This is a genomic window from Streptomyces sp. NPDC107654, from assembly GCF_055639035.1.
In genome coordinates this window covers 1-398480 of record NZ_JBVKBI010000006.1, presented here as the reverse complement: position 1 = coordinate 398480, position 398480 = coordinate 1, and the positions used below count along the sequence as shown (strand labels likewise).

The 398480-nt window shown below is 72.3% G+C and carries 331 protein-coding genes, 1 tRNA gene, 17 pseudogenes and 7 riboswitches; of the genes and pseudogenes, 204 read left to right on the top strand and 145 right to left on the bottom strand.

Annotated elements, in window-relative coordinates:
• Window positions 1-161: 161 nt before the first annotated feature.
• The 21 genes from ACZ7N4_RS14375 to ACZ7N4_RS14275 all read right to left on the bottom strand — a co-directional run bounded on the left by ACZ7N4_RS14375 (window position 162) and on the right by ACZ7N4_RS14275 (window position 24189).
• Complete coding sequence (locus ACZ7N4_RS14375; RefSeq protein WP_471357946.1) at window positions 162-1142, bottom strand: GNAT family N-acetyltransferase; 981 nt, start codon at window positions 1140-1142, stop codon at window positions 162-164.
• A 14-nt stretch (window positions 1143-1156) separates the two neighbouring features.
• A complete protein-coding gene (locus ACZ7N4_RS14370) occupies window positions 1157-2416 on the bottom strand; it encodes an MFS transporter (RefSeq protein WP_471357943.1) in 1260 nt (419 codons plus the stop codon).
• A complete protein-coding gene (locus tag ACZ7N4_RS14365; RefSeq protein WP_471357940.1) occupies window positions 2413-3654 on the bottom strand; it encodes an ATP-grasp domain-containing protein in 1242 nt (413 codons plus the stop codon). Before ACZ7N4_RS14365 ends, ACZ7N4_RS14370 begins: the two co-directional genes overlap by 4 nt.
• Window positions 3651-5006, bottom strand: coding sequence for a SidA/IucD/PvdA family monooxygenase (locus ACZ7N4_RS14360; RefSeq protein ID WP_471357937.1), 1356 nt, complete (start codon window positions 5004-5006; stop codon window positions 3651-3653). The genes ACZ7N4_RS14365 and ACZ7N4_RS14360 overlap by 4 nt, the downstream gene beginning before the upstream one ends.
• Window positions 5003-5449 (bottom strand): GNAT family N-acetyltransferase, encoded by a 447-nt coding sequence (locus tag ACZ7N4_RS14355; RefSeq protein WP_471357935.1) that lies wholly within the window; start codon window positions 5447-5449, stop codon window positions 5003-5005. The genes ACZ7N4_RS14360 and ACZ7N4_RS14355 overlap by 4 nt, the downstream gene beginning before the upstream one ends.
• Window positions 5450-5494: 45 nt before the next feature.
• Complete coding sequence (locus tag ACZ7N4_RS14350) at window positions 5495-6232, bottom strand: class I SAM-dependent methyltransferase (protein WP_471357933.1); 738 nt, start codon at window positions 6230-6232, stop codon at window positions 5495-5497.
• Window positions 6229-7344: an NAD(P)/FAD-dependent oxidoreductase gene (locus ACZ7N4_RS14345; protein WP_471357930.1), complete on the bottom strand. Its 1116-nt coding sequence runs from the start codon at window positions 7342-7344 to the stop codon at window positions 6229-6231. Before ACZ7N4_RS14345 ends, ACZ7N4_RS14350 begins: the two co-directional genes overlap by 4 nt.
• Window positions 7341-7625 (bottom strand): cupin domain-containing protein, encoded by a 285-nt coding sequence (locus ACZ7N4_RS14340; protein ID WP_471357927.1) that lies wholly within the window; start codon window positions 7623-7625, stop codon window positions 7341-7343. The genes ACZ7N4_RS14345 and ACZ7N4_RS14340 overlap by 4 nt, the downstream gene beginning before the upstream one ends.
• Before the next feature lie 14 nt (window positions 7626-7639).
• On the bottom strand, window positions 7640-9295 hold the full coding sequence (locus ACZ7N4_RS14335; RefSeq protein WP_471357924.1) for a class I tRNA ligase family protein: 1656 nt from the start codon (window positions 9293-9295) through the stop codon (window positions 7640-7642).
• A 31-nt stretch (window positions 9296-9326) separates the two neighbouring features.
• The gene (locus ACZ7N4_RS14330; RefSeq protein ID WP_471357921.1) at window positions 9327-10004 is read right to left on the bottom strand and encodes a VOC family protein; all 678 of its coding nucleotides are present in this window, start codon (window positions 10002-10004) and stop codon (window positions 9327-9329) included.
• A 59-nt stretch (window positions 10005-10063) separates the two neighbouring features.
• Window positions 10064-11386 carry a cation:proton antiporter gene (locus tag ACZ7N4_RS14325; protein WP_471357918.1) on the bottom strand — a complete coding sequence of 441 codons (1323 nt, stop codon included), beginning with the start codon at window positions 11384-11386 and terminating at the stop codon, window positions 10064-10066.
• Between the two features lie 23 nt (window positions 11387-11409).
• On the bottom strand, window positions 11410-12645 hold the full coding sequence (locus ACZ7N4_RS14320) for a hypothetical protein (protein ID WP_471357915.1): 1236 nt from the start codon (window positions 12643-12645) through the stop codon (window positions 11410-11412).
• A 25-nt stretch (window positions 12646-12670) separates the two neighbouring features.
• Window positions 12671-14098: a hypothetical protein gene (locus ACZ7N4_RS14315; RefSeq protein WP_471357912.1), complete on the bottom strand. Its 1428-nt coding sequence runs from the start codon at window positions 14096-14098 to the stop codon at window positions 12671-12673.
• A gap of 105 nt (window positions 14099-14203) precedes the next feature.
• Complete coding sequence (locus ACZ7N4_RS14310; protein ID WP_471357910.1) at window positions 14204-15469, bottom strand: MFS transporter; 1266 nt, start codon at window positions 15467-15469, stop codon at window positions 14204-14206.
• A gap of 91 nt (window positions 15470-15560) precedes the next feature.
• Complete coding sequence (gene argE / locus ACZ7N4_RS14305; protein WP_471357907.1) at window positions 15561-16757, bottom strand: acetylornithine deacetylase; 1197 nt, start codon at window positions 16755-16757, stop codon at window positions 15561-15563.
• Between the two features lie 127 nt (window positions 16758-16884).
• Window positions 16885-17811: a TauD/TfdA dioxygenase family protein gene (locus ACZ7N4_RS14300; protein ID WP_471357904.1), complete on the bottom strand. Its 927-nt coding sequence runs from the start codon at window positions 17809-17811 to the stop codon at window positions 16885-16887.
• Between the two features lie 59 nt (window positions 17812-17870).
• Window positions 17871-18344: a GNAT family N-acetyltransferase gene (locus ACZ7N4_RS14295; protein WP_471357901.1), complete on the bottom strand. Its 474-nt coding sequence runs from the start codon at window positions 18342-18344 to the stop codon at window positions 17871-17873.
• A gap of 47 nt (window positions 18345-18391) precedes the next feature.
• Window positions 18392-19324, bottom strand: coding sequence for a phytanoyl-CoA dioxygenase family protein (locus ACZ7N4_RS14290; protein WP_471357898.1), 933 nt, complete (start codon window positions 19322-19324; stop codon window positions 18392-18394).
• A gap of 92 nt (window positions 19325-19416) precedes the next feature.
• A complete protein-coding gene (locus ACZ7N4_RS14285; RefSeq protein WP_471357895.1) occupies window positions 19417-20502 on the bottom strand; it encodes a ParB/RepB/Spo0J family partition protein in 1086 nt (361 codons plus the stop codon).
• Window positions 20503-21286: 784 nt separating this feature from the next.
• Window positions 21287-22891 (bottom strand): MDR family MFS transporter, encoded by a 1605-nt coding sequence (locus ACZ7N4_RS14280; protein ID WP_471357893.1) that lies wholly within the window; start codon window positions 22889-22891, stop codon window positions 21287-21289.
• A 104-nt stretch (window positions 22892-22995) separates the two neighbouring features.
• Window positions 22996-24189, bottom strand: a complete 1194-nt coding sequence (locus tag ACZ7N4_RS14275) for an acyltransferase family protein (protein ID WP_471357890.1) — start codon at window positions 24187-24189, stop codon at window positions 22996-22998.
• Between the two features lie 193 nt (window positions 24190-24382).
• Here ACZ7N4_RS14275 and ACZ7N4_RS14270 point away from each other — a divergent pair, with 193 nt between their 5' ends.
• The 3 genes from ACZ7N4_RS14270 (at window position 24383) to ACZ7N4_RS14260 (ending at window position 27512) form a co-directional block, all read left to right on the top strand.
• Window positions 24383-26032: an FAD-dependent oxidoreductase gene (locus ACZ7N4_RS14270; RefSeq protein ID WP_471357887.1), complete on the top strand. Its 1650-nt coding sequence runs from the start codon at window positions 24383-24385 to the stop codon at window positions 26030-26032.
• A 77-nt stretch (window positions 26033-26109) separates the two neighbouring features.
• The gene (locus ACZ7N4_RS14265; protein WP_471357884.1) at window positions 26110-26538 is read left to right on the top strand and encodes an SCP2 sterol-binding domain-containing protein; all 429 of its coding nucleotides are present in this window, start codon (window positions 26110-26112) and stop codon (window positions 26536-26538) included.
• Between the two features lie 14 nt (window positions 26539-26552).
• Window positions 26553-27512 carry an LLM class F420-dependent oxidoreductase gene (locus ACZ7N4_RS14260; protein WP_471357882.1) on the top strand — a complete coding sequence of 320 codons (960 nt, stop codon included), beginning with the start codon at window positions 26553-26555 and terminating at the stop codon, window positions 27510-27512.
• 147 nt (window positions 27513-27659) lie between these two features.
• Here ACZ7N4_RS14260 and ACZ7N4_RS14255 read toward each other — a convergent pair whose 3' ends face one another.
• Together ACZ7N4_RS14255 and ACZ7N4_RS14250 are read right to left on the bottom strand one after the other, a co-directional pair.
• Window positions 27660-27869, bottom strand: coding sequence for an acyl-CoA carboxylase subunit epsilon (locus tag ACZ7N4_RS14255; protein ID WP_471357879.1), 210 nt, complete (start codon window positions 27867-27869; stop codon window positions 27660-27662).
• Entirely contained in the window at window positions 27866-29422 is a 1557-nt protein-coding gene (locus tag ACZ7N4_RS14250) for an acyl-CoA carboxylase subunit beta (protein WP_471358036.1), read from the bottom strand. The genes ACZ7N4_RS14255 and ACZ7N4_RS14250 overlap by 4 nt, the downstream gene beginning before the upstream one ends.
• A 142-nt stretch (window positions 29423-29564) precedes the next feature.
• On the opposite strand from ACZ7N4_RS14250, the gene ACZ7N4_RS14245 reads away from it, so the two are divergent.
• The 11 genes from ACZ7N4_RS14245 (at window position 29565) to ACZ7N4_RS14195 (ending at window position 37880) form a co-directional block, all read left to right on the top strand.
• Window positions 29565-30650, top strand: coding sequence for an acyltransferase domain-containing protein (locus tag ACZ7N4_RS14245; RefSeq protein WP_471357875.1), 1086 nt, complete (start codon window positions 29565-29567; stop codon window positions 30648-30650).
• A 61-nt stretch (window positions 30651-30711) separates the two neighbouring features.
• Entirely contained in the window at window positions 30712-31452 is a 741-nt protein-coding gene (gene fabG / locus ACZ7N4_RS14240; RefSeq protein ID WP_471357873.1) for a 3-oxoacyl-ACP reductase FabG, read from the top strand.
• 10 nt (window positions 31453-31462) lie between these two features.
• Entirely contained in the window at window positions 31463-32974 is a 1512-nt protein-coding gene (locus ACZ7N4_RS14235) for a peptide MFS transporter (RefSeq protein WP_471357870.1), read from the top strand.
• A gap of 85 nt (window positions 32975-33059) precedes the next feature.
• Window positions 33060-33380 (top strand): TcmI family type II polyketide cyclase, encoded by a 321-nt coding sequence (locus ACZ7N4_RS14230; RefSeq protein WP_471357868.1) that lies wholly within the window; start codon window positions 33060-33062, stop codon window positions 33378-33380.
• Window positions 33381-33438: 58 nt separating this feature from the next.
• Window positions 33439-33864 carry a cupin domain-containing protein gene (locus tag ACZ7N4_RS14225; protein WP_471357866.1) on the top strand — a complete coding sequence of 142 codons (426 nt, stop codon included), beginning with the start codon at window positions 33439-33441 and terminating at the stop codon, window positions 33862-33864.
• Complete coding sequence (locus tag ACZ7N4_RS14220) at window positions 33861-35126, top strand: beta-ketoacyl-[acyl-carrier-protein] synthase family protein (RefSeq protein WP_471357863.1); 1266 nt, start codon at window positions 33861-33863, stop codon at window positions 35124-35126. The genes ACZ7N4_RS14225 and ACZ7N4_RS14220 overlap by 4 nt, the downstream gene beginning before the upstream one ends.
• Window positions 35123-36334, top strand: a complete 1212-nt coding sequence (locus ACZ7N4_RS14215; RefSeq protein WP_471357861.1) for a ketosynthase chain-length factor — start codon at window positions 35123-35125, stop codon at window positions 36332-36334. Before ACZ7N4_RS14220 ends, ACZ7N4_RS14215 begins: the two co-directional genes overlap by 4 nt.
• Window positions 36335-36386: 52 nt before the next feature.
• Window positions 36387-36641 carry an acyl carrier protein gene (locus ACZ7N4_RS14210; protein ID WP_471357859.1) on the top strand — a complete coding sequence of 85 codons (255 nt, stop codon included), beginning with the start codon at window positions 36387-36389 and terminating at the stop codon, window positions 36639-36641.
• A complete protein-coding gene (locus ACZ7N4_RS14205; protein WP_471358033.1) occupies window positions 36638-37108 on the top strand; it encodes an SRPBCC family protein in 471 nt (156 codons plus the stop codon). The genes ACZ7N4_RS14210 and ACZ7N4_RS14205 overlap by 4 nt, the downstream gene beginning before the upstream one ends.
• Window positions 37105-37449, top strand: coding sequence for an antibiotic biosynthesis monooxygenase family protein (locus ACZ7N4_RS14200; RefSeq protein WP_471357857.1), 345 nt, complete (start codon window positions 37105-37107; stop codon window positions 37447-37449). The genes ACZ7N4_RS14205 and ACZ7N4_RS14200 overlap by 4 nt, the downstream gene beginning before the upstream one ends.
• Window positions 37446-37880: an SCP2 sterol-binding domain-containing protein gene (locus ACZ7N4_RS14195; protein ID WP_471357854.1), complete on the top strand. Its 435-nt coding sequence runs from the start codon at window positions 37446-37448 to the stop codon at window positions 37878-37880. The genes ACZ7N4_RS14200 and ACZ7N4_RS14195 overlap by 4 nt, the downstream gene beginning before the upstream one ends.
• Window positions 37881-37979: 99 nt before the next feature.
• Here the strand turns inward: ACZ7N4_RS14195 and ACZ7N4_RS14190 are convergent, their stop codons facing one another.
• Window positions 37980-38720 (bottom strand): SchA/CurD-like domain-containing protein, encoded by a 741-nt coding sequence (locus ACZ7N4_RS14190; RefSeq protein WP_471357851.1) that lies wholly within the window; start codon window positions 38718-38720, stop codon window positions 37980-37982.
• Between the two features lie 16 nt (window positions 38721-38736).
• Complete coding sequence (locus tag ACZ7N4_RS14185) at window positions 38737-39186, bottom strand: anthrone oxygenase family protein (RefSeq protein WP_471357848.1); 450 nt, start codon at window positions 39184-39186, stop codon at window positions 38737-38739.
• Between the two features lie 233 nt (window positions 39187-39419).
• Between ACZ7N4_RS14185 and ACZ7N4_RS14180 the strand changes: the two genes are divergently transcribed.
• From ACZ7N4_RS14180 to ACZ7N4_RS14160, 5 genes are all read left to right on the top strand, one after another.
• A complete protein-coding gene (locus ACZ7N4_RS14180; protein ID WP_471357847.1) occupies window positions 39420-39866 on the top strand; it encodes an anthrone oxygenase family protein in 447 nt (148 codons plus the stop codon).
• Window positions 39867-39941: 75 nt separating this feature from the next.
• A complete protein-coding gene (locus ACZ7N4_RS14175; protein ID WP_471358030.1) occupies window positions 39942-40991 on the top strand; it encodes a methyltransferase in 1050 nt (349 codons plus the stop codon).
• An 83-nt stretch (window positions 40992-41074) separates the two neighbouring features.
• Complete coding sequence (locus ACZ7N4_RS14170) at window positions 41075-41824, top strand: SDR family NAD(P)-dependent oxidoreductase (RefSeq protein ID WP_471357844.1); 750 nt, start codon at window positions 41075-41077, stop codon at window positions 41822-41824.
• A 1-nt stretch (window position 41825) separates the two neighbouring features.
• Window positions 41826-42137 carry an antibiotic biosynthesis monooxygenase family protein gene (locus ACZ7N4_RS14165; protein ID WP_471357841.1) on the top strand — a complete coding sequence of 104 codons (312 nt, stop codon included), beginning with the start codon at window positions 41826-41828 and terminating at the stop codon, window positions 42135-42137.
• Window positions 42134-42454 (top strand): antibiotic biosynthesis monooxygenase family protein, encoded by a 321-nt coding sequence (locus ACZ7N4_RS14160; protein WP_471357839.1) that lies wholly within the window; start codon window positions 42134-42136, stop codon window positions 42452-42454. The genes ACZ7N4_RS14165 and ACZ7N4_RS14160 overlap by 4 nt, the downstream gene beginning before the upstream one ends.
• 109 nt (window positions 42455-42563) lie before the next feature.
• On the opposite strand, the gene ACZ7N4_RS14155 is transcribed toward ACZ7N4_RS14160, so the two are convergent.
• Together ACZ7N4_RS14155 and ACZ7N4_RS14150 are read right to left on the bottom strand one after the other, a co-directional pair.
• Entirely contained in the window at window positions 42564-43565 is a 1002-nt protein-coding gene (locus ACZ7N4_RS14155; protein ID WP_471357836.1) for a beta-ketoacyl-ACP synthase 3, read from the bottom strand.
• Between the two features lie 103 nt (window positions 43566-43668).
• Window positions 43669-44172: a MarR family winged helix-turn-helix transcriptional regulator gene (locus ACZ7N4_RS14150; protein ID WP_471357834.1), complete on the bottom strand. Its 504-nt coding sequence runs from the start codon at window positions 44170-44172 to the stop codon at window positions 43669-43671.
• Between the two features lie 125 nt (window positions 44173-44297).
• Between ACZ7N4_RS14150 and ACZ7N4_RS14145 the strand changes: the two genes are divergently transcribed.
• Window positions 44298-44720, top strand: a complete 423-nt coding sequence (locus ACZ7N4_RS14145; RefSeq protein WP_471357831.1) for a DUF6069 family protein — start codon at window positions 44298-44300, stop codon at window positions 44718-44720.
• 95 nt (window positions 44721-44815) lie between these two features.
• Entirely contained in the window at window positions 44816-46696 is a 1881-nt protein-coding gene (asnB, locus tag ACZ7N4_RS14140; protein ID WP_471357829.1) for an asparagine synthase (glutamine-hydrolyzing), read from the top strand.
• 83 nt (window positions 46697-46779) lie between these two features.
• Here the strand turns inward: asnB and ACZ7N4_RS14135 are convergent, their stop codons facing one another.
• The gene (locus ACZ7N4_RS14135) at window positions 46780-48561 is read right to left on the bottom strand and encodes an AfsR/SARP family transcriptional regulator (RefSeq protein WP_471357827.1); all 1782 of its coding nucleotides are present in this window, start codon (window positions 48559-48561) and stop codon (window positions 46780-46782) included.
• Between the two features lie 491 nt (window positions 48562-49052).
• Here ACZ7N4_RS14135 and ACZ7N4_RS14130 point away from each other — a divergent pair, with 491 nt between their 5' ends.
• Together ACZ7N4_RS14130 and ACZ7N4_RS14125 are read left to right on the top strand one after the other, a co-directional pair.
• The gene (locus tag ACZ7N4_RS14130; protein WP_471358027.1) at window positions 49053-49418 is read left to right on the top strand and encodes a holo-ACP synthase; all 366 of its coding nucleotides are present in this window, start codon (window positions 49053-49055) and stop codon (window positions 49416-49418) included.
• A gap of 100 nt (window positions 49419-49518) precedes the next feature.
• Window positions 49519-49767, top strand: coding sequence for a hypothetical protein (locus ACZ7N4_RS14125; RefSeq protein WP_471357825.1), 249 nt, complete (start codon window positions 49519-49521; stop codon window positions 49765-49767).
• Between the two features lie 312 nt (window positions 49768-50079).
• Here the strand turns inward: ACZ7N4_RS14125 and ACZ7N4_RS14120 are convergent, their stop codons facing one another.
• On the bottom strand, window positions 50080-50445 hold the full coding sequence (locus ACZ7N4_RS14120; protein ID WP_471357823.1) for an STAS domain-containing protein: 366 nt from the start codon (window positions 50443-50445) through the stop codon (window positions 50080-50082).
• Between the two features lie 575 nt (window positions 50446-51020).
• Here ACZ7N4_RS14120 and ACZ7N4_RS14115 point away from each other — a divergent pair.
• The 8 genes from ACZ7N4_RS14115 to ACZ7N4_RS14080 all read left to right on the top strand — a co-directional run bounded on the left by ACZ7N4_RS14115 (window position 51021) and on the right by ACZ7N4_RS14080 (window position 61635).
• Window positions 51021-55001 carry a SpoIIE family protein phosphatase gene (locus ACZ7N4_RS14115; RefSeq protein ID WP_471358023.1) on the top strand — a complete coding sequence of 1327 codons (3981 nt, stop codon included), beginning with the start codon at window positions 51021-51023 and terminating at the stop codon, window positions 54999-55001.
• Window positions 55001-55300: an STAS domain-containing protein gene (locus ACZ7N4_RS14110; protein ID WP_471357822.1), complete on the top strand. Its 300-nt coding sequence runs from the start codon at window positions 55001-55003 to the stop codon at window positions 55298-55300. The genes ACZ7N4_RS14115 and ACZ7N4_RS14110 overlap by 1 nt, the downstream gene beginning before the upstream one ends.
• Window positions 55301-55373: 73 nt before the next feature.
• Window positions 55374-55781: an STAS domain-containing protein gene (locus ACZ7N4_RS14105; protein WP_471357819.1), complete on the top strand. Its 408-nt coding sequence runs from the start codon at window positions 55374-55376 to the stop codon at window positions 55779-55781.
• Between the two features lie 129 nt (window positions 55782-55910).
• Window positions 55911-56783 (top strand): MEDS domain-containing protein, encoded by an 873-nt coding sequence (locus tag ACZ7N4_RS14100; protein WP_471357816.1) that lies wholly within the window; start codon window positions 55911-55913, stop codon window positions 56781-56783.
• Entirely contained in the window at window positions 56780-57733 is a 954-nt protein-coding gene (locus ACZ7N4_RS14095) for an anti-sigma factor RsbA family regulatory protein (RefSeq protein WP_471357813.1), read from the top strand. The genes ACZ7N4_RS14100 and ACZ7N4_RS14095 overlap by 4 nt, the downstream gene beginning before the upstream one ends.
• 102 nt (window positions 57734-57835) lie before the next feature.
• Window positions 57836-60133, top strand: coding sequence for a SpoIIE family protein phosphatase (locus tag ACZ7N4_RS14090; RefSeq protein ID WP_471357812.1), 2298 nt, complete (start codon window positions 57836-57838; stop codon window positions 60131-60133).
• A 67-nt stretch (window positions 60134-60200) separates the two neighbouring features.
• Window positions 60201-61043, top strand: a complete 843-nt coding sequence (locus tag ACZ7N4_RS14085; RefSeq protein WP_471358021.1) for an RNA polymerase sigma factor SigF — start codon at window positions 60201-60203, stop codon at window positions 61041-61043.
• Window positions 61044-61146: 103 nt separating this feature from the next.
• A complete protein-coding gene (locus ACZ7N4_RS14080; RefSeq protein ID WP_471357808.1) occupies window positions 61147-61635 on the top strand; it encodes a GNAT family N-acetyltransferase in 489 nt (162 codons plus the stop codon).
• Between the two features lie 383 nt (window positions 61636-62018).
• Here the strand turns inward: ACZ7N4_RS14080 and ACZ7N4_RS14075 are convergent, their stop codons facing one another.
• On the bottom strand, window positions 62019-62510 hold the full coding sequence (locus ACZ7N4_RS14075) for an STAS domain-containing protein (protein WP_471357805.1): 492 nt from the start codon (window positions 62508-62510) through the stop codon (window positions 62019-62021).
• Window positions 62510-63991, bottom strand: a complete 1482-nt coding sequence (locus ACZ7N4_RS14070; protein WP_471357801.1) for a PP2C family protein-serine/threonine phosphatase — start codon at window positions 63989-63991, stop codon at window positions 62510-62512. Before ACZ7N4_RS14070 ends, ACZ7N4_RS14075 begins: the two co-directional genes overlap by 1 nt.
• 200 nt (window positions 63992-64191) lie before the next feature.
• On the opposite strand from ACZ7N4_RS14070, the gene ACZ7N4_RS14065 reads away from it, so the two are divergent.
• From ACZ7N4_RS14065 to ACZ7N4_RS14035, 7 genes and pseudogenes are all read left to right on the top strand, one after another.
• Window positions 64192-64818, top strand: coding sequence for an MMPL family transporter (locus tag ACZ7N4_RS14065; RefSeq protein ID WP_471357799.1), 627 nt, complete (start codon window positions 64192-64194; stop codon window positions 64816-64818).
• Window positions 64791-65172: pseudogene (locus ACZ7N4_RS14060) on the top strand (amino acid permease); the annotation flags it as partial. The gene ACZ7N4_RS14065 and the pseudogene ACZ7N4_RS14060, both read left to right, overlap by 28 nt.
• A gap of 247 nt (window positions 65173-65419) precedes the next feature.
• Window positions 65420-65509 carry a K(+)-transporting ATPase subunit F gene (gene kdpF, locus ACZ7N4_RS14055; RefSeq protein ID WP_033530374.1) on the top strand — a complete coding sequence of 30 codons (90 nt, stop codon included), beginning with the start codon at window positions 65420-65422 and terminating at the stop codon, window positions 65507-65509.
• Window positions 65510-65517: 8 nt separating this feature from the next.
• Window positions 65518-67179 carry a potassium-transporting ATPase subunit KdpA gene (gene kdpA, locus ACZ7N4_RS14050; RefSeq protein WP_471357797.1) on the top strand — a complete coding sequence of 554 codons (1662 nt, stop codon included), beginning with the start codon at window positions 65518-65520 and terminating at the stop codon, window positions 67177-67179.
• Complete coding sequence (gene kdpB / locus ACZ7N4_RS14045) at window positions 67179-69335, top strand: potassium-transporting ATPase subunit KdpB (protein WP_471357795.1); 2157 nt, start codon at window positions 67179-67181, stop codon at window positions 69333-69335. Before kdpA ends, kdpB begins: the two co-directional genes overlap by 1 nt.
• 5 nt (window positions 69336-69340) lie before the next feature.
• Window positions 69341-70009: a potassium-transporting ATPase subunit C gene (locus tag ACZ7N4_RS14040; protein ID WP_471357792.1), complete on the top strand. Its 669-nt coding sequence runs from the start codon at window positions 69341-69343 to the stop codon at window positions 70007-70009.
• A 134-nt stretch (window positions 70010-70143) separates the two neighbouring features.
• Window positions 70144-70767, top strand: a pseudogene (locus tag ACZ7N4_RS14035) (response regulator transcription factor).
• A gap of 328 nt (window positions 70768-71095) precedes the next feature.
• On the opposite strand, the gene ACZ7N4_RS14030 reads toward ACZ7N4_RS14035, so the two are convergent.
• Window positions 71096-71506, bottom strand: coding sequence for a hypothetical protein (locus ACZ7N4_RS14030; protein WP_471357790.1), 411 nt, complete (start codon window positions 71504-71506; stop codon window positions 71096-71098).
• Between the two features lie 186 nt (window positions 71507-71692).
• Window positions 71693-72532: a hypothetical protein gene (locus ACZ7N4_RS14025; RefSeq protein ID WP_471357787.1), complete on the bottom strand. Its 840-nt coding sequence runs from the start codon at window positions 72530-72532 to the stop codon at window positions 71693-71695.
• Between the two features lie 336 nt (window positions 72533-72868).
• Here ACZ7N4_RS14025 and ACZ7N4_RS14020 point away from each other — a divergent pair, with 336 nt between their 5' ends.
• On the top strand, window positions 72869-73420 hold the full coding sequence (locus tag ACZ7N4_RS14020; RefSeq protein ID WP_471357784.1) for a hypothetical protein: 552 nt from the start codon (window positions 72869-72871) through the stop codon (window positions 73418-73420).
• Between the two features lie 121 nt (window positions 73421-73541).
• Here ACZ7N4_RS14020 and ACZ7N4_RS14015 read toward each other — a convergent pair whose 3' ends face one another.
• From ACZ7N4_RS14015 to tsaD, 4 genes are all read right to left on the bottom strand, one after another.
• Window positions 73542-73874 (bottom strand): antibiotic biosynthesis monooxygenase family protein, encoded by a 333-nt coding sequence (locus ACZ7N4_RS14015; protein WP_471357781.1) that lies wholly within the window; start codon window positions 73872-73874, stop codon window positions 73542-73544.
• Window positions 73875-73954: 80 nt separating this feature from the next.
• On the bottom strand, window positions 73955-76606 hold the full coding sequence (gene alaS, locus ACZ7N4_RS14010) for an alanine--tRNA ligase (RefSeq protein ID WP_471357780.1): 2652 nt from the start codon (window positions 76604-76606) through the stop codon (window positions 73955-73957).
• Between the two features lie 16 nt (window positions 76607-76622).
• Entirely contained in the window at window positions 76623-77189 is a 567-nt protein-coding gene (locus ACZ7N4_RS14005) for a GNAT family N-acetyltransferase (RefSeq protein WP_471358019.1), read from the bottom strand.
• Window positions 77189-78238, bottom strand: a complete 1050-nt coding sequence (gene tsaD, locus ACZ7N4_RS14000) for a tRNA (adenosine(37)-N6)-threonylcarbamoyltransferase complex transferase subunit TsaD (RefSeq protein WP_471357778.1) — start codon at window positions 78236-78238, stop codon at window positions 77189-77191. The genes ACZ7N4_RS14005 and tsaD overlap by 1 nt, the downstream gene beginning before the upstream one ends.
• A 142-nt stretch (window positions 78239-78380) precedes the next feature.
• On the opposite strand from tsaD, the pseudogene ACZ7N4_RS13995 reads away from it, so the two are divergent.
• The 3 genes and pseudogenes from ACZ7N4_RS13995 to nicT all read left to right on the top strand — a co-directional run.
• Window positions 78381-78839 (top strand): annotated as a pseudogene (locus ACZ7N4_RS13995) (SAM-dependent methyltransferase); the annotation flags it as partial.
• A pseudogene (locus ACZ7N4_RS13990) lies at window positions 78838-79137 on the top strand (precorrin-6A/cobalt-precorrin-6A reductase); the annotation flags it as partial. The pseudogenes ACZ7N4_RS13995 and ACZ7N4_RS13990, both read left to right, overlap by 2 nt.
• A 108-nt stretch (window positions 79138-79245) precedes the next feature.
• Window positions 79246-80415, top strand: a complete 1170-nt coding sequence (gene nicT / locus ACZ7N4_RS13985; protein ID WP_471357775.1) for a Nickel transporter NicT — start codon at window positions 79246-79248, stop codon at window positions 80413-80415.
• A 60-nt stretch (window positions 80416-80475) separates the two neighbouring features.
• Here the strand turns inward: nicT and ACZ7N4_RS13980 are convergent.
• Window positions 80476-80646: pseudogene (locus tag ACZ7N4_RS13980) on the bottom strand (precorrin-3B C(17)-methyltransferase); the annotation flags it as partial.
• A 164-nt stretch (window positions 80647-80810) separates the two neighbouring features.
• Complete coding sequence (locus ACZ7N4_RS13975) at window positions 80811-81266, bottom strand: Fur family transcriptional regulator (protein WP_471357772.1); 456 nt, start codon at window positions 81264-81266, stop codon at window positions 80811-80813.
• Window positions 81267-81435: 169 nt separating this feature from the next.
• Between ACZ7N4_RS13975 and ACZ7N4_RS13970 the strand changes: the two genes are divergently transcribed.
• The 3 genes and pseudogenes from ACZ7N4_RS13970 (at window position 81436) to ACZ7N4_RS13960 (ending at window position 83750) form a co-directional block, all read left to right on the top strand.
• On the top strand, window positions 81436-82083 hold the full coding sequence (locus tag ACZ7N4_RS13970; RefSeq protein ID WP_471357770.1) for a superoxide dismutase: 648 nt from the start codon (window positions 81436-81438) through the stop codon (window positions 82081-82083).
• Between the two features lie 131 nt (window positions 82084-82214).
• A riboswitch (cobalamin riboswitch) is annotated at window positions 82215-82402 on the top strand.
• A gap of 40 nt (window positions 82403-82442) precedes the next feature.
• A pseudogene (locus ACZ7N4_RS13965) lies at window positions 82443-82835 on the top strand ((2Fe-2S) ferredoxin domain-containing protein); the annotation flags it as partial.
• A 172-nt stretch (window positions 82836-83007) separates the two neighbouring features.
• A riboswitch (cobalamin riboswitch) is annotated at window positions 83008-83078 on the top strand.
• A gap of 183 nt (window positions 83079-83261) precedes the next feature.
• Window positions 83262-83750 (top strand): DUF4430 domain-containing protein, encoded by a 489-nt coding sequence (locus ACZ7N4_RS13960; RefSeq protein WP_471357769.1) that lies wholly within the window; start codon window positions 83262-83264, stop codon window positions 83748-83750.
• 13 nt (window positions 83751-83763) lie between these two features.
• Here ACZ7N4_RS13960 and ACZ7N4_RS13955 read toward each other — a convergent pair whose 3' ends face one another.
• Together ACZ7N4_RS13955 and ACZ7N4_RS13950 are read right to left on the bottom strand one after the other, a co-directional pair.
• Entirely contained in the window at window positions 83764-84684 is a 921-nt protein-coding gene (locus tag ACZ7N4_RS13955) for a cobalamin-binding protein (protein ID WP_471357765.1), read from the bottom strand.
• Window positions 84685-84724: 40 nt separating this feature from the next.
• Entirely contained in the window at window positions 84725-86137 is a 1413-nt protein-coding gene (locus ACZ7N4_RS13950) for a prenyltransferase/squalene oxidase repeat-containing protein (RefSeq protein WP_471357763.1), read from the bottom strand.
• A 124-nt stretch (window positions 86138-86261) separates the two neighbouring features.
• Window positions 86262-86337: riboswitch (cobalamin riboswitch) on the bottom strand.
• 83 nt (window positions 86338-86420) lie between these two features.
• Window positions 86421-86554, top strand: a riboswitch (cobalamin riboswitch).
• A 121-nt stretch (window positions 86555-86675) separates the two neighbouring features.
• On the opposite strand from ACZ7N4_RS13950, the gene ACZ7N4_RS13945 reads away from it, so the two are divergent.
• The 8 genes from ACZ7N4_RS13945 (at window position 86676) to ACZ7N4_RS13910 (ending at window position 95909) form a co-directional block, all read left to right on the top strand.
• Complete coding sequence (locus ACZ7N4_RS13945; RefSeq protein ID WP_471357762.1) at window positions 86676-89438, top strand: prenyltransferase/squalene oxidase repeat-containing protein; 2763 nt, start codon at window positions 86676-86678, stop codon at window positions 89436-89438.
• On the top strand, window positions 89435-90346 hold the full coding sequence (locus ACZ7N4_RS13940) for a hypothetical protein (protein WP_471357760.1): 912 nt from the start codon (window positions 89435-89437) through the stop codon (window positions 90344-90346). Before ACZ7N4_RS13945 ends, ACZ7N4_RS13940 begins: the two co-directional genes overlap by 4 nt.
• Before the next feature lie 20 nt (window positions 90347-90366).
• A complete protein-coding gene (locus ACZ7N4_RS13935) occupies window positions 90367-91503 on the top strand; it encodes an energy-coupling factor transporter transmembrane component T (protein ID WP_471358016.1) in 1137 nt (378 codons plus the stop codon).
• Entirely contained in the window at window positions 91500-93146 is a 1647-nt protein-coding gene (locus tag ACZ7N4_RS13930; RefSeq protein ID WP_471357758.1) for an ABC transporter ATP-binding protein, read from the top strand. The genes ACZ7N4_RS13935 and ACZ7N4_RS13930 overlap by 4 nt, the downstream gene beginning before the upstream one ends.
• A complete protein-coding gene (locus tag ACZ7N4_RS13925) occupies window positions 93143-93967 on the top strand; it encodes an ECF transporter S component (protein ID WP_471357755.1) in 825 nt (274 codons plus the stop codon). Before ACZ7N4_RS13930 ends, ACZ7N4_RS13925 begins: the two co-directional genes overlap by 4 nt.
• Before the next feature lie 300 nt (window positions 93968-94267).
• Window positions 94268-94391, top strand: a riboswitch (cobalamin riboswitch).
• Window positions 94392-94427: 36 nt separating this feature from the next.
• Window positions 94428-94649 carry a CbtB domain-containing protein gene (locus tag ACZ7N4_RS13920; protein ID WP_471357752.1) on the top strand — a complete coding sequence of 74 codons (222 nt, stop codon included), beginning with the start codon at window positions 94428-94430 and terminating at the stop codon, window positions 94647-94649.
• A gap of 21 nt (window positions 94650-94670) precedes the next feature.
• Window positions 94671-95423 carry a CbtA family protein gene (locus ACZ7N4_RS13915; RefSeq protein ID WP_471357749.1) on the top strand — a complete coding sequence of 251 codons (753 nt, stop codon included), beginning with the start codon at window positions 94671-94673 and terminating at the stop codon, window positions 95421-95423.
• Window positions 95424-95570: 147 nt separating this feature from the next.
• A complete protein-coding gene (locus tag ACZ7N4_RS13910) occupies window positions 95571-95909 on the top strand; it encodes a hypothetical protein (protein WP_471357746.1) in 339 nt (112 codons plus the stop codon).
• On the opposite strand, the gene ACZ7N4_RS13905 is transcribed toward ACZ7N4_RS13910, so the two are convergent.
• Window positions 95888-96508, bottom strand: a complete 621-nt coding sequence (locus ACZ7N4_RS13905) for a histidine phosphatase family protein (RefSeq protein ID WP_471357744.1) — start codon at window positions 96506-96508, stop codon at window positions 95888-95890. The genes ACZ7N4_RS13910 and ACZ7N4_RS13905 overlap by 22 nt on opposite strands.
• 118 nt (window positions 96509-96626) lie before the next feature.
• On the opposite strand from ACZ7N4_RS13905, the pseudogene ACZ7N4_RS13900 reads away from it, so the two are divergent.
• Window positions 96627-96809, top strand: a pseudogene (locus ACZ7N4_RS13900) (citrate/2-methylcitrate synthase); the annotation flags it as partial.
• An 88-nt stretch (window positions 96810-96897) separates the two neighbouring features.
• Here ACZ7N4_RS13900 and metE read toward each other — a convergent pair.
• From metE to aceA, 4 genes are all read right to left on the bottom strand, one after another.
• Entirely contained in the window at window positions 96898-99216 is a 2319-nt protein-coding gene (gene metE, locus ACZ7N4_RS13895) for a 5-methyltetrahydropteroyltriglutamate--homocysteine S-methyltransferase (protein WP_471357742.1), read from the bottom strand.
• A gap of 168 nt (window positions 99217-99384) precedes the next feature.
• Window positions 99385-99613: riboswitch (cobalamin riboswitch) on the bottom strand.
• Between the two features lie 193 nt (window positions 99614-99806).
• On the bottom strand, window positions 99807-100676 hold the full coding sequence (locus ACZ7N4_RS13890; protein WP_471357739.1) for a 3-hydroxybutyryl-CoA dehydrogenase: 870 nt from the start codon (window positions 100674-100676) through the stop codon (window positions 99807-99809).
• Complete coding sequence (gene aceB / locus ACZ7N4_RS13885; RefSeq protein ID WP_471357736.1) at window positions 100673-102265, bottom strand: malate synthase A; 1593 nt, start codon at window positions 102263-102265, stop codon at window positions 100673-100675. Before aceB ends, ACZ7N4_RS13890 begins: the two co-directional genes overlap by 4 nt.
• Before the next feature lie 115 nt (window positions 102266-102380).
• On the bottom strand, window positions 102381-103664 hold the full coding sequence (aceA, locus tag ACZ7N4_RS13880) for an isocitrate lyase (protein WP_471357734.1): 1284 nt from the start codon (window positions 103662-103664) through the stop codon (window positions 102381-102383).
• Window positions 103665-104045: 381 nt separating this feature from the next.
• On the opposite strand from aceA, the gene ACZ7N4_RS13875 reads away from it, so the two are divergent.
• Complete coding sequence (locus tag ACZ7N4_RS13875) at window positions 104046-105479, top strand: short-chain fatty acyl-CoA regulator family protein (RefSeq protein ID WP_471357732.1); 1434 nt, start codon at window positions 104046-104048, stop codon at window positions 105477-105479.
• A gap of 291 nt (window positions 105480-105770) precedes the next feature.
• On the opposite strand, the pseudogene ACZ7N4_RS13870 reads toward ACZ7N4_RS13875, so the two are convergent.
• A pseudogene (locus ACZ7N4_RS13870) lies at window positions 105771-106100 on the bottom strand (acyl-CoA thioesterase); the annotation flags it as partial.
• A 122-nt stretch (window positions 106101-106222) separates the two neighbouring features.
• Window positions 106223-106446: riboswitch (cobalamin riboswitch) on the bottom strand.
• A 489-nt stretch (window positions 106447-106935) separates the two neighbouring features.
• Between ACZ7N4_RS13870 and ACZ7N4_RS13865 the strand changes: the two are divergent.
• The gene (locus tag ACZ7N4_RS13865) at window positions 106936-108036 is read left to right on the top strand and encodes an IS110 family RNA-guided transposase (RefSeq protein ID WP_471357728.1); all 1101 of its coding nucleotides are present in this window, start codon (window positions 106936-106938) and stop codon (window positions 108034-108036) included.
• A gap of 920 nt (window positions 108037-108956) precedes the next feature.
• On the opposite strand, the pseudogene ACZ7N4_RS13860 reads toward ACZ7N4_RS13865, so the two are convergent.
• From ACZ7N4_RS13860 to ACZ7N4_RS13850, 3 genes and pseudogenes are all read right to left on the bottom strand, one after another.
• Window positions 108957-109062: pseudogene (locus tag ACZ7N4_RS13860) on the bottom strand (hydrophobic protein); the annotation flags it as partial.
• A 101-nt stretch (window positions 109063-109163) separates the two neighbouring features.
• Complete coding sequence (locus ACZ7N4_RS13855; RefSeq protein WP_471357725.1) at window positions 109164-110477, bottom strand: class I SAM-dependent methyltransferase; 1314 nt, start codon at window positions 110475-110477, stop codon at window positions 109164-109166.
• 544 nt (window positions 110478-111021) lie between these two features.
• A complete protein-coding gene (locus ACZ7N4_RS13850; RefSeq protein ID WP_471357722.1) occupies window positions 111022-118563 on the bottom strand; it encodes an SDR family NAD(P)-dependent oxidoreductase in 7542 nt (2513 codons plus the stop codon).
• Between the two features lie 513 nt (window positions 118564-119076).
• Between ACZ7N4_RS13850 and ACZ7N4_RS13845 the strand changes: the two genes are divergently transcribed.
• The 5 genes from ACZ7N4_RS13845 (at window position 119077) to ACZ7N4_RS13825 (ending at window position 126476) form a co-directional block, all read left to right on the top strand.
• Window positions 119077-120477 (top strand): hypothetical protein, encoded by a 1401-nt coding sequence (locus tag ACZ7N4_RS13845; protein ID WP_471357719.1) that lies wholly within the window; start codon window positions 119077-119079, stop codon window positions 120475-120477.
• Between the two features lie 37 nt (window positions 120478-120514).
• On the top strand, window positions 120515-121333 hold the full coding sequence (locus ACZ7N4_RS13840) for an SDR family NAD(P)-dependent oxidoreductase (protein WP_471357716.1): 819 nt from the start codon (window positions 120515-120517) through the stop codon (window positions 121331-121333).
• Between the two features lie 80 nt (window positions 121334-121413).
• Window positions 121414-123144, top strand: a complete 1731-nt coding sequence (locus ACZ7N4_RS13835; RefSeq protein WP_471357714.1) for an ABC transporter ATP-binding protein — start codon at window positions 121414-121416, stop codon at window positions 123142-123144.
• Window positions 123145-123602: 458 nt separating this feature from the next.
• Window positions 123603-125918, top strand: a complete 2316-nt coding sequence (locus ACZ7N4_RS13830; protein ID WP_471357711.1) for an MMPL family transporter — start codon at window positions 123603-123605, stop codon at window positions 125916-125918.
• Between the two features lie 138 nt (window positions 125919-126056).
• On the top strand, window positions 126057-126476 hold the full coding sequence (locus ACZ7N4_RS13825; RefSeq protein WP_471357709.1) for an ABC transporter transmembrane domain-containing protein: 420 nt from the start codon (window positions 126057-126059) through the stop codon (window positions 126474-126476).
• Window positions 126477-126761: 285 nt separating this feature from the next.
• Here ACZ7N4_RS13825 and ACZ7N4_RS13820 read toward each other — a convergent pair whose 3' ends face one another.
• Together ACZ7N4_RS13820 and ACZ7N4_RS13815 are read right to left on the bottom strand one after the other, a co-directional pair.
• A complete protein-coding gene (locus tag ACZ7N4_RS13820) occupies window positions 126762-134171 on the bottom strand; it encodes an SDR family NAD(P)-dependent oxidoreductase (RefSeq protein ID WP_471357707.1) in 7410 nt (2469 codons plus the stop codon).
• An 86-nt stretch (window positions 134172-134257) separates the two neighbouring features.
• Window positions 134258-135448, bottom strand: coding sequence for an SDR family oxidoreductase (locus ACZ7N4_RS13815; RefSeq protein ID WP_471357704.1), 1191 nt, complete (start codon window positions 135446-135448; stop codon window positions 134258-134260).
• Window positions 135449-135583: 135 nt separating this feature from the next.
• On the opposite strand from ACZ7N4_RS13815, the gene ACZ7N4_RS13810 reads away from it, so the two are divergent.
• The 9 genes and pseudogenes from ACZ7N4_RS13810 to ACZ7N4_RS13770 form a co-directional block, all read left to right on the top strand.
• Complete coding sequence (locus ACZ7N4_RS13810) at window positions 135584-135787, top strand: cold-shock protein (RefSeq protein ID WP_471357701.1); 204 nt, start codon at window positions 135584-135586, stop codon at window positions 135785-135787.
• A gap of 230 nt (window positions 135788-136017) precedes the next feature.
• Window positions 136018-137007 (top strand): terpene synthase family protein, encoded by a 990-nt coding sequence (locus tag ACZ7N4_RS13805; protein WP_471357700.1) that lies wholly within the window; start codon window positions 136018-136020, stop codon window positions 137005-137007.
• Between the two features lie 128 nt (window positions 137008-137135).
• Entirely contained in the window at window positions 137136-138677 is a 1542-nt protein-coding gene (locus tag ACZ7N4_RS13800) for a prenyltransferase/squalene oxidase repeat-containing protein (RefSeq protein ID WP_471357697.1), read from the top strand.
• Between the two features lie 602 nt (window positions 138678-139279).
• Window positions 139280-140386, top strand: a complete 1107-nt coding sequence (locus tag ACZ7N4_RS13795) for an IS110 family RNA-guided transposase (protein WP_471357694.1) — start codon at window positions 139280-139282, stop codon at window positions 140384-140386.
• A 32-nt stretch (window positions 140387-140418) separates the two neighbouring features.
• Entirely contained in the window at window positions 140419-141714 is a 1296-nt protein-coding gene (gene pcaDC / locus ACZ7N4_RS13790; protein ID WP_471357691.1) for a bifunctional 3-oxoadipate enol-lactonase/4-carboxymuconolactone decarboxylase PcaDC, read from the top strand.
• Window positions 141715-141752: 38 nt separating this feature from the next.
• Window positions 141753-142388, top strand: coding sequence for an MBL fold metallo-hydrolase (locus tag ACZ7N4_RS13785; RefSeq protein ID WP_471357689.1), 636 nt, complete (start codon window positions 141753-141755; stop codon window positions 142386-142388).
• A gap of 35 nt (window positions 142389-142423) precedes the next feature.
• On the top strand, window positions 142424-143203 hold the full coding sequence (locus ACZ7N4_RS13780; RefSeq protein WP_471357686.1) for an exodeoxyribonuclease III: 780 nt from the start codon (window positions 142424-142426) through the stop codon (window positions 143201-143203).
• A gap of 15 nt (window positions 143204-143218) precedes the next feature.
• On the top strand, window positions 143219-143659 hold the full coding sequence (locus ACZ7N4_RS13775) for a DUF6278 family protein (protein ID WP_471357685.1): 441 nt from the start codon (window positions 143219-143221) through the stop codon (window positions 143657-143659).
• Window positions 143660-143909: 250 nt separating this feature from the next.
• Window positions 143910-144371: pseudogene (locus ACZ7N4_RS13770) on the top strand (amino acid ABC transporter permease); the annotation flags it as partial.
• Window positions 144372-144446: 75 nt separating this feature from the next.
• On the opposite strand, the gene ACZ7N4_RS13765 reads toward ACZ7N4_RS13770, so the two are convergent.
• A complete protein-coding gene (locus ACZ7N4_RS13765) occupies window positions 144447-146012 on the bottom strand; it encodes an alpha/beta fold hydrolase (protein WP_471357681.1) in 1566 nt (521 codons plus the stop codon).
• A 123-nt stretch (window positions 146013-146135) separates the two neighbouring features.
• Window positions 146136-146879, bottom strand: coding sequence for a hypothetical protein (locus ACZ7N4_RS13760; protein ID WP_471357678.1), 744 nt, complete (start codon window positions 146877-146879; stop codon window positions 146136-146138).
• A 108-nt stretch (window positions 146880-146987) separates the two neighbouring features.
• Here ACZ7N4_RS13760 and ggt point away from each other — a divergent pair, with 108 nt between their 5' ends.
• On the top strand, window positions 146988-148790 hold the full coding sequence (gene ggt, locus ACZ7N4_RS13755) for a gamma-glutamyltransferase (RefSeq protein ID WP_471357675.1): 1803 nt from the start codon (window positions 146988-146990) through the stop codon (window positions 148788-148790).
• 42 nt (window positions 148791-148832) lie between these two features.
• Here ggt and ACZ7N4_RS13750 read toward each other — a convergent pair whose 3' ends face one another.
• Complete coding sequence (locus tag ACZ7N4_RS13750) at window positions 148833-151373, bottom strand: ATP-dependent Clp protease ATP-binding subunit (protein WP_471358013.1); 2541 nt, start codon at window positions 151371-151373, stop codon at window positions 148833-148835.
• 115 nt (window positions 151374-151488) lie between these two features.
• On the bottom strand, window positions 151489-152265 hold the full coding sequence (gene map, locus ACZ7N4_RS13745) for a type I methionyl aminopeptidase (protein WP_471357674.1): 777 nt from the start codon (window positions 152263-152265) through the stop codon (window positions 151489-151491).
• 73 nt (window positions 152266-152338) lie between these two features.
• Here map and ACZ7N4_RS13740 point away from each other — a divergent pair, with 73 nt between their 5' ends.
• The 9 genes from ACZ7N4_RS13740 to ACZ7N4_RS13700 all read left to right on the top strand — a co-directional run bounded on the left by ACZ7N4_RS13740 (window position 152339) and on the right by ACZ7N4_RS13700 (window position 163243).
• Window positions 152339-152590 carry a helix-turn-helix domain-containing protein gene (locus tag ACZ7N4_RS13740; protein ID WP_471357672.1) on the top strand — a complete coding sequence of 84 codons (252 nt, stop codon included), beginning with the start codon at window positions 152339-152341 and terminating at the stop codon, window positions 152588-152590.
• A 177-nt stretch (window positions 152591-152767) separates the two neighbouring features.
• Window positions 152768-154213, top strand: coding sequence for a hypothetical protein (locus ACZ7N4_RS13735; protein WP_471357669.1), 1446 nt, complete (start codon window positions 152768-152770; stop codon window positions 154211-154213).
• Window positions 154214-154418: 205 nt separating this feature from the next.
• Window positions 154419-155261, top strand: coding sequence for a nitrilase-related carbon-nitrogen hydrolase (locus ACZ7N4_RS13730; RefSeq protein WP_471357667.1), 843 nt, complete (start codon window positions 154419-154421; stop codon window positions 155259-155261).
• Between the two features lie 29 nt (window positions 155262-155290).
• A complete protein-coding gene (locus ACZ7N4_RS13725) occupies window positions 155291-156541 on the top strand; it encodes an aspartate aminotransferase family protein (RefSeq protein WP_471358011.1) in 1251 nt (416 codons plus the stop codon).
• 42 nt (window positions 156542-156583) lie between these two features.
• Window positions 156584-158149, top strand: a complete 1566-nt coding sequence (locus ACZ7N4_RS13720; protein ID WP_471357664.1) for a PucR family transcriptional regulator — start codon at window positions 156584-156586, stop codon at window positions 158147-158149.
• A gap of 155 nt (window positions 158150-158304) precedes the next feature.
• Window positions 158305-159147: a nitrilase-related carbon-nitrogen hydrolase gene (locus tag ACZ7N4_RS13715; protein ID WP_471357662.1), complete on the top strand. Its 843-nt coding sequence runs from the start codon at window positions 158305-158307 to the stop codon at window positions 159145-159147.
• A gap of 25 nt (window positions 159148-159172) precedes the next feature.
• Window positions 159173-160573 carry a dihydropyrimidinase gene (gene hydA, locus ACZ7N4_RS13710; RefSeq protein WP_471357660.1) on the top strand — a complete coding sequence of 467 codons (1401 nt, stop codon included), beginning with the start codon at window positions 159173-159175 and terminating at the stop codon, window positions 160571-160573.
• Window positions 160574-160579: 6 nt separating this feature from the next.
• Window positions 160580-161599 (top strand): TIGR03842 family LLM class F420-dependent oxidoreductase, encoded by a 1020-nt coding sequence (locus tag ACZ7N4_RS13705; protein WP_471357658.1) that lies wholly within the window; start codon window positions 160580-160582, stop codon window positions 161597-161599.
• A gap of 117 nt (window positions 161600-161716) precedes the next feature.
• Complete coding sequence (locus ACZ7N4_RS13700; protein ID WP_471357655.1) at window positions 161717-163243, top strand: NCS1 family nucleobase:cation symporter-1; 1527 nt, start codon at window positions 161717-161719, stop codon at window positions 163241-163243.
• A 35-nt stretch (window positions 163244-163278) separates the two neighbouring features.
• Here ACZ7N4_RS13700 and ACZ7N4_RS13695 read toward each other — a convergent pair whose 3' ends face one another.
• From ACZ7N4_RS13695 to ACZ7N4_RS13685, 3 genes are all read right to left on the bottom strand, one after another.
• On the bottom strand, window positions 163279-163950 hold the full coding sequence (locus tag ACZ7N4_RS13695; protein ID WP_471357652.1) for a hypothetical protein: 672 nt from the start codon (window positions 163948-163950) through the stop codon (window positions 163279-163281).
• A gap of 183 nt (window positions 163951-164133) precedes the next feature.
• Entirely contained in the window at window positions 164134-165198 is a 1065-nt protein-coding gene (locus tag ACZ7N4_RS13690) for a lipoate--protein ligase family protein (RefSeq protein WP_471357649.1), read from the bottom strand.
• 358 nt (window positions 165199-165556) lie between these two features.
• Entirely contained in the window at window positions 165557-165751 is a 195-nt protein-coding gene (locus tag ACZ7N4_RS13685; protein ID WP_471357647.1) for a hypothetical protein, read from the bottom strand.
• 117 nt (window positions 165752-165868) lie between these two features.
• On the opposite strand from ACZ7N4_RS13685, the gene ACZ7N4_RS13680 reads away from it, so the two are divergent.
• The 5 genes from ACZ7N4_RS13680 to ACZ7N4_RS13660 all read left to right on the top strand — a co-directional run bounded on the left by ACZ7N4_RS13680 (window position 165869) and on the right by ACZ7N4_RS13660 (window position 171390).
• On the top strand, window positions 165869-167662 hold the full coding sequence (locus ACZ7N4_RS13680) for a gamma-glutamyltransferase family protein (RefSeq protein WP_471357644.1): 1794 nt from the start codon (window positions 165869-165871) through the stop codon (window positions 167660-167662).
• A gap of 262 nt (window positions 167663-167924) precedes the next feature.
• Window positions 167925-168770 carry an inositol monophosphatase family protein gene (locus ACZ7N4_RS13675; RefSeq protein ID WP_471357642.1) on the top strand — a complete coding sequence of 282 codons (846 nt, stop codon included), beginning with the start codon at window positions 167925-167927 and terminating at the stop codon, window positions 168768-168770.
• A gap of 89 nt (window positions 168771-168859) precedes the next feature.
• Entirely contained in the window at window positions 168860-170278 is a 1419-nt protein-coding gene (locus ACZ7N4_RS13670; RefSeq protein ID WP_471357640.1) for a phytoene desaturase family protein, read from the top strand.
• The gene (locus ACZ7N4_RS13665; RefSeq protein WP_471357638.1) at window positions 170275-170784 is read left to right on the top strand and encodes an O-acetyl-ADP-ribose deacetylase; all 510 of its coding nucleotides are present in this window, start codon (window positions 170275-170277) and stop codon (window positions 170782-170784) included. Before ACZ7N4_RS13670 ends, ACZ7N4_RS13665 begins: the two co-directional genes overlap by 4 nt.
• A gap of 153 nt (window positions 170785-170937) precedes the next feature.
• Window positions 170938-171390 carry a DUF7144 family membrane protein gene (locus ACZ7N4_RS13660; RefSeq protein WP_471357635.1) on the top strand — a complete coding sequence of 151 codons (453 nt, stop codon included), beginning with the start codon at window positions 170938-170940 and terminating at the stop codon, window positions 171388-171390.
• Window positions 171391-171674: 284 nt separating this feature from the next.
• Here the strand turns inward: ACZ7N4_RS13660 and ACZ7N4_RS13655 are convergent, their stop codons facing one another.
• On the bottom strand, window positions 171675-171818 hold the full coding sequence (locus ACZ7N4_RS13655) for a hypothetical protein (protein ID WP_471357633.1): 144 nt from the start codon (window positions 171816-171818) through the stop codon (window positions 171675-171677).
• A 643-nt stretch (window positions 171819-172461) separates the two neighbouring features.
• Here ACZ7N4_RS13655 and ACZ7N4_RS13650 point away from each other — a divergent pair.
• From ACZ7N4_RS13650 to ACZ7N4_RS13640, 3 genes are all read left to right on the top strand, one after another.
• A complete protein-coding gene (locus ACZ7N4_RS13650; RefSeq protein ID WP_471357630.1) occupies window positions 172462-173316 on the top strand; it encodes a methylenetetrahydrofolate reductase in 855 nt (284 codons plus the stop codon).
• A gap of 77 nt (window positions 173317-173393) precedes the next feature.
• Complete coding sequence (locus tag ACZ7N4_RS13645) at window positions 173394-174872, top strand: AlkA N-terminal domain-containing protein (protein WP_471357627.1); 1479 nt, start codon at window positions 173394-173396, stop codon at window positions 174870-174872.
• A 21-nt stretch (window positions 174873-174893) separates the two neighbouring features.
• Window positions 174894-175376 (top strand): methylated-DNA--[protein]-cysteine S-methyltransferase, encoded by a 483-nt coding sequence (locus ACZ7N4_RS13640; protein WP_471357625.1) that lies wholly within the window; start codon window positions 174894-174896, stop codon window positions 175374-175376.
• A gap of 54 nt (window positions 175377-175430) precedes the next feature.
• On the opposite strand, the gene ACZ7N4_RS13635 is transcribed toward ACZ7N4_RS13640, so the two are convergent.
• Window positions 175431-176168 carry an SIR2 family NAD-dependent protein deacylase gene (locus ACZ7N4_RS13635; RefSeq protein ID WP_471357620.1) on the bottom strand — a complete coding sequence of 246 codons (738 nt, stop codon included), beginning with the start codon at window positions 176166-176168 and terminating at the stop codon, window positions 175431-175433.
• An 86-nt stretch (window positions 176169-176254) separates the two neighbouring features.
• Between ACZ7N4_RS13635 and ACZ7N4_RS13630 the strand changes: the two genes are divergently transcribed.
• On the top strand, window positions 176255-176455 hold the full coding sequence (locus ACZ7N4_RS13630; protein ID WP_471357617.1) for a DUF2191 domain-containing protein: 201 nt from the start codon (window positions 176255-176257) through the stop codon (window positions 176453-176455).
• Window positions 176456-176459: 4 nt separating this feature from the next.
• Here the strand turns inward: ACZ7N4_RS13630 and ACZ7N4_RS13625 are convergent, their stop codons facing one another.
• Together ACZ7N4_RS13625 and ACZ7N4_RS13620 are read right to left on the bottom strand one after the other, a co-directional pair.
• Complete coding sequence (locus ACZ7N4_RS13625; RefSeq protein ID WP_471357614.1) at window positions 176460-176954, bottom strand: NUDIX domain-containing protein; 495 nt, start codon at window positions 176952-176954, stop codon at window positions 176460-176462.
• A gap of 28 nt (window positions 176955-176982) precedes the next feature.
• Window positions 176983-178056: an ADP-ribosylglycohydrolase family protein gene (locus ACZ7N4_RS13620; protein WP_471357611.1), complete on the bottom strand. Its 1074-nt coding sequence runs from the start codon at window positions 178054-178056 to the stop codon at window positions 176983-176985.
• 150 nt (window positions 178057-178206) lie between these two features.
• Here ACZ7N4_RS13620 and ACZ7N4_RS13615 point away from each other — a divergent pair, with 150 nt between their 5' ends.
• Complete coding sequence (locus ACZ7N4_RS13615; RefSeq protein ID WP_471357609.1) at window positions 178207-179358, top strand: glycerate kinase; 1152 nt, start codon at window positions 178207-178209, stop codon at window positions 179356-179358.
• A gap of 109 nt (window positions 179359-179467) precedes the next feature.
• On the opposite strand, the gene pssA is transcribed toward ACZ7N4_RS13615, so the two are convergent.
• The 9 genes from pssA to ACZ7N4_RS13570 form a co-directional block, all read right to left on the bottom strand.
• Complete coding sequence (gene pssA, locus ACZ7N4_RS13610) at window positions 179468-180286, bottom strand: CDP-diacylglycerol--serine O-phosphatidyltransferase (RefSeq protein ID WP_359045413.1); 819 nt, start codon at window positions 180284-180286, stop codon at window positions 179468-179470.
• Window positions 180287-180308: 22 nt separating this feature from the next.
• Window positions 180309-180965, bottom strand: coding sequence for a phosphatidylserine decarboxylase (locus ACZ7N4_RS13605; RefSeq protein ID WP_467923078.1), 657 nt, complete (start codon window positions 180963-180965; stop codon window positions 180309-180311).
• Window positions 180966-181136: 171 nt separating this feature from the next.
• Window positions 181137-182342, bottom strand: a complete 1206-nt coding sequence (locus ACZ7N4_RS13600) for an acyl-CoA dehydrogenase family protein (RefSeq protein WP_358927757.1) — start codon at window positions 182340-182342, stop codon at window positions 181137-181139.
• A gap of 3 nt (window positions 182343-182345) precedes the next feature.
• A complete protein-coding gene (locus tag ACZ7N4_RS13595) occupies window positions 182346-182873 on the bottom strand; it encodes a MaoC family dehydratase (RefSeq protein ID WP_471357606.1) in 528 nt (175 codons plus the stop codon).
• A gap of 5 nt (window positions 182874-182878) precedes the next feature.
• On the bottom strand, window positions 182879-183841 hold the full coding sequence (locus ACZ7N4_RS13590; RefSeq protein ID WP_471357605.1) for an HpcH/HpaI aldolase/citrate lyase family protein: 963 nt from the start codon (window positions 183839-183841) through the stop codon (window positions 182879-182881).
• Window positions 183838-185865, bottom strand: coding sequence for a protein meaA (locus ACZ7N4_RS13585; RefSeq protein ID WP_471357603.1), 2028 nt, complete (start codon window positions 185863-185865; stop codon window positions 183838-183840). The genes ACZ7N4_RS13590 and ACZ7N4_RS13585 overlap by 4 nt, the downstream gene beginning before the upstream one ends.
• Before the next feature lie 17 nt (window positions 185866-185882).
• Window positions 185883-187220, bottom strand: a complete 1338-nt coding sequence (gene ccrA / locus ACZ7N4_RS13580) for a crotonyl-CoA carboxylase/reductase (protein ID WP_471358008.1) — start codon at window positions 187218-187220, stop codon at window positions 185883-185885.
• 407 nt (window positions 187221-187627) lie between these two features.
• Window positions 187628-188440 carry a TetR family transcriptional regulator gene (locus tag ACZ7N4_RS13575; RefSeq protein WP_471357600.1) on the bottom strand — a complete coding sequence of 271 codons (813 nt, stop codon included), beginning with the start codon at window positions 188438-188440 and terminating at the stop codon, window positions 187628-187630.
• 160 nt (window positions 188441-188600) lie between these two features.
• Window positions 188601-190415 (bottom strand): 3-hydroxyacyl-CoA dehydrogenase family protein, encoded by a 1815-nt coding sequence (locus ACZ7N4_RS13570; protein WP_471357597.1) that lies wholly within the window; start codon window positions 190413-190415, stop codon window positions 188601-188603.
• Between the two features lie 389 nt (window positions 190416-190804).
• Between ACZ7N4_RS13570 and ACZ7N4_RS13565 the strand changes: the two genes are divergently transcribed.
• A complete protein-coding gene (locus tag ACZ7N4_RS13565) occupies window positions 190805-191386 on the top strand; it encodes an adenylosuccinate lyase (protein ID WP_471357594.1) in 582 nt (193 codons plus the stop codon).
• A gap of 7 nt (window positions 191387-191393) precedes the next feature.
• On the opposite strand, the gene ACZ7N4_RS13560 is transcribed toward ACZ7N4_RS13565, so the two are convergent.
• The 3 genes from ACZ7N4_RS13560 to ACZ7N4_RS13550 all read right to left on the bottom strand — a co-directional run bounded on the left by ACZ7N4_RS13560 (window position 191394) and on the right by ACZ7N4_RS13550 (window position 194768).
• Complete coding sequence (locus ACZ7N4_RS13560; RefSeq protein WP_471357592.1) at window positions 191394-191939, bottom strand: GNAT family N-acetyltransferase; 546 nt, start codon at window positions 191937-191939, stop codon at window positions 191394-191396.
• Between the two features lie 54 nt (window positions 191940-191993).
• Window positions 191994-193577 carry an alpha/beta hydrolase gene (locus tag ACZ7N4_RS13555; RefSeq protein WP_471357589.1) on the bottom strand — a complete coding sequence of 528 codons (1584 nt, stop codon included), beginning with the start codon at window positions 193575-193577 and terminating at the stop codon, window positions 191994-191996.
• Window positions 193578-193724: 147 nt separating this feature from the next.
• Window positions 193725-194768 carry an Rv2578c family radical SAM protein gene (locus ACZ7N4_RS13550; protein WP_471357586.1) on the bottom strand — a complete coding sequence of 348 codons (1044 nt, stop codon included), beginning with the start codon at window positions 194766-194768 and terminating at the stop codon, window positions 193725-193727.
• Between the two features lie 137 nt (window positions 194769-194905).
• On the opposite strand from ACZ7N4_RS13550, the gene ACZ7N4_RS13545 reads away from it, so the two are divergent.
• From ACZ7N4_RS13545 to ACZ7N4_RS13505, 9 genes are all read left to right on the top strand, one after another.
• Window positions 194906-195349, top strand: a complete 444-nt coding sequence (locus tag ACZ7N4_RS13545; protein WP_471357584.1) for an SRPBCC family protein — start codon at window positions 194906-194908, stop codon at window positions 195347-195349.
• A gap of 160 nt (window positions 195350-195509) precedes the next feature.
• Window positions 195510-197894 (top strand): MFS transporter, encoded by a 2385-nt coding sequence (locus tag ACZ7N4_RS13540; RefSeq protein ID WP_471357581.1) that lies wholly within the window; start codon window positions 195510-195512, stop codon window positions 197892-197894.
• A 143-nt stretch (window positions 197895-198037) separates the two neighbouring features.
• Entirely contained in the window at window positions 198038-200548 is a 2511-nt protein-coding gene (locus tag ACZ7N4_RS13535; RefSeq protein ID WP_471357579.1) for a SpoIIE family protein phosphatase, read from the top strand.
• 77 nt (window positions 200549-200625) lie between these two features.
• Window positions 200626-201345, top strand: coding sequence for a methyltransferase domain-containing protein (locus ACZ7N4_RS13530; RefSeq protein ID WP_471357576.1), 720 nt, complete (start codon window positions 200626-200628; stop codon window positions 201343-201345).
• 70 nt (window positions 201346-201415) lie between these two features.
• A complete protein-coding gene (locus tag ACZ7N4_RS13525; RefSeq protein ID WP_471357574.1) occupies window positions 201416-202249 on the top strand; it encodes a M55 family metallopeptidase in 834 nt (277 codons plus the stop codon).
• A complete protein-coding gene (locus ACZ7N4_RS13520) occupies window positions 202242-203558 on the top strand; it encodes a M20/M25/M40 family metallo-hydrolase (protein WP_471357571.1) in 1317 nt (438 codons plus the stop codon). Before ACZ7N4_RS13525 ends, ACZ7N4_RS13520 begins: the two co-directional genes overlap by 8 nt.
• A gap of 3 nt (window positions 203559-203561) precedes the next feature.
• Entirely contained in the window at window positions 203562-205526 is a 1965-nt protein-coding gene (locus tag ACZ7N4_RS13515; protein ID WP_471357568.1) for a S9 family peptidase, read from the top strand.
• The gene (locus tag ACZ7N4_RS13510; RefSeq protein WP_471357566.1) at window positions 205523-206446 is read left to right on the top strand and encodes a S66 peptidase family protein; all 924 of its coding nucleotides are present in this window, start codon (window positions 205523-205525) and stop codon (window positions 206444-206446) included. The genes ACZ7N4_RS13515 and ACZ7N4_RS13510 overlap by 4 nt, the downstream gene beginning before the upstream one ends.
• A gap of 17 nt (window positions 206447-206463) precedes the next feature.
• Entirely contained in the window at window positions 206464-207027 is a 564-nt protein-coding gene (locus ACZ7N4_RS13505) for a GNAT family N-acetyltransferase (RefSeq protein ID WP_471357564.1), read from the top strand.
• Here ACZ7N4_RS13505 and ACZ7N4_RS13500 read toward each other — a convergent pair.
• Window positions 207015-207362, bottom strand: a complete 348-nt coding sequence (locus ACZ7N4_RS13500; protein WP_471357562.1) for a VOC family protein — start codon at window positions 207360-207362, stop codon at window positions 207015-207017. The two genes, ACZ7N4_RS13505 and ACZ7N4_RS13500, sit on opposite strands and share 13 nt — an antisense overlap.
• Window positions 207363-207442: 80 nt before the next feature.
• Here ACZ7N4_RS13500 and ACZ7N4_RS13495 point away from each other — a divergent pair, with 80 nt between their 5' ends.
• Entirely contained in the window at window positions 207443-207868 is a 426-nt protein-coding gene (locus tag ACZ7N4_RS13495; RefSeq protein WP_471357559.1) for a phage holin family protein, read from the top strand.
• 62 nt (window positions 207869-207930) lie between these two features.
• Here the strand turns inward: ACZ7N4_RS13495 and ACZ7N4_RS13490 are convergent, their stop codons facing one another.
• Complete coding sequence (locus ACZ7N4_RS13490; RefSeq protein WP_471357556.1) at window positions 207931-208887, bottom strand: LLM class F420-dependent oxidoreductase; 957 nt, start codon at window positions 208885-208887, stop codon at window positions 207931-207933.
• 234 nt (window positions 208888-209121) lie between these two features.
• Here ACZ7N4_RS13490 and ACZ7N4_RS13485 point away from each other — a divergent pair, with 234 nt between their 5' ends.
• The 13 genes from ACZ7N4_RS13485 (at window position 209122) to ACZ7N4_RS13425 (ending at window position 219021) form a co-directional block, all read left to right on the top strand.
• The gene (locus ACZ7N4_RS13485) at window positions 209122-210690 is read left to right on the top strand and encodes an NAD(P)/FAD-dependent oxidoreductase (protein ID WP_471358004.1); all 1569 of its coding nucleotides are present in this window, start codon (window positions 209122-209124) and stop codon (window positions 210688-210690) included.
• Window positions 210691-210724: 34 nt separating this feature from the next.
• The gene (locus ACZ7N4_RS13480) at window positions 210725-212572 is read left to right on the top strand and encodes a transketolase (RefSeq protein WP_471357554.1); all 1848 of its coding nucleotides are present in this window, start codon (window positions 210725-210727) and stop codon (window positions 212570-212572) included.
• Window positions 212569-213504: a non-homologous end-joining DNA ligase gene (gene ligD, locus ACZ7N4_RS13475; RefSeq protein ID WP_471357551.1), complete on the top strand. Its 936-nt coding sequence runs from the start codon at window positions 212569-212571 to the stop codon at window positions 213502-213504. The genes ACZ7N4_RS13480 and ligD (ACZ7N4_RS13475) overlap by 4 nt, the downstream gene beginning before the upstream one ends.
• A gap of 45 nt (window positions 213505-213549) precedes the next feature.
• On the top strand, window positions 213550-213942 hold the full coding sequence (locus tag ACZ7N4_RS13470; protein WP_471357548.1) for a gas vesicle protein GvpO: 393 nt from the start codon (window positions 213550-213552) through the stop codon (window positions 213940-213942).
• 66 nt (window positions 213943-214008) lie between these two features.
• Window positions 214009-214428, top strand: a complete 420-nt coding sequence (locus ACZ7N4_RS13465) for a gas vesicle structural protein GvpA (RefSeq protein WP_471357545.1) — start codon at window positions 214009-214011, stop codon at window positions 214426-214428.
• Complete coding sequence (locus tag ACZ7N4_RS13460) at window positions 214425-215195, top strand: GvpL/GvpF family gas vesicle protein (protein ID WP_471357542.1); 771 nt, start codon at window positions 214425-214427, stop codon at window positions 215193-215195. Before ACZ7N4_RS13465 ends, ACZ7N4_RS13460 begins: the two co-directional genes overlap by 4 nt.
• Before the next feature lie 32 nt (window positions 215196-215227).
• Entirely contained in the window at window positions 215228-215485 is a 258-nt protein-coding gene (locus tag ACZ7N4_RS13455; protein WP_471357540.1) for a gas vesicle protein GvpG, read from the top strand.
• Window position 215486: 1 nt separating this feature from the next.
• Window positions 215487-216128, top strand: a complete 642-nt coding sequence (locus ACZ7N4_RS13450) for a DNA primase (protein WP_471357537.1) — start codon at window positions 215487-215489, stop codon at window positions 216126-216128.
• Window positions 216125-217366, top strand: a complete 1242-nt coding sequence (locus ACZ7N4_RS13445) for an SRPBCC family protein (RefSeq protein WP_471357534.1) — start codon at window positions 216125-216127, stop codon at window positions 217364-217366. The genes ACZ7N4_RS13450 and ACZ7N4_RS13445 overlap by 4 nt, the downstream gene beginning before the upstream one ends.
• On the top strand, window positions 217363-217710 hold the full coding sequence (locus ACZ7N4_RS13440) for a gas vesicle protein (RefSeq protein ID WP_471357532.1): 348 nt from the start codon (window positions 217363-217365) through the stop codon (window positions 217708-217710). The genes ACZ7N4_RS13445 and ACZ7N4_RS13440 overlap by 4 nt, the downstream gene beginning before the upstream one ends.
• Window positions 217707-218543, top strand: coding sequence for a GvpL/GvpF family gas vesicle protein (locus tag ACZ7N4_RS13435; RefSeq protein WP_471357529.1), 837 nt, complete (start codon window positions 217707-217709; stop codon window positions 218541-218543). The genes ACZ7N4_RS13440 and ACZ7N4_RS13435 overlap by 4 nt, the downstream gene beginning before the upstream one ends.
• Window positions 218540-218728, top strand: coding sequence for a gas vesicle protein (locus ACZ7N4_RS13430; RefSeq protein WP_467923032.1), 189 nt, complete (start codon window positions 218540-218542; stop codon window positions 218726-218728). Before ACZ7N4_RS13435 ends, ACZ7N4_RS13430 begins: the two co-directional genes overlap by 4 nt.
• Window positions 218725-219021 carry a gas vesicle protein K gene (locus tag ACZ7N4_RS13425; protein ID WP_471357525.1) on the top strand — a complete coding sequence of 99 codons (297 nt, stop codon included), beginning with the start codon at window positions 218725-218727 and terminating at the stop codon, window positions 219019-219021. The genes ACZ7N4_RS13430 and ACZ7N4_RS13425 overlap by 4 nt, the downstream gene beginning before the upstream one ends.
• Window positions 219022-219046: 25 nt before the next feature.
• On the opposite strand, the gene ACZ7N4_RS13420 is transcribed toward ACZ7N4_RS13425, so the two are convergent.
• The 3 genes from ACZ7N4_RS13420 to ACZ7N4_RS13410 form a co-directional block, all read right to left on the bottom strand.
• A complete protein-coding gene (locus tag ACZ7N4_RS13420) occupies window positions 219047-219217 on the bottom strand; it encodes a hydrophobic protein (protein ID WP_467923028.1) in 171 nt (56 codons plus the stop codon).
• Between the two features lie 56 nt (window positions 219218-219273).
• On the bottom strand, window positions 219274-220095 hold the full coding sequence (locus tag ACZ7N4_RS13415; RefSeq protein WP_471357522.1) for a methyltransferase domain-containing protein: 822 nt from the start codon (window positions 220093-220095) through the stop codon (window positions 219274-219276).
• 155 nt (window positions 220096-220250) lie between these two features.
• Entirely contained in the window at window positions 220251-221741 is a 1491-nt protein-coding gene (locus ACZ7N4_RS13410; protein WP_471357519.1) for a phosphatase PAP2 family protein, read from the bottom strand.
• 74 nt (window positions 221742-221815) lie between these two features.
• On the opposite strand from ACZ7N4_RS13410, the pseudogene ACZ7N4_RS13405 reads away from it, so the two are divergent.
• The 3 genes and pseudogenes from ACZ7N4_RS13405 to ACZ7N4_RS13395 all read left to right on the top strand — a co-directional run bounded on the left by ACZ7N4_RS13405 (window position 221816) and on the right by ACZ7N4_RS13395 (window position 224571).
• Window positions 221816-222499: pseudogene (locus ACZ7N4_RS13405) on the top strand (histidine phosphatase family protein).
• 42 nt (window positions 222500-222541) lie between these two features.
• Window positions 222542-224161, top strand: coding sequence for an ABC-F family ATP-binding cassette domain-containing protein (locus ACZ7N4_RS13400; protein ID WP_471357517.1), 1620 nt, complete (start codon window positions 222542-222544; stop codon window positions 224159-224161).
• 122 nt (window positions 224162-224283) lie between these two features.
• On the top strand, window positions 224284-224571 hold the full coding sequence (locus tag ACZ7N4_RS13395; protein ID WP_471357514.1) for a DUF6158 family protein: 288 nt from the start codon (window positions 224284-224286) through the stop codon (window positions 224569-224571).
• 97 nt (window positions 224572-224668) lie between these two features.
• Here the strand turns inward: ACZ7N4_RS13395 and ACZ7N4_RS13390 are convergent, their stop codons facing one another.
• From ACZ7N4_RS13390 to ACZ7N4_RS13375, 4 genes are all read right to left on the bottom strand, one after another.
• Window positions 224669-225211 carry a type 1 glutamine amidotransferase domain-containing protein gene (locus tag ACZ7N4_RS13390; protein ID WP_356157702.1) on the bottom strand — a complete coding sequence of 181 codons (543 nt, stop codon included), beginning with the start codon at window positions 225209-225211 and terminating at the stop codon, window positions 224669-224671.
• A 5-nt stretch (window positions 225212-225216) separates the two neighbouring features.
• The gene (locus tag ACZ7N4_RS13385; protein ID WP_471357511.1) at window positions 225217-225870 is read right to left on the bottom strand and encodes a diguanylate cyclase; all 654 of its coding nucleotides are present in this window, start codon (window positions 225868-225870) and stop codon (window positions 225217-225219) included.
• Window positions 225867-226244 (bottom strand): DUF2795 domain-containing protein, encoded by a 378-nt coding sequence (locus ACZ7N4_RS13380; RefSeq protein ID WP_471357509.1) that lies wholly within the window; start codon window positions 226242-226244, stop codon window positions 225867-225869. Before ACZ7N4_RS13380 ends, ACZ7N4_RS13385 begins: the two co-directional genes overlap by 4 nt.
• 76 nt (window positions 226245-226320) lie before the next feature.
• Complete coding sequence (locus ACZ7N4_RS13375; protein WP_471357505.1) at window positions 226321-228117, bottom strand: thiamine pyrophosphate-requiring protein; 1797 nt, start codon at window positions 228115-228117, stop codon at window positions 226321-226323.
• A 294-nt stretch (window positions 228118-228411) separates the two neighbouring features.
• On the opposite strand from ACZ7N4_RS13375, the gene ACZ7N4_RS13370 reads away from it, so the two are divergent.
• From ACZ7N4_RS13370 to ACZ7N4_RS13360, 3 genes are all read left to right on the top strand, one after another.
• Window positions 228412-229239, top strand: coding sequence for a hypothetical protein (locus ACZ7N4_RS13370; RefSeq protein WP_471357502.1), 828 nt, complete (start codon window positions 228412-228414; stop codon window positions 229237-229239).
• A 109-nt stretch (window positions 229240-229348) separates the two neighbouring features.
• Complete coding sequence (locus ACZ7N4_RS13365) at window positions 229349-230605, top strand: aminotransferase class I/II-fold pyridoxal phosphate-dependent enzyme (RefSeq protein WP_471357499.1); 1257 nt, start codon at window positions 229349-229351, stop codon at window positions 230603-230605.
• Window positions 230602-231759 carry an MBL fold metallo-hydrolase gene (locus ACZ7N4_RS13360; RefSeq protein WP_471357496.1) on the top strand — a complete coding sequence of 386 codons (1158 nt, stop codon included), beginning with the start codon at window positions 230602-230604 and terminating at the stop codon, window positions 231757-231759. The genes ACZ7N4_RS13365 and ACZ7N4_RS13360 overlap by 4 nt, the downstream gene beginning before the upstream one ends.
• Here ACZ7N4_RS13360 and ACZ7N4_RS13355 read toward each other — a convergent pair.
• Both ACZ7N4_RS13355 and ACZ7N4_RS13350 read right to left on the bottom strand, forming a co-directional pair.
• On the bottom strand, window positions 231742-232377 hold the full coding sequence (locus tag ACZ7N4_RS13355) for a DedA family protein (protein ID WP_471357493.1): 636 nt from the start codon (window positions 232375-232377) through the stop codon (window positions 231742-231744). The two genes, ACZ7N4_RS13360 and ACZ7N4_RS13355, sit on opposite strands and share 18 nt — an antisense overlap.
• On the bottom strand, window positions 232374-233147 hold the full coding sequence (locus ACZ7N4_RS13350; RefSeq protein WP_471358001.1) for an MBL fold metallo-hydrolase: 774 nt from the start codon (window positions 233145-233147) through the stop codon (window positions 232374-232376). Before ACZ7N4_RS13350 ends, ACZ7N4_RS13355 begins: the two co-directional genes overlap by 4 nt.
• Window positions 233148-233232: 85 nt before the next feature.
• On the opposite strand from ACZ7N4_RS13350, the gene ACZ7N4_RS13345 reads away from it, so the two are divergent.
• The 4 genes and pseudogenes from ACZ7N4_RS13345 (at window position 233233) to ACZ7N4_RS13330 (ending at window position 236800) form a co-directional block, all read left to right on the top strand.
• Window positions 233233-233664: a hypothetical protein gene (locus ACZ7N4_RS13345; RefSeq protein ID WP_471357490.1), complete on the top strand. Its 432-nt coding sequence runs from the start codon at window positions 233233-233235 to the stop codon at window positions 233662-233664.
• Window positions 233665-233807: 143 nt separating this feature from the next.
• The gene (locus ACZ7N4_RS13340; RefSeq protein WP_471357487.1) at window positions 233808-235907 is read left to right on the top strand and encodes a phage holin family protein; all 2100 of its coding nucleotides are present in this window, start codon (window positions 233808-233810) and stop codon (window positions 235905-235907) included.
• A 115-nt stretch (window positions 235908-236022) separates the two neighbouring features.
• Window positions 236023-236307: pseudogene (locus ACZ7N4_RS13335) on the top strand (DUF2201 family putative metallopeptidase); the annotation flags it as partial.
• A 67-nt stretch (window positions 236308-236374) separates the two neighbouring features.
• Window positions 236375-236800 carry an OsmC family protein gene (locus ACZ7N4_RS13330; protein ID WP_471357484.1) on the top strand — a complete coding sequence of 142 codons (426 nt, stop codon included), beginning with the start codon at window positions 236375-236377 and terminating at the stop codon, window positions 236798-236800.
• A gap of 65 nt (window positions 236801-236865) precedes the next feature.
• On the opposite strand, the gene narJ is transcribed toward ACZ7N4_RS13330, so the two are convergent.
• The 3 genes from narJ to ACZ7N4_RS13315 form a co-directional block, all read right to left on the bottom strand.
• Window positions 236866-237333, bottom strand: coding sequence for a nitrate reductase molybdenum cofactor assembly chaperone (gene narJ, locus ACZ7N4_RS13325; RefSeq protein WP_471357480.1), 468 nt, complete (start codon window positions 237331-237333; stop codon window positions 236866-236868).
• Window positions 237334-237449: 116 nt separating this feature from the next.
• Window positions 237450-238313: a helix-turn-helix domain-containing protein gene (locus ACZ7N4_RS13320; RefSeq protein WP_471357477.1), complete on the bottom strand. Its 864-nt coding sequence runs from the start codon at window positions 238311-238313 to the stop codon at window positions 237450-237452.
• A gap of 97 nt (window positions 238314-238410) precedes the next feature.
• Entirely contained in the window at window positions 238411-239232 is an 822-nt protein-coding gene (locus ACZ7N4_RS13315; protein ID WP_471357474.1) for a helix-turn-helix domain-containing protein, read from the bottom strand.
• An 86-nt stretch (window positions 239233-239318) separates the two neighbouring features.
• Here ACZ7N4_RS13315 and ACZ7N4_RS13310 point away from each other — a divergent pair, with 86 nt between their 5' ends.
• Both ACZ7N4_RS13310 and ACZ7N4_RS13305 read left to right on the top strand, forming a co-directional pair.
• The gene (locus ACZ7N4_RS13310; protein WP_471357471.1) at window positions 239319-239624 is read left to right on the top strand and encodes a 4a-hydroxytetrahydrobiopterin dehydratase; all 306 of its coding nucleotides are present in this window, start codon (window positions 239319-239321) and stop codon (window positions 239622-239624) included.
• A gap of 5 nt (window positions 239625-239629) precedes the next feature.
• On the top strand, window positions 239630-240379 hold the full coding sequence (locus ACZ7N4_RS13305; protein WP_471357468.1) for a class I SAM-dependent methyltransferase: 750 nt from the start codon (window positions 239630-239632) through the stop codon (window positions 240377-240379).
• Between the two features lie 230 nt (window positions 240380-240609).
• On the opposite strand, the gene ACZ7N4_RS13300 is transcribed toward ACZ7N4_RS13305, so the two are convergent.
• Complete coding sequence (locus tag ACZ7N4_RS13300) at window positions 240610-243276, bottom strand: cellulose binding domain-containing protein (RefSeq protein WP_471357466.1); 2667 nt, start codon at window positions 243274-243276, stop codon at window positions 240610-240612.
• Between the two features lie 96 nt (window positions 243277-243372).
• On the bottom strand, window positions 243373-246285 hold the full coding sequence (locus ACZ7N4_RS13295; RefSeq protein ID WP_471357463.1) for a glycoside hydrolase family 48 protein: 2913 nt from the start codon (window positions 246283-246285) through the stop codon (window positions 243373-243375).
• 264 nt (window positions 246286-246549) lie between these two features.
• On the opposite strand from ACZ7N4_RS13295, the gene ACZ7N4_RS13290 reads away from it, so the two are divergent.
• The 4 genes from ACZ7N4_RS13290 to ACZ7N4_RS13275 all read left to right on the top strand — a co-directional run bounded on the left by ACZ7N4_RS13290 (window position 246550) and on the right by ACZ7N4_RS13275 (window position 251711).
• Window positions 246550-248025 carry a cellulose binding domain-containing protein gene (locus tag ACZ7N4_RS13290; RefSeq protein ID WP_471357460.1) on the top strand — a complete coding sequence of 492 codons (1476 nt, stop codon included), beginning with the start codon at window positions 246550-246552 and terminating at the stop codon, window positions 248023-248025.
• Window positions 248026-248057: 32 nt separating this feature from the next.
• Window positions 248058-249878 (top strand): glycoside hydrolase family 6 protein, encoded by a 1821-nt coding sequence (locus ACZ7N4_RS13285; protein ID WP_471357457.1) that lies wholly within the window; start codon window positions 248058-248060, stop codon window positions 249876-249878.
• A gap of 147 nt (window positions 249879-250025) precedes the next feature.
• Entirely contained in the window at window positions 250026-250925 is a 900-nt protein-coding gene (locus ACZ7N4_RS13280; protein ID WP_471357454.1) for a class I SAM-dependent methyltransferase, read from the top strand.
• A 78-nt stretch (window positions 250926-251003) separates the two neighbouring features.
• Window positions 251004-251711 carry an SDR family oxidoreductase gene (locus ACZ7N4_RS13275; protein WP_471357451.1) on the top strand — a complete coding sequence of 236 codons (708 nt, stop codon included), beginning with the start codon at window positions 251004-251006 and terminating at the stop codon, window positions 251709-251711.
• Window positions 251712-251724: 13 nt separating this feature from the next.
• On the opposite strand, the gene ACZ7N4_RS13270 is transcribed toward ACZ7N4_RS13275, so the two are convergent.
• A complete protein-coding gene (locus ACZ7N4_RS13270; protein WP_471357447.1) occupies window positions 251725-252429 on the bottom strand; it encodes a glycoside hydrolase family 75 protein in 705 nt (234 codons plus the stop codon).
• Window positions 252430-252638: 209 nt separating this feature from the next.
• Between ACZ7N4_RS13270 and ACZ7N4_RS13265 the strand changes: the two genes are divergently transcribed.
• Entirely contained in the window at window positions 252639-253250 is a 612-nt protein-coding gene (locus ACZ7N4_RS13265) for a hypothetical protein (RefSeq protein ID WP_471357444.1), read from the top strand.
• Between the two features lie 236 nt (window positions 253251-253486).
• Here ACZ7N4_RS13265 and ACZ7N4_RS13260 read toward each other — a convergent pair whose 3' ends face one another.
• From ACZ7N4_RS13260 to ACZ7N4_RS13250, 3 genes are all read right to left on the bottom strand, one after another.
• Window positions 253487-254323, bottom strand: a complete 837-nt coding sequence (locus ACZ7N4_RS13260) for an aldo/keto reductase (RefSeq protein ID WP_471357441.1) — start codon at window positions 254321-254323, stop codon at window positions 253487-253489.
• A gap of 259 nt (window positions 254324-254582) precedes the next feature.
• A complete protein-coding gene (locus ACZ7N4_RS13255) occupies window positions 254583-256409 on the bottom strand; it encodes an AMP-dependent synthetase/ligase (protein WP_471357438.1) in 1827 nt (608 codons plus the stop codon).
• Between the two features lie 833 nt (window positions 256410-257242).
• A complete protein-coding gene (locus ACZ7N4_RS13250) occupies window positions 257243-258112 on the bottom strand; it encodes a LysR substrate-binding domain-containing protein (protein WP_471357435.1) in 870 nt (289 codons plus the stop codon).
• Between the two features lie 170 nt (window positions 258113-258282).
• Between ACZ7N4_RS13250 and ACZ7N4_RS13245 the strand changes: the two genes are divergently transcribed.
• Window positions 258283-259419, top strand: a complete 1137-nt coding sequence (locus ACZ7N4_RS13245; protein ID WP_471357998.1) for a bile acid:sodium symporter family protein — start codon at window positions 258283-258285, stop codon at window positions 259417-259419.
• Here the strand turns inward: ACZ7N4_RS13245 and ACZ7N4_RS13240 are convergent.
• Together ACZ7N4_RS13240 and ACZ7N4_RS13235 are read right to left on the bottom strand one after the other, a co-directional pair.
• Window positions 259369-261246 (bottom strand): exo-alpha-sialidase, encoded by a 1878-nt coding sequence (locus tag ACZ7N4_RS13240; RefSeq protein WP_471357432.1) that lies wholly within the window; start codon window positions 261244-261246, stop codon window positions 259369-259371. The genes ACZ7N4_RS13245 and ACZ7N4_RS13240 overlap by 51 nt on opposite strands.
• A gap of 127 nt (window positions 261247-261373) precedes the next feature.
• Window positions 261374-262291 (bottom strand): quinone oxidoreductase family protein, encoded by a 918-nt coding sequence (locus tag ACZ7N4_RS13235; RefSeq protein ID WP_471357429.1) that lies wholly within the window; start codon window positions 262289-262291, stop codon window positions 261374-261376.
• A 133-nt stretch (window positions 262292-262424) separates the two neighbouring features.
• Between ACZ7N4_RS13235 and ACZ7N4_RS13230 the strand changes: the two genes are divergently transcribed.
• Window positions 262425-262862, top strand: coding sequence for a MarR family winged helix-turn-helix transcriptional regulator (locus ACZ7N4_RS13230; protein WP_471357427.1), 438 nt, complete (start codon window positions 262425-262427; stop codon window positions 262860-262862).
• Window positions 262863-262992: 130 nt separating this feature from the next.
• On the opposite strand, the gene fdhD is transcribed toward ACZ7N4_RS13230, so the two are convergent.
• Together fdhD and ACZ7N4_RS13220 are read right to left on the bottom strand one after the other, a co-directional pair.
• Window positions 262993-263841, bottom strand: coding sequence for a formate dehydrogenase accessory sulfurtransferase FdhD (gene fdhD, locus ACZ7N4_RS13225; protein WP_471357425.1), 849 nt, complete (start codon window positions 263839-263841; stop codon window positions 262993-262995).
• 336 nt (window positions 263842-264177) lie between these two features.
• Window positions 264178-264765: pseudogene (locus tag ACZ7N4_RS13220) on the bottom strand (transposase family protein); the annotation flags it as partial.
• Window positions 264766-264957: 192 nt separating this feature from the next.
• Here ACZ7N4_RS13220 and ACZ7N4_RS13215 point away from each other — a divergent pair.
• The 10 genes from ACZ7N4_RS13215 to ACZ7N4_RS13170 all read left to right on the top strand — a co-directional run bounded on the left by ACZ7N4_RS13215 (window position 264958) and on the right by ACZ7N4_RS13170 (window position 275762).
• The gene (locus tag ACZ7N4_RS13215; protein WP_471357995.1) at window positions 264958-265632 is read left to right on the top strand and encodes a hypothetical protein; all 675 of its coding nucleotides are present in this window, start codon (window positions 264958-264960) and stop codon (window positions 265630-265632) included.
• A 296-nt stretch (window positions 265633-265928) separates the two neighbouring features.
• Window positions 265929-266876 (top strand): beta-ketoacyl-ACP synthase III, encoded by a 948-nt coding sequence (locus ACZ7N4_RS13210; RefSeq protein WP_471357423.1) that lies wholly within the window; start codon window positions 265929-265931, stop codon window positions 266874-266876.
• Window positions 266877-267027: 151 nt separating this feature from the next.
• Window positions 267028-267705: a GntR family transcriptional regulator gene (locus ACZ7N4_RS13205; protein WP_471357421.1), complete on the top strand. Its 678-nt coding sequence runs from the start codon at window positions 267028-267030 to the stop codon at window positions 267703-267705.
• A gap of 331 nt (window positions 267706-268036) precedes the next feature.
• Window positions 268037-268124: transfer RNA gene (locus ACZ7N4_RS13200), tRNA-Leu, on the top strand.
• Between the two features lie 132 nt (window positions 268125-268256).
• Window positions 268257-269111, top strand: coding sequence for a GTP-binding protein (locus tag ACZ7N4_RS13195; RefSeq protein ID WP_471357418.1), 855 nt, complete (start codon window positions 268257-268259; stop codon window positions 269109-269111).
• Window positions 269112-269444: 333 nt separating this feature from the next.
• Window positions 269445-270761: an ABC transporter substrate-binding protein gene (locus ACZ7N4_RS13190; protein WP_471357415.1), complete on the top strand. Its 1317-nt coding sequence runs from the start codon at window positions 269445-269447 to the stop codon at window positions 270759-270761.
• A 5-nt stretch (window positions 270762-270766) separates the two neighbouring features.
• Window positions 270767-271753, top strand: coding sequence for a carbohydrate ABC transporter permease (locus ACZ7N4_RS13185; protein ID WP_471357992.1), 987 nt, complete (start codon window positions 270767-270769; stop codon window positions 271751-271753).
• Window positions 271754-271784: 31 nt separating this feature from the next.
• Entirely contained in the window at window positions 271785-272624 is an 840-nt protein-coding gene (locus tag ACZ7N4_RS13180; RefSeq protein ID WP_471357989.1) for a carbohydrate ABC transporter permease, read from the top strand.
• 29 nt (window positions 272625-272653) lie between these two features.
• On the top strand, window positions 272654-274018 hold the full coding sequence (locus tag ACZ7N4_RS13175; RefSeq protein WP_471357412.1) for a GH1 family beta-glucosidase: 1365 nt from the start codon (window positions 272654-272656) through the stop codon (window positions 274016-274018).
• An 88-nt stretch (window positions 274019-274106) separates the two neighbouring features.
• Window positions 274107-275762, top strand: a complete 1656-nt coding sequence (locus tag ACZ7N4_RS13170) for an N-6 DNA methylase (RefSeq protein ID WP_471357409.1) — start codon at window positions 274107-274109, stop codon at window positions 275760-275762.
• A 188-nt stretch (window positions 275763-275950) separates the two neighbouring features.
• On the opposite strand, the gene ACZ7N4_RS13165 is transcribed toward ACZ7N4_RS13170, so the two are convergent.
• Both ACZ7N4_RS13165 and ACZ7N4_RS13160 read right to left on the bottom strand, forming a co-directional pair.
• Window positions 275951-277399 (bottom strand): hypothetical protein, encoded by a 1449-nt coding sequence (locus ACZ7N4_RS13165; protein WP_471357407.1) that lies wholly within the window; start codon window positions 277397-277399, stop codon window positions 275951-275953.
• Between the two features lie 10 nt (window positions 277400-277409).
• Complete coding sequence (locus tag ACZ7N4_RS13160; protein WP_471357406.1) at window positions 277410-281519, bottom strand: Eco57I restriction-modification methylase domain-containing protein; 4110 nt, start codon at window positions 281517-281519, stop codon at window positions 277410-277412.
• A 218-nt stretch (window positions 281520-281737) separates the two neighbouring features.
• On the opposite strand from ACZ7N4_RS13160, the gene ACZ7N4_RS13155 reads away from it, so the two are divergent.
• Complete coding sequence (locus ACZ7N4_RS13155; RefSeq protein WP_471357986.1) at window positions 281738-282196, top strand: GNAT family N-acetyltransferase; 459 nt, start codon at window positions 281738-281740, stop codon at window positions 282194-282196.
• 151 nt (window positions 282197-282347) lie between these two features.
• On the opposite strand, the gene ACZ7N4_RS13150 is transcribed toward ACZ7N4_RS13155, so the two are convergent.
• Complete coding sequence (locus ACZ7N4_RS13150; RefSeq protein WP_471357404.1) at window positions 282348-283112, bottom strand: CDP-alcohol phosphatidyltransferase family protein; 765 nt, start codon at window positions 283110-283112, stop codon at window positions 282348-282350.
• Window positions 283113-283218: 106 nt separating this feature from the next.
• Between ACZ7N4_RS13150 and ACZ7N4_RS13145 the strand changes: the two genes are divergently transcribed.
• From ACZ7N4_RS13145 to ACZ7N4_RS13125, 5 genes and pseudogenes are all read left to right on the top strand, one after another.
• Complete coding sequence (locus ACZ7N4_RS13145) at window positions 283219-284202, top strand: zinc-dependent alcohol dehydrogenase (protein WP_471357401.1); 984 nt, start codon at window positions 283219-283221, stop codon at window positions 284200-284202.
• Between the two features lie 115 nt (window positions 284203-284317).
• Entirely contained in the window at window positions 284318-284716 is a 399-nt protein-coding gene (locus ACZ7N4_RS13140) for a 6-pyruvoyl trahydropterin synthase family protein (RefSeq protein ID WP_471357399.1), read from the top strand.
• Window positions 284713-285894 carry a glycosyltransferase family 4 protein gene (locus ACZ7N4_RS13135; protein ID WP_471357396.1) on the top strand — a complete coding sequence of 394 codons (1182 nt, stop codon included), beginning with the start codon at window positions 284713-284715 and terminating at the stop codon, window positions 285892-285894. The genes ACZ7N4_RS13140 and ACZ7N4_RS13135 overlap by 4 nt, the downstream gene beginning before the upstream one ends.
• Window positions 285891-286964 carry a class I SAM-dependent methyltransferase gene (locus ACZ7N4_RS13130; RefSeq protein ID WP_471357394.1) on the top strand — a complete coding sequence of 358 codons (1074 nt, stop codon included), beginning with the start codon at window positions 285891-285893 and terminating at the stop codon, window positions 286962-286964. The genes ACZ7N4_RS13135 and ACZ7N4_RS13130 overlap by 4 nt, the downstream gene beginning before the upstream one ends.
• Window positions 286961-287935, top strand: a pseudogene (locus ACZ7N4_RS13125) (lysylphosphatidylglycerol synthase transmembrane domain-containing protein); the annotation flags it as partial. The gene ACZ7N4_RS13130 and the pseudogene ACZ7N4_RS13125, both read left to right, overlap by 4 nt.
• 170 nt (window positions 287936-288105) lie before the next feature.
• On the opposite strand, the gene ACZ7N4_RS13120 reads toward ACZ7N4_RS13125, so the two are convergent.
• Window positions 288106-288879, bottom strand: a complete 774-nt coding sequence (locus ACZ7N4_RS13120) for a creatininase family protein (protein ID WP_471357392.1) — start codon at window positions 288877-288879, stop codon at window positions 288106-288108.
• A 38-nt stretch (window positions 288880-288917) separates the two neighbouring features.
• On the opposite strand from ACZ7N4_RS13120, the gene ribA reads away from it, so the two are divergent.
• The 4 genes from ribA (at window position 288918) to ACZ7N4_RS13100 (ending at window position 293020) form a co-directional block, all read left to right on the top strand.
• Window positions 288918-289589, top strand: a complete 672-nt coding sequence (gene ribA / locus ACZ7N4_RS13115) for a GTP cyclohydrolase II (protein WP_467922926.1) — start codon at window positions 288918-288920, stop codon at window positions 289587-289589.
• Between the two features lie 79 nt (window positions 289590-289668).
• Entirely contained in the window at window positions 289669-290814 is a 1146-nt protein-coding gene (locus ACZ7N4_RS13110) for an NAD(P)/FAD-dependent oxidoreductase (RefSeq protein ID WP_471357388.1), read from the top strand.
• A complete protein-coding gene (locus tag ACZ7N4_RS13105; RefSeq protein WP_471357386.1) occupies window positions 290811-291869 on the top strand; it encodes a saccharopine dehydrogenase in 1059 nt (352 codons plus the stop codon). The genes ACZ7N4_RS13110 and ACZ7N4_RS13105 overlap by 4 nt, the downstream gene beginning before the upstream one ends.
• Window positions 291866-293020, top strand: coding sequence for a saccharopine dehydrogenase C-terminal domain-containing protein (locus ACZ7N4_RS13100; RefSeq protein ID WP_471357383.1), 1155 nt, complete (start codon window positions 291866-291868; stop codon window positions 293018-293020). The genes ACZ7N4_RS13105 and ACZ7N4_RS13100 overlap by 4 nt, the downstream gene beginning before the upstream one ends.
• Here ACZ7N4_RS13100 and ACZ7N4_RS13095 read toward each other — a convergent pair.
• From ACZ7N4_RS13095 to ACZ7N4_RS13085, 3 genes are all read right to left on the bottom strand, one after another.
• Window positions 292998-294257: a serine hydrolase domain-containing protein gene (locus ACZ7N4_RS13095; protein WP_471357380.1), complete on the bottom strand. Its 1260-nt coding sequence runs from the start codon at window positions 294255-294257 to the stop codon at window positions 292998-293000. The genes ACZ7N4_RS13100 and ACZ7N4_RS13095 overlap by 23 nt on opposite strands.
• A 193-nt stretch (window positions 294258-294450) precedes the next feature.
• A complete protein-coding gene (locus tag ACZ7N4_RS13090) occupies window positions 294451-295803 on the bottom strand; it encodes an MFS transporter (RefSeq protein WP_471357378.1) in 1353 nt (450 codons plus the stop codon).
• Window positions 295800-296384 carry a TetR/AcrR family transcriptional regulator gene (locus ACZ7N4_RS13085; RefSeq protein ID WP_471357376.1) on the bottom strand — a complete coding sequence of 195 codons (585 nt, stop codon included), beginning with the start codon at window positions 296382-296384 and terminating at the stop codon, window positions 295800-295802. The genes ACZ7N4_RS13090 and ACZ7N4_RS13085 overlap by 4 nt, the downstream gene beginning before the upstream one ends.
• Before the next feature lie 86 nt (window positions 296385-296470).
• Between ACZ7N4_RS13085 and ACZ7N4_RS13080 the strand changes: the two genes are divergently transcribed.
• Window positions 296471-296914, top strand: coding sequence for a PPOX class F420-dependent oxidoreductase (locus tag ACZ7N4_RS13080; protein ID WP_471357373.1), 444 nt, complete (start codon window positions 296471-296473; stop codon window positions 296912-296914).
• Window positions 296915-296975: 61 nt separating this feature from the next.
• Here ACZ7N4_RS13080 and ACZ7N4_RS13075 read toward each other — a convergent pair whose 3' ends face one another.
• Entirely contained in the window at window positions 296976-297854 is an 879-nt protein-coding gene (locus ACZ7N4_RS13075) for an NAD(P)-dependent oxidoreductase (RefSeq protein WP_471357369.1), read from the bottom strand.
• 102 nt (window positions 297855-297956) lie between these two features.
• Between ACZ7N4_RS13075 and ACZ7N4_RS13070 the strand changes: the two genes are divergently transcribed.
• Window positions 297957-298544 carry a TetR/AcrR family transcriptional regulator gene (locus tag ACZ7N4_RS13070; RefSeq protein ID WP_471357367.1) on the top strand — a complete coding sequence of 196 codons (588 nt, stop codon included), beginning with the start codon at window positions 297957-297959 and terminating at the stop codon, window positions 298542-298544.
• A 30-nt stretch (window positions 298545-298574) separates the two neighbouring features.
• On the opposite strand, the gene ACZ7N4_RS13065 is transcribed toward ACZ7N4_RS13070, so the two are convergent.
• The 9 genes from ACZ7N4_RS13065 to tkt form a co-directional block, all read right to left on the bottom strand.
• On the bottom strand, window positions 298575-299240 hold the full coding sequence (locus ACZ7N4_RS13065) for a TetR/AcrR family transcriptional regulator (RefSeq protein WP_471357364.1): 666 nt from the start codon (window positions 299238-299240) through the stop codon (window positions 298575-298577).
• Between the two features lie 91 nt (window positions 299241-299331).
• Window positions 299332-300795 carry a membrane-associated oxidoreductase gene (locus ACZ7N4_RS13060; protein ID WP_471357363.1) on the bottom strand — a complete coding sequence of 488 codons (1464 nt, stop codon included), beginning with the start codon at window positions 300793-300795 and terminating at the stop codon, window positions 299332-299334.
• 137 nt (window positions 300796-300932) lie between these two features.
• Window positions 300933-301526 (bottom strand): histidine phosphatase family protein, encoded by a 594-nt coding sequence (locus ACZ7N4_RS13055; protein WP_471357360.1) that lies wholly within the window; start codon window positions 301524-301526, stop codon window positions 300933-300935.
• A 6-nt stretch (window positions 301527-301532) separates the two neighbouring features.
• Complete coding sequence (gene gnd / locus ACZ7N4_RS13050) at window positions 301533-302411, bottom strand: phosphogluconate dehydrogenase (NAD(+)-dependent, decarboxylating) (protein ID WP_471357357.1); 879 nt, start codon at window positions 302409-302411, stop codon at window positions 301533-301535.
• A 2-nt stretch (window positions 302412-302413) separates the two neighbouring features.
• On the bottom strand, window positions 302414-304066 hold the full coding sequence (pgi, locus tag ACZ7N4_RS13045) for a glucose-6-phosphate isomerase (protein WP_471357355.1): 1653 nt from the start codon (window positions 304064-304066) through the stop codon (window positions 302414-302416).
• 1 nt (window position 304067) lies between these two features.
• Complete coding sequence (gene opcA, locus ACZ7N4_RS13040; protein ID WP_471357351.1) at window positions 304068-304994, bottom strand: glucose-6-phosphate dehydrogenase assembly protein OpcA; 927 nt, start codon at window positions 304992-304994, stop codon at window positions 304068-304070.
• Window positions 304991-306673 (bottom strand): glucose-6-phosphate dehydrogenase, encoded by a 1683-nt coding sequence (zwf, locus tag ACZ7N4_RS13035; RefSeq protein WP_471357349.1) that lies wholly within the window; start codon window positions 306671-306673, stop codon window positions 304991-304993. The genes opcA and zwf overlap by 4 nt, the downstream gene beginning before the upstream one ends.
• On the bottom strand, window positions 306670-307815 hold the full coding sequence (gene tal / locus ACZ7N4_RS13030) for a transaldolase (RefSeq protein WP_471357346.1): 1146 nt from the start codon (window positions 307813-307815) through the stop codon (window positions 306670-306672). The genes zwf and tal overlap by 4 nt, the downstream gene beginning before the upstream one ends.
• A gap of 17 nt (window positions 307816-307832) precedes the next feature.
• Entirely contained in the window at window positions 307833-309908 is a 2076-nt protein-coding gene (tkt, locus tag ACZ7N4_RS13025; protein ID WP_471357342.1) for a transketolase, read from the bottom strand.
• A gap of 146 nt (window positions 309909-310054) precedes the next feature.
• On the opposite strand from tkt, the gene ACZ7N4_RS13020 reads away from it, so the two are divergent.
• Window positions 310055-311077, top strand: a complete 1023-nt coding sequence (locus tag ACZ7N4_RS13020) for a helix-turn-helix domain-containing protein (protein WP_471357339.1) — start codon at window positions 310055-310057, stop codon at window positions 311075-311077.
• A 91-nt stretch (window positions 311078-311168) separates the two neighbouring features.
• Here the strand turns inward: ACZ7N4_RS13020 and ACZ7N4_RS13015 are convergent, their stop codons facing one another.
• From ACZ7N4_RS13015 to ACZ7N4_RS13005, 3 genes are all read right to left on the bottom strand, one after another.
• Window positions 311169-311543, bottom strand: coding sequence for a MerR family transcriptional regulator (locus tag ACZ7N4_RS13015; protein WP_471357336.1), 375 nt, complete (start codon window positions 311541-311543; stop codon window positions 311169-311171).
• Window positions 311530-312576, bottom strand: coding sequence for a zinc-binding dehydrogenase (locus ACZ7N4_RS13010; protein WP_471357333.1), 1047 nt, complete (start codon window positions 312574-312576; stop codon window positions 311530-311532). Before ACZ7N4_RS13010 ends, ACZ7N4_RS13015 begins: the two co-directional genes overlap by 14 nt.
• 68 nt (window positions 312577-312644) lie before the next feature.
• Window positions 312645-314051, bottom strand: a complete 1407-nt coding sequence (locus tag ACZ7N4_RS13005; RefSeq protein ID WP_471357330.1) for a glycoside hydrolase family 16 protein — start codon at window positions 314049-314051, stop codon at window positions 312645-312647.
• Between the two features lie 302 nt (window positions 314052-314353).
• Here ACZ7N4_RS13005 and ACZ7N4_RS13000 point away from each other — a divergent pair, with 302 nt between their 5' ends.
• Window positions 314354-315691, top strand: coding sequence for a 6-phospho-beta-glucosidase (locus ACZ7N4_RS13000; protein WP_471357327.1), 1338 nt, complete (start codon window positions 314354-314356; stop codon window positions 315689-315691).
• A gap of 384 nt (window positions 315692-316075) precedes the next feature.
• On the opposite strand, the gene ACZ7N4_RS12995 is transcribed toward ACZ7N4_RS13000, so the two are convergent.
• Complete coding sequence (locus tag ACZ7N4_RS12995; RefSeq protein WP_471357325.1) at window positions 316076-317188, bottom strand: ATP-grasp domain-containing protein; 1113 nt, start codon at window positions 317186-317188, stop codon at window positions 316076-316078.
• A gap of 455 nt (window positions 317189-317643) precedes the next feature.
• Here ACZ7N4_RS12995 and ACZ7N4_RS12990 point away from each other — a divergent pair, with 455 nt between their 5' ends.
• Both ACZ7N4_RS12990 and ACZ7N4_RS12985 read left to right on the top strand, forming a co-directional pair.
• The gene (locus ACZ7N4_RS12990; RefSeq protein WP_471357323.1) at window positions 317644-318549 is read left to right on the top strand and encodes a metallophosphoesterase family protein; all 906 of its coding nucleotides are present in this window, start codon (window positions 317644-317646) and stop codon (window positions 318547-318549) included.
• On the top strand, window positions 318497-319177 hold the full coding sequence (locus tag ACZ7N4_RS12985) for a 4'-phosphopantetheinyl transferase family protein (protein WP_471357320.1): 681 nt from the start codon (window positions 318497-318499) through the stop codon (window positions 319175-319177). The genes ACZ7N4_RS12990 and ACZ7N4_RS12985 overlap by 53 nt, the downstream gene beginning before the upstream one ends.
• A gap of 776 nt (window positions 319178-319953) precedes the next feature.
• Here the strand turns inward: ACZ7N4_RS12985 and ACZ7N4_RS12980 are convergent.
• A complete protein-coding gene (locus ACZ7N4_RS12980; protein ID WP_471357317.1) occupies window positions 319954-320184 on the bottom strand; it encodes a hypothetical protein in 231 nt (76 codons plus the stop codon).
• A gap of 178 nt (window positions 320185-320362) precedes the next feature.
• Complete coding sequence (locus ACZ7N4_RS12975) at window positions 320363-321019, bottom strand: helix-turn-helix domain-containing protein (RefSeq protein WP_471357315.1); 657 nt, start codon at window positions 321017-321019, stop codon at window positions 320363-320365.
• A 241-nt stretch (window positions 321020-321260) separates the two neighbouring features.
• On the opposite strand from ACZ7N4_RS12975, the gene ACZ7N4_RS12970 reads away from it, so the two are divergent.
• From ACZ7N4_RS12970 to ACZ7N4_RS12930, 9 genes are all read left to right on the top strand, one after another.
• Complete coding sequence (locus ACZ7N4_RS12970; protein ID WP_471357312.1) at window positions 321261-321932, top strand: MmyB family transcriptional regulator; 672 nt, start codon at window positions 321261-321263, stop codon at window positions 321930-321932.
• A gap of 169 nt (window positions 321933-322101) precedes the next feature.
• The gene (locus tag ACZ7N4_RS12965) at window positions 322102-323100 is read left to right on the top strand and encodes a LacI family DNA-binding transcriptional regulator (protein ID WP_471357309.1); all 999 of its coding nucleotides are present in this window, start codon (window positions 322102-322104) and stop codon (window positions 323098-323100) included.
• A 129-nt stretch (window positions 323101-323229) separates the two neighbouring features.
• Entirely contained in the window at window positions 323230-324582 is a 1353-nt protein-coding gene (locus tag ACZ7N4_RS12960; RefSeq protein WP_471357307.1) for an ABC transporter substrate-binding protein, read from the top strand.
• Window positions 324583-324587: 5 nt separating this feature from the next.
• Window positions 324588-325541 (top strand): carbohydrate ABC transporter permease, encoded by a 954-nt coding sequence (locus tag ACZ7N4_RS12955; RefSeq protein WP_471357305.1) that lies wholly within the window; start codon window positions 324588-324590, stop codon window positions 325539-325541.
• The gene (locus ACZ7N4_RS12950) at window positions 325538-326413 is read left to right on the top strand and encodes a carbohydrate ABC transporter permease (RefSeq protein WP_471357304.1); all 876 of its coding nucleotides are present in this window, start codon (window positions 325538-325540) and stop codon (window positions 326411-326413) included. The genes ACZ7N4_RS12955 and ACZ7N4_RS12950 overlap by 4 nt, the downstream gene beginning before the upstream one ends.
• 50 nt (window positions 326414-326463) lie before the next feature.
• Complete coding sequence (locus ACZ7N4_RS12945; protein ID WP_471357302.1) at window positions 326464-328071, top strand: glycoside hydrolase family 13 protein; 1608 nt, start codon at window positions 326464-326466, stop codon at window positions 328069-328071.
• A 67-nt stretch (window positions 328072-328138) separates the two neighbouring features.
• The gene (locus ACZ7N4_RS12940) at window positions 328139-330316 is read left to right on the top strand and encodes a galactose-binding domain-containing protein (RefSeq protein ID WP_471357298.1); all 2178 of its coding nucleotides are present in this window, start codon (window positions 328139-328141) and stop codon (window positions 330314-330316) included.
• 184 nt (window positions 330317-330500) lie between these two features.
• Complete coding sequence (locus ACZ7N4_RS12935) at window positions 330501-332549, top strand: phosphocholine-specific phospholipase C (RefSeq protein ID WP_471357296.1); 2049 nt, start codon at window positions 330501-330503, stop codon at window positions 332547-332549.
• A 66-nt stretch (window positions 332550-332615) separates the two neighbouring features.
• Complete coding sequence (locus ACZ7N4_RS12930) at window positions 332616-333461, top strand: LURP-one-related family protein (RefSeq protein WP_471357293.1); 846 nt, start codon at window positions 332616-332618, stop codon at window positions 333459-333461.
• 90 nt (window positions 333462-333551) lie between these two features.
• Here ACZ7N4_RS12930 and ACZ7N4_RS12925 read toward each other — a convergent pair whose 3' ends face one another.
• Together ACZ7N4_RS12925 and ACZ7N4_RS12920 are read right to left on the bottom strand one after the other, a co-directional pair.
• Window positions 333552-334505, bottom strand: coding sequence for a hypothetical protein (locus ACZ7N4_RS12925; protein ID WP_471357290.1), 954 nt, complete (start codon window positions 334503-334505; stop codon window positions 333552-333554).
• The gene (locus tag ACZ7N4_RS12920; protein ID WP_471357288.1) at window positions 334502-335302 is read right to left on the bottom strand and encodes a phosphatase PAP2 family protein; all 801 of its coding nucleotides are present in this window, start codon (window positions 335300-335302) and stop codon (window positions 334502-334504) included. Before ACZ7N4_RS12920 ends, ACZ7N4_RS12925 begins: the two co-directional genes overlap by 4 nt.
• A gap of 199 nt (window positions 335303-335501) precedes the next feature.
• On the opposite strand from ACZ7N4_RS12920, the gene ACZ7N4_RS12915 reads away from it, so the two are divergent.
• On the top strand, window positions 335502-336116 hold the full coding sequence (locus tag ACZ7N4_RS12915; RefSeq protein ID WP_471357285.1) for a TetR/AcrR family transcriptional regulator: 615 nt from the start codon (window positions 335502-335504) through the stop codon (window positions 336114-336116).
• A gap of 147 nt (window positions 336117-336263) precedes the next feature.
• Here ACZ7N4_RS12915 and ACZ7N4_RS12910 read toward each other — a convergent pair whose 3' ends face one another.
• Entirely contained in the window at window positions 336264-337346 is a 1083-nt protein-coding gene (locus ACZ7N4_RS12910; RefSeq protein ID WP_471357282.1) for a DUF2510 domain-containing protein, read from the bottom strand.
• 208 nt (window positions 337347-337554) lie between these two features.
• Between ACZ7N4_RS12910 and ACZ7N4_RS12905 the strand changes: the two genes are divergently transcribed.
• Window positions 337555-340236, top strand: a complete 2682-nt coding sequence (locus ACZ7N4_RS12905) for an ATP-binding protein (protein ID WP_471357280.1) — start codon at window positions 337555-337557, stop codon at window positions 340234-340236.
• A 98-nt stretch (window positions 340237-340334) separates the two neighbouring features.
• Here the strand turns inward: ACZ7N4_RS12905 and ACZ7N4_RS12900 are convergent.
• A pseudogene (locus ACZ7N4_RS12900) lies at window positions 340335-340559 on the bottom strand (carboxymuconolactone decarboxylase family protein); the annotation flags it as partial.
• A 389-nt stretch (window positions 340560-340948) separates the two neighbouring features.
• On the opposite strand from ACZ7N4_RS12900, the gene ACZ7N4_RS12895 reads away from it, so the two are divergent.
• Window positions 340949-342139: a zinc-dependent alcohol dehydrogenase gene (locus tag ACZ7N4_RS12895; protein WP_471357277.1), complete on the top strand. Its 1191-nt coding sequence runs from the start codon at window positions 340949-340951 to the stop codon at window positions 342137-342139.
• 138 nt (window positions 342140-342277) lie between these two features.
• Here ACZ7N4_RS12895 and ACZ7N4_RS12890 read toward each other — a convergent pair whose 3' ends face one another.
• Window positions 342278-343354 carry an ATP-dependent DNA ligase gene (locus tag ACZ7N4_RS12890; protein ID WP_471357274.1) on the bottom strand — a complete coding sequence of 359 codons (1077 nt, stop codon included), beginning with the start codon at window positions 343352-343354 and terminating at the stop codon, window positions 342278-342280.
• 94 nt (window positions 343355-343448) lie between these two features.
• Here ACZ7N4_RS12890 and ligD (ACZ7N4_RS12885) point away from each other — a divergent pair, with 94 nt between their 5' ends.
• Together ligD (ACZ7N4_RS12885) and ACZ7N4_RS12880 are read left to right on the top strand one after the other, a co-directional pair.
• A complete protein-coding gene (gene ligD, locus ACZ7N4_RS12885; protein WP_471357272.1) occupies window positions 343449-344468 on the top strand; it encodes a non-homologous end-joining DNA ligase in 1020 nt (339 codons plus the stop codon).
• Between the two features lie 407 nt (window positions 344469-344875).
• Window positions 344876-345979: a LacI family DNA-binding transcriptional regulator gene (locus tag ACZ7N4_RS12880; RefSeq protein ID WP_471357270.1), complete on the top strand. Its 1104-nt coding sequence runs from the start codon at window positions 344876-344878 to the stop codon at window positions 345977-345979.
• Window positions 345980-346240: 261 nt separating this feature from the next.
• Here ACZ7N4_RS12880 and ACZ7N4_RS12875 read toward each other — a convergent pair whose 3' ends face one another.
• On the bottom strand, window positions 346241-347032 hold the full coding sequence (locus ACZ7N4_RS12875; RefSeq protein ID WP_471357268.1) for a VOC family protein: 792 nt from the start codon (window positions 347030-347032) through the stop codon (window positions 346241-346243).
• Between the two features lie 330 nt (window positions 347033-347362).
• On the opposite strand from ACZ7N4_RS12875, the gene ACZ7N4_RS12870 reads away from it, so the two are divergent.
• Window positions 347363-347608, top strand: a complete 246-nt coding sequence (locus ACZ7N4_RS12870; RefSeq protein ID WP_471357265.1) for a WhiB family transcriptional regulator — start codon at window positions 347363-347365, stop codon at window positions 347606-347608.
• A 64-nt stretch (window positions 347609-347672) separates the two neighbouring features.
• Here ACZ7N4_RS12870 and ACZ7N4_RS12865 read toward each other — a convergent pair whose 3' ends face one another.
• The 4 genes from ACZ7N4_RS12865 to ssgD form a co-directional block, all read right to left on the bottom strand.
• Window positions 347673-348647: an acyl-ACP desaturase gene (locus ACZ7N4_RS12865; RefSeq protein ID WP_471357263.1), complete on the bottom strand. Its 975-nt coding sequence runs from the start codon at window positions 348645-348647 to the stop codon at window positions 347673-347675.
• A 227-nt stretch (window positions 348648-348874) separates the two neighbouring features.
• On the bottom strand, window positions 348875-349651 hold the full coding sequence (gene ddaH, locus ACZ7N4_RS12860) for a dimethylargininase (RefSeq protein ID WP_471357261.1): 777 nt from the start codon (window positions 349649-349651) through the stop codon (window positions 348875-348877).
• Window positions 349652-350123: 472 nt separating this feature from the next.
• The gene (locus tag ACZ7N4_RS12855; RefSeq protein WP_471357260.1) at window positions 350124-351749 is read right to left on the bottom strand and encodes an ABC-F family ATP-binding cassette domain-containing protein; all 1626 of its coding nucleotides are present in this window, start codon (window positions 351747-351749) and stop codon (window positions 350124-350126) included.
• Between the two features lie 307 nt (window positions 351750-352056).
• A complete protein-coding gene (ssgD, locus tag ACZ7N4_RS12850) occupies window positions 352057-352473 on the bottom strand; it encodes a spore wall synthesis regulator SsgD (RefSeq protein WP_471357258.1) in 417 nt (138 codons plus the stop codon).
• Between the two features lie 223 nt (window positions 352474-352696).
• Here ssgD and ACZ7N4_RS12845 point away from each other — a divergent pair, with 223 nt between their 5' ends.
• On the top strand, window positions 352697-353833 hold the full coding sequence (locus ACZ7N4_RS12845; protein WP_471357256.1) for a WD40/YVTN/BNR-like repeat-containing protein: 1137 nt from the start codon (window positions 352697-352699) through the stop codon (window positions 353831-353833).
• A 55-nt stretch (window positions 353834-353888) separates the two neighbouring features.
• Window positions 353889-354227, top strand: a complete 339-nt coding sequence (locus tag ACZ7N4_RS12840; RefSeq protein ID WP_471357254.1) for a plasmid stabilization protein — start codon at window positions 353889-353891, stop codon at window positions 354225-354227.
• A gap of 40 nt (window positions 354228-354267) precedes the next feature.
• Here the strand turns inward: ACZ7N4_RS12840 and ACZ7N4_RS12835 are convergent, their stop codons facing one another.
• Entirely contained in the window at window positions 354268-354564 is a 297-nt protein-coding gene (locus tag ACZ7N4_RS12835; RefSeq protein ID WP_471357252.1) for a YciI family protein, read from the bottom strand.
• Between the two features lie 60 nt (window positions 354565-354624).
• On the opposite strand from ACZ7N4_RS12835, the gene ACZ7N4_RS12830 reads away from it, so the two are divergent.
• Window positions 354625-355368 carry an endonuclease V gene (locus ACZ7N4_RS12830; protein WP_471357249.1) on the top strand — a complete coding sequence of 248 codons (744 nt, stop codon included), beginning with the start codon at window positions 354625-354627 and terminating at the stop codon, window positions 355366-355368.
• Here ACZ7N4_RS12830 and ACZ7N4_RS12825 read toward each other — a convergent pair.
• Both ACZ7N4_RS12825 and ACZ7N4_RS12820 read right to left on the bottom strand, forming a co-directional pair.
• Window positions 355332-355520 carry a hypothetical protein gene (locus ACZ7N4_RS12825; RefSeq protein ID WP_471357246.1) on the bottom strand — a complete coding sequence of 63 codons (189 nt, stop codon included), beginning with the start codon at window positions 355518-355520 and terminating at the stop codon, window positions 355332-355334. The genes ACZ7N4_RS12830 and ACZ7N4_RS12825 overlap by 37 nt on opposite strands.
• Before the next feature lie 98 nt (window positions 355521-355618).
• Window positions 355619-356797, bottom strand: a complete 1179-nt coding sequence (locus ACZ7N4_RS12820; protein WP_471357244.1) for a saccharopine dehydrogenase family protein — start codon at window positions 356795-356797, stop codon at window positions 355619-355621.
• Between the two features lie 333 nt (window positions 356798-357130).
• Here ACZ7N4_RS12820 and ACZ7N4_RS12815 point away from each other — a divergent pair, with 333 nt between their 5' ends.
• Genes ACZ7N4_RS12815 through ACZ7N4_RS12805 form a run of 3 tightly spaced genes read left to right on the top strand, consistent with a single transcriptional unit; the run spans window position 357131 to window position 361824 of the window.
• Window positions 357131-358318: a CaiB/BaiF CoA transferase family protein gene (locus ACZ7N4_RS12815; RefSeq protein WP_471357241.1), complete on the top strand. Its 1188-nt coding sequence runs from the start codon at window positions 357131-357133 to the stop codon at window positions 358316-358318.
• A gap of 42 nt (window positions 358319-358360) precedes the next feature.
• Window positions 358361-359575, top strand: coding sequence for an acetyl-CoA C-acetyltransferase (locus ACZ7N4_RS12810; RefSeq protein WP_471357239.1), 1215 nt, complete (start codon window positions 358361-358363; stop codon window positions 359573-359575).
• A 47-nt stretch (window positions 359576-359622) separates the two neighbouring features.
• On the top strand, window positions 359623-361824 hold the full coding sequence (locus ACZ7N4_RS12805; protein ID WP_471357236.1) for a 3-hydroxyacyl-CoA dehydrogenase NAD-binding domain-containing protein: 2202 nt from the start codon (window positions 359623-359625) through the stop codon (window positions 361822-361824).
• Here ACZ7N4_RS12805 and ACZ7N4_RS12800 read toward each other — a convergent pair.
• Complete coding sequence (locus ACZ7N4_RS12800) at window positions 361810-362517, bottom strand: MerR family transcriptional regulator (RefSeq protein WP_471357233.1); 708 nt, start codon at window positions 362515-362517, stop codon at window positions 361810-361812. The two genes, ACZ7N4_RS12805 and ACZ7N4_RS12800, sit on opposite strands and share 15 nt — an antisense overlap.
• Before the next feature lie 220 nt (window positions 362518-362737).
• On the opposite strand from ACZ7N4_RS12800, the gene ACZ7N4_RS12795 reads away from it, so the two are divergent.
• The 3 genes and pseudogenes from ACZ7N4_RS12795 (at window position 362738) to ACZ7N4_RS12785 (ending at window position 365627) form a co-directional block, all read left to right on the top strand.
• Complete coding sequence (locus ACZ7N4_RS12795; RefSeq protein WP_471357231.1) at window positions 362738-364201, top strand: amino acid permease; 1464 nt, start codon at window positions 362738-362740, stop codon at window positions 364199-364201.
• Window positions 364202-364243: 42 nt separating this feature from the next.
• Window positions 364244-364713 (top strand): annotated as a pseudogene (locus ACZ7N4_RS12790) (macro domain-containing protein).
• The gene (locus tag ACZ7N4_RS12785; RefSeq protein ID WP_471357229.1) at window positions 364710-365627 is read left to right on the top strand and encodes a PfkB family carbohydrate kinase; all 918 of its coding nucleotides are present in this window, start codon (window positions 364710-364712) and stop codon (window positions 365625-365627) included. Before ACZ7N4_RS12790 ends, ACZ7N4_RS12785 begins: the two are co-directional and overlap by 4 nt.
• 123 nt (window positions 365628-365750) lie before the next feature.
• Here ACZ7N4_RS12785 and ACZ7N4_RS12780 read toward each other — a convergent pair whose 3' ends face one another.
• Window positions 365751-367238 carry a M1 family metallopeptidase gene (locus ACZ7N4_RS12780; RefSeq protein WP_471357227.1) on the bottom strand — a complete coding sequence of 496 codons (1488 nt, stop codon included), beginning with the start codon at window positions 367236-367238 and terminating at the stop codon, window positions 365751-365753.
• Between the two features lie 177 nt (window positions 367239-367415).
• Between ACZ7N4_RS12780 and ACZ7N4_RS12775 the strand changes: the two genes are divergently transcribed.
• Window positions 367416-369383: a Xaa-Pro dipeptidyl-peptidase gene (locus ACZ7N4_RS12775; protein ID WP_471357225.1), complete on the top strand. Its 1968-nt coding sequence runs from the start codon at window positions 367416-367418 to the stop codon at window positions 369381-369383.
• A gap of 252 nt (window positions 369384-369635) precedes the next feature.
• Here the strand turns inward: ACZ7N4_RS12775 and ACZ7N4_RS12770 are convergent, their stop codons facing one another.
• Window positions 369636-370550 (bottom strand): FAD-dependent oxidoreductase, encoded by a 915-nt coding sequence (locus ACZ7N4_RS12770; RefSeq protein WP_471357983.1) that lies wholly within the window; start codon window positions 370548-370550, stop codon window positions 369636-369638.
• A gap of 89 nt (window positions 370551-370639) precedes the next feature.
• Between ACZ7N4_RS12770 and ACZ7N4_RS12765 the strand changes: the two genes are divergently transcribed.
• Window positions 370640-372280 (top strand): ABC-F family ATP-binding cassette domain-containing protein, encoded by a 1641-nt coding sequence (locus tag ACZ7N4_RS12765; RefSeq protein WP_471357223.1) that lies wholly within the window; start codon window positions 370640-370642, stop codon window positions 372278-372280.
• On the opposite strand, the pseudogene ACZ7N4_RS12760 reads toward ACZ7N4_RS12765, so the two are convergent.
• The 3 genes and pseudogenes from ACZ7N4_RS12760 to ACZ7N4_RS12750 form a co-directional block, all read right to left on the bottom strand.
• Window positions 372277-372848 (bottom strand): annotated as a pseudogene (locus tag ACZ7N4_RS12760) (DinB family protein). The gene ACZ7N4_RS12765 and the pseudogene ACZ7N4_RS12760 sit on opposite strands and share 4 nt — an antisense overlap.
• Window positions 372849-372949: 101 nt before the next feature.
• Window positions 372950-375412 carry a Tex family protein gene (locus ACZ7N4_RS12755; RefSeq protein WP_471357221.1) on the bottom strand — a complete coding sequence of 821 codons (2463 nt, stop codon included), beginning with the start codon at window positions 375410-375412 and terminating at the stop codon, window positions 372950-372952.
• Between the two features lie 102 nt (window positions 375413-375514).
• Window positions 375515-375646, bottom strand: a complete 132-nt coding sequence (locus ACZ7N4_RS12750; RefSeq protein ID WP_471357219.1) for an LPFR motif small protein — start codon at window positions 375644-375646, stop codon at window positions 375515-375517.
• 127 nt (window positions 375647-375773) lie between these two features.
• On the opposite strand from ACZ7N4_RS12750, the gene ACZ7N4_RS12745 reads away from it, so the two are divergent.
• A complete protein-coding gene (locus ACZ7N4_RS12745) occupies window positions 375774-376733 on the top strand; it encodes a GlxA family transcriptional regulator (protein ID WP_471357216.1) in 960 nt (319 codons plus the stop codon).
• A 68-nt stretch (window positions 376734-376801) separates the two neighbouring features.
• Window positions 376802-377431, top strand: a complete 630-nt coding sequence (locus ACZ7N4_RS12740) for a DJ-1/PfpI family protein (protein ID WP_471357213.1) — start codon at window positions 376802-376804, stop codon at window positions 377429-377431.
• Here ACZ7N4_RS12740 and ACZ7N4_RS12735 read toward each other — a convergent pair.
• Window positions 377418-378173, bottom strand: a complete 756-nt coding sequence (locus ACZ7N4_RS12735; RefSeq protein WP_471357210.1) for an enoyl-CoA hydratase/isomerase family protein — start codon at window positions 378171-378173, stop codon at window positions 377418-377420. The genes ACZ7N4_RS12740 and ACZ7N4_RS12735 overlap by 14 nt on opposite strands.
• 236 nt (window positions 378174-378409) lie before the next feature.
• On the opposite strand from ACZ7N4_RS12735, the gene ACZ7N4_RS12730 reads away from it, so the two are divergent.
• A complete protein-coding gene (locus ACZ7N4_RS12730; protein ID WP_471357980.1) occupies window positions 378410-378907 on the top strand; it encodes an ATP-binding protein in 498 nt (165 codons plus the stop codon).
• A 17-nt stretch (window positions 378908-378924) separates the two neighbouring features.
• Here ACZ7N4_RS12730 and idi read toward each other — a convergent pair whose 3' ends face one another.
• The 3 genes from idi to galE form a co-directional block, all read right to left on the bottom strand.
• Window positions 378925-379518, bottom strand: coding sequence for an isopentenyl-diphosphate Delta-isomerase (gene idi, locus ACZ7N4_RS12725; protein ID WP_471357208.1), 594 nt, complete (start codon window positions 379516-379518; stop codon window positions 378925-378927).
• Window positions 379519-379693: 175 nt separating this feature from the next.
• Window positions 379694-380635 carry a cation diffusion facilitator family transporter gene (locus ACZ7N4_RS12720; protein WP_471357207.1) on the bottom strand — a complete coding sequence of 314 codons (942 nt, stop codon included), beginning with the start codon at window positions 380633-380635 and terminating at the stop codon, window positions 379694-379696.
• Window positions 380636-381126: 491 nt separating this feature from the next.
• Window positions 381127-382098 carry a UDP-glucose 4-epimerase GalE gene (galE, locus tag ACZ7N4_RS12715; RefSeq protein WP_471357204.1) on the bottom strand — a complete coding sequence of 324 codons (972 nt, stop codon included), beginning with the start codon at window positions 382096-382098 and terminating at the stop codon, window positions 381127-381129.
• A gap of 266 nt (window positions 382099-382364) precedes the next feature.
• Between galE and ACZ7N4_RS12710 the strand changes: the two genes are divergently transcribed.
• The 16 genes from ACZ7N4_RS12710 to ACZ7N4_RS12635 form a co-directional block, all read left to right on the top strand.
• Window positions 382365-384185 (top strand): DUF5941 domain-containing protein, encoded by a 1821-nt coding sequence (locus tag ACZ7N4_RS12710; protein ID WP_471357201.1) that lies wholly within the window; start codon window positions 382365-382367, stop codon window positions 384183-384185.
• Window positions 384182-384934, top strand: coding sequence for a phosphocholine cytidylyltransferase family protein (locus ACZ7N4_RS12705; protein WP_471357199.1), 753 nt, complete (start codon window positions 384182-384184; stop codon window positions 384932-384934). Before ACZ7N4_RS12710 ends, ACZ7N4_RS12705 begins: the two co-directional genes overlap by 4 nt.
• Window positions 384922-385983 carry an iron-containing alcohol dehydrogenase family protein gene (locus ACZ7N4_RS12700; protein WP_471357196.1) on the top strand — a complete coding sequence of 354 codons (1062 nt, stop codon included), beginning with the start codon at window positions 384922-384924 and terminating at the stop codon, window positions 385981-385983. The genes ACZ7N4_RS12705 and ACZ7N4_RS12700 overlap by 13 nt, the downstream gene beginning before the upstream one ends.
• The gene (locus ACZ7N4_RS12695; protein ID WP_467922829.1) at window positions 385961-386740 is read left to right on the top strand and encodes a CDP-alcohol phosphatidyltransferase family protein; all 780 of its coding nucleotides are present in this window, start codon (window positions 385961-385963) and stop codon (window positions 386738-386740) included. Before ACZ7N4_RS12700 ends, ACZ7N4_RS12695 begins: the two co-directional genes overlap by 23 nt.
• 8 nt (window positions 386741-386748) lie before the next feature.
• The gene (locus tag ACZ7N4_RS12690; protein ID WP_471357977.1) at window positions 386749-387621 is read left to right on the top strand and encodes a glycosyltransferase family 2 protein; all 873 of its coding nucleotides are present in this window, start codon (window positions 386749-386751) and stop codon (window positions 387619-387621) included.
• 89 nt (window positions 387622-387710) lie between these two features.
• Window positions 387711-388640, top strand: a complete 930-nt coding sequence (locus tag ACZ7N4_RS12685; protein WP_471357192.1) for an ABC transporter permease — start codon at window positions 387711-387713, stop codon at window positions 388638-388640.
• Window positions 388633-389421, top strand: coding sequence for an ABC transporter ATP-binding protein (locus ACZ7N4_RS12680; protein WP_471357189.1), 789 nt, complete (start codon window positions 388633-388635; stop codon window positions 389419-389421). Before ACZ7N4_RS12685 ends, ACZ7N4_RS12680 begins: the two co-directional genes overlap by 8 nt.
• 330 nt (window positions 389422-389751) lie before the next feature.
• Entirely contained in the window at window positions 389752-390678 is a 927-nt protein-coding gene (gene hpnC / locus ACZ7N4_RS12675; RefSeq protein WP_471357186.1) for a squalene synthase HpnC, read from the top strand.
• Complete coding sequence (gene hpnD, locus ACZ7N4_RS12670) at window positions 390675-391637, top strand: presqualene diphosphate synthase HpnD (RefSeq protein ID WP_471357183.1); 963 nt, start codon at window positions 390675-390677, stop codon at window positions 391635-391637. The genes hpnC and hpnD overlap by 4 nt, the downstream gene beginning before the upstream one ends.
• Window positions 391637-391894 carry a DUF6380 family protein gene (locus ACZ7N4_RS12665; protein ID WP_471357181.1) on the top strand — a complete coding sequence of 86 codons (258 nt, stop codon included), beginning with the start codon at window positions 391637-391639 and terminating at the stop codon, window positions 391892-391894. The genes hpnD and ACZ7N4_RS12665 overlap by 1 nt, the downstream gene beginning before the upstream one ends.
• Complete coding sequence (gene hpnE / locus ACZ7N4_RS12660; RefSeq protein WP_471357179.1) at window positions 391891-393315, top strand: hydroxysqualene dehydroxylase HpnE; 1425 nt, start codon at window positions 391891-391893, stop codon at window positions 393313-393315. The genes ACZ7N4_RS12665 and hpnE overlap by 4 nt, the downstream gene beginning before the upstream one ends.
• Window positions 393316-393383: 68 nt before the next feature.
• Complete coding sequence (locus ACZ7N4_RS12655; protein WP_471357973.1) at window positions 393384-394448, top strand: polyprenyl synthetase family protein; 1065 nt, start codon at window positions 393384-393386, stop codon at window positions 394446-394448.
• A gap of 116 nt (window positions 394449-394564) precedes the next feature.
• Window positions 394565-396595 (top strand): squalene--hopene cyclase, encoded by a 2031-nt coding sequence (gene shc / locus ACZ7N4_RS12650; RefSeq protein ID WP_471357177.1) that lies wholly within the window; start codon window positions 394565-394567, stop codon window positions 396593-396595.
• Window positions 396592-397233: a phosphorylase family protein gene (locus ACZ7N4_RS12645; RefSeq protein ID WP_471357174.1), complete on the top strand. Its 642-nt coding sequence runs from the start codon at window positions 396592-396594 to the stop codon at window positions 397231-397233. The genes shc and ACZ7N4_RS12645 overlap by 4 nt, the downstream gene beginning before the upstream one ends.
• Before the next feature lie 5 nt (window positions 397234-397238).
• A complete protein-coding gene (hpnH, locus tag ACZ7N4_RS12640; protein ID WP_356160829.1) occupies window positions 397239-398261 on the top strand; it encodes an adenosyl-hopene transferase HpnH in 1023 nt (340 codons plus the stop codon).
• Between the two features lie 4 nt (window positions 398262-398265).
• Window positions 398266-398480, top strand: a 215-nt coding sequence (locus ACZ7N4_RS12635) for a flavodoxin-dependent (E)-4-hydroxy-3-methylbut-2-enyl-diphosphate synthase (protein WP_471357170.1), incomplete at its 3' end; no start/stop codon positions are given.

Here is a 398480-nt window from a genome sequence, read left to right as displayed (position 1 = left end):
GGGTGGCGTTGGCGTGCGCGCAGGGGTGCCCGAGGTTTCGTCGGCGTGTGTGGTGGGCCGTCGGAGGTGGCGTCCGCGTGCGCGGTGGGTTGCCCTGAGGTCCCGCCTGCGCTGTGCGGAGGCCGCGGGGCTCGCGCTGTGCGGGCCCCGCGCGACTCGCGTTACGCGGAGGCCGGGGAGGCCGCCGGAGCGGGCTCGTCCCGGTCCGCGGCCGGCCGCAGGAGGTGCACCCGGACCTCACCGCCGTACGATCCGGTGTACCGGCTCGCGTCCGGGCCGTCCGTCGCGGTGAACAGTTCCATCCGGAGCGGGTCCGCCGGGCCGTCCTCGTCGGCCGACTCCGGGTACGACAGCAGGAGCGCGGGATCGGCCAGGAGGGGCCCGCCGAGGACCAGGTCGGCCTGGTCGTCGCCCCGGTACGGATGGACCGTCTGGGACGGCACCGGCCGGAACCCGAGCCGGGTCTTGAAGGCGAACAGCCCGGCCTCCACCACGTGCCCGTACAGGTTGGGGTCGTTGCCGAGACTGACCTGTCCGAAGCCCAGCTCGCGGGCGTGCCCGATCGCCGCCATGTACAGCACCCGGGCGAGGCTGTGCGACCGGGACCGCTCGTCCACCGCGGAGAACCGCAGCCGTACCAGGTCCGCCTCGGGCAGCCGCTGGCTCAGACAGGCACCGACCAGCGTGCCCGCCTGCCGGGCGCAGACGGCGTACAGGTCGGCGAAGGCCTCCCTCAGCTGGTCGCGCTGCTGCACCGCGACGGGCATCGCCTGACGCATGCGGGCCAGCTGCCGCTCGTACAGGCCGAGGAACTCCTCCAGCAGCGCCTCCGTCAGGGGCAGCACCTCCACCCGCAGGTCCGACGCGGCGGCGTGCCGGCGGGCCGCCTGGACGCTCTGCCGTTCCTTGCGGTGCAGGCCGCGCAGGAACTCCTCCTCGGTGGCCCGGATGTCGGCGACCCAGGTCAGCCAGCTGGGCTTGGGCAGGAACCCGGCCTGGCGCAGAGCCGGCCGGTCCGCCGCGGGCGGGTTGCCGACGCGGACGACCGCGACCCGCCCCCGCCAGGTCTCCCAGTCGGTCACCAGCGCCTCCTCGACGCTGACGACGGCCACGGGGAGACCGTGGGTGTCTTCGATCTGCATGGTGGGCCTCCGGATCAGTCGGCGGTGTCGCCGGGCGCCGCCGCCAGGGTGCGGTGGCCGAGCAGGCGCCTGCGCGAGAGGACGAGGAGCGCGGTCAGGTAGAGGGCCTCCACCCCCGCGCAGAAGGCCAGGGCCGTCCCCACCCCGTCCTTCAGCAGGTAGGAGGCGCCGGCCAGGGTGGGCGCGGCGAGCCCGGAGGCCACGAAGAGCCGCAACGAGGCGACCCGGCCCAGGACGTGGGCGGGCGAGCGGAGTTGCAGCGCCGTCATGAGCAGGGTCTGCGACGAACCGGCCGCGAACCCCACCGCCACCACGCAGCCCACGGTCCCGGCCACGCCCACGTCCCGGGTCAGCACCAGGAACGCGGCCAGGAGCACGGCCATGGACAGCACCACCAGGCGCAGCGTCCGCTCCGGGGACTGCGAGCGCCAGGGCAGCAGACCGGAGAGCATCACCCCGGCCGGCAGCGCGGAGTTCACCACGGCGAGGGTCAGCGTGCTGCCGCCGAAGCGGTCGTCGACCAGCGGGACGATGATCAGGGTGAACAGGTACACGGCGACGTAGTCACCGGAGCACAGCAGAATGTGCGTGATCAGCCCGCGCTGCGCCCGCAGTTCGCGCAGCACCCCCGTCCGGCCCCGGGCCGCCGCGCCACCGCCCCCGGTGCCCCGCGCCGACAGGTCGGGCAGCGTGCCCAGGATGAGCGCCGCCGCGCCGAAGGACACCGCGAGCACACAGAAACCCCAGACCGGCTCCAGGTACAGCAGCAGGGTGCCGGCCGGGGTGCCGAGCAGCGTGCCCGCCTGGAACGCCGCGTTGATCTTGGCGTTCAGCGCGGCGAGCCGCTCCTTCCCGGCCAGTTGCGGCGCCAGGGTGAACATGGCCGCCCGGTAGAAGGCCTGGACGACGCTGACCAGCGCCGCCCCGCAGATCAGCGGGACCACGGGGGAGTCCAGCCGGGACACCACCGCCTCCAGGCCGATGGCGGCGCAGGCCGCGGCCTCGCTGAGCACGGCGAGCCTGCGCGCGCCGAGCCGGTCCACCACGTACCCCGCCACCAGCTGTACGACGGCGGCGATGGCGAAGTTGGAGACGAGGATGAGGGCGAAGTTCGACGCGCTGCCCGTGAGCCGGTACAGCACCGCGGCGACCAGGGCGTTGTTGCCGGCCAGGGCGATGTTGACGAAGAGCACCGCCGTCGGCACCTTCACCATGACGGTGCGCGGTCCCGGCAGCGCGCGGTCCGCGCCGGCCCGGACGCTGGTGCCGCTCATCCGGTCACCTCCACGACGACGTCACGGGCGGCGGCGAGAGCCGCGTTGAGCGCGAGGTTCGCGGACCCGGCCCGGGTGCGTATCTGGCCGACGGCCCCGCGGTAGTCCCCGGCGGCGCGGACCTCGTCGCCCGGGGCCGCGCTGTGCACCACCTGGACGACGTACGGGCCGTCGCCGGCCTCGGTGAGCCCGTGGACCCGGCTCAGCCGGCCGGCCCGGGGGGCGTAGACGGTGACCGTGCTGGAGTGGCTCCCGTTGTGCTCCGGGTCGGCGACGGGCCGTCCGAGGGCGGCCGAGCACAGCAGCTCCGGGACCGGCACGGTCAGACAGTCGTTCATCATCAGGGAGAGCAGCCCCCCGCCCGTGCGGGCGTTGACCTCCACGACGACGGCCTCGTCGTCGTCGGTGAGGATGAACTCGGTGTGCAGCATGCCCTGGTCGATCCCGGTGGCGGCCACCAGGGTCTCGACCGCCGCCCGCATCCGGGCCTCCGCCCGCCCGGGGACGCGCACCGGGAAGGTGTACGACACCTCGCAGAACGCCGGACGCGGGCCCAACTGCCGGTCGGTGATGCCCAGATGACGGCAGTGCCCGTCCGTGACCAGCGTCTCCAGGCTGTACAGCGGCCCGTCGACGTACTCCTCGGCCATCAGCTCGCCGTCGAGGTAGAGGTCCCCGGCCGTCAGGGTGCCGTACGCCGCCACGGCCTCCTCGGGGGTCCGGCACAGCAGCACGTCGAGGCTGCCGGTGCCGCGGGCGTTCTTGAGGACGACCGGACGGCCGGTGTCCTCGGCGAACGCCCGGAGTTCGTCCGCCGTGCGCGCCTCGGCCCAGCGCGGTGAGGGGATGCCCAGCTTGTCGTACAGCTCGCGGGCGCGCCGCTTGTCCCGGAAGGTGCGGACGGCCTCGACCGGGGCGAAGGGCGCGCCGATCACCTCGGCCAGCGCGGCGGCGAAGAGCAGGTGGCGGTCGGTCGCGCAGACCACGCCGGGCCGGCCGGACCCGGTGTGTTCCCGTGCCGCGTCGAGCAGTTCGGCGGGAACCGCCTCGCCCTCGGTCGTCTCCACGACGTACAGCCGGCCGCGCCCGGCGAGCCCGGGCAGCACGTCCGCGCCCACCGCCCCCCGGTACTTGGCCGGGTCGGTGGTGACCAGGGCGGCGTCGATGCCCTGGGCCACCGCCCAGGCGAGGGCGCTCAGCCCGCTGCCGGTGAGCGGTGCTTCCACAAAGAAGATCATTCGGGGGTTCCTCGGCCTGACGCGGTGACGGTCCCGGTGGACCGTGCGGGAAGGAGGGGCGGCGCCGGGTGCTCGTAGGCGCCCAGCACCCGGTCGCTCAGCAGCCCCAGCGAGCTGAGGTTGGCGAAGCCCGGGCCCTGGGCGAGGCCCGCGAGACCCGGGATGTGCAGCCGGGGCCGCAGCCCGCGCAGGGCCAGCGAGGCGTCCACCTCGCGGGCCAGGGCCGCCTCGTCCCGGAGGGAGACACCGAGGCCGGCCTCCACCTCGCCGGCCGAGGCCTCGTCCAGCAGGGCGGTCAGCCGGTGCAGGGGGGAGCCGCCGGTGCAGTTGACCACGAGGTCGTAGTCGCTGCGCAGCACCTCGCCCGGCTGGTCGACCGTCACCCGGATCCGGCCCGACGCCCCCGGGCCCACGTACCGGATCCGGCCCAGCACGAAGGAGACCCCCCGGGCCCGGGACAGCGCGTCCAGCGCCCGCGGGGAGATCACCCCGCGGTCCGTGCGGGAGATGAAGTCCCGCCGGTCGCGCTCCGGGAGCTGCGGCCAGGCGGCCGTCTGCGGATCGGAGTAGACCCGGTCCTCCACGAACGACTCGGCCCGGGAGCGCGGCAGGTACGGGGAGACGATGGACACCGAGACGTCCTCGCCGAAGGTGTCGGCGACGTACAGCGCGTACGACGCCGCGCTCTCCCCGGCGCCGACCACGCAGATCCGGCTGCCGGGGCGCAGCGAGAAGGAGCGGAGGAGGTCGCGCGGGCCGGCCGGGGTCAGCAGCCGGTCCGTCACCTGCGGGTGGTGGGGCAGGGTGCCGGGTACGGCGTGACCGGTGAGGACGAGCCCGTCGAACGGCGCCTCCCGCCGGGGCCCGCCCTGGGCGCGGTGTTCCAGCACCCAGCCGTCCGGCCGGTACCCGAGGCCGGTGACCTCGGCGCGCCGGATGCGCACCCCGGTCACCGCCCTGGTCAGCACCCACTTGAGGTAGTCGGCGAACTGCCGGTGGGTGGGGGACGGCAGACCGGCGTCGATCCACTGCTGGTAGGACCCGGTGTCGATCAGGTGGCTCTGCCAGGAGAACGCCTGCATCCGGGCGTCGACCTCCTTGCCCTGCGCACCGAACCGGACCGTACTGCGGTACGGGAAGCCGACGTCCTTCTCGGCGCGCGTGCCCAGCCGTTCGGTGCCGCTGGTCCAGCCGGCCCGTCCGGTCCAGTGGGCGGCGATCTCGTCGCGTTCGTAGATGCACAACTCCAGCGAGGCCAGACCGAGTTCGTTGAGGACATGGGCCTTCGCGGCGAGGGCCGCGGCCTTGGGGCCGGCCCCGACGACCGCGACGCGGGCGCGGGGCGCGCTCACGCCGGGCCCTCCGTGCCGAGCGACAGGGCGAGGTGGTGGCAGTCGAAGTGGAAGCCGTTGCGCAGGTACGCCCGGTGCGCGGCGTGCCGCTGGTGCCCGGTGTCGAGGTGGAACTCCTCGCAGCCCTCCTCGCGCGCGATGTCCTTCAGGGCGCCGAGCAGGTGGCTGCCGACGCCGGTGCCCCGGGCCCCCTCGTCCACGATCAGGTCGTCCAGGTAGAGGATCCGGCCCCACGCCATCGTGTGCAGCACACGGAACCCGGCGGCGCCGAGCACCGTGCCCCCGTGCTCCGCATAAACGATCCGGTAGCCCTCCGGGCGCTGCCGCGCCCACCGCGCGAGGAACTCCTCCTCATCGGTGAGGTGCGGACGCAACTGGACGAAGAGGGGCCAGCAGCGGCGGACGGACTCCTCGTCGCTCGCGAAGCGGACATCGGCGGGCATGAACACACTCCTGATCGGCGGAAGAAGGGGCAGCGGGCGAAACGGTCAGTTCAGGCAGACCGTCAGGCAGAGGCCGATGCTGTTCATGGCCTCCCCGAGCACGGTGATGCCGCACTCGGCGCACAGGTCGGCCAGCGCCTGCCGGGTGAAGGACTGGGACTGGAAGGCGTCCCCCGAGCGGAAGACGACGCCCCCGTAGGGGCCGGGGTGTTCCTCCAAGGGGCTGATGCCGCACGCGGTGTAGTAGTCCCGGCGCAGGTCCGTGGCCGCGTCGAAGGCGTGGAACACGGACAGCACCGCGATCCCGCCGGCCTGCCGCAGACCCCCGAGCAGCGCCTCGGGGGACGGGAAGTTGCCCAGGAGGTTGAACGGGAGCAGCAGCAGGGGGCGGCCGCCGTCCAGCTCGCCGACCCAGTCGGCGCACCGCATGGCGTCCCCCACCACGGCCCGGGCCCGGTCGTTCAGCCCCTCGTCCGCGATCCGGCGGCGGACCCGTTCCACGGCGGCCGCGTTGACGTCGATGCCCAGGTAGTCGACGCCCGCGGCCCGGGCCACCTCCAGGGACCGGCCGTCGTAGCAGCCGAGTTCGACCAGGGTCGCGCACCCGTACCGGGAGGCCGCCTGGTGCACCGCGAGGCTCTCCATCTGGAGGAACGCCAGGAGTCCGTCGGGGAAGTGCGCTGCCCGCATGATGGCGGAGGCCCCGTGCTGCTGGTAGAACACCACGTTGCCCGGACCGGTTCCGGTTTCGTCGCCGGGTGCCTTGAGGCTCGCAGAGGTCACGCCGTGCCTCCCTGTCGGCACGCGAGGACCGCCTGGGCCGCGTGCGTGGCCGTTCCCGCCGCGAGGCGTACGCCGGACCCGTGCAGCCCGGTCACCGCGAACACGCCGTGGTCGGGGGAGAGCCGGAGCAGACGCGGGGTGGCGTCGGGGGTGTAGGTGTCGGCGAAGACCCGGCCGCGGGTCACCTCCCAGGCACCCGGTCCGACGACCGCGTCGAGGAAGGCGGCGGCCCGGGCGAGGACGTCCGCGGGCAGCGGCTGCTCCTCGGGCGGCACGTCCCACACGTCGTGCTTCACACTCATCGCGTACTCGCCACCGGACACCGGGAAGAGGAAGATGCCGTCCTCGGCCGAGCCGACGCCGTACCGGACGGCGGCCGGCCCCGAGAGGACGACCCGCAGCCCGTACACCCGCTTGGTACGGACCCCGGCGTCCGGCGAGGCCGCTTCGGCCGCGGACCCGGGCACGGCTTCGGATGCCGGCGTGGACCCGAGCGCGGACAGCAGCGGGGATCCCGGCAGCCAGGGCCCGAGGGCCAGCACGCACTGCCCGGCGCGCCACTCCCCGCCGTCGGCGGTGACCGCCCGTACGCCGCCGTCCGCGGCGGACGCCAGGTCCGTCACGCGCCGGCCCTCGGCCAGGCGTACGGACGGCCTTGCGGCCAGCCGTTCCACCAGCGCGGCGGTCAGCAGCCCCGGGTCGATGACATGGGCCTCCCCGGCGAGCGCGGTCGCGCCGGCCGGCAGCCGCCACGCCCCGCCGGCCGGCCCGCCCACCGGGCTGGCCGGCGTGACCAGCGTCTCCTCCAGATGGGCGGCGGCCTCGCGGCTGCGCACCAGCCAGGCGAAGGGCAGCGGGGTGCGGGGGCCGGGGGCCGGCGTACCGGCCTGGAACTCCTTCCACCACTGCCGGCCGGCCTCGACCAGCTCCCGGTGGAACGGCGTGTGGGCGTACGGGATGTCGACGGCGCCCGCGTACCCGGTCGCACCGCTTCCCCAGCCGTGCTGTTCCAGCACGGTGACGCGCAGCGCCGGGTCGTGCCGGGTCAGCACCTCCGCCAGGGTCAGGCCGACCACGCCCCCGCCGACCACCAGGACGTCCTGGTCGTTCACAGCTTCTTCCACCACATGCTGAGCACCACGAGGTCCTCGGAACCGTCGTTGGTGATGGTGTGCTCCGAGTGCGGCGGCGCGATCACACGGGAGCCGGGGATCAGCCCGATGCGCTCGCCGTCGACCAGGCAGTACCCGGCGCCGGACTGGACCGCCCAGGTCTCCTCGCTGGCGTGCCGGTGCGGCTCGGTGGTGGTCCCGGGCGCCACCTTGAACACCATGGCCCCGTAGGCCAGTCCGTCCTGTTCGGTCTCGATCTCGCCGGATATCACGACGTCCACGGGTTGCAGTCCTTTCACTTGTGCAGGGAGGCCGGCAGACACGCGTTCAGCTGGCTGCGCGTGAGGGTGCGCAGCCGGGGCATGTCGCCCCGCGGCGTCACGTGCGGCGGACCGTCCGTCAGCGCCGCCACGTTCGGGCCGCCGGGCTGCCCCGCCGCTTCCCACACCCGCTGCGCCGTCGCGGGCATCACCGGTGCCGCGAGCAGGGCGAAGCCGAGCAGCCAGGCCGCCGCGGCCTCGGGGGTCGCGGTGAGGGCCGGAGCGCAGTCGAGCCACTGCTCCACGCAGGACCAGGCGGCCGCCAGGTGGAAGGTGTCCGGGTCGAGCATCCCGGTCTGGTGACCGAGGGTGCGGGTCAGCGCCGCCACGACCTCCGGGGAGGGCGCGGTGGCGCCGTCCGCCGGGAGGCGTTCGGCCGCCGCCGCGAGCGCGTCGCCCACCCGGGCCCCGACCTCGTTGTGGAAGGACAGGAACTCGTCGGCCTGGAACGCGGACCGGGTGAACTCGGGGTTGCGGAAGCACAGGTAGGCGCGGGTGAGGTCGGACTCCGCCTGCCCCAGGGAGACGATGTCACCGCCCCAGATGACATGGCCGCGGCTGGTGGAGAACTTGCTGCCCTCCAAGTCGTAGAAGTAGTTCACCAGCAGCGAGTCCACCGGCTTGTACGTCTTCTGGCCCAGGCCGCAGCCGACGGCGCCGACCATGAACGGGATCGCGTTGTCGATGCCGAAGGAGATGACCGTACGCACCCCGGAGTCCCGCTGGAACGGGTTCCGTCCGGAGCCGGTGATCTCCTTGTAGCGCTCGCCGGCCACCAGGTGGCAGCCGATCAGCAGCGCCGAGTAGGAGAAGATCACCTGCCCGGGTGAGACGCCGTCCTCCTCCCACGGGATGCCCCACCGGCTGGGCACGGTGAGCCGGATGGAGGCGCCGTTCACCGCCATGTACCGGTCGGCGATCGCCAGGAAGTCGGGGCGCTTGCAGACTTCTGCGAGCGCCTCCCGCAGCCGCTCGGGGCCGCCGGGCAGGTCGAGGTAGAGGGAGGCGATGTCGTCGAGGCGCAGCTCACCCTCGAAGTGCGCGGTCGCCGGGTCGATCATCTGCGACGGCGAGAAGTGGCCGCCGCAGGACTCGCAGAAGAAACCGACCAGCGGCTGCGCGCAGTGCGGGCACCGGCCCTTCAGCCAGCCGCTCACCACGGCCTCGTCCACCCGGGGCCGCAGCGAGGTGCTGTGCGCGCCGGCCGCCTCGGAGTCGAGCACCGGCATGGGCTCGGTGCGCACCGCCGTGCTGCCCGACTCCACGATCTCGGTCAGGAAGTCCCGGTTCACCTCGGTGTACCGCTGCGCCCAGGCCTCGTCCAGCGGGTTGAGCAGGTCGTCGTAGGCGATGTCGAGGGCCGCCAGGTCGTTGCGGATGAGGTGGTGGTTGCGGTTCGCGACCTCCTCCGGGGTGACGCCGTCCTGGTGCGCGCGGACCAGGACGTGCGACTCGTGCGCGTCGCTGACGGAGATCATGGTCGCCCGGCCGCCGCCGCGCAGGACGTGCCGGCGCAGCACGTCCATTTTCAGCAGCGGCCCCGCGATGTGCCCGAGGTGCGCCCGCCCGTTGGGCACGAGGCACACCGGTGTCAGGAAGAATTCTTGGCCTTCGAGAGAGAGGGGACCCATAGTCGGCTGCCTCGATGTCGTGTCGGAGGTTTCAGAGGATGGACGTCGTACAGAGGGACCGCTCGGACCCGGCGCGGTCCCGGGACGGCCTGGCCCGCAGCACGAGGGCCGCCCGGCCCGACGCGCCGTACAGGACCGGGCCGTCGCCCGCCCGGTCCGCGGGGGCGACGCCCTCGGGAGCCCGGCGGGTGAAGCCGAACACGCCCTCGCAGAAGGCGGCGTAGGGGCCGAGGAGGTTTGCCGGCATGCCGAGCACGACCCGGTGGAGCTCCTCCGGGTGCGCGGCGGCGGGCGCCGGCTCCGGGTACGGGATCCAGGTACGGCCGGCGGGCAGGGCGCGGGCCCCGGGCGCGGGCTCGGGCAGCAGCGTGTGGACGACGTCGCCGGGCCCGGAGACGACGGGCGCCCCCTGCGGACCGTGCGTGACCGTCGCGCCGTACGCCCGCGCGGCCTCCACGGTCGCGTCGACGTCGGCGCAGGTGACGGCGACGTCGGCGACACCCTCGCCGTTGCGGGCCAGGAACCCGCGCGTCGCCCAGCCGGAGGTGATCACCAACTGGGCCGCGCCGCGGCGCAGCAGCGCCGAACTCCGGTCGACCTCCACGCAGTCCGCGACCTGGACGAAGCCACGCGTGGCGACGTAGTGGCGGACCGCGGAGATCTTGTCCCGGGTGTACAGCTCGACGTGCGCCATGTCTCGCACCGTCATGGGGTGTCGACTCCTTGTGGGGATGAAGCGGGGAGTGGGGGCCGCGCGGTGGCCGCCGGTTACGACGCGACGGGCTGGGCGGCGTACTCCCGTTCGCGTTGCAGTTCGCCGGAGGTCTGGGTCATGCGGCCCACGGTCCGGCGCAGGATCGGCGGTGCCATGACCGAGGTGACCACGGCCACCAGCACCACGATGGTGTAGGAGGCGGAGTTGAGGACCTTGATGTTCAGGCCGACCGACGCGAGGACGATCTCCACCACGCCACGCGCGTTGAGCCCGGCCCCGATGGCCAGGGCCTCGTCGTGGGCGAGCCGGCCCATCCGGGCGCCCAGGTAGCCGCCGGCCAGCTTCGCCCCGACGGCGACCAGCAGCGTGATCAGCGCCGCGCCGAGGACCGCCGGGCGCCCGAGCGCGGTCAGGTCGACCTGGAGCCCCGCGGTCGCCAGGAACAGCGGTGCCAGGACGCCCATCACGAAGGGCCGCGCCAGCTCCAGGAAGCGCCGGCTCCCGGCGCCGAGGGACCCGACGATGGTGCCGCACAGGAAGGCACCGAGCATCGGCTCCATCCTCAGGGCGTGGGTCCCGGCCGCGGCCAGTACGAGCAGCACCACGACCACCGGGACACCGAGGTCGGAGCCGCTCGCCGACCGCTCGACCGCACGCATCACCCGGGCGACCAGCGGCCGGGCCAGGAACACGGTCGCGGCCAGCACGAGCAGCAGGCAGCCCACCGACTCGGCCACCACCCCGGCCCGGAAGCCCACCGTCGCCGTGGCCGACACGACCGACAGCAGCAGCCAGCCCAGGATGTCGCTGACGGCCGCCGCGCCGATGATGACCTGGCCGACGTTGCGGTGCATCAGCTTCATGTCCAGCAGCGTCTTCGCGATCACGGGGAGCGCGCTGACCGCGACGGCCACACCGATGAAGAGCGCGAACACCGGACGGTGCCCGTTCTCGCCCATCACCGAGGCGGGCAGCAGGAAGCCCAGGGCGATGCCGAGCACCAGGGGCAGCAGCACGCTGCCCACGCTCACCCAGCCGATGGCCACGCGCCGGCGGCGCAGCAGGGCGAGGTCGATGTGCGCCCCGGTGATGCCCACCAGCAGCAGCACACCCAGCTGGGCGACCGCGCCGAGCAGGTGCATCTGCTCGGCGTCGTGGGGGAGCAGCCGCTCCGACACCGCGGGGGCGACCGCTCCGAGCACGGAGGGGCCCACGAGGATGCCGGCGGCGAGTTCGCCGACCACCGCAGGCAGGTTCAGCCGCGCCGCCAGCCGCCCCAGGGCGGTGGCGACGATCAGCAGGACACCGATCTGCATGAGGAAGACGAGCATCGCGTCGTGGCTTATCCCGGGGACGGGACCGACGGCGAAAGCCATCTCGGTTCCTTTCGGTCCAGCGGTCAGCTGGTGTAGAGGCCTTCTTCTTCCATGGCGCGCAGAGCCCGGTAGTCCCGCTCGATGTCCCGCGGGTCCTCCGCGGCCAGGTAGACGTAGCCCGGCGAGCTGATCAGGTCGGCCGTCTCCCCGAGGTGCTCGCCCGCGGTGACGCCGTGCGCGAGGAAGACCAGGGTCGGCAGCGCCTCCAGACGGGCCGCCCAGTCCAGCGAACGGACCGTTCCGGCGAAGGAGTTGACCAGCGCCACATTGCGTACGGCACCGCGCCAGGCGACCGCCGTGTCCTCGAAGTCCCGCAGCCGGCCGGGGGCCACCAGCAGGTCGGCCAGGAGGCTGGTCTGCGACACGCCCGAGTACCGTTCGACCACGTGCGGTGCCGTCCCTCCGCCGAGCCGGGCGCCCGACTCGATCAGCACCGGGCCGCGCTCGGTCAGCATCACCTCGGTGTGCGCCGCGCCCCACCGCACGCCCAGCGCGTCCAGGGCCGCGCCGACGAACCGGCACAGCGGGCCGGCCTCCGCCGAGCCGACGGGCACCGGTTCCTCGAAGTCGTAGACCGGGTAGCCGGAGCTGCCGGTCCGCTTGGTGTACCGCCACAGCTCGGCCACCCGGTGCTCCCCGTCGCAGGAGACGGTGTTGGCGTAGTACTCGACTCCGCGCAGCCGCTCCTGCACGAGCACGACCTGGTTGGGTTCGCCGAAGAAGTTGTCCACGGCGAGCACCGTCTTGCAGGCGCTGTGCACCTCGTCGGCGGTCCGGCAGAAGCGCACGTTGTCAGTGCCGGCGCTGCTCGGCGGCTTGACCACGGCCTCCTTCAGGCCGGCGGAGACGAACCAGTCCACGGCCTCGTCCGCGTCGGCGAACGCCCCGCCGTGCGGCACGGCCACGCCGGCCGCGGCGGCGGTCTCGCCCATGAGCTGCTTGTCGCGCCGCGCCGCGAGCGTCTCGTACCGGTTGCCCGGCAGCCCCATGAGGTGGGCGAGGGTGTCGGAGAGGATCACGCCCGACTCGGTGCCGGGCACGACCCGGTCCACGTCCAGGGCGGCGAGCTGCTCGGCCAGGCGCGCCGGCTCGGCCGTCCCGTCGAGCAGCGCCTCGAAGTCCTCGGGGCGGAAGCTGCGGGTGTAGTAGGGGTGCGGGGTGGGGGAGCTCTGCACGTGGACCAGGGCGGCGCCGCGGTCGCGGAGGGCGGAGACGAGGGCGCGTCCGGTCGAGTAGCCGTCGACCACTGCGATCTTCATGATGTGTCTTCCGGGCTCTCGTGGGTCAGGCCGGCGCGTCGGTCGCGTCGTCGTGGGCCGTGTCGTCGGTCTCGTGGAAGGAGCAGGCGACCCGGGCCCCGCCCGACATGCTCACCACGCCGACCTCCGGGTCGGTGCTGCCGCGGACCAGGCAGCCGTTGTAGCCGTCGCCGCCGGTGACCTGCGGGTCGGTGAGGAACACCCCCCAGTTCAGGAAGAGTTCCTGGGTGCCCTGGCCCTCGTCCGCCGGGAACACCTCCGGCACCGGCCGGATGCGCTCCTGCACCACGTACGGCCCGTCGAGCGCCTCCGCGAGCCGCTCGCGCCACTCCTCCGGGCCGACCGTCCAGCCGGGCACGATGCCGCTGCCGCCGTGCAGCAGGGTGGGCTTGAGGATCAGGTCCTCCTGGTGGGCCCGGGCGTAGGCGAGGAGGTCGATCCGCTCGCCCGCGGCGTCCGTCGCCGTCCGGCGGACATGCCGGGTCCACGGCAGGAACCGGTCGATGCAGGCCAGTTCGGCCGCCGAGAACGCCGAGCGGTTGCGGTCGTCGGAGAGCATGGCGAGCGCGCCCTTGTTGCCGTACAGCTCGGCGTCCAGGCGGCTGAACATGCCCACCCGGCCCTCCTCGAAGGCGCGCAGCAGCGGCTCGACCAGCGCGAGGTCGGCGGGGGTGGCGATCTCCTCCACGAGGAAGAAGCGGTACACCACGTCGATGGCCCGCCCGTGCGCCTCCAGCCGGCCGTCGCGCTCGGTGACCTGGCCCACGTGGCAGGGCACGGCGTCGATGCCGACGGCGTCGAAGAGCGCCGCCATGACCTTCAGCCGGGGTTCGTACGTCTTGAAGCTCTCCGGCCAGTCCACCAGGGCCACCACCGGGCGGCGCCCCCGGTCCATGTGCGCGGCGCACTCGGCGTACAGCGTGTCGACGATGCCCTGGAAGGTGTCGACGTGGCCGAGGCCGTGCTCGGCCACGAAGGAGGCCAGCACCGGGTGCCGGAGCATGGCCCGGTTGATGCCGGTGTTCTCGAAGCCGCCGAGGGCGCTGGTGATGTTCAGCTCCAGCAGCTTGAAGCCGTCGGCGCCCCGGTAGAGGTCGGAACGGGCGAGCGCCATCAGGGGCGGGCCCGCCTTCGCGGCCCGCTGCACCACGTCGGCCTGGGTGTCGGTCATGCCGACCTCCCGGGCCAGGGCGCCGGTGTCGCCGCCGAAGAGCCGGTCCGGGAGCTGGGTGAGCAGCTGGTGGGTCTGGTACAGGTCGGCGGCGACGGAGCGGCGCTCGGCGGCGGACAGGAAGACCGGCGAGGCGAGGAAGCGGCCCTGGTAGGCGACCGTGACGAGTTCGTCGGCCACCACCGGGCGGGTCAGCTCGACGGGGTCGACGCCCTGCCGGGCCAGCAGCTCCAGGTACTGCGTGCCGAGACCCGACCGGGGGGCGTGCGGGAGCTGGGTCATGGGTGGTTCTCTTTCGGTCGGTGCGGATGTGTTCGGGGCCGGTCCGGTACGGCGCTGCCGCCGGGAGCGGCTGGAGTGCCCTGCGAAGGGCGGAGGGGGCCGGGCCTAGACGGCTTCGAGCTGCTTGCGGACGCCGAAGGCGAGGAGGAGCGCGACGATCGCCATGACGCCGACGCCGAGGGCGTACACCGCGGGCGTCCCCTGACTCTTGGAGACCACGCCGGCGAGCGCCGCCCCGATGGGCAGGGCGCCCCAGGCGAAGAGCCGGTAGATGCTGTTGACCCGGCCCTGCAGGTCCTTCGGGACCAGTGTCTGGCGCAGGACCACGGTCACGACGTTCCAGGTGACGCTGGCGCAGGCGCCCAGGGCGAGCGCCAGCCCGACGGCCCACGGCGAGGGCACCAGCCAGATGACCAGGTTGCTGCAGCCGATCGCGGAGACCACGCAGACCAGCGCCCAGCCCTTGCCGATCCGCCCCACCAGCGGGGGCGACAGCCGGGCGGCGGTGACCGCGCCGACGGCCTGGCAGGCCACCAGCACGCCGTACCCGACGTCGGAGAGCCCGAGCGTGCGGTGGGCGTGGACGACGAGGACCGCCAGCGCGCCGGTGTACACGACGTTGATGGCGCCGGCGGTCAGGGACAGACTGCGCAGCAGCCGGTGCCGGAACAGCCAGCGCAGCCCGGTCGCCATGTCGGTGAGCAGCCGCGGGCGTTCCTTCGCCGCGGGGGCGTCGTCCGCCTCGCTCGGGAGCGTCCTCAGCCGGCTCAGCAGGGTCGCGGAGGTGAAGAAGGTGGCCGCGTTCACCGCGAACGGCACCGCGGGGCCGATCACGAACAGCGAGGACCCGATGAGCGGCCCCACGAACTGGCTGCCCACCGTCTCCGAACTCATGATGCGCCCGTTCGCCACGACGAGGTGCTCCTCCGGGACGACGGACGGCACCAGGATCTGGGCGGCGTTGCGGAAGAAGGTCTCGCAGGTGCCGATCAGGAAGAAGCACAGGTACAGCGCCCACAGGTTGCCGAGGCCCAGGGCGACCGACAGCACGAACAGGGTGACCAGGGAGCCCCGGAACAGGTCGATGTACGTCATCGTCCGGCGCCGGTCGGCCCGGTCGACCAGGACCCCCGCCGGGATCCCGAAGAGGGCGTACGGCAGGGTCAGGGCCACGCTCACGCCCGCGATGAGCCGGGGGTCGTCCGTCAGGGTGCTCGCCAGCAGGGGCGCGGCGGCCAGGGACACCCCCTCACCGATGGCCGAGGCGGCCGAGGCGCCCCACATCCTGGCGAACTGCCGGCCGAGCCCGGGGCGCCGGGGAGCGGCGGTGACCATCCCTGGCTCCGTGCTCAGCGATGCGTCGCTCGTCACGTGCTCTCCTTCTGAACCGGGGCTGCCCCGCGTTCGGTCGTGCTGGTCTTGCGATGCCGGGCGCCCGCGACCGCGCCCGGCGTCCGTGCCCTCAGGCGAGCGGCATCGACTTCAGGCGGTCCAGGCACGCGCGCAGCTGGTCCAGGGCGACGAACTCGTCCGCCGTGTGCGCCTCGGTGATGAAGCCGGGACCGCAGACGACGGTGGGGATGCCCGCGTGCTCCCAGATGAGGCCCGCCTCCGTGCCGAACGGGACGTACCGGGGCTCCTCGGCCGTGCCGAAGGCCTTGCGGACGAAGGTGACGAACTCGTGGTCGGGCTCGATCGCGAAGGACGGGGTGTCGGACAGCTGCTCGACGGTGACCTCCGCGACGTCCGACAGGGCCCGCATGCCGTCGCGCAGGGCGCCGGTGGCGTGGCCGTGCAGGTCCGCGGCGATGCCGTCGCAGGCGTGCTCGGGGATGTTGCGGATCTCCAGCTCGACCACGCAGCTCTCGGGCACGATGTTGGGCTTCACGCCGCCGTCGATCCGGCCGATGTTGATCCACGAGTGACCGATGTCGAACCGCTCGTCGTGGGGGCCCTCGGTGCGGAACTCCTCGTTGCGGGCCTGGGCGTGACCGGCCAGCGCGGCGGCGGCCACGATCGGGTTCGGCAGCTGCGGGGCGAGCGCCGCGTGCTTGGGCTCGCCGGTGAAGGTGATGCGGTGGTTCTGCTTGCCCTTGTGGCCCACCACGACGTCCAGCCCGGTCGGTTCGCCGACGATGCAGCCGGTCACGTGTCCGCGCCAGGTGCGCATCTCCTCGACCAGACGACGGGCGCCGACACAGCCGATCTCCTCCTCGTACGTGAGCATGAGGCTGACCGGAGTGGTGAGGCGCGCGTGGTCCGCCTGGGAGAGGACGGCGAGGCAGCAGGCGATGAAGCCCTTCATGTCCGCGGTGCCGCGGCCGATCGCCGCGTCCTCGGTCAGCCGCAGGGTGAAGGGGTCGGCCGACCACGACTGGCCGTCCACCGGGACCACGTCCGTGTGCCCCGACCAGACGACACCGCGCTCGCCGCCCCCGCCGGGACCCGCGGTCGCCACCAGGTTGGCCTTGGTCCGCGCCTCGTTCCAGTGCAGTTCGCTGTCGATGCCGTTGCCGGCCAGCAACTGACGGACGTAGTCGATCAGTTCGAGGTTCGACTTGTGGCTGGTGGTGTCGAAGCCCACCAGGCGCTCGAGGATGTCGAGCATGTGGGCGTACAGCTCGCTGTCGGAGCAGCGGACGGGGATACCAGAGGACATGATGGCTCGCTGACGGTTCGGGGTGGGCGGTCGGCCGAGGGAGCGCGAGCGCCCGGCCCGGGGTGGTTTCCGGGCGCTCACGCGTGAGGGGCCCGGCCGCTTCCGTTTCCGGCGGCCGGGCGGGGGCTCAGGGAGCCGAGGTGGCGGACAGCCGGCTGTGCCCGACCTCCGGGAGCGACGGCGTCACCGGCTGACCGGCCGTGGTCAGGCGGAGGAGCCGGCGCACGTGCCGCTCGTCCAGGTCCTTCGTCGTCGCGGAGTGCAGGACGCAGCGGTTGTCCCAGACCACGACGTCGAGCGGGCTCCACTTGTGGCGGTAGACGAAGCGGTCGCCGGTGATGTGCGCGATCAGCTCCTCGATCAGCGCGGTGCTCTCGTCCTCGGGCATGCCGTCGATGCCGACGACGCTGCCGATGACGCGCGGCTGGATGAACAGCGTCTCCCGGCCGGTGTCGGGGTGCCGGCGCACGAGCGGGTGGGTGATCTCCGGGGTCTGCTTGCGCTCCTCCGGGCCGATGTACTTCCAGCGGGCCCACGGGTCCTCGCGGTCCGGCGACCAGCGGTACTGGTGGCGCACGCGCAGGGTCCGCAGGTAGGCCTTGCGCTCCTCGGGCAGCGCGGCGAAGGCGGCCTCCGCGTCGGCGAACAGGGTGTCGCCGCCGGACTCCGGGATCTCCAGGCCGTGCAGCATCGTCGCGCTGCCGGGGACGAGCTTGTAGGAGTAGTCGGAGTGCCAGCCCTGGCCGGAGGTCTTCATCTCCTTGTTGCGGCCCGGCTCGTTCTGGTTCGACAGGTACGTCAGGGTCGGCTCGTCGGGGTGCCGCAGCTTGAGGACGTGGTGCTCCTCGGGGCGGCCGAAGATGGTGCCGAATTTGGCGAACGTACCCGCCGATATGTCCTGGGACCGGAAGACCAGAACCTTGTGGTCCAGGTACGTCTCGAAGATCGCGCGACCCAGCTCGTCAATCACCTCAGGGGTGAGTGTGAGGTCTTTCACCTCGGCGGCGAAGGTCTCTGCGAGGCGGTCCGCGACGACCGCAGAATCAGCAGCCACTCTATTTCCTTTTCAGTCCAGCATTCATCGATCGGAGGCTGTGTGTGCCTGCTACGCGCTCAGCGGAAATCCCGGCTGAAGAAGACGCGGTGCGATCGCTCGTTCTTCTCGGAGTGGGTCAGTTCGTACTGGAGAGCCTGGTAGAAGGCGATGTTGTCGGTCATTTCGGCCCGGGTCCACAGCCGTACGCCCTTCATACCGGCCGACCGCGCCATCGACTCCACCAGGGCGACCAGCTGCTTGCCTATGCCCTGCCCCTGGCAGGAAGGCCTGACCGCCAGATTGCGCAGGATCAGCCAGGGGTCGTCCGGTTCCACCGTCACCATGCCGAGGATCCGGCCGTCGGCGACGGCGACGTGGGTGCGACCCGAGGCGGCCACCTGGTCGTAGTCGAGCAGCAGGGGAGCGGGCGGTTCGTCCACCAGGCCGAGGTACCTGCCGTAGGCCTCGCGGGCGATCTCCGCCAGTTCCGAGCTGTCGGCCGCCACGGCCGGGCGCGTCCGCGGCCGGGTGTCCTTCGCGTTACTCGCCATGTGTGTCCCGTTTCTGGTTCCCCGCAGGGAGCCGGCCGGCCTTCGCGTCAGGCGTCCTGCGCGGCGCGGCCGAGGCCCAGCGTCCGGGCTTCGCGGCTGCCCTCGAAGTACGAGCTGGCGTAGACCTGCTCGCCGTCCTCGGACGCGACCTTCTCGTTGAAGTCGCTGCCGACGTTGTAGTCGAACGTGACCCGGGGGAACGACAGGGCCTCGACGCGCCCCTTGTCGTACTGGGCGTCGACGGAGGAGAAGCGCAGCGCGTAGGCGAGCCGGGACGGGATCGGGCCCTCGCCGAGCTGGACGCTGCGGTGCAGGACGTACTTGTCGAAGATGAGCGCGTCGCCCGGCTCGAACGAGTCCTCCACGGCGAAGTGGTCCAGCAGGCCCTTCATCTCCGGCGAGTTCAGCAGGCTGTTCTTCAGGACGCTGAAGTCGTCGTACGTCAGGTCCTCGCCGTCGGAGATCCGGGCCTGCATGTAGCCCGGCAGCAGGTTGATGTGCTGGTACACGAACTCGCCGGAGAGCAGCTTCTTGGAGACGTACTTCATGCCGCCGCGCTGGCCGTCGGCGTCGACGGGGGTCAGCGGCGTCCAGATGGTGTAGCCCGAGTCCTCGCGGCGCTGGAAGCCGAAGCTCTGGGTGCCGACGTGCCAGGGGAAGCCGGTGCTCTTGTTCTTCTCCAGCTCGAACCCGAGGCCCTGGGTGAAGAACAGCTGCTCCCCGGTGAGCTTCGCCATGGCCGCACCGAACCCGGGGTCGCCCATGGCCGAGAGGATCGTCGCGTCGTCGTTGCCGATGTCGTACTTCAGCTTGCTGAAGCCCGAGCCGTAGTTGTCGGCGGGCGGAGCGATCTGCGAGCCGCTGAGCTTCTTCATGTGCTCGACGAGATCGTCGGAGAAGATTTTGTTGAGCTTCAGGAAGCCGTGCTCCCGGAAGTCCGCTACGTCCTCGTCGGTGAGAGAGAATTCAGGGTTGATCATTGCTTCTTCCAGGATCCGATCTGCACGCCGAAAATTCGCCATGACGGTAGCAATGATCCCGCCGTCGGGGAAGCGTTCACCGGTGTGGGGCATCAACCGGTCTGACGTGGCGTGGAGGTGGCGTCGCGCGTTTCCAAATCCTGGGCGAATTCAAGCCATTGCGCTGCATACTGCCGTGCGAGCCGGCCCACCAGCGGTTCACAATGCCGGGGCACCACGGCACTCAGCTCCGACCATTCGGCCAGCGCGTTGTATTGCAGAAGGCGCAGCAGACCGCGCCCCTCCTCGCGCAGCCGCAGGGCGGGGTCCTTGCTCAGCTTCCCCAGCAGCGACTCCGGGCGGGTGTGCTCCGCGAAGTCCCGGACGGGGCCGGGCTGTCCCGGCGTCGTCTCCGGGGCGCGTGGCGGGATCTCCACGGGCGCCAGCCGGGCCGGCTCCGGAGCGACGGCGCGGGGCGCGGCCGTCTGTGCCGGCGGGGCCACGGGCGGTTCACCGGCCAGGATGCGTTTTCGTACGTCGCTGGCCGTGGCCGGGGAGATGCCCGCGAGGCGCGCGATCTCGCGCAGGGACGCGTTCGGGTTCTCGGCCATCACCTGGGCCGCCCGCCAGCGGCCCTCCATCACGTTCACAGGCCGCGCCCGGCCGTCCTGGCCGACGCGCTTGTTCAACTGCGGCTCGGCATCGGTTGAACAGCGCCGGACGGCCGCGACGGCCTTCGCGCTCAGCCCCGAGGCGCGGGCGATCGCCCGGGTGGACAGATGCGGGTGCGAGGCGATGATGCGGGCGGCGGCGGCACGCCGGTCGGCGAGCGACAGGGGCCGGCCGTGCGTCACGTTGACCTCGACCGCGCGGAGGAAGGCGTCGGCGTCGGAGCCCTCGAAGAACTCGACCTCGATGCTCTCGTCGCCGCGCAGCAGCGCGGCCAGGAGGCGGTGCCGGCCGTCGATGACGGTCATGTCGGAGCGCCGGACCAGGATCGGGGGCAGCGGGGTCTCCAGCGCGGCCAGCCGGGCGGCGTACTCCTCGTCCACCCCGTCGAGCCGCGGGGACTCACCGGGCAGCAGCGTGCGGACCGGAACCGACGCTCTGTCCGCTCCGACAGCCGTGCGTGTGTCTGCCTCCGCGCCGGCGGAGGCGGCAGACGTGCTCCCGGGCCTCTTGGCGTCCGCTTGCTGCATGATTCCCCATTTTTCCCATACTCGTCCGGCCGTGGGAGCGACGGCTTTCCTGTTCGATGGGTGCCGTTCCGAGCCATCACTCCGTGCGGGACTTCATGGGCCCCCCACGCCGCTGAATCCCCCCGGCTGCAGCCGAGATGACGTCATGATCAAGGTTCGATAGCGATCCTGTCGAGGGAACCGGTGATGAACACCAGGGATACGTGTCAGCTGTGTCATGGCCGTGACCTGGACAAATGTGGCCGGGTACGGAACTCGGTGTAGCCGACAGGGACTCGATGATGGAAACTGAGAGTGAAGTTGCCTGTACAGCGGGGGAGTTGGTCGGTGTTATCGGGAACGGAGAGTGACGAGGACAACCGGCCCCGCGTCGGCGCCGTCCAGGCCGGAAAGTGAGCGAGGCAACACCGGAACGCCGTGCGCCACCGCGACCTCAGGAGCCGAGTGGCTCCGGGATCCCGTCCGCCTGCCCGGCCGGTGCCGATCACCACGGTGGTGGTCGGGCTCGGCCCGATGCGGCGTCGACGGGCCTCCGGCCGACCCGAACCCGGCCTGACCGTCCGCTCCGAGGCCTGAGGGCCAACTTCCACCCGCGGCCGAGCGGTTCCTGCCCCTCCGCGACCGGGCGACGCGCGAGAGTCCACCATCCGCGCGCCGACGCGTACGGTCCGGCGCACCGGGCCGTCACCCGGTTGCGCCGGACCGTTCCTCCCGCCGGGCCCGTACGGGGGACGACCGGGCGCGGCGGTGGCTTCCGTGGCCCTGGCGGGCCGGGCGGCAGGGGTCAGCCCCGCCCCTTCTCGGCGGCCATGGCCGGGGGCCGGCCGCCGCCCCGGGCTCCGTGGCCGAAACCGCCCCGCTTCTGCAGCGGGAGGTTCTTCATGAGCAGCGAGACGGCGAACCCGACCACCATGACGGGCACGGAGTAGAGGAAGACGGTGGTCAGGGAGGCCGAGTAGGCCTCGGCCAGCCCGTTGAACACGGAGTGGGGCAGCTTGTCGAGGTCGTCCGGCGAGAGGTTGGCGATGTCGGCGCCGCTGAGGCTCAGCCCGCCGTCCGGAAGGTGCTTCGGCAGCTCGACCGTCAGACGCGCGGCGAGGATCGCCCCGAAGATCGCGTTGCCGAACAGCGCGCCGACGTTCCGCGACAGCGACACCGTCGAGGTGACCACGCCGAAGTCCCGCGGGGGAGCGGTGTTCTGGGCCGCCACCGTGACCGTCTGCTGGGAGAGGCCGGCGGCGACGCCGAGCAGCACCAGGTAGGCGCCGATCACCCACACGTTGAGGTCCGCCGTGAGGGTGGACAGCAGCAGCAGCGCGACCGTGCCGCAGCCCATGCTCGCCACGGGGAACCACTTGTAGCGTCCGGTCTTGAAGATGACCTGGCCGGCGACCAGCGACGCCACCATCATGCCGAGCAGGGCCGGGATCATGAGGATCGCCGAGTAGGCGACCGTCACGCCGCTGACCAGTTGCAGGAAGAGCGGCAGGAAGTTGATCGCGCCGAACAGCGCCAGGCTGCTGAGCAGTGCCACCACGTTGGAGATGGTGAAGGTCGAGTCGCCGAACAGCCGCAGCGGGATGATCGGTTCGCCGACCCTGGCCTCGACCAGCAGCCAGGCCACCACGCTCGCCAGCGCGCCCGCCCCGAGTCCGAGGGTCTGCGGGGAGGTCCAGTCGTAGCGGGTGCCGCCCCATGTCGTGAGGAGCACCAGGCAGGTCAGCGCCGCGCCCAGCAGCAGGATGCCCGGCACGTCGATCGTGGGGCGGGCGCCCTCGCGCGGGGGCAGGTGGAGCCGGGTGAAGACCATGACCAGGGCGACGACGCCGATGGGCAGGTTGATGAAGAACACCCATCGCCAGCCCAGCGCCTCGGTCACCAGGCCGCCGACGACGGGTCCCGCCACCGAGGCCACGGTGAAGACGCCGGTGAACAGTCCCTGGTAGCGGGCCCGTTGGCGTGGCTCCAGCAGTTCGCCGATGATCGCCATGGCGAGCACCGCCAGACCGCCGCCGCCGACGCCCTGGACGACCCGGAAGACGATCAGCTGTCCCATCGACTGGGCCAGGCCACAGGCCGCCGAGCCCAGGAGGAACGTCACGATGGAGAAGGTGAACACGGGCTTGCGCCCGAAGAGGTCGCCCATCTTGCCGTAGACCGGCATGACGATGCTGAAGGACAGCATGTAGGCGACGAACACCCAGGCGTAGACGTCCAGTCCGCCGAGGTTGCCGGCGATGGTGGGCCCCGCGGTGGCCACGATGGCCTGGTCCATCATCGCCATGAACGTGGTGATCAGCAGACCGTAGAAGACCACCTTGACGGGGCGGCTGACCGGCGCGATCTCCTCATCGGCCGGCTGTGGCGGCCCTGGTCGGTTCGCGGACATGCGTGTCTCCTGTGAGGTGGGGACGGGAGGGGATGGCAGCCCCTCGGTCATTTATATGCGCTCGGCATGTATTTGTCCAGAGCATTAGACTGCTTAGGTCATCATCACGCGGAGGTGCGCCCGGCGCTCCCCTGAGTGCCCTGCTCGCGGAACCAGCGGGCCCGCAGCCGGCGCTCGATGGGCTGCTGGACCTTGACCGTCAGCAGCCAGGCGCAGACCAGCGAGACGGCGATGGCCAGGACGGCGAAGGGGAGGTGGATCCAGCGCGCGTCGGGCCACTCGAACCCGGTCTTGCCGGTGACGGGCATGGAGATCGAGAGGATCACCATGAAGTGGATCATGTACAGCGCGTACGACCAGTCGCCCAGCCTGACCACCGGCCGCCGGGCGAACCACGAGCGGCCCCCGTCCCGCTCCTCGACCGCCAGACCGGCGATGAGGACCGCGAACACCGGTGTGACCACCGGGCCGAGGAGCGACTTCAGCCCCCACACCGTGTTCACCGCGCAGACCAGTGCCACCAGCGCCAGACAGACCCGGGGCGGGACCCGGGGCCGCCATCCGTTGCGTACCGCCGCACCGACGACCAGGCCGAGGAAGAACTGGTGGAAGGTGGCCGGCGGGGACATGGTGACCAGGACGCCCAGATCGGAGTCGATACGGTCCAGGCCGACCGCGTCCGGGTGCTGCCAGCGCATCCAGCCGGCGACGGCCAGACCGAACGCGACGGCGAGTACGGCGAGCACCGCGAGCTGCCGCTGGGTGCGGCGGCGCAGCGGCCCGGCCAGGAACGGCAGGACCGCGTAGAAGGCGATCTCGCAGGAGAGGGTCCAGCTCTGCGGGTTCGGCGAGTTGCGGATCGCCGTCGGAACCCAGGCGTTGACCATCAGCAGCGTCAGCGCGCTCATCACCAGCAGACCGCCCGGTTCGGTGTCCGGCGCCCCGAACATGAAGAGCGTCGCCAGAAGGGTGATGACCACGCTGAGCGGAACGACCCGGGTGAAGCGCCGCCAGTAGAAGCGGCCGGGAGTGCGTTCCCGCTCGAACGCGAAGGTCAGCACGAAGCCGGAGAGCACGAAGAAGAGGGGGACCCCCGCGTCGCCGAAGCCGAACAGGTCGAACGTACCGGGAATCGGCAGGAACGGATTGAGGTGCACGAAGACGACCCCCAGCGCCGCGACGCCGCGCAGCCCGGTGAGCCCGTCCAGACGCGTGGTGAGAGGGCGCCCCGGCCCCTGGTCGGCGCGCGGAGCCGGTGCGAGGCGCGGTGGTGCCGGTTCGGTCGCGTCAGTGTCCATCAGCAGCTCCTCGAGGCGTGTGGTTCCCGACGGTCGGGGCCGCCGCTCGAAGGGCGCTCCAGGGCAGATCCAGCCACGGTCGTGGAGCCGCGCTTGAGCGAGTTTCGAGACCGCGTCGCCAGTGTCTGAGCCGACGACGTCCGAGCTGGCACCGCGCCGCACGTCCGCGGCCTCACCCGAAGGGACAGCCCTGATGAGTGACGAGCAGAAACGGGTACTGGTGGTCGGAGGCGGGCTGACCGGGCTGACGGCCGCCGTGTTCCTGGCCTGGCACGGGGTGTCGACGCTCGTCGTCGAGCGGCACGCCGACACCCTGCTGCACCCGAGGGCGCGCGGCATCAACCCACGCTCCGTGGAGATCCTGCGCCAGGTGGGCCTGGAGGAGGACTTGCACGCCAACCTCTCGATGGGCGTGGTGGCCACCGAGTCCGCCGACCAGATGGTGCGGGCCGAGACCCTGGCCGCCGAGGAGTACGTACTGGACAGCCTCGCCCCGGGGAACGTCGACGGGGTCAGCCCCTGCTCCTGGTGCGCCATCGACCAGGACCGGCTGGAGGTGCTCCTGCGCAAGCGCGCGACCGAACTGGGCGCGGACATCCGCTTCGGCACCGAGCTCGTCGGCTTCGACCAGGGGCCGGACGGGGTCACCGCCGTCCTGCGCGATCTGGCGAGCGGCAACGAGACCGTCGTCACCGGCGCCTACCTGGTCGCCGCGGACGGCTGGCGCAGCGGTGTGCGCGAAGGGCTCGGCGTGCGGTTCACCGGGCCCGGAGTGCTCATGGAGACCCTCAGCGTCGTCTTCGAGGCCGACCTCCGGCCCGTGCTGCGCGGCCGTCGCCCGGGGCTGGCCTTCGTCAGCCGTCCCGTCGAGAAGACGATCGTCTTCCCGCACGACGGCGACCGCGCCTGGGTGTTCGGCATGCCGTACTACGCGGCCGACGGCACCCCCGTCGACGCCGTGACCGAGGAACAGGTGCTGGACTGGGTCCGCGAGGCCGTCGGCGTACCCGACCTCGACGTCACGCTCAAGGTGCAGATCCCGCAGACCGGCGCGAAGATCCTCTCCTTCCCGATCGGCGGCTACACCGCGGAACGCTTCCGCAGCGGCCGGGTCCTCCTGGCCGGCGACGCCGCGCGGATGGTGCCGCCGAGCGGGGCCTTCGGCGGCAGCAGCGGTATCGCCGACGCGCACAACCTGGCCTGGAAACTCGCCGCGGTGCTCCGCGGCGAGGCGGGCGAGGGACTGCTCGACACCTACGACGAGGAGCGCCGGCGGGTGTCGCTGTTCACGCTGGAACAGGCCATGGCACGGATGGTCGGCCGCGGCGACAGCGAGCACCCGGGCGAGTCGGAGACCGCGGTGGAGGTCGACGGCACGGTCATCCACCCGTACTGGAGCGTGATCTTCGGCTACCGCTACCGCTCCGCCGCCGTGCTCGGCACCGACCCGCACGACCAGGAGCCCGTCCACGCCCCCCGGGACCTGCGCGCCCAGCCCGGCAGCCGGGCCCCGCACCTGCCGCTGGTCCGGGACGGACGGGAGATCTCGGCCCTGGACCTGTTCGGCGAGGGCTGGGTACTGCTCGCCGGCGAGAAGGGGGCCGCCTGGGTGGCGGCCGCCGAGGACGCCGCCGCGCGGCGCGGGCTGCGGCTGACCGCCCACCGTGTCGGCGGCGACGTCCAGGACCCGTCGGGCAGGTGGGCCGCCCGCCACGGCGTGCAGGACGCCGGAGCCGTGCTGGTCCGGCCCGACGGGTTCGTGGCCTGGCGCTCGGTCGACCTCCCGGTCGCCCCCCGGGCCGCACTGGAGCGCGCGCTCGACTCCCTCCTGCAGCTCCTCTGAGCCCGCAGCCACCGCGGGCCGGCACGCCGCCGGGACCCGCCGACACCACCCGACCACGCCGAACCAAGGAGATCGCGATGACCGATGTGGACACCGGATACACCCGGCTGGCCACCCTGATCAGAGCCACCCCGGACTCCGGTCTGCACGCCGCTCTCGCCGCCGAGCCCGGTGGCCTCGACACGGCACTCGACACCGTCTTCGCCCACATGGCCTCGCTGGTCGACCCGGACCGGGTGAAGGGCGAGAAGGGCGTCTTCCAGTACGAGATCACCACCGACGAGGGCGTCACGTCCCGCTACCTCCACGTCGAGGACGGCACCTGCGTGGCGGGCCGCGGCACCCACGACGGCGCCGACATCACCATTGGCATCCGCCTCACCGACCTGGCCCGCCTCGCCACCGGTCAGCTCAGCGGCCAGCGCGCGTTCGTCACCGGGAGGATGAAGCTCAAGGGCAACGCCATGTTCGGGCTGAAGCTCGGCCAGTGGTTCCGCCGGGACTGAGGAAGGGGCAGCCGATGAAACTGGGTCTGATGGTCAGCGCGTTCGACTGGCCGGGCGGAAGCCGGGAGTACGGCAGCACACTGGGCCGGATCGGCCGGGACGCCGAGCAGGCGGGGTTCAGCAGTTTCTGGGTGATGGACCACTTCTTCCAGACACCGCTGAACGGGCCGCCCGAGGGGGACTGCCTGGAGGCGTACACGACGCTGGCGTTCGTCGCCGGACAGACCTCGACGCTGCGCCTGGGCACCATGGTCTCCGGGGTGACGCACCGTCACCCGGCCCTGCTCGTCAAGACGGTCACGACGCTGGACGTGCTGTCGGGCGGGCGGGCCGCGCTCGGGATCGGGGCGTCCTGGTACGAGGAGGAGCAGCGGGCCTACGGCATCCCGGTCCGCCCGCTGCGCGAACGCTTCGAACGGCTCGAGGAGGCGCTGCGGATCGCCCACCGGATGTGGGCTGGGGACGAGAGCCCGTTCCAGGGCCGGCACTACCGGCTGGACCGGCCCCTGAACGCGCCGGCCGCCCTGAGCAGGCCGCATCCGCCGATCCTGGTCGGCGGACAGGGGGAGAAGCGGACGTTCCGGCTGATCGCGCAGTACGCGGACGCCTGCAACTTCTACGAGCCCCCCACCCCGGAGATGCTCGCCGAGAAGATGAAGACCCTGCCGCCCGACCATCCGATGCGCCGGGGCGGCGGCCGGGACCCGTTCGGCATGCTCCGCCGCAAGCTCGCCGTGCTGCGCGAGCGCTGCGAGGAGTACGGGCGCCCCTGGAAGGAGCTGGAGAAGACCACCCTGGGCGGCGTCACCCTCTCGCCCGCCGGCGGCAGCGGCACCATGACGCCCGCGCAGGCCGTGGACCGCTACGGCGCACTCGCGGAACTCGGCATCGACCACGCGGTGGTCGAACCGTCCGACCTGCACCGCCCCGGCGCCCTGGAACGGTGGGCGGAGGTCATCGCCCAGGTGCGCTGAACCCTCCCGCACCGCCTGCTCCGCCACACCGTTCCGCCCCGCCCTCGTGTCCCGCCCGCTGTCCTCCGGCGGGCGGGACGACGTTGTGCCCCGGTGCCGTGGGCGTGCCCTGCCTGGAGGCCGGTGCCGGGCAGGGCACGTCGTGAGTCAAGGAGTGCGCCAGGTGGTTGTGCCCGTGGGGGCGGGGAAGGAGCGGTGGGCCCAGGGAGCCGGTTCGGGGATGCCGGGCGGGGAGCCGGGCGGGGCCGTGGCGGCCAGCGCGGCCATGAGGACGGTCAGTACGGCGGCGAGTTCCTCGGGGGCCGGCCGGCCGCGCAGGACGCGTACCGCGCCGGCGCCCGGTGCCGTGCCGCTCACTGCGGCGGGTTGCCGTGCTTGCGGCTGGGCAGCGCGGCGTGTTTGACCCTGAGCATCGCCAGGGCGGCGATGACCCGGGCGCGGGTCTCGGCCGGATCGATCACACTGTCCACCAGACCGCGCTCCGCCGCGTAGTACGGGTGCATCAGCTCGGCCCGGTACTCCTTGACGAGCCGGGCGCGGGCGGCGTCGGGATCCTCCGCGGCCGCGATCTCCCGGCGGAACACCACGTTGGCCGCGCCCTCGGCACCCATGACCGCGATCTCGTTCCCGGGCCACGCCAGGGAGACGTCCGTGCCGATGGAGCGCGAGTCCATCACGATGTACGCACCCCCGTACGCCTTCCGCAGGATCACCTGCACCCGGGGCACCGTGGCGTTGCAGTAGGCGTACAGCAGCTTGGCGCCGTGCCGGATGACGCCGCCGTGCTCCTGGTCCACGCCGGGCAGGAATCCGGGCACGTCGACCAGGGTGACCAGCGGGATGTTGAACGCGTCGCAGGTCTGCACGAAGCGGGAGGCCTTCTCGGAGGCCTGGATGTCCAGCACCCCCGCGAACGACGCGGGCTGGTTGGCCACGATCCCCACCGTGCGGCCGTCCAGCCGGGCCAGCGCGCACACGATGTTGGTCGCCCAAGTCTCCTGGATCTCGAAGAACTCCCCGTCGTCCACGATCTCGGCGACGACCGCGCGCATGTCGTACGAGCGGTTGGGGTCGACCGGGACGAGGTCGAGCAGCGCCTCCGTCCTGCGGTCGGCGGGGTCGTCGCACGGCTCGGCGGGCGGCAGCTCACGGTTGTGCGAGGGCAGCAGGGACAGCAGGTGCCGTACGTCCTCCAGGCACGTCTCCTCGTCGTCGTACACGCCGTGCGCCACCCCGGAGAGCGACGCGTGGGTGTCCGCGCCGCCCAGGACCTCGTGCGTGACGACCTCGCCCGTGACCGCCTGCACCACGTCCGGGCCGGTCAGGAACATCTGCCCGGTGCCGCGCACCATGAAGACGAAGTCGGTCAGCGCCGGGGCATAGGCGGCGCCACCCGCGCACGGACCGAGGATCACGCTGATCTGCGGGATCACCCCCGAGTTGCGGACGATCCGGGTGAAGATGCCGCCGTAGCCGGCGAGCGCCGTGACACCCTCCTGGATGCGCGCCCCCGCCCCGTCGCAGAGACCGACGACCGGCGCGCCGGCCCCCTCCGCCAGGTCGATCAGCTTGTGGATCTTCGTGGCGTGGGCCTCGCCGAGCGCGCCGCCGAAGATCCGGAAGTCGTGCGCGTACACGAACACCGTCCGCCCGTGCACCCGGCCCCAGCCGGTGACGACACCGTCGGTGTGCGGACGGCGCTCCTCCAGCCCGAAGCCGGTGGCACGGTGCCGCCGCAGCTCCTCGATCTCGGTGAAGCTGCCCGGGTCGAGCAGGAGGCCGATCCGCTCCCGCACGGTCAGTTTGCCCTTCGCGTGCTGGGCCCGGGTCGCCCGCTCACCCGGTCCGTTGCGCACGTTCTGAAGCAGTTCGGTGAGTTCGGCGACACGGTCGCGCAGATGGCCGTCCATGGGCGCCGCCGGCAGGGAATCCAGGGAATCTCCGACGTGGGTCATGCGGCACAGGGTCGGCAGAACCGCTCAAGCCGGGCTCGACCGGGCGTTGACGTACGGATCGAGTCCGCCCCGAACGGGCCGGTCCAGCCTTCCGCCCATGACACCGTCGCAGTGCCGCTCCGTGGTCCTGATGCTGCCGGGGACCGGAGCGCAGCACCCCCGTATGGCCCTCGGCCTCTGGCGCCACCAGCCGGTCTTCACCGAAGCCGTCGAAGCGGTGCTGTCCCGGCTCGGCCCCGAGGGCGAGGCGATCCGCGCGGACTGGCTCGCCGACGAACCCCGCGTCCCCCTGGACGCCGACAGCCGTGCGGCGCCGCTGCTGTTCGCCGTGGACTACGCCATGGGGCGGCTGGTGCGGAGCTGGGGCGTGCGGCCGGCGGCGTACCTGGGCCACAGCATGGGGGAGCTCGCCGCCGCGGTGCTCACCGGCGTCTTCGGCCTGGACGCCGCGGTACGGCTGCTGTGGGAGCGGGTCCGGATGCAGCGCTCCACGCCGGTGGGCGGGATGCTCGCGGTGGCGGCCGGGCCGCGGGAGCTGTCCGGTTACCTGGGCGGCGACCTGGTGGTGGGCGCGGTGAACGGGCCGCGCCACACCGTGCTGTCCGGCCCGGAGCACCTGCTGCGCGCGGCCGAGCACGCGCTGCGGGCGGACGGCAGGACCTTCCGGAGACTGGGCACGCACACGCCGTACCACAGTCCCGCCCTGGCCCCGCTGGTGGCGGACACCGTCGACCTCGTCGCCCGGCTGCGCCCGGCCGTCCCCCGCGCCCCGCTGTACTCCGCCTACACCGCGGGCCCCCTCCGCGCACACGAGGCCGTCGACCCGCACTTCTGGGCCGCGCAGCCGACCCGGCCCGTGATGTTCTGGCGCACGCTCGACCGGGTGCTGGGGGACGGTGACCGCCTCCTGGTGGAGACGGGCCCGGCGCAGACCCTGACGGTGCTGGCCCGGGCGCATCCGGCGGTGCGCGCGGGCCGCAGCGCCGTGGTGCCGACGCTGCCGCCCCGGGCGGCCGGGCCCGACGCGGACCGGCGCTGCGTCGAGGCGGCGCGGGCGGCGCTGGCGGACGGAGGGCACCTGGCGGACGGAGGGCATCTGCCGGCGCGCCGGCCCTTCGAGGCCGCCCCCGGCCCGCCCCGCGATGCGCGCACCCCCCACGGCGCAGACCGTGAGCTCCACTGAACTCCCGCGTTTCATAGAGCACTTGACACACCTGACGATCCCATACGGTGAGGGGCACGAGATGGACACAGGGCGCACTGCGCTGGTGACCGGTGGATCGCGCGGCATCGGCCGGGCGGTCGCCGTCCGGCTGGCCCGCGCGGGCCATGCCGTCGGTTTCTGCTCGCGGTCGGCGGACGAGGCCGCGCTGGAGACGGTCCGGCTGGTCGGGGAGACCGGCGCGGCGGTCCACCACGTCGTCTGCGACGTGACCGACCTGGAGGCGGTACGGCGGTTCGTCGACGAGTCGGAGGAGAAGCTCGGCCCGACGCACGCCGTGGTGAACTGCGCCGGCGTGCTCCGGGACCGCCCCATGGCGCTGATGGCGCCGCAGGACTGGCGGCAGGTCGTCGGCACCAGCCTGGACGGGACCTACCACGTGTGCCGCTCGGTGCTGCGCGGCATGCTCGCCCGCCGCTCGGGCGCGATCGTGAACGTCTCCTCGGTCATCGGCGTCTACGGCCACGCGGGGCAGACCAACTACGCGGCGGCCAAGGCCGGGATGAACGGCCTGACCCGGGCGCTCGCCAAGGAGGTCGCGCCCTACGGCGTCCGGGTCAACGCGGTGGCACCGGGATTCATCGACACCGACATGCTGGACGGGATGACGGACAAGGCCCGCACGGCCGCACTGGCCACCGTCGCGATGGGCCGGTTCGGCACCGCCGGGTCCGTGGCGGAACTGGTCGCCTTCCTGCTCTCCGACGCCGCCGACTACATCACCGGCCAGGTGATCCAGATCGACGGCGGGATAGCCCTGTGAGGGCGGCCACATGACCTCCTCCGAACCGCTCGTGCTCCCGGAACCCACGCCGGACCCGCCCGTGTGGACCCTCCTGCGCGAACGCTGGTTCAGCACCCTGTTCCTGACGGACATGTGGGAACGCTTCAGCTACTACGGCATGCAGGCGCTGCTCTTCCTCTACGCCACGACCCCCACTGCCGAGGGCGGTCTCGGACTGTCCGCGGGCACCGCCGGTGCGCTGTTCGGCCTGTACGTGTCCCTGTCGTTCCTGGCGGCCATGCCCGGCGGCTGGCTCGGCGACCGGGTCCTCGGCACGCACCGCGCGATGCTCTGCGGGGCCCTGGCCATCGCCGCCGGGCACGCCTGCATGGCCGTACCCGTACCGGGCCTCTTCTACCTGGGGCTGTTCCTCGTGGCGAGCGGCACCGGCCTGTTCAAGCCCAACCTGCCCGTGGTGTTCGACCAGATGACGCCGGGCGGCGACAGCGGCCGGCGGCAGGCCGCGTTCTCGCTCTTCTACATGAGCGTCCAGGTGAGCGCGCTGACCGGGCCGCTGGTCACCGGCGCGCTCGGCGAACGGGTCGACTGGCACCTGGGGTTCGGTGCGGCCGCCGTCGGCATGCTCGCCGGCGTCGCGCAGTACCTGCGCGGAGCGCCCGCCCTGCGCGGCCGTACGGGCCCGGCCCGTCCGCTGCCGCCCGCCGCGATGCGCCGGCTGGTCCGCGCGTCATGGGCGGCCCTGGGAGCCGCCGTTTCGCTGGGCGCCGCCGTGGCGGCCGCCGGCGGGGTGCCGATCCGGCCCGTGCTGGGCCTGTGCGGGCTCGCCTCGCTGGTCCTGCCGGTGTGGTACTTCCGGCGGCTGCTGCGCGGCCGGGACCTGGACGAACCGGCCCGGGCCCGCATCCGCGGCTACCGCCGCGTCTTCGTACCGGCCGTTCTGTTCTGGGCCATGTACGGGCAACTGGGCTCCGTGTTCAGCCTGTTCGCCGACTCCTACACGGACCGGGACATGGCCGGGTTCGAGGTGCCGGCCAGCTGGTTCCAGTCCGCCCACCCGCTGTTCGTCCTGCTGCTGGCCCCCCTGACCGCCTGGCTGTGGCTGCGGCTGAGGCCGCGCGGCGCCACGGGCACCGTACGGCAGTTCTCGGCCGGACTGCTGGCGGCGGCCGGCGGGTTCGCCGTCCTGGCCTGGGGGGCCCGCACGGCCGAGACCGGCGACACACGGGTGTCCGCCGGCTGGCTGCTGGCCGCCTTCCTCGGCGTCGGCTGCGCCGAACTGGTCTTCGGACCGGTCGGGTTGAGCATCACCGCCGAGTCGGCGCCCGACGGACACGGCAGCCGCATGATGGGCCTGTTCTACCTCGGGGCGGCGCTGGGCGCCGGGGTGGGCGGCCAGCTCTCCCGGCTGGTCGGCGTCGTACCGCTCTGGGCCTATCTGGCCGGGTTCTCCGCCGTCGCCGTACTGACCGCGCTGACGCTGGTCACGACGGTCCCCGGACGCGCGAGCTCCGCTGGACGAGCCCTCAAGGCCGCCGAGTGAGGATCGTTTCCGGACAGCTGAGCCACCGCCCCCGGGGCGGTGGCCGGCCCGCTCGTTCCGTGCCCCGCTCCGAAGGGAGTTCCCCATGGCCCATCGCACCCTCATCGTCGCGCGGATGAACCACGACGACGCCGACAAGGTGGCCGCACTGTTCGCCGAGTCGGACGCCGGCGAGCTGCCGCACATGATCGGCGTGCAGCGCCGCACGCTGTTCCGGTTCCACGGCCTGTACTTCCACCTCGTGGAGGCGGACCAGCCGATCAACGAACGGCTCTACCAGGCCCGCAGCCACCCGCTCTACGCCGACATCAACACCCGCCTCGCCGAGTTCATGACGCCCTACGACCCGAACTGGCGCGAGCCGAAGGACTCCATGGCCGAGCCCTTCTACACCTGGACGCCGTGACGGCGTCCCCGCCGCCCGACCGCATTCCGCCGCTGCCCGGTCCCCACATGGAGCACCTATGCAGACCTTCGACCCCATCAAGATCGCCGTGAACGACGTGCCGGCCAACCGCAGGCGCGGAGGCGACCTGCGTGTCCTGCTCAGCCCCAAGACCTGCGGAGCCACCTCCGGTTTCATGGGCGTCGGCACGCTGGAGCCCGGCGAGTACGTCTCCGAGCACTACCACCCCTACTCCGAGGAGTTCTTCCACGTCGTCCGGGGCCGGCTGCTGCTCCGGGTCGACGGCAGGGAACTGGAACTCGGCGCCGGCGAGTCCTTCATGGTGCCCATCGGTGTCCGGCACCGCATCGAGAACCACGGCACCGAGCAGGCCTTCGTCACCTTCTTCCTCGGGCCGCTCGCGCCCAGCCCGGAAATGGGCCACGTCGACTGCGAGCCGCTGCCCGGCGAGGGCTCGCTCCCCGAAGTGGGAGACGTGCGATGAGCGGCCGTGCGGTCATCACCGGGATCGGGGTCGTCGCCCCGGGCCCGACCGGACGGGAACCGTTCTGGGAGATGATCGTCAAGGGGCGGACGGCGACCCGGGGCATCACCCTCTTCGACCCCTCGCCGTTCCGCAGCCGGATCGGCGCCGAGTGCGACTTCGACCCCGAGCGGGAGGGACTGTCCTACCAGGAGATCCGGCGCACCGACCGGGCCGGCCAGTTCGCCCTGGTCGCCGCCCGCGAGGCCCTGGCGGACAGCGGGTTCGCACCGGACGGCCACAACGCCCACCGGATCGGGGTGAGCATCGGCAACGGCGTCGGCAACGCCATCTCCATGGAGCAGGAGTACCGGACGGTCAGCGACAACGGCCGCGAGTGGCTGGTCGACCCGTCGTACATGAAGCCGCACCTCTACTCCTACGTCATGTCCAGCTCGCTCGCGAAGGAGGTGGCCTGGGCCGTCTGTGCCGAGGGCCCGGCGACCGTCGTCAGTTCCGGGTGCTGCGCGGGCATCGACGCGGTCGGCTACGCCGTCGACCTGATCCGCGAGGGCGCGGCGGACGTGATGGTCGCCGGTGCCACCGACGCCCCGATCTACCCGATCACCGTGTCGTGCTTCGACACCCTGCGTGCCTCCTCCACCAGCAACGACGACCCGGAGCACGCCTGCAAGCCGTTCGACCGGCGACGCAACGGCCTGGTCCTCGGCGAGGGTTCGGCGGTCTTCGTCATCGAGGAACTGGAGCACGCCCGCCGGCGCGGGGCCCGGATCTACTGCGAGGTCGCCGGGTACGCCGCGCGCGCCAACGGCTACCACATGACCGGACTGCGGCCGGACGGACGGGAGATGGGCGAGGCCATCACCGCCGCGCTCGACGAGGCCCGGATCAACCCGGAGGAGATCGACTACTGCAACGCCCACGGCTCGGGCACCCGGCAGAACGACCGGCACGAGACCGCCGCCTACAAGCGCAGCCTCGGCGAGCACGCCTACCGCATCCCGGTCAGCTCCATCAAGTCCATGGTGGGGCACTCGCTGGGTTCCATCGGCTCGATCGAGATCGCCGCGAGCGCCCTCGCCATCGACCGCGGCACGGTGCCGCCCACCGCCAACTACGAGGAACGCGACCCCGAGTGTGACCTCGACTACGTGCCGCAGACGGCGCGCGAGGCCGAGCTGGACGTCGTGCTGAGCGTCGGCAGCGGGTTCGGCGGATTCCAGAGCGCGGTGGTGCTCACGTCCCCGAGGAGGATCGGATGACCGCGTCCGTCATCACCGGTGTCGGCGTCGTCGCCCCCAACGGGCTGGACCGCGAGTCGTGGTGGCAGGCGACCCTGGACGGCAAGTCCGGCCTCGACACCATCAGCCGGTTCGACGCGAGCCGCTACCCGACCCGGGTCGCCGGCGAGGTCACCGGCTTCGACCCGGCCGATCACGCGCCCGCCCGGCTCATCAGCGAGACGGACGCCATGACCCAGTACGCCTTCGCGGCCACCAACGAGGCGCTGGCCGACGCCTCGCTGGACACCGGCGCGTTCGCCGACCTGGACCTGGCGGTGATCACCGCCAACTCCTCCGGCGGCGTCGAGTTCGGCCAGCGCGAGCTGCAGAAGCTCTACAGCGAAGGCCCGCAGGCCGTGGGCGCGTACATGTCCATCGCCTGGTTCTACGCGGCCACCACCGGCCAGCTGTCCATCCGGCACGGCATGCGCGGTCCCTGCGGCGTGCTCTGCTCCGAGCAGGCCGGCGGTCTGGACGTGCTCGCGCAGGCCCGGCGCGTCCTCGCCCGGGGCACGCGGGTGGTGCTGTCCGGCGGCACCGACGCCTCCCTGTCGCCGTACGGACTGACCTGCCAGCTCTCCAACGGCCGGCTCAGCGAACAGCACCGCCCGGACCGCGCGTTCGTGCCCTTCGACCGCGAGGCGAGCGGCTACGTACCCGGCGAGGGCGGGGCGATCCTGGTGGTGGAGAGCCTCGACCAGGCCCGCGCCCGGTCCGCCCCCCAGGTCTACGCGCTTGTCGCCGGGTACGCCGCGACCTTCGACCCGCGCCCCGGCTCCGGCCGCCCGCCCGGCCTGCGCAGGGCGATCGAACTGGCCCTCGCCGACGCCGGGCTGCGGCCCGCCGACGTGGACGTCGTCCTCGCCGACGGCCACGGGGTGCCGGAGCTCGACCGCCAGGAGGCCGAGGCCGTCAACACCGTGTTCGGACCCGGCACCGTCCCCGTGAGCGTCCCCAAGACCATGACGGGCCGCCTGTACGCCGGCGGCGCACCGCTCGACGTGGCCGCCGCGGTGCTGGCGCTGCGGGACCAGATCATCCCGCCGGCCGTCAACACGGTCGCCGACCCCGCGCACCGCCTCGACGTGGTGACGGACCGGCCCCGGCGCGCCCGCCTGCGCACCGCGCTCGTCCTGGCGCGCGGCTACGGCGGGTTCAACGCCGCCGTCGTCCTGCGCTCCGCGTGACCACCACCCGTACGCCCTGCACAGCACCCCATGTCCAGGAGGTAGCGAACCCATGAGCAGCATGACCTTCGACGACCTGAAGCAGATCATGACCAGCGCGGTCGGTGAGGGGGAGGCCGAGGAACTGGAGGAGAGCCGGCTCGGCGTGGCCTTCACGGAGATCGGATACGACTCGCTCGCGGTGCTGGAGATCGCCAGCCAGATCCAGCGGCAGTACGGACTGAAGATCCCCGACGAGGCCATCGAGGAGATGGACTCGCCGCAGGCCGTGCTGGACTACGTCAACGCACGTCTGGCGGCGGTCTGATGGCCACCACCGACAACTCCGTCGTCATCGACGCTCCCCTGGACCTGGTGTGGGAGATGACCAACGACGTCGAGTCCTGGCCGGACCTCTTCTCGGAGTACGCGGCGGCCGAGATCCTGGAACGGGAGGGCGACACCGTCCGCTTCCGGCTCACGCTGCGCCCCGACGACAACGGCGACGTGTGGAGCTGGGTCTCCGAGCGCACCCCCGACCCGGTCACCCGCACGGTCCGGGCCCGCCGGATCGAGACCGGCCCCTTCACCCACATGAACCTGTTCTGGCAGTACCGGCAGACCGGGGACGGCGTCGAGATGCGCTGGCAGCAGGAGTTCACCGTGCGGCCGGGGCTGCCGTTCGGGGACGCGGAGATGACCGAGCGGCTCAACCGCAACACCCGCAGGGAGATGGCCCGGATCAAGGAGCTCGTCGAGAAGGCCGCCGCCGACCGGGGACGGGAGGAGCGGTGACGGCCGGACTGCGGGTCGCCCTGCGCATCGAGATCAGCGCCGGCCGCGAGGCCGAGTTCGAGGAGCTGTGGCGCAGCCACGCCCAGACCGTGCGCCGGTTCCCGCACAACCACGGCCAGCAGCTCCTGCGCCAGGTCGACCGGCCGGGCGTGTACACCGTGCTGACGGACTGGACGGACGAGCCGGCGTTCCGGGCGTTCGAGCGGAGCCCGGAGCAGCAGGCGTACCTGAAGCGGCTGTGGCCGATGCGGACCGCCGGCGAGATGCGTCTGCTGGAGCCCCTGCACCACCTGTCACCCGCCGCGACGGCCGCGGCCGAGCAACCAGGGAGAACGGCATGACCACACAGCAGCAGGACGTGACCGACCTGATCGACCTGGTGGAGTCGACACCGGCCAGGGAACTGGAAGCGGCCGTGGCCCAGCGCCCCGGCGGGGTGGACGCCACCCTGCGGCTCCTGTTCGACCTGCTGGTCTCGGAGTTCAACCCCGGGAAGGCCGGCGGCGAGAAGGGCACCTTCCAGTTCGACGTCGCCACCTCCACCGGCCGGAAGCCGTACTGGGTGCACGTCGAGGACGGCACCTGCGACTGCGGCGCGGGACAGCACGAGGCGCCCGACATCACCATCGGCATCAAGCTGCCCGACATGATCGCCATGGGGGTCGGCAAGCTGCCCGGCGCGAAGGCGTTCCTGACCGGGAAGCTCAAGCTGAGCGGCAGCCCCCTGATGGGCACCAAGCTGGGGGAGTGGTTCGACCACCCCGAGATCTGACCGACCGCCACAGCGGAAGCCGCCGCCGGGTCCCGGATCCGGCGGCGGCTTCGTCATCGTGCGTGCGGTGAGGCCGCGTCGTCGAGAGCGGCCCCGGTCTCACTCCACGCCGAGGACCGACATGTGCGCGATGGACGTCATCGCCTGCTCGTGCGTGCGGACCAGGTAGGCGTCCGGGTCCACGGGCCGGCTCGGATCGAGCAGGTAGTCCGCCAGCCAGGCCTCGGCCCTCTCACCATGGCACCGGTCCGACAGGTAGCCGACGACGTCGTACGGATGGCCGTCGTACTGGACCACCCGCACCAGCGTGTCCTGCTGCAGGAACAGGGCCGTGCGCACGATCGTCGGGTGGTCGGGGGACACCCGCAGCGGTGTGCCGCGGCCCGAGACGTCCCGGGCATCGGCGAGTTCGGCGCCTGCCCCGGGACGCAGTGGATAGCGCAACGCCACCGTGCCGGCCGCAGGCCGCTCGTCGGGACTGTCCTGCTCCAGCACGAGCATCAGGCTGCGGTGGAAGTGGTCCCGGAAGCCCTGTTCGGTCTCGGTGTCGCGCGGCTCGGTCAGCCAGGGCTGGATCGCCCGCTCGGCCTCGCGCACGCCCCCCTGCACCGACATGTGGCGGGCGATCTGCGCCGCGGGAACACCGTCGTGGTGGATCACTCTGACCAGGATCTCGCCCTGCACGAACAGTCCCGTGCCGAGCAGCATCCCGACCGTCCGGCCGGTGGCGTCCTTGATGACGGGCGAGTCGACCCGGGTGAAGTTACGGGGTGAGAACACCTCGATGAGCCGGTCCTCGTGACCGGCCTTGACGCGGTAGGTGATCGCGTCCAGTGGCATGCGGCTTCCTTCCTCTTCAGCGGGTGGCGAGCACCGCGACGGTGTCGGTGAGCAGTGCGAGGAGCGCGAGGGCGGTGCGCAGCCGGTGCCAGGCGCGCCACAGCGGCCGCGGATCCTGCCAGGGCCCGTCGGCGGCGAACGCGCCCAGTGACCGGTTGATCGGGACGTTGCCGAGGTGCGAAACCGCCTGCACCCCGATGAGCAGCACCGACGCCAGGGGGAACAACCACCGGGCCGGCGGCTCGGCGAGCCACGCCAGGGCGAATCCGCCGAGGGTGACGACGTTGACCAGGATCGGCATCAGCGGGTGGTAGCCCTTGCCCAGCAGCGCATGGGCGCGCAGGTAGTCGGCGCGTTCCATGGCCGCCATCGCCGGGGCGACGCTCACCGCCACCGCCACGAAGATCCCGGTGACGGTGCCCGTCCCGACGAGCACCGTCCCGGCGAGCACTTGTTCAGCAATCACGCGGCATCACGACTCCGAACGGCAGTGGGTAGGTCGACCGTCACCCTGGCCCGCCCGGCTCGATGCGCCGTGGAGCGGCACTCAACGAATCCCCGCCGGGGTCCGGCACCGCCGCGCGTCGAGCCGCGGTCGAGTCCTCTTCGACCGGCGGCTCCGACAGTCGTGGCACCAGTTCGCCGCGCCGGGCGGCGGCCACGTCGGAGGTGACCACGTTGCAGCCCACGCACGTTCTGATGCCCCTGGCCTTGTTCGCCGGTGGTCTCGCGGCGGGCGGCCTGTCGATCTCGGTGCTCGCCGCCCCGCTCTTCACGACCCTGCCCACCAGCATGTACGTGCCGGTCCACCAGGGCCTCGTGACCCGCTTCGACCCGTTCATGCCGGTGTCGCTGCTCAGTTGCCTGCTGTGCGACGTGGCCCTGGCGGCCCTGCCCGGCGGTGACGCGGCCGTCCGCGTGCTCGCGGCGCTGGCGGCGGTGCTCCTCGTGAGCGCCATGACGGTGTCGCTCACCAAGAACGTCCCCATCAACCGCTGGCTGTCGACCCTCGACGCCCGGCGACTGCCGGCCGACTTCGCCGCGCGCGACCCGCGCGAGCGCTGGATCCGCTGGAACCGCGTGCGCGGTGCGCTGGCCGTGTCGGCGCTGGTCGTCAACGTCGTCGCGGCCGCCACTCTGATGTGATCCCCCGCCAGTCCCGCCTGACGGCCCCTCACCCATCCCAGTCCCCGGAAGAACCAGGAGAACCCTGTGGACGCAATGACCGGCGTGGTCGGCCCGCCGATGGCAGGGGCGCTGCCGCCCCATGTGCGGCTGCTGCTGCTCACCGACGGCACGCGGATCTCCCGCGTACTGCACGTGGTCGCCGAGCTCGGCGTCGCCGACGAACTGGCGGACGGCCCGCTCGACGTCCCCACGCTCGCCGCGCGCACCGGCACCCACGCCGACAGCCTCGGCCGGGTGCTTCGCGTGGCCGCGGCCTTCGGCCTGTTCGAGGAGGCACCCGACGGGCGGTACGGGTTGACGGAGCTCAGCCAGGCGCTGCGCTCCGACGTCCCCGGCAGCCAACGGGACATGGTGCTCTACAACGGCGACGACGTGATGTGGCGCTCGTACGGCCGGCTCATCCACACCGTGCGCACCGGCGAGCCCGCCTTCGAGGACGTCTTCGGGCACAGCTTCTTCGCGCACCTGGAGCAGAACCCGCGGACGGGCGCCCTGTTCGACCGGGCCATGACCGGCATGAGCCGGGCCACGACCGCGATGCTGCTGGACGGCTTCGACTTCGGGCGCTTCCCCCGCATCACCGACGTGGGCGGCGGCCACGGCTACTTCCTGGCCGAGGTCCTCAAACGCCACCCCGGCAGCACCGGCACGCTCGTCGACCGGCCCGCCGTGGTGGAGGAGGCCGGCAAGCTGCTCGAGGCGGCGGGCGTCGCCGACCGCGCGGAGGTGGTGGCCGGGGACTTCTTCGAGGCGCTGCCGCCCGGGGCGGACGCCTACGTCCTCAAGGCCGTCCTGCACGACTGGGACGACGAACACGCCGTCCGCATCCTCGGCCGGATCCGCGAGGCGCTGGCGGGCCGGCCCGACGGACGGCTGCTGGTCTGCGAGTTCCTGGTGGGGCCGGCCGGCCGGTGGGACCGCGGCAAGCTGCTCGACCTGGACATGATGCTGCGCTTCGGCGGCCGCGAGCGCGACGAGGAGCAGTGGCGCGCACTGCTGGCGGCGGCCGGGCTGGAGCTCGTGAACGACCCCGTACCCGGCCGCTGGGCGGTGCTGGAGTGCCGCCCGGCCGGCACCGGCTGAACCGGCCGGCGCACGACAACCACGACGAGTGACGCACATCCCCGACGAGTGACGGACATCCCCGACGAGTGACGGAGGAAGACGTGGATCTGCAACTGGCGGGAAAGAAGGCGCTGGTCACCGGCGGCACCAGGGGCATCGGGCGGGCCATCGTGCTCTCGCTGGCCCGGGCCGGCGCCCAGGTGGTGACCTGCTACCGGCAGGACGGCGAGGCGGTGGAACGCCTCACCCGCGAACTGAAGGAGATCGGCGGCGACCACGCGGTGGTGAAGGCCGACGTGGGGCAGCGGGAGGGGGTCGAGCAGCTCCTGCGGGAGGTGCGCGACCGCTTCGACAGCCTCGACGTGCTGGTCAACAACGCGGGTGTGATCAGCCACATCCCCTTCGCCGAACTGCCCGTCGAGGAGTGGGAGCGGGTCATCGCGACCAACCTGACCGGCCCGTTCATGGTGATCGGCAAGGCGCTGCCGCTGCTGCGCTCCGGATCGTCGGTGATCAACGTGGGCTCCCGCGGCGCGATGGCCGGCATCCCGCTGCGCAGCCACTACACGGCGTCGAAGGCGGGCCTCGTCGGCCTGACCCGCAGCCTGTGCAAGGAACTCGGCGGCAAGGGGATCCGGTTCAACGTGGTCGCCCCCGGCGTCATCGACACCTCCGAGCCCGACGAACTGTCGGAGGAGCAGCGGGCCCAGTACAACGAGCGCTACCTGCGCATGATGGCGCTGGGCAGGTTCGGCCGGCCCGAGGAGATCGCCGGTGCGGTGCTCTTCCTGGCGAGCGGCCTGTCGTCGTACGTCAACGGCGAGACCCTGCACGTCGACGGGGGTGTCTGAGATGGCGTCCGCACAGGCGGGCACCTTCCGGGTGCTGCTCACCGTGCAGGTGAAACCGGGCACCGAGGCGGAGTTCGAGAAGGTTTGGGAGGAGGGCAGCAAGGAGGTCACCGCGCAGAGCGGCAACCTCGGCCACACGCTGGCCCGCGGCGCCCAGGAGGAGCCGGTCTACTTCGTGGTCAGCGACTGGACGGACCGGGACTCCTTCCTCGCCTTCGAGCGGAGCCCGGAGCACATCGCGCACCGCGAGAAGCTCCACCCGTTCCGGGCCGGCGGCTCGCTGGCGATGATGCACCTGGTGAGGGGCTCGTGACGGCCGGACGCGCGGGCCGGGTGCGCGTCATGCTGTACCTGCGGGGCGGGGAGACGGACGCGCCGGAGATCGAGGACGCCTATCACCGCATCAGCGAGGACCTGTCGGCGACCCCGGGTCTGCTGGGCAACGAGCTGCTGCGCAGTCTGACCGAGCCCGGCGGGTGGGCCGTGCTGAGCGAGTGGGAGAGCCTGGACGCCTTCCGCCGGTGGGAGTCGGGCTCCGCGCACCGGGGCACGACCTCCCCGCTGCGTCCCTACCAGGACCGGGAGCGGTCACTGCCCTTCGCTCTGCTGGAGGTCGCCGCACGGCACTGACGGGCGCGGGACGGGACGGCGGTGCCCGGGAGGACGCGAGGGTCTTCCCGGGCACCGCCGTGTGTGGGAACGTCGAGGGGCCGCCGACTGCCGTGTGCGCAGGAGGCGTTCAGGGCAGGCGCACGACCTGGCCCGCGTAGACCAGTCCCGCCCCGAAGCCGACGAGCAGGGCCAGGCCCCCGCTCGGCGCCTTGCCGCTGGACAGCAGTTCGTCCATGGCCAGCGGGATGGAGGCCGCGGAGCTGTTGCCGCTGTGGACGATGTCCCGGGCGACGGCGGTGTGTTCCGGCAGTCCGAGCTGTTCGACGACGTGGTCGGTGATCAGCATGTTGGCCTGGTGCGGGATGAACGCGTCGAGCTGGTCCACGGTGACGCCGGCCAGGTCGAGCATGCGCCGGGTGGCGGGGACGAGTTCCGTCGTGGCCCAGCGGTACACCTTCCAGCCCGACATGGTGATGACGGGCCGCTCCCCGGGCCGTTCACCGGTTCCGTCGTGCCAGGGGGCGCTCATCTTCAGGGCCGCGTTGCGCGAGCCGTCCGCGTTCCAGACCACGGGGCCGATGCCGGGTTCCCGGGAGGGGCCGATCACGACCGCGCCGGCGCCGTCGGCGAAGAGGAAGGCGGTGTCGCGGTCGGAGTGGTCGAGGATGTCCGTCATCCGCTCGGCGCCGATGACGAGGGCGCGCTCGGCCCTGCCCAGGCGGACGAGGTCACTGGCGAGTGCCACGGCGTGGCAGAACCCGGCGCAGGCGGCGGAGACGTCGAACGCGGCGGCCCGCGTGGCGCCGAGGCGGTGGGCGACCTCGACGGCGGCCGCGGGCATCTGCTCCATGGAGGTGATGGTGGCGACGATGACCAGGTCGAGCTCGTCCGGGGCGACGCCCGCCGCGGCGAGCGCCTTGTCGGCCGCGGACACGGCCATCATGGGCAGTGTCTCGGCGGCGGAGGCGTAGCGGCGCGACCGGATGCCGGACCGGCGCTCGATCCAGCCGGGGTCGAGACCGGTCCGCTCGGCGACGACCTCGTTCGGCACGGACTGTTCCGGGCGGTAGGCGCCGACTCCGAGGAGTCGGCTGTGGCGCAGCACCCCTGTGTCACGGATCGCTGTCATGGCTGTCCTCTCACTGCGTACGAGTGGGCCCCGGGCGGAAAAACGGTCGCCGGGCGGGCTCGAAGCAGGCTCGAAGGGCGGTGGACAGCGGTGGGGGCGACGCTCAGGAACGCCGGGCCCTGTCGAGGGAGTCCACGAACTTGCCGAGCAGCCGGGCGAGTTCGGCCTGTTCCTCGGGGTCCCAGTCGCCCAGCACCTCGGCGTAGAAGCGCTGCCGGGTGCGGTGGGCGGCCTCGACCGCCTCGCGGCCGGCCTCGGTCAGCTCCAGGCAGCTGCGCCGGCCGTCCTCCTGGGAGGCGACGCGCCGTACGTAACCGGACTTCACCGCGTCGGCGACGATCCGGCTGGCCCGCGAGGGGTCGATGGCGAGGCGGTCGGCGACGACTCCCACGGTGACGTCCCCGCCGTGCTCGCCGCCGCCCGCGTCGACGGCGTCGATGACGGAGAGCGTCGGCAGTTCCACCGGCTGGGTCATGCCCTGGACGGTGGGGCGGGCCAGGCTGCCGCGGGACTGCCGGCGTCGGATGCGCACCATCGCCCGCTCGACGGTGTCGAGTACGGCCGGATCGATGTGCGCGCCGGTGAGAAGGGTGTCGTTTTTCGTCACGGTTGAAGGCTAACCGCACATAAGTCCACGAGGCATCCCCTGGCGTGGGTCAATTGAATGCTGATAGCATATGTTTGTCAGCAACATGTTATTCGTGCCCTCTCTCGTGAACGGGGAGTGTTGTCATGTCCACATCTTCCGAGGTCGGCCGGGGTGCGGCCGGTGCGCGCGCCCTGGCGACGCTCGCCGCGATCGTCGTCGCCGTCCTCGTCTGGCTCCTCGCCGACTCCGTCTTCGGCGTCGAGCTGCGCACCCCGGAGGGCCCGGGCTCCAGCGGGACCAGGGAACTCACCCTGCCCACCGCGGCCGTCACCGCCGGCGTGGTGGCCCTGCTCGGCTGGTGCCTGCTCGCCCTGCTCGAACGGCGCTCCGCCCGGGCGCGCACCGTCTGGACCCGGGTGGCCGTGGGCGTGCTGGTCCTGTCGCTCTTCGCGCCGCTGTTCGCCGAGGGGCTGTCGGCGGGCAACCGGGTCTCCCTGGTCCTGCTGCACCTGGGCGTGGGCGCCGTGGTGATCCCCGCCTTCCGCCGCGACGCCCGTACGGCCTGACGGCCCGGCCCTGTCCACCGCCGCTCCAACCGGATTCGAGTGCCGGGCGGGAGCTTGGGAGCAGTGATCTCATACGCCACGGAGGGAGAACTCCCATGTGCGGCATCGCGGGCTGGACCGTCGCGGACGGCCGGCCGGGCAGGGTGCCCGGACTCGCCGAGACCCTGGCGGGAACGATGGCCTGCCGGGGACCCGACGACCAGGGGGTGTGGTCGGACGCGCACACCACCTTCGTCCAGACCCGGCTGGCCATCATCGACCTGACCGGCGGCCGTCAGCCGATGACCGGCGGGCACGGTGACGGTACGGAGCCCGGCGGGGGCGAGCGGCACACGGTCGCGCTCGCCTACTCCGGCGAGGTGTACAACTTCCGGGAACTGCGCACGGAGCTGGCCGGCCGCGGCCACCGCTTCCGCACCCGCAGCGACACGGAAGTGGTGCTGCGCGGCTACCTGGAGTGGGGCGAGCGCTGCGTCGAGCGCCTGCACGGCATGTTCGCGTTCGCGGTCTGGGACACCCGGAGCCGGACGCTGCTGCTCGCCCGCGACCGCTTCGGCATCAAGCCGCTGTGCTACGCCCGCACCGCCGGCGGGCTCGTCTTCGGCTCCGAGCCGAAGACGGTCCTGGCCCACCCGGACGTGCGCGGCACCGTCGACCTCGACGGGCTGCGGGTGCTGTTCTCGATGGCCCGGGCGCCCGGCGAGAACGTCTACCGCGACCTCGTGGACCTGCCGCCCGCCCACACCCTCACCTACGGGCCCGCCGGGATCTCGCTGCGCCGCTACTGGAGCCTGGAGGCCCGCCCGCACGAGGACGACCTGGACACCACCGTCGGCCGGGTGCGCGAACTCCTGGAGGACAGCGTCGCACGCGAACTGGTCTCGGACGTCCCGCTGAGCGTGATGCTCTCCGGCGGACTGGACTCCAGCGCCGTCGCGGCGCTCGCCGCCCGCGCCCTGGCGGGCAGCGGCTCACCGGTGCGCACCACCACCGTGACCTACGGCGGCTACAGCGACAACTTCCAGCCCGACCTGGTCCGCAGCGCACCGGACGCGCCGTACGCCCGGGCGGTCGCCGAGCACATCGGCGCCGACCACGTGGAGATCGAGCTCACCACGGCGGACCTCGTCGACCCCACCGCCCGCCGCGCCGTCCTGCGGGCACAGGACGTGCCCGCCCCGTTCGGCGACATGGACACCTCGACCTTCCAGGCCTTCGCCGCGGCCCGGCGGCGGTCCACGGTGGCCCTCACCGGAGAGAGCGCCGACGAGATATTCGGCGGCTACAACTGGGTGCACATCCCCTCACTGGCCGACGAGGAGAAGTTCCCGTGGGTCGCCTTCGAGCAGTGGCACCCGGGCACCCGGCGGGGCCTTGGCCAGGGCCTGCTGTCCCCGGCGTTCAAGGCCCGGCTGGACATGGACGGCTACTACGCGGAGCGCTACGCGCAGGCCATGGCGGAGATCCCCCGGCTGCCGGGGGAGAGCGAGGAGAGCCGTCGCGCCCGTGAGGTGTGCCACCTGCACCTCACGCACTGGCTGCCCCGGCTGCTGGACCGCAACGACCGGCTCAGCATGATCTCCGGTCTGGAAGTGCGGGTCCCGTTCTGCGACCACCGGCTCGTGCAGTACGCGTACAACATCCCCTGGGAGATGAAGACCTTCGACGGACGGGAGAAGAGCCTGCTGCGCGCGGCGGTCCGCGACCTGCTGCCGGAGAAGGTCCTGGAGCGCCCGAAGGCACCCTTCCCGGTCAGTCAGGACGTGACCTACACCAAGGCCCTGCACCAGGAGTTCGCCGAGGTGCTCGCCGACCGCGAGGCACCGGTCCGGGCCCTGCTGGACCTGGAGGCGGCCCACCGGGTCGTACGGGAGGGCGAAGCCGCCGGCCAGGACTGGCTGCACCGCATGAACGTGGAGATGGTGCTGCAGGTCGACACCTGGCTGCGGGGACTCGGCGACGGCGTCGACCTGTGACCGCGTGACGGCCGCGTCGCACGGTTCAGAGGCCCCTCTGAACCGTGCGGCACCGCTCGGAGCCGCACTCCGCGGCAGCAAGCTCAGGCAACCAGGGTGCGCACCAGCCCGGGGCGCAGCGCGGCCCGCACCAGCGGGGGCAGGCGGTACTGGAAGGGCCGCGTGGAGGAGGCGTCGGTGGTCACCTCGACCTCCAGGAGGAAGAACTCCGTGAGTTCCTCCAGGAGTTCCTCGGTGTCGTCCGCGTTCCTGTCGAGCACCACGGCCGCGTGCTCGACGGTCAGGCTCTCCGCGGGCTCCCCCGCGATGACGGCCAGCGCGTCCCGGAGCTCGGGCACCAGCTGCGCGCAGCGCCGGCTGACCGGGTGGAAGGGGTAGGCGTGCGGCCACGGCATGACCGGGCCCCGGTCCCGGCACAGCCAGTCGGCCAGCTGTTTGGCGGACCAGTGCGGTCGGCGCATCAGCAGGCCCGCCGCGTCGGTCAGGGGGCCGGGCAGGTCGCCGAGCAGGTCCAGCAGGACGTCGAACTCGGCCTCGTCACCGAGCGGGTGCTCGGCACGGGCGGCCCGCAGGAGTTCGAGGGAGTGCCGGCGGTCGATCGGGCGCAGGTTTACGTGCCCTGTCAACTGGTTGCCGTGCAGCCGCCGGTGGCCCACCACGACCAGGGCGGAACCGCTGTCGGCGGGCAGTAGCGGGGTGATCTGCTCGGCGGCCGCCACGTTGTCCACGACGACGAGCACCTTGCGGCCGGCGGTCCACTCCTTGAACACGCGGGCCTGGTCGTCGACGCGGAACGGCAGCTTGGCGCGCTCCAGTCCGGCGGCCTCCAGCAGGTCGGCGAGTGCCGAGTGGACGCCGGAGACGTCGTCCGGACCGTTCAGCGACGTGTACAGCCTGCCGTCGGGGAACGCGTCGGCGAGGCGGTGGGCGAGGTGGACGGCGAAGGCCGTCGCTCCCACGCCGGGAGGCCCGGCCACGGCGACGCAGCCCGGTGTGTTCCCCGCCCGCCTCCCTTGACCCAACAGCCGTTCGGCGCACCGGAGTTCGGTGTCCCTGCCGATCAGCCGCGGAGCCGGGGGCATGGTGACGGGAGGCGTGCTGGGGGAGCCGCCGGACACCAGGATCTGCCCTCCGGGAAGGTCGAGGGCGGCGTCGCCGGCCAGCACGCGCTGGTGCAGCCGCTGCAGTGCGGAGCACGGTTCCAGCCCCAGCTCCCGGACGAGGGTCTCCCTGATCCGCTGGAAGACGTCCAGCGCGTCCGAACGGCGACCCGCGCGGTAGAGGCAGAGCATCAGCTTGGTGTGCAGGCTCTCCCGGGTCGGGTTGTCCGCCGTGAGCGCGGTCAGCTCGCTGATGAGGTGATGGTGCCGGCCCATCTGCAGATCGGCGTCGATCCGGCCCTCCAGCGCCTCGTACCGCTGTTCCTGCAGTCGCAGCACGTCGATACCGATGACGGGGCCGGGGGACAGGTCATCCAGAGCGGGCCCCCGCCAGACGGCGAGGGCCCGCTTGAGGAGGTCGGCGGATTCGGCGACCTCCCCTCTCTCCATGGCCTGCCGTCCGAGGGTGGCGAGTGCGCAGAAGCGCTGTGCGTCCAGCGACTCGGACGGCAGCAGCAGGCGATAGCCGCCGGGTGTGGTCAGCAGAGCGCCGGTGCCGGCCGTGTCGTCCTGTCTCTGCGCGCACAGACCGGGCAGCTTGCGCAGCTGGTAGATGTACGTCTGCAGCGTCGTCGCCGCGCTGGTCGGGGGGTGCTCCTCCCAGAGCTCTTCCATGAGCAGGTGCGGGGGCACGGTGGTGTTGGCTCGAAGTGCCAGCAGGGCGAGGACCTGGCGGACCTTCGGAGCGCTGGGGGTGACGTTCACATCGCCGTTTCTGACCTGCAGAGTTCCAAGCAGCTCTATCTGAAGCACTAGCCCTCCCCGTGTAGTACTTGCAGGCTGGATGCAATGCGTTCGTGAGGGTGCTGTGCCTGGCTCGACGCACGCTTGAGCTGAGCTCGACCTAGGCATATGTCTGCGGCCAGCACACATCTGTTTCCCCGGCCGGTGGTCTGCGCGGTGGCTCCGTTGCACTTCAAGGGCGTACGTATCGGTAAAGCAAGTGTGTGATTCTAGCATATACATGCCAAATACGGGAGAAACTTTGCAGGACGGGCGCTCTCCTGGCAACCCGGTCTCTCAAGCGAGGGTCGAGTCGGCGCAGGCATGCTCCCCCCATGCGAACTGATCCTGTCAGCGGCGCGGTGGGTAAAGGTTTGGTTGGTGAGTTCTTGCCCTTCGTCGGGCGGTGCCTGTCCCGGCTGGTCCCGGGGCCGGATCGGGTGGTTCCCGTTCCGCCCCGCCGCCCGCCGAGGATCGTCGGGATCGGCATCGACATCGCCGTGGTCAGCCGGTTCACCCGTGCCCTGGAACGCCATCCGGACCTCGGTGAGCGGCTGTTCACCCCCACGGAACGCCTCCTCCCGAGCGGCGCCCCGCGTTCTCCGGCGTCCCTGGTGGCACGCTTCGCGGCCAAGGAGGCCATCGCCAAGGCCCTCGGCAGTCCCGGCGGACTGCGCTGGCACGACGCCGAGATCCGCACCGGCCCGGCCGGCGAGCCGGTCGTGCACGTCCGCGGCACCGTCCTGCGGGCCGCGCGCGACCGGGGTGTGGGGGCGTGGCACGTCTCGCTCACCCACGACGGCGACATCGCCTCCGCGATGGTCGTGGCCGCGGCGTAGGCCGCCGGTCGCGGCCCCCGGCCACCCGGCGCGACGACGCCTCGCCGTACCCGTCCGACCTGTTCCCCCGTCCACCGCCCCTGCCCCCGGAGGCCCCACCATGCACCGGGTCCGCCGCCTGCTGCGCAGCGTCTGGAGCACCGCCGTCGAGGGCCTGTTCGCCCTCGGCGCCTACCACGGCGCGATGCCGCCCACCGACCTCGCGGCGCTGCTGGGCGCCGGACGACACCCGTGCGAGCCGGAACCGGACTTCCCCACCCCCGGCCGGGGAACGGCGTACGCGCACACCGACGCACTCCTCACCCCCGCCGAACGCCATGCCTGGAACCAGCTCATCGAGCGCTTCTGAGACCCTCCACGACCGAAACCCGCAGGCGGACGAACGCGCTGTCGCCCCGGTGTGCCCCGAGGGCTGGGCGCGGCCGGATCCGGCAGGCCTGTCCGCGCGGCCGGATCCGGCAGGCCGAGGGGACCCTCCTCCGCGTACTACCGGTGCGCCGTACCACCGGTGGCGCCGCGCGGACGCGGAGCCGTGCGATCGGGTGCGCCGCGCCGCGAACCCACCGCCCGGACCAGGTGACGGTGCGTGTCGCGGGAGCGGCCTGGGGTCACCGGCGACGCCCCGGCCGCACCGGTGGCGCGGTCCGTCGTGAAGCGCGGCTCACGGCCGGCCCGACGCGTCGACGGCCTCCCGCACGCTGGAGTGCAGCACGAGGACCTGGTCGAGCCCCGCCACGCGGAAGAGCTGAGCCATGGCCGGGCTGAGCGCCGCAACCGCGAAGGAAGACCCCGCGGCCCGGGCCAGACGGTAGGCCGTGATGATCGAGGTCATCCCCGTGGAGTCGCAGTACTCCAGTTCCGACAGATCGGCGACGATGCCCGCGCAGGGGTCGCGGAGCACGTCCTCGACGGCCTGCCGGAAGCCGGGGCCCGTGTAGTGGTCCAGGTCCCCGGCCAGGCGCAGGACGACGAGTCCCGCCGACGAGGAGTGCGTGCTGATCGCGAGAGTGCCCTCTGTGTCCTTCACCAGGTCTCCTCAACGGCAAGTCGGCCACGACGGGCCGGTGGATCCGGCGGGCGGACGTGCCCGCGAGGAGCGTGCCACCGTCGCTGCATCCGTCGCCCCACGCTACCCCCCCGGCCTCGCCCGCCCGCCTGGATTATCCTGTGAGGCCGCGCCTGCCGTCCCGGGAATACGCGGGTCCTGCCGTATGGATCATCTGTTCCCGAGGTCTGGGACAATGCGGACCGGAGCGTGGCAGGCCGTCACCCGTGTGAGTGCGGAGGAGGCGTTCGTCGGCGTCGGGAGGCGGTCCAGGGGCAGAGACAGTCATGGGCGCGCGGGCCGGGCCGCCGGCGGGCGTGCGGGATGCGGGTGAGGGTCACAGGGGTGGGCCGGTATGAGGGGAAGGGTGTCGCGTGGCATGTTCCGACGAGGGTGAACGCAGGCCGGGGACGGCCGCCGACGTGTTCACCGCCGACCGCGAGGTCGGCAGGGACCTCGCCGAGGTGGACTGGACGGCCACACCCCTCGGAAAGCCGGGGGACTGGCCGCAGAGCCTGCAGACCGCGGTCAGCATCCTGCTGTCCTCCCGGTTCCCGATGTGGATGGCCTGGGGCGAGCAGCTGACCTTCTTCTGCAATGCCGCCTACCGGCGCGACACGCTCGGCCGCAAGTACCCGTGGGCGCTGGGGCGTCCCGCGAACGAGGTGTGGGCGGAGATCTGGGACGACATCGGCCCGCGCATCGACACCGTGCTCCGTACGGGTGAGGCGACCTGGGACGAGGGACTGCTGCTCTTCTTGGAGCGGTCCGGTTACAGCGAGGAGACGTACCACACGTTCTCCTACAGTCCGCTGCGGGACGACGCCGGTGACGTCGTGGGCATGCTGTGCGTGGTCAGCGAGGACACCGACAGGGTGATCGGCGAGCGGCGCATGGCCACGCTGCGGGACCTGGGCTCCGACCCGAGCGTGATCCGCACCGAACAGGAGGTCCTGGCCTTCGCGGACCGGCAGCTGGCCCGCAACCGGCAGGACCTGCCCTTCACGCTGACCTACCTGTTCGACGGCGACGCCGCCCGGCTGGCCGGCGCCACCGGTGTCCCCGCCGGACATCCCGCCGCACCGGCCACCCTCCCGGCCGACGACAACGACGGTGTGTGGCCGACCGCGGATCTGGCCGGGGGCGAGTCGGCCCTCGTAGCGCTCACCGGCGACACCTTCGCCGGGCTGCCCGCCGGCGACTGGCCCGAACCGCCCGTCCAGGCGCTCGTGGTCCCCTTGCTGCAGCAGGGCAGTGCGCCGTTCGGCTTCCTCGTCGCGGGCCTCAACCGGTACCGGGCCCTGGACCAGGGGTACCGCGGTTTCGTCGAACTGACCGCGGGCCACATCGCCTCGGGCATCGGCAGCGCCCGCAGCTACGAGGCGCAGCAGCGACGTGCGGAGGAACTCGCCGAACTGGACCGGGCCAAGACCGCCTTCTTCTCCAACATCAGCCACGAGTTCCGCACGCCGCTGAGCCTGATCATGGGACCCGTCGAGGAACTGCGCACCCGGCTCGGCGACAGCGACGGGCAGGCGCGGCAGGAGCTCGACGTCATCCACCGCAACGGCCTGCGTCTGGGCAAGCTGGTCAACACGCTGCTGGACTTCTCCCGGATCGAGGCCGGGCGGATGCAGGCCCGCTACGAGCCGGTCGACCTGGCCGGAGTGACCAGCGAACTGGCCAGCGTCTTCCGCTCGGCCGTCGAGAGGGCCGGGCTCGTCTTCGACGTGGACTGCCCGCCCCTGGACGAGCCCGTGTGCGTCGACCGCGGCATGTGGGAGAAGGTGATCCTCAATCTCCTCAGCAACGCGCTGAAGTTCACCTTCGACGGCGTCATCCGGGTGCGCGTGCGGCGGGCGGACACCCACGCCGTGATCACCGTCGCCGACAGCGGTATCGGTGTGCCCGAGGCGGAGATGCCCCGGCTGTTCGAACGCTTCCACCGCATTGAGAACGCCCGCTCCCGGTCGAACGAGGGCAGCGGCATCGGCCTGGCCCTCGTGCAGGAACTCGTGCACCTGCACGGCGGAGAGATCACCGCCGACAGCACCGAGGGCGAAGGCACCACCTTCACCATCCGGATCCCGTTCGGCACCGCCCACCTGCCCCCCGGTTCCGTGGTGGCCGAAGCGGGCAGCACCGTCGCCTCGGTCACCGCGGACCCCTACGTCCAGGAGGCCCTGCGCTGGCTGCCGTACAGCGACGGCGGCGCGGTGGCCGGGGACGGGGTGGTGGCGGCCGAGGCCGACGCGGCCCCGCCCGGCTCCGGGCTCACGGTCAGCGCCCGGGTGCTGGTCGCCGACGACAACGCGGACATGCGCGAGTACCTCACGCGCATCCTCGCCGCGGCGGGATACGACGTGACCGCCGTCACCGACGGCGTCGAGGCCCTCCACCACATCCGCCGCGACACACCCGACCTGGTCGTCAGCGACGTGATGATGCCACGGCTCGACGGGCTGGAACTGGTGGCGAGACTGCGCGGTGACACGCGGACGGCCGCGGTGCCCGTGCTGCTGCTGTCGGCCCGGGCCGGTCAGGAGGCGTCGATCGAGGGACTGCGGGCGGGAGCCGACGACTATCTGGTCAAGCCGTTCGCCGCCGCCGAGTTCCTGGCCCGGGTGCGCGCCAACGTCGAGCTGGCCCGGCTGCGCAGCCATCACCTGCGGTGGCGGACAGCGCTCATCGACTCCCTCCAGGAGGCGTTCTTCGTCTGCGACGAGTCCGGGGCCGTCGTGGAGATCAACGCCGCCTTCACCGACATCCTCGGCTACGGTCCCGAGGACCTCCCCTATGCCCCGATCCACCCGTGGTGGCCGGACGCCGCCGCCGATCCGGAGGCACACCGGCAGGTCGGCGACGCCTTCGCCGAACTGCTCGGACGCGATCAGGGCAACCACACGGTGCCCGTCACCCACCGGGACGGGCACCGGCTGTGGATTGCCGCCACCTGGAACAAGGCCGAAGATCCGGACACCGGACGCCGGGTCACCGTCGGAACCTTCCGCGACGTCACCGCCGAGCACTACGCCGTCCAACGCGAGACCGCGCTGGCGGCGCTGAGCACGTCGCTGTCCCGGGCGGCCAGCCTGACCGAGGCGCTGACCGGTGCCCTGGACGAACTCAGGGACCTGTGGCGCGCGCGGAGCGTGCTGGCCGCCGTGTTCGGGCGCGGTGACGTACCGGCCTTCACGGCCACGGAGGCCGGCCTGCGCTGGGAGGACCTGCCCGCGGAACGCCGGGAGGCGCTCGCCGGACTCCGCCGCCGGTCACCGCTGACCCCGGTGGCCGACGACACGGGCGCCGGCATCCTGCTGGAACACCCCGACGGCCCCCTGGTCCTGTGGGTCGACCTGGGAGAACACCGGCCCTTCACCTCCGAGGACCAGCTGCTGCTGTCGTTGCTGGCCGGGCACCTCGCCCAGGGCCTGGTGCGGGCGCACCAGATCGACCAGCAGCGGGAGACCGCGATCGCGCTGCAGCGCGCCATCCTGGGCCCGGCCCGGCTTCCCGACGGCTTCGCCGTGCGGTACGAGCCCGCCACCCGCCCGCTCGAGGTGGGTGGTGACTGGTACGACACCGTGGCCCTGCCGGACGGACGGACCGGCATCGTCGTCGGCGACTGCGTCGGCCGTGGTCTGGAAGCGGCCAGCGTCATGGGGCAGCTGCGCAGCGCCTGCCGCGCGCTGCTGCTGCAGGACTCCAGCCCGTCCCAGACGCTGATGGCCCTCGACCAGTTCGCCGCGAGCGTACCCGGCGCCCTGTGCACCACCGTCTTCTGCGGCGTTCTCGACTCCCGCACCGGCGAACTCACCTACTCCAGTGCCGGACACCCGCCCGGCATCGTCGCGGACCCCGACGGCACCACCCGGCTGCTGGACGAAGGGCGCTCCCTCCCGCTGGCCGTACGGCCGGGCAGGCAGCGCCCGGAGGCCGCGTGCACCCTGCCCGCGCGCGCCACGCTGCTGCTGTACACCGACGGGCTCGTGGAACGCCGCCGCCGTCCGCTCAGCGTCGGGATCGACCAGGCGAGCGAAGCCGTCCAGGAGGGCCGGGACGACCCGATCGACGACCTCGCGAGCCAGGTGATGGCCCGGCTCGCGCCGGCCGGCGGCTACGACGACGACGTGGCGCTGCTGCTGTACCGCCATCCGGCGCCCCTGGAGGTGTCGTTCCCGGCCGAGTCGTCGCAGCTCGCGCCGGTCCGCAAGGCACTGCGCAGCTGGCTCGACCAGTGCGACCTGCCGCCCAACACGGTCCAGAACATCCTCGTGGCCGCAGGGGAGGCGTGCGCCAACGCCATCGAGCACGGTCACCGGCACACCCCGGGAGAAGTCGTGCGGCTGCGCGCCGAAGCCTTCGTCGACAACCTGCGCCTGACCGTCGCCGACAGCGGCCGGTGGAAGACCCCGCAGCCGGAGCTCAACGCCCACCGCGGCCGGGGCGTGGCCCTCATGCGCGCCATGATGCAGCAGGTCACCATCACTCCCGGCCCCTCCGGCACCACCGTCGACATGCAGATGAGGATCGCCTGATGACCACCCCCCTCACCCTCACCCCCGAGCGGGGGCCGGACGGCACTCACCGGCTCGCGGTGCGCGGGGAGATCGACATGAGCAACGCCGACTCGCTGGCCGAGGCCCTCGCCGCGCGTCCCGGACCCGTCGTCGTGGACCTGACCGAGGTGGAGTACCTCGACAGCGCGGGCCTGAGCGTGTTCTTCGCCCATGCCGAACGGCTGGAACTCATCGTCACGCCCCTGCTGGAGCCCGTCCTCACCGTGTCGGGCCTCGTCGGACTCGCCTCCGTCCGCTGCCTGGGCGGTGAGCGGTGACACGACGAGTCCTGCGGCCCCCGTCCGGCTCGCGTACGACTCCCGCAGCAACCGCGTCTTCCGGCCAGGAGCGATGACCGACGTGACCGACATCCTCGACGTATCCGTTCAGTACACCAGCGACCGCGGCGCCGTCCTCGCCGTCACCGGGGACGTGGACCTGCACACGGCGTCCACCCTGCGCGACCGCGCCCTGGCCGTCCTGGACGAGGGCGTCCCGCACCTCGTCCTCGACCTGGCACAGGTCGGGTTCGTGGACTCCACGGGCCTCAGCGCCCTGATCCACCTTCTGCAGGCGGCTCGGCAGGCAGGCGGCTCCCTCCGCCTCGCCGACGTGCCCGACCGTCTCGGCCGCATGGTCACCATGACGGGTATCTCCCAACTGATGCCCGTCCACGCCACGGTCGCCGACGCACTCGCCGGCCAGGCCGCGGACGGCCGCGCCGACCGCGCCGGGGAGGACACCGGCACCTCGGACTGACTTCCGCACGCGCGTCCGCGGCCGGCGTCCGGCCGGTGGGCGAGCGGGATGCCGGCGGCCCGGCTCCCGCAGCCCCCGGTAGACTGGCCGACGGTCACACGTACGGTCGCACTGTCAGGGGAGGGATCCATGCACGGCACACCCGCTTCTGCCGACGGCGACACCGCGGCGGACCGGCACGTCGCCGTGGCGTATTCCAGCGACGACGAGTGGGCCGGCCACCTCCTGGCCTTCGTCCGGGCCGGGCTCGCCGCCGGTGAGCAGGTGCAGTACTTCGCGGACGCCACCGACCCCGGCCTGGTGACGCGTACGCTCGCCCACGGGGGAGTGGACGCCGCCTCCGCGGTGCGGCGTGGACAGCTCGTGGTGGTCACCGCCGACGACACGTACCTGGCCGGATCCCGGTTCGACCCGGACGCGATGATCGGGTTGTGGCGTGACGCCCTGGACGGGGCCGTGGCACAGGGGTTCCGGGGCCTGCGCGCGATCGGAGAGATGTCCTGGGAAGGCCGGGACATGGCGGGTGTCGAACGCCTGCTGGAGTACGAACTGCGGATCCACCACGAGGTCTTCGAGCAACTGCCGTTGCGGGCCTGGTGCTTCTACGACCGGCGCCTGCTGCCACCCGATCGGCTCGCGGTGCTGGCGGACGCACACCTGACGCGGTCGGGCACCGCCACCCGCGCCGGCGGCCCCGACCTGTCGGCCGCTCCGCTGGCCGGGACGCCCGGGTTCCGGCTGTCCGGATCGGCCGGGTACGAGAGCCGCCGCGTCACCGCCTCGGTGGCGGCCGCGCTCGCCGCCTGCCCGGCGGAGCACCTCACCCTCGACCTGTCGGACCTCGACCACCTGGACGTCGCCGCGTTGGCCGACATAGCCGACGCGGTGCGCCGGCGGCCGTCCGACACTCCCGTACGGCTCCCGGGAGCCCCGCCCACGCTCCACCGCCTGCTCGAACTCTTCCCCGAGCTGGGTGATGGTCTGGAGGTCACGGACCGGTGACGACGTACACCCCACAGCCGTCCGAGCCGGTCCGCTACGAGACGACCTTCCACCACCCGGCCCTCTTCTGCGCCACGGAGGACGAGTACCTGGACGGCGTCGGCGATTTCGTCCGCACGGAAGCGGCCCGCGGGCGGCCTCTGCTGGTCGCCGTCCCGGGCGAACGCCTGACCCGGCTGCAGGACGTGGTCGGCGGCCACGAGGACATCACCTGGGTCGACATGCGGCAGGCCGGACGCAACCCGGGGCGCATCCTCTCGATGCTGCTGGACTTCGCCGACCGGCACGCGGACCGGCACCCGGCCATCGTCGGCGAGCCGATCTGGGTGGGACGCACCTCCGCGGAGGCACGCGAGGCCACCCGCCACGAAGCCCTGATCAACCTGGCTTTCGCCGACCGGGCCGCCACCATCCTGTGCCCCTACGACACGGCCCTGCCCGAGCGGGTACTGGCACAGGCCCGCCGGACCCATCCCGTCGTCGGCGACACCGGCGGCTACCGGCGCAGTCCGGACTACGCGTGCCCGGAGCAGGTGTGCCGCGAATGCGACGCGCCCCTGCCGGAACCAGTGGCCCCGGTCGTCCTGGACTTCGACGAGCGGGTGCTGGCGGACGTCCGTGCCGCCGCCGGGAACTGGGCCGACGCCGCGGGCCTGTCGCCGCGCCGTCACACGGACTGGCTGCTGGCCGTCAACGAGGCCACCGGCAACTCGGTCCGGCACGGCGGAGGACACGGCACCCTGCGACTGTGGCGCAGTGCCGGCACCCTCGTCGCCGAGGTCCGGGACCGGGGGCGGCTCACCGATCCGCTCATCGGCCGGCAGCGCCCCGACCCGCTCTCCCCGGCCGGTGGCAGAGGCGTGTGGATGATGCACCAGCTCTGCGACCTCGTGGAGATCCGGACACCGCCCTCCGGTCTGGTCGTACGCCTGCACATGGCGGTGGTCTGAGTGGCGGACCCGCCGCCGGATCCGCTCGGCGCCTCGCCCCCCGTCGGGTGACATCATGGCGTGCTGGCAAGCGCAGCAGACGGGGGCGGCGAGGGGGGCGAGATGACAGTTGAGCGTGAGCAGCGGTCGGCGAGCGGCATCCGCAGGTCGGAGGCGGTGCGCGACACGGACGAGGACCTGTCGCTGCTGTTCGGCACGTCCACCGCGCTGTTCGCGTCCATGGCGGGGCCCGCGCACGTGCTGGAAGCGGCGAACCCGGCCTTCTTCGCGGCCATCGGGGGTGAACGGCGGGAGCGCACCGGCGTGCCCCTCGCGGAGCTCATGCCGGAACTCAAGGACCAGGGTTTCATCGGGCTCCTCGACCAGGTGTACCGGTCGGGGGAGCGGCACGTCGGCCGTGACGCCCGGGTCGTCCTCGGGCTCGGCGAAAAGGCGTGCGAGGCGTACTTCGACTTCACCTACGAGCCCCGCCGCGACGCCGGCGGCAACGTGATCGGCGTACGCATGATCGGCGTGGAGACCACGCAGGTCAAGCACGGCCGACGGCTGGCCGCCGAGCAGCGCGCACTGCTGGAGCAGATCGCCCGCGAGGCGCCGCTGCCGGAGGTGCTGGACGGCATGTGCAGGGCGATTGAGGAGCTGTCCCCCGAGGTGATCGTCTCGGTGCTGCTGGCCGACGAGGACGGCCGTCACCTGCTCCACGGTGCGGCTCCCAGCCTGCCCGACTTCTACAACCAGGCCATCGACGGCATCGCCACCGGCGAAGGCGTCGGCTCCTGCGGCACCGCGGCCCACCGGCGTCGGAACGTGATCGTCAACGACATCGCCACCGACCCCCTGTGGGACGACTTCCGGGACCTCGCCACCCAGGCCGGACTCGCCGCGTGCTGGTCGACGCCGATCCTCGCCCGCGACGGCCGGCTGCTGGGCACCTTCGCGATGTACCACCGCGTACCGCGGGCTCCTCAGGACACCGACCTGGCGCTGGCCCGCGTCTTCACCGACACGGCGGCCCTCGCCATCGAGCGTCACCACGCGGAACAGGCCCGCGTGGCGGCTCACATCCGGGAGAAGGCGGCCCGCGACGACCTCGCCTTCCTGCTGGCCGCCAGTACCGCCCTGGCCGGGCGGCTGGACGAGGCACAGACGCTGCGGCGGCTGGCCGTGCTGTGCAGCCCGACGCTGGCCCCCCTGGCCGCGGTGGACGTGCTGGAGGCCGGACGGGTGCGCCGGGTGGCGACCGCCGCCCCGACCGAGGGGGCCCGCGACCTGCTGGCCCGCCACGTCCCCGGCCGCGACGCCGAGGACGACGCCGTCGCGCGTGTCCTGGCGTCCGGGCTGACCGAGGTGGCCCGTCGCACCCCGACCGGCCCCGGCCCCTGGCACGAGCTGGGCGTCACCGGATACGTCTGCGTGCCCCTGCTGGACCGCGGGCGCCCTTTCGGCGCGCTGACCCTGCTCTCCACCGACGAGCACTGCTTCGACGGCCACCGGGTCGCCCTGGCGGAGGAGGTGGCCCGCCGCGCCGCCTCCGCCGCCCTCAGCGCACGCCAGTACGAGCAGCGCGCGGCCCTCGCCCGCGACCTGCAGACCGGCCTGCTGCTGCCCGACCTGCCCGACGTCCCCGGCGCCCAGCTCGCCGCCTTCTACCACCCGGCCGGTGAAGGACTGGAGATAGGCGGCGACTTCTACGACGTCTTCCCCCGCGGCGACGGCAGCTGGGCCTTCATCCTCGGCGACGTCTGCGGGCGCGGAGCCAGGGCGGCCACCACCACCGCCCTGGTCCGCCACACCGCCCGCGCCGTCGCCCCGCTTCTCGACGACCCCGTCGACACAGCCCAGGCCGTCGACAAAGCCCTCAACGACCGCTACGCCCATCAGAACAACGGTTTCGTGACCCTCGTGTACGGCCACCTCGCACCGGCGGCCGACGGACTCACCGTCCACCTCGTCAGAGCCGGCCACACACCGCCCCTGCTGCTGGACGCCGACCACGTGGTCGACACGGTCGAGGTGTCCGGCGGGCTGCTCGGCATCGGCATACCGCCCCGGCTCGCCGCCCGCCGGTTCACCCTGCGTCCCGGTGAGAGCCTGCTGCTGTACACCGACGGCCTCACCGAGTGCCGGAGCGACGGGACCGAGCAGTACGGCGACGTGCGACTGGCCAAGGCCCTGGGCTCCGTTCCGCGCCGGTCGACCGCCGCGGACATCGTCAGGGCGGTGGCCGAGGACGTCCGCGGCTTCGTGGGCGGCGGGGACGTGGAGGACGACCAGGCCGCCCTGGTCATCACCGCCGACGAGCCGGCGCCCGGCCCGCACCGAGCCGCAGGGACGCACGGCCCGCATGATGTGACGCGAACTTCGGAAAATTCGAGGAATGCCGGTGGGCGGCCGGGGTAGACGCGGGTTGCCGGACGACGGACCGGCACAGGCGCGAGCAGCACTGATCGACCGGGAGGGGCGCATGATGGCGACGACGACCGTGGAGACCGTTGAGCAGACGGTGGACGTTCCGGAGATAGCGGACCCTTCCCGGGTGGCGCCGAAGGACGCGCGGGAGCTGTCGAAGCTGTTCTTCGACCGTCTGGCGGTGCTGGAGGAGGGGACGCCCGAGTACCAGTGCGCGCGGAACACGCTGATCGAGATGAACATGTCCCTGGTCCGCTACGCGGCCGGCCGGTTCCGCAGCCGCGGGGCGGAGGAGATGGAGGACATCGTCCAGGTCGGCATGATCGGCCTGATCAAGGCCATCGACCGGTTCGAGCTGTCGCGCGAGGTGGAGTTCACTTCCTTCGCGGTCCCCTACATCGTCGGCGAGATCAAGCGGTTCTTCCGTGACACCTCCTGGGCGGTGCACGTCCCGCGCCGGCTCCAGGAGGCTCGTGTCCAACTGGCCCGCGCCAACGAGGAGCTGCGCAGCCGGCTGGGCCGGACGCCGACGACCAAGGAACTGTCGGAACTGATGAGCCTGCCGGAGGACGAGGTCGTGGAGGCCCAGCTGGCCTCCAACGGCTACAAGTCGGCCTCGCTGGACGCGGCGATCAGCGGCAGCGAGGACGGCGAGGCCGCGCTGGCGGACTTCATCGGCAACGAGGACGCGGCCCTGGGCCTGGTGGAGGACTTCCACGCCCTCGCCCCGATGATCGCCGATCTCGACGAGCGCGACCGGAAGATCATCCACTGGCGGTTCGTCGAGGAACTCACCCAGGCCCAGATCGGCGAACGCCTCGGCGTCTCCCAGATGCACGTCTCCCGCCTGATCACGCGTCTGCTGGCCCGCCTGCGCGAGGGCATGCTCAGCACCACCTGAGAGCAGCGGCCGCGCCGGGTGCTTGCGGGAGCGGTGGGGGAACGCGTGCCCGAGTAGCACACCCGCCGCACGAAGGCGCTCCCCGGTGCGGAATACTCGCCCGATGGGTTCACGCACTTTCCCGGTCAGCCAGCCGATCACGATACGGAGGGCCGTCGCACGGGATGCCAGACGGCTCACGCGGCTCGTGCGTGGGTCAGGCGCCTACGCGGGCCAGTACGCGTCCGCAGTCGCGGGCTACCGGGTCGGTCCCGACTACATCGAGGCCCACCGCGCCTTCGTGGCCGTCGGCGCCGACGAGCAGGGAGGCCGGGTCCTCGGGTTCTACTCGCTCGTCCTCGCTCCGCCGGAGCTCGACCTGCTGTTCGTCGCCGACGAGGCGCAAGGACGGGGTATCGGACGGCTGCTCGTCGCGCACATGCGGTCCGAGGCCCGGGCCGCCGGACTCGACCGTGTCAAGGTCGTGTCGCACGTTCCCGCCGAGGGCTTCTACCACCGCGCCGGTGCGGTGCGCACCGGGACCGCGCCCGCGAACCCGCCCGCCGTGCCGTGGGACCGTCCCGAATTCGAGTTCCGCATTCCTTCCAGCTGACGCGGCGGGCCGGTTCGCGGTATCCGGCGTCCCCGAAACAACACCTGATATCACCGGCGCACGCTGCTGACCAGTGCTTCGGTCTCTGTGTTCAGGTCGCTTTCAGGCTCGGCCGAGTCGCGGGCAGCTCCCGTACCGGAAGCGTCAGAATCCTGGCAAAGGGGTCTGGGGCGAGTACCGGACAGCATGTCACGGCGCCTGCCATGTCGACTGATCACCTCACTCACGACCGGCCCGCGGGCCACAGCCGTCACGCGGTGAGCGAGGTGCCGGAGGCGACTGTCCACCTCTGGAGCATCAAGGTGCTGACCACCGGGATGGGCGAGAGGGCGTCCGACTTCCTGGTCCGCCTGCGCGACGAACTCCCCGGTGGGCCGGCGCGATCAGCTCAGGTTGGCAGGGGGCTTGTGAGCGTCGTCGCAGGCCGTGCGCTGCATCCCGGTCGGCCCACTGGTTCCGCCATCGGTGGAGGCGGGGGCGATGGAGCCGTGCTCGCTGGTGCCGGTGGATGGGCTGTCGGTCATGGCGGCGACCGCATCGGCGGCGGTGGCATGGACCGGCAGGACCGCGTCGACACCGGTGAGGACGAGCATCCGCATCAGGCGGTCGGGGACGGCGGCAAGTCTGAGCGCACCGCCCACCGTCTGGGCGGCGTGCCAGAGGCCGATGAGCGCGCTCAGACCGGCGGAGTCGCAGAAGCCGACCTGGGACAAGTCCAGAACCAGGTGCGGACACCCTTGCTCGATGATTCCCGAGGCTTCGTGGCGCAGGGTGTCCGCGGTGCGCGTGTCCACGTCGCCGGAGACGACGGCGATCGCGAGGCCGGGACGGGGGTGCTGGACGGTCAGCTGCAGCGTGTCGGTCACGTCGGTCATCACTCCTGGCCGAAGTGTTCGGGCGCGGCGGCGGTGTGGGTGGTGGCGGCGACACTGCCGTCGGGTGTGGTGTGAGGGTAGGGGACGGACAGGGCCAGCAGGGCCACGTCGTCGCCGGCTCCGTCGGGCAGCGAGGCCAGCAGGGTGATGCTGTCCTCGACCAGGGAGGTGGCGGTGACGGGCCCGGTGCGCTGGTGGAGGAAGCCGGTCAGGCCGTCGTCACCGAGCATGGCGCCCTCGGTGGTGCGGGCTTCGATCAGCCCGTCGGTGTAGAGGAACAGGCTTTCCCCGGCCGCCAGGGAGAACGCGGTCTGGGCGAAGGGTGCCTGGGGAAAGGCGCCGACGAGCATCCCGCCCTGGGGGCGTACGGCCCGCACCCAGACGGCGCCGCTGTCGTCGGGGCGCACGTGGTAGGCCGGCGGGTGGCCGCCGGTGGCGATGGTGACGGTGAAGCCGCCGTCCTCCCGGGGCTCCAGGAGGCCGAAGAGGACGGTGCAGAAGCGGCGGCCGGCGGTACCGTCGGTGAGCAGCACGGTGTTGAGCGCGCTCAGCACGGTGACGGGGTCGGCGTTGATCTGGGCCGCGGCGCGCAGGGTGTGGCGGGCCAGGGCGGTGACGGTCGCCGCCTCGGGGCCTTTGCCGCACACGTCACCGAGGAAGAACGCCCACCGGTCGCCGTCGAGTGGGAAGACGTCGTAGAAATCGCCGCCCACGTCGTGTGCGGAGGCGGTGCGGTAGTGGCAGGCCAGTTCCAGGCCCGGCACCACGGGAAGGGCCGGGGGCAGCAGGGTGCGCTGGAGGGTGGAGGCGAACGCGGCGATGGCGGCCCTGTCCTGCTCCGCCTTCTCCCGCGCCGCCCGTTCCGCCTCCGCCCGCGCCCGCTCCGCCTCGGCGTGCCGCCTCTCCGCCTCCCGGCGGGCCTGCTCGTCGCGCAGGGCGCGCAGCGCCGACAGCCGCAGCTCCATCTCGTCCAGCACGATCGCGGCGAGATCGGCCAGGGTGGCGGTGTCCTCCTCGGTGATCGAGCGCGGCCGGGTGTCGAGGACGTTGACCGTGCCCAGCCGGTGCCCGTCGGGGGTGATGATCGGTGCGGCGGCGTAGAAACGCACCCCCATGTCTCCGGCGACCAGCGGATTGTCCACCGCGATGGGGTCCTGGAGAGTGTCGGGGATGACCATCGTGTCATCACGCAGGATCGCCGAGCCGCACAGACCCGGATCACGGCCGATCTCCGCGACACCCTCAAGCCCGTGGGCGGCCTTGAACCAGATGCGGTCGGTATCCACGATCGTGACGGTCGCCACCGGCACGTCGAAGAGCCGGGCGGCCATCGCCGCCACCCGGTCGAACGCCCCGTCGGGCGGAGTGTCGAGAATGTCGTAGCGGCGCACCGCCGCGATGCGGGCCGTCTCCACATCCGGGTCCGGCACCAGCTCGGGGCGGCGCCCGGGAGCCGGGTCGGTGGCCGATGCCTGCTGCATGACCGGCTGTCCTCTCCGTCGATTGGGCTGCCGCCGTGAACGGCACGAGCCGACGCAGCCTAAAACGACAACCCGCCCGAACGCCAATGCCGCCGTCGGCCGGGCCCCGGTCGCGGCCTGCCGTGCCATGTGCCGGGCCGGCGTCGGCGGGAGGGCCCTACGGCGGTCACAGGAGGTAAGACCCGCGGCGAGATCATCCGATGCCTCAAGCGATACGCAGCCCGCGAGGTCCTCAACCTGGTCGGAACGGTCCCCCGCAACCCTACGTCAAAGGGGCGTCCCTCCGCGGCGCCGCACCCCGCGAGGCCGTCCTGGCCGGCCCACGCCATGCCTCCCGCGTGGTCACCGCCGTGGCCCTCGTCATCCTCGTGGTGTTCACGAGCTTCGTTCCCGGCGGCAGCACCATGCTCGAGCCGATCGCCTTCGCCCTGGCCGTGGGCGTCTTCACCGACGCCTTCCTGGTCAGGATGACCCTCGTCCCCTCGATCGTCGGCCGGGCGGGCTGGTGGTTGCCGAAGTGGCTCGACCGGCTGCTGCCCGACCTCGACTTCGAGGGTGAACGGCTTGCCGCGGACCGGCAGAAGGGCGACGACCGGCACCGGCCCGGCGTCCCGGTCGTGGTCGGCGGGACCTTCCAGGAGAACCCGTACTGGCGAACCAGCCCTGTCCGTGCTGATCGGCCGCTTCCACCTCCGGCCGGTCGAGGGCGTCACCGTCCTCGCGCCGGTCGCGCACGCCTCACTCGGGCACAACTTCGCGTTCTACGTCATCCGGTTCGCGACGGCTTACCTGCTGGCTCCTGTCCCGGCTCACCTCCGAGGCCCTGACGGCCGCGGCCTCCCTGGGCGACGAGGTGGCGTGCCGTGACCGTCGTCCGCCCGGCCCCGGAGGACCGCGCCCGGCTGCACACCCTGGAGCGGTGCTGGGCCGTGTGGGATCCGGGCGTGCCACTGTTCCGGCTCTCCTGCGAGCGGCGCAGCCTGGGCCGCCCCATCGCGGCGGACGTCCGTGAGGCCGCCGCGGCCGAGCCGGGCACCCGCGTCACCGTGCTGACCGCGGCGACCGATCCGCTGCGGCTGTGGCAGCGGCTGGTGCAGAACCAGCGGGGCGCCGTCGTCGCGCACGCCGTGCGGCGGGAGACGAACGCGGTGATCTGCCGGCTCCGTTTCCGGCTGCCCTGAACGTGAGCAGACCGTTACCGGCCAGTAGGGGCGGGCGGGCGTAAGAGTTCCGTCAAGGCCGTGGGCGGGGCCGTAAGAGAGCCGTCAACGACGGTCGGATCCGGCCAGACAGGAGGTTTCCTTCCAAGCGTCCATGTTCCACCCCCGAATCCCTTCAGGAGTTCACGATGGCCGATCTGGCCTTCGTCGTCACCATGCTCGCGGCTTTCGCGCTGGTGTCTCTCGTCGCCCGGGGGGTGACGAAGCTGTGACCGTCGAGAACGTTGTCGGCCTGGTCGTGGCCGTCTCCCTGCTGGGCTATCTCGTCCTCGCCCTGATCTTCCCGGAGAGGTTCTGAGCACCGACATGAGTGCACAAGCCGCGGGCCTCCTCCAACTGCTCGCCCTCACAGGCGCGCTGGCCCTCGCCTACGTCCCGCTCGGCAGCTACATGGCCAGGGTCTACTCCTCCACCAGGCACCTTCGGGTGGAGAGGTGGGTCTACCGCGCCATCGGCGCCGATCCCGACGCCGAGATGACCTGGCCCGCCTACCTGCGCGGTGTGCTGGCCTTCTCGGCCGCCGGTGTCCTCTTCCTCTACCTGCTCCAGCGGGTCCAGGGCGTCCTGCCCGGCTCGACGGGCTTCGGCTCGGTCGACCCGGCGCAGTCGTTCAACACGGCCGTGTCGTTCGTGACCAACACCAACTGGCAGTCGTACTACGGCGAGCAGACCATGGGCCACGTCGTGCAGACCGCCGGGCTCGCCGTGCAGAACTTCGTCTCCGCGGCCGTCGGCATCGCCGTCGCCGTGGCACTCGTGCGCGGCTTCGCCCGTTCCCGCACCGGTGAGCTGGGCAACTTCTGGTCCGACCTGGTCCGGGGCACCCTGCGCGTCCTGGTGCCGATCGCCGCCGTCGCGGCGGTGATCCTCGTCGCCTGCGGTGCGATCCAGAACTTCTCCGGCATCCACGAGGTCGGCCAGTTCACGGGCGGATCGCAGCAGTGGAACGGCGGTGCGGTCGCCTCGCAGGAGGCCATCAAGGAGCTGGGCACGAACGGCGGCGGCTACTTCAACGCCAACTCCGCCCACCCCTTCGAGAACCCCACTCCGTTCAGCAACCTCCTCGAGATCTTCCTGATCCTCGTCATCCCGTTCTCGCTGACCCGCGCCTTCGGCGTCATGGCCGGCTCCGTCAAGCAGGGCTACGCGATCCTCGCCACCATGGTCACCATCTGGCTGGGCTTCGTCGCCCTGATGATGTGGACCGAGTTCGCCCACCACGGCCCGGCGCTCCAGGCGGCCGGCGGGGCGATGGAGGGCAAGGAGCTCCGCTTCGGCGTCGGCGGCTCCTCGATCTTCGCCGTGTCCACGACCCTGACCTCGACCGGCGCGGTGGACTCCTTCCACTCCTCCTTCACCGGCCTGGGCGGCGGCATCACGATGCTCGGCATGATGCTGGGCGAGATCGTGCCCGGCGGTGTGGGCTCCGGCCTGTACGGCATGCTGATCATGGCAGTCATCGCGGTGTTCATCGCCGGCCTGATGGTGGGCCGTACGCCCGAGTACCTGGGCAAGAAGATCGGCGCGCGGGAGATGAAGCTGGCCGCCGCCTACATCCTGATCACCCCGGCGCTGGTGCTGGTCTTCACGGCGGCCTCGATGGCGCTGCCGACCCCACCGCACTCGATGCTCAACTCCGGTGCGCACGGCTTCTCCGAGGTCCTGTACGCCTTCACCTCCGCGTCCAACAACAACGGCTCGGCCTTCGCCGGCCTGAACGCGAACACCGACTGGTTCAACACCATGACCGGACTCGCGATGCTGCTCGGCCGCTTCCTGCCGATGGTGTTCGTCCTCGCCCTGGCCGGCTCGCTCGCCCGGCAGCGGCCCGTCCCGGTCACCGCGGGCACCCTGCGCACCGAGAAGCCGCTGTTCACCGGCCTGCTGGTCGGCGCCATCCTCATCATCACCGGCCTCACGTACTTCCCGGCCCTGGCGCTGGGCCCGCTCGCGGAAGGGCTGGCGTGATGACCACCCGCACAGAGAAGACGCAGAAGCCGGAGAAGGCAGAGGACTCCATGTCCACCGTCACATCACCCACCAGGGCGCCGCACAGCGATGTCCCCATCGGGCACAAGCCGGCCGCGGTCCGGGTCGGCGCGGGCCTGTTCGACCCCAAGGCACTGGTCAGGTCGCTGCCGGTCGCCTTCCGCAAGCTGGACCCGCGGGTGATGGTCAAGTCGCCCGTGATGTTCGTGGTGTGGATCGGCTCGGTCCTGACCACGGCCTTCTCCGTCAAGGACCCGACCGACTGGTTCGGTTGGACGATCAGTGTCTGGCTGTGGCTGACCGTGCTCTTCGCCAACCTGGCGGAGGCCGTCGCCGAGGGCCGGGGCAAGGCCCAGGCGGACAGCCTGCGCAAGGCCAGGACGGACACCGTCGCCCGCCGACTGCTGAAGGACGGTTCCGAGGAGCGGGTGCCGGGCACCGTGCTGACCATCGGGAACCTGGTGGTCTGCGAGGCCGGGGACGTCATCCCCGGTGACGGTGACGTCGTCGAGGGCGTCGCCTCGGTGGACGAGTCGGCGATCACCGGCGAGTCCGCACCGGTCATCCGCGAGTCCGGCGGCGACCGCTCCGCCGTGACCGGCGGGACGAAGGTGCTCTCCGACCGGATCGTCATCAAGATCACTACGAAGCCGGGCGCGACCTTCATCGACCGGATGATCAACCTCGTCGAGGGCGCGGCCCGGCAGAAGACGCCCAACGAGATCGCCCTGAACATCCTGTTGGCCTCGCTGACCATCGTCTTCCTGCTGGCCTGCGCCACGCTGCCGCCGTTCGCCGGCTACGCGGGCACCCATCTGACGATGGTCGTGCTGGTCGCCCTGCTGGTCTGTCTGATCCCGACCACCATCGGCGCGCTGCTCTCCGCGATCGGCATCGCCGGCATGGACCGGCTCGTCCAGCGCAACGTCCTCGCCATGTCGGGGCGGGCCGTCGAGGCCGCCGGCGACGTCTCCACCCTGCTGCTCGACAAGACCGGCACCATCACCCTCGGCAACCGGCAGGCAGTCGAGTTCGTGCCGGTGCGCGGTACCACCGAGGCCGAGGTGGCCGACGCCGCCCAGCGCTCCTCGCTGGCCGACGAGACGCCCGAGGGCCGCTCGATCGTCGTTCTGGCGAAGGAGAAGTACGGCGTGCGCGAGCGGCACCAGGGCGAGCAGGTGCACGCCGAGTGGATCGAGTTCACCGCGCAGACCCGCATGTCGGGCGTGGACGTCGACGGCCGGAAGATCCGCAAGGGCGCCACCGCCTCCGTCCTCGCCTGGGTGGAGGAACGCGGCGGTGACATCGCCCCGGACGCCCGGCAGCTGACCGACCGGATCTCCGAGACCGGCGGCACCCCCCTGCTGGTCGCCGCCCACGACGACGAGGGCGCCCGCGTCCTGGGGGCCATCCACCTCAAGGACGTCGTCAAGCACGGCATGCGCGAGCGCTTCGAGGAACTGCGCCGCATGGGCATCAAGACGGTCATGATCACGGGTGACAACCCGCTGACCGCCAAGGCGATCGCCGAGGAGGCGGGTGTCGACGACTTCCTCGCCGAGGCCACCCCCGAGGACAAGATGGCCCTCATCAAGCGGGAACAGGCCGGCGGCAAGCTCGTCGCGATGACCGGTGACGGCACCAACGACGCGCCCGCGCTCGCGCAGGCCGACGTCGGCGTCGCGATGAACACCGGCACGTCGGCCGCCAAGGAAGCCGGCAACATGGTCGACCTCGACTCCAACCCGACGAAGCTGATCGAGATCGTGGAGATCGGCAAGCAGTTGCTGATCACCCGGGGCGCGTTGACGACGTTCTCCATCGCCAACGACGTCGCGAAGTACTTCGCGATCATCCCGGCGCTGTTCGCGGCGGTCCACCCGGGCCTGGACAGGCTGAACGTCATGCATCTGTCCAGCCCGAACTCCGCGATCCTGTCGGCGGTCGTCTTCAACGCGCTGATCATCATCGCGCTGGTGCCGCTCTCCCTGAAGGGCGTGCGCTACCGGCCGATGAGCGCCGACAAGATGCTCCGCCGCAACATGGGCATCTACGGCCTCGGCGGTCTCATAGCGCCCTTCATCGGCATCAAGATCATCGACATGCTCCTCTCCCTCATCCCCGGGATCGGCTGAACGCCATGAACAACTCCGTTACGAACACCGCCCGGTTGCTCGGGGCGGCCCTGCGCGCCCTCCTCGTCCTGACCCTGGTGACGGGCGTCATCTACCCGCTGGTGGTCACCGGCATCGCCCAGGGGCTGTTCCACGACAAGGCGAACGGCTCCCAGATCACGGCGGACGGCAGGGGCGTCGGCTCGTCCCTGATCGGGCAGTCGTACAACCTGCCGCTGAAGAAGGGGCAGGAGACCCCGGACGCGGACCTGCGGTGGTTCCAAGGCCGCCCGGCAAACGGCCTCGGCACCAACAGCGTCAACACGCGGTACGCACTGATCCTCTCCGGCGCCACCAACCTGTCCGCCGACAGCAAGGACCTGATCGAGCAGGTCGAGGACGCCAAGGCGGCCGTGGTCAAGGACAACTCCGTGCCCGGCTACGCGGTCAGGCCGTCGGAGGTGCCCGCGGACGCGGTGACCTCCTCCGGCTCCGGCCTGGACCCGCACATCTCCCCGGCCTACGCCGAACTCCAGGTCCACCGGGTCGCGGCGAAGAACAACCTGCCGCTCGCGCAGGTGGAGAAACTGGTGAAGAACCACACCGAGGGCCGGACCCTGGGCTTCATGGGGGAGCCCCGAGTGAACGTCCTGGAGCTGAACATCGCGCTCAAGGACCTCCTGGCGAAGCACTGATGGGATGACAGCGGCATCCGCGGGAGCCGTAGACCGGGAGGCATCCTGGCACCGCCGGCTCCCGCGGGCATGACGTCGGGTGCCGCGCCGCCCGGCACCCGCGGCCCGACGTACGAGGGAAAAGGCCCAGACTCATAACCAGGGTGCTCGTGGTGGAGGACGGCCCGCAGCTCGTACGGGCCCTCGTGATCAACCTGCAGGCCCGGCCTACGGCGTCGACGGGGCGCCCGACGGTGCCACGGGGCTCCGGCTGGCGTCCGCCCGCCAACCGGACGTGGTGCCGCTCGACCTCGGCCTGCCCGACATGGACGGCGCCGACGTCGTCAGGGGCCTCAGGGGGCTGGACCCGGGTGCCCATCCTGGTCCTCTCCGCCCGCCAGGCGTCCGACGAGAAGGTCGCCGCCCTCGACGCCGGCGCCGACGACTACATCACCAAGCCGTTCAGCATGAACGAGTTGCCGGCCCGGCTGCGGGCCGCCGTCCGCAGGACGGAGGACGCCCCGCTGGTCCCCGAGACGACGCTGGTGGAGACGGAGGACTTCACCCTCGACCTGCCGGCGAAGAAGGCGGTGCGCGACTGCCGGAACGTCCGCCTCACCCCGACCGAATGGCACCTGCTGGAGATGCCGGTCGCCCGCCCCTTCCGCCTGATCACCCAGAGGCAGCTGCTCCGGGAGGTCTGGGGCGCTGTCCCGGGCGACAAGACCAACCACCTGCGCGTCTACGTGGCCCAGCTGCGGCGCAAACTGGTGCCTTGAGGGACTGCTCGCGGACCTCTGCAGGAAGATCGGGGTCTGCCAGAGCCTCCTCATCCGTGTCGTAGCAGTGGACTCCCCGGTTGGGGAGCTCGGTGCAGATGTTCACGCCCTCCCACGACTCGGCGAGCTTGATCTTGCGCCCGTCGTAGTCGGCGATCACCGGCTTCACCGGGTCTGCCGTCGGGTCCGTCGACTCTTCGGCTGGGTCCGTGGTGGCCGTGACCGGCGGTTCCGCGGTGTGGTCCACCGCGTAGGCCGACGGGCCGGTGCCTGAGAAAAAGGCACTCGCGGCGGCGGCCATGAGGATGGAGGCAAGGGGGTCTGCGTATCAAGAGCTTTCCTCCGTTGTGGTGTCGTAGGTGTGCAATGTGGTTCCGTCAGGGCCGTACACGTTCAGCAGATAGCCCTGATCGTGGCTGACGCCCGTCTTGGCCAGGAAGGACGTCAACGTCTTGTCGAATGTGTCGAAGCCGCTCCCGTAGCCGGATTTCCTGCGGGTCCAGACGGTCAGGGTCAGAACGCCGTGCCGGTTCTTCGTGTGCTTGATGCCGTACACGTCTGGGTCTCCGCCGGCCCGGCGGTAGCGTGCCGCCAGGTCACTGTCGTCACTGCCTGGGGATGCGCCGGTTGCCGGCTGGCCACCGGCAGTGGTCGGGCCGCCCTTCGGCGAGGTCTCTGTACTGCACCCCGACAGCAGGACGGCGGCGGTTAACAGGAATGCAGGGAGGGTTCGCTTCATGAGCTCAGCGTGTCAAGAGACCATTCGCCACGCAAAGTTGGGCCAGGTAGGCCCATGGTGGCGGAGGAGGTCTTGCCGGTTGCGGAGATGAGGAAGCCGGGGCCTGGCCCATGGAGCGTCCTGGGAGGAGAAAGGCGGGACGAAGGCCGACAGCACGGATGGTCCGCCCGTGGAGCACGAACGGGGTCAGGCCTGGTGACGTGCCAGCCGCTCTGCGGCCCGGCGCCTCTTTGGCGCGAACGGGGTCGGTGAACGCCCCAGCGCCTTCGCCGGGAGTCGCGGCCCATCCGCGGAGCTTGTCCGCGACCTGGTGGCCGTTCCCCGGCTTGACGTCGATGAAGACAGGGCTTCGTCGGTTTCCTTGTCGCCACCGCCCCACCGCACGACGCCTTCCAGGTCGGCGAGGACGTCACGGACGATCACGAGTTGGTTCGGGAAGTATCCGCCCTGCTGTCCGGACGGATGGAAGCCGGGGCGGATCTGGCTGGCCGTCCCGGAGGCAAGGTTGAACTCCGCCAGCCCCCCGCGGATCTTTCCGGGGTGGCGCCGGCCGACGACATCGCCGGGACGGAGCGTGTCGATCTCGTAGTGGAACCGCTGGATGACGTGGACGAATACGGATTCGACGTCCCCCATCCGGACCTGGACGCCGTCGAGAGGTGTGCCTAGTACGAGGCGGGTCCAGACGCTGCCGCCGCTGTCGGCGGCCTTCTCCATCTCCCAGCCGTTCAGCGACGGCGCGCCCGTCGTCACCCGGTCCCGGGCCGGACCGCCGGCCATGGGTGAGGTAGCTGCCCGGGCCGATGGGGCCAGCAGCATGTGTCCGGCAAGCGAGGCCAGGACCGCACCGCCGGCAAGGTACAGGCTGCTGGAGCTTTTCCCCATCTCCACGATGACGACAGAGCATCGGGTGCCCTGGTTGTTGGCGAGGACCGCGCAGCCCTTGTCGCCTTGATCGCGGTGACGCCGAATATCTGTACCGCGCCGGGGAGCACGTCGGCGGATCCTCCGCCGGAGCCGTGACACGAAGCCCCACCGGAGCACTCCGGTGGGGCTTCGTCTCGAGCTCGACTGTCTTGCGTGCATGACGCGCTCGGCTCCTCATGCAGTTCGTGTTCCTGCGATGCGCTCGGGGGCGCTGGTGTTGCGATCGCAGTCATCAAGACGGGGGACCGTGAGGCGGCGCGTCCCCGCTGTGGAACCGGGTGGGTGGATGTGCGGCGCCGTGGCCACCGTTGACGCTGCACCCGTGACGAAAGCGGACTCGGCCGTAGGTGCCGGACGTTCTGCGGTGACAGGGCACAACAGTTCGCACGCGGTGGCTGGGGGAGCGGCTCTGGGGAGGGGCATCGTGAAGTTCAGATGCAGCGGCGAACGGCACTTGCCGCGTTTCTGGACATGTGCAGCGAGGATGTGCTCATCGAGGAAGTGCTGCTGCCGCTGTTCCGGCAGCCGGGCTTTCATCGGATCACGGCGGCCGGGCACCGGGACAAGGCGCTGGAGTACGGCAAGGACATCTGGATGCGGTACACCCTGCCGACCCAGCACTTCCTGTACTTCGGAATCCAGGTGAAGCACGGGAAACTGGACGCCACCGGAAAGTCCAGGGCGGGCAACGCCAACATCGCCGAGATTCACAATCAGGCTCTGATGATGCTGGCGCACGAGATCCTCGATCCCGAGACCAACCGGCGTGTCCTCGTCGACCATGCGGTCATCGTGGCCGACGGGGAGATCACCAAGGCTGCACGTAACTGGCTGGGCAACGCGTTGGACGCGGCGAAGCGGAGCCAGATCGTGTTCATGGGTCGCGACGACATCCTGAACCAGTTCGTGGTGACCAACCTGCCGCTTCCCGTAAGTGGACCGTCAGGTGCGATGCCCTCAGGAGGTCGTACGGAAGCGCCATCCTGATGCGCTCATGCAGCCGCATCCCCACCTGCCGGTCGGGTAAAGCTGCTGAACGCAGGGCTGACGTGAGTCTTCGCGGGGCGGTCCTGAACGCGGTGCTCTGTAAAGACCGTGGGACGGGTTGCTATCGCGGGTGGACCGACACCACCGAGAAGAGCCGTGGCTGCACATCCGTCGCGATCTTGGCCGCCTGGTCCATGTGGACGCGGGCCTCGGGGTTGGCGAGCATCGTCTTGTAGTGCTCCTCGGTCTCCCACTGGGCGTAGTTGATCACGCGTTCGCCGTCGAGTGAGGCGTGGAAGTTGGCGCAGACGAAGCCGGGCTGGTGCTTCATCGTCTCCTCTGTCGCGCGGGCGAGCAGTTCGATCAGCTCGTCCTGGCGGTCGGGGGACACCGTGAACACGTTGATGAGGGTGGCCACAGGGCGGGTCGTGTCGACCTGAACGGTAACAGTCATGCAGTTATTTCTCCCCTTACTGCGGTGGAGTTGTCGCTTTCGGTCGCGCATTCGCCCGAACGGAGGCGAGTCACAAGACCTCAGTGTTGGCGGAGAGTTGCCGGTACGGATTCCAGGGTGTGCCGCAGACGGTCCGCGGACAGGCCGCCGCCCTGCGCCAGTTGCGCCGATCCACCGCCCTTGCCGTTCAGGAGTCGCTTGACCAGTCGCGCGGCGTGCAGTCCCGATGCGTCGGCGGCCGCGTTGATGGCGGCCACCAGGCTCGCCTTGCTGCCGGAGACTGTCCCGATCACCACGACTCCGGGGCGCTCGGCGGGGAGCAGGTCGCGGACGGTGGTCGCCAGAGTCCTGGCGTCGTCCGTGTCGCCGTCTGCTGTGGCGGTGACCACCAGGACTCCGTCCGTGTCCTGTGCCTTGTCGGCCAGTTCGACGGCACGGGTGTGCGTGGCGGCCTGCCTCAGTCGCTGGTTCTCCCGGTCGGCCGACTTCAGCCGCTCCAGCAGCCCTGCGATGCGGTCGGTGAGTTCGGCGCGCGGCGCTTGCACCTGCTCGGCGATGCGGGCGACCAGGTCGCGCTCGCGGGCCAGGTAGCCGAACCCTTCGACGCCGACTGCGGCCTCCAGACGGCGCATGCCCGCACCGACCGAGGACTCCGATGTCAACGCGACGACGCCGATCTGCGAGGCGTGCTCGACGTGTGTGCCGCCGCACAGCTCCCTTGACCAGGCGCCGCCGATCTCGACGACGCGGACCTTCTCGCCGTACGTCTCGTCGAAGAGGGCGAGAGCGCCCAGCTCCTTCGACTCCGGCAGGGTCATCCACCGGACGCCGACCGGTAGGTCACGACGCAGCGCCTGGTTGGCGGCCTCCTCGATCTCGCTCCGGACAGACGGGGACAGGGCGCCTCGCCAGGGGAAGTCGAGACGGAGGTAGCCGGGGCGGTTGTATGAGCCGGACTGCAGCGCGGTGGGGCCGAGTATCTGACGCAGGGCCGCGTGCAGGACGTGGGTACCGGAATGAGCCTGGCGGGCGCCGAGCCGCCACTCGGGATCCACGGCCGCCGTGACCTCGTCACCGACCGCGAGTTCACCTGCGGTGACGCGCACCTGGTGGACCACGAGCCCGGGCAGTGGCCGCTGTACGTCCAAAACTTCGGCCTCCACTGACGCGCCGGAGAGATGGCCGGCGTCGCTGTCCTGGCCACCGGACTCGGCGTAGAACGGGGTACGGTTTAGGACCGCGGTCACGATCTCGCCCTCGCCCGCCGCCGGGGCCGGCCCGGGGGCGGCCAGCAGGGCGAGCACGCGGGACTGGGTGGTCAGGGCGTCCCATGCGCGCCAGTCGGTCGGACCGTGCTCGCCCAGGACGCCACGCAGGACGGCCGTGTCCGTGCCGCCTGACTTACGCGCGCGGGCGTCGGCTCGGGCGCGTTCGCGTTGCTCGCGCATCAGCGCGGTGAAACCTTCGCGGTCGACCTCCACGCCCTGTTCGGCCGCCATCTCCAGGGTGAGGTCGATGGGGAAGCCGTAGGTGTCGTGCAACAGGAACGCCTGCGAGCCGGGCAGCCGGCGACCGCCGTTCGCCTTGACCCCGGCCACGGCCGTGTCCAGGACGGTCGTTCCCTGGCGCAGGGTCGCGCGGAAGGCGTCCTCCTCGTCGGCCGCCCGGTCGACGATCCGGTCGTAGGTGTCGGCGACCTCCGGGTAACCGGCCGCCATGCAGTCGCGGGCCACGGCCAGCAGTTCGGGGAGCGCGGGGTCCTGGTAGCCGAGTTGGCGCATCGAACGTACGGCCCGGCGCAGGATGCGGCGCAGAACGTAGCCGCGGCCCTCGTTGCTCGGAGAGGTGTCGTCGGAGAGCAGCATCAGGGCGGTGCGGACGTGGTCGGCGACCACCCGCAGGCGTACGTCGGCTTCCGCGTCCGCGCCGTAACGGACACCGGCCAGCTCGGCGGCCCGGTCGAGGACCGGCCGGGTCTCGTCGGTCTCGTAGAGGTTGTCGACGCCCTGGAGCAGGGTGGCCATGCGTTCCAGGCCCATGCCGGTGTCGATGTTGCGGCGCGGGAGCTCGCCGAGAATGGGGTAGCCGGACTTGCCGGGGCCTTCGCCGCGCTCGTACTGCATGAAGACGAGGTTCCAGAACTCCATGTACCGGTCCTCGTCGACCGCCGGGCCGCCCGCGCGGCCGAGCGCCGGCCCACGGTCGTAGTACAGCTCCGAGCAAGGGCCGCACGGGCCGGGTACGCCCATGGACCAGAAGTTGTCCTCGTCTCCGCGGGCCACGATCCGCTCGTCGGGCAGGCCGGCGATCCGCCGCCACAGGGCGCGTGATTCGTCGTCGGTGTGGTGCACGGTCACCCAGATCCGGTCCGGGTCCAGGCCGTAACCACCATCTGCCACCGGCGAGGTGGACAGCTCCCAGGCGAAGGCGATGGCCTCCTCCTTGAAGTAGTCGCCGAGGGAGAAGTTGCCGTTCATCTGGAAGAAGGAGCCGTGCCGGGTGGTGCGGCCGACCTCCTCGATGTCCAGGGTGCGCACGCACTTCTGCACGCTCGTCGCCCGCGGCCACGGCGCCGCCGCCTCGCCGGTGAGGTAGGGCTTGAAGGGGACCATGCCCGCGTTGACGAAGAGCAGTGTCGGGTCCGGTGTGGGCAGCGGGGAGCTGGGGACGACGGTGTGGCCGCGCTCGGCGAAGAAGTCGAGGAATCGGCGGCGGATCTCGGCGGTGCGCACGGGGGGCTCCGGGGGGTTACAGGGGCTGGGCGGCCAGCGTTCGGGCGGGGTGGTGGGGGCCGAGGAAGACCGCGATGCCGTGGCCGTCGGGGGAGGGGTGGGTGGCCTGGGTCCAGCCCTGGTGGCGGTAGAAGGCCATGGCCCGGGGTGACCGGAGTGAGGTGAGCAGCCAGGCGCGGCCGCCGGGGGCGTCCTCGGTCACTGCTTGCAGGAGGCCGGCGGCGATACCGGTGCCGCGGGCGGTGGGACGGACGGCGAGCTCGTCGACCTCGCGGGCGCCGCACAGCCATTCCCCGGTACGGCTCGGGCCGAGACCGGCGGCCACCTGCGGATAGCAGCGGCCGGCCGGGAAGGGTGTGGGTGTGGCCCACGCGGTGGCGAAACCCACGACGTCATCCCCGTCGAAGGCGAGTGCGGCGGTGAATCCCGGACGCCGCACGTCCGCGTCGAGTCGCGCGACGAAGGCGTCCGCCCTCTCCTCGTCCTCGTTCCAGGGCGGTGCGCAGAACGCGTCGGCGTAGACAGAGCCCAGGGCCGCGCTATGCGCTAGCAGCACGTCGTTCGTGAAGACCCGGATGTCCATCACGCCGCCACCGCTGCGGCCGCGACCGGGTGCAGGGCCGCGTACTCCAGCGGTGCCGACGGGTCGATCGACACGTTCAGCGGCGCCGGCGCGGCTCCGGCCCGTACGAGGAGGTCGCCGACGGCGGCGATCATCGCGCCGTTGTCCGTGCACAGCCTCAGCGGCGGTACCCGCAGTTCGATGCCGGCCGCGCGGCAGCGCGCCTCGGCCAGTGACCGCACCCGCGAGTTCGCGGCGACCCCGCCGACGACGACCAGCGTGCCGACGCCGTGCTGCGTGCAGGCGGCGACCGCCTTGCGGGTCAGGACGTCGGCGACCGCCTCCTGCAGCGAGGCGGCCCCGTCGTGCACAGGCAGTTCTCCCTCGGCGTGGGATTCCGCCCAGCGGGCCGCCGCCGTCTTCAGCCCGGAGAAGGAGAAGTCGTAGGACCCCGGGAGCGGACGCGGGAAAGCGACGGCGCATGGGTCGCCCTCACGGGCGGCACGGTCGATGGCCGGACCGCCGGGATACGGCAGTCCGAAGACCCGCGCGACCTTGTCGAAGCACTCCCCGGCGGCGTCGTCGAGGGTGTCGCCGAGGTGGGTGATCGGGTCGCGCGCGAGGTCGCGCACCAAAAGCAGCGAGGTGTGGCCGCCGGAGACGATCAGCACCATGCACGGGTCGGGCAGGGGGCCGTGCTCCAGGGTGTCGGCGGCGACATGACCGGCCAGGTGGTGCACGCCGTAGAGCGGGATACCCAGCGCGTAGGCGATGCCCTTCGCCCCGGCGAGGCCCACCTGGAGGGCGCCGGACAGGCCCGGACCGGTCGTCACGGCGACCGCCTCGATGTCGGAGAGCCGCAGCCCCGCCTCATCCAGTGCCTGACGGACCACAGGACGCAGGGCATGCAGGTGGGCGCGGGACGCGATCTCGGGCACCACTCCGCCGAAGCGGGCGTGCTCGTCCATGCTCGACGCCACGGCGTGCCCGAGCAGGCGACCGTCCCGGACGAGCCCGGCACCGGTCTCGTCACACGACGACTCGATCCCGAGCACGATCGGAGAGCCCATGCCCTCCCCTTCCTGCGACGTGTACGTTATTGCAAATAGTGTGCAATAAGATCCTCTTGGATGTGAACCCGGGCTCGGTCGCACGGGTGATCGCTTAGCAGAGTGCGCCCCTGTCGCCCCCTGAACTCCGAGATAGCCCGCAGTGACCCCCGCCCGACCAGGCTCACTCGCCGTCGTCACCGTCGTCGGGATCGGAGCCGCCGGCTGGAGGAGCCTGGTCGAGCCCTCCCGTGCGGAACTGCGTCGAGCCCGGCCATCCCCTGCCTCCTCGCCGCTCATGCAGGAAGCCGTATCGCCGTTTTGGCCAGCGGCGACCCGATGTTCTTCGACATCGGACGGGTGCTCGCCGAGGAGATTGAAGCGTCGCGCGTCCTTCCTCACCCGTCCTCCGTGTCCTGACGCCGCTGCCCGGCTGGGTTGGCCGCTGGAGAACGTGGAGGTCGTCACCCTCGTGGGCCACCCCACCGCCCGCCTGGCCGCCGCTCTCCATGACGGCCGGCGTCTTCTCGTCCTGAGCGCCGACGCCACGACCCCTGGGGAAGTCGCCGCGCTGCTCTGTGGCTGTGGCTTCGGACCCAGCCGGATGCGGGTCCTGGAACGAGGCGCCCGAGCCATCGCACACGTCCCGCATGGAGGTCCTGCTCGACCGCGGCCCCTTCACCCTCAACGGGGAGCCTGAGCTGCTGCAGCGCCATCGCATCGACGTCGTGGTCACGAAGGACAGCGGTGGGGAAGCCACGGCGCCGAAACTGACAGCTGCCCGCGAGCCGCGGCTGCCCGTCGTGGTGGTCCGCAGGCCACCCGTTCCTGAAGGAGTGCCTGTCCTCCCGGATGCCGAGGAAGCGGCCCAGTGGGTCCGCGAGCACCTTGAACACGACTCTTTTCCGGCCATTGACTGAAACCTGGTGCGGGCTTTGCTGCGGGCACCTTGTAGCTGCAACCTCTTCGCAGAAACCTGGAAAGCGCGGCTGAAAACAGCCGATCGCCGAAAGTAAGGGTCACGCCCCATGACCACCGCTCCTGATTCCGCTTCCGCCAGGCCGACCGCTCCGGCCGCCGGCCGCGGCATCTCCTGGCACCGCATCCGCACCTCGATGACCAGGAAGGAATGGGCCAGCGCCGGTGGCATGGCGGCCTTCATCCTGGCCCTGCACGTCATCGGCTGGTTCACGCTGGTCGCGATCGTCGCTCCCCAGCACTACAGCCTCGGCACCAAGACATTCGGCATAGGCATTGGAGTGACCGCGTACACCCTCGGCATGCGTCACGCCTTCGATGCCGACCACATCGCCGCCATCGACAACACCACCCGGAAGCTGATGAACGAGGGGCGTCGCCCCCTGTCCGTCGGCTTCTGGTTCTCCCTCGGCCACTCCACGATCGTCTTCGCCCTCGCCTTCCTGCTTTCCCTGGGTGTGAAGGCGCTGGCCGGACCCGTCGAGAACGACAACTCCGAGCTGCACAGCATCACCGGCTGGATCGGCACAACCGTCTCCGGGACCTTCCTCTACGTCATCGCGATCATCAACCTCCTGATCATGGTGGGCATTTGGAAGGTGTTCCGGCAGATGCGCACCGGCCACTTCGACGAGGCGGCCCTGGAGGAGCAGCTCAACAACCGCGGCTTCATGAACCGCCTTCTCGGCCGTCTCATGAAGTCGATCACCAAGCCCTGGCAGATGTACCCGCTGGGCGTCCTGTTCGGACTCGGCTTCGACACCGCCACCGAGATCGCCCTCCTCGTCCTCGCCGGCTCGGGCGCCGCCTCGGGTCTGCCCTGGTACGCGATCTTGTGCCTGCCGGTCCTGTTCGCGGCCGGCATGTCGCTGCTGGACACCATCGACGGCTCGTTCATGAACTTCGCCTACGGCTGGGCGTTCTCCAAGCCGGTCCGCAAGGTGTACTACAACCTCACCATCACCGGCCTGTCCGTGGCCGTCGCCCTGATCATCGGCACCGTCGAACTCCTTGGTCTGGTCGCCGAGAAGGCGGACCTGCACGGCGCGTTCTGGGACTGGATCTCCGGACTCGACCTCAACATCATCGGTTACGGCATCGTCGGCCTGTTCTTCGCCACCTGGGCCGTCGCCCTGCTGGTGTGGAAGGTCGGTCGCATCGAGGAGAAGTGGACGGCGGGGCTGGCTCAGCCGGCTGCGGCTCAGGAACGCGGCGAGTAGAGCAGGGGCCGGTTCCGCCCCGCCGCGCGGCGGGGCGCCACCGCTCACCTCACGCCTCCGGACCAGCAGGATCGTGCGCATGTCGACCTCGGTCGGATCCAGCTCGCTCAGCCGCACGTTTCGCACCCGCTCACCCGGGCCACCGACATCGCGGGCGACCACCACCGGCGTCTCAGGCATCCGGTACTCCAGCAGCAGCTCCTGCGCCCTGCCCACCTGCCAGGTGCGGCCCGACAGCCGGCTGCGCGAATGCCTCGCAATAAGGATTAGATACGACGAGTGTCAGTCGGCTGCGCTGCTGAAGCGGCACCCCGCCGCCGGTTGGCCTGCGGGGCGCCGTCACGCCTTTGACAGCGTCCGTCCCAATGACGGCGTCCCGCGCCCGTTACGAGAACTCACTTCTCGCTGCAGCGGGCGCACCGGCCGTAGAGGAGCAGCGAGCCCGCCGCGCCGGCACGCAGGCCGGTCAGCTCGGTGATCCGCTCCATGGTCTCCCTTATGTGATCGATCGCCAGGTCCCGTACACGACCGCATTCCTCGCACACCGTGTGGTGGTGCGGTTCGGAACTGACGCCGTAGCGCTTCGGGCCGGGGCCGTGCACGGCGTGTGCCAGGCCCACGTCCGCCAGGGTCTCCAGGGTCCGGTAGACGGTCGCCTGATCGAACGGCAGCCCCAGGTTCCGCAGCTCGGCACAGACTTCCGTAGAGGAGAGGTGCTCCCCGGAGGCTGACAGCAACCTCAGTGTGCACAGTCGGCTGGGAGTGCAGCGAAGGCCGTAGCGCCGCAGCAGCAACGAGTGTTCCGGAGCCGTTGCCGCGCCCTCGTGTGCCGACGGCGGAGTCATCGTCATGTGCCTGCCTTTCCTGCCGCCGTTGAGGAGTCCGGGTCACGGACTGCTGTCACCTGGCCGGCGCGACATGGGAGAGGGGTCCTAGGTCCAGCGCCTGATCGCAAGGTACCGTTCTTACTGCTAGCGTGCATCTGCATACGACTCGCAATAACGTCGGAGGACGTTGGACATGGCGCTTTACACGCTCCCGGAACTTCCGTACGACTACTCGGCGCTCGCCCCGGTCATCAGCCCGGAGATCATCGAGCTGCACCACGACAAGCACCACGCGGCGTACGTGAAGGGTGCGAACGACACCCTGGAGCAGCTGGCCGAGGCACGGGACAAGGAGTCGTGGGGCTCGATCAACGGCCTGGAGAAGAACCTGGCCTTCCACCTCTCCGGCCACATCCTGCACAGCATCTACTGGCAGAACATGACCGGCCCGAAGGACGGCGGCGGCGAGCCGCTCGCCCAGGACGGCGTCGGTGACCTGGCCGACGCGATCACCGAGTCCTTCGGCTCCTTCGCCGGTTTCAAGGCCCAGCTGTCCAAGGCCGCTGCCACCACCCAGGGTTCGGGCTGGGGCGTGCTCGCCTACGAGCCGCTCAGCGGCCGGCTCATCGTCGAGCAGGTCTACGACCACCAGGGCAACGTTGGCCAGGGCTCCACCCCGATTCTGGTCTTCGACGCCTGGGAGCACGCCTTCTACCTGCAGTACAAGAACCAGAAGGTGGACTTCATCGAGGCCATGTGGGCCGTCGTCAACTGGCAGGACGTGGCGAAGCGGTACGCCGCCGCCAAGGAGCGCGGCGACAGCCTGCTGCTCAAGCCGTGACGCCATAGCCACACAGATGTCCTGCTCGTGATCGTCTTCTCACCTTTCACCGGGCAGGCGCACAACGAAGGGCTCCCGCGAGCACATCGCTCGCGGGAGCCCTTCCGTGTAGTGACCGGATGTCGGGCCGATCTCGCTGGATGAGATCATGACCGTGACGACAGACGACGGCGGATCGAGGAAGCCGGTGAGGATCCGGCGCGGTCCCGCCACTGTGACCGGTGAGCGAGTTCCGGCAGGCCACCGCCCGGAGAGGGTGGGAAGGCGAGGCGAGCGACGACCCGGGAGCCAGGAGACTCACGCGGTCGCCTCCTCGACGAACACCGGGGCGGGTCTCCCCGGGAGGGGAGTGCTGTGCCATGCCAGAGACGCAGTCAGAAGAGACATCAGGCCGGGCTGTGGTGGGTGAACCGGTTCCGTGCCGGGTTGTCGTGTGCCGGGACTGCTGCTGCGGGAGTCCCAAGGTGACCGGAGTGGATCACGCCGCACAGACCGCGCGACTGCGGGCGGAGGTGCCGGTGCGCATCTCGGAGTGCCTCGACGTGTGCGATCAGGCCAACGTCATCGTCGTACAGCCGTCCGCCGCGGGCCGTGCCGCCGGTGCCCGGCCGGTCTGGCTGGGGCTCGTCAACGACACGGACGCGACGGAGGACATCATTGCCTGGGTGCGCGCCGGCGGCCCGGGACTCACTCCGTTGCCGGACATCCTCGACCTGTATGCCTTCACCCCTCCGCGCCGCACTGTTACTTCCAGAGGCTTGCCCGCAGGTGGGGTCCGACCCCGTAGCACCGGAGACCTCATGTCGCGAAGTCTGACTGAGGACCCTCAAATCCACCTAGAATAAGCACAGTTCGACCGCACACAGGACGGTGATCGGTGTGCGCGCGAGCTGTCAGCAGGACAACCGCATAGGCGCGTGACCGGGGGAAGCCGGTGGGAGTCCGGCGCTGACCTGCAACCGTGTGCGGCCGTGAGGCCGCGAGTCGGGATACCCGGCGCGTGCCGCGAATCGCTTCCCACTGTCATGGTCTGCAGCGCGGAGCCGAGAGCCTCGTTCGGGTCGCCCCATCCGGTGCGTCCAGCCGGCGTGCACCACGGCGATGGACCCGCCTTCTCAGCTGCGGGTCCCGCTCGTACGGCGATGGGCTGCGGGCCACCCACAGGAAAGGCTCGAGCCTTGCACCGTACATCCGCACGCCGCACCGTGATCGCCGGGGCCGCTCTCGGACTCGCCCTCGCCTCCCCTCCGGCGGTCGCACACGCCCAGAGCACGCCCGGCACGAACGCTCCCGTCAAGGTGACCCTCACTGTGCAGGGGCCGGACGGGCTGCTGTTCAAGGGGAAGATCAGAACCCGTGGCCACGAGGTCACGACAACCACAGGCGGCACGCACAGATGTGACGGCACCAACGGCGGCGCCAACCCCTCCGCCGTGCCGACGCCCACGGCCGCGCTCGACGACGCGGCCCGCAAGCGGCACTTCACCTGGGACGGCACCTGGTACGCCTCGTTCGACGACTTCTCCGTCGACACCATCAAGAACGTCAGTGGGGGCGGCGCCGCCTACTGGAACATCTCCGTCAACGGCACGCCCACCCCGGTGGGCGGCTGCCAGTTCAAGCTGAACGCCGGCGACAAGGTCGCGTTCACCTGGACGGCGTTCTGACCCCTGCCCGTTATCACCTGCCGGGGAACGGACGTGCCTCGGCAGGTGTGACCGGCTCTCCGGCCCGCACGCCGTGCAGGACGTGGGCGAGTACCTCGGCCCCGCGCACCACGCGTGGTCCGGGGCGGTTGAAGTAGGCGGGGCCGTCCAGCACCCACACACGGCCGGATCGAACCGCAGGCAGTTCGGACCAGCCTGGCAGACTTGTCAGCAACTCTGCTTCCCGGAGCGTGCGTTCAGGAGGAAAGCCGCACGGCAGGACCAGGACCACGTCCGGCCGTGCGGCGCGCACCGCCTCCCAGATCATCGGCTTGGTGTGCTCGCCGGGCGCGGCGAGGAGAGGTTCGCCGCCGGCGGTGGTGATCTGCTCGGGCACCCAATGTCCGGCGGGCCACAGCGGGTCGAGCCACTCGATCGCCGCCACCCGGGGCCGGGCGCGTCCTGCGACCGCCCGGCGGCCCCGGTCCAGACGGTCCAGCAAGGCCGTCCGCTGCTGCTCGGCACGCTCCCGGACGCCCAGCAGTTCGCCCACGGTGACCAGGCAGTCCAGGACGTCGTCGAGGGTACGCGGCTCCATGCTGAGGACCCGGGTGTCGGCGTCGAGCAGCCGCACCGTCCGGCTGACCTTTTCGTAGGACACGGCGCACACGTCGCACAGGTCCTGGGTGAGGATCACGTCGGGGCGCAGAGCCGCGAGAGCCTCGGTGTCGAGCGTGTACAGCGACGAGCCCGAGTGCGCCGAGCCACCGACGGCGTCGGAGATCTCCCTGCTGGTGAGCGCATCCTGATCCAGGTCCGCTCCCGTCACGACCGGTACGGATGCCACCTCGTGCGGAGGCCAGTCGCACTCGTGGGTACGGCCGACCAGCCGGTGTGACAGTCCGAGCCCGGCGACCATGTCGGTCGCGGCGGGCAGCAGGGAGACGATGCGCATACTCCGACTCTAGGTCTCCGCCGTGACCGACAGGGCTGCGTCAGGCGCCCCAGCGCACGGCGATCGTGTCGCCGACGCCGACGACCGTGCTGCGCGTGGCGGAGGTGAAAGCCGAGCCGTCGATGCTGACCTTCCACGTGTTGGATCCGCTGTTGGCCTTGCCGTTGACTGCGGTGACGGTTCCGGTGCCGGAGGACGGGGTGACGCTCGTGACGCAGCCGGACGGCGTGGCGGCGCCGGTTGCCGCGTCGAGGACGGCGCCCAGCGTGGTCGTCGAGCCGGTCGGCGTGAGCGCGACGGAGCACACCTTCAGGTTGCCCGCGCCGTCGTCCACGGTGAGCCCCAGCTTCGTGGCTGTTCCGGAGGTGAGGGAGGACTGGCTCACCCACTGGGGCGCGCCCGGCGTCGTAGGGGCCGGCGGGGTGGCCGTGAAGCCGCCGCCTGCCACGGCCCGCAGCCCGTCGATGGACGCGTACGCCGTCGGTGAGGTGTCGGAGGGCAGATACTTGAACCCGCCGCCCGGGTTGAACTGCTGCGCGATCAGGAAGTCCACCGGTGTCTTGCCCATGGAGGTGAGGAAATCACCGGTCTGCGGATTGATGCCGCAGGCGTTCAGACCGGACACCGCCCAGCCGTTGGAATCGGTGTTGACACCGAACATGGCGTTGAAGGCGCCACTGTTCGGCACGAGCTTGCTCTTCAGGAACGCCTTGGCCTGCACGATGTCCGTGTCAGTGTTCGACACGCCCGACACACACAGGGCCGCCATCGCCGCTCCGGTCATGTCGATGTCGCTCGCGGCCGAGAGCTGGCTGGGATTGCCCTCCGCCTTGCTGTAGTTCCAGCCGCCGTCGTTGTGCTGATTGGCCCGCAGGCGCGTGACGACCGCGTCGCGCAGAGTCTGCGGTATGCGGGCCTGCCCGGACTGTGTCTTGGCGCCATTCAGGGCGAGCGCCGCGAAGACGGTGCCGTTGAAGTTGGCGGACGGGCCGATGTAGCCGGGTTCGGCGGTCTGCCAGTAGCCGTAGATGTCGGCGATCAGGTTGCGGGACGCGGAGACGCGGGAGGGGTCGATGCCCGCGGCGTAGGCGTTCAGCGTAGCGCGCTCGTAATCCGTGACGACGGGGGAGGCTGAGGGCCAGCCGGCGGTGGAGAGCAGATTGCGGTAGACGGTTCTCGCGTTCTTGCTCGTGTCACCGCCGGGTGTCACGTCCACGGCGGCGGTCCCGGCCGAGGCGAGCGCGCTGAACGCCCACTCGTTGGACAACCCGGAGCCGGCGTACGAACCGTCCGCAGCTTGAAGCGACTTGAGGTAGGCGACGCCGTTCGCCTTCGACGTGGCGATCTGCGCCGGCGTGGACGTGGCCGCCGCGGGCAGCGTCGTGAGCGCGAACGCGCCGAATGCGGCCGCCGCGGTGAGGGCGGTACGACGGTAGGACAGCGAACGGGGCATGGCCTGCTCCTTGGATGGAGGACGCCGGCCGGACCCGGTGCCGGGCCGGCGGTGGCCTGCGGAGCAGCGGGCGTGGCCGCCGTCCGGAACGCGTGGACCGGCTTCCAAAGGTGCTTCGCCGCTTGGGCATTCGGGCTCGGGTCGGCCCCCTGCCGTCCCACACCGCTGCGCGTCAGCCCCGGATTCCCACCGGGTTCCCCCACTCGGCAGTCCGGGACGGTACCGGACGCGCATGCCTGCCGCCACCACTCGCCCGGGGCCGCCCGGGGGCGGCCTTGACCGTTCCCGCGAAGCGTGCTCAAATCCCGCTGATACGCAATGAGTTCCAGGGAAAGCCGGTCGAAATCCGGCGCTGACCCGCAACCGTAGGCCCGGCACCGCCGGGCGAGCCGGAATGCCTGGAGCGTGTTCATCAGCAACAGACGCCGTCGTGGACTACGGCGTGGTGCGACCAGCTTCCGGCTGCAGGGAACTCCTCGTCCGACGGAAGCCCTCTGCCACGTCTGCGCCCGCGTCGGGCAGGCGCGAGGGGGCCGGGGTGCGGACGGGGAAGCGAAGAAACGGGAGAGTCGCGGGCGCACGAGGCACGGCACTCGTATCCGCCCTGTTCATCCTGCTGGCGGCCTGCGTGACGTTCCTCACGACGACATCTGCCGCGGCCGACGGTGTGGGTGACTGCACCGCGTCCAAGGGCGCTGTCGTCGCCGTCGACTTCGGGCCGTTCGGCGGCACGGTGGAGCGCGGCTGCGACACCACGCCCACCACCGGCTACGACCTGCTGCACGACGCCGGATTCACCACCACCGGCACCCAGCACGACGGCCCCGCCTTCATCTGCCGCATCGGCTACAGCGACTTCAACTCCGGCACGCAGTACCCGACCCCGGACAAGGAGTCCTGCGTCCTGACTCCGCAGGCGACGGCGTACTGGTCGTACTGGACCGCATCACCCGGCCAGGACGAGTGGACCTACAGCCAGTACGGCGCCATGGACCGCAAGCTCAAGGACGGTGACGTCGACGCCTGGGTCTACGGCGGCACCGACGTCGGAGGTGCGACGGGCAAGCCCGCCTTCACTCCCGACGACGTGCGCGCCGGCGGCACCCACACGCCCGACCCGGGCGGCACACCCACCGGCGCGCCGGGCAAGGTCGATCTGACCGCCGCCGCTACCTGGCTCAAGGGCCGCCTGACCGACGGTGAACGCATCGTCGACGACGGCGCCACCGCACCGAACTACTCGCTGACCGCCGACACTGCCTACGCACTCGCCGCGGTTGACGGCCAAAGCGCCACGCTCGACAAGGTCACCGACTTCCTCGCAGCCCACGTCGGCGACTTCGGCTACCCGAGCGGCGCCGATCAGGCGCCGGACGCCACCGCCGTCGCCCGCCTCGCGCTCATCGCCGAAGTCACCGAACGTGACCCGCGTGCCTTCGGCGGGCGTGACCTCATCGACGCCCTCACGAAGAACGTGTGTGCGACGGGCCCCGAAGCCGGCGACGCGACCCCGGGCTGCACCGCCAAGGGAGACTTCCGGTCCGCGTCGTACACCGAGGGCCAGGCCCTGTCCGTTCTGGCCCTGCTGCGCGCCGGAGCGACGCCCCCGGCCACGACCACCGACCGTCTCACACAGCTCCAGTGCAAGGACGGCGGAATCACCAGCATCCTCATCCACCCCGGCGAGTACTGCGACGGCGACCCCGCCACCACCGGCCTCGTCGCCCTGGTGCTGCACAAGGCAGGCGGCCACGACGACGCCGTGACCAACGCCCGCAGCTACCTGACCAAGGCCCAGCGGGCGGACGGTTCCTTCCCCGGCTACACCGGCTCCACCACCGGCAGCGTCACAGCGACCGCGTACGCCGCACAGGCCCTGCGCGCCCTCGGTGACACCAAGCGCGCGGACGCGGCCGTCGGATGGCTGTCCCGGCACCAGCTCAAGAACGGCGGCTTCGGCTTCGAGGAGACCGACACCGACCCCGCGCTCTACGCGACTGCGCCGGCCGTCCTCGCCGGTGCGGGCACGAGCCTGGTCACCCTCACGACGAAGAAGCCGGCACCCCCGTCCACGCCGCCGACCGAGCCCACCGGCTCACCGAGCGCGCCCACTCCGGTCACGGGCCCGGATCTGAAGAAGGGCGTCGCCTACCTCACCAAGGCGTCCAACCTCAAGCAGGGCCAGTACTACACCGCCGGTACCGGCTCGGCCCGGGCCGACTTCGGCCTCACCATCGACGGCGCCTACGCCCTTGCCGCCACCGGCCTGAACAACGCCAAGCTGCGCGGCATCGTCGACTTCCTCGACCATGGTGGCAAGGACGGCGAGGGCCGCACTGTCGACGACTGGACCGGCATCGGCACGCCGTATGTGGCGGGCGGTTCCCTCGGCAAGACCGCGCTGCTCGCCGAGGCCGTCGGCCGCGACCCGCGCCACTTCGCCGGGCACGACCTCATTGCCGCGCTCGCGAGGGCCGCCTGCGCCAAACCGAGTTCCGCCCCCGACCGCTCCTGCGCCGCCAAGGGTGCCTACCGGTACGCACCTTCCGTCTTCGCCCAGTCCCTGGCCGTGATGGCGCAGCTGCGTGCGGGGGAGAAGGCGGCAGCCGAACGGCCGATCGCGTACCTCGAGAGCCTCCAGCAGCCCGGCGGCGCCTGGCCGAGCCTGATCCCGTCCACGAACGACTCCGACGTGGACTCCACCGCCATCGCCGCCATGACGCTCGACCTGGCGGGCGGCACCAAGGCCGACAAGGCCGTGGACAAGGCGCTGGCCTGGATCGCGTCCAAGCAGCTGGCCGACGGCGGTTTCCCGGGCGCCGCGGGTGACTCGGTGAACTCCGCCGCTCTCGCCGTGCAGGCGCTGTCCCTGGACGCCGGCGCATACACGTCGAAGATCGCCAAGGCGCGCAAGTTCCTCGCCTCCCAGCAGAACACCGACGGCGGCTTCAACGTCGCCAAGGGCGGTCAGCGCGGCTCAGACCTGCGTGCCTCCACCCAGGCCGTCGGCGGCGCCACCGGCATCTCCTTCGGCACGCTGGAACGCAGCCTGACCGGCACGTCACCGCAGCCCACGCCGAGCCCCAGCAGCAGCGCCCCGGAGATCATCACCACCGGTGGCGACTCCGCCGGCCGCGACGGCGGGACATCCGCGAGCGGCGGTGACGGCGGCGGCGGCGTTCTCGCTTCCACCGGCGCCCAGATCGGTACCCTCGCCGCGATCGCCGCCCTGCTGGTGCTCGCAGGCTGGCGCACGGTCATCATCACCCGCCGTCGCACGGACCCGGGGAGCGGACGATGAAGGCACGTCTCCGGCGCGTGCTCGCCGCGCTCGGCCTGACGACCGCGGCGGTCGTGGCGACCGGCACTCCGGCCGCCGCCGACCCGCAGCCCATGGGCCGCTGCACCACCACCTCCGGCGTCGTCCTCGCCGTCGACTTCAGCCACTGGGGCGGCCCGGTCCTGCGCTCCTGCGGCACGACCCCGACGACGGGCTACGACCTGCTCAATCAGGCCGGCTGGAGGACCACCGGCACCGGGCACGACGGCCCGGCGTTCGTCTGCCGGATCGGATACAGCGGCTTCCAGGGCGGCAAGCAGTACCCGACGCCCGCCGAGGACGACTGTGTGCTCACCCCACCGGCCTCCGCCTACTGGTCGTACTGGCACGCCGACCCGGGAGCGAAGACGTGGAGCTACAGCCAGTTGGGCGCGATGCTCTACAAGCCCAAGCCCGGCAGCGTCGACCTGTGGATCTTCGGCGGTACGAACATTCAGGGCACCGAAGGTCGCCCGACCATCACCCCGGACCAGCTCCGCGCCCACAACACCAGGCCGCAGGGGGACGCGGGCAAGCCCGCGTCCACGCACAAGGCACCCTCCCTGCCGCCCGACGTGGACACCGGCCCGGCTCCCGGGCAGCCGACGACGGCGCCCTCCGAGCCGCCGTCGCACAAGCCGAGCAAGCCGGGTAAGCCGAATCCCAGCAAGTCCCCGAGCCCGACGCCGTCCCCCAGCGCCACCACAACCAGCCCGTCACCCACCGCGTCCAGCACCAGCATGGGCACCCGAGTGGTCGACGCCGAGCCGGCCGCCGATGCCCAGCACGACTCGGGTTCGCTCGTCCCCGTCGCCACCGGCGCCGGGCTCGTTGTCCTGATCGGCGGCGCCGCCGGATACGTGGCACACCGGCGCCGGCGTACCGAGTGACGCCGGTGGCCCGTACGACCATGGAGGCGTCACCGGCCGCCGCGGTGTCCGGCAGCGGCGGCCGGCGCCTCCCGCGCACGCTGCACCCCGTGGCCTGGTGGGTGTGGGCCCTCGCCCTGGCCACCGCCGTCAGCCGCACCGACAACCCGCTGCTGCTGTTCCTCGTGCTCGCCGTCCTCGGCTACGTCGTCACGGCCCGGCGCACCGAAGCCCCGTGGGCGCGGGGCTTCAAGTACTACCTCTGCCTCGCCCTGACGGTCGTGGCGATCCGCGTCCTCTTCCGCGCGGTCTTCGCCACCGGCATCACCCCACGCGACCACTTCGTCTTCTCCCTGCCGCACATCTCCACCCCCGGCTGGTACGCCGGCATCAGGATCGGCGGTCCGGTGTCGCTGGAGGCACTGCTGTCCTCGGCCACCGACGGGCTGCGGCTGGCCTGCATGATGTGCTGCATCGGTGCCGCCAACACCCTCGCCAACCCCAAGCGCGCCCTGCGTGTTCTGCCCGGGGCGCTGTACGAACTCGGAGTGGCGGTCACCGTCGCGATCAGCGTGGCGCCGCAGCTGGTGCAGAGCGTGCAACGCGTCGCCCGCGCCAAGAAGCTGCGGGCGACGCGCACGCGAGGAATGAGGGCGCTGCGCGGCATCGTGGTGCCCGTCCTGGAGGACGCCCTCGAACGCTCCCTGCGGCTGGCCGCCGCCATGGACTCGCGCGGATACGGCCGGGCGGGCACCGCGACCCGACGCTCCCGCCGCGTCACCGGCGCGCTGATGCTGCTGGGCATGTGCGGTCTGTGCGCGGGGGCGTACGGGCTCCTCGACGCCACCGCGCCGGCACTCCTGGGGCTGCCGGCCATGACCGCCGGAGCCGTCCTGTGCGTCGCGGGCCTGCGACTGGGCGGGCGGCGGGTCACCCGCACAGTCTACCGGCCCGACCCCTGGACCCTGCCCGAGTGGGCCGTCGCCGGCAGCGGAGTGCTGTCCGCCGTCCTGCTCTTCAGCAACCTCGGCTACGACCCCGCTCAGCTCAACCCCACCTACTACCCGCTGACCTGGCCGGACCTCCCTCTCGTCCCGACCGCCGCGATCCTCCTCGCCGGAGCGGCCGGTTTCCTCGCCCCTCCGCCCGGCCCCGCCCAGAGAGCCACCACACCGTGATCACCTTCGACCAGGTCACCGTCCAGTACGAGGACGCGGCCGGGCCCGCCCTGCGCGACGTCGACCTCACGGTGGAGGAGGGCGAACTCTGCCTCGTCGTCGGGCACACCGGCGTCGGCAAGTCCACCCTCCTCGGAGCCGTCAACGGACTGGTGCCGCACTTCACCGGCGGCACCCTGTACGGCCGCGTCACCGTCGACGGCCGCGACACCGCCGAGCATCCCCCGCGTGAACTCGCCGACGTCGTCGGCGTGGTCGGCCAGGACCCGATCGACGGATTCGTCACCGATACGGTCGAAGAGGAACTGGCTTACGCCATGGAACAGTTGGCCATCCCTGCCGCGACCATGCGCAAGCGTGTGGAGGAGACCCTCGACCTGCTCGGCCTCGCCGATCTGCGCCACCGCGCCCTGCACGAACTGTCCGGCGGCCAGCAACAGCGCGTCGCCATCGGCTCGGTCCTGACCGCCCACCCGCGTGTCCTGGTCCTGGACGAACCCACCTCCGCCCTCGACCCCACCGCGGCCGAGGAGGTCCTCGCCGCCGTCACCCGCCTCGTCCACGACCTCGGCGTCACCGTCCTGATGGCCGAGCACCGCCTCGAACGCGTCGTCCAGTACGCGGACCGCGTCATCCATCTGCCCGGTGACGGCCACGCCCGCATCGGCACACCCGCCGAGATCCTCCGGACGTCCACGATCGCACCACCGATCGTGGAACTCGGCCGGACCGCGAAGTGGTCACCGCTGCCGCTGTCCATCCGCGACGCCCGCCGCGCCGCCGCACCCCTGCGAGCCACGCTCGCCGCACGCCCGCCCGTACCCGTCCGGCCACCGCTGCCGCACGACAAACGGACGCGGCTCCTGACCGCGCGCGGCATCACGGTCGCCTACCGGGGCGTCACCGCCGTACGCGAAGTCGACCTCGACCTGCACGCGGGCGAAGTCACCGCGCTGATGGGCCGCAACGGCTCCGGCAAGTCCTCGCTCCTGTGGGCCCTGCAGGGCTCCGGACCCCGCCGGGCGGGAAGCGTACGGGTGACCGACGGCACCGGCGGGACGGACCCTCACTGCGTACCGCCGGCTCAAGCCCGGCAGCTCGTCGGGCTGGTCCCGCAGACCCCGGCCGACCTGCTCTACCTGGAGAGCGTCGAGCAGGAACTCGCCCAGGCCGAGACCGAATCGGGCACCGAGGTCAAGGCGCGTGCCCTCCTCGACCGGCTCGCGCCCGGCATCGACGATGCCACCCATCCCCGAGATCTCTCCGAGGGGCAGAAACTCGCTCTGGTCCTCGCCATCCAGCTCTCGGCCGCCCCCCGGGTCATCCTGCTGGACGAACCGACCCGGGGACTGGACTACCGGGCCAAGACGGCACTGATCGGCATTGTGGACGCTCTCGCGGAGGAGGGCCGGACGGTCGTCATCTCCACGCACGACGTCGAATTCGTCGCCCGGGCCGCCGACCGCGTCGTGGTCATGGCCGAAGGCGATGTCGTCGCCGACGGCCCGACCACGGAGGTCATCGTGTCCTCGCCGACCTTCGCCCCGCAGACGGCGAAGATCCTCTCCCCGCTGCCGTTCCTCACGGTCCACCAAGTGGCAAAGGCGCTCGGCACCGAACGAGACGAGGCGGCACGCCCATGAGTACGCGCATCGGCACTGCCATCCGGTTGACCCCGCGCGTCGGCGTCATCATGGCTCTGGCCGCCTTCCTCGGGCTCGTCGCCTTCTTCTGGCCGTTCGTGGTCGCGCCGGGCACGTTCGGCTCCAACTACGCGCCCCCGCTGATCTTCGGCGTCCTGCTGGTGCTGGTCCTGTGCGTGGTCCTCTCGGAGATCGCCGAGGGCGGCATCGACTCCAAGGCGCTCGCCATGCTGGGCGTGCTCTCCGCCGTCAACGCAGCCCTGCGTCCGCTCGGCGCCGGAACGGCGGGCATCGAGACCGTCTTCTTCGTCCTGGTCCTGGCGGGAAGGGTGTACGGCCCCGGTTTCGGCTTCGTGCTCGGCTGCACCTCGCTGTTCGCCTCCGCACTGATCACCGGGGGAGTGGGGCCGTGGATGCCGTACCAGATGTTCGGCTGCGCCTTCGTGGGGATGCTCGCCGGATTCCTCCCCCGGGCGAGCGGCCGGCGTGAGGTGCTGATGCTGGCCGTCTACGGCTCGCTCTCCGGCTACCTCTTCGGCTTCCTCCTCAACCTCTCCTTCTGGCCCTTCTCCCTGGACCCCAACAGTTCGATCGCGTACCTGCCGGGCCTGCCCTTCACGGAGCAGTGGCACCGCTATGTCGCCTTCGATCTGGCCACCTCGCTGGGCTGGGACACCGGCCGGGCGGTCACCAACTTCGTGTGCGTGCTGCTGGCCGGCCCCGCCGTACTGACCACCTTCCGACGGGCCGCCCGCAAGGCCCGCTTCAGCGCGCCCGTGCGCTTCGCGGGCCCGCGGAGGGCTGAATCCGAACCTCGCTGACTCGGAGATGCCCCTGGCGAACCGGGCCGGGACCGAGGCTGCGATCACAGTCGCCACCGAGGCGCAGTCCGAGTGGGGTGCCTGGAACCCGCGGCGTCCGCTTCGGACAACGGTCCCCTCACGCGTTGTTGGCGATCGCCGCTCGGAGGAAGGGCATGGGCGCCTTCGTCGACGAACGACCACCGGTGTTCGGTCATCGCTGAGCCCGAAGCCCGAACCCGCACCGTCCCGGGCGGTGGGAGAGGAAGATCACTCGGGAGGAAGGCGGTCTTGGCCCGTGCCCGCACCACGCGATACCGTCTGTCCGATATCGACGACGGCGAGACGGAAGCCGGTGGGAATCCGGCACGGTCGCGCCACTGTATGCGGGACACCTCTCAGGTGTCGCGTGAGTCAGACCCGTGGCCGTCGTCCTGTGCACCACCGAGATGGGACGCGAACTCCCAGAGGAGGTCCTGCCATGGCGCAGACCGTCGCCCGGCCGACAGCCACCACTCCCGCCATCCCCGCCAAGCTGCCGCTGAAGGCGATAGCGCCGTGGGCGGTCTTCTTCGGCATCCTGATGCTCGTCCTGCTCTACTTCGTCGGCGCCGAGCAGGGCGCCACCTCCGTCCTCAACGGCACGGACGTCCACGAGTGGGTGCACGACGCCCGCCACCTGCTCGGCTTCCCCTGCCACTGACGCGAGGGACGCCCGACTCCCATGAGATCCGTAACGGTAAGAAACCTCCTCGTGCGGGGCATGCTCGCCGGCCTTGCCGCCGGCGTGCTCGCCCTCGTCGTCGCCTACCTCCTCGGTGAGCCGAGCGTCGACAAGGCGATCGCCTTCGAGGACGCCCACTCCCACGAGCACGAGATGGAAGTCGTCTCCCGCTCCCTGCAGTCCACCGCAGGCCTGGCCACCGGCGTCCTCGTCTACGGGGTCGCCTTCGGCGGCATCGCCGCCCTCGCGTACTGCTTCGCCCTGGGCCGCGTGGGCCGCTTCAGCCCGCGGGCGACCGCGCTGCTGCTGTCCGGCTGCGCTCTGCTCGCCGTCTATGTCGTGCCTTTCCTGAAGTACCCGGCGAATCCGCCGTCGGTCGGCGATCCCGACACCATCGGCAAGCGGACCACGCTGTACTTCCTGATGATGCTGCTCAGCGTCCTCCTCGCGGTCGCTGCCACCCTCCTGGGCAAGCGCTTGGCGCCCAGACTCGGCACCTGGTGGGCGACAGTGGTCGCGGTGACCGCGTTCGCCGTCGTGATCGGTCTGGCTTACGAGTTCCTGCCCGTCATCAACGAGGTGCCGAAGGACTTTCCGGCCGCCCTGCTGTGGCGGTTCCGGCTGTCCGCACTGGCCATCCAGACCGCGATGTGGGCCGGCTTCGGCCTGCTCTTCGGCGAACTGGCGGAACGCCTGCTGAACCCGAAGCCGGCGGCAGCCGCGAGCGGCCGCGCGGTTCCGGCCGCGCACTGATTCCTTCCGGACAACAGAGGGCCCTACGGAACCAACCGGGGGCCTTCTGGCGTTCTCCGGACACCGAGTCCGACGGAAGAGTGAGTACGGCTCGGTAGTGCAGCCCGACCCTACGCGGACCACCCGGCCGATGAGCGGAGGAACCGAGTGGCCAAAACCCCCCAGCCGCGCCATATCACCCTCGGTGGCCGCGAGGCGGTCGCCCTCACCCGGGAGGAATACGACCAACTGATAGCCAGCCGACGGCAGATCGGCGGCCAGAGCGCCCGGGTGCGGGTCCTCGCCCAGCAGGCCAAACGCACCGAACAACTGCTCCGCGACCTGGAGGCACTGATTGCCGCACAGGGGGAGGGATGCAGCGGGCAGGTCCGCACATCGTCGACGACCTGCCCCGAAAGCCCGGCCACCCGGACGAACGCTGCTGGCGCCTGCCTGCGGTGCGAGTTGGCGGCGCTGCTGCGCCGTCACCGGGCCCCAGAGCCCTGAGCGCCGGTAGGTGAGTCCCAGTCGACGTCCGGCACGGCCAGGGGGCGTCCGAGCCGCAGATTCCAGCGCCCGGCTCGGCCGCTGAGTTCGGTCACCGTGAGCGGTGGCACATCGAGGCGCCAGAAAACAGTGGCGGGTAGGTCCAACGCTTGTGTGATCGCCGCCCGCACCACCTCCGGCTCGACCACAGCGAGCACACGACCCTCGAAAGTCCCCGCTCCCTCCAGCCACCGTGAGAGCCTCTCGCACAGGACCTGTACGGACTCACCCCCGTGCGGTGCGCTGCACGGGTCCGTGAGCCAGTGGGCCACGGCTTCCGGTTCGGCAGCCGCCACCGCCTCCAGCGTGCGGCCTCGCCAGCGGCCCACGTCCAGCCCGGCCAGCTCCGGCGTCTCTCCGCCGTCGAGGCCGAGGGCGCTCGCCGTCTGCCGACAGCGCGCACTCGGGGACACGACCACGCGCGCGGGCACGGACAGTGACCCGGCGCCCGCACGGGCGCGAGCCGTGCCGGTGTCATCGATCGAGTCGCCGTCGTAGAACCGGGCCGTTCGCAGTGATGGGCTCGTGGCCGGTGAGACGAAGGTGACGCGACTGGTCACGGGGCTGCTCCTGCTGTCGGTGTCATGGGGCGTGGGTGCCCACCGCCTTGCGGGACTGCCGGGTCGCGGTCGTAGTGTGCACGGCCTGCTGGACGGCCTGAATAGGCCCTCTCGGTACCACCGCGTCTACAAGCACGGCGACTCCCGCGTGCCCATCATGCGGGATGCCCTGATCTTCGTGATGAGCCGCGTCACCGGCTGGACCGCCCACATCACCGAACAACTCGCCCGCAACGCTTTGATCCGCTCTCTCGTCTCGTACGCAGGGCCGGGCCAGCGGGCGGTGCCGACGGCCGAGTAGGGACACATGGCTGCCGGCGCGCTGTCCGGCGGAGAGCGCAGGGCCGAGGCGCTCGTGGCGCCCCGGCCCCGTTCCGTGTCCGGTCAGGTTACGAGGCAGACAGTTCGGCGCGGACGGTGCGCGCGGCGGCGACCAGGTTCTCCAGGGAGCCGCGTGTCTCGGGCCAGCCGCGGGTCTTCAGACCGCAGTCGGGGTTGACCCAGAGCCGTTCGGCGGGGATGGCCTGGAGACCGGTGCGCAGCAGGTCCGCCACCTCCTCGGCGCTCGGCACGCGAGGCGAGTGGATGTCGTACACACCGGGGCCGGCCTCGCGCGGGTAGTTGTGGGCGGCGAGTTCGCGGGCGACCTGCATGTGGGAGCGGGCGGCCTCCAGGCTGATGACGTCGGCGTCGAGGTCGTCGATCGCTTGGACGATGTCGCCGAACTCGGCGTAGCACATGTGAGTGTGGATCTGAGTGTCCGGGCGAACCCCACTGGTGGTGAGGCGGAAGGCTTCGGTCGCCCAGGCCAGGTACTCAGCCCGGTCGGCGGCGCGCAGGGGAAGAGTCTCGCGCAGTGCGGGTTCATCCACCTGGATCACCGACGTCCCGCCCGCCTCCAGGTCATTGACTTCGTCGCGCAGGGCCAGGGCGACCTGTCGGGCGGTGTCGGCGAGGGGCTGGTCGTCACGGACGAAGGACCAGGCGAGCATGGTGACCGGGCCGGTGAGCATGCCCTTGACCGGCCGGTCTGTGAGCGACTGTGCGTACGTCGTCCAGCGGACGGTCATCGGCTCGGGGCGGGAGATGTCACCGGCCAGGATCGGCGGGCGGACGTAGCGGGTGCCGTAGGACTGGACCCAGCCGTGCTGTGTGGCGAGGTAGCCGGTGAACTGCTCGGCGAAGTACTGGACCATGTCGTTGCGCTCGGCCTCGCCGTGCACCAGGACGTCCAGGCCGGTCTTCTCCTGGAAGGTGATCACCTCCTCGATCTCCGCCTTGATCCGTTCCTCGTAGCCGACCGTGTCGATGCTGCCGGCGCGCAGGCCGGCGCGTGCCACGCGCAGTTCACCGGTCTGCGGGAAGGACCCGATGGTCGTGGTCGGGAGGAGGGGCAGACGGAGGTGGGCGCGCTGGGCCGCGCAGCGTTCGGCGTAGGGCTGGGAGCGGCGGGCGTCGGCGTCGGTGACCGCGGCGGCGCGGGAGCGCACGGCCGGGTCGTGGGTGATGGGCGAGCCTGCCCGGGAGACGAGATCGGCACGGTTGGCGGCCAGTTCGGCGGTGATCGTGCCGGTGCCCTGGGCGAGGCCCTTGGCGAGGGTGACGACCTCGCGCGTCTTCTGCCGGGCGAAGGCGAGCCAGCGCAGGATCTGCGGCTCGATGTCCCGTTCCGCGGTGGCGTCGAGCGGGACGTGCAGCAGGGAGCAGGAGGCGGCCACGTCGACGCGGTCCGCCAGTCCGAGCAGGGTGCCCAGGGTGGAGAGGGACTTGGCCAGGTCGTTGACCCAGATGTTGCGGCCGTTGACGACTCCGGCCACCAGGCGCTTTCCGGGCAGACCGCCGACGGCGGCGAGGTCGTCCAGGTTGGCGGCGGCGGCCCCGGTGAAGTCCAGGGCCAGGCCCTCGACCGGGGCTTTGGCGAGTACCGGGAGGGCCTCGCCGAGCCGGTCGAAGTAGGACGCTACGAGAAGCTCGGGCCGGTCGGGGAGGGCACCGAGGTCACGGTAGGCACGGGTGACTGCGTTGAGTTCGGCCGGGTTGCGGTCCTGGACGAGGGCGGGCTCGTCCAGCTGGACCCACTCAGCGCCCGCGGCCCGCAGGTCGGCGAGGACTTCGGCGTACACCGGCAGCAGGCGGTCCAGCAGGGTGAGCGGCTCGAAGTCGCTCGGGGCGCCGGGTGCGGGCTTGGCCAGCAGGAGGTAGGTGACCGGACCGACCAGCACGGGCCGGGCGGTGAGGCCCAGGGCCAGGGCCTCCTTCAGCTCGGCGACCTGCTTGGTCGCGTCGGCGGCGAAGACGGTGTCCGGGCCGAGTTCGGGGACCAGGTAGTGGTAGTTGGTGTCGAACCACTTGGTCATCTCCAGCGGTGCGACGTCCTGTGTGCCGCGGGCCATGGCGAAGTAGCCGTCGAGCGGATCGGCGTCCACGGCCTCACGGTGGCGTGCGGGGATCGCGCCGACCATGACGGTGGTGTCCAGGACGTGGTCGTAGTACGAGAAGTCGCCGGCGGGCACCTCGTCGATGCCGGCCTCGCCGAGCTGCTGCCAGTTCGTACGGCGCAGGTCGGCGGCGGTGGCACGAAGGGCGTCGGCGGTGACGCGGCCCTTCCAGTAGCCCTCGATCGCCTTCTTCAGTTCCCGGCTCTGTCCCTGGCGGGGGTAGCCGTACACGGTGGCCCGTGCTGCCGCGGCTGCGGGCTTGGTGTTCACGGAGATCTCCTTCGCGAGATGAATCCCTGAGATCCCGGGGACGGGACGAGAGCGCGAAGGGGTGACGGAACCGGACGGACGCGAGCCGGCGCCGGCAAGGCGCGGTCCTCCGCCTGGTGTGTTCGCCGACCCGCCCTCGAGGTCACCGGGATGTCCGCGCACGGGTGGTCCGGACGCGGGCAGTTGGCAGGTCTTCGGACTCGCGGGCACGTCTCGTCGTACGAAGTCGTACGAGACACCTACTGGCCGTCGCTTCCCAGGCCCTCCTCGGACCCAGTGCGTATGACGGCGGTCGTTCCCGCTCACCGCTGCGGGGCAGTCCCGGATTCCCACCGGGTTCCCTCTTACGACGCATCCCGCCTGGCGGACGGGGCGAACCAGCTGCACCGGCCAGCCTACGGTGTCACCGTCAGGGAAGAGAGCGGGACGTCCATCATCTGGATGGTGAGGCGGACCACATCGCGCCGGGCAGGCCACAGGGCGGGAAGCCCGCCGCACACGCGCTTCCCGCCCTTCCCCTGTCACGCCGCGCGGGGACCCTCACCCCTGCGGCGGCGCGAGCCCCTCAGCCCCCGCGTCGTACCAGGCCCTCAGACCCGGTCGTAGGTGTGGAACCCCCGGCCGGTCTTCCTGCCGAGCAGTCCCGCCTCCACCATCCGCTGGAGCAGCGGCGGAGGCGCGTAGAGCGGCTCCCGGAACTCGGCGTACAGCGACTCGGCGATCGAGGCGACGGTGTCCAGGCCGATCAGGTCCGCCAGCCTCAGCGGGCCCATCGGGTGAGCGCAGCCCAGCTCCATGCCGGTGTCGATGTCGGTGGCCGTGGCGAAGCCGGACTCCGCCATGCGGATCGCCGACAGAAGGTAGGGGATGAGCAGCGCGTTGACGACGAACCCGGCCCGGTCCCGGGACCGGATGACGGACTTTCCGAGGACGCGGGCCGCGAACTCCTCGACGATGGCGGTCGTGTCGGCCGATGTATGCAGCGATGTCACCACCTCCACCAGTGGCAGCACGGGGACAGGGTTGAAGAAGTGCAGTCCCACGACCCGGTCCGCGCGGCTCGTGGCCATGCCGAGCCGCATGATCGGGAGGGAGGACGTGTTGGTGGCGAGAACGGCGGCAGGGTCCTCGATGATCTTGTCGAGAGCGGCGAACACCTCCGTCTTGGCGTCCGCGTTCTCCACGACGGCTTCGACGACGAGCTGCCGGTCGGCCAGGTCCTCCAGATCGCCGGTGAAGACGAGCCGGATGAGGGCGTCCTGCGCGGCAGCCTGCTCCAGCTTGCCCCGCCGTACGGCGCGGTCCAGCGAGGCCGCCACCCGGTCCCGTGCGGCTCGGGCCGCGACCGCGTCCACCTCGCACACCACGGTGTCAAGCCCGGCCCGTGCGCACACCTCGGCGATACCGGCGCCCATCTGACCACCGCCCACGACACCGACGCGCCGAATGACCCCGCTCATGCTCCGGCCCCCGTCCGGCGCACAAGGTGCCGGCTGTAGGCGTCAGGGGTGAAGAAGAGAGGAAGTTCGCCCGCCAGAGCCGTCCGTTCGAAGAGCGCGCGGACCTCCTGGACATCTGCCCAGGGATACTCGGCCCCGAGCACGGCGACCTCGTCGTCGAGCAGCGCGAGGACCGTCTCCCGGTCGATCACCCGGTGTCGCAGCCACTGCCAGACCTGCACCCGGGCGATCTCGGCGGTGGCCGCGTCCTCCATGAGCCCGTACAGGGCGACGGCGCCCTGGCCGCGCAGCCAGGCGGCGAAGTAGCGCAGCGCGACGGCGATGTTCGTGCGGACGCCCTCGGCGGTCGGGGGGCCGCTGATGCGCCGCACGGACAGCAGGTCGGCCGCCGTCACCTCCACGTCGTCCCGCGTCCGGTCGATCTGGTGGGGGCGTTCGCCGAGGACGTCGTCGAAGACCTCGCGGCAGACGGGGACGAGGCCGGGGTGGGCGACCCAGGAGCCGTCGAAACCGTCTTCCGCCTCACGTTCCTTGTCCAGCCGGACCTTGGCGAGTGCCGCCTCGTGGGCGGCCGGGTCCTTGTCCGGCACCTGTGCTGCCATGCCGCCGATGGCGTGGGCGCCGCGCTGGTGGCAGGTGCGCACGAGGAGTTCGGTGTAGGCGCGCATGAAGGGGGCGGTCATCGTGACCTTGGCGCGGTCGGGCAGGAGGAAGTCGGTGCGGTGGCCGAAGGTCTTGATCACGCTGAACAGGTAGTCCCAACGCCCCGCGTTGAGGCCGGCGCTGTGCTCGCGCAGCTCGTAGAGGATCTCCTCCATCTCGAACGCGGCGGTGATCGTCTCGATGAGGACGGTGGCGCGGACGGTGCCGCGGGGGATGCCGAGCAGGTCCTGGGCGGTGACGAAGATGTCGTTCCACAGGCGGGCCTCGTAGCGGTTCTCCAGCTTGGGCAGGTAGAAGTACGGGCCGTGCCCGGCGTCGATCTGCCGCTGGGCGCAGTGGAAGAAGTACAGGCCGAAGTCGACGAGTGCGGCGGGCACGGGGCGGCCTTCGTACTCCAGGTGTTCCTCGTCCAGGTGCCAGCCGCGCGGCCGAACCATGATAGTGGCGAGCTGTTGGCCGAGCCGGTACTCCTTGCCGCCGGGTGTGGTGAAGTCGATGCGGCGCTCGATGGCGTCGAGCAGGTTGAGCTGGCCGTCGATGACGTTGTTCCAGGTGGGTGCGGTGGCGTCTTCGAAGTCGGCCATCCAGACCTTGGCCCCGGAGTTGAGGGCGTTGACCGTCATCCGGCGGTCCGGCGGGCCGGTGATCTCGACGCGGCGGTCGGTCAGCCCTGGTGCGGGTGGCGCGACGCGCCAGGTCCGGTCGGCACGGATGGCGGAGGTAACCATCGGGAAGTCGAGCGGGGAGCCCGATGCCAGCCGCAGGACCTGCCGGCGGCGCTCCCTCATCAGGTCGCTCCGGCGTGTGCCGAAGGCTGCGGCCAGGCGGCCCAGGAAGTCCAGGGCGGCGGGCGTGAGGATCTCGTCGTGACGATCGCCCACGGGTGCGAGAACGCGGACGTGGTGGGTCAGGGCGCTGGTGGACATCGCTTCTCCTGCGGGCAGGGCGGGGCGGGCGGGTGCGGGATGCGGGGGTCGGACCGGGACGGTCGTACGACCCCCGGACACCCGGGGCAGACCGGACAGGTCCCGAAGGGCCGGCCTAGTGGAACTGCTCCTCCTCCGTGGAACCGGCCAACGCGGTCGTCGAGGAAGCGGGGTTGACGGCGGTGGAGACCAGGTCGAAGTAGCCGGTGCCGACCTCCCGCTGGTGCTTGACGGCCGTGAAGCCCTGCGCCTGCGCGGCGAACTCCCGCTCCTGCAAGTCGACATAGGCGGTCATGCCGTGCTCGGCGTAGCCACGGGCGAGGTCGAACATGCCGTGGTTGAGGGAGTGGAAGCCGGCCAGGGTGATGAACTGGAAGCGATAGCCCATCGCGCCCAGCTCCCGCTGGAACTTGGCGATCTGGTCATCGTCCAGCGCGGCCTTCCAGTTGAAGGAGGGCGAGCAGTTGTAGGCGAGCATCTGGTCCGGGTACTGCGCGTGGATCGCCTCGGCGAACTCGCGGGCCTGGCCCAGGTCAGGGGTGCCGGTCTCGACCCAGATCAGGTCGGCGTACGGGGCGTAGGCCAGGCCGCGGGCGATCACGGGCGCCATGCCGTTGCGGACGCGGTAGAAGCCCTCGGCGGTGCGCTCGCCGGTGACGAACTCGGCGTCGCGCTCGTCGACGTCGGTCGTGAGCAGGTTGGCGGCGAGCGCGTCGGTGCGGGCGATGATGACCGTGGGCACGTCGGCGGTGTCGGCGGCGAGGCGGGCCGCGTTCAGGGTGCGGATGTGCTGGGAGGTCGGCACCAGGACCTTGCCGCCGAGGTGGCCGCACTTCTTCTCCGAGGCGAGCTGGTCCTCGTAGTGGATGCCGGCCGCACCGGCCGCGATCATCGCCTTGGTCAGCTCGAAGGCGTTCAGCGGACCGCCGAAGCCGGCCTCCGCGTCGGCGACGATCGGCGCCAGCCAGTCCGTGGTGTCGCCGGCGTCCTCGGCGGTGGCGATCTGGTCGGCGCGCAGCAGCGCGTTGTTGATCCGACGCACCACCTGCGGCACGGAGTTGGCGGGGTAGAGGCTCTGGTCGGGGTAGGTGTGGCCGGCCTGGTTGGCGTCGGCCGCGACCTGCCAGCCGGACAGGTAGATGGCCTGCAGACCGGCCTTCACCTGCTGGACGGCCTGTCCGCCGGTGAGCGCGCCGAGGGCATGGATGTAGTCCTGCTCGTGCAACTGGCGCCACAGCCGTTCGGCGCCGCGCCGGGCCAGGGTGTGCTCCTCGCGGACGCTGCCGGAGAGCCGGACGACGTCCTCGGCGCTGTAGGTGCGCTCGATGCCCTGCCACCGGGGGTCGGTGGCCCAGCGTCGGGCCAGTTCCTCGGCTGTCTGCGTCCTCGCTTGTGCCATGACGGTCACCGTCTCTCGGTTTGTGCAGATTGCCAATTCCGCCTGTCCTGCGACGGGTGTGGCACTGCGTGTCGAATCGCTGTGATGCGGCCCGCCGTCATCCCGGGAGACGAAGGTGAGCAATGCTGCCGGGCGCAGACGTCGCGGATGCCCGGGGCTCCGACGTCAGGGCAGTGAATCGTGCCCCGGTCCCGAGAGGCGTCTGCCGGGTCCGGCGGGCCGCACTATGACTCTGACACTGGCACTCAGTGCCATCAAGCTTGGACAGTAGCCAACTTCTGCGAATCTTCGGGCAGCGTTCTGCCAAGTCTGCGAATGCTCCTACCACCAGTTGATCCCGTACCATCACCAGACCAAATCCCCGGCAGGGAGGAACGGGCGGTGAGCAAGACCTACGCGGGGGCGCGGTTGCGGAGACTGCGTGAGGAACGCGGAATGAGCCAAGCGGAGTTCGCTCGTTCTCTGGGCCTTTCCCCCAGCTATCTGAACCAGATGGAGCACGACTCCCGTCCGCTCACCGTGCCGGTCCTGCTCAGGCTGACCGAGACCTACGGCGTCGACCCCGGGTTCTTCTCGGCACGCGACACGACCCGCCTCGTGGCCGACCTGCGCGAGGCGCTGACGGGAGAGATCACCGCCGCCAGGGTCACCCAGTCCGATCTGGCCGACCTGGCGTCCCGGATGCCCGCGGTCGCCCAGGTACTGGTCGAACTGGGCCGCCGCAACCAGCTCCTGTCCGAGCGGCTGGCCGGAGTGACGGACGGCCGGGACGGAGACCGGGGCACCGCGCCGTCGCCGCACGAGGAGATCCGGGACTTTTTCTACCGTCGCCAGAACTACCTCCACGAGACCGACCTCGCCGCCGAGCACCTGGCCGACGAGATCGGAGTACGGCCCGGCGAGGTGATCGGGGCCCTCACGGCCAGGCTCGCCCGATCTCATGGCGTTCACCTGGCCGCGGAGCCGGGCGAACGGCTGCACCGCTACGACCGGCGGACTCGCACCCTCCACCTGTCCCCGCGCCTGCGGCCCGGCCAGCGTGCCTTCCGCATGGCGACGCAGCTCGCCCTGCTGGAGTACGACGAGGGCCTGGGCAGGCTGGCCGAGGAGGACTTCGAACCCGGTTCACCCGCCCACGCGCTCGCCCGCATCGGCATCGCCAACTACTTCGCCGCCGCGCTCATCCTGCCGTACACCGCCTTCCACACGGCGGCCGAGGAGTTCCGCTACGACATCGAGCGCCTCACCGACCGCTACGGCGTAGGCTACGAGACCGTCTGCCACCGCCTGAGCACCCTTCAACGCCCCCGCCAGCGCGGCGTGCCCTTCTCCTTCGTCCGGGTCGACCGGGCCGGCAACATGTCCAAACGCCAGTCCGCGACCGCGTTCCACTTCTCACGGGCCGGCGGCACCTGCCCGCTGTGGAACGTCTACGAGTCGTTCGCCGCCCCCGGCCGCATCCACGTCCAGATCGCCGAGATGCCCGACGGCCAGCGGTACCTCTGGACGGCCCGAGCGATCACCCGGCACCGCGGTGCGTGGGGCGAGCCCGGCAAGACGTACGCCATCGGCCTGGGATGCGAGATCCGCCACGCCCATCGCCTCGTCTACTCCGACGGCCTCGACCTCGACAACGCCCCGGCCGCCACGCCCATCGGCATGGGCTGCCGGGTCTGCGAACGCCTCGCCTGCCCCCAACGCGCCGCACCGCCGCTCGGCCGCGCCCTGCGGATCGACCCCGACAGCAGCACCTTCGTCCCTTACCCGGTGATCGGCCCCGACGCCCCATCGGATCGCGGGGCGGCCCGGGCGTAGGGCCGGCGTCGGAGAACGACCACACGATGCACGCCGTCGAGGGGCCGAGCGCTACCGGCAGATCCCGGCATTTCGGTCCCGTTCCAAGCCGAAGGCATGGTGGGGGAGACGTCAGCCCGAACGGCGTGGCGACACCTGCCGAGCTGAACCTTCGTGGACGCGACGTGACGCGCAGCGGCACGGACCCGCAGGGCACAACGGACCTGCTTCCCCGGTGTCATCCCCGCAGCCGCTGTGCGCGGAAACGGCGGGTGAGGGCCCTCACCCGGCTCCAGCCTCTGCCAGGGCCGACACGCGACGGGGCCTGCCGTCGGCATCGATGGCGACGAACGTGAGCCGCCCGGTGGCGACCTCGCTGCCGGGACCGGCGGCGTTCCACCGCTCGGCGGTCACCCTGACCCCGACCGTCATGGACGTCCTCCCCGCACGTTCCAGCTCAGCGTGCACCGTGAGTAGGTCGCCGGCGCGCACTGGGGCCAAGAAGGTCATCCGGTCGACGGAAACGGTCACCGCCGGCCCCTCGGCATGCCGCCCGGCGGCGGCCGCCGCCGCGTCGTCGATCAGCTTCATCACCACGCCACCGTGAATGGTGCCGTACAGGTTGGTGTCGTGCTCGCTCATGATGTGCGCGAGCGTCACCCGGGAGTCGGCCGGGCGCTTCGTGGGGGTGGACAGAGTGGCGTTCCGGTCGGCCACGTCAACTCTCCTTCGCGAGTCGCGGCAGGGGCGTAACCGCGCACACATAGCGGCGCGGGCAGGTGGCAGGTCTTCGGACTCGCGAGCACGTCCTCGTCGTTCAACGAGGAGGACTCCTACTGGCCGTCGCTTCCCAGGCCCTCGGGCCCAGTGCGTATGACGGCGGTCGTTCCCGCTCACCGCTGCGGGGCAGTCCCGGATTTTCACCGGGTTCCCTCTTGCGACGCATCCCGCCTGGCGGACGGGGCGAACCAGCTGCACGGGCCAGCTTACGGGCCGTGCTCGTGGCGCCGATCCTTGGCGCCTCCAGTTACCTGCCGACCAGACCCCTCGGCGCGATGCCGCCGCACATCGAACAGGGGAGATTCCGTCCGTGTCCGCACGTACGACGGGTCACAGGCCGTCCGTCGATACCGATCAGGAACTGACGAAGAATTGACTCATTGTCGGCCCTTCCAGGGCAGGTTGAGTACCTGTTCCGATGAGGTCGTCCGGCTGTGGTCGGGTCAGGCCGTTGTCCCGGAATCGATGGGACGGTTGCGCAGTGCCGTCCCGGACGGGGGTCTGACTCGTGAGATCTATGACCGAAGTGTCCAGTCACGGACCTGTCGACTGCCGTTCCGGGATGCCGCCTGCCACCGAGCCACAGGGCGTGTCCCAATAGGGGCCTTGCCGAGTTCACGCGCCATCACGGTTCAGACCGTCCGAGCGGGCCGGTGCCATCCACCCAGCACGTCACCCGCGGGAGAGGCGAATCACCATGACGACCAGACAGCGCAGCACCTCCCCCACCTGCACGGATCCTCCTGTGCCGGGCGAGGTCGTCCTGGGCGTGGACACGCACGGCGAGGTGCATGTCGCGGCCGTGATCTCCCCGCTGGGGAAGGTTCTGGGAACCGAGTCCTTCCCGGCAACGGCGGCCGGCTACCGGCAGCTGCTTGTGTGGGCCCGTAAGCGGGGGACGGTGCGTCGAGCGGGGGTAGAGGGCACCGGCACATTCGGCGCGGGCCTGTCCCGCTACCTGCTCGCCCAGCAGATTCAGGTCTTCGAAGTGAACCGGCCCGACCGGTCAGTCCGCCGTCTGCTCGGCAAGTCGGACCCGCTCGATGCCCAGGCCTCAGCGCGAGCCGTGCTCAGTGGCCGCGCCCGGGCCCGGGCGAAATCCGGCGACGGTCCGGTGCACAGCGCCCGGATCTTCAAGCTCGCCAAGGACTCCGCGGTCAAGGCCCGCACCCAGGCGATCAACCAGCTCAAAGCCGTCCTGGTCATCGCCTATCCCGCCCTGCGGGAACGGCTGTCCAGCCTGGGCAACCGCGAGCTGTTCCGCACCTGCGCACGTCTCGGCCTACCCGGCGGTGGGGGAGACGAGGACGCGGTGGCCCAGGCCACCCACCTGACGTTACGCATGCTCGCCGAGCGCATCGAGCAGCTCACCGTGCAGATCACCGAGCTGAACCAGCGCCTGACCCGGCTTGTCGAACACCACGCCCCACAGCTACTCGTACCGGTGGGCATCGGCCCGGACAGCGCAGTCACTCTCCTGATCACCATGGGAGACAATCCCGAGCGGCTGAACACCGAGGCGTCTTTTGCTGCCCTTTGCGGAGTCAGCCCCATCGAGTACTCCTCCGGCCGGCGGCGCACGCGCCGCCTCAACCACGGCGGCGACCGGCAGGCCAACGCCGCCCTGCACCGCATCGTCTTCACCCGTCTGCGCCACGACCCGCGCACCCAGGCGTATTACGAACGCCGCACTCAGGAAGGCAAGACCCGACGCGAGATCATCCGATGCCTCAAGCGATACGCAGCCCGCGAGGTCTTCAACCTGGTCAGACCGGTTTCCCGCGCCCCCGCGTTATAGGGGCGTCCGTGAGACGTGAGAGGGTCTGGGGCGTGAGTGAGACACCCCCGAACACCCTGCAATACCGCTTTGACGGGCCAGAAGACGCTCCGGTCCTGATCTTGGGTCCCTCACTGGGTACCACATGGCACAGGTTGTAGAGACCGTCTATGGGCGTCCACGTCAGTCCAGGGCGGGTGCGTAATAGCAGGTCAGGGCATCGCGGTCCGGGGGAGTCGGCGTAGTTCGTGACAGACGCGTGAGAGGGGCGCTCGACGGCAAGCCCCTGCAAAAGCGGCCGGCGGGGGATCCAGAGTGGGTGCGCTGCAGCTCCAGCCGCGGCACCGTACCCCTCGGGTTCTCCTCGACTGAGCACTCGATGCGACGGTGCTGTGATGACACACATCTTGGTGGATGCCGTCGGCGACCCTTCGTGATTGACGGGGCGTAGCCTTCGCCCGCGCAAAGCATCTGCAAGGTGTACCTCCCTGCCATGAGGGCGCGTCAGCCGCCGACATCGCTGCCGCCCGCCTCCTGCCTCACGTGTCTGGCAACTTGTCGACCAGGGGCATGTGGTGCTCGTTGTAGCGGTCGCCCTGGACTCGATCCGCCGACCAGTTCGTCGGCGAAGAGAGGAAGCCGAATGGCGCCGATGTCCTCCTCGACGGACGTCGTGTACGGGGCGCCAAGCCCCAGAGGGGGGAGTGTGCGAGTCCGCGAAGGGCCTCTGCAGACGCCTGTTGGAACGTGAAGGTGCGCGGTCCTCGGCCGGCGGCCATTCGGCATAGCAAGGCATTGGAAAAAATTCTTGGACAGATTTCCCTTTTTTGGGGCACCTTCGGTCCGATATTGCAAACCGGCCCCCGCCCGACGCTCACCCATCACGCCCGCAGGGACCGTACCGCCCGGTACGGTCCCTGCGGGCGTGATGGGTGGTCAGGTCACCATCGATACCAGCGGCCGCGCCCCCCGGGCGCTGGTGGATCGCATGACGAAACCGAGCAGCCACACGACCAGGACGGCGAGGGCCACCCACCAAAGGATCTTGGGTCTTGTAGTGACCAGCCCGTCGACGGGACAGCCCGCGCTGCGCCGTACTGGGGAGGCGCGGCGGGGCCACTCCGCACGTGCGTGTGGCTGCCTGCACCTCAGCCGACCGGCGCCGTCTCCGCCGCGCCTGTACCGGATGGAGCCGGACGTCGATAGGTGCACGGTTGGGATGTGAAGATCCGTCGGCCGACGGGGTGGGGACGAACGCAGACGAGGTGCTGCAGGTTGACCAGGCCCGCCTCGCAGGACAGCAGACCGATGGCGAAGTTCAGCCGCCATACGGCAACTGTCTCGGAGCCGACGAGCTCGATGGCTCGCTCGCGCTGCGTTTCCAGCCGGTCCAGCCATGCCCGAAGCGTCAGGGCGAAATCCGTCCGGAGATTCTCCATGTCCAGCACTTCCAGGCCGGACCGCTCCGCCTTCAGCGCGCTGCGGCCGATCTCGCCCGGGTTGAGATCCGGATGGACGTAACGGAGCATGAATGGACTGCGCATCAGGCGTCGGCCGGGCCGCAGGATGCACATTTCGTGACTGAGCACCCGTCCGCCCGGTGCGACCAGCCGCGCCAGAGCGGCAGCGTGTTCGTTCTGACCGCGCCGCGACAGGTGGTGGGTCATCTCGACGCTGGCCACGGCGTCGAAGGGGCCGTCTTGAACTTCCCGGTAGTCCTGGAGTCTCACCTGCAACCGATCCGCCAGGCCGGCTTCTTGGATTCTCCGGTCGGCCAGTCGCGCCTGGTTGGGTGAGAGGGTGACGCCCACGCCGTCCACGCCATAGTGCCGGGCGGCGTGCAGGAGCAAGCTGCCCCAGCCGCAGCCGAGGTCCAGCAGCCGCATCCCGGGTCGCAGGTCGAGCTTGCGGCAGATCAAGTCGAGCTTGGAGTGCTGTGCTTCGTCCAGCCCATAGCCGGCCAGGTCCGCCCCATGCGGCCAGTAGGCGCAGGAGTAGACCATGGACGGTCCCAGGACAAGCCGGTAGAAGTCGTCACCGATGTCGTAGTGGTGGCGGACGGCGCGGGCGCCACGGGAAGGTCGGACCTCCACGGAGGGGGCCCCAGCCGGTCGCCCCAGAATTCGCCGGTCCAAGCCGAAACGTAGTGACGCCAGGGCTGCACGCACGAGATCCGGCCGGGACGAGCCCAAGATCGACCCCAATTGCCGCATGACGGCGACCAGATCCCCCTCGACGACGGCCTCTCCGGCCACGAACGCGCGGGCGGCTCCGAGTTGCCCGGGGCGCCACAGCACCCGCCGTACCGCGCGAGGGTCCTTCAGCACCAGAGTCGACCCCAGCCCGGCGCCCACTACAGTGCCGTCCCAAGCCCGGATCCCGAAGTCGGGCGCGACCCCCAACGCGGTCTCAAGAAAGGCGGCGACCTGCTGGGCGACCCCTGAGCATTCTGCTCGGATCATGATCCTCCGTATTCAACAGACGATGACGCGCGACCAGCGCGGGCTGCACCGAGCTGTCGCAGCCGCGTGGCGTCCCGTCCTGGCTACTCAGACCGGGACGGACAACAGCTGTGATGCGCGCGTGCAGCAATGGGCAGGTAGACGCGTGGTGCTCGAAGTGTTCTGCGGGTGCTGCCAGCTACAAGGAGCCCAGGCGCCGACAACAGCGGTTCCACTCCTTGTACAACGACCGCCTCACCTCATAGGGCACGGTCATGCTGCCCATGCGACGGCCTGCCGCCGTCGCGCTGACGTGTCTTGCGCGGGGCGTCATCGAGACGCTGCCCGCCAGCGCATGACTGCCGCTGCCGTGCGGGGCGCCGTTTGGGCGTGACCGCGATCCCGCGGTGATCGTTGAACGAAGCGGCTCGCAGCGGCGGGGCCTGTAGTCCGGTCGGTTGCACGATTCGCATTCCGATCGTCGTGACTGTGCGCTTCGAAGGAGAACCCAGTGCATGATCCCCAGGTCGTCGCCAAACGGTTGCTCAGAGCATCTGCCAAGCATTCAGTGGGTGGGAGCGCTCGAAACGGGCGCGGCGGGCGCCGGCACGGTAGGCGACGGCACGGTCGGACTCGGCGCGGTGGGCCCCGGCACGGTCGGAGCCTGGTGGCCGAGGCGGATCAGCGCACGGCGCGCGAGGTCGGTGATGCCCTGGGCGTTGAGGAATTCCAGAGTGGGCAGTTCGCAGCCCAGCCGGCGGCGGGCCGCGATGACGGCTTCGACGGCCATGAGGGAGTCGAGGCCGAGCTGGTCCAGGCGACGGTCGCGGTCGAGTCGGGCGGGGTCGGTCTGCAGGATGTCGGCCAGCACCTGCGTGATGGCGTCCGCGGCCAGTGCGAGCGCTTCCGCGGGGGTCGCGGTGGCGAGGCGGTGGCGCAGTTGGTCGGGGCCGTCGTCCTGGGGGGTGTGCAGGGGAATGAGGCCGGCGAGGCGTGGGGTCTGCACGGCTGGCATCATGCTGCGGATGCGGGCCCAGTCGATTCTCGCTGCCGCGCTGACGTCGATGTCCTGTGCGATGGCGTGTGTGAGTGCCGCGCAGGCTTCTGCGGGGGTGAGGTTGTCCAGGCCGAGACGGGCGAGCATCTCGGTAATGCCGTGTCGGGCGGCGTAGCCGGTGTCCCCGACGGCGCCCCAGGCCACGGTGGTACCGGGCAGGCCGGTGGCGCGCCTGTTGCGGGTGAGCGCTTCGAGGTAGGCGTTGGCGGCGGTGTAGTTGGCCTGGTAGGCGTTGCCGAACCAGGCGGTGACCGACGAGCAGGTCGCGAAGAGGTGGAGGTCGCGGTCGCGGGTGAGTGCGTGCAGGGTGGCCGCGCCGAGCATTTTGGGCTCCAGAGCGGTGCGCAGACGTTCGTCGGTGAGTTCGGCGAGCGGGGCATCGTCCAGGACCATCGCGGCGTGAATCACTCCGCCCAGCGGTTGACCACCGGTGTCGATGGCGGCGAGTGTCCGGCGCAGGTCTTCTTCGCGGGTGACGTCCGCGGTATAGCCGGTGGCGGTGGCGCCGCGCTCGGCGAGGGACTGGATGAGCTGGGAGGCGCCGGGAGTGTCGGCGCCCCGGCGGCCCACGAGTGCGAGGTGGCGTGCGCCGTGGTCGACGAGACGGTGGGCGAGGGCTGCGCCGAGTCCGCTGAGTCCGCCGGTGATCAGATAGGTGGCTTGCGAGGAGAGCCGCATTGGCGAGGACGGGTGCTCCAGGGGCGGAGGTTCCTCGAAGGAGATAACGACCTTGCCTAGGTGGCGCGAGCGTTGCAGAACACGCAGTGCCTCGGCGATTCGGGTGGCCGGGTAGGTCAAGTGCAACAGGGGGCGGTACGTCCCGTCCGTGATCAACCGTGCTGTTTCGTCGAAGCAGGTCGCGGCCTGGGGCTGGCGGCCGGCGATGAGCTGGTAGGCGTCGATGCCGAAGAAGGCGATGTTGTTGCTGAAGGGTCGCAACGCCAGCGGCGTGGAGGTGTAGATGTCGCGCTTGCCGAGTTCCAGGAAACGCCCGCCTGGGCGCAGGAGTTCCAGACTGCGGCTGATCGCTTCTCCCGCCAGGGAGTTGAGGACGATGTCGACCCCCTGTCCGCCGGTAAGGTCGCGGACGTGCTCGGCGAAGTCCAGGGTGCGGGAGTCCAGGACGTGATCCACCCCGAGCATGCGCAGCAGGTCGCGTTTGGCCGGCGTGCCGGCGGTGGCGATGACGATGGCGCCCGAGGCTCGGGCAAGTTGGAGCGCGGCGAGGCCGATGCCGCCGGCGGCACCGTGGATGAGGACGGTTTCTCCCCTCTGAAGACGCGCGAGTCGTTCGAGGGCATGGTGGACGGTGAAGTAGACGACCGGCAGGGTGGCGGCTTCGGTGAACGCCATGCCGTCGGGGACGGTCCCGACGAGGCGGGCGTCGACGGTCACGTGGGAACTGAGGCTGCGGGGGGCGAGCGCGTAGACGCGGTCGCCGGGTGACAGGTGGGTGACGTCGCCGCCGACGGCAGTGACCGTGCCGGCGCATTCCAGGCCCAGGGCCGGTCCGTCCGGCAGTGGCGCTTCCGCGCCCGGGGGCAGGAGGCCCACGGCGAGCATGACGTCACGGTAGTTGAGCGCGGCCGCTGCGACGGCGATGGTGACCTCGTTGTCCGCGGGCCGCTGTGGTCGGTCGGGAACCCAGGTGAGCCGGGGGCGCAGACCGGCGTCGTGCAGGCGCAGGGTGAAGGGTGTCGCGTCGGGGGTGTCGGGAGCTGTGGCGGACGCGGCCTGGGGGATGGTGCGCGGGACGAAGCGGCCACCGCGGGTGAGGACAACCTCGTCCTCGTCGGTGGGGTCGAGTAGTTCGGCTGCCAGGCGCCGGGCGTCGTCGACGGACTGTGGCCCGGCGTCCAGGGAGATGCGCCGGACGGTCAAGTAGGGGATCTCGTTGGCCAGGGAACGCGTCGCACCCCACAGCGCCGCGTCCTGAGGAGCGCCAGGCCGCTCGGGGGCGGGGTGGATGCCACTGGGCCGGGTGACGATCCACAGGCTGGCCGTGCTCCCGGCCGACAGGTGCGAGCCGGTTCCGGCGAGCTCCCGCAACACACCGAGCCGGGCGGCCGCTCGGTCACAGACTTCGGCTGGACTGCCGCCGTCGTCGTCAGCGTCGAAGACCAGTACCGTGGTCGGGAGTTGCTGCTCAGCCGAAATCTGCGCCCAGTGCCGAGGCGTCTGGGCGAGACCGGTGACCTGGACGTCGGCGCCCGCGTGGATGAGGATGTCGGCGAGGTCCCGGACCAGGCGGCTGTCGGGGGCTTCTCCGGCCAGCAGCCATCGCGTTTCCGGGGCGGCCGACGGCGTGGCAGGGGCGGCGACGGTGGTGCGTGCCGCGCGGCGGGCGCAGAGCACCGAGTACTCGAGTTCCGGTCGGGACCGGTCGTGTCCGAGTTGGGCGACCTCGTCGAAGCCGCATTCGCGCAGCAGCGGCTGCCAGGCGTCACCCGGCAGCAGAGGAGAGTCCGATCGCAGCGGGGCGTCGGTGAAGTCCCAGAAACCTTCGAGCGTGCCGAAGCAGGGGGCCAGGAGACCGGGCTCGTGGGTCTCGTGGGCGAGGAGCTGCCCACCGTCGGCGAGGAGGTGGGTGATGCGAGTCAGGGTCGCGCGCAGGTCCCGCGTGGCGTGCAGGACATTGGTGGCGATCACCACATCGAAGGAGGCCGCGGCGAAGCCCTGCTCGGCCGGGTCCTGGTTCAGGTCCAGGCACTGGTAGTCGACGAAGTCGAAGTCCGCGAAGCGGGCCTTGGCAGAGGGGAAGAAACCGGCGGACAGATCGGTGAAGGTGTACGCCGTGCGCTCCGGCGGCAGGTGGGGCAGGAGCAGAGCCGTGCTGCTGCCGGTGCCCGCCCCGACCTCAAGAACGCGCAGCGGCCGGTCCTCGGGCCAGGCGCGGACCTGCTCGCGCACCAGGGCGAGCAGCAGCTGGTTGTGGAAGCGGGGCTGGACGGCGTCGCTGTAGAAGTACTCGATCAGATGGCGGTCGGGTTCGTCGAAGAGCAGAGTCAACGGATCGCGCTTGCCGCGCAGTACATCGGCCAGGTGAAGGCAGCACCGGCCGAACAGGGACGTCTCCACCGCATGCTGGGGGAAGTCGTCCACGAGTTGCTGGAACCGCTCCAGTGGCGGGGGGCCGTCGGAGTCGGGCAGACGCCAGCGTGCGGGGCGGCCTTCCGCGGCTTGCCGGGTCTGACGCAGCAGGCCCCGGGTGGCGTGGGCGAGCAGTTCGGCCAGACGGGTGTGCCGGGGGAGCATTCCGCCGGCGACCAGGTCACTGACGTCGAACTCGGTTTGGTTTGCGGGCAGCAGTTGGGCGAACGCGTCGGCGGTGAGGCGCGCGCAGCACTCGCGAAGACGCTGCAGCCCGATGTCGTGCCCTTCCTCGCGCCAGGTCCGCTCCAGACGGTCGCGGTAGGGCAGACACGTCTGCACCAGGTCGGTGGGTGAGGGCAGGGGGGTGGGGCCTGCCGGGTCGGCGGCCCCCGGGGCGGCACGGAGCACGTTGACGAGGTGCTGGACGGGCTCGGTGGGGGTGTTGCCCATGCGGCGCAGCCGGCAGCCGGTGAGCTGGAGGCAGACCTGGCCGTCGGTGTCGGACAAGGTGATGTCCCAGCAGGTCTCCTGGGGGTTGCTGTCTCGCAGGCGTACGTGGATCACGCCGGCTCGCGGCGGGGTGCGCCACAGGCGCAGGGCTTCGACGGCGACCGGCAGGAACGGCAGGTACTCGCCGTCGACGCTGGTCAGGCACCCGCCCGCTTGGAGAGCACCGTCCAGCAGGGCCGGGTGGACGTGGTAGCCGTCCGCAGCTTCGCCCAGAGTGTAGGAAGCAACGGCTTCGTCCTCACCCCGGCGCAGCTCGGTGAGGACCTGGAAGGCCGGACCGTACACGAGGCCGGCGCGCCGGGCACGGGCGTAGTGCTCAGCGACCTCCAGGTGGGTGTGCAGACGCGAGCGCAGGTCGGCGAGGTCGACGGAGGGCGGCGCGGCAGCCAGCAGGCGTCGGACGCGGGCGCGAGCGTACTGCTGCCAAGGACGGTCGTCGCCGGTACGCGCGGCGATCGTCAGGGCCTGGTCGCCTTCGCTGAGGGAGACCTGTACGCGGACGTCGGAGGCGTCGTCGTCCCACGGCAGGTCCAGGGCACGGGTGATGAGGAGATGGTTCACCTCGACCGGGGCGTCGTGGACGAGTCCTCCCGCGGCAAGGGCCATCTCCAGATAGGCGGCGGCGGGCATGACCACGGCGCCTGCGACCTGGTGGTCGGCCAGCCACGGCAATCGGGAGGGTTCCACCAGGTTGGACCAGGCCGGCTGCTCGACGGAGACGCGTGCCCCCAGCAAGGGATGCTGAACGGGGGAGGTCTCGCCGGCGACGCGCAGCCACCACTGCGGGTCACCGTGCCAGCGCCGCTCTCGCTGCCAGGGGTACGCCGGCAAGTCGCTCATGCGTCCGGGCCGTGGGAAGAAGGCGTCTTCATGGGTCAGGGCCCCGGCGGCCAGTACCTGTGCCGCCGCGGTGTCGACGGCGGCCGGCCCCGGCACGGCTCGGGCACAGGTGGCTGTCACGAGCACTGGGCGTTCCAGCTCCTTGGTCGCCTTGCGCAGGTAGGGCCGAAGGACGGGGTGGGGGCCGATGTCGACGAAGATGTCGTAGCCGTCATCGAGCAACGTACGCAGGGCCGGCCCGAACAGAACGGGCTCGCGGACGTTGCGCCACCAGTAGTCGGCTTCCAGCTCCTCACCTGGGCAGACCGCGCCGGTGACCGTCGAGACAAACGGCAGAGCGGCGCTGTCGGGACGCAGCCCGTCCAACGACTGGAGCAGGCCGTCCCGTACGGGGTCCATGGCTTGGCTGTGGAAGGCGTAGTCCAGGTCCAGCATGCGGAAGAAGACCGCGCGCACTTCCAGGTCGGCGCCCAGGGCTCGGAGTTGTTCCTCGGGACCGCAGATGGTGACGTCCTGTTCGCCGTTAACGGCGGCGATCTCCAGCGTGCCGGCGTAGGGAGCGAGTTCCTTTGCCGCTTCCTCTGCGGACAGGCCGACGGCGGCCATCCGGCCCCGGCCACGTGTGACCGCCTGGGCTCGGCTGCGCTCGGCGACCACCCGGGCGGCAGCAGGCAGGTCGAGAGCACCGGCGACGTGGGCGGCGGCGATCTCACCGACGCTGTGGCCCAGGACGGCGGCCGGTCGGATGCCCCGGGACTTGAGCAGTTCCACCAGACCGATCTGGAAGGCGAACAGCAGCGGCTGGGCGATCTCGGTGGCCTCGACACGCACCGGGTCCGCCGCCGCCATCTCCTCGCGTACCGACCAGCCCAAGTGAGGACGAAGTGCGTCGTCGACCCGGTCGACTGCGTCCCTGAAGACCTGTTCCTCGCTCAGCAGGTCCGCGCCCATGCCGGCCCACTGGGAGCCGTTGCCGCCGAAGGCGAACACCACACGGCCGTCCGCCACCGCATGCCCGGTGGCGGTGCCGGCGGGCAGGGGCAGTGCCCCTTGACCGACGGCCTCCAGCGCTTCGGCTGCCTGCCGGGCGTCGCGCGCCAGGACCACCGCCCGATGGGGGTGCAGGGTACGACGGCGTACGGCCGTCCACGCCGCGTCGTAGAAGCCCTCAGGGGTTTCCCCGAGCAGCCGCCGGCCCATGCGGGTGGCCGCTGCCTCCAGTGCCTCGGGGGTGCACGCCGAGACCACCACCGGCAGCAGTCCTGGGGGTTGCTCACTGTGGTCGGTGGTGACGGGAGCCGTCGGCGCACCGGTGAGCACGACGTGCGCGTTGGAACCGCCGAAGCCGAAGGAGTTGACACCGACCACCGGTCGCTGCCCGGGCAGCGACCTGGCCTCGGTGCACGGGTCGAGTCGCCAGCCCCCGAAGTCGATATGCGGGCTCAGCGGCTGCGCGTGCAGGGTCGGCGGGATGCGACGGTGCCGCAGGACGAGCAGTGCTTTCATCAGTCCGGCCATACCGGAGGCGGCCTCCAGGTGACCGGTGTTGCTCTTGACCGATCCGATCGGCAGCGGCCCGACGGTGCGGTGGGCGCCAAGAGCGCGGCCGATGGCGTCGCACTCGATCGGGTCGCCCACCGGTGTACCGGTGCCGTGGGCCTCCAGGTAGGAGAGGTCGTCGGCGCTCACACCGGCTCGGGCGTAGACCTGTTCGAGCAGTGCCGCCTGCGCCTGCGCGCTGGGAAGTGCCAGCCCGGTGGTGCTGCCGTCACTGTTGACGCCACTCGCCAGGATCACCCCGTGGACGCGGTCGCGATCCTTGAGCGCGTCGGACAGGAGCTTGAGCGCCACGACGCCTCCGCCTTCCGCGCGTACGTAGCCGTCGGCTTCCGCCGAGAAGACGCGGCAGCGGCCGGTCGGCGACAGCATGGAGGCGGCCGAGAAGCCGGTGAAGCCGAACGGGCTGAGCAGGACGCTTACTCCTCCTGCCAGCGCCATACGGGCCCGGCCCGTCAGCAGCGTCTCGCACGCCTGGTGCAAGGCGGTCAGGGCCGATGAGCAAGCGGTGTCCACCGTCATGCTCGGCCCGTGCCAATCGAGCAGGTGCGAGATACGGTTGGCCGCGTTGGTGGCCGCAAGGCCGGCCATCGTGTACGCGTTGGGTGCGTCGCCGCCGGTGGACTGCAGGTCGGCGTAGTCGTGACTCGACATACCGACGAACACCGCCGTGTCAGAGCCCGCGGTGGCGGCCTGGTCGATGCCGGCATCGTCCAGTGCCTCGACCGCCATCTCCAGCAGCAGCCGGTGCTGCGGGTCCATGCGCGCGGCCTCGCGCGGTGACACCCGCTGGAAGTAGGTGTTGTCGAAACCGGTCACGTCCTGGAGAAAACCGCCCGCGGCCGTGTAGCTCTTGTTGTTCCTGCGCCGTTCAGCGTCGACGAACCTTTCGGCGTCGAAACGGTCGGGCGGTACCTCGCCGACCAGGTCGCGTCCCGCGCGCAACGCCTCCCAAAGGTCGTCCAGACCCGAGATGCCGCCTGGCATTCGGCACGAGACGCCCACGATCGCCACGGCCTGGCTGTCGGGGTATGCGGGGGCCACAGCCACGGAGTTCTCCTGCACGAATGAGTGGGAAGCAGCGGCGAGCTGCATGCGATCGGGGCCGGCGGTGTGTTTCGTCGCCGAACCTCCGCGATCTTAAGGAGTGAGGGGACGGTCCCCTTCACGCGTTACTGCATACGTGGGAACACGACGAGCGATGTCCGGGTGTTTCGAAGGCATTCGTACCATTCGGGGTTTGCGGCGACTGCCTCGATGCGTTCACCACTGCGGGTGAACTGAGGAGCGCCTCTGTCGGCTCCACCTGCAGGTTTGCGCGATCGGGTGAGGAGGTGGCGTCAGCCCGCGGAGCGTCCTTTACCGGAAGGGTGACGGTGAGCCACCGTTCTCCGAAGCGCCGGTAGGGTCACCGCCGTGCTGGTCCCCCCCGCAGGATCCGCCACCTGCACGACACGGGCAGCCGGATCTCTGTCGCCGTCGCACTCCCGCGCCGCCGGCCACAACCCGGCCCACGACAGCCCACCTCGACGCGGCCTCGACGACGTATCTGGAAGGCAGGCCATGAGTAGTTCACCGGTTGCCCCACCGACCGTCAGCACCGACCTGACCGCATGCGGCTGGTGGCGCCCGTGCACGGTGCAGGTCATCGGAGAGGTGCCGGCCGAACACCAGGCGCTACGAGCCTTCCTCGACCGTCTGGTCGCCGCTTTCGAGCTCCAGGGCCACTCCGTCTTCGACCGTTCCCACGGTGACGTCGACCTGATGCTCATGTGCGGGCAGATCCCAGAAGGGCCGCAGCCACTGAGGGATCGGATCCCCGAGAACTACCCGCCACTGAGCGCGATGCTGCGCCAGCGTCACGGTCTGCGCCGCAACCCGCGCCACGTCGTCGCCGTGGTCGAGGTGCCTGAGCGGCTGAGCACCCTGCCCCACGCCGAAGTCGTCGCCACCGCTCGCACCGCCATGGGCCGACTGGGCGCGGCCAAGGTTTTGTTCGTGTCCCGCGGGGACGCTCCCGGCCGGGTGGCGGAGGTGACTCTGTGCACCATGGAGGGCGGCCACCCCACCGAGATGGACGACACCGCCGACCGCATGCGGGACCGGCTCGTCACCGCAGCCTGCGCCCAGCAGGTCGCCGACGACTATGACACCGTCCGCGACGCCATCACGGCCGAGGCGTGGCAGGCCGCCACCGCCCCCGAGCAACTGGCCGCTGCGGGCCGTCGGATGGGTGAACTGGGTCTGCTGTCGCCGCCGTTGAAGGTGTCCGACTTCGTTTCCGACCAACTGGCCGACATGTACGAGATCTACATGGGGGTGCGCGGCTTCAGTGAGGGCATGCTCTTCGCCTTCGACCCCGACCTCGGCTGCTTGGTGGTCAGTGCCTCGGGCTCCTGGGACGTCGACAAGCGGGCATTGACCCGTGAGCAGGTCGTGGCCGTCGAGCCGCGTCTGGCCGGTGGACGGCGTCTGCGCGTCCTGGCGCCGAGCGGCACGCTGCCGATGCAGCCGTCGGTGGAGACATGGGAGATCTGTGCTCTGATGGAGGCTTGCCCCACCGTCCGTGTCACCAAAGACATGGCCGGCACATGGGGCCCGGACCCGAACGGTGAACGCGAGGTTCCCCTGGTCCGCGCCGGTATTCACGCCCACGTCGGCGTCACCTCCAGCGATGACACAGTGATCGAGACCGTGGAAGCCGACCGTGAGCAGTTTCCTTACGGGTTCGGCTGCGGCACTGACCTGACCGTAGAGATCGCACGCAACACCGTCCGCCGGTCACACGCCATCAACGACCCCACGGACCCGCGGGTCTACGTGCGCTGGCCCTTGCTGTACCACGGGGAGATGGCCGTGGAACTGTGGAAGCCCGGCCTGCCCTCCCAGCCTTTCCAGGGTCTGCTCGACCAGTACGGCACGGCGGTGCAGTTCACGCCCGACGACGTCCCGCAGCCGCGGTGAGCGGACGTCCTCCCTCCCCGCGCAGCGGAGGGCCGTCATGCCGAGCGCGGTGATTACCGGAGCCACCTCGGGCCTCGGACTGGCCTTCGCCGTACACCTGGCCGGGGCCGGTTACGACCTGACGCTGGTCGCCCGCACCGAGCGCGATCTGGAGAGTACGGCCGACCTGCTGCGAAGCCCCGGTCGGCGGGTCACTGTCATGGCCGCCGACCTGGCAACCGCCCCCGGCAGCAGCAGGCTCACGGAAAGTCTGGCCCGGACCGTCCCGGACCTGCTGGTCAACAACGCCGGCATGGCGGTCGCCGCGGCCTTTCCCGCCAGTGACTCCGGTGCCGAAGAGGCTCTCTTGCAGCTGAACATCGGGTGTGTGCTGCGCACGACACAGGCCGTCCTGCCCGCCATGATGCAGCGCGGCTATGGCGCCGTCGTCAACGTCGCGTCCGTCGCCGCCTACGGTCCGACCTGGCTGGCCAGCACCTACCCCGCCAGCAAGTCGTGGGTGCTCGCCTTCACCGAGTCCATCGCCCGCTCCGCGCCGGTCCGAGACAGCGGGGTACGCATCATGGCCCTGCTGCCCGGCTACATCCGCACGGCATTCCACCAGCGGGCGGGGCTGGAGGTCGGCCACCTGCCCTCGTGGATGTGGCTGAACAGCGAGCAGGTCGTCACCGCCGCCATGCGCGACCTCGCCAGAGGCCGCCTGGTCAGCATCCCCACCCGCCGCTACAGGGCCTGCGCCTGGGGATTGCGGCACCTGCCCCGCACGCTGACGTCCGCATGCAGCTGGGACCTCGGCCGCGCTCGGTCGGCCCTTGCCCCGCCCGATGCCCCATGCACCGCGGACCCCGCGGCATGACAGTTGGGACGGCTCACACCCACGTCGATGCGCCCCTCAGTCCCACCCGGTGGTGCGGCCTGGGCACTGCGGTGCCCGGAGTGCGCCTCGGTCGTGATCTCTTGCGTGGCAATCGGGTGCTGCTCGCCTTGGCCGCCGTCTTGTCTCTCTTCGCGTCCGCTGCCGGCCTGACCGTGCCATGGCTGGCCATGGTCGTGACGGACGCCCTCACCCACCATCAGCCGATCACCCGTGCCGCCCTGTGCATGAGCACTGCTGTCCTGTGCGCAGCCGGATTCCAAGCCCTCGCCGGATGGCTGCTGGCCGGAATCGGCGAACTCGCCGTACTACGACTGCGCTGCCAGGCCATGGACCACCTGCTGCGGCTGCCATTGCATGCCGTCCGCGACGAGGGCACCGGCGCTCTCACCGCCAGGGTCACCTCTGACGCCGTGGTGCTGCGCATACTCATCGAAACCGGTCTCGTTCATCTCCCGGTGGCGATGATCGCCACCGCAGCCACGCTCACCGCCATGGCTGTCATCGACCCAGTCCTCACCTTGGTCGCCGTCGGCGCCTTCAGTCTGGCCGGCGCCTGTATCGCCCTGATGACGGCTCGCATGAAACACCTCGCGGGCGCCCAGCAGCGCGCCCTCGGACAACTCGCCCAAGGTCTCACCGCCCACCTCACCGCGCTCGTCACCGTCAAGGCGTGCCGCTACGAAGCCGCAGCCGCACGAAAACTCAGACACGCCGCGGCAGACGTGCGCTCCGCATGTCTGCCTGTCTCCCGACTCCAGTGCCTCACCGGCCCGGTGGTGAGCCTCGGTCAGCAGATCGCGGTGCTGGCCGTAGCCCTAGTAGCAGGACAGCAGATCACGCGAGGGGCGCTCTCTCTCGCCTCCTTCAGCGGCTTCTTCCTCTACCTGCTGCACCTCACCTCCCCCCTGGCCATCATCGCCCTGGGCATCGGCCACATGCAGGCCGGGCTGGCTGCGCAAGGCCGTTTCCGTGACCTCTTCACGATCACCGCGGAAACGGACAACGCCACACCGTCCAGCCTGCAATCGACCTGCAGCGAAGCTGAAGCCGTGACGTTCGACCACGTGACCTTCCGCCATCCCGGAGGCAGCCCGGTCCTGGACCGTGCGAGCTTTCACGCTCCCGCAACCGGCCTGACCGCCCTCGTCGGCCCCTCAGGCACCGGGAAGTCCACAGTGCTCACTTTGATCAACCGCCTCGCGTCGACCGATCAAGGTGAGATCCGTGTGCTGGGACGCCCCGTGGACAGCTGGCCTCTCAGCGAGCTACGTCGGCGCACCACCTACGTCGACCAGCACGCCACGCTGATAGAGGGCACCCTTCGTGAGAACCTCCATCTCGGCCTTGAGGGACCGGTCAGCGACGAGACGCTGCTGGACGCGCTGGAGAAGGTCGGTCTGCGCGAGGCCGTCCTGCGCCTCCCCAGAACCCTCGGCACCCCCCTCGGCCGCGCACACGACCTTTCCGGCGGTCAACGCCAGCGCCTGGCCGTGGCCCGTGCTCTCCTCGCTGACAGCGACATCGTCCTCCTCGACGAACCGAACTCCCACCTGGACGGCATCAGCGAACGCCGCATCCTCCAAGCCCTCGTCGACTTATCGGCAACTCGCTGCGTCATCGTCGCCAGCCACCGACCGTCCATCGTCCACAACGCGCGGCACGTCGTTCTGATCGGAGAGGACGGAACAGTTGTCAACGGCAGCCACGAAGAACTGCTTGCCAGCAACATCCACTACAGGGATCTTTTCTCCGGCTACGCCACAGCCTCCTCGGGCTACTCGGAGTTCTGACCCCCACCCGCCGCCCTACGCCAAGCGCGTGCGGACGCCTGCCCCTCAGCCGGCCGCGCCGCCCCCACAGCGCCCGTCAGGAACGGAGCCGGACGTCGGTAGGCATCCGGCCGGGGCGTGAAGATGCGCCGGTGGACGGGCCGCGCCGGCCAGAGCGCGGGCCAGCGCCCGGCCGATTCCGGTGCTGGCTCCGGAGACGAGCGCAGTCGGCATGGTGTGCCCTCTCTGGAAGTGCTGGGGGCGCTTCGCGGGAAGTGCTGTGGGGCTTCACGCCTTTCGGCTCCCATCCTTCTCTCCAACCGACCCGCCTTCAGGGAGCGGCGCAGAGTGTCCCGTCACCGGCACACGCACGGGTGAGGAACCGTGTCCGTCACCTCGGCCGGGCGTTGGGCAGAAGCCCCGGGGTGCAGGAGACAGACCCCGTCATGTACCGGCCACCCGAAGGGACAGCGTGCCTGATGCCTGACGAATCGGCGGAAGTTGCCGTTCCCCAGGAGACCGTGGTCCCGAGGGCTCGTGCCGCCGTCGGGCGAGCGGCCGGCCTGCTCGACGCAGTGGCACGGTGGTCGTTCCGCCGTTGCTGGTGGGTGCTCGGTTCCGCGGCCTGCCTGCTCGCGCTGTGCGCCGTGCTGGGCGTGAGCATGGGCGGCCGGTGGTCCAACGGAGGCTACAACGCGGAAGGTACGGCCGCCTGGCGGGCCGAGGCCGCCGCGCGACCGTTCGCCGCGAGCACTCCCGATCTCGTCCTGTACGCCCGGCCCGGCCAGCCGGTCGACTCGCCAGGCGTGGCGGAGCAGGGCCGCCGGGTGACCGAACTGGCCGCACGCACACCGGGAGTCGAGGTCGCGCTGTCGTACTGGAGCACCGGGTTGGGCCCGTTGCGCACCGCGGACGGGCGTGGCGCGTTGCTGCGCATCGACCTCAAGGGCAGCGACTCCGATGCCGCCCGCACGGCCCGCAGCCTGGTGCCGGTCCTGCGGGCCGCCGCTCCGGGGTTGAGACTGTCCGTGAGCGGCCCGGCCTGGGTGAACGTCACCGCCACCGAGCAGGCGCAACGCGATCTGTTGCACTCGGAGATGTTCAACCTGCCCGTGGTTCTCCTGGTTCTGGTGCTGGCCTTCGGCTCTCTCGGTGCCACGCTCGTGCCCGTGGCGATCGGGGCGGCTGCGGCGTCCGGAGCCCTGGCCGTGCTGTCGGTCGTGACCCGGCTGACGCCGGTGACGGTCTTCGCGGTCAACCTCAGTTGCGCCCTCGGCTTCGGTCTGGCCGTCGACTACGCCCTGTTCACGCTCTCCCGCTACCGAGAGGAGCGCGCGCGTGGACTGGCCGCGGAGGAAGCGGTCGGGCGAGCGATGTCTACCACCGGACGGGCGGTGGTCTGCTGCGCCCTCACCATGGCGTGGTGCATGGCGGCGCTGATGGTGTTCCCGTTGGGGCTCATCCGGTCGCTCGCGATCGCTTCGCTGATCGTCGTCGCGTTCTGCGCGGTAGGCACCGTGTTCCTGCTGCCCGCACTGGTGGCCGTACTGGGCGAGCGCATCGACGGGCTCATCATGCCCCGGCGCCGGTCCGTCACCGGCGCATCGGTCAGCCCTGCCTGGCGGCAGGTCGCCGTCACCGTCACCAGGCGGCCCGTGCTGTGGGCCCTGGCCGGTTCCGCGCTGCTCCTGGGACTGGCGACGCCGGTCCTCGGACTTCGTCCCGCTCTGATGGACGAGACCATCCTGCCGCCCCGAGCCGAGGCGCGAGCCGCCGCGGAAGCTGTCCGCCGCGACTTCCCCTACCCGCCCGATCGACAACTGACAGTGGTGCTGCCCCGCACGGACCCGGTGGCCGAGGCGGCCGGTCTGGACGCCTACGCACGGCACCTGTCGACGCTCCCCGGCACGACGCGGGTGAGCACCGCCGCGGGGGACTACACCGGCGGGAGGCCCGCCGAAGCCCGGCACACCACGGCGTCCGCGAAGCGCGGAACACTGGTGGTGGCGTTCGCGGCGGAGCCCGTGCAGTCCCGTGCGACCGCGAGGCTGGTCGACGCCGTCCGCGGCACGCCGGCGCCGGGCCCGGCACAGGTCGCCGGAACGGCCGCCCATCTCGCCGACACCAGGCGGGCGGTGACGTCCGCGTGCGGCTGGTGGGCGGCCCTGACACTCGGCGGGGTGTTCATCATGCTGCTCGCCTTCACCAGGAGTCTGCTGATCGCGCTGAAGGCCGCCGCCCTGGGGGGACTGAGCATCGGCGCGGCGCTCGGGCTGATGGTGCTGCTGTTCCAGCGGTGGCAGCTCCTGGGGCCGCCCGCGGGCGGTGGTGAGGGCGCCTTGGAGATCACCATGCCGTTGCTGGCCGCTGCCCTCGCGTTCGGACTCTGCGTGGACTATGAGGTGTTCCTCGTCTCCCGCATGGTGGAGGAGTGGCGGCGTACGCGCCGGAACACGGCTTCCATCGTGTTCGGTATCGAACACACCGGTCGGCTGTTCACCGCCGCCGCGCTGGTGGTGGCCGTCAGCATGGGCGCGCTGATGGTGTCCCAGGTGCGTCTGCTGGTGGTTCTCGGCGCGACCATGGCCGCCATCGTCATCCTCGACGCCACCGTCGTCCGGGGTGTCCTCGTCCCGGCGGTGATGCAGCTGGCCGGCCGGGCGAACTGGTGGACCCCCGCAACCCGCCGGCGCGCTCCGGCCAGCCCGTTGTCCCACCGCGACGGTGACAGGGCACCGGACAGTGAGGATTCGGGACGGCCACACGAACGGGTGAGGAGGCGGGCACTCGAGTGAACCGCGTCGTGACGTGCCGAACGGTTCGGGGCGGCGAGACGCCGACCGGTGTCAACAGTGGCCTTGAGTAGCAAGGGGCCTTGCGCTCCGGGCGGTCACCGGACACCACCCACCAGCGGCCTGAAGACGGTCGGCCTCGTGCCCGGCAGCCGCGCCGGGTTCGCCGTCGCCGCCGCGCTCGCCTGGTCTTCGACGGGCAGCCTCCTCGCCCTGCCGCGGACGATCAGCGCGGTGGTGACCGCACTCGTCCGACGCGAACCGGTCGCCGGCGCCCTCACCGCCCTGACCTGTCTGACGCTGGCGGCGTCCGCCGCTCAGGCCGGCTGCGCCTGGATGCTGGCCCGCGCGGGGGAGGGCGTCGCACGGGGCCTGCGGGCGCGGGTCGCCCACCACACGCTGCGACTGCCCCTCGCCGACGTCCAGGCAGGGGGAGCGGGCGACCTCACCGCCCGGATCGTCCATGACACCGGCCAGGTCCCCGCGGCGCTGGAGAGCGGTCTGGTGCACGTCCCGGCGGCCGCCTTCGGCGTCCTGGCAATCCTGACGACAATGACCTGACTGGATCCCCAGCTCCCCCTGGTGACTGTTGGGACGTTCCTCCTGGTCAATGTTCCCGCCCCGGGGCGCTCTCTACGAACTCGTCGAGCCCGTTGATCTGGTGAGGACATACGACCCGGACACCGTCCTGGGCAGGCTGACCGCCTTCCCTGCCAAGCGCGGCGGCCTCTGCCCGCAGAGGCGTCCGTCCGCCTCTGGTGCAGCACCCGCGACCCGGCACTACTCCGTGCAGACGTCGTAGCGGGGCGCGGGTGCTGCGGTCCGGGGCCTGAGCCGGCGGTGCCGTTACTTGTGCATGACGCGATGGATGCGGTGAGCGATGCCGTCGATGGTCGCTGCGGCCATCAGTTCCATGAGGGAGAGTTCGCAGCCGAAGGTCTGCTCCAGGGCTACTTTCAGCTCGGCGCCCATCAGCGAGTCCAGTCCGAGGTCGACCAGGTTGGCGGAAGGGTCCACGCGGTCCGGGGTGGTCTGCAGGATGTGCGCGGTGGCTTCGACGAGTGTCCCGGTGATCAGTTCGAGGCGGGCCTGGTCGCCTTCGGCGGCCTTGAGGCGCTGGCGCAGGTCATGGGCCTGGGTACGTTGTACCCGGCTGCCGAGGTGGCCCAGTTGGGCGGAGAACCTGGGCACGGTGAGCGCCGGGAGCAGGTGCGTGAGGCGTTCCCAGTCCATGACACCGACGGCTGCATGACCCTCGGAGCGGCTCAGATGCCGGTCGAGTGCGGTCAGGGCCATGGCTGGGGTGATCAGTCCGATGCCGGAACGGGTGATGGTGTCGGTCATGTTCGTCCGTGCGACGTATCCGGTCTCGGAGATGCCGCCCCAGGCCAGTGAGAGACCCGGTCGTCCCCGGTCGCGCCGTGTGCGCATCAGCGCTTCCATGTACAGGTTGGCGGCCGCGTAGGGCGCCTGGTGCTGGTTGCCGACCAGAGCGGCGACGGAGGAGTAGGTGACGAAGAAGTCGAGATCACGGTCCTCGGTGAGCGCGTGAAGCACCTCGGAACCGCGCACCTTGGGCGCCAGGACGGCGGCGAAGCGCTCGGCGGTGAGGTCGGTCAGCGGGGCGTCGTCCAGGTGCATGGCGGCGTGCACGATGCCGCGCACCGGACGGCCGTGCCGGTCCGCTTCCGTGATGACCGCCCGGACGGCCTCGCGCTCGGTGATGTCCGCCGCGTGCACCTGGGTGGTCACGCCGGCGCGTTCGAGGTCGGCGAGCAGGCCCGCGGCTTCCGGAGCCTCGGCGCCGCGGCGGGAGACGAGGGCCAGGTGGCGGGCGCCCCGGGTGACCAGATGGCGGGCGGTCGTCGCGCCCAGCCCACTCAGCCCGCCGGTCACCAGGTAGGTCGCGTCGGCGTCGAGGTGCGGCACCGGACGCGGGTCTTCGACGGCGATGGGCAGGCTGTCGGTGAAGGAGACGACGACCTTGCCCAGATGGCGGGAGTGGCGCAGTGCGTCGAAGGCGTCGCGGATGCGGGATGCCGGGTAGCTCTGGTGGGGCAGGGGCCGGTAGGTGCCGTCGGTGACGCGGTCTGTGAGCGTGCGAAAGGCGGCCGCGGCCTGTGCGGGGGCGTCCGCGATGAGCCGGGTGATGTCGACGCCGAAGTAGGCCAGGTTGTCCCGGAAGGGGCGCAGGAGCAGCGGGGAGTTGGCGTAGATGTCGCGCTTGCCCAGCTCGATGAACCGGCCGCCGGGCTTCAGGCATTCGAGGCTGCGCGCGATGGCTTCGCCGGCCAGGGAGTTCAGGACGACGTCGACGCCCTTTCCGTTGGTCAGTTCGCGGACCCGGTGGCCGAAGGAGAGGTCGCGGGAGTTGCAGACCGCGTCGGCGCCCAGGGCGTGCAGCAGGTCGCGCTTGGCCGGGGTGCCTGCGGTGGCGGTCACGCGGGCGCCGACGTGGCGGGCGTACATCAGGGCGGCCAGACCGATGCCGCCGGCGCCACCGTGCACCAGCACCGTGTCGCCGGCCTGCAGGCGGGCGAGCGTTTCCAGGCTGTGCTGGACGGTGAGGTGGACGGCGGGCAGGGTCGCCGCCTGCTCGAAGGTCATGTGGTCGGGGATCCGGCCGGCCTGTTGGGTGCGTACGCGTACGTGGGAGGCGAAGGCGCCGTGGGCGAAGGCGAACACGCGGTCGCCCACCGACCAGTCGGTGACGTCCGGTCCGACGGCGGTGATGACGCCGGCGCACTCCAGGCCGAGGAGCGGTCCGGTGGGAGTGGCCGGTTCGGCGCCGGGTGGCAGCATGCCTTCGGCGAGCATCACGTCGCGGTAGTTGAGTGCGGCGGCCTTGACGCCCACGACCACCTCGCCCGTGCCGGGGCGTTCCACCGTGTGCGGCGCCCAGGTCAGCTGGTGGCCCCGGCCGGGATGGCTCAGCTTCAGCCGGTAGGGGTCGTGGGGACCTGCCTGACGGGTGGCGGTCGGCAGGGCTCGCACGCGAGGGGTGAAGCGCCCTTGGGCTTCCAGTACCACTTCGTCGTCCTCACCTGGTTCGAGGAGTTCGGCGAGGAGTCGTGCTGCGTCGGATGTGTGATCGCGGGAAGGGGAGAGGCTGATACGGCGTACGGTCACGGTGGGGTGCTCGTTGGCGACAACCCGGCCGATGCCCCATACCGCCGCGGCCCATGGGCTGGCGCCGGTGTCCGCAGGCGCGGGGTGCAGACCGGTCGGCGGGGTGACCAGCCACAGCTCGGGGTCGGCCTGGCCCGCTGCGGCGAGCGTGGCTGCCGCGGCTTTCACGGCACCAGCGGCCTTGGTGATGACAGCAGCGTCCTCTTGCTGTTGGTCGCGCCCGAGGAGCAGCACGATGCGTGGCGACACCTGGTCGGTGAGCGACTCGGGCCACCTGTCCGTTGTGCCGGACACGGAGGTGATGATGGCGTCGGCTCCGGCGGCTGCGAGGGCCGTGGTCAAGGCGGTGCCGAGGGGCCTGCCGGCGGCGTCGGTGACGATCGTCCAGGGCTCGCCGGTCCGGAGAGCCGGCGCGTCGGTGGCCGGTGGTTCGTTGTGCGCGTGGGCTGCCGGTGAGGTGTGCCTGCGGGCGAGGAGCAGGCAGTAGTCCTCCGCGGTTTCGGTGTGGCCGCTTCCGGTGTCGACGACGTCGTCGAAACCGCACTCGGAGAGCAGAGGTGCCCACGCGGCTCGGGGCAGCAGGGGACTGGTGCGTAGCTGCTCGTCGGTGAAGGACCAGTACTCGGGCAGGAGTCCGAAGCAGGGGCCGAGGATCTCCTCGTCGTGGCTCTCCACTGCCAGCAGCTGTCCGCCGGTGTCGAGCAACTGGGAGAGGCGTGTGCAGGTGGCGCGCAGGTCCGTTGTGGCGTGCAGCACGTTCGCGGCCACGATCAGGTCGAAGGAGCCGGGCTGGAAGCCTTGTTCGGCCAAGTCGCTGTTGAGGTCGAGCGTGCGGAAGTCCAGGAAGTCGTAGTCAGCGAACCGGGCTTGCGCGCGGGGGAAGAAGGCCGCCGTGATGTCGGTGAAGGTGTAACGGGTCAGGTGCCGGGGGAGCACGGGGAGCAGCGCTGTGGTCAGGCCGCCGGTGCCGGCGCCGACCTCCAGGATGCGCAGGGGACGGTCGGCCGGCCAGGCGCGCAGCGCTTCCTCCAGGACGAGGCGGGCGTAATGGCTGTGAGCGCGCATCTGCGGGGTGTCGGCGTAGAAGGCTTCCACCAGGTGGCGGTCGGCCTCGTTGAACAGCACGTCGCGGGCATCGGTGCGGCCGGTGAGGATGTCGGTCAGATGGGTGCCGCAGCGGGAGTACAGGGCGATGGCGGTGATCCACTGGGGGAAGCGCTCCGCGCACTGTCGCAGGTGTGCTTCCGGGGCGGGTTCCGCTCCGGTGAGGTGCCAGCTGTCCTCTCCGGTGGCCTGGGCGGGCAGGTGCTCCAGGAGGCCGGCCCGGGTCGCGAGCCCGGCCAGCAGGCGCGCGTAGGGGACGTAGTGCGGTCGCAGTCCCGCTTCCAGCAGGTCGCGCAGCCGGAAGCGGTCCTTGCCCGGTAGCAGAGCGGCGAAGGCGGCGGCCGCGTAGTGCCCGGCCGTGGTCTTCACCATGGGTGCGAAGCGGCGGTAGTCGTCGGCCTGCTCCTCCTCGAAGGCGGCCCGAGCAGGGGCCGTGGCGGCCACTGTGTGCGCCGGGTCGGGCAACGGCGCGGGAGCCGTGACCTGGGACCGGCCCGAGCGGGGCGCGTACCGCAGCACGGTCGCCAGGTCCTGCACCTCGTCCCGGCTGGAAACGGCGTGCAGGCGGCAGCCCGACAGTTGGACGGCGATGGTGCCGTCCTCTTGGGTCACGGTCACATCGATGACGGCGTCCGCGCCGGTGAGGTGGCGCAGTGTCACGTGGATCAGACCGTCTGCCGGGGGATGCCGCCATACGCGGGCGGACCCGATCGCGGTGGGCAGGAACATGCGGCCGCCGGCGACCTGGGCGAGGAGCGGGGCGGCTGCCTGCAGGGCGCCGTCGCAGATCACGGGGTGCGCTTCGAAGTCGGCGCCGTCGGATGTGGGCAGTTCGGGCAGGCGGTAGGTTGCGGTGACCTGCGTGGCGGACACGTTCAGGCCGGTCAGGACCTGGAACGCCGGGCCGTACGACAAGCCTGCCCGGGCGGCGTGCTCGTAGTGCACGGCGGCCTCGACCACTGTGCCGTCGCCTCGGTGACCGAGCGGCGCCGGAGCGGGGACGGTGAGACGGCGGACGCGGCCTCGGGCGTGCGGTGTCCACTGCGCGGCGGCATCGGTGCGGGAAGCGATGACCACGATGCCGTCCTCGACGGACAGCGACGTCTGGATCGACATCGAGGCCGGGTCGTCGGAGCGCGGCAGCGTCATGGGCCTGAGCACATCGAGGTCGGTGACCTCACACCGTGTGCCCAGTCCGGCGCGGCCCGCCGCCAGCGCGGCCTCCAGGTAGGCGGTCGCCGGCATGACGACGTTCGTCCCGACCTGGTGGTCGGCCAGCCACGGCAGCCGGGTGCGGGTGAGCTGCTGGTGCCAGGTGGGCTCTGCGACAGCCGCCCGGCGGCCCAGCAGGGGATGCACCAGGGTCTTGTCCTGGGGGACGGTGACCCACCAGTCGGGCGTTCCGCTCCAGTGCCGCTCGCGCTGCCACGGGTACCCGGGCAGGGACACGACCTTGCCCGGCCGGGGGAAGCACTGTGCGCTGGTGGGGGCTCCGGCGGCGATGATTGCGGCGGTGGCGCGGCGCAGTGCGGTGGGGCCGTGGGTGTCGCGGCGCAGTGTGGTGTGCGCACCGACGTGGCCGGGCAGCAGCCGTTTCAGGTAGGTGGACAGGACGGGGTGGGGGCCGACTTCGACGAAGTGGGTGCAGTTCTCGCCGGCCAGCGCCCGTACGGCGTCGGAGAACAGCACGGGTTCCCGCACGTTCCGCCACCAGTAGTCCGCGTCGAGCCGTTGCCCCGTCAGGAGCGTGCCCGTCACCGTGGAGGCGAACATCAAGCGGCCCTGGCGCGGGCGCAGAGTGCGCAGGGGGTCCGCGACTTCCTCGCGCACGGGCTCCATGTGCCGTGAGTGGAAGGCGTAGTCGAGGTCCAGGATGCGGAAGAACACATCGCGAGCCGTGAGTTGCCGGCCCAGTTCCGCCAGCGTGCCGGCGTCGCCTGCGATGGTGACGTCACCGGGACTGTTGACCCCGGCGATCTCGAGGCGTCCGTGGAAGGCCGCCAGCTCCTTGGTTGCTTCCTCGCGGCTCAGGCCGACCGCGGCCATACGGCCACTGCCGGCCGTCGCCGCCTGAGCCCGGCTGCGCACCGCCACGACACGGCACGCCTGCTCCAGATCGAGACAGCCGGCGACGTACGCCGCGGCGATCTCCCCGATGCTGTGGCCGACGACCGCGTCCGGCTCGATGCCCCGTGCCGACAAAAGCCGGGCGAGCCCCACCTGCACGGCGAACAGCAACGGCTGGGCGATTTCGGTGTGCTCCAGATCCGGTGAACCGGCCGCGAGCCGTTGACGCACCGACCAGCTCAGATGAGGCCGCAGGCACGCGTCGACCTCGTCGATGGCGGAGGCGAAGATCGGCTCGTCCAGCAGGTCGGTACCCATGCCGGCCCACTGCGACCCGTTGCCGTCGAAGACGAACGCCACCCGGCCGGGGGCGGCTCGTACGGCGTGGGCGGCCGCTTCGGGCTGCTCGCCTCCCGCGAGTTGCAGCAGGGCCTCGGCCGCCTGTGACGCATTCTCGGCCCAGACGCAGGCGGTGTGCTCATGGCGGGTGCGGCGCTGCGTCGAGGTGTAGGCGACGTCGTAGAGGTCGTCGTCGGCGAACTGGAGGTGCTCCGCCATCCGCTGGCTCGCCTGCGCCAGTGCGGCCGGTGTCCGGGCGGACACCACCACCGGCACTGCGCGTGGCCTGGGCTTCGGCCCGATGTCGTCAGAGGGACAGGCGGCCACGACGAGGTGGGCGTTGGCGCCGCCAAAACCGAACGAGTTCACCCCGGCCACGACCGCGCCGGGTCCGTCGAGCTGTTCCAGCCGCGTGACCGGCCGCACGTTCAGCTCGTCGAAGGGGATGGCGGGGTTGAGTTGTCCGGCGTGCAAAGTCGGCGGAATTTGGCGGTGCTTGAGGACCAGCAGGGCCTTGAACAGCCCCGACATGCCGGCGGCCGCTTCCGAGTGACCGAGGTTGCTCTTCACCGACCCGATCGGAAGGGGGCCCCGGTTGCGGCCGACGCCCAGAGCCCGGCCGATCGCCTCGACCTCCAGGGGGTCCCCCGCCGGGGTGCCGGTACCGTGCGCTTCCAGATAAGCGACGTCGTCGGGGACCAGCCCGGCCCTCTCGTACACCTGGCGCAGCAGCGCCTCCTGCGCGGCGCTGCTGGGGAGCGCCAGGCCGGGAGTACGGCCGTCGTTATTCACGCCGCTGGAAACGATCACCGCGTGGACGCGGTCTCCGTCGCCGCGGGCGTCGGCCAGCCGCTTGAGCAGGACCAGTCCGCCGCCTTCCGCGCGGGTGAAGCCGTCGGCCTGTGCGGAGAAGGGGCGGCAACGGCCCGTCGGCGACAGCATGGAGGCGTTGCAGAAGCCGGAGAAGATATGAGGGTTGAGGAGGACGGTGACACCGCCCGCGACGGCGACGCGAGCGTGCCCGCCCCGCAGGTGTTCGCATGCCTGGTGCACGGCGGTCAGGGCGGAGGAACAGGCGGTGTCGACCGTCACGCTCTGCCCGTGCCAGTCGAAGTAGTGCGACAACCGGTTCGCGACGATGGCTCCAGCCATCCCCGACATGGTGTAGGCGTTCCCCGACTCCGGTGAGGCCGACTGTAGTTCGCCGTAATCACGGCTTGAGCAGCCGATGAACACCGCCGTGTCCGAGCCTTCCAATGCTGCGGCGTCGGCACCGGCGTCGTCCAGTGCTTCCACGGTCATCTCCAGCAGCAACCGCTGCTGCGGGTCCATCTGGGCCGCTTCCCTCGGCGAGATGCCGGTGAAGAAGGAGGTGTCGAATCCGGACACGTCGTCGAGGAATCCACCCGCCGCGGTGTACGACTGGCCCGGACGGCGGCTGGAGTCGACGAAGTCCGCGACCGGGAAGCGGTCCGGGGGTACCTCGGTCACCAGGTCGGCGCCGGTTGCCAGGGCCGCCCACAGGTCGTCCAGATGATGAATCCCGCCGGGCAGCCGACAGGCGGAACCCACTACGGCAATGGCGTCCTCGGGCAGCATGGACGTACGCAGAGACAACGGTGCTCCAGGCAGAGACGGAGAGGTGGCGAGTCGGAGCGCTTACGCGTGGGGCAAGCCTCCCGAGCCGGTGGGAGTGCGGTGGGTCAGGAGGCACTCATGGCCGGGCTGCCGGCCGAGCGGGTTCCGAACCCGAGCGCCCGCTTGAGGAACGGCGCCCCGAGTGGGGCGGGCTCGGGCAGGCCGGGGGTGGCGGTCAGGGTACGGGTGCGGTCGAAGGTGTGCTGAAGACGGCAATAGCTGAGGAACCCGGTGAGATGCGTGGCGACGAACTGCTCGGCCGGTGTGGCGTCATCGAAGCGCTCCGCACACTCCAGCCGAAGACCGGGGTAGTGGTCCTCGAAGGCGCTGAGCAGGTCTGCCAGCCGTGTGGGCGTGTGATGCACGATGTGGTAGGTGTACACCGCAGCACGGTCATGAGGTGTGTCGTGTCCGATGCGGACCATCGCTGCCGTCGCGTAGTCACTCGGCACGATGTTGAACGTTGCGGAGGAAGACGCCTCCAGCCTCAGCCGGACTTGTGCACCGGAGGAACGTTGGGCAAGGGCCGGGATACCGGGGGCCCCGCCGCTGGCAACAGCCTCGATCATGCGCCCCAGCAGCGCCAGAGGGTGCCCGGCCGCAGTCTCCGGCAGCGGTCGGTCGCTGGCGACGACGCCGGGCCGCAGCACCACCGCCGGACGGCCATGACCAGCACTCCAACCGCGGACCAGTTGCTCCGCCTCGTACTTGGAGGCGTCGTAATGCGTCACGAATCCATGAGCGTCGGTGAGGTCGTCTTCGCGCACCACACCGGCGGGCCTGTCCCCGGCAACCGCCATCGTGCTCACGTGCACCAGGCGGCAGCCTGGCCGGGTCCGGTCGACGAAGGCGAGCACCTGGGCCGTACCGTGGGCATTCACCCGAAAGAGCCGGTCCCGCTCACCCGCCAGCGCGATGTCGCCCGCACAGTGCCATACGGCATCGACCTGATCCGCCAGCCGTGTGTGCATCCCGGGCGATAACCCCAACCACGGCAGCGTCACGTCACCCGTGACGCATTGCAGCCGCCGCAGCGCATCGGCGCCCATATCGCCGTGCAGGCTGACCGCGGCCACGACCCGTCGCCGCAGGGCGACAAGGTCACCCCGGCCCAACGCGATCACACGCTGGTCCCGCGTCGTCAGCAGGGCATGGGCGATACGCGAACCTACGAACCCGGTGGCACCTGTAATCAAGACGGTCACGGCGTCAGCATGGACGAATGCGTAAGAAAGATCAAAACGCAAAGTAATCATCCAAAAATACTGTTCGATTGAAATCGCGTCGCTATCTGTCCCCGTTCGGGTGACTTACAGCTTCAGGGTCCTCGAGACGGGTACGTCTCCCGGCGGCTCCAGCGGGGCACTCAGACGTCGACAGAAGGCGCAACCGTGGCTACGGGCATCGTGAAGTGGTTCAACGCGGAAAAGGGCTTCGGATTCATCACGCCTGATGAGGGGGGTGAGGACGTCTTCGTCCACTACAGCGAAACCCAGGCGAAGGGATTCCGCTCTCTTGAGGAAGGGCAACGCGTCGCGTTCGAGGTCGGCAAAGGAACGAAGGGGCCGCAGGCGACGAACGTCACGATCTACTGACTGGCAGGGATGTGGACCCGACCCTGCCGGTGGGCGGCCGACGTGGTCGGCGGCCATGGCCTGCCGATACCTGTGGCCGGAGCTCTCCGGCCCGATCCGCCGAGGGAGAGCGGTGCGTCAGTAAAGCACTCCGCACTCGTGAACAGGTGGAGAGGCCGGTGATGACGTATCGGTGGCGTGCGGGGCGGGTAAGTCCTCACTGACCGCGTGTGTGGGGGATGGGCAGGGCCATGGGGCACGTCTTTGCGTTCGGTCCGGACATCGACGTGCCACGCCGGATTCACCCGCAGGCCGAACGGATCGGGCGCGGGCTTGACGCGTGGGCGGCCAAGACCGGCCTGGCGACCGGCGACTCCGGTCGGGCGCGGCTGCGTGCGGCGGGCTTTCACCGGATGGCGGCCCGCATGATCCCCGACGCCGCAGCGGGGGACGTCGAGCGGCTGGCGAGGTGGATCACGATGCTCTTCCACCTCGATGACGAGCAGGACGAAGGCCCCATGGGCCGCTCCCAGGCGGCGGTGGTCGATACCTACGCGGCGCTCACCGCAGTCCTCGACGGCCGCCCTCGCTCCACCCTGTCCCCGCAATCCCCGGTCGTCGCTGCGGTGGCCGGGCTGTGGCCCGCCAGCGCCGCCGGCATGTCGTCGGCCTGGCGCCGCCGCTTCCGCGACCACCTGCACCGGCACCGGGACGCCTTCCTGACGCAGATCGCTCACCGCCGACACGGCACCACACCGAGCCCGGAGGACTATCCCGCGCTGCGCAGGGACGCCAACGGCGCGTTCATGTACGACCTGGTCGAAGCCCTGCACCACGCCGAGGTCCCTGCCGGCATCGCAGCAACGCGTGCGTGGCAAGAGATGCGCGACGCGTCGAACGACCTGACCGCGTGGACCAACGACCTGCTGTCCTATCCGAGGGAGGCTGCGGCGGGGGAGAGCACGAACTACGTCATCGTCCTGCAGCGCGCGACAGGCTGCCCCCTCGCAGTCGCCGTACGGCAGGTGAGCGACCGCATCGAGCAGCGGGCCCGGCAGATGACCGCCGCACGCCGGGAGCTGCACCACGCCACCCGGCCGCTGAGCCCTTCCGCCCGGGCCGGTGTCGCCCAAGTCGCGCACACGATCTGCACCATGCCCGCAACGCACCTGGCCTGGCTTCAGGAATCCGGCCGCTACACGCCACCTGCCCGCCCCGCACAGCACACGCCGAGCCGCTGACCGCACCGCCCGGCACGTTGGCACCGGCTGCCACCGCTGGGCCGGCCGCGAGCCGTGGGGCCGCCGAGCCGCGGCAGCCGCAGGTGTCCAGCCGACGACATGTCCGACCGATCAGGAAAGGCCATGAGATGACGGGAACCTTAATGCAGCCCGAAGGCCGGGACGACGAACAGCACGCACTGCGGCAGTGCACGGAGCGGGTGGCTGACCGGGTCGCGGCCGCGTTCGACGACCGCGGCGCCTTCCGGGAGCCGACGCTGAGCCGCGTACTGGAGTCCGCGCTCACGCTCGCCCTCTTACGCCGACGGCGCCTCTACCCCCGCGTCCAGGCAGGTCTGGAGCACTTCATCACCACCTGCCGGACCGACCCACACCTGCATCCTGTGGAACAGGTACTCGCCCGGGCGGCGCTGGGCCTGCCCCAGCAGCCGCACGTCCTCGACCACGCGCTGGCCGACACGCCTGCTCACACTCGGGGCCGCAAGCGGAGGCTGTTCGCTCTCTACCTGGCCGTCCTCGGACAGGGACCCTACCCAGCCGAGGCCGCCCGCCTGGACTACCGCGGGCAGACCACCTGGGGAGAAGTCACCGGCTGCGCCATGAAGATACTCGCCGCCCACGGCCTTGGTCAGGAACCGGCCGCGGAGGACAGCCGCTTCCTCACGGGCCGACTGGCGGCGGGCCGACGCGAGGTGTGGGAGGGTAACGTCGGTGCGCACGCTCTGGCCCTGATCGCCCTGCACCACGCCGACCCGGGCAGCCCGCTCGTCACCGACGGCATCGACGCCCTGCTGCACGTACGCAACGCCGACGGTGGGCTCCCCTTCGTCGCCGGCCACACCCTCTTCCTGTCCGCCGTCGCCGCCCTGGCCCTGGCCCGCTGCGCCCTGCCCCAGCACCAGGAACTGGTGCTGGACATCGGAGACTACCTCGCCCTCCACCAGCATCCCGACGGTGGCTGGGCCTACACCGAACGCGTCACCCAGTGCGACGCCGAGAGCACCGGCGCCGTCCTCGAAGCCCTCCACGCCATCGACTCCGTCCGCCATGCTCATGCTCTTCACCGCGGGCGCGCCCACCTGGCCCGCCTGGCCGGCGACGACGGAGGCTTCCCCACCTATCTGCACGGCGATCCCTCCGAAGCCGTTATGACCGCCAACGCCATCCTCGCCCTCGCTCCTGACGCCGACCGCTACGCCCCCCTCCTGCATCGCGCCACGCTCCACCTGCTGGACGTTCAGCACTCCGACGGCACGTTCGAACGCAGCTGGAGTCTGGCCGAAACCCACGGCCTGCGCCGCGCCACCGCTGCCCTGACCTGCCTGCCACCCGCGATCAGCGTCCCGCTGGGCGAACGCGTCCAGATGTCTCTGCGTCGGACCGGTGCCTACCTCGAGCGGACGCAGAACCCGGATGGGGGCTTCGGCCACCAGGCGGGGGATGACAGCGACGCCAGCAGCACCGCTCACGCCCTCAGTGTGGCCGCCGCCCTGGATCGCCCAGCCTGGACCGGCAAAGCCCTCGCCTATCTGCTCGCTCACCAGCAACCCGACGGCGCCTTCACCTCACCCCCCGAGCAACTCGCGCCTCGCCCCATCCCCTACTACCACCCCACCCACGCTTCCGTCTTCGCCCTCACCGCACTGGGCGACCTACGCCATGCCGCGTAGCCGGTCATCGAGGTTCGACCGGTGCGAGGCGGGGACGCGGAAGGCGTAGGACGTGCGTGGATCGCTTCATCGGCGCACCTCACAGCCGGAGGACCACAACCTTCATGCTCCACATCGCCCGTGGAATCCCAACGTGGAAACGCACGGGAAGACCACGGTGGCAACGTGCCTTGGCCCCGTGGCCCAGTACCTGAAGCCACCCCGTGGCTGGCGAAGAGCAGCCGGTAAGGCCACGCGACTGCCCGTCAACGCCGATCGCCACTACCCGAGAAGTCGACTCGGCGAGAGCTTGTCCAGGCCAAGTTGAGCATCGGTTCGTTCGAAGTCATACGGCAGTGATCGAGCCACGCCGTTGCACAGGATCGATGGGACGGTAGTGCAGTGCCGTCCCGGACGGGGGTCTGACTCATGAGATCTATGACCGAAGTGTCCAGTCACGGACCTGTCGACTGTCGTTGCGGGATGCTGCCTGCCACCGAGCCACAGGGCGTGTCCCAATAGGGGCCTTGCCGAGTTTCAGGCGCCATCACGGTTCAGACCGCCCGAGCAGGCCGGTGCCATCCACCCCAGCCATCACCTCACCACTTGGGAGACGACCCATCATGACGACCAGACAGCGCAGCACCTCCTCCACCAGCACGGATCCTCCTGTGCCGGGCGAGGTCGTCCTGGGCGTGGACACGCACGGCGAGGTGCATGTCGCGGCCGTGATCTCCCCGCTGGGGAAGGTTCTGGGAACCGAGTCCTTTCCGGCAACGGCGGCCGGCTACCGGCAGCTGCTTGTGTGGGCCCGTAAGCGGGGGACGGTGCGTCGAGCGGGGGTAGAGGGCACCGGCACATTCGGCGCGGGCCTGTCCCGCTACCTGCTCGCCCAGCAGATCCAGGTCTTCGAAGTGAACCGGCCCGACCGGTCAGTCCGCCGACTGCTCGGGAAGTCGGACCCGCTCGACGCTCAGGCCGCCGCGCGAGCCGTGCTCAGTGGCCGCGCCCGGGCCCGGGCCAAGTCCGGCGACGGTCCGGTGCACAGCGCCCGGATCTTCAAGCTCGCCAAGGACTCCGCAGTCAAGGCCCGCACCCAGGCGATCAACCAGCTCAAAGCCGTCCTGGTCATCGCCGAGCCCGCCTTGCGGGAACGGCTGACCAGCCTGGGTAACCGCGAGCTGTTCCGCACCTGCGCACGCCTCGGCCTACCCGGCGGTGGAGGAGATGAGGACGCGGTGACGGTGACCCAGGCCACCCACCTCACGTTGCGCATGCTCGCCGAACGCATCGAGCAGCTCACCGTGCAGATCACCGAGCTGAACCAACGCCTGACCCGGCTTGTCGAAAACCACGCCCCACAGCTACTCGTACCGGTGGGCATCGGCCCGGACAGCGCAGTCACTCTCCTGATCACCATGGGAGACAACCCTGAGCGGCTGAACACCGAGGCGTCCTTTGCAGCCCTTTGCGGAGTCAACCCCATCGAGTACTCCTCCGGCCGGCGGAGCACGCGCCGACTCAACTACGGCGGCGACCGGCAGGCCAACGCCGCCCTGCACCGCATCGTCTTCACCCGCCTGCGCCATGACCCGCGTACCCAGGCGTACTACGAACGCCGCACCCAGGAAGGCAAGACCCGACGCGAGATCATCCGATGCCTCAAGCGATACGCAGCCCGCGAGGTCTTCAACCTGGTCAGACCGGGTTCCCGCACCCCTGCGTTATAGGGGCGTCCGTGAGACGTGAGAGGGTCTGGGGCGTGAGTGAGACACCCCCGAACACCCTGCAATACCGCTTTGACGGGCCAGAAGACGCTCCGGTCCTGATCCTGGGTCCCTCACTGGGTACCACATGGCACATGTGGGACCGTCAGGTGCCGGAGCTGGCCGAGCAGTGGCGGATCTTCCGTTTCGACCTGCCCGGTCACGGCGGGGCCCCGGCCCACCCGGCCGGCTCCGTCGCCGAGCTGACCGCCCGGCTGCTGGCCACGCTGGACGCGCTCGGCGTGCAGCGGTTCGGCTACGCGGGCTGTGCGCTGGGCGGGGCGATCGGCATCGAGCTGGCCCTGCGCCACCCCGAGCGGCTCGCCTCGCTCGCCCTGGTCGCGGCCTCGCCCCGGTTCGGCACCGCGGACGAGTTCCGGCAGCGCGGGGTGGTCGTGCGCTCCAACGGGCTCGACCCGATCGCCCGGACCGCGCCCGACCGCTGGTTCACCGGCGGGTTCGCCGCCGCGCAGCCCGCGATCACCGAGTGGGCCGTACAGATGGTCCGCACCACCGACCCGGGCTGCTACATCGCCGCCTGCGAGGCCCTCGCCGCCTTCGACGTACGGCCCGAGCTGGGCCGGGTCGGGGTGCCGACCCTGGTGCTGGTCGGTTCCGACGACCAGGTCACCGGCCCCGCCGAGGCCCGTACCCTGGTCGCCGGCATCCCGGACGCCCGGCTCGCGGTCGTCCCCGGCGCCTCCCACCTGGTGCCGGTCGAGCAGCCCGCCGCCGTCACCGACCTGCTGGTGCACCACTTCGGCACCGCCTGGCAGCAGCCCTTCGACACCGGGCAGACCGTCCTGCCGGGCACGCCGGCCGCCCCGGTCGCGGTCCCGGCCGCGGCACCGCAGCCCGCGCCGGTCGCCGAGATCGCCCCGGCTCCCGCACCGGCACAGCCCGTCGGACCGCCGGACCGCTACCGGACCGGGCTGAAGATCCGCCGCGAGGTGCTCGGCGACGCGCACGTGGACCGGGTCCTGGCCCAGGCCGACGAGTTCTCCGGGGACTTCCAGGACTTCGTCACCCGCTACGCCTGGGGCGAGATCTGGGACCGGCCGGGCCTGGACCGCCGCACCCGCAGCTGCATCACGCTCACCGCGCTGGTCGCGGGCGGCCACCTGGAGGAGCTGGCCTCCCACACGCGGGCGGCCCTGCGCAACGGGCTCACCCCGGAGGAGATCAAGGAGGTGCTGCTCCAGGCGGCCGTCTACTGCGGGGTGCCGGCCGCGAACAGCGCGTTCCGCGTGGCCCGGCAGGTGATCCGGGAGGAGACCACGCCCGCCGGGTAGCGCCCGGGAGACGGCCGCGGGCGGCAGGATGGGGAGACATGAAGCTGACGAAGAAATCCCACGCCTGTGTCCGCCTCGACAAGGACGGGCAGATCCTCGTCATCGATCCGGGCGCCTTCTCCGAGGAGGACGCGGCGCTCGGCGCGGACGCGATCCTGGTCACCCACGAGCACCCGGACCACTTCGACGAGTTCCGGCTGCGGGCCGCCATGGAGAACAACCCGGCCGCCGAGATCTGGACGCTGAAGGCCGTCGCCGAGCGGATCACGGCGGCCTTCCCGGGCCGCGTGCACACCGTCGGCCACGGCGACACCTTCACCGCGGCCGGCTTCGACGTCCAGGTCCACGGCGAACTCCACGCGGTGATCCACCCGGACCTCCCGCGCGTCACCAACGTCGGCTACCTGCTCGACGGCGGGAAGGTCTTCCACCCCGGCGACGCCCTCACCGTGCCCGGCCGGGCGGTGGAGACGCTGCTGGTGCCGGTGATGGCCCCCTGGAACAAGATCTCCGAGGTGATCGACTACGTCCGCGAGGTGGGCCCGCGGCGCGCGTACGACGTCCACGACGCCCTGCTCACCGACCTCGCCCTGCCGATCTACGAGGGCCACCTCGGCCGCCTGGGCGGCACGGCACACCAGCGGCTCCACCCGGGGGCGTGGACCGAGCTCTGAGCCCGTTGTCAGTGGCTCCGGGTAGGTTGTGAGGCATGCGCATCGCTACCTGGAACGTGAACTCGATCACCGCCCGCCTTCCCCGGCTGCTGGCCTGGCTGGAGAGCAGCGGCACCGACGTGCTCTGCCTCCAGGAGGCCAAGATCGCCGAGGAGCAGTTCCCGTTCGAGCAGCTCCGCGAGCTGGGGTACGAGGCCGCGGTCCACGCGACCGGCCGGTGGAACGGCGTGGCGGTGCTCTCCCGCGTCGGCATCGAGGACGTGGTCAAGGGCCTGCCCGGCGACCCGGGTTTCGACGGCGTCACCGAGCCGCGCGCCATCTCGGCGACCTGCGGCCCGGTCCGCGTCTGGTCGGTGTACGTGCCGAACGGCCGCGAGGTCGGCCACCCGCACTACGCGTACAAGCTCCAGTGGTTCGAGGCCCTGAAGGCGGCCGTGTACGGCGACGCCCAGGGCGACCGCCCCTTCGCCGTCCTGGGGGACTACAACGTGGCGCCGACCGACGACGACGTCTTCGACCCGGCCGCCTTCGAGGGCTCCACCCACGTCACCCCGGCCGAGCGCGCCGCCCTGGCCGCCCTGCGCGAGGCGGGCCTCGGCGACGTCGTGCCACGCCCGCTGAAGTACGACCACCCGTTCACGTACTGGGACTACCGCCAGCTCTGCTTCCCGAAGAACCGCGGCATGCGCATCGACCTGGTCTACGGCAACCAGCCGTTCGCGCAGGCCGTCAAGGACGCCTACGTCGACCGGGAGGAGCGCAAGGGCAAGGGCGCCTCCGACCACGCGCCGGTGGTGGTCGACCTGGACGTGTGATGCCACGCTGGGTCCATGCACCTTCCGTTCCTGGGCCCCCGGCACAAGAAGAACGGTGACGCGGCCCTCACCGCAGGCCCCGAGGCGTTCTCCTCCGACCCCGGGGCGCTCGCCGCGCTGCTGTCCGAATGCGACCTGCTGCGTTCCCAGGCGGAGCGGGCGGGAGTCCGCCTGGACGGCAGCCCGGCCTCCCTGGAGGCCCTGGACCAGATGGCCCCGCGCTGGCGCGACGACCCCGAGACCCTGCCCGGGCTGGGCCACGACGCCGGGCTGTACCTGGGCACCGTCGTGGTGCGCACCGTGCCCGGCGCCGGCTGGCGGATCCGGCCCGACGGTGAGCCCGTCGTACGGCTCGCCTCGGGCCGGGCGGTGGAGGTGGTGCCGGCCGGGCAGGAGTGGGCGGCCTGCGGGGTCCCCGAGCTCTCCCAGCTGTACGCGGAGATCGCCGAGAGCTGACTCCCCGTGCCCCCTGGACATCTCCGCCTACTGTGCGCACGGCTGTTGCCCGGAAGGCACAAGGGCCCGTCAACTCCGCTGTGCTGCGGACGGGTTGCGGCCCCCGGCAAAGCCGCCTTGGGGGTGAGTCCGTCGGCGGTGGAGTACGCGGAGCGCGGGCAACGGGGGAGTGCGGCCCGGGGGCGGGCCGCCCGGCGACGACCCGGTGGCCGGGACGTTCCCGCACCACCCACCCGGACCGGGACCCGGCCCGCTGCCCGCCCCGGTCGCCGGACTCACCCTGTACCACGGCTCGGTGCTCGCCGAGGTCCTGCGCTCGGGGGTGAACGCCGTCGAACGCGGCCGACGGAAGGCCGCGTTCGCGCTCGGCTCACGCAAGACGCAGGTCACCGCGCACGTCCCGGCCCCCCGGGCGGCGCGCGCCGTGCTGTCCCTGCTCACCGGCCAGTTGGCGGTCGCGCCGAAGGACGCCTCCCTCGGCTTTCTCGTCGCCCACGAGGAGTTCCTCCACGCCGGGAAGCCCATCGCCTCGGATCTCGACTACGATTTGCCGTTCATCCCCGTGGTGAGGGTGATCTCGCCGATCCACACCGGGATGTGCATGCTGCTCTCGTGGTTCGCCGACTGGGTGTACCGGCGTGAGTGGCGCAGCCCCAAGACCAAGGGGGTGGCGGACGCCACGCCCGGGCCGGGGGCGCTGCTGCCGGTGGGGTGCCCCCCACGGCCCCGAGAGCATGAGGGGGGCGGCAGTTCACGCGGGCCATGCTCGTCCGGCGGCAGCCGGAGATCACTGCTCGCCGAGCGGGACGGACACGTACGACGGGTCGTCCTCGGGCGAGGAGAAGGTCAGCTGCGCGCCGGACGGGTTGTGCTCGGCGTAGAGCGGGTCGACCGTGTCGACCACCAGTGCGAGGCGGTGCCCGGCGGGGACGTCGTAGGCCGTGGAGAACAGCTCCAGGTCGACGGCGAACGGTTCGCCGGGCGTCCGCCCGTGCCAGGTGTACGGCGCGTGCGTGACCAGCTTGCCGAAGCCCAGGGGACCGACGTCGTACAGATAGGCGACGAGGGTGCCGCTCTCCTTCGTCGGCGTGAGCGTGGTGTGCAGGGCGGTGGTGCCGCGCACCCGCTGCGTGCCGTCGTGGCGCTCCGACTGCCACACGGCCGCCCAGCGGCGCGGCAGCAGCGGCATCGACGCGACGGGCGGGAGCTGGGCGACCTGGTCGAGGATGCTGGAGAGGAAGACGATCCCGCCGTCCGCGCCGGAGTCGACGTTCGCGTGGATGGTGGTGGAGCCCGCGAGCGCGATCTTCTTCCGGGTCGCGGCGACCGACTTCCAGTCCGGGTAGCCCTCGTACTCCCCCGCGCCACGGGACTTCAGCCGGACCGGCTGTTCGCGGTCGACGCCGTTGTCGGCGCCCCTCAGGTAGTGGTCGAACCAGCGGCGGGTGTCCGTCCACACGTCGTTGGGCAGCCCGAACAGGCCGGTCAGTTCGGGTGTCGCGTGGTCGCCGGGCCGCAGTTCGAGGCGCTTGGGGACGGTCAGCTTCTCGTAGAAGGAGGCGTACTGGTTCGCCGGGAAGACCGTGTCGCCCCAGGCGTTGGCCAGCATGACGGCGGCGCCGTTCTTGTTGAGCTGGTCGACATAGGTTGCGGCGGAACGTTTCCGCCCCCAGTCGATCATGTCCTGTTCCTTCGACAGGTTCGAGGAGTACAGGTTGTCGAAGATCTCCCGGAGTTCGGGGCTCTCCCGGCCCGTGAGGGTGCCCGCTCCGTCCAGCACGGCCGCCGCCTGGAGGTGCTGGGTGCGCCCCGAGTAGATCGAGTCGATCAGGTCGGCCCAGCCGCTGAGCGCGGCCACGGCCTTGACCCGCTTGTCGTGGGCGGCGGTGAGCAGGCTGATCCCGGCGCCGTACGACACCCCGGCCATGCCGATGCGGTCCGGGTCGGCCGGGGTGTGGTCGAGGGCCCAGTCGATGACCTTCGAGGCGTCCGCTGTGTCGGGCGGACCGGCCACTTCTATCCGGCCGCCGGACTGCCAGAATCCGCGCACGTTGTAGGCGAGCACCACGTAACCGGAGTCGGCCAGCTTCTGGGCCTGGGCCAGGTACTCCACCTGGGGCAGGCCCCAGCTCGTGGGCAGCACGATGAGCGGATAGCGGTGCGTGCCGTCGGCGCCCTCGGGCGTGAGGACGTTGGCCTTGAGCACGGTGCCGCCGTCGCCGGTGATGTCCACGAAGCGGATGGACGGGGCGGCTTCGGCGGCCGGCGCCAGGCCCGTGACGGTACCGGCGAGCAGCGCCGCGGAGACGGCCGCGGCGGCGGAGGCGCGCAGCCCGGTGTGACTGTGTCCCATGGGTCACTCCTTCACGTGAGTAGGTTTCACGTGGGTCGATGCAAAGTGACCCGACGGTAACCTCGTCCCCTTACCGCAAGTAACCCGTCGGTAAGTTACGTACGGGTAAAGATTGTTGACGTCTCACTCAGCGTCGGCGGCGGGCTCCGGCAGCGGCGTGCGCGCCGCCCGCGTCACGTCCGCCACCAGCTCCACCACATCGGGGCCGTACGCCTCGGAGTTGACCACCTTCAGCAGCAGGACGAAGGAACCGCCGCCGTGCTTGCGGGCCAACCGCTCGTACTCACGGGCGAGATAGCGGGTCGCGGCCTGGTTGGTGACGGCGCGCTGGCCGCAGAAGAGGAACACCGGGCGGGCGTCTCCCCGTCCGTCCACGGTGAGCCGGGCGAGCAGTACGTACTCGCTCCGGCCGCGTTCCATGCGGTACGTCTCCGCGCCGATCCGCAGCGCGCCCAGCTCCGGACCGCTCTCGGCCTCCACGTTCATCCGCACACCCGGCAGCAGCGAGGAGAGATGGGCCGCCATCCGGTCGTTCGAGTAGGGCCCCCCGACGCAGAACTCCGTCCGTCCGCCGAAGCCCTGCCGGGTCGCGTCGTGCGCCACGATCTCGACACGCGCGTGGCAGTCCTTGATGAGCGCGGAGAGTTCCAGCAGCGCGAACATGTCGTACCGCGCCACCGTCAGCTCCGGCCCGCCCGCCTTGCGGTTGACCACGAGCAGTGCCTCGGAGTGGTCCGGCAGCCCGAAGAAGGCCTGTTTGCGGCGGAGTCGGCGCCGCCAGAGGAACGTACGGGCGAGCCAGCCCAGCGCGGCGGATATGCCCGCCGCGACGACCCCCAGGACGATGTTGCGCACGTCGTCGTTCATGGCCGCGCATGCTAGCGGGCCCGGGCGACGACCACGGGCCTCAGGCGTACTGTCGGTAGTACCGGCAATCCGGTTACGCTGCGCGGACTGTCCCGACGGGAGGTTCGGATGGGTCGTCCTGGTACGCGGAAACTGGCGGTCCTGGCGGTCTCGGCCGCCGTGGTGTCGGTGGGGGCGGCGGCGCCACCCGCCGCGACAACGGACAAGGCGGTGGGCAAGGTTCCCGTGGCCGTCGGCTACGGCGGTGCCGTGGCCAGCGTCGACGCGGACGCCTCGGCCGCCGGTATCGAGGTCCTCAAGCACGGCGGCAACGCGGTGGACGCGGCCGTCGCCACCGCCGCCGCGCTCGGCGTCTCCGAGCCCTACTCCGCCGGCATCGGCGGAGGCGGCTACTTCGTCTACTACGACGCGAGAACCCGCACGGTGCACACCATCGACGGACGCGAGACCGCGCCGCTCAGCGCCGACGCCGACCTGTTCACCGAGAACGGCAAGCCGCTCGCCTTCGCCGACGCCGTCAGCAGCGGCCTCAGCGTCGGCACCCCGGGCACGCCCGCCACCTGGCAGAAGGCGCTGGACGAGTGGGGCAGCACCTCGCTGCGCACCCTGCTGAAGCCCGCCGAGCGGCTCGCCCGCGACGGCTTCACGGTGGACGACACCTTCCGCGCGCAGACCGCGGCGAACGAGACCCGGTTCCGCTACTTCCCCGACACCGCGAAGCTCTTCCTGCCGGGCGGGCGGCTGCCCGTCGTCGGTTCCAGATTCAAGAACCCCGAACTGGCCCGCACCTACGAGCAGCTCGGCCGGCAGGGCGTCGGCGCGCTCTACCGCGGGGACATCGGCGACGACATCGTCCGGACGGCCGAACACCCGCCCGTGGACCCCGCCTCCGGCTGGAAGGCGCGCCCCGGCAAGCTGGCCGAGAAGGACCTGGCCGTCTACCGCGCCAAGGTCCAGGCGCCCACCAGGACGTCGTACCGCGGCCTCGACGTGTACTCCATCGCGCCCTCCTCCTCCGGCGGCACCACCGTCGGCGAGGCGCTCAACATCCTGGAGCGCACCGACCTCTCCAAGGCGAGCGAGGTGCGGTACCTGCACCGCTACATCGAGGCCAGCCGGATCGCCTTCGCCGACCGCGGGCGCTGGGTCGGCGACCCCGCCTTCGAGGACGTCCCCACCCGGCAGCTGCTCTCGCAGCGCTACGCCGACTCGCGGGCCTGCCTCGTCAAGGACGACGCCGTGCTCGGCAGCCCGCTCGCACCCGGCGACCCGCGCCACCCCGCTCCCTGCGGCCGGGGCGGTACGGCCGCCCCGACGACCTACGAGGGGGAGAACACCACCCACCTCACCGTCGCCGACAAATGGGGCAACGTCGTCGCCTACACGCTCACCATCGAGCAGACCGGCGGCAGCGGCATCACCGTGCCGGGCCGGGGCTTCCTGCTCAACAACGAGCTGACCGACTTCTCCTTCGCCCCGGCCAACCCGGCGGTGCACGACCCGAACCTGCCCGGCCCGGGCAAGCGGCCGCGCTCCTCGATCTCCCCGACGATCGTCCTCGACCGGCACGACAGGCCGGTGGTGGCGGTCGGTTCGCCGGGAGGCGCGACCATCATCACCACCGTCCTGCAGACCCTCACCGGCTTCCTGGACCGGCACCTGCCGCTGGTCGACGCGATCGCCGCACCCCGCGCCAGCCAGCGCAACGCGGCCCAGACCGAGCTGGAACCCGGGCTGTACGACAGCGGCCTGAGGAAGCAGCTGGAGGCCATCGGGCACAGCTTCAAGGAGAACCCCGAGATCGGCGCGGCCACCGGCGTGCAGCGGCTGCCCGGCGGTAAGTGGCTGGCCGCCGCCGAGCGGACACGGCGCGGCGGCGGCTCGGCGATGGTGGTGGACCCGGCGCCCTGACGCGCCGGACGCTCACCCCTGGGCTCACCACTCCGGAGACGCTCACAACTCCGGTGCGGGCGGCTGCGCCTCCCCGGTGCGGAAGGCCAGCCGCCCGTCCGCCGCGTCCACCGTCACCCGGCTGCCCCCGGTGATCGTGCCGTTCAGCAGCAGCCGGGACAGCTGGTTGTCCACCTCCCGCTGGATGGTGCGGCGCAGCGGCCGGGCGCCGTACTCCGGCTCGTAGCCGCGCTCGGCCAGCCAGTCGACGGCGGCGCTCGTGAACTCCACCGACACGTCCTGCCCCTCCAGCAGCCGCCGGGTGCTCTCCAGCAGCAGCTCGGTGATCCGCCGCAGCTGTTCGCCCGTCAGCTGCCGGAAGACCACGATCTCGTCGATCCGGTTGAGGAACTCCGGCCGGAAGTGCTCGCGCAACGGCCGCAGGATCTGCTCGCGCCGCGCCTCCTCGTCGGCGTCCGCGCCCCCGGGCCCGAAGCCGATCCCGGCACCGCGCCGGGTGATCGCCTCGGAGCCCAGGTTGCTGGTCATCACGATGACCGTGTTGGTGAAGTCCACCGTGCGGCCCTGGGAGTCGGTCAGCCGGCCGTCGTCCAGCACCTGGAGGAGGATGTTGAAGACGTCCGGGTGCGCCTTCTCCACCTCGTCCAGCAGGAGCAGCGAGTACGGGTACCGGCGCACCACCTCGGTGAGCTGCCCCGCCTCCTCGTGGCCCACGTACCCGGGCGGCGCGCCGACCAGCCGCGAGACGGTGTGCCGTTCCTGGTACTCGCTCATGTCGAGCCGGACCATGCGGTCCTCGCTGCCGAACAGCGCCTCTGCCAGTGCCCGGGCCAGTTCCGTCTTGCCGACGCCGGTCGGGCCGAGGAACAGGAAGCTGCCGATCGGCCGGCGGGGGCTGGCGAGCCCGGCGCGGGAGCGGAGCACCGCCTCGGACACCACGGCGACGGCCTCCTCCTGGCCGACCACCCGCTCGTGCAGGTGCTCCTCCAGGCCGAGCAGCCGCTCCTTCTCCTCCTGGGTCAGCCGGCTGACCGGGATTCCGGTCCGCCGTGACACCACCTCGGCGATGGCCTCCGCCGTCACCTGGAGGTCCTGGCCCTCGTCGGCCCTGTCACCGCCGGACGCCTCGGCGATCCGCTGCTTCAGTTCGGCGATCCGGTCCCGCAGCTGTTTGGCCTGCTCGTAGTCCTCGTCCGCGACCGCCTGGTCCTTGTCCCGGGCCAGCTGCTCGGTCTCGCGCTCCATCGCGCGCACGTCCGTGCCCTTCGTCCGGGCGCCGAGCCGGACCCGGGCGCCCGCCTGGTCGATCAGGTCGATCGCCTTGTCCGGCAGCCGCCGGTCGGTGAGATACCGGTCCGACAGCTCGACGGCGGCGACCAGCGCCTCGTCGGTGTAGCGGACCTGGTGGTGGGCCTCGTACCGGTCGCGCAGGCCGCGCAGGATCTCGATCGTGTCCCCGGCCGTCGGCTCGGGCACCAGGACCGGCTGGAACCGGCGGGCCAGCGCCGCGTCCTTCTCGATCCGGCGGAACTCCTCCAGCGTGGTCGCGCCCACGATGTGCAGCTCCCCCCGGGCGAGGGCGGGCTTGAGGATGTTCCCGGCGTCCATCGCGCCGCCCTCGCCGCCGGAGCCGGCGCCGACGACGGTGTGCAGCTCGTCGATGAACACGATCAGTCGGTCGGAGTGGGCGCGGATCTCCTCCACGATGTTGTTCAGGCGTTCCTCGAAGTCGCCGCGGTAGCGGGTGCCGGCCACCACCCCGGTGAGGTCCAGGGCCACGACCCGGCGGCCGGCGAGGACGTCCGGGACGTCCCCGTCCGCGATCCGCTGGGCCAGGCCCTCCACGATGGCCGTCTTGCCGACGCCCGCGTCACCGATCAGCACCGGGTTGTTCTTGCCGCGCCGCGACAGCACCTCGATGGTCTGCTCGATCTCCGTGTCCCGGCCGATCACCGGGTCGATCCCGCCCTGCCGGGCCAGGTCGGTCAGATCACGGCCGTACTTGTCCAGCGTCGGCGTGCCGGTGGGCCGCTGCCGCCGGCGCTCCGGGCGGGGCTGCGTGCTCTCCGGGGCCTCGGGCGGAAGGCCGCCCGCCGAATACCGGGCCGCGTGCAGGATGTGCCCCGCCGCCGAGTCCGGGTTCGCGGCCAGCGCGCTCAGCACGTGCTCCGGGCCGATGTACCCGGCGCCGCTCGCCCGCGCCATGTCGTGCGCGTCCAGCAGCGCCCGCTTGACCGCCGGGGTCAGCGACAGCGAGGTCGGCGGCGGCGCCTCGCCCGGCGGGTGCTGCACCGGGCCCGCCCGGTCGTCGATCTCGTGGGCGAGCGAGTCCGGGTCCGCGCCCGCCCGGCTGAGCAGGCTCCGGGTGGGCTCGGTCGACACGGCCGCGCGCAGCAGGTGCTGGGTGTCCAGGTCCCGGCTGCCGTGCTCGGCGGCGTACAGGGCCGCTCCTCTGACCAGCTCCCGGGCCGGCTGGCTGAGCAGACGGCCGATGTCGATGTGACGCGGCGCTCCGCCGGAGGCTCCGCCGAAGAAGCGGGCCAGGAATTCGCCGAACGGGTCAGGAGGGTAGCCGTTGGTCATGGCGTGGGTTCCTTCGCTGACGACATGCGGAGCGGCCGGGTAACCCGGGGGTGGGTTGCTCATGCCCACGATGACACGATCCGTGGGGGTGGGCATGTTCGCCCACCCGGGTCCGTCAGGCCGTTTCCCGGGCCGTCAGGACCCTCGGACCGGACTCCGTGATCGCCACGGTGTGCTCGACGTGGGCGGCGCGGGAGCCGTCGTCGGTGCGCAGGGTCCAGCCGTCCGCCGCCGAGTGGTAGCCGTCCCCGCCGCCCGCGATCAGCATGGGCTCGATGGCGAGGACCATGCCGGGGCGCAGGGGGACACCGCGGCCGGGGCGGCCCTCGTTCGGGACCTCCGGCTCCTCGTGCATACGGCGGCCCACGCCATGGCCGCCGAAGCCCTGCGGGATGCCGAAGCCGGCCGTACGGCAGACCCGGCCGACGGCGTGGGCGATGTCGCCGATGCGGTTGCCGGCCACGGCCGCCTCGATGGCCGCGGCCAGCGCCCGCTCGGCGGTCTCGACCAGCCGGAGGTCCGCCGGGCGGGGGCGGCCCACCACGAAGCTGATCGCCGAGTCGCCGACCCAGCCGTCCAGTTCCGCACCGCAGTCGACGGAGAGCAGGTCGCCGTCGCGCAGCCGGTAGCCGGTCGGGATGCCGTGCACGATCGCGTCGTTCACGGAGGCGCAGATCACCGCGGGGAAGGGGGTCGGGGCGAAGGAGGGGCGGTAGCCGAGGAACGGCGAGGACGCGCCCGCCTCGCGCAGCACCTCCCGGGCGACCTCGTCCAGCTCCAGCAGGGAGACGCCGACGCGGGCGGCGTTCCGTACGGCGGTCAGGGCCCGGCCGACGACCCGGCCGGCCTCGTGCATCGCGTCGATCGACGTGGCGGTCTTCAGTTCCATCATGCCAATTACTATACCGGTATTTAAATGGGGTCGCGTCCGGTGCGGCGACGCGAGGCGGTATTAGAATGGGTGCATGGTGCGCACCCCCCTCACCCCGGAAGAGCGCGAACGCGGCGAGCGGCTCGGGCTGCTGCTGCGTGAGGCGCGTGGCGGCCGGAGCATGGCCGAGGTCTCCGCCGAGGCCGGCGTCTCGGCGGAGACGCTCCGCAAGATCGAGACGGGACGGGCGCCGACACCGGCGTTCTTCACCGTGGCCGCGCTGGCGGGCGTTCTCGGCCTGTCGATGGACGAGCTGGTCGCCCGGTGCGCCCTGGTGCCCGTCTGAGGCGCCCGAGCGTCGCGCCGCGCACCGGTCCGTGGCTCGCGGCGACGGTCCGCGCACCGGCCCGGCGCCCGCGATGGAGCGGTCCGCGCACTGCCCGAAAACTCTCCGTAGCACATCCGTAACACCACTGGTGTTGCCTATCGGTCGGAGTGCCGGCGGTCGGGCGGGAGCTGGGCGATGGCTGTGGAACGACTCCCCGACGCGGTAAGGGAGTTCGCGCACCACCTGGACGCCCTCCTGGCGCGCCTGGACCCGCGCGGCGGCTGGAGCGGGGTGTTCTGGCGGCGGGATCCCGCCGGCATGCGCGCCTGCCTGGACGGGCGTGAGGTGCCGCCGTGGGACGTGGTGGAGGCGCTGCTGGAGGACCTGGGCGTGGTGTACGGCACCGCCGCCGCCGCGACCGAACGGGAACGGGCGCGCGCGCTGCACGCGGAGGCGCTCACCGCGTACGACGCCCGGCCCGGCGCCCGCGACGCGCTGGCCGACCGGCTCGACGTCATGCTCCGCGAACAGCGCTACGCCGCGGAACGCCGGGCCGGTCTGACCCGCCTCCTCTCCACCCCGCTCTCCCCGGAGCAGGCCGAGTCCCTCCACCACGACCTCGCCTGGGCCCAGGACGACCACCACCGCGCCACAGCCCGCTGCGCCGAACTCCACGCGCGCCTGCGGCGCCTGGACCGAGGGGCGGGGACCGGAGCAGCCGCCGGCAACCCCGCACGTACACGGGCCGCCGTCACCGTCGCTCGCCCGGCGCACCCCGCCGGGACCCCCGCCGACCGTCCCACTCCGGCTGAACCGGCCGAACCGGTCGTCGATGCCCCGCCCGTCGGCCCCGCTGTCCGGTCCGGCCCCGGACCCGGACTCGGCCGGCAGGCCACGGGTACCTCCGGTGGACCCCGTAAGCGCCGTCGGGGCAGTGCCCGGTTCGCCGGGGCCGGAGAGGGGGACGGGGGCGCCCCGGTCGTCGTGCCGCGGGCGGGCGGGGGCGGCGGGGCGGACGTCGGCGCCGGGCGGCGTACGCCGCGGGGGGCCCGGTTCGCCGGGGTCGAGGAGGTGGGGGAGCCGGTGCGGGCGGAGCCGGTCGCCGTGGACCAACGGGGCGGGGAGGCCGTCGCGCGCACCGTCGCGCGGTTGGCGCGGCTGCGGGCCGAGGGGCGGAGCGGGGAGGCGCACGTGCTGCTGACGGAGGCGGTCCGGTGGCCCGCGGGGCGGTGGCCCCTGCTCGCGGACGCCCTGCACCGGGCGGGGCTCGGCGCCGACTGGGCCACGCTGCTGTGGGAGGCCGCCGCACTGCCCGCCGGACAGCTGGTCGCCGCCGCCGACGCCCTCGCGTCGGCGGGCCGGGACGACGACGGGCGGCAGCTGCTGCGGCAGGGGGTGGCGCGGCCCGCGGAGCAGATCGGCGCGGCCGTGCTGCGGCTGGACGACGAGGGGCGGGGCCGGGAGGCGCGGGCCCTGCTGGACGCCTGCGTGCGCGTCCGTACGCCGGAGGAGGCCGCCCGGTGCGCCGCCGTCGACCCCCCGCGTCTGGTCCCGCTGCTGCTCCAGGCCGCGCTCGGGGTCTCCGACGAGCGGCACTGGGACGTCGTGCACGCATTGCGCGTCGCCGGGCACGCCACGTGACGGGCGGGGGAGAGTAGTGTCCCGGTGTGGGTGGGTATGTCACGGTGAGGGGCCGGTCGTGTCACCCGCAGGAGTGTGAAACGAGATCGACTCAGCGGGTTGACGACGATGGTCTTGGCAAGACCCGCGCGGAGGCTTACTTTCGTCCCTCTACGGTCTGCTCTACGGGCGTAGAGGCTCTGACGTCGTGTCGAAGGAGCAGCTCATGGCCAACGTCGTCCGCGCCGCTCTGGTCCAGGCCACCTGGACCGGCGACACCGAGTCCATGGTGGCGAAACATGAGGAGCACGCCCGCGAGGCGGCCCGCCGGGGCGCCCGGGTCATCGGGTTCCAGGAAGTCTTCAACGCCCCCTACTTCTGCCAGGTCCAGGAGCCGGAGCACTACCGCTGGGCCGAGCCGGTCCCCGACGGCCCGACCGTGCGCCGGATGCGGGAGCTGGCCCGCGAGACCGGCATGGTGATCGTCGTACCGGTCTTCGAGGTCGAGCAGTCCGGCTTCTACTACAACACCGCCGCCGTGATCGACGCCGACGGAAGCTACCTCGGCAAGTACCGCAAGCACCACATTCCCCAGGTCAGGGGCTTCTGGGAGAAGTACTACTTCAAGCCCGGCAACCTGGGCTGGCCCGTCTTCGACACCGCGGTCGGCAAGGTCGGCGTCTACATCTGCTACGACCGGCACTTCCCGGAGGGCTGGCGGCAACTCGGACTGAACGGCGCCCAGCTGGTCTACAACCCCTCCGCCACCCACCGGGGCCTGTCCGCCCACCTGTGGCAGCTGGAGCAGCCCGCCGCGGCCGTCGCCAACGAGTACTTCGTCGCCGCCATCAACCGCGTGGGGCAGGAGGAGTACGGCGACAACGACTTCTACGGAACCTCGTACTTCGTGGACCCGCGGGGGCGGTTCGTGGGGGACGTGGCCGGCGACAAGAGCGAGGAACTCCTCGTCCGCGACCTGGACTTCGACCTCATCGAGGAGGTCCGGCAGCAGTGGGCGTTCTACCGCGACCGCCGCCCCGACGCCTACGAAGGGCTGGTACGGCCGTGACCGACCTCCACTCCCGCCACCGCAGGGTCATGCCCGACTGGCTCGCCCTCTACTACGACGATCCGATCGAGATCACCCACGGCGAGGGGCGGTACGTCTGGGACGCCGCCGGACGCCGCTACCTGGACTTCTTCGGCGGCATCCTGACCACGCTCACCGCGCACGCGCTGCCGGAGGTCACCAAGGCGGTCGGTGAGCAGGCCGGCCGGATCATCCACTCCTCGACTCTCTACCTCAACCGGCCGATGGTCGAACTCGCCGAACGCATCGCCCAGTTGAGCGGCATCCCGGACCCCCGGGTGTTCTTCACGACCTCCGGCACCGAGGCCAACGACACCGCCCTGCTGCTCGCCACCACCCACCGGCGCAGCAACACCGTCCTCGCCATGCGCAACAGCTACCACGGCCGCTCCTTCAGCGCGGTCGGCATCACCGGCAACCGCGTCTGGTCCCCGACCTCCCTGTCCCCGCTGCAGACCCACTACGTCCACGGCGGTGTGCGCACCCGGGGCCCCTTCGCCCACCTCGACGACCGCGCGTTCGTCGAGGCGTGCGTCGCCGATCTGAAGGACGTCCTCGGCCACACCCGCCCGCCGGCCGCGCTGATCGCCGAACCCGTCCAGGGCGTCGGCGGGTTCACCTCACCGCCCGACGGTCTCTACGCCGCGTTCCGCGACGTCCTGAGGGACCACGGGATCCTGTGGATCGCCGACGAGGTGCAGACCGGATGGGGCCGCACGGGCGACCACTTCTGGGGCTGGCAGGCACACGCCCGCAGCGGCCCGCCCGACATCGTCACCTTCGCCAAGGGCATCGGCAACGGCATGTCCGTCGGCGGGGTCGTCGCCCGCGCCGAGATCATGAACTGCCTGGACGCCCAGAGCATCTCCACCTTCGGCGGCACCCAGGTCACCATGGCCGCCGGCCTCGCCAACCTCACCCACCTCCTGGAACACGATCTCCAGGGCAACGCCCGGCGCGTCGGCGGGCTGCTCATCGAGCGGCTGCGGGCGGTCGCCGCCCAGCTGCCCGGGGTGCGCGAGGTGCGCGGACGCGGGCTGATGATCGGCGTCGAACTGGTCCGGCCGGGCACGGACGAGGCCGACCCGCAGGCCGTCGCCGCCGTGCTGGAGGCGGCACGGGAGGGCGGGCTGCTCCTCGGCAAGGGCGGCGGCCACAGCACCACCGCCCTGCGGATCACCCCGCCGCTGTCGCTGACCGTCTCCGAGGCCGAGGAGGGTGCGGCGATCCTGGAACACGCGCTGAGGAGCACGTACTAGAGAACGGCCGAGGAGCACGTACGAGAGAACAGGTGTACGGCCATGAGCATCACCCCGGAGTCCCGGCCCGCCCCGGAACCCGCCCTGTCCGTGCGCCAGGTGCTCACCCTGGAGCGGGTGCTCGCCGGGGAACCGGAGGTGGTGGCGGGCCGGGACCAGCTGGACCGGCCGGTGCGCTGGGTGCACGTCGCCGAGGCCGCCGACGTCGGGGTGATGCTCAGCGGCGGCGAGATGGTCCTCACCACCGGTGTGCTGCTCGCCGGCGACGAGGCCCGGCAGACCGAGTACATCCAGTCCCTGCACCGGGCGGAGGCGGCGGCCGTCGTCCTCGGCCTCGGCCGGGCCTTCCCCGCGCCGCCCGAGGTGATGCGCCGGGCCGCCGAGCGGTGCGGACTGCCCCTGGTCGTCCTGCACCGGCCGTTCCCCTTCGCCGAACTGACCGAGGAGGTCCAGTCCCGGCTGGTCCGGCGGAAGTACGCCGCGATCAGCCTGTCGGAGACCGTCCGCACCGCGCTCACCGCACTGATCACGGCGGGCACCCCGCTGCAAGGGCTCCTCGACGAGATCGCCCGGCACAGCGGGTGCCCGGTCGTCGTCACCAACCTCGCCCACCGGGTCCTCGGCACGGCGGGCGAGCGTCCCGCGGTGGACGACGTGCTGCGCGACTGGGAACGGATCGCCCGGCAGGCCGGCGGCAACGCGGGCGACGGCTGGATCCGCGCCGAACTCGGCGGACGCGGCGAGCGCTGGGGCCGGCTGCTGCTGTGCGGCCACCGGGGCGACCCGGCCACCGGGCGGCTGCTCGCCGACCGGGCCGCCGAGGCCCTGGTGCTGCACCGGATGCTCGGCGGCACCGCCGCGCACAGCTGGGAGGAGCAGTCCGCGCAGAGCCTGCTGACCGACCTCGTCTCCGGCGTCGTACCGGCCCGGCAGCTGCTGCCCCGGGCCCGCGCGGCCGGACTGCCGGTGAACCGGAGGACGTTCGTGCCGCTCGTCGTCCAGGGCCGCGACCCGGAGCGGCTGGACCGGGTGCTGCGGCTGCTGGGGCTGCCCGGCATCGCCGCCGAACTCGCCGACGGGACCGCCGCCGTGCTGCTCAGCCTCGCCCGCGACCAGGACGCCGGGACGCTCACCACGCACTTCGCGACGCGGCTGCGGGCCGGGTCCGAGGCCGTGGTCGCCGCCGCCGACCCCCGCACCGCCTGGGAGGACGTGCCGGCCGGACTGCGTGAGGCCCGGCATGTCGCCGACGCCGTCGCCGGCTCCGCGGCCGCCCTCGACCTGCCGGCCGTCGTCCGGCTCAAGGACGTCCACCTGCGCGGCCTGATCCGGCTGCTGCGCGACGACCCCCAGGTGCAGTCCTTCGCCGAGCGCGAGCTGGACGGGCTGCTGTGCGAGGCCGAACCGGAGCTGCTGAACGTCCTGCGGACCTATCTGGCCACGGGCCGCAACAAGTCCCGCACCGCCCAGCTCCACCACGTCTCCCGGCCCGCCCTCTACCGCCGCCTGGAGGCCATACAGGCCCGCCTCGGTGTCGACCTGGACGACTTCGAACAGGCGGCCTCCGTGCACATCGCGCTCCTCGCGCACGACGCGCAACAGGGATGACAGATGCGACGACCTGCGACAACGGCGGTGAAACATGGGCCCGGGCACGCGTGACACAGTGGCACGCCGACCACCCGCGAACGTGACACGCTGCCAGTCCAACCGGCCGTCCGGGCTACCTACGCTCAGCGCACACCGAGCTACCGGAGGTCACGATGAGCCGAGTGATCCGTGCCGCCCTCTTCCAGACCGCCTGGACGGGCGACAAGGAGTCCATGATCCGGGTGCACGAGCAGGCGGCCCGCGACGCCGCCGCCCAGGGCGCCCAGGTCCTCTGCTTCCAGGAGCTGTTCTACGGCCCCTACTTCTGCCAGGTCCAGGACAAGGCGTTCTACGAGTACGCCGAGCGGATCCCCCAGGGCCCGACCGTGCGGCGCTTCCAGTCCCTCGCCCGCGAACTGGGCATCGTCCTGGTCCTGCCCATGTACGAGGAGGAGCAGCCGGGCGTCCTCTACAACACCGCCGCCGTGATCGACGCGGACGGCTCCTACCTCGGCAAGTACCGCAAGACGCACATCCCGCAGGTCCGGGGATTCTGGGAGAAGTTCTACTTCCGCCCGGGCAACAGCGGCTGGCCCGTCTTCGACACCGCCGCCGGCCGGATCGGCGTCTACATCTGCTACGACCGCCACTTCCCGGAGGGCTGGCGGGCGCTCGGCCTCGCCGGCGCCGAGATCGTCTTCAACCCCTCGGCCACCTCACGCGGCCTGTCCCGCTACCTGTGGCAGCTGGAACAGCCGGCGGCGGCCGTCGCCAACGAGTACTTCGTCGGCGCGATCAACCGGGTCGGCGTGGAGGACCTCGGCGACAACGACTTCTACGGGACCACCTACTTCGTGGACCCGGAGGCCCGGTTCGTGGGCGAGGTCGCAAGCGACAAGGAGACCGAACTCGTCGTCCGCGACCTGGACCTGGCCGCACTCCGCGAGGTCCGCGACCGCTGGCAGTTCTACCGCGACCGGGCGCCGGGGGCCTACGGACCGCTGACCGCGCCCTGACGGCACCGTCGACAGAGGGAGCAGCATGAGCAGCCGTACCGTCATCCGCGGTGGTCTCGTCATCACCGCGTCCGACGAGATCCACGCCGACGTCCTCATCGAGGACGGCCGCATCGCCGCCCTCGCCACGCCCGGTTCCCAGAGCTGGAGCGCGGACCGCACCATCGACGCCACCGGCAGGTACGTCATCCCGGGCGGCGTCGACGCCCACACCCACATGGAGCTGCCGTTCGGCGGCACCCACGCCTCCGACACCTTCGAGACCGGCACCCGGGCCGCCGCCTGGGGCGGTACGACGACCATCGTCGACTTCGCGGTGCAGAGCGTCGGCCACACCCTGCGCGAGGGCCTGGACACCTGGCACGCCAAGGCCGAGGGAAACTGCGCGATCGACTACGCCTTCCACATGATCGTCTCCGATGTGAACGAGGAGACGCTCAAGGAGATGGATCATCTGATCGAGGAGGGCGTCACCTCGTTCAAGCAGTTCATGGCGTATCCCGGGGTCTTCTACAGCGACGACGGGCAGATCCTGCGCGCCATGCAGCGCGCCGCCGGGAACGGCGGGCTGATCATGATGCACGCCGAGAACGGCATCGCCATCGACGTGCTCGTGGAACAGGCGCTGGCCCGGGGCGAGACCGACCCGCGCCACCACGGCGAGGTCCGCAAGGCCCTGCTGGAGGCCGAGGCCACCCACCGGGCCATCCGCCTCGCCCAGGTCGCCGGCGCCCCCCTGTACGTCGTGCACGTCTCCGCGACGGAGGCGGTCGCCGAGCTGGCGCGGGCCCGCGACGAGGGGCTGAACGTCTTCGGCGAGACCTGCCCGCAGTACCTCTTCCTGTCCACCGACAACCTCGCCGAACCCGGCTTCGAGGGCGCCAAGTACGTGTGCAGCACCCCGCTGCGGCCCCGCGAGCACCAGGCCAGGCTGTGGCAGGGCCTGCGCACCAACGACCTCCAGGTGGTCTCCACCGACCACTGCCCCTTCTGCTTCACCGGCCAGAAGGAACTCGGCCGCGGCGACTTCTCGAAGATCCCCAACGGTCTGCCGGGCGTCGAGAACCGCATGGACCTGCTCCACCAGGCCGTCGTGGACGGACACATCTCGCGCCGCCGCTGGATCGAGATCGCCTGCGCCACCCCGGCCCGGATGTTCGGCCTGTACCCGAAGAAGGGCACCATCACCCCGGGCGCCGACGCGGACGTCGTCATCTACGACCCGCACGCCGAACAGGTGATGTCCGCCGCGACCCACCACATGAACGTCGACTACTCCGCGTACGAGGGCAAGCGGGTCACCGGCCGTGTCGAGACGGTGCTGTCGCGCGGTGAACTCGTCATCGACCAGCGGGAGTACGCCGGACGCGCCGGACACGGCGTCTTCACCCCGCGCGCCACCTGTCAGTACCTGAACCAGGAGTGACGCCCCATGGACTTCGGACTCGTCCTCCAGACCGACCCGCCCGCCTCGCGCGTCGTCAGCCTGATGAAACGGGCCGAGCGCAACGGCTTCCGCTACGGCTGGACCTTCGACTCGGCCGTGCTGTGGCAGGAACCGTTCGTGATCTACAGCCAGATCCTGGCGAACACACAGAGGCTGACGGTCGGCCCGATGGTCACCAACCCGGGCACCCGCACCTGGGAGGTCACCGCCTCCACGTTCGCCACCCTCAACGACATGTTCGGCAACCGCACCGTCTGCGGCATCGGCCGCGGCGACTCCGCGATGCGCGTCGCGGGCCGCAAACCCAACACCCTCGCCCGGATCAGCGAGGCCATGAAGGTCATCCGCGCCCTCGGCCGCGGCGAGGAGGCCGACCTCGGCGGCACGAAGATCCGCTTCCCGTGGATCAGGGAGGGCGCCGAACTCCCCGTCTGGATGGCCGCGTACGGGCCGAAGGCACTGAAGATGACCGGCGAGGAGGCCGACGGGTTCATCCTCCAGCTCGCCGACCTGTACCTGACCGAGTACATGGTGAAGGCCGTCAAGGACGCCGCCGTCGCCGCCGGCCGTGACCCGTCCGAGGTGACGATCTGCGTCGCCGCCCCGGCCTACGTCACCGAGGACGACTCGCCCGAGGCCCTCGCGCACGCCCGCGACCAGTGCCGCTGGTTCGGCGGCATGGTCGGCAACCACGTCGCCGACCTGGTCGCCAAGTACGGTGAGCACTCCGACCGGGTGCCCGAGGAACTCACCGACTACATCAGGGCCCGGCAGGGCTACGACTACGCCCACCACGGACGCAGCGGCAACCCGGACACCGCCTTCGTGCCCGACGAGATCGTGGACCGCTTCTGCGTCATCGGCCCGGTCGCGAAACACATCGAGAAACTCACCGCGCTGCGCGCCCTGGGCGTCGACCAGTTCGCGGTGTACGACATGCACGACGCCCAGGAAGCCACCATCGACGCCTACGGAACACGGGTGATCCCGGCCGTCAACTCCTGACCCCCGCTCCCCGACCCCCCCCCGCGCCCCTCCTGGTCCCCCCTCCCCGCCGTCCCGGGGAGGGGGCTGGTGCCCCCACGGCCATTCCCGATCCCTCCCTCCCCGATTGGCCAGCCCATGACCGACACCGCTCCCACCGCCGTACCGATATCCGGCCAGGTCACCCTCCCCGACGGGCGCGTGGAACTCGCCCCCGGCACACCGCCGCCCAGCGGCCCCTACGCCAACGAGGACCTCCTCCCGGTCCCTGCCGCGGGGCGCACCTGGACCACGTACAACTTCTCCGCCCTGTGGGTCGGCATGGCCCACAACACCGCCTCCTGGACCCTGGCGTCCGGGCTGATCGCCGTGGGCATGGACTGGAAGCAGGCGGTGTTCACCATCGCCCTCGCCAACCTGGTCGTCCTGGTGCCGATGCTGCTGACCGGGCACGCGGGCCCCAAGTACGGCATCCCCTTCCCGGTCTTCGCCCGGGCCTCCTTCGGCGTGCGCGGCGCCAACCTGCCCGCCGTGGTCCGGGCGTTGGTGGCGTGCGGCTGGTTCGGCATCCAGACCTGGATCGGCGGCGAGGCGATCTACTTCCTCGCCGGGAAACTGATCGGCGAGGGCTGGCGGAACGCCTCGCACATCGGCGGACACGCCTGGACCATGTGGCTGTCCTTCGCGCTCTTCTGGGCGGTCCAGGTCGCGATCATCCACCGCGGCATGGAGACCGTCCGCCGCTTCGAGAACTGGGCCGCGCCCTTCGTCCTCGTCGGCGCGTTCGTCATGTTGGGGTGGATGAGCGGCAAGGCCGGCGGCTTCGGCCCGCTCTTCGACCAGCCGTCGAAGCTGGGCTGGGGCGGCGACTTCTGGAAGCTGTTCTGGCCTTCCCTCATGGGCATGATCGGCTTCTGGTCCACGTTGTCGCTGAACATCCCCGACTTCACCCGCTACGGCAGGAGCCAGCGGGCGCAGACCTGGGGCCAGGCCCTCGGCCTGCCGACCACGATGACCCTCTTCGCGTTCCTCTCCGTGCTGGTCACCTCCGGCTCGCAGGCGGTGTACGGCGAACCGGTCTGGGACCCGGTGCAGTTGGCGGCGAAGACGGACAACGCGGCCGGGCTGCTCTACGCGCTCGTGACCGTCCTCGTGGCCACCCTGTCCGTGAACATCGCGGCGAACCTCGTCTCCCCGGCCTTCGACTTCTCCAACGTCGCCCCCAGGAAGGTCGGTTTCCGCACCGGCGCCCTGATCACCGCGGTCCTCGCCGTGCTGATCTGCCCGTGGAAGCTGTACTCCGACCCGCAGGGCTACATCTTCACCTGGCTGGGCCTGGTCGGCGGGCTCCTCGGCACGGTCGCGGGCATCCTCGTCGCGGACTACTGGCTGCTGCGCCGCACCCGGCTGGACCTCGCCGACCTGTACCGGCAGGGCGGACGCTACTGGTACGCGGGCGGCTGGAACTGGCGGGCGGTCGTCGCCTTCCTGGCCGGCGGTGTCCTGGCGGTCGGCGGCGCGGACTTCCGGCCCCTGATCGACGGACGCCCCGTCCCCGCGCTGGCCTCCCTCGCCGACTACGGCTGGGCGGTGGGCCTGGCCACCTCACTGGTGCTGTACCTGACCCTGACCCGGCTCGTACCCCCGCGACCGGCCTCACCCTGACGACGACGCCCGGTCCCGGCCCGCCGGCGTACGGTTCAGCCCTGGCCGCCGCCCAGCGCGGCCACCGCGGACTTCGCCGCCTTGATGGCCCCCTTGTTGATCTCGTCCGTGTCGGGGGCCTTCCTGGTCTCGAAGTCGCTGCCGTTGTAGGTGACGACGACGAGTGCGTTGGCTGCGCGCACCATGACCACGCCCTCACGGGTCTGCTGCTTGTCCTCCGTGGTGAGGTTCACGACGGAGTAGGCGCTGTCCCCGAGCCCCGGCACGGTCCCGCCGCCGCTCTTCTCGGCGACCCGCTGCCCGTACTCCTTCCCGGCCGCGTCGGCCGACTCGGCGATCTCATACGACACGTCGAGCCAGCGGTAGTCGTAGCCCTTGAGGGCGTTCCAGGAGCAGGTGCGGCGCAGCGCGGTGTCGGTGGACGGGATCTCCTTGCCGGCCGTCTTCGCGCCCGGGACCAGCGACTTGACCGTGGCCGCGGGCACCGCGACGCAGGGGGAGGGCGCGGTGGAGTACGTCTTCGCCGCCCCGGAGGACGACGACGGGGCAGCGGAGGAGGGCGCGGCAGGCGCCTTCCCGGCCGTCTGGTGCACGGCCGCGGCCGGCGGTGCGGCCGGTCCGGACGACAGCGCCCAGCCGGCGCAGGCGAGCACCGCGACCGGCGACAGACGCGCGGTGAGGGTGAGCGGCAGAGGAAGGGAACGCACGGCGCACTTCTCGTGGGGGAGGGGGTGCGGAGAGGTCCGCAGGGTGGACGGGGACGACAGTGTCACATGCCTGCCTGTGGGGCGGAAGTGCCAACGCGCTCCGTGCCCGGGCGGTCACGACGGCTCGCGCCCGCTGTCCGTCTTTGCCCCTTATCTACCGTGCCCCCGCTCGCCGTTCGCGGGCTACGGCACCCTCGCCGTCCACTGTGCGGAGGTGAACTTGGTGCGCGCCAGCTCCTCCGCGCGGACCAGTTCGGCGTCGGTCACCCTGCCCGGCGCCAGGCCGTAGCGCGCGCGGAAGGACTCGATCATCCGGTCGATGACGGCCTCCCGGGGCAACCCCGTCTGCCGCCGCAGCGGATCGACCCGCTTCTTTGCGCTCCTCGTCCCCTTGTCGGACAGCTTCTCCCGCCCGATCCGCAGCACCTCTACCATTTTGTCCGCGTCGATGTCGTACGACATGGTCACGTGGTGCAGCACCGCGCCCGGGCCGCCGTCCGGTCCGACGATCCGCTTCTGCGCCGCGCCCGCGATCTTGCCCTGGTCCGTGGCGATGTCGTTCAGCGGCTGGTACCAGGCGCGGATCCCCATGTCGCCGAGGGCGCCCAGCACCCAGTCGTCCAGATAGGCGTAGCTGTCCTGGAAGGACAGGCCCTGCACGAGGGACTCGGGCACCGACAGCGAGTAGGTGATCGTGTTGCCCGGCTCCACGAACATCGCGCCGCCGCCGGAGATCCGCCGCACCACCTCGACGCCGTGCCGGGCGGCGCCCTCCGGGTCCACCTCGTTGCGCAGCGACTGGAAACTGCCGATGATCACCGCCGGGGCGCCCCACTCCCACACCCGCAGCGTCGGAGGCCGCCGGCCCGCGGCCACCTCGGCGGTCAGCACCTCGTCCAGCGCCATGTGCAGGGCCGGCGGCTGCGCGGCCTCGTGGATCAGCTGCCAGTCGTAGTCCGTCCAGTCCGTGGCGTGCGCGAGCGCCCGGCGCACCGCGATGCCGACGCCCTCCGAGGTCAGGCCGTACATCACCGTCCCCGCGGGGAGCGCCGCGTCGATCCGCGCGGCCAGCCCCGCCGCGTCGGTGTCCGCGGGGGCGCCCTCCAGCGCGCCGTTCACCGCGTCCAGCGCCTCGTCCGGCTCCAGGAAGAAGTCCCCCGCCACACGCACCCGCCGCAGCACGCCGTCCTCGACGTCCACGTCCACGACGACGAGCTTGCCGCCGGGCACCTTGTACTCACCGTGCACTTCCCACGCCTCCGTTCCTGCCGCACGAGATCAACGTCCGGCCCGGCCGGGGTGTTCCCGGACGCACCGGACGACTCGCCGCGCACCGGACGACTCGCCCCGCACCGCGGCCGGCAGGGACCCCGCCGTCCCGGCCGCCGGGCGGAGGGGCCGGGCCGTCGGGACGGTCCGGGCCGCCCGGGAGCGTGGGGGCCGGCCGGCACGCTCCGGACCGGTCGAGTCCGTCGGCCGGGTCCGCAGCGCCGGGCGGCACGGGGCTCAGGCGGCCAGGTGGCCGGGGGCGAAGTGACCAGGTGGGGAGTGTGAGGTGGGGAGGTGCGAGGTGGCGAGGTGGTCAGGCGGTCGGGTGGCCGGACGGTCAGGCCTCCTTCAGCGTGTGGGCCATGCGCGCGCACTCCTCCATCGGCGACAGGATCCCCAGCAGCGTCCGGAGCGCGGCGGCGATCTTCCGGCTCGGCCCGCGCAGCCGGAGGGATTCGGTTCCGTGCTCCTGTTCCTCGGCGGGACCGGTAGCGTCCACGAAGCCGGGCCACTCGCGATCGTTTCCGTTCACCGCCTTTCCTCTCCTGCCTGTTGGGGCCCATCCTCGGATCAAGGTCCACCACCGACGCGCACCACCACTGTGACCGTGCCGGCGTTCTCCCGGCACCCGCGAACTCCGAGGTGAGATATGGAATTCACGACCCGCCCCACTCTCGGAGGGACTTTCGGCATGGTCTCCTCCACCCACTGGCTCGCCTCCCAGTCGGCGATGGCGGTCCTGGAGGACGGCGGCAACGCCTTCGACGCGGCCGTCGCCGGCGCGTTCGTGCTCCACGTCGTGGAGCCGCACCTCAACGGGCCGGCCGGAGAGGTGCCGATCCTGCTCGCCCCGGCCGGCGGCGAGGTGCGCGTGCTGTGCGGGCAGGGCGTGGCCCCGGCGGGCGCCACGGCGGCCCACTACCGCGGGCTCGGACTGGACCTCGTACCGGGTACCGGACCGCTCGCCGCCGCCGTGCCCGGCGCCTTCGACGCCTGGCTGCTGCTCCTGCGCGACCACGGCACCAAACCCCTGGACGACGTCCTGAAGTACGCCATCGGGTACGCGGAACACGGGCACCCGCCGGTGGAGAACGTCGGTCTGACCGTCGACAGCGTACGGCGGTTGTTCGAGACCGAGTGGACCTCCTCCGCCGAGGTGTACCTGCCCGGCGGCCGGGCACCCCGCCCCGGCGCCCTGCTGCGCAACCCCGCCCTCGCCGCCACCTGGAAGCGACTGCTGGCCGAGGCCGCCCACGCGCGCGGGCGGGAGGCCCGGATCGACGCCGCGCGCGAGGTGTGGCGCTCCGGCTTCATCGCCGAGGCCCTCGTACGGCAGTCCCGGCGGCCCACCATGGACACCAGCGGCGAGCGGCACACCGGCACGCTCACCGAGGCCGACCTCGCCGGCTGGTCGGCGACTTACGAGACCCCGGTGACGTACGACTGGAACGGCTGGACCGTGTGCAAGGCCGGCCCCTGGAGCCAGGGCCCCGTCCTGCTCCAGCAACTCGCCCTGCTCCCGCCCGAGCTGCCCGCCCACGGCTCCGCCGACTACGTCCACCTGCTGATCGAGGGCTGCAAACTCGCCATGGCCGACCGCGAGGCCTGGTACGGCGACGCCGCCGAGGTCCCCCTCGCGGACCTGCTGTCGGACGACTACAACGCCGTACGGCGGTCCCTCGTCGGCGAGAAGGCCGACCACGGACTGCGGCCCGGCAGCCCCGGCGGACGCATCCCGCGGCTGCCCGCGCTCGCACACGCGCGCGTGCCGGACGGCACCGGGCCCGGCTTCGACCCGATGGGCGCCGGTGAGCCGACCGTCGCCGCCGACGGAACGACCCGCGGCGACACCTGCCACCTGGACGTCGTCGACCGCTGGGGCAACATGATCGCGGCCACGCCCAGCGGGGGCTGGCTCCAGTCCAACCCCGTCGTCCCCGAGCTGGGCTTCCCCCTCGGCACCCGGCTGCAGATGACCTGGCTGGAGGAGGGCCTGCCGGGCTCGCTCACCCCCGGCCGCCGGCCCCGCACCACCCTCACCCCGTCCCTCGCGCTGCGCGACGGCGTACCGGTCATGGCGTTCGGCACGCCCGGCGGCGACCAGCAGGACCAGTGGCAGCTGCACTTCTTCCTCGCCGCGGTCCTGCGCGCCCCCGTCCGCGGCGGCCTCGACCTGCAGGGCGCCATCGACGCCCCGAACTGGCACAACGACAGCTTCCCCAGCTCCTTCCACCCGCGCGGCCGCCGCCCCGGCAGTGTGACCCTGGAGTCCCGCACCGACCCCGCGGTGATCGAGGAGCTACGGCGGCGCGGCCACGACGTCACCCTCGGCCCCGCCTGGTCCGAGGGGCGGCTGTGCGCGGTGGCCAGGGACCCGGAGACAGGCGTCCTGTCGGCGGCGGCCAACCCGCGCGGGATGCAGGGCTACGCGGTGGGCCGCTGAGCGGGCCGCTGACGACGGCACCGGGGCCGGCCGCCGGCCGTGCCGGTCCCGTGCCGCCGTACGCCGACGGGACCGGCCCCGCGCCCGCCTTCGCCGGCAGCGGCCTCCCCGTGCTCCGCTGCCCGCTCCCGCCCCCTCCGCGCCCGAGGGCCCCACGAGACTCGTCCGGCGACGGCGCCGCCCCCGCTCTTCATCCGGATTCCACCCCGCGTCCACGGGCCGGCGGCGGGGATTGTCAGTGGGGCGTGCTCTCATGGGGCACATGATCGAAGAAACGGAAACCATCGAGGAGTTTCTCGCCCGCTGCTCGGCCGACGTGGAGGAGGCGGTCCGCAAGGCCGCCGCGGCCGAGATCCTGCCCCGCTTCCGCTGCCTGGCCGCACACGAGGTCGACCGGAAGAGCGGCCCGCACGACCTGGTGACGGACGCCGACCGCCTCGCCGAGCTGCGGCTCACCGAGGACCTCGGCTCCCTGCTGCCCGGATCGGTGGTCGTCGGCGAGGAGGCGGTGCACGCCGACCCGGCGGTCTACGGGGCGCTCCAGGGCGACACGCCGGTCTGGATCGTCGATCCGGTGGACGGCACCCGCCAGTTCGTGCACGGCGACGACGGCTTCTGCACCCTGGTGGCGCTCGTGCACCGCGGCGTCGTGCTCGCCTCCTGGACCTACGCGGCGGCGCGCGACCAGTTCGCCACCGCCGTCCGCGGACAGGGCGCCTTCCTCGACGGGCGGCGGCTGTCCGCGGGCGCGCCGGCCCCCGGCCGGGACCTCGTCGTCGCCACCTCCCACCCGGACTACACCACCGACGACCAGAAGCGCGCCCTGCGCCCCCTGTGGACCGACGGCCTCGCCCCACGCCCCTGCGGCTCCGCGGGCCTGGAGTACCTCGCCGTCGCCCGGGGCGAGCTGGACGCCGTGGCCTTCTCCTGGGAGGCCGCCTGGGACCACGCGGCCGGCCTGCTCCTGGTCGAGGAGGCGGGCGGCACGCACCTCACGCTGAGCGGCGAGCCGTTCCGCGTCACCGGAGGCAACGCCCTGCCGTTCACCGCCGCCCGGGACGAGGCCACCGCCCGCCGGATCACCGGCCTGCTGCGTACGGCCGCCTGAGCCCTCAGGGGCCACCCGGGCCGGGGGAGTGTCAGTCCCCCGGCATATCCTGATCCCGAATGGCCGTCGGCTGACGAAGGGGTCCGAAGGTGCCGTCGATGCTCGATGCGGTCGTGGTGGGTGCGGGGCCGAACGGACTGACCGCAGCCGTGGAGCTGGCCCGCCGCGGCTTCTCCGTGGCCCTGTTCGAGGCGAAGGCCACCGTGGGCGGCGGTGCCCGCACCGAGGAACTGACCCTGCCCGGCTTCCGGCACGACCCGTGCTCGGCCGCGCACCCCCTCGGTGTCAACTCCCCGGCGTTCCGCGCGATGCCCCTCGACCGGTACGGCCTGGAGTGGCTGCACGCCCCGCTGCCGATGGCCCACCCGTTCTCGGACGGCAGCGCGGCCGTGCTGTCCCGGTCGGTGGCCGAGACCGCCGCCTCCTTCGGACCGCGCGACGCGGGCCCGTACCGCAGACTGGTCGAGCCGCTGCTCGCCCGATGGGACACCCTGGTCCGGGACTTCATGTCCCTGCCGCTGACCGCGCTCCCGCGCGACCCCGTCACCCTGGCCCGCTTCGGCCTGGCCGGCCTCCCGCCGTCCACCTGGCTGATGCGCCGCTTCCACGACGAGCGGGTGAAGGCCCTGTTCGCCGGTCTGGTCGCCCATGTGATGGCACCGCTGGGCGGTCTCGCCACCAGCGCCATCGGACTGGTCTTCGCGCTCTCCGCGCACGCCCGCGGCTGGCCGGTGCCCCGCGGCGGCTCCCAGGCCATCTCCGACGCCCTCGCCGCCTACCTGACCGACCTCGGCGGCGCCGTCCACACCGACTACGAGGTCAAGCGGCTGGACGACCTGCCGCCCGCGCGCGCGTACGTCTTCGACACCTCGCCCGCCGCGCTCGCCCGCATCGCCGGCTTCGGCGACTACTACACGAACTACCGCTACGGCCCCAGCGTCTTCAAGATCGACTACGCGCTGGACGGCCCGGTGCCGTGGACCGCGCCCGAGGCCCGCACCGCCGGCACCGTCCAGATCGGCGCGTCCCAGGCCGAGATCGGCACCGCCCTGCGCGCCGCCTCCCGGGAGGGCCGCGCCCCCGACAAGCCGTTCATGATCACCGTGCAGCCCAGCGTGGCCGACCCCGGACGCGCCCCCGAGGGCAAGCACGTCTTCTGGGCCTACGGCCATGTCCCCAACAGCTGGTCGGGCGACCTCACCGACGCCATGGAACGCCAGCTGGAGCGTTTCGCCCCCGGCTTCCGCGACCGGGTGCTCGCCCGTGCCACCGCCGGCCCCGCCGAGATGGCCTCCCGCAACGCCAACTACGTCGGCGGCGACATCGCCTGCGGCGCGGCCTCCGGACTCCAGCTGCTGCTGCGCCCCAGACTCTCCCTGTTCCCGTACCACACCCCCCACCCGGCCGTCTTCATCTGCTCCTCGGCCACCCCGCCCGGCCCCGGTGTGCACGGCATGTCGGGCCACAACGCGGCCAAGGCCGTCTGGCGGAGACTGAGGCAGACATGACCACCATCACCCTCGTCCGCGGCGACATCACCCGGCAGCGCGCCGACGCGATCGTCAACGCGGCCAACTCCTCCCTCCTCGGCGGCGGAGGCGTGGACGGGGCGATCCACCGCCGCGGCGGCCCCGCCATCCTGGAGGAGTGCCGCGCCCTGCGCGCCTCCCGGTACGGCAAGGGCCTCCCCACCGGCCAGGCCGTCGCCACCACGGCGGGCGCGCTGGACGCCCGCTGGGTGATCCACACCGTGGGCCCCGTCCACCAGGAGCCGGACGCTGATCCCGCCCTGCTCGCCTCCTGCTACCGGGAGTCGCTCCGCGTGGCCGACGAGCTGGGCGCCCGGACGGTCGCCTTCCCGGCGATCTCCACCGGTGTGTACCGGTGGCCGATGGACGACGCGGCCCGCATCGCGGTGGAGACGGTGCGGAACACGCCGACGGCGGTCGAAGAGGTCCGGTTCGTCCTCTTCGACGACCGTGCGTACGACGCGTTCGCCCGGCACACCGGCTGACGCGCGCCACGGTCGGCGTGGGGCCGCCGCCTCACCCGAACGGCGTAGTTCCCGATGCGCCCGGCCGCTGCCTGGCCAACGCTCGGAGTGCCCGTCCGCTCCGCGCGAGCGGGTCGGTCCCGACGGCACGGGGGAAGCAGAAAGGACACGCTCATGAGCCAGGCAGCGCAGCCCACCGGACCCGCCTCCCCGGGCGGCTCGCGGCCACCGCGGCAGCCCGGGGCCCGGACCGGCGGCTGGGTGACGGGCGGTGTCACCTTCGCCGGAGTACTGATGGCGTGCAGCGGCATCCTCGCCATCCTCCAGGGAATCGCCGCGATAGCCGGGAACGACGTGTACTTCCGCATCGGCGCCTACGTCTACAAGATGAACCTCACCGGCTGGGGCACGGTCCACATCATCATCGGCGCCCTGGTCCTGCTGACCGGCATCGGCCTGCTCATGGACATGGCCTGGGCCCGCTTCGCCGGACTGTTCCTCGTCTCGCTCAGCCTGATCGCCCAGTTCCTCTTCCTTCCCTACCAGCCCGTCTGGTCGTTCGTCCTGATGGCGATCGACGTCTTCGTGATCTGGGCCCTGGCGTCCCGTCAGGAAGCGGCGAGCTGAGGTCCGGACGGCCGGTCCAGCCCAGCACGCGCAGCGCCCGGCCGGGCAGCGCCACATCCTCCGCGACGAGCGGCCGGCACTCCACGCCGTGCGCGAGCGCGGCCGCGGCGAACTCCGTGTCGGGCACGGCCGAGGCGTACGTACCGTCAGGTGCGGGCCGGCCGCGGCTCCGTGCGCCCGCGCACCGGGGAGGTGCTCGGCGAGGGCGGCGGTCATCGCGTCCGGGCGCCCGCGGGGGCGTCCGCGCACCGTCCTGAGGTGCCGCTCCGGTTCACCCGACTCCATCAGACTGGCCGGCACCGGCTGCGCAGCACCGCGCCGCCCAGGTCGCTGACGCGCTCGGCGTCGGTCAGCGCGGCACGGTACCGGGCCGGTGCCACCAGCCGGCCGATCCGCGGCGCCGGCGCCGGCGCGAGCAGCTTCGACACGCTGCCCAGGTGGCAGACCCGGCCGGCCGGCAGGGCGCGCAGCGCGGGGACCGGCGGGCGGCCCGCAGCGGTGCTCGGCGTCGCGGTCGTGCTCCGGGACCAGGCCGCCGTCGCCCGCCCGCTCCGGCAGCTCGCGCCGGCGTTCGCCGCTCGTCGTCATGCCCGTGAAAGACCCGCCGCAGCGCGCCCTCCTTCCGCGGCCGGCACGGCAGCGACTCCGAGGCGGACCGGTACCGCGCCGGACGCAGCCCGGTCCGGGTGAAGGGCCGCCGCCGGGCCGGCACCTCCGGGAACTCGCCCTCGGCGGTCCCCGCCGGCCGGGCCAGGGCCCGGCCGGTGTACGCGGCAGCGCGCCGCCGGGTGTCGGCGGGGGCGTGGACGCCGGTGGCGTGGAGCGCGCCGGCGACCGGTTCGGGGAACGCGGCCCGGGTCTCCTCGCACGCCGGAACCGCACGCACGTCGAAACGCTCGGCAGGACCTCCCCGGTGAACGGGCCGGGGACCAGGGATCACCCGCCCTGCCGGGCCCTCGGTACGGCGACAGCGCCGGAGACGGCCCGGATGCCAGGTCCACAAGTCCGCGTGACATCATCGGCCGGGTCCGGGACCGTCCCACGAGGAGCACGAGGAGCACGAGAAACACGATGAACCCCGCTCTGCTGGACGACTTCTCCCTGGAGATGACCGGCAAGGACGTGCCCGGTCTCGAAGAGGCCCGCGACAGCATCCCGCCGGGCACCCGGATCAACATCACCTTCCTGGCCGGCGAGGACACCGGCACCCGGCTGCGGGCCGCCCGCGCGGTCAAGCGGCTCGGTTTCGTCCCCGTACCGCACATCTCCGCGCGCCGGCTGCCCTCCCGGCCCGCCCTGGAGGAGTTCCTCGCCGGGCTGGCGGCCGACGGCACCGCCGGGAACGTGTTCCTCGTCGGCGGCGACCCCGCCCGGCCCGAGGGCCCCTACGAGGACGCCCTCGCCGTCCTGCGCACCGGGCTGCTGCGCGGCCACGGCGTCCGGCACGTCGGCATCACCGGCTACCCCGAGGGCCACCCCGGCATCGCCGACCCGGCGCTGTGGGCCGCGCTCACCGACAAGGCGGCGGTCATCGGGGCGGAACGGTTCACCGGGGACGTCATCACCCAGTTCGGTTTCGACGTCGACCCGGTCCTCGCCTGGCTGGAGGCCCTCCGCGCGCGGGGCGTGCACCTGCCCGTCCGCATCGGCGTCCCCGGACCGGCCGGTGTGCGCCGGCTGCTCGGCTACGCCACCCGGTTCGGCGTCGGCACCAGCGCGTCCGTGGCCCGCAAGTACGGGTTCTCGCTGACCAACCTCATGGGCACGACCGGCCCGGACCGGTTCCTGCGCACGCTCGCCGAGCGGTACGACCCCGACCGGCACGGCACCGTGAAGGTGCACTTCTACACCTTCGGCGGACTGCGGGCCACCGCCGAGTGGATCACCCGGTTCCGCCAGGACGCACCCGCGGTCAGCAGGGGCTGACCGGTTCCCTGGCCAGGCCCACGTACGTGTCGGATTTCCGCCAGCGCCGGGGGCGCGCGGTGGCCGATGCTTGACCCATGCAGACAGGGATGCACCTCGACCGGGAGCGCTGCGTACGTGCCGTGCGGTCCAAGGACGCGCGGTTCGACGGCTGGTTCTTCACGGCCGTCCTGACCACGGGGATCTACTGCCGGCCGAGCTGCCCGGTCGTACCGCCCAAGCCGGAGAACATGACGTTCCACCCGAGCGCCGCCGCCTGTCAGCAGGCCGGCTTCCGGGCCTGCAAGCGCTGCCGCCCCGACACCAGCCCCGGCTCCCCGGAGTGGAACCGGCGCGCCGACCTGGTGGCCCGGGCCATGCGGCTGATCGCCGACGGGGTCGTGGACCGCGAGGGCGTACCCGGACTCGCCGCCCGGCTCGGCTACAGCACCCGGCAGGTGGAGCGGCAGCTCCTCGCCGAGCTGGGCGCCGGTCCCCTCGCGCTCGCCCGCGCCCAGCGGGCCCAGACCGCGCGGCTGCTCGTCGAGACCACCACGCTGCCCATGGCGGAGATCGCGTTCGCGGCCGGCTTCTCCTCCATCCGCACCTTCAACGACACCGTCCGCGAGGTCTTCGCCCTGCCGCCGGGCGAGCTGCGCGCCCGTGCGCCCAAGAGCGGTGCCGGCACCCCGGGCGTGCTCACCCTGCGGCTGCCGTTCCGCCCCCCGCTCAACCCGTCCAACCTCTTCGGCCACCTCGCCGCCACCGCCGTACCCGGCGTCGAGGAATGGCGGGACGGCGCCTACCGGCGCACGCTCAGCCTGCCGTACGGGCACGGCATCGTCGCCCTCGCGCCCCGACCCGACCACATCGCCTGCCGCCTCACCCTCGGCGACCTGCGCGACCTGACCGTGGCCATCAACCGCTGCCGGCGCCTGCTCGACCTGGACGCCGACCCGGTGGCGGTCGACGGCCACCTGCGCACGGACCCCCTCCTCGCGCCCCTGGTCGACAAGGAACCGGGCCGCCGCGTGCCGCGCACGGTCGACGAGGCCGAGTTCGCCGTCCGGGCCGTCCTCGGCCAGCAGGTCTCCACGGCCGCCGCCCGCACCCACGCGGCCCGCCTGGTCACCGCCCACGGCAAGCCCCTGGACGACCCCGAGGGCGGACTCACCCACCTCTTCCCGTCCCCCGAGGCACTGGCCGCGGTGGACCCCGGCACCCTGGCCATGCCCCGCACCCGGCGCACGACCTTCACCACCCTCGTCCGTGAGCTCGCCGACGGCGGACTCCGCCTGGGGATGGAGTCGGACTGGGCGGAGGCCCGCGCCCGGCTCCTGGACCTGCCCGGCTTCGGGCCCTGGACGGTCGACGTCATCGCCATGCGCGCCCTCGGCGACCCCGACGCCTTCCTCGCCACCGACCTCGGGATCCGGCGCGCCGCGGGGGAGCTGGGCCTGCCCGCCACCCCGGCCGCGCTCACCGCCCGCGCCGAGGCCTGGCGGCCCTGGCGGGCCTACGCGGTCCAGTACCTGTGGGCGACCGACAGCCACCCGATCAACTTCCTGCCCGTATAAGGACCTCGCGAGGACTTCGTGATGAAGCAGCACACCGTCATCGACAGCCCCTACGGCCCGCTCACGCTCGTCGCCGACGACGGCGTCCTGTGCGGCCTCTACATGACCGACCAGCGCCACCGCCCGCCGGAGGAGCACTTCGGCGCACCCGACGACATGCCCTTCGCCGAGGCCCAGGAGCAGCTCATCGCCTACTTCGCGGGCGAGTTGAAGGAGTTCACCCTCGGCTTCCGCCTGCAGGGCACCCCGTTCCAGCGCAGCGTCTGGGAGGAGCTGTCCCGGATCCCGTACGGCGAGACCCGCTCCTACGGCCAGCTCGCCGACGCCCTCGGCAACCCGAAGGCGTCCCGCGCGGTCGGCCTCGCCAACGGCCGGAACCCGCTCGGCATCATCGTCCCCTGCCACCGCGTCATCGGCGCCGGCGGCGACCTCACCGGCTACGGCGGCGGCCTGGACCGCAAGCGCCGTCTGCTGGACTTCGAACGGGGGACGGCCCTGTTCTGACGCCTCCCCCCGCCGTGAGGCGCCCGCCACCGGTGACCCGTGCGCTCCTCGCCTCTACCCGTCCGCCTCCGCGGTCAGACGGCGCAGCAGCGCGGGCAGCGCGGTGCCGATCGGCTCACGGATGACCTCGTCGGCCCGGTCGTCGTACGGCGTGGGTTCCGCGTTGACGATGACCAGCCGGGCGCCGTGGTCCGCGGCCACACCGGCGAGGCCGGCGGCGGGCTGCACCTGGAGACTGCTGCCGACGGCGATGAACACCTGGCAGGCCTTGGCGATGGCCACGGCCTCGCCGAGCACCACCGGGTCGAGCCGCTCGCCGAACATCACCGTCGCCGACTTCAGGATGCCGCCGCACTCCAGGCACGGCGGGTCCTCCTCGCCGGCCTCGACCCGGGCGAGGGCGTCCTCCATGGGGCCGCGCGCGTGGCACCGCGTGCAGACGACACTGCGGGCGGTGCCGTGCAGTTCGAGCACCTTGCGGGCGGTCAGCCCGGCGAGCTGGTGCAGTCCGTCCACGTTCTGGGTGATGACCCGGACCGGGACGCCGGACCGCTCCAGCTCGGCGACGGCCCGGTGCGCCGCGTTCGGCTCCGCCTGGAGGGTGCGGTTCCCGCGGCGCATCCGCCAGGAGCGCCGGCGGATCTCCGGGTCCGCCATGTAGTACTCGTACGTCACGAGCTTCCCGGCCTCCGGATCGCGCCGCCACAGCCCGTTGGGCCCGCGGTAGTCGGGGATCCCGGAGTCGGTGGAGACACCGGCCCCGCTGAGCAGCGCGACGAGAGGCTTGGCCATGGCACCGAGCGTAGGGCGGGCACCGGGGCGGTCGCGAGTGGATAAACCCGGGCCCCCGAACGGTGCGCCCGTGCTAGCTTCCCGGCATGGCCAAGGTGACTGTCTCGCTCGACGCCCAGCTCGTCGTGGAGGTCATGGTGCTCGCGGGGGTCGGCAACCCGCAGGACGCCGTGGAACTGGTCGTCCGGGACTACATCGAGCGCGGGCACCGCACCGAGCAACGGGTCGCCGCACGGGACGAGGCGCTGCGCGAGGTGGACACCGGGCCCCGAGACCCGGAGGGCTGACCGGTCAGGCCACGCGCCGGCCGTTCTCCAGCTCCGCCGTGCCCGAGCCGGCCGCGAGGACGTCCAGGGCGACCAGCACCCGGTGGCCCAGCGCCCCGGGCAGGTGCGCGAGGAGGTCCTCGCGGGCCACCAGACGCCACGACAGCAGCTCCTCCTCCTGGAGACGGATCGCCTTCAGCTCGGACTCGGTCAGGACACCGCCGTCGTACAGGTACGCCACCAGCGGCGGCCGGCCCGCGCCGTGCACCCAGTCCACGGCGAGCAGCCGGCCCGGTGCCCGGTCGAGGCCGATCTCCTCCAGGGTCTCCCGGCGGGCGCCCTCGCGCGGGGTCTCCCCGTCGTCGGACTCGACGGTGCCGCCCGGAAGCGCCCACCCCTCCCGGTAGTTGGGCTCGACGAGCAGCACCCGGCCCTCCTCGTCCCGGAAGAGCGCGGCGGCGCCCGCGAGGACACGGGGCAGGCTCGCGATGTACGCGGCGAAGTCTTGCGTCGTGGTCATGGGGGAAGGGTATCCAGCCGGCCGGCGGCTACGGCCTGCTCGTCGTCAGGCGCAGGGTGCGTTCGGCCAGCGCACTGATCCGTACGCCGTCGAACCCGAACACCGCGCTGCGCACCGTGTCCTCCAGGGGGTCCCGCCAGTGCGCCGGGATGGCCTCCGCGCCGGTGAGGACGCCGGCGACCGAGCCGGCCGTCGCCCCGTTGGAGTCGGTGTCCAGGCCGCCGCGCACGGTCAGGGCGATGGTCCGGGTGAAGTCGCCGTCGCCGTACAGCAGCCCGGCGGTGAGGACGGCGGCGTTCGGGACCGTGTGGATCCAGCCGAGCCCGGCGGTCTCCTCGGACACGGTGGCCAGCGTCTCCTCCCACGGCAGCCGCGTCGCGTGCAGGGACGCGACCCGCCGCACGGTCCGGGCCAGCCGGCTGCTCGCCGGTACGACCGTGAGCGCGGTGTCCAGGGCGTCCCGGACCGTCGGCGCGGTGAACGCCGCCGAGATCAGCGCGGCGGCCCACATCGCGCCGTAGACGCCGTTGCCGGTGTGCGACAGCACCGCGTCCCGGCGGGCCAGACCGGCGGCCCGGACCGGGTCGCCGGGACAGGCCCAGCCGTAGACGTCGGCGCGGATCAGCGCACCGATCCACTCCTGGTACGGGTTGTCGTACGTCGCCGTCAGCGGCGGCTTCAGCCCGTTCGCGAGGTTGCGGTAGGCGGCCCGTTCCGCCGTGAACGTCTGCAGGTACGGCAGCCTGAGCAGCCACAGGTCGCCGACCTGCTCGGTGCTGAAGCCGAAGCCGTGGGTCTCCAGCAGGTGCAGGCCGAGGATCGCGTAGTCCACGTCGTCGTCCCGGCAGCTGCCGTGGATCCGCCCGCGCACGCACTGGCGCCACTCCGGGCGCAGCACGGCGGCCTCGTCGGCGTCGGCCGGCTCGGGCAGGTAGTCGGTCAGCGGCAGGGACGCGGCCCGGCGCAGGTAGCGGTCGATGCGCGCACGGGTCCACACCTCGCCCTGCTCGACCGGCTTGCCGAGCATGTTGCCCGCGATCCGGCCGAGCCAGCCGCCGTGGACGCGGTCGGCGAGGTCCGGTCCGGTGCGCTGGGTGCCCATGGCAGGGGTGTACCCACTTTGCCCGGCGCGCTCCCCGCGGCTTCCCAGGGTTCGGGCGGGGCATGACGGCAGGGGTGTCCTGCGGTTATGGTCACAGCGGCGCGACTGGCCCTGACGTGCGCGGGGCCCGGAGAGCAAGGGGAAGACAAGGTGGCGGACGCTGCAGGGAACGAGACCCGTCGGGTGCTCATCGCCGCGGACAAGTTCAAGGGCTCGCTGACGGCCGTGCAGGTCGCCGAGCGGGTGACGGCCGGGCTGCGCCGGGTCGTGCCGGACCTCACGGTCGAGGCGCTGCCCGTGGCCGACGGCGGCGACGGGACCGTGGACGCCGCGGTCGCGGCGGGCTTCGAGCGCCGGGAGGTGCGGGTCGCCGGGCCGCTCGGCGAGGAGGTCACGGCCGCGTTCGCGCTGCGCGACGGCACCGCGGTGGTGGAGATGGCGGAGGCGAGCGGTCTGCAGCGCCTGCCGGCGGGGGTCTTCGCCCCGCTGACCGCCTCCACGTACGGCTCCGGGGAACTGCTGCGGGCCGCGCTGGACGCGGGCGCGCGGACGATCGTGTTCGGCGTCGGCGGCAGCGCCACGACCGACGGCGGCGCGGGCATGCTGTCCGCGCTGGGGGCGCGGTTCCTGACCGAGGAGGGGGACCCGGTGTCCCCGGGCGGCGGCGGCCTCGCCGACCTGGCCCGGGCGGACCTGTCCGGCCTGGACCCCCGGCTGTCCTCGGTGGAACTGGTGCTCGCGAGCGATGTCGACAACCCGCTGACCGGCCCGAAGGGCGCGCCGGCGGTGTACGGGCCGCAGAAGGGTGCCACGCCGGACGACGTGGACACCCTGGACGCGGCGCTGGCCCACTTCGCGAAGGTCCTGGAGGCGGAGGCCGGTCCGCGGGCGGCCCGGCACGCGGCGTCCCCGGGCGCGGGCGCGGCCGGCGGGATCGGCTACGGCGCCCTCCTCCTGGGCGCCCGGTTCCGCCCCGGCATCGAGGTCATGCTGGACGTCCTGGGTTTCGCCCCCGCCCTGGAGCGGGCCTCGCTCGTCATCACCGGGGAGGGCTCCCTGGACGAGCAGACCCTGCACGGGAAGGCACCGGCGGGGGTGGCCGCGGCGGCGCGGGCCGCGGGCAAGGACGTCGTCGCCGTGTGCGGGCGCCTGGCCCTGCCGACGGAGGCGCTGCTGGGGGCCGGGATCTCCCGGGCGTACCCGCTGACGTCCGTCGAGCCCGACGTGGCCACGTGCATCGCGGACGCGGGGCCGATCCTGGAACGGGTCGCCGCCCGGATCGCCGAGGACCACCTGGCCTGAGGCCCTGGGGGCGGACCCCCAGGGAGGCTGAACGAGCAGAGGGCCCCTTACCCGTCCCGGGTAAGGGGCCCTCGTCGTACGTCTCGCCGTCCGTCGTCCTCGCCGTCGGCTACGGCAGCTGCGCGGCCCGGGCCTCGCGGCGGTTGTCGCGGAAGTTGTTCACCCGGCGGGCCGTGGCGAACAGGGGGATCACCGCGCCCATGACCAGCTGCAGCGCACAGCCCGTCTGGAGGAGCAGCTGACCGCTGGGCGCGTCGAAGGCCCATGCCGCCAGCAGACCCATCGACAGCACGATCCAGGAGAGCATCGCGCCGGCGAGGCGGCCCCGCGGCTTCGGGTACTCCACCCGGCTCACCATCAGCCACGCCGTCCCCAGGATGGCCAGCAGCGTCGCCACGAACGGCAGCTCGAGCAGCACGATCGAGACCACGGTCAGCGCGCCGAACGGCGAGGGCATGCCCTGGAACACGCCGTCCTTCATCGTCACGCAGCTGAAGCGGGCGAGTCTGAGCACCACGGCCAGCAGCACCACGATCGCGCCCACCGCCGCCACCCGCTGGTGCGCGTCGTCGGCGACCATGCCGTAGACGAGCACGAAGTACGCGGGGGCGAGCCCGAAGCTGATCAGGTCGGACAGGTTGTCCAGCTCCGCGCCCATCGGCGAGGAGCGCAGCTTGCGCGCCACCAGGCCGTCGAACAGGTCGAAGACCGCCGCACAGAGCATCAGGATGACCGCCGTGGCCGCGCTGTGGCGGGCCATGCCGGACTCCTGGCTGCCGGTGAGGTGCGGGATCAGGATGCCGGTGGTGGTGAAGTACACCGCCATGAAGCCGCACGTCGCGTTGCCCAGGGTGAGGGTGTCCGCTATCGAGAGGCGGAGCGAGAGGGGCATCTCCTCCTCTTCGTCCACCTCGTCGGCCTCGGGCACCCAGCCCGCCTGGGTCTCCGGATCAATCACGGTCAATGCGAGTCACCCCAGCCACGGTCTTCTGGCCGACCTCGACCGCGACCTCCACGCCCTCGGGCAGGTAGAGGTCGACACGCGAGCCGAAGCGGATCAGACCGATACGGTCGCCCTGCTCGACCTTCGTGCCCTCCGGGAGGTACGGCACGATGCGGCGGGCCACCGCGCCGGCGATCTGGATCATCTCGATGTCGCCGAGTTCGGTGTCGAAATGCCAGACTACGCGCTCGTTGTTCTCGCTCTCCTTGTTGAAAGCCGGAACAAAGCCGCCGGGGATGTGCTCGACCGACGTCACGGTGCCCGCGAGGGGCGCGCGGTTGACGTGGACGTTGAGCGGGCTCATGAAGATCGCGACGCGGGTCCGCCCGTCCTTCCACGGCATGATGCTCTGCACCACACCGTCGGCGGGGGAGATGACCCGGCCCGGGGCGATCTCGCGCTCGGGGTCGCGGAAGAACCACAGCATGCCCGCCGCGAGCGCGGTGGCGGGCACGGCGACGGCCTTGGCGACACCCGAGCGGCGAGCGCGGGCCAGGCTGAGGGCTGCGGTGGCGACGGTCGGGAGAAGCCACGGCGATGCTCCGCGCGCGAGGCGTGCGCCTACCAGGCTGTCGCGGTGTGCAGAGGTTTGGCTGTGGGGCATGGATGACCTTCGTAGCGGATGATGCCGCGCTCTGATCGGGGGACGGCGGCTTTCCCGGGATCGTACCGGTCGCGGGCCACAACTCGGCAAGCCAGGCAGCCGAGTCGGCGGCCGAAGAGTGTCTACGGGGTGTGATCTTCTTCTCGAAGAAAACACCCCGTATCCGGACAATCAGCCCTGGAATCGATACTCTTCGAGCAGCCTGCGCCCGATGATCATTTTCTGGATCTCGGCGGTACCTTCACCGATGAGCAGCATCGGAGCCTCGCGGTACAGTCGCTCGATCTCGTACTCCTTGGAGAAGCCGTAGCCGCCGTGGATCCGGAAGGCGTCCTCCACGACCTCCTTGCAGTACTCGGAGGCGAGGTACTTCGCCATGCCGGCCTCCAGGTCGTTTCGCTCCCCGGAGTCCTTTTTACGTGCGGCGTTCACCATCATCGCATGCGCGGCCTCGACCTTGGTGGCCATCTCCGCGAGCTTGAACTGGATGGCCTGGTGCTGGGCGATCGGCTTGCCGAAGGTGTGCCGCTGCTGGGCGTACTGCACACCCAGCTCGAAGGCGCGCTGGGCGACACCGCAGCCGCGGGCCGCCACGTTGACCCGGCCGACCTCCACGCCGTCCATCATTTGGTAAAAACCTCGGCCGGTGACCCCGCCGAGCACCCGGTCGGCCGGGACCCGCAGGCCGTCCATGATCAGCTCGGTGGTGTCGACGCCCTTGTAGCCCATCTTGTCGATCTTGCCGGGGATGGTGAGGCCCGGGCGGACCTCGCCGAAGCCCGGCTCCTTCTCGACCAGGAAGGTGGTCATCGACTTGTGCGGGGCCGTGCCCTCGGGGTGTCCTTCGTCACTGCGGACCAGCACGGCCACGAGCGAGGACGTGCCGCCGTTCGTCAGCCACATCTTCTGCCCGTTCAGGACGTACTCGTCGCCGTCCTTGACCGCCTTCGACGTGATCGCCGACACGTCGGAACCCAGGCCCGGCTCCGACATGGAGAAGGCGCCGCGGATGTCGCCGGCCGCCATCCTGGGCAGGAAGTGGTCCTTCTGCTCCTGCGTACCGTGCTGCTTGAGCATGTACGCGACGATGAAGTGGGTGTTGATGATGCCGGACACCGACATCCACCCGCGGGCGATCTCCTCCACGCACAGCGCGTAGGTGAGGAGCGACTCGCCCAGGCCCCCGTACTCCTCGGGGATCATCAGACCGAACAGACCCAGCTCCTTGAGCCCGTCCACGATCGCTTGCGGGTACTCGTCGCGGTGCTCCAGCCCGGTCGCGACCGGGATGATCTCCTTGTCGACGAAGTCACGGACCGTCGAGAGGATCTCCTGCTGGACGTCGGTCAGACCGGCGGTCTGGGCGAGACGGGCCATGGCTTACTTCTCCGACTTCTTCTCCGCGGGGGCGGTCAGCTCCGGGCGGCCCGGCTGCTCGCCGCCGCGCTCCTTGATGTACGTCTCGGTGGGCACCATCACCTTGCGGCGGAAGACGCACACCAGGGTGCCGTCCTGCTTGTAGCCCTTGGTCTCGACGTGGACGATCCCGCGGTCGTTCTTCGACTTCGACGGCCACTTGTCCAGGACAGTGGTCTCGCCGTAGATCGTGTCGCCGTGGAAGGTCGGCGCGACGTGCCTGAGCGACTCGATCTCCAGGTTGGCGATCGCCTTGCCGGAGACGTCCGGGACGCTCATGCCGAGCAGCAGCGAGTAGATGTAGTTCCCGACGACGACGTTCTTGCCGAAGTCCGTCGTCTTCTCCGCATAGTTGGTGTCCATGTGGAGCGGGTGGTGGTTCATGGTGAGGAGACAGAACAGGTGGTCGTCGTACTCCGTGACCGTCTTGCCCGGCCAGTGCTTGTACGTCGCCCCGACCTCGAACTCCTCGTAGGTGCGTCCGAACTGCATCGCGCTCAGGCCTCCGGGATCTCGAACTTCGACGTGCGCCGCATGCCGGCGGCCCGGCCCTTGCCGGAGATGACCAGGGCCATCTTGCGGCTGGCCTCGTCGATCATCTCGTCGCCGAGCATCGCGGAGCCCTTCTTGCCGCCCGCCTCGGACGTGTAGTAGTCGTACGCGTCCAGGATCAGCTCGGCGTGGTCGTAGTCCTCCTGGGACGGCGAGAAGATCTCGTTGGACGCCTCGACCTGGCCGGGGTGCAGCACCCACTTGCCGTCGAAGCCGAGGGCGGCGGCGCGCTGGGCGACCGCGCGGTAGCCGTCCACGTTGCGGATCTGCAGGTAGGGGCCGTCGATCGCCTGGAGGTCGTTGGCGCGGGCGGCCATCAGGATCTTCATCAGGATGTAGTGGTAGGCGTCCGCCGGGTAGCCGGGCGGCTGCTCGCCCACGACCAGGGACTTCATGTTGATGGAGGCCATGAAGTCGGCCGGGCCGAAGATGATCGTCTCCAGGCGCGGCGAGGCCTCGGCGATCGCGTTGACGTTGTTCAGGCCCTGCGCGTTCTCGATCTGCGCCTCGATGCCGATCTTGCCGACCTCGAAGCCCATGGTCTTCTCGATCTGCGTCAGCAGCAGGTCCAGCGCGACGACCTGCTCGGCGTTCTGCACCTTCGGCAGCATGATGCAGTCGAGGTTCTGGCCGGCGCCCTCGACCACCGTGACGACGTCGCGGTACGTCCACTCGGTCGTCCAGTCGTTGACGCGGACCACCCGGGTCTTGCCCGTCCAGTCGCCCTCGTTGAGGAACTTGACGATGGTGTGGCGGGCCTCCGGCTTGGCGAGCGGCGCGCACGCGTCCTCCAGGTCCAGGAAGACCTGGTCCGCGGGGAGGCCCTGCGCCTTCTCCAGGAAGCGGGGGTTGCTGCCCGGCACGGCCAGGCAGGAGCGCCGCGGGCGAAGGCGGTTGACGGTCGTCATGCGGGGACCTCCAGGGGGTCGAGCTTGTTCGCTGTGCGGATCTCGTCCACGATGCGGCCGATGATCCCGGTGATGTCGAAGTCCTTCGGGGTGAACACCGCGGCCACCCCGGCGGCCCTGAGCTGCTCGGCGTCACCGTTCGGGATGATGCCACCTGCGATCACGGGTATATCTGTGGCACCGGCCACACGGAGCCGCTGGAGCACGTCCGGGACCAGCTGGGCGTGCGAGCCGGACAGGATCGACAGACCCACGGCGTGGACGTCCTCGGCCAGGGCCGCGTCCACGATCTGCTCCGGGGTGAGCCGGATGCCCTGGTAGACGACCTCGAAGCCGGCGTCCCGCGCGCGCACCGCTATCTGCTCGGCGCCGTTGGAGTGCCCGTCCAGGCCGGGCTTGCCGACCAGGAAACGGAGCTTGCCGACGCCCAGCTCGCGGGCGGTGGCGTCCACCTTGGCCCGGACCTCCGCCAGGGCCGATCCGGGCTCGGCGGCGACGGCGACCGGCGCGGAGGAGACCCCGGTGGGCGCCCGGTACTCGCCGAACACCTCGCGCAGGGCGCCCGCCCACTCGCCGGTGGTGACCCCGGCGCGGGCGCACTCCAGGGTGGCCTCCATGAGGTTGTCGGTGCCCTTGGCGGCCTCCTTCAGCCGCTCCAGCGCCTTGCAGGGGCGCGGGTGGTTGAAGGGCGGCTGGTAGCGCGTGTCGCGCCAGTTCTGCAGGGAGGCGATGACCCGGGCCTCGACCGCCGGGTCGACCGTCATGATCGCGGTGTCCAGGTCGGCCGTGAGCGGGTTCGGCTCGGTGCCCTCGAAGGCGTTGACACCGATGATCTTCTCCTCGCCGGACTCGATCCGGGCCCGGCGCTCGGCGTGCGAGGAGACCAGCTGCGACTTCAGGTAGCCGGACTCCACGGCGGCCATCGCGCCGCCCATCTCCTGGATGCGGTCGATCTCCGCGAGGGAGTCGGCGACCAGCTGCTCCACCTTCGCCTCGATCACCTTCGAGCCCTCGAAGATGTCCTCGTACTCCAGCAGGTCGCTCTCGTAGGCGAGCACCTGCTGGATGCGCAGGCTCCACTGCTGGTCCCAGGGCCGGGGCAGGCCCAGCGCCTCGTTCCAGGCGGGCAGCTGCACGGCACGCGCGCGTGCGTCCTTGGACAGGGTCACGGCCAGCATCTCCAGCACGATCCGCTGGACGTTGTTCTCCGGCTGCGCCTCGGTCAGGCCGAGGGAGTTGACCTGGACGCCGTAGCGGAAGCGGCGCTGCTTGGGGTTCTCGATGCCGTACCGCTCGCGGGTGACCTGGTCCCAGATGCGGCCGAACGCCCGCATCTTGCACATCTCCTCGATGAAGCGGACGCCCGCGTTCACGAAGAAGGAGATGCGGGCGACCACGTCCCCCATGCGCTCCTGCGGCACCTGGCCGCTGTCGCGGACGGCGTCGAGGACGGCGATCGCGGTGGACATCGCGTACGCGATCTCCTGCACCGGCGTGGCCCCGGCCTCCTGCAGGTGGTAGCTGCAGATGTTGATCGGGTTCCACTTCGGGATGTGGGAGACCGTGTACGCGATCATGTCCGTCGTCAGGCGGAGCGAGGGCCCCGGCGGGAAGACGTGCGTCCCGCGGGACAGGTACTCCTTGACGATGTCGTTCTGGGTCGTGCCCTGGAGCTTGGTGATGTCCGCGCCCTGCTCCTCCGCGACGACCTGGTAGAGCGCCAGCAGCCACATGGCCGTGGCGTTGATCGTCATCGAGGTGTTCATCTGCTCCAGGGGGATGTCCTGGAACAGCCGGCGCATGTCACCGAGGTGCGCGACGGGCACGCCCACCCGGCCGACCTCGCCGCGCGCGAGGATGTGGTCGGGGTCGTAGCCGGTCTGCGTCGGCAGGTCGAACGCCACCGACAGACCCGTCTGGCCCTTGGCGAGATTGCGCCGGTACAGCTCGTTGGACGCCTCGGCCGTGGAGTGACCGGCGTACGTGCGCATGAGCCACGGCCGGTCCTTCTGACGCTCAGTCATCTATGACCTCGGGTGTCTCAGACGTTGCGGAAGCGGTTGATGGCGTCGACGTGCCTGGCGCGCATCTCCGCGTCGCGCACGCCGAGGCCTTCCTCCGGCGCGAGACACAGGACGCCGACCTTGCCCTGGTGCAGGTTGCGGTGGACGTCGTACGCCGCCTGGCCGGTCTCCTCCAGGGAGTACGTCTTCGACAGCGTCGGGTGGATCTTGCCCTTGGCGATCAGACGGTTGGCCTCGTACGCCTCGCGGTAGTTGGCGAAGTGGGAGCCGATGATCCGCTTCAGCGACATCCACAGGTACCGGTTGTCGTACTCGTGCATGTAGCCCGAGGTCGAGGCGCAGGTGGTGATGGTGCCGCCCTTGCGGGTGACGTAGACGGAGGCGCCGAAGGTCTCACGGCCGGGGTGCTCGAAGACGATGTCGATGTCCTCGCCGCCGGTGAGTTCGCGGATGCGCTTGCCGAAGCGCTTCCACTCCTTGGGGTCCTGGGTGTGCTCGTCCTTCCAGAACTTGTAGCCCTCGGCGTTGCGGTCGATGATCGCCTCGGCGCCCATCGCGCGGCAGATCTCCGCCTTCTGGGGCGAGGAGACGACACAGATCGGGTTGGCGCCGCCCGCGAGCGCGAACTGCGTGGCGTACGAGCCGAGTCCACCGCTCGCGCCCCAGATCAGGACGTTGTCGCCCTGCTTCATGGCGGCGCCGTTGCGGGAGACCAGCTGGCGGTAGGCGGTGGAGTTCACCAGGCCCGGGGCCGCGGCCTCCTCCCAGGTGAGGTGCTTCGGCTTCGGCATCAGCTGGTTCGTCTTGACCAGCGCGATCTCCGCGAGACCGCCGAAGTTGGTCTCGAAGCCCCAGATGCGCTGCTCGGGGTCGAGCATGGTGTCGTCGTGGCCGTCGGGCGACTCCAGCTCGACGCTCAGGCAGTGCGCGACGACCTCGTCACCGGGCCGCCAGGCGTTGACGCCGGGGCCGGTCCGCAGGACGACGCCCGCGAGGTCGGAGCCGATGATGTGGTACGGCAGGTCGTGGCGCTTGGTCAGCGGCGACAGCCTGCCGTAGCGCTCCAGGAAGGCGAAGGTCGACACCGGCTCGAAGATCGAGGTCCACACCGAGTTGTAGTTGACCGAGGAGGCCATGACGGCCACCAGAGCCTCGCCCGGGCCCAGTTCGGGCACGGGCACCTCGTCGAGGTGGATCGACTTGCGCGGGTCCTTGTCGCGGGTCTCCAGACCCGCGAACATCTCCGTCTCGTCCTTGTGCACGGTGATCGCACGGTACGACTCGGGGAGCTGCAGGGCGGCGAAGTCGGCGGACGTGGCGTCCTTCGACTGGATCGCGTCCAGGATGTCCTTCACGGTCACGGTGTTGCCTCCGGCGGTGAGCGCCCTGAGGGAGGGGCGCTGGGGGATCGTCGGTGCTGCTGAGTGAGGGTTTTCGAGGGGTGTGCCGTCGGTTCGGCCCGGTGGTGCTTCGGCAGCGCTTTGTGGCGCGGGAGGGTGCCTGTGACGCAGGCGTCCGGGCGCGCAGGCCGTGGGCTTGCGGGGACAGCCGGCGAGCGAACGGTCTCTGCTCGCCGGCCGCCCGGACACCCTCAACGTATGACACCGCGTGTCAGGTGGCAAGGCACTGAGTGCCAGAACTTGCTCTCAGATGAAATCTTTACGCAACAAATGAGCGATGATCGATCAACGATCGGGCAAACGAAACGGGCAGTGGGCGGCACCCAGTGCCACTCACTGCCCGTTCGTCACGGTCCGACCGGTTACGACCGCTCTTTGAGCGCCTGCTCGATGGTGCGCATCACCTCGTCCAGCGGCGCGTCGGTCCTGGCCACCGTCACCAGCACCTCCCCGTGGGCGGCGGCGGTGGCCTGCGGGGTCCGCGGAGCGCTCTCGCGGCCGGCCCCGATGCCGGTGCCGAAGGTCTTGCGCACGATCGCGAAGGCGTGGTCCAGCTGCGCCTCCACGTCCCCCTGGCCGCCCGCCCGCAGCCAGCGCCTGAGCACGTGGTTGTGCGCGGTGACCACGGCCGAGGCGGCGACCTCGGCCAGCAGCGGGTCGTCGTTGGCGTCGTCGGCGTGCGCGTGCTCGTCGAAGTGTCCGAGCAGATAGCGGGTGAACAGCCGCTCGTAGCGGGCCACGGAGGCGATCTCGGCCTCGCGCAGCGTGGGCACCTCGCGGGTCAGCTTGTAGCGGGCGACCGAGATCTCCGGCCGCGCCGCGTACATCCTCATGACCTCCTTGATGCCCCGGCACACGGTGTCGAGCGGATGCTCGTGCGCGGGGGCGGCGTTGAGGACCGCCTCGGCGCGGATCAGCGTGTCGTCGTGGTCCGGGAAGATCGCCTCTTCCTTGGAGCGGAAGTGGCGGAAGAAGGTGCGCCGGGCGACCCCTGCGGCGGCGGCGATCTCGTCGACGGTGGTGGCTTCGTACCCCTTGGTCGCGAACAGCTCCATGGCTGCTGCCGCCAGTTCCCGGCGCATTTTCAGCCGCTGGGCGGCGGCGCGACTGCCTGCGGCACTTTCCGGCGCGTCGGGCGTGGCTGGCGTACGTGAGGACTTGGCGGGCTGGGACATGACCCGAACGTACTGCATGCGCGCGGCTCTCCGCGCAGGTCCGGGGTGTTCCCCGCCCCCGGAGGGCGGGGCGCCGGCGGACCGGGCGGGCGGGGGAGGGCCGCCCGGGTCGAGCAGCCCGCCCCAGTCCGCCTCCGTCCGGAACCAGTCGCCGGCGCCGTCAGCGGCGGGCATACTCGCGGAAGCCGCGACCGGTCTTGCGGCCGAGGCAGCCCGCGGCCACCAGGTGCTCCAGCAGCGGCGCCGGGGCGAGGCCGGGGTCGCGGAACTCGCGGTGCAGCACCCGCTCGATGGCCAGTGAGACGTCCAGGCCGACCACGTCCAGCAGTTCGAACGGCCCCATCGGGTAGCCGCCGCCGAGCCTCATCGCCGCGTCGATGTCGTCGAGGGACGCGTAGTGGTCCTGCACCATCTTGATCGCGTTGTTCAGGTACGGGAACAGCAGCGCGTTCACGATGAAGCCGGCCCGGTCCCCGCAGTCCACGGCGTGCTTCCTGATCTTCCCGCAGACCTCGCGGACCGTCGCGTGCACGTCGTCGGCGGTCAGCACCGTGCGGACCACCTCGACCAGCTTCATGGCCGGCGCCGGGTTGAAGAAGTGCATGCCGATCACGTCCTGCGGGCGCGAGGTGGCGCGGGCGCAGGCGACGACGGGCAGCGACGAGGTGGTGGTGGCCAGCACCGCGCCCGGCTTGCACACCTTGTCCAGCGCGGCGAACAGCTGCCTCTTGACCTCCAGGTCCTCGGCGACCGCCTCCACGGCAAGGTCCACCTCGGCGAAGGCGTCGTAGGACCCCGCCGGGACGATCCTCTCCAGGGTCTCGGCGGCGGCCTCCGCGGTCAGCCGGCCCTTGTCGACGGACCGGGCGAGGGACTTGCCGATCCGGGCCCTGGCCGCCTGGGCCTTCTCCTCGCTGCGGGCGGCCAGGACCACCTGGTAGCCCGCCTTGGCGAACACCTCGGCGATGCCGGAGGCCATGGTGCCGGAGCCGGCGACCCCGACCGAGCGGACCTCCCGGCCTGCGGCCGGCGAGCCGTCCGCCGCCGGGGTCAGCGCGTCCGGCACCACGGTGGCGCTGCCCGGCGCCTCGTAGGTGTAGAAGCCGCGCCCGGACTTGCGGCCGGTCAGGCCCGCCTCGCTGAGCTGCCTGAGGATCGGGGCGGGCGCGTGCAGCCGGTCGCGGGACTCGGCGTACATCGCCTCCAGGACGGTCCGCGCGGTGTCGACGCCGATGAGGTCCAGCAGGGCGAGCGGGCCCATCGGCAGGCCGCAGCCGAGCCGCATCGCGGCGTCGATGTCCTCGCGGGAGGCGTACTTGGCCTCGTACATCGCGGCGGCCTGGTTGAGGTAGCCGAACAGCAGCCCGTCGGCGACGAAGCCGGGCCGGTCGCCGACCGCGACCGGCTCCTTGCCCAGCTCGAGGGCGAGATCGGTGACGGCGGCGACGGCACCCGGCGCGGTCAGCACCGAGGAGACGACCTCGACCAGCTTCATCGCCGGCGCCGGGTTGAAGAAGTGCAGGCCGAGCACGCGCTCCGGCCGGGCCGAGTCCGCGGCCAGCCGGGTCACCGACAGCGCGTTGGTGCCGGTCGCCAGGATCGTCTCCGGGCGGACGATGCCGTCCAGCTCACGGAAGATCTGGTGCTTGATCTCGTACGACTCCGGAGCCACCTCGATGACGAGGTCGGCGTCGGCCGCCGCGGTGAGGTCGGTGGCGGTGCGCACCCGGGCCAGTGCCCCGGCGCGCTCCTCCTCGGTGAGCCGGCCGCGCTCCACGGCACGGGCGGTGGCGGCCTCCAGCGAGGCGAGCGCCTTGGCGGTCCGGTCCTCGCTGATGTCGATGCCGATTACCTCGCGGCCGGCCTTCGCGAGGACCTCGGTGATACCGGTGCCCATGGTGCCGAGGCCGACGACGGCGATCGTCTCGAGCCGGGACGGGGAGCTGCCGGACTGGGGGGACAGGGGAGTGGCCATCGCGGGACTCCAGGAATGAGGGTGACGACGAGGAGCGCGCCGGGTGCGCCGAAGGGCGCACCACGGTGCGAGGAGGGTGCGGGTGTTGCCGGGCTGCGAGCGCACACGCCCGGTGTCGCCGGTGCCACGGGCGTGCACACGCCCGGCAGCGGCGGAACGTCCGACCGGCTCTGTCCCGAAGCCGGGTCGTACAGCGGTACATACGGCGTACCGAACCGACAGAACGCGCTCGCGACGGCTGCGTCACCAAACCGTCGCCAGCGAAAACGCGAGAGGGTTACTCGCTCGTATGAGCTTAACCGGCGGGTAACGAGCGCGCCAGCCCCCGGCGGAAACCGACTTTGTGATGTACCTCCCTCACCGGCGGCGACCCGCCTACGCTGGACCGCGTGGACGAAGAGTTGCGATCGCTCACGGAGCGCTTACGGCGGGAGTCGGGCGGGACGGCCGGCTTCGACCGCCTGCTGGCCACCGAGGACCACGATGAACTGGCGGAGGTGCTCACCGCGCCCGGACAGCCCCTGTGGGCCCGGGAGCTGGCCGCGTTCCGCCTCGGCCGCGCGGGCGACCGGCGCGCCTTCGAGTCCCTGGTGCTGCTGCTCAACCACCGCGACCCGCCGCGCTGCGCCTCCGCCGCGCACGCCCTCGCCCGGCTCGGAGACCCCCGCACCGCCCGGGCCGCCGCCGCCCTCGCCACCAACGAACTCCGCGTCGGCTACGCCCTGCACCCGGTGCGGCTCCTGACCGAACTGCGCGCCCCCGAGTCCGTACCCGCGCTGATCACCACCCTGGAGCGGCGGCTGCGCCCGCACGACCCCTACCGCCGGGTGGCCCTGGCGTGCGTGGAGGGCCTGGGCGCGCTCGGTGACGCCCGCGCCCGCCGCGTGCTGAGCGAGGCCCTCGCGCACCCCGCGCTCGCCGAGGCGGCGGTGCACGCGCTGGCCCGGATCCCGCAGCAGCAGCCCCGCTGACGCCCGGTCAGCCGCCCAGCGTGCGCACGTACCGCACCTCGGGCACGGGCACGCCGTCCGCCTCGAAGGGTTCCTCGGCGCCGTCCGGCCGGAAACCGGCGCGCTCGTAGAAACGGCGGGCGGGGGCGTTGTCCTTCAGCACCCACAGCAGCATCCGCGGATACGCCGCGCACCGCTCGACCGCCGCGGCCAGCAGCGCCCGGCCGATGCCGGCGCCGAGGCGGTCCGGGTCGACGTAGACCGCGTACAGCTCGGCGTCCCCGGTGACGCTGCCGCCGTCCCGGTACGGCCCGCACGCCGCCCACCCGACGATCTCGCCGCCCTGCTCGGCGACCAGGTTCACCACCGCGCCGTCGCCCTGCCCGAAGCGGGCCCGCCGCCGCTCGGTGTCCGCGGCGACGCCGAGCCCGTCGAGGTACGCCTGGGGCATCAGCCCCCGGTAGGCGTGCTGCCAGCCCCTGATCCGTATCCCGGAGACGCGCTCGCAGTCGGCGAGCCGCATCTCACGGACCGTCAGGGGACTCACATGGGAGAGAGGAGCCGGTTCGGTCATGGGCTCATGGTGGACCATCCCACGGACGACGCGCCCGTGGGTCCGGTCCCTCGGTCACGGGCGGAAGCCCAGCAGGCCGTGCAGCATCGAGCCGCGGGACGCCTTCGGCGCCGACTTCCCCTTCAGCGGCTTCGGTTCGGGCGACCTCGCGCAGACCGCGTCGGCCGGGCCGGCGCCCCGCGGCACCGTGCCGTCGCCCAGGTACGCGGCCAGGTGCCGGTCCAGGCAGGCGTTGCCGCTCAGCGTGACGCCGTGGTTGCCGCCGCCCTGCTCGACCACCAGGCTGGAGCGGGCCAGCAGCCGGTGCAGCGTCACCCCGCCGGTGTACGGGGTCGCCGCGTCCTCGGTCGCCTGGAACAGCAGCGCCGGCGGCAGCGAGCGGTTGGTGATGTCCACCGGCTTCAGGGGGGCCGTCGGCCAGAACGCGCAGGGCGCGTTGTACCAGGTGTTGTTCCAGGCCATCAGCGGCGCCTTCGCGTACACCTTCCAGCCGTCCGCGCGCCACCGGCTCCAGCCGCGCGGCCAGGCCGCGTCACGGCACTGCACCGCCGTGTAGACGCTGTAGCCGTTCTCACCCGAGGCGTCCACCGCGGCGACGTTCTCGTACGTCCTCACCAGCGGCCCGGTGTCCTTGCGGTGGACGTAGGCCGCGAACGCCTCGGCGAGGTGCGGCCAGTAACCGTCGTAGTAGGCACCGGACATGAAGGTGTCCTCCAGCTCGGCGGCCCCGACCCGCCCCCCGGCCGGCCTCTTCGCCAGCGCCGACCGCATCCCGTACCAGAGGGCCTCGATCCTCGCCGGGTCCCTGCCGAGCCCGTAGGTCGTGTCGTACTTAGCGATCCAGGCCATCAGCGCGCGGTGGCGGTCGTTGAAGGCGTGGTCCTGGCCCAGGTTGTCCTCGTACCAGACGCCGGTCGGGTCGACGATCGAGTCCAGCACCAGGCGGCGCACCCGCTGCGGATACAGCTTCGCGTAGACCGCGCCCAGGTAGGTGCCGTAGGAGTAGCCGAAGTAGCTGATCCGCCGCGCGCCCAGCGCCCGGCGGACGGCGTCCAGGTCCCGGGCCGCGCTGACGGTGTCCAGGTACGGCAGGACGTCGGCGTACCGGCGGCCGCAGGCGGCGGCGAAGGACCGGGCGCGGTCGAGGTTCGCGCGCTCCACCGCGGGGGTGCCCGGCACGGAGTCCGGGCGCACCGGGTCGAAGTGGCCGGGCGCGCAGTTCAGGGCGGGCGTGCTCCGGCCGACCCCGCGCGGGTCGAAGCCGACGACGTCGTAGCGGGAGGCGACGCTCTTCGGCAGCGCCGAGGCGACGAACCCGGCGAGCGTCAGGCCGCTGCCGCCGGGCCCCCCGGGGTTGACCAGCAGCGGGCCCAGCGAGGACCGCGCGGTGTGCGGGACGCGGGACAGGGCGAGCGTGATCTGCCGGCCCGACGGGTTCGCGTGGTCCAGCGGCACCTTCAGGGACGCGCACTGGAGCGCGGGGTAGTCGCTGATGCCGCACTTCTTCCAGCCGAGCCCCGCGGGCTCCTCACGGCCGGGCCGGTCGGGACGGGCGGCCTGCGCGGGAGCGGCGGTGACGGATCCCGCCAGCACGGCGGCGACTGCGGCCGCGCACAGCACGGCTGCGCGTGTTCTCATACGGGTCCTCCCGGGACGGAGGGGGCGGAGAACCGCGAGGCTCGCGGTTCTCGCCGGATCGTCCCGGAGTCGGCGACCCGAAGAACCCGTTCTGCCGATAGTTGACCCAATTGGGCCGTGGGATGCCCTCTAACGCCCCGGACGTGCTCACATGAGGCTGAGCTGGACCGGCTCGGAGTCGGCCGGGACCGGTGCCGGTCCGGCCGGGCGGATCCGGCGGGCCGCTCCCGCGCGCGTGGGCCCGATGCCGTACTCCTCGGCCAGCTCGTGCACCTGACGGGTGATCCGGCGCTGGTACCACCGGGGCGCGTAGGAGCCCTCCGCGTACAGCCGCTCGTAGCGCCGCACCAGGTGGGGGTGGTGCCGCCCGAGCCAGGCCATGAACCACTCCCGGGCGCCCGGGCGCAGATGCAGCACCAACGGGGTGACCGAGGTGGCCCCGGCCGCCGCGATCGCCCGCACCGTCTCCCGCAGCCGGTCCGGGTGGTCGCTCAGGAAGGGGATCACCGGCGCCATCAGCACCCCGCAGCCGATCCCGTGCTCGCCGAGGGTGCGCACGACGTCCAGCCGGCGCTCCGGCGCGGGTGTGCCCGGCTCCACCGTGCGCCACAGCTCGGCGTCGAGGAAGCCGACCGAGACGGAGATGCCCACGTCCGTCACCTCGGCCGCCCGGACCAGCAGCTCCAGGTCGCGCAGGATCAGGGTGCCCTTGGTGAGGATCGAGAACGGGTTCGCGTGGTCGGTGAGGGCGGAGATGATGCCGGGCATCAGCCGGTAGCGGCCTTCGGCGCGCTGGTAGCAGTCGACGTTCGTGCCCATCGCCACGTGGTCGCCCTGCCAGCGGCGGGAGGCCAGCTGGCGGCGCAGCACCTCCGGGGCGTTCACCTTGACCACGATCTGGGTGTCGAAGCCGATGCCCGTGTCCAGGTCCAGGTAGCCGTGCGTCTTGCGGGCGAAACAGTAGACGCACGCGTGTGTGCAGCCGCGGTAGGGGTTGACCGTCCACTCGAACGGCATGCGCGAGGCGCCCGGCACCCGGTTCAGCACCGAGCGCGCCCGCACCTCGTGGAAGGTCATCCCGCGGAACTCCGGCGTGTCGAACGTACGTGTGATCACGGCGTCCGTGCCGAACAGCGCCGCGTCGGCGGCCCGGCCGTGTTCGCTCTCGTCCGTGAGGTTCTCCCAGCGCATGGACGCCCTCCTCGCTCGCACCGGCTGCCAGAATAGAACATCTGTTCCCATGATCGTGCGGCCCCCGATTTGGGCGGCCGGGCGCCAGGGTGGTTGGCTTGCCCCAACCCCGAGGAACCAGGTCGTGGAGGAACGCAATGGCGCAGGTCGAGGCCACTACGGAGCGGGTCGTCGCGGCGGACGCGGAGAAGGTGTTCGACGCCCTCGCCGACTACCGCGGCACCCGGCAGAAGCTGCTGCCCGAGCAGTTCAGCGAGTACGAGGTGCGCGAGGGCGGCGACGGCGAGGGCACCCTCGTCCACTGGAAGCTCCAGGCCACCAGCAAGCGGGTGCGCGACTGCCTGCTGGAGGTCGGCGAGCCCACCGACGGCGAGCTGGTCGAGAAGGACCGCAACTCCTCCATGGTCACCACCTGGCGCGTCACCCCCGCCGGTGAGGGCAGGTCGCGGGTCGTCGTCACCACCACCTGGCAGGGCGCCGGCGGCATCGGCGGCTTCTTCGAGAGGACCTTCGCGCCCAAGGGCCTCGGCCGGATCTACGACGACCTGCTCGCCAGGCTCGCCGCCGAGGTCGAGCAGTAGGACCGACGGCAAGTCCCCGGCGTCCCCGGGGTGTTGGGTCCCTTCACCGGTTCGAGTGGAATCACATCTCGACCGGGTCGGCGCCGTAACTCGTCGCACTTGCTCGGAGTTGTCGCATCGCGCGGCAACTGTGTGGCAGGTGTGACGAGGGGAGCGCTGGATGAGCGGGATCACTCTGGACCGGACGGAAACGGTCACCGCGCCACCCGGTCTCCCCGTTCCGGCCCCCGCCGAGGCCGTCGAACCGAGCCCGCGCCGCGTGCGACTGGTCTTCTTCGGGCTGATGCTGGCACTGCTGCTGGCCGCCCTCGACCAGATGATCGTCGCCACCGCCCTGCCGAAGATCGTCGGTGAACTGCACGGCCTGGACCGGATGTCCTGGGCCATCACCGCCTATCTGCTGACCTCCACCGTCGGCCTGCCGATCTACGGCAAACTCGGCGACCTGCTCGGCCGCAAGGGCGTCTTCCAGTTCGCCATCGCCGTCTTCGTCCTCGGCTCCGCGCTCGCCGGCCGGGCCGGCACCATGGACCAGCTGATCGCCTTCCGCGCGGTCCAGGGCGTCGGCGCGGGCGGACTCATGATCGGGGTGCAGGCGATCATCGCCGACATCGTGCCGCCCCGGGAACGCGGCCGGTACATGGGCCTCATCGGCGCCGTCTTCGGCCTCGCCTCGGTCGCCGGGCCGCTGCTCGGCGGCTACTTCACCGACCACCTCTCCTGGCGCTGGTGCTTCTACGTCAACGTCCCCTTCGGCCTGGTCACCCTCGCCGTCGTCGCCGTCGTCCTCAAGCTCCCCCGGCCCCGCGCCCGGGGCCGGCTCGACGTGCTCGGCGCGCTGCTCCTCGCCGCCGCCTCCACCTGCCTGGTGCTGCTCACCAGCTGGGGCGGCACCGAGTACGCCTGGGACTCCCGGCAGATCCTGGGTCTCGGTGCCGGCGCCCTCGCCGCCACCGTCCTCTTCCTCGTCGCCGAGCGCTTCGCCGCCGAACCGCTGATCCCGCTCAGGCTGTTCCGCGACTCCGTCTTCGTCGTCAGCGGCCTGGTCGGCCTGGTGATCGGCGTCGCCCTGTTCGGCGCCGCCAGCTATCTGCCGACCTTCCTGCAGATGGTCGACGGGGCCAGCGCCACCGAGTCCGGGCTGCTGATGCTGCCGATGATGGCCGGGGTCGTCGGCGCCTCCGTCATCGGCGGCCAGCTCATCAGCCACACCGGCCGCTACAAGATCTTCCCGCTGCTCGGCGGCGCCGTCGCCACCGTCGGCATGTGGCTGCTGTCCCGGCTGGAGACCGACACGCCCCGGCTGCACTACAGCGTCTGGATGGCCGTCCTCGGCGCCGGCATCGGCCTGGTGATGCCCGTCCTCGTCCTCGCCGTGCAGAACTCCGTGCGCCCCGCCGACCTAGGCAGCGCCACCAGCGCCAACAACTACTTCCGGCAGATCGGCGGCAGCGTCGGCGCCGCCGTCTTCGGCACCCTCTTCGCCGACCGGCTCACCTCCGCGCTGCGCGCGGAACTGCCCCCGCGCGCGGGCGCCGGACTGCCCGACGCCGACTCCCTCACCCCGCAGCTCGTCCACGCGCTGCCCCCGGCCCTGCGCGACGCCTACATCCGCGCCTACGCCGAGGCGATGCCCCGGATCTTCCTCTACCTGGTCCCGGTGCTCGCCCTCGGCCTGCTGATCGCCTTCTTCCTCAAGGAGAAACCACTGGTGTCCCACAACACCGCCGAAACGGAGCCGCAGACCGTGACCGCACCGATCCCCGGCGCCCGCGCGCCCCACGCCGCCGGGATCCCCGTCTGCGGCACCGTGCAGCATCCCGACGGCACCGTGGTGCCCCGCGCCGCCCTCACCCTCATCGACGTCGCCGGGCAGCAGGTCGGCCGGGGCGCCAGCGGCGAGGACGGACGCTACGCGCTCGGCACACCCGGCTCCGGGTCGTACGTGCTGATCGCCGCCGCCGGGGGTCACCAGCCGCAGGCCGTCTCCGTCACCGTCGGCGAACGCCCCGTCGAACTCGACGTCGTCCTCGGCGGCGCCGGACGCCTCGCCGGCAGCGTGCTCACCGCCGACGGCAGCCCCGTCCGGGACGCCGCCGTCACCCTCACCAACGTGCACGGCGAGGTCGTCGCCAGCACCCGCAGCGGACGCGAGGGCGGCTACGTCATCACCGAACTGGTCGCCGGCGAGTACACCCTCGCCGCCAGCGCCCCCGCCTTCCGGCCCGCCGCGCTCCCGGTCACCGTGCAGGCCTCCCGGGAGACCCGGCAGGACATCGAACTCGCGGGCGGTGCCGTGCTGCGGGGCACCGTCCGGGCGAGCGGCGGACGGGTCGTGGAGGACGCGCGCGTGACCCTCCTCGACGCCGCCGGCAACGTGGTCGACACCCTCACCACCGGACCCGACGGAACGTTCCGGTTCGTGGACCTGTCCTCCGGCGAGTACACCGTCATCGCCGCAGGTTACCCGCCGGTCGCCACAGTGCTGCAGGTCGCGGGGGGTGGCCGCACGGAGCGCGATCTCCAACTCGGCCACGAGGACTGAGCCGGGCGCGGTACCGCGCGCCGGAGCGATCCCGGGGAAACCAATTCCAGGATTGCCACACATCGCGACCGGGCGCCGCCGTACCGTAGTGGCGGGCGGCACAGATCGTTTGCGGACAGCCGTGGGGAGAGAGGGCCTGGGCCATGGACCGTGGCAGCGAGCGGGACACAGTTCCCGGGCGCGGCGCCGGCGACGTCGCGGCGGGCCGGATTCCGCTGGCCGTGGTCGTCGTCGACCGCGCCGGGCTGGTGTCCCACTGGAGCAGCGGCGCGCGGCGCATGTTCGGCGTGCGCCGGGAGGACGCGGTGGGCCGCATGGCGGCCGACCTGCTGCCGGTCTCCGGCACCCTCCCGGACGACCCGCCGGCCGACGGGCTGCCCGCCGACGCGATGACGGCCGACGCGATGACGGCCGACTTCGCGGCGTACGACCCCGTGGCGTACGACGGACACGGCCCCGGCCTGGAGACCTCGCTCGGCGGGTCCACCGGCTACGCCACCGCGGGCCGCGCCCGGCTCTGCCCGCCCGGGCAGCCGTCCGGCGACGAGCGGCTCGACGTGCTGTGGTGGGCCTACCCGCTGGTCGGCCCCGGACCCTCCCGGCTGCTCGTGCTCGCCGCCGACGCCACCCGGCTGCGCGACGAACGCGGCTACGACGACGAGACCGCCGAGCGCATCTCGCCCGGCTTCGCCCGCCACACCGAACTGCCCGCCTCCGAGGAACTCGAACGGCGCCTGCCCGACATCCTGCCCAACATGGGCCCCGGACTCAGCGCCCGGATCGTCGCCCAGGTCCTCGAACTCGGCTACCCGGTCCTGGAGTTCAGCCAGTTCGAGCGGGTCCCCGTGAGCCCGGACTGGGGCGTGCCCCGCCGTCCCGGGCGCAGCCGCGCCGCGGCGGCCGGGCCCGCCGCGGCCCTCGTACCCCCGCAGCGGGCGGCGGCCCTGGTCCCGACCGGCGCGGAGGAGGACCTGGAGTACGCCGCCGTCCGCGAGCGGCTGGAGTTCCTCAACGAGGTCAGCTCCCGCATCGGCTCCTCCCTGGACCTCGGCGAGACCATCCGCGAGGTCACCAGCGCCGCCGTACCCCGGTTCGCGGACTTCGCCGGCACCCATCTGCGCGCCGCGGTGCTGGCCGGCGAGGGCTTCCCGGACGGCCCGCCGGACGCCACCACCATGATGTTCCGCGTCTGGGTCGAGCACAACGACGAACCGGGCCGCTGGGACGACACCGTGCCCGTCGGCGAGGCCTTCGCCTTCCCCGAGCACACGCCGTTCTACCAGTGCATGGTCACCGGCGAACCCGTCCTCGTCCCGCGGGTCACCGAGGAGCTGTCCGAGCGGATCTCCGGCGAGTTCGAGAAGCGCGACCTCCGTCCGCTCATCGGCGGCCGGTCCCTGCTGATCGTCCCGCTCAAGGCACGCAACGTCGTCCTCGGCTTCATGGTGCTCATGCGCCGCCCCGACCGGCCGCAGTTCGACGACATGGACCGCACCACCGGCGCCGAACTCGCCGCCCGCGCGGGCCTCGTGCTCGACAACGCCCGCATGTACACCTACCAGGAGAACGTCGCCGACACCCTCCAGGACAGCATGCTGCCCCGGGTCGCCCCGCGGATGGCCGGCTGTGACATCGCCACCCGCTACCTGCCCGGCACCCGGCTCGGCCGGATCGGCGGCGACTGGTTCGACACCATCAAGCTGTCCGGCTCCCGTACCGCCCTCGTCGTCGGCGACGTGATGGGGCACGGCCTCAACTCGGCCGCCATGATGGGCCAGTTGCGCACGGCCGTACAGACCATGGCCGCCATGGAGACCCCGCCCGCCCAGCTGCTGCGCAACCTGGACGACCTGGCCCGCAGGCTCGGCGACAGCTACCTCGCCACCTGCCTGTACGCGGTCTACGACCCGATCCGCGGCGACCTGACCCTCGCCAACGCCGGCCACATCCCGCCCGTGCTGGTGCGCGCCGAGGACGGCGGCAGCGAGCTCCTGGACCTGCCCACCGGTGCCCCGATCGGCGTCGGCGGGGTCCCGTTCGAGGCCATCCGGGTCAGGGTCCGGTCCGGCGACCGCCTGGTGCTGTGCACCGACGGCCTGGTCGAGGTGCGCGGCACCGACATCGGCGAGGGCCTCGCCGCCCTCTGCGAGTCCGCCGCCCACCCCGCGGCCTCCATGGACGACGCCTGCGACACCATCATCCGCGCCCTCAACACACACGGCGGACGCAAGGACGACGTCGCCCTGCTCATGGCCCGCCTCAACGGCATCCCCGACGACCACGTCGCCGAGTGGCGGCTCGACCCCGACCCGCGCGAGGTGGCGCGCGCCCGCCGCCTGGTCCGCGAGCGGCTGCTCGACTGGGGCCTGCCGCAGGCCGTGGAGACGGCCGAACTGCTGGTCAGCGAGGTCGTCACCAACGCCGTCCGGCACGCCGGCAGCGAGCGGATCGGGCTGCGGGTGGTCCGCACCGACGCGCTGCTGTTCGAGGTCACCGACGACGAACCCGCCCTGCCCGCCATGCTGAGCGCCCGCCCGTACGACGACGCGGGCCGTGGACTGCGCGTGGTGAGCCGGCTGGCCCGGGAGTGGGGCGCCAGCGCCACCGGCCACCGGAAGACCGTCTGGTTCGAACAGGCCCTCCCCATCTCGTGAAGACATCCGCCCGACTCTTGCCCTCGGCCCCGAGACCGCGATATCCCGATCACGGAATCGAACCGTGGGGAGATCGTATGAACGTCTCGGAGAACTACCGCAACGCGTGGGAGAGTTACTGGAGCGAGACCTCCGACGCCCGGGGCGAGGCGATATGGGACTCCGATCCCGCCCTGAGCGCCGCGCCGCACTGCGAACTGCTCCTGCCGCACGCCGACCCGGACCGGACCATCGTCGACCTCGGCTGCGGCAACGGCACCCAGACCCGCTACCTGGCCACCCGGTTCGCCCACGCCGTCGGCGTCGACCTCTCGCAGGCCGCCGTCGAGCACGCCCGCCGCGCCGCGGACGGGGCCACCGTCGAGTTCCAGCAGCTCGACCTCACCGACACCGACGCCGTCCGCGCCCTGCACCACAAGCTCGGCGACGTCCACGTCTACATGCGGGCAGTGATCCACCAGAGCGAACCGGCCGCGCGGCCCGCCGTGGCCGCCGCCGTCGCCGAGCTGATCGGCGCCGAGGGACGCGCCTTCGTGGTCGAACTCACCTCCGCCTCCCGGGAGGTCCTGCAGCGGGCCGCGTCCGAGCCGGGCGGCCCGGGCCCCAAGCTCCGGCGCGTCTTCCACCACGGCCTCAAGCCCGCCGACGCCCCCGACGACGAGATCCCGCTCCTGCTCGCCGGGGCCGGCCTCACCGTCCTGGCCGAGGGCGGGACGGCGGTGCCGCAGACCGAGCACCTCGCGGACGGCACTCGGATCGACCTGCCGGCCCACTGGTACGTCCTCGGCAGGGCCTGACCGGAACCCCGGGCCGCTTCCCCGGCGCGGTCGTAGCCTGGCCGCCGCTCGGCGCGTAACGTGACGAAGCATGAAGATCCTCATCAGTGCCGACATGGAGGGTGCCACCGGCGTCACCTGGCCTGCCGACGTGCTGCCGGGGACGCCGCAGTGGGAGCGGTGCCGGTCGATGTTCACCTCGGACGTGAACGCCGCCGTGGAGGGCTTCTTCGACGGCGGGGCGGAGCGCGTCCTGGTCAACGAGGCCCACTGGACCATGCGCAACCTGCTCCTGGAGCGGCTGGACGAGCGGGTCGAGATGCTCACCGGCCGGCACAAGGCGCTGTCCATGGTGGAGGGCGTCCAGCACGGTGACGTCGACGGCATCGCGTTCGTCGGCTACCACGCGGGCGCCGGCATGGAGGGTGTCCTCGCCCACACCTACCTCGCGAACCAGATCACCGGGGTGTGGCTGAACGACGTCCGGGCCAGCGAGGGTCTGCTCAACGCACACGTCGTCGCCGAGTACGGGGTCCCCGTCGTCCTCGTCACCGGCGACGACGTGGCGTGCGAGGACGCCCTCGGCTATGCGCCGGAGGCACTGAAGGTGGCCGTCAAGGACCATGTGTCGCGGTACGCGGCCGTGTGCCGGACACCGGCGAGGACCGCGGCCGACATCCGCGCGGCGGCCAAGGAGGCGGCCCGGCTGGCGGTCCGTCACGCGCCGGTCGAGGCGGGGCCGTTCACGGTGGCCGTCGAGTTCGACGCCGAGCACCTCGCGATGGCCGCCACCGTCGTCCCCGGCGTGGCGCGGACCGGGGAGCGGAAGGTGGCCTACACCAGCGCCACCATGTACGAGGGGATCAGGACGTTCAAGGCGGTCACCACGATCGCCTCTGCCGCCGTGGAGGAGCAGTATGGCTGACCAGCAGGCCGACGAACTGGCCCTGGCCGAGGTCGTGGAGTTCACCTCCGGCCTGATCCGCATCGACACCACCAACCGCGGCGGCGGCGACTGCCGGGAGCGGCCCGCCGCCGAGTACGCGGCCGAGCGGCTGGCCGGGGCGGGCCTGGAACCGCTGATGCTGGAGCGCACCACGGGCCGCACCAACGTGGTGGCCCGGATCGAGGGCACCGACCCGTCCGCCGACGCGCTGCTGGTCCACGGCCATCTCGACGTCGTGCCCGCCGAGGCCGCCGACTGGCGGGTCCACCCCTTCTCCGGCGAGGTCCGGGACGGTGTGGTGTGGGGGCGCGGGGCGGTCGACATGAAGAACATGGACGCGATGATCCTGGCGGTCGTCCGGTCCTGGGCCCGGCAGGGCGTACGGCCCCGCCGCGACCTCGTCATCGCGTTCACCGCCGACGAGGAGGCCAGTGCCGAGGACGGCTCCGGGTTCCTCGCGGACCGGCACCCCGAACTCTTCGAGGGCTGCACGGAGGGCGTCGGCGAGTCGGGCGCCTTCACCTTCCACGACGGGTCCGGCCGGGAGATCTACCCGATCGCCGCGGGGGAGCGGGGCACCGCCTGGCTGAGGCTCACCGCGCGGGGCCGGGCCGGGCACGGCTCCAAGGTGAACCAGGAGAACGCGGTGACCCGGCTCGCCGCCGCCGTCACCCGCATCGGCGAGCACGAGTGGCCGCTCCGCCTCACCCCGACGGTGCGGGCCGCCCTCACGCGGCTCGCCGCGCTGTACGGCATCGACGCCGACCCCGCCGAGGCGGACCGCCTGCTGGAGAAGCTCGGCCCGGCCGCGCGGCTGGTCGAGGCGACCGTCCGCAACAGCGCCAACCCGACGATGCTCCAGGCCGGTTACAAGGTCAACGTCATCCCCGGCGAGGCGGTCGCCCACGTCGACGGACGCTTCCTGGCGGGCGGCGAGGAGGAGTTCACCGCCACGCTGGACGAGCTGACGGGCCCGGACGTCCAGTGGGAGTTCGAGCACCGCGAAGCGGCCCTCCAGGCACCCGTGGACACCCCCCTGTTCGCGCGGATGCGGGCCGCCGTCGAGGCGTTCGCACCCGAGGGGCACGTGGTGCCGTACTGCATGTCGGGCGGCACCGACGCCAAGCAGTTCTCCCGGCTCGGCATCACCGGCTACGGCTTCACCCCGCTGAAGCTGCCCCCGGACCTCGACTACCAGGCGCTGTTCCACGGCGTGGACGAACGGGTGCCCGTGGAGGCGCTGCAGTTCGGGGTCCGGGTGCTGGACCGCTTCCTGCGGACGGCGTAGCCGATGGCGGACGAGGTGCTGACGTCCCCGTACGGATCATGGCCCTCCCCGATCGACGCGGCGCTCGCCGCCGCGCACGACGGGCGCCCCGACTGGGTGGGGTTCGTCGGGGACGAGGTCTGGTGGACCGAGCCCCGGCCGGCCGAGGGCGGCCGGCGGGCGCTGGTACGGCGGACCGACCGGGGCGAGGAGACGGTGCTGCCCGCGCCGTGGAACGTGCGCAGCCGGGTCATCGAGTACGGCGGACGGCCCTGGACCGGGGAGGTGCGCGACGGCAGGCCGCTGGTCGTCTTCGTGCACTTCGCCGACCAGCGGCTGTACCGGTACGAACCCGGCGGCGAGCCCGTCCCGCTCACCCCCCTCTCCGCGCTGGGCGGCGGCCTGCGCTGGGCGGAGCCCCGGCTGGACCTCGCCCGCGGCGAGGTGTGGTGCGTGCTGGAGGAGTTCACCGGGGACGGCCCGGGCGAGGTGCGGCGGGTCCTGGCCGCCGTACCGCTGGACGGCTCGGCCGCCGGCGACCGCGGTGCCGTGCGCGAACTGCTCCCGCCCCGCCACCGGTTCGTCACCGGCGCCCGGCTCTCCCCGGACGGCCGGCGCGCCGCCTGGCTGGCCTGGGACCATCCGCGGATGCCGTGGGACGGGACGGAGCTGCTGGTCGCCGAGGTGACGGAGGACGGCCTGCTGAAGGACGCGCGGACCGTCGCCGGCGGACCGGACGAGGCCGTCGCCCAGGTCGAGTGGTCGGCGGACGGCCGGCTGTTGTACGCGAGCGACCGCAGCGGCTGGTGGAACCTCTACCGCGACGGCACCCCCCTCTGCCCGCGCGAGGAGGAGTTCGGCGGGCCGCTGTGGCAGCTCGGGCTGCGCTGGTTCGCGCCGCTGGACGACGGGCTCCTCGCGGTCGTCCACGGCCGCGGGCCGGCCGCGCTCGGCATACTCGACCCGGAGACCGGCGAGATCGTCGACGCCGCCGGGCCGTGGACGGAGTTCACCGCCACCCTCGCCACCCTCGGCGAGCGTGTCGTCGCGGTCGGCGCCGGCCCGCGCACCGCCCACGAGGTGGTCGAACTGGACACCGCCACCGGCCGCGCCCGTGTGATCGGCGCCCCGCACCGCGACCCCGTCGACCCGGCCCACTACCCGGAGCCGCGGACCCGCACCTTCCGCGGCCCGGACGGCCGCGAGGTGCACGCCCACCTCCACCCGCCGCACCACCCCGCCCGCACCGCACCCGACGGCGAGCTGCCGCCCTACGTCGTCTGGGCGCACGGCGGCCCCACCAGCCGGGCGCCGCTCGTGCTGGACCTCGCCATCGCCTACTTCACCTCCCGGGGCATCGGCGTCGCCGAGGTGAACTACGGCGGCTCCACCGGATACGGCCGGGCCTACCGGGAGCGGCTGCGCGAGCAGTGGGGCGTGGTCGACGTCGAGGACTGCGCCGCCGTCGCCCGCGCCCTCGCCGACGAGGGCACCGCCGACCCCGCCCGGCTGGCGATCCGCGGCGGCAGCGCCGGCGGCTGGACCGCCGCCGCCTCCCTGACCACGACCGACGTCTACGCCTGCGGCACCATCGTGTACCCGGTGCTCGACCTGGCCACCTGGGGCCCCGGCGAGACCCACGACTTCGAGTCCCGCTACCTGGAGTCGCTGGTCGGCCCGCTCGCCGAGGTCCCCGACCGGTACGCCGAACGCTCCCCGACCGCCCACGCCCACCGGCTCACCGCGCCCTTCCTGCTGCTCCAGGGCCTGGACGACGTCATCTGCCCGCCCGCCCAGTGCGCACGCTTCCTCGACCGGATCGCCGGCCGCGGAGTGCCGCACGCCTACCTCGCCTTCGAGGGCGAGGGGCACGGGTTCCGCCGGGCCGATACGATGATCCGCGCCCTGGAGGCCGAACTGTCCCTGTACGCCCAGGTCTTCCGGCTGGAACCGCAACCCCCGGTACCGAAGGTGGAGCTGACCCCGTGAACCCACTCGTCCGTCCGCGCCGGCTGGCCCCCGGCGCACGGGTCGCCGTCGTCGCCACCAGCGGGCCGGTACCCGAGGAACGGCTCCAGGCCGGCCTGGACGTGCTGCGCGGCTGGGACCTCGACCCGGTGGTCGGCCCCCATGTCCTGGACCGCCACCCCGGGTTCGACTACCTCGCCGGCACGGACGCCGACCGCGCCGCCGACTTCCAGAACGCCTGGTGCGACCCCGCCGTGGACGCCGTGCTGTGCGCCCGCGGCGGCTACGGCGCCCAGCGCATGGTCGACCTGCTCGACTGGGACGCCCTGCGGGCCGCCGGGCCCAAGGTCTTCGTCGGCTTCAGCGACCTCACCGTGCTGCACGAGGCCATCGCCACCCGCCTGGGCCTGGCCACGCTGCACGGGCCGATGGCGGCCGGCATCGACTTCGTCAAGAACGCCCGCGCCCAGGACCACCTGCGGGCCACGCTCTTCGCCCCCGAGACGGTCCGCACGATCACCTCCGGCGGCACACCCCTGGTGTCCGGCCGGGCCCGCGGCACCACCCTCGGCGGCTGCCTCTGCCTGCTCGCCGCGGAACTCGGCACCCCGCACGCCCGGCCCTCCGCCCGCGGCGGACTGCTCTGCCTGGAGGACGTGGGCGAGAAGACGTACCGGCTGGACCGGTACCTCACCCAACTCCTGCGCTCCGGCTGGCTGGACGGCGTACGCGGGGTGCTGCTCGGCTCCTGGCGGGGCTGCGCCGACCACACCGGGGTGCGGTCCCTGCTGGCCGACCGGCTGACCTCGCTCGGCGTCCCGGTCGTGGAGGACTTCGGATTCGGCCACTGCGACGGAGCGCTCACGATCCCCTTCGGGCTCGCGGCCGAACTCGACGCGGACGCGGCCACGCTGACCCTCGACGAGCCCGCCCTGCGCTGACGCCGTAGGCTGGCCGGATGCCGCACCCTCCGTCCCGGTACCTCGCCGAAGGGCCGCGCGTCGCCCTCCGCCCCTTCACCCCGCAGGACGGACCCGAGTTCACCGCGCGGGCCCGGGAGAGCAAGGACCTGCACCGGCCGTGGCTGTTCCCGCCGGACAGCGACGAGGCGTACGCCGACTACGCCGGCCGGCTCATCGCGGACCAGGACCGGGCCGGCTTCCTGGTGTGCGAGAAGGACGGCGGGGCCATCGCCGGCTTCATCAACGTCAACAACATCGTGCGGGGCGGCTTCCAGTGCGGCGCCCTCGGTTACGGCGCCTTCGCGCACGCGGCCGGACGGGGCCTGATGCGCGAAGCCCTGGAGCTGGTGATCGGGTACGCGTTCGGGCCGCTGGGCCTGCACCGGCTGGAGATCAACGTCCAGCCCGGCAACGCCGCCTCCATCGCCCTCGCCCGGGGCGCCGGCTTCCGCCTGGAGGGCTTCTCCCCGGACATGCTCTACGTCGACGGGGCCTGGCGCGACCACGAACGCTGGGCCCTGACCACCGAGATGCGCGACGGGGCGGCTCAGCCCCGCTGATCCACGTACTCGAAGACCGACCCGTCCGGGTGCACCGCCAGCAGACTGCGGCCCGCCGGGGTCGGCACCGGGCCCGCGACGACCCCGGCGCCCAGCTCGTCGAGCAGCCGGTGGGCCTCGTCCACGTCCTTCACGGCGATCGTCGCCGCCACCCTGCGCAGGACCTCCAGCTCCGACTCCGGGCCGCTCATCAACAGGAAGGAGCCGACCGCGGCGACCTCCACGTCACCGCGCCCGAAGCGCGAGGCTCTGCCGCCGGTCAGCCGCTCGTAGAAGGGGATCGCGGCTTCGAGGTCGTCGACGCAGATGCGCAGCGAGGCGCCCAGAATCTCCATGCGCACGAGCCTGGTTGGCGCCCGAGCCCACGCGCAGGCCCCGGGCGTTACCGACCGTGTCCGGCGGGTACCCGGAAGGCATGGACCGTTCTGAGCACCTGGAACATCTGGACAAGCACCTCGTCGAAGAGCTGGCTCAGGTGGCGCGCGAGACGGTACGCGACGAACTGCGCGAGCAGTCCCGCAAGCGGCGCCGCACGGCCGTGCTCTACGCCGCGTCGGGCGCCGTCGCGCTGTACGCGGGCGGCGCGCTGGCCCTCGCCGTGGGCCTGGCTCTGGCGGCCGGGCTGCCCGGCTGGGCCGCCGCACTGATCACCGCCGCGATCCTCGGTGCCGCGGCCTACCTCCTCCGCGGCCTGGCCCACTCCGGGCACCGCCGGCACACCCCGCACCCCCCGCACCACGTGCTGGGCGGCACCCCGCCGGCCACTCCGCCGACGGGCCTCGGCATGCCGTACCCGCCGATGCCGGAGACCCCGCCGGACACGCCGCACCACCGGGCCTGACTCCCGAAGGGCATAAAGAGGGGTGGGGCGGGGCAGCGGCCCCGCCCCACACCCGTTGCCCCTCATCCGCCGAGCTGCGGCAGCACCTTCGTCCGGTAGAAGTCGAAGAAGCCCCGCTGGTCCGGCCCGATCTGGTTCACGTACACCCGGTCGAACCCGGCGTCGGCGAACGCCCGCAGCGCCCCGACATGCGCGTCCACGTCGTCCCCGCACACCGTCTTCTCCCGCACCATGTCCTCGGTGACCAGCTCCTGCAGCTGCTCGAAGTGCCGGGGCGAGGGCAGCACCTGTCCCATCTCGCCGGGCAGCAGCTCGTTGTACCAGAGCTTGTGCACCGTACGGACACACGCGTCGCGGTCGGTGCCGTAGCAGACCTTCGTGCCGCCGCTGACCAGCTTGGTCCCGCCGCCGCCCTTGCGGAACCGGGTCACCATCTCCTCCTCCGGCATCATCGTGATGTAGCCGTCGCCCACGCGGGAGGCGAGCGCCGTCGCCTTGGGGCCGAAGCCGGAGATGTCGATGGGGACGGGTTCGTCGGGGACGGTGTAGAGGCGGGCGTTCTCCACGGTGTAGTAGGTGCCGTGGTGGTTGACCTCCTCGCCGGTGAACAGCCGGCGCATCACCTGGATCGACTCCTCCAGCATCTCCAGGCGCACGTGCAGCGGAGGCCAGCGGTCGCCGAGGATGTGCTCGTTCAGCGCCTCGCCGGTGCCCACGCCCAGCCGGAAGCGGCCCTCGGTCATCACCGCGCTGGTCGCGGCGGCCTGGGCCACGACCGCCGGGTGCGTGCGGACGGTCGGGCAGGTCACCGCCGTCTCGATGGGCAGCGACACCGCCTCCGACAGCGCCCCGATCACCGACCACACGAACGGGCTCTGCCCCTGCGCGTCGTTCCACGGATGGAAGTGGTCGGAGATCCACAGCGCCTGGAAACCGGCCTGTTCGGCCATCCGGGCCTGTTCGATCAGGGCAGCGGGGCTGTGCTCCTCGCTCGCCAGGAAATAGCCGTACTCGGGCATGGGAAAACCTCCGCGCGGGCGAAGCTCATGGGGGGTCCGATCCGGTCCCGGCCCGGGTAACCGGCGGCGACCGGGCGAAACGCCGGCACGGCGGGGCGCGGCGGCGAGGGTGTTCGGGTACCCGGACCGGCGGACGGGTGACCCGCCCGGCGTTTGGGTGCCCCGGCCCCGGTTACGCGGAAGACCTCGGACGAGCCACACCACCGGAGGCGCACCGTGAGCCGACCTCGCGTGGTGGTCATCGGCGCCGGTTTCGCCGGGTACCGGGCCGCCCGCACCCTGGCCCGGCTCACCCGGAACCGGGCCGACATCACCCTGCTGAACCCGACCGACTACTTCCTGTACCTGCCGCTGCTGCCGCAGGTCGCCGCCGGGGTCCTGGAGGCCCGGCGGGTCACCGTGTCGTTGCCGGGCACGCTGCGCGGGGTCCGCCTGGTGCTGGGCGAGGCGGACGGGGTCGACCTGGACGGGCGCACCGTCCACTACTCCGACCCCGAGGGCGGTGCCGGCAGCCTCGGCTACGACCGGCTGGTGCTGGCCGTCGGCAGCGTCAACAAGCTGCTGCCGATCCCCGGGGCCGCCGAGCACGCGCACGGCTTCCGCGGGCTGCCCGAGGCGCTGTACCTGCGCGACCACGTGATCCGCCAGGTGGAACTCGCCGCCGCCGAGAGCGACCCGGACAGGAGCGCCGCCCGGTGCACCTTCGTGGTGGTCGGCGCCGGCTACACCGGTACCGAGGTGGCCGCCCAGCTGCAGATGCTCACCGACCGGCTGGCCCGTCGGCACCCGCTGCCCGGCGGCGTGCGCCCCCGCTGGATGCTGCTGGACGTGGCCCCGCGCGTACTGCCCGAGCTCGACGAACGGCTCTCCCGCACCGCCGACCGGGTGCTGCGGGCGCGGGGTGTCGACGTACGGATGGGCACCTCGGTGAAGGAGGCCACCCGGGACGGGGTGCTGCTCACCGACGGGGAGTCCGTCGCCTCCCGGACCCTGGTGTGGTGCGTGGGGGTACGGCCCGACCCGCTGGTGGAGACCGTCGGGCAGCCGCTGGAACGCGGACGGCTGATCGTGGACCCGTATCTGCAACTGCCCGGCCGCACCGACGTGTTCGCCTGCGGGGACGCGGCAGCCGTGCCCGACCTGGAGCGCCCCGGGGAGTTCACCCCCATGACGGCCCAGCACGCCTGGCGGCAGGGCCGGGTGGCCGGGGAGAACGTGGCCGGCTCGCTCGGCCTCGGCCGGCGCCGGCGCCCGTACCGCCACCGTGACCTGGGCTTCGCCGTCGACCTGGGCGGGGCCCGGGCCGCGGCCAACCCGTTCGGCATCCCGCTGTCGGGCCCGGCGGCCGGCGCCGTCACCCGCGGCTACCACTTGGCCGCGATGCCCGGCAACCGCATCCGGGTCACCGCCGACTGGCTGCTGGACGCCCTCCTTCCGCGCCAGGGCGTCCAGTTGGGCCTCGTGCGGTCCTGGTCGGTGCCGTTGGACACGGCCTCACCGGAACTGGCGCGGGTACCGGACGGCTCACAGCGTCCGTCCGTCCAGGCAGGAGAAGAGCCCATGACACACGAGTCGACACACAGGCCGGAACCGGGACGGCGGACGGCCGCCGAGCCGGGGAAGAACCAGCCGGCCGGCGAACCGGCGAAGAACCAGCCGGGCGGGGAACCGGCGAAGAACCAGCCGGGCGGGGAACCGGCGAAGAGCCGGGGCGGCGGGGAGCACGCCGCGGGCGGCCCGGGCCATCCGGCGCCCGGACCCGTCAAGCGCACCGACACCCCCGACCCCGCGGACCGCGACTGAGGCGCGACACAGCGCCACGAGACAGAGGAGATCCATGAAGACCGACGAACTCGCCGAACTGGGCCAGCAGCTGCGCGTGGACAGCGTGCGGGCGTCCGCCGCCGCGGGATCCGGACACCCCACGTCCTCGATGTCCGCCGCCGACCTGGTGGCCGTCCTGCTCGCCCACCACCTCCGCTACGACTTCGAGCGCCCCGACCACCCCGCGAACGACCGGTTCGTGCTGTCCAAGGGACACGCCTCGCCGCTGCTGTACGCCGCGTACAAGGCGGCCGGCGCGATCGAGGACGGCGAACTGGTCACCTTCCGCAAGATCGGCAGCCGGCTGGAGGGACATCCGACGCCCCGCCGCCTGCCCTGGGTGGAGACGGCCACCGGCTCGCTCGGCCAGGGCCTGCCCGTCGGCGTCGGCATCGCGCTCGCCGGGAAGCGGCTGGACCGCACCGGCTACCGGGTGTGGGTGGTGTGCGGCGACAGCGAGATGGCGGAGGGCTCCGTGTGGGAGGCCGCCGAACACGCCGGCCACGAGAAGCTCGACAACCTGATCGTCATCGTCGACGTCAACCGGCTCGGCCAGCGCGGCCCCACCCGGCACGGCCACGACCTGGACGCCTACGCCCGCCGCTTCCGGGCCTTCGACTGGCACACCATCGAGATCGACGGCCACGACGTCGACGCCATCGACCGGGCCTACGGGGAAGCGCTCTCCACCACCGGGCAGCCCACCGTGATCCTCGCCCGCACCCTGAAGGGGAAGGGCGTGGCCGCCGTGGAGGACCGCGAGGGCCTGCACGGCAAGCCGCTGCCCGAGGCCGAGGACGCCATCGCCGAACTCGGCGGTCAGCGCGACCTGCGCGTGCGGGTGTCGGAGCCGCAGGCCGCCGCCGCGCTGCGCTCCCTCACCACCGAGGTCGTCCGGCTGCCCCGCTACGACCAGGGCGACGAGGTCGCGACCCGGGACGCCTTCGGCACGGCCCTCGCGGCGCTCGGCACCGCCCGCGGCGACGTCGTCGCGCTGGACGGCGAGGTCGGCGACTCCACCCGCACCGAGGAGTTCGCCAAGGCGCACCCCGACCGGTTCTTCGAGTGCTACATCGCCGAGCAGCAGCTCGTCGCCACGGCGGTCGGCATGGCCGCGCGCGGCTGGCTGCCGTACGCCTCCACGTTCGCCGCGTTCCTCACCCGCGCCCACGACTTCGTGCGGATGGCCTCCATCAGCGGCTCCGGCCTCAACCTGGTCGGCTCGCACGCCGGTGTCGCGATCGGGCAGGACGGCCCCTCACAGATGGGCCTGGAGGACCTCGCGATGTTCCGGTCCGTGTACGGCTCGACCGTGCTGTACCCCTGCGACGCCAACCAGACCGCCCGGCTGGTCGCGGCCATGGCCGGCCTGGAGGGCATCCGCTACCTGCGCACCTCCCGCGGCAAGACCCCGGTGATCTACGGCCCCGACGAGGAGTTCCCCGTCGGCGGCAGCAAGACACTGCGTTCCAGTGACGAGGACCGGCTGACGGTCGTCGCGGCCGGGGTGACCGTCCCCGAGGCGCTGGCCGCCGCCGACCGGCTCGCCGCCGACGGCATCCGGGTGCGGGTGATCGACCTGTACTCGGTCAAGCCCGTCGACGCCGCGACCCTGCACCGGGCCGCGGAGGACACCGGCTGCCTGCTCACCGTCGAGGACCACCACCCGGAGGGCGGCCTCGGGGACGCCGTCGCGGAGGCGTTCGGCGACGGCCGCCCCACGCCCCGCCTGGTCCGGCTCGCGGTGCGCACCATGCCGGGCTCCGCCGCGCCCGACGAGCAGCTGCACGCGGCCGGCATCGACGCCGTGGGCATCACGGCGGCGGCCAGGCTGCTGGTGGAGGAGGCGGTCGTGCGATGAGCCGCGGCGACGCGCGGACCCTGCGGGCGGGCCGCCGCACGGTGGAGATCCAGCGGCCGGGGAAGGTGCTCTTCCCCGGCGGCGGGGGCGCGAAGGAGTACACCAAGGGCGACCTCGCCGACTACTACCGGTCCGTCGCGCCGTACATGCTGCCGCACCTGCGGGGCCGCCCGCTGATGCTGGAGCGGTATCCGGACGGCCTGGACGGCCAGCGCTTCCTGCAGAAGAACACCCCGGACCACTACCCGGAGTGGATCACCCGTGCCGAGCTGGCGAAGGAGGGCGGCACCGTCACGCACGTCGTCTGCGACGACACCGCCACCCTCCTGTACCTCGCCGACCAGGCCTGTGTCACCCTGCACCGCTGGCTGTCCCGCACCGACCGGGCCGGCGGCCCCGACCACCCCGACCGGCTGGTCTTCGACCTCGATCCGGCCGGCGACGACTTCGCCGAGGTCCGGGACGCGGCCCGCTGGATGCGCGAGCTGCTGGACGAGCTGGGCCTGCCCGCGGCACCCATGACCACCGGCTCGCGCGGACTGCACCTCGTCGTCCCGCTGGACGGCCGCGACGACTTCGACGAGGTGCGGCGGTTCGCCCACGACGTCGCCGGGCTGGCCGCCTCCCGGCACCCCGACCGGCTCACCACAGCGGCCCGCAAACAGGACCGGGCGGACCGCCTCTACCTGGACGTGCAGCGCAACGGCTACGCCCAGACCGCCGTCGCCCCCTACACCGTCCGGGGCCGCCCGGGCGCCCCGGTCGCCGTGCCCCTAGCCTGGAAAGAGGTGGACGATCCGGCACTGGACGCCCGCCGGTGGAGCATCGCCGACGCCGTCGACCAGGCCCGCACCGAGCCGTGGGGCGACCTGCCCCACCGTGGCCGCTCCCTGGCCCCCGCCCGACGCCGTCTCGATGACTTGCGCTCCTGAGGTTTGGCCAAGGGAGGAACGGCCACACGCAGGGGAGAGGTGGCCATGTCGAACACAAACAGCACTTCGGATTCACAGAGTTCACAGAAAGCACAGGACTCTCAGCACTCCAAGAACTCCGACAACACGCACGACACGCAGGGCGGAACCCGCCGTGAGGCGAAGAGCCGGCGGCCGACCCCCATGGAGGTGCTGCGCCAGGCGCGCAGCCAGCTCGCCGAGCTCACCGGACTCACCCCCGAGTCCGTGTCCTCTTTCGAGGAGACCGAGGACGGCTGGGCCCTGGAGGTCGAGGTCCTGGAACTCGCCCGGGTCCCGGACACGATGAGCCTGATGGCGAGCTACCAGGTCGAGCTGGACCCGGACGGCCAGCTGACCGGGTACCGGCGTGTCCGCCGCTACGAACGCGGCAGGGCCGATGCGCGCGGTGGCCGCTGAGCCACGGCGTGTGCTTCCCGCCCACGCGGACCGTGCACCCACTACGCAGGAGGAGGAATCGCCGGCATGACTGTTGTTCCGGCACAGCAGACCGGAGGCGGAGGCGGCAGCAGCGGCCTCTACGACGTACTTGAGCTGGTCCTGGACCGGGGGCTCGTGATCGACGCGTTCGTCCGCGTCTCCCTGGTCGGCATCGAGATCCTGAAGATCGACGTCCGGGTCGTCGTGGCCAGCGTCGACACCTATCTGCGCTTCGCCGAGGCCTGCAACCGCCTGGACCTGGAGTCGGGCCCGCACAAGAACCCCGGCCTGCCCGACCTCGTGGGCGAGATCACCGAGTCCGGTGCCCGCGGCAAGTCCAAGGGCGCGCTGTCCGGCGCCGCGCAGACCATATCCGACGCCTTCAACCAGGCGCGCCAGGAAGGGGAGACCGAGGACAGGCCGCGCCGTAAGGCCCCGGCGCGCCGTAAGGAGGAGCAGGAGTGAGCACCTACGTCTACGGGATCACCGCCCGGTCCCACCCGGCGCTGCCCGAGGGGATGACCGGGGTGGGAGAGCCGCCGCGCACCGTCCGCGTGCTCACCGCGGGTGACCTGGCCGCCGTCGTCAGTGACGCGCCGGAGGACCTGCGCCCCAAGCGCCGGGATCTGCTCGCACACCAGAACGTGCTCGCCGAGGTGGGCGCGGGCGGCTGTGTGCTGCCGATGCGGTTCGGCAGCGTCGCCGACGACGACGCCGCCGTCACCCAGGTGCTCACCGAGCGGACCGAGCACTACCTGGAGCGGCTGCGCGAGCTGGACGGCAAGGTCGAGTACAACGTCAAGGCCACGCACGTCGAGGAGGCCGTCCTGCACCTCGTGATGGCCGAGAACGCGGACGTCCGCTCCCTCGCCGAGGCCAACCGCAGGGCGGGCGGTGGCAGCTACGACGACAAGATCCGCCTGGGTGAGATGGTCGCCTCCGCCGTGAAGGCCAGGGAGGCCGAGGACGCGCAGCAGGTGCAGGGGCTGCTCGCACCGGCCGCCGCCGCCGTCAGCGTGGGCCCCGAGTCCACCGGCTGGCTGCTGAACGTGTCGTTCCTGGTGGACCGGAGCACGGCCGAGGAGTTCCTCGCCACCGCCGAGCAGATTCGCAAGAGCCACCCCCATCTGGAGCTGAAGGTCAACGGGCCGTTGCCGCCGTACAGCTTCGTCGAGCCCGGCCCGGCGCAGCCCGCCGGCAGCACGGCGGGTGCGGACGCCGACGCGCAGTAGCGCTCTCGGCCCGGACGGAAAAGGAGAACGCCATGGGACTGATCGGCGAAGTGCTGATGCTGCCGTTCGCGCCCGTGCGCGGCAGCGCGTGGGCCATCAGACAGGTGCTCCGCGAGGCGGAACGGATCTATTACGACCCCGCCACCGTACGGGCCGAACTCGCCCGCCTGGAAGAGCAGTTGGAGGCCGGCGAGATCACCGCGGAGGAGTTCGACCAGCGCGAGGACGAACTTCTCGACCGGCTGGAGACCACGATGCGCTCCGGCGACACCACAGGCAACGGGACGTGATATGAACCGAACCGCACTGGGCCTCGCCGTAGGGGCCGGATACATGCTCGGACGTACCAAGAAACTGAAAATGGCCCTCGCGGTCGGCTCCCTGGTGGCGGGGAAGAAGCTGAACCTCAGCCCGCGCATGCTCGCGGACCTGGTGAACCAGCAGCTGAAGAACAATCCGCAGTTCAAGGAGATCGGCGACCAGTTGCGCCAGGACCTGCGGGGCGTCGGCAAGGCCGCTACCGGCGCGGTCGCCGAACGGCAGATCAGCGCGCTCGCCGACCGGCTGCACGGCCGCACGGCGCAGGTGCGCGACCAGCTGTCCGGCGTCGCGGCGTCCGGGGCCGACGAGGAGCCGGACGAGGAGGACGGCGCGGAGGACGGCTCTCGGGAGTCCGCCGGCGACCGTGACGAGGAGCGCCGCGGAAGGAAGCCGCGGGACGACCGGTCGCGCGACGAGGAGCCGGCCCGGAAGGCTCCGGCGAAGAAGACGGCGGCCAAGAAGGCCGCGGCCAAGAAGACGGCTCCCGCGAAGAAGACGGCGGCCAAGAAGACGAACGCGGCCCGCAAGACGGCCGCGAAGAAGACGGCTTCGGCTGGGGACGCGGGCTCCGGCGCCGCCTCCCGGCAGTCGAAAGGCGGCGATGACCGATGACCGACACCCTCGGATCCGCCACCTCGGCGGCCGGCAAGGCCACGGGGGCCGCCACGGGCGGCCCGCTGAGCGGCCTCGCGCACAGTGAGGCGGCCGACCGGCTGAAGGAGGAAGTACAGGAGTACCTGTCCGCGCAGGCGCAGCGCATGCTGACGGGGCTCGGCCGCAAGCTCGGCGAGACCACCGTCAAGCTCAACGACATCGCCGAGGGCAACAGCCCGGGCTTCGCCAAGCTCGCGCTCGAAGGCGGGCGCAAGCTCGCCGAGGGCAAGGGCCCCGTGCGCTCCGCCGTGGAACTGGGCGCCTCGCGCGCCAAGGAGAACGTGATGGGTGCGCTGAAGAGCCTCGGCGGCGGCAAGGGCAAGAAGGGCGGCGCCGGCAAGAAGCCCATGGTCATCATGGAGTCCGTCGACGTGGGCGTACCGCTGCGTACCGCCTACGACCAGTGGACCCAGTACCAGTCCTTCTCCTCCTTCGCCAAGGGAGTCAAGAGCGCCGGCCGCGCCGACGACACCCACTCCGACTGGCAGGCGAAGATCTTCTGGTCCAGCCGGAGCTGGAAGGCCAAGACGACCGAGCAGATCCCGGACTACCGCATCCAGTGGACCTCGGAGGGCGCCAAGGGCACCACCAAGGGCGTGGTCTCCTTCCACCGGCTGGAGGAGAACCTCACCCGGGTGCTGCTGGTCATGGAGTACTACCCGACCGGCCTCTTCGAGAAGACCGGCAACATCTGGCGCGCCCAGGGCCGCCGGGCCAGGCTGGACCTGAAGAACTTCGCCCGCTTCATCACCCTCAAGGGCGAGGCGGAGGACGGCTGGCGCGGGGAGATCCGCGACGGCGAGGTGGTCCGCAGCCACGAGGACGCCGTCGAGGCCGAGGAGGCCGAGGAGGCCGAGGAGTCGGAGGAGTCGGAGGAACAAGCTCCGGACCAGCCCGAGGAAGAGGAAGAGGGCGAAGAAGAAGGCGCGGAAGAGGGCGAAGAGGAGGACGAAGACGAGGAAGGAGAGGAAGAGGCCTGGGAAGAGGCACCGGAGGCGGAGGCCCAGGAGGAGCCCGACGAGGACGAGTACGACGAGGACGGCTCCTACGAGGACGAGTACGAGGACGAGGACGAGGAAGGCCAGGAGGCCGAGGAGGAGAACGGCGAGGGAGGCGAGGAGGGCGACGACGAGCAGTACGAGGACGAGTACGAGGAAGAGGAGCCTGAGTACGCCGAGCGCGGGAGCCGTCGATGACGAGCCGCTTCCCCGAAGCCGGCCGGTTCCCCGAGCCCTACGGCCAGGGCTCGGGGGCCAACCTCGCGGACATCCTGGAGCGCGTGCTCGACAAGGGTGTCGTCATCGCGGGTGACATCAGGATCAACCTGCTCGACATCGAACTGCTCACCATCAAACTGCGGCTCATCGTCGCCTCCGTCGACAAGGCCAAGGAGATGGGGATCGACTGGTGGGAGACCGATCCCGCGCTCTCCTCCCGGGCCCGCCGGGACGAGCTGACCCGGGAGAACGCCGAGCTGCGCGAACGCCTCGCGCGGCTGGAGGAGCTGGAACCGGGCCGCGCCCCGAAGGAGGCACCATGACAGGACTGCGGTACGTGTACGCCGTCTGCCGCCCCTTCCGGACACCGCTGCAGGCCCAGCTGAGGGGCGTCGCGGGCGCCCCGGCGGCGCTGCTGCACCACCACGGGCTGGTCGCGGTCGTCAGCACGGTCCCGGAGGCGGACTTCTGCGAGGAGGCGCTGAAGGCCCATCTGGAGGACCTGGACTGGCTGGCCGCGACCGCCCGCGCCCACCAGGGGGTGGTCGACGCGCTCACCACGGTCACCACCCCGCTGCCGTTGCGGCTCGCGACCGTCTTCCGTGACGACAGCGCCCTCCGGTCGATGATCGAGGGCCGCGAGGACGACTTCCGGCGGCTGCTCGACCGGCTGGACGGCCGGGTCGAGTGGGGCGTGAAGGTGTATCTGGAACCCGAGCCCGAGCCCGCGCGGGCCGAGCCCGCCGCGGCGGCGCGGCCCGTCAGCGGGCGGGACTACCTGCGCAGCCGGCGCGAGCGCAGCCACGCGCAGGAGGAGAGGTGGCAGCGGGCCGAGCGGTTCGCCCACTCCCTGCACGGACGCCTCGCCGAACGGGCCGAGGACGTCCGGTTGCACCGCCCGCAGAACGCCGCGATCTCCGGCTCCCCGGGACAGAACGTGCTCAACGCCGCCTATCTGGTGCCGCGAGCCCATTCCGAGGAATTCGTGGAACTCGTGGACCGGACGAAGGACGAGGCACCGGGAATCAGGGTGGAACTCACCGGCCCGTGGGCCGCGTACTCGTTCTCCGGTGAGGAATCCGGTGAGGAACCCGGGGCGCAGGACGGTGCGGAGGCAGCAGCGGAATCCGGAACGGGACCGGGGGAGGAGCGGTGACCGTAGTCGAGCGCCGCGAGATCGCGCTGGTCGACCTGCTGGACCGGCTGCTGGCCGGCGGAGTCGTCATCACCGGGGACATCACCCTGCGCATCGCGGACGTCGACCTGGTCCGCATCGACCTCAACGCACTGATCAGCTCCGTGAACGCGCAGGTACCGTCGCCCTTCGAGGAGCTCGCATGACCGCCCAGAGCCGGCGCAAACGCCTCGACCTGGAACCCGACACCGTCGAACGCGACCTGGTGAAGCTCGTGCTCACCGTGGTCGAGCTGCTGCGCCAGCTCATGGAGCGGCAGGCGGTGCGCCGCTTCGACACGGGTGACCTGACCGAGGAGCAGGAGGAGCGGATCGGGCTCACCCTGATGCTGCTGGAGGAGCGGATGGCCGAGCTGCGGGACCGGTACGGCCTGCGGCCCGAGGACCTCAACCTGGACCTCGGGCCGCTCGGACCGCTGCTCCCCCGCGACGGGGCCTAGGACGGGGCCCAGCGCGGGGGACCGCTCACCACCTGTACCAGCGCCCCCTGCCGCCGCCCGCCGTCGTACCGCGGACGAGGAAACCCAGCAGCCACAGGACGAGCACCGCCAGGGCGATCCACCAGAGGATCTTCAACGCGAATCCGGCGCCGAAGAGAATCAGCACCAGAAGCAGTACCAGCAGGATGGGAACCATAGTGTGAACCTCCTGCGGTAAGGGTTTCCCGAAATGTCCGGATCAGCCCTGTTCGATCAGGCTTCTTTCCGGCACAGGATCTCTCCGTGCAGGACCGCGAACCAGCCGTCCTCCCGCCCACCCCATTCCCGCCAGGCCTCCGCCACCGCCCGCAGCTGCTCCGCCGTCGCGTGGCCCCCCTGCGTGGCCCGCTCCGCGTACGCGGAGGCGACCGTGCGGTCCGCCCACAGGCCGCTCCACCAGGCCCGCTCCTCAGGGGTGGCGAACGTCCACGTGCTGGAGGTCGAGGTGACCTCCGTCAGCCCGGCCGCCCGCGCCCACGCCGTCAGCCGGCGCCCGGCGTCGGGTTCCCCGCCGCCCGCCCGGGCCACCCGCTCGTACAGGTCCAGCCAGTCGTCCAGGCCGGGCACCGCCGGATACCAGGTCATCGCCGCGTAATCCGCGTCCCGTACGGCGATGAACCCGCCGGGCCGCGTCACCCGGCGCATCTCCCGCAGGGCCCGCACGGGGTCGCCCACGTGCTGGAGCACCTGGTGGGCGTGGACCACGCAGAAGCTGTCGTCCGGGTAGTCCAGGCCGTTGACGTCGGCCACCGCGAAGTCCACGTTCGTCACGCCCCGGGCGGCGGCGGTGGCCCGGGCCTGATCCAGGACGCCGGGCGCCCGGTCGACGCCGGTGACATGGCCGTCGGGGACCAGGGCCGCCAGGTCGGCGGTGATCGTGCCGGGCCCGCAGCCGATGTCCAGGACGCGCATGTGGGGCTTCAGCGCGCCGAGCAGATACGCCGCGGAGTTGGCGGCGGTGCGCCAGGTGTGCGAACGCAGCACCGACTCGTGGTGCCCGTGCGTGTAGACGGCGGTCTCCTGCGCTTTCGGCATGGCTGTACCCTTTCACCCTCGGAGGCGGACCGGACGGAGCCGTCCGCCGGTACGGGGCAACGGTACGCGCGCATGCCGAATGATGAGATGGGCGTATTGGAATGTGGACTGACGTGACGTCAGGAGAGCTCCCTGGCGGCGTCTCCGACCGGGTGTCAGAACGTCAGCGGGCGGTAGACCGTCAACGTCTCCGGCAGTTTCTCCAGCAGCATCTCGCCCGAGACGTCGGTGACCTCGCCGTCGTAGGCCAGCGGGGTGCCCGGGGTGATGCCGGTCAGCCGCAGCCGGTTCACCTGCACCGCCGCGTGGCCGGGGGAGCGGGTCAGCGGGCCGGCCAGGGCCGCGGCGAGCAGCCGCAGCGCGGGCCGGCGGCTGCCGTGCACCACCCGCACGTCCAGCAGACCGTCCGCCAGATCGGTACGCCGGCCCGGCGCGAGACCCATGCGGTGGTAGACGCCGTTGCCGACGAACAGCAGCCACAGGGGCCGCCGTCCACCGCCCGCCTCCACCTCCAGCGGATGCCGGTCGGCGCGCAGCACGCGCAGCGCGCCGAGCACCCCGGCCGGCCAGCCGCCGATCCGGGAGGACCAGCGCTCGCGCGCCCGCACCAGCTCCGGGTACACGCCCAGGCTCAGCGTGTTGAGGAACAGGCCGCTGGTGCCGCGGGTGGTGAACCGGCCGGCGTCCACCCGGACCGCCTCACCGTGCCGGATCGCATGGGCCAGCCGGCGTTCGTCCTCCACGCCGAGGTCGTAGGCGAAGTGGTTGAGGGTGCCGCCCGGCAGCACCGCGAGCGGCAGGCCGTGCCGCAGGGCGACCTGCGCCGCCGCGTTCACCGTGCCGTCGCCGCCGCACACCCCCAGCACCCGTGCCCGGGCCGCCGCCTTCTCCAGCTCCTCCCCGACCTCCTCCGGCGCGCACTCGACGATCTCCGCCTGCGGCAGCGCGTCGTGCAGCGCCCGCACCCGCTCCGCGGTCCCCGACGCCCGGTTGGCGACCATCACCAGCCCCTCGCCCTCCGGCAGCGCGGGGGCCTCGGTCCGCGGCCGGGCGGGCCGCCGTACCTGGGTGCGGGCCGGCACCAGGCGTCGTACCAGGAAGGCGGCGCCCGCGCCGAGCGCCGCCCCCGCCAGCACGTCGCTCGGGAAGTGCACGCCCGTGTACACACGGGACGCCGCCACCGAGAACGCGACCGGCGCCACCGCCGCCCCCCAGGCCGGGGACTCCAGGGCCACACCGGTCGCGAAGGCCGCAGCGGACGCCGCGTGCCCGGACGGGAACGACGTGGTGATCGGCTGCCGCTTCAGCTGCCGCACCAGCGGCACCGGGTCCAGCTCGGGCCGGGCGCGGCGCACCGAGCGCTTGCCGAGCGTGTTGATGGTCAGCGAGGCCACGGCGAGCGAGGCCACCCCACGCGCCGCCGCCCGGCGGGCCCTGGGCGTACGGCTCGCGGCCATCGCGGCGGCCGTCGCGAACCACAGCACACCGTGGTTCGCGCTGCGGCTCAGACGCGGCAGGACGTGCTCGGCGCCGGGCCAGCGCCAGGCGGCGGCCGCCTCGAACAGCCGGCCGTCGAGATCGAGGAGCTTGCGCAGCGGGGTGCGGGCGGCGGTCGCGGCCGGCGTCAGGTCCAGGTCTGGGCTCATGGGGTGCGGTTACCCTGAAGTGCCCGTTTCTTGTGTCCCGGGGCGCCGGCCGCCGGCGCGGGAGGAGAACCCGGATGCGCCTGCTGCTCGTCCGCCACGGTCAGACCCCGTCCAACGTGGACCACCTGCTGGACACCGCGGTGCCCGGCCCCGGGCTGACCCCGCTCGGCGAGGCGCAGGCCGCCGCGCTGCCCTAGGCGCTCGCCGGTGAGGACGTCGAGGCGCTCTACGCCTCCACCCTGGTCCGCACCCAGCTGACCGCCGCCCCGCTGGCCGCCGCCCGAGGCCTGGACGTGACCGTGCGCGCCGGCATCCGCGAGCTGTCCGCAGGCGACCTGGAGATGCTGCCCGGGGACAGCCCGCAGGGCCGGGTGTACCTGCGGACGGTGTTCGCGTGGGCGGCCGGCGACACCGCGCTGCGCATGCCCGGCGGGGAGAGCGGCGAGGAGGCCCTCGGCCGGTTCGACACCGTCGTCGCCGAGGCCGCCGCGAGCGGGGCCCGGGCCGTCGCCATGGTCGGCCACGGTGCCGCGATCCGCGTGTGGACCGCCGCCCGCGCCCACAACGTCGACGTCTCCTTCGCCGCCGCCCGCCCCCTGCAGAACACCGGCGTGGTCATCCTCGAAGGCTCCCCCTCCGACGGCTGGAAGGCCGTGTCCTGGGAGGGCGCCACGGTGGAACCGGCGGGCGAGAGCGGCCCGGCGGGCGAGGCGCTGGGCGCGGCCGGCCGGCCGGGCGCGGGCGGCGGCCCCGCATAGCGGTTTGCCCGGGGCACGGGTCGGCCCGGAGAATGCCTGCTCATGGGACATCTGGAAGCCGCGCACCTGGAGTACTTCCTCCCCGACGGGAGGGCGCTGCTCGGCGACGTGTCCTTCCGGGTCGGGGAAGGCGCCGCCGTCGCGCTGGTCGGCCCGAACGGCGCGGGCAAGACGACGCTGCTGCGACTGGTCTCCGGCGAGCTGAAACCGCACGGCGGCACCGTCACCGTCAGCGGGGGACTCGGCGTGATGCGCCAGTTCGTCGGCTCCGTACGGGACGAGACGACCGTCCGGGACCTGCTCGTCTCCGTCGCGCCGCCCCGCATACGCGAGGCGGCGCAGGCGGTCGACGCGGCCGAGCACCTCATCATGACCGTCGACGACGAGGCCGCCCAGCTGCGGTACGCGCAGGCCCTCGCCGACTGGGCCGAGGTCCGCGGCTACGAGGCCGAGACGCTGTGGGACATGTGCACCACCGCCGCGCTCGGCGTGCCCTACGAGCGCGCCCAGTGGCGCCAGGTCCGCACCCTCTCCGGCGGTGAGCAGAAACGGCTCGTGCTGGAGGCGCTGCTGCGCGGCACCGACGAGGTGCTGCTGCTGGACGAGCCGGACAACTATCTCGACGTGCCCGGCAAGCGGTGGTTGGAGGAGCAGCTCCGGCAGACCCGGAAGACGGTCCTGTTCGTCTCCCACGACCGGGAACTCCTCTCCCGCGCCGCGCAGAAGATCATCTCCGTGGAGCCCGGCCCGGCCGGCGCCGACGCCTGGGTGCACGGCGGCGGCTTCGCCACCTACCACGAGGCCCGCCGCGAACGCTTCGCCCGCTTCGAGGAGCTGCGCCGCCGCTGGGACGAGAAGCACGCCCAGCTGAGGAAGCTCGTCCTCACACTCCGCCAGGCCGCCGCCGTCAGCCACGAACTCGCCTCCCGCTACCAGGCCGCCCAGACCCGGCTGCGCAGGTTCGAGGAGGCCGGCCCGCCGCCGGAGCCGCCCCGGGAGCAGGACATCACCATGCGCCTGAAGGGCGGCCGTACCGGCGTACGGGCCGTCACCTGCGAGGCACTGGAGCTGACCGGCCTGATGCAACCGTTCGACCTGGAGGTCTTCTACGGCGAACGGGTCGCCGTCCTCGGTTCCAACGGCTCCGGCAAGTCCCACTTCCTGCGCCTGCTCGCCGGCGAGGACGTCGCGCACACCGGCAGGTGGAAGCTGGGCGCCCGGGTCGTACCCGGCCATTTCGCGCAGACCCACGCCCACCCCGGACTCCAGGGCCGCACCCTCCTCGACATCCTCTGGAAGGAACACGCCCAGGACCGGGGCGCCGCCATGTCCCGGCTGCGCCGCTACGAGCTCACCCAGCAGGCCGAGCAGAGTTTCGACCGGCTCTCCGGCGGCCAGCAGGCCCGCTTCCAGATCCTGCTGCTGGAGCTGCGCGGCGCCACCGCCCTGCTCCTGGACGAGCCCACCGACAACCTGGACCTGGAGTCCGCCGAGGCGCTCCAGGAGGGGCTGGAGGCCTTCGAGGGCACCGTTCTCGCCGTCACCCACGACCGCTGGTTCGCCCGCTCCTTCGACCGCTTCCTGGTCTTCGGCAGCGACGGCCGGGTCCGCGAGACCCCGGAGCCGGTCTGGGACGAACGGCGGGTGGAGCGGGCCCGGTAGCCCGGGTACGCGGAGGCCCGGGGCCCCGGATGTTCGTACAGTGGACTCAGGAACGCGAGCTCCTCGGATTCCTCCCGGAAATCGCCCGGGGGCAGTGCGCGCCGGGCGGGTACCCGAAGCCCATGAACGAACACGACGAGCGGGGCACCACCATGACCGGAGTCGACCCCAGCCGGCTGGACGACCAGCAGCTCATGAAGGAGCTGGAAACGATCCACCGCACGCGCCACGACACACTCCTGTACGGCTCGAACGACGCGCTGCGGGCCCACAACGAGCGCATGGCACAGCTGGAGGGCGAGTATCTGCGCCGCAACCCCCGCCGCCTGGTGAGCGCGGCCCGCACCCGCGAGGGCGCCCGGGAACGAGGCTGCGGCGAGGCGGCCGCCCCGGGCACCTCCGCGACCTGACCCCGCCCCGCCACCCGCGCCCCCGCACACCGAGAGGGCCGGCCCTCGCGGGCCGGCCCTCGACACTCTCACAGTGCGGTCTACTCTCCCCGTACGGTCAGCCGGGCTCGCCGGCGAACACGTGCAGGAACGCGTCGCAGAACGCCTTCAGATCGTCCGGCTTGCGGCTGGTCACCAGCTGGTTGGAGCCGTGGTCGCAGATCTTCACCTGTTCGTCCACCCAGGTGCCGCCGGCGTTGCGGATGTCGGTCCGAAGGCTCGGCCAGGACGTCAGCACCCGGCCGCGTACGACGTCCGCCTCCACCAGCGTCCACGGCGCGTGGCAGATGGCGGCCACCGGGCGGCCCTGCTCGAAGAAGTCCTTCACGAAGGCGACGGCCTTCTCGTCCATCCGCAGGAAGTCCGGGTTGGCGACCCCGCCCGGCAGCACGAGCCCGCCGAACGACCCGGCCGACGTCTCGGCCACGACCTCGTCCACGGGGAACGTGTCCGCCTTGTCCAGATGGTTGAACGCCTGGATCTTCCCGGACTCGGTCGACACCAGCACCGGCTCGTGCCCGGCGTCCGAGGCCGCCTTCCACGGCTCGGTCAGCTCGACCTGCTCGACGCCCTCCGGTGCCACCAGAAACGCGATACGCATGATTCTCAGTTCCCTTTCACTTTCCTCAGCACTGCCCGGTGGACCCGGGCGCGGCGCTTGCGCGCCCGGGCGGCCCGCCGGCAGCGCACCAGCTCCTCGCCGTACGGCAGCAGCACGCACACACCGATCGCGAGACCGATGCCCGCCAGATAGCCGGGCGACAGCCGGCGGCGGCGCGGCACCAGACGCCAGGCGTCCGGATCCCCGCGCCCGCCGGCGAGCAGTGACCGCACCTGATCGGCGTGCAGGCACATCAGCGCGGCCAGCCCGCCGAACGGCAGCGACTCCAGGAAGCTGTGGATGTGCTGCTCGACCGGCCTGACCTCACGGTCGCTGTCGACGGCCGTCCGCACGTCCCACAGCGCCGTCGCCTCGTGCACCGCCGCCGCGCCGAGTTGTACCGACAGCAGCAGCGGGTTGACCTCGTAGCGCAGGGTGAGCGCGATGGGCAGGCCCACCTCCGCCATCATCAGGGAGTGGATCAGGGACTCCTTCGTCCCCGCCGTGTCCTCGATCCGGGTGCGCCGGTGCATCGCCCAGTCCGCGAGCCCCGGCAGGAACCAGCCGGGCAGCAGCCCGTAGAGCAGAAACCGCGTGGTGACGTCCCCCACGTCGACCGTGGCGCCCCGCGCGATCTCCGCCGCCTGGTCCCGGCTCATGCGCCGCCCGCCAGCGCCTCGGCCAGCTGCTGCAGGTTCTCGTATCGGTGCCCGTGCCGCAGCCCGGCCACCGCGTCGACCAGCGCGCCCGGCGCGTTGCCGCGGCGCAGCGCCCGGGCCAGCTCGCCCGGTTTCGCGGGGAAGGAGTGCCGGCCCAGGTGCCGGGCCAGCTCCAGCCGGGTCCGCTCCAGCGACGCCGGAGAACCCAGGCCGCCCACCGGGCCGCTCCAGACCTCCGGGTCGTCGTCCGCGGCCGGCTCCGGGTCGTGCCACTCCTCGACGCGCGTGGGATGGCCGGACCGGAGCAGACCCTTCAGTTCGTGCTTCATCTCGTCGTCCCGGTGGACGCTCAGCCGGTCACTGCCTCGCTGCATGTCTCCCTCCAGAGGGTCGAAGGTCCGCACCGCGTACCCGGTGCCGCGTGTCCGACACGGGGTTCGTGCCGCACGGCTACTGCTTCTGCCGGCCCGGCAGGAACTCCTGCACCTTCGCCTTCAGCCCCTGCTTGATCATCGAGCCCCGGTCGGCGTCCCCCTTCAGGATCGACGAGGCCGTCGCCTCCATCTGCTCCCAGGTGGCGTGCGGCGGGATCGGCGGGACGGCGGGGTCGGTGAGGAACTCGATCACCGCCGGGCCGTCCGCCGCCAGCGCGGCCCGCCAGCCCGACTCCACGTCCTCCGGCTTCTCCACCCGGATGCCCGTCAGCCCGAGCGAACGGGCGAACTCCGCGTACCGCACGTCCGGGATCGACTGCGACGGCAGGAAGGAGGGGGCTCCCTCCATCGCCCGCATCTCCCACGTCACCTGGTTCAGGTCCTGGTTGTTCCACACGGCCACCACGAGCCGCGGATCCGACCAGCGGTCCCGGTACTTCGCGGCCGTGATCATCTCCGCCAGGCCGTTCATCTGCATCGCCCCGTCCCCGACGAGCGCGACCACCGGCCGGTCCGGGTGGGCGAACTTGGCGCCGATCGCGTACGGCACCCCCGGCCCCATCGTCGCCAGCGTCCCGGACAGCGAGCCGCGCATCCCCGGCCGCATCGTGATGTGCCGCGCGTACCAGTTGGCGACCGAACCGGAGTCCGAGGTGAGAATCGCGTTGTCCGGCAGCAGCGGGTCCAGCGCCCGGGCCACGTACTCCGGGTTGATCGGTTCGGCCGCCAGAGCGGCCCGCCGCTCCATCGTCTCGTGCCAGCGCTTCACGTTCGCGCACACGGTGTCGTACCACTCGCGTCCGCCGCGGTCCGTCTTCAGCAGCGGGATCAGCCGGCGCAGCGTCGACCGGGCGTCACCGACCAGGTTCACCTCGTACGGGTAGCGCATGCCGATCATGTGCGGGTCGATGTCGATCTGCACGCCGCGCGCCTTGCCGAAGTCCGGCATGAACTGGGTGTACGGGAACGACGAGCCGATCGTCAGCAGCGTGTCGCAGTCCCGCATCATCTCGTACGACGGCCGGCTGCCCAGCAGCCCGATCGGCCCCGTCACGTACGGCAGCTCGTCACTCAGCACGTCCTTGCCGAGCAGCGCCTTCGCCACGCCCGCGCCGAGCAGCTCGGCGACCTCCCGCACCTCCGCGACCGCGCCGGCGGCGCCCTGGCCGATCAGGACGGCGACCTTGTCGCCCGCGTTCAGCACGTCCGCCGCCCGTTGCAGCGCCTCGTCCGTCGGGGTCATGGAGTACTCGCTCATGCCCAGGCTGGAGGGCACCATCTTGAACTCGTGCGTCGGCGGGGAGTAGTCCAGCTCCTGCACGTCGCCCGGGATGATCAGGGCGGTCGGGCAGCGCCGGGCGTACGCCGTGCGGATCGCCCGGTCCAGCACGTTCGGCAGCTGTTCGGGGACCGTCACCGTCTCCACGAACTCCGAGGCGACGTCCTTGTACAGCGTGTGGAGGTCGACCTCCTGCTGGTAGGAGCCGCCCATCGCGGTCCGGTTGGTCTGGCCGACGATCGCCAGCACCGGCACATGGTCCAGCTTGGCGTCGTACAGACCGTTGAGCAGATGGATCGCGCCGGGCCCCGACGTCGCCGCGCACACCCCGATACGGCCGCTGAACTTCGCGTACCCGACGGCCTCGAAGGCGGACATCTCCTCGTGCCGGGACTGGATGAACCGCGGCTGGTCCTCGGCGCGGCCCCAGGCGGCGAGCAGCCCGTTGATGCCGTCGCCCGGATAGCCGAAGACCTGTTCCACGCCCCAGGCGCGCAAGCGCTCCAGGATGTGGTCGGCGACCTTGGTGCTCATGAAGAGACCTCCCCGGTGCAGTACGAAGTGGACGATGCGGTCAGCGGATACCGAGTGACCTGCGAGAGGGACGGAAAACCTCCGGGGACCCTGCCTCCCCGGTGCCCCGGGAGTGCCGTCACCCGGCCGGCCCCGCGTGTCCCGCGAATGGGCTCCGGCCGCGCGCGGTACGGCCATGCGCGGGCTGTCATGGCAGCGAGGGCACGCCCCGTGCCCCCGTACCCGGGCACCGCACGGCGTCGCCGTCGTACCGGTGCGCCGGCGTCCGCCGCAGCCCGCCGAGGAGCCCCTCCCATGCGCCGCACCGCCCGCGCCCTGCCCGTCGCCTTCGCCGCCGGTGCCGTGCTCGCCCTCACCGGCCCGGTCGCACGGGCCGACCCCGCCGTCTCCGCGTCCTGCGCTCCCGTCACCGCACTGGTACCGGACATCCCCGACGGCACGTCACCGGCCGGCGTGCCCTGTACCGAGGGCGGACCGGAGGGGACGGTGCCCGACGGGGGCGGGCAGGCCGGTGCGGTGCCGGACGGCGCGGCGGCGGCCGACGCCTCGGGTGCTGACGGTGCCTGGCCCGCCGTCGTGGGGCCGGACGGTGCCGCGCAGCTCGGGGCCGTGCGCGAGGGGCCGGGGGAGCCGGGGTCGGGGGAGCCGGTAGCGGGGCGGGAGAGCGCAGGGCCGGTCGGTCCCGCTCCGGACGGGTCCGGGCGCGAGGGTACGGGTCAGGTCGGCGGCGGCCGGGAGAGCGCCGGGCCGGAGGGTGCGGGGAGGCAGAGCGCCGGGCCGGACGGTGCGGGCCGGGAGAGCGCCGGACGCGACGAATCCGGGCGGGACGGCGCCGGGCACCAGGAGGGCGCGCAGGACGGTTCCGGGTGGGGGAACACCGGGCGCGACGAGGGGGCACGCGGTGACCACGGGTGCCCGGACTCCCGCGGCGCGGACTGCCCGGACGGGTACGGCTCGGCAGCCGTCCAGCGAGGCGTGGACGCGGGAGCGGGAGGCACCTTCGACGACTCGGTGCCGGCACTCGCCGCCGGCGCCGCCTGCCTCGCCGCCGCCTGCGCGGGCGCCGTCTACCGGCTGCACGGCCGCCGGCGCTTCCTCAGCGGTGCATCCCCGAGCCTGTGACCTGGTCAACTTCGGCACCGCCCATGGAGGGCCGTCCGGGGGGTAGACAGGTTCCCGAGAGCACCGCCCGGAGATCACGGGACGACACACGGACTGCGCGGAGGCGGACATGCGGCGGACGGACCCCGGTGAGGGCCACGGCCCCGTCCGCTACGGCCCGCTCCTCCCCGCCGACGGCCTGCCCGTGCTCCCGGAACTCTCCGCCGTGCTCGCCGCCGCCGCGAGCCGTGCCGACGTCCAGCCCGTCGGCGGTGCCCCCGCCCTTCTGGAGGCCGCCTGCGGCTACTGGACCCGGCGCGGACTGCCCACGGTCCCCGACCAGGTGGCCGCCGGACCCGGCGCCCCCGCCCTGCTGCTCGCGCTGACCGCCGCGCTCGCCGGCGACGGCGCGGACGTCCTCGTACCCCGGCCCTGTGCCGCCTGGTGGGCGCCGTACGCCCGGGTGCTCGGCCGGCCCGCCTACCATGTGCCGACCCCGGCCGAGAGCGGCGGCGTCCCCGACCCGTACGCGCTGCTGGAGACGGTGCGCCGGGTCCGCGCCGAGGGCGGCGACCCGCGGCTGCTGGTGCTGTCCGTCGCCGACGACCCCACCGCCACCGTCGCCCCGCCCGAACTGCTGCACGAGACCGTGGAGGCCGCCACCGCCGAGGGCCTGCACCTGGTCAGCGACGAGACCTGGCGCGACACCGTGCACGCTCCGCGCGAGACCGTGCTGGTCAGCCCCGCCGAGATGTGGCCCGAGCAGGTCACCGTCGTCACCGACCTGGCCGGCGCCCTGCTGCCGCCCGGCTGGCCCGCCGCCGTCGCCCGCTTCCCGCTCACCGGCGTGGGACGGCACCTCCACGCGCGCGTGCTCGACATCCTCACCGCCCTCGGCGCCCGGATCGCCGGTCCCGTCGCCGCGGCCGCCGGCTACGCCCTCGACGAACCGCCGCCCGTCACCGAACGCCGTGAGGCCACCGTGCGGCTGCACGCGCGCGTGGCCGCCGCCGCGCACACCGCGGTCGTCGCCGCCGGCGCGCTCGCCCGGCCCCCGCAGGCCGGCCGCCATCTGTACGCCGACCTCGCCCCGCTGCGCGAACCGCTCGCCGCCCGGGGAGTCGGCGACGCACAGGAACTGGAGGAGCTGCTCACCGCCCGGCTCGGCATGCCGGCGCCCGGCGGCCACCGCTTCGGCGACGACCTCGGCGCGCTGCGCGTACGGCTCGCCACCGGACCGCTGCTCGGCGGCACGGACGAGGACCGCACGGAATGCCTCACGTCACCCGACCCGTTGGACCTGCCCCACGTGCACCGCGCGTTGACCTCCCTGAGGTCGGCCTTCGACGATCTCCGTGACGCTCAGCGATGGGAGTCCCCTCGATGACGCAGCAGACGCATGAGCCCGGCCCGGCCACGACGACCGCGACGACCGCGACGACCGCGCCCCACCCGACCGACGCGACGCGTACGACTGCGGCGATCACGGCGGCTGCCACGGCGGTTGCGACGACCGCGACGGCTACGACAGCCGCCGAACCCAGCGCGCCCGCCCCCCTCGCGCCCCCTGCCCCGCCCCTGGCCGAGCCCCGACCGCTGGGCGAACACCGGGTCTGGCCCCGCACGTTCCACGACCGGCTCACCGCCCCGCTGCCCGGTCTGAAGGCCCTCGCCCGCTTCGCCCGAGAAGGCGCCGTGCGCCCCGGCGCCGAAGGCCTCGCCGACATCCCCCGCCTGCCGTACGCGCCGGCCCCGCCGCCCCGCGTCGACACCCGCACCCTCGCCGTCACCTGGGCCGGACACGCCAGCTGGATCGTCCAGGCCGGCGGGCTCACCGTGCTCACCGACCCCGTCTGGTCCCGCCGTATCCTCGGCACCCCGGCCCGCATCACCCCGGTGGGCGTGCCCTGGGAGACCCTGCCCCGCGTCGACGCCGTCGTCATCAGCCACAACCACTACGACCACCTGGACGCCCCCACCCTGCGCCGGCTCCCGCGCCACACCCCGGTGTTCGTCCCCGCCGGGCTCGGCCGCTGGTTCCGCCGCCGCGGGTTCACCGTCGTCACCGAGCTGGACTGGTGGGAGGGCGCGGAACTCTCCGGGGTCCGCTTCGACTTCGTGCCCGCCCACCACTGGTCCAAGCGCACCCTCACCGACACCTGCCACAGCCTCTGGGGCGGCTGGGTCCTCACCGCGCCCGACGGGCAGCGCGTCTACTTCGCCGGCGACACCGGCTACGGCCACTGGTTCACCCGCATCGGCCGCCGCTACCCCGGCATCGACCTCGCCCTCATGCCCATCGGCGCCTACGACCCCCGGTGGTGGCTCAGTGACGTCCACTGCGACCCGGAGGAAGCGGTCCAGGCCACCCTGGACCTCGGCGCCCGCCGCATGGCCCCCATGCACTGGGGCACGTTCGTCCTCTCGGCGGAGCCCGTGCTGGAACCGCTCACGCGGGTGCGGACGGCCTGGGAGAAGGCGGGGCTGGAGCGGGAGGACCTGTGGGACCTGCCGGTCGGCGGTTCAGGAGTCCTGGACTGAGGCGCGCCCCGTGCGAAGGCGCCGCCACACACCCGGCGCCACGCTGACCAGCACGGTCAGCGCCACCGCCAGCGCGACCCCTTCCCAGGGCTCCGGGAACAACGAGCCGCCCAGTATCCCGATCACCTGGTAGGTGGCCGCCCAGGCCAGACACGCAGGCAGGTTCCCCCGCGAGAACCGCCGGAGCGGCCACTCCGCCATCAGGCAGGCCAGCATCACCGGTATCCGCCCCGCGGGGACGAGCCGGGACAGCACCAGCACGGCGACCCCGTGCTCCGCCAGCTTCTCCCGCGCCTGCGCGAGCCGCTCCTCCGGCGCCCGGGACCTGATCGCCTCCAGCCACCGCGACCCGTTCTTCGAGCGCATCCCGCGCCGCCCCAGCCAGTACAGCGCCGCGTCCCCCAGGAACGCGGCCAGCGAGGCCGCCACGAACACCAGCGCCAGGGAGAACGGCTCCGTCCGGTGGAACGCCACCACCGCCGCCGAACTCACCAGCGCGCCCGTCGGCACGACCGGCACCAGTGCCCCGATCAGCACCAGCAGGAACAACGACGGATAGCCCGCCGCCTGCGTGTACTCGGGCGTCACCGCTCTCGACGCGTCGGAGAGCCACGTCACCGCGCGACCTCCAGCCGCACGCTCTCCCCGTGCCCCAGCCTGTGCACAGCGACCCCGGGCGCGGCAGCCGCCGCCAGCCGCACGAACTCGTCACCCGGCGCGTGGAACTCGTGCGGGCGCACCGCGTCCATGCCGATCGGCCAGTACGTCCCGTAGTGCACCGGCACCGCGACCCGCGGCGCCAGCCCGGCCAGCGCCCGCGCCGCCCGCCCGGCGTCCAGGTGTCCCTCCCCGAGGTACGGCCCCCAGCCGCCCACCGGCAGCAGCGCCGCGTCCACCGGCCCGACCCGCTCGGCCATCGCGTCGAACAGCCCGGTGTCCCCGGCGAAGTACGTGCGCGCCTCGCCCTGGACGACGTAGCCCAGCGCGGGCGAGCGTCGCGGGCCCACCGGCAGCCGCCGCCCGTCGTGCAGCGCCGGCACCACCCGGACCAGCAGCCCGCCCGTCCGCACCTCGTCACCGGGCACCACCTCGGTGATCCGCAGGTGCCGCAGCCGGCGCAGACCGGGTACCGCCCGTGGTGCGCCCCGGGGCACGAGCAGGCGCGTGCCCGGGTCGAAGCACGCCAGCGACGGCACGTGCAGATGGTCGGCGTGGAGGTGCGACACGAGCACCACGTCGGCGCGGCGGGCCTCGGCGGGCGGTACGGCCCCCCGGCGCCGGCGCAGGTGGGCCAGCCGACGGGCGAACAGGGGATCGGTCACCACCCGTGTGTTCGCATCCTCCAGCGCACAGGTGGCGTGACCCCACCAGGTGATCTCCACCGGCACCCTCTTCGCCTCCTTCACGCGACTCCCCGAAGCCTACGGGCAGGAGTAGGGTCGGCGGCGAAACCCGGAGGTGAGGGGGGACGCCATGGGACAGCCGCGGGGTGCCTTGGGCGCGCTCACGACGGTGCGGGTCACCGCCATCGCGAGTCTGACGCCCCTGGAGGAGCTGGAGGCCGACCCCTTCCTGGTGGACTCGCGCAGCCAGCACGCCATGTGCGCCCGCTGGGCCGCCGAGCGTGGCTACGTGGTCGCCCGGGAACTTCTCGTCGGCGGTCTGCGTTTCGACCACTGCGCGCTGTGGGACGGGGTGCGGCCGGGGGTGGACGTGTTCGTCGCGCCCAGCCTCCGGGTGCTGCGCCGGGCCCTGTCGTCGGTGGAGGAGTTCACCGCCGAGTGCGCGCGCCGGGGCGTGCGGGTGGAGACGGTGGGGCGGGCCGAGCCGGCGTACGACGCGCAGATGAAGGCGCGGGTGCACCGCCGGCTGTCGATGCCGACGGCCGGCTACGACGGACGGTGACCCGGAGCAGCCCCTGACGGCCCGCCCGGGCCGGCGGCACCCCGTGTGACAAGGTGGAGGACGGTCCGACCGGGCCGGCGAAGCGAGACGGGGCCCGCCCGCCCACGGGGTGGGGGAGGGCCGGGACACGAGGTGTACGGGGCGTGCGAGGGGTGCGGTGGCGGCGGATCGCCAGTCAGATCGGGCGGAGCGTCGCCGTATGGGCGGTCTCCACGGTCACCATGCTGGCCCTCGCCGCGCTGCTGCCCGACTTCCAGCTCCAGTCCGCCGACGGTGACAGCACCACCCGCATCGCCGTCACCGCCGCCTGCGGCGCCGGCGCCTTCGGCATCCTGTCCGCGGTGGCCTGGCCGGTCCTGGTCCGGCTGCTGCTGCTCGTCCCCGCTTTCGTCCTCGGCCTGCTGGTCTTCTTCCTCAACGGCTCGCTGCTCCTGCTCGCCCTGCGCGTCAACCCCTCCGGCCGCGGCGTGGTCGCCCCCGAGACCGCCGTCATCGTGGCCGCCGTGATGTCCGCCGTCGCCTCCGCCACCGGCGGGGCCCTCGCCGTGCGCGATGACGAGGCCTACCGCCACCGGCTGCACCGCCTCGCCACCCGCGGCCGCCGTGCCGATCCGCCCTGCCCCACCGCCCCGGGCCTGGTCTGCGTCCAGCTCGACGGCGTCGGCCACGACGTCCTCGCGGACGCCGTCCGCAAGGGCCTGATGCCGACGGTGGCCCGCTGGCTGACCCCCGGCGGCGGCACACCGACGGTGGCGGACGGCGTCCGCTCCTCCCACCGCCTCACCGCCTGGCGCACCGACTGGTCCAGCCAGACCGGGGCCAGTCAGCTCGGCATCCTGCACGGCAGCACCTTCGACGTGCCCGCCTTCCGCTGGTACGAGAAGGACCGCGGCGAGGTGATGGTCTGCAACCGGCCGACGAGCGCCGCCGAGCTGCAACGCCGGGCCGCGCAGCACACCGGCGACGACGGACTGCTCACCGTCGACGGCGCCAGCCGCGGCAACCTCTTCAGCGGCGGAGCCGGCGAACAGGCCCTCGTGCTGTCGATCGCCACCCGCCGCCGCGCCCGGGAGAACCGTTCCCGCGCCGGCTACTTCGCCTACTTCTCCGACCCCGCGAACGCCGTCCGCACCGCCCTGTCGTTCGTCGCCGAGGTGGCCCGCGAGATCGGCGAGTCCACCCGCGCCCGCCTGCGCGGGCAGCGTCCGCGCGTCTCCCGGGGCGGCCTCTACCCGTTCGTCCGCGCCTTCGCCACCGTCGTCGAACGGGACGTCGTGGTCGCCGCGGTCGTGGGCGACATGCTCGCCGGCCGCACCGCCGTCTACGCCGACCTGGTCGCCTACGACGAGGTCGCCCACCACTCCGGCCCGCACAGCCGGGACGCCGAGAAGGTGCTGCGGCGCCTCGACCGGTCCCTCGCCCTCCTCGAACGCGTCGCCGAACACGCCCCGCGCCCCTACCGGATCGTCGTCCTGTCCGACCACGGACAGAGCCCCGGCGAAACCTTCCGCTCCCGCTACGGCCTCACCCTCGGCGACCTCGTCCGGGCCGGCTGCGGACTGCCCGTCCCACGCCGTGCGGAGCGCACGCACAGCGGCGCCGAGGCCCGCGCCGCCGTCCGTGCCGCCCTGCGCCGGCCCGTGGAGGACAAGACCGACCACCACCGCACAGCCCGCGGCTTGGAGCCGATCGTGCTGGCCTCCGGCAACCTCGGCCTGGTCTCCTTCCCGGACGTCCCGCACCGCATGACCAAGGAGGAGATAGACGCCCGCCACCCCGCCCTGCTCCCCACCCTCGCCGACCACCCCGGCATCGGCTTCCTGCTGGTGCGCAGCGAGGAGCACGGCGGCCTGGTGCTGGGCGCCCACGGTGCCCGGATCCCGCTGGCCGAGCTGGACGACGAGCCCGGCCCGCTGGCCCCCTTCGGTCCCGGCGCCGCCGACGCCGTCCGCCGTACCCACTCCTTCCCGCACACCGCCGACATCATGGTGAACTCCGCCTACGACCCCGCCGACGGCGAAGTCCTCGCCTTCGAGGAACAGATCGGCTCCCACGGCGGCCTCGGCGGCGCCCAGTCCCGCCCGTTCCTGCTCTACCCCCGAGACCTGTCGGCCCCGACCGAGGACGGCGGGGAACCGGCCGGCGCCGAGCACGTCCACCGCGTACTGCGCCGCTGGCTGGGCGAGTTGTCCGGACCCCAGGTACCCCTCGCACCGGAGGTGGAGGCGGAGCAGGCCGCCTGAAGACCGGCAGCGCGCGCACCACGGCGGACAAGCCGCCCCGGTACGGGAGTTCGCCGCCTCGTGGGGCTGGAGTGCGTGAGCCTGCTCGGCAGGCGGATCGCGCCCGAGGACTTGATCCGCCCGCGTGGTGTTCCGCGACGCGGCCCCGCACGACGCCGGCTGTCTGCCGGTCACCGGGATCGCGAGCCGGGTCCGGGCGCGCGGGCGCGGCGGTACGGTCCTGCAGCCCGGCACCGACCTGCTGCACCGGGCCGAGGACTTCCCGCCCACCGCGCCGGTGCCGGTCGTCACCGACGGCTGGTGTGACGTGCCGCGGGTGCGCAGGGAACACGCCTGCCTGATCCCGCGGGGACGTCACCTGCCGTTCACGCCGCGTGGGCCGGTCTTCAGAGTGCGATGAGCCCGGATGTGATCGGATAGGGGGATCCGGGAACCCCGGAACCGCGACACTCGCGAAAGGAAGCATCGTGGCAACCACGCGCACCGCGCACACCGTCTGGGAAGGCAACCTGCTCGAAGGCAACGGAGTCGTCACCTTCGACTCCTCCGGCATCGGCCAGCAGCCGGTGTCGTGGCCCTCGCGCGCCGAGCAGGCGAACGGCAAGACCAGCCCGGAGGAGCTGATCGCCGCCGCCCACTCCAGCTGCTTCTCCATGGCCCTCTCGCACGGCCTGGCCGGCGCCGGAACCCCGCCCACCCGGCTGGAGACCAAGGCCGACGTCACCTTCCAGCCGGGCGAGGGCATCACCGGCATCCACCTCACCGTGCGCGGCGAGGTGCCCGGCCTCGACGAGGGCGGCTTCCGTTCGGCCGCCGAGGACGCCAAGAAGAACTGCCCGGTCAGCCAGGCCCTGACCGGTACGACGATCACGCTGACGGCCGAGCTGGCCTGAGGCCCGTACGGCCCGGGTGCCGCGCCCTGCCGAGGGGCGCGGCACCACCTCCGTACCCGGGGCGGTCAGAGGGTGGCGCACACCGCGTCCAGCACACCGGCGTACGGCGTGCCGTAGTCGGTCAGCCGCACCCGCAGCCGCTCCAGGCCGTCGCGGTGGTCGGTGAGCAGGCTGGTGTCGCCGGTCCGCGCGGTGAACTCCAGCACCGCCGGCAGGAAGTCGGGCAGCTCCCCGGCGCTGCACTCCAGGCCGTGCCGGCGGTACACGTCCCGGAAGCGGACCGGGGACGTCCCGCGGTGCCGGTCGTCGCCGTCGGACCACCGGCTCAGGTAGAGACCGTGCCGGTCCGCGAGGCCGAAGACCCGCACGTAGTGCGCGGCCAGTTCGCGCGGCGGGGTGAGGGCCGCGTGGTCGGTGAACGCCCGCAGCTGCGGGGCGGCCTCGCGCAGCAGCGGGAGCCGGGCGATCAGGTCGTCGTCCGGATAGGTCAGGCACAGGGCCGCCGCCTGGTAGAGCACCGCGTCCGAGGGCATCAGGCCTCCTTCGCGTCGTCGGACGTACGCCGCCTCCCCGGGTCACCCCGTACTCAGAAGCTAGGGGCGGCCCCGGCAACGCACCCGTCCGCAGACCCGTACGGGTCACCCGGGGCTCAGAGCCGCTCGCGGTGCTCCCGCAGCAGCTCCAGCGTGCGCCGGGCGGACGCGGCCCGGGCCGTCATGTGGTCCAGCACCTCCAGGTGCGCGGCCACCTCCCGGCGGGAGTCCAGGTAGAGCGCGCCGGTCAGGTACTCGGTGAACACCATGTCCGGCAGCTCCGGCTCGGCGAACCGGAACAGCGTGAACGGCGCGTACGTCCCCGGGTGCGGGCCCGCCGCGAACTCGGCCATCTGCAGCGTGACCCGGTCCCGCGCGGCGTACTCCAGCAGCCGGTCCAGCTGGTCCCGCAGCACCAGAGGGCGCATGCTCACCGGGCGCCGCAGCACCGTCTCGTCCATGATCACCCACAGATGGGGCGGGTCGTCCCGCTCCAGCAGCCGCTGCCGCTCCATGCGCAGCGACACGTGCCGCTCGACCGTCTCCGGCGAACTCTGCCCGATCGTCCCGGCCTCCAGCACCGCCCGCGCGTAGTCCTCGGTCTGGAGCAGGCCGGGCACGAAGTGCGGCTCGTAGGAGCGGATGATCCGGGCGGCGCCCTCCAGGCTGACGTACAGGCTGAACCAGTCCGGCAGCACGTCGTGGAACCGCTGCCACCAGCCCGGCTGGTTCGCCTCCTCGGCCAGCCGCACGAACGCGTCGGCCTCCTCCTCGGGCACCCCGTAGGTGCCCAGCAGCACCTGCACGTAGGGGATCTTCAGCGCGACCTCGGCCATCTCCATCCGCCGTACGGTCGCCGACGCCACCCTGAGGACCCGGGCGGCCTCGTCACGGCTGAGCCCCGCCGCCTCCCGCAGCTCCTGCAACCGCTTGCCGAGCACCACCTGCCCCACGGTGGGCGCAGCCCGCCGTTCACTCACGCCACGCCCTCCCCTACGCGCCGATCCGCGGGGAGCAGTCTGTCACGGGTCGCCGTATCGCACACGTGCCCGAGGCGGCCAACCGCCCGGGTTCCGGTCAACCCGCCAGGCTGTGCAGGTACTTGGCGGTCGCGGGGTCCGCCGGCAGGAACGTCTCGATGGCGAGTTCCGCGACCGTGACGTCCATGGGGGTGTTGAAGGTGGAGATGGAGGACACGAACGACAGCACCCGGCCGGCGTGCTCGATGCGCAGCGGCAGCGCGAAGTACGGTACGGGCCCGGCCGGTTCGCCGCCGGACGGCTCCTTTCCCACCGGGTAGCCCGCCACCTCCTCGTACAGCGCGCGCAGCCGGTCCGAGCGGTGCAGCGCGATCTCCCGCTCCATCTGGGCCAGCAGGTGCCCGCGCCACTCCCGCAGGTTCCGGATGCGCGGTGCCAGCCCCTCCGGATGGAGGGTCAGCCGCATCGCGTTCGGCGCCGGGGCCAGCAGGTGCTCCGGCACACCCTCCAGCAGCATGGCGATGCCCCGGTTCGCGGCGACGACCGTGTACCCGGCGTCGACCACCAGCGCGGGGTAGGGCTCGTAGCCCCGGATGAGCCGCTCCATGCCGTCGCGCAGCGCGTCCAGTGCCGGATCGTCCAGCGGGGTCTCCGGATAGCGCGGGGCGTAACCGGCGGCCAGCAGCAGGGCGTTGCGCTCCCGCACCGGCACCTCCAGCCGCTCGGCGAGCCGCAGCACCATCTCCTCGCTCGGCCGGGACCGGCCGGTCTCGACGAAACTGATGTGCCGCGCGGAGGAGTCGGCACGCAGCGCCAGCTGGGAGATCCGGCGCCGCTCCCGCCAGGCGCGCAACAGCGGGCCGACACCCCTGTCGGTGACGGCGGCGGAGGCGGAGGGACCGGACACGGCGAGAGGCATGCCGCCGACCCTAGTACCGGCGGCATGGCAGGCTGAACTGACGTCCGCGATCCCCGCACGGGGACAGCACCGAAGGGAGCCCCGCCATGGCCGTCGAACCGCTGTCGCAGAAGGAGATCGAGGACCGGCTGGCCGAACTGCCCGGCTGGTCCCTGGACGGCGACCGCCTCACCCGCTCCTACCGCCTCGGCTCGCACTTCGCGGCGGCGGCGCTGGTCGTCCACATCGCCGGCATCCAGGAGGAACTGGACCACCACTCCGACCTCACCCTCGGCTACCACACCGTCTCCCTCAGCGTGAACACCCACAGCGCGGGCGGCGCCGTCACCGGACAGGACTTCGCCCTCGCCCGCAGGGTGGAGGACATCGCCCCAGGCCACGGGGCACACTGAGCGGTGTGCTCGACTACGAGAAGGAAGCCGGCCACTACGACACCCTGCGCGGCGGCGAGGCCCGCGCCCACGAGGCCGCACAGGCCGTCCTCGGGCTGGTACCCGGGACGTCGGGACGGCTCCTCGACGTCGCCTGCGGCACCGGGATCGTCACCCGGCGGCTGGCCGCCGCGCGCCCCGGACTGCGGGTGACCGGCGCCGACCTCACCCCGGCGATGGTCCGCAGGGCCTCGGCCCGGCTGCCCGGCGCGGTCGTCCGGGCCGACAGCCGCAGGCTGCCCTTCCCCGACGGCACCTTCGACGCGGTCACCAGCATCTGGCTGCTGCACCTGCTGGACGACCCGGAGGACCTGCGCACGACGGTCACCGAGTGCGCCCGGGTGCTGCGGCCCGGCGGGGTGTACGTCACCACGGTCGACAAGGCCGCCGCGCACAACGTCGGCAGCGACATCGACGCCGTCCTCGCGGCCCGCCCGCGCCGCCCCGCCGCCGACGCCGCGGACACCGTCACCGCGCACGCCGTCCGCGCGGGGCTCCGGCCCGCCGGCCAGGGCTCCTTCCGCGGCACCGGACAGGGCCGCAGCCCGCGCAGCACCATCGCCGACCTGCGCCGCGGCTGGTTCACCCAGCTGCCGCCGGGCGAGCCGCGCAGCGAGGAGTTCGCCGCGCGGCTGGCCGCCCTCCCCGACCAGGACCGCCCCCGCCCCGATCCGCGCTTCGGGCTGCGGGCCTTCCGCAAGCCGGGGCCGGCCTGATCCGCCGGAAGGGCCAGGGGGAGGCGCGGCTGCACCTCGAAGGCGCCCCGCGGACCCGTCGCGCGGAGCAGTCGCCGCTCCGGGACAGGGAAGGAACGGGAAGGGCGCCACCCGCTTCTCGCGGATCCGGATTGCGCGGTGCACGGCAGTCGGCCGCTTCTCCGCGTGGTCGAACGCGTCCTTCCCGCTCCTACCAGCACACCACGGGAACCGCCGGAGCACCAGAGGAGTCAGGCGGTCGTGCAGGTCCTGTCGCCCAGCCTGAACGACGCCGGCTTCCCGTTCGAGCCCGACCAGCTCCCGGTGAAGCCGAAGGCCACCGAGGAGCCCGCCGCCACGGAGCCGTTCCAGCTCGCGTTCCTCACCGTCACCGCCGGCCCGGACTGGGTGTGGCCGGCGTTCCACAGCTGGGTGATCTTCTGGCCGTTCGCGAAGGACCAGCCGAGGGACCAGCCGTTCCAGGCCGTCGAGCCGGTGTTGGTGAGCCGGACGTCCGCCTGGAAGCCGTCCGACCACTGGTTGGTGATCCTGTAGGTCACCGCGCAGGCGCCGGACGGGGTCGGATCCGGTGTCGTACCCCCGTCACCGCCCCCGCCGCTCGTGTCGGAGGTGTCGCCGTAGATCACTCCCCGGCCGTTCGTCGCGACGTACACGCGGCCGTACACCCGCGGGTCACCGGTGATCGCGGCGCCCGTCCAGCCCCACTGGTGGGCGTCGTCGTTGATGCGCGTCCAGGTCGCGCCCTCGTCCGTGGACCGGAAGATGCCGCGCACCCCGCCGATCTCGGCGCCGGCGTACAGCGTCTGGTACCTGGCCCCGGTCGCGGCCTTGCCGAAACCGATCGTGTCGGCCTGCTCGACGCCCGCCAGCCTGGTGAAGCTCGCGCCGCCGTCCGTGGAGTGCCACAGGCCGTACGCCCCGTCCGCGGCACCGCCCGCCAGCCAGATGTCGCCCCTCGTGCCGGGCAGCGCCTTGAAGCGCACGCTGTCACCGCTCGGCAGACCCGTCGCCGCGGAGGCGGTGAAGGTCGCGCCGCCGTCCGTGCTGACGTAGAACTTCCCGGACCTGAAGCCGTAGAAGGTCTTCGGGTCGACCCGGTCCGACTCCACGATCGCGCCGGACGGGATGCCGCTCGACGCCGACCAGGAGCTGCCGAAGCCCGTCGTGTACCGCACACCCGTGCCGGCCGGGCTCCACACGAACCGGCTGCCGTCGGAGGCGGCCGCCACCGTGCCGCCCCCGCTGACCCCCGAAGGGTCCGTGCCCGCGAACCAGTCGGCGCCGTTGTCCGTCGAGAACGCGACGTGCGGGCCGGAGTCCACATCGCCCACGCGGACCACCGTGTTCGGGTCGGACTCGGCGAAGTCCAGGCTGGTGGTCGTGGTGAAGGCGGGTGAGGTGTACATCATCGACGGCACCTCGGTGAGGTCGGTGTGCCGGAAACCGCCGATGTCACCGAGCGCGCTGAACAGCCGGGCGCCGCCGGAGGGCGGTGCCGCGAGGTCGTTGACGGCCGTCTCCTCCAGACCCCGCACCATCGGCTTCACCGTGAAGGTGCCGCCGCTGTCCCACGCGGACAGGTTCTCGGTGCCGTAGATCGTCGCGCCCGTCCCGTACATCATCCGGCCGGAGTCGAACGGGTCGATCTCCAGGGACTCGGTCATCCAGCCCAGTTTCGGCGTCTGTTCGGGCGGTGAGGGGTTCGCGCCGAAGGTCAGCCAGGGGGAGGAGGACACGTCGATGGTGTACCGGTTCGAGCGGTTGGGGTACGACGTGTAGTCCCAGGCCTTCGTCCAGCTGCCGCCGCTGTCGGTGGAGCGGAAGATCTGCGTGTCCGGCCACCAGGAGCTGTACGCCGTCGCCATCACCGTGCCCGGGTGCTGCCGGTCGACGGTCAGTCCGCCGAAGCCGTACGAGGTGTCGGCCTCCGCGACCGGGCTGATGTCCGTCCAGGTGCCGGTCGCCGTCGCGTACCGCCACAGCCGGCCCTTGCCGCCGTCGTACGGGCCGCCCTTGTCGCTGTAGGCGAGGTAGAGGTGGCCGTTCTCGGCGTCGAGGACGCCCTTGTGCGCCAGGTAACCCGTGGGCTGCCCGGCCAGCCGGGTCCAGGTGGCGCCCGCGTCCGTGGAGCGGTAGACGGCGTTGTCCTTGTCGGCGACCCCGACGTAGATCGTCTTCGTCGCGGTCCCGGCCGACCCCGTCGACTCGTCGAAGGTGACCCAGACGATGCCCTGGTTGTCGCTCGCGTACCCCGTCGTGTCGCTCGGGTCCTGCCGGTAGGTGCCGGGGTTGGGGAAGTTCGTCACCTGCGACCAGGTCGCCCCGGAGTCCGTCGACCGCCACAGGCCCTTGCCGCTGGGCGCGCCCAGGTACAGCACGCTGTTCCGGTGCGGGTCGATGGCGAGCCGCTCGCCCATGCCCCGGCCGGGCATGTTGCCGCCCAGCTTGAACGGCAGGTCCGCCTTCTGCCAGCTCGCGCCCCGGTCGGCGGAGCGCAGCACCGCGCCGTTCGTCGGGTCCCAGCCGTTGGTGTACGTCCCGACGGCCGCGTACACCCGGTCCGGGTCGGCCTGGTCGGAGGCGAGGCTCACCACGCCGGTGTGGCCCCACTCGTTCCAGCCGACCGAGTCCAGCAGCGGGGTCCAGCTCTTCGTCGACTCCTGCCAGCGGTAGGCGCCGCCGATGTCGGTGCGGGCGTAGACGAGGTTCTTCTCGGAGCGGTTGAAGACGATCCCGGGGACGAAGCCACCGCCGTCGATCCGGGCGTTGTTCCAGGTGTACGTGTCGGCGGCGAAGACCGCCTTCGGGGCGGCGCCGGCGGCCAGTGCGGGCGGGGTGCCGGCGAGCAGTCCGGCGGCGAGGGCCAGCACGGTGGTGAGGACGCGGGTTCTTCGCACGGTGGGGGTCCTTCCTGGAGGGGAACGCGCGACGACGGGGCGGCCCCCAGTGCGGGTGGGGGCCGCCCGTCGCGGTACGCGGAGCCTTGGCGGGGACTATTCGAGAAGCTCCGCGTACGAGCCCATGGCCAGGGCGATGTCCGCCTCGGCCCAGAAGCGGTGGTACGTGAAGACGGGCGCGGCACCGCCCTTGAGGTAGGCCTCGATCTTCGACCAGTTGGGGTCGCTCTTGTAGAAGGACCGCAGCGAGGAGAACGTCGACGACGAGTTGATCGCGTCACCGTTCGGCATGGTGCCGGTCCAGCCGCTCGGCACGTACACGCTGTCGCCGAACCGGCTGTAGTCGGTGCGGGTCTCGGGGACGGCGATGCCGAGGCTGTCCTGGTAGTTGCTCCACATGCCGTCCAGCAGCGCCTTCGCCGTGGACTTGGCGGCACTGTCACCGGACTTGGCGGCGTAGTACGTCAGGGTCTTGGCGTACGCGGCGGCCACGCCGACGTCGTCGGTGTAGTCGGCGACGGTGACGTGCAGTCCGCTGTTGGAACCGGGGCTCGACGCGTTCCAGGTGTCGGGCTGGCCCGACCACTGGAGGGTGGAGGGGATCCGGTAGGTGCCGTCCGGGTTGATCGTGGTCTTGGACAGCGCCCACTTCACCCACTTGTCGAGGACCGCCTTGGCCTGGGCGTTCCCGGTCTGCTGGTAGTACTCGGCCACCCGCTCCATCGACCACGCCTGGAAGCCGAACCACTGGTTGGACGGCGGGTCGTGGTAGACGGGCTGCGCGTCGTAGTACATGCCGTAGAAGGTGGACGTGCCGGCCGGCGGGGCGGCGTACCGGCCCTGCCAGCTGTTGGTCGCGCCGCCCGCGATCCCGCCCTCGGAGGACTGGAGCCACTGGTAGAACTCCAGCTGCCGCTGGAGCGACTTGCCCCAGTCGCCGGCGCCCGTCGCCGACTTGGGCTTCAGGTCGGTGTTGGAGCTGAGCGCGTAGGCGGCGAGGGGGTTCTGGTAGCCGCCGTGGACATGGCTGGAGCCGATCCGCCAGGCCCAGCCGGCGGAGGTGTCGGTGGCGCCGCCCCAGGCGTAGTACCAGGACAGCAGGTAGTGCGAGGCGTCCTTGCCGGTGCCGGCGGGGCAGGACGGGCTGGTGCAGTTGCCGATCTTCTTGAAGTACTTGTCGTACATCGCGTACCGCAGGTAGTCGCCCATCTTCGCGGCCTTGGCGACCGTGCCGGACACGTCACCGCTCTTGCCCTGCGCCTTCGCCCACACGTCGGCCCAGTAGGCGGCCTGCACCGCGCGCGCGTCCGCGTCGGGGGCGTCGGTGTACTTCCACTGCTTGGCGTAGGAGCTGTCGCCGGTGAACAGGTCCAGGTAGCCGTTCTTGCCGCCGTACTTGAAGGCGTCGCAGGTCGGCTGCGGGACGGTCTCCCAGACGGATTCCTGCGCACCGCGCTGGAAGGTGTTGATGTACGACGGTCCGGTGGCCGTGGGGCCGGCCTCGCACTTGCCGGGCTCGTTGCCGTAGCCGTAGACGTTGTCCACATCCTGGATCCAGTGCATGCCGTAGACGTCGTCCGTGCCGTAGGCCGACTTCAGCTCACCGGCGATCGGGTCCGAGCCCACCGGCACCGAGGTGTCCAGCTTCGCCGGGTACTCGTTCGGCGTGTCCAGCTCCGGGGCGTACGTCGCCGGCTTGGAGGCGTTGTAGAAGGAGTTGGTCGGCTGGTCGGCGTGCGTGGGGATCATGTACTTCTCCATGAGGTCCCACGCGCCGTTGAACTTCGACCAGTCACCGGTGACCTTGCCGTACATCGCCTGCAGCCAGAGAAGGTAGCTGTACGCCTCGGACGTGGTCTCGTGGCCCTGGTCCGGCGCCTCGACGATCAGCGTCTCCACCGAGTGGTACGGGATGCCCTCGGGGGAGAAGTAGCCGTTCGCCGGGTTGGTGATCTTCCCGTAGAGGTCCAGGAAACGGGCGTCGTACGCCTTCGACGCGGGCAGTTCGGTGACCGTGACCGTCGCCTTGGTGTGGCCGGTGGCCGAGGCGGTGAAGGTCGCGCTGCCGGTGCCGGAGGCGTCCGCCGTGATGGTCACCGGCTGCGCGGTGTTCCAGTTCGACGGGGTGAAGGTCAGCGAGGAGCCACCGGTCACGGACAGACCGGAGTTGCCGTCCGTGCGGGCCGTGCTCACGGTGACGTTCGCGCCGGGCTGGGTCGACAGCTTCACCGAGAAGGTGCCCGACTTGCCCTGCTGCACCCCGAGCTGGCTCGGCGAGGCGACCACGGCGGGGCCGGAGGCGACGGTGATGCCGACCGGGGTGGAGGCGGCGGACGCGCCCAGGCTGTCGTACGCCTTCGCCACCAGGGAATGACTGCCCACGGACAAGCTTGAGGCCGAGAGCGAGTACGGCGCGCTCGTGTCCGTGCCCAGCAGCGTGGTGTCGTCGTAGAACTCCACTTTGCCGATGGTCGCGTTGTCGGCCGCCGCCGCGGTCGCCGCGAGCGGCACCGCCTGCCCCTGCGAGTAGACCGCGCCCGCGCTCGGGCTGGTCAGCACGGTGACCGGCGGCTGGTGGGCGCCGGCGCAGGTGGTGCCGTTGACGGCGAAGGAGGTGGGCGCGGTGTTGGTGCCGCTGTAGGTGAACTGGGCGCCGGTGGAGACGGCGGCGCCCGCCGCGATGGTGCCGTTGTAGGAGGCGTTCTTCGCGGTGACCGTCTGGCCGGACTGGGACCAGGTGCCGTTCCAGCCGCTCGTCAGCTTCTGGTTGCCCGAGTAGGCGTACGTCAGCGTCCAGCCGTTGAGGGTGTCCGTGCCGCGGTTGGTGATCGTGAGGTCGGCGGTGAAGCCCGAACCCCAGTCGTTCGTCTTGTAGTCGACACTGCACTGCACGGAGGCCGCGTGCGCGGCGGTGTTCGCGGTGGCGAGCATCGACAGGGGCAGGGCGAACGCGGCGGCCACCGCGGTCCACAGTCGGCGCGACGTTCTGCGTGTGCGTCCGGGATCCATGTGCTGGTTCCTCCTTGCGGGCATGGCGGCTCGGTGAGAGGTCAAGGCTTGAACCAGTGGGAGCGCTCCCATAGTGGGGACGGGGCCAGGACCGGTCAAGGTGCTTGAAGAGTCGAAAAGATTCGACGGATCCGGTTGAGGAAAAAATCCAGCAACGCCCCTGGGCATTCCGGCCACTTGGCGCTACCTTCACTCGCACCAGTGGGAGCGATTCCGTTCAGTCGACGCGTCCGTCACGGCGCGCCAAACTGCAAGGAGTCGCTCATGCGACACCCCCCGCGTTCAGTACTTTTAGCCGCCGCCGGTGCGGTCGCGCTCGCCTCGAGCGCGCTCGTCCCGGCGGTCTCGGCCCAGGCCGCCACGCCCGCGTGCACGGTGGAGTACACCGTCACCAGCCAGTGGGACAGCGGCTTCCAGGGCTCCGTGAAGATCACCAACAACCAGACCGCGCTGAGCGGTTGGAAACTCACCTTCGACCTCACCGACGGGCGGAAGGTCACCCAGGGCTGGAACGCCAAGTGGTCCCAGTCCGGCACCACCGTGACCGCGGCCAACGAGAGCTGGAACGGCACGCTCGGCACCGGTGCGAGCGTCAGCGCCGGATTCCTCGCCTCCTCGTCGGGCGGCAACACCGTGCCCGCCGTGTTCAAGCTCAACGGCACCACCTGCAACGTCGACAGCGGGCCCACCGACCCGCCGCCGACGGACCCGCCCCCGGTCGGCGGCACCGCGCCCGCACTGCACGTCTCCGGCAACAAGCTCGCCGACGCCGGCGGCAGAACCCGCCGTCTGCTCGGCGTCAACCGGTCCGGCGGCGAGTTCATGTGCGTGCAGGGCTACGGCATCTGGGACGGCCCGGTGGACGACGCGGCGATCAAGGCGATCGCCGACTGGAAGGCCAACACGGTCCGCATCCCGCTCAACGAGGAGTGCTGGCTGGGTCTTTCCCACATCAAGCCCGAGTACGGCGGCGCCAACTACATCGCCGCCGTCAAGGACCTGGTGGCCCGCGTCGAGGCGCACGGCCTGACCCCGATCGTCGAACTGCACTGGTCCTACGGCCAGTACACGGGGAACTCGGCCGGCTGCTCCGACGTGCACGCCACCTGTCAGAAGCCGATGCCCGACATGCAGTACAGCCCCGCGTTCTGGTCGTCCGTGGCGAGCACCTTCAAGGACGACCAGGCGACCGTGTTCGACCTGTTCAACGAGCCCTACCCGGACCGGGCGACCGCCGGCACCACGGACGCCTGGAAGTGCTGGCGGGACGGCGGCACCTGCCCCGGGATCTCCTACGAGGTCGCCGGCATGCAGGACCTCGTGGACAGCATCCGGGCCACCGGTGCCGAGAACGTCATCATGGCCGGCGGACTCGCGTACTCGAACGACCTCAGCCAGTGGAACACGTACAGGCCCACCGACCCGGCCGGCAATCTCGCCGCCGCGTACCACGTCTACAACTTCAACACCTGCTCGACCGAGAGCTGCTGGAACTCCACCCTCGCACCCGTGGCCGCCCAGGTCCCCCTGGTCGCCGGGGAGATCGGTGAGAACACCTGCGCCCACGGGTTCACCGACCAGGTCATGAAGTGGTTCGACGACCGCAACCTGTCGTACCTGGGCTGGACCTGGAACACCTGGGACTGCTCCTCCGGGCCGTCCCTGATCTCCGCCTACGACGGCACACCCACCGCGTACGGCATCGGGCTGCGCGACCACCTGCGCGCCCTCAACCCGTAGATCCCAACGGAACACCGAAGGAACCCGCACTCATGAGTCGTACCACCCATACCACACTGCTGGTGGCCCTGGGGCTTCTCGCCGGCGCCTCCGGAACGGCGTTCGCGGCCCTGCCGTCCGGCTCGGCCTCCGCCGCCGCGGCGGCCTGCGCCGTCGACTACAAGATCCAGAGCCAGTGGGACACCGGCTTCACCGCCGCCGTGACCGTCACCAACAACGGCGCCGCCAAGTCGAGCTGGGCGCTGAAGTGGACGTTCGGCGGCACCCAGAAGGTCACCAGCGGCTGGAGCGCGAAGATCACCCAGAGCGGTACCGCGGTCACCGCCGCCAACGAGAGCTACAACGGCACGCTCGCGACCGGCGGCACGGTCAGCTTCGGCTTCAACGGCTCCTACAGCGGAACCAACTCCGTCCCCGCCACGTTCACGCTCGACGGCGTCACCTGCAACGTCGACGGCGGCACCGGTGGCAGCACCGGTGGCAGCACGGGCGGGGACACGGGAGGCAGCACCGGCGGCAGCACCGGTGGAAACACGGGAGGTACCACCGGGGGCAGCACCGGTGGCAGCACCGGCGGCGGAGGCGGTGGCGACACGGGCAGCCGCGCGGACAACCCCTACACCGGCGCCAAGGTCTACGTGAACCCCGAGTGGTCGGCCAGGGCCGCCGCCGAACCGGGCGGCAGCCGTGTCGCCAACCAGCCCACCGCGGTCTGGCTCGACCGGATCGCCGCCATCAACGGCGTGAACGGCGGCATGGGCCTGCGCGCCCACCTGGACGAGGCACTGAAGCAGAAGGGCTCCGGCGAACTCGTCGTCCAGCTGGTCATCTACGACCTGCCCGGCCGCGACTGCGCCGCCCTCGCCTCCAACGGCGAACTGGGGCCGAACGACATCGACAAGTACAAGGCCCAGTACATCGACCCGATCGCGTCGATCCTCTCCGACGCCAAGTACGCGGGCCTGCGGATCGCCACCGTCATCGAGCCGGACTCGCTGCCCAACCTGGTCACCAACGCGGGCGGCACCGCCGGCAGCACCGACGCCTGCGCGACCATGAAGTCCAACGGCAACTACGAGAAGGGCGTCAGCTACGCCCTGGACAAGCTGGGCGCCATCCCGAACGTCTACAACTACATCGACGCCGGCCACCATGCCTGGCTCGGCTGGGACTCCAACCTCGGGCCCACCGTCCAGGAGTTCTACAAGGTCGCCACCACCAACGGCGCCAGCCCGAGCGACGTGACGGGCTTCATCGTCAACACCGCCAACTACAGCGCCACCAAGGAGCCGTACTTCAAGGTCACCGACAGCGTCAACGGGCAGACCGTGCGCCAGTCGAAGTGGGTCGACTGGAACCAGTACGTGGACGAGCAGTCCTTCGCCCAGGCGCTGCGCGACAAGCTGGTCGGGGCCGGGTTCAACAGCGGCCTCGGCATGCTCATCGACACCTCCCGCAACGGCTGGGGCGGCTCCGCCCGGCCCACCAAGTCCGGCCCGCTGACCTCCGTCGACGACTACGTCAACGGCAGCCGCGTCGACCGGCGCATCCACGCCGGCAACTGGTGCAACCAGAGCGGCGCCGGCCTCGGTGAACGGCCGACCGCGGCCCCGGCGGCCGGGATCGACGCCTACGTGTGGGTCAAGCCCCCGGGGGAGTCGGACGGAGCCAGCTCCGCCGTCTCCAACGACGAGGGCAAGGGTTTCGACCGGATGTGCGACCCGACCTACGGCGGCAACGCCCGCAACGGCAACAACCCCACCGGCGCACTGCCGAACGCTCCGCTGGCCGGGCACTGGTTCTCCGCCCAGTTCCAGCAGCTGATGCAGAACGCCTACCCGCCGCTGTCCTGACGCGGTGACCCCGCCGGGACCCGGGTGCCACCCGCCCGGGCCCCGGCGGACGGAACGGCATCCCGTTTTGCCGGACCGGCAACACCAGTGGCCTCCGCCCGGCATGCCGTCGCACCCTGACGGCATCCGGAAGAGAGGCTGACCACCATGGCGCACGACCACCACGAGCACGGGCACGGACACCGGCACGGGCACGGGCACGGCACGGACATCGACTGGAACGAGATGGGCCCCCTGCTGGAGTCGCAGGCGGAACTGTTCAGCCCGGTCTACGAACGGGCCATGGCCTGGCTCGGGCAGCAGGTGACCGAGCCGGGACTGATCGTGGACGCGGGCAGCGGTCCCGGAGTGGTCTCCTGCCTGTTCGCCGAGGCGTTCCCCGGAGCCCGGGTCGTCGCCGTCGACGCCACCGCACCGCTGCTGGAGCGCGCCCGCGCCCGCGCCGCCCGCCAGGGCGTGGCCGACCGCTTCGACACCCTCGCCGGTGAACTGCCCGATGTGCTGGAGGCGTTGGAGTACCCGGCGGACCTGCTGTGGGCCAGCCGCAGCCTGCACCACCTCGGCGACCAGCGGGCCGCGCTCGCCGCGTTCGCCGCGCGGCTCGCCCCCGGCGGCACCCTCGCCCTCCTGGAGGGCGGTCTGCCCTCCCGCTTCCTGCCCCGGGAGATCGGCATGGGCCGCCCCGGACTCCAGGCGCGGATGGACGCGCTGGAGGAGGAGTGGTTCGCCCGGATGCGCGCCGACCTGCCGGGCTCGGTCGCCGAGACCGAGGACTGGCCCGCCCTGCTGACCTCCGCCGGCCTCAAGCACACCCGTACCCGGACCTTCCTCCTCGACCTGCCCGCCCCCGTCGGCGACCGGGCCCGCGCCTATGTCGCCGCGCACCTGTCCCGGCTGCGCGAGGGCGTCGGGGACGCCCTGGACGCCGAGGACCGCGCCACCCTCGGCCGGCTGCTCGACCCCTCGGACCCGGCGAGCGTGCACGTCCGGCCCGACGTGTTCGTGCTGGGCGCGTACACCGTGCACACGGCGGTCCGTCAGGGGTGACGCGGGCGGACACTTGACTTGGAGCGCTCTTCAAGTGGTGGACTCCCTGCGATCACCGACACCACAGGGGGGCCACACATGACCACGAACGACGCTCCGGTCGCGCTCGTCACCGGCGGAGGCACCGGTATCGGCGCGGCCGTCGCCCGGCAGCTGCTGGACGCCGGGTGGCGGGTCACCGTCACCGGGCGCACGGAGCAGCGACTGCGGGACTTCGCCGACGGACTCGGGAATCCGGCGGAACTGCAGACGGTGGCCGGTGACGCCGCGGCCTTCGAGGACGTGCAGGACGCGGTCGGCCGCACCCTCGAGGCGTACGGCCGGCTGGACACCGTCGTCGCCAACGCCGGGGTCGCCACCCACGACACCGTCGCCGAGGGAGACCCGGCCGGCTGGCCCGAGATGGTGCTCACCAACGTCCTCGGGCCGGCCCTGCTGATCCGGGCCTCCGTCGGGGCGCTGAAGGAGACCGGCGGCCGGATCGTCCTCGTCGGCAGCGTCGCCGGGTTCGTGAACGGCCCCGGCAACCTCTACGGCGCCACCAAGTGGGCGATCACCGGGCTGGCCGAGAACACCCGGCGCCAGGTCACGGACTTCGGGATCGGCGTGACGCTGATCGCCCCCGGCCGGGTGGAGACCCCGTTCTGGGACGGGCTCGGCCACCTGCCCCCGGGGCACCTCCTCACCGCCGGCCAGATCGCCGACTCGGTCGTCTGGGCGATCCGGCAGCCGGCCGGGGTCGATGTCAACACCGTCGTCATACGCCCGCTGGGCCAGCCCAACTGACGTAAGGGATACCTCAGTTGTTGGCGATGAACTGCCTGGCCAGCTGGTCGCCGAGGGAGACGGCCGCGCTGTGGCTCTCGATGGGGGAGACCTTGGAGTTCTTGAACAGGATGTAGGTCACGCCCGAGTCGGTGCCGCCGGTCTCCGGGTCGGGGTCGATGCCGAGCGCCTTGGCGGTGGCGTACGACGCCTCTCCGATGATCTTCGAGGGTCCGGTGTCGCCGACGACGGCGTACTCGACCTTGTCGTTGTAGACGACGGCGACCACACCGCCGCCCTTGATGCCGGCGTTCGTGTAGTTCCAGATGCTGCTGGTGCTGGGCACCACGACGTACGGCAGGGTCTCCGCCTTCAGTGGCTTGCCGTCGGACTGGTGGAAGGCGGTGTCGTCCTGGTACCAGGGGTCGCGGTCCTCGTTGCAGTTGGCGGTGCGCTGGCCGTCGCAGTCGACGTCCATGTCGGCCTTCCAGAACACCGCCCCGTTCTTGCCGCACACGGGGACCGTGGCCGAGGTCTCGTCGTCGGTCTTGTACTTGCCGTTGGAGACCTGCGAACAGGACGTCACCTTGGCGAGCAGGTCGGCGGCGCTGACCGTGCCCTCCTGGGCGGATCCGGGAGCGGGTAGGGGGTCGGCGGCGGAGGCGTGTGCGGGCAGGAGTCCGGCCGCGAGCAGGGCGGTGCCGGAGGCCGCGGCAAGAGACAGCGTGCGGAGGCGCATGTGGGGGGACCCTTCTGTTAGGAAAGTTTCCTTACCGGGTGGCCACCACGGTGACCCATCGCCATGCCCTCGTCAACCCTGGGATTGCGAACGGCTGAATTCCATGCGTATTGCGGTGATTTGCCGCACCGGAGAGACTGGAATGGGTGGAGATCTCTCCATACATCCGTCTCCGTCTCGGCGGTCTCCATGCCCCGGAGGTGAGGCTCGTGTTCGTACGCGCGGTGTACGCGACCGGAGATCCGGCGCTGCTCGGCACGGCCGTCCGGTCACTGAACAGCGAGGGGCGGGACCTGCTGGAGGAGCGCCCCGGATACCGCGGCGCGGGCGTGTTCGCGGACCGGGAACTCGGCAAGCTCCTCGCGGTGAGCTGGTGGGGGACCGAGGAGGAGCAGCGGCACAGCGACGAGGTGATGCGGGAGCGTCGCGGGGCGCTGCTGGAACCGTTCGCGGGCACCGTGTCGGTCGCCGACTACGAGGTGCCGGTGCTCCATCAGATCAGGCCGCCGCGTCAGGGCGGCGGCCTGCGCTACTCCAGGATGGAGTTCGACCCCCGCGACGCGGATCTGGTCGTCGACACCTTCCGGGCCACGGTGGTGCCGAGGGCCGAGTCGCTGCCCGGACTGGCCCGGACCGCTTTGCTGGTCGACCGTGACCGGGGACGGGCCCTGGCCGGCACGGTGTTCGTGGACCGCGCCTCCATGGCGGCCTCGCGCGCGGCGGTGGCGACCGTGCGCCACGAGGCGTCGACGAAGGCGCACGCGGACGTCGTCGGGCTGGAGGAGTTCGAGGTGGTGTACGCGGACGTGCGGTTGGAGTGAGCCGGACGTGAGGCCGGCGTGTGGCGTGTGTGAGCCGGCCTCGCGGTGTGCGTGAGCCGGACGTCCGCTCGGCGTGAGCCGGACGTCCGCTCGGCGTGAGCCGGACGCGCGCTTGGTGTGAGCCGACGGAAACGGCCGTGCGGCCCGCGGTCGGGCGGGGCGCACGGCCGTTCGCGGCGGGGGTGGTGCCGCCCGGGTCCGGCTGTCAGGCCGCCCGGGGTGTCACCGTCCGCGTGTCAGGCCATGTCGAAGGAGGCCGGGTCCGGGCCGAGCCGCCGGTTCTCGTCGAGCGCGCTGATCGCCGCGAGGTCCTCGTCGTCCAGGCTGAAGTCGAACACCTCGATGTTCTCCTTGATCCGGGACGGCGTCACGGACTTCGGGATCACGATGTTGCCGAGCTGGAGGTGCCAGCGCAGCACGATCTGGGCCGGGGTGCGGTCGTGCTTCCGCGCGATCGCGACGATCGCCGGAACCTCCAGCAGGCCCTTGCCCTGGCCGAGCGGCGACCAGGCCTCGGTGGCGATGCCCCGCTCCGCGTGGACCTCGCGCGCCTCGTGCTGCTGCAGGTGCGGGTGCAGCTCGATCTGGTTGACCGCGGGGACGACCGAGGTCTCCGCGAGCAGCCGCCGCAGGTGCTCGGGCAGGAAGTTGGAGACGCCGATGGCGCGGGCCCGGCCGTCGGCCAGCAGCTTCTCGAACGCCTTGTAGGTGTCGACGTACCTGTCCCGGGACGGCAGCGGCCAGTGGATCAGGTACAGGTCGACGTAGTCGAGCCCCAGCTTCTCCAGCGACGCGTCGAAGGCGCGCAGCGTGGAGTCGTACCCCTGGTCGCCGTTCCAGAGCTTGGTGGTGACGAAGATGTCCTCGCGGGGCAGGCCGGAGGCGGTGATGGCCTTGCCGGTGCCCTCTTCGTTGCCGTAGATCGCAGCGGTGTCGATGCTGCGGTACCCGGCCTCCAGCGCCGTGGCGACGGCCCGCTCGGCCTCGTCGTCCGGCACCTGCCAGACGCCGAAGCCCAGCTGGGGCATCTCGACGCCGTTGTTGAGGATGATCGGGGGGACCTTGCTGCTCACGAGCCTCTTGATCCTTCGGTTGTCGACAGGTGTTACTCCCATGGTCAACGATCACGGGCCGTTCCGCATTCCTGATCGCGCAATCCGTACCGACTGACCGGTGCGTCGGTGCGTCGGTGCCGCGAGCCGAGTCCGGCCGGAAACGCGTCCGGCGTTCCCGCCGGACCATTGACCGGCGCGCGGGACCGCGCCCCTGTGGGACACGTACCTGCTGCTGACCGGCCTGCGCGGCTACCAGTCGGACTGAGGCGGAGGTCGGTCACATCTCGTACAGCGCGTCGACCTCGTTCGCGTACGCCTTCTCGATCGCCTTCCGCTTCAGCTTCAGCGACGGTGTCAGCAGCCCGTGCTCCTCGGTGAACGGCTGGGCCAGGATGCGGAAGGTGCGGATCGACTCGGCCTGGGAGACCAGGGTGTTGGCGGCGACCACCGCCCGCCGCACCTCCGTCTCCAGGTCCGGGTCGCGCACCAGCTTGGCCGGGGTCATCCTCGGCTTGCCGCGCATCTGGAGCCAGTGCTCGACCGCCTCCTGGTCGAGGGTGACCAGGGCCGCGATGTACGGGCGGTCGTTGCCGACGACGATGCACTGGTTGACCAGCGGGTGTTCGCGGACCCGCTCCTCCAGCACGCCCGGGGAGACGCTCTTGCCGCCGGAGGTCACCAGGATCTCCTTCTTGCGGCCGGTGATGGTCAGGTAGCCGTCCTCGTCCAGGAAGCCGAGGTCGCCGGTGGCGAGCCAGCCGTCGTGCAGGGTCTGGTCGGTGGCCTTCGGATTGTTGAGGTACCCCTGGAAGACGTTGTCGCCGTGCAGCCAGATCTCCCCGTCGTCGGCGATGTGCACGGTCACGCCGGGGATGGCCTGGCCCACCGTGCCGTAGCGGGTGCGCTCGGGCGGGTTGGCGGTCGCCGCGGCCGTCGACTCGGTCAGGCCGTAGCCCTCGTAGATCTGTACGCCCGCGCCCGCGAAGAACAGCCCCAGCCGGCGGTCCATGGCCGAGCCGCCGGACATCGCGTTCCGGATCCGGCCGCCCATCGCGGCGCGGATCTTCGCGTACACCAGCTTGTCGAACAGCTGGTGCTGCATGCGCAGCCCCGCCGACGGGCCGGGCCCGGTGCCCCAGGCCTTCGCCTCGACCGCCTCCGCGTACTTGACGGCGATGTCGACGGCCTTCTCGAACGGCCCGGCCCTGCCCTCCTTCTCGGCCGTGCGACGGGCCGCGTTGAACACCTTCTCGAAGATGTACGGCACCGCGAGGATGAACGTCGGCCGGAACGCGGCCAGATCGGGCAGCAGGGCGGCGGCGTGCAGCTGCGGCTGGTGCCCGAAGCGGACCCGGCCGCGGATCGCGGCGATCTCCACCATCCGCCCGAAGACGTGCGCCAGCGGCAGGAACAGCAGCGTGGAGGCCTCGTCGCCCTTCTTCGAGTGGAACACCGACTCCCAGCGCCGGATCACCGTGTCCGCCTCGAACATGAAGTTGCCGTGCGAGATCACACAGCCCTTGGGACGGCCCGTGGTGCCGGAGGTGTAGATGACGGTGGCGACCGAGTCCGGGGTGACCGCCTCCCGGTGCCGGTGCACCACCTCGTCGTCCAGGTGCGCCCCGGCGTCATACAGCTCCCGCACACAGCCGGAGTCCAGCTGCCACAGCCGGCGCAGGTTCGGCAGCCGGTCGATGACGGTGGCGATGGTCATCGCGTGGTCCTCGTGCTCCACGATCGCCGCGGTGACCTCGGCGTCGTAGAGCATCCAGAAGCACTGCTCGGCCGAGGAGGTGGGGTACACGGGCACCACGTGGGCACCGATGGTCCACAGGGCGAAGTCGAAGAGGGTCCACTCGTAGCGGGTGCGGGACATGATCGCGACGCGGTCGCCGAACCGGACACCGTGGGCCAGCAGCCCCTTGGCGAGGGCCATGACCTCGTCGCGGAACTCGGCGGAGGTCACGTCCCGCCACTGTCCGGCGGCGTCCTTGCGGCCGAGCGCGATGTGCAGGGGGTCGGTTCGGGCATGGTCGAAGACGACGTCTGCCAGACCGCCCACCGGCGGCGGCGACGCCAGTGGAGGGTTGGTGAACTCGCGCAACCTCGCTCCCTGTGTTCGCGCCTCAGTGACGTGGTCTCCATCACCGCACAGCGCGGTGAAAGCTACCCCACCCGGTCGGTATGCGGGAGGGGTGCGGAATCCGAGCAAACCTCACGTTCCGCCTGGACGGCCACCGTGAAATGCCCGCACATGGGGAAGGGCCGGACACAATACTGACGGGTCAGTAAGTTTCGGTACCGTAATCTCCACCGAATCTGTACGCCCCGATTACGGCGCGGTCGGACTGGCCTCCGCAGCACCGGGACCGCCTGCGTCACCGGCCGCGCAGCCCCGGCGACCTGCCGCTCGGCACACTTCCTCCGGCCGGCTGCCGAAGATCCGGGCGCTCGGCGAGGAGGGGATCGCCGCCCCGCGCCCCGACCTGCCGAGCCCGGCCCGCCCCCGCCTGGAACGGGAGGACGCCCCGTGCTCGCGGTCCTCTAACGCGAAGGCCGCGCCACCCACCCCGGGCTCCAGCGCGCCGCCGGCCGCTCCGGGTCCGCTGTCAGACGCCGGCTGTCCGCCTGCTCGCCTCCGGCGCGCCGCACGTCGACATCGAGCGAATCCGCCATCCTCTCTCATCCCAGGGCGGCCGTCCTGTGGATCACCGCCGCGCCGGGCGCCCTGGCTCCGCCGGCCGGACCCGGGCCGGCCGCTGCCGGCCCCTCCCACATCGTGGTCACCGCCGTCGTCCGCGACACCGCGGCCCCGTACGCCTACCTCAGCGGCCCCCTGGGCCGCCTGACGGCGTCCAGCGCGTCGAGGCGGCGCCGTCGCCGCGCCGGGTGAGGCAGCCGACGTACCGCCCCGCGCGGTGACGACCGGCGGCGGGGTCAGCCGCTGCTGCGGCGCAGCCGTTCGCCGCCCGCCAGGATCGCCGCGGCCAGCGCGTTCGCGGCCTCCTCGGCCGGCCCCCGGCGGCGGCCGTGGACCAGGACGAAGTCGACCTTGCCCAGATCCGGCAGGCTCGCGCGGTCGGGCAGCCGGAACAGGCCCGGCGGGATCAGCCGCCGGGAGTGGGCCATCACCCCGAGCCCGGCCCGGGCCGCGGCGACCAGTCCGTTGAGGCTGCCGCTCGTGCACACGATCCGCCACGGGCGGCCCTGCTCCTCCAGCACCTCCAGCGCGCGGGCCCGGGTGATGCCCGGCGGCGGGTACACGATCAGCGGCACGGGCCGGTCGGGGTCCAGGCGCAGCCGCTCGGCGCCGATCCACACCAGGTCGTCGCGCCAGACGAGCTCGCCGCGCGGGTCCTCCGGGCGCCGCTTGGCCAGCACCAGGTCGAGCTTTCCGGCGGCCAGCCGCTCGTGCAGCGTGCCCGACAGCTCCACCGTCAGCTCCAGGTCCACCTCCGGGTGGTCGTAGCGGAAGCCCTCCAGGATCTCCGGCAGCCGGGTCAGGACGAAGTCCTCCGAGGCGCCGAAGCGCAGCCGGCCACGCACGCGCGTGCCGGTGAAGAAGGCCGTGGCCTGCTCGTGCACCTCCAGGATCCGGCGGGCGAAGCCCAGCATCGCCTCCCCGTCCTCGGTCAGCTCCACCGAGTGGGTGTCCCGGGAGAACAGTTGCCGGCCGGCCGCGTCCTCCAGCCGGCGCACGTGCTGGCTGACCGTGGACTGGCGCAGTCCCAGCCGCCGGGCGGCCTGCGTGAAGCTCAGCGTCTGGGCGACCGCCAGGAAGGTGCGCAGATGGGTCGGGTCGTACACAACGGCCAAGCGTAGCGGGCTTATCACGGATCACGATGGCAGTCAGAGTGGTGTGCGGGATTCCCGATCAGCGGGCGGGGGAGGACGATGGAGAGGGCCCTTACGGCCCGGGACCGCCCGTCACCCACAGCGATCGGAGCACCGTGAAACGCCTGCGCTGGCCGAGCTGGATGCCGGTCGACCCGTACATCGTGCTGCTGCTCGGGACGGTGGGTCTCGCCGCGCTCCTCCCCGCCCGGGGCACCGCCGCCGACGTCACCTCGGGCGCGTCCACGGCCGCGATCGCCTTCCTCTTCTTCCTGTACGGCGCCCGGCTGTCCACCCGTGAGGCGCTGGACGGGCTGCGTCACTGGCGGCTCCACCTCACCGTGCTGGTCTGCACCTTCGTCCTCTTCCCGGTGTTCGGGCTGGCCGCGCGCGCTCTGGTGCCGGTCCTGCTGGACCAGCCCCTCTACCAGGGCCTGCTCTTCCTGACGCTGGTGCCGTCGACGATCCAGTCGTCCATCGCGTTCACCTCGATCGCCCGCGGCAACGTGCCCGCCGCGATCTGCGCCGGGTCCTTCTCCTCCCTCGTCGGTATCGTCCTCACCCCGCTGCTCGCGGCGGGCCTGCTCGGCGGCGAGGCGGTCGGCTTCTCGACCGACTCCCTGGTGAAGATCGTGCTCCAGCTGCTCGTGCCGTTCCTCGCCGGGCAGGTGCTGCGGCGCTGGATCGGCGGGTTCGTCACCCGGCACAAGAAGGTCCTCGGCCTCGTCGACCGCGGCTCGATCCTGCTGGTCGTCTACAACGCCTTCAGCGAGGGCATGAACCGGGGCGTCTGGCACCAGGTCCGTCCGGTACGGCTGGCGGGGCTGCTCGGCGTCGAGGCCGTTCTGCTGGCCGTGATGCTGGTCCTGACCTGGTACGGCGCCAGGGCGCTGGGCTTCGGCCGCGCGGACCGGATCGCCATCCAGTTCGCCGGGTCGAAGAAGTCCCTCGCCTCCGGGCTGCCGATGGCGAGCGTCCTGTTCGGCGGCCAGGCCTCCCTGGCCGTCCTGCCACTGATGCTCTTCCACCAGATGCAGTTGATGGTGTGCGCGGTCCTCGCGAAGCGCCGGGCCCGTGATCCCGAGGCGGCCACGGACCCGGATCCGGGGACGGCAACGGACGCGGGCCCCGAGGCGGCCAGGGACGCGGGCCCCGGGGCGGCTACGGCCGCGGACTCCGGAGCGGCTACGGCCGCGGACTCCGGAGCGGCCACGGACGCCCCCGGGGGGTCAGCCGCGCACCCGGTCGAGGGGCAGCCGGAGAACCGTGTCCTGCGGTGACCGCAGCACCTCCGGGTCCGCCAGCTCCTCGTCGGTGAGCGCCCGGTCCCAGACGCGCACCTCGTCCAGCGCGCCGGTGAGGAAGGCGCGGCTGTCCATCCGCTGACCGAGGTGGACGCCGAACGGTGAGTCACGGCTCACCGAACCCGGGACGTCGGCGACGGAGGACTCCGTACCGTCGACGGACAGCGACAGCCGGCCGCCGCCCCGGCGCAGGACCGCCCGGTGCCATGTGCCGTCGTTGTACGTGCTCCCCGTGCGGACGTACGCGGTCTGCGGGGCACCGGCCCCGTTCCGTACGGTGATCAGCCCCTGGACCCGCTTGCTCGCCGGTTCCCCGCGCAGCCACACCTGCGGCTGGCTGGTGCCGATCCCGCCCATCCACAGCAGCGGCTGCTCCCCGGAGGCCGCCGTGTAACGGAACCACAGCGAGACGGTGAAGTCCTTCGTGCCCAGCGGCAGGCCGGCGCGGTACGGCAGGCGTACGGCGTCGTCGGTGCCGTCGAGCTCCAGGGCGTTCCCGGACACGCCGTCCACCACCTCCGGGGCACCGAGCACCGCCGCCGGACGGGCGCGTGCGGCGAGGTCGGGGGTGACGGGGTCGGGGCCGCGGCGCGGGGCGAGCCAGTCCTCCGTGAAGCGTGCGAAGCGGATCTCGTCGCGCGCGTCCACCGCCCCGCCCTCGTAGAGCAGGCCGACCGTGCCGGAGCCGATGCGCACCAGGTCGGAGTAGCCGGACCAGTCCGTGGTGACGACCGTGCCGCGGTCGACGCCGTCCCAGGTCCGGCCGCCGTCGTAGGAGGAGCGGACCATCATCGTGCGGCGCCGGTCGGGGTCGCCGGGGCAGGCCAGCAGCAGGCGGTCGCCGAGGCGCAGCAGCGAACCCTGCACCTGCGGCGTGTACAGGCCGGGCAGGTCGCGGAAGGGCGCGGTGAAGCTGGTGCCGCCGTCGCGGCTGACGGCCTGGGTGCGGTGGCCGAGGTCGGTGCCGTCCTGTTCCCGGCCGCTGACCAGGACCGCGCCGTCCCCGCGCTCGACGAGGGCGAGTTCGGAGGGCTTCTGCCGGAAGGTGCCGTCGGCGGCGACGGGCCGGCTGTCGGTGGCGCCGATCCGCCAGTGGCCGCCGTGGTCGTCGCTGACGACCAGGGCCGCGTGGTTGGCGGTGACCCTGCTGCCGTTCCACGTCTCGGTGTTGACCCCGAAGACCAGGCGCCCCGCGTACCGGCCGCGGGTCAGCTGGATGCCGTGCACGGGCCCGGTGGCGTACCAGGAGTTCCAGTCGGCGGGCAGGATCTCCGGGCTCAGGTCGCGCGGCTGCGACCAGCTGAGGCCGTCGTCGTCGCTGTACTGCAGGTGCGGGGTGCGGTTGCAGGGAACCGAGCAACCGGCGCTGTCGGTACGGCCCGTGTTGTAGGTCTCGGCGAGCCATATGCGGCCGGTGTCCCGGTCCACGACCGGCGCCGGGTTGCCGTGGGTGTCGCCGGCGCCCTCGTTGACCACCCGTAACGGCCCCCAGGTGCGCCCGCCGTCGGTGGAGCGCTTGAGGACGATGTCGATGTCGGCAGCGTCCCCGCAGTTGAGGACCCGGCCCTCGGCGAACGCCAGCAGCGTGCCGTCGCCCGTCCGGACGACCGCCGGGATGCGGAAGCACGCGTAGCCGGGGTCCTGGGCGGCCTTGAACAGCACCTGCTGCTCGAACTCCGGTTTCCCGACCGCCGGCCGGGCGTGGACCGGGTGGGCGGGGGCGAGGGCGAGGAGGAGGCCGGCGGCGGTGACGGCGGCGGTGGCCGACGACGATCTGAGACGGACCCGCAGAGATGACGGCACGGTGCGACCTGCCCTTCGTCAGCCGGACATCCGGACATCCGGACATTCGGACATCCGGACATCCCATGACGTGCGTCCCCTCGACGGTAATGGGGAGTGGTCCGCGTCACAAGAAGCGTGCGGACGGTTACGGGCGCAGGACGACCTTGCCGAGGTTGGCCCGGCTCGTCACGGCCTCGTGCGCCGCCGCCGCGTCCGCCAGGGCGAACTCGCCGTGCACGGCCGGCCTCAGGGCGCCCTCGGTGAACAGCCGCCACAGCTCCTGCCGCCACCGCTCGTACAGGTCCGGCCGGCCGCGGGCGATCAGTGCCATCTGGAAGCCGATCACCGACTTGCCGCCCACCAGCAGGTCGTAGGCCGCGATGGTGCCGCCGCCCGAGCTGTAGGCGACCAGCCGGCCGTGCGGGGCGAGCGCGGCGAGGGCGGGGCCGAGCAGGTCGCCGCCGACGGCGTCCAGGACGCAGTGGACCGGGTCGCCCCAGCCGTCGTCGCCGTACCGGACGCAGTCGTCCGCGCCGAGCGAGCGCACGAAGTCCGCCTTCGCCGGGCCGGACACCGCACCGACGACCCGTCCGGCACCCCGGGCCCGCGCCAGCTGGACGGCGAGGTGGCCGACGCCGCTCGCCGCCGCCGTGACGAGGACCGACTCGCCCGGTGCGAGCCGCGCCGCCTCCAGCACGCCCAGCGCCACCAGGCCGCTGCGCACCAGCGCGACCGCGGTCACGGCGTCGGCGCCGTCCGGTACCGGCGACGCCATGGCCTCGTGCACGACGGCGTACTCGGCGTACCCGTGCCCGAAGCACAGCCCGGTCACCCGGTCGCCGGCGCGGAAGCGGGTCACGCCCTCGCCGGCCGCGACCACCTCGCCCGCCAGCTCACCGCCCAGCGGTACCGGTTCCGCGGCCTCGGTCACCTTGCGGACCATCGGCAGGGTGACGCCGACGGCCGCGCACCGCACCAGCAGCTCACCGGGACCGGGTTCGGGCACCGGCGCCTCTTCCACGAACAGGGGGCCGCCGGTGGACTCGTACCGGACACGGCGCATCGCGACCTCCAGTGGCCGGCCGGACGGGGCCCGGCACGGCGGATCGTTGGGAGTCCCCATGAATTCATGGGGAGCCCCAACGGTAGGGGAAGTTCGTTGGGAAGTCCAATGATTGTTCGGCTAGGCTGCGGGCATGGCCGAAGCACCCCTGCCCGCGATCCGATCCCTGCCCAGCTGGCTCCTCGGACGGGCCGCCGCGCGGGGCCGCGCCCTGGTCGCCGAGGCCCTCGCCGCCGAGGGGCTGAAGATGTGGCACCACGTCCTGCTCTCCGCCGTCCGGGACCTCGCCCCGGTGGCCCAGGCCGACCTCGGCCGCAGTGTGAGCCTCGACCCCAAGGACGTCGTCGGCATCCTCAACGACCTGCAGTCCGCGGGCCTGGTCGAGCGTGCCCCCGACCCCCGCGACCGGCGCAAGAACGCCGTCTCCCTCACCGAGGAGGGCGCCCGGCTCCTCGTCCGCTGCGAGAGGGCGGCCCGCGAGGCCAACGACGCGCTCCTCGCCCCGCTGTCGGCCGCCGAACGGGACCAGTTCGTGGACCTGTTGCTGCGGATCTCCGGCACGGGCGCCTGACGCCTGACGCCTGAGCCGTGAGGCCTGACGCCTGGGGCGTGACGCCTGAGCCGTGAGGCCTGACGCCTGGGGCGTGACGCCTGACGCCTGATGCCTGATGCCTGAGGCGTGACGCCCGCCCGGCGCCGGCTCAGCCCCGGGCCGCCGGCTCCCGCAGGGCGATCCGGTCCTCGCCGGCGTACACGTTCATCGAGCTGCCGCGCAGGAAGCCCACCAGGGTCAGCCCCGTCTCCGCGGCCAGGTCCACCGCGAGCGACGAGGGCGCCGACACGGCCGCGAGCACGGGGATGCCCGCCATCACGGCCTTCTGCGCCAGCTCGAACGAGGCCCGGCCGGAGACCATGAGGATCGTCCGGGACAGCGGCAGCCCGTCCTTCTGCAGGGCCCGTCCGATCAGTTTGTCGACCGCGTTGTGCCGGCCCACGTCCTCCCGGGTGTCCAGGAGCCGCCCCGCCTCGTCGAACAGGGCCGCCGCGTGCAGCCCCCCGGTCCGGTCGAACACCCGCTGGGCCTCCCGCAGCCGGTCGGGCAGGGCCGCCAGCAGCTCGGGCGTGACCCGGAGCGGGGGAGTGTCGGCGATCGGCCAGCGCGTGGTCGTACGGACGGCGTCCAGGCTGGCCTTGCCGCACAGCCCGCACGAGGAGGAGGTGTAGACGTTCCGCTCCAGGGTGAAGTCCGGCAGGACGACACCGGGCGCGGTCTTCACGTCGACCACGTTGTAGGTGTTGGAGCCGTCCGCCGTGGCGCCCGCGCAGTAGACGATGTTCTGCAGATCGGCCGCCGAGGCCAGGACGCCCTCGCTCACCAGGAAGCCGGCCGCCAGCGCGAAGTCGTCGCCGGGGGTGCGCATGGTGATCGCGAGCGGCTTGCCGTTCAGCCGGATCTCCAGGGGCTCCTCGGCGACGAGCGTGTCCGGGCGGGTGGAGACCGCGCCGTCCCGTATGCGGAGGACCTTGCGGCGTTCCGTGACTCGTCCCATGTCCTGATCAGCCCCGGTTCTGTACGCGCTGGCAGCCGAAACGGCCCTTCACGGCTCATTGTCCTGCACGGGGACGGGCGACGCGCAGGTCACTGCCGACAAGGGCGCCGGCCGAAGCCCGCCGGCCGGCCCTCCCGCCGGTACGCGACCGTGCCCGGCGTGGGCGGTCCCGTCGCGTCTCCGTCTTCCGCTGCGCGGCCGGGGTCGAGGCCCGCCGGGCAGACATGGCAGTGCGGTCGGAGGCGAGGCGGCGATGGCCCGGCAGGTGTCGGGCAGGCGATCGCGTCGGGGGGCCAGCGTATGCGTCGTTCCAGCGTTCACGGTAGGTGAGGTGGGCTCGACGGTGATGCGGTCGGATGCGTGGCTGTGCCGATCGCGCTCCCACTGTCCGACTCTGCCGGGCAGTGCTCCGGCGTGGCTTTCTGGGCCGGGTGAGAGCTCGGCCGGGATGGTCACGGCTCAGGCTCAGGAGGCAGCCGTCGTCGAGTGGCACTTCCACCGGCTCGAAGTGCTGGAAGCAGCCGGTGGTGCCGGCGGCGCGAACTGCGGTCGCATCGTGCGTCCGCACCGGTCGCAGGCCATCGGCCCACAGGGCGCGGCCCTGGTGGTCGGAGATGACAGTGGCGTTCATCGTGTTCTGCCTCGTCCTGCCCGACACGAACGCCCGCCTGCCTCCCCCGGCCCGCGGCGGGCCGCCGGGCCTGGATCTCGGTGGCGCCGGCCTCGACTCGACCCCCTCGGAACAGCGGAACCCCGCTCCGCCGGCAGTCGGCCTCTCTCACCGACGGCCCGGGTGACGGTCGAGCGGTCGACGTCGGACAGCACACCGAAGACGACGTGAGGCAGGTCGTGCCGCAGGTGAATCAGCGTGACGGCCGGCCGGTCCACGAACACCAGTCGACAGCGGGCACCGGCGCCCTGCGCGCCTCCCGCCACACCGCCTTGCTACTTCAGGGCGAGGTGGGTGGCGACCGGGGAATGACGGAGAGGGCCGGCAGTTACAGCGCCAGGTGGATGGGGCGCCGTCGTCCTTCGTGAACGATGGTGCTGTCGCAGCGCGCAGGAGCGCTTCTCTCCTCCAACTCGCCTTTCCCGTAGGAGTTCTACGTGCCTTTCATGTCTTCCCCCCGCAGGGTGGTGGCCGTACTGGCGGTCCTCGCCACGATGGGCGCCGTGAGCGCCGCCGTGTCCGCTTCGGCCGACAGCGGCGGTGCCGAGAACGACAGCAGCAACCACGGCAACGGGATCCGCGTCACCGCGCAGAAGACAACCGGGAGAGCGAGTGTGACGGGCAGCGCCACGTTCGTGCTTCCCTACCACCCGGACGCCGACATCCGCTCGTTCACCTTCGACGCGCACGCCGAGCCGTACAGCAGTCCGCTGCCCGGAATTCCCACCGGTCTGCCCACCGATGCCCGAGGCACGGTGAAGGTGTCCCACTACTCCGCCGATCGGAACGTGACCTACACCGCCGAAGGGCAGGTGGACTGCCTGGTCACCGGCCCGCGCACCGCGACCCTCACCGCCGTCATCACCAAGGTCAGCCCCGGCGGGCCGCCCTGGATGGGCAAGCGACTCGGGTTCAGCGTCTACGACGGCGGCAATGACAAGGGCCGTTTCCGCGACCGGGTGGGGTTTTCATGGGAGGTGGTGAACCTGCTGCCGGGTGGCACCGGCGCGCCCTCGGAGGCCGAGGTCGGCACCTGTATGGCTCCAGCCCCGTACGCCCCCGTCGTCAAAGGCGGCTACACCGTCCGGCACGCCGATCTTCAGCCGGCCCCCCAGCGCTGAGGCCGACGCGCAGTGGGGCGAGCGCTTCCTCCGAGCCACGCACTCCTGGCCGCGTCACGGAGGGGCACCTCCCGTGATCCGGTGGGCCTCGTCCATGACCGCCAGGTCGAACGGCGGTCCCGCGCACCCCGTGTTCCGGGTCTCCTCGATGCGCGTCCCGCTGTCCGAGGAGACCGTCTGAGGAGAGCCGACAATCCCGGAGCCCGATTCCTGTGGCTTCACCTGCCGTCGTACCCGTGAGTCACTGATCAGACTGGTGCATTCCCGCTACCCACGGCCACGAGGGGATCCCCGGCATGAACGGCTCACGCATCGCCGCCATCGGTCACTACCAGCCCGCCCAGGTGCTCACCAACGAGGACCTGGCGGGCATGGTCGACACCAGTGACGAGTGGATCCGCACCCGGGTGGGCATCCGCACCCGGCACATCGCCGGCCCCGACGAGCCCGTGGACGAGCTGGCCGCGCACGCCGCCGCCAAGGCCCTCGCCGCGGCCGGGCTAGGCCCCGCCGACATCGACCTGGTGCTCGTCGCCACCTCCACCGCGGTCGACCGCTCCCCGAACACCGCCGCCCGCGTCGCGGCCCGGCTCGGCATCCCCCGGCCCGCCGCCATGGACGTCAACGTGGTGTGCGCCGGCTTCACCCACGCCCTGGCCACCGCCGACCACACCCTCCGGGCCGGCGCCGCCACCCGCGCCCTGGTCATCGGCGCCGACAAGATGTCCGACGTGACCGACTGGACCGACCGCGGGACCTGTGTCCTGGTCGGCGACGGGGCCGGGGCCGCCGTCCTGACGGCCTGCCCGCCGGGGGAGGAGCCCGGTGTCGGACCGGTGCTGTGGGGCTCGGTGCCGGAGATGGGGCACGCCGTACGGATCGAGGGGACGCCGCCGCGGTTCGCCCAGGAGGGCCAGAGCGTCTACCGCTGGGCCACCACCCAGCTGCCGGCCATCGCGCGCCAGGCCTGCGAGAAGGCCCGGGTGGCACCCGAGGACCTCGCCGGGGTCGTCCTGCACCAGGCCAACCTGCGGATCATCGAGCCGCTGGCCGAGAAGCTCGGCGCCGTCAACGCGGTCATCGCCCGCGATGTCACCGAGTCCGGCAACACCTCGGCCGCCAGCATCCCGCTCGCCTTCTCCAAGCTGCTCGAACAGGGAGCGGTCAGCACCGGCGACCCCGTGCTGCTCTTCGGCTTCGGCGGCAACCTCTCCTACGCCGGCCAGGTCGTGCGCTGTCCCTGAACCGGGACGTGCGCTGTCCCTTGGCCAAGACTCCGCGCGCCCGCCCGTGGACGCGGAGCGCCGTGGACCGTAGACGAACGACACTCGATACTGAGCGTCCAGCGCACGCGTCCGACGCCCACGCGTCCAGACCCCGCCAGGAGGGACCGCGATGTTGTCGACCGGACTGCCGCCGGGGGCGCTGCCCAGACTGGACCGGCCCGGACCGCTGCGGGAACGCGTGTACGAGGCCCTGCTGGAGCTGATCACCACCCGCGCGCTGCAGCCGGGCCGGCACCTCGTCGAGAGCGAACTCGCCGGGCACCTAGGTGTCTCGCGGCAGCCCGTGCGCGAGGCGCTCCAGCGGCTCAACACCGAGGGATGGGTCGATCTGCGGCCCGCCCAGGGCGCGTTCGTGCACGCGCCGACCGAGGAGGAGGCCGACCAGCTGCTCACGGTCCGCACCCTGCTGGAGGCGGAGGCGGCCCGCCTGGCCGCCGCGCACACGGGGAGCCCCGGCATCGCGGCCCTGGAGGAGCTGTGCGCCGAGGGCGAGCAGGCGGTGGCGGACGAGGACGTGGACCGTGCGGTCGCCCTCAACGCCGCCTTCCACGCCAAGGTGATGGAACTGGCCGGCAACACCGTCCTCGCCGGACTCGCCGCCCAGGTCGACCGGCGGGTCCGCTGGTACTACACGCCGGTGGCCCGCCGGCGCGGCCGGCAGTCGTGGATCGAGCACCGCGCGCTGATCACCGCGATCGCCGCCCGTGACGAGCGGCGCGCCACCGAGCTGATGCGCGAACACACCGAGCACACCCGGCGGGCGTACCACGAGCGTAACGCGACCTGAGCGACGCCCGTCGCGGGGCGCACCGGCAACGCCCGTCAGCTGCGGAGCGCCGCGTCCAGGTCGGGCAGGATCTCCACGGCCGAGGGGGCCGCGTGCGTTCCCCCTCACCTCCTGGGGGTCCGGCCGGAGCGAAACCGGGGGCTTCCCGCCCGTGCCCGCCCCGCCCGACGACCACGTTCGGCACACAGGGCCTCGCGGACTGTATACCGTCGCCAATCCCGCGGCCCCGGGCCGCCCGGCGGACGGATACGCAGGTGAAACGCACTCCGAAACCTTGGTATTGTTGTCCATGTCGCCGCGGGGAACACACCCGCAAGGCGGCAGACACCTGGTCCGGGTGGCGGAATGGCAGACGCGCTAGCTTGAGGTGCTAGTGCCCTTTATCGGGCGTGGGGGTTCAAGTCCCCCCTCGGACACCAGCAGAGACCCCAGTTCACCTGGGGTTTTTCTGTTTTTCCGGCGGTGGGGTCGCCGACTGGTCGTCGCTGGCCAATCTCGCATGGCGCTCGACGTCGTAGCGCACCCCGTCGTACTCCAACTTCTGCCGCTCGATGCCCTCCGCGACGAATCCCGCGGCCCGGGCGACCCGGCAGCGCACCCACATCGACACCCTCGCCTCCGTCCGCAACCTGGGCATCCTCGCCCACGTCGACGCCGGCAAGACCACCGTCACCGAGCGGATCCTGTACGCGACGGGCACCACCCACAAGCGGGGCGAGGTGCACGACGGCACCACCGTCACCGACTTCGACCCGCAGGAGCGCGACCGCGGTATCACCATCTTCGCCGCCGCCGTGAGCTGCGCCTGGAACGGTCACCGCATCAATCTCATCGACACCCCCGGCCACGTCGACTTCGCCGACGAGGTCGAGCGCTCGCTGCGCGTCCTGGACGGGGCGGTCGCCGTGTTCGACGCCGTGGCCGGTGTGGAACCGCAGAGCGAGTCGGTGTGGCGGCAGGCCGACCGGCACGGCGTCCCGAGGATCGCGTTCGTCAACAAGCTGGACAGCGCGGGCGCCGACCTCGACCGGGCCGTGGCCTCCATCCGCGACCGGCTGCACCTCGTGCCGCTCGTCGTCCAGCTGCCGATCGGCACCGAGGACGGCTTCACCGGCGTCGTGGACCTGGTGCGGATGCGGTCCCGGGTGTGGGGCGAGGGCGAGGGTACGGCCGTGGAGGGCGCGGTGCCTGAGGAGCTGGCCGCCCGGCGCGGCCGGGTCGGCGGCTCGGAGAACCGCGGTGGCGCGGCCGTACTGACCGCGACCGTGCCGCTGGCCGAACTGTTCGGCTACGCCACCCGGTTGCGCAGCCGTACCCAGGGCCGGGGCACCTTCACCACCCGGCCCGCCGGCTACGCACCGGCACCGGCATCGGCGCCGGCATCGTCACCGGCGCCGGTCCGGTAAGGAGCGTGTACGCCCGCGCGCCGGCCCGCGCCATGAGCCACCGTCGTGGCCCGTGGTGCGGGCCGGCCGGGCCGGACGGCGGTCCCTCCGTCATCGGGTTCCGCGGGATCGACTCGTCCGCCGGGGCCGTCGTCAGCGGCGCCTGGGGCCTGCGCGCGCCCCGCTTCGACCCGGCGCAGCCCCGGCCGCCCCGGTCCGCCGACGGTCCCCCGGCGCCGTAGCCCTCGACGTGCCGGCGGAACTGCCCGATCTCTTGACGTGCGCCGCTCCGACGGATTAACTCACGTCCTAAATTAAGTCATGAGTGCAATCCCTGAAGGGACACCGGGAGCCATGCGCAGGATCCGAGCCGCGGCCGTAGGCGCCGTCACCCTGTCTCTCGCCCTTGCGGCCACGGCCTGCGGAGGCGGATCGTCCACCGGCGGCGGGTCGAACGACTCGCCCAGGACGCTGACGTACTGGGCCTCCAACCAGGGCGCCAGCGTCGCCGTGGACAAGAAGGTGCTCCAGCCCGAACTCGACAGGTTCGAGAAGCAGACCGGCATCAAGGTGAAGCTGGAGGTCGTGCCCTGGTCGGACCTGCTGAACCGGATCCTGACCGCGACCACGTCGGGCCAGGGCCCCGACGTGCTGAACATCGGCAACACCTGGAGCGCCTCCCTCCAGGCGACCGGCGCGCTGCTGCCCTGGGACGAACGGAACTTCGCGAAGATAGGCGGCAAGGACCGCTTCGCCGCGACCGCGCTCGGCTCGACCGGCGCCCCGGGCAAGGACCCGGCGGCGGTCCCGCTGTACTCGATGGCGTACGCGCTCTACTACAACAAGCAGATCTTCGCCGACGCCGGCATCGCCAAGCCCCCGGCCACCTGGGACGAACTGGTCGCCGACGCCAGGAAGATCAGGGCCAAGGGCAAGTCCGCGCTCGGCGCCGAGGGTGCCAACCTGTCGGAGAACATCCACCACGTCTTCGTCTTCGCCAAGCAGCACGGCGCCGACTTCTTCACCGCCGACGGCAAGCCGGACTTCACCAACCCCAAGGTGATCCAGGCGGTGAAGAGGTACGTCGACCTGATGGCCAAGGACAAGGCCATCCCGGTCGGCGACGCCGAGTACGCGCAGAACCAGTCCGTCAGCGACTTCGCCAAGGGCAGGCAGGCGATGCTCTTGTGGCAGTCCGCCGCCGCCAACCTCACCTCCCAGGGCATGAGCGAGGACGCCTACGGCATCGCGCCCGTGCCGGTGCTCTCCGGAAAACCCGGCGGCGGCACCCAGGTCAACTCGGCGGTCATGGGCATCAACATCGCCGTCTTCAAGAGCACGCACAACCTCGACGGCGCCACGAAGTTCGTGAAGTTCATGACCTCCGACGCCGAGCAGAAGACCCTCAACAGGGCCTACAGCTCCATCCCGCCGGTCACGTCCGCCCAGTCGGACCCCGCGTTCGGCGCCCCGGCCACCGCGGTGCTGAAGAACACGCTCGCCACGAGCGCCGCCGCCCTGCCCCAGGTGCCCTCCGAGTCGCAGTTCGAGACGGCGGTCGGTACGGCCGTCAAGGAGCTGTTCGCGGACGCCGCCGCCGGACGCGCCGTCACCGCGGACGACGTCCGGGCGAAACTGGAGAAGGCCCAGCAGCAGATGCCGGCGGCGTGACCACGATGACGACCACCGCGCTGAAGGAACCGGCGCGCGAGACGTCCCCCGGTGCGGTGCGCGAACCCCGCCGCCGCACCGGGCGGATCCGCCGCCTCTCCCTGCCGTACCTGCTGCTCCTGCCCGCCCTGCTCCTCGAACTCCTCGTCCACCTGGTGCCGATGGCGATCGGCGTCGTGATGAGCTTCAAGCAGCTCACCCAGTTCTACATCCGCGACTGGGGCACCGCCCCGTGGAGCGGCGTCGACAACTACCGGGTGTCGGTCGACTTCGACGCCCCCGTCGGCAAGGCGCTGCTCCAGTCCTTCGGCACCACCGTCGGCTTCACCCTGCTGTCGGTCGGCCTGTGCTGGCTGATCGGCACCGCCGCCGCGGTCTTCATGCAGGACACCTTCCGAGGGCGCGGCCTGCTGCGCGCCCTGTTCCTGGTGCCGTACGCGCTGCCCGTCTACGCGGCCGTCATCACCTGGGTGTTCATGTTCCAGCACGACAACGGCCTGGTGAACCACGTCCTGCACGACCAGCTGCACCTCAGCGACAAGCCGTCCTTCTGGCTCATCGGCGACAACAGCTTCTACGCGCTGCTGACCGTGTCCGTGTGGAAGGGCTGGCCGTTCGCGTTCCTCATCGTCACGGCCGGGCTGCAGAACATCCCCCGGGAGCTGTACGAGGCGGCCGCGCTGGACGGCGCCGGGATGTGGCAGCGGATCCGCCGCATCACGCTGCCGTCGCTGCGCCCGGTCAACCAGGTGCTCGTCCTGGTGCTGTTCCTGTGGACGTTCAACGACTTCAACACGCCGTACGTGCTGTTCGGCAAGGCCGCGCCCGAAGCCGCCGACCTCATCTCCGTGCACATCTACCAGTCCTCGTTCGTCACCTGGAACTTCGGCACCGGCTCGGCCATGTCCGTCCTGCTGCTGCTCTTCCTGCTCGTGGTGACGGGCGGATACCTGCTGCTCACCTCGCGCGGACGGAGGGCCGCCGATGCCTAGTCCGCCCACGGCGCCGTCACCCGTCTCGCCCATGGCGCCCCCGCGTTCGTTCCTGTGGGCGCGCCGGGTGTTCCTCACCCTGCTCGCCGGGTTCGTGCTCCTCCCGGTGTACGTGATGGTCTCCAGCTCGCTGAAGCCGCTCGCCGACGTCACCGGCCGGTTCCGCTGGCTGCCCAGCGAGCTGACGATCCGCCCGTACATCGACATCTGGTCGACCGTGCCGCTCGCCCGGTACTTCGCGAACTCGGTGATCGTGGCCGGCGCGGCGACCGTCTGCTCGGTGGTCATCGCCGTGTTCGCCGCCTACGCCGTCAGCCGCCACGAGTTCCGCGGCAAACGCGTCTTCACGGTCACCGTGCTGTCGACGCAGATGCTCCCGGGCATCCTCTTCCTGCTCCCGCTCTTCCTGATCTACGTCAACATCGGCAACGCCACCGGCATCGCCCTGTTCGGCTCCCGCGGCGGGCTGATCCTGACGTACCTGACCTTCTCGCTGCCGTTCTCCATCTGGATGCTGATCGGTTACTTCGACTCGGTGCCGCGCGACCTGGACGAGGCGGCGCTGGTCGACGGCTGCGGCCCGCTCGGCGCCCTGTTCCGGATCGTCGTACCGGCCGCGGTGCCCGGCATCGTCGCGGTCGCCGTGTACGCCTTCATGACCGCCTGGGGAGAGGTCCTCTTCGCGTCGGTCATGACCAACGACACCACCCGCACCCTCGCCGTCGGCCTCCAGGGCTACTCCACCCTCAACGACGTCTACTGGAACCAGATCATGGCCGCCTCGCTGGTCGTCAGCGTGCCCGTGGTGGCCGGCTTCCTGCTGCTGCAGCGCTATCTCGTCGCGGGTCTGACGGCGGGTGCCGTCAAGTGACCCCCACCCCTGATCCCGAAGGGACTCCCGTGTCCGAACCCATCGACCTCGCCGCACTCCCGCACGACTTCCTGTGGGGCACGGCCACAGCGGCGTACCAGATCGAGGGGGCCGTCGCCGAGGACGGCCGTTCGCCCTCGATCTGGGACACCTTCTCCCACACCCCGGGGAAGACCGCGAACGGTGACACCGGCGACGTCGCCTGCGACCACTACCACCGCTGGCGCGAGGACATCGGGCTGATGCGGCAACTCGGCGTCAACGCCTACCGGTTGTCGGTGGCCTGGCCGCGGGTGATCCCGGACGGCACCGGCCCGGTGAACCCCAAGGGCCTCGCGTTCTACGACGAACTGGTGGACGCGCTGCTGGAGGCGGGCATCACCCCGTCCGTCACCCTCTACCACTGGGACCTGCCGCAGGTGCTGCAGGACCGCGGCGGCTGGCCGGAGCGGGACACCGCGCTCGCGTTCGCCGAGTACGCCTCCGTCGTCGCCGAACGCCTCGGCGACCGCGTCACCCTCTGGGCCACCCTCAACGAGCCCTCCTGCTCCGCCTGGATCGGCCACCTGGAGGGCACCATGGCCCCCGGCCGGCGCGACCTGACCGCCGCCGTCCGCGCCTCCTGCCACCTGCTCCTCGGCCACGGCCTGGCCACCTGGGCGATCCGCGACGCCGCCCCCGGCGCGCAGGTCGGCATCGTGAACAACCTCTCCACCGTGCACCCGGCCACCGACCGCCCCGGGGACCTGGCGGCGGCCCGCCGGCACGACGGCCATGTCAACCGCTGGTGGCTCGACCCGGTGCACGGCCGCGGCTTCCCCGCCGACATGGTGGAGACCTACGGCGTCGAACTCCCGCTGTCCGCCGAGGACCTGGCGGTCATCGCGGCGCCCCTCGACTGGCTCGGGCTCAACTACTACTTCCCGGCGTACGTCACCGACGACCCCGACGGCCCCGCGCCGTACGCCCGTTCCGTCCGCCGCGAGGGCGTCCCGCGCACCGGGATGGACTGGGAGATCGACGCGTCCGGCATCGAGACGCTGCTGCTGCGGCTCACCGAGGAGTACGGCGCCCGGAAGATCTACGTCACCGAGAACGGCTCCGCCTTCCCCGACGTGGTCCGCCCCGACGGCAGCGTCGACGACCCCGAGCGCCGGGACTACCTGGAACGCCACCTCGCCGCCTGCGCCTCGGCGGCCCGCAGGGGTGCCCCGCTGGCCGGCTACTTCGCCTGGTCCCTGCTGGACAACTTCGAGTGGGCCTACGGCTACGACAAGCGCTTCGGCCTGGTCCACGTCGACTACCGCACCCAGGCCCGCACGATCAAGGGCAGCGGACGGCGGTACGCGGACATCGTGCGCGTCCACCGCGCCCAGACCCGCCGGGCCGCCTGAGCCGGGCGGCGCACCACCGGCAGTTGTTGACGTCGTCAACAAGTTCGTTCATTGCAGGCGCGTGGCCGCCCTGTGTACGGTGACCGGTATGACGGACCACTCCGCCCCACCCCCCGGCGGACCCCTTGTCACCGCTTCCGAGATCGCCCGGATCGCCGGGGTCACCCGTGCCGCCGTCTCCAACTGGAGGCGGCGGTACGAGGACTTCCCCGCGCCCGCGGGCGGCAGCGCCACCAGCCCCCTGTTCGACCTGGCCGCCGTACAGACCTGGCTCGACCGTCAGCGCAAGGGCCAGGACGTCTCCGCGGAGGTCCGGCTGTGGCAGGCGCTGCGAGCCGCCTCCGGCGACGACATGACCGGCGCCCTCGCCGACGTCGCACAGCTCCTCGCCGGCGGACCGGACGCCCCGCCGCTGCCCGACGACGTGGTCCGGCCGGCCCGCGAGCTCGCCGCGCAGGGGTCGCCGGGCGAGGTGGTCGAGGCCCTCGCCGAACGCTTCACCGACTCCGTCCGCCGGGCCGGCTCCGACCAGGTCACCGCGCCGCGCATCGTCCGCGCCCTGCGGCACCTCGCCGGCGACGTGCCCGCCGGCGCCACCGTCCTCGACCCGGCCTGCGGCATCGGCACGCTCCTCCTCGCCGTCGGACCACACCGGGGGATCCGGCGCCGCGGTCAGGAGTCCGACGCCCGCAAGGCCCGCTTCGCCCAGCTCCGCGCCGACCTCACCGGACACGAGGACGTCACGGTCACCGCCGGGGACTCCCTCCGCGACGACCACTGGAGCGGACTCCAGGCCGACCTCGTCGTCTGCGACCCACCGGTCGGCGACAGCGACTGGGGGCGCGAGGACCTGCTGCTCGACCCCCGGTGGGAACTGGGCATCCCCTCCCGCGCCGAAGGCGAACTCGCCTGGCTCCAGCATGCCTACGCGCACACCGCTCCCGGCGGGCGCGTGCTCATGGTCATGCCGGCGTCGGTCGCCTACCGCAAGGCCGGCCGGCGCATCCGGGCCGAGCTGGTACGCCGGGGGGTCCTGGCCGGGGTCATCGCGCTGCCGCCGGGCGCGGCCGCCTCGCACGCCCTGCCCGTGCACGTGTGGGAGCTGCGCCGTCCGGCCGCCCAGGGCGCCGCCGCCACCAGCGTGCGCATGGTCGACCTCACCGCGAACGACCCGGACGGCTCCCTGGACCCGGAGCCCGCCCAGACCACCGACGTCCCGCTGATCGACCTCCTGGACGACACCGTCGACCTGACACCGGGCCGCTACGTCAGGGAATCCCACCGGGACTACGCGGCCGAGTACCTCGCCCTCCGCCGGGAACTCACCCGCGAACTGCGGAGGCTGGCCGACCTGCTGCCCGATCTGACGGCCGGCGAGGGCCCCGGCACACCCGCCGGACCGTCGGTGAGCGTCGCCGACCTCGCCCGGGCCGGTCTCGTCGAGTACGGCGACCCGGAGCCCGTCTCGGTCAGCGACCAGCTCGACACCGCCTTCCTGCGCGGCTTCCTGCGCAGTGCCGCCAACACCCGCCGCTCCACCAGCGCCAGCGGCACCTTCCGGCTCGACGGCAAGGGCGCCCGCATCCCCCAGATGGACCTCGCCGCGCAGCGCCGCTACGGCGCCGCCTTCAGCGCCCTGGAGGAGTTCGAGGAACGCTCCCGCCGTGTCGCCGAACTCACCCGCCAGGCCGCGGAACTGGCTCGCGACGGACTGGGCAACGGCACGCTCACGCCCGGGGAGTGAGGACGCGGCCGGGCGGAGTCCGCGGCCGGCGACTGCGTGGCCCGTGCGACCGGGGCGCTGCTCGGCACGGGTCCACGGCGGTGAGGGCCGGCCCGAGGACCTGGTGAGCCGGCCCGAACCGGCCGCCGCGCCAAGGGACCGGCACCGGTGGGACCGCTGTCCCGGGTGGTGGCACGGACCCCGGCGCGTCAGCCCCGGGCGCGGCGGCCGGTCCCGGCCAGCAGGAGCAGGACGGCGAGGCCGGACGCGACGCACGCCGGTACGCGGACACCGCTGCCCCCGGAGCCGAACATGCCCGCGGCGACCAGCGCCAGGAACGCGCCGGCGGCCTGGGCGCCGGTGCCGGACGGCATCGGGGCCGCGGTCCAGGGGCGCCGGCGGGGGATCCACAGGCGCAGCAGCTCCGCGGTGGCCGTGAGGGCGATCAGCCGGGAGCCGACGCGCAGCCACCACGCGGGCGTGGCGTCGCCCAGTTCGCCCACGCCGGTCACGGACAGGAAGGCGAACAGCAGGACGGGCAGCAGCCAGCCCAGGCTTGCGCGGACGTTGGTTCCGGGGGCGCTGTGCCCCGGCCGGGCGGCGGAGGCGGAGTCACCCGGTGTCCGGGGAGCTGGGATCGCCGGCAGGGACTTACCGGATGCCCCGGATGCCTCGGGCGCCCCGGATGCCTCGGGCGCCTCGGGTGCCTCGGCCGGCTGGGGCGGGAGGGACGGCAGGGGGCGCAGGGCGCGGGACTGGGCGTGGCGCAGACGCGGGCCCGCGTCGCCGTGGCGTTCCACGTGGGCGGCGAGTTCCGCCTGGAGCGCGAGGAGGCGCTCGGCCATCGCGTCGAACTCCGCGCGGCGTTCGGCGGCGAGCCGGGCGGCCTCGCGTGCCGCGTCGGCGAGCCGGGCGAGGGTCTCCGTGCGCAGGCGTACGGCGTCCTCGCGGTCGGCGTCCGCCTCCCGCGGCACCTCGGCCAGCTCCGCCTGGAGCCGGACCCGTTCGGCCTCGATGATCTCGGCGATCCGGTGCCGCTGGTCCGGCGGCAGCTCGCGCGGCGCCCGCGCCTCGGCGCGGGCCACGGCGGCCCGGCGCCACTCCATCAGCGGGCGGCCCCGGTGCTCACCGATGCCGTTGATGTGCACCTTGCGGCCCTGGGCGCGGTGGATGTACAGCACCTCGCCGCCCTTGCCGTTGGGTGCCTTGCCCCAGCTGACCCGGGTGAAGTCGGCGGCCGTGCGGATGCCCTGGGCGGCGAGGGCCCGGACCAGACCGGCGCCGATGCCGTTGACCTCGCTCGCGCCGAGCCGGGTGCCGCGCAGCGAGGCCTGGACGGACTCCCGGCGCAGCACGGCGAGGGCGTGCCGCTCCTGGTGTTCCCGCTTGCCGTCCAGACCGTTCAGCCGGCGGTCCAGCGCCCGTTCCCGGCGCAGCCGCCGCTCGTGGACGCGTTGCAGCGTCTTCGCGCAGGCGGCCTCGGCGCGGTCGCGGTCCCGGGCCTCGCGGTTCAGCCGGCGGAGGTCGGCCGCCTCGAAGGCGCGGCGCCCGTCCAGGAGCCGGCGAAGGGCGCGGATCGCCTCGATCAGCCGGCGGCGTTCGGCGCGTGTCTGCGCGGGCGTCCGTCCGTCGCGCCGCAGGGTGGTGCTCTCGGTCAACGTGTCTCGCTCAGCAGGCGGGGTGTCGGGGGCCTCGGCCCGGGGGCGGGGTGAGGGTGGAGGTGTAGGTCTCGCCGTCCACCAGCGGGGTGCCGGAGGTGAGCCCGGCGGCGGCCATCCGGTCGTACTCCGCGAGGATCAGTTCCTTGGTGCGGTAACGGCCGTACTCCTTCAGGTCGTTGTCGCGGGTGACGTTGAAGGTGTCCAGGATGTACGCGGTGTCATCGCGGGAGACGCCGTACAGGTGGAAGAAACAGGCGTCCAGTTCGGCCTTGAGCACCGCACGGCGGTCCGGGTCCCACCGGAAGGGGGCGCCGGTGTCGCCGAGATCGCGGGCGAAGCCGCTCAGGTCGGCGGCCGTGTAGGTGAGCTCGGTCAGGCGCGGTACGAGGAAGGGGGCGTGCCGGGCCAGGGTCGCGGGCGTGGGGACGGGGAGCTGGCGGACCACGAAGTAGCTCATGGAGGTGCCGCCGATCGACTGGCGGGCCGCGTAGTCCAGCACGAACGAGGACCACACGCCCGCCAGCAGGGCGGCCTGGTCGGCGAGGGCGAGCATGAACTTGTGGCCGAAGCCGTGGGCGGGCGCGACCGCGCAGATCATGGTGCGTTCGTTGCTCTTGTTGGTGATGTCCCGCCACCCCAGCACCCAGTCGCGCTTCCAGCCCCGCGCGGCCAGTCGCGCACGCACGCCCGCGGCCCGGACCTCCTCACCGTGACGGTCGAACTCACCGGTGGGAACGTCCTGTTCGGGCACCCAGTAGCGCGGCATGGGGCAGGCGGCCGCGTCCTGGTGGCGCTCCAGCGTGAGCCGCGGCAGCGTGCCCTTGTTCAACTGCTTGTCGGTGGCGCCCTCGTAGGTGGAGAAGCGGTGGTCGTAGTGGTGCAGCATCTTGGCCTCGTACAGCGGCAGCAGCCGCTCCTCGCCGCGGACCAGGACGTTGCCCTTCAGGTTCCACCCCTCCCCGAGGAGGTCGTCGAAGGTCTCGCCGCGCTGCGCGTCCGGACGGAAGACACCGGAGTCGTTCGCCATGTCGAACATGCGCAGGAAGGACACGCCCCACGGGTTGCCGTCCTCGCGCGACTCGTGCACGAACACCGGCACGCGGCGGTGGATGCCCAGCGTGATCTCGGCGTCCCGGCGGCTGCCGAACACGGGGCAGGTACCGGTGTTGGGGTTCATCCGCAGGATGTCGTCCGCCGTCAGCCGGTACCGGCGCCCGGCGATCTGTGCGGCCTGGCGCACCTTGAACACCAGCTGAGCCGGCTCGTTCATGTCCCCGGTGCCGCGCAGCGTGAGCAGGCAGAAGCGCAGCTGGTTGTGGACGCCGGGGAAGACCTTGTCCTCGTTCTCGAAGTCGTACAGGGCGGCGAGGCAGCCGCGTGTGACCAGGTCCTTGAAGAAGAACTGGGTGGTCGCGTCGGTGGCGATGCCGGTCGGCACGATGATCCCGGTGCGCCCGCGCGGACCGGTCAGGGCGCGGTCGGTCTCCGCGAAGACGGCGTACGTGTTGATGTCGCCGCGGCCGGTCAGCGGGTACCGGCCGCTGACGCGCAGGAAGTGGCTCTCGCCCTCCGCGCGGCGCTTGGCGGCCTCGAACTCCTCGGACAGCAGGCGCCCGTCGGGGTTCTCGCGCAGCGCGGCGATGGCCCGTTTGCGGGCGGCCGCGTTCTTCGCCCGGGCGATCTCGGGGCTGCGCTCGGCGAAGAACTCCTGCTCCTGCAGCTTCACCCGTTCCCACGGCGGGTTGCCCAGCACCGCGTCGAAGCCGCCCGCCCAGCCCGTCTCGGGCCGGACGCCGGCGCCGGACTCGGGCACCGGGAAGACCTCGGGGAACTCCAGGTGCCAGTGGAAGAAGCCGTACTCGTCGCGCAGCCGCAGGATCTCGGCGTGCGTGGCGTCCGGTACGGCGGCCTGGTCGCGTCCGCGCAGCGCCCGGAACACCTGGTCGGTGGGGGCCGCGGGGGCGTCCGGCCGCTTGGGCCAGACGAACGCGGCGCACCAGGCGTCGGCCGCGTGCAGGTCCTGGAGGTAGTCGGCGGACCCGGCGTAGGCGCGGTACGCGGACTCCTGGTGGCGGACGTCGGCGAGGGAGTCGGCGGGGGCGGCGGTGATCCGGGCCAGCTCGGCCGCGTAACGGCTGTTGCCGACGGCCGGGGCCGCGCCGAACAGCAGCTCGTCCTGGCCGGCGCGCTGGGCGCGGTTGCGCTTCTGGAGATCGCCCGCGGTCCGCTTGTCGTCGCCCTCGATGGGCTTGAACGCGTCCGTGGGGACGCCGTCGGCCAGCAGCTTCGGGGTCGCGCCGATCAGCCCGTTGCCGTGCTTGAGGTGGGCGTCGAGGAAGCCGAGCGGCTTGCCCGGCTCCAGCGCCTCCAGCCACAGCGAGACCTTCGCCAGCTCCACGGCCATGGGGTTGAGGTCCACGCCGTACACGCACCGGGCGACCACCTCGTGCAGGGCGTGGCGGACCGCCTCCGGCGTCGGCTCCGGGTTGCGTTCCCGGACCGCCGCGACCTGCTTGGCGATCCGGCGGGCCGCCGCCACCAGGAAGTGGCCGGAGCCGCACGCCGGGTCGCACACCTTCAGCGACAGCAGCTCGCGCACGATCGCCGCGGCCGGATCGGCCTCGCCCGCGCGGGCCGCCGTCTCCTCGCCGCGCCGTACCGCGTCCTGGACCACCGGGTCCAGCGCGGAGTCCAGCAGGCTTTCGATCAGCGACGCCGGGGTGTAGTAACTTCCCGTCGTCTTGCGGGTGTTGCCGGCGGCCCCGATCAGCTCGAAGCTCCGCTCCACCGCGCTGTGGGCCGGCTCCAGCTCCAGCAACGACTCGTAGACCGAGCCGAGTTCCTCCGCGCCCAGCTGCCGGTAGTCCACCGCCCGCCGGCGCCCGGTACCGACGTCGCGGACCTCGCACAGCTGGCGTACGGCGGTGAGCAGGGCCTGGTTGGCCAGCTTCAGGCCGCGCAGGGGGGCGTCCGCTTCGGTCTCGGTGAACAGGCCGCCCAGGCCCGGCAGGCCCAGCTCGGGGAGGCCCTCCTCCCGGCCGAGCGCCGTCAGGACGAGGCGCAGCCCGTCGTAGCGGTCGCCGTGCGCCGTGCCGCGCCGCCTGCGGGCGTGGGCGCGCAGCCGGGCCGACGAGAAGTACCGCTCGTACCGCTCCCGGGCGAGCGGAGCGGCGTCGGGCGCGAGCAGCGCGTCCCGGTCCTCGGCGATGAAGACGAACAGCAGCCGGTACACCAGCCGCAGCAGCGCCACCTGCAGTTCCCGGGGCCGGACGTGTTCGCGCAGCGCGCCGTTCTCCGGGTGCCGCAGGAAGCCCGTGCCCAGCACGGTGACCGCCTCCTGCACGCTGCGGCGCAGCTGGTCCAGCGCACGCGTGCCGCCGGCGACGGCCTCCGTCCGCCACTGCTCCAGCCGGCAGGCCGCCGGGGCCGCGCCCTCCGGCACCTCGAACCGGGACACGTGCAGCAGCCGGTACAGCAGCAGGAACTCGCTGAACAGCTCGCCGTCGAAGATCGCCGCCAGGTCGAACTCGACGTACGAGGCGGTGGCCAGGGCGCTGGAGTCGCGCAGCAGCCGCACCTGGCGGCCGTTGGTGAGGAGACCCCAGAGGTGGGCCTCGGAGCGGTTCAGGCACTCCTGGAGCATCGACTGCGGGGGGACCGTGCCCGCGCCGCCCGGCCGCCGGTCCAGCTCCGCCTGCCAGGCCGTCTGGTGGATCAGCGCGTGGTTCCAGCGGTGGGAGACCGGGAACCGCCTGCCCGGGTCGGAGTCGGCGGGGATGCCGGCCGGGCCGACCGGCAGGAGCCGGCCGAAGCCGAGCTCGCGCCAGAGCGGGGCCAGCCAGTCGGTGCCCGCGCGGCCGGTGGGGTCGGCGGCCGGCCGGCCGGTCTCCGGGTCCTCGGGAAGCCGCTCGCGCAGCTCCCGCCACAGCGGCTTGAGGTACTCCCAGCTGCGCTCGGCCTCGTCGCGCACGGAACGGGAGGAGGGCAGCCCGTAATCGGCGGGGCTCGTCCCGGGCAGGTCCCGGCCCTCGGCCGTCCGGAGCAGCAGGTCGGCCGGCAGCAGTCCGCCGACCGTGTGGACGGCGGTGAACACCTGGGTGCGGGCGGTGGCGGACATCTTCCTCTTCTCTCCTGCTGCGCCCATCGTTCCAGAGGGCCGTGGCAGACCGCCGCCACAGTACACGGGGTACGGGACAACAGGAAGGCTGCTCGTCTGTTGACGATGTCAACGTAGGGCGATCGGTGATCATGAACGCCGCTTACTAATGTGCAAGTGCGCGTACGTATAGCGTGAAGGCGGCGACCGCCGCCGACCTCGACCAGGCCAGATCCGTCATGCTGGACACCGTCTACCGGGACTTCGGCACCGGGTACGTCCCCCGGTGGCACGCCGACATCGTGGACCCCGCCGGCGCCTACCTCACGCCCGCCCGGCACACGCTGCTCGTGGCCGTCGACGGGGGCGGGCAGGTCGTCGGCACCGGCGCCCTCGACGCCCGGGGGCCGCAGTGCCCGCCCAGCCCGCGGTGGCTGGCCGAGCGGTACCCGTCCGGGGAGACCGCGCAACTGCGCCGGGTCTATGTGCGCCCCGAACACCGGCGCCGCGGAATCGCGCGCGAACTGGCGGCACGTATCCTGGAGTTCGCCGCGGCGGACGGCGGATACCGGTCCGTGTACCTGCACACCGACCCGGCCGTGCCCGGCGCCGAGCCGTTCTGGCGGTCGCTCGGCGCGGTCGTGCACGACGAGCGGCGGGACGCCGGTGGCGGCCGTCCCCGCTGCTCCGGCTGCTGATCCTCACCCCCATTGCCTTCGACACCGGCTTCTTCACCCGTGCTGTCGTGACGGCACGACCGGGGACCGGTGTGCGGAAGGGCCCGGACCGGCAGCCGGTCCAGGCCCTTTCCCCGCGGCTTCCCCGCGGTCCCCGCCCCGCTCCCGTCGCTCAGCGCGCCGCCAGTTCCAGCAGCTGCGGCTGCTCGACCGGCGCCTCCACCGGCGTCCGCGCGTTGCGCCACAGCCACGCGACGTCCCGGCCGAAGGACCACACCAGGGAGCCCAGCGCCAGCAGCACGACGGCGAGGTCGACCGGGCGGGGCAGCAGCTCCGCGCCGGCGACGAGCAGGCAGACGCCCTGGATCGCGGCGACGGTCTTGCGGGCGAAGGACGGCGGCAGCGGGGCGGTCAGCCAGGGCGCGACACGGGCCGCGGCGACGAACGCGTACCGCATGCCCCCGATCAGCAGGACCCACGGCCCGAGCCGCGTCGACACGTACACGCTGAGCACCAGGATCAGGAAGGCGTCGACCTCCATGTCGAACCGCGCGCCGAGCGCGGACGAGGTGCCGGTGCGCCGGGCCACCTTGCCGTCCACGCCGTCCAGCAGCAGCGCCACCGCGGTCAGGGCGACCAGCAGCGTCACCGGCGGCGCGCTCTCGAAGGAGTCGGCGACCAGCGCGGTCACCCCGCCCACCAGGGTGGCCCGCCCCAGCGTGACCCGGTTGGCGGGTCCGAAGGAGCGCAGCCGGGAGCGGTGCACGGCCCGGGAGAGGACCGCCCAGGTGGCGAACGCGAAGACCAGCCCCGTCAGCCAGCCGGCCGGCCCCAGGCCGATCGCCGAACCGAGCAGAGCCAGCAGCAGGAGCTGCACGCCCGCTCCCACGGCGGTCTCCTGCTGGAGCCTCGCGTCATACGTGTTGTTCAGGGCCACCGCACATCCTCCGGCCGAGTGACAGAGTCGATCACGCCGCGTACTGTGCGCGGCCTGTGCACAACTCGGTACGTGAACAACTTCCCGATCGTTCAGGAGGATGCCGATGAACCCTTCGGCCCGCGCGTTCTGGCTGCGCTCGCCCGGCCACGGCGAGCTGCGCGACGTCACCCTCACGGAGCCCGGCGAGGACGAGGTCCTGGTGCGCGCCCTGTACTCAGGGGTGAGCCGGGGCACGGAGACGCTCGTCTTCCGCGGCGGGGTGCCGGAGAGCCAACACGCCGCGATGCGGGCACCGTTCCAGGAGGGCGACTTCCCCGGCCCGGTGAAGTACGGCTACCTCAGCGTCGGCGTGGTCGAGCGTGGCCCGGCCGCGCTGATCGGCCGTACCGTCTTCTGCCTGTACCCGCACCAGAGCCGTTACGTCGTCCCGGTGAGCGCCGTCACCGCGGTGCCCGAGCGGGTGCCCGCCGAACGGGCCGTGCTCGCCGGGACCGTCGAGACCGCCGTCAACGCCCTGTGGGACGCGGCACCGCTGGCCGGCGACCGGATCGCGGTGGTCGGCGGCGGCATGATCGGATGCGCGGTCGCCGCACTGCTCTCCCGCTTCCCCGGTGTCCGCCTCCAACTGGTCGACGCCGACCCGGACCGCGCCGGGACCGCCGAGGCACTGGGTGTCGACTTCGCCGCCCCCGCCGACGCCCTCGGCGACTGCGACCTCGTCGTGCACGCCAGCGCCACCGAGGCCGGACTCGCCCGGGCCCTGCAACTCCTCGCCCCGGAGGGCACCGTCGTGGAGCTGAGCTGGTACGGCGACCGGAACGTGACCCTGCCGCTCGGCGAGGCCTTCCACTCCCGGCGGCTCACCGTGCGCAGCAGCCAGGTCGGCACCGTCTCCCCGGCCGCCCGGCCCGGCCGCACCTACGCCGACCGGATGGCGCTCGCCCTCGACCTGCTCGCCGATCCGGCGCTGGACGCGCTCATCACCGGGGAGAGCGCATTCGAGGAACTCCCGGACGTGCTGCCCAGGCTGGCCTCCGGCGAGATCCCCGCCCTGTGCCACCGGGTCCGGTACACGCAGACCGCCTGACCTGAGAAAAGAGTGAGGGACGGCTGAACACGGGGAAGCGAAGAGCCGTACTACACGGCATCCCCCGGCGGGCAAGGGCGGGGGACCAGACGCGCCGCACCTGGAGGGTCGTCCGTTGTTCAGCATCACCGTCCGCGATCACATCATGATCGCCCACAGCTTCCGCGGCGAGGTCTTCGGACCCGCGCAGCGCCTGCACGGCGCCACGTTCCTCGTGGACGCCACCTTCCGCCGCGAGCAGCTGGACGAGGACAACATCGTGGTCGACATCGGCCTGGCCACGCAGGAACTGCGCACCATCACCGCGGAGCTGAACTACCGCAACCTCGACGACGACCCCGACTTCCAGGGCGTCAACACCTCCACCGAGTTCCTGGCCAAGGTCATCGCCGACCGGCTCGCCGAGCGGATCGCCAAGGGCGGCCTGGGCGAGGGCGCCAAGGGCCTCGCCGGGATCACCGTCACGCTCCACGAGTCGCACATCGCCTGGGCGAGTTACGAGCGTGGGCTGTGACCGACCTGACCGTGGAGCGGGGCCGCCTCACCTACGTGCCCGCGCAGCCCACCGCCGCCGACACCGCCGGAATCATCCCCATGTCCCTGCGCACCGTGCACTTCGTGATGCCGGGCGGCGTGGACGACCCGGCCGCGCCCAGCGGCGGCAACGCCTACGACCGGCGGGTCTGCCTGGATCTGCCCGGCTTCGGCTGGCAGGTCACCCGGCACGCCGTACCCGGCGGCTGGCCGCGCCCGGACGCCACCGCCCGCGACGCGCTCGCCCGCACACTGCGGGACCTCCCGGACGACACGGTGGTCCTCCTCGACGGGCTCGTCGCCTGCGGGGTGCCGGAGACCGTCGTCCCCGAGGCACAGCGCCTGCGCCTCGCCGTCCTCGTCCACCTCCCCCTCGGCGACGAGACCGGCCTGGACCCGGCCGTCGCCGCCGACCTGGACGGCCGCGAGCGTGCGGTGCTGCGGGCGGCGGGCGCGGTCGTCGCCACCAGCGACTGGGCGGTCCGCCGGCTCGTCTCCCACCACGGCCTCGCCCCCGGCCGGGTGCACGTCGCCGCGCCCGGCGCCGACATCGCGCCCCTCGCCCCCGGCACCGACGGCGTCTCCCGGCTGCTGTGCGTGGCCGCCGTGACCCCGCGCAAGGGCCAGCACCGGCTGGTGGAGGCGCTCGCGACCGTCCGGGACCTGCCGTGGACCTGCGAGTGCGTCGGCGGCCTCGCCCACGACCCGGCGTACGTCGCCCACCTGCGGGAGCTCATCGCCCGGTACGGCCTCGCCGACCGCCTGCACCTGACCGGCCCGCGCTCCGGAGCCGCACTCGACGCCTCCTACGCCGCGGCCGACCTGATGGTCCTCACCTCCTACGCCGAGACCTACGGCATGGCGGTCACCGAGGCCCTCGCCCGCGGCATCCCGGTCATCGCCACCGACGTCGGCGGTCTGCCGGAGGCGGTCGGCCGTGCACCGGACGGCGGGGTGCCCGGCATCCTCGTCCCGCCGGAGGACCCCGCCGCGCTCGCCGCCGAACTGCGCGGCTGGTTCGGCGAACCCGACGTACGCCGCCGCCTCAAGGCCGCGGCCCGCGGCCGGCGGGCCGCGCTCGACGGCTGGGCGACCACCGCCCGCAGTCTCGCGGGAGTCCTCGGACGGCTCCCGGAACCACCGAGGAGGGCGGCATGAGCGGCGTGCGGGAAGAAGAGGCGGTGCCGGTCCGGTCCGGCTCGCAGGGGCTGATCCCGGCTCAGCCGGGGCCCGGCGCGGGGGAGTCCCGCCGAACGGAGGAGCCGGCTGTGGACACAGAGGGTGCGGAGCTTCTCGGCGGGACGCCCGCCGCCGCCCCCGTCATCGCCGGCGCCGGGCCCGCGGCCCGCCCCGGCGAGCGGGCCACCGTACGGCTGCGGGACGGTGACCCGGAGGACGCGCCGCGGTACGCGCCCGAGTGGCTCCAACTGCGGGAAGACGCCGACGCGGCGGCCCGCGCGCCGGAACTGCTCGACCCCCTGCGGATCCGGCTCGCCAACCTGCCGGGCCGGCCGGGCGGACTCGTCGTGCACGACCTCGGCTGCGGCACCGGTTCCATGGGCCGTTGGCTGGCGTCCCGCCTGGACGGCGCCCAGCACTGGGTGCTGCACGACCGCGACCCCTACCTGCTGCACTTCGCCGCCGTGGCCTCCCCGCGCTCCGCCGCCGACGGCAGCCGTGTCACGGTCGAGACCCGGCGCGGTGACGTCGGCCGGCTCACCCCGGACGCGCTGTCCGGGGCCGCACTGGTGACCGCGTCCGCACTGCTCGACGTCCTCACCCGGGAGGAGATCGAGGCCCTGGCGGACGCCTGCACCGGCGCCGGCTGCCCGGCCCTGCTCACCCTCTCCGTCGCGGGGCGCGTCGAACTCGCCCCGGGCGACCCGCTGGACGCCGAGATCGCCGAGGCGTTCAACGCCCACCAGCGGCGCTCCGGGCTGCTCGGCCCGGACGCGGTCACCGTGGCCTGCGAGGCGTTCGCGGAGCGGGGGGCGACGGTCCATGTGCGTCCGAGTCCGTGGCGCCTCGGTCCGGCGGAGGCCGCGCTGACCGAGCAGTGGCTGCGGGGCTGGGTGGGCGCGGCCGTCGAGCAGCGCCCGGAGCTGCGCGACCGGGCCGAGCGGTACCTGCGCGACCGGCTCGCCGCCTGCGCGGCCGGCACGCTGCGGGTCACCGTCCACCACAGCGACCTGCTGGCCCTGCCCCGACCGACGGGCGGAGCGGCATGAGCACGAGGGCGGCCCCGCGCACCGACACCGTGACGGCCGCCTGCCCGGCACCCGCGCCGGCGCCCCGCGCGGCACCACCCCGGGGCGCCGCTCCCCGCCGCCCCGACTCCCGCGCCCTGCGCGCCCACGTCGGCACCGCCGTCGGCGTCGTCATCCTCGGAGCCCTGATGTGGCGGCTCGGCACCGGGCCGCTGCTGGACGGGCTGCGGCGGATCGACACCGCCGCGGTGCTGGCCGCCGCGGGGATCGGCGCGGTCACCACCCTGTGCAGCGCGTGGCGCTGGCAGTTGGTGGCGCGGGGCCTGGGGCTGAGGCTGCCGCTGGGTCCCGCCGTCGCCGACTACTACCGGGCGCTGTTCCTGAACGCGGCCCTGCCGGGCGGGATCCTGGGCGATGTGCACCGGGCGGTCCGGCACGGGCAGAGCGCCGGTGACGTGCGGCGCGGGGTGAAGGCGGTGGTCCTGGAGCGGGTCGCGGGACAGATCGCGCTGGCCGCGGCGGGCGGGGTGCTGCTGCTGACCCTGCCGTCGCCGGTGCGCGCCGAGGTCCGCGGCTTCGCCCCGCTGGTCGCCCTGGCGGTCGTCGGTGCGCTCGCCGTCGTCCTCGCCGTCCGCATGAACCGCCCGCGGGACCACGGGCGCGGCGGTGCCGTGCGCCGGACGCTCGGCGAGGCCCGTGCGGGTCTCGTGTCCTCCGGGAGCGGGCCGGGCGTCGCGCTGTCCTCCGCGATCGTGCTGGCCGGCCACCTGGCCACGTTCGTCGTGGCGGCCCGGGTCGCCGGCTCGGCCTCCCCGGCCGTGGTGCTGCTGCCGCTCGCGGTGCTCGCCCTGCTGGCCATGGGCCTGCCGCTGAACGTCGGCGGCTTCGGGCCCCGCGAGGGCGTCACCGCCTGGGCGTTCGGCGCGGCGGGGCTCGGCGCGGACCGTGGCGTCGCGGTCGCCGTCGTCTACGGGGTCCTGAGCTTCGTGGCGAGCCTGCCGGGCGCCGCCGTGCTGCTCCGGCGCTGGTACTCGACCGTACGCACCGGCGGCACCACCACCGCGAGCCCCGGCCTTGCCCCCGGTGACCGCCGGTCGCCCGGTGACCGCCCGCCGGCCGGGGCCGCCCCCACGGGTCCCGGCCGGCAGGCGGTCGTACCGGGCTACTCCGACTCGGCGGCCCGGGTCAGCAGGGCGAGATACGGCGCGAAGGATTCCGTCAGGTGCGCCAGCAGTTCCTTTCCCTTTTCCGCCGAACCCAGGGAAGGACGGCCGATGACGCCCGATTCGGTATAGGCGGACATTCCCAGGGTGAGCAGATGACGACGGTCGTCGGCGGTGAAATCGGCGGACTCGTGACCAGGGCGGACGAATTCGGGGTGAGCGTGCAGAAGAATCGAGGTCTCGATTTCTCCCGCGTGCATGTCGGTGAGCAGCGAGGTGACCACCCCGGCCCGTTCGCGCGCCGCCTCCCAGTCCTCGGCGGCCGGGAACAGCGCCATCCGCTCACCGCGCGCGGAGGCCTCCTGGACGACGTTGCCCAGCACGTAGTTGCCGCCGTGCCCGTTGACCACGACCAGCGCCTCCACGCCGGAACGGCGCAGCGACGCCGCGATGTCCGAGACCACCGCGTGCAGGGTGACGGCGGAGATGCTGACGGTCCCCGGCCAGGCCGCGTGCTCGTGCGAGCAGGAGACCGTCAGCGGAGGAAGGAGGTGCACCGGGTACGCGGCGGCCAGCTCCCGCGCCACGGCGCAGGCCACCAGTGTGTCGGTGACCAGCGGAAGATACGGACCGTGCTGCTCGAAGCTCCCGACGGGAAGGACGGCGACCTGTGCTGACACGCCCGCCCCCCGGGTCCGTACGTCCTCGGTGGTGTCCGCCGGCAGTACGCCGCCCACCGCCCCGTACGCCGCCCGCGTGCCCGAACCACTCATCTTTCCACGGCCTTTCGTCTCTGTTGAGGAATCAGATCATGACAGAAAACACCGGCTCGAACCTCGGCGTTCTCGGCAAGAAGTCCCCGCGGCGTTCGGGTGCGGAACGCGTAGTGAATGCACCGCTGCCCACCGTGTACGGCAAATTCCAGGCGGTCGGTTACCTGGACCACGACCGCGGTGACGAGCAAGTGGCCCTGGTGTACGGCGAGATCGGCTCCGAGAACGTATTGGTCCGGCTGCACTCGGAGTGCCTGACCGGAGACGCGTTCGGCTCCCGGCACTGCGAGTGCGGTGACCAGCTGGAGGCCGCGATGCGCGCCGTGGTCGCCGAAGGCAGCGGCATTGTCGTCTACTTGAGAGGGCACGAGGGCCGCGGCATCGGGCTGCTCGCCAAGCTGCGCGCGATGGCGCTGCAGGCGGAGGGCCTGGACACGGTGGAGGCGAACCTCGCCCTGGGCCTGCCGGTCGACGCCCGCGACTACGGGGTGGCCGCCGAGATCCTCCGCGACCTCGGGGTGCGCTCGGTGCGTCTGATGTCCAACAACCCGCGCAAGCGGGAGGCGCTGGTCCGGCACGGCGTCCAGGTCGCCGAGCAGGTGCCGCTGCTGATCGAGCCGTGCGAGAGCAACATCACGTACCTGCGGACCAAGCGCGAACGGATGGACCACCACCTGCCGCACCTGGACGCCGTCGCCCACGGCTCCTGAACACCCGGTCACCGGTTCGGCGGGCGCGGTTCCGGAAAGGATCAGGCGACAGGCGCGCGGCGGGTGAAGGAGGCGGCGGATGAACCTTCGGGCCGAGGTGGTCATCGTCGGCGGCGGGGTGATGGGCACGAGCATCGCCTGGCACCTGGCGCGCGCCGGAGTACGGGACGTCGTCCTCGTCGAACGCGACGAACTCGCCGCCGGCTCGACCTCCAAGGCGGCCGGCGGTGTGCGGGCCCAGTTCTCCGACGAGCTGAACATCCGGCTCGGCGCCCGCAGCCTGGAGGCGTTCGCCCGCTTCGAGGAGGAGGTCGGGCAGGACATCGGGCTGCACCGGACCGGCTACCTGTTCCTGCTCTCCACACCGGAACAGGTGGCCTCCTTCGAGGCGGGCGTCCGGCTGCAGAACTCCCTCGGCGTGCCCAGCCGCCTCGTCACCCCCGAGGAGGCCCGCCGGCTCTCCCCGCTGATCCGCACCGACGGCCTGCTGGCCGCCGCGTACTCTCCGGACGACGGCCACTGCACCCCCGAGGCCGTCGTCCACGGCTACGCGCGTGCCGCCCGCGCCCACGGCGTCCGCATCCTGCGCCACACCGAGGTCACCGGCATCGAACGGCACGGCGACACCATCACCGCGGTCGGCACGACCCTCGGCCGGATCGGGACGGGCACGGTGATCTGCGCGGCCGGCGCCTGGTCCCGGGCGGTCGGCGCGATGGCGGGCGTGGACCTGCCGGTACGGCCGCTGCGCCGGCAGATCGCCGTCACCGGACCGGTGCCGGGCCTGCCGCCCGAGCTGCCCATGACCATCGACTTCACCACCAGCCTCTACTTCCACCGCGAGGGCCCCGGCCTGCTGCTCGGCATGTCCGACCCGGACGAGCGGCCGGGCTTCGCCACCGACACCCACGACCGCTGGATCCCGCGGCTCGCCGAGGCGATGGGGCGGCGCGCCCCCGCCCTGCTGGCGCTGCGCCGCACCGGCGGCTGGGCCGGCCTGTACGAGAACACCCCCGACCACAACGCGCTGATCGGCGAGGCGACTTCCGTCTCCCGTTTCCTGTACGCGACCGGCTTCTCCGGGCACGGCTTCCTCCAGGGGCCCGCCGTCGGCGAGGTGATCCGCGACCTGTACCTCGGCCGCGTACCCTTCCTGGACATCAGCCCGCTGAGCGCCGGCCGGTTCGCGGCCGACGCCCCGCGTCCGGAGGCCAACCTGGTATGACCGAGCTGCACCTGTGGCTGCGCCACGAGCCCCGTACGACCGAACGGCGCACGCCGGTCGTGCCCGCCGACGCCCGCCGGCTGGTCGAGGACGGGGTGACACTGACCGTCGAGGAGTCCCCGCAGCGGATCTTCCCCCTGGAGGAGTACGAGGCGGCCGGCTGCCGCCGTGCCCCGGCGGGCTCCTGGGTCACGGCACCCCGGGACGCCGTGATCCTCGGCCTGAAGGAACTCCCGGACGAACCGGCCGCGTTGCCCCACCGGCACATCTTCTTCGGGCACGCCTACAAGCGGCAGCCGGGTGCCGCCGGGCTGCTGCGCCGGTTCGCGGCCGGCGGCGGGGCGCTGCTGGACCTGGAGTACCTGGTGGACGAGGCCGGCCGCCGGCTGGCCGCCTTCGGTTTCTGGGCGGGCTATCTGGGCGCCGCCCTCGCCGTGCTCCGGCACCGGGGCCGGCTGGGGGCCCCGCTCACGCCCACGACGAAGGACGACCTGGACGCCGTACTGCGGACCGAGGCCGGGGACACGGAGTTCACCGCGCTGGTCGTCGGCGCCCTCGGCCGCAGCGGGCGGGGCGCCTCGGCCGCGTTCCGCACCGCGGGCGCCGAGCCGACCCGCTGGGACCTCGCGGAGACCCGCGACCTGGACCGGGAGGCCCTGCTCGGGCACGACGTGATGGTCAACGCGGTCCTCGCCACCAGCCCGGTCCCGCCGTTCCTGCGCGAGGAGGACCTGGACTCCCCGGACCGCCGGCTGCGCACCCTGTGCGACGTCACCTGTGACGTCGGCTCCCCGTTCAACGTCCTGCCGGTCTACGACCGTACGACGGACTGGACCGAGCCCGTGCGCCGGCTGCGCGAGGAGCCCCCGCTGGACCTGATCGCCATCGACAACCTGCCGTCCCTGCTGCCCCGGGAGTCCAGCACCGACTTCTCGGCGGCCCTGCTGCCGCAGCTGCTCGTCTTCGGCCCGGGCGGCGCCTGGGGCCGCTGTCTCGACCGGTTCCACCAGGCCTGCCGTGAACTCGGCATCGAGCAAGGGGAGTTGCCGTCATGAGCGACCGTGTCCCGGCGAGCGGAACCGTCCACTGGGCCGGTGCCGGACTGTCCACCGGCAGCGGGCTCGCCGCCCTGTGCCGTACGGCCGGCCGGGTGCTGCTGTGGCACCGCACCGAGGAGCGCGCGGCCGGGGCGCTGGCCGGCCTGGGCCTGACGGGCCACGCCGAGCCCCGCGCCCTCGCCCCGGGCGCCCTCGCCGCCGCGCTGGAACCCGGGGACGTCGTCGTGTCGATGCTGCCCGCGCCGGAGCACGCCGGGCTGCTCGCCGCGTGCGTGCGGGCCGGGGCGCACTTCGCCTGTTCCAGCTATGTGTCCCCGGAGGTGCTGGCGCGGGTGCCGGCAGCGCTGGAGGCGGGCGTGGTCGTGCTCGCCGAGGCCGGCCTGGACCCGGGCATCGACCACCTCTTCGCGCACAGCCTCGTCGGCCGGGCCCGGGCGCGGATCGGCGAGCACACCCCGGCCGCCTACCGGCTCACCTCCTACTGCGGCGGCGTCCCGGCCGAGCCGGACGACTTCCGCTACCGCTTCAGCTGGGCCCCGCTCGGCGTGCTGAACGCCCTGCGCTCGCCCGCGCGCTACCTGCGGGACGGCACCGAGACCACCGCCGAGCGTCCCTGGGAGGCGACCCGGCCGCTGGTCCTGGACGGCGAGACGTTCGAGGCGTACCCCAACCGCGACAGCATCCCCTTCATCGGCCAGTACGGGCTGCCCGACGCCTGGACCCCGCGCACCTTCGTACGGGGCACCCTGCGGCTGGACGGCTGGCTGAAGGCCTGGCAGCCGGTCTTCGAGGAGCTGACGGCGGGCGACGACGAGCGGATCGCCGCGCTGGCCCGGGAACTGGCGGCGGCCCACCCGACCACGCAGGCCGACCGCGACCGGGTGGTGCTCTCCGTCGCCCTGGAGGTCGACACCGGCGAGGGCCGCCCCTGGACCGGCGCCTACCTGCTGGACCTGACCGGAGACGCCGAGGAGTCCGCGATGGCCCGCTGCGTCTCCCGCCCCCTCGCCCTCGGCGTCCGCCACATCCTGGACGGCAGTCTGCCGGCCGGGCTGCACCGGGCGGCGGGGAGCGCACAGCGCGCGGACCGCTGGCTAGGCGAACTCGCCGACGAGGGCATGGAGTTCACGCTGGCCCTTCGGCAGTAGCCGGCCGGGCGGGCCGGTCCGCCACCGCCGCGTGCACCAGCCGCCGCAGCTCGGGGAAGACCTTCAGCCTCTTCGGGCGCACCTGGGTCATGAACTGCACGGTCAGGTCGTGGGCCGGGTCGACCCAGAACGCGGTGGTGGCCACCCCGGTCCAGCCGTAGGTGCCGGGGTGGGAGGGGGCCAGGGTACGCGCGGGGTCGACGACGACGGAGACGTTGAAGCCGAAGCCGAGGCCGTCCATGGCCGGTTCCCGGTGGGCCGGGGCGCCGAAGGAGCGGATGGTGGCCCCGCCCGGCAGCTGGTTCCGGGTCATCAGCGCGTGGGTCTCCGGCGCCAGCAGGCGTACGCCGTCCAGCTCGCCGCCCCGGCGCAGCAGCTCCATGAACCGGTGGACGTCGTGGGCGGAGGAGACCAGGCCGCCGCTGCCGGAGAGGAACCGCGGCCGGCCGCGCACCGGAAGCCCCGGCACCGGCTCGATCCCGCCCTCGTCCGTCTCGCCGTACAACTCGGCCAGCCGGGACGCCTGTCCGGGCGTGATGTGGAAGCCGGTGTCGGTCATGCCGAGCGGGCCGAGGATCCGCTCGGCGAAGAACGCGTCCAGGGGCTGCCCGGAGACCACCTCGATCACCCGGCCCAGCACGTTGGAGGCGACCGAGTAGTTCCACTGGGTGCCCGGGTCGAACTGCAACGGCATGCGAGCGTACGTGTCGACCGTCTCCGCGAGGTCCTTGCCCGGCGGCACCGAGTACTCCAGGCCCGCCTCGCGGTAGAGCGCGTCCACGGGGTGGCAGTGGTAGAAGCCGAAGGTCAGGCCCGCGGTGTGGGTGAGCAGATGCCGGATCAGGATCGGGCCGGCCGCCGGGCGGGTGCGTACGCCGGCGCCCTCACCGCCGTCGTACACCCGGGGGCGGGCGAAGGCGGGCAGATGGCGGTCGAGCGGGTCGTCCAGGGACAGTCGGCCCTCCTCCACGAGCAGCAGCACCGCCACCGCGGTGACCGGCTTGGTCATCGAGTAGATCCGCCACAGCGTGTCCGTCCCGACCGGCAGCCCGGCCGCCACGTCCCGCAGCCCGTACGTGGTCAGGTGCGCGACCCGGCCGCCGCGGGCCACGGACACCAGGTAGCCCGGAAGCCGGCCCGCGTCGACGTGCTCGGCGAAGCGCCGGTCCAGCCGGTCCAGCGCCTCGGCGTCCAGCCCGGCCTCCGCCGGTTCCACGTCCTGTCGCAGCTGTGTCATCGCTCTCCTCCGGTCCCGTCGCCCCCGGCTGCCGCGCCGGTCCGCTCCCGGATCTCATCGTCGCGCAGGACCACCGGCCCGGGCGGGCTCATCCGGGGTGTGTGTGATCGACACGACGCCGGCCCGGCGGGAGGCGGGGCGTCGGTTGCCGTGTGCCGTGGGAGTGATGCGTGGCCGGTGCGCACGCCGGGTCCTACCGCCCGGCGGGCTCGGCCGCGCGGACGGGTTCGTCGGGGGTGTGGGGGAACGGCGCGGCGTCCGCCCGTCCCGGCAGCGCGCGGCTCGCGGGCACGGCGAGGGCCGCCACGGCCGCGAGGGTGAGCAGGGCGGGCCCGGTGCCCATGGCCAGCAGCGCGGTCGCCCCGGCCACGCCGACGGCCGGCCCGACGTTCAGCGCGGTCTGCTGCAGGCCGCCCGCTACCCCGGCCACCGTCACCTCCGCCCGCCGTACGATCACCTGGGTGGCCGCCACCATCACCGTGCCGAAACCGGCGCCCAGCAGCGCGAACCCGCAGCCCAGACCGGGTGCCGAGGCGGACCCGGCGAGGACGAGCACACCGAGCGCGAGCGCCGCCGTCGCCCCCGCCGTCGTCACCCGGGCACCGCACCGGCGCAGCAGCGCGGGGCACAGCGCCGCCGACGCCACCATGAGCACCGCGAGCGGCAGGCTGCGCAGGGCGCTGTGGAACGGGTCGAGGCCGAGGCGGCGCTGGAGGACGTACGTGGCGACGAACAGCGTGCCGAACAGGGACGCGGAGACGGCGACCAGGATGCCGAGCGCGGCCCCGACCGCACGCGAGCCGATCACCTCGGGCGGCAGCAGCGGGCTCGCCGCGCGCCGCTCCTGCCGGGCGAGCAGCGCCGCCGCCACCACGGACACGGCGAGGCCCGCGGCGGAGACGGGCCGGGCCGTGACCGCGTACACCAGGCCGGCCAGCGCCACCGCGAGCCAGACGGCACCCGGCAGGTCCAGCGGGGCGCGCCGGCCGGGCACCGGATGGGTCCCGGGACGCCACAGGGCCGGCAGGCCGAAGGCGAGAGCGGGGAGCACGTTGACGAAGAAGACCGCCCGCCAGCCGAACCCGGTCACCAGCGCCCCGCCCACGAGCGGACCCGCGGCCGCCGCCAGCCCGATCGCGACGGTCCGCACGGCCAGGGGAGAGGCGAGCCGGTCCGGCGGGTACGCGGCCCGCAGCATGCCCAGCGTGGCGGGCTGCAACAGGGCCCCGAACACACCCTGCACCGCCCGCAGCCCGATCACCCAGCCCACCGCGGGAGCCAGCCCGATCCCGACCGAGGCGGCACCGAAGCCCAGCATGCCGAGCCCGAACACCCGCCGCTGGCCGTACCGGTCACCGAGCCGCCCCGCGAACACCAGCAGGCTCGCCACCGCGACGAGATAGGCGGTACTCGTCCACTGCACCTCGGCGAACGACGCGTGCATGTCCCGTTGCAGGCTGGGCTGCGCGACCGTGAGGGCCGTACCGTCCAGCGCGACGACCACCGCACCCGCCACGCTGCTCGCCAGCGTCCAGGGCCGGTTCACCGGTCGCCGCCCGGGCCGCCCAGGTGCGCGGTCAGGACGGCGTCGAGCAGCGGACCGAAGTCCTCATCACCCAGGGCGAGTTGCAGGCTGCGCCAGCGCCACAGCTGGGCCGTTCCGTGCAGGTTCGCCCACAGGGCGGCCGCCACCCGCCGGGCGTCGGCACCGGGATCCGCCGCGCCGATCAGCTCCGTGAGCAGGGAGAACAGCGGAAGGCTCGTGTCCCTCAGCCCCAGGTGCCCGCTCTCCAGCAGATCGTGACGGAACATCAGCTCGTACATGCCGGGCTGCTCCAGCGCGAACTCCACGTACGTCCGCGCCAGCGCGGCCACCTGGGCGCGGGGACCACCCGTCTCACGCTCCAGCGCCGCGTGCGCCCGCCCGCCCAGCTCGGTGAAGCCCCGCCGGGCGATGGCGGAGAGCAGTTCCAGGTGGGTGGGGAAGTAGCGGCGCGGTGCCCCGTGCGAGACGCCCGCGCGCCGGGCGATCTCCCGCAGGGTCAGCGCCTGTACGCCCTCCGCGGCCAGCAGTTCCACGCCCGCGTCGACCAGGCGGGCCCGCAGGCCCGCGTCGGAATCAGTCATAGACACTGTCTACCAGGGTGCCGTAGACAGTGTCTACTGCCGTCTGTCGGGGAATACGGGGAACTCCGCCGTGAGTTGACGGGGATATGACGACTCAGGACTTCCCGCAGGACGCGCTGCTCGGCCTGCTCTCCGAAGGCCACGCCGGCGTGCTCGTCACCCTCCGGCGCGACGGCCGCCCCCAGCTGTCCAACGTCAGCCACGCGTACTGCCCCGACGAGCGGACCATCCGGATCTCGGTCACGGACGACCGTGCCAAGACCCGCAACCTGCGCCGGGACCCGCGTGCCTCGTACCACGTCACCAGCGAGGACCGCTGGGCGTACACCGTCGCCGAGGGCACCGCCGAGCTGACCCCGGTCGCCGCCGACCCGCACGACGACACCGTGGAGGAGCTGGTCCGGCTCTACCGGGACGTGCTCGGCGAGCACCCGGACTGGGACGACTACCGGGCCGCGATGGTCCGCGACCGCCGCCTGGTGGTGCGGCTGCACGTCGAACGGGCGTACGGCATCCCGCGGAAGGGCTGACCCGGAGGGGCGGAGGTCCGAAGGGCCGAGGGCTGAGAGGCGGGCCGCGGCGGCGTCCCGCTCACGGCGCCTCGGCGGTCCGCGCCTCGATCGCCCGCAGGACGGCCACCATGTCCTCGCCGCCGTGGCCCCGCGCCACCGTCTCCTCGAACAGGGCGTGGCACACGTCGAGCAGCGGCGAGGCGAGGTGGGCCTTGCGGGCCGCCTCGGTGATCAGCCGGTTGTTCTTCAGCACATCCAGCGCCGCCGCCTGCACCGCGAAGTCACCCTCCCGCAGCTTCGGCGCCTTCATCCGGGACACCGCGCTGGCCATCGGGCCCGCGTCCAGGACGTCCAGGAAGAGCCGGCGGTCCAGACCCTGCCGCTCGGCGAAGTGGAACGCCTCGGTCAGCCCGGTCACCTGGGTGATCAGGAAGATGTTCACCGCCAGCTTCATCAGCAGCGCGCCGGGCGCCGCACCGCACACGAACACCTCACGGCACATCGGTGCGAGCAGCGGCCGTACGGCGGCCACGGCCGCCTCCTCCCCGGCGAGCATGGCCACCAGCTGCCCCTGCTCCGCCGGGACCCGCGACCCGGAGACGGGGGCCTCGACGTACCGGCCGCCGGCGGCGCGGACGTCGGCCTCCAGGGCGTGGGAGTACTCCGGGGAGGTCGTGCCCATGTGCACCACGGTCCGGCCCGCGACCCGCGCGGCCAGGCCGGGCGTGCCCCGGCCGAGCACCGCGTCCACCGCCGCCTCGTCGGCGAGCATGAGCAGTACCACCTCCGCCCGTGCGAACACCTCACCGGGGTCCGCGGCCACCTCGGCGCCCACCGCGCGCAGCGGCTCGGCGCGCTCCGGGGTCCGGTTCCAGACCACCAGGGGGGTGCCGGCGGACGCCAGGCGCAGGGCCATGGGCCGGCCCATCACTCCGAGACCGATGAATCCGACGTGCATGGCAGGCCGCCCTCCGCGCCACGGATGACTATGACACCGGTCATAGTAGCCGCTGCTATGACGGTGGTCATAGAGTGGCGGCGGAGGAACGGAGGTCGGCAGATGACCGAGGCGCGGCGCGGACCGCGGGAGCGGATGGTGTTCAGCGCGGCCCAGCTCATCCGGCGGAACGGGGTCACCGCGACGGGCATGCGTGAGGTCGCCGCGCACGCGGACGCACCGCGCGGCTCCCTCCAGCACTACTTCCCGGGCGGCAAGGAGCAGCTGGTCAACGAGGCGGTGGAGTGGGCCGGCCGGTACGCCGGACGGCGCGTCGCCCGCTTCCTGGCGGGGCTGGAACCCCCCACGCCGAGCGGCCTGTTCGCGGCGATGGCCGCCCAGTGGACCGACGAGTACGCGGCGGACGGCTTCACGGCCGGGTGCCCGGTCGCCGCCGCCACGGTCGACTGCGCCACCGGCGACTCCACCCGGGAAGCGGCGGCCGTCGCGTTCACGACCTGGCGGGCCCCGGTCGCCGAGGCGCTGACGGGCATGGGCGTCCCCGCGGACCGCGCCGACTCCCTGGCCACCCTCATGATCAGCACCCTGGAGGGCGCGATCCTGATGGCGCGCGCGGAACGGGACGTACGGCCGCTCACCACGGCGGTACGGGAACTCGGCCCGCTGCTGGACGCCGCCGTACGCCCCTGAAGACCGGGAACAGCTCGTACGGGGAACCCGTCAGCCGGCGGTCCGCTCGGCCGTCAGGTAGGCGATCACCATGTCCCCGAGCATGGTCCGGTAGTGCTCGCGCCGGGCCGGGTCCACCAGGTCCCGGCCGAACAGGGCGCCGAAGGTGTGCCGGTTGGCGACCCGGAAGAAGCAGAACGAGCTGATCACCGCGTGCAGGTCGACCGCGTCCACGTCGGCCGTGAACAGCCCCGACTCCCGCCCCGCGGCGAGGATGCGGCGGATCACGTCCAGCGCCGGGGAGCCGATCCGGCCGAGCTTCTCGGAGGCCGCGATGTGCTCGGCGCCGTGGATGTTCTCGATGCCGACCAGCCGGATGAAGTCCGGGTGCCGCTCGTGGTGGTCGAAGGTCAGCTCGGCCAGCCGCCGGATCGCGGCCACCGGGTCCAGGTGGTCTACGTCCAGCTCCTGCTCGGCGGCCCGGATCACGCCGTAGGCCCGCTCCAGCACGGCCGTGAACAGCTGCTCCTTGCCGCCGAAGTAGTAGTAGATCATCCGCTTCGTGGTGCGGGTACGGGCGGCGATCTCGTCGACCCGGGCGCCGTCGTAGCCGGCCCGGGCGAACTCCTGGGTGGCCACGTCGAGGATCTCGGCCTTGGTGCGGGCGGCGTCACGCACCCGCCCGCCGGGTCGTACCGGTTCCTCGACGCTGGTCATCGCTGTCCTTCGGGCCCGTGAGGCGCCGGGGCGGCGCGCTCGTTCGCGTGCCGGTGATTGTAGAAGCAGAGCACCGGCGCACGTCCCGTGCTCACTGGCGGCTGACCGTGCGGGTGACGCCCGCGATCACCGTCGTGGCCAGGATCCAGCCGGTGAGGACGAGAATGTAGGCGAGGGCCTGGTAGCCGCCGCTCGGTGCGAACGCGTCCTCCTGCCCGAAGGAGATCACCGGCAGCAGCAGGTCGAGCGTGTAGAACACCGGGTGGAACGGCGGCGCCTCGCCCGCCTTCAGCGGCTGCGGACGGTGCAGCGCGAACGCGACGGACCCGATCGCCAGCAGCGACAGCAGCCACCCGGCGGCCCGCATCGGCCGGAAGCCGTAGCCGACCGTGACGTCCTGCACCAGGCCCCACAGCCGGCCGTACCACGGGAGCGTGTTCCGGTGCCGGCGCTGCTTGGCGAGCTGCACCAGCCGGGCCGCGTGGTCGTCGCCGACCCGGCGGTAGGCGGCCGTCAACTGCTCGTAGGCGTGCGGGACATAGCCGTCGCGCTGGCGCTCCAGCATGGGCAGCCGCCGCTCGGCCGGCTCGTGCGGGACGAGCGAGGTGTACGTCAGGTCGCCGATCAGCACCTCCTGGGGCAGCGAGTCCGGCTCCAGGAACAGCACGTCCAGCTGGGCGCGGCGCAGGTTGAGCGTGCCCTCCATGGGCGCCGCCTTGCGCAGCCACAGTTCGCCGACGGCCGTACTGCTGGCCTGCAGCGCCGAACCGCCGGGATGGGACAGGAGGGCGTACGACAGGTCGAGCCGGCCGGTGATCCGGGCCCCGCGCAGGCCGATCCAGCCGTGCACCTCGGCGTGCCGGAGCAGCATGTCGCCCCCGACGGTGCACGTCTGCGCGTCGAGCGCGGCTTCCCCGGGATTGCCGAGCCGTGCGTCGCCGAGGTTGAGCGACCCGGCGACGGTCGCGCCGTTGAGCCGTATCTGCCCCTCGGCGCGCAGGCCCGGCGCCGACAGGTCGGCCCCGACGGAGGCCTGGTTGAGCTGGAGCACCGGCACCTCGGTGCCGGGCGCGGCCACCTGGGCGCTCTCCATGTAGAGGCTGCCGGCGATGCGGGCTCCGCCCAGCCGCACGGTGCCGGTGAACCGGGTCCGGGTCATGCGCAGGACGCCGTCGATGTGCGTGGCGTGGGCGACCAGCCCGGGCAGGACGGACTCGCTGAGGTTGAGTTCGCGCAGCCGGGCGGCGTAGCACCGCGGGGCCTCGTCGAAGTGGCAGTGCCGCAGCCGGACCGCATGGTCGGTCGTCGCGTGCTGCAGGTCGAGCCGGCCGGTGATCCGGGCGCCCGCCACACTGAGCGACGGTATCTCCCCGTCCTGCCGAGGCCCGTCGAGCAGCAGCGCCCGCAACACCCCGGCACGCAGGCTCCGTTCGGCGCCCCAGTCGCCCCCGTCCGCGGGATCCTCGTCGGGTGACTCCCGGAAGTCCACGGTCTCCCCGCGCGGAAACGCCCGCCACACCCGTGCCTCGGCCGCCGTCAGCTGGTTGATCTCCACCAGCGGGACTCTCACCCGAGAGGGAAGCGGCTGTCAATCCGGGACGCGGCCGTCAACCGGCCGTCCCTCCCGCCGCGTTGACGCGTGTGCCCCCGGCCCGCCGGGGCGGCGGGCCGGGGGCACACGGGGGTGAGGTGTTACGGCCGGACGTTCCACTCCGCGATCACCGGGCGGTCGTGTTCCGTCGACAGCCGGCTGACCGTGCCGGTGGCCAGCTGGAACAGCCGGCCCTCGGCGGGCGGCAGGCCCAGCCGACGGGCGGTGAGCACGCGCAGGAAGTGGGCGTGGGCGACGAGGACCACGTCGCCGGCGTCCTCGGCGAGGGCCGCGTCGACCCGTGCCAGGACCCGGTCGGCGCGGGCGCCGACCTCCTCCGGTGACTCACCCGGGTGTCCCTCGGGGCCGGGCGGCACCCCGTCGGTCCACAGGTCCCAGCCGGGCCGGGTGCGGTGGATCCGGGCGGTGGTGACGCCCTCGTAGCCGCCGTAGTCCCACTCGTGCAGGTCGGGGTCGGGTACGACCCCGGGTATGCCCGCCAGTTCGGCGGTGCGCAGCGCGCGGCTCAGCGGGCTGGCCAGCGCGCGGGCGTAGGTCCGGCCGGTGAGGAGCGGGGCGAGGGACTTGGCCTGTTCCTCACCGAACTCCGTGAGGGGCAGGTCGGTCCAGCTCGTGTGCTGTCCCGACCGGCTCCACTCCGTCTCACCGTGGCGGACCAGCAGCAGGTCCCCCACGGCGGGTCAGTCCTTCTTCTCGACCGCGTGGCCGCCGAACTGGTTGCGCAGCGCGGCGATCATCTTCATCTGCGGGGAGTCGTCCTGGCGGGAGGCGAACCGCGCGAAGAGCGACGCGGTGATCGCCGGGAGCGGGACGGCGTTGTCGATGGCCGCCTCCACGGTCCAGCGGCCCTCACCGGAGTCCTCCGCGTAGCCGCGCAGCTTGTCCAGGTGCTCGTCGTCGTCCAGGGCGTTGACCGCGAGGTCGAGCAGCCAGGAGCGGATGACGGTGCCCTCCTGCCAGGAGCGGAAGACCTCGCGGACGTTGTCCACCGACTTGACCTTCTCCAGCAGTTCCCAGCCCTCGGCGTAGGCCTGCATCATGGCGTACTCGATGCCGTTGTGGACCATCTTGGAGAAGTGCCCGGCGCCGACCCGGCCCGCGTGGACGTAGCCGTACGGGCCCTCCGGCTTGAGCGCGTCGAAGATCGGCTTGACCCGCTGCACGTGCTCCTTGTCGCCGCCGACCATGAGCGCGTAGCCGTTCTGCAGCCCCCACACACCGCCGGAGACACCGGCGTCCACGAAGCCGATGCCCTTCACGCCGAGTTCCGCGGCGTGCTTCTCGTCGTCCGTCCAGCGGGAGTTGCCGCCGTCGACCACCGTGTCGCCCTCGGACAGCAGGTCCTTGAGCTCGTCGATGACGCCCTGGGTGGCCGTGCCGGCCGGGACCATCACCCACACCGTGCGGGGGGCGTCCAGCTTCTCGACCAGTTCGGCCAGGCTCTTGACGTCGGAGACCTCCGGGTTGCGGTCGTAGCCGATGACGGTGTGGCCGGCGCGGCGGACGCGCTCGCGCATGTTGCCGCCCATCTTGCCGAGACCGATGAGACCGAGCTGCATGATCAGTTCTCCGATGCGTTCTTGAGAGTGCGGTAAGCGGCGACGAGGGCCGTGGTGGACGGGTCGAGACCGGGCACGTCGGCGCCCTCGGTGAGCGCGGGCTCGACGCGCTTGGCGAGCACCTTGCCCAGCTCCACGCCCCACTGGTCGAAGGAGTCGATGTTCCACACCGCGCCCTGGACGAACACCTTGTGCTCGTAGAGGGCGATGAGCTGGCCGAGCACCGACGGGGTCAGTTCGGGGGCGAGGATCGTGGTGGTGGGGTGGTCGCCGCGGAAGGTGCGGTGCGCGACCTGCTCCTCGGCCACGCCCTCCGCGCGTACCTCCTCGGCGGTCTTGCCGAAGGCGAGCGCCTGGGTCTGGGCGAAGAAGTTGGCCATCAACAGGTCGTGCTGGGCCTTCAGTTCCTCGCTCAGCTCGCCGACCGGGCGGGCGAAGCCGATGAAGTCCGCCGGAATCAGCTTGGTGCCCTGGTGGATCAACTGGTAGTAGGCGTGCTGGCCGTTGGTGCCCGGGGTGCCCCAGACGACCGGGCCGGTCTGCCACTCCACCGGCCGGCCGTCCCGCTGCACCGACTTGCCGTTGGACTCCATGTCCAGCTGCTGGAGGTAGGCGGTGAACTTCGACAGGTAGTGCGAGTACGGCAGCACCGCGTGGGTCTGGGCGTCGTGGAAGTTGTCGTACCAGATGCCCAGCAGGCCCAGCAGCAGCGGCGCGTTGGCCTCGGCGGGCGCGGTGCGGAAATGGTCGTCGACGATCCGGAAACCGTCGAGCATCTCGCGGAAGCGGTCCGGGCCGATGGCGATCATCAGGGACAGGCCGATCGCGGAGTCGTACGAGTACCGCCCGCCGACCCAGTCCCAGAACTCGAACATGTTGTCCGGGTCGATGCCGAACTCGGTGACCTTCTCCGCGTTCGTGGACAGCGCCACGAAGTGCTTGGCCACGGCCTTGTCGTCGCTGTCGAAGGCCTTCAGCAGCCACGAGCGGGCCGAGGTCGCGTTGGTGATCGTCTCGATCGTGGTGAACGTCTTGGACGCCACGATGAACAGCGTCTCGGCCGGGTCCAGATCCCGGATCGCCTCGTGGAGGTCGGCGCCGTCCACGTTCGAGACGAACCGGAGCGTCAACTCCCGTGCGGTGTACGGGCGCAGCGCCTCGTAGGCCATCGCGGGTCCGAGGTCGGAACCGCCGATGCCGATGTTGACGACGTTGCGGATCCGCCTGCCGGTGTGGCCGGTCCACTCGCCGGAGCGGACGCGCTCGGCGAAGCCGCTCATCTTGTCGAGCACGGCGTGCACCTTCGGCACCACGTTCTCGCCGTCGACCTCGACCACCGCGTCCCGGGAGGCGCGCAGTGCGGTGTGCAGCACGGCCCGGTTCTCGGTGACGTTGATCCGCTCCCCGCGGAACATGGCGTCCCGCAGCGCGAACACGCCGGTGGCGGTGGCGAGTTCCTGGAGCAGGGCCAGGGTCTCGTCGGTGATCAGCTGCTTGCTGTAGTCGATGTGCAGGTCGCCGACCCGCACGACGTACCGCTCGGCGCGGCCGGGGTCCGCGGCGAACAGCTCCCGCAGACGCGGCTGGTCCTGGGCGCGGTGGTCGGCGAGGGCCGTCCACTCGGGCCGCTGGGTGAGCTTCGGGTAGTCGGCCATCTCAGGCGTTCTCCTTGGTGCCCTCGCCCCGGAGGGCGATGGCGTACATCTCGTCGGCGTCGAGGCGGCGCAGTTCCTCGGCGATCAGTTCGGATGTGGCGCGGACCTTCAGGGCGAGGGTGCGCGGCGGCTGGCCCGGCAGGGTCAGCGTGGCCAGGGGGCCCGCGGGGCGGTCGACGACGATCTCGCCGTTCGCGGTGCCGAGGCGTACGGCCGTCACGAAGGGGCCGGCGCTGTGCACCCGGTCCACCGGGACGCCCAGGCGGGCCTGGAGCCAGCGGGCGAGCAGCTCGGCGCTGGGGTTGTCGGCCTCCGCCTCGACGGCCGCCGAGGTCACCTTCACCCGGGCCTGGTCCAGGGCGGCGGCCAGCATCGACCGCCACAAAGTCAGCCGGGTCCAGGCGAGGTCGGTGTCGCCGGGCGCGTAGTTGCGCATGCGGGACTCCAGGACCTCCAGTGGCCGGTCGACGGCATAGAGATCGGTGATCCGGCGCTGGGCGAGCGCGCCCAGCGGGTCCTTCGCGGGTGCCTCCGGCGCGTCCACCGGCCACCACACGACCACCGGGGCGTCCGGCAGCAGCAGCGGCAGGACCACCGAGTCGGCGTGGTCGGAGACCTCGCCGTAGGTGCGCAGCACGACCGTCTCGCCGGTGCCGGCCTCGGAGCCGACCCGGACCTCCGCGTCCAGCCGGGAGGCGGTGCGGTCGCGCAGGGTACGGGCGTGCCGCTTGATGACGACCAGGGTGCGCGAGGGGTGCTCGTGCGAGGCCTCCTCGGCCGCCTTGATCGAGTCGTAGGCGTTCTCCTCGTCCGTGACGATGACCATCGTCAGGACCATGCCCACGGCCGGCGTACCGATGGCGCGGCGGCCCTGCACCAACGCCTTGTTGATCTTGCTTGCCGTGGTGTCGGTCAGGTCGATCTTCATGGCCTGCGCCAGCTCCGTCCGTCTCGTGCGAGCATCTCGTCGGCTTCCCTCGGTCCCCAGCTGCCCGACGCGTACTGCGCCGGCCTGCCGTGCGCCGCCCAGTACTCCTCGATCGGGTCGAGGATCTTCCAGGACTCTTCCACTTCCTGGTGACGGGGGAACAGGTTGGCGTCGCCCAGCAGCACGTCCAGGATGAGCCGCTCGTACGCCTCCGGGCTCGACTCGGTGAACGACTCGCCGTAGGCGAAGTCCATCGACACGTCCCGGATCTCCATCGACGTGCCCGGCACCTTCGAGCCGAAGCGGACCGTCATGCCCTCGTCCGGCTGGACGCGGACGACGATCGCGTTCTGGCCCAGCTCCTCGGTGGCGGTGGAGTCGAACGGGGAGTGCGGGGCCCGCTTGAAGACCACCGCGATCTCGGTGACCCGGCGGCCGAGCCGCTTGCCGGTGCGCAGGTAGAAGGGGACGCCCGCCCAGCGGCGGTTGTCGATGCCCAGCTTGACCGCGGCGAAGGTGTCGGTCTTCGACTCGGGGTCGATGCCGTCCTCTTCGAGGTAGCCGACGACCTTCTCGCCGCCCTGCCAGCCGGCCGCGTACTGCCCGCGCACGGTGTGCCGGCCCAGGTCCTCCGGCAGGCGCACCGACTTCAGCACCTTCAGCTTCTCGGTGAGCAGCGCCTCCGCGTCGAACGCGATGGGCTCCTCCATGGCGGTGAGCGCCATCAGCTGGAGCAGGTGGTTCTGGATGACGTCCCGGGCGGCGCCGATGCCGTCGTAGTAGCCGGCCCGGCCGCCGATGCCGATGTCCTCGGCCATCGTGATCTGCACGTGGTCCACGTACGACCGGTTCCAGATCGGCTCGTACATCTGGTTGGCGAAGCGCAGCGCCAGCATGTTCTGGACGGTCTCCTTGCCGAGGTAGTGGTCGATCCGGAACACCTGGTCCGGCTCGAACACCTCGTGCACGATCGCGTTCAGCTCGCACGCGCTGTCCAGGTCGTGCCCGAACGGCTTCTCGATGACCGCGCGGCGCCAGGAGCCCTGCGGCGGGCTCGCCAGGCCGTGCTTCTTCAGCTGCTGCACGACCTTCGGGAAGAACTTCGGCGGCACCGAGAGGTAGAAGGCGAAGTTGCCGCCGGTGCCGCGGGAGGCGTCCAGCTCCTCGACGGCGTCCTTCAGCTGCTTGAACGCGGTGTCGTCGTCGAAGTCGCCGGGGATGAACCGCATGCCCTCGGCGAGCTGCTGCCACACCTCCTCGCGGAACGGGGTGCGGGAGTGCTCGCGCACGGAGTCGTGGACGACCTGCGCGAAGTCCTGGTCCTCCCACTCGCGGCGGGCGAACCCGACGAGGGAGAAGCCCGGCGGCAGCAGACCGCGGTTGGCCAGGTCGTAGACGGCCGGCATCAGCTTCTTGCGGGACAGGTCGCCGGTCACCCCGAAGATGACCAGTCCCGACGGGCCGGCGATGCGGGGGAGCCGGCGGTCGCGGGCGTCCCGCAGCGGGTTCTCCCAGTCGGCGGCCGGACCCACCGGGACCCGCACCGCCTCGGGTGCGGACGCCTGCGGTGCGGACGCCTGCGGCTCGGGTGCCTGCGGTGCGGGCGCCTCGGCGGAGGGCGCGTTGCCGGAGGGCGCGTTGTCGGAGGGTGCGTTGTCGGAGGGTGCGTTGTCGGTCATCGGGCGTCAGCTCCCTTGCTCTTCAGGGACGAGGCCACGGCGTCCAGCAGGTCCTGCCAGGCCGCCTCGAACTTGGCGACGCCCTCGTCCTCCAGCTGCTGGACGACCTCGCGGTAGGAGATGCCGAGCCGTTCGACGGCCGCCAGGTCGGCGCGGGCCTGCGGGTAGCCGCCGGTCACCGTGTCACCGGTGATCTCGCCGTGGTCGGCGACCGCGATCAGCGTGGCCTCCGGCATGGTGTTGACGGTGCCCGGGGCGACCAGCTCGTCCACGTACAGGGTGTCCTTGTACGCGGGGTCCTTCACCCCGGTGGACGCCCACAGCGGGCGCTGCTTGTTCGCCCCGGCACCGGCGAGCGACAGCCAGCGGTCGGAGGCGAAGACCTCCTCGTAGGCCTCGTAGGCGAGGCGGGCGTTGGCGAGGGCCGCGCGGCCCTTGAGGGCGAGGGCCTCGTCGGTGCCGAGGGCGGTCAGCCGCTTGTCGATCTCGCTGTCGACGCGGGAGACGAAGAAGGACGCCACCGAGTGGATCGTGGCGAGGTCGACGCCCCGCTCGCGGGCCTTCTCCAGGCCGGCCAGGTAGGCGGCCATGACCTCGCGGTAGCGCTCCAGCGAGAAGATCAGGGTCACGTTGACGCTGATGCCGAGGCCGACGACCTCGGTGATCGCCGGCAGGCCCGCCCGGGTCGCCGGAATCTTGATCATCACGTTGGGCCGGTCCACCAGCCAGGCCAGCTGCTTGGCCTCGGCGACGGTTGCCCCGGTGTCGTGGGCGAGGCGCGGGTCGACCTCGATGGAGACCCGGCCGTCCCGGCCGCCCGAGGTGTCGTACACGTCACGCAGGATGTCGGCGGCGTCGCGCACGTCCGCGGTCGTCATCATCCGTACGGCCTCGTCGACCGTCACACCCCGTACGGCGAGGTCGGCCAGCTGCTCCTCGTAGCCCTCGCCGGAACCGATGGCGGCCTGGAAGATGGACGGGTTGGTGGTGACACCGACGGCGCTTCCGCTCGCCACCAGCTCGGCGAGGTTGCCCGAGGTGATCCGCTTGCGGGACAGGTCGTCCAGCCAGATCGACACGCCCTCGTCGGCGAGGCGCTTGAGGGCTCCCGGGGTCGCGATTGCTTCGGTCACTGTGCTCATCTTTCTCTGTGTCGGTGTCAGGCGCGCGCCGCGGCGAGCGACTCGCGGGCCGCGGCGGCGACGTTCTCGTGGGTGAAGCCGAACTCGGCGAACAGGGTCTTGGCGTCGGCGGAGGCACCGAAGTGCTCCAGCGAGACGATGCGTCCCGCGTCGCCGACGTAGCGGTACCAGGTCAGGCCGATACCGGCCTCGACCGCGACCCGGGCCTTCACGGCCGGCGGCAGCACCCGTTCGCGGTACTCGCGCGGCTGCTCCTCGAACCACTCCACGGACGGCATGGACACCACCCGCGTGCCGGTCCCCTCGGCCTCCAGCAGCTCGCGCGCGGCCACGGCCAGCTGCACCTCGGAGCCCGTCGCGATGATGATCACCTCCGGGACCTCCGTCGAGGACTCGCGCAGTACGTAGCCGCCCTTGGCCGCGTCCTCGTTCGGCGCGTACACCGGCACGCCCTGGCGGGTGAGCGCGAGCCCGTGCGGGGCGGGGTGCGTGGCGTGCCTCTTCAGGATCTCGGCCCAGGCGACCGCGGTCTCGTTGGCGTCCGCCGGGCGGACGACGTTCAGACCCGGGATCGCGCGCAGCGAGGCCAGGTGCTCGACCGGCTGGTGGGTGGGGCCGTCCTCGCCGAGACCGACCGAGTCGTGCGTCCACACGTAGGTCACCGGCAGCTGCATCAGCGCCGACATCCGGACGGCGTTGCGCATGTAGTCGGAGAAGACGAGGAAGGTACCGCCGTAGATCCGGGTGTTGCCGTGCAGGGCGATGCCGTTCATCGCCGCGGCCATGGAGAACTCGCGGATGCCGAAGTGCACGGTACGGCCGTACGGGTCGGCCTCGGGCAGCGGGTTGCCCTTCGGCAGGAAGGAGCTGGTCTTGTCGATGGTGGTGTTGTTGGAGCCGGCGAGGTCGGCGGAGCCACCCCACAGCTCCGGGAGGACCGGACCGAGCGCCTGCAGGACCTTGCCGGAGGCGGCGCGGGTGGCGACCGACTCGCCCTCCTCGAAGACCGGGATGCCGTCCTCCCAGCCCTCGGGCAGCTCGCCCTTGGCGACGCGGTCGAAGAGCTCGGCCCGCTCGGGCCGGGCGGCACGCCACTCGGCGATCCGCTTGTCCCAGGCCGCGTGCGCCTCGGCGCCCCGGTCCAGGGCCCGCCGGGTGTGCCGCAGGACCTCGTCGGCCACCTCGAAGGACTGCTCGGGGTCGAAGCCGAGGACGCGCTTGGTGGCGGCGATCTCCTCGGCGCCGAGCGCGGAGCCGTGGGCGGCCTCGGTGTTCCGGGCGTTCGGGGCGGGCCAGGCGATGATCGTGCGCATCGCGATGATCGACGGCCGCTCGGTCTCCGCCTGCGCGGCCTTCAGCGCCGCGTACAGCGCGTGCACGTCGACGTCGCCGTTCTCCTCCGGCTCGATGCGCTGCACGTGCCAGCCGTAGGCCTCGTAGCGCTTCAGCACGTCCTCGGAGAAGGCGGTCGCGGTGTCGCCCTCGATGGAGATGTGGTTGTCGTCGTAGAGGAAGACCAGGTTGCCGAGCTTCTGGTGGCCGGCGAGGGAGGAGGCCTCGGCGGAGACGCCCTCCTGCAGGTCGCCGTCGGAGACGATCGCCCAGACGGTGTGGTCGAAGGGGGAGTCGCCCTCGGGGGCCTCGGGATCGAACAGGCCGCGCTCGTAGCGGGCGGCCATCGCCATGCCGACGGCGTTCGCGACGCCCTGGCCGAGCGGGCCGGTGGTGGTCTCCACACCGGCGGTGTGCCCGTACTCGGGGTGGCCCGGCGTCTTCGAACCCTGGGTGCGGAAGGCCTTCAGGTCGTCCAGCTCCAGCTCGTACCCGGCGAGGAACAGCTGTGTGTACAGGGTCAGCGAGGTGTGGCCGGGGGAGAGGACGAAGCGGTCACGGCCGGTCCACTCGGGGTCGGCCGGGTCGTGTCGCATCACCTTCTGAAAGATCGTGTACGCGGCAGGCGCCAGGCTCATCGCGGTGCCCGGGTGCCCGTTGCCCACCTTCTGTACCGCGTCGGCCGCCAGAATCCGGGCGGTGTTCACGGCGCGCCGGTCGAGGTCGGTCCACTCGAAGCTGTCGGAAGTCTGGGTGGTCATCTTCAAGAAATCCTCGTTCGGTACGGGATGGCTGGCCGGACGCGTTCAAACTTAAAAGTCTGACTTTTTCGAAGAAAGGTCGGGGTGTGTCAGCCTGTGGTGAATCTGGGACAGTGATCACGCGACAGGGACGGCACGAAAAGGACATGACAGCCATAAGAGGCCAAGACGGCGACGGCGGGGGCCGAGCCGGTGGCGACAGCGGCCGTGCGGGCGGTGGCGATGGCGGCCGTGCGGGCGGTGGCGATGGCGGCCGTGCCACCGGTGGCGACAGCGGTCCGGCCGAGGCTGACGGGGTCAGCGAGGCTGACGGGATCAGAACCTTCCCCTTCCCTGCCGAACTGGCCGTCGGTGGCGTCGGCATGCAGGTCGGCCCCATGGGCACCGACCACACCTGGCACGCCGACGCCCCCCTGCACCGCGTCCACCGCATCGACTTCCACGTGGTCATGCTCTTCACCGACGGCCCCGTACGGCACATGATCGACTTCACCGAGTACCAGGCCGACGCCGGTGACCTGCTGTGGATCCGCCCCGGACAGGTCCACCGGTTCTCCCGCGAGTCCGTGTACCGCGGAACCGTCCTGACCATGCAACCCGGCTTCCTGCCCCGTGCCACCGTCGAGGCCACCGGCCTGTACCGCTACGACCTGCCGCCCCTGCTGCACCCCGACCCGGCGCAGCTCACCGCGCTCCAGGCGGCCCTCGACCAACTGCGCCGCGAGTACGAGGACACCGCCACGCTCCCGCTCAGCCTGCACACGGCCGTCCTGCGGCACACCCTGACCGCGGCCCTGCTGCGCCTCGCCCACCTCGCCGCCAGCTCCGCGGAGACCTCACGCGGGCACACCGACAGCACCTTCACCCGCTTCCGGGACGCCGTCGAGCGGGGCTTCGCCACCAACCACAGCGTCAGCGCCTACGCCGACGCCCTCGGTTACTCCCGCCGCACCCTGGTCCGCGCCGTCCGCGCGGCCACCGGCGAGACACCGAAGGGCTTCATCGACAAACGGGTCGTCCTGGAGGCCAAACGCCTCCTCGCCCACACCGACCTGCCCATCGGCCGCGTCGGGGCGGCCGTGGGCTTCCCCGACGCGGCCAACTTCTCCAAGTTCTTCCACCTGCACACCGGGCAGACGCCGGTGGGGTTCCGGGCGGAGCTGCGGTAGGCCGTACCCTCCGCGGTGCCGGACCCCGTCGCCGGCGTCCCCGCCCGCGCATCCGGCGGCATCCCGTGAGCCGGCCCGGGAGGGAACCGGCCTACCGCACCGGCTCGCCGGTCAGCCAGGGCATCCGGTGGACGAGGGTGTCGCGCATCCGCGTCAGGGACTCGATGCGCTCCTGGAGTTCGGCCACCCGGCGTGCGCCCACCTCGTGGTGCGACGCGCAGGAATCCGAGTACGCGAACACCTCCGGCAGGCCGCTGTCGAGGTAGCGGACGAAGGACTTCACGTTCTCCACCGTGAACCCGGACGCGAGCAGGTCCCGCACCTTGCGGACCCGGGTGACCGCCTCCGGCCCGTACACCCGGTACCCGGCCGCGGTCCGCCCCGGATCCAGCAGACCCCGCTCCTCGTAGTACCGCAGGGTCCGGGTCGTCGTACCCGTCGTCGAGGCGAGTTCACCGATGAGCATCACAACCGCCCCCAACACCCAGCCGGACCACGGTCTTCCCGGTGTACCGGCCGCGCACCAGGTCGGCCAGCGCGGCCGGGGCCCCGGCCAGGCCGTCGACCACCGTCTCGTCGTACCCGATCGATCCGTCCCGCGGCCAGCCCCGGAACCGCTCCGCGAACTCCGCCGCCATGTCCTGGTGTTCGCGGACCGTGAAGCCGCGCAGGGTCAGCCGTTTGGCGATGACGGTCATCGGATCGCCGGGCCCGGGATCGGGCAGTCCCGTGGACTGCCGGTGCAGGGCCCCGCACAGGGCGATCCGGCCGTGCTCGTTCATCACCTCGACCGCGGCCCGCGGCTGCTCACCGCCGACGTTGCCGAAGTGGACGTCGATACCGTCGGGTGCGGCCTCGCGGAGCCGGTCCAGGACGGGGCCGTCGTGGTGGTCGAAGGCCGCGTCGAAACCGAGCCGTTCGGTCAGGTACGCGACCTTCGCCGCCGAGCCGGCGCTGCCGATCACCCACCGCGCCCCCATCAGCCGGGCGATCTGCCCGGCCAGACCGCCGATCGCGCCGGCCGCGCTGGACACGAACACCGTGTCCCCCGGCCGGAGCCGGGCCGCCTCCACGAGGCCCGCATAGGCGACGAGCCCGAAACCGAGGTGCAGGGAAGGGGTCGGATAGGCGTCCCGGTCGACCCGCCGGAACGCCCCGGCGTCGGCCACCGCGTACTCCCGCCGGCCCAGCCGGTGCACCACCAGGTCGCCCGGGGAGAGGGCAGGGTGGGCGGAGACGAGGACCTCGCCCACCGCGTCCCCGTGCATCGGCGCACCGATCTCGTAGCGGGGGAGCGGCAGCCGGGCGTCCTCCGCCATCAGCAGCAGCATGCCGGGGTCGAGGGAGAGGAACAGGTTGCGGACGAGGACCCGGCCCGGTGCCGGTTCCGGTACGGGCACTTCGGTCGGCTCGATGTCGCCGGGCGCGGGCAGTCCGCGCGGGCGGGCCGTGAGGCGGGCCTGGAGGCCCGTACGGGAAGGGGCCGGTGTGGTCGTCATGCCGGCGACGCTAGGGGTTGACGCATGCGTGAAGGTCAACTCCCCGGCGCCGCCGGTTCCGTGCCCTCTCAGTGACCGAAGTCGAACCAGTTCACGTTCACGAAGTCGGCCGGCTGGCCGCTGGTGAAGGTGAGGTAGACGTCGTGCGTGCCGGTCACGGCACCGATGTTGGCCGGCACCGTCCGCCAGGACTGCCAGCCCCCGGTGCTGCCCACGGCGAAGCTGCCGACGGGTGCGTTGGTACGGCTGTCCAGGCGCACCTCGACCAGTCCGCTGACCCCGTTCGCCGCGCCGCTCGCCACCCGCGCGTAGAACTGCCTGGCCGCCGGGGACCCGAAGTCGACGCCCTTGTACAACGCCCAGTCGCCGTTCGCGAGGGACCCGATGTCCTGCCCGCCGCCGGTGTCCGTGGTGGTCTCCGCCACGACGCCGGACTGGCCGTCGTAGGACTCGGCCTGGATGGCGCTGTAGGCGTCCCGGTTGCCGGACGGCGGGGGAGTGGTGCCGCCGCCGGAGGACTGCAGGACCTGCACGTAGTCGACGGCCATCGGGTGGCCCGGCTCGGTCCCGCCGTCCGGGCCGCCGCCGAACGCGTCCGGGAAACCGCCACCCATCGCGACGTTGAGGATGAGGAAGTAGCCGTGGTTGGTGGCGTTCGCCCAGGTCGTCGCGTCGACCTGGTTGGCCCGCACGGTGTGGAAGGTGACGCCGTCGAGGGAGAAGCGGATCTCCTCCGGGCTGGTCGAGCGGTCCCACTCCATCGCGTAGGTGTGGAAGCCGGCCTGACAGGTGGTGCCGGTGCAGGAGGTGGAGTTGCCGATGCCGGAGGTCTCGTTGCACGGGCCGCCCGGGTTGGTGCCGCAGTGCATGGTGGCCCAGTCGGTGTTCAGGCCCTGGACGTTCTCCATGATGTCCAGCTCGCCGACGCCCGGCCAGTTCCAGTAGTTGCCGCGGAACGGCGCGCCGAGCATCCAGAACGCCGGCCAGTAACCCTTCGCCGCCGCGCCGGTGACGTTGGGCATCTGGATCCGCGCCTGCACGCGCAGCTTTCCGCCCGCCGGGGGCCGGAAGTCGGTGCGGGTGGTCTCGATCCGGCCGGAGGTCCAGTGGCCGACGGAGTCGCGGCGCGGGGTGATGAGCAGGTTGCCGTTGCCGTCCAGGGAGACGTTGCCGGTGCTCGACGTCATCGTCTCGACCTCGCCGGTGCCCCAGTTGGCGGCTCCGCCGGGGTACGAGGTCCCCGTGTCGTACTGCCAGTTCGCGGTGTTCACACCGGAGCCGGCCGCGCCGTTGAAGTCGTCCGCGAAGACCTGCGTCCAGCCCGCGGGCGGGGCGGGCGCGGAGGCGTCGGCGGGCGCGGTGGCGGCCGTGGCGAGGGCCGCCGCGAGGCAGAGTGTGGCGGCGACGGCGCCGAACACCCGGCGCAGCGGGCGGTGCGACGGGCGGGGTCTGGGGATGCCGGAGGGTGCGCTCATGGGGAGCCTCTCGGGTACGAAGGGTGCGAGGGAGGCGTGAGAGCGCTCCCATGCGCTGGCGTGAGAGCGCTCTCAACGGTGCCGCCAATGTGCTCCCCGCCCCGGTGACCGTCAACCCTTGAAGCAAGGAAAGTCCGTGTGGGCACGCGGAGTTCAGGCGGTGAAGCCGCCCGTCTCCGCTCAGACCGTGCGGTCCGGCGGGCGTCCGTCACATCGAGGAGGAGGGGGCCGATGAGCGTGCCGGCGCGCCGCGCCGGTCGTGGCACTGCTACTAGGGTGCAGACGTGGAGAAAGGTGCGGGCGTGAGGCTGACGATTCTGGGCGGCGGCGGATTCCGGGTCCCCCTGGTGTACGGCGCGCTGTTGACCGACCGCGCCGAGGGGCGGGTCACCGAGGTGGTGCTGCACGATCCGGACGAGCGCCGGCTGCGTGCGGTGAGCCGGGTCCTGGCCGAGCAGGCCGCCGGCATCCCCGACGCGCCCACGGTGACCGCCACCACCGACCTGGACGAGGCGCTGCGCGGCGCCGGCTTCGTCTTCTCCGCGATCCGGGTCGGCGGTCTCGCGGGAAGGGCGGAGGACGAACGGGTCGCGCTCGCGGAAGGCGTGCTGGGCCAGGAGACCGTCGGCGCGGGCGGGATCGCCTACGGGCTGCGCACGGTCCCCGTCGCCGTCGACATCGCCCGGCGCGTGGCCCGTCTCGCCCCGGACGCCTGGGTCATCAACTTCACCAACCCGGCCGGCCTGGTCACCGAGGCCATGTCCCGCCACCTCGGCGACCGCGTCATCGGCATCTGCGACTCCCCGGTGGGCCTGGGCCGCCGGATTGCCCGCGTCCTCGGCGCCGACCCGGACGAGGCCTTCGTCGACTACGTCGGCCTCAACCACCTCGGCTGGGTGCGCGGCCTCCGGGTCGCCGGACGCGACGAACTGCCGCGCCTGCTGGGCGACCCCGCGCTGCTCGGCTCCTTCGAGGAGGGCAGGCTGTTCGGCCCCGACTGGCTGCGCTCCCTCGGCGCGATCCCCAACGAGTACCTGCACTACTACTACTTCAACCGGGAGACGGTCCGCGCCTACCAGGAGGCCGAGCAGACCCGGGGCGCCTTCCTGCGCGACCAGCAGGCCCGGTTCTACGAGGAGGCGGCCGACACCGGCCGCTCCGCCCTGCGCGCCTGGGACCGCACCCGCGCCGAGCGCGAGGCCACCTACATGGCCGAGAACCGGGAGAGCGCCGGCGCGGGCGAACGCGAGGCCGAGGACCTGTCCGGCGGGTACGAGAAGGTCGCCCTCGCGCTGATGCGGGCCATCGCCCGGGACGAGCGTGCCACCCTGATCCTCAACGTCCGCAACCGCTCCACCCTGCCCGTCCTCGACGCCGACGCGGTCGTCGAGGTCCCGTGCCTGGTCGACGCGAGCGGCGCCCACCCGCTCGCCGCCGACCCGCTGCCCGCGCACGCCACCGGCCTGGTGTGCTCGGTCAAGGCCGTCGAGCGCGAGGTGCTGGCCGCCGCCGAGTCCGGTTCCCGGACGACCGCCGTGAAGGCCTTCGCCCTGCATCCGCTGGTCGACTCGGTCACGGTGGCCCGCCGGCTGGTCGAGCGCTACACCGAGGTCCACCCGGGCCTGGCGTACCTGGGATGAGCACGAGGACCGCCCCGGGCGAGCCGCGCGCGGGGTGCGCGCAGGCCCGTCCGACGGGACGGGCCCGTACCGTCGGGGGAGGTGCCCCGACCGGGGGGCGGGGCTCCGCCCGATGCGGGGCCGTGCACGGCGCCGGACAGCCCCCACCTCCCTGGTACCCGACGGCGCCCTGCGGGCTGTGGGGCCTGGCCTCCCGCCGGGGGCCCCGGCGGAGCCGCCGGCTCCGGACCTGAGGGCCGCGGTGCCCCGGATCTGCCCGATGCACGGATCTGCCCGATGCACGGATCTGCCCGATGCGCGGATCCGCCCGATGCGCGGATCCGTCGCACGGTCGGGAGCAACCGCAGGCGAGCGGCCACGGCGGACCCGCGCCCGGCGCGGTACCTAGAGCGGCAGCACCTGGGCCGCCTGCACAGGCGCCGGCACGGCCGGCAGCAGAACGTCGGGCGACTCCCCCCGCTGCCGAGGAAGCGTCGCGGGTGACAGCGGGCGCGGCCCCGACACCACCGTGTAGTCCTGCCCCAGGAACGGCGGCTCGATCACCCCGGGGTCCTCGCCCAGCGCCAACCGCACCGCCGCCCAAGGGGCGTTCACCCCGCAGAGCGACAGCTGGTGCAGCCCGCCCGCGGGCCTCGTGTTGACGTCCAGCAGCACCGGGCGGTCGCCGAGCACGCGGAACTGGATGTTGGACAGGTGGTGCAGGCCGAAGCCCTCCGCGATCAGCCGGGCCGGCGCCAGCCACCGCTCGTCCAGGGTGAAGCCCCGGCGGCGGCCGTTCTTGGTACGGCCCACCGCGAGCCGTACCCGGTTGTCCGGCCCGGTCAGGCAGTCGACGGACACCTCGGGCTGCTCCAGCCGGGGCATCACCAGCCAGTCCACCGGCGCCTCGGCCCGCCGCAGCGCGTCGAGGACCAGGTCCAGCTGGACGTGGGGGCCGGGGAAGCCGGTCAGGTGCGCGAGCGAGAAAGGGGACCGGGTGATCACCCGGAAGCCCACACCGCCCGCACCGGCGGCGGGCTTGAAGCACGCCCGGTGCCCGGACGCCTCCAACTCCTCAACGGCCGCGAGGAGTTCGTCCGCCGTCCGGACCCGGTGCCACGGCGGGACCGGCACGCCCACCGAGCGCACCGCCTCGTACGCGGTCGCCTTGTCCTCGAAGACGGCGACCGCCTGGGGCGTCGGCGCCAGCAGCGCCGTACCGGCCGCCGCGAAGTCGGCGCGGTGCGCCACGATCGCGGCCTGGTGCAGCCGGGGCACGAACACGTCGATGCCGCGCCGGACGCACTGGTCGAGGGCGTACTCGACGTACGCGGCCGGTGACAGGTCCTCCGGCTCCAGGTCGGCGGTGTCGGCGGCGGCCAGCACGGGCGAGTCGGGGTCGCCGTGCGTGGCGTGGATCTCGACCGCGCGATCGCTGGGATTTCTGCGCAGCTGATCCATGAAGAACACGTTCTCCGCGTACGTGCGGTTGAGCCAGACGCGTACGCGAGAGAGCATGCAGGCCGCCTTTCGGGGGTGTGCGGGCAGGGCGGAGCGGCCCGTGCCCGGGCAGGGGGGAGGAAGGGTCACCAAACGGCCCCGTCGAAAGGGGAGTTGAGGGCGCTGGTGTCGGGGCGATCATACGGCTTTCCCGAGGCCGCTCGTGCAACGCGGGTGTCACGGTTTTCCGGCCCTGTTGATCACGGACAGAGCCGTGGCCACGGGCGAAGCCATCGGCAAGATCGTGCGTGCGGTCGTCGGCGTGACGCGGGACGGCGCGGGCGCGGCGCGGTGAGGCGCGGGCGCAGGGCGGTGAGGCGCGGGCGCGGACCGGCGTGACGCGGTACCGCGCGGGCGCGGACCGGCAGTCCGTGCCGACCCGCCGGAAGCTGACACGCGGACAGGATCCCCTTGTCCCGGGGCCGGTCGATGTGTTCTCGTTGTGTCATCGGATGATCGGAAGGGGTGCGCGGGTGGAGTCGACGGCCGGGGCCGGACAGCTGCTGGCCATCAGCGACCTGCACATCAGCTATCCGGACAACCGCGCCCTGATCGAGGGCATGCGTCCGCAGAGCGACGAGGACTGGCTGATCGTGGCCGGGGACGTCGCGGAGACCGTGGCCGACGTCCGCTGGGCCCTCGGCACGCTCGCGAGCCGCTTCCGCAAGGTGCTGTGGGCACCCGGCAACCACGAACTGTGGACCCATCCGAGCGACCCGGTCACCCTGCGCGGCGTCGCCCGCTACGAGCATCTGGTCGAGGTCTGCCGCGAGCTGGGCGTCGTCATCCCGGAGGACCCCTACCCGGTGTGGCACGGCCCCGGCGGCCCGGTCGTCGTCGCCCCGCTCTTCCTGCTGTACGACTACTCGTACCTGCCGGCCGGCTCCACCACCAAGGCCGAGGGCCTGGCCTACGCCGAGAGCACGGGCATCGTCTGCAACGACGAGTTCCTGCTGCACCCCGACCCCTACCCGACCCGTGAGGCCTGGTGCCGGGCGCGGGTCGCCGAGACCGAGCGCAGGCTCGCCGAGCTGCCCGCGGACCTGCCGACGGTGCTGGCCGGCCACTGGCCGCTGCACCGGCACCCCACCGAGGTCCTGTGGCACCCCGAGTTCGCCATGTGGTGCGGCACCACGCTGACCGCCGACTGGCACCGGCGGTTCCGCGTCGCCACCATGGTCTACGGCCATCTGCACATCCCCCGCACCACCTGGCAAGACGGAGTCCGCTTCCTGGAGGCCTCCGTGGGATACCCGCGCGAGTGGCGCAAGCGCCCGGACCCCCCGGGGAGGCTGCGCCGCGTTCTCCCGATGGAGGTCGAAGCAGGTGATCGAGGAGCTGCTCCCGGAGTCGGTCGTGGCCGTGGAGGCACGGGCTGACGACCCGCTGTGGGAGACCCCGCTCTACCCGGCGGAGGAGGCGCTCGTCGCCCGCTCGGTGGCGAAGCGGCGGCGCGAGTTCGCGGCCGTGCGCGGGTGTGCCCGGCGCGCGATGGAGAAGCTCGGCGTGCCGCCGCAGCCGGTACTCAGCGGCGAGCGGGGTGCTCCCGGCTGGCCCGACGGGATCGTCGGCAGCATGACCCACTGCGACGGGTACTGCGCCGCCGCGCTGGTCCGCGCCGCCGACCTCGTCTCCCTCGGCATCGACGCCGAACCGCACGGTCCGCTGCCGGAGGGCGTCGGCGCCTCGGTCTTCCTGCCCGCCGAGGCGACCAGGCTCGACCAGCTGGCCGCGCGGTGGCCCGCCGTGCACTGGGACCGCCTGCTGTTCAGCGCCAAGGAGTCCGTCTACAAGGCGTGGTTCCCGCTCACCCGCAAGTGGCTGGACTTCTCCGAGGCCGACATCACCCTCCGCCCGGACGCCGGCGGCGACCAGTACGGCACCCTGCACGCCGAACTCCTCGTCCCCGGCCCCGTGATCGACGGCCACCACCTCCAGACCTTCGAGGGCCGCTGGGCGGTACGGGAGGGCGTGGTGGCCACGTCGGTGGTCATACCCCACACCTGACCGACCCGGCCCGCCCCGACACCACCCGCCCGGCGCTCCCGGCACCGCTCCACCGCCTCTGCGCCGACCCGGCACCACCGGCGTTCCCCGGCACCGCTCCACCGGTGCTCCGGGCGCGCTGTGGCCCCGGCACCGCCCCGCCGGACCACCGCCTCCGCCTCGGCACAGCTCCGCCGCCACCGGCGCCCCCGACACCGCTTCACCGGCGCTGTCCCCGACACCACCCGCCCGGCGCTCCCGGCACCGCTCCACCGCCTCCGCGCCAGCACCGCTCTACCGTAGCCACCGCCACCGCCTCCGCGTCGGCACGGTCCACCGCCATCGGCACCCCCGGCACCGCTCCACCGGCGCCCCCGGCACCGCGGCCTCGCCCGCCCCCGGCACAGCCGGCCCGCCCCCGGCACAGCCGGCCCGCCCCCGGCACAGCCACCCCGGCCGCCCCCGGCACTACTCCACCCGCGCGTTCCCGGACGGGTCGGACCCGGCGGCCACGGCGGCACCGGCGGTCCGCAGGGCCCGGCCGGTCCCACCGGCGGCCCGGTCACCCCCCGGGACGCGGGGCAGGTGTCACCGGGACGGGGTCCGGCCCCCGGCGTGCCTCGGGGACGGGGTCCGGTCCCGGTGTGTCCCCGGGACACGCGCGGGGCCGGCGCGCCCCCGGACGGAGTCGGGGCGGGGTGTGTCCGCCGGACGCAGGCGGGGCCGGTGTGGTGCCGGAAGGGGATCGGGGCGGACGGGTCTCCCGACCGGGGCGGAGGTGCGGACCCGCCGGAGGCTCACGCCGGCGGGGGGCACCAGTCGCGCAGGAGCCGGAAGAACGCCTCCTCGTTGCCCGCGAGGCCCGCGCGGGCCAGGGCCTGTTCCGCCTCGGCGAGGACGCTGGGCGGAACGACGGCGGGACGCGCCTCGTGCGGTGGCCCGTCGAAGGCGGCCCGCACCGTGTGCAGCAGCCGCAGGTAGGCCTGGACGGCGGTACGCTCACGGTCGGTCAGTACGGCGGTGGGCATCGGTCGGCTCTCCCCGAGTAGGCGTCACGGTCACGCGCCCTGCGGCGCACACCCCCCAGCTTGCCGCCCACCACTGACAACGCCGTCTGGCTCCGCGCCCGTTAGCCCGCTTAGCCGAGGCGGAAACGTTCCGGAACCATCCGTCCAGGAACCGTCCGCCCCCGCACCGGCCCCCGCGTCACGATTCGGGCCGCTTCACGCTCTCCAGGAGCATGTCCAGCCATTCGGCGACCTTGTCCCGATGCTGGTCCGTGGGCAACTGCGCGGCCCGCCAGGCGATTCCGCGCACACCGTGGTCCTGCAGCAGCCGCTCCAGCGGATCCTCCGCGGTCTCCGCGGCGGCCCGCTCCCGGTCCGCGAGCTTCTGCAGCAACTCCTGCTCGGTACGCTGCAGCGCACCCGCCAGCGCCTCCGGGTCCTCCGCGGTGAGGAACCCGGCGTGCACCCGGAAGAACCGCTGCAACGCGTCGCAGTGCTCCATGGTGGGCCGCCGGTCGCCGTTGATCAGGGCGCCGGCCTGCTGGCGGGACATGCCGGCCCCGTCGGCGATCTCCTGCTGGGTGTACTTGCGGCCGTTCGGTTTCAGCCGCGTGCGGCGCAGCAGGTCCAGGCGCTGCAGGAAGCGGGCCTGGACGTCCGGCTCGCCCGCGGGCCGGCCGCTCAGCAGGGCCCTCACCACCGGCTCCGGCACCCCGCAGGCGGTGGAGAGCCGCCCGACGTCGAAAACCTCGGTATGCGGCACACCGAGGCGGTCGGCGAGCGCGGTGACGCGGGCGACGACGGCCGGCAGCTGGGCGGTCGCCGAGGCGCCCGGATCCTCGTAGCCATCCGTCACCGACAGAACTCCTACGTCTCTAGAGGGCTTCAGATGCGGCCGTGCTTCTCACGAGCGATCGCCGTGAACTTCCCGGAGAGTAGCCGGTGTCTCGAACTCACATCCAGGTGTCGCCACAACTGTGGCGAATTTCAGCCGTCAACCGGCACGAAATGCCACGATAGTTGACACGACTCTTGCCGGGGCAGCAGGATCGCATCGCCGCGAGAAAGGCCGCAGAGGCAAGAGGGGTGACCTCCCGATGGCACATCAGGCAGGAGGGCAGCGGCCGGCACCGCGGCCCGTCCCCGAGACCTGCGAGACCCAGGCTTACCTTCAGGACTACGGAGCGCTGCTGGAGTACCTCGCCTGTCCGTCGCTGGTCGTGGACCGCCACTGGAACGTGGTCATGGCCAACAGCGCGTTCGAGACACTTTTCCAGGGCGTGCGCCCCCATCCGACGGCCATGCCGGGCGAGAACTTCCTCAGGTTCGTCCTCTTCCATCCCGACGCGGGCGAGATCCTCGGCGAGCACGAGCCCGGCTGGTGCCTGCCCATGCTGGCCCAGATCCGGTCCGCACTGGAGACGCACGCCCACGACCACGAACTCCAGGCACTGCGCCGGGAGATCGCCCAGGACCCGATCATGGAGGCCGCCTACCGGCAGGGCCTGCCGCACTGGATCCGGGCCGTCGGCGAGGCCGCGACCCGTCTCGACGGCGCCGTGCGCCTCCTGCACCACCCGGACCCGCGCCGCGGGCGCACCGAGTGCCGCATCGTGGAGGAGACGTCGCAGCCCCTGCTGGAGCTGGGTTACCGGCGTCTGACGATGATCCTGCGTGACCCCCGCCGGTCCGCCGCCCCGGTACGCCGGCAGCGCCGCCCGCGGGGCGCGCCCTCCCACCTGGCGGTCGTCCCGTCACCCGGGAACTGACCCGGCACCGTCGGCGTTCAGGTCGCCGACGGCGCCGGGCCGGCACACCACCCCGCCCCCCACCCGGCCCCCAGCCGCACCCGCCACGCTCCTCCGGCACTCCGCTTCTCCGGCACTCCGCCTCTCCGTTACGCAAGCCGTTTGCATCGCTTGCGCTACTCTTGCGCGCATGACGCGACGACTTGCGGAAGTGGCGAAAAAGGTCGGGGTCAGCGAGGCCACCGTCAGCCGGGTGCTCAACGGCAAGCCCGGGGTCTCCGAAGCCACCCGGCAGGCGGTGCTCACCGCCCTCGACGTCCTCGGCTACGAGCGCCCCACCCAGCTGCGCGGCGAACGCGCCCGGCTGGTCGGCCTCGTCCTGCCCGAGCTGCAGAACCCCATCTTCCCGGCGTTCGCCGAGGTCATCGGCGGCGCCCTCGCCCAGCTGGGGCTGACCCCCGTGCTGTGCACGCAGACCAAGGGCGGGGTGTCGGAGGCGGACTACGTCGAGCTGCTGCTCCAGCAGCAGGTCTCCGGGGTCGTGTTCGCCGGCGGTCTCTACGCCCAGGCCGACGCGCCGCACGACCACTACCGGCTGCTGGCCGAGCGGAACATCCCGGTGGTGCTGGTCAACGCGGCCATCGAGGACCTCGGCTTCCCCGGCGTGTCCTGCGACGACGCCGTAGCCGTCGAACAGGCCTGGCGGCACCTGGCCTCCCTCGGTCACGAGCGCATCGGCCTGCTCCTCGGCCCCGGCGACCACGTGCCCTCGGCCCGCAAACTGGCCGCCGCCCGGGAGATCGCCGGCGATCTGCCCGAGGAGTTCGTCGCACGCGCCATCTTCTCCCTGGAGGGCGGTCACGCCGCCGCCTCCCGGCTGATCGACCGGGGTGTCACCGGCATCGTCTGCGCCTCCGACCCGCTGGCGCTCGGCGCCGTACGGGCCGCCCGCCGCAAGGGGTACGACGTCCCGGGCCGGATCTCGGTCGTCGGCTACGACGACTCGGCGTTCATGAACTGCACCGAGCCCCCGCTGACCACCGTCCGCCAGCCCATCGAGGCCATGGGGCGCGCGGCCGTGGAGCTGCTGAACGCGCGGATCGGCGGCACCGCGGTACCCGCCGAGGAGCTGCTGTTCGAGCCCGAGCTGGTGGTCCGCGGCTCCACCGGGCAAGCCCCGCGCGGCTGAAATCGCAAAGATCCAGTCAGCTGTCCAACAATTGCAAATTCTGCGCGACATCTTGCGGGACCGCTGTCGGCGGTGCTTGAGTGTGCGGCGCCCACCGCTGCTGCCACGAGTGCCATGAGGGGTCCACCGATGAGAAGCACCGGGTTCCGCCGTACCGTCCTCGCGATCGGCGTCTGTTCCTCGCTCGCCCTCGCCGCCACCGCCTGCGGGTCCGGGGACGGCGGCTCGGCGGGCGGCAGGACGCGTATCACCGTCAACTGCGAGCCGCCGAAGAGCGCCAGAGTGGACCGCGCCTTCTTCGAGGAGGACGTCGCCGCGTTCGAGGACGCGCACCCGGACATCGACGTCGTCGCGCACGACGCCTTCCCCTGCCAGGACCCCAAGACCTTCGACGCCAAGCTCGCCGGCGGCCAGATGGAGGACGTCTTCTACACGTACTTCACCGACGCGCGGCACGTCGTCGACATCCGCCAGGCCGCCGACCTCACCCCGTACCTCAAGGAACTGAAGCACTACGACAGCGTCCAGAAGCAGCTGCGGGACATCTACACCGTGGACGGCAAGGTCTACGGCATCCCGCGCACCGGCTACTCCATGGGTCTGATCTACAACCGTGCCCTCTTCCGGAAGGCCGGCCTGGACCCCGACAGGCCCCCCGCCACCTGGGAGGAGGTCCGCGCCGCCGCGAAGAGGATCGCCGCCCTCGGCGGCGGCACCGTCGGCTACGCCGACTACAGCGCGCAGAACCAGGGCGGCTGGCACTTCACCGCCGAGCTGTACTCCCAGGGCGGCGACGTCGTCAGCGCGGACGGCGAGAAGGCCACCGTCGACACCCCAGAGGGCCGCGCCGTCCTGCGGAACCTGCACGACATGCGGTGGACCGACGACTCGATGGGCAGCAAGCAGCTCCTCGTCATCAACGACGTGCAGCAGATGATGGGTTCGGGCAAGCTCGGCATGTACCTCGCCGCCCCCGACAACATCCCGATCCTGGTCAAGGAGAAGGGCGGCAGCTACAAGGACCTCGCCCTGGCCCCCATGCCGGGCGGCGAGGGCACCCTCATCGGCGGCGACGGCTACATGTTCGCCAAGCACGACACGCCCGCCCAGATCCGCGCCGGCCTCAAGTGGCTCGACCACATGTTCCTCACCCCCGGCAAGGGCTTCCTCGGCGACTACGCGCGCGCCAGGAAGCACGACGCCCCCGTCGGCCTGCCCGAGCCGCGCCTGTTCACCGGCGCAGCCGACGCCACCGACCAGCGGGCCAAGAAGGCCAACGCCAACGTCCCGGTGGGGAACTACCAGGCGTTCCTCGACGGCAACCACAGGCTCCGGCTGAAGATCGAGCCGCCGCACGCCCAGCAGATCTACTCCGTCCTCGACTCCGTCGTCTCCGCCGTCCTGACCGAGAAGGACGCCGACACCGACCAGCTCCTCAAGGAGGCGTCCGGGAAGATCGACAGCGTTCTGGCCCGGAGCTGACCGCCATGACGAAGACGGCCGAGCGACGGCCCCCGACGCGGGCCACCGCCCACCCGGTCCCGGCGCCGCCACACGCGGGGGAGCGCAGGCGCCGCCTGATCGACCAGGCCCGCGCCTACGGCTTCCTCCTCGGCGGCCTGATCTGCTTCGCCCTGTTCTCCTGGTACCCGGCGATCCGCGCGGTCGTCATCGCCTTCCAGACGTACACCCCGGGCTCCCCGCCCGAGTGGGCCGGCACCGCCAACTTCACGCGGGTCCTGCACGACCCCGAGTTCGCCGCCGCCTGGCGCAACACCCTCACCTTCACCCTGCTGGCCCTGCTCATCGGCTTCGCGATCCCCTTCGTCCTCGCCCTCGTCCTCAACGAACTGCGGCACGCCAAGGCCTTCTTCCGGGTCGTGGTCTACCTGCCGGTGATGATCCCGCCGGTGGTCAGCGCCCTGCTGTGGAAGTGGTTCTACGACCCCGGAGCCGGCCTCGCCAACGAGACGCTGCGCTTCCTGCACCTGCCGACCTCCACCTGGTCCAACGGCACCGACACCGCCCTGGTCTCGCTGGTCGTCGTCGCCACCTGGGCCAACATGGGCGGCACCGTCCTCATCTACCTGGCCGCGCTCCAGTCCATTCCCGGCGAGCTGTACGAGGCCGCCGAACTGGACGGCGCGAACCTCCTCCAGCGCGTCCGGCACGTCACGGTCCCGCAGACCCGGTTCGTGATCCTGATGCTGATGCTCCTCCAGATCATCGCCACCATGCAGGTGTTCACCGAGCCGTTCGTCATCACCGGCGGCGGCCCCGAGAACGCCACCGTCACCGTCCTCTACCTCATCTACAAGTACGCCTTCCTCTACAACGACTTCGGCGGCGCCTGCGCCCTCAGCGTGATGCTCCTGCTGCTGCTCGGCGTCTTCTCCGCCCTCTATCTGCGGCTCACCCGCAGTGAGGAGGCCACCGCGTGAGCACCCGCACCCTCGTCTCCCCGGCCGCCCTCGCCCGCCCACGCGGAAAGGCCGTCTACTGGACGGTGTTCACGACCGTCCTCGTCCTCTTCGCGCTCGCCTTCCTCTTCCCCGTGTACTGGATGGCGACCGGCGCGCTGAAGTCCCCGGACGAGGTGGCCCGCACCCCGCCGACGCTCGTGCCCCAGCACTGGCACACCGGCGCCTACACCGACGCCTGGGACCTCATGCAGCTCCCGCAGCACCTGGGGAACACGCTCGTCCAGGCGGCCGGTGCCTGGGCCTTCCAACTGGTGCTCTGCACGGCCGCCGCCTACTCCCTGTCCCAGCTGAAGCCGGCCTTCGGCAAGGTGGTCCTCGGCGGCATCCTCGCCACCCTCATGGTGCCGGCACAGGCCCTGGTCGTCCCCAAGTACCTGACCGTCGCCGACCTGCCCCTGATCCACACCAGCCTGCTCAACGACCCCCTCGCCGTCTGGCTCCCGGCGGTCGCCAACGCCTTCAACCTCTACCTGCTCAAACGGTTCTTCGACCAGCTGCCGCGCGAGGTGCTGGAGGCCGCCGAGATCGACGGCGCCGGCCGGCTCCGGACCCTGTGGTCCGTCGTCCTGCCCATGTCCCGTCCGGTGCTCGGCGTGGTGTCGATCTTCGCGCTGGTCGCCGTCTGGCAGGACTTCCTGTGGCCGCTGATGGTCTTCTCCGACACGGCGAAGCAGCCGATCAGCGTGGCCCTGGTCCAGCTGTCGCAGAACATCCAGCTCACCGTGCTCATCGCCGCGATGGTGATCGCCAGCGTTCCGATGGTGGCGCTGTTCCTCGTCTTCCAGCGGCACATCATCGCCGGGATCAGCGCGGGCAGCACCAAGGGCTGATACCGCGCGCCCCTCGAACGAGCCGCCCCCTCCACAGAAAGGCAAGCTCAGTGGGACAGCCCAGCCATGCCCGCACCGATGCCGACTGGTGGCGCACGGCCGTCATCTACCAGGTGTACGTCCGCAGCTTCGCGGACGGCGACGGCGACGGCACCGGCGACCTCGCGGGCGTCCGCGCCCGGCTGCCGTACCTCGCCGAACTCAACGTGGACGCCCTGTGGTTCACGCCGTGGTACGTGTCCCCGCTGAAGGACGGCGGCTACGACGTCGCCGACTACCGGGCCGTCGACCCGGCCTTCGGCACCCTCGCCGAGGCGGAGAAACTCATCGCCGAGGCCGCCCAGCTGGGCATCCGCACCCTCGTCGACATCGTGCCCAACCACGTATCCGACCAGCACCCCTGGTTCCGGGCCGCACTGGCCGCCGGCCCCGGCAGCCCCGAGCGCGAGCTGTTCCACTTCCGCCGGGGACGCGGCCCGCACGGCGAACTACCGCCGAACGACTGGCCGTCCCAGTTCGCCGGCTCCACCGAACCGGTGTGGACCCGCCTGCCCGACGGCGACTGGTACCTGCACCTGTTCACCCCCGAGCAGCCCGACCTCAACTGGGCCCACCCCGCCGTCCGTCAGGAGCACGAGGACATCCTCCGGTTCTGGCTGGAGCGGGGCGTCGCCGGAGTCCGCATCGACTCGGCGGCCCTGCTCGCCAAGGACCCCGACCTCCCCGACCTCGCCGCACACCCGGAGCCGCACCCCTTCCTCGACCGCGACGAACTCCACGACATCTACCGCTCCTGGCGGCGGGTGGCCGACGAGTACGGCGCTGTCTTCGTCGGCGAGGTCTGGCTCCCCGACCCCGAACGCTTCGCCCGCTACCTGCGCCCCGACGAACTCCACACCGCCTTCAACTTCTCCTTCCTGTCCTGCCCCTGGGACGCCGGCCGGCTGCGCGCGGCCATCGACACCACCCTCGCCGAGCACGCTCCCGTCGGCGCCCCCGCCACCTGGGTGCTGTGCAACCACGACGTCACCCGCACCGTCACCCGGTACGGCCGCGAGGACACCGCCTTCGACTTCGCCACCAAGGCCTTCGGCACCCCGACGGACCTCACGCTCGGCACCCGGCGCGCCCGGGCCGCCGCCCTGCTGTCCCTCGCGCTGCCCGGCTCGGTCTACCTCTACCAGGGGGAGGAACTGGGCTTGCCGGAGGCCGACATCCCGGCCGACCGAGTCCAGGACCCGATGTACTTCCGCTCGGGCGGCACCGACCCGGGACGCGACGGCTGCCGGGTGCCGCTGCCCTGGGCCGCCGGCCTGCCGCACGCGGGCTTCGGCTCGCGGGAGGAGCCCTGGCTGCCGCAGCCGGACGGCTGGGCGTCGTACGCCGCCGACCGGCAGCAGAACGACCCCGGCTCCATGCTCTCCCTGTACCGCACGGCCATCGCCCTGCGCCCGCGGTTCGGCGACGGCCCGCTCACCTGGCTGCCCGCCCCCGACGGCGTGCTCGCCTTCTCCCGCGCGGACGGCGCGCTGTGCGTGGTCAACCTCGCGGACACACCGGCCGACCTCCCCGCCCACAGCCGTCTCCTGCTCAGCAGCGGCCCGCTGGACGCCGAGGGCCGGTTGCCGCGCGACACGGCGGCCTGGCTGCACGCCTGAACCGCCCCCGCACGCCCGCCCGCACCCGGCGCCATCCCCCGCACCCCCACCACGAAGGGATCAGCCCATGCACAGCAGCACCGCCAGACATGTCAGGCGCATGCCGGCCATCGGCGCGGTCGTCGCCCTGGCCGCCGGCATGCTCGTCACCCTCGCCCCGGCCGCCCACGCGGCGGCGGGCGCCACCCTGCCCTTCACCTCCGTGGAGGCCGAGGCGGCGGCCGGCAACGGCACGAGGATCGGCCCCGACTACACGCAGGGCAGCCTCGCCTCGGAGGCCTCCGGCCGGCAGGCCGTCCGGCTCTCGGCCGGGCAGCGCGTGGAGTTCACCGTGCCGCGCGCCGCCAACGCGCTGAACCTCGCCTACAGCGTCCCGGACGGCCAGTCCGGAACCCTGAACGTGTACGTCAACGGCACCAGGCTCGCCAGGACCCTGCCGGTGACCTCCAAGTACTCCTACATCGACACCGGCTGGATCACCGGTGCCAAGACGCACCACTTCTTCGACAACACGCGGCTGCTGCTCGGGCAGAACGTCCAGGCGGGCGACAAGGTGGCCGTCGAGGCGACCGGCGTCCAGGTCACCGTGGACGTCGCCGACTTCGAGCAGGCCGCCCCGGCCGCGACCCAGCCCGCCGGCTCGGTGTCCGTCGTCGCCAAGGGCGCAGACCCCAGCGGCACCGGCGACTCCACCCAGGCCTTCCGGGACGCCATCGCCGCCGCCCAGGGCGGCACCGTGTGGATCCCGCCGGGGGACTACCGCGTCACGTCCTCCCTCAACGGCGTGCAGAACGTCACCCTCCAGGGCGCCGGCGGCTGGTACTCGGTCGTGCACACCTCCCGCTTCATCGACCAGTCCGGCTCGGCGGGCAACGTCCACATCAAGGACTTCGCCGTCATCGGCGAGGTCACCGAACGCGTCGACTCCAGCCCCGACAACTTCGTCAACGGCTCCCTGGGCCCGAACTCGTCCGTCTCCGGCATGTGGATCCAGCACCTGAAGGTCGGCCTCTGGCTGACGGGCAACAACGACAACCTGGTGGTGGAGAACAACCGCATCCTCGACACCACCGCCGACGGCCTCAACCTCAACGGCACGGCCAAGGGCGTCCGTGTCCGCAACAACTTCCTGCGCAACCAGGGCGACGACTCCCTCGCCATGTGGTCGCTGTACGCCCCGGACACCGACTCCAGCTTCGAGAACAACACCATCTCGCAGCCCAACCTCGCCAACGGCATCGCGATCTACGGCGGCACCGACATCGCCGTACGCAACAACCTGGTCTCCGACACCAACGCCCTCGGCAGCGGCATCGCGATCTCCAACCAGAAGTTCATGGACCCCTTCCACCCGCTCGCCGGCACCATCACGGTCGACGGCAACACGCTGGTCCGCGCCGGCGCGATGAACCCCAACTGGAACCACCCGATGGGCGCCCTGCGCGTCGACTCCTACGACAGCGCCGTCAACGCCACCGTCGACATCACCAACACGACGATCACCGACAGCCCGTACAGCGCCTTCGAGTTCGTCTCCGGCGGCGGGCAGGGCTACCCGGTGAAGAACGTCAACGTCACCGGGGCGACCGTGAGGAACACCGGTACGGTCGTGGTCCAGGCCGAGGCACAGGGCGCGGCCACCTTCAGGAACGTCACCGCCACCCAGGTCGGCGCGGCCGGCGTCTACAACTGCCCCTACCCGGCGAACTCCGGCGCCTTCACCCTCACCGACGGCGGCGGCAACTCCGGCTGGTCCAGCACCTGGTCGGACTGCACGACCTGGCCGCGGCCCGGGCAGGGCAACCCCGAGCCCGACCCGAACCGCAACCTCGCCAAGGGCCGCCCGGCCACCGCGACCGGCTCCCAGGACGTCTACACACCGGGCAAGGCCGTCGACGGCGACGCGAACTCCTACTGGGAGTCCGCCAACAACGCCTTCCCGCAGTCCTGGACGGTCGACCTCGGCTCCTCCTACGCCGTGCGCCGCCTGGTGCTGAAACTGCCGCCGTCCGCCGCCTGGGGCGCCCGCACCCAGACCGTCACGGTACTCGGCAGCACCGACGGCTCCGGCTACTCGACCGTCGTAGGCGCCCAGGGCTACCGCTTCGACCCGGCCACCGGCAACACCGCGACGGTGTCCCTGCCCAACGGCACGAACCTGCGCTACCTACGGCTGAGCGTCAGCGCCAACACCGCCTGGCCGGCCGGGCAGTTCAGCGAGGTGGAGGCGTACCTGAGCTCCTGACCGCCACTACCGCGCCGCCGCGTCACCGGGTCAGGGGCACCCGGTGGCGCGGCACCACGCGTACCGCCGGGTTTCACATCGGCGCCACCAGACCCTTCCCTGACGTTTGCTGCTCTTGGAACACTCGCTCCGCGCAGATTCCGTCAGCTGACGGCATCCGCTACGTCAGGACGAGAGGACCCTCATGCCCGAAGTCAACCGGCGTCGCTTCCTGCAACTCGCCGGTGCCACCACGGCGTTCACGGCGCTGGCAGGCAGCATCCAGCGCGCGGCCGCCCTGCCCGCCCACTACCGCACCGGATCGGTGGACGATGTCGAGCACATCGTCGTCCTGATGCAGGAGAACCGCTCCTTCGACCACTACTTCGGCTCGCTCCGAGGGGTCCGCGGCTTCGGCGACCCCCGTCCGGTCACCCAGAACGGCAGGTCCGTCTGGAAGCAGTCCGACGGCACCAAGGACATCCTGCCGTTCCACCCCGACGCCGACGACCTGGGCCTGGCCTTCATCCAGGACCTGCCGCACGGCTGGAACGACGGTCACACCGCGTTCAACGGCGGCAGGTACGACAAGTGGGTGCCGGCGAAGTCCGCGACGACGATGGCGTACCTGACGCGCGGTGACATCCCCTTCCACTACGCCCTCGCGGACGCCTTCACCATCTGCGACGCCTACCACTGCTCGCTCATCGGCTCCACCGACCCCAACCGCTACTACATGTGGACGGGGTACACCGGCAACGACGGCACGGGCGGCGGTCCGGTCCTCGGCAACGACGAGAAGGGCTACGGCTGGACGACGTACCCCGAGCGCCTGGAGCAGGCCGGGGTCTCCTGGAAGATCTACCAGGACGTCGGTGACGGCCTCGACGCGAACGGCTCCTGGGGCTGGATCAGCGACGCCTACCGCGGCAACTACGGCGACAACTCTCTCCTGTACTTCAACCGGTACCGCAACGCGGGGCCCGGCGACCCGCTGTACGACAAGGCCCGCACCGGCACCGACGCACGCAAGGGCGAGGGCTTCTTCGACCAGCTGGCGGCTGACGTCCAGGCGGACCGGCTGCCCCAGGTCTCCTGGATCGTCGCCCCCGAGGCCTTCACCGAGCACCCCAACTGGCCGGCCAACTACGGCGCCTGGTACATCTCCCAGGTCCTGGACGCGCTGACCGCCAATCCCGACGTGTGGGCGAAGACCGCGCTGCTCATCACCTACGACGAGAACGACGGCTTCTTCGACCACGTCATCCCGCCCTACCCGCCGGCCTCCGCCGCCCAGGGCAGGTCGACCGTCGACGCCGCGCCCGACCTGTTCAAGGGCGACGCCGGCCATGTCGCCGGCCCCTACGGCCTCGGCCAGCGGGTGCCGATGCTGGTCGTCTCCCCCTGGAGCAAGGGCGGCTACGTCTGCTCCGAGACCCTCGTCCACACCTCGATCATCCGGTTCATCGAGCGACGTTTCGGTGTCCGGGAGCCGAACATCTCGCCCTGGCGGCGCGCCATATGCGGCGACCTGACCAGCGCCTTCGACTTCTCCCGCCAGGACACCGCACCGGCCCCGCTGCCCTCCACGGCCGGCTACCGGCCCAAGGACCACAACCGTCACCCGGACTACGTGCCCAAGCCGCCGGCCAACCCCTCCCTGCCCCGGCAGGAGCCCGGCAGCCGGCCCACGCGCCCGCTGAAGTACGCCCCGGTCGTGGACGGCTCGGCGGACACCGCGGCGGGCAAGTTCACGCTCACGTTCGCCTCGGGGGCGTACGCGGGCGCGGCCTTCCTCGTCACCTCCAACAGCCGTACCGACGGCCCCTGGACCTACACCACCGAGGCCGGCAAGACGCTCTCGGACACCTGGAACTCGGTCTACTCCGGCGGGAACTACGACCTCGCCGTGCACGGCCCCAACGGCTTCCTGCGCGTCTTCAAGGGCCGCAACAAGGTCGCGGGCCCCGAGGTCACCGCCCGGCACGCGGGCGGCGCCGTCGAGCTGACCTTCACCAACAAGGGCTCCGGAACGGTGCGGCTGAAGCTGGCCGACGGCTACGGCGCCGCTCCCGTCACGGTGACGGTGCGGCCCGGCGCGACCGTGAAGCAGAGCGTGAGCCTCACGGCGAGCAAGCGCTGGTACGACCTGAGCGTCACCTGCGACGCCGACCCGGCCTTCCTGCGCGGCTTCGCCGGGCACGTGGAGAACGGGCAGCCCGGCGTCAGCGATCCGGCGATCATCACGGGGTGAACGAGCGATGAGCGCCGCTCCGTGCGGACTGGTCAGGTACCGGTCATATCAGGGTAGTGTGCCCCGGTGACCACGCAATCGAACACACCTGCAGGCTGGTACCCGGACCCGCGCGGGGCGACGCAGACGCTCCGCTACTGGGACGGCTCGCAGTGGACAGAGCACACCAACCCCGCCCAGCAGCCCGCCGGGCAGGTTCCGCCGCAGCAGGCCCCCGGCCAGCCGGCCTTCCCGCAGCAGCAGGCCGGCGACGCCAAGGTGCAGCGCCAGGTGCAGAAGCAGGCCGGTGTCGCGGCCGGCGGCCCCGGCGGCGGCACCCTGTTCACCGAGCCCGTCCTGGTCGTGAACCAGAAGGCCAAGCTGATCGAGCTGACCAACGAGTACAAGGTCATGGATCAGAGCGGCCGGGAGATCGGCTCGGTCACCCAGGTGGGGCAGGGCGTTCTGCGCAAGATCCTGCGCTTCGTCTCCAGCCTGGACCAGTTCCTCACCCACAAGCTGGAGATCCGGGATGCCTACGGTCAGCCGCAGCTGCTGCTGACCCGCCCCGCGAAGATCTTCAAGTCACGGGTGATCGTGACGCGCCCGGACGGCTCGCCGGTCGGCGAGATCGTCCAGAAGAACATGATCGGCAAGATCAACTTCGCGATGACGGCGAACGGCCAGCAGGTCGGCGCCATCAAGGCGGAGAACTGGCGGGCCTGGAACTTCGCGATCGTCGACCACGCGGACAACGAGGTCGCCCGGATCACCAAGACCTGGGAAGGCCTCGCCAAGACGCTCTTCACGACCGCGGACAACTACGTCCTGCAGATCCACTACCAGCTGCCCGAGCCGCTGCTGAGCCTCGTGGTGGCCACCGCGCTCACCGTGGACACCGCCCTCAAGCAGGACGCCCGCGGCTGGGGCTGACCGGCACGGCGGTACGGCGACGGCGGCCGGTGCCCGCGGACGGCGTCCGCGCACCGGCCGCCGCCGTACGCGGTCACCGGGCGGCCCGGGTCACAGCGCCGTGAGATGCCCGGGCTGCTCCGGCTGCCGCGGCAGCAGCACCGGTTCCGCGGTCGCCGTGCCCGGCTCCAGGGCCAGCACGGCCGCCACCGGATGCTCCTCGTCCGCGTCCCGGCCACCGGCCCCGGGTGCCGCCCGGGTGAGCAGCACCACGCCCCAGGCGGCCAGCCCCGCGCCGGCCAGGGCCAGCAGCACCCCGCCCGCGCCGCCCTGCAGCCCCTGCCCCAGCAGGGTGAGGCCGATCACCGCGGCGGCCACCGGGTTGGCGAGCGTGACCACGGCCAGCGGCGCGCCGAGTCCCCCGCGGTAGGCGGTCTGGGACAGCAGCAGCCCGCCGACCGCGAACGCGGCGACGAGCACCGCGACCACGACCACCTCGGCGCTCAACGCCGGACCCGAGCGGTGCGTGGCCGCCACGGTCACCGTCTGGGTGAGCGCGGAGCCCACACCCGAGGCGAAACCGGACGCGGTCGCGTGCCGCAGGCCCGGCCGGGAGCCCGGCCAGGACAGCAGACCGATCGCCGCCGCGGTCGTCCCCGCGACCACCAGGGCCTCGGTCAACGACAGCACCCGCGCGGGCGCCGGACCGGAGGCGCCGACCAGGAGCGCGGTGAGCCCGAGCAGGGTCAGCGCCGTACCGCGCCACTCCACCGCGCTGACCCGCCGCCCGGCCGCCCGCGCCCCGAGCGGCACGGCCGCGACCAGGGTGAGCGCACCCAGTGGCTGCACGACGGTCAGCGGGCCGTACTTCAGGGCGACGACGTGCAGCAGCGCGGCGGCGGCGTTCAGCCCCACCGCCGACCACCAGGCGCCGGTGCCCAGCAGCCGCGGCAGACCGGTGCCGGCGCCGCGCGAGGCCAGGCGTTCCTGGGCGACGGCGGCGAGTGCGTAGGCGACGGCCGAGACCAGCGACAGGCCGAGGGCGGTCAGGGCGGCGGCGCTCATCGGCCCGCTCCCGCCAGGACGGGCTCGCGTGGGACGGGCCGGCCGGCGCCGTGCCCCGCGGTGCCGGCGGTGTGCCGTGGCGGCGGGACGACCGCGAGGGCCACGCCGAGCATGGCCGTGGCGGCGATCGCGTCGAGCCAGTAGTGGTTCGCCGTGCCCACGATCACCAGCAGGGTGACCAGCGGGTGCAGCAGCCACAGCCCGCGCCACCGGGACCGGGTGGCCGCGGTCAGGCCGATCGCCACCATCAGCGCCCAGCCGAAGTGCAGCGAGGGCATCGCCGCGAACTGGTTGGACAGGTGGTCGCTGGACGGCGGGCCGTACACGGACGGGCCGTACACCTGGGCGGTGTCCACCAGGCCCGTCCCCGTCAGCATGCGCGGCGGGGCCAGCGGGAAGGTGAACGGCAGCACCAGGGCGGCCGTGGTGACGGCCGCGAGGACCCGGCGGGCCCAGACGTAGTGCGCGGGCCGCCGCAGGTACAGCCAGACCAGGAAGGCGAGCGTGGCCGGGAAGTGGACGGTCGCGTAGTAGGCGTTGGCCAGGTGGACGAGGGTGTCGCCGCGCAGCAGTGCGGACTGCACGGCGGTCTCGTGGGGGAGGTCCACGGCCCGTTCCAGGTGCCAGACCCGGCGGGCGTTGCGGAAGGCGTCCGCGGTGTGGCCGGTGGCCAGCAGGCGGCCGAGTTTGTAGACCAGGAAGAGCCCGGCGACCAGCAGGAACTCACGTATCAGGGGCGGGCGTGCCGGGGTGTCCCGTTCCGCGTTCGCCCCCGCAGGCTCGGTTCGGGCATTCATCCCCCGGCCCCTTCGCTGACGGTGGTGCGTGGTGCGTGTGGTGGTGCGTGCGGGCCCCGGCGAGGCGCCGGAACTCATCGATACGTTGCCGTACCGATACGCCAGTGTACCGATACGGCGCAGTACCGGTACACTGGCGTATCGATTGATCTGGGACACACTGGAACCAGCACGCACCACGAGTGAGGGGAAACACCACATGACGTCGCAGGCCGCGGAGGGACCGGAGACGGTCGTCGCCTCGCGCCGCTCCAAGATCACGCCGGAGCGTGAGCGGGAGTTCTTCGACGCCGTGCTGGAACAGATCCGCGAGTGCGGATACGACTCCGTGACCATGGAGGGCGTCGCCGCGAGCACCCGGTGCAGCAAGTCCACCCTCTACCGGCAGTGGAAGACCAAGCCGCAGTTCGTCGCGGCCGCGCTGCGCGCCAACCGCCGGGTGCGGTTCGCCGGCATCGACACCGGATCGCTCGCCGAGGACCTGCGCCAGGCCGCGCGGGCCGCGGGCGACTGGTCCGGCAAGGACACCCGGCTGCTGCAGGCGCTCGGGCACGCGATGACGTCCGACCAGGAGCTGGCCAAGGCGTTGCGCGAGGCGCTGGTGGACCCGGAGATCGCCGCGCTGGAGGAGATGCTCGCCCGCGGGGTGGCCCGCGGCGAGGTCCGGGCGGGCCATCCGGCGCTGGAGTACATCCCGGCGATGATGTTCGGCGTCCTGCGCGTGCGGCCGGTGCTCAACGGCCAGTACGCCGACGCCGACTACCTGGTCCGGTTCGTGGAGTCCGCCGTGCTGCCCGCACTCGGACTGAGATGAGACCCAGGCCGCCGTTCACGGGATGACTGGACGGTGACCTGCCCGCGCCGCACCGTGGGGACGGGGGCGGCGCGCACCCCCGGCCGGGTGGGGTTCCTCTTGAGCGGAGGGGAGTCCCACCCGGCCGATCCGTGTTCCCGGAGGTCCTCAGACGTCCTGGCCGTTCCCGCCGCCGGACGAGACCTTGATCCCCTTCAGGACCTCGTCGACGACCGACAGCTTCTGTCCGACGTCGATGCCGAAGCGGACGACGACCATCTGCCGGGCCCGGTTCGGGGAGGGGAAGGCGACCGACTCGACGTAGCCGTCGGCGCCCTTGCCGGTGACCGCCTTCCAGCGCACCAGGTAGCCCTTCTGCCCGGCCACCGTCACCGCCTCGGAGGCCAGCACCTCGTGCGAGGTGATGCGGCCGTAGGTGGTGCCGCCGTACGACTGCTCGGCGTTGGCCGCGATGTCCGCCTTCGCGACCTCCTCGGCCGTGTCGCCCTTGGTGCCCAGCTCCGTCGCCGGTGCCGTGTAGGCGCCGCCCGGGGTGCACGTCTGGGACGGGTCGCCCGGGCACGTGTAGGAGTCGTCGGAGGTGATCCCCGCGCCGAAGCCGATGGCCTGCCCGGTCCACCCCTGCGGCACCGGCACGCTGATCCCGTTGACCGCGTCCGTCACCGAGCCGCCGCCCTTGACCTTCGGCGCCTCGGACTGCCCGGGCGACGGCGTGGCCCCACCGGACCCCCCGGAACCACCCGACCCGCCCGAACCACCGGAACCTCCCGGGCCCCCGGACCCGCCGGACCCCCCGGGCCCGTCGAACGGCCCGCCCCGGCCGCCGTCCTGCCCGCCGCCCGGCCCCTGCGAGGAACCCGCGCGGTCGTCGCCGCCGTCGTCCTTGGCGAGGGCGTACACGCCGACCCCGACGCACAGCAGGACCGCGGCCGCCACCGCGACGGCTATGCCGTTGCGCACCCCCCGCCGTCCCGGAGCCGGCGGCACGCCGTGATACCCCGGCTCGCCGGGCTGCCCCGGCTGGCCCGGATACGCGGGATACGCCTGGTACGCGCCGAATCCCGCCGGAGCCGAGGGCGTCGCCCCGGCCGGGGGACCCCACGCGGCGGCGGTGCCGGCGGGGCGGGTCCGGTCGGTCCAGGCCGTGCCGTCCCACCAGCGCTCGGTGGGCGGACCGTCGTTCGTCTGCCCGGGGTCGGGGTACCACCCGGGGGGAGTCGCCTGCGTCATGCCCCCCACCGTATGAGGTGACGGTGAAAGAGGGATGAGAGGACCCCGTTGACCTTCCCCCCGCTGGTCGCGCGGACGTACGCGTCGCCTGCCCGCACCCCGTTTCACCCGGGCGGGCAACAGCTGCCGCGACCGGCCACCCAAGGTCCCGCCCGACGGCTACGCTCGGGACCTGTACGTCGTTCGGGCGACCTGGGGAGGTAACGGGATGACGGAGGGACGGCCGCCGGCGGCCGGCTCGGCTCCCCTGTGGGAGCGGGACGCCGAGATCGCCACCGTCGCGCGGGCACTCGACGCGCTCTGCGCGGACCAGTCGTCCGCGGGCAGCCTGCTGGTCCTGTGCGGCGAGGCCGGACTCGGCAAGACCGCGCTGCTCGCCGAGACCCGCCGCATCGCCGAACGCCGCGGCTGCACCGTCTGGTCCGCCCGCGGCGCCGAGACCCTGAAGTCGGTCCCGTTCCACGTCGTACGACAACTGCTCCAGCCCGCGCTGCTGTCCTTACTCCCGGAGGAGGCCCGCGAGTACCTCGGCGACTGGTACGACATCGCCGGCCCCGCCCTCGGCATAGCGGATCCGCAAGGGGACAAGGCGGACCCGCAGTACGTCTGCGACGGACTCGTCGCCGCGGTGCGCCGGCTCTCCCGCCGCCAGTGGCCGCTGGTGCTGCTCCTGGACGACGCGCACTGGGCCGACCAGGAGACCCTGCGCTGGCTCGCCGCGTTCGCCGAACGGCTGGACGACCTCTCCGTCCTCGTCGTGGTCGCCCGCCGTCCCGGCGAGACCGGCGGCGAGAGCGCCCGCCTGCTCGACACGGTCGCCGGCGCCGGCCACCCCGCCCACACCCTCAGCGCCCTCACCCCCGACGCCACGGCCGGCCTCACCCGCGCCACCCTCGGCCGGCACGCCGACGACCCGTTCTGCCGCGAGGTCTGGGCCGTCACCGGCGGCAACCCCTACGACACCGTCGAACTCCTCGCCAAGGTGCAGGACAGCGAACTCCAGCCGGTCGAGGCGCGGGCCGGCGAACTGCGCGCGCTCAACCGCGCGGCCCGCGGCGGCGGACTGGTCGACCGGCTCAAGGGACTCGGCCTGGAGGCCACCCGGTTCGCCTGGGCCGCCGCCATCCTCGGCACCGGCATCACCGTCGACATGGTCGCCCGCCTCGCCACCATGGACGGCGAACTCGCCCGCGGCTGTGCCGACCTGCTGTGCACCGCCCGCATCCTCACCGAACCCGCACCGGCCCCCGGCAGCGAACGGGAGGCCGGCGAGCTGGAGTTCGTCCACCCGCTCATCGCCACGGCCGTCTACAACTCCATCCCTCCCGGCGTGTGCACCGCCATGCACGGCGTCGCCGCGCAGATCATCACCGAGCTGGGCCGCGGCGCCGCCGAGGCCGCCCGGCACCTGCTGAAGGTGCACCCGGACGACGACGAGGAACTGGTCGAGCAGCTGCGCGACGCCGCCCGCGAGCACCTCGCCGTCGGCGCGCCCGACGCGGCCCGCCGCTGCCTGGAACGCGCCCTGAAGGAGCCGCCCCGCCCGGAGGTGCACGCGCGCGTCCTGTACGAACTGGGCTGCGCCACCCTCCTGACCAACCCCGCGGTCACCACCGAGCACCTGCAGAGCGCCCTCGCCGTGCCCGGCCTCGACGGGGACGACCGGGTCGACGCCGTCGTCCGCCTCTCCCAGGCCCTGCTCCACAACGACCAGCTGGAGGAGGCCGTCCGCACGGTCGAGGCCGAGGCCGCCCGGCACGAGGCGGGTTCCGTCCGGATGCGGCTCCAGGCCTTCCAGTTCATGTGGGAGGGCATCCACGGCGAGACCGTCGCCCCGGCCCGCTCCCGCCGCCTCGCCGAACTGGCGGACACCTGCACCGGCCGCGACAACGCCGAACGCGCCCTGCTGATCCTGCGCGGCTTCGACGCGATGACCCACGGCGAGAGCGCCGACGAAGTCCTCGAACTGTGCGACCGCGCCCTCGTCAACGGCCGCCTCGCGCCCGGCCTCGGCTGGACCGACCCCGAGTGGGGCATGGAACTGCTGATGATGCTCGGCAGCGCGTACGCCTACGCCGACCGGCTCGACCGCGCCGAGAGCCTGTTCGCCGAGGCCCGGCGCGTCTACACCGCGGCCGGCTGGCGCGGCGGCCACCTCTCCCTGGCCAACGCCTTCCTGGGGCTCGCCTACCGCCGCCAGGGCCGGCTGCGCGACGCCGAGTCCACCCTGCGCGAGGCCCTCGTCCTCGCCGAACGCGTCGGTCGCCGCCTGCCGCTGTACTGGTCGGCCAGCTGCGGACTGGTCGACACCCTGCTGGCCCGGGGCCGGGTCGAGGAGGCCTGGACGGTCGCCGAACAGTACGGTTTCGCACCGCCGTACCCGTCGACCATCGTGCTGCCCGACATCCGCTCCGTGCGCGGGCGGCTGCTGCTCGCCGTCGGCCGCACCGAGGAGGGCATCAACGAACTGGAGGCCGCCGAGAAGACCGCCGCCTCCCGCGGCGGCCACAACCCGGTCCTCGCACCCTGGTCCATCGACCTCGCCAAGGCGCTCGCCGGCCAGGACCCGGAGCGGTCGGCCCAGCTCGCGGCCGACGCCCGCCGGCAGGCCGAGCGGTTCGGCACGGACACCGCCATCGGCGAGGCCCTGCGCTGCGCAGCCGCCCTGGCGACGGGCCAGCGGGCGGTGCAGCTAGCCGCCCGCGCCGTCACCTACCTGGAGGCCTCGCCCTGCCAGTACGAGCACGCGGCGGCCCGCGTCGAGTACGGCATCGCCGCCCGCTCGGTCACCGAACTGGGCCGGGGCATGGACCTCGCCAAGGCCTGCGGCGCGGAGGCCCTGGTGGCCCAGGCGCGGGAGGTGCTGGAGACGGGGCGCGGCCTGCACTGAGCGGGTGTCAGCCGGTGATCACACCAGCGGGCAGGCCGCCGGCCCAGGCACGCCCGGGTGTCCCGCGCGTGCCGCCGCCGAGGATACGACGAGCGGGATCACACCCGATCCGGCCGCTGTTCGGCGAGCACCCGCCGGGCCGTCGCGAACGCCGCGTCGCCGGCCGGGACCCCGCAGTACACGGCGGTCCGCGGCAGCACCGCGCCCACCTCCTCCGGTGTCAGCATGTTGCGCAGGGCCGCACGGACGTGCAGCGCCAGCTCCTCGTGGAGCCCGTGGGCGACCAGCGCGGTCGGTGCGACCATGCTGCGTTCGCGGCGGGTTGCCGCTCCGCCTCACCGACGACGGACCGCGCACCCACCGCAAGCCAATTGTGCGCACCGCCCGGATGAACCAGTGGTTCCTTGCCCCGCTCTCCGCCGAGGAAGGTGCGGGACCCCGTCGTCGCCCTCCCCACCGTGCCCGGTGCGGCCCGCCGTGAGGACGGCCGTCAGCGCGACGGCCGGAGGCGCCGCCGGTGCGGCGCGCCGTACGCGCCCTGTGGCTCCTGCCGCCCACCGTCGCCCCCGTCCCCGTGGTCCGATCGTGCGCGCTCCGGGGCGCTCCGGGGTGCTCCGGCCATGGGTTCGACGGTGGTGCGCGCGGGTACCCGGCCGCCACCGCACACGGCACACAGTCCGCAGCCGTACGCGTGACCAAGGGAGTGCGACCCATGAAGGCAGTCACCTGGCAGGGCAAGCGGGACGTCCGGGTCGAGGACGTGCCCGACCCCCGGATCGAGGAACCCACGGACGCCGTCATCCGCGTCACATCCACCGGGTTGTGCGGCTCCGACCTGCACCTGTACGAGGTGCTCACCCCGTTCATGACCCCGGGCGACATCCTCGGCCACGAACCCATGGGCATCGTGGAGGAGGTCGGCTCCGAGGTACCGGACCTGCGCCCCGGCGACCGTGTGGTGGTGCCCTTCCAGATCGCCTGCGGGCACTGCTTCATGTGCGACACCGGGCTGCCCACCCAGTGCGAGACCACGCAGGTCACCAGCGAGGGCATGGGCGCCCCCCTGTTCGGCTACACCCGCCTGTACGGTGCCGTCCCCGGCGGGCAGGCCGAGTACCTGCGCGTCCCGCAGGCGCAGTTCGGGCCCATCAAGGTGCCGGAGGGGCCGCCGGACGACCGGTTCGTCTACCTCTCCGACGTGCTGCCCACCGCCTGGCAGGCCGTCGAGTACGCCGCCGTCCCGCCCGGCGGGACCCTCGCGGTCCTCGGCCTCGGCCCGATCGGCGACATGGCCTGCCGGATCGCCATGGCCCGCGGCGCGGAACGCGTCTTCGGCGTCGACCTGGTGCCCGAGCGGCTCGCCCGGGCGCAGCGGCGCGGGGTGGAGACGTACGACCTGCGGGCCTTCGACGACGAGAAGGCGCTGGTCCACGCGATCCAGGACGTCACCGGCGGCCGGGGCCCGGACGCCGTGATCGACGCCGTCGGCACCGAGGCGCACGGGAGCCACGCCGCCAAACTCGCCCAGACGGCCACCGCGCTCATGCCGCGCAAGATCAGCGGTCCCCTCGCCGAACGCTTCAGCATCGACCGGCTCGGCGCCCTGTACATGGCCATCGACCTGGTCCGCCGCGGCGGCACCCTCTCGCTCAGCGGCGTCTACGGCGGCATGGCCGACCCGATGCCGATGCTCACCCTCTTCGACAAGCAGATCCAGCTCCGCATGGGGCAGGCCAACGTCCGCACCTGGACCGACCGGATCATGCCGTACCTGACGGAGGAGGACCCGCTCGGCGTCGAGGACTTCGCCACGCACCGGCTGCCGCTGTCGGAGGCGCCGCACGCGTACGACATGTTCCAGCGCAAGCAGGACGGCGCCGTCAAGATCCTCATGCAGCCGTGAGCGTCGGCCTCGTGCAGTCGTGAGCGTCAGCCTCGTTGCAGTCGTGAGCGTGCGGCCGTGAGTGCGAGCCCGTGCGGCCGCGCGCCGCGTACTGCCGAGCCGCGTACTGCCGAGCCTCGTGCTGCCTGAGTCCGGCCGTCAGCCCCGGTGCTTCTCGCCGAGGATCTCCGCCAGGTCGTAGCGCACAGGCTCCTCCAGCTGGCCGTAGGTGCAGCTGTCCGCCGTACGGTCCGGGCGCCAGCGGCGGAAGCGGGCCGTGTGCCGGAAGCGCTGCCCGTTCTCCATGTGGTCGTAGGCCACTTCGGCGACCCGCTCCGGCCGCAGCGGCACCCAGGACAGGTCCTTCTTGCCGGACCAGCGGCTCGGCGCGCCCGGCAGCCGGGCCGTCTCGTGCGCGGCCTCGTCCGTCCAGGCGGCCCACGGGTGCCCGGACACGTCGTCCATGCGCAGCGGCTCCAGCTCCTCGACCAGCTCGGCGCGCTTCTTCATGGCGAACGCGGCCGACACGCCCACGTGCTGGAGCCGGCCGTGCTCGTCGTACAGTCCCAGCAGCAGCGAGCCCACCACCGGGCCGCTCTTGTGGAAGCGGTACCCGGCGACGACGACGTCCGCCGTCCGCTCGTGCTTGATCTTGAACATGGCCCGCTCGTCCTGGAGGTAGGGCAGAGTGAGCGGCTTGGCGACGACCCCGTCGAGGCCGGCGCCCTCGAACTGCTCGAACCAGTTCCGGGCCACCTCGATGTCGGTCGTGGAGGGCGCCAGGTGCACCGGCGGACCGGCCGCGGCGAGGGCCCGGTCCAGCAGGGCGCGGCGGTCGGTGAGCGGGACGTCGAGCAGGGGGTGGTCGTCCAGGGCCAGCAGGTCGAAGGCGACGAACGAGGCCGGGGTCGTCTCCGCCAGCATCCGCACCCGGGAGGCCGCCGGGTGGATCCGCTCGGTCAGCGCGTCGAAGTCCAGCCGGCCGTTCCGAGCGATGACGATCTCCCCGTCCAGCACGCACCGCTCGGGAACCCGCTCCCTCAGCGCCTCGACCAGCTCCGGAAAATACCTGGTCAGCGGCTTTCCAGTCCGGCTGCCCAGCTCGACCTCGGCGCCGTCCCGGAACACGATCGACCGGAAGCCGTCCCACTTCGCCTCGTAGTGCATCCCCGGCGGGATCCTCGCCACCGACTTGGCGAGCATCGGCTTCACGGGCGGCATGACGGGAAGATCCATGCATCCGATTCTGCGCGCATACATCGGATTCCGCTCACATACGACCGGCTTCGCCCGGTATGCGCGCCGTGCGGGGTGCGCCTACCGTGGCCGCATGGGCGATGCGGTGGAACTGGAGGTGGGCGGCCGGACCGTACGGCTGTCCAGCCCCGACAAGGTGTTCTTCCCGGAGCGCGGCTTCACCAAGCTGGACCTCGCCCGTTACTACACCGCCGTCGGCCCCGGTATCCTGCGCGCCCTGCGCCACCGCCCCACCACCCTGGAGCGCTACCCGGACGGCGTCGGCGGTGAGTGGTTCTATCAGAAGCGGGCACCGAAGGGCATGCCCGACTGGATCCCGACCGCCCACATCACCTTCCCCAGCGGGCGCAGCGCCGACGAGATGTGCCCCACCGAGGAGGCCGCCGTCGTGTGGGCCGCCCAGTACGGCACCCTCACCTTCCACCCCTGGCCGGTGCGGGCCACCGACGTCGACCACCCCGACGAACTCCGCATCGACCTCGACCCGCAGCCCGGCACCGACTACGCCGACGCGGCCCGCGCCGCCCACGAACTGCGCGCAGTGCTGGAGGAGTTCGGCGGGCTGCGTGGCTGGCCGAAGACCTCCGGCGGGCGGGGCCTGCACGTCTTCGTGCCCATCGAACCGCGCTGGACGTTCACCCAGGTGCGCCGCGCGGCGATCGCGGTCGGCCGGGAGATGGAACGCCGGATGCCCGAGCAGGTGACCATCAAGTGGTGGAAGGAGGAACGCGGGCGCCGCATCTTCCTCGACTACAACCAGACGGCCCGGGACCGCACCATCGCGTCCGCCTACTCCGTACGCCCCCGTCCGTACGCCCCCGTCTCGGCACCCCTGCGCTGGGAGGAGGTCGGCGTGGCCGAGCCCCGCGACTTCGACCTCCTCACGATGCCGGCCCGGTTCGCCGAACTCGGCGACGTGCACGCCGACATGGACGAGCACGCCTACTCCCTGGAAGCGCTGCTGGACCTGGCCCGCCGGGACGAACACGACCACGGCCTCGGCGATCTGCCCTACCCGCCGGAGTACCCGAAGATGCCCGGCGAACCGAAACGCGTCCAGCCGAGCCGGGCCCGGCGCGAGTCCTCGTCATGAGACCCCGGCGCGTGTGCGCGATCATGACGGGGTGCCCCCTGTCCTGACCCGAAGCGATCTCCGGGCGAACTCGTCCCCCGAACGGGCGCGTTGGCGGCACCCGGGCCGGTCCGGACCGCCGCCGACATCACCCTCACCGACGTCCTGCGCGGCCCACGCCCCGGCCACACCCCGGTCGGGCCCCGGCAGGCCCTCGCCCGGGCAGCACACCGTCTACGCCCCGGCCGGACCGCCCTGACAGGACCCGGCCGCCGCCCGCTACGCGTCCCGGCAGGCGGAGCACCGGGGCGTCGGGACGGCGGGCGGCCTGCCGGGCCGAGCCGTACGGTTCCGGTCCGCTCCGGCACCGGCCGGACGGGCGCCGCGCGGCTATCCTGATCGCCAGCCGCCGAGGAGGAGTCCCCAAAGTGACCGAGGCAGTCTCGCGCCCCACGCTGGAGGCCGTGGCCGCACGGGCCGGCGTGTCCCGGGCCACCGTGTCCCGGGTGGTCAACGGTGGTGACGGAGTCCGCGAACCACTGGCCGAGCGGGTCCGGCGGGCCGTGGAGGAACTGGGCTACGTCCCCAACCAGGCGGCGCGCAGCCTCGTCACCCGGCGGCACGACGCCGTCGCGGTCGTCATCGCCGAGCCCGAGACCAAGGTCTTCGCCGACCCCTTCTTCGCTCTCCAGCTGCGCGGCATCAGCAAGGAGCTGACCGCGCACGACAACCAGCTCGTGCTGCTGCTCACCGAGGGCCGCGCCGACCACGCGCGCGTCGCCCGGTATCTCGCCGGCGGCCATGTCGACGGCGCCCTCGTCTTCTCCCTCCATCTGGACGACCCGCTGCCCGGCCTCATCCACGACGCCGGCGTGCCCACCGTGTTCGGCGGACGCCCCGGCTGGGGCGAGGACAGCCCGGCGGCGGGTCCGGGCGTGGCGTACGTCGACTGCGACAACCGGGGCGGGGCCCGCGCGGCCGTACGGCACCTGCTGGACCTCGGTCGCCGGCGTGTCGCGCACATCACCGGTCCGCTGGACCAGACGTCTGCGGCCGACCGGCTCGACGGCTACCGGGACGTCATGGCCGACGTGCCGGGCGGGAGCGATCCCCGGCTGGTCGTGGAGAGCGACTTCACCCCGGCCGGCGGCGAACGCGCCATGCGGGAACTCCTCGACCGCTGCCCGGACGTCGACGGCATTTTCGCCGCCAACGACCTCACCGCCCTCGGTGCCCTGCGCGTGCTGCGCGAGAGCGGCCGACGCGTGCCGGAGGACGTCGCCGTGGTCGGCTTCGACGACATGGTGCCGGTCACCGAACAGACCGAGCCCCCGCTGACCACGGTCCGCCAGGAGATCGAGGAGATGGGCCGGCTGATGGCCCGCCTGCTCCTCCAGGGCCTGTCCGACGACCGCCACCGACCACCCGCGATCCCCGGAGCGCCCGTGGTTCCCGGAACCCCGGGCACGACGGTCACGGCGGGCACGGCGATGATCCTGCCGACGACCCTGATACGCCGCGCCTCCGCATGACCGCCGCCGTGCACTCCGCGCGGCTCGGCCCCGCGCTCCTCAGCGGTTCGACCGCCCGCGTTCCACGCCGGCTCGGCCTCCGCGTCCCGTCCGGCCGACCGCCACGACCCGCGGGCGGCCCTGCTCCGATGTTCCGCTGCGACTCGGGCCTCGCGCTTCCCGTCAGCCGAGCCCCCGCGTTCCGCGCCCGCTCAGCCCTGAGCCTCGCCGCGGCCCGGCCCGGCCCCCGCGCCGGCGCGCCCCCGCGCTCCCCGGCGCCGCTCAGCCCTGTGCCGGCTCGCTTCTGATCACCGCGAAGCGGACCCCGTACGGATCGGCGAGTTTGGCCATGCGGCCCACGCCCTCCAGGGTCGTCGCGGGCATCCGCACCGTCCCGCCGAGCCGCTCCGCCTGTGCCACCGTGGCGTCGGCGTCCACCACCTCGAAGTACGGCAGCCAGTACGGACCGGGCTCCACCTCGTCGGGCGCGTCGGCCAGCGGCACCATCCCGCCGAACATCGCCTCCTCCCCGGCACCGTCGGGATTGACGCAGGTGTACGTCCCGCCCGGGAACGGCACCCCGGAGGTCTCCAGGCCGAGCACCCGGCGGTAGAACGCGGCGGCCGCAGCGATGTCCGGCGTGTACAGCTCGACCCAGCACAGTGAACCCGGCTCGCCCGCCGCGTCCACGCCCCTGGTCCGCCCCGGCTGCCAGATCCCGAACCGCACGCCCGCCTGGTCGGCGAGGACCGCCATGCGGCCCTGCCCCATCACGTCCGTCGGCGGGAACAGCACTCTGCCGTGCGCCCCTTCGGCCGCCTTGGCGGTGGCCTGGGCGTCCTCGCTCTGGAAGTACACCGTCCAGGCCGGCGCTCCCTGCCCGGGGCCGGTCCGCGCACCGCCCGCCACGGTCCTGCCGTCCAGCTGGAAGAAGCCGTAACCGCCGGCGTCCGGTCCCGCCGACTCGAACCGCCAGCCGAACAGGGTGCCGTAGAAGGACGCGGCGCCGTCGATGTCGGGGCTGGCGACGTCGATCCAGTTGGGCGCGCCGTTGACGAAACGGGTGGTGAGCATCTCGGCCCTCCTCGCAAGGGGTCCCGTCCTGTGCACTGCCGAGTCTCGCACCGCCCACTGACAATCGCCGCCGGAACACCAGGGCGCGCCGGACCGCCCCGCGACCACCCGGCGTGACGACGCGCGTCCTCCCGGTTTCCCGCCGGCCCCGCGCGCCGCCGTGCGCGCGCCGCACCGGGAGGAGCATCATCGGGGCGACCGGAGAGCGGGGGCACGCCGTCGGCCGGGGCGCGTCGACGGCCACGGGAGCGCCGGCGGGCACGGTGCCGGCCGAACGGCGTTGAGCCGGCGTTGATCGAACGTTTTTCGGCGTGCGGCAGGCTCCTGGCCATGCACATCGACACGATCACCCCGGCCGACGACACCTGGCAGGCGCAGGCCCTGTGCGCGCAGACCGGGCCGGACTTCTTCTTCCCCGAGCCCGGCAGCTCGGTGCGTGAGGCGAAGCGCATCTGCGCCACGTGCGAGCTGCGCCCGGCCTGTCTGGAGTACGCGCTGGCCCACGACGAGCGGTTCGGCGTCTGGGGCGGCCTGTCGGAGAAGGAGCGCCTCGCCCTCCGCCGCACCGCTCCCTGACGCCTCGCCCTCGGCCGCACCGCCCCCCTGACGCCGTCCGCCGGCACCGCTCGCGCGCGGGCCGTCAGGCTCCGGCGCGCGCCGCCATCCGGGCCTTGCGCGCGGCCAGCTTCTCGTCGAACTTCGAGGCCTCCGCGTCCAGCCCGCCGAGGTACAGGCCGAGTTCCTCCTGCGCCTGGCGCCCCTCGGGGCCGAGGCCGTCGATCTCCAGGACCTTCAGGAAGCGCAGCACCGGCTGCAGCACGTCGTCGTGGTGGATCCGCAGGTTGTACACCTCACCGATCGCCATCTGCGCGGCGGCCCGCTCGAAGCCGGGGATGCCGTGGCCGGGCATGCGGAAGTTCACGACGACGTCCCGGACCGCCTGCATGGTCAGGTCGGGGGCCAGTTCGAAGGCGGCCTTCAGCAGGTTGCGGTAGAAGACCATGTGCAGGTTCTCGTCGGTCGCGATCCGGGCCAGCATGCGGTCGCAGACCGGGTCCCCGGACTGGTGCCCGGTGTTGCGGTGGGAGATCCGAGTGGCCAGCTCCTGGAAGGCGACGTAGGCGACCGAGTGCAGCATCGAGTGCCGGTTGTCGGACTCGAAGCCCTCGCTCATGTGCGCCATGCGGAAGCGCTCCAGCTTGTCCGGGTCCACCGCGCGCGAGGCCAGCAGGTAGTCGCGCATCACGATGCCGTGCCGGCCCTCCTCGGCCGTCCAGCGGTGCACCCAGGTACCCCAGGCGCCGTCCCGGCCGAACAGCGAGGCGATCTCGTGGTGGTAGCTCGGCAGGTTGTCCTCGGTCAGCAGGTTGACCACGAGGGCGATCCGGCCGATCTCCGTCACCTTGGACTGGTCCTTCTCCCAGGGCTCGCCGTCCTCGAACAGGCCCGGGAAGTTGCGGCCGTCGCTCCACGGCACGTACTCGTGCGGCATCCAGTCCTTGGCGACCTTCAGATGCCGGTTCAGCTCGTTCTCGACCACTTCCTCCAGTGCGTAGAGCAGCCGGGCGTCGGTCCAGACGGACGGGCTGCCGAGGTGGGAAGAAGTGATCGTCACGGGAACTCCAGGGGGACGCCGAACAAGGGGAGAGTAAACGGGTGGCCCGGCGAGCGGTGCCGGAAACCTACGTGATCGTAGGCTACGAACCCGTAGGTTACGAAGCCGTAGGTTAAGGCTGTCGTAAAGGAACCGCTGATCAGCCCGCCCGACGCACCCCCGCGGGCATGTCCGACAGCGCCGGGACCCGCAGGTCCGGGGGCCGTCCGCGGGCGGGGTTCACCCGGTCAGGCGTACAACTCCCGCAGGCGCACCGAGAGACAGGTCACACAGCCCTCCAGCTTCTCGAACTCGCTGATGTCGACCGTCACCACGGTGTGTCCGAGATCGGTCAGCAGCTCCGCGGTCCTGGGTGCGCTCGCCGCCATCAGCAGGGTGCTGCCGCCGAGCAGCACCACATGGGCGCCGGACTCCTCCGGCACCGACAGGAAGCCCGGGAACAGCGACGGCCGGTCGATCTTCGGTATGTGCCCGATCACCGTGCCGTCGGGCAGCGCGGTCACGGCCGACTTCAGGTGCAGCACCCGGCTCACGGGCACGGCCACCACGCGGGCACCGAGCGGCTCGAAGGCCGCCCGCAGCTGCTGCACGCCGGCCGCGTTGGTCCGCCCGCCGCGGCCGACGTACACGGTGTCGCCGACCTTCAGGACGTCACCGCCGTCCAGCGTGCCCGGCTCCCAGATCCAGTTCACCGAGCAGCCGAGGCGGGCCACCGCCTCCTCGACTCCGGCGGTCTCCGCGCGCCGGGACTCGGCGCCGGGCCGGGTGATCAACGCCACGTTCTTGTACATGACCACGGTGTCCTCCACGAACACCGCGTCCGGGCAGTCGTCGGCCGGTTCGACCTCGATCGTCTCCCAGCCGTGCGCGCGGAGGGCCTCGACATAGGCCTCCCACTGTTCGCCGGCGAGCCCGATGTCGACCTTCTCCCGTTCGATGTGCGTCACCAGGCCGTCGGCGAGGCGGGGGCCGGGGCGGCGGACGAGGGCCTTCTTGCTGGGCACGAGGGACCTTTCGAATCGGTTGAGCGATGGTGCGGTGTCCGGCGCCGGTGACACGGCGCCGGTCCGTCATCATGCAGGGCGCTCCGGCCAGGGCAAAACCCTCGTCGCCGGGCGGTGCCCGTCCTGATACCCCTGTCCCGTCGAACCGTCCTGATGCCCCCATGCTCCCTGTGCCGTCGGACCGCGTCCACGCACCCCCGTCCCGTCGGACTGTCCAGGCACCCCCGGTCTGTCGGACCGTCGAGGCGCCCCCCGTCTGCCGGAGGCGTCCTGCCTGCCCCTGCCCGTGCCTGCCCCTGCCCGTCCGGACGCGTCCTGCCGGCTCCTGCCCGTCCGGACGCGCCTCCCGTCCGCCCGTCCGCCCGTCCGGACGGCGGCACCGCGCCCGGGCGGCAGCCGGCGCTGGAGCGGGGCCGCAGGCCGGGGCAGGGCCGGTCGGACGGGCAGGGGCGCGCGGGCCGGGCCGGTCGGGTCAGGCCGGATCGGCGAGCGCCTCCGGTTCCGTCTCCGTCAGCTCCCCTCCCTCCATCAGCAGCCACCGTGTGATCCCGATCGACTCCAGGAACGGCAGGTCGTGGCCGGCCACGACCAGCGCGCCCTCGTACGACTCCAGGGCCGAGGTGAGCTGCCGGACGCTGGCCATGTCGAGGTTGTTGGTCGGCTCGTCGAGCAGCAGCAGTTGGGGCGCCGGCTCGGCCAGCATCAACGCGGCCAGGGTCGCCCGGAAACGCTCGCCGCCCGACAGGGTGGCCGCCTTCTGGTCGGCCCGCGCGCCCCGGAACAGGAAGCGGGCGAGCCGGGCCCGGACCCGGTTGTTGGTGGCGCCCGGCGCGAACCGGGCCACGTTCTCGGCGACCGACAGGGCGTCGTCCAGCACGTCCAGCCGCTGGGGCAGGAACCGCAGCGGGACGTGCGCCGTCGCCGTGCCCGACACCGGTGCCAGCTCCCCGGCGATCGTCCGCAGCAGCGTCGTCTTGCCGGCGCCGTTGCGGCCGACCAGTGCGATCCGCTCCGGGCCGCGCAGGTCGAGGATGCCCTGCACGCGCGCGTGGTAGGCCGTTTCCAGGTTCTCCAGGGTGAGCACCTGCCGCCCGGGCGGCACGGCCGTGTACGGCAGCTCGACGCGGATCTCGTCGTCGTCCCGGACCGCCTCCACCGCCTCGTCCAGCCGTTCCCTGGCCTCGGTGAGCCGCTCCTCGTGCATGATGCGGTGCTTGCCCGCGGACTCCTGGGCGGCCCGCCTGCGTGCCCCCATGACGATCTTCGGCTCGCGCTTCTGCTCGTACATCTTCTGGCCGTACCGCTTGCGGCGGGCCAGTTTGACCTGGGCGTCGGCCAGTTCGCGCTTCTGCTTGCGCACATCGGCCTCGGCGACGCGCACCATGCGCTCGGCCGCCTCCTGCTCGACGGCCAGCGCCTGCTCGTAGGCCGAGAAGTTGCCGCCGTACCAGGCGACCTCCCCGGAGCGCAGCTCCGCGATCTGGTCGACCAGGTCGAGCAGTTCCCGGTCGTGGCTGACCACGACCAGGACGCCCGGCCAGGAGGCGACGGCCTGGTACAGCCGCCGGCGCGCGTACAGGTCGAGGTTGTTGGTGGGCTCGTCCAGCAGCAGGATGTCGGGGCGGCGCAGCAGCAGCGCGGCGAGCCGCAGCAGCACCGACTCGCCGCCGGACACCTCCCCGACGGTCCGGTCGAGGCCGATGTGGCCGAGGCCGAGTTCGCCGAGGGTGGCCTGGGCCCGCTCCTCGACGTCCCAGTCGTCGCCGACGGTCTCGAAGTGCTCCGCCGCGGCGTCGCCCGCCTCGATGGCGTGCAGGGCGGCCCGCCGCTCGGCGATGCCGAGGGCCTGGTCGACGCGGAGCGTGGTGTCGAGCGTGACGTTCTGCGGGAGGTAGCCGATCTCACCGGCCGCCTTGAGGGTGCCGTCGGCCGGGACGAGTTCCCCGGCCAGCAGCTTGAGCAGGGTGGACTTGCCCGATCCGTTGACACCGACGAGGCCGGTCCGGCCCGGGCCGAAGGCGGTGTCCAGCCCGTCGAAGACGGTGCTGCCGTCGGGCCAGCTGAAGGACAGGGAGGTGCAGGTGAGGGAAGCAGACATGGGCGCCTCGTGAGGGTGTGTGAGCGTTCGGGTGGACGCGTGTCGAGACACCGCGAGGCGGAAACCGAAGGGTCTGGGCAGGAAGGCCACGAAAAGGGGCCTGTGCCGGAGGACGGCTCGGACGCCGAGGTCGCACGCCGCGCACACCTCACCGGTGCATACGCGGTGTCTCAGGACCTCAGACGAGCAACGTCCTTCTCCAATCGACGGCAACAGAACCGTCGTAGACAGTAAGAGAGGCTGGAGGGGCTGTCAACGCATTTGACGCGGGGCCCTCCACGCGCGCGTGGCGTTCAGCGGGCGGTGCTCAGCAGGCGTCCCGCATCAGCTCGGCCAGATCGTGGTCCAGGTCGAGCTGGAGGTGTTCCAGGCCGACGGGGACCAGGGCGTCGGCCGCCTCCAGGAACCGCCGTATCTCGCCCGAGCGCACGTGCACGACCGCGGTGCCCTCCGGGGCGTGGAACTCCAGCACCGTGCGGTCGTACCCGTACGGCCGCACACGGACGTCGCCCTGGCCCTCGGGGCCCCGCAACCCGGCGGTGAGCAGTTCGCGGGAGAAGGTCCAGCACACGTCGACGCCCTCCAGGGTGGCCGGCGCCGGGAACGTCATGCGGACGGCGAACGGGTCGCGCCGGTCGTAGCGCAGCGTGGCGGGAATGCTCGGCATACGCGGTGCGGCGGCGACGAGACGGGCCTCTACGGGCTGCTCGATGACGGTGGACAACGCCTTGCTCCCTCGTGACGGCTGGACTACGCGCCGGTGTGCGACATCCGGCACTGGAAGAGACGACGGAATCGGCCGATGCGTGCACACCCGGAACTAGTGACCTCGGTCACCGCCTTCATGCACGCCGGAACGCACGGCTGTTCCCGCGCGTCCGCGCGTTCCGCGAGGCAGGGGAGGCCCTCTGGACGGCGCCGGGGGAGTGCGGCTAGCTTCGCCCGCCATGAGGCGCTTGGGGAGCACGCGACGCAGGGGGCGGGCCGGCCGGCTGCTGGCGGCGGGAGTGGCGTGCGGGGCGGCGCTGGCCGCCCTGACGGTTCCGGCGGCCGAGGCCCGCCCGTTCGGACAGGGCGGCGGCACCGGCCCGGCGGACGCCGTCCGGGGTGGTGTGCACTGGGCGGCCAAGGACACCGGCACCCCGCAGATCCGCTTCCGCGGCCTCGCGGCCGTCGACCGGCACACCGCCTGGCTGGCCGGCACCGGCGGCACGGTGCTGCGTACGACGGACGGCGGCGCGAGCTGGCGGAACGTCTCACCGCCGGGCGCGGCCGACGCGCAGTTCCGGGACGTGACGGCGTTCGACGCGCGCCGCGCGGTGGTGCTGGCCATCGGCGAGGGCGAGGCGTCCCGCGTGTACCGCACCGACGACGGCGGCACCACCTGGACGGAGTCCTTCCGCAACACCGACCCGAAGGCGTTCTACGACTGCCTCACCTTCTTCGACCGCCGCCACGGCCTCGCCCTGAGCGACCCCGTGGACGGGAGGTTCCGCCTGCTGTCCACCGCCGACGGCGGACGGTCCTGGCGTGTGCTGCCCGCGGACGGCATGCCGCCGGCGCTGGACGGCGAGGCGGGCTTCGCCGCGAGCGGCCAGTGCCTGGTGGCCTCCGGACCGAAGGACGTCTGGCTGGCCACCGGAGGCGGCGCCCACGCGCGCGTGCTGCACTCCGCCGACCGCGGGCTCACCTGGACGGCCGCCGACACCCCGGTCCCCGCGGGCGATCCGGCGAAGGGCGTCTTCGCGCTGGCCTTCCGCGACCGCACCCACGGCATCGCGGTCGGCGGCGACTACCGCCCCGACCAGCCCTCGCCCGACGCCGCGGCGGTCACCGCCGACGGCGGCCGCACCTGGCGCCCCGCCGCCGGCGCGCCGCCCGCGTACCGCTCCGGCGCCGCCTGGCTCCCGCACAGCCGCACCGCCGCGCTGGCCGTCGGCCCGACCGGCACGGACCTCACCACGGACGGCGGCCGTACCTGGCGGACGTTCGACACCGGTTCGTACGACACGGTGACCTGCACCCGAGACCTGAGCTGCTGGGCGGCCGGCGAACAGGGGCGCGTCGCGCGGCTGGAACGGTGACGTAACCGTCCGCGAGGCGGGTACTCGTTCCCTGACGCAAAGGAAGGGAGCGATCATGCCAGCCGGTTCCAGCCCCAAGCGCGAGCGCCAGTACGAGCACATCAAGGAGAGCGCGCAGGACCGGGGCGAGAGCACCGGGCGCGCCAAGGAGATCGCCGCGCGGACGGTGAACAAGGAACGCGCCCGCTCCGGCGAGTCCAAGACCGCCAGCCGCAGTTCGAAGCAGGACATGTCGTCGAGCAAGCGCGGCGGCCAGCGGTCCGGCAACCGGGCCGGATCGCACGGCCCGACGCGTGACCAGTTGTACAACGAGGCGAAGCAGCGCGGCATCGAAGGCCGTTCGCACATGAACAAGGACGAGCTGCAGCGCGCCTTGGACGCGAAGAAGGGCTGACGGCCGGAGGCCGGACGCCCCGCAGGGCCGGTCCCTCGGCTCAGTCGAGGGTCTGCCGGTGGCGCGCCAGCTCGGGGGACGTCTTGGTCGCGATGAACTCGGTGACGCGGTAGGCGCACACGCCGGCGACGACGAACGGGTCGGTCGCGACGAGTTCCTCGATGCGGACGCGGTCCCCCGCGACGGCGAGGATCACCCCGCCGTCGCGGGGGTTCTTGCGTCCCGAGGCCAGGAAGAAGCCCTTCTCGTACTGCTCCTCCAGCCAGACGACATGGTCCGGGAGTACGGCGTCCACGGCGTCGAGCGGCGCGGTGTAGGTGAGCTCCAGTACGAACATGATCACGACCCTACCCCCGGCGGACCGGCCCTCCGCGCCCGGCCCGTACAGTCACCCGGCATGACGATCATCGGTGTACCCGCGGGCTGGCCCGCGACCGAGGAGGAGGCCCGCGCCGTCCAGGACGAGCTGCGCGGGCGGGTGGTGCTCGACGAGCCCGGGCCCCCGCCGGGGACGGGTCTGGTCACGGGGGTCGACGTCGCCTACGACGACGGTCTCGACCTGGTCGCCGCGGCGGCCGTCGCGCTGGACGCCGCCACCCTGGACGTCGTCGCCGAGGCGACGGCCGTCGGCCGCGTGTCCTTCCCGTACGTGCCCGGGCTGCTCGCCTTCCGGGAGATCCCGACCGTCCGTGCCGCCCTGGACCGGCTGCCGTGCCCGCCCGGCCTGGTCGTCTGCGACGGCTACGGCCTGGCCCACCCGCGCCGTTTCGGCCTGGCGAGCCACCTGGGCGTGCTGATGGACCTGCCCACCGTCGGCGTCGCCAAGAACCCCTTCACGTTCACCTACGACGACCCCGAGCCGGCCCGGGGCGGTTCCGCGCCGCTGCTCGCCGGGACCGAGGAGGTGGGGCGCGCCCTGCGCACCCGGGACGGTGTCAAGCCGGTGTTCGTCTCGGTCGGCCACCGGGTGAGCCTCGGCAACGCGCTGGCGCACACGCTCGCACTGACCCCGAGGTTCCGGCTGCCGGAGACCACGCGACGGGCGGACGCCCTGTGCCGGCGCGCACTCCGCGAGGCGGCACAGGGCCTGGCCGGCCACGGGGCTCAGGACTCCACGACGCGCCAGGCGCCGACCTCCTGATACGCCGAGTCGTACACGGCCGAACCGTCACCGGGTTCGAGTGCGTAATGGCGCAGGTTGCCACCCCAGTACCGCAGGATGCGCTCCAGCTCGGCCACCCGGTCCTGCGTCACCGCCCCGTCGTCCACGGTCACTTCGAGCACGAACTTCACGTCCGCTCCGCCTCCTCGCCTCGTCCGGCACGAGCCGCCATCGTCTCAGGCACACTCCCGGCCGGGCCGGGCCGGGCCGTGGAGCGGGCGGGCGCCGGTCAGCGGCGCGCCGCCACCCGGAAGGTGATCCCCGCGGCGCGCAGCCGGTCGGTCAGGGCGTCGCCCATCGCCTGCGCCGTGGTGACCTGCCCGGCCGTCGGCGGAAGGTCGTCGAAGGCCAGGCACAGGGCCGCCTCGGCGAACATCTTCGCCGTCTCGTCGTATCCCGGGTCGCCGCCCGCGACCTCGGTGCACACCCGCCGTCCGCCGCCCTCGCCGACGAACCGCACGGTGAACCAGCTTCTCGCCCGCTTCTCCGCGCTCGGCCCGTCGCCCGGCTTGAGCCGGTCCGACAGCCAGCGTCGCGCGGGCGGCACCTGGGCCGCGGCCGCCGCCGCGCCGACCGCGGCGATCCCGCCGAGGGCGACCGGCAGGCGGCGCACGGCGGCGTGGTGCCGGTAGCGGAAGTCCGGGCCGTACCGCTCCAGCGCCCGCGCCGAACGGCGCACGATCTGCGGGTCCAGGGTGGGCATCGGCAGCGCCCACGCGCCGACCTCCCCGGCGAACCGCGGCCCGCCCGCCACGGCCCGCACCCGGCGGCCCGGCAGTCGCGGCTCGTACCGGGCCCGCTCGCGCGCGGCGGCCAGCATCCGCCGTCCGCGGGCCATCTGGGTCAGCGCCGAGGCGAGGGTGCCGCCGGAGAACGCCGCGTCGACGGTCACATAGCCGTCCACGGTCAGCGGCACGCCCTCGGGGAGCTGCCGGACCGTGAAGTACACGCCCAGGTCGTGCGGTACGGAGTCGAATCCGCAGGCGTGCACCAGGCGGGCGCCCGTCTCACGCGCGCGTGCGTCGTGCCGGACGTACATCAGGTCCACGAACTCCGGCTCGCCGGTGAGGTCCAGGTAGTCGGTCCCGGTGTCGGCGCAGGCGGCGACGAGTTCCTCGCCGTACCGCACGTACGGCCCCACGGTCGTGGCGACCACGCGCGCGTGCTCGGCGAGGGCGCGCAGGGTGGCCGGTTCGGTCACGTCGGCGCGCAGCACACCGACGTCCGCGCCGCCGGGCAGGCTCGCGCGCAGCCGTTCCAGCCGCCCCGGGTCGCGTCCGGCCACCGCCCAGCGCAGGTCCCGCGGCGCGTGCGCGGCGAGATAGCGGGCCGTGAGCGTGCCGACGAAGCCGGTGGCTCCGAAGAGCACGAGGTCGTAAGGACGGTCCGTCCTGCTCATCCTGCTCATGACACCCCTTGGTCCGTGCGGTGCGTGTGCGGCCCGTCGCGCAGCCGCGCCGCTGTGGGTGGCCGAGGCTAGCGTGAGGGAAGCGGAGCCCGACGACCAGCCCGGAGGCAGCGGTGGCCGTAGGCAGGAATGCCGTGAGGAAGCGGGAGAAAGCGCACGCGGGGCGCACGGTCCGCGGTGCCCCGTGGGGCGAGGATCACTCGGTCGGGTGATGCTCGGCGCTCGGGGCACTTGGCTAAGCGCTTGCTCGTTCAGGTCTTGTGTCCGGTGGAACGCGTTCTTAGCATCACCGGTGTTACATCAGTGCTGTCACACAGGCCTGGGGGCTGGACGATGACAACGGCAGGGACGCCGCCGACGCCGGGCAACGGCCCGCTCTCGGGCGTGCGCGTGGTCGAGCTGGCCGGCATCGGGCCGGGGCCGTTCGCCGCCATGCTCCTGGCCGATCTGGGGGCCGACGTGGTCCGGGTGGACCGCCCCGGCGGCACGGACCTCGCCGTCCCCCCGGCCCAGGACGTCACCAACCGCAACAAGCGCTCGGTCGTGGTCGACCTGAAGGCACCGGACGGCCCCGCCCGCGTCCTGGACCTCGCCGAGCGCGCCGACATCCTCGTCGAGGGCTACCGCCCCGGCGTCGCCGAGCGCCTCGGTATCGGCCCCGCCGACTGCCACGCCCGCAACCCCCGCCTGGTGTACGGCCGGATGACCGGCTGGGGCCAGGACGGCCCGCTCGCCCACCGCGCCGGCCACGACGTCGCCTACATCGCGCTCACCGGCACGCTCGGCATGATCGGCCGCCCCGACGAGCCCCCGGCGGTCCCCGCCAACCTCCTCGGGGACTACGCGGGCGGCTCCCTCTACCTGGTCGTCGGCGTCCTCGCCGCACTGCACCACGCGCGCGCGACCGGCACCGGCCAGGTGGTCGACGCGGCCATCGTCGACGGCACCGCCCACCTGTCCACGATGATCCACGGCATGCTCGCCGCCGGCGGCTGGCAGGACCGCCGCGCCGCCAACCTCCTGGACGGCGGCTGCCCCTACTACGGCACCTACGAGACCGCCGACGGCCGGTACATGGCGGTGGGCGCCCTGGAAGGCAAGTTCTACACCGAGTTCCTGCACCTGCTCGGCCTGGACGACCTCGCCTCCGCCCGCAAGGACTGGACCCGCTGGGGCGAGCTGCGCGACCGGATCGCCGCCGCCTTCACGACCCGCACCCGGGACGAGTGGACGGCCGTCTTCGAGGGCTCCGACGCCTGCGTGGCACCCGTGCTGAGCCTGCGAGAGGCCCCCGCCCACCCCCACCTGGCCGCCCGCGGCACCTTCACCGACCACGGCGGCATCACCCAGCCCGCGCCCGCCCCCCGCTTCTCCGTCACCCCCACCGCCATCCGCACCGGCCCCGCCCTGCCCGGCGCGGACACGGCGGCGGTCGCCCGGGACTGGGGGACACCGGCACACCCGACCGACGACCCCGACGGCCCCGACGACCCCGACGCCGTGGTCACCGACGGCGGCTGACCCCGCCCACCCCCTCGGCCCACCCTCCCGAAAGGCACCCCAGTGAGCACCGAAGCGTACGTGTACGACGCGATCCGCACCCCGCGCGGCCGCGGCAAGGCGAACGGCGCCCTGCACGGCACGAAGCCCATCGACCTGGTCGTCGGCCTCATCCACGAGATCCGCGACCGCTTCCCCGGCCTGGACCCGGCCGCGATCGACGACATCGTGCTCGGTGTCGTCGGCCCCGTCGGCGACCAGGGCTCCGACATCGCCCGGATCGCCGCCATCGCCGCCGGACTGCCGGACACGGTCGCGGGCGTGCAGGAGAACCGCTTCTGTGCCTCCGGCCTGGAGGCCGTCAACCTGGCCGCCGCCAAGGTGCGATCGGGCTGGGAGGACCTGGTCCTCGCGGGCGGTGTCGAGTCCATGTCCCGCGTCCCCATGGCCTCGGACGGCGGCGCCTGGTTCAACGACCCGATGACCAACCTCGCCGTCAACTTCGTGCCGCAGGGCATCGGCGCCGACCTGATCGCCACCATCGAGGGATTCTCCCGCCGGGACGTGGACGAGTACGCGGCCCTGTCCCAGGAGCGCGCCGCCAACGCCTGGAAGGAGGGCCGCTTCGACCGCTCGGTGGTCCCCGTCAGGGACTGCAACGGCCTGGTCGTCCTCGACCACGACGAGCACCTGCGCCCCGGCACCACCGCCGACTCCCTCGCCAAACTGAAGCCGTCCTTCGCGGACATCGGCGACCTGGGCGGCTTCGACGCGGTCGCGCTGCAGAAGTACCACTGGGTGGAGAAGATCGACCACGTCCACCACGCGGGCAACTCCTCCGGGATCGTGGACGGCGCCTCGCTCGTCGCGATCGGCTCCAGGGAGGTCGGCGAGCGCCACGGGCTCACCCCGCGCGCGCGGATCGTGTCCGCGGCCGTCTCCGGCTCCGAGCCGACCATCATGCTGACCGGCCCCGCCCCCGCCACCCGCAAGGCCCTGGCGAAGGCCGGCCTCACCATCGACGACATCGACCTGGTCGAGATCAACGAGGCGTTCGCGGCGGTCGTGCTGCGCTTCGTGAAGGACATGGGCCTCAGCCTGGACAAGGTCAACGTCAACGGCGGCGCCATCGCCCTCGGCCACCCGCTCGGCGCCACCGGCGCCATGATCCTCGGCTCGCTCATCGACGAGCTGGAGCGCCAGGACAAGCGCTACGGCCTCGCCACGCTCTGCGTCGGCGGCGGCATGGGCATCGCCACCATCGTCGAGCGCATCTGAACTCCCCGCGGACCAAGCGACCGCCGACCTCAACGGAGACGACTGTCATGACCGAGAGCACCACCATCCGCTGGGAGCAGGACGACACCGGTGTCGTCACCCTCGTCCTGGACGACCCGAACCAGTCCGCGAACACCATGAACCAGGCGTTCCGCGACTCCCTGGCCGCGATCACCGACCGGCTGGAGGCCGAGCGGGACTCGATCCGCGGTGTCATCCTCACCTCGGCGAAGAAGACCTTCTTCGCCGGCGGTGACCTGCGCGACCTGATCCGGGTCACGCCCGAGACCGCACAGGAACTGCTCGACGGCGGACTCGCCATCAAGCGGAACCTGCGCCGCATCGAGACCCTCGGCAAGCCGGTCGTCGCGGCCATCAACGGCGCGGCCCTCGGCGGCGGTTTCGAACTGGCCCTCGCCTGCCACCACCGGGTCGCCCTGGACACCCCCGGCACCAAGATCGGCTGCCCCGAGGTCACCCTCGGCCTGCTCCCCGGCGGCGGCGGTGTCGTCCGCACCGTCCGGCTGCTCGGCATCGCGGACGCCCTGCTGAAGGTGCTGCTCCAGGGCCAGCAGTACAACGCGCGGCGCGCCCAGGAGAACGGCCTCGTCCACGAGGTCGCCGCCACCCCCGAGGAACTCCTCGCCAAGGCCCGCGCGTTCGTCGACGCCCACCCCGAGTCCCAGCAGCCCTGGGACAAGCCGGGCTACCGGATCCCCGGCGGCACCCCGGCCAACCCGAAGTTCGCCGCGAACCTGCCCGCCTTCCCGGCCAGCCTGCGCAAGCAGACGAACGGCGCCCCCTACCCGGCGCCGCGCAACATCCTCGCCGCCGCCGTCGAGGGCTCGCAGGTCGACTTCGAGACCGCCCAGGTCATCGAGGCCCGCTACTTCGTGGAGCTGGCCGCCGGACAGACCTCGAAGAACATGATCCAGGCGTTCTTCTTCGACCTCCAGGCGGTCAACTCCGGCGCCAACCGCCCGAAGGGCGTCGAGCCCCGCCCGGTCCGCAGGGTCGCCGTCCTCGGCGCCGGGATGATGGGCGCCGGCATCGCCTACGCGTGTGCCCGCGCGGGCATCGACGTCGTCCTGAAGGACGTCTCCCTGGAGGCGGCCGTCAAGGGCAAGGGCTACTCGGAGAAGCTGTGCGCCAAGGCCGTCGGCAGGGGCCGCACCAGCCAGGAGAAGGCGGACGCGCTGCTGGCCCGGATCACCCCCACCGCCGAGGCGGCCGACCTCGCGGGCTGCGACGCGGTCATCGAAGCGGTCTTCGAGGACACCGCCCTCAAGCACAAGGTCTTCCAGGAGATCGAGCAGGTCGTCGCCCCCGACGCGCTGCTGTGCTCCAACACCTCCACGCTGCCCATCACCACGCTCGCCGAGGGCGTGCAGCGCCAGAGCGACTTCATCGGGCTGCACTTCTTCTCGCCGGTCGACAAGATGCCGCTGGTCGAGATCATCAAGGGCGAGCGCACCGGTGACGAGGCGCTCGCGCGCGCCTTCGACCTGGTCCGGCAGATCAACAAGACGCCGATCGTCGTCAACGACTCGCGCGGCTTCTTCACCTCCCGGGTGATCGGCCACTTCATCAACGAGGGCGTCGCCATGGTCGGCGAGGGCGTCGAGCCCGCCTCCGTCGAGCAGGCCGCCGCGCAGGCCGGCTACCCGGCGAAGGTGCTCTCCCTCATGGACGAGCTGACCCTCACCCTGCCCCGCAAGATCCGGGGCGAGACCAGGCGGGCCGTGGAGGAGTCCGGCGGCACCTGGACGGCGCACCCGGCGGATGCGGTCATCGACCGCATGGTGGACGAGTTCGGCCGCACCGGCCGCAGCGGCGGCGCCGGCTTCTACGACTACACCGAGGACGGCAAGCGGGCCGGGCTCTGGCCGGGACTGCGCGAGCACTTCACGAAGCCCGGGTACGAGATCCCGTTCCGGGACATGCAGGAGCGCATGCTCTTCGCCGAGGCGCTCGACACCGTGCGCCTCCTGGAGGAGGGCGTCCTCACCTCCGTCGCCGACGCCAACATCGGCTCGATCCTCGGCATCGGCTTCCCCGGCTGGACCGGCGGTGTACTCCAGTACATCAACGGCTACGAAGGGGGCCTGCCCGGATTCGTGGCCCGCGCGCGCGAGCTGGCCGAGCGGTACGGCGAGCGGTTCACCCCGCCCGCGCTGCTCGTGGCGAAGGCCGAGAAGACCGAGAAGGGGGAGAGGGGCGAGCCGTTCAGCGACTCAGTCCGCTCCTGAACCGGTGAGCCACTCGCTCAGCTCCTCCCGCAGCGAGCGCTGGAAGGTGGTCAGCAGCGCCTGCACCACCAAGGGGTGCATGTGCGCCGACAGGGACCGCACGTCCCGGGCGTCCCGCTCCTCCACCTCGCCGCGGAACAGCTGGGAGAGTTCGTGAGCCGCGGCGCGCGAGTGCTCCACGAGCACCTTGCGCGCCGCGAGGATCGCCTCCTGCGACAGCGGTACGTCCAGGAGCCGGACGCCGAGCCGGAGCAGCCCGGCGTCCACCCGGAAGCCGTCCTCGCCGGCGGGCACGACGACGTTCATCGCGGCGAGCCGCTCCACGTCCTCCTCGCCGAGCGTCCGGCCCGCCCGCCGCTCCAGCTCCCGGCGCGACACCGTCTCCACCGCGTCCGGCGCCCAGGAGGCGACCACCGCCCGGTGGATGGCCAGGTCGTGCGGGGTGAGGTCCGCCGGCAGCTGCCGCAGGTACCGCTCGATCCCCGCCAGCGTCATGCCCTGCTGCTGCAGCTCCTCGATGAGCGCCAGGCGCGCGACGTGCCCGGGGCCGTAGTGCCCCACCCGGCGCGGACCGAGCACCGGCGGCGGGAGCAGCCCCTTGCTGCCGTAGAAACGGACGGTGCGGACGGTGACGCCCGCCCGCGCGGCCAGCTCGTCGATGGTGAGGGGCGTCTCCTCGGTACCGGTGCTCATGTGCAGCAGTATCGCTGTCTCACCAATGGTGTGAAACCCGCGCGAAGCCCGTGGCGGTCATGTGAGAAGAACCGCTCTGTGACGTGGACCACCGCGTACCGGCTGATCCCTCTGGGAAGCTGCTGCCTTGGTCTGTGCCGCAACACGAGGGTGGTGCGGGCCACGACCTGCACGAACCCCGGGCCCATGAGGTCCGGGCGCACCAGGAATGGAACCACCCGTGAGCAAGGAAGCCGTGGAATCGGCACCGGCCACCACCCACCCCCAGGTGGCCCATCCGGCGGACGCGGGCGACGCCGGTTACAGCAAGGACCTCAAGGCCCGCCACGTCAACATGATCGCCATCGGTGGCGCCATCGGCACCGGACTCCTCCTGGGCGCCGGCGGCCGCCTGCACAACGCCGGACCGGCGCTCGCCCTGGCCTACCTGGTCTGCGGCGTCTTCGCCTTCTTCGTCGTCCGGGCCCTGGGCGAGCTGGTCCTGTACCGGCCGTCCTCCGGCTCCTTCGTGTCGTACGCGCGCGAGTTCCTCGGCGAGAAGGGCGCCTACGTCGCCGGCTGGATGTACTTCCTGAACTGGTCGACCACCGGCATCGCCGACATCACCGCGATCGCGCTCTACACGCACTACTGGTCCATGTTCACCAGCATTCCCCAGTGGGTGCTCGCCCTGATCGCCCTGGCGGTGGTCCTGGCCGTGAACCTGATCTCGGTGAAGTTCTTCGGCGAGATGGAGTTCTGGTTCGCGATCATCAAGGTCGCCACCATCGTCGGCTTCATGCTGATCAGCATCTTCCTGCTCGCCACCCAGCACAAGGTCGGCGGCCACACCCCCGGTCTGAGCGTCATCAGCGGCCATGGCGGCTTCTTCCCGCACGGCGCCATGCCGGCCGTCCTGGTCATGCAGGGCGTGATCTTCGCCTACGCCGCCCTGGAGCTGGTCGGTGTCGCGGCCGGCGAGACCGCCGAGCCGGAGAAGGTCGTCCCGCGCGCGGTGAACTCGATCATGTGGCGTGTGGGCCTGTTCTACGTCGGCTCGGTCGTGCTGCTCGCCCTGCTGCTGCCCGGTTCGGTGTACTCCGCCGACCAGAGCCCGTTCGTGACCGTGCTGTCCAAGATCGGCGTGCCGGCGGCCGGTGATGTGATGAACCTGGTCGTGCTGACCGCCGCCATGTCCTCGCTCAACTCCGGCCTGTACTCCACCGGCCGCATCCTGCGCTCGATGGCCATGGCCGGTTCGGCGCCGAAGTTCACCGCCCGCATGAACCGCAGCCAGGTGCCCTACGGCGGCATCCTGCTGACCTGCGCGGTCTGCGTGCTCGGTGTGGGCCTGAACTACCTGGTGCCCAGCCAGGCCTTCGAGATCGTGCTGAACGTCGCCTCCCTCGGCATCATCAGCACCTGGGTGATCATCATGATCTGCCACATGATCTTCGTCCGCCGGGCCCGCGCGGGCCTCGCGACCCGGCCGCACTTCCAGCTGAAGTTCAGCCCGGTCACGGAGATCGCCACGATCGTGTTCCTGTTCGTCTGCCTCGGCATGATGTGGAACGACCCGGACGTCGGCCGGAAGACCGTCCTGCTGATCCCGGTGATCGCCGTCATGCTGGTCGCGGGCTGGTTCGGCGTGCGCCGCCGGGTGTCGCAGAACGCCGGACAGGAGCTGACCGAGCTGTCGAAGTAGCGGCTCGGCGCCACTGTCAGTGGCATCGCCTACGGTGGCGTCATGTCGGAGATCACGTATGTCCGGGGTGACGCCACCACGCCGTCGGTGAAGGGCGCCAAGGTGATCGCCCATGTCCGCGACGACACCGGCGGCTGGGGCTTCGTGCCGGCCCTGTCCCGACGCCGGCCGGAGCCGGAGGCGGCGTACCGCGCCGGCACCGGGACCGCGCGAGGTCTGGGCGCGGTCCAGGGGGTGCCGGTCGGCCCGTACCTCCGGGTGGCCGACATGATCGGCCGGCGGGGGACCGGAACGGGAAGCAAGGTCGTCCCCGCGCGCTACGAGGCGATCGACGCCGCCCCCGACCGCCTCGCCGGCGAAGTGATCGAACCCGGCGCCTCCGTGCGGATGCCTCGCCAGGCTGCGGCCTCGCGGGTGGCGGGTGGTCCCGCGTGGAGCCGCTCGTCACCGAGAGGCCCGTCGAGCGGGGGATCGCCGTGACGGTGTACGACGACGGGGAGGACGGCGCATGAGCGGGCAGGCGGACGCGGCCGAGGTGCTGGTGCTGGGCGGGGCCGGCGTGGACACGATCATCCACGTCCCCGAGCTGCCCCTGCCCTACGCCGACAGCTACATGATCGAGTCCGGGATCCGCACGCGCGCCGGGCAGACCGGCGACTTCGTCGCCCTGGGACTGGCCGCGCTCGGCCTGCGCACCCACCACCTCGACCTGCTCGGCGACGACCCCGAGGGCGACCTCGTCCGCGCCCTGCACCACGAGCACGGCATCGCCCTCACCGCGCTCCCGCAGCCCGCCGGGACCAAGCGGGCGGTCAACCTCGTCGGCCCGGACGGCCGCCGCCTGTCGCTCTACGACACCAGCCGCGCCCACCCCGACGACCGCTTCCCGGAGGCCACCCTGCGCGCGCTGGCCGCCACGAGCCGGCACGTGCACGTGACGATCACCCAGCCGTGCGCCCACGCCCTGCCCGTCCTTCGGGAGACCGGTGTGCCGCTCTCCACTGACCTGCACGACTGGGACGGCGAGAACCCGTACCACGAGCCGTTCGCGTACGCGGCCGACGTCGTCTTCCTGTCCGCCGCCGCCCTCGCCGACCCCGAGCGGACCATGCGGCGCATCGCCGAGCGGGGCCGGGCGCGGACCGTCGTCGCCACCGCCGGGGCCGAGGGCGCCCAGCTGCTCGTCGACGGCGAGCTGACCCGGATACCGGCGGCGGACCCGCCCGCGCCGGTGGTCGACTCCAACGGCGCGGGCGACGCCTTCGCCGCCGCGTTCCTCTACGGCCGGCTCGGCGGCGAGACACCCGAGCGGTGCGCCCGGTACGGAGCGATCGCGGGCGCGTACGCGTGCACCGTCCCGGCCGCCCGCGCGGACGCGATAGGCCGGGACGAGCTGCTGCGACGGGCGGCCGTGGCCGACGGCTGAGGCACCGGTGCCACCGAGGCACCGAGCGCGCCCCGCCGGTCGGCGTCCCCGGTGGCTCAGCGCCCCCGGCCGGTCAGCCGCCTTAAGGCGTCAGTGACCGAGGCCGTCAGCGCCCTCCGCCGGTCAGTGCCCGTGCACCCCGTTCGTCGCCTCGATCTTCTTCCACGACGTCGGCCGCGCCACCGCCGTACCCGTCCTCACCAGCGCGCGGACCGACGGTGCGGCCGGCTTCTCCGGCTGGAACAGCCAGGTGTCGAACAGCGCGGACAGCGGCTTGCCGGACACCTGCTCGGCGTACTTCTGGAAGTCGGCCACCGAGGCGTTGCCGTACGCGTGCTCCTTCGGCCAGCCCTTCAGGACCGCGAAGAACGCGTCGTCGCCGATCTCGTTGCGCAGTGCCTGGATGGCGAGGGCACCCCGGTCGTAGACGGCGCTGCCGAACTGCTCGTCCGGACCCGGGTCACCCGGCTTCACGGTCCAGAAGGCGTCGTCGGCCGGGTGCGAGGCGTACACGTAGTCGGCGAGTTCCTGCGCGGTGCCCTCGCCCTCGTGCTCGGACCACAGCCACTGCGCGTACCGGGCGAAGCCCTCGTTGATCCAGATGTCCTTCCAGCCCTTCAGCGACACGTAGTCGCCGTACCACTGGTGGGCCAGCTCGTGCACGACCACGGAGGTGTTGGAGCCGTTCGCGAACTGCTTCGGGCTGTAGTAGACCCGGGTCTGCGTTTCCAGGGCGTACCCCGTGGTGGTGCCGGGCACGTAGCCGCCCGCGGTGCTGAACGGATAGGGCCCGAAGTAGCCGCTCAGCCAGTCCACGATCTCCCCGGTGCGCTCCACGCTGGCCCGCGCGGCCCCGTCGGTGTCGCCGAGGTCCTTGCTGTAGGCGTTGATGACGGGCACCCCGCCGTCGGAGGTGCCGGTGGTGAGGTCGAACCTCCCGAGCGCCAGCGTGGCCAGATAGGTGGCCTGCGGCTTGTTCTGCCGCCAGTTGTAGCGGGTCCAGCCCAGCTTCGAAGTGGTCGACTGGAGCGTGCCGTTGGAGAGGGCCTGGGTGCCGTCCGGCACGGCCACCGACACGTCGTAGGTGGCCTTGTCGGTCGGGTGGTCGTTGCTCGGGAACCACCACCAGGCGGCCTCGGGCTCGTTGGCGGCCACGCCCCCGTCGGGCGTGCGGTGCCAGGAGGTGAAGCCGTAGGCGCTCTTCGCCGACGGCACCCCGCTGTAGCGGACCACCACCGTGATCTGGGTGCCCTTGGCCAGCGGAGTCTTCGGGGTGACGACCAGTTCGTGCTCGCCGGACGTCGTGAAGGACGCCTTGGCGCCGTTGACCCGGACCTCGCTCACGTCCAGCAGGAAGTCCAGGTCGAAGCGGGACAGGTCCTGCGTGGTCCGCGCCAGGATCGTCGCGGTGCCCTGCAACCCGTCCGTCTTCGGCTGGTACTGCAGCCTCAGGTCGTAGTGGGAGACGTCGTAGCCGCCATTGCCGTAGGACGGGTAGTAGGGGTCGCCGATGCCCGGTGTGCCGGGGGAGTAGCTCGCGGCCGATGCCGGGATCGCCAGCAGGACGGAGGCCGCCGCCAGTGCGCCCGGCGCGATCATTCTGCGGTGCACGTCAGCTCCAAGTCGTCAGGACTGCAAGTCCGTTCGGAGAACACTGTTCGGAGCCTATTCAGTCCCTGTGGCTTCTGACCTGTCCATGGCCACCGCTGTCACACGATCGCCATTCGGCCGACACGCGCCCCGCGAGGTCCTCTTCTGTCCGGGACTTGACGGCTGTACCGTCCGCGCATGCCGAAACGCATGCGCTCCACGATCCGGAGAACGCTCGTGACCGCCGCCGCGGCCGCCCTGACGGCCGTCTTCATGACCCCGGCCGCGACCCAGGCCGCCCCCCGAACCACCACCCGGGCCGCGCCGCGGGAGAGCAGCCCCGTCTACTCGTACGCCGACGCCGTCCGCGAGTCCGTCTGGGTGGACACCGGCCTCGACGAGGACGGCGACGGCAGGACCGACCGCGTCGCCGCCGACATCGTCCGCCCCTCCGAACCGGCCCGGCGGGGCCGCAAGGTGCCGGTCATCATGGACGCCAGCCCCTACTACTCCTGCTGCGGACGCGGCAACGAGAGCCAGCGCAAGACGTACGACGCGCAGGGCCGTGTCGTCCGGATGCCGCTCTTCTACGACAACTACTTCGTGCCCCGCGGCTACGCCTTCGTCGGCGTCGACCTCGCCGGCACCAGCCGTTCCGACGGCTGCGTCGACGTCGGCGGCCGCTCCGACATCCAGTCCGCCAAGGCCGTCGTCGACTGGCTCGACGGCCGCGGCAGGGCGTACACCAGCCGGACCGGCGGCACCCCGGTGAAGGCCGGCTGGACCAACGGCCGCACCGGCATGATCGGCAAGAGCTGGGACGGCACCATCGCCAACGGCGTCGCCGCCACCGGCGTCAGAGGGCTGCGGACGATCGTCCCGATCAGCGCCATCTCCTCCTGGTACGACTACTACTTCGCCGAGGGCGCCCCACTCTACGAGGGCGGCCCCGACGAACTGGCCGGCTACGTCGAGAGCGCCGACGCGCAGGCCCACTGCGCGGCCGTCCAGCGGAAGCTCGCCGACGGCAGCCCGCGCAGCGGCGACTGGACACCGCTGTGGACCGAACGGGACTACGTCAAGAACGCGGCGAAGGTACGCGCCAGCGTGTTCCTGGTGCACGGCATGCAGGACCTCAACGTCCGCACCCAGCACGTCGGCCCGTGGTGGAACGCGCTCGCCCGCAACGGCGTGAAGCGCAAGATCTGGCTGTCCCAGACCGGTCACGTCGACCCGTTCGACTACCGGCGCGGAGCCTGGGTCGACACGCTGCACCGCTGGTTCGACCACGAACTCCTCGGCTACGACAACGGGATCGACCGCGAGCCGATGGCCGACGTCGAACGCCACCCCGACCAGTGGGTCACCTCCGCCGCCTGGCCCCCGCACGGCACCGGCACCGCCGTCCTGCACCCCGCCTCCGGCAGCCAGGCCGGCGTCGGCACGCTCGGTCTGCGCCCGGCCTCGGGCACCGAGAGCCTCACGGACGACCCGGCACTGAGCGAGACCGACTGGGCCGCGCACCTCACCACGTCCACACCGGAGAAGGCCGGTTTCCTCACCGCCCCGCTCACCCGCGGCCTGCGTCTGGCCGGCTCCTCCACGGTGACGGTCACCGCGACCCCGACGACCGCCTCCGCCCACCTGTCCGCCGTCCTGGTCGACGTCGGCCCGGACACCATCCGCGACTACGCCGACCGGGCCGAGGGCATCACCACTCTCACCGACCGCACCTGCTGGGGCGAGAGCACGGCCGGGGACAGCGCCTGCTTCAAGGAGACCCGGGCGAAGACGGCCACCGTCGGCTACACCGTGGTCAGCCGCGGCTGGGCCGACCTCGGCCACCACGCCTGGCCGGCACCCGGTGCCCCGCTCACCCCGGGCCGCGCGTACACCCTCACCCTGGACCTCGCGGCCACCGACCACGTCGTCCCCGCGGGACACCGCCTGGCACTGATCGTCGCCGGCACGGACAAGGACCTCATCGATCCTCCGTCCACCCGGCCGACGCTCACTGTCGACCTCTCCCGTACGACGGCGAGGCTCCCGCTGGTGGGTGGCACGGCAGCGTTCACCCGCGCCACGGCCGGCCACGCGGCGCCCCCCGAGCCGACGGTCCTGAAGGGCGTCCCCGCACCACGTCTCCGGCACGTGCCGGCAGGCTGAGGCACCGCGTGCCTCTCCGAGGCCGGCGGCGGCATCCGGCCGCGGCCGGTCGCGGGCCGTCGCGTCCCCGTGGTGGAGCCGCTTGTCGGCACGTCCCGCCCCCCTGGGGGAGTGCGGGGCCGCGCGACCGACTGCTCACGGTGCCGGTTCGCGGGCGGCTGGCGGCGGGCCCCGCCGGGGGCCTTGGCGGGCCGGACGCGTCCCCGCGGCGAAACCGCACGGCGACGCAGCCCCGCGCCCCCGGCGGAGCGGTCAGGGGGCCGGGAACGCCAGGGCGGACGCCTCCTCGGCACAGCCCCAGGCCACCGTGACGCCGGCACCGCCGTGGCCGTAGTTGTGGACCAGCACGCGGCCGTCCGGCAGCGTCTGCCGGTCCAGGCGTACCGCCTCACGGGCGGGTCGCAGGCCCACCCGGTGGGCCAGCACCCGCGCGCCGGCGATCTCCGGGCGGACGGCCGCGCAGCGGGCGACGATCGCCGCGGCGGTGGCCGGGTCCGGCTCCAGGGACCAGTCGTCCTCCTCGGCCGTGCCGCCCAGCAGCAGCCGGTCCGGCTGCGGGATGAAGTACGTCGAGGCTGCCGAGGAGTGGTCGACGGAGGTGTACCAGTCGGTGACGCCGGGGTTCTCCACCACGACCAGCTGCCCGCGCACCGGGCGTACCGCGGGGTCCGGCACCAGGGAGCGGGCACCGAGGCCCGTGCAGTTGACCACCACGGCGGCGGGCACGGCTGCCAGGCCGGCCACCTCGCGGACCTCCACCGTGCCTCCCGCCTTCCCCAGCCGCTCCCGCAGCCAGGCCAGATGCACCGGCATGTCGATCACCGGGAGCCGAGCCGCCAGCCCCTCGGCCACCGCCCGCAGCCCCGGCACCCGGCCCGCCCACGCGCCCAGCCCGTCCAGCCGGGTCCCGTGGTGCACGCCCTCGACCAGGCGCACCCCCGTGTCCTCCGGGCGGTCCGCCAGCTCCGCGTAGACACCGAGGGAGGCCAGTGCCCACGCACCCGCCAGCGGCTCCGGTTCGATGCGGTACGGCCACCACAGGCCGCCGGCGACCGCCGAGGTCGTCCGCTCGGCCGGTTCCCGCGCCCACACCCGCACCCGCCGCCCCGACTCGGCCAGCAGCACGGCCGTCGTCAGCCCGGCGATCCCGCCTCCCACCACGATCACTTCGTCTCTCGGCTCACTGTCCACGCCAGGACGATAGGCCCTGCGCGGTCCGTGAGCGCGTGCCCGTCGCCACTAGGATCGACGTCCTGATGACTGCCACCCTCGTTGCCAAGAACCTCGCCGCCGGGCACGGCGACCGCGCCCTGTTCTCCGGGCTCGACCTGGTCGTCGCGCCCGGCGACGTGATCGGGCTGGTCGGCGCCAACGGCGCGGGCAAGTCGACCCTGCTGCGGATGCTCGCCGGCCTCACCCCGCCGGAGCAGGGCGAGCTCCGGCTCTCCCCGCCGGCCGCGACCGTCGGCCATCTCCCCCAGGAACCGGAGCGCCGGCCGGGCGAGACCGTACGGGAGTTCCTGGCCCGCCGCACCGGGGTCGCCGAGGCCCAACGGGTCATGGACGAGGCCACCCAGGCGCTGGTAGACGGCGCGCCCGGCGCCGACGACGCCTACGCCGCCGCCCTGGAACGGTGGCTCGGCCTGGGCGGCGCCGACCTGGACGAGCGGGCGGAGGAGGTCGCCGACTCCCTCGGCCTGGCCGTCGACCTGGACCACCCGATGACGGCCCTGTCCGGCGGCCAGGCGGCCCGGGCCGGCCTCGCCTCCCTGCTGCTGTCCCGCTACGACGTCTTCCTCCTGGACGAGCCCACCAACGACCTGGACCTCGACGGCCTGGAGCGGCTGGAGCGGTTCGTCACCGGTCTGCGCGCCGGCACGGTCGTCGTCAGCCACGACCGCGAGTTCCTCACCCGCACGGTCACCAAGGTGCTCGAACTCGACCTCGCCCAGCGGCAGATCAACCTCTACGGCGGCGGCTACGAGGGCTACCTGGAGGAGCGGGACGTCGCCCGCCGGCACGCCCGCGAGGAGTACGAGGAGTACGCCGACAAGAGGGCCGCCCTCCAGGACCGCGCCCAGATGCAGCGGTCCTGGATGGACAAGGGCGTGAAGAACGCCCGGCGCAAGGCGGGCAACGACAACGACAAGATCGGCCGCAAGTTCCGCAGCGAGGCCAGCGAGAAGCAGGCCGCGAAGGCCCGGCAGACCCAGCGCATGATCGAGCGCCTGGACGTGGTCGAGGAGCCGCGCAAGGAGTGGGAGCTGCGGATGGAGATCGCGTCCGCTCCGCGTTCCGGCGCGGTCGTGGCGACGCTGCGGGACGCCGAGGTGCGGCGCGGCGACTTCCGGCTCGGACCGGTGTCGCTCCAGGTCGACTGGGCGGACCGGATCGCCGTCACCGGCGCCAACGGCGCCGGGAAGTCCACGCTGCTCGGCGCGCTGCTGGGCCGGGTCCCGCCGGACTCCGGCCACGCGGCCCTCGGCTCCGGGGTGCTCATCGGCGAGGTCGACCAGGCCCGCAAGCTGTTCCACGGCCCCGAGACCCTCCTCGACGCCTTCTGCGCGGCCGTCCCCGACACCGAACCGGCCGAGGTCCGCACCCTGCTGGCCAAGTTCGGACTGAAGGCCGGCCATGTGCTGCGGCCGGCCGCGACCCTCTCCCCGGGCGAGCGCACCCGCGCCGCGCTCGCCCTGCTCCAGGGCCGGGGTGTCAACCTCCTCGTCCTGGACGAGCCGACGAACCACCTCGACCTGCCGGCCATCGAACAGCTGGAGTCGGCCCTCGACGCCTACACGGGCACCCTGCTGCTGGTCACCCACGACCGGCGCATGCTGGACGCGGTCCGGGTGAACCGGCGCCTGGAGGTGGCGGACGGCAAGGTGACGGAGCGTTAGCCGACGCGTGCGGCGGCCTCCTTCGCCGCCCGTTCGTCCCGGGCGAGGTGGTCCGGATCGCGGGGCGCCACGTCGAGGCCGTCGGGGCGCTGCCCCACCGTGCCGTCGACGAGTTCGCGCACGATGTCCGCGTGTCCGGCGTGCCGCTGCGTCCCGGCGACCATGTGGGTCAGCACCCGGTGCAGCGTCGTGTCACCCGGCGCACCGGGCGTCCGGCCGACCGCGTCCGGGGGGCGCGGCGATGGTCTCGTCCGCGTGGGCGCACGCCCGCCGGTACCGGCCGACGATGTCCTCGCGCATCGTCGGCCCGTGCCCACAGGTCCGTGTCCGGTTCGGCGTCGCCCGTGATCCACAGGGATGTGCCGGGAAAGGGCCGGCCGAACGTCCGGCCGAAGTTCAGCGCCTCGGCGCCCGCGAGGTGCTTCTCGAGGGCCGGCAGGTCGGTGCCCGTGGGGGTCAGGGACCGCCGGATGTCGTACTCCGGCAGGCCGTCGGGCTTCCGGAGCAGCGCGTCACGGGCGTCCTGGAGATGCACCTGGAGGTCGGCTTGGGGATCTGGTCCGGTCATGCGACGAGTCTGACGAGCGGCTGACCCGCCTCCGCCGGTTTTCGAGGGGCTGCGGGCCGTACCGGGGCTGTTCGCCCCGGTACGGCCCGCAGCCCCGCCCCTCAGCGCTCCTTCGGGTCCAGCAGGCCCGCGCGCCGCAGCGCGTCGGCCATCGCGCTGTTGGCCGGTGCCGGTGCGGGAGCCTGCCGGCCGCCGCGGTCGCCGCCGCCCCGTCCCTGCCGCTGCCCGCCGCCCTGCCGCTGCCCGCCGCCCTGCCGCTGCCCGCCGCCCTGCCGCTGCCCGCCGCCCTGCCGCTGGCCGCTGCCCTGCCGCTGCTGGGGCGGACGGGCACCGCCGCCGCGCTGCTGCCGACCGCCGCCCTGGCCCTGCGGCGCGGCCTCGTCGTCCAGACGCAGCGTCAGCGCGACCCGCTTGCGCGGGATGTCGACGTCCAGGACCTTCACCTTGACGATGTCACCGGGCTTCACCACGTCGCGCGGATCCTTGACGAACGACTTCGACATCGCCGAGACGTGCACCAGGCCGTCCTGGTGGACACCGACGTCCACGAACGCGCCGAACGCCGCCACGTTGGTGACCACGCCCTCCAGGACCATCCCCGCGGACAGGTCGGAGATCTTCTCCACGCCCTCCTTGAAGGTGGCCGTCCGGAAGGCGGGTCGCGGGTCACGGCCCGGCTTCTCCAGCTCCTTGAGGATGTCGGTGACGGTCGGCAGACCGAAGGTGTCGTCCACGAAGTCGGCCGGCCGCAGCGAGCGCAGCACGCCCGTGTTGCCGACGAGGGACGCCACCTCCTGGCCCGTGGTCTTCACCATCCGGCGGACCACCGGGTAGGCCTCGGGGTGCACGCTGGAGGCGTCCAGCGGGTCGTCGCCGCCACGGATGCGCAGGAAGCCCGCGCACTGCTCGTACGCCTTCGGGCCGAGCCGTGCCACCTTCTTCAGCTGGGAGCGGGACGTGAACGGACCGTTCTGGTCCCGGTGCGCGACGATGTTCTCGGCGAGCCCGGACGAGATGCCCGACACCCGCGCGAGGAGCGGCACGGACGCCGTGTTGACGTCCACGCCGACGCCGTTCACACAGTCCTCGACGACCGCGTCCAGCGAACGGGACAGCTTCACCTCGGACAGGTCGTGCTGGTACTGGCCGACGCCGATGGACTTCGGGTCGATCTTCACCAGTTCGGCCAGCGGGTCCTGGAGCCGGCGGGCGATGGAGACGGCGCCGCGCAGCGACACGTCCATGTCCGGCAGTTCCTGCGAGGCGTACTGCGAGGCCGAGTACACCGACGCGCCCGCCTCCGACACCATCACCTTGGTGAGCTTCAAGTCGGGGTGCTTCGCGATGAGTTCCGCGGCGAGCTTGTCGGTCTCCCGGGACGCCGTGCCGTTGCCGATCGCGATGAGCTCGACCGCGTGCTCCTTCGCCAGCCGCGCCAGCTTGGCGAGGGCCTCGTCCCACCTGTTGGCCGGGACGTGCGGGTAGATCACGTCCGTGGCGACGACCTTGCCGGTGGCGTCGACCACGGCGACCTTCACGCCCGTACGGAAACCGGGGTCCAGGCCCAGCGTCGTGCGGGTGCCGGCCGGGGCGGCCAGCAGCAGGTCGCGCAGGTTGGCCGCGAAGACGTCGACCGCCTCGTCCTCGGCGGCCGTACGCAGCCGCAGCCGCAGGTCGATGCCGAGGTGCACCAGGAGGCGGGTGCGCCAGGCCCAGCGGACCGTGTCGGTCAGCCACTTGTCGCCGGGGCGGCCCCGGTCGGCGATCCCGAACCTCGCGGCGACGATCCCCTCGTACGACGACGGGCCGTCGGTCGGCTCCTCCGGCTCCAGGACGAGGTCGAGCACCTCCTCCTTCTCACCGCGCAGCATCGCCAGGATCCGGTGCGAGGGCAGCTCGGTGAACGGCTCGGTGAAGTCGAAGTAGTCGGCGAACTTCGCGCCCGCCTCCTCCTTGCCCTCCCGCACCTTCGCCGCCAGCCGCCCGCGCACCCACATGCGCTCGCGCAGCTCGCCGATCAGGTCGGCGTCCTCGGAGAACCGCTCGGTGAGGATCGCCCGTGCGCCCTCCAGCGCGGCCTGCGGATCGGCGACGCCCTTGTCCGCGTCCACGAACGCGGCGGCCGCGGCCAGCGGTTCGACCGTCGGATCGCCCAGCAGCCCCTCCGCGAGCGGCTCCAGGCCGGCCTCGCGGGCGATCTGCGCCTTGGTGCGCCGCTTGGGCTTGTAGGGGAGGTAGACGTCCTCCAGGCGCGCCTTCGTCTCGGCGCCGCGGATCCGCGCCTCCAGCTCCTCGGTGAGCTTGCCCTGCTCGCGCACCGACTCCAGGATCGCGGTGCGCCGCTCCTCCAGCTCCCGCAGATAGCGCAGCCGTTCCTCGATGGTGCGCAGCTGCGCGTCGTCGAGCATCTCGGTCGCTTCCTTGCGGTAGCGAGCGATGAAGGGCACCGTGGAGCCGCCGTCGAGCAGTTCCACCGCGGCCTTCACCTGCCGCTCCCGTACGCCGAGCTCCTCGGCGATCCTGCCTTCGATGGACCCTGCTCCGAGGGACCCGGGTGTGGTCACGATCCGGTACCGCCTTCTTCACTCAAGGTTGCGCGGCAATTGTGGCAGGTGGCGCCGGCAACCGGGGATCAGGGCGGCATCCGGCGAGGCGCCGGGCCGGTGTCAGGCCCGGCTGCCGCCGGCGGCGGACGACGCTCCGCCGAACAGGCGGGCGAGCGCGCGGAAGGGCAGGGTGACCACGGTGGCGAGGGCGCCGCCGAGCTGCCGCAGTACGTCGGCGAGGGCACGGAACACGGGAGGTTCTCCTTTCGTCGTCGACTTCCGGCACCGGGTACCTCGGTACGGCGCGGAGAACCCCATGGCCGAAAAGGTGGGGAACCCGTCGTTGCCGCCCTGCGCGGGGGCACCCAGAATCGAGGCCATGACGCAGCGGACCGTTCTCGTCACCGTCTTCGACGGCGTCCAGAGCCTCGATGTCACCGGCCCCCTCGAAGTCTTCGCCGGTGCCGAGAAGCTCGTCCCCGGGTCCTACCGGATCCGTACGGCTTCGGTGGACGGCGGGCCCGTGCGCACCTCCAGCGGGCTCACCCTCGTACCGGACGGATCCCTCGCGGACGCGGAGGATCCGCACACCCTGCTGGTTCCCGGCGGGGAGGGCACCCTCGATCCGGACCCGCGGCTGGTGGAGTGGCTGCGCGGGCGGGCACCGCGGGCCCGGCGCCTGGTCTCCGTCTGTACCGGCGCGGTCGCGCTGGCCCGGGCCGGACTCCTGGACGGCCGCCGGGCCACGACGCACTGGGCGTACTGCGACACGCTCGCCCGGGACCACCCCGCCGTCCGGGTCGACCCGGACCCGATCTTCGTGCGGGACGGGCACGTGGCCACCTCGGCCGGGGTCACCGCGGGGATCGACCTCGCCCTCGCGCTGGTGGAGGAGGACCTCGGCCGGCGGGCGGCGCTGACCGTCGCCCGCCATCTCGTGGTGTTCCTGCGCAGGCCGGGCAACCAGGCCCAGTTCAGCGCCCAGCTGGCCGCCCAGACGGCCTGTCGTGAACCGCTCCGGGACGTCCAGCAGTGGATCACCGAGCACCCGGACGGCGATCTCGGCGTCGAGGCGCTGGCCGCCCGCGCCGCCCTCTCCCCGCGCCACTTCGCCCGCGCCTTCCAGGCCGAGACCGGCATGACACCCGGCCGGTACGTCGACCGGGTCCGCCTCGAACACGCCCGCCGCCTGCTGGAGGACACCGCCGACGGCATCGAGGAGATCGCGCGGGCCAGCGGCTACGGCACGCCCGAGGCCATGCGCCGCGCGTTCGTCAGGTCGCTCGGCACACCTCCCACGGAGTACCGCAGACGCTTCCACCCGTCGCCCGCGCACTGACACCGGCACCTGCTCGGCGCTGCGCCGGCACCACCACACCGTCACGCCCACAGAGAAGGGCTGCTCCCATGCAGATCGCCATGGTCGTCTACGACCGTTTCACCGCACTGGACGCCGTCGGACCCTACGAGGTCCTCAGCCGGCTGCCCGACGCCGAGGTCGTCTTCGTCGCCGAACGGCCCGGTCCCGTGCGCGCCGACACGGGTTTCCTCGCCGTTACCGCGGACCGCGCGCTGCACGAGGTGACGCGCCCCGACATCGTCGTGGTCGCCGGAGGCCCGGGCACCCTGCCCCAGTTGGAGAACCCGGCCCTCCTGGAGTGGCTGCGCGGGGTCGACGCGACGAGCACGTGGACGACCTCGGTCTGCTCGGGCTCGCTGCTGCTCGCCGCCGCGGGCCTGCTGAGGGGGCGGCGCGCCACCAGCCACTGGGGTGCCCTGGACATGCTGAAGCGGTTCGGCGCCGAGCCGACGGGCGAACGGGTCGTCACCGACGGCAAGTACGTCACCGCGGCCGGCGTCTCCGCCGGCATCGACATGGGCCTCGCACTCGTCGGCGCCCTCGCCGGCGACGAACACGCCCAGACGGTCCAGCTGCTGGTCGAGTACGACCCGCAGCCGCCCTATGACGCCGGCTCCCCGCAGAAGGCGCCCGCGCACGTCGTGGAGGCGTTCCGCACCCGCTTCAGCCTGACGTAGACACGCTCCAGGTGAAGCGCGGCTGCCTGCGCTCCAGGAACGCGGAGACCCCCTCCGCGGTGTCGCCGCTGCCGCGTGCCTGCGCGGTCCAGTAGGCGTCCCGGTCCGTGCGGCCGCCGGCGAACTCCTTGGCGGCGGCCTGGGTGAGCTGCGAGCGGGACACCAGGATCCGGGTCAGCTCCGCGACCCGCTTGTCCAGCTGCCCCTCGGGCAGCACCTCGTCCACGAGGCCGGTGCCCAGCGCCCGCACCGCGTCGATCAACTCGGCCGTGAACAAAAGGTACTTGGCCGTGGCCGGACCGACCAGGGACACCAGCCGGCGGGTCGAGGACGCCGAGTAGACGACACCGAGCCGCGCCGGCGTCACCCCGAACAGCGCGCCCTCCTCCGCGAGCCGCAGATCGCAGGCCGCCGCCAGCTGCGCCCCACCGCCCACGCAGTGGCCGCGCACCGCGGCGACCGTCGGCTTGGGAAACGCGGCCAGGGCCTCCTCGGCGGCCACCGCGAGGGACTGCGCCTCCTCCGGCGAGCCCTGGAGAGTGGAGATGTCGGCGCCCGCGCAGAAGGTGCCGCCCTCGCCGGTCAGCACCAGCGCCCGTACGCCGGTGTCCCGGGCCAGCGTGTCCAGCAGCGGGGGCAGGGCCCGCCACATCGCGGTCGTCATGGCGTTGCGCTTGGCGGGATGACGGATCACCACGGTGGCGACGGAGTCGGTGACCTGGTGCGACAGCTGGGGCTCCATGCGGCGGATCGTAGCCGAGGGTGATGACGCGGCGGCAGGCCGAACCCGTACAACCCGACTAGTTCGGGAACCGGCGCCCGGGGGACAGGAGCGGTCCCACCCGCGAACAGGTCATACGCAGTCGGTCAGAAACCGTTCGATACCCGCCGACTTCTGTTCAGGTATCCGGGCCGGAGCGCATCTTTACCAACACTCGACGTGTGGTGACAATCGAGCGCGAGGGTGGCGACCGGACGATGGACGACCACGGGCGTGGGGACGGTCCGCGCCCAGCGGGGGGCGGCGGCGAACGACCGCCGGACCCACTGCCGTACGAAGGTGTCTGGCGGTTCACCGCGGCCGCGGTGGACGCCTCGGTCCCGCAGGCCCGGCACGCGGTGCGGGACCTGCTGCTGCGCCAGGGGGTGCCGGTCTCCGACGACCTGGTGCACGGCCTGCTGCTGATCGTCTCCGAACTGGTCACCAACGCGGTCCGGCACGCGGCGCTGCTGTCGCCGGTGCTCGCCGTGGAGGTGGCCGTCGGGGCCGAGTGGGTGCGGGTGTCCGTGGAGGACAACCACCCCTACCGCCCGACCGCCCTGGAGGCCGACCACGGCCAGACCGGCGGCCGGGGCCTGCTCCTGGTCCGCGAGGTGGCCCGGGAGGCGGGCGGGGTGGTCGACGTGGAGCACACCGCGAGCGGCGGCAAGGTGATCTGGGCCGCCCTGCCGCTCAAGCCCGCGGCGCTGCCGTAACGGGACGGGAAAAGGGGTCACCAGCCCGCGGACGGGCCCGTCAGCTCCCTGATCGCCGGGCGGGCCGCGTCCAGGACGGTCATGAACCAGGCCGAGAACGGGTCCCGGGCGTGCCGCTCGGCCAGCTCGGCCGCCGTCACGAAGGCGTACTCGGCGACCTCCTCCGCGTCCGGCGCGAGGCGCGCCTGCACCAGGCCGACGAAGAGGTGGTTGAACTCCTGCTCCACCAGGCCCGAGGCGGGGTCCGGGTGGTTGTAGCGGACCGTGCCGGCCTCCGCGAGCAGCGACGGCGACACGCCCAGCTCCTCGAAGGTGCGCCGGGCCGCCGCCGCGAACGGCGCCTCGCCCGGGTACGGGTGGCCGCAGCAGGTGTTCGACCACACACCGGGGGAGTGGTACTTGCCGAGCGCCCGCTGCTGGAGCAGCAGCCGGCCGAGTTCGTCGAAGAGGAACACCGAGAACGCGCGGTGCAACTGCCCGGGCGGCTGGTGGGCGGCGAGCTTCTCCGCCGTACCGATCGTCACACCCTTCTCGTCGACCAGTTCCAGCAAAATCGCCTCTTCGGTACCCTCCGACGAGCTGTGCGTCGCGGTGGCAGGTGTGATCGGCATACCCATCCTTCGCCTCGGTCTTCGCACCCCAAGTCTGCCGTACGAATCCGGCACTCCCGGCACGCCCGCCCGTCCGCGCGCGGCGTGACACCGGGAGTCGGACCCGGTAGATCATCGTGCCCGGCACCGGCCGACGGGAACCGTCCGGGGATGCGCCGAACGGCAGTGCGTGCCCTCAGTGGCACAGCCGCGCCTCGTGCTCCGCGTGGCCACCGGGCTCCAGCTGGAAGGTGCAGTGCTCCACGTCGAAGTGGTCGCCGAGACAGCCCTGCAGCTCGTGCAGCATCTTCTCGTTGCCTATGGCGTTCAGCACCTCGGAGCTGACCACCACGTGCGCCGACAGCACCGGCATGCCCGAGGTGATCGTCCAGGCGTGCAGGTCGTGCACGTCCTCCACGCCGTCCAGCGCCAGGATGTGCGCGCGGACCTCGGCCATGTCGACACCCTTGGGCGCCGCCTCCAGCAGCACGTCCAGTGTCTCGCGCAGCAGCTTCACCGTCCGCGGCACGATCATCAGGCCGATGACCAGCGAGGCCACCGGGTCCGCCGGCTGCCAGCCGGTGGTCAGGATCACCGCGGCCGAGATCAGCACCGCCACCGAGCCCAGCGCGTCCGCGGCCACCTCGAGGAAGGCGCCGCGCACGTTCAGGCTCTCCTTCTGGCCGCGCATCAGCAGCACCAGCGAGACGGAGTTCGCGACCAGGCCGATCAGACCGAACACGACCATCAGCCCGCCGCGGGTCCCGGCGGGCTCCACGAACCGCTGGACCGCCTCGTACAGGACGTAGCCGCCGACCCCGAGCAGCAGCAGGCAGTTGGCCAGGGCCGCCAGGATCTCGGCACGGGCGTAGCCGAAGGTGCGGTTGGTGCTCGCCGGGCGGGCCGCGAAGTGGATCGCGAGCAGCGCCATGCCGAGGCCCACCGCGTCGGTCGCCATGTGCGCGGCGTCCGCGATCAGCGCGAGCGAGTCCGCGACCAGGCCGCCGATGATCTCGACCACCATGATCGTGAGCGTGATGCCCAGCGCGATCCGCAGCCTGCCCCGGTACGCGGCCGTGGCCGTACCCGGGGCCGGCGCGTGGGAGTGCGCGTGCCCGTGGTCGTGCCCTGCCCCCATGACTACCGCCTTCCGTGTGCCTGCCCGGAGGCCAGTGAACTACGGGTAGGGGGTATGAGGCAACGCGGCACTGAACACCGTTGTCATGTGCCCTGACCTGCGGAAACGTTCCGCAGGTCAGGAGGGTCGAGGCGGCGGACGCCGTGCGGGGCGGCGGCTGTGCGTCCGCTGCCGGCGAAGGGCCGGGGCGGCTGCACACGGCGACGCACACCGACGAAGGGCGAGGGGCCGCCGGCTGCACACGGCGGCCTCACGAAGGGCACGGGCGGGTCGGTGGCCGGCCGTAGCGGCTCACCAAGGGCGCGGGCGGTCGGCGGCCGGCCTTAGCGGCTCACGAAGGGCGCGGGCGGGTCGGCGGCCGGCCGCAGCGGCTTACCAAGGGGGAACGGGCGGCCGGGCCGCTGCGGCTGACGAAGCCTCCTCGTCAGCCGCCATGACGCGGCCGCCGGCCCGCTGCGTCAGCCGCCGGCCGCCCCCACCCTTCGTCGGCGTCAGCCGCCGTGACGCAGTCGCCAGCCCTCCCAGGCCGACTCGACCATCTCCCGCACCCCGCGCCGGGCCCGCCAGCCCAGTACCTCCGCGGCCCGTTCCGCCGAGGCCACCGCGCGCGGCGCGTCGCCGGGGCGGCGGCCCTCCACCACGGGCGGCCGGCGGTCCCCGGTGACCTCCCCGACGACCGTGATCAGCTCGCGCACCGAGACGCCCTCGCCCCGGCCGATGTTCAGCGTCAGGTCACCGCTGATCTCCCCGGCGGCCAGCCGCCGCGCCGCCGCCAGGTGGGCGTCGGCGAGGTCGGCGACATGGATGTAGTCCCGGACACAGGTGCCGTCCGGCGTCGGGTAGTCGTCACCGAAGACCCGCGGGGCCTCGTCCCGGGTGAGCCGGTCGAAGACCATCGGCACGATGTTGAACACGCCCGTGTCCGCCAGCTCCGGCGCCGCCGCGCCCGCCACGTTGAAATAGCGCAGGCATACGGTGGAGATCCCGTGTGCCCGGCCCGCCGCCCGCACCAACCACTCCCCGGCCAGCTTGGTCTCGCCGTACGGGTTCACCGGGGCGCACGGGGTGTCCTCGGTGATCAGGTCCACGTCCGGGTTGCCGTACACCGCGGCCGACGAGGAGAACAGCAGCCGGCCGATGCCCGCCTCGGCCACCGCGTCCAGGAGGGTGGCGAGGCCGCCCACGTTCTCCCGGTAGTAGCGGGTGGGCTGCGCCACCGACTCCGCGACCTGCTTGCGCGCCGCGAGATGGACGACGCCCGTCACGCCGTACTCGGCGAAGACCCGCTTCAGCAGGTCCCCGTCCAGGGTCGAGCCGGGTACGAGCGGCACCTCGGCCGGCAGCCGCGCGGGCACGGCGGCCGACAGGTCGTCCAGCGCCACGACGCTCTCCCCGGCGCCCGCCATGGCCCGTGCCACGTGCGCCCCGATGTATCCGGCTCCGCCGGTGATCAGCCACGTCATGGTCGTCCACCCTATGCCGAGCCGCTTTCGGTGTCCCGGTTGCCCGGGTCTGCCCCACGGGTTTGTGGGCCGGGCCCCGGATCCCCGATGATGATCGCGGCAAAGGTCCGGACAGCCCTCGTGGGCCGGGCCGTGAACGGCCGGTGAACACCGGCTCCGGCCCATCCGATAGCCTCTGCCGACATGCCGCCCGGGTGCCGCAGGCAGGGCGCCCCACCACGCAGACGACCGGCGCCCGTGCGCCGGCACCCAGGGAGTGAGTTCGGTTGTCGACGGCCATCGTCACCGGTCAGCCGGTCCCCGGATCGTCACTGGAGCACGATCTGCGGTCCCTCGGCTTCGATGTGCGCGTGGCCGCCGACGCCGCCGAGACGGAGTCCCTGCTCGCCGCCGTACCGGCCGACCGGCGCGTGGCCCTGGTCGACGCCCGCTTCGTCGGCCACCTCCACGCGCTGCGCCTCGGCCTGACCGACCCGCGCTTCCCGCTCGCCGCCGTGCCCGGCGCCGTCACGGTCCAGCCCGCAGCCCGGCAGGCCCTCACCCGGGCCGTGGCCCGCGAGACCTCCGCCGACGGCGGTACCGCCGGATCCGGCGGGGCTCCCGCGCTCGCCGTGGACAGCCTCGCCGACCGCGTCGCCACCGCCCTGGAGGCCGACGGCGGCGCGGTGCACCGGCCGGAGCTGGGCAGTCTGGTCGCCACGGTGCCGGACGACCCGCAGGCCCGCAACGAGGCCCGGCAGGCCGTCGCCGCCGTGGACGACGAGGCCGTCCGCCTGAAGTCGGCCGTGAAGTCCCGCGACGGGTTCTTCACCACGTTCCTCATCAGCCCCTACTCGCGCTACATCGCGCGCTGGTGCGCCCGCCGCGGCCTGACCCCGAACCAGGTCACCACGGCCTCGCTGCTCACCGCGCTGATAGCGGCCGGCTGCGCGGCCACCGGCACCCGCGGCGGGTTCGTCGCGGCCGGTGTGCTGCTGATCGCCTCCTTCGTGCTGGACTGCACCGACGGCCAGCTCGCCCGCTACGCCCTGAAGTACTCCACCCTCGGCGCCTGGCTCGACGCCACCTTCGACCGGGCCAAGGAGTACGCCTACTACGCCGGCCTCGCCCTGGGCGCGGCCCGCGGCGGCGACGACGTGTGGGCCCTCGCCCTCGGCGCGATGATCCTGCAGACCTGCCGGCACGTGGTCGACTTCTCCTTCAACGAGGCCAACCACGACGCCACCGCCAACACCAGCCCCACCGCCGCCCTCTCCGACAAGCTCGACAGCGTCGGCTGGACGGTCTGGGTGCGCCGCATGATCGTGCTGCCGATCGGCGAGCGCTGGGCGATGATCGCGGTCCTCACGGCGGCCACCACCCCGCGGATCACCTTCTACGTCCTGCTCGCCGGCTGCGCCTTCGCCGCGACCTACACCACGGCCGGCCGCGTGCTGCGCTCGGTGACCCGCAGGGCCCGGCGCACCGACCGGGCCGCGCAGGCCCTGGCCGACCTCGCCGACTCCGGCCCGCTCGCGGGGGCGGTCGGGCGGCTGTTCCGGCGCGGTCTGCCCGGGCTCGCCGTGCCCGTCGCCGCCCTGCTCGGCGGCGCCGCCGTGGTGGCCTGCTCGGCCCTCACCGACTTCGGCGGCGCCCTCCCGGTGGCCGGTGCCGCCGTCTACGTCCTCACCTCGGCGCTCGCCGTCGCCCGCCCCCTCAAGGGCGCCCTCGACTGGCTGGTCCCGCCCTTCTTCCGGGCCGCCGAGTACGGCACCGTCCTCGCCCTGGCCGGCAAAGCGGGCGTGAACGGGGCCCTGCCCGCGGCTTTCGGCCTGGTGGCGGCCGTCGCCTACCATCACTACGACACGGTGTACCGCATCCGCGGCAACGCCGGAGCGCCTCCGGCCTGGCTGGTGCGCGCCATCGGGGGGCACGAGGGGCGGACGCTGCTCGTCACCGTCCTGGCCGCGGTGCTCACCGCTTCGCAGTTCAAGGCCGCGCTCACGGTCCTCGCCGTGGCCGTCGCCCTGCTGGTGCTCGTCGAGAGCATCCGCTTCTGGGTGTCCGCTGGGGCGCCCGCCGTACACGACGAAGGAGAACCCGCATGATCGGCCTCGTGCTGGCGGCCGGCGCCGGACGGCGTCTGCGCCCCTACACCGACAGCCTGCCCAAGGCGCTGGTGCCGGTGGGGCCCGCGGGCATAGAGGGCGAACCGACGGTTCTGGACCTGACGCTCGGCAACTTCGCCGAGATCGGGCTGACCGAGGTCGCGATCATCGTCGGCTACCGCAAGGAGGCCGTGTACGAGCGCAAGGCGGCCCTGGAGGCCAGGTACGGCCTGAAGCTCACCCTCATCGACAACGACAAGGCCGAGGAGTGGAACAACGCCTACTCCCTGTGGTGCGGCCGTGACGCCCTCAAGGACGGTGTGATCCTCGCCAACGGCGACACCGTGCACCCGGTCTCCGTCGAGAAGACCCTGCTCGCCGCCCGCGGCGACGGCAAGAAGATCATCCTCGCCCTGGACACGGTGAAGGACCTGGCCGACGAGGAGATGAAGGTCGTCGTCGACCCCGACCGGGGCATGACGAGGATCACCAAGCTGATGGACCCGGCCGAGGCCACCGGCGAGTACATCGGCGTCACCCTGATCGAGGGCGACGCCGCGCCGGAGCTGGCCGACGCGCTGAAGACCGTCTGGGAGACCGACCCCCAGCAGTTCTACGAGCACGGCTACCAGGAACTCGTCAACCGCGGCTTCCGTATCGACGTCGCGCCGATCGGCGACGTCAAGTGGGTGGAGATCGACAACCACGACGATCTCGCCCGTGGACGGGAGATCGCGTGCCAGTACTGACCCGGCTGATCCCCTCGCCGGTCGTCGTGGACATCCGCCCGGGTGCCCTGGACGACCTGGCCGCGGTCCTCGCCGACGAGCGCGTCTCGCAGTCCGGCAGGCTCGCCATCGCCGTCAGCGGCGGCTCCGGCGCCCGGCTGCGCGAGCGGATCGCCCCCACCCTGCCCGGCGCCACCTGGTACGAGGTCGGCGGCGGCACCATCGACGACGCGGTCCGGCTGGCCGGCGACATAAAGGCCGGCCACTACGACGCGGTCGTCGGGCTCGGCGGCGGCAAGATCATCGACTGCGCCAAGTTCGCGGCGGCCCGGGTCGGCCTGCCGCTGGTCGCCGTCGCCACCAACCTCGCCCACGACGGCCTGTGCTCACCGGTCGCGACCCTCGACAACGACGCGGGCCGCGGCTCGTACGGCGTGCCCAACCCGATCGCGGTCATCATCGACCTCGACGTGATCCGTGAGGCACCCGTCCGGTTCGTCCGCTCCGGCATCGGTGACGCCATCTCCAACATCTCCGCGGTCGCGGACTGGGAGCTGGCCAACCGGGTCAACGGCGAGAAGATCGACGGCCTGGCCGCCGCCATGGCCCGCCAGGCGGGCGAGGCGGTGCTCCGGCACCCCGGGGGAGTCGGCGACGACGGCTTCCTCCAGGTGCTGGCGGAGGCGCTGGTCCTCACCGGCATCGCCATGTCCGTGTCGGGCGACTCCCGCCCGTCCTCGGGCGCCTGCCACGAGATCAACCACGCCTTCGACCTGCTCTACCCCAAGCGCGCCGCGGCCCACGGCGAGCAGTGCGGCCTCGGCGCCGCCTTCGCGATGTACCTGCGCGGCGCCCACGAGGAGTCGGCGTACATGGCCGAGGTGCTGCGCCGGCACGGGCTTCCGGTCACCCCGGACGAGATCGGCTTCACGCTGGACGAGTTCGTCCGCGCGGTGGAGTTCGCCCCCGAGACCCGGCCCGGCCGCTACACGATCCTCGAACACCTCGACCTCAAGACGAACCAGATCAAGGACATCTACGCCGACTATGTCAAGGCCATCGGTAGCTGAACTCCGTCCGGTCGTGCACCCCGCGGGGGTGAAGGACCGGCGCAGCGGTGAGCACTGGGCGGGACGCCTCTACATGCGCGAGGTGTCCCTGCGCGTCGACCGCTACCTGGTGAACACCAGGGTCACGCCCAACCAGCTCACGTACCTGATGACCGTCTGCGGTGTGCTCGCGGCCCCGGCCCTGCTGGTGCCGGGGATCGCGGGCGCCGTGCTGGGCGTGGTCGCCACCCAGCTGTACCTGCTGCTGGACTGCGTCGACGGCGAGATCGCGCGCTGGAAGAAGCAGTACTCGCTCGGCGGGGTCTACCTGGACCGCGTCGGCGCCTACCTCACCGACGCGGCCGTCCTGGTCGGCCTCGGCCTGCGCGCCGCCGACCTGTGGGGCACCGGCCGGATCGACTGGCTGTGGGCCTTCCTCGGCACCCTCGCCGCGCTCGGCGCCATCCTGATCAAGGCCGAGACCGACCTGGTCGGTGTCGCCCGGCACCAGACCGGCAGGCCTCCGGTGCAGGAGGCCGCCTCCGAGCCGCGCTCCTCCGGCATGGCGCTGGCCCGGCGGGCCGCCTCGGCGCTGAAGTTCCACCGGCTGATCCTCGGCATCGAGGCCTCGCTGCTCATCGTCGTCCTCGCGATCCTGGACCAGGCCCGCGGCGACCTGTTCTTCACCCGCCTCGGCACGGCGGTCCTCGCCGGCATCGCGATGCTCCAGACGCTGCTGCACCTGGTGTCCATCCTGGCCTCCAGCAGGCTGAAGTGAGCGCGCCCATGAAGGTCGGCGCCGTCGTCATCACCATGGGCAACCGGCCCGAGGAACTGCGTGCCCTGCTCGACTCCGTCGCCAGGCAGGACGGCGACCCGGTCGAGGTGGTCGTCGTCGGCAACGGCTCGCCCGTCCCGGACGTGCCGGAGGGCGTGCGGACCCTGGAGCTGCCCGAGAACCTGGGCATCCCGGGCGGCCGCAACGTCGGCATAGAGGCTTTCGGTCCCGGCGGCCGCGATGTCGACATATTGCTCTTCCTGGACGACGACGGCCTGCTCGCCCGGCACGACACCGCCGAGCTGTGCCGCCAGGCCTTCGCCGCCGACCCCGAGCTGGGCATCATCAGCTTCCGCATCGCCGACCCCGACACCGGGGAGACCCAGCGCCGGCACGTCCCCCGGCTGCGCGCCGCCGACCCGATGCGCTCCTCCCGGGTCACCACCTTCCTCGGCGGCGCCAACGCCGTCCGCACCCGGGTCTTCGCCGAGGTCGGCGGGCTCCCGGACGAGTTCTTCTACGCCCACGAGGAGACCGACCTGGCCTGGCGGGCCCTCGACGCCGGCTGGATGATCGACTACCGGTCCGACATGGTGCTGTACCACCCCACGACCGCGCCCTCGCGGCACGCGGTCTACCACCGGATGGTCGCCCGCAACCGCGTCTGGCTCGCCCGCCGCAACCTCCCCGCCCTCCTGGTCCCGGTCTACCTCGGCGTCTGGCTGCTGCTCACCCTGCTCCGCCGCCCCTCGCGGCCGGCCCTGAAGGCGTGGTTCGGCGGTTTCCGGGAAGGCTGGACCACGCCCTGCGGTCCGCGCCGCCCGATGCGCTGGCGTACCGTGTGGCGACTCACCCGACTGGGCCGTCCCCCGGTCATCTGACAAGCTCGTCCCTGTGCGCCCGTGCGCCCGCGCCCGGGCGCGCCGGACGACGAACTCGAACGCGAACCCGAAGACGAAAGTTTCCACCTGTGAGTGAGACCACGCACGACGGCACGGTCGCGGTGACCGCGGCCCCGTCGCCCGACGAGGGACTGACGGCGGCCGAGCTGGCCGCCAAGTACGGGCTCTCCGTGAGCGGCGCCCGGCCCTCGCTCGTGGAGTACGTCCGTCAGCTCTGGGGGCGCCGCCACTTCATCCTCGCCTTCTCCCAGGCGAAGCTGACCGCCCAGTACAGCCAGGCCAAGCTGGGCCAGCTCTGGCAGGTGGCGACGCCGCTGCTGAACGCGGCCGTGTACTTCTTCATCTTCGGTCTGATCCTGCACGCCAGCCGCGGCATGTCCCGGGACGTCTACATCCCGTTCCTGGTGACCGGCGTCTTCGTCTTCACCTTCACCCAGAGTTCGGTGATGTCCGGCGTCCGCGCGATCTCCGGCAACCTCGGCCTGGTGCGCGCCCTGCACTTCCCGCGCGCCTCCCTGCCGATCTCCTTCTCGCTCCAGCAGCTCCAGCAGCTGCTGTTCTCGATGCTCGTGCTGTTCATCGTGGCGATCGGCTTCGGCAGCTACCCGAGCCTGTCCTGGCTGCTGATCGTGCCGGTGCTGGCGCTGCAGTTCCTGTTCAACACCGGGCTCGCGCTGGTCATGGCCCGCGCGGGCGCGAAGACCCCGGACCTGGCCCAGCTCATGCCGTTCGTGATGCGGACGTGGATGTACGCGTCCGGGGTGATGTTCTCCATCCCGGTCATGCTGGCGGACAAGCCGCAGTGGATCGCGACGGTCCTGCAGTGGAACCCGGCCGCCATCTACATGGACCTGATGCGCTTCGCCCTGATCGACGGCTACGGTTCCGGGAACCTGCCGGACCACGTCTGGGCCGCGGCCGGCGGCTGGGCCGTGCTCTTCGCCGTGGGCGGCTTCGTGTACTTCTGGAAGGCGGAGGAGCGGTACGGCCGTGGCTGAGCAGAACACCCAGGATCACCGTCCGACGGTCATCGCGGACGACCTGCACATCGTCTACCGGGTCAACGGCGCCAAGACCGGCAAGGGCAGCGCGACGGCGGCCCTGAGCCGGATCCTCAAGCGCGGCTCCGACGACGCGGCCCGCGGGGTGCGCAGGGTGCACGCCGTGCGCGGCGTGTCCTTCGTCGCCTACCGCGGCGAGGCCATCGGCCTCATCGGCTCCAACGGCTCCGGCAAGTCCACCCTGCTGCGTGCCATCGCCGGCCTGCTGCCCGCGGAGAAGGGCAAGGTCTACACCGACGGCCAGCCGTCCCTGCTGGGCGTGAACGCGGCCCTGATGAACGACCTGACGGGCGAGCGGAACGTGATCCTCGGCGGCCTCGCCATGGGCATGTCCCGCGAGCAGATCAAGGAGCGCTACCAGGACATCGTCGACTTCTCGGGCATCAACGAGAAGGGCGACTTCATCACCCTGCCGATGCGCACGTACTCCTCCGGCATGGCGGCGCGCCTGCGCTTCTCCATCGCCGCCGCCAAGGACCACGACGTCCTCATGATCGACGAGGCGCTGGCCACCGGTGACCGCAAGTTCCAGAAGCGTTCCGAGGACCGCATCCGGGAACTGCGCAAGGAGGCCGGAACGGTCTTCCTGGTCAGTCACAACAACAAGTCCATCCGCGACACCTGCAACCGGGTGCTGTGGCTGGAACGCGGCGAGCTGCGCATGGACGGACCCACCGACGAGGTCCTGAAGGAGTACGAGAAGTTCACGGGCAAGTGACCCTTTTCGGCCAGGGCCCCGTCGGAATCCGTCCGGCGGGGCCCTGCGTCTGCAAAGGAAACGTCAACTCGGGCCGCTGTTAGGAATCTTGGAGCCAATCGGTGTGTTGTTGTGATGTGCAGGACACCCCGACGGCCGGTGCCGCGTTGTACAACGTAAGCTGTACCGGTGCCGGAAACCGGCAAGTGGGGCGATAATGCGCGACACCCTGCGGCAGGGCGCCCCCGCGCGGCGCGGGGCGGCGTGTCCGAAATAGTGTGTATTGGGTCGGCAGTGTAGAACGGGAGATGTGACGGCAATGGCTACGGAAACTCCCCTGCTCGGTGGAGCATGTGCCGTCCCCGCCCCGGGCAGCGCTCGGTGACGGCCGCCGCCGAGGCGCCCGACGCGGAACGCGCCACGCTGGACAAGGCCGCGAGCGAGAACTTCCCCGTGGCCCCCTTCTTCCTGCCCCGGGCGTGGCGCGAGGACCTCATGGCCGTCTACGGCTTCGCCCGCCTCGTGGACGACATCGGCGACGGCGACCTCGCCCCCGGCGGCGGCGACGCCAGGCTGCTCGGCGTGTCGCCCGAGGCGGCCGAGGACCGCCTGGCCCTCCTCGACGCCTTCGAGGCCGATCTGCGCCGCGTCTTCGACGGCACCCCGCGCCACCCGCTGCTGCGCCGCCTGCAGCCCACCGTCCGCCGCCGCGGCCTCACCCCCGAGCCGTTCCTCGGGCTGATCGCCGCGAACCGCCAGGACCAGCTCGTCACCCGGTACGAGACCTACGACGACCTCCTCGCCTACTGCGAGCTGTCCGCCAACCCCGTCGGCCGTCTCGTGCTCGCCGTCACCGGCACCTCCACCCCCGAGCGGATCCGGCTCTCCGACGCGATCTGCACCGCGCTGCAGATCGTGGAGCACCTCCAGGACGTCGCCGAGGACCTCGGCCGCGACCGGATCTACCTCCCCGCCGAGGACATGAAACGCTTCCACGTCCGGGAAGCGGACCTCGCGACGAAAAACACGAGCGCATCGGTGCGCGCCCTGGTTGCATACGAAGCACAACGCGCCGGCGATCTGCTGAATGAAGGCGCCCCCCTGGTGGGTAGCGTCCACGGCAGGCTGAAGCTGCTGCTCGCGGGGTTCGTGGCGGGGGGAAGGGCGGCGATCCGGGCGATCGCCGCCGCCGAATACGACGTACTTCCCGGCCCGCCCAGACCCGGCAAGGTCCAGTTGCTGCGTGAGGCGGGCGTGATCCTGCGAGGAGAGGGGTGATCCGGACCGTGGAGTCTGCGCCGCACGTGTCCGCGCCGGTACTCGCCGCCTACAGCTACTGCGAGGCCGTCACGGGGCAACAGGCCCGTAACTTCGCGTACGGCATCCGGCTGCTGCCGACGGCCAAGCGCCGCGCCATGTCGGCGCTGTACGCGTTCTCCCGGCGCGTCGACGACATCGGCGACGGCGACCTGGCCGACGAGGTCAAGCTGACGCGGCTGGAGGACACCCGGGCACTGCTCGCCCGGATCCGGGACGGCGAGGTCGAGGAGGACGACACCGACCCGGTGGCCGTCGCCCTCAGCCATGCCGCGGATGCCTTCCCGATCCCGCTCGGCGGCCTGGACGAGCTGATCGACGGCGTCCAGATGGACGTGCGCGGCGAGACCTACGAGACCTGGGACGACCTCAAGGTCTACTGTCGGTGCGTCGCCGGTGCCATCGGCCGCCTCTCGCTCGGCGTGTTCGGCACCGAACCGGGAGCCCGGGGCGCCGAGCGAGCCGCCGAGTACGCCGACACGCTGGGCCTCGCCCTCCAGCTCACCAACATCCTCCGCGACGTCCGCGAGGACGCGGCCGGCGGGCGTACCTACCTGCCCGCCGACGACCTCGCCAAGTTCGGCTGCTCGGCCGGCTTCGACGGGGCGACCCCGCCGGAGGGCTCCGACTTCGCCGGCCTCGTCCACTTCGAAGTGCGGCGCGCCCGGGCCCTGTTCGCCGAGGGCTACCGGCTGCTTCCCATGCTCGACCGGCGCAGCGGCGCCTGCGTGGCCGCGATGGCGGGCATCTACCGCCGGCTGCTGGACCGCATCGAACGCGACCCGGAGGCCGTGCTGCGCGGCCGCGTCTCGCTGCCCGGCCACGAGAAGGCCTACGTCGCCGTCCGCGGCCTGTCCGGCCTCGACACCCGGCACGTGACCCGCCACGTCTCCCGGCGCTCCGTCCGGAGGCGCGCCTGATGCAGCGCACCGAACCGGGGCCGTCCCAGCCGGACGGCCTGCGAGAGGCAACCTTCCCCTGCGGCGTGGCGTCCCTGACTGCGACGACCGGGCGTGCACCGTTCAACCACCAGGCTCGCGCCCCGAGGGGGCGCGGGGCCGTGTCCGACGTGCGGCTACCGCCGGGTGGGCACGCCCAGCCACGACGTGGCCGCGGACGAGAGGCGGCCCTCACCGGCCCCGCCCGCGGAGCGCTCGCACGGAAGGACGCACGATGAGCGACAGCTCACCCGTACCACCCCGGCCCGGCACCCCGCGCACCGCACGCCGGAGCGCCGTCGTGGTCGGCGGCGGCCTCGCCGGAATCACCGCGGCGCTCGCCCTCGCCGACGCCGGCGTCCAGGTCACCCTGCTCGAAGGCAGGCCCAGGCTGGGCGGCCTCGCCTTCTCCTTCCAGCGCGGCGAACTGACCGTCGACAACGGCCAGCACGTGTACCTGCGCTGCTGCACCGCCTACCGCTGGTTCCTCGACCGGATCGAGGGCGCGGCGCTGGCTCCGCTGCAGGACCGCCTGGACGTACCCGTCGTCGACGTCGCCAAGCCCGAGGGACGGCGGCTCGGCAGGCTGCGGCGCGACCCGCTGCCCGTCCCCCTCCACCTGGGGCGCAGCCTGGCCGCCTATCCGCATCTCTCGCTCGCCGAGCGTGCGTCCGTCGGGCGCGCCGCGCTCGCGCTCAAGGGACTCGACCTCGCCGACCCGGCCCTGGACACCCAGGACTTCGGCGGCTGGCTGGCCGCGCACGGCCAGTCGGCGCGCGCCGTGGAGGCCCTGTGGGACCTGGTCGGGGTCGCCACCCTCAACGCGGTCGCGGGCGACGCCTCGCTGGGGCTCGCCGCGATGGTGTTCAAGACCGGTCTGCTGTCCGACCCGGGCGCGGCCGACATCGGCTGGGCCCACGTCCCGCTGGGCGAACTGCACGACCGGATGGCCCGCAAGGCGCTCGACTCCGCGGGCGTCCGTACCGAGGTCCGTACACGCGTCACCTCCGTCTCTACCAACGAGAACGGGACGTGGAGCGTTCAGGTTCCCGGCGAGCGCCTCGAAACCGACGCCGTCGTCCTCGCCGTACCCCAGCGCGAGGCCCACGACCTGCTGCCGCCCGGCGCCCTCGACGCGCCCGGCCGGCTGCTGGAGATCCGCAACGCGCCCATCCTCAACGTCCACGTCGTCTACGACCGCAAGGTGCTCGCGCGGCCCTTCTTCGCCGCCCTCGGCACCCCGGTGCAGTGGGTGTTCGACCGCACCCACGCCTCCGGGCTGCGCACGGGGCAGTACCTGGCGCTGTCGCAGTCGGCCGCGCAGGACGAGATCGACACCCCGGTCGCCGACCTGCGCGCCCGCTACCTGCCCGAGCTGGAACGGCTGATCCCCGGTACGCGCGCGGCCGGGGTGGTGGACTTCTTCGTGACCCGGGAGCGCACGGCGACGTTCGCCCCCACCCCCGGCGTCGGGCGGCTGCGGCCCGGCGCCCGCACCAAAGCCCCCGGCCTGTACCTGGCCGGAGCGTGGACCGCCACCGGGTGGCCCGCGACCATGGAGAGTGCGGTCCGCAGCGGAGTGAGCGCGGCCGACGCCGCCCTCGGCGCCCTGGGCCGGCCCCGCCCCCGCCACCTCTTCGAGTTCGAGGAGGCGGCCTGATGCCCCATCGGCAGGCGGCGAGCCCCCGCACCCCCGGTACCGCAACAAGAGGAGAGACTGTGCCCACTGTGCCCCCGGCCTCGACGCCCGCTCCACGGGCCGCGGTGGACGTGACCGCGCTGCTGGAGCGCGGACGAACCCTGGCCACACCGGTGCTGCGGGCGGCCGTCGACCGTCTGGCCCCTCCCATGGACACCGTCGCCGCCTACCACTTCGGCTGGATCGACGCCGCCGGCAACCCCGCCGACGGCGACGGTGGCAAGGCCGTCCGCCCCGCGCTCGCCGTGCTCTCCGCGGAGGTCACCGGCGCCGCACCCGAGACGGGTGTCCCGGGCGCGGTCGCCGTCGAACTCGTGCACAACTTCTCGCTGTTGCACGACGACCTGATGGACGGCGACGAGCAGCGCCGCCACCGCGACACCGTCTGGAAGGTGCACGGCCCCGCCCAGGCCATCCTCGTCGGCGACGCCCTGTTCGCCCTCGCCAACGAGGTGCTGCTGGAGCTCGGCACGGTCGAGGCCGGCCGCGCCACCCGCCGTCTGACCACCGCCTCCCGCGCCCTGATCGACGGCCAGGCCCAGGACATCTCCTACGAGCACCGCGACCGGGTCAGCGTCGAGGAGTGCCTGGAGATGGAGGGCAACAAGACGGGCGCGCTGCTCGCCTGCGCCTCCTCCATCGGCGCCGTCCTCGGCGGCGCGGACGAGGCCACCGCCGACGCGCTGGAACGGTACGGCTACCACCTCGGCCTCGCCTTCCAGGCCGTGGACGACCTGCTCGGCATCTGGGGCGACCCGGAGGCCACCGGCAAGCAGACCTGGAGCGACCTGCGCCAGCGCAAGAAGTCCCTGCCCGTGGTGGCCGCGCTCGCGGCCGGCGGCCCCGCCTCCGAGCGGCTCGGCGAGATCCTCGCCGCCGACGCCAAGAGCAGCGACTTCGAGAACTTCTCCGAGGAGGAGTTCGCGAGCCGGGCCGCTCTCATCGAGGAGGCGGGCGGCCGCGAGTGGACGGCCGCGGAAGCGCGCCGCCAGCACACCATCGCCATCGAAGCCCTCGACGCCGTCGACATGCCCGACCGGGTGCGGGACTCCTTCACGGCGCTCGCCGACTTCGTCGTCGTACGAAAGAGATGATCACTATTGGCTGGATAAGCCTCGCGTAGTCGCCGGCCGGTGCCGAAGGGATCAGGACACCGGCCGACGGCGGACCCGCAGCAGCACGACTCGCACGACTGCACGAAGGGGAAGCCATGACAGCGACGACCGACGGAAGCACCGGGGCGACCTTGCCGTCCCGCGCTGCCGCGGCCAGCGACACCACCCTCACCACCCCCGAGGCGGCCGGGGTACAAGAAGCCGCCGCACACGCCGCACGGCGCGCCACCGACTTCCTGCTCGCCAGGCAGGACACCCAGGGCTGGTGGAAGGGCGACCTGGAGACCAACGTCACCATGGACGCCGAGGACCTGCTGCTCCGCCAGTTCCTGGGCATTCTGGACGAGGAGACGGCGCAGGCCGCCGCGAAGTTCATCCGCGGCGAGCAGCGCGAGGACGGCACCTGGGCCACCTTCTACGGCGGTCCCGGCGAACTGTCCACCACCGTCGAGGCGTACGTCGCCCTGCGCCTGGCCGGCGACGCGCCCGACGCCCCGCACATGGCGCAGGCCTCCGCCTGGATCCGCGAGCGCGGGGGCATCGCGGCGGCCCGGGTCTTCACCCGGATCTGGCTCGCCCTGTTCGGCTGGTGGAAGTGGGAGGACCTGCCGGAACTCCCCCCGGAGCTCATCTACTTCCCCACCTGGTTCCCGCTCAACATCTACAACTTCGGGTGCTGGGCACGGCAGACCATCGTGCCGCTCACCATCGTCTCCGCCAAGCGCCCGGTCCGCCCGGCCCCCTTCGCCCTGGACGAGCTGCACACCGACCCGGCGAACCCGAACCCGCCGCAGCCGCTCGCCCCCGTGGCCAGCTGGGACGGCGTCTTCCAGCGGCTGGACAAGGTGGTCCGCGGCTACCGCAAGGTCGCCGTGCGCAGACTCCGCAGGGCCGCGATGAACTCGGCCGCCCGCTGGATCATCGAGCGGCAGGAGAACGACGGCTGCTGGGGCGGCATCCAGCCCCCGGCCGTGTACTCGGTCATCGCCCTGCACCTGCTCGGCTACGACCTGGAACACCCGGTGCTGCGCGAGGGACTCGCCTCGCTGGACCGCTTCGCCGTCTGGCGCGAGGACGGCGCCCGGATGATCGAGGCCTGCCAGTCCCCGGTCTGGGACACCTGCCTGGCCACCATCGCCCTCGTCGACGCCGGTCTGCCGGTGGACCACCCGCAACTGGTCAAGGCGGCCGACTGGATGCTCGGCGAGGAGATCGTCCGGCCCGGCGACTGGTCCGTGCGGCGGCCTCACCTTCCGCCCGGTGGCTGGGCGTTCGAGTTCCACAATGACAACTACCCGGACATCGACGACACCGCCGAGGTCGCCCTCGCGCTGCGCCGGGTCCGGCACCACGACCCGGAGCGGGTGGACAGGGCGATCGGGCGGGGCGTCCGCTGGAACCTCGGCATGCAGTCGAAGAACGGCGCCTGGGGCGCCTTCGACGTCGACAACACCAGCCCCTTCCCCAACCGGCTGCCGTTCTGCGACTTCGGCGAGGTCATCGACCCGCCGTCCGCCGACGTCACCGCGCACGTCGTCGAGATGCTCGCCGCCGAGGGCCTCGCCCACGACCCGCGCACCCGGCGCGGCATCGACTGGCTCCTCGCCGAACAGGAGCCGAACGGCTCGTGGTTCGGCCGCTGGGGCGTCAACTACATCTACGGCACCGGCTCGGTCGTCCCCGCTCTCACCGCGGCCGGACTGCCCGGCTCGCACCCGGCGATCCGGCGGGCCGTGGCCTGGCTGGAGAGCGTCCAGAACGACGACGGCGGCTGGGGCGAGGACCTGCGCTCCTACAAGTACGCCAAGGAGTGGAGCGGCCGGGGCGCCTCCACCGCCTCGCAGACCGCCTGGGCGCTCATGGCGCTGCTGGCGGCGGGCGAGAAGGAGTCCAAGGCCGTCGAACGCGGCGTCCAGTGGCTGGCCGGGGCCCAGCGGGAGGACGGCTCCTGGGACGAGCCGTACTTCACCGGCACCGGCTTCCCCTGGGACTTCTCCATCAACTACCACCTGTACCGGCAGGTGTTCCCGCTCACCGCGCTCGGCCGGTACCTGCACGGGGACCCCTTCGAGCGCAACCTGCTGAGCCGGAGACCGCGCACCGAGGCGGGGGGAAAGCGAGCTTGAGCAACCAGCCCGCCCCGGCCCCGCTGCTGATCGCCTGCGCGCTCGGCATCGAGCATTTCGCCCTGCGCACCGGCGACCGCGGCGGTGCCGGCGGGCCGTACACCGTCGTCCGCACGGGCATGGGCCCGAAGGCGGCGGAACGCTCCGTCACCCGGCACCTCGCCGGCCCGGCGGCGGCCGACACGGCCGTGCTCGCGACCGGCTTCTGTGCCGGGCTCGCCCCCGGCATGCACCCCGGCGACCTGGTCGTCGCCGAGGAGACCCGGGACCCGCGCGGGACCGTCCCGTGCGTGGGCACCGAACTCCTGGTCAAGGAACTCGTGCGGCTGCTGCCCGGCCGCACGGTCCACACCGGCCCGCTCACCGGCTCCGACCATGTGGTCCGGGGCCCGGAGCGGTCCGGTCTGCTCGCCACCGGCGCGATCGCGGTCGACATGGAGTCGGCGGCCACCCTGCTGGCCGCCGCCCGCCCGGGCGGCCGTCCCGTCGCGGCCGTCCGCGTGGTCGTGGACGCTCCCGAGCACGAACTCGTCCGGATCGGCACGGTGCGCGGTGGAATATCGGCTTTCCGCGTTCTCCGTTCCATCCTTCCCGCATTTTTCGAATGGCACCGTTCTTTGCCGCTCCCCCGGAGGTGAGCCAGATGGCCATGCCGTTGCGCCAGTCCATCAAGGTCGCTACATACCTGGCCGAACAGAAGCTTCGCAAGCGGGACAAGTTCCCGCTCATCGTGGAGCTGGAACCGTTGTTCGCCTGCAATCTGAAGTGCGAGGGCTGCGGCAAGATCCAGCACCCGGCCGGGGTGCTCAAGCAGCGCATGCCGGTCGCCCAGGCGGTGGGCGCGGTGCTGGAGTCCGGCGCGCCGATGGTCTCCATCGCCGGCGGCGAGCCGCTGATGCACCCTCAGATCGACGAGATCGTGCGGCAGTTGGTGGCCAGGAAGAAGTACGTGTTCCTGTGCACCAACGCGATGCTGCTCCGCAAGAAGATGGACAAGTTCACCCCCTCGCCCTATTTCGCCTTCGCCGTGCACATCGACGGACTGCGTGAGCGGCACGACGAGTCCGTGGCGAAGGAGGGCGTCTTCGACGAGGCGGTGGAGGCCATCAAGGAGGCCAAGCGGCGCGGCTTCCGGGTGACCACCAACTCCACCTTCTTCAACACCGACACACCGCAGACCATCATCGAGGTGCTCAACTTCCTCAACGACGACCTCAAGGTCGACGAGATGATGATCTCGCCCGCCTACGCCTACGAGAAGGCGCCGGACCAGGATCACTTCCTCGGTGTCGAGCAGACCCGGGAGCTGTTCAAGAAGGCCTTCGCGGGCGGCAACCGCAAGAAGTGGCGGCTGAACCACTCCCCGCTCTTCCTGGACTTCCTGGAGGGCAAGGTCGACTTCCCGTGCACCGCGTGGGCGATCCCGAACTACTCGCTCTTCGGCTGGCAGCGCCCCTGCTACCTGATGAGCGACGGGTACGTGCCGACGTACCGGGAGCTGGTCGAGGAGACCGACTGGGACAAGTACGGGCGCGGCAAGGACCCGCGCTGCGACAACTGCATGGCGCACTGCGGCTACGAGCCCACCGCCGTCCTCGCCACGATGGGCTCCCTGAAGGAGTCCCTGCGGGCGATGCGCGAGACCGTCTCCGGAAACCGGGAGTGACGCGATGACCGCCGTCCCCTTGGGTCTTCCCGAGGTACCGGCCCGTCCGGTCGCGCCGCGGCGGGTGTCGCGGCGGATCCACGTCGGGCCGGTGGCGGTCGGGGGCGGAGCCCCGGTGTCGGTGCAGTCGATGACCACGACGCGTACGTCCGACATCGGCGCCACCCTCCAGCAGATCGCCGAGCTGACCGCGTCCGGCTGCCAGATCGTCCGCGTCGC

Bases quoted from the DNA above. Each gene is read 5' to 3' on its own strand.
- ACZ7N4_RS14375 (WP_471357946.1), bottom strand. From the start codon at position 1,142: ATGCAGATCGAAGACACCCACGGTCTCCCCGTGGCCGTCGTCAGCGTC.
- ACZ7N4_RS14370 (WP_471357943.1), bottom strand. From the start codon at position 2,416: ATGAGCGGCACCAGCGTCCGGGCCGGCGCGGACCGCGCGCTGCCGGGA.
- ACZ7N4_RS14365 (WP_471357940.1), bottom strand. From the start codon at position 3,654: ATGATCTTCTTTGTGGAAGCACCGCTCACCGGCAGCGGGCTGAGCGCC.
- ACZ7N4_RS14355 (WP_471357935.1), bottom strand. From the start codon at position 5,449: ATGCCCGCCGATGTCCGCTTCGCGAGCGACGAGGAGTCCGTCCGCCGC.
- ACZ7N4_RS14335 (WP_471357924.1), bottom strand. From the start codon at position 9,295: ATGGGTCCCCTCTCTCTCGAAGGCCAAGAATTCTTCCTGACACCGGTG.
- ACZ7N4_RS14330 (WP_471357921.1), bottom strand. From the start codon at position 10,004: ATGACGGTGCGAGACATGGCGCACGTCGAGCTGTACACCCGGGACAAG.
- ACZ7N4_RS14325 (WP_471357918.1), bottom strand. From the start codon at position 11,386: ATGGCTTTCGCCGTCGGTCCCGTCCCCGGGATAAGCCACGACGCGATG.
- ACZ7N4_RS14320 (WP_471357915.1), bottom strand. From the start codon at position 12,645: ATGAAGATCGCAGTGGTCGACGGCTACTCGACCGGACGCGCCCTCGTC.
- ACZ7N4_RS14315 (WP_471357912.1), bottom strand. From the start codon at position 14,098: ATGACCCAGCTCCCGCACGCCCCCCGGTCGGGTCTCGGCACGCAGTAC.
- argE (WP_471357907.1), bottom strand. From the start codon at position 16,757: ATGTCCTCTGGTATCCCCGTCCGCTGCTCCGACAGCGAGCTGTACGCC.
- ACZ7N4_RS14295 (WP_471357901.1), bottom strand. From the start codon at position 18,344: ATGGCGAGTAACGCGAAGGACACCCGGCCGCGGACGCGCCCGGCCGTG.
- ACZ7N4_RS14290 (WP_471357898.1), bottom strand. From the start codon at position 19,324: ATGATCAACCCTGAATTCTCTCTCACCGACGAGGACGTAGCGGACTTC.
- ACZ7N4_RS14285 (WP_471357895.1), bottom strand. From the start codon at position 20,502: ATGCAGCAAGCGGACGCCAAGAGGCCCGGGAGCACGTCTGCCGCCTCC.
- ACZ7N4_RS14280 (WP_471357893.1), bottom strand. From the start codon at position 22,891: ATGTCCGCGAACCGACCAGGGCCGCCACAGCCGGCCGATGAGGAGATC.
- ACZ7N4_RS14275 (WP_471357890.1), bottom strand. From the start codon at position 24,189: ATGGACACTGACGCGACCGAACCGGCACCACCGCGCCTCGCACCGGCT.
- ACZ7N4_RS14270 (WP_471357887.1), top strand. From the start codon at position 24,383: ATGAGTGACGAGCAGAAACGGGTACTGGTGGTCGGAGGCGGGCTGACC.
- ACZ7N4_RS14265 (WP_471357884.1), top strand. From the start codon at position 26,110: ATGACCGATGTGGACACCGGATACACCCGGCTGGCCACCCTGATCAGA.
- ACZ7N4_RS14260 (WP_471357882.1), top strand. From the start codon at position 26,553: ATGAAACTGGGTCTGATGGTCAGCGCGTTCGACTGGCCGGGCGGAAGC.
- ACZ7N4_RS14250 (WP_471358036.1), bottom strand. From the start codon at position 29,422: ATGGACGGCCATCTGCGCGACCGTGTCGCCGAACTCACCGAACTGCTT.
- ACZ7N4_RS14245 (WP_471357875.1), top strand. From the start codon at position 29,565: ATGACACCGTCGCAGTGCCGCTCCGTGGTCCTGATGCTGCCGGGGACC.
- fabG (WP_471357873.1), top strand. From the start codon at position 30,712: ATGGACACAGGGCGCACTGCGCTGGTGACCGGTGGATCGCGCGGCATC.
- ACZ7N4_RS14235 (WP_471357870.1), top strand. From the start codon at position 31,463: ATGACCTCCTCCGAACCGCTCGTGCTCCCGGAACCCACGCCGGACCCG.
- ACZ7N4_RS14230 (WP_471357868.1), top strand. From the start codon at position 33,060: ATGGCCCATCGCACCCTCATCGTCGCGCGGATGAACCACGACGACGCC.
- ACZ7N4_RS14225 (WP_471357866.1), top strand. From the start codon at position 33,439: ATGCAGACCTTCGACCCCATCAAGATCGCCGTGAACGACGTGCCGGCC.
- ACZ7N4_RS14220 (WP_471357863.1), top strand. From the start codon at position 33,861: ATGAGCGGCCGTGCGGTCATCACCGGGATCGGGGTCGTCGCCCCGGGC.
- ACZ7N4_RS14215 (WP_471357861.1), top strand. From the start codon at position 35,123: ATGACCGCGTCCGTCATCACCGGTGTCGGCGTCGTCGCCCCCAACGGG.
- ACZ7N4_RS14210 (WP_471357859.1), top strand. From the start codon at position 36,387: ATGAGCAGCATGACCTTCGACGACCTGAAGCAGATCATGACCAGCGCG.
- ACZ7N4_RS14195 (WP_471357854.1), top strand. From the start codon at position 37,446: ATGACCACACAGCAGCAGGACGTGACCGACCTGATCGACCTGGTGGAG.
- ACZ7N4_RS14190 (WP_471357851.1), bottom strand. From the start codon at position 38,720: ATGCCACTGGACGCGATCACCTACCGCGTCAAGGCCGGTCACGAGGAC.
- ACZ7N4_RS14180 (WP_471357847.1), top strand. From the start codon at position 39,420: ATGCCCCTGGCCTTGTTCGCCGGTGGTCTCGCGGCGGGCGGCCTGTCG.
- ACZ7N4_RS14175 (WP_471358030.1), top strand. From the start codon at position 39,942: ATGACCGGCGTGGTCGGCCCGCCGATGGCAGGGGCGCTGCCGCCCCAT.
- ACZ7N4_RS14165 (WP_471357841.1), top strand. From the start codon at position 41,826: ATGGCGTCCGCACAGGCGGGCACCTTCCGGGTGCTGCTCACCGTGCAG.
- ACZ7N4_RS14155 (WP_471357836.1), bottom strand. From the start codon at position 43,565: ATGACAGCGATCCGTGACACAGGGGTGCTGCGCCACAGCCGACTCCTC.
- ACZ7N4_RS14145 (WP_471357831.1), top strand. From the start codon at position 44,298: ATGTCCACATCTTCCGAGGTCGGCCGGGGTGCGGCCGGTGCGCGCGCC.
- asnB (WP_471357829.1), top strand. From the start codon at position 44,816: ATGTGCGGCATCGCGGGCTGGACCGTCGCGGACGGCCGGCCGGGCAGG.
- ACZ7N4_RS14125 (WP_471357825.1), top strand. From the start codon at position 49,519: ATGCACCGGGTCCGCCGCCTGCTGCGCAGCGTCTGGAGCACCGCCGTC.
- ACZ7N4_RS14115 (WP_471358023.1), top strand. From the start codon at position 51,021: ATGTGGATGGCCTGGGGCGAGCAGCTGACCTTCTTCTGCAATGCCGCC.
- ACZ7N4_RS14110 (WP_471357822.1), top strand. From the start codon at position 55,001: ATGACCACCCCCCTCACCCTCACCCCCGAGCGGGGGCCGGACGGCACT.
- ACZ7N4_RS14105 (WP_471357819.1), top strand. From the start codon at position 55,374: ATGACCGACGTGACCGACATCCTCGACGTATCCGTTCAGTACACCAGC.
- ACZ7N4_RS14100 (WP_471357816.1), top strand. From the start codon at position 55,911: ATGCACGGCACACCCGCTTCTGCCGACGGCGACACCGCGGCGGACCGG.
- ACZ7N4_RS14090 (WP_471357812.1), top strand. From the start codon at position 57,836: ATGACAGTTGAGCGTGAGCAGCGGTCGGCGAGCGGCATCCGCAGGTCG.
- ACZ7N4_RS14085 (WP_471358021.1), top strand. From the start codon at position 60,201: ATGGCGACGACGACCGTGGAGACCGTTGAGCAGACGGTGGACGTTCCG.
- ACZ7N4_RS14080 (WP_471357808.1), top strand. From the start codon at position 61,147: ATGGGTTCACGCACTTTCCCGGTCAGCCAGCCGATCACGATACGGAGG.
- ACZ7N4_RS14075 (WP_471357805.1), bottom strand. From the start codon at position 62,510: ATGACCGACGTGACCGACACGCTGCAGCTGACCGTCCAGCACCCCCGT.
- ACZ7N4_RS14070 (WP_471357801.1), bottom strand. From the start codon at position 63,991: ATGCAGCAGGCATCGGCCACCGACCCGGCTCCCGGGCGCCGCCCCGAG.
- ACZ7N4_RS14065 (WP_471357799.1), top strand. From the start codon at position 64,192: ATGCCTCAAGCGATACGCAGCCCGCGAGGTCCTCAACCTGGTCGGAAC.
- kdpA (WP_471357797.1), top strand. From the start codon at position 65,518: ATGAGTGCACAAGCCGCGGGCCTCCTCCAACTGCTCGCCCTCACAGGC.
- kdpB (WP_471357795.1), top strand. From the start codon at position 67,179: ATGACCACCCGCACAGAGAAGACGCAGAAGCCGGAGAAGGCAGAGGAC.
- ACZ7N4_RS14040 (WP_471357792.1), top strand. From the start codon at position 69,341: ATGAACAACTCCGTTACGAACACCGCCCGGTTGCTCGGGGCGGCCCTG.
- ACZ7N4_RS14030 (WP_471357790.1), bottom strand. From the start codon at position 71,506: ATGAAGCGAACCCTCCCTGCATTCCTGTTAACCGCCGCCGTCCTGCTG.
- ACZ7N4_RS14020 (WP_471357784.1), top strand. From the start codon at position 72,869: ATGCAGCGGCGAACGGCACTTGCCGCGTTTCTGGACATGTGCAGCGAG.
- ACZ7N4_RS14015 (WP_471357781.1), bottom strand. From the start codon at position 73,874: ATGACTGTTACCGTTCAGGTCGACACGACCCGCCCTGTGGCCACCCTC.
- ACZ7N4_RS14005 (WP_471358019.1), bottom strand. From the start codon at position 77,189: ATGGACATCCGGGTCTTCACGAACGACGTGCTGCTAGCGCATAGCGCG.
- tsaD (WP_471357778.1), bottom strand. From the start codon at position 78,238: ATGGGCTCTCCGATCGTGCTCGGGATCGAGTCGTCGTGTGACGAGACC.
- nicT (WP_471357775.1), top strand. From the start codon at position 79,246: ATGACCACCGCTCCTGATTCCGCTTCCGCCAGGCCGACCGCTCCGGCC.
- ACZ7N4_RS13975 (WP_471357772.1), bottom strand. From the start codon at position 81,266: ATGACGATGACTCCGCCGTCGGCACACGAGGGCGCGGCAACGGCTCCG.
- ACZ7N4_RS13970 (WP_471357770.1), top strand. From the start codon at position 81,436: ATGGCGCTTTACACGCTCCCGGAACTTCCGTACGACTACTCGGCGCTC.
- ACZ7N4_RS13955 (WP_471357765.1), bottom strand. From the start codon at position 84,684: ATGCGCATCGTCTCCCTGCTGCCCGCCGCGACCGACATGGTCGCCGGG.
- ACZ7N4_RS13950 (WP_471357763.1), bottom strand. From the start codon at position 86,137: ATGCCCCGTTCGCTGTCCTACCGTCGTACCGCCCTCACCGCGGCGGCC.
- ACZ7N4_RS13940 (WP_471357760.1), top strand. From the start codon at position 89,435: ATGAAGGCACGTCTCCGGCGCGTGCTCGCCGCGCTCGGCCTGACGACC.
- ACZ7N4_RS13935 (WP_471358016.1), top strand. From the start codon at position 90,367: ATGGAGGCGTCACCGGCCGCCGCGGTGTCCGGCAGCGGCGGCCGGCGC.
- ACZ7N4_RS13925 (WP_471357755.1), top strand. From the start codon at position 93,143: ATGAGTACGCGCATCGGCACTGCCATCCGGTTGACCCCGCGCGTCGGC.
- ACZ7N4_RS13920 (WP_471357752.1), top strand. From the start codon at position 94,428: ATGGCGCAGACCGTCGCCCGGCCGACAGCCACCACTCCCGCCATCCCC.
- ACZ7N4_RS13915 (WP_471357749.1), top strand. From the start codon at position 94,671: ATGAGATCCGTAACGGTAAGAAACCTCCTCGTGCGGGGCATGCTCGCC.
- ACZ7N4_RS13890 (WP_471357739.1), bottom strand. From the start codon at position 100,676: ATGAGCGGGGTCATTCGGCGCGTCGGTGTCGTGGGCGGTGGTCAGATG.
- aceB (WP_471357736.1), bottom strand. From the start codon at position 102,265: ATGTCCACCAGCGCCCTGACCCACCACGTCCGCGTTCTCGCACCCGTG.
- aceA (WP_471357734.1), bottom strand. From the start codon at position 103,664: ATGGCACAAGCGAGGACGCAGACAGCCGAGGAACTGGCCCGACGCTGG.
- ACZ7N4_RS13865 (WP_471357728.1), top strand. From the start codon at position 106,936: ATGACGACCAGACAGCGCAGCACCTCCCCCACCTGCACGGATCCTCCT.
- ACZ7N4_RS13855 (WP_471357725.1), bottom strand. From the start codon at position 110,477: ATGATCCGAGCAGAATGCTCAGGGGTCGCCCAGCAGGTCGCCGCCTTT.
- ACZ7N4_RS13845 (WP_471357719.1), top strand. From the start codon at position 119,077: ATGAGTAGTTCACCGGTTGCCCCACCGACCGTCAGCACCGACCTGACC.
- ACZ7N4_RS13840 (WP_471357716.1), top strand. From the start codon at position 120,515: ATGCCGAGCGCGGTGATTACCGGAGCCACCTCGGGCCTCGGACTGGCC.
- ACZ7N4_RS13830 (WP_471357711.1), top strand. From the start codon at position 123,603: ATGCCTGACGAATCGGCGGAAGTTGCCGTTCCCCAGGAGACCGTGGTC.
- ACZ7N4_RS13815 (WP_471357704.1), bottom strand. From the start codon at position 135,448: ATGATTACTTTGCGTTTTGATCTTTCTTACGCATTCGTCCATGCTGAC.
- ACZ7N4_RS13805 (WP_471357700.1), top strand. From the start codon at position 136,018: ATGGGGCACGTCTTTGCGTTCGGTCCGGACATCGACGTGCCACGCCGG.
- ACZ7N4_RS13800 (WP_471357697.1), top strand. From the start codon at position 137,136: ATGACGGGAACCTTAATGCAGCCCGAAGGCCGGGACGACGAACAGCAC.
- ACZ7N4_RS13795 (WP_471357694.1), top strand. From the start codon at position 139,280: ATGACGACCAGACAGCGCAGCACCTCCTCCACCAGCACGGATCCTCCT.
- ACZ7N4_RS13785 (WP_471357689.1), top strand. From the start codon at position 141,753: ATGAAGCTGACGAAGAAATCCCACGCCTGTGTCCGCCTCGACAAGGAC.
- ACZ7N4_RS13780 (WP_471357686.1), top strand. From the start codon at position 142,424: ATGCGCATCGCTACCTGGAACGTGAACTCGATCACCGCCCGCCTTCCC.
- ACZ7N4_RS13775 (WP_471357685.1), top strand. From the start codon at position 143,219: ATGCACCTTCCGTTCCTGGGCCCCCGGCACAAGAAGAACGGTGACGCG.
- ACZ7N4_RS13765 (WP_471357681.1), bottom strand. From the start codon at position 146,012: ATGGGACACAGTCACACCGGGCTGCGCGCCTCCGCCGCCGCGGCCGTC.
- ACZ7N4_RS13760 (WP_471357678.1), bottom strand. From the start codon at position 146,879: ATGAACGACGACGTGCGCAACATCGTCCTGGGGGTCGTCGCGGCGGGC.
- ggt (WP_471357675.1), top strand. From the start codon at position 146,988: ATGGGTCGTCCTGGTACGCGGAAACTGGCGGTCCTGGCGGTCTCGGCC.
- ACZ7N4_RS13750 (WP_471358013.1), bottom strand. From the start codon at position 151,373: ATGACCAACGGCTACCCTCCTGACCCGTTCGGCGAATTCCTGGCCCGC.
- map (WP_471357674.1), bottom strand. From the start codon at position 152,265: ATGATGGAACTGAAGACCGCCACGTCGATCGACGCGATGCACGAGGCC.
- ACZ7N4_RS13740 (WP_471357672.1), top strand. From the start codon at position 152,339: ATGGTGCGCACCCCCCTCACCCCGGAAGAGCGCGAACGCGGCGAGCGG.
- ACZ7N4_RS13735 (WP_471357669.1), top strand. From the start codon at position 152,768: ATGGCTGTGGAACGACTCCCCGACGCGGTAAGGGAGTTCGCGCACCAC.
- ACZ7N4_RS13730 (WP_471357667.1), top strand. From the start codon at position 154,419: ATGGCCAACGTCGTCCGCGCCGCTCTGGTCCAGGCCACCTGGACCGGC.
- ACZ7N4_RS13725 (WP_471358011.1), top strand. From the start codon at position 155,291: ATGCCCGACTGGCTCGCCCTCTACTACGACGATCCGATCGAGATCACC.
- ACZ7N4_RS13720 (WP_471357664.1), top strand. From the start codon at position 156,584: ATGAGCATCACCCCGGAGTCCCGGCCCGCCCCGGAACCCGCCCTGTCC.
- ACZ7N4_RS13715 (WP_471357662.1), top strand. From the start codon at position 158,305: ATGAGCCGAGTGATCCGTGCCGCCCTCTTCCAGACCGCCTGGACGGGC.
- hydA (WP_471357660.1), top strand. From the start codon at position 159,173: ATGAGCAGCCGTACCGTCATCCGCGGTGGTCTCGTCATCACCGCGTCC.
- ACZ7N4_RS13705 (WP_471357658.1), top strand. From the start codon at position 160,580: ATGGACTTCGGACTCGTCCTCCAGACCGACCCGCCCGCCTCGCGCGTC.
- ACZ7N4_RS13700 (WP_471357655.1), top strand. From the start codon at position 161,717: ATGACCGACACCGCTCCCACCGCCGTACCGATATCCGGCCAGGTCACC.
- ACZ7N4_RS13680 (WP_471357644.1), top strand. From the start codon at position 165,869: ATGGAATTCACGACCCGCCCCACTCTCGGAGGGACTTTCGGCATGGTC.
- ACZ7N4_RS13675 (WP_471357642.1), top strand. From the start codon at position 167,925: ATGATCGAAGAAACGGAAACCATCGAGGAGTTTCTCGCCCGCTGCTCG.
- ACZ7N4_RS13665 (WP_471357638.1), top strand. From the start codon at position 170,275: ATGACCACCATCACCCTCGTCCGCGGCGACATCACCCGGCAGCGCGCC.
- ACZ7N4_RS13660 (WP_471357635.1), top strand. From the start codon at position 170,938: ATGAGCCAGGCAGCGCAGCCCACCGGACCCGCCTCCCCGGGCGGCTCG.
- ACZ7N4_RS13650 (WP_471357630.1), top strand. From the start codon at position 172,462: ATGAACCCCGCTCTGCTGGACGACTTCTCCCTGGAGATGACCGGCAAG.
- ACZ7N4_RS13645 (WP_471357627.1), top strand. From the start codon at position 173,394: ATGCAGACAGGGATGCACCTCGACCGGGAGCGCTGCGTACGTGCCGTG.
- ACZ7N4_RS13640 (WP_471357625.1), top strand. From the start codon at position 174,894: ATGAAGCAGCACACCGTCATCGACAGCCCCTACGGCCCGCTCACGCTC.
- ACZ7N4_RS13635 (WP_471357620.1), bottom strand. From the start codon at position 176,168: ATGGCCAAGCCTCTCGTCGCGCTGCTCAGCGGGGCCGGTGTCTCCACC.
- ACZ7N4_RS13630 (WP_471357617.1), top strand. From the start codon at position 176,255: ATGGCCAAGGTGACTGTCTCGCTCGACGCCCAGCTCGTCGTGGAGGTC.
- ACZ7N4_RS13625 (WP_471357614.1), bottom strand. From the start codon at position 176,954: ATGACCACGACGCAAGACTTCGCCGCGTACATCGCGAGCCTGCCCCGT.
- ACZ7N4_RS13620 (WP_471357611.1), bottom strand. From the start codon at position 178,056: ATGGGCACCCAGCGCACCGGACCGGACCTCGCCGACCGCGTCCACGGC.
- ACZ7N4_RS13605 (WP_467923078.1), bottom strand. From the start codon at position 180,965: ATGCCCCACAGCCAAACCTCTGCACACCGCGACAGCCTGGTAGGCGCA.
- ACZ7N4_RS13600 (WP_358927757.1), bottom strand. From the start codon at position 182,342: ATGGCCCGTCTCGCCCAGACCGCCGGTCTGACCGACGTCCAGCAGGAG.
- ACZ7N4_RS13595 (WP_471357606.1), bottom strand. From the start codon at position 182,873: ATGCAGTTCGGACGCACCTACGAGGAGTTCGAGGTCGGGGCGACGTAC.
- ACZ7N4_RS13590 (WP_471357605.1), bottom strand. From the start codon at position 183,841: ATGACGACCGTCAACCGCCTTCGCCCGCGGCGCTCCTGCCTGGCCGTG.
- ACZ7N4_RS13585 (WP_471357603.1), bottom strand. From the start codon at position 185,865: ATGACTGAGCGTCAGAAGGACCGGCCGTGGCTCATGCGCACGTACGCC.
- ACZ7N4_RS13575 (WP_471357600.1), bottom strand. From the start codon at position 188,440: ATGTCCCAGCCCGCCAAGTCCTCACGTACGCCAGCCACGCCCGACGCG.
- ACZ7N4_RS13570 (WP_471357597.1), bottom strand. From the start codon at position 190,415: ATGGCCACTCCCCTGTCCCCCCAGTCCGGCAGCTCCCCGTCCCGGCTC.
- ACZ7N4_RS13560 (WP_471357592.1), bottom strand. From the start codon at position 191,939: ATGACCGAACCGGCTCCTCTCTCCCATGTGAGTCCCCTGACGGTCCGT.
- ACZ7N4_RS13555 (WP_471357589.1), bottom strand. From the start codon at position 193,577: ATGAGAACACGCGCAGCCGTGCTGTGCGCGGCCGCAGTCGCCGCCGTG.
- ACZ7N4_RS13550 (WP_471357586.1), bottom strand. From the start codon at position 194,768: ATGCGCTGGGAGAACCTCACGGACGAGAGCGAACACGGCCGGGCCGCC.
- ACZ7N4_RS13545 (WP_471357584.1), top strand. From the start codon at position 194,906: ATGGCGCAGGTCGAGGCCACTACGGAGCGGGTCGTCGCGGCGGACGCG.
- ACZ7N4_RS13540 (WP_471357581.1), top strand. From the start codon at position 195,510: ATGAGCGGGATCACTCTGGACCGGACGGAAACGGTCACCGCGCCACCC.
- ACZ7N4_RS13535 (WP_471357579.1), top strand. From the start codon at position 198,038: ATGGACCGTGGCAGCGAGCGGGACACAGTTCCCGGGCGCGGCGCCGGC.
- ACZ7N4_RS13530 (WP_471357576.1), top strand. From the start codon at position 200,626: ATGAACGTCTCGGAGAACTACCGCAACGCGTGGGAGAGTTACTGGAGC.
- ACZ7N4_RS13525 (WP_471357574.1), top strand. From the start codon at position 201,416: ATGAAGATCCTCATCAGTGCCGACATGGAGGGTGCCACCGGCGTCACC.
- ACZ7N4_RS13520 (WP_471357571.1), top strand. From the start codon at position 202,242: ATGGCTGACCAGCAGGCCGACGAACTGGCCCTGGCCGAGGTCGTGGAG.
- ACZ7N4_RS13515 (WP_471357568.1), top strand. From the start codon at position 203,562: ATGGCGGACGAGGTGCTGACGTCCCCGTACGGATCATGGCCCTCCCCG.
- ACZ7N4_RS13505 (WP_471357564.1), top strand. From the start codon at position 206,464: ATGCCGCACCCTCCGTCCCGGTACCTCGCCGAAGGGCCGCGCGTCGCC.
- ACZ7N4_RS13500 (WP_471357562.1), bottom strand. From the start codon at position 207,362: ATGGAGATTCTGGGCGCCTCGCTGCGCATCTGCGTCGACGACCTCGAA.
- ACZ7N4_RS13495 (WP_471357559.1), top strand. From the start codon at position 207,443: ATGGACCGTTCTGAGCACCTGGAACATCTGGACAAGCACCTCGTCGAA.
- ACZ7N4_RS13490 (WP_471357556.1), bottom strand. From the start codon at position 208,887: ATGCCCGAGTACGGCTATTTCCTGGCGAGCGAGGAGCACAGCCCCGCT.
- ACZ7N4_RS13480 (WP_471357554.1), top strand. From the start codon at position 210,725: ATGAAGACCGACGAACTCGCCGAACTGGGCCAGCAGCTGCGCGTGGAC.
- ligD (WP_471357551.1), top strand. From the start codon at position 212,569: ATGAGCCGCGGCGACGCGCGGACCCTGCGGGCGGGCCGCCGCACGGTG.
- ACZ7N4_RS13470 (WP_471357548.1), top strand. From the start codon at position 213,550: ATGTCGAACACAAACAGCACTTCGGATTCACAGAGTTCACAGAAAGCA.
- ACZ7N4_RS13465 (WP_471357545.1), top strand. From the start codon at position 214,009: ATGACTGTTGTTCCGGCACAGCAGACCGGAGGCGGAGGCGGCAGCAGC.
- ACZ7N4_RS13455 (WP_471357540.1), top strand. From the start codon at position 215,228: ATGGGACTGATCGGCGAAGTGCTGATGCTGCCGTTCGCGCCCGTGCGC.
- ACZ7N4_RS13450 (WP_471357537.1), top strand. From the start codon at position 215,487: ATGAACCGAACCGCACTGGGCCTCGCCGTAGGGGCCGGATACATGCTC.
- ACZ7N4_RS13445 (WP_471357534.1), top strand. From the start codon at position 216,125: ATGACCGACACCCTCGGATCCGCCACCTCGGCGGCCGGCAAGGCCACG.
- ACZ7N4_RS13440 (WP_471357532.1), top strand. From the start codon at position 217,363: ATGACGAGCCGCTTCCCCGAAGCCGGCCGGTTCCCCGAGCCCTACGGC.
- ACZ7N4_RS13435 (WP_471357529.1), top strand. From the start codon at position 217,707: ATGACAGGACTGCGGTACGTGTACGCCGTCTGCCGCCCCTTCCGGACA.
- ACZ7N4_RS13425 (WP_471357525.1), top strand. From the start codon at position 218,725: ATGACCGCCCAGAGCCGGCGCAAACGCCTCGACCTGGAACCCGACACC.
- ACZ7N4_RS13420 (WP_467923028.1), bottom strand. From the start codon at position 219,217: ATGGTTCCCATCCTGCTGGTACTGCTTCTGGTGCTGATTCTCTTCGGC.
- ACZ7N4_RS13415 (WP_471357522.1), bottom strand. From the start codon at position 220,095: ATGCCGAAAGCGCAGGAGACCGCCGTCTACACGCACGGGCACCACGAG.
- ACZ7N4_RS13410 (WP_471357519.1), bottom strand. From the start codon at position 221,741: ATGAGCCCAGACCTGGACCTGACGCCGGCCGCGACCGCCGCCCGCACC.
- ACZ7N4_RS13400 (WP_471357517.1), top strand. From the start codon at position 222,542: ATGGGACATCTGGAAGCCGCGCACCTGGAGTACTTCCTCCCCGACGGG.
- ACZ7N4_RS13395 (WP_471357514.1), top strand. From the start codon at position 224,284: ATGAACGAACACGACGAGCGGGGCACCACCATGACCGGAGTCGACCCC.
- ACZ7N4_RS13390 (WP_356157702.1), bottom strand. From the start codon at position 225,211: ATGCGTATCGCGTTTCTGGTGGCACCGGAGGGCGTCGAGCAGGTCGAG.
- ACZ7N4_RS13385 (WP_471357511.1), bottom strand. From the start codon at position 225,870: ATGAGCCGGGACCAGGCGGCGGAGATCGCGCGGGGCGCCACGGTCGAC.
- ACZ7N4_RS13380 (WP_471357509.1), bottom strand. From the start codon at position 226,244: ATGCAGCGAGGCAGTGACCGGCTGAGCGTCCACCGGGACGACGAGATG.
- ACZ7N4_RS13375 (WP_471357505.1), bottom strand. From the start codon at position 228,117: ATGAGCACCAAGGTCGCCGACCACATCCTGGAGCGCTTGCGCGCCTGG.
- ACZ7N4_RS13370 (WP_471357502.1), top strand. From the start codon at position 228,412: ATGCGCCGCACCGCCCGCGCCCTGCCCGTCGCCTTCGCCGCCGGTGCC.
- ACZ7N4_RS13365 (WP_471357499.1), top strand. From the start codon at position 229,349: ATGCGGCGGACGGACCCCGGTGAGGGCCACGGCCCCGTCCGCTACGGC.
- ACZ7N4_RS13360 (WP_471357496.1), top strand. From the start codon at position 230,602: ATGACGCAGCAGACGCATGAGCCCGGCCCGGCCACGACGACCGCGACG.
- ACZ7N4_RS13345 (WP_471357490.1), top strand. From the start codon at position 233,233: ATGGGACAGCCGCGGGGTGCCTTGGGCGCGCTCACGACGGTGCGGGTC.
- narJ (WP_471357480.1), bottom strand. From the start codon at position 237,333: ATGCCCTCGGACGCGGTGCTCTACCAGGCGGCGGCCCTGTGCCTGACC.
- ACZ7N4_RS13315 (WP_471357474.1), bottom strand. From the start codon at position 239,232: ATGCCTCTCGCCGTGTCCGGTCCCTCCGCCTCCGCCGCCGTCACCGAC.
- ACZ7N4_RS13310 (WP_471357471.1), top strand. From the start codon at position 239,319: ATGGCCGTCGAACCGCTGTCGCAGAAGGAGATCGAGGACCGGCTGGCC.
- ACZ7N4_RS13295 (WP_471357463.1), bottom strand. From the start codon at position 246,285: ATGGATCCCGGACGCACACGCAGAACGTCGCGCCGACTGTGGACCGCG.
- ACZ7N4_RS13290 (WP_471357460.1), top strand. From the start codon at position 246,550: ATGCGACACCCCCCGCGTTCAGTACTTTTAGCCGCCGCCGGTGCGGTC.
- ACZ7N4_RS13285 (WP_471357457.1), top strand. From the start codon at position 248,058: ATGAGTCGTACCACCCATACCACACTGCTGGTGGCCCTGGGGCTTCTC.
- ACZ7N4_RS13280 (WP_471357454.1), top strand. From the start codon at position 250,026: ATGGCGCACGACCACCACGAGCACGGGCACGGACACCGGCACGGGCAC.
- ACZ7N4_RS13275 (WP_471357451.1), top strand. From the start codon at position 251,004: ATGACCACGAACGACGCTCCGGTCGCGCTCGTCACCGGCGGAGGCACC.
- ACZ7N4_RS13270 (WP_471357447.1), bottom strand. From the start codon at position 252,429: ATGCGCCTCCGCACGCTGTCTCTTGCCGCGGCCTCCGGCACCGCCCTG.
- ACZ7N4_RS13245 (WP_471357998.1), top strand. From the start codon at position 258,283: ATGCCGGTCGACCCGTACATCGTGCTGCTGCTCGGGACGGTGGGTCTC.
- ACZ7N4_RS13235 (WP_471357429.1), bottom strand. From the start codon at position 262,291: ATGCGCCGTGTCCGGTACGAGTCCACCGGCGGCCCCCTGTTCGTGGAA.
- ACZ7N4_RS13230 (WP_471357427.1), top strand. From the start codon at position 262,425: ATGGCCGAAGCACCCCTGCCCGCGATCCGATCCCTGCCCAGCTGGCTC.
- fdhD (WP_471357425.1), bottom strand. From the start codon at position 263,841: ATGGGACGAGTCACGGAACGCCGCAAGGTCCTCCGCATACGGGACGGC.
- ACZ7N4_RS13215 (WP_471357995.1), top strand. From the start codon at position 264,958: ATGTCTTCCCCCCGCAGGGTGGTGGCCGTACTGGCGGTCCTCGCCACG.
- ACZ7N4_RS13210 (WP_471357423.1), top strand. From the start codon at position 265,929: ATGAACGGCTCACGCATCGCCGCCATCGGTCACTACCAGCCCGCCCAG.
- ACZ7N4_RS13205 (WP_471357421.1), top strand. From the start codon at position 267,028: ATGTTGTCGACCGGACTGCCGCCGGGGGCGCTGCCCAGACTGGACCGG.
- ACZ7N4_RS13195 (WP_471357418.1), top strand. From the start codon at position 268,257: ATGCCCTCCGCGACGAATCCCGCGGCCCGGGCGACCCGGCAGCGCACC.
- ACZ7N4_RS13190 (WP_471357415.1), top strand. From the start codon at position 269,445: ATGCGCAGGATCCGAGCCGCGGCCGTAGGCGCCGTCACCCTGTCTCTC.
- ACZ7N4_RS13185 (WP_471357992.1), top strand. From the start codon at position 270,767: ATGACGACCACCGCGCTGAAGGAACCGGCGCGCGAGACGTCCCCCGGT.
- ACZ7N4_RS13180 (WP_471357989.1), top strand. From the start codon at position 271,785: ATGGCGCCCCCGCGTTCGTTCCTGTGGGCGCGCCGGGTGTTCCTCACC.
- ACZ7N4_RS13170 (WP_471357409.1), top strand. From the start codon at position 274,107: ATGACGGACCACTCCGCCCCACCCCCCGGCGGACCCCTTGTCACCGCT.
- ACZ7N4_RS13160 (WP_471357406.1), bottom strand. From the start codon at position 281,519: ATGTCCGCCACCGCCCGCACCCAGGTGTTCACCGCCGTCCACACGGTC.
- ACZ7N4_RS13155 (WP_471357986.1), top strand. From the start codon at position 281,738: ATGCTGGACACCGTCTACCGGGACTTCGGCACCGGGTACGTCCCCCGG.
- ACZ7N4_RS13145 (WP_471357401.1), top strand. From the start codon at position 283,219: ATGAACCCTTCGGCCCGCGCGTTCTGGCTGCGCTCGCCCGGCCACGGC.
- ACZ7N4_RS13130 (WP_471357394.1), top strand. From the start codon at position 285,891: ATGAGCGGCGTGCGGGAAGAAGAGGCGGTGCCGGTCCGGTCCGGCTCG.
- ACZ7N4_RS13120 (WP_471357392.1), bottom strand. From the start codon at position 288,879: ATGAGTGGTTCGGGCACGCGGGCGGCGTACGGGGCGGTGGGCGGCGTA.
- ribA (WP_467922926.1), top strand. From the start codon at position 288,918: ATGACAGAAAACACCGGCTCGAACCTCGGCGTTCTCGGCAAGAAGTCC.
- ACZ7N4_RS13110 (WP_471357388.1), top strand. From the start codon at position 289,669: ATGAACCTTCGGGCCGAGGTGGTCATCGTCGGCGGCGGGGTGATGGGC.
- ACZ7N4_RS13105 (WP_471357386.1), top strand. From the start codon at position 290,811: ATGACCGAGCTGCACCTGTGGCTGCGCCACGAGCCCCGTACGACCGAA.
- ACZ7N4_RS13100 (WP_471357383.1), top strand. From the start codon at position 291,866: ATGAGCGACCGTGTCCCGGCGAGCGGAACCGTCCACTGGGCCGGTGCC.
- ACZ7N4_RS13095 (WP_471357380.1), bottom strand. From the start codon at position 294,257: ATGACACAGCTGCGACAGGACGTGGAACCGGCGGAGGCCGGGCTGGAC.
- ACZ7N4_RS13085 (WP_471357376.1), bottom strand. From the start codon at position 296,384: ATGACTGATTCCGACGCGGGCCTGCGGGCCCGCCTGGTCGACGCGGGC.
- ACZ7N4_RS13080 (WP_471357373.1), top strand. From the start codon at position 296,471: ATGACGACTCAGGACTTCCCGCAGGACGCGCTGCTCGGCCTGCTCTCC.
- ACZ7N4_RS13075 (WP_471357369.1), bottom strand. From the start codon at position 297,854: ATGCACGTCGGATTCATCGGTCTCGGAGTGATGGGCCGGCCCATGGCC.
- ACZ7N4_RS13070 (WP_471357367.1), top strand. From the start codon at position 297,957: ATGACCGAGGCGCGGCGCGGACCGCGGGAGCGGATGGTGTTCAGCGCG.
- ACZ7N4_RS13065 (WP_471357364.1), bottom strand. From the start codon at position 299,240: ATGACCAGCGTCGAGGAACCGGTACGACCCGGCGGGCGGGTGCGTGAC.
- gnd (WP_471357357.1), bottom strand. From the start codon at position 302,411: ATGCAGCTCGGTCTCATCGGTCTCGGCAAGATGGGCGGCAACATGCGC.
- pgi (WP_471357355.1), bottom strand. From the start codon at position 304,066: ATGGCCGACTACCCGAAGCTCACCCAGCGGCCCGAGTGGACGGCCCTC.
- opcA (WP_471357351.1), bottom strand. From the start codon at position 304,994: ATGAAGATCGACCTGACCGACACCACGGCAAGCAAGATCAACAAGGCG.
- zwf (WP_471357349.1), bottom strand. From the start codon at position 306,673: ATGACCGACAACGCACCCTCCGACAACGCACCCTCCGACAACGCGCCC.
- tal (WP_471357346.1), bottom strand. From the start codon at position 307,815: ATGAGCACAGTGACCGAAGCAATCGCGACCCCGGGAGCCCTCAAGCGC.
- tkt (WP_471357342.1), bottom strand. From the start codon at position 309,908: ATGACCACCCAGACTTCCGACAGCTTCGAGTGGACCGACCTCGACCGG.
- ACZ7N4_RS13020 (WP_471357339.1), top strand. From the start codon at position 310,055: ATGACAGCCATAAGAGGCCAAGACGGCGACGGCGGGGGCCGAGCCGGT.
- ACZ7N4_RS13015 (WP_471357336.1), bottom strand. From the start codon at position 311,543: ATGCTCATCGGTGAACTCGCCTCGACGACGGGTACGACGACCCGGACC.
- ACZ7N4_RS13010 (WP_471357333.1), bottom strand. From the start codon at position 312,576: ATGACGACCACACCGGCCCCTTCCCGTACGGGCCTCCAGGCCCGCCTC.
- ACZ7N4_RS13005 (WP_471357330.1), bottom strand. From the start codon at position 314,051: ATGAGCGCACCCTCCGGCATCCCCAGACCCCGCCCGTCGCACCGCCCG.
- ACZ7N4_RS12995 (WP_471357325.1), bottom strand. From the start codon at position 317,188: ATGCTCTCTCGCGTACGCGTCTGGCTCAACCGCACGTACGCGGAGAAC.
- ACZ7N4_RS12980 (WP_471357317.1), bottom strand. From the start codon at position 320,184: ATGCCCACCGCCGTACTGACCGACCGTGAGCGTACCGCCGTCCAGGCC.
- ACZ7N4_RS12970 (WP_471357312.1), top strand. From the start codon at position 321,261: ATGGCACATCAGGCAGGAGGGCAGCGGCCGGCACCGCGGCCCGTCCCC.
- ACZ7N4_RS12965 (WP_471357309.1), top strand. From the start codon at position 322,102: ATGACGCGACGACTTGCGGAAGTGGCGAAAAAGGTCGGGGTCAGCGAG.
- ACZ7N4_RS12960 (WP_471357307.1), top strand. From the start codon at position 323,230: ATGAGAAGCACCGGGTTCCGCCGTACCGTCCTCGCGATCGGCGTCTGT.
- ACZ7N4_RS12955 (WP_471357305.1), top strand. From the start codon at position 324,588: ATGACGAAGACGGCCGAGCGACGGCCCCCGACGCGGGCCACCGCCCAC.
- ACZ7N4_RS12940 (WP_471357298.1), top strand. From the start codon at position 328,139: ATGCACAGCAGCACCGCCAGACATGTCAGGCGCATGCCGGCCATCGGC.
- ACZ7N4_RS12935 (WP_471357296.1), top strand. From the start codon at position 330,501: ATGCCCGAAGTCAACCGGCGTCGCTTCCTGCAACTCGCCGGTGCCACC.
- ACZ7N4_RS12925 (WP_471357290.1), bottom strand. From the start codon at position 334,505: ATGAGCGCCGCCGCCCTGACCGCCCTCGGCCTGTCGCTGGTCTCGGCC.
- ACZ7N4_RS12920 (WP_471357288.1), bottom strand. From the start codon at position 335,302: ATGAATGCCCGAACCGAGCCTGCGGGGGCGAACGCGGAACGGGACACC.
- ACZ7N4_RS12915 (WP_471357285.1), top strand. From the start codon at position 335,502: ATGACGTCGCAGGCCGCGGAGGGACCGGAGACGGTCGTCGCCTCGCGC.
- ACZ7N4_RS12910 (WP_471357282.1), bottom strand. From the start codon at position 337,346: ATGACGCAGGCGACTCCCCCCGGGTGGTACCCCGACCCCGGGCAGACG.
- ACZ7N4_RS12905 (WP_471357280.1), top strand. From the start codon at position 337,555: ATGACGGAGGGACGGCCGCCGGCGGCCGGCTCGGCTCCCCTGTGGGAG.
- ACZ7N4_RS12895 (WP_471357277.1), top strand. From the start codon at position 340,949: ATGAAGGCAGTCACCTGGCAGGGCAAGCGGGACGTCCGGGTCGAGGAC.
- ACZ7N4_RS12890 (WP_471357274.1), bottom strand. From the start codon at position 343,354: ATGGATCTTCCCGTCATGCCGCCCGTGAAGCCGATGCTCGCCAAGTCG.
- ligD (WP_471357272.1), top strand. From the start codon at position 343,449: ATGGGCGATGCGGTGGAACTGGAGGTGGGCGGCCGGACCGTACGGCTG.
- ACZ7N4_RS12875 (WP_471357268.1), bottom strand. From the start codon at position 347,032: ATGCTCACCACCCGTTTCGTCAACGGCGCGCCCAACTGGATCGACGTC.
- ACZ7N4_RS12870 (WP_471357265.1), top strand. From the start codon at position 347,363: ATGCACATCGACACGATCACCCCGGCCGACGACACCTGGCAGGCGCAG.
- ACZ7N4_RS12855 (WP_471357260.1), bottom strand. From the start codon at position 351,749: ATGTCTGCTTCCCTCACCTGCACCTCCCTGTCCTTCAGCTGGCCCGAC.
- ACZ7N4_RS12845 (WP_471357256.1), top strand. From the start codon at position 352,697: ATGAGGCGCTTGGGGAGCACGCGACGCAGGGGGCGGGCCGGCCGGCTG.
- ACZ7N4_RS12840 (WP_471357254.1), top strand. From the start codon at position 353,889: ATGCCAGCCGGTTCCAGCCCCAAGCGCGAGCGCCAGTACGAGCACATC.
- ACZ7N4_RS12835 (WP_471357252.1), bottom strand. From the start codon at position 354,564: ATGTTCGTACTGGAGCTCACCTACACCGCGCCGCTCGACGCCGTGGAC.
- ACZ7N4_RS12830 (WP_471357249.1), top strand. From the start codon at position 354,625: ATGACGATCATCGGTGTACCCGCGGGCTGGCCCGCGACCGAGGAGGAG.
- ACZ7N4_RS12820 (WP_471357244.1), bottom strand. From the start codon at position 356,797: ATGAGCAGGATGAGCAGGACGGACCGTCCTTACGACCTCGTGCTCTTC.
- ACZ7N4_RS12815 (WP_471357241.1), top strand. From the start codon at position 357,131: ATGACAACGGCAGGGACGCCGCCGACGCCGGGCAACGGCCCGCTCTCG.
- ACZ7N4_RS12805 (WP_471357236.1), top strand. From the start codon at position 359,623: ATGACCGAGAGCACCACCATCCGCTGGGAGCAGGACGACACCGGTGTC.
- ACZ7N4_RS12800 (WP_471357233.1), bottom strand. From the start codon at position 362,517: ATGAGCACCGGTACCGAGGAGACGCCCCTCACCATCGACGAGCTGGCC.
- ACZ7N4_RS12785 (WP_471357229.1), top strand. From the start codon at position 364,710: ATGAGCGGGCAGGCGGACGCGGCCGAGGTGCTGGTGCTGGGCGGGGCC.
- ACZ7N4_RS12775 (WP_471357225.1), top strand. From the start codon at position 367,416: ATGCCGAAACGCATGCGCTCCACGATCCGGAGAACGCTCGTGACCGCC.
- ACZ7N4_RS12765 (WP_471357223.1), top strand. From the start codon at position 370,640: ATGACTGCCACCCTCGTTGCCAAGAACCTCGCCGCCGGGCACGGCGAC.
- ACZ7N4_RS12745 (WP_471357216.1), top strand. From the start codon at position 375,774: ATGACGCAGCGGACCGTTCTCGTCACCGTCTTCGACGGCGTCCAGAGC.
- ACZ7N4_RS12740 (WP_471357213.1), top strand. From the start codon at position 376,802: ATGCAGATCGCCATGGTCGTCTACGACCGTTTCACCGCACTGGACGCC.
- ACZ7N4_RS12735 (WP_471357210.1), bottom strand. From the start codon at position 378,173: ATGGAGCCCCAGCTGTCGCACCAGGTCACCGACTCCGTCGCCACCGTG.
- ACZ7N4_RS12730 (WP_471357980.1), top strand. From the start codon at position 378,410: ATGGACGACCACGGGCGTGGGGACGGTCCGCGCCCAGCGGGGGGCGGC.
- idi (WP_471357208.1), bottom strand. From the start codon at position 379,518: ATGCCGATCACACCTGCCACCGCGACGCACAGCTCGTCGGAGGGTACC.
- ACZ7N4_RS12720 (WP_471357207.1), bottom strand. From the start codon at position 380,635: ATGGGGGCAGGGCACGACCACGGGCACGCGCACTCCCACGCGCCGGCC.
- galE (WP_471357204.1), bottom strand. From the start codon at position 382,098: ATGACGTGGCTGATCACCGGCGGAGCCGGATACATCGGGGCGCACGTG.
- ACZ7N4_RS12705 (WP_471357199.1), top strand. From the start codon at position 384,182: ATGATCGGCCTCGTGCTGGCGGCCGGCGCCGGACGGCGTCTGCGCCCC.
- ACZ7N4_RS12695 (WP_467922829.1), top strand. From the start codon at position 385,961: ATGTCAAGGCCATCGGTAGCTGAACTCCGTCCGGTCGTGCACCCCGCG.
- ACZ7N4_RS12690 (WP_471357977.1), top strand. From the start codon at position 386,749: ATGAAGGTCGGCGCCGTCGTCATCACCATGGGCAACCGGCCCGAGGAA.
- hpnC (WP_471357186.1), top strand. From the start codon at position 389,752: ATGTGCCGTCCCCGCCCCGGGCAGCGCTCGGTGACGGCCGCCGCCGAG.
- ACZ7N4_RS12665 (WP_471357181.1), top strand. From the start codon at position 391,637: ATGCAGCGCACCGAACCGGGGCCGTCCCAGCCGGACGGCCTGCGAGAG.
- hpnE (WP_471357179.1), top strand. From the start codon at position 391,891: ATGAGCGACAGCTCACCCGTACCACCCCGGCCCGGCACCCCGCGCACC.
- shc (WP_471357177.1), top strand. From the start codon at position 394,565: ATGACAGCGACGACCGACGGAAGCACCGGGGCGACCTTGCCGTCCCGC.
- hpnH (WP_356160829.1), top strand. From the start codon at position 397,239: ATGGCCATGCCGTTGCGCCAGTCCATCAAGGTCGCTACATACCTGGCC.